The organism is Roseixanthobacter glucoisosaccharinicivorans (genome assembly GCF_043195095.2).
In the GTDB taxonomy this organism is placed as follows: domain Bacteria; phylum Pseudomonadota; class Alphaproteobacteria; order Rhizobiales; family Xanthobacteraceae; genus NCEH01.
Map to the genome: position 1 here is coordinate 683435 of NZ_CM195538.1, position 457132 is coordinate 1140566.

General features: G+C 66.8%; 395 protein-coding genes, 4 tRNA genes and 1 riboswitch (2 of these 400 cut by a window edge). Of the genes, 211 read left to right on the top strand and 188 right to left on the bottom strand.

The features are described from left to right. The 3 genes in view from V5F78_RS02925 to V5F78_RS02935 are tightly spaced (at most 5 nt apart) and all read right to left on the bottom strand, a layout consistent with a single transcriptional unit that may run on beyond the window. Positions 1-289: the start of an efflux RND transporter permease subunit gene (locus tag V5F78_RS02925; protein WP_394066709.1), read on the bottom strand. The gene continues 2894 nt to the left of window position 1, outside the view; 289 of the gene's 3183 nt are visible here — the first part of the coding sequence; it begins with the start codon at positions 287-289; the stop codon falls past the left edge of the window. A 5-nt stretch (positions 290-294) separates the two neighbouring features. Then, a complete protein-coding gene (locus V5F78_RS02930) occupies positions 295-1638 on the bottom strand; it encodes an efflux RND transporter periplasmic adaptor subunit (protein ID WP_509276551.1) in 1344 nt (447 codons plus the stop codon). After that, positions 1635-2261 carry a TetR/AcrR family transcriptional regulator gene (locus tag V5F78_RS02935; protein ID WP_394066706.1) on the bottom strand — a complete coding sequence of 209 codons (627 nt, stop codon included), beginning with the start codon at positions 2259-2261 and terminating at the stop codon, positions 1635-1637. Before V5F78_RS02935 ends, V5F78_RS02930 begins: the two co-directional genes overlap by 4 nt. A 400-nt stretch (positions 2262-2661) precedes the next feature. Between V5F78_RS02935 and V5F78_RS02940 the strand changes: the two genes are divergently transcribed. Continuing rightward, a complete protein-coding gene (locus V5F78_RS02940; protein WP_394066704.1) occupies positions 2662-3429 on the top strand; it encodes a DUF3574 domain-containing protein in 768 nt (255 codons plus the stop codon). Positions 3430-3511: 82 nt separating this feature from the next. Then, complete coding sequence (locus V5F78_RS02945) at positions 3512-4195, top strand: sulfate transporter family protein (RefSeq protein WP_394066702.1); 684 nt, start codon at positions 3512-3514, stop codon at positions 4193-4195. A gap of 228 nt (positions 4196-4423) precedes the next feature. Here V5F78_RS02945 and V5F78_RS02950 read toward each other — a convergent pair whose 3' ends face one another. After that, complete coding sequence (locus tag V5F78_RS02950) at positions 4424-5368, bottom strand: LysR family transcriptional regulator (RefSeq protein ID WP_394066700.1); 945 nt, start codon at positions 5366-5368, stop codon at positions 4424-4426. A 91-nt stretch (positions 5369-5459) separates the two neighbouring features. On the opposite strand from V5F78_RS02950, the gene V5F78_RS02955 reads away from it, so the two are divergent. After that, positions 5460-6266, top strand: a complete 807-nt coding sequence (locus V5F78_RS02955) for an NAD(P)H-dependent oxidoreductase (protein ID WP_394066698.1) — start codon at positions 5460-5462, stop codon at positions 6264-6266. Positions 6267-6287: 21 nt separating this feature from the next. Here V5F78_RS02955 and nth read toward each other — a convergent pair whose 3' ends face one another. Beyond that, positions 6288-7013 (bottom strand): endonuclease III, encoded by a 726-nt coding sequence (nth, locus tag V5F78_RS02960; RefSeq protein ID WP_394066697.1) that lies wholly within the window; start codon positions 7011-7013, stop codon positions 6288-6290. A gap of 279 nt (positions 7014-7292) precedes the next feature. Between nth and V5F78_RS02965 the strand changes: the two genes are divergently transcribed. Beyond that, positions 7293-7814, top strand: coding sequence for a DUF2244 domain-containing protein (locus tag V5F78_RS02965; protein WP_394066695.1), 522 nt, complete (start codon positions 7293-7295; stop codon positions 7812-7814). Positions 7815-7922: 108 nt separating this feature from the next. Then, positions 7923-8813, top strand: coding sequence for a methylated-DNA--[protein]-cysteine S-methyltransferase (locus V5F78_RS02970; protein ID WP_394066897.1), 891 nt, complete (start codon positions 7923-7925; stop codon positions 8811-8813). Between the two features lie 268 nt (positions 8814-9081). Here V5F78_RS02970 and V5F78_RS02975 read toward each other — a convergent pair whose 3' ends face one another. The 4 genes from V5F78_RS02975 to V5F78_RS02990 all read right to left on the bottom strand — a co-directional run bounded on the left by V5F78_RS02975 (position 9082) and on the right by V5F78_RS02990 (position 13922). After that, a complete protein-coding gene (locus V5F78_RS02975; RefSeq protein ID WP_394066693.1) occupies positions 9082-10128 on the bottom strand; it encodes an esterase-like activity of phytase family protein in 1047 nt (348 codons plus the stop codon). A 28-nt stretch (positions 10129-10156) separates the two neighbouring features. Further along, complete coding sequence (gene cobT, locus V5F78_RS02980; RefSeq protein ID WP_394066692.1) at positions 10157-12055, bottom strand: cobaltochelatase subunit CobT; 1899 nt, start codon at positions 12053-12055, stop codon at positions 10157-10159. Between the two features lie 156 nt (positions 12056-12211). Further along, positions 12212-13195 (bottom strand): cobaltochelatase subunit CobS, encoded by a 984-nt coding sequence (gene cobS / locus V5F78_RS02985; RefSeq protein WP_394066691.1) that lies wholly within the window; start codon positions 13193-13195, stop codon positions 12212-12214. 133 nt (positions 13196-13328) lie between these two features. Continuing rightward, positions 13329-13922, bottom strand: coding sequence for a J domain-containing protein (locus tag V5F78_RS02990; protein ID WP_394066689.1), 594 nt, complete (start codon positions 13920-13922; stop codon positions 13329-13331). A 470-nt stretch (positions 13923-14392) separates the two neighbouring features. Between V5F78_RS02990 and V5F78_RS02995 the strand changes: the two genes are divergently transcribed. The 3 genes from V5F78_RS02995 to V5F78_RS03005 are packed head-to-tail and all read left to right on the top strand — an operon-like array spanning position 14393 to position 15887. Further along, a complete protein-coding gene (locus V5F78_RS02995; protein ID WP_394066687.1) occupies positions 14393-14731 on the top strand; it encodes a BolA family protein in 339 nt (112 codons plus the stop codon). A gap of 44 nt (positions 14732-14775) precedes the next feature. Next, positions 14776-15498 (top strand): 7-cyano-7-deazaguanine synthase QueC, encoded by a 723-nt coding sequence (gene queC / locus V5F78_RS03000; protein WP_394066895.1) that lies wholly within the window; start codon positions 14776-14778, stop codon positions 15496-15498. 14 nt (positions 15499-15512) lie between these two features. Then, positions 15513-15887, top strand: coding sequence for a lysozyme inhibitor LprI family protein (locus tag V5F78_RS03005; RefSeq protein ID WP_394066685.1), 375 nt, complete (start codon positions 15513-15515; stop codon positions 15885-15887). 158 nt (positions 15888-16045) lie between these two features. On the opposite strand, the gene V5F78_RS03010 is transcribed toward V5F78_RS03005, so the two are convergent. After that, positions 16046-16585, bottom strand: a complete 540-nt coding sequence (locus V5F78_RS03010; protein WP_394066683.1) for a GNAT family N-acetyltransferase — start codon at positions 16583-16585, stop codon at positions 16046-16048. 198 nt (positions 16586-16783) lie between these two features. Here V5F78_RS03010 and V5F78_RS03015 point away from each other — a divergent pair, with 198 nt between their 5' ends. Next, on the top strand, positions 16784-18127 hold the full coding sequence (locus tag V5F78_RS03015) for an APC family permease (RefSeq protein ID WP_394066681.1): 1344 nt from the start codon (positions 16784-16786) through the stop codon (positions 18125-18127). Positions 18128-18261: 134 nt separating this feature from the next. Here the strand turns inward: V5F78_RS03015 and V5F78_RS03020 are convergent, their stop codons facing one another. Beyond that, positions 18262-19050, bottom strand: coding sequence for a Bax inhibitor-1/YccA family protein (locus V5F78_RS03020; protein WP_394066680.1), 789 nt, complete (start codon positions 19048-19050; stop codon positions 18262-18264). Positions 19051-19273: 223 nt separating this feature from the next. On the opposite strand from V5F78_RS03020, the gene V5F78_RS03025 reads away from it, so the two are divergent. After that, entirely contained in the window at positions 19274-20101 is an 828-nt protein-coding gene (locus V5F78_RS03025) for a hypothetical protein (RefSeq protein ID WP_394066678.1), read from the top strand. Here the strand turns inward: V5F78_RS03025 and V5F78_RS03030 are convergent. Further along, on the bottom strand, positions 20095-20742 hold the full coding sequence (locus tag V5F78_RS03030; protein ID WP_394066677.1) for an arylesterase: 648 nt from the start codon (positions 20740-20742) through the stop codon (positions 20095-20097). The genes V5F78_RS03025 and V5F78_RS03030 overlap by 7 nt on opposite strands. A 148-nt stretch (positions 20743-20890) precedes the next feature. Between V5F78_RS03030 and V5F78_RS03035 the strand changes: the two genes are divergently transcribed. From V5F78_RS03035 to V5F78_RS03070, 8 genes are all read left to right on the top strand, one after another. After that, positions 20891-21604: an ABC transporter ATP-binding protein gene (locus V5F78_RS03035; protein ID WP_394066676.1), complete on the top strand. Its 714-nt coding sequence runs from the start codon at positions 20891-20893 to the stop codon at positions 21602-21604. Continuing rightward, complete coding sequence (locus V5F78_RS03040; RefSeq protein ID WP_394066674.1) at positions 21601-24162, top strand: ABC transporter permease; 2562 nt, start codon at positions 21601-21603, stop codon at positions 24160-24162. Before V5F78_RS03035 ends, V5F78_RS03040 begins: the two co-directional genes overlap by 4 nt. 242 nt (positions 24163-24404) lie before the next feature. Continuing rightward, on the top strand, positions 24405-25040 hold the full coding sequence (locus V5F78_RS03045; RefSeq protein WP_509276559.1) for a hypothetical protein: 636 nt from the start codon (positions 24405-24407) through the stop codon (positions 25038-25040). After that, positions 25037-25228, top strand: a complete 192-nt coding sequence (locus V5F78_RS03050) for a hypothetical protein (RefSeq protein WP_394066670.1) — start codon at positions 25037-25039, stop codon at positions 25226-25228. The genes V5F78_RS03045 and V5F78_RS03050 overlap by 4 nt, the downstream gene beginning before the upstream one ends. After that, positions 25225-25593 (top strand): DUF2019 domain-containing protein, encoded by a 369-nt coding sequence (locus V5F78_RS03055; protein WP_394066668.1) that lies wholly within the window; start codon positions 25225-25227, stop codon positions 25591-25593. The genes V5F78_RS03050 and V5F78_RS03055 overlap by 4 nt, the downstream gene beginning before the upstream one ends. A gap of 250 nt (positions 25594-25843) precedes the next feature. Next, positions 25844-26212 (top strand): DUF2019 domain-containing protein, encoded by a 369-nt coding sequence (locus V5F78_RS03060; RefSeq protein ID WP_394066667.1) that lies wholly within the window; start codon positions 25844-25846, stop codon positions 26210-26212. 250 nt (positions 26213-26462) lie between these two features. Further along, on the top strand, positions 26463-26831 hold the full coding sequence (locus V5F78_RS03065) for a DUF2019 domain-containing protein (RefSeq protein ID WP_394066666.1): 369 nt from the start codon (positions 26463-26465) through the stop codon (positions 26829-26831). A gap of 230 nt (positions 26832-27061) precedes the next feature. Then, a complete protein-coding gene (locus tag V5F78_RS03070) occupies positions 27062-28978 on the top strand; it encodes a hypothetical protein (protein WP_394066664.1) in 1917 nt (638 codons plus the stop codon). 104 nt (positions 28979-29082) lie between these two features. Here V5F78_RS03070 and V5F78_RS03075 read toward each other — a convergent pair whose 3' ends face one another. Continuing rightward, a complete protein-coding gene (locus tag V5F78_RS03075) occupies positions 29083-29904 on the bottom strand; it encodes a sulfotransferase family protein (RefSeq protein WP_394066662.1) in 822 nt (273 codons plus the stop codon). A 481-nt stretch (positions 29905-30385) separates the two neighbouring features. Here V5F78_RS03075 and V5F78_RS03080 point away from each other — a divergent pair, with 481 nt between their 5' ends. Next, complete coding sequence (locus V5F78_RS03080; RefSeq protein ID WP_509276562.1) at positions 30386-31144, top strand: hypothetical protein; 759 nt, start codon at positions 30386-30388, stop codon at positions 31142-31144. 59 nt (positions 31145-31203) lie between these two features. Here the strand turns inward: V5F78_RS03080 and V5F78_RS03085 are convergent, their stop codons facing one another. Continuing rightward, entirely contained in the window at positions 31204-31563 is a 360-nt protein-coding gene (locus V5F78_RS03085) for an RcnB family protein (protein ID WP_394066660.1), read from the bottom strand. Positions 31564-31803: 240 nt separating this feature from the next. Here V5F78_RS03085 and V5F78_RS03090 point away from each other — a divergent pair, with 240 nt between their 5' ends. Both V5F78_RS03090 and V5F78_RS03095 read left to right on the top strand, forming a co-directional pair. Next, the gene (locus V5F78_RS03090; RefSeq protein ID WP_394066658.1) at positions 31804-32427 is read left to right on the top strand and encodes a histidine phosphatase family protein; all 624 of its coding nucleotides are present in this window, start codon (positions 31804-31806) and stop codon (positions 32425-32427) included. A 173-nt stretch (positions 32428-32600) separates the two neighbouring features. Continuing rightward, on the top strand, positions 32601-33935 hold the full coding sequence (locus V5F78_RS03095) for a DUF3422 family protein (protein WP_394066656.1): 1335 nt from the start codon (positions 32601-32603) through the stop codon (positions 33933-33935). A 47-nt stretch (positions 33936-33982) separates the two neighbouring features. Here the strand turns inward: V5F78_RS03095 and V5F78_RS03100 are convergent, their stop codons facing one another. Together V5F78_RS03100 and V5F78_RS03105 are read right to left on the bottom strand one after the other, a co-directional pair. Further along, on the bottom strand, positions 33983-35293 hold the full coding sequence (locus V5F78_RS03100) for a multidrug effflux MFS transporter (protein ID WP_394066654.1): 1311 nt from the start codon (positions 35291-35293) through the stop codon (positions 33983-33985). After that, the gene (locus V5F78_RS03105) at positions 35290-35736 is read right to left on the bottom strand and encodes a MarR family winged helix-turn-helix transcriptional regulator (RefSeq protein WP_394066652.1); all 447 of its coding nucleotides are present in this window, start codon (positions 35734-35736) and stop codon (positions 35290-35292) included. Before V5F78_RS03105 ends, V5F78_RS03100 begins: the two co-directional genes overlap by 4 nt. Positions 35737-35903: 167 nt before the next feature. Here V5F78_RS03105 and V5F78_RS03110 point away from each other — a divergent pair, with 167 nt between their 5' ends. Further along, positions 35904-37604 carry a sensor domain-containing diguanylate cyclase gene (locus tag V5F78_RS03110; protein WP_394066650.1) on the top strand — a complete coding sequence of 567 codons (1701 nt, stop codon included), beginning with the start codon at positions 35904-35906 and terminating at the stop codon, positions 37602-37604. A 19-nt stretch (positions 37605-37623) separates the two neighbouring features. On the opposite strand, the gene V5F78_RS03115 is transcribed toward V5F78_RS03110, so the two are convergent. The 3 genes from V5F78_RS03115 to V5F78_RS03125 all read right to left on the bottom strand — a co-directional run bounded on the left by V5F78_RS03115 (position 37624) and on the right by V5F78_RS03125 (position 40414). Continuing rightward, positions 37624-38262 carry an MBL fold metallo-hydrolase gene (locus V5F78_RS03115; protein WP_394066648.1) on the bottom strand — a complete coding sequence of 213 codons (639 nt, stop codon included), beginning with the start codon at positions 38260-38262 and terminating at the stop codon, positions 37624-37626. Positions 38263-38326: 64 nt separating this feature from the next. Then, a complete protein-coding gene (locus tag V5F78_RS03120) occupies positions 38327-39553 on the bottom strand; it encodes an argininosuccinate synthase (RefSeq protein WP_394066646.1) in 1227 nt (408 codons plus the stop codon). 39 nt (positions 39554-39592) lie between these two features. Next, positions 39593-40414, bottom strand: coding sequence for a phosphatase PAP2 family protein (locus V5F78_RS03125; RefSeq protein WP_394066893.1), 822 nt, complete (start codon positions 40412-40414; stop codon positions 39593-39595). 145 nt (positions 40415-40559) lie between these two features. Here V5F78_RS03125 and V5F78_RS03130 point away from each other — a divergent pair, with 145 nt between their 5' ends. Further along, complete coding sequence (locus tag V5F78_RS03130; protein WP_394066644.1) at positions 40560-41189, top strand: 2-hydroxychromene-2-carboxylate isomerase; 630 nt, start codon at positions 40560-40562, stop codon at positions 41187-41189. A gap of 9 nt (positions 41190-41198) precedes the next feature. On the opposite strand, the gene V5F78_RS03135 is transcribed toward V5F78_RS03130, so the two are convergent. From V5F78_RS03135 to V5F78_RS03145, 3 genes are all read right to left on the bottom strand, one after another. Continuing rightward, on the bottom strand, positions 41199-41714 hold the full coding sequence (locus V5F78_RS03135) for a hypothetical protein (RefSeq protein WP_394066643.1): 516 nt from the start codon (positions 41712-41714) through the stop codon (positions 41199-41201). Between the two features lie 34 nt (positions 41715-41748). Next, the gene (rlmN, locus tag V5F78_RS03140; protein WP_509276565.1) at positions 41749-42963 is read right to left on the bottom strand and encodes a dual-specificity RNA methyltransferase RlmN; all 1215 of its coding nucleotides are present in this window, start codon (positions 42961-42963) and stop codon (positions 41749-41751) included. 134 nt (positions 42964-43097) lie between these two features. After that, a complete protein-coding gene (locus tag V5F78_RS03145) occupies positions 43098-43619 on the bottom strand; it encodes an invasion associated locus B family protein (RefSeq protein WP_394066639.1) in 522 nt (173 codons plus the stop codon). Positions 43620-43889: 270 nt separating this feature from the next. Between V5F78_RS03145 and V5F78_RS03150 the strand changes: the two genes are divergently transcribed. After that, positions 43890-44888, top strand: a complete 999-nt coding sequence (locus V5F78_RS03150) for an NADPH:quinone oxidoreductase family protein (RefSeq protein ID WP_394066637.1) — start codon at positions 43890-43892, stop codon at positions 44886-44888. A 199-nt stretch (positions 44889-45087) separates the two neighbouring features. Continuing rightward, entirely contained in the window at positions 45088-46107 is a 1020-nt protein-coding gene (locus V5F78_RS03155) for an alpha/beta fold hydrolase (protein ID WP_394066635.1), read from the top strand. Between the two features lie 45 nt (positions 46108-46152). Here the strand turns inward: V5F78_RS03155 and V5F78_RS03160 are convergent, their stop codons facing one another. Further along, the gene (locus V5F78_RS03160; RefSeq protein ID WP_394066633.1) at positions 46153-47001 is read right to left on the bottom strand and encodes a thioesterase II family protein; all 849 of its coding nucleotides are present in this window, start codon (positions 46999-47001) and stop codon (positions 46153-46155) included. A gap of 765 nt (positions 47002-47766) precedes the next feature. Between V5F78_RS03160 and V5F78_RS03165 the strand changes: the two genes are divergently transcribed. The 5 genes from V5F78_RS03165 to V5F78_RS03185 all read left to right on the top strand — a co-directional run bounded on the left by V5F78_RS03165 (position 47767) and on the right by V5F78_RS03185 (position 55718). Continuing rightward, positions 47767-48384, top strand: a complete 618-nt coding sequence (locus tag V5F78_RS03165; protein WP_394066631.1) for a YcjF family protein — start codon at positions 47767-47769, stop codon at positions 48382-48384. A gap of 186 nt (positions 48385-48570) precedes the next feature. Beyond that, positions 48571-48756: a hypothetical protein gene (locus V5F78_RS03170; protein WP_394041549.1), complete on the top strand. Its 186-nt coding sequence runs from the start codon at positions 48571-48573 to the stop codon at positions 48754-48756. Between the two features lie 73 nt (positions 48757-48829). Continuing rightward, complete coding sequence (locus tag V5F78_RS03175) at positions 48830-50371, top strand: prohibitin family protein (protein WP_394066629.1); 1542 nt, start codon at positions 48830-48832, stop codon at positions 50369-50371. A 35-nt stretch (positions 50372-50406) separates the two neighbouring features. Further along, positions 50407-51687 carry an outer membrane beta-barrel protein gene (locus V5F78_RS03180; RefSeq protein WP_394066627.1) on the top strand — a complete coding sequence of 427 codons (1281 nt, stop codon included), beginning with the start codon at positions 50407-50409 and terminating at the stop codon, positions 51685-51687. Positions 51688-51707: 20 nt separating this feature from the next. Further along, complete coding sequence (locus V5F78_RS03185) at positions 51708-55718, top strand: non-ribosomal peptide synthetase (protein ID WP_394066625.1); 4011 nt, start codon at positions 51708-51710, stop codon at positions 55716-55718. On the opposite strand, the gene V5F78_RS03190 is transcribed toward V5F78_RS03185, so the two are convergent. Next, complete coding sequence (locus tag V5F78_RS03190) at positions 55604-56383, bottom strand: 4'-phosphopantetheinyl transferase family protein (protein WP_394066624.1); 780 nt, start codon at positions 56381-56383, stop codon at positions 55604-55606. The two genes, V5F78_RS03185 and V5F78_RS03190, sit on opposite strands and share 115 nt — an antisense overlap. Before the next feature lie 83 nt (positions 56384-56466). On the opposite strand from V5F78_RS03190, the gene V5F78_RS03195 reads away from it, so the two are divergent. Together V5F78_RS03195 and V5F78_RS03200 are read left to right on the top strand one after the other, a co-directional pair. Beyond that, a complete protein-coding gene (locus V5F78_RS03195; RefSeq protein ID WP_394066622.1) occupies positions 56467-58089 on the top strand; it encodes a serine hydrolase domain-containing protein in 1623 nt (540 codons plus the stop codon). 114 nt (positions 58090-58203) lie between these two features. Then, positions 58204-58761: a hypothetical protein gene (locus tag V5F78_RS03200; RefSeq protein ID WP_394066620.1), complete on the top strand. Its 558-nt coding sequence runs from the start codon at positions 58204-58206 to the stop codon at positions 58759-58761. 25 nt (positions 58762-58786) lie between these two features. Here V5F78_RS03200 and V5F78_RS03205 read toward each other — a convergent pair whose 3' ends face one another. Further along, positions 58787-59905, bottom strand: a complete 1119-nt coding sequence (locus V5F78_RS03205; RefSeq protein WP_394066618.1) for a DmpA family aminopeptidase — start codon at positions 59903-59905, stop codon at positions 58787-58789. A gap of 151 nt (positions 59906-60056) precedes the next feature. Between V5F78_RS03205 and V5F78_RS03210 the strand changes: the two genes are divergently transcribed. From V5F78_RS03210 to V5F78_RS03230, 5 genes are all read left to right on the top strand, one after another. Beyond that, positions 60057-74675 (top strand): non-ribosomal peptide synthetase, encoded by a 14619-nt coding sequence (locus V5F78_RS03210; protein ID WP_394066616.1) that lies wholly within the window; start codon positions 60057-60059, stop codon positions 74673-74675. Between the two features lie 3 nt (positions 74676-74678). Further along, entirely contained in the window at positions 74679-76550 is a 1872-nt protein-coding gene (asnB, locus tag V5F78_RS03215; protein ID WP_394066614.1) for an asparagine synthase (glutamine-hydrolyzing), read from the top strand. 12 nt (positions 76551-76562) lie between these two features. Continuing rightward, entirely contained in the window at positions 76563-83951 is a 7389-nt protein-coding gene (locus V5F78_RS03220) for a non-ribosomal peptide synthetase (protein WP_394066612.1), read from the top strand. Positions 83952-84013: 62 nt separating this feature from the next. Beyond that, the gene (locus V5F78_RS03225) at positions 84014-85660 is read left to right on the top strand and encodes a cyclic peptide export ABC transporter (RefSeq protein ID WP_394066611.1); all 1647 of its coding nucleotides are present in this window, start codon (positions 84014-84016) and stop codon (positions 85658-85660) included. Positions 85661-85754: 94 nt separating this feature from the next. After that, positions 85755-89723 carry a serine hydrolase gene (locus V5F78_RS03230; RefSeq protein WP_394066610.1) on the top strand — a complete coding sequence of 1323 codons (3969 nt, stop codon included), beginning with the start codon at positions 85755-85757 and terminating at the stop codon, positions 89721-89723. Between the two features lie 122 nt (positions 89724-89845). Here the strand turns inward: V5F78_RS03230 and V5F78_RS03235 are convergent, their stop codons facing one another. The 3 genes from V5F78_RS03235 to V5F78_RS03245 form a co-directional block, all read right to left on the bottom strand. After that, complete coding sequence (locus V5F78_RS03235; protein WP_394066608.1) at positions 89846-90298, bottom strand: YkvA family protein; 453 nt, start codon at positions 90296-90298, stop codon at positions 89846-89848. Beyond that, positions 90295-90879 carry an RNA 2',3'-cyclic phosphodiesterase gene (gene thpR / locus V5F78_RS03240; protein ID WP_394066607.1) on the bottom strand — a complete coding sequence of 195 codons (585 nt, stop codon included), beginning with the start codon at positions 90877-90879 and terminating at the stop codon, positions 90295-90297. Before thpR ends, V5F78_RS03235 begins: the two co-directional genes overlap by 4 nt. Positions 90880-90989: 110 nt before the next feature. Continuing rightward, a complete protein-coding gene (locus V5F78_RS03245; RefSeq protein ID WP_394066605.1) occupies positions 90990-91742 on the bottom strand; it encodes a GyrI-like domain-containing protein in 753 nt (250 codons plus the stop codon). A gap of 375 nt (positions 91743-92117) precedes the next feature. On the opposite strand from V5F78_RS03245, the gene dapF reads away from it, so the two are divergent. The 5 genes from dapF to V5F78_RS03270 all read left to right on the top strand — a co-directional run bounded on the left by dapF (position 92118) and on the right by V5F78_RS03270 (position 97231). Beyond that, entirely contained in the window at positions 92118-92975 is an 858-nt protein-coding gene (gene dapF / locus V5F78_RS03250) for a diaminopimelate epimerase (protein WP_394066603.1), read from the top strand. Next, the gene (gene mtaB, locus V5F78_RS03255; protein WP_394066601.1) at positions 92972-94258 is read left to right on the top strand and encodes a tRNA (N(6)-L-threonylcarbamoyladenosine(37)-C(2))-methylthiotransferase MtaB; all 1287 of its coding nucleotides are present in this window, start codon (positions 92972-92974) and stop codon (positions 94256-94258) included. The genes dapF and mtaB overlap by 4 nt, the downstream gene beginning before the upstream one ends. Positions 94259-94262: 4 nt before the next feature. Then, positions 94263-95678, top strand: a complete 1416-nt coding sequence (ftsY, locus tag V5F78_RS03260) for a signal recognition particle-docking protein FtsY (RefSeq protein ID WP_394066599.1) — start codon at positions 94263-94265, stop codon at positions 95676-95678. Between the two features lie 166 nt (positions 95679-95844). Further along, positions 95845-96516 carry a hypothetical protein gene (locus tag V5F78_RS03265; RefSeq protein ID WP_509276568.1) on the top strand — a complete coding sequence of 224 codons (672 nt, stop codon included), beginning with the start codon at positions 95845-95847 and terminating at the stop codon, positions 96514-96516. 142 nt (positions 96517-96658) lie between these two features. Next, positions 96659-97231, top strand: coding sequence for an adenine phosphoribosyltransferase (locus tag V5F78_RS03270; RefSeq protein ID WP_394066595.1), 573 nt, complete (start codon positions 96659-96661; stop codon positions 97229-97231). A 19-nt stretch (positions 97232-97250) separates the two neighbouring features. Here the strand turns inward: V5F78_RS03270 and V5F78_RS03275 are convergent, their stop codons facing one another. Continuing rightward, positions 97251-98486 carry an MFS transporter gene (locus V5F78_RS03275; protein WP_394066593.1) on the bottom strand — a complete coding sequence of 412 codons (1236 nt, stop codon included), beginning with the start codon at positions 98484-98486 and terminating at the stop codon, positions 97251-97253. A 305-nt stretch (positions 98487-98791) separates the two neighbouring features. Beyond that, a complete protein-coding gene (locus V5F78_RS03280; protein WP_394066892.1) occupies positions 98792-100282 on the bottom strand; it encodes a CoA-acylating methylmalonate-semialdehyde dehydrogenase in 1491 nt (496 codons plus the stop codon). A 110-nt stretch (positions 100283-100392) separates the two neighbouring features. Here V5F78_RS03280 and V5F78_RS03285 point away from each other — a divergent pair, with 110 nt between their 5' ends. Further along, positions 100393-101280 carry a LysR family transcriptional regulator gene (locus tag V5F78_RS03285; RefSeq protein ID WP_394066591.1) on the top strand — a complete coding sequence of 296 codons (888 nt, stop codon included), beginning with the start codon at positions 100393-100395 and terminating at the stop codon, positions 101278-101280. Positions 101281-101298: 18 nt separating this feature from the next. On the opposite strand, the gene V5F78_RS03290 is transcribed toward V5F78_RS03285, so the two are convergent. From V5F78_RS03290 to V5F78_RS03330, 9 genes are all read right to left on the bottom strand, one after another. Continuing rightward, positions 101299-101766 carry an SRPBCC family protein gene (locus V5F78_RS03290; RefSeq protein WP_394066589.1) on the bottom strand — a complete coding sequence of 156 codons (468 nt, stop codon included), beginning with the start codon at positions 101764-101766 and terminating at the stop codon, positions 101299-101301. Positions 101767-101787: 21 nt separating this feature from the next. Next, the gene (locus V5F78_RS03295; RefSeq protein ID WP_394066890.1) at positions 101788-102492 is read right to left on the bottom strand and encodes an ABC transporter ATP-binding protein; all 705 of its coding nucleotides are present in this window, start codon (positions 102490-102492) and stop codon (positions 101788-101790) included. Beyond that, a complete protein-coding gene (locus V5F78_RS03300) occupies positions 102485-103240 on the bottom strand; it encodes an ABC transporter ATP-binding protein (protein ID WP_394066587.1) in 756 nt (251 codons plus the stop codon). The genes V5F78_RS03295 and V5F78_RS03300 overlap by 8 nt, the downstream gene beginning before the upstream one ends. After that, positions 103237-104244 (bottom strand): branched-chain amino acid ABC transporter permease, encoded by a 1008-nt coding sequence (locus tag V5F78_RS03305; protein WP_394066585.1) that lies wholly within the window; start codon positions 104242-104244, stop codon positions 103237-103239. The genes V5F78_RS03300 and V5F78_RS03305 overlap by 4 nt, the downstream gene beginning before the upstream one ends. 14 nt (positions 104245-104258) lie before the next feature. Then, positions 104259-105131, bottom strand: a complete 873-nt coding sequence (locus tag V5F78_RS03310) for a branched-chain amino acid ABC transporter permease (RefSeq protein WP_394066583.1) — start codon at positions 105129-105131, stop codon at positions 104259-104261. Between the two features lie 311 nt (positions 105132-105442). Beyond that, entirely contained in the window at positions 105443-106690 is a 1248-nt protein-coding gene (locus V5F78_RS03315; protein ID WP_394066581.1) for an ABC transporter substrate-binding protein, read from the bottom strand. Positions 106691-106720: 30 nt separating this feature from the next. Beyond that, entirely contained in the window at positions 106721-109093 is a 2373-nt protein-coding gene (locus V5F78_RS03320; RefSeq protein ID WP_394066579.1) for a xanthine dehydrogenase family protein molybdopterin-binding subunit, read from the bottom strand. Then, the gene (locus V5F78_RS03325; RefSeq protein ID WP_394041515.1) at positions 109090-109581 is read right to left on the bottom strand and encodes a (2Fe-2S)-binding protein; all 492 of its coding nucleotides are present in this window, start codon (positions 109579-109581) and stop codon (positions 109090-109092) included. Before V5F78_RS03325 ends, V5F78_RS03320 begins: the two co-directional genes overlap by 4 nt. Beyond that, positions 109578-110438 (bottom strand): FAD binding domain-containing protein, encoded by an 861-nt coding sequence (locus V5F78_RS03330; RefSeq protein WP_394066578.1) that lies wholly within the window; start codon positions 110436-110438, stop codon positions 109578-109580. Before V5F78_RS03330 ends, V5F78_RS03325 begins: the two co-directional genes overlap by 4 nt. 330 nt (positions 110439-110768) lie before the next feature. On the opposite strand from V5F78_RS03330, the gene V5F78_RS03335 reads away from it, so the two are divergent. Further along, positions 110769-111452, top strand: a complete 684-nt coding sequence (locus V5F78_RS03335) for a TetR/AcrR family transcriptional regulator (protein WP_394066576.1) — start codon at positions 110769-110771, stop codon at positions 111450-111452. A 41-nt stretch (positions 111453-111493) separates the two neighbouring features. Continuing rightward, positions 111494-112297, top strand: a complete 804-nt coding sequence (locus V5F78_RS03340) for a bestrophin-like domain (protein WP_394066574.1) — start codon at positions 111494-111496, stop codon at positions 112295-112297. Between the two features lie 65 nt (positions 112298-112362). Here V5F78_RS03340 and V5F78_RS03345 read toward each other — a convergent pair whose 3' ends face one another. Beyond that, positions 112363-114036 carry an electron transfer flavoprotein-ubiquinone oxidoreductase gene (locus V5F78_RS03345; RefSeq protein ID WP_394066572.1) on the bottom strand — a complete coding sequence of 558 codons (1674 nt, stop codon included), beginning with the start codon at positions 114034-114036 and terminating at the stop codon, positions 112363-112365. A gap of 211 nt (positions 114037-114247) precedes the next feature. On the opposite strand from V5F78_RS03345, the gene V5F78_RS03350 reads away from it, so the two are divergent. Then, positions 114248-115204: a uracil-DNA glycosylase gene (locus tag V5F78_RS03350; RefSeq protein WP_394066888.1), complete on the top strand. Its 957-nt coding sequence runs from the start codon at positions 114248-114250 to the stop codon at positions 115202-115204. A 39-nt stretch (positions 115205-115243) separates the two neighbouring features. Here V5F78_RS03350 and V5F78_RS03355 read toward each other — a convergent pair whose 3' ends face one another. From V5F78_RS03355 to V5F78_RS03385, 7 genes are all read right to left on the bottom strand, one after another. Beyond that, positions 115244-115726, bottom strand: coding sequence for a CYTH domain-containing protein (locus tag V5F78_RS03355; protein WP_394066570.1), 483 nt, complete (start codon positions 115724-115726; stop codon positions 115244-115246). A 228-nt stretch (positions 115727-115954) separates the two neighbouring features. After that, positions 115955-117424, bottom strand: coding sequence for a pyruvate kinase (pyk, locus tag V5F78_RS03360; protein ID WP_394066569.1), 1470 nt, complete (start codon positions 117422-117424; stop codon positions 115955-115957). Between the two features lie 204 nt (positions 117425-117628). After that, entirely contained in the window at positions 117629-118507 is an 879-nt protein-coding gene (glxR, locus tag V5F78_RS03365; RefSeq protein ID WP_394066567.1) for a 2-hydroxy-3-oxopropionate reductase, read from the bottom strand. 92 nt (positions 118508-118599) lie between these two features. After that, positions 118600-119376: a hydroxypyruvate isomerase gene (hyi, locus tag V5F78_RS03370; RefSeq protein WP_348847069.1), complete on the bottom strand. Its 777-nt coding sequence runs from the start codon at positions 119374-119376 to the stop codon at positions 118600-118602. 302 nt (positions 119377-119678) lie between these two features. Continuing rightward, positions 119679-121454 carry a glyoxylate carboligase gene (gene gcl, locus V5F78_RS03375; protein WP_394066565.1) on the bottom strand — a complete coding sequence of 592 codons (1776 nt, stop codon included), beginning with the start codon at positions 121452-121454 and terminating at the stop codon, positions 119679-119681. A gap of 311 nt (positions 121455-121765) precedes the next feature. Then, positions 121766-123136, bottom strand: a complete 1371-nt coding sequence (locus V5F78_RS03380) for an MmgE/PrpD family protein (RefSeq protein ID WP_394066563.1) — start codon at positions 123134-123136, stop codon at positions 121766-121768. Further along, on the bottom strand, positions 123133-123963 hold the full coding sequence (locus tag V5F78_RS03385) for an HpcH/HpaI aldolase/citrate lyase family protein (protein ID WP_394066562.1): 831 nt from the start codon (positions 123961-123963) through the stop codon (positions 123133-123135). The genes V5F78_RS03380 and V5F78_RS03385 overlap by 4 nt, the downstream gene beginning before the upstream one ends. A gap of 304 nt (positions 123964-124267) precedes the next feature. Between V5F78_RS03385 and V5F78_RS03390 the strand changes: the two genes are divergently transcribed. The 9 genes from V5F78_RS03390 to V5F78_RS03430 all read left to right on the top strand — a co-directional run bounded on the left by V5F78_RS03390 (position 124268) and on the right by V5F78_RS03430 (position 134327). Next, a complete protein-coding gene (locus tag V5F78_RS03390) occupies positions 124268-125407 on the top strand; it encodes a CaiB/BaiF CoA transferase family protein (RefSeq protein ID WP_394066561.1) in 1140 nt (379 codons plus the stop codon). Positions 125408-125432: 25 nt separating this feature from the next. Then, positions 125433-126119, top strand: a complete 687-nt coding sequence (locus tag V5F78_RS03395; RefSeq protein WP_394066559.1) for a class I SAM-dependent methyltransferase — start codon at positions 125433-125435, stop codon at positions 126117-126119. A gap of 65 nt (positions 126120-126184) precedes the next feature. Beyond that, complete coding sequence (locus tag V5F78_RS03400) at positions 126185-127141, top strand: LysR substrate-binding domain-containing protein (RefSeq protein ID WP_394066557.1); 957 nt, start codon at positions 126185-126187, stop codon at positions 127139-127141. Positions 127142-127411: 270 nt separating this feature from the next. Then, a complete protein-coding gene (locus V5F78_RS03405; protein WP_394066555.1) occupies positions 127412-128407 on the top strand; it encodes a TRAP transporter substrate-binding protein in 996 nt (331 codons plus the stop codon). Between the two features lie 350 nt (positions 128408-128757). Continuing rightward, a complete protein-coding gene (locus V5F78_RS03410) occupies positions 128758-129375 on the top strand; it encodes a TRAP transporter small permease (RefSeq protein WP_394066886.1) in 618 nt (205 codons plus the stop codon). Continuing rightward, positions 129372-130694 carry a TRAP transporter large permease gene (locus V5F78_RS03415; protein ID WP_394066553.1) on the top strand — a complete coding sequence of 441 codons (1323 nt, stop codon included), beginning with the start codon at positions 129372-129374 and terminating at the stop codon, positions 130692-130694. Before V5F78_RS03410 ends, V5F78_RS03415 begins: the two co-directional genes overlap by 4 nt. Positions 130695-130703: 9 nt before the next feature. After that, positions 130704-132221 carry a fumarate hydratase gene (locus tag V5F78_RS03420; RefSeq protein WP_394066551.1) on the top strand — a complete coding sequence of 506 codons (1518 nt, stop codon included), beginning with the start codon at positions 130704-130706 and terminating at the stop codon, positions 132219-132221. Positions 132222-132313: 92 nt separating this feature from the next. Next, the gene (locus tag V5F78_RS03425; RefSeq protein WP_394066549.1) at positions 132314-133477 is read left to right on the top strand and encodes an acyl-CoA dehydrogenase family protein; all 1164 of its coding nucleotides are present in this window, start codon (positions 132314-132316) and stop codon (positions 133475-133477) included. 7 nt (positions 133478-133484) lie between these two features. Further along, positions 133485-134327 carry an HTD2 family dehydratase gene (locus tag V5F78_RS03430; protein WP_394066547.1) on the top strand — a complete coding sequence of 281 codons (843 nt, stop codon included), beginning with the start codon at positions 133485-133487 and terminating at the stop codon, positions 134325-134327. A gap of 51 nt (positions 134328-134378) precedes the next feature. On the opposite strand, the gene V5F78_RS03435 is transcribed toward V5F78_RS03430, so the two are convergent. Next, positions 134379-135788, bottom strand: coding sequence for a sensor domain-containing diguanylate cyclase (locus tag V5F78_RS03435; protein ID WP_394066545.1), 1410 nt, complete (start codon positions 135786-135788; stop codon positions 134379-134381). 331 nt (positions 135789-136119) lie between these two features. Between V5F78_RS03435 and pncB the strand changes: the two genes are divergently transcribed. From pncB to V5F78_RS03450, 3 genes are all read left to right on the top strand, one after another. Next, positions 136120-137412, top strand: coding sequence for a nicotinate phosphoribosyltransferase (pncB, locus tag V5F78_RS03440; protein ID WP_394066543.1), 1293 nt, complete (start codon positions 136120-136122; stop codon positions 137410-137412). A gap of 179 nt (positions 137413-137591) precedes the next feature. Further along, positions 137592-138662: a BON domain-containing protein gene (locus V5F78_RS03445; RefSeq protein WP_394066541.1), complete on the top strand. Its 1071-nt coding sequence runs from the start codon at positions 137592-137594 to the stop codon at positions 138660-138662. 256 nt (positions 138663-138918) lie between these two features. After that, the gene (locus V5F78_RS03450) at positions 138919-139179 is read left to right on the top strand and encodes a hypothetical protein (protein ID WP_394066540.1); all 261 of its coding nucleotides are present in this window, start codon (positions 138919-138921) and stop codon (positions 139177-139179) included. Between the two features lie 349 nt (positions 139180-139528). On the opposite strand, the gene V5F78_RS03455 is transcribed toward V5F78_RS03450, so the two are convergent. Further along, a complete protein-coding gene (locus tag V5F78_RS03455) occupies positions 139529-139888 on the bottom strand; it encodes a hypothetical protein (RefSeq protein ID WP_394066538.1) in 360 nt (119 codons plus the stop codon). 200 nt (positions 139889-140088) lie between these two features. Between V5F78_RS03455 and V5F78_RS03460 the strand changes: the two genes are divergently transcribed. From V5F78_RS03460 to V5F78_RS03475, 4 genes are all read left to right on the top strand, one after another. Then, on the top strand, positions 140089-140889 hold the full coding sequence (locus V5F78_RS03460) for a chorismate mutase (protein ID WP_394066536.1): 801 nt from the start codon (positions 140089-140091) through the stop codon (positions 140887-140889). Between the two features lie 288 nt (positions 140890-141177). After that, positions 141178-141927 (top strand): transaldolase family protein, encoded by a 750-nt coding sequence (locus tag V5F78_RS03465; RefSeq protein WP_394066534.1) that lies wholly within the window; start codon positions 141178-141180, stop codon positions 141925-141927. Positions 141928-142197: 270 nt separating this feature from the next. Then, a complete protein-coding gene (locus tag V5F78_RS03470; RefSeq protein ID WP_394066533.1) occupies positions 142198-143472 on the top strand; it encodes a Ppx/GppA phosphatase family protein in 1275 nt (424 codons plus the stop codon). Positions 143473-143481: 9 nt separating this feature from the next. Then, positions 143482-144225, top strand: a complete 744-nt coding sequence (locus V5F78_RS03475; RefSeq protein ID WP_394066531.1) for an RlmE family RNA methyltransferase — start codon at positions 143482-143484, stop codon at positions 144223-144225. A gap of 21 nt (positions 144226-144246) precedes the next feature. On the opposite strand, the gene V5F78_RS03480 is transcribed toward V5F78_RS03475, so the two are convergent. From V5F78_RS03480 to urtA, 7 genes are all read right to left on the bottom strand, one after another. Beyond that, the gene (locus V5F78_RS03480) at positions 144247-144600 is read right to left on the bottom strand and encodes an FmdB family zinc ribbon protein (protein ID WP_394066529.1); all 354 of its coding nucleotides are present in this window, start codon (positions 144598-144600) and stop codon (positions 144247-144249) included. A 72-nt stretch (positions 144601-144672) separates the two neighbouring features. Further along, the gene (gene fmdA, locus V5F78_RS03485) at positions 144673-145902 is read right to left on the bottom strand and encodes a formamidase (protein WP_394066527.1); all 1230 of its coding nucleotides are present in this window, start codon (positions 145900-145902) and stop codon (positions 144673-144675) included. A 76-nt stretch (positions 145903-145978) separates the two neighbouring features. Continuing rightward, entirely contained in the window at positions 145979-146668 is a 690-nt protein-coding gene (urtE, locus tag V5F78_RS03490; protein WP_394066525.1) for an urea ABC transporter ATP-binding subunit UrtE, read from the bottom strand. Between the two features lie 12 nt (positions 146669-146680). Beyond that, positions 146681-147448 carry an urea ABC transporter ATP-binding protein UrtD gene (urtD, locus tag V5F78_RS03495; protein ID WP_394066523.1) on the bottom strand — a complete coding sequence of 256 codons (768 nt, stop codon included), beginning with the start codon at positions 147446-147448 and terminating at the stop codon, positions 146681-146683. 12 nt (positions 147449-147460) lie between these two features. Beyond that, on the bottom strand, positions 147461-148600 hold the full coding sequence (gene urtC / locus V5F78_RS03500) for an urea ABC transporter permease subunit UrtC (RefSeq protein ID WP_394066521.1): 1140 nt from the start codon (positions 148598-148600) through the stop codon (positions 147461-147463). Between the two features lie 10 nt (positions 148601-148610). After that, a complete protein-coding gene (gene urtB, locus V5F78_RS03505) occupies positions 148611-149534 on the bottom strand; it encodes an urea ABC transporter permease subunit UrtB (RefSeq protein ID WP_394066519.1) in 924 nt (307 codons plus the stop codon). A gap of 159 nt (positions 149535-149693) precedes the next feature. Then, positions 149694-150944, bottom strand: a complete 1251-nt coding sequence (urtA, locus tag V5F78_RS03510; protein WP_394066884.1) for an urea ABC transporter substrate-binding protein — start codon at positions 150942-150944, stop codon at positions 149694-149696. A gap of 548 nt (positions 150945-151492) precedes the next feature. Between urtA and V5F78_RS03515 the strand changes: the two genes are divergently transcribed. After that, positions 151493-154864 (top strand): hybrid sensor histidine kinase/response regulator, encoded by a 3372-nt coding sequence (locus tag V5F78_RS03515; protein ID WP_394066517.1) that lies wholly within the window; start codon positions 151493-151495, stop codon positions 154862-154864. Further along, complete coding sequence (locus V5F78_RS03520) at positions 154854-155786, top strand: response regulator (RefSeq protein WP_394066515.1); 933 nt, start codon at positions 154854-154856, stop codon at positions 155784-155786. Before V5F78_RS03515 ends, V5F78_RS03520 begins: the two co-directional genes overlap by 11 nt. Positions 155787-155833: 47 nt before the next feature. Here the strand turns inward: V5F78_RS03520 and V5F78_RS03525 are convergent, their stop codons facing one another. Together V5F78_RS03525 and V5F78_RS03530 are read right to left on the bottom strand one after the other, a co-directional pair. After that, positions 155834-156082 (bottom strand): hypothetical protein, encoded by a 249-nt coding sequence (locus tag V5F78_RS03525; protein WP_394066513.1) that lies wholly within the window; start codon positions 156080-156082, stop codon positions 155834-155836. Between the two features lie 119 nt (positions 156083-156201). Next, positions 156202-156744: a hypothetical protein gene (locus V5F78_RS03530; protein ID WP_394066511.1), complete on the bottom strand. Its 543-nt coding sequence runs from the start codon at positions 156742-156744 to the stop codon at positions 156202-156204. 242 nt (positions 156745-156986) lie between these two features. Between V5F78_RS03530 and V5F78_RS03535 the strand changes: the two genes are divergently transcribed. Together V5F78_RS03535 and bktB are read left to right on the top strand one after the other, a co-directional pair. Beyond that, positions 156987-158444: an MFS transporter gene (locus V5F78_RS03535; RefSeq protein ID WP_394066510.1), complete on the top strand. Its 1458-nt coding sequence runs from the start codon at positions 156987-156989 to the stop codon at positions 158442-158444. Between the two features lie 144 nt (positions 158445-158588). After that, a complete protein-coding gene (gene bktB / locus V5F78_RS03540) occupies positions 158589-159767 on the top strand; it encodes a beta-ketothiolase BktB (protein WP_394066508.1) in 1179 nt (392 codons plus the stop codon). A 200-nt stretch (positions 159768-159967) separates the two neighbouring features. Here the strand turns inward: bktB and V5F78_RS03545 are convergent, their stop codons facing one another. From V5F78_RS03545 to V5F78_RS03595, 11 genes are all read right to left on the bottom strand, one after another. After that, a complete protein-coding gene (locus V5F78_RS03545; protein ID WP_394066506.1) occupies positions 159968-161074 on the bottom strand; it encodes a 3-hydroxyacyl-CoA dehydrogenase in 1107 nt (368 codons plus the stop codon). Further along, on the bottom strand, positions 161071-161463 hold the full coding sequence (locus tag V5F78_RS03550; RefSeq protein WP_394066504.1) for a DUF6285 domain-containing protein: 393 nt from the start codon (positions 161461-161463) through the stop codon (positions 161071-161073). The genes V5F78_RS03545 and V5F78_RS03550 overlap by 4 nt, the downstream gene beginning before the upstream one ends. Continuing rightward, positions 161460-162512 carry a phosphotransferase family protein gene (locus V5F78_RS03555; RefSeq protein ID WP_394066503.1) on the bottom strand — a complete coding sequence of 351 codons (1053 nt, stop codon included), beginning with the start codon at positions 162510-162512 and terminating at the stop codon, positions 161460-161462. Before V5F78_RS03555 ends, V5F78_RS03550 begins: the two co-directional genes overlap by 4 nt. Further along, complete coding sequence (locus V5F78_RS03560) at positions 162502-163713, bottom strand: acyl-CoA dehydrogenase family protein (RefSeq protein ID WP_394066501.1); 1212 nt, start codon at positions 163711-163713, stop codon at positions 162502-162504. Before V5F78_RS03560 ends, V5F78_RS03555 begins: the two co-directional genes overlap by 11 nt. Before the next feature lie 17 nt (positions 163714-163730). Next, positions 163731-164495 (bottom strand): SDR family NAD(P)-dependent oxidoreductase, encoded by a 765-nt coding sequence (locus V5F78_RS03565; RefSeq protein ID WP_394066499.1) that lies wholly within the window; start codon positions 164493-164495, stop codon positions 163731-163733. Positions 164496-164524: 29 nt separating this feature from the next. Beyond that, a complete protein-coding gene (locus V5F78_RS03570) occupies positions 164525-165409 on the bottom strand; it encodes an ABC transporter permease (RefSeq protein ID WP_394066497.1) in 885 nt (294 codons plus the stop codon). Between the two features lie 36 nt (positions 165410-165445). Then, positions 165446-166252 carry an ABC transporter ATP-binding protein gene (locus V5F78_RS03575; protein ID WP_394066496.1) on the bottom strand — a complete coding sequence of 269 codons (807 nt, stop codon included), beginning with the start codon at positions 166250-166252 and terminating at the stop codon, positions 165446-165448. Between the two features lie 91 nt (positions 166253-166343). Next, the gene (locus tag V5F78_RS03580; RefSeq protein WP_394066494.1) at positions 166344-167120 is read right to left on the bottom strand and encodes an enoyl-CoA hydratase/isomerase family protein; all 777 of its coding nucleotides are present in this window, start codon (positions 167118-167120) and stop codon (positions 166344-166346) included. Further along, on the bottom strand, positions 167117-168337 hold the full coding sequence (locus V5F78_RS03585; RefSeq protein WP_394066493.1) for a CaiB/BaiF CoA transferase family protein: 1221 nt from the start codon (positions 168335-168337) through the stop codon (positions 167117-167119). The genes V5F78_RS03580 and V5F78_RS03585 overlap by 4 nt, the downstream gene beginning before the upstream one ends. A 14-nt stretch (positions 168338-168351) precedes the next feature. Then, the gene (locus V5F78_RS03590) at positions 168352-169470 is read right to left on the bottom strand and encodes an acyl-CoA dehydrogenase family protein (RefSeq protein WP_394066491.1); all 1119 of its coding nucleotides are present in this window, start codon (positions 169468-169470) and stop codon (positions 168352-168354) included. Positions 169471-169478: 8 nt separating this feature from the next. Continuing rightward, positions 169479-170630 carry an acyl-CoA dehydrogenase family protein gene (locus V5F78_RS03595; RefSeq protein ID WP_394066489.1) on the bottom strand — a complete coding sequence of 384 codons (1152 nt, stop codon included), beginning with the start codon at positions 170628-170630 and terminating at the stop codon, positions 169479-169481. 169 nt (positions 170631-170799) lie between these two features. Here V5F78_RS03595 and V5F78_RS03600 point away from each other — a divergent pair, with 169 nt between their 5' ends. Beyond that, positions 170800-171630 (top strand): IclR family transcriptional regulator, encoded by an 831-nt coding sequence (locus V5F78_RS03600; RefSeq protein ID WP_394066487.1) that lies wholly within the window; start codon positions 170800-170802, stop codon positions 171628-171630. Between the two features lie 49 nt (positions 171631-171679). Here the strand turns inward: V5F78_RS03600 and V5F78_RS03605 are convergent, their stop codons facing one another. The 4 genes from V5F78_RS03605 to V5F78_RS03620 all read right to left on the bottom strand — a co-directional run bounded on the left by V5F78_RS03605 (position 171680) and on the right by V5F78_RS03620 (position 175296). Further along, positions 171680-172687, bottom strand: a complete 1008-nt coding sequence (locus V5F78_RS03605) for an ABC transporter substrate-binding protein (protein ID WP_394066486.1) — start codon at positions 172685-172687, stop codon at positions 171680-171682. 277 nt (positions 172688-172964) lie between these two features. Then, a complete protein-coding gene (locus V5F78_RS03610; protein ID WP_394066485.1) occupies positions 172965-173603 on the bottom strand; it encodes a pyridoxamine 5'-phosphate oxidase family protein in 639 nt (212 codons plus the stop codon). Between the two features lie 75 nt (positions 173604-173678). Continuing rightward, the gene (locus V5F78_RS03615) at positions 173679-174245 is read right to left on the bottom strand and encodes a carboxymuconolactone decarboxylase family protein (protein ID WP_394066483.1); all 567 of its coding nucleotides are present in this window, start codon (positions 174243-174245) and stop codon (positions 173679-173681) included. Positions 174246-174351: 106 nt separating this feature from the next. Then, positions 174352-175296: a LysR family transcriptional regulator gene (locus tag V5F78_RS03620; RefSeq protein ID WP_394066481.1), complete on the bottom strand. Its 945-nt coding sequence runs from the start codon at positions 175294-175296 to the stop codon at positions 174352-174354. A 184-nt stretch (positions 175297-175480) separates the two neighbouring features. Here V5F78_RS03620 and V5F78_RS03625 point away from each other — a divergent pair, with 184 nt between their 5' ends. From V5F78_RS03625 to V5F78_RS03645, 5 genes are all read left to right on the top strand, one after another. After that, on the top strand, positions 175481-176173 hold the full coding sequence (locus V5F78_RS03625) for a peroxiredoxin-like family protein (RefSeq protein ID WP_394066479.1): 693 nt from the start codon (positions 175481-175483) through the stop codon (positions 176171-176173). Next, positions 176170-176910 carry a glutathione S-transferase N-terminal domain-containing protein gene (locus V5F78_RS03630; RefSeq protein ID WP_394066477.1) on the top strand — a complete coding sequence of 247 codons (741 nt, stop codon included), beginning with the start codon at positions 176170-176172 and terminating at the stop codon, positions 176908-176910. The genes V5F78_RS03625 and V5F78_RS03630 overlap by 4 nt, the downstream gene beginning before the upstream one ends. Then, positions 176900-177709, top strand: coding sequence for an SDR family NAD(P)-dependent oxidoreductase (locus V5F78_RS03635; protein WP_394066475.1), 810 nt, complete (start codon positions 176900-176902; stop codon positions 177707-177709). The genes V5F78_RS03630 and V5F78_RS03635 overlap by 11 nt, the downstream gene beginning before the upstream one ends. Before the next feature lie 43 nt (positions 177710-177752). After that, positions 177753-178460: a glutathione S-transferase family protein gene (locus tag V5F78_RS03640; protein ID WP_394066473.1), complete on the top strand. Its 708-nt coding sequence runs from the start codon at positions 177753-177755 to the stop codon at positions 178458-178460. 218 nt (positions 178461-178678) lie between these two features. Continuing rightward, on the top strand, positions 178679-179389 hold the full coding sequence (locus V5F78_RS03645; RefSeq protein WP_394066471.1) for a DUF1223 domain-containing protein: 711 nt from the start codon (positions 178679-178681) through the stop codon (positions 179387-179389). Positions 179390-179457: 68 nt separating this feature from the next. Here V5F78_RS03645 and V5F78_RS03650 read toward each other — a convergent pair whose 3' ends face one another. After that, positions 179458-180534 carry an NAD(P)H-dependent flavin oxidoreductase gene (locus tag V5F78_RS03650; protein WP_394066469.1) on the bottom strand — a complete coding sequence of 359 codons (1077 nt, stop codon included), beginning with the start codon at positions 180532-180534 and terminating at the stop codon, positions 179458-179460. Between the two features lie 143 nt (positions 180535-180677). Here V5F78_RS03650 and V5F78_RS03655 point away from each other — a divergent pair, with 143 nt between their 5' ends. Next, on the top strand, positions 180678-181571 hold the full coding sequence (locus tag V5F78_RS03655) for a LysR family transcriptional regulator (RefSeq protein ID WP_394066467.1): 894 nt from the start codon (positions 180678-180680) through the stop codon (positions 181569-181571). 130 nt (positions 181572-181701) lie between these two features. Here the strand turns inward: V5F78_RS03655 and V5F78_RS03660 are convergent, their stop codons facing one another. The 4 genes from V5F78_RS03660 to V5F78_RS03675 all read right to left on the bottom strand — a co-directional run bounded on the left by V5F78_RS03660 (position 181702) and on the right by V5F78_RS03675 (position 184758). Continuing rightward, on the bottom strand, positions 181702-182358 hold the full coding sequence (locus V5F78_RS03660; protein WP_394066465.1) for a response regulator transcription factor: 657 nt from the start codon (positions 182356-182358) through the stop codon (positions 181702-181704). Next, positions 182355-183755 carry a sensor histidine kinase gene (locus V5F78_RS03665; protein WP_394066463.1) on the bottom strand — a complete coding sequence of 467 codons (1401 nt, stop codon included), beginning with the start codon at positions 183753-183755 and terminating at the stop codon, positions 182355-182357. The genes V5F78_RS03660 and V5F78_RS03665 overlap by 4 nt, the downstream gene beginning before the upstream one ends. A 136-nt stretch (positions 183756-183891) precedes the next feature. Beyond that, positions 183892-184143, bottom strand: a complete 252-nt coding sequence (locus V5F78_RS03670) for a hypothetical protein (protein ID WP_394066461.1) — start codon at positions 184141-184143, stop codon at positions 183892-183894. A gap of 258 nt (positions 184144-184401) precedes the next feature. Beyond that, the gene (locus tag V5F78_RS03675) at positions 184402-184758 is read right to left on the bottom strand and encodes a response regulator transcription factor (protein ID WP_394066882.1); all 357 of its coding nucleotides are present in this window, start codon (positions 184756-184758) and stop codon (positions 184402-184404) included. 404 nt (positions 184759-185162) lie between these two features. On the opposite strand from V5F78_RS03675, the gene V5F78_RS03680 reads away from it, so the two are divergent. Both V5F78_RS03680 and V5F78_RS03685 read left to right on the top strand, forming a co-directional pair. Next, entirely contained in the window at positions 185163-185408 is a 246-nt protein-coding gene (locus tag V5F78_RS03680; protein WP_394066460.1) for a hypothetical protein, read from the top strand. 26 nt (positions 185409-185434) lie between these two features. Further along, a complete protein-coding gene (locus V5F78_RS03685; RefSeq protein ID WP_394066459.1) occupies positions 185435-185698 on the top strand; it encodes a hypothetical protein in 264 nt (87 codons plus the stop codon). 53 nt (positions 185699-185751) lie between these two features. On the opposite strand, the gene katE is transcribed toward V5F78_RS03685, so the two are convergent. Beyond that, the gene (gene katE / locus V5F78_RS03690) at positions 185752-187872 is read right to left on the bottom strand and encodes a catalase (protein ID WP_394066457.1); all 2121 of its coding nucleotides are present in this window, start codon (positions 187870-187872) and stop codon (positions 185752-185754) included. 558 nt (positions 187873-188430) lie between these two features. Between katE and pqqA the strand changes: the two genes are divergently transcribed. From pqqA to pqqE, 5 genes are read left to right on the top strand one after another with little or no spacing between them, the layout of a single operon-like run. Further along, positions 188431-188535: a pyrroloquinoline quinone precursor peptide PqqA gene (gene pqqA / locus V5F78_RS03695; RefSeq protein ID WP_394066455.1), complete on the top strand. Its 105-nt coding sequence runs from the start codon at positions 188431-188433 to the stop codon at positions 188533-188535. An 11-nt stretch (positions 188536-188546) separates the two neighbouring features. Further along, on the top strand, positions 188547-189431 hold the full coding sequence (gene pqqB / locus V5F78_RS03700; RefSeq protein WP_394066453.1) for a pyrroloquinoline quinone biosynthesis protein PqqB: 885 nt from the start codon (positions 188547-188549) through the stop codon (positions 189429-189431). Next, positions 189428-190138: a pyrroloquinoline-quinone synthase PqqC gene (gene pqqC / locus V5F78_RS03705; protein ID WP_394066451.1), complete on the top strand. Its 711-nt coding sequence runs from the start codon at positions 189428-189430 to the stop codon at positions 190136-190138. Before pqqB ends, pqqC begins: the two co-directional genes overlap by 4 nt. Continuing rightward, complete coding sequence (gene pqqD, locus V5F78_RS03710; protein ID WP_394066449.1) at positions 190135-190413, top strand: pyrroloquinoline quinone biosynthesis peptide chaperone PqqD; 279 nt, start codon at positions 190135-190137, stop codon at positions 190411-190413. The genes pqqC and pqqD overlap by 4 nt, the downstream gene beginning before the upstream one ends. Continuing rightward, a complete protein-coding gene (pqqE, locus tag V5F78_RS03715) occupies positions 190356-191489 on the top strand; it encodes a pyrroloquinoline quinone biosynthesis protein PqqE (protein WP_394066447.1) in 1134 nt (377 codons plus the stop codon). Before pqqD ends, pqqE begins: the two co-directional genes overlap by 58 nt. Positions 191490-191526: 37 nt before the next feature. Here the strand turns inward: pqqE and V5F78_RS03720 are convergent, their stop codons facing one another. The 3 genes from V5F78_RS03720 to V5F78_RS03730 form a co-directional block, all read right to left on the bottom strand. Beyond that, the gene (locus tag V5F78_RS03720; protein ID WP_394066445.1) at positions 191527-192798 is read right to left on the bottom strand and encodes a cation:proton antiporter; all 1272 of its coding nucleotides are present in this window, start codon (positions 192796-192798) and stop codon (positions 191527-191529) included. 244 nt (positions 192799-193042) lie between these two features. After that, positions 193043-194395 carry a PQQ-dependent sugar dehydrogenase gene (locus V5F78_RS03725; protein WP_394066443.1) on the bottom strand — a complete coding sequence of 451 codons (1353 nt, stop codon included), beginning with the start codon at positions 194393-194395 and terminating at the stop codon, positions 193043-193045. Then, positions 194392-194859, bottom strand: a complete 468-nt coding sequence (locus V5F78_RS03730; protein WP_394066441.1) for a DUF2231 domain-containing protein — start codon at positions 194857-194859, stop codon at positions 194392-194394. Before V5F78_RS03730 ends, V5F78_RS03725 begins: the two co-directional genes overlap by 4 nt. 413 nt (positions 194860-195272) lie before the next feature. Here V5F78_RS03730 and V5F78_RS03735 point away from each other — a divergent pair, with 413 nt between their 5' ends. Then, entirely contained in the window at positions 195273-196388 is a 1116-nt protein-coding gene (locus tag V5F78_RS03735) for a YihY/virulence factor BrkB family protein (RefSeq protein ID WP_394066439.1), read from the top strand. A gap of 75 nt (positions 196389-196463) precedes the next feature. On the opposite strand, the gene V5F78_RS03740 is transcribed toward V5F78_RS03735, so the two are convergent. Further along, on the bottom strand, positions 196464-198221 hold the full coding sequence (locus V5F78_RS03740) for a thiamine pyrophosphate-dependent enzyme (protein WP_394066437.1): 1758 nt from the start codon (positions 198219-198221) through the stop codon (positions 196464-196466). Between the two features lie 310 nt (positions 198222-198531). Here V5F78_RS03740 and V5F78_RS03745 point away from each other — a divergent pair, with 310 nt between their 5' ends. Both V5F78_RS03745 and V5F78_RS03750 read left to right on the top strand, forming a co-directional pair. Then, a complete protein-coding gene (locus V5F78_RS03745) occupies positions 198532-198975 on the top strand; it encodes a PPC domain-containing DNA-binding protein (protein WP_394066435.1) in 444 nt (147 codons plus the stop codon). 6 nt (positions 198976-198981) lie between these two features. Continuing rightward, a complete protein-coding gene (locus tag V5F78_RS03750; protein ID WP_394066880.1) occupies positions 198982-200016 on the top strand; it encodes an SDR family oxidoreductase in 1035 nt (344 codons plus the stop codon). Positions 200017-200136: 120 nt separating this feature from the next. Here V5F78_RS03750 and V5F78_RS03755 read toward each other — a convergent pair whose 3' ends face one another. Next, complete coding sequence (locus V5F78_RS03755) at positions 200137-201429, bottom strand: DUF2254 domain-containing protein (RefSeq protein ID WP_394066433.1); 1293 nt, start codon at positions 201427-201429, stop codon at positions 200137-200139. Between the two features lie 523 nt (positions 201430-201952). On the opposite strand from V5F78_RS03755, the gene V5F78_RS03760 reads away from it, so the two are divergent. From V5F78_RS03760 to V5F78_RS03785, 6 genes are read left to right on the top strand one after another with little or no spacing between them, the layout of a single operon-like run. Continuing rightward, complete coding sequence (locus tag V5F78_RS03760) at positions 201953-204808, top strand: monovalent cation/H+ antiporter subunit A (protein ID WP_394066431.1); 2856 nt, start codon at positions 201953-201955, stop codon at positions 204806-204808. A 2-nt stretch (positions 204809-204810) separates the two neighbouring features. Further along, complete coding sequence (locus V5F78_RS03765; protein WP_394066429.1) at positions 204811-205164, top strand: Na+/H+ antiporter subunit C; 354 nt, start codon at positions 204811-204813, stop codon at positions 205162-205164. After that, positions 205161-206690 (top strand): monovalent cation/H+ antiporter subunit D, encoded by a 1530-nt coding sequence (locus V5F78_RS03770; protein WP_394066427.1) that lies wholly within the window; start codon positions 205161-205163, stop codon positions 206688-206690. Before V5F78_RS03765 ends, V5F78_RS03770 begins: the two co-directional genes overlap by 4 nt. Position 206691: 1 nt before the next feature. Next, complete coding sequence (locus V5F78_RS03775; protein WP_394066425.1) at positions 206692-207183, top strand: Na+/H+ antiporter subunit E; 492 nt, start codon at positions 206692-206694, stop codon at positions 207181-207183. Then, positions 207180-207449 (top strand): K+/H+ antiporter subunit F, encoded by a 270-nt coding sequence (locus V5F78_RS03780; protein ID WP_394066424.1) that lies wholly within the window; start codon positions 207180-207182, stop codon positions 207447-207449. Before V5F78_RS03775 ends, V5F78_RS03780 begins: the two co-directional genes overlap by 4 nt. A gap of 9 nt (positions 207450-207458) precedes the next feature. After that, entirely contained in the window at positions 207459-207830 is a 372-nt protein-coding gene (locus V5F78_RS03785) for a Na+/H+ antiporter subunit G (RefSeq protein WP_394066422.1), read from the top strand. Between the two features lie 56 nt (positions 207831-207886). Here the strand turns inward: V5F78_RS03785 and V5F78_RS03790 are convergent, their stop codons facing one another. After that, positions 207887-208288: a winged helix-turn-helix transcriptional regulator gene (locus V5F78_RS03790; RefSeq protein WP_394066420.1), complete on the bottom strand. Its 402-nt coding sequence runs from the start codon at positions 208286-208288 to the stop codon at positions 207887-207889. 100 nt (positions 208289-208388) lie between these two features. Between V5F78_RS03790 and V5F78_RS03795 the strand changes: the two genes are divergently transcribed. Further along, positions 208389-209411 (top strand): zinc-binding alcohol dehydrogenase family protein, encoded by a 1023-nt coding sequence (locus V5F78_RS03795; protein ID WP_394066419.1) that lies wholly within the window; start codon positions 208389-208391, stop codon positions 209409-209411. Between the two features lie 103 nt (positions 209412-209514). Here V5F78_RS03795 and V5F78_RS03800 read toward each other — a convergent pair whose 3' ends face one another. Further along, positions 209515-209883, bottom strand: coding sequence for a hypothetical protein (locus tag V5F78_RS03800; RefSeq protein WP_394066417.1), 369 nt, complete (start codon positions 209881-209883; stop codon positions 209515-209517). Positions 209884-210080: 197 nt separating this feature from the next. Between V5F78_RS03800 and V5F78_RS03805 the strand changes: the two genes are divergently transcribed. Next, positions 210081-210461 carry a hypothetical protein gene (locus V5F78_RS03805; RefSeq protein ID WP_394066415.1) on the top strand — a complete coding sequence of 127 codons (381 nt, stop codon included), beginning with the start codon at positions 210081-210083 and terminating at the stop codon, positions 210459-210461. Between the two features lie 80 nt (positions 210462-210541). On the opposite strand, the gene V5F78_RS03810 is transcribed toward V5F78_RS03805, so the two are convergent. The 5 genes from V5F78_RS03810 to V5F78_RS03830 all read right to left on the bottom strand — a co-directional run bounded on the left by V5F78_RS03810 (position 210542) and on the right by V5F78_RS03830 (position 216421). Beyond that, positions 210542-212047, bottom strand: coding sequence for an amino acid permease (locus tag V5F78_RS03810; RefSeq protein ID WP_394066413.1), 1506 nt, complete (start codon positions 212045-212047; stop codon positions 210542-210544). Positions 212048-212139: 92 nt separating this feature from the next. Continuing rightward, entirely contained in the window at positions 212140-212913 is a 774-nt protein-coding gene (gene eutC, locus V5F78_RS03815; RefSeq protein WP_394066411.1) for an ethanolamine ammonia-lyase subunit EutC, read from the bottom strand. Further along, positions 212910-214298: an ethanolamine ammonia-lyase subunit EutB gene (locus tag V5F78_RS03820; protein ID WP_394066409.1), complete on the bottom strand. Its 1389-nt coding sequence runs from the start codon at positions 214296-214298 to the stop codon at positions 212910-212912. The genes eutC and V5F78_RS03820 overlap by 4 nt, the downstream gene beginning before the upstream one ends. 92 nt (positions 214299-214390) lie before the next feature. Continuing rightward, the gene (gene amaB / locus V5F78_RS03825) at positions 214391-215917 is read right to left on the bottom strand and encodes an L-piperidine-6-carboxylate dehydrogenase (RefSeq protein WP_394066407.1); all 1527 of its coding nucleotides are present in this window, start codon (positions 215915-215917) and stop codon (positions 214391-214393) included. 60 nt (positions 215918-215977) lie between these two features. Continuing rightward, entirely contained in the window at positions 215978-216421 is a 444-nt protein-coding gene (locus V5F78_RS03830) for an NUDIX domain-containing protein (protein ID WP_394066405.1), read from the bottom strand. 212 nt (positions 216422-216633) lie between these two features. Further along, positions 216634-216733: riboswitch (TPP riboswitch) on the top strand. An 18-nt stretch (positions 216734-216751) separates the two neighbouring features. Between V5F78_RS03830 and thiO the strand changes: the two genes are divergently transcribed. From thiO to V5F78_RS03850, 4 genes are all read left to right on the top strand, one after another. Further along, the gene (gene thiO / locus V5F78_RS03835; protein ID WP_394066404.1) at positions 216752-217918 is read left to right on the top strand and encodes a glycine oxidase ThiO; all 1167 of its coding nucleotides are present in this window, start codon (positions 216752-216754) and stop codon (positions 217916-217918) included. Positions 217919-217920: 2 nt separating this feature from the next. Beyond that, positions 217921-218145 (top strand): sulfur carrier protein ThiS, encoded by a 225-nt coding sequence (gene thiS / locus V5F78_RS03840; protein ID WP_394066403.1) that lies wholly within the window; start codon positions 217921-217923, stop codon positions 218143-218145. Between the two features lie 91 nt (positions 218146-218236). After that, complete coding sequence (locus tag V5F78_RS03845) at positions 218237-219040, top strand: thiazole synthase (protein WP_394066401.1); 804 nt, start codon at positions 218237-218239, stop codon at positions 219038-219040. Between the two features lie 32 nt (positions 219041-219072). Continuing rightward, positions 219073-219696: a thiamine phosphate synthase gene (locus V5F78_RS03850; protein ID WP_394066399.1), complete on the top strand. Its 624-nt coding sequence runs from the start codon at positions 219073-219075 to the stop codon at positions 219694-219696. Between the two features lie 34 nt (positions 219697-219730). Here the strand turns inward: V5F78_RS03850 and V5F78_RS03855 are convergent, their stop codons facing one another. Beyond that, entirely contained in the window at positions 219731-221092 is a 1362-nt protein-coding gene (locus V5F78_RS03855; RefSeq protein WP_394066397.1) for a sigma-54-dependent transcriptional regulator, read from the bottom strand. Next, on the bottom strand, positions 221092-222933 hold the full coding sequence (locus V5F78_RS03860) for a sensor histidine kinase (protein ID WP_394066395.1): 1842 nt from the start codon (positions 222931-222933) through the stop codon (positions 221092-221094). The genes V5F78_RS03855 and V5F78_RS03860 overlap by 1 nt, the downstream gene beginning before the upstream one ends. A 270-nt stretch (positions 222934-223203) precedes the next feature. Here V5F78_RS03860 and V5F78_RS03865 point away from each other — a divergent pair, with 270 nt between their 5' ends. Continuing rightward, a complete protein-coding gene (locus tag V5F78_RS03865; protein ID WP_394066393.1) occupies positions 223204-224568 on the top strand; it encodes a dicarboxylate/amino acid:cation symporter in 1365 nt (454 codons plus the stop codon). A gap of 140 nt (positions 224569-224708) precedes the next feature. Here the strand turns inward: V5F78_RS03865 and V5F78_RS03870 are convergent, their stop codons facing one another. From V5F78_RS03870 to katG, 4 genes are all read right to left on the bottom strand, one after another. Then, entirely contained in the window at positions 224709-226361 is a 1653-nt protein-coding gene (locus V5F78_RS03870) for an OFA family MFS transporter (RefSeq protein WP_394066392.1), read from the bottom strand. A 297-nt stretch (positions 226362-226658) separates the two neighbouring features. Continuing rightward, complete coding sequence (locus tag V5F78_RS03875) at positions 226659-228683, bottom strand: sensor histidine kinase (protein ID WP_394066390.1); 2025 nt, start codon at positions 228681-228683, stop codon at positions 226659-226661. Further along, on the bottom strand, positions 228667-230091 hold the full coding sequence (locus tag V5F78_RS03880; protein ID WP_394066388.1) for a sigma-54-dependent transcriptional regulator: 1425 nt from the start codon (positions 230089-230091) through the stop codon (positions 228667-228669). The genes V5F78_RS03875 and V5F78_RS03880 overlap by 17 nt, the downstream gene beginning before the upstream one ends. 156 nt (positions 230092-230247) lie before the next feature. After that, positions 230248-232512, bottom strand: coding sequence for a catalase/peroxidase HPI (gene katG / locus V5F78_RS03885; protein WP_394066386.1), 2265 nt, complete (start codon positions 232510-232512; stop codon positions 230248-230250). 130 nt (positions 232513-232642) lie between these two features. Between katG and V5F78_RS03890 the strand changes: the two genes are divergently transcribed. Then, complete coding sequence (locus tag V5F78_RS03890; protein WP_394066384.1) at positions 232643-233569, top strand: LysR substrate-binding domain-containing protein; 927 nt, start codon at positions 232643-232645, stop codon at positions 233567-233569. 10 nt (positions 233570-233579) lie between these two features. Here V5F78_RS03890 and V5F78_RS03895 read toward each other — a convergent pair whose 3' ends face one another. The 5 genes from V5F78_RS03895 to V5F78_RS03915 are packed head-to-tail and all read right to left on the bottom strand — an operon-like array spanning position 233580 to position 238613. Further along, positions 233580-234413, bottom strand: a complete 834-nt coding sequence (locus tag V5F78_RS03895; protein WP_394066382.1) for a carbohydrate ABC transporter permease — start codon at positions 234411-234413, stop codon at positions 233580-233582. Continuing rightward, a complete protein-coding gene (locus V5F78_RS03900) occupies positions 234410-235333 on the bottom strand; it encodes a carbohydrate ABC transporter permease (RefSeq protein ID WP_394066380.1) in 924 nt (307 codons plus the stop codon). Before V5F78_RS03900 ends, V5F78_RS03895 begins: the two co-directional genes overlap by 4 nt. Before the next feature lie 57 nt (positions 235334-235390). Then, a complete protein-coding gene (locus V5F78_RS03905; protein ID WP_394066378.1) occupies positions 235391-236659 on the bottom strand; it encodes an ABC transporter substrate-binding protein in 1269 nt (422 codons plus the stop codon). Positions 236660-236712: 53 nt separating this feature from the next. Further along, positions 236713-237834: an ABC transporter ATP-binding protein gene (locus V5F78_RS03910; protein WP_394066376.1), complete on the bottom strand. Its 1122-nt coding sequence runs from the start codon at positions 237832-237834 to the stop codon at positions 236713-236715. Then, a complete protein-coding gene (locus V5F78_RS03915; RefSeq protein WP_394066374.1) occupies positions 237831-238613 on the bottom strand; it encodes a DeoR/GlpR family DNA-binding transcription regulator in 783 nt (260 codons plus the stop codon). The genes V5F78_RS03910 and V5F78_RS03915 overlap by 4 nt, the downstream gene beginning before the upstream one ends. Before the next feature lie 310 nt (positions 238614-238923). Between V5F78_RS03915 and V5F78_RS03920 the strand changes: the two genes are divergently transcribed. Continuing rightward, on the top strand, positions 238924-239817 hold the full coding sequence (locus V5F78_RS03920; RefSeq protein ID WP_394066372.1) for an amidohydrolase family protein: 894 nt from the start codon (positions 238924-238926) through the stop codon (positions 239815-239817). Positions 239818-239929: 112 nt separating this feature from the next. On the opposite strand, the gene V5F78_RS03925 is transcribed toward V5F78_RS03920, so the two are convergent. From V5F78_RS03925 to V5F78_RS03955, 7 genes are all read right to left on the bottom strand, one after another. Then, positions 239930-240727, bottom strand: coding sequence for a shikimate dehydrogenase family protein (locus tag V5F78_RS03925; RefSeq protein WP_394066370.1), 798 nt, complete (start codon positions 240725-240727; stop codon positions 239930-239932). Continuing rightward, positions 240724-242298, bottom strand: a complete 1575-nt coding sequence (locus V5F78_RS03930) for an aldehyde dehydrogenase (NADP(+)) (RefSeq protein ID WP_394066369.1) — start codon at positions 242296-242298, stop codon at positions 240724-240726. Before V5F78_RS03930 ends, V5F78_RS03925 begins: the two co-directional genes overlap by 4 nt. 80 nt (positions 242299-242378) lie before the next feature. Further along, positions 242379-243305, bottom strand: coding sequence for a dihydrodipicolinate synthase family protein (locus V5F78_RS03935; protein ID WP_394066367.1), 927 nt, complete (start codon positions 243303-243305; stop codon positions 242379-242381). Positions 243306-243374: 69 nt separating this feature from the next. Next, a complete protein-coding gene (locus V5F78_RS03940) occupies positions 243375-244178 on the bottom strand; it encodes a transporter substrate-binding domain-containing protein (protein ID WP_394066365.1) in 804 nt (267 codons plus the stop codon). A 49-nt stretch (positions 244179-244227) separates the two neighbouring features. Beyond that, on the bottom strand, positions 244228-244968 hold the full coding sequence (locus V5F78_RS03945) for an amino acid ABC transporter ATP-binding protein (protein WP_394066363.1): 741 nt from the start codon (positions 244966-244968) through the stop codon (positions 244228-244230). Positions 244969-245034: 66 nt separating this feature from the next. Beyond that, entirely contained in the window at positions 245035-245679 is a 645-nt protein-coding gene (locus tag V5F78_RS03950) for an amino acid ABC transporter permease (RefSeq protein ID WP_394066361.1), read from the bottom strand. A gap of 7 nt (positions 245680-245686) precedes the next feature. Then, positions 245687-246370: an amino acid ABC transporter permease gene (locus V5F78_RS03955; RefSeq protein WP_394066359.1), complete on the bottom strand. Its 684-nt coding sequence runs from the start codon at positions 246368-246370 to the stop codon at positions 245687-245689. A gap of 237 nt (positions 246371-246607) precedes the next feature. Between V5F78_RS03955 and V5F78_RS03960 the strand changes: the two genes are divergently transcribed. The 3 genes from V5F78_RS03960 (at position 246608) to ydiK (ending at position 250368) form a co-directional block, all read left to right on the top strand. Further along, positions 246608-248152: a D-arabinonate dehydratase gene (locus V5F78_RS03960; protein ID WP_394066357.1), complete on the top strand. Its 1545-nt coding sequence runs from the start codon at positions 246608-246610 to the stop codon at positions 248150-248152. Next, complete coding sequence (locus V5F78_RS03965) at positions 248128-249141, top strand: GntR family transcriptional regulator (protein WP_394066356.1); 1014 nt, start codon at positions 248128-248130, stop codon at positions 249139-249141. The genes V5F78_RS03960 and V5F78_RS03965 overlap by 25 nt, the downstream gene beginning before the upstream one ends. Positions 249142-249294: 153 nt before the next feature. After that, the gene (gene ydiK / locus V5F78_RS03970) at positions 249295-250368 is read left to right on the top strand and encodes an AI-2E family transporter YdiK (RefSeq protein ID WP_394066354.1); all 1074 of its coding nucleotides are present in this window, start codon (positions 249295-249297) and stop codon (positions 250366-250368) included. Positions 250369-250719: 351 nt separating this feature from the next. On the opposite strand, the gene V5F78_RS03975 is transcribed toward ydiK, so the two are convergent. Then, a complete protein-coding gene (locus tag V5F78_RS03975; protein WP_394066352.1) occupies positions 250720-251436 on the bottom strand; it encodes a GntR family transcriptional regulator in 717 nt (238 codons plus the stop codon). A 154-nt stretch (positions 251437-251590) separates the two neighbouring features. On the opposite strand from V5F78_RS03975, the gene V5F78_RS03980 reads away from it, so the two are divergent. The 7 genes from V5F78_RS03980 (at position 251591) to cuyB (ending at position 258163) form a co-directional block, all read left to right on the top strand. Next, on the top strand, positions 251591-252781 hold the full coding sequence (locus V5F78_RS03980; protein WP_394066350.1) for a mandelate racemase/muconate lactonizing enzyme family protein: 1191 nt from the start codon (positions 251591-251593) through the stop codon (positions 252779-252781). A 23-nt stretch (positions 252782-252804) separates the two neighbouring features. Beyond that, positions 252805-253590 (top strand): ABC transporter ATP-binding protein, encoded by a 786-nt coding sequence (locus tag V5F78_RS03985; protein WP_394066348.1) that lies wholly within the window; start codon positions 252805-252807, stop codon positions 253588-253590. A 23-nt stretch (positions 253591-253613) separates the two neighbouring features. Then, the gene (locus V5F78_RS03990) at positions 253614-254441 is read left to right on the top strand and encodes an ABC transporter permease (RefSeq protein WP_394066347.1); all 828 of its coding nucleotides are present in this window, start codon (positions 253614-253616) and stop codon (positions 254439-254441) included. A gap of 20 nt (positions 254442-254461) precedes the next feature. Next, a complete protein-coding gene (locus V5F78_RS03995; protein ID WP_394066345.1) occupies positions 254462-255538 on the top strand; it encodes an ABC transporter substrate-binding protein in 1077 nt (358 codons plus the stop codon). Positions 255539-255570: 32 nt separating this feature from the next. Continuing rightward, the gene (locus V5F78_RS04000) at positions 255571-256344 is read left to right on the top strand and encodes an alpha/beta fold hydrolase (protein WP_394066343.1); all 774 of its coding nucleotides are present in this window, start codon (positions 255571-255573) and stop codon (positions 256342-256344) included. An 86-nt stretch (positions 256345-256430) separates the two neighbouring features. Continuing rightward, positions 256431-257468: a D-cysteate sulfo-lyase gene (cuyA, locus tag V5F78_RS04005; RefSeq protein ID WP_394066341.1), complete on the top strand. Its 1038-nt coding sequence runs from the start codon at positions 256431-256433 to the stop codon at positions 257466-257468. Then, positions 257456-258163, top strand: coding sequence for a cysteate racemase (cuyB, locus tag V5F78_RS04010; RefSeq protein WP_394066339.1), 708 nt, complete (start codon positions 257456-257458; stop codon positions 258161-258163). Before cuyA ends, cuyB begins: the two co-directional genes overlap by 13 nt. A 236-nt stretch (positions 258164-258399) precedes the next feature. On the opposite strand, the gene V5F78_RS04015 is transcribed toward cuyB, so the two are convergent. Beyond that, positions 258400-260187 (bottom strand): gamma-glutamyltransferase family protein, encoded by a 1788-nt coding sequence (locus V5F78_RS04015; RefSeq protein WP_394066337.1) that lies wholly within the window; start codon positions 260185-260187, stop codon positions 258400-258402. A 50-nt stretch (positions 260188-260237) separates the two neighbouring features. Beyond that, on the bottom strand, positions 260238-261104 hold the full coding sequence (locus V5F78_RS04020) for an IclR family transcriptional regulator (RefSeq protein WP_394066335.1): 867 nt from the start codon (positions 261102-261104) through the stop codon (positions 260238-260240). A gap of 286 nt (positions 261105-261390) precedes the next feature. On the opposite strand from V5F78_RS04020, the gene V5F78_RS04025 reads away from it, so the two are divergent. Genes V5F78_RS04025 through V5F78_RS04040 form a run of 4 tightly spaced genes read left to right on the top strand, consistent with a single transcriptional unit; the run spans position 261391 to position 265281 of the window. Next, a complete protein-coding gene (locus V5F78_RS04025) occupies positions 261391-262470 on the top strand; it encodes an ABC transporter substrate-binding protein (RefSeq protein WP_394066333.1) in 1080 nt (359 codons plus the stop codon). 12 nt (positions 262471-262482) lie between these two features. Next, positions 262483-263553: an ABC transporter ATP-binding protein gene (locus V5F78_RS04030; RefSeq protein WP_394066332.1), complete on the top strand. Its 1071-nt coding sequence runs from the start codon at positions 262483-262485 to the stop codon at positions 263551-263553. Beyond that, positions 263540-264445 (top strand): ABC transporter permease, encoded by a 906-nt coding sequence (locus tag V5F78_RS04035; protein ID WP_394066331.1) that lies wholly within the window; start codon positions 263540-263542, stop codon positions 264443-264445. The genes V5F78_RS04030 and V5F78_RS04035 overlap by 14 nt, the downstream gene beginning before the upstream one ends. Continuing rightward, positions 264442-265281, top strand: a complete 840-nt coding sequence (locus tag V5F78_RS04040) for an ABC transporter permease (RefSeq protein ID WP_394066329.1) — start codon at positions 264442-264444, stop codon at positions 265279-265281. The genes V5F78_RS04035 and V5F78_RS04040 overlap by 4 nt, the downstream gene beginning before the upstream one ends. 296 nt (positions 265282-265577) lie before the next feature. Here the strand turns inward: V5F78_RS04040 and V5F78_RS04045 are convergent. From V5F78_RS04045 to V5F78_RS04055, 3 genes are all read right to left on the bottom strand, one after another. Next, positions 265578-265653 (bottom strand) — tRNA-Ala (locus V5F78_RS04045). 147 nt (positions 265654-265800) lie between these two features. After that, positions 265801-266493: an AAA family ATPase gene (locus V5F78_RS04050; RefSeq protein WP_394066327.1), complete on the bottom strand. Its 693-nt coding sequence runs from the start codon at positions 266491-266493 to the stop codon at positions 265801-265803. A gap of 102 nt (positions 266494-266595) precedes the next feature. Further along, positions 266596-267756 (bottom strand): glycosyltransferase family protein, encoded by a 1161-nt coding sequence (locus V5F78_RS04055; RefSeq protein WP_394066325.1) that lies wholly within the window; start codon positions 267754-267756, stop codon positions 266596-266598. Positions 267757-268023: 267 nt separating this feature from the next. On the opposite strand from V5F78_RS04055, the gene V5F78_RS04060 reads away from it, so the two are divergent. After that, entirely contained in the window at positions 268024-268290 is a 267-nt protein-coding gene (locus tag V5F78_RS04060; RefSeq protein ID WP_394066323.1) for a hypothetical protein, read from the top strand. Positions 268291-268296: 6 nt separating this feature from the next. Here the strand turns inward: V5F78_RS04060 and V5F78_RS04065 are convergent, their stop codons facing one another. After that, positions 268297-268749, bottom strand: coding sequence for a UCP034077 family protein (locus V5F78_RS04065; protein WP_394066322.1), 453 nt, complete (start codon positions 268747-268749; stop codon positions 268297-268299). Between the two features lie 89 nt (positions 268750-268838). Continuing rightward, positions 268839-269084: a polysaccharide deacetylase family protein gene (locus V5F78_RS04070; protein WP_394066320.1), complete on the bottom strand. Its 246-nt coding sequence runs from the start codon at positions 269082-269084 to the stop codon at positions 268839-268841. Between the two features lie 263 nt (positions 269085-269347). Here V5F78_RS04070 and V5F78_RS04075 point away from each other — a divergent pair, with 263 nt between their 5' ends. Then, on the top strand, positions 269348-269953 hold the full coding sequence (locus tag V5F78_RS04075) for a glycosyltransferase (protein WP_394066318.1): 606 nt from the start codon (positions 269348-269350) through the stop codon (positions 269951-269953). Between the two features lie 59 nt (positions 269954-270012). Here V5F78_RS04075 and V5F78_RS04080 read toward each other — a convergent pair whose 3' ends face one another. Continuing rightward, a complete protein-coding gene (locus V5F78_RS04080; protein WP_394066316.1) occupies positions 270013-270219 on the bottom strand; it encodes a DUF1127 domain-containing protein in 207 nt (68 codons plus the stop codon). 249 nt (positions 270220-270468) lie between these two features. Here V5F78_RS04080 and V5F78_RS04085 point away from each other — a divergent pair. Beyond that, positions 270469-270542 (top strand) — tRNA-Gln (locus V5F78_RS04085). A 462-nt stretch (positions 270543-271004) separates the two neighbouring features. Here V5F78_RS04085 and pta read toward each other — a convergent pair. The 4 genes from pta to V5F78_RS04105 all read right to left on the bottom strand — a co-directional run bounded on the left by pta (position 271005) and on the right by V5F78_RS04105 (position 277378). Next, positions 271005-272075 (bottom strand): phosphate acetyltransferase, encoded by a 1071-nt coding sequence (gene pta / locus V5F78_RS04090; protein WP_394066314.1) that lies wholly within the window; start codon positions 272073-272075, stop codon positions 271005-271007. Positions 272076-272522: 447 nt separating this feature from the next. Continuing rightward, complete coding sequence (gene xsc / locus V5F78_RS04095; RefSeq protein WP_394066312.1) at positions 272523-274298, bottom strand: sulfoacetaldehyde acetyltransferase; 1776 nt, start codon at positions 274296-274298, stop codon at positions 272523-272525. 81 nt (positions 274299-274379) lie between these two features. Continuing rightward, a complete protein-coding gene (locus V5F78_RS04100; protein ID WP_394066310.1) occupies positions 274380-275708 on the bottom strand; it encodes an MFS transporter in 1329 nt (442 codons plus the stop codon). Further along, positions 275672-277378 carry a GMC family oxidoreductase gene (locus tag V5F78_RS04105; RefSeq protein WP_394066308.1) on the bottom strand — a complete coding sequence of 569 codons (1707 nt, stop codon included), beginning with the start codon at positions 277376-277378 and terminating at the stop codon, positions 275672-275674. The genes V5F78_RS04100 and V5F78_RS04105 overlap by 37 nt, the downstream gene beginning before the upstream one ends. A 220-nt stretch (positions 277379-277598) precedes the next feature. Between V5F78_RS04105 and V5F78_RS04110 the strand changes: the two genes are divergently transcribed. Continuing rightward, positions 277599-278387, top strand: a complete 789-nt coding sequence (locus V5F78_RS04110) for an IclR family transcriptional regulator (protein WP_394066306.1) — start codon at positions 277599-277601, stop codon at positions 278385-278387. Between the two features lie 17 nt (positions 278388-278404). On the opposite strand, the gene V5F78_RS04115 is transcribed toward V5F78_RS04110, so the two are convergent. Next, positions 278405-278623 (bottom strand): hypothetical protein, encoded by a 219-nt coding sequence (locus V5F78_RS04115; protein WP_394066304.1) that lies wholly within the window; start codon positions 278621-278623, stop codon positions 278405-278407. A 341-nt stretch (positions 278624-278964) separates the two neighbouring features. Here V5F78_RS04115 and V5F78_RS04120 point away from each other — a divergent pair, with 341 nt between their 5' ends. The 14 genes from V5F78_RS04120 (at position 278965) to V5F78_RS04185 (ending at position 290671) form a co-directional block, all read left to right on the top strand. After that, positions 278965-279651: an HAD-IB family phosphatase gene (locus V5F78_RS04120; RefSeq protein ID WP_394066303.1), complete on the top strand. Its 687-nt coding sequence runs from the start codon at positions 278965-278967 to the stop codon at positions 279649-279651. Beyond that, positions 279644-281059 (top strand): aspartate aminotransferase family protein, encoded by a 1416-nt coding sequence (locus V5F78_RS04125; RefSeq protein WP_394066301.1) that lies wholly within the window; start codon positions 279644-279646, stop codon positions 281057-281059. The genes V5F78_RS04120 and V5F78_RS04125 overlap by 8 nt, the downstream gene beginning before the upstream one ends. A gap of 5 nt (positions 281060-281064) precedes the next feature. Next, entirely contained in the window at positions 281065-281988 is a 924-nt protein-coding gene (locus V5F78_RS04130) for a hypothetical protein (RefSeq protein WP_394066300.1), read from the top strand. Continuing rightward, positions 281985-282353, top strand: a complete 369-nt coding sequence (locus V5F78_RS04135) for an EamA family transporter (protein ID WP_394066299.1) — start codon at positions 281985-281987, stop codon at positions 282351-282353. The genes V5F78_RS04130 and V5F78_RS04135 overlap by 4 nt, the downstream gene beginning before the upstream one ends. Before the next feature lie 9 nt (positions 282354-282362). After that, positions 282363-283247: an alpha/beta hydrolase gene (locus V5F78_RS04140; protein WP_394066297.1), complete on the top strand. Its 885-nt coding sequence runs from the start codon at positions 282363-282365 to the stop codon at positions 283245-283247. Beyond that, on the top strand, positions 283237-284445 hold the full coding sequence (locus tag V5F78_RS04145; RefSeq protein ID WP_394066295.1) for a GNAT family N-acetyltransferase: 1209 nt from the start codon (positions 283237-283239) through the stop codon (positions 284443-284445). The genes V5F78_RS04140 and V5F78_RS04145 overlap by 11 nt, the downstream gene beginning before the upstream one ends. Then, positions 284442-284879, top strand: a complete 438-nt coding sequence (locus tag V5F78_RS04150; RefSeq protein WP_394066293.1) for an EamA family transporter — start codon at positions 284442-284444, stop codon at positions 284877-284879. Before V5F78_RS04145 ends, V5F78_RS04150 begins: the two co-directional genes overlap by 4 nt. Next, the gene (locus V5F78_RS04155) at positions 284867-285337 is read left to right on the top strand and encodes a DUF2147 domain-containing protein (RefSeq protein WP_394066292.1); all 471 of its coding nucleotides are present in this window, start codon (positions 284867-284869) and stop codon (positions 285335-285337) included. Before V5F78_RS04150 ends, V5F78_RS04155 begins: the two co-directional genes overlap by 13 nt. 7 nt (positions 285338-285344) lie before the next feature. After that, positions 285345-287096: a sensor histidine kinase gene (locus V5F78_RS04160; protein ID WP_394066290.1), complete on the top strand. Its 1752-nt coding sequence runs from the start codon at positions 285345-285347 to the stop codon at positions 287094-287096. A gap of 9 nt (positions 287097-287105) precedes the next feature. Next, the gene (locus V5F78_RS04165) at positions 287106-288488 is read left to right on the top strand and encodes a sigma-54-dependent transcriptional regulator (RefSeq protein WP_394066288.1); all 1383 of its coding nucleotides are present in this window, start codon (positions 287106-287108) and stop codon (positions 288486-288488) included. Beyond that, complete coding sequence (locus tag V5F78_RS04170; RefSeq protein ID WP_394066286.1) at positions 288466-289299, top strand: MipA/OmpV family protein; 834 nt, start codon at positions 288466-288468, stop codon at positions 289297-289299. The genes V5F78_RS04165 and V5F78_RS04170 overlap by 23 nt, the downstream gene beginning before the upstream one ends. 81 nt (positions 289300-289380) lie before the next feature. After that, positions 289381-289761: a hypothetical protein gene (locus V5F78_RS04175; protein WP_394066285.1), complete on the top strand. Its 381-nt coding sequence runs from the start codon at positions 289381-289383 to the stop codon at positions 289759-289761. A 131-nt stretch (positions 289762-289892) separates the two neighbouring features. Next, positions 289893-290264: a response regulator gene (locus V5F78_RS04180; protein WP_394066283.1), complete on the top strand. Its 372-nt coding sequence runs from the start codon at positions 289893-289895 to the stop codon at positions 290262-290264. Then, a complete protein-coding gene (locus tag V5F78_RS04185) occupies positions 290261-290671 on the top strand; it encodes a response regulator (protein WP_394066281.1) in 411 nt (136 codons plus the stop codon). Before V5F78_RS04180 ends, V5F78_RS04185 begins: the two co-directional genes overlap by 4 nt. 54 nt (positions 290672-290725) lie before the next feature. Here V5F78_RS04185 and V5F78_RS04190 read toward each other — a convergent pair whose 3' ends face one another. Next, positions 290726-291454: an outer membrane protein gene (locus tag V5F78_RS04190; RefSeq protein WP_394066279.1), complete on the bottom strand. Its 729-nt coding sequence runs from the start codon at positions 291452-291454 to the stop codon at positions 290726-290728. 142 nt (positions 291455-291596) lie between these two features. After that, on the bottom strand, positions 291597-292940 hold the full coding sequence (gene glmM / locus V5F78_RS04195) for a phosphoglucosamine mutase (protein ID WP_394066277.1): 1344 nt from the start codon (positions 292938-292940) through the stop codon (positions 291597-291599). 320 nt (positions 292941-293260) lie between these two features. Between glmM and V5F78_RS04200 the strand changes: the two genes are divergently transcribed. From V5F78_RS04200 to V5F78_RS04215, 4 genes are all read left to right on the top strand, one after another. Next, positions 293261-294262: an adenosine kinase gene (locus V5F78_RS04200; protein WP_394066276.1), complete on the top strand. Its 1002-nt coding sequence runs from the start codon at positions 293261-293263 to the stop codon at positions 294260-294262. Continuing rightward, the gene (locus tag V5F78_RS04205) at positions 294259-295551 is read left to right on the top strand and encodes an ATP-dependent DNA helicase (protein WP_394066274.1); all 1293 of its coding nucleotides are present in this window, start codon (positions 294259-294261) and stop codon (positions 295549-295551) included. Before V5F78_RS04200 ends, V5F78_RS04205 begins: the two co-directional genes overlap by 4 nt. Positions 295552-295685: 134 nt before the next feature. Next, entirely contained in the window at positions 295686-295970 is a 285-nt protein-coding gene (locus V5F78_RS04210) for a hypothetical protein (protein ID WP_394066272.1), read from the top strand. A 49-nt stretch (positions 295971-296019) separates the two neighbouring features. Further along, on the top strand, positions 296020-296808 hold the full coding sequence (locus V5F78_RS04215; protein WP_394066270.1) for a DUF1217 domain-containing protein: 789 nt from the start codon (positions 296020-296022) through the stop codon (positions 296806-296808). Between the two features lie 419 nt (positions 296809-297227). On the opposite strand, the gene V5F78_RS04220 is transcribed toward V5F78_RS04215, so the two are convergent. Next, positions 297228-298418: an acetyl-CoA C-acetyltransferase gene (locus tag V5F78_RS04220; protein ID WP_394066268.1), complete on the bottom strand. Its 1191-nt coding sequence runs from the start codon at positions 298416-298418 to the stop codon at positions 297228-297230. 14 nt (positions 298419-298432) lie between these two features. Further along, positions 298433-299200 carry a 3-hydroxyacyl-CoA dehydrogenase gene (locus tag V5F78_RS04225; protein ID WP_394066266.1) on the bottom strand — a complete coding sequence of 256 codons (768 nt, stop codon included), beginning with the start codon at positions 299198-299200 and terminating at the stop codon, positions 298433-298435. A gap of 262 nt (positions 299201-299462) precedes the next feature. Between V5F78_RS04225 and V5F78_RS04230 the strand changes: the two genes are divergently transcribed. From V5F78_RS04230 to V5F78_RS04275, 10 genes are all read left to right on the top strand, one after another. Continuing rightward, the gene (locus V5F78_RS04230) at positions 299463-300452 is read left to right on the top strand and encodes an AraC family transcriptional regulator (protein WP_394066878.1); all 990 of its coding nucleotides are present in this window, start codon (positions 299463-299465) and stop codon (positions 300450-300452) included. 180 nt (positions 300453-300632) lie between these two features. Then, positions 300633-302459: an alkaline phosphatase gene (locus V5F78_RS04235; protein ID WP_394066264.1), complete on the top strand. Its 1827-nt coding sequence runs from the start codon at positions 300633-300635 to the stop codon at positions 302457-302459. 107 nt (positions 302460-302566) lie between these two features. Next, positions 302567-303070, top strand: coding sequence for a hypothetical protein (locus V5F78_RS04240; RefSeq protein ID WP_394066262.1), 504 nt, complete (start codon positions 302567-302569; stop codon positions 303068-303070). 2 nt (positions 303071-303072) lie between these two features. Next, the gene (locus V5F78_RS04245) at positions 303073-303783 is read left to right on the top strand and encodes an ABC transporter ATP-binding protein (protein ID WP_394066260.1); all 711 of its coding nucleotides are present in this window, start codon (positions 303073-303075) and stop codon (positions 303781-303783) included. Further along, positions 303780-305027, top strand: coding sequence for an FtsX-like permease family protein (locus V5F78_RS04250; protein ID WP_394066258.1), 1248 nt, complete (start codon positions 303780-303782; stop codon positions 305025-305027). The genes V5F78_RS04245 and V5F78_RS04250 overlap by 4 nt, the downstream gene beginning before the upstream one ends. A 130-nt stretch (positions 305028-305157) precedes the next feature. After that, positions 305158-305436, top strand: coding sequence for a con-10 family general stress protein (locus tag V5F78_RS04255; protein ID WP_394066256.1), 279 nt, complete (start codon positions 305158-305160; stop codon positions 305434-305436). Positions 305437-305713: 277 nt separating this feature from the next. Beyond that, positions 305714-306814, top strand: a complete 1101-nt coding sequence (locus tag V5F78_RS04260) for an acyl-CoA dehydrogenase family protein (protein WP_394066255.1) — start codon at positions 305714-305716, stop codon at positions 306812-306814. Continuing rightward, on the top strand, positions 306814-307611 hold the full coding sequence (locus tag V5F78_RS04265) for an ABC transporter ATP-binding protein (protein WP_394066253.1): 798 nt from the start codon (positions 306814-306816) through the stop codon (positions 307609-307611). The genes V5F78_RS04260 and V5F78_RS04265 overlap by 1 nt, the downstream gene beginning before the upstream one ends. After that, complete coding sequence (locus V5F78_RS04270; protein WP_394066251.1) at positions 307598-308788, top strand: ABC transporter substrate-binding protein; 1191 nt, start codon at positions 307598-307600, stop codon at positions 308786-308788. The genes V5F78_RS04265 and V5F78_RS04270 overlap by 14 nt, the downstream gene beginning before the upstream one ends. A 231-nt stretch (positions 308789-309019) precedes the next feature. Then, complete coding sequence (locus V5F78_RS04275) at positions 309020-309859, top strand: ABC transporter permease (protein ID WP_394066249.1); 840 nt, start codon at positions 309020-309022, stop codon at positions 309857-309859. A gap of 42 nt (positions 309860-309901) precedes the next feature. On the opposite strand, the gene V5F78_RS04280 is transcribed toward V5F78_RS04275, so the two are convergent. Further along, complete coding sequence (locus V5F78_RS04280) at positions 309902-310393, bottom strand: VOC family protein (RefSeq protein WP_394066247.1); 492 nt, start codon at positions 310391-310393, stop codon at positions 309902-309904. A 178-nt stretch (positions 310394-310571) separates the two neighbouring features. Between V5F78_RS04280 and crtY the strand changes: the two genes are divergently transcribed. From crtY to V5F78_RS04300, 4 genes are all read left to right on the top strand, one after another. Further along, on the top strand, positions 310572-311711 hold the full coding sequence (gene crtY, locus V5F78_RS04285; RefSeq protein ID WP_394066245.1) for a lycopene beta-cyclase CrtY: 1140 nt from the start codon (positions 310572-310574) through the stop codon (positions 311709-311711). 109 nt (positions 311712-311820) lie between these two features. Continuing rightward, positions 311821-313374: a phytoene desaturase gene (locus V5F78_RS04290; RefSeq protein ID WP_394066244.1), complete on the top strand. Its 1554-nt coding sequence runs from the start codon at positions 311821-311823 to the stop codon at positions 313372-313374. Continuing rightward, positions 313371-314294, top strand: coding sequence for a phytoene/squalene synthase family protein (locus V5F78_RS04295; protein ID WP_394066242.1), 924 nt, complete (start codon positions 313371-313373; stop codon positions 314292-314294). The genes V5F78_RS04290 and V5F78_RS04295 overlap by 4 nt, the downstream gene beginning before the upstream one ends. Beyond that, a complete protein-coding gene (locus tag V5F78_RS04300) occupies positions 314291-315550 on the top strand; it encodes a glycosyltransferase (RefSeq protein WP_394066240.1) in 1260 nt (419 codons plus the stop codon). Before V5F78_RS04295 ends, V5F78_RS04300 begins: the two co-directional genes overlap by 4 nt. Before the next feature lie 21 nt (positions 315551-315571). On the opposite strand, the gene V5F78_RS04305 is transcribed toward V5F78_RS04300, so the two are convergent. From V5F78_RS04305 to V5F78_RS04325, 5 genes are all read right to left on the bottom strand, one after another. Beyond that, positions 315572-316384, bottom strand: a complete 813-nt coding sequence (locus V5F78_RS04305; RefSeq protein WP_394066239.1) for a fatty acid desaturase — start codon at positions 316382-316384, stop codon at positions 315572-315574. Further along, positions 316381-316878, bottom strand: coding sequence for a sterol desaturase family protein (locus V5F78_RS04310; RefSeq protein WP_394041373.1), 498 nt, complete (start codon positions 316876-316878; stop codon positions 316381-316383). Before V5F78_RS04310 ends, V5F78_RS04305 begins: the two co-directional genes overlap by 4 nt. Before the next feature lie 188 nt (positions 316879-317066). Then, the gene (locus V5F78_RS04315) at positions 317067-318272 is read right to left on the bottom strand and encodes an ABC transporter permease (RefSeq protein WP_394066237.1); all 1206 of its coding nucleotides are present in this window, start codon (positions 318270-318272) and stop codon (positions 317067-317069) included. Beyond that, positions 318269-319255 carry an ABC transporter ATP-binding protein gene (locus V5F78_RS04320; protein ID WP_394066235.1) on the bottom strand — a complete coding sequence of 329 codons (987 nt, stop codon included), beginning with the start codon at positions 319253-319255 and terminating at the stop codon, positions 318269-318271. The genes V5F78_RS04315 and V5F78_RS04320 overlap by 4 nt, the downstream gene beginning before the upstream one ends. Beyond that, positions 319252-320220: a polyprenyl synthetase family protein gene (locus V5F78_RS04325; RefSeq protein ID WP_394066233.1), complete on the bottom strand. Its 969-nt coding sequence runs from the start codon at positions 320218-320220 to the stop codon at positions 319252-319254. The genes V5F78_RS04320 and V5F78_RS04325 overlap by 4 nt, the downstream gene beginning before the upstream one ends. A 139-nt stretch (positions 320221-320359) precedes the next feature. On the opposite strand from V5F78_RS04325, the gene fni reads away from it, so the two are divergent. After that, on the top strand, positions 320360-321394 hold the full coding sequence (fni, locus tag V5F78_RS04330) for a type 2 isopentenyl-diphosphate Delta-isomerase (protein ID WP_394066231.1): 1035 nt from the start codon (positions 320360-320362) through the stop codon (positions 321392-321394). 26 nt (positions 321395-321420) lie between these two features. Here fni and V5F78_RS04335 read toward each other — a convergent pair whose 3' ends face one another. Both V5F78_RS04335 and V5F78_RS04340 read right to left on the bottom strand, forming a co-directional pair. Then, complete coding sequence (locus V5F78_RS04335) at positions 321421-322215, bottom strand: SDR family NAD(P)-dependent oxidoreductase (RefSeq protein ID WP_394066230.1); 795 nt, start codon at positions 322213-322215, stop codon at positions 321421-321423. A 97-nt stretch (positions 322216-322312) separates the two neighbouring features. Continuing rightward, positions 322313-323167: a GntR family transcriptional regulator gene (locus V5F78_RS04340; protein ID WP_394066228.1), complete on the bottom strand. Its 855-nt coding sequence runs from the start codon at positions 323165-323167 to the stop codon at positions 322313-322315. 268 nt (positions 323168-323435) lie between these two features. Here V5F78_RS04340 and V5F78_RS04345 point away from each other — a divergent pair, with 268 nt between their 5' ends. Next, a complete protein-coding gene (locus V5F78_RS04345) occupies positions 323436-323786 on the top strand; it encodes a cupin domain-containing protein (protein WP_394066226.1) in 351 nt (116 codons plus the stop codon). 27 nt (positions 323787-323813) lie between these two features. Here V5F78_RS04345 and V5F78_RS04350 read toward each other — a convergent pair whose 3' ends face one another. The 3 genes from V5F78_RS04350 to V5F78_RS04360 form a co-directional block, all read right to left on the bottom strand. Next, a complete protein-coding gene (locus V5F78_RS04350; RefSeq protein ID WP_394066224.1) occupies positions 323814-324128 on the bottom strand; it encodes a DUF167 family protein in 315 nt (104 codons plus the stop codon). Between the two features lie 5 nt (positions 324129-324133). Continuing rightward, entirely contained in the window at positions 324134-324424 is a 291-nt protein-coding gene (locus tag V5F78_RS04355) for a YggT family protein (RefSeq protein ID WP_394066222.1), read from the bottom strand. A gap of 245 nt (positions 324425-324669) precedes the next feature. After that, positions 324670-324864 carry a CsbD family protein gene (locus tag V5F78_RS04360; RefSeq protein WP_394066221.1) on the bottom strand — a complete coding sequence of 65 codons (195 nt, stop codon included), beginning with the start codon at positions 324862-324864 and terminating at the stop codon, positions 324670-324672. Positions 324865-325083: 219 nt separating this feature from the next. On the opposite strand from V5F78_RS04360, the gene ilvD reads away from it, so the two are divergent. Both ilvD and V5F78_RS04370 read left to right on the top strand, forming a co-directional pair. Beyond that, positions 325084-326940 (top strand): dihydroxy-acid dehydratase, encoded by a 1857-nt coding sequence (gene ilvD / locus V5F78_RS04365; RefSeq protein WP_394066220.1) that lies wholly within the window; start codon positions 325084-325086, stop codon positions 326938-326940. 13 nt (positions 326941-326953) lie between these two features. Next, complete coding sequence (locus V5F78_RS04370) at positions 326954-327298, top strand: STY0301 family protein (RefSeq protein WP_394066218.1); 345 nt, start codon at positions 326954-326956, stop codon at positions 327296-327298. Positions 327299-327349: 51 nt separating this feature from the next. On the opposite strand, the gene V5F78_RS04375 is transcribed toward V5F78_RS04370, so the two are convergent. Next, positions 327350-327823, bottom strand: a complete 474-nt coding sequence (locus V5F78_RS04375) for a CVNH domain-containing protein (RefSeq protein ID WP_394066216.1) — start codon at positions 327821-327823, stop codon at positions 327350-327352. Positions 327824-327896: 73 nt separating this feature from the next. Beyond that, positions 327897-328454 (bottom strand): hypothetical protein, encoded by a 558-nt coding sequence (locus V5F78_RS04380; RefSeq protein ID WP_394066214.1) that lies wholly within the window; start codon positions 328452-328454, stop codon positions 327897-327899. 353 nt (positions 328455-328807) lie between these two features. Here V5F78_RS04380 and V5F78_RS04385 point away from each other — a divergent pair, with 353 nt between their 5' ends. The 21 genes from V5F78_RS04385 (at position 328808) to trxA (ending at position 358939) form a co-directional block, all read left to right on the top strand. Continuing rightward, positions 328808-329428, top strand: coding sequence for a ribonuclease D (locus tag V5F78_RS04385; protein ID WP_394066213.1), 621 nt, complete (start codon positions 328808-328810; stop codon positions 329426-329428). Positions 329429-329592: 164 nt separating this feature from the next. Further along, the gene (locus tag V5F78_RS04390) at positions 329593-330378 is read left to right on the top strand and encodes a hypothetical protein (protein ID WP_394066211.1); all 786 of its coding nucleotides are present in this window, start codon (positions 329593-329595) and stop codon (positions 330376-330378) included. A 56-nt stretch (positions 330379-330434) separates the two neighbouring features. Continuing rightward, positions 330435-330959 carry an LptA/OstA family protein gene (locus V5F78_RS04395; RefSeq protein ID WP_394066210.1) on the top strand — a complete coding sequence of 175 codons (525 nt, stop codon included), beginning with the start codon at positions 330435-330437 and terminating at the stop codon, positions 330957-330959. A 130-nt stretch (positions 330960-331089) separates the two neighbouring features. Next, positions 331090-332043 (top strand): LPS export ABC transporter ATP-binding protein, encoded by a 954-nt coding sequence (gene lptB / locus V5F78_RS04400; protein ID WP_394066208.1) that lies wholly within the window; start codon positions 331090-331092, stop codon positions 332041-332043. A gap of 67 nt (positions 332044-332110) precedes the next feature. After that, positions 332111-333655, top strand: a complete 1545-nt coding sequence (gene rpoN, locus V5F78_RS04405; protein WP_394066207.1) for an RNA polymerase factor sigma-54 — start codon at positions 332111-332113, stop codon at positions 333653-333655. A 187-nt stretch (positions 333656-333842) separates the two neighbouring features. Beyond that, positions 333843-337430: a hybrid sensor histidine kinase/response regulator gene (locus V5F78_RS04410; RefSeq protein WP_394066205.1), complete on the top strand. Its 3588-nt coding sequence runs from the start codon at positions 333843-333845 to the stop codon at positions 337428-337430. A 218-nt stretch (positions 337431-337648) separates the two neighbouring features. Next, positions 337649-337855: a hypothetical protein gene (locus V5F78_RS04415; RefSeq protein ID WP_394066203.1), complete on the top strand. Its 207-nt coding sequence runs from the start codon at positions 337649-337651 to the stop codon at positions 337853-337855. A gap of 149 nt (positions 337856-338004) precedes the next feature. Beyond that, the gene (gene ubiE / locus V5F78_RS04420) at positions 338005-338775 is read left to right on the top strand and encodes a bifunctional demethylmenaquinone methyltransferase/2-methoxy-6-polyprenyl-1,4-benzoquinol methylase UbiE (protein WP_394066201.1); all 771 of its coding nucleotides are present in this window, start codon (positions 338005-338007) and stop codon (positions 338773-338775) included. 55 nt (positions 338776-338830) lie between these two features. Then, the gene (gene ubiB / locus V5F78_RS04425; protein ID WP_394066199.1) at positions 338831-340399 is read left to right on the top strand and encodes a 2-polyprenylphenol 6-hydroxylase; all 1569 of its coding nucleotides are present in this window, start codon (positions 338831-338833) and stop codon (positions 340397-340399) included. Positions 340400-340548: 149 nt separating this feature from the next. Then, entirely contained in the window at positions 340549-342102 is a 1554-nt protein-coding gene (locus V5F78_RS04430) for a hypothetical protein (protein WP_394066198.1), read from the top strand. Positions 342103-342243: 141 nt separating this feature from the next. Continuing rightward, entirely contained in the window at positions 342244-343458 is a 1215-nt protein-coding gene (gene coaBC, locus V5F78_RS04435; protein ID WP_394066196.1) for a bifunctional phosphopantothenoylcysteine decarboxylase/phosphopantothenate--cysteine ligase CoaBC, read from the top strand. A gap of 2 nt (positions 343459-343460) precedes the next feature. Beyond that, entirely contained in the window at positions 343461-343934 is a 474-nt protein-coding gene (gene dut, locus V5F78_RS04440; RefSeq protein WP_394066194.1) for a dUTP diphosphatase, read from the top strand. 10 nt (positions 343935-343944) lie between these two features. Beyond that, on the top strand, positions 343945-344385 hold the full coding sequence (locus V5F78_RS04445) for an RrF2 family transcriptional regulator (protein ID WP_394013160.1): 441 nt from the start codon (positions 343945-343947) through the stop codon (positions 344383-344385). A gap of 69 nt (positions 344386-344454) precedes the next feature. After that, entirely contained in the window at positions 344455-345435 is a 981-nt protein-coding gene (gene cysK, locus V5F78_RS04450) for a cysteine synthase A (protein WP_394066192.1), read from the top strand. 176 nt (positions 345436-345611) lie between these two features. Continuing rightward, positions 345612-348191 carry a PAS domain-containing sensor histidine kinase gene (locus V5F78_RS04455; protein ID WP_394066190.1) on the top strand — a complete coding sequence of 860 codons (2580 nt, stop codon included), beginning with the start codon at positions 345612-345614 and terminating at the stop codon, positions 348189-348191. Continuing rightward, the gene (gene tsaE / locus V5F78_RS04460; RefSeq protein ID WP_394066189.1) at positions 348188-349741 is read left to right on the top strand and encodes a tRNA (adenosine(37)-N6)-threonylcarbamoyltransferase complex ATPase subunit type 1 TsaE; all 1554 of its coding nucleotides are present in this window, start codon (positions 348188-348190) and stop codon (positions 349739-349741) included. Before V5F78_RS04455 ends, tsaE begins: the two co-directional genes overlap by 4 nt. A gap of 17 nt (positions 349742-349758) precedes the next feature. Continuing rightward, a complete protein-coding gene (locus V5F78_RS04465; RefSeq protein ID WP_394066876.1) occupies positions 349759-350460 on the top strand; it encodes a nucleotidyltransferase family protein in 702 nt (233 codons plus the stop codon). 98 nt (positions 350461-350558) lie between these two features. Further along, a complete protein-coding gene (locus V5F78_RS04470) occupies positions 350559-351806 on the top strand; it encodes a lytic murein transglycosylase (protein ID WP_394066187.1) in 1248 nt (415 codons plus the stop codon). A gap of 132 nt (positions 351807-351938) precedes the next feature. Further along, a complete protein-coding gene (gene addB / locus V5F78_RS04475) occupies positions 351939-354983 on the top strand; it encodes a double-strand break repair protein AddB (RefSeq protein WP_394066185.1) in 3045 nt (1014 codons plus the stop codon). Beyond that, positions 354980-358510, top strand: a complete 3531-nt coding sequence (gene addA / locus V5F78_RS04480; RefSeq protein WP_394066183.1) for a double-strand break repair helicase AddA — start codon at positions 354980-354982, stop codon at positions 358508-358510. Before addB ends, addA begins: the two co-directional genes overlap by 4 nt. Before the next feature lie 108 nt (positions 358511-358618). Further along, positions 358619-358939: a thioredoxin gene (gene trxA / locus V5F78_RS04485; RefSeq protein WP_394066181.1), complete on the top strand. Its 321-nt coding sequence runs from the start codon at positions 358619-358621 to the stop codon at positions 358937-358939. Positions 358940-359174: 235 nt separating this feature from the next. On the opposite strand, the gene V5F78_RS04490 is transcribed toward trxA, so the two are convergent. Then, positions 359175-359507 (bottom strand): hypothetical protein, encoded by a 333-nt coding sequence (locus V5F78_RS04490; protein WP_394066180.1) that lies wholly within the window; start codon positions 359505-359507, stop codon positions 359175-359177. A 145-nt stretch (positions 359508-359652) separates the two neighbouring features. Continuing rightward, positions 359653-360390 (bottom strand): tRNA pseudouridine(38-40) synthase TruA, encoded by a 738-nt coding sequence (gene truA / locus V5F78_RS04495; protein ID WP_394066178.1) that lies wholly within the window; start codon positions 360388-360390, stop codon positions 359653-359655. Between the two features lie 31 nt (positions 360391-360421). On the opposite strand from truA, the gene V5F78_RS04500 reads away from it, so the two are divergent. After that, entirely contained in the window at positions 360422-360655 is a 234-nt protein-coding gene (locus V5F78_RS04500; RefSeq protein WP_394066176.1) for a methionyl-tRNA formyltransferase, read from the top strand. On the opposite strand, the gene fmt is transcribed toward V5F78_RS04500, so the two are convergent. Together fmt and def are read right to left on the bottom strand one after the other, a co-directional pair. Continuing rightward, positions 360648-361571 carry a methionyl-tRNA formyltransferase gene (fmt, locus tag V5F78_RS04505; RefSeq protein ID WP_394066175.1) on the bottom strand — a complete coding sequence of 308 codons (924 nt, stop codon included), beginning with the start codon at positions 361569-361571 and terminating at the stop codon, positions 360648-360650. The two genes, V5F78_RS04500 and fmt, sit on opposite strands and share 8 nt — an antisense overlap. A 146-nt stretch (positions 361572-361717) precedes the next feature. Next, positions 361718-362236 carry a peptide deformylase gene (def, locus tag V5F78_RS04510; protein WP_394066173.1) on the bottom strand — a complete coding sequence of 173 codons (519 nt, stop codon included), beginning with the start codon at positions 362234-362236 and terminating at the stop codon, positions 361718-361720. A gap of 80 nt (positions 362237-362316) precedes the next feature. Between def and V5F78_RS04515 the strand changes: the two genes are divergently transcribed. The 4 genes from V5F78_RS04515 (at position 362317) to V5F78_RS04530 (ending at position 365869) form a co-directional block, all read left to right on the top strand. Continuing rightward, a complete protein-coding gene (locus tag V5F78_RS04515; RefSeq protein ID WP_394066171.1) occupies positions 362317-363576 on the top strand; it encodes a DNA recombination protein RmuC in 1260 nt (419 codons plus the stop codon). 130 nt (positions 363577-363706) lie between these two features. Then, complete coding sequence (gene mutM, locus V5F78_RS04520) at positions 363707-364588, top strand: bifunctional DNA-formamidopyrimidine glycosylase/DNA-(apurinic or apyrimidinic site) lyase (RefSeq protein WP_394066169.1); 882 nt, start codon at positions 363707-363709, stop codon at positions 364586-364588. A 136-nt stretch (positions 364589-364724) separates the two neighbouring features. After that, positions 364725-365498 (top strand): enoyl-CoA hydratase, encoded by a 774-nt coding sequence (locus tag V5F78_RS04525; RefSeq protein WP_394066168.1) that lies wholly within the window; start codon positions 364725-364727, stop codon positions 365496-365498. A gap of 284 nt (positions 365499-365782) precedes the next feature. Next, positions 365783-365869: transfer RNA gene (locus V5F78_RS04530), tRNA-Leu, on the top strand. Between the two features lie 443 nt (positions 365870-366312). On the opposite strand, the gene V5F78_RS04535 is transcribed toward V5F78_RS04530, so the two are convergent. The 3 genes from V5F78_RS04535 to V5F78_RS04545 form a co-directional block, all read right to left on the bottom strand. Then, positions 366313-368295 (bottom strand): ABC transporter permease, encoded by a 1983-nt coding sequence (locus tag V5F78_RS04535; protein ID WP_394066167.1) that lies wholly within the window; start codon positions 368293-368295, stop codon positions 366313-366315. Next, the gene (locus tag V5F78_RS04540) at positions 368292-369380 is read right to left on the bottom strand and encodes a quaternary amine ABC transporter ATP-binding protein (RefSeq protein ID WP_394066166.1); all 1089 of its coding nucleotides are present in this window, start codon (positions 369378-369380) and stop codon (positions 368292-368294) included. Before V5F78_RS04540 ends, V5F78_RS04535 begins: the two co-directional genes overlap by 4 nt. 80 nt (positions 369381-369460) lie before the next feature. Then, a complete protein-coding gene (locus V5F78_RS04545) occupies positions 369461-370399 on the bottom strand; it encodes an ABC transporter substrate-binding protein (RefSeq protein WP_394066165.1) in 939 nt (312 codons plus the stop codon). Between the two features lie 307 nt (positions 370400-370706). On the opposite strand from V5F78_RS04545, the gene V5F78_RS04550 reads away from it, so the two are divergent. Beyond that, positions 370707-371525 (top strand): helix-turn-helix transcriptional regulator, encoded by an 819-nt coding sequence (locus V5F78_RS04550; protein WP_394066163.1) that lies wholly within the window; start codon positions 370707-370709, stop codon positions 371523-371525. Positions 371526-371543: 18 nt separating this feature from the next. Here V5F78_RS04550 and V5F78_RS04555 read toward each other — a convergent pair whose 3' ends face one another. Beyond that, positions 371544-372788 carry a D-arabinono-1,4-lactone oxidase gene (locus V5F78_RS04555; RefSeq protein ID WP_394066161.1) on the bottom strand — a complete coding sequence of 415 codons (1245 nt, stop codon included), beginning with the start codon at positions 372786-372788 and terminating at the stop codon, positions 371544-371546. Between the two features lie 25 nt (positions 372789-372813). After that, positions 372814-373581, bottom strand: a complete 768-nt coding sequence (locus V5F78_RS04560; protein WP_394066874.1) for an SDR family NAD(P)-dependent oxidoreductase — start codon at positions 373579-373581, stop codon at positions 372814-372816. A gap of 295 nt (positions 373582-373876) precedes the next feature. Here V5F78_RS04560 and V5F78_RS04565 point away from each other — a divergent pair, with 295 nt between their 5' ends. From V5F78_RS04565 to V5F78_RS04585, 5 genes are all read left to right on the top strand, one after another. Continuing rightward, positions 373877-374803 (top strand): sulfite exporter TauE/SafE family protein, encoded by a 927-nt coding sequence (locus V5F78_RS04565; protein ID WP_394066159.1) that lies wholly within the window; start codon positions 373877-373879, stop codon positions 374801-374803. After that, positions 374800-375567 (top strand): TIGR02186 family protein, encoded by a 768-nt coding sequence (locus V5F78_RS04570; protein WP_394066158.1) that lies wholly within the window; start codon positions 374800-374802, stop codon positions 375565-375567. The genes V5F78_RS04565 and V5F78_RS04570 overlap by 4 nt, the downstream gene beginning before the upstream one ends. A gap of 106 nt (positions 375568-375673) precedes the next feature. Beyond that, entirely contained in the window at positions 375674-376459 is a 786-nt protein-coding gene (locus V5F78_RS04575) for an enoyl-CoA hydratase-related protein (RefSeq protein ID WP_394066156.1), read from the top strand. Positions 376460-376551: 92 nt separating this feature from the next. Next, a tRNA-Gln gene (locus V5F78_RS04580) sits at positions 376552-376626 on the top strand. A gap of 410 nt (positions 376627-377036) precedes the next feature. After that, positions 377037-378872 carry an ATP-binding protein gene (locus tag V5F78_RS04585; RefSeq protein ID WP_394066155.1) on the top strand — a complete coding sequence of 612 codons (1836 nt, stop codon included), beginning with the start codon at positions 377037-377039 and terminating at the stop codon, positions 378870-378872. Between the two features lie 79 nt (positions 378873-378951). On the opposite strand, the gene V5F78_RS04590 is transcribed toward V5F78_RS04585, so the two are convergent. After that, a complete protein-coding gene (locus tag V5F78_RS04590) occupies positions 378952-379107 on the bottom strand; it encodes a hypothetical protein (protein ID WP_394066153.1) in 156 nt (51 codons plus the stop codon). 169 nt (positions 379108-379276) lie between these two features. Between V5F78_RS04590 and V5F78_RS04595 the strand changes: the two genes are divergently transcribed. Beyond that, entirely contained in the window at positions 379277-379534 is a 258-nt protein-coding gene (locus V5F78_RS04595; RefSeq protein WP_394066151.1) for a hypothetical protein, read from the top strand. Here V5F78_RS04595 and V5F78_RS04600 read toward each other — a convergent pair. Further along, positions 379500-380132, bottom strand: a complete 633-nt coding sequence (locus V5F78_RS04600; RefSeq protein ID WP_394066149.1) for a pyroglutamyl-peptidase I — start codon at positions 380130-380132, stop codon at positions 379500-379502. The genes V5F78_RS04595 and V5F78_RS04600 overlap by 35 nt on opposite strands. 3 nt (positions 380133-380135) lie before the next feature. Beyond that, positions 380136-381149 (bottom strand): methylmalonyl Co-A mutase-associated GTPase MeaB, encoded by a 1014-nt coding sequence (gene meaB / locus V5F78_RS04605; RefSeq protein WP_394066147.1) that lies wholly within the window; start codon positions 381147-381149, stop codon positions 380136-380138. A gap of 135 nt (positions 381150-381284) precedes the next feature. On the opposite strand from meaB, the gene V5F78_RS04610 reads away from it, so the two are divergent. Continuing rightward, the gene (locus V5F78_RS04610; RefSeq protein WP_394066145.1) at positions 381285-381491 is read left to right on the top strand and encodes a CsbD family protein; all 207 of its coding nucleotides are present in this window, start codon (positions 381285-381287) and stop codon (positions 381489-381491) included. 87 nt (positions 381492-381578) lie between these two features. Here the strand turns inward: V5F78_RS04610 and folK are convergent, their stop codons facing one another. Genes folK through V5F78_RS04625 form a run of 3 tightly spaced genes read right to left on the bottom strand, consistent with a single transcriptional unit; the run spans position 381579 to position 383318 of the window. Continuing rightward, positions 381579-382064, bottom strand: coding sequence for a 2-amino-4-hydroxy-6-hydroxymethyldihydropteridine diphosphokinase (gene folK / locus V5F78_RS04615; protein ID WP_394066143.1), 486 nt, complete (start codon positions 382062-382064; stop codon positions 381579-381581). Next, on the bottom strand, positions 382061-382900 hold the full coding sequence (folP, locus tag V5F78_RS04620; protein WP_394066142.1) for a dihydropteroate synthase: 840 nt from the start codon (positions 382898-382900) through the stop codon (positions 382061-382063). The genes folK and folP overlap by 4 nt, the downstream gene beginning before the upstream one ends. A gap of 37 nt (positions 382901-382937) precedes the next feature. Next, positions 382938-383318 carry a DUF2267 domain-containing protein gene (locus V5F78_RS04625; RefSeq protein WP_394066140.1) on the bottom strand — a complete coding sequence of 127 codons (381 nt, stop codon included), beginning with the start codon at positions 383316-383318 and terminating at the stop codon, positions 382938-382940. Positions 383319-383470: 152 nt separating this feature from the next. Here V5F78_RS04625 and V5F78_RS04630 point away from each other — a divergent pair, with 152 nt between their 5' ends. The 4 genes from V5F78_RS04630 to V5F78_RS04645 all read left to right on the top strand — a co-directional run bounded on the left by V5F78_RS04630 (position 383471) and on the right by V5F78_RS04645 (position 388306). Next, on the top strand, positions 383471-385042 hold the full coding sequence (locus V5F78_RS04630; RefSeq protein WP_394066138.1) for a helicase HerA-like domain-containing protein: 1572 nt from the start codon (positions 383471-383473) through the stop codon (positions 385040-385042). A 146-nt stretch (positions 385043-385188) separates the two neighbouring features. Continuing rightward, complete coding sequence (locus V5F78_RS04635; RefSeq protein ID WP_394066137.1) at positions 385189-385626, top strand: ANTAR domain-containing protein; 438 nt, start codon at positions 385189-385191, stop codon at positions 385624-385626. A gap of 243 nt (positions 385627-385869) precedes the next feature. Further along, positions 385870-387252, top strand: a complete 1383-nt coding sequence (locus tag V5F78_RS04640) for a M20/M25/M40 family metallo-hydrolase (protein WP_394066136.1) — start codon at positions 385870-385872, stop codon at positions 387250-387252. A 70-nt stretch (positions 387253-387322) separates the two neighbouring features. After that, positions 387323-388306, top strand: coding sequence for a zinc transporter ZntB (locus V5F78_RS04645; RefSeq protein ID WP_394066134.1), 984 nt, complete (start codon positions 387323-387325; stop codon positions 388304-388306). A 146-nt stretch (positions 388307-388452) separates the two neighbouring features. Here the strand turns inward: V5F78_RS04645 and V5F78_RS04650 are convergent, their stop codons facing one another. Both V5F78_RS04650 and V5F78_RS04655 read right to left on the bottom strand, forming a co-directional pair. Then, positions 388453-390036 (bottom strand): ArnT family glycosyltransferase, encoded by a 1584-nt coding sequence (locus V5F78_RS04650; RefSeq protein WP_394066133.1) that lies wholly within the window; start codon positions 390034-390036, stop codon positions 388453-388455. Positions 390037-390422: 386 nt separating this feature from the next. Then, a complete protein-coding gene (locus V5F78_RS04655; protein ID WP_394066131.1) occupies positions 390423-391019 on the bottom strand; it encodes a superoxide dismutase in 597 nt (198 codons plus the stop codon). A 194-nt stretch (positions 391020-391213) separates the two neighbouring features. Between V5F78_RS04655 and V5F78_RS04660 the strand changes: the two genes are divergently transcribed. Both V5F78_RS04660 and V5F78_RS04665 read left to right on the top strand, forming a co-directional pair. Continuing rightward, complete coding sequence (locus V5F78_RS04660) at positions 391214-392419, top strand: hypothetical protein (protein ID WP_394066129.1); 1206 nt, start codon at positions 391214-391216, stop codon at positions 392417-392419. A gap of 319 nt (positions 392420-392738) precedes the next feature. Then, the gene (locus tag V5F78_RS04665; protein WP_394066127.1) at positions 392739-393485 is read left to right on the top strand and encodes a carbonic anhydrase; all 747 of its coding nucleotides are present in this window, start codon (positions 392739-392741) and stop codon (positions 393483-393485) included. A 167-nt stretch (positions 393486-393652) separates the two neighbouring features. Here the strand turns inward: V5F78_RS04665 and V5F78_RS04670 are convergent, their stop codons facing one another. The 4 genes from V5F78_RS04670 to msrB form a co-directional block, all read right to left on the bottom strand. Continuing rightward, a complete protein-coding gene (locus tag V5F78_RS04670) occupies positions 393653-394609 on the bottom strand; it encodes an amidohydrolase family protein (RefSeq protein ID WP_394066125.1) in 957 nt (318 codons plus the stop codon). A gap of 309 nt (positions 394610-394918) precedes the next feature. Next, positions 394919-395071, bottom strand: a complete 153-nt coding sequence (locus V5F78_RS04675; protein WP_394066123.1) for a hypothetical protein — start codon at positions 395069-395071, stop codon at positions 394919-394921. A gap of 132 nt (positions 395072-395203) precedes the next feature. Then, positions 395204-397303: a S9 family peptidase gene (locus tag V5F78_RS04680; protein ID WP_394066122.1), complete on the bottom strand. Its 2100-nt coding sequence runs from the start codon at positions 397301-397303 to the stop codon at positions 395204-395206. Then, complete coding sequence (msrB, locus tag V5F78_RS04685) at positions 397293-397763, bottom strand: peptide-methionine (R)-S-oxide reductase MsrB (protein ID WP_394066121.1); 471 nt, start codon at positions 397761-397763, stop codon at positions 397293-397295. The genes V5F78_RS04680 and msrB overlap by 11 nt, the downstream gene beginning before the upstream one ends. Before the next feature lie 367 nt (positions 397764-398130). Here msrB and V5F78_RS04690 point away from each other — a divergent pair, with 367 nt between their 5' ends. Continuing rightward, on the top strand, positions 398131-398547 hold the full coding sequence (locus V5F78_RS04690; RefSeq protein ID WP_394066120.1) for a Ros/MucR family transcriptional regulator: 417 nt from the start codon (positions 398131-398133) through the stop codon (positions 398545-398547). Positions 398548-398731: 184 nt separating this feature from the next. Here the strand turns inward: V5F78_RS04690 and V5F78_RS04695 are convergent, their stop codons facing one another. Then, positions 398732-399085 (bottom strand): hypothetical protein, encoded by a 354-nt coding sequence (locus V5F78_RS04695; RefSeq protein WP_394066119.1) that lies wholly within the window; start codon positions 399083-399085, stop codon positions 398732-398734. Positions 399086-399390: 305 nt separating this feature from the next. On the opposite strand from V5F78_RS04695, the gene V5F78_RS04700 reads away from it, so the two are divergent. From V5F78_RS04700 to V5F78_RS04710, 3 genes are all read left to right on the top strand, one after another. Further along, a complete protein-coding gene (locus V5F78_RS04700; RefSeq protein ID WP_509276630.1) occupies positions 399391-399783 on the top strand; it encodes a helix-turn-helix domain-containing protein in 393 nt (130 codons plus the stop codon). Further along, positions 399780-400358, top strand: a complete 579-nt coding sequence (locus V5F78_RS04705) for a DUF6456 domain-containing protein (protein WP_394066116.1) — start codon at positions 399780-399782, stop codon at positions 400356-400358. The genes V5F78_RS04700 and V5F78_RS04705 overlap by 4 nt, the downstream gene beginning before the upstream one ends. Before the next feature lie 130 nt (positions 400359-400488). Beyond that, positions 400489-400926, top strand: a complete 438-nt coding sequence (locus V5F78_RS04710; RefSeq protein WP_394066115.1) for a DUF805 domain-containing protein — start codon at positions 400489-400491, stop codon at positions 400924-400926. A gap of 16 nt (positions 400927-400942) precedes the next feature. Here the strand turns inward: V5F78_RS04710 and V5F78_RS04715 are convergent, their stop codons facing one another. Then, positions 400943-401377 (bottom strand): SufE family protein, encoded by a 435-nt coding sequence (locus V5F78_RS04715; protein ID WP_394066113.1) that lies wholly within the window; start codon positions 401375-401377, stop codon positions 400943-400945. Positions 401378-401579: 202 nt separating this feature from the next. Then, positions 401580-401975: a DUF5330 domain-containing protein gene (locus V5F78_RS04720; RefSeq protein WP_394066112.1), complete on the bottom strand. Its 396-nt coding sequence runs from the start codon at positions 401973-401975 to the stop codon at positions 401580-401582. A 330-nt stretch (positions 401976-402305) separates the two neighbouring features. Between V5F78_RS04720 and V5F78_RS04725 the strand changes: the two genes are divergently transcribed. The 3 genes from V5F78_RS04725 to V5F78_RS04735 are packed head-to-tail and all read left to right on the top strand — an operon-like array spanning position 402306 to position 404864. Then, positions 402306-403706, top strand: coding sequence for a sensor histidine kinase (locus tag V5F78_RS04725; protein WP_394066110.1), 1401 nt, complete (start codon positions 402306-402308; stop codon positions 403704-403706). Then, on the top strand, positions 403703-404518 hold the full coding sequence (locus V5F78_RS04730; protein WP_394066108.1) for a peptidoglycan-binding domain-containing protein: 816 nt from the start codon (positions 403703-403705) through the stop codon (positions 404516-404518). Before V5F78_RS04725 ends, V5F78_RS04730 begins: the two co-directional genes overlap by 4 nt. A gap of 1 nt (position 404519) precedes the next feature. After that, positions 404520-404864 (top strand): DUF1491 family protein, encoded by a 345-nt coding sequence (locus tag V5F78_RS04735; protein ID WP_394066106.1) that lies wholly within the window; start codon positions 404520-404522, stop codon positions 404862-404864. A 36-nt stretch (positions 404865-404900) separates the two neighbouring features. Here V5F78_RS04735 and V5F78_RS04740 read toward each other — a convergent pair whose 3' ends face one another. The 5 genes from V5F78_RS04740 to V5F78_RS04760 all read right to left on the bottom strand — a co-directional run bounded on the left by V5F78_RS04740 (position 404901) and on the right by V5F78_RS04760 (position 409871). Beyond that, on the bottom strand, positions 404901-405650 hold the full coding sequence (locus tag V5F78_RS04740; protein WP_394066104.1) for a sulfotransferase: 750 nt from the start codon (positions 405648-405650) through the stop codon (positions 404901-404903). A 607-nt stretch (positions 405651-406257) separates the two neighbouring features. Beyond that, positions 406258-406905, bottom strand: a complete 648-nt coding sequence (locus tag V5F78_RS04745; RefSeq protein ID WP_394066102.1) for a DUF1254 domain-containing protein — start codon at positions 406903-406905, stop codon at positions 406258-406260. Beyond that, the gene (locus V5F78_RS04750; RefSeq protein WP_394066100.1) at positions 406902-407477 is read right to left on the bottom strand and encodes a DUF1214 domain-containing protein; all 576 of its coding nucleotides are present in this window, start codon (positions 407475-407477) and stop codon (positions 406902-406904) included. Before V5F78_RS04750 ends, V5F78_RS04745 begins: the two co-directional genes overlap by 4 nt. A 91-nt stretch (positions 407478-407568) precedes the next feature. Continuing rightward, positions 407569-409749, bottom strand: a complete 2181-nt coding sequence (locus V5F78_RS04755) for a transglycosylase domain-containing protein (protein ID WP_394066098.1) — start codon at positions 409747-409749, stop codon at positions 407569-407571. Beyond that, complete coding sequence (locus V5F78_RS04760) at positions 409746-409871, bottom strand: hypothetical protein (RefSeq protein ID WP_394066096.1); 126 nt, start codon at positions 409869-409871, stop codon at positions 409746-409748. Before V5F78_RS04760 ends, V5F78_RS04755 begins: the two co-directional genes overlap by 4 nt. A 173-nt stretch (positions 409872-410044) precedes the next feature. On the opposite strand from V5F78_RS04760, the gene V5F78_RS04765 reads away from it, so the two are divergent. Continuing rightward, positions 410045-410695, top strand: a complete 651-nt coding sequence (locus V5F78_RS04765) for a YcgN family cysteine cluster protein (protein ID WP_394066094.1) — start codon at positions 410045-410047, stop codon at positions 410693-410695. A 38-nt stretch (positions 410696-410733) separates the two neighbouring features. Here the strand turns inward: V5F78_RS04765 and V5F78_RS04770 are convergent, their stop codons facing one another. Then, the gene (locus V5F78_RS04770; RefSeq protein ID WP_394066092.1) at positions 410734-412473 is read right to left on the bottom strand and encodes a hypothetical protein; all 1740 of its coding nucleotides are present in this window, start codon (positions 412471-412473) and stop codon (positions 410734-410736) included. Positions 412474-412723: 250 nt separating this feature from the next. On the opposite strand from V5F78_RS04770, the gene V5F78_RS04775 reads away from it, so the two are divergent. From V5F78_RS04775 to ugpE, 3 genes are all read left to right on the top strand, one after another. Further along, positions 412724-413974 (top strand): Hsp70 family protein, encoded by a 1251-nt coding sequence (locus V5F78_RS04775; protein WP_394066090.1) that lies wholly within the window; start codon positions 412724-412726, stop codon positions 413972-413974. Between the two features lie 208 nt (positions 413975-414182). After that, entirely contained in the window at positions 414183-415067 is an 885-nt protein-coding gene (gene ugpA / locus V5F78_RS04780; RefSeq protein ID WP_394066088.1) for a sn-glycerol-3-phosphate ABC transporter permease UgpA, read from the top strand. Beyond that, a complete protein-coding gene (gene ugpE, locus V5F78_RS04785) occupies positions 415067-415918 on the top strand; it encodes a sn-glycerol-3-phosphate ABC transporter permease UgpE (protein ID WP_394066086.1) in 852 nt (283 codons plus the stop codon). Before ugpA ends, ugpE begins: the two co-directional genes overlap by 1 nt. 186 nt (positions 415919-416104) lie before the next feature. On the opposite strand, the gene V5F78_RS04790 is transcribed toward ugpE, so the two are convergent. Continuing rightward, positions 416105-416848, bottom strand: a complete 744-nt coding sequence (locus V5F78_RS04790; protein WP_394066084.1) for a LytR/AlgR family response regulator transcription factor — start codon at positions 416846-416848, stop codon at positions 416105-416107. Then, entirely contained in the window at positions 416842-417921 is a 1080-nt protein-coding gene (locus V5F78_RS04795; protein WP_394066082.1) for a sensor histidine kinase, read from the bottom strand. Before V5F78_RS04795 ends, V5F78_RS04790 begins: the two co-directional genes overlap by 7 nt. 258 nt (positions 417922-418179) lie before the next feature. Here V5F78_RS04795 and V5F78_RS04800 point away from each other — a divergent pair, with 258 nt between their 5' ends. Further along, positions 418180-424389 carry a Calx-beta domain-containing protein gene (locus tag V5F78_RS04800; RefSeq protein WP_394066080.1) on the top strand — a complete coding sequence of 2070 codons (6210 nt, stop codon included), beginning with the start codon at positions 418180-418182 and terminating at the stop codon, positions 424387-424389. Positions 424390-425096: 707 nt separating this feature from the next. Next, positions 425097-425699, top strand: a complete 603-nt coding sequence (locus tag V5F78_RS04805; RefSeq protein ID WP_394066078.1) for a hypothetical protein — start codon at positions 425097-425099, stop codon at positions 425697-425699. 605 nt (positions 425700-426304) lie between these two features. Here the strand turns inward: V5F78_RS04805 and V5F78_RS04810 are convergent. From V5F78_RS04810 to V5F78_RS04820, 3 genes are all read right to left on the bottom strand, one after another. Next, on the bottom strand, positions 426305-427141 hold the full coding sequence (locus tag V5F78_RS04810) for a hypothetical protein (RefSeq protein WP_394066076.1): 837 nt from the start codon (positions 427139-427141) through the stop codon (positions 426305-426307). Between the two features lie 379 nt (positions 427142-427520). Further along, complete coding sequence (locus V5F78_RS04815) at positions 427521-428408, bottom strand: NAD(P)-dependent oxidoreductase (protein ID WP_394066075.1); 888 nt, start codon at positions 428406-428408, stop codon at positions 427521-427523. Positions 428409-428507: 99 nt separating this feature from the next. Beyond that, entirely contained in the window at positions 428508-429524 is a 1017-nt protein-coding gene (locus tag V5F78_RS04820) for an aldo/keto reductase (protein ID WP_394066073.1), read from the bottom strand. Positions 429525-429640: 116 nt separating this feature from the next. On the opposite strand from V5F78_RS04820, the gene V5F78_RS04825 reads away from it, so the two are divergent. After that, a complete protein-coding gene (locus V5F78_RS04825) occupies positions 429641-430582 on the top strand; it encodes a LysR family transcriptional regulator (RefSeq protein WP_394066071.1) in 942 nt (313 codons plus the stop codon). Positions 430583-430798: 216 nt separating this feature from the next. Here the strand turns inward: V5F78_RS04825 and V5F78_RS04830 are convergent, their stop codons facing one another. The 3 genes from V5F78_RS04830 to wecB form a co-directional block, all read right to left on the bottom strand. Continuing rightward, complete coding sequence (locus tag V5F78_RS04830; RefSeq protein ID WP_394066070.1) at positions 430799-433120, bottom strand: Tex family protein; 2322 nt, start codon at positions 433118-433120, stop codon at positions 430799-430801. A gap of 405 nt (positions 433121-433525) precedes the next feature. Further along, on the bottom strand, positions 433526-435799 hold the full coding sequence (locus V5F78_RS04835; RefSeq protein WP_394066068.1) for a hypothetical protein: 2274 nt from the start codon (positions 435797-435799) through the stop codon (positions 433526-433528). A gap of 154 nt (positions 435800-435953) precedes the next feature. Continuing rightward, a complete protein-coding gene (gene wecB, locus V5F78_RS04840) occupies positions 435954-437087 on the bottom strand; it encodes a non-hydrolyzing UDP-N-acetylglucosamine 2-epimerase (protein ID WP_394066066.1) in 1134 nt (377 codons plus the stop codon). Positions 437088-437242: 155 nt separating this feature from the next. On the opposite strand from wecB, the gene V5F78_RS04845 reads away from it, so the two are divergent. The 4 genes from V5F78_RS04845 to V5F78_RS04860 all read left to right on the top strand — a co-directional run bounded on the left by V5F78_RS04845 (position 437243) and on the right by V5F78_RS04860 (position 439914). Continuing rightward, complete coding sequence (locus V5F78_RS04845) at positions 437243-438280, top strand: DUF4434 domain-containing protein (protein WP_394066064.1); 1038 nt, start codon at positions 437243-437245, stop codon at positions 438278-438280. A gap of 261 nt (positions 438281-438541) precedes the next feature. Next, positions 438542-438766, top strand: coding sequence for an alkylphosphonate utilization protein (locus V5F78_RS04850; protein ID WP_394066062.1), 225 nt, complete (start codon positions 438542-438544; stop codon positions 438764-438766). 161 nt (positions 438767-438927) lie between these two features. After that, positions 438928-439644 (top strand): adenosylcobinamide amidohydrolase, encoded by a 717-nt coding sequence (locus tag V5F78_RS04855; RefSeq protein WP_394066060.1) that lies wholly within the window; start codon positions 438928-438930, stop codon positions 439642-439644. A gap of 21 nt (positions 439645-439665) precedes the next feature. After that, positions 439666-439914 (top strand): hypothetical protein, encoded by a 249-nt coding sequence (locus V5F78_RS04860; RefSeq protein WP_394066058.1) that lies wholly within the window; start codon positions 439666-439668, stop codon positions 439912-439914. Positions 439915-439925: 11 nt separating this feature from the next. Here the strand turns inward: V5F78_RS04860 and V5F78_RS04865 are convergent, their stop codons facing one another. Genes V5F78_RS04865 through V5F78_RS04880 form a run of 4 tightly spaced genes read right to left on the bottom strand, consistent with a single transcriptional unit; the run spans position 439926 to position 446006 of the window. Then, complete coding sequence (locus tag V5F78_RS04865; RefSeq protein ID WP_394066057.1) at positions 439926-440972, bottom strand: two-component system response regulator; 1047 nt, start codon at positions 440970-440972, stop codon at positions 439926-439928. Beyond that, positions 440969-441529 (bottom strand): chemotaxis protein CheB, encoded by a 561-nt coding sequence (locus tag V5F78_RS04870; RefSeq protein ID WP_394066056.1) that lies wholly within the window; start codon positions 441527-441529, stop codon positions 440969-440971. The genes V5F78_RS04865 and V5F78_RS04870 overlap by 4 nt, the downstream gene beginning before the upstream one ends. An 8-nt stretch (positions 441530-441537) precedes the next feature. Continuing rightward, the gene (locus tag V5F78_RS04875) at positions 441538-442386 is read right to left on the bottom strand and encodes a CheR family methyltransferase (protein WP_394066055.1); all 849 of its coding nucleotides are present in this window, start codon (positions 442384-442386) and stop codon (positions 441538-441540) included. Beyond that, entirely contained in the window at positions 442383-446006 is a 3624-nt protein-coding gene (locus V5F78_RS04880; protein ID WP_394066054.1) for a response regulator, read from the bottom strand. Before V5F78_RS04880 ends, V5F78_RS04875 begins: the two co-directional genes overlap by 4 nt. A 204-nt stretch (positions 446007-446210) precedes the next feature. On the opposite strand from V5F78_RS04880, the gene V5F78_RS04885 reads away from it, so the two are divergent. After that, positions 446211-446591, top strand: coding sequence for a DUF6481 family protein (locus V5F78_RS04885; RefSeq protein ID WP_394066053.1), 381 nt, complete (start codon positions 446211-446213; stop codon positions 446589-446591). A 198-nt stretch (positions 446592-446789) separates the two neighbouring features. On the opposite strand, the gene V5F78_RS04890 is transcribed toward V5F78_RS04885, so the two are convergent. From V5F78_RS04890 to treS, 6 genes are all read right to left on the bottom strand, one after another. Further along, complete coding sequence (locus V5F78_RS04890) at positions 446790-447104, bottom strand: hypothetical protein (protein ID WP_394066052.1); 315 nt, start codon at positions 447102-447104, stop codon at positions 446790-446792. Positions 447105-447209: 105 nt separating this feature from the next. Continuing rightward, complete coding sequence (treY, locus tag V5F78_RS04895; RefSeq protein WP_394066051.1) at positions 447210-449990, bottom strand: malto-oligosyltrehalose synthase; 2781 nt, start codon at positions 449988-449990, stop codon at positions 447210-447212. Next, on the bottom strand, positions 449987-452053 hold the full coding sequence (gene malQ, locus V5F78_RS04900) for a 4-alpha-glucanotransferase (protein ID WP_394066050.1): 2067 nt from the start codon (positions 452051-452053) through the stop codon (positions 449987-449989). The genes treY and malQ overlap by 4 nt, the downstream gene beginning before the upstream one ends. Before the next feature lie 59 nt (positions 452054-452112). Further along, positions 452113-454242: a glycogen debranching protein GlgX gene (gene glgX / locus V5F78_RS04905; RefSeq protein WP_394066049.1), complete on the bottom strand. Its 2130-nt coding sequence runs from the start codon at positions 454240-454242 to the stop codon at positions 452113-452115. After that, a complete protein-coding gene (glgB, locus tag V5F78_RS04910) occupies positions 454239-456482 on the bottom strand; it encodes a 1,4-alpha-glucan branching protein GlgB (protein ID WP_394066048.1) in 2244 nt (747 codons plus the stop codon). Before glgB ends, glgX begins: the two co-directional genes overlap by 4 nt. Before the next feature lie 32 nt (positions 456483-456514). Next, positions 456515-457132, bottom strand: partial view of a maltose alpha-D-glucosyltransferase gene (gene treS, locus V5F78_RS04915; protein WP_394066047.1) — the end only. It continues 2694 nt past the right edge of the window; the window shows 618 of its 3312 coding nt (coding positions 2695-3312); its start codon lies off the right edge, out of view; the stop codon is at positions 456515-456517.

A 457132-nucleotide genomic window follows, 5' to 3' on the forward strand; every position in this document is an offset into this window, starting at 1 on the left:
ATTCGATGGTGGTGACGGAGGAGCCCTCCGACAGCGAGGAGGTGATGTGCTTCACCCCGGCCACGCCGGCGACGGCGTTCTCCACCTTCTTGGTGATCTGCGTCTCCAGCTCGCTTGGCGCGGCGCCGGGCTGGGAGATGGAGACCATGACGATGGGCACGTCGATGTTCGGCATCTGCGTCACCGGCAGCGAGCGGAAATGCACGATGCCGAGCGCGGTCAAGACCACGAACAGGACCAGGGAGGGGATGGGCTTGCGGATCGCCCAGGCGGAAATATTGAGGGCCATGGCGCTTATTTCGCTCCCGCGGTGCGGTCCGCCTCGACAGCGGTGACGCGGTCGCCCTCACGCAGGAAGCCGCCCGCGCGCACGACCACCAGATCCCCCGCACCGACGCCGGAGACGAGTTCGATGCGGCCTTCGCCCTTCAGGCCCGGCTCGACGCGGCGCTCGGCCACGACCCCGTCCTTCACCACCAGCACATAGGCGCCCTTGGCGTCGAACATGACGGCGGACTGAGGCACGGCAAGCCCCTCGCGGCGGGCGATCTCGATCACGCCGCGGCCATAGGTGCCGGGACGCAGGCGGTCGTCGTCGCCAAGCGCGATTTCCACTTTGCCGAGCCGGGTGGATTTGTCGAGCTGGGCGGAGATGAGGCGCACCGTGCCGGCGAGCGGCGCGGAGAAGCCGGCCGGCGTGACGGCGACGCTCTGCCCGACCTGCATGCGCGGCATGGCCGCTTCCGGGACCTCGGCATCAAGGTCGATGGCGCCGTCGCGGGCGATGCGAAACAGCGGCTCCGACTTGGTGGACAAGACGATGGCGCCGATGCGGGCGTCGCGCGCCAGCACCACGCCGGCGGCGGGAGCCTTCACCTCGGTGCGGGTGAGCTTCAGCGCGATCTCGGAGCGCTGCGCTTCCACGAGGCCGGCATCGGCCTCGCTCGCGGCGAGGGCTTCCCGGGTGGCGGCGACCTGGGCGCTCGCCACCTTCACCGCGCGCTCGCGCTCGTCCAGGGTCTCCTGCGAGACAACGCCGGTCTTGCGCAGTTGGCGCGAACGCTCCACCGCCGAGGTGGCTTCCGCCTCCTGCGCCAGCATCTGGTCGAGATTGGCGCGCTGCTGCGCGATGGCGGCCTTGGCCTTGGCGCGGTTGGCGGTGTTCTGGGCGAGCTGGGTTTCCAGCACCTCGCGATTGAGCCGCGCCAGCACCTGGCCCTGCTTCACCTTATCGCCCACCTCGGCGAGGATCTCGGTGAGGCGATAGCCCTCGATCTCCGGGCCCACCTGGATTTCCTCGCGCGCGATCAGCGAGCCCGTCACCAGAAGCGTTTCCACCATCTCGCGCTTCTCGGGGTGGGTGACGCTGACGGTGAGCCCCTTCACCGCCTCGGCGGCCGGCGCCTCCGCGAGCGCGGGGGGAATGAACTGGGGTGCCGCGAGCGCGCCGGCGAACAGCGCCCCCAGAAGCAGGCGGTGCGGCAGCGCTTGGCGCCTTGAGAGATTCAGCGGGGCACTGCGGGCGAGGCGGGGCATGGGTTGGTCGGTCTTTCTGTGTCCAGGCGCGGGCGTGTCGGCGATCCGGGGCGTCTGCGCCGGCGCATGACGATAGGGAAAATGCGGCAAGCTGATGCTCATGGCGGGGAGGATTTTGTTTCCGGCGACAGCATGCGCCGCACCAGGGTGGCGAAGGCGGGCAGGCGATCCGGCAGATTCCATTGCGGATGCAGCTGATTGTGGAGGATCATCCCGTCCCCCATCACCTTCAGCAGCATCACCAGCGTATCGGGATCTATGTGCGGGTCGATTTCGCCCCGCGCCGCGCCCGAGACCAGCGCCGCGCGCAGCAGGACGTGGCTTTCCTGCTCCACCGGCTCAAGCGCCTCGCGCAGCTTCTCGTTGCGGATCGCCTCGGCCATGATTTCCGGGCCGAGCTTGGCGCAGTCGATGCTGTCCTTGGAGAGCAGGGTGGCGATGCATTCGGTCAGCCCGTCGATCAGGCTCGGCGCCTGGTCGAGGAATTCGAACAGCTTGGCCCGCTCCGCGCTCTCGCCCTCGACGATCGCGCCGATGATGGATTCCTTCGAGGGAAAATAGCGATAGAGCGCGCCCGGGCTCATGCCCGCCTCGGCGCAGATCTTCTGCATGGAGGTGCCGTGAAAGCCATCGCGGGCAAAGCATTGCACGGCGGCGGTGAGGATGCGCTTTTGCTGCTCGGAGCGGTGATCGAGCACGGAAACATCGGGGGCGCCCAGGGCCATGGAACCTCAGGGTGTGAGAATGAATATTCGCTCTCAGCATGGCCACAGCCGCGCTCCGGGTCAAGAGCGAATATTCGTTCTCGTTGTTTCGCCTGGAAAATCCGTCTCCTGGTCCCGGCCGCTCCGGTACGAGAAAGGGGCGGAAAAGGCCTCTGGCGCGGGGCGCGGGTTGCCGGGCCGGCCGGGAACGGATCATATGAGATCCAAGGCGCGGCGGATTCGCGGGTGCGCGCGGCGTGTCCTGTTCGGCAGGTGGCGGCGCTCGTCGCGGCCGTTGCCGTACCCGGGACTTTGCGCGCGCGCGGCGGTCGACGCCCACGCGGCGGCCCGGCGTTCGCGAGAGCGGGCGGCGTGTGGCGGAGCGCCATAAGCTCGGGGGAGCGAAGTGGGGGGAGTGAAGATGCGCGTGCCGCTGGAGCGTTTTCGAGCGAACAGGACGTCCATTCGCGCGAAGAAAAGAGGCAGGTTCGATCCGCGAGACGGCTTCTCCCATTCCGCGAAAGCCGGGGCCGCTTCCATTTTCTCCGCGCTGTTGCTGGCGACCCTGCTCACCGGCCCGGCCCGCGCGCAGGACAATGCGGTCTCCGCGCCCGGCTGGCAGCCGACGCCCTGGGCGGACAGCGTGTTCCTGGAAAGCCAATTGTTCTTCAGCCTCAACACGCCCGACGGACGGGGGGTGAGTGAGCAGCAATGGGTGCAGTTCGTCGCCGAAGTCGTCGCGCCGCGCTTTCCCGGGGGGCTGACAGTGCTGGAGGCGCAGGGCCTGGTCGCCGCACACCCGCCTTCGCCCGCGCCGGCCGCTTCGGGCGGGGCAACGACCGCCGCTCCTCCCGCCAGCGCAGCGCCCGCTTCCCCAGCACCTCCTGCGGGCAAGGGCACGCCGGCCGGCAACGGCACGGCCGGAAGCCCTGGCGCGTCCGCGAGCGGCGCCGCGACCGCCGGCACGGCCTCCACCGCTTCGGCCGCGCCGGATCCGGCGCCCGGTGCCGCTCTCTCGGCCGCCGCCGCGCTGGCGCTCTCGCGGCCCGGCACGCGCCTTTTGCTGATCGTCCATCCCAACACGCCCGATGCCAGCGCCAAGCTGGGCGAGATCAAGGCCGCCTATATCCAGCGCTTCGGGCAGCGCCGCGTGTTCCACGTGGATTTCCCGGTGCGGGTCATTCCATAGTCGGTAGGCGCAAAGCCCTTGAGGCGCGGGGCGGCGCACCCTACGTGAGGGGGGACATTCCTTCTCCCCCGCGAGGCCCTTCATGTTCGCCGCCGCCTTCACCGCATTCGGGCAGGTGTTCTCGCCGCTCCTGCGCGGCGTTCTGTTCAGATCGGTGCTGCTGGCGCTGGGGGTGCTGGCCGTTCTGGCGATCGGCCTGTTCGCGGCGGTGGAATACCTGACCGAGCTGCCCTATCCCTGGCTGGATACCACCCTCGCCATCGTCACCGGCCTCGGCCTCGTGTTCGGCATTGCCTATCTCGTGCCGGCGGCGTCCTCGCTGGTGGCCGGCCTGTTCGTGGACGAGGTGGCGGAGAAGGTGGAGCGGGCGAGCTATCCCAACGATCCGCTGGGCACGCCCCAGCCGCTCGCGACCTCGCTTTATTATTCGGCGCGCTTCTTCGTGCTGGTGCTGGCGGTCAACATTCTGGCGCTGCTGCTGCTGCTGGTGCCGGGCGTCAATCTCATCGCCTTCTTCCTGGCCAATGCCTATCTGCTCAGCCGGGAATATTTCGAGATGGCGGCGATGCGCTTTTCCTCACCCGCCCAGGCGCGCGCGCTGCGCCAGGCGAACGCCACCAGCATCTTCATCGCCGGCCTGCTGATGACGCCGCTGCTGATGGTGCCGATCCTCAACCTGATCATGCCGGTGTTCGGCACCGCCTTCATGGTGCACCTCCACAAGCGGCTGAAGCCGGTGCCGACCCACCGCCTGATCGAGGCTTAGGACCGATCTCCATTCATGGCTTGACGCCGTTCAGGAGAGATCGTCCTGCACGGGCGTGTCCCGTGCATCCACGCGGCACCGCTGGCACCGGCTCTTCAAGGCTTGCACGTCCGGCCTGGCGTGGATGGCCGGGACGAGCCCGGCCATGACGAGCGGAAGAAAGACAGTCACGCGCACCCGACGTCAGGCGCCGCGACGCGGCACCGCGCCGCTGAATGTTGATCGGTCCTAGGACCGATCAATCCTCCCCATCGCCGAGGTCTGGATGCCTGGCAGAGCCGCGATGCGGGCGGCAATGAAATCCATGAGCAGCCGAACGCGCGCAATTCCCGCGCGTTCCGGTACGATCAACATATTCAGCGGGACACCGGGCAATCGATAGTCGGGCAGGATCGCCTCCAGTTGGCCTTCCGCGAGCAGATCGTCGATCAACCAGCGGTGGGCGGCGGCGATGCCGCGTCCGGCGACAAGCGCCTCGCGGACCGCAAGGCCATGGTTCACCCGAAACCGCCCCGTGACCGGCACGGCATGGTCCACGCCGTCCGCGCCCCGAAGAACGAGGGTTTCGCTGCCCATCACGTTCGACATGCGGATGTTCTCATGGGCAGAGAGATCCTGGGGGCAAGCGGGTTTGCCATGCTCTGCCAGATAGGCGGGCGAGGCCACCAGAATGCGCTGACTTTCGCCGAGCGCGCGCAATTTCAGAGTGCTGTCGATGAGCGGGGCGAGGCGCACCGCGATGTCGACGCCTTCGCGGACAAGATCGATGCGCGCATCAGTCAGATCGAGGTCGACGCTGATGTGAGGATAGAGGTCCTGGAACGCGAAGATCATCTTGGTGACGTGCAAAATGCCGAACCCGGCGGTGCAGGAGATCCGGATCGTCCCCGCCGCCGCCCCCTGGGTGGCGCGTGCTTCATCGCCCGCCTGCTCGACGAGACGCAGGATTTGGAGGGCATTGGCGTAATAGCGGCTGCCTTCGTCCGTCACCGTCACGCGCCGTGTGGTGCGGCTCAGCAGGGGGACGCCGACGGCGTCCTCCAGTTCCTGCAATTGCCGGGTGATCGTGGATTGGCCGACCCCCAGCTCCCGCGCCACCGCAGACAGGCTGCCGCGGTCGGCGACCCGGACAAAGGTGCGCAGGCGTTCGAGCGTGACGCCTGACTTATCCATTAAACGGAACAATCATATCCATTTACTTCATATAGTGGATCGGTTGTCTTCAAGCTAGATGTGAATCCGTCTCACCATCGGATCACTGATCATGAATGTTTTGCTCGTCTTTGCTCATCCCGAACCGGGTTCGCTGAACGGAGCGCTCCGCGATGTGGCGGTCAGCACACTCGTCGCTGAAGGCCATGAGGTGCAGGTCAGCGATCTGTATGCTGCGGGGTGGAAGGCGGAAGTGGACCGGGCCGACTTTCCGCTTCTGCCGCCCGATGCCCGCCTTCAGCCAGCGGCGGCGTCCGGCGAAGCCTTCGCCGCGCACGCCCTGACGGACGACGTGCGGGCGGAGCAGGAGAAGCTCCTGTGGGCCGACGTGCTGATCCTTCAGTTTCCGCTCTGGTGGTACAGCATGCCGGCGATCCTCAAGGGCTGGGTTGACCGGGTTTATGCCTATGGTTTCGCTTATGGCGTGGGAGAGCACAGCGACACGCATTGGGGAGACCGGTTCGGCCAAGGGACCTTCGCCGGCAAGCGGGCGATGCTGATCGTGACGACCGGCGGCTGGGAGGAGCATTATTCAGCGCGCGGGGTGAATGGTCCGATCGACGATATTCTGTTCCCCATCAATCATGGCATTCTGTTTTATCCCGGCTTCAACGTGCTTCCGCCGTTCGTTGCCTTCCGCGTGAATCGTCTCGATGCGGCGGGGTTCGAGGACGTTGCGGCGCGCCTGCGCGCGCGGCTGCGGACGTTGGCGACGACCCCGCCCATTCCCTACCGCAAGCAGAATGGCGGGGATTACGCCATTCCTAGCCTTCAGCTTCGTGCCGGCTTGGGAGACCCCGGAGCGAGCGGGTTCGCGCTTCATGTGGATCGCGGCGCTGTCGGCAAGCCTGCGGAATGAGGAGGCGGCTCGCCGGCCGGTTCAGATCGGCTTGTCCGGCCAGCGGCACAGATCATTGATGGGGCAGATCGGGCACTCGGGCAGGCGCGCCTTGCAGATGTAGCGCCCGTGCAGGATCAGCCAATGGTGGGCGTGGCGCTTGAAGCGGTCGGGGATGCGCGCCTCCAGGCCCAGTTCCACCTCCAGCGGGGTGGCGCCGGGCGCAAGGCCGGTGCGGTTGGCGACGCGGAACAGGTGCGTGTCCACCGCGATGGTCGGCAGGCCGAAGGCGATGTTCAGCACCACGTTCGCGGTCTTACGGCCGACGCCGGGCAAAGCTTCGAGCGCCGCGCGATCCACCGGCACCGCGCCACCATGGCGCTCCAGCAGCAGGCGGGAGAGTTCGGCCACGTTCCTGGCCTTGCCGCGAAACAGGCCAAGCGTGCGGATATGCCCGGCAATGCCTTCTTCGCCGAGCGCGACCATGGCGGCGGGCGTGGGGGCGGCGGCGAACAGGCCCTTGGTGGCCTTGTTCACGCCCACATCGGTGGCCTGGGCGGAAAGCACCACCGCCACCAGCAAGGTGAAGGGATCGACATAATCCAGTTCGCCCTTGGGCTCGGGATCGCGCAGTTCGAACCGCGTGAAGGCCTCGACGATCTCGGCATCGCTCCAGGGCGCGAGGGTGCGCCCGTGCGCGGCGGCGGCGGCATTGGCGACCGCGCGGCGGCGCGCGGGAACGACGCCCGCCGCCGCTTCGCCCTTCAAGCGTAAGGCGGGGGAAGCGGGGAGAATGGGCTTGGCGCCGGCCTTCCCGGCCCTCCCGGCCTTCGCGGCCTTCCCGGGCTTCGCGTCCGTCTTGGCCTTCGCGTCCGTCTTGGGTGTCGCTGCCGTGGGAGGTGTCGCTGCCTTGGGGGGCGGCGCGATCCTGGCGGGTGCCGCGGGCTTGACGCCGGCCCTGGCCGGCTTGGCGGGGGTCGCGGCAAGTTGAGAGCCGGCTGGGGGAGTTGTGGTTTTTCGCGCCATTTTGTCCCTATAATCCCAGCCATGACGAAGGCCAATGACCTGCCTTTCCCCGACGATGGGGAGCCGACGGTGTTCGCCGCCACCATGGCGCCGCACCGTTCGCTGTCGCAGCGCGGCTTTCTGCTGCTGATGCTGGGCGTCGGCTCCATCAGCTTTTCATGCGGCGTCCTGTTCCTGGCCATGGGCGCCTGGCCGGTGTTCGGCTTCTTTGGGCTCGACGTGGCGCTGGTGTATTTCGCCTTCCGCGCCAATTTCCGTTCCGCGGCGGCGCGCGAATATATTCGTGTGACACCGAGCCTGATTCAGGTGCGCCACGTGCCGGCCCGGGGCAAGGCGCGCGATTTCCAGATGAACCCCTTTTTCACCCGGCTCTGGCGGCGCGAGGTGGAGGAGTTCGGCACCATCGACATGGCGCTGGTCTCGCGCGGGCATCACACGCCCGTGGGCATCCATCTCGGCCCGGTGCAGAAGGGGGAACTGGCGGATGATCTCAACGCCGCCTTGCTGGAAGTGAAGCGCGGCGTGACCCGCACCGTGTTTTGATCCTGCGGGGAAATCGGGTGGGCGCCCATGACAAAAGCTGGTGAGATGGCCCCTCGATCCTTAGAAGGAGCCACGCCCGTGCTGCTGCACGATTCCCCCACGCTGACGCTGCCCCCGGTGGCTGGCTTTGCTCCCTTGACCCCCGCCAACGAACTGGACATCGCCGCCGCCGATTATGACGTGGTGCGCCACGCCGTCGCCTATGTCACCACCCACATGCGCCAGCAGCCGGAGGTGGAGGAGATCGCCCGCGCCGCCGGCGTCACCAGCCGTGCCTTGACCGATGTGTTCCGCCGCTGGTGCGGCCTCACGCCCAAGGCCTTTCTCCAGGCGGTCACGCTGGATCGCGCCCGCCAGGTGTTGGCGGAGAGCGGCAATGTGCTCGACGCCGCGCTGGAACTGGGGTTGTCCGGCCCCGGCCGGCTGCATGATCTGTTCGTGGTGCACGAGGCCATGTCGCCGGGGGAATGGAAGACCGGCGGGGCCGGGCTCGTGATCCGCTACGGCTTCCACCCCTCGCCGTTCGGCCTCGCTCTGGCCATGGCGACCCCGCGCGGCCTGTGCGGGCTCGCCTTCGCCGATGCGGGCGAAGAGCGCTCGGCCTTCGCAGACATGTCGGCCCGCTGGCCCAATGCGCGCTTCGTGGAGGAGCCGGCGGCGACCTTGCCCTTGGTGCGCTGCATATTCGACCCCGCCGCCTGCCGCGAGGACCAGCCGCTGCGCATCGTCTTCATCGGCACGGATTTCGAGGTGCGGGTGTGGGAAACCCTGCTGCGCATCCCCATGGGCCGGGCGACCACCTATTCCACCATCGCCGACCGGGTGGGCAGCCCGAAGGCGGCGCGGGCGGTGGGCGCGGCGGTCGGCAAGAATCCCATCAGCTTCGTGGTGCCCTGCCATCGCGTGCTGGGCAAGAACGGCGATCTTACGGGCTATCATTGGGGTCTCACCCGCAAGCGCGCCATATTGGGCTGGGAAGCCGGGCGGGTGATGGGATAGGGGGATCGACATTCAGCGGCGAGGTGCCGCGTCGAGGCGCCTGACGTGGGCTGCGCGCGATTGTCTTTCTTTTGCCGGTCGTCATGGCCGGGTGTGTCCCGGCCATCCACGCCGTGCCGAACGTGCAGGCCTTGAAGAGCCGGTGCCAGCGGTGCCGCGTGGATGCACGGGACGAGCCCGTGCATGACGTTTCTCACCTGAAAAGCGTCAAGCCAAGACCGATTCTCGGGCGCTGATCGCCTCAGCCGTGCCGCAGGCCCTCCCGACCTCAGTCCTTCGCCAGCGCGAAGCGCAGCAGGATGGTGCGCTGGATCGGGCTGAAATTGTCGTCGGAGACGAGGGTCAGCAAGGTCTCGCCGGCCGCGTTCACGGTGACCGCGAGGCCCTCCATATTGTCGATCTCATAGCCCATGTCGGCGGTGAACAGGATGTCGCCCTTCAGCACCGCGCCGGGCGCCACATCCTTCAGCTGGAAGCGGCGGATCTGCATGGAAACGCCCGTGGTCACCGCATAATGGCGCTCCAGCAGGAACAGTTCGCCGTCCGGCCCCAGCGCCGCATCGGTGGCGCTGAACACGCCGCTTTTTGGGATCGTAAAGGTGCCCGGCTTCGGCCCGCCGATGATGAAGCCCGGCAGATCGGCGGCATTGGTCACGCCGACTTCGCCGATGCCCAGCAGCGCGCCGGCGAGCGGGCCGGAGGGCACATAGACGAGGCTCTCGAGCCCGAGATTGTCGCGCAGCGCCTTCACCCCCGGCGGCACCGGGATCGGCTTGCCCTTCTTCCCCAGCGGGTCGAGGCCGGGGAAGGACCAGATCTCGTTCACGTCCTCCAGGCCGACGAAGACAGTCTGCGGGCCGATGGCGAGGGATTCCGCATCGCCTCGCTTGGTGTCGGCGAGCGGCGCGCCGGTCTGGTCCAGCATGGCCGCCGCCGTCACGTCGGCAAGGCCGGTCGGCCGGTCGCCCTCGGTGACGAGCCGCCCGCGCAGGAACACGCCGGCATCGGTGACGGCGAGGAAATGCGCGCCGTCGGCATCGAGGCGGAACGCCGATATGCCGCCGAATCCGGGAAAGGGAGAGGTGAGCCGCAGGCCGCCGCGATAGATCAGGGCGCCGAAGCGCGTGTCGTCCTTGCGCGGATGGAAGGTCGCGAGGGGCGTGGCCTGCACCTCGATCGCCACCGGCTCCACCGGCAGGCTGGCGGGCTTGGAAAACGCATGGCCCGCAAGCCCGAACGCCGCGCCGGCGGCGAGGGCCAGGACGGCGAACAGGCCGGTGCGCCGTACGCGCCCCGCCGCGCGATCAGGGTTCATGACAGCCATTCCCCCGCTTCCCCGCGGATCAATGCAGCCGCTTGCGCCCGCTGGTCTTGGCGGGTGCCGGCGGGGTTTCGGAGAACAGCTCCGCCAGCTTCTCCGTCATCACGCCGCCCAGCTCCTCGGCGTCCACGATGGTGACGGCGCGCTTGTAATAGCGCGTCACGTCATGGCCGATGCCGATGGCGATCAGCTCCACCGGCGAGCGGTTCTCCACCTGCCAGATGATGTGGCGCAGATGGCGCTCCAGATAATTGCCGGCATTCACCGAGAGGGTGGAATCATCCACCGGCGCGCCGTCGGAGATCATCATCAGGATCTTGCGCGCCTCGGGGCGGCCGAGCAGGCGCTGGTGCGCCCAATCGAGCGCCTCGCCGTCGATATTCTCCTTCAGCAGGCCCTCGCGCATCATCAGCCCGAGATTGCGCCGCGCCCGGCGCCAGGGCGCGTCGGCGGACTTGTAGACGATGTGGCGCAGGTCGTTGAGGCGGCCGGGATTGGCGGGCTTGCCGCCGGCGAGCCAGGCTTCGCGCGATTGCCCGCCCTTCCAGGCGCGGGTGGTGAAGCCGAGCACCTCCACCTTCACGCCGCAGCGCTCCAGCGTACGGGCGAGGATATCCGCGCAGGTGGCGGCCACCGTGATGGGGCGCCCGCGCATGGAGCCGGAATTGTCGATCAGCAGCGTCACCACCGTGTCGCGGAACTCGGTGTCGCGCTCGCGCTTGAAGGAGAGCGCGGCGCCGGGATCGGTCACCACGCGGGACAGCCGCGCGGGATCGAGGATGCCTTCCTCCAGGTCGAACTCCCAGGCGCGGTTCTGCTGCGCCAGCAGGCGGCGTTGCAGGCGGTTCGCGAGACGCGAGACGACGCCCTGGAGATTGCTCAATTGCTTGTCCAGATAGGAGCGCAGGCGCGTCAGCTCCTCGGTGTCGCACAATTCCTCGGCGTGCACCTCCTCGTCGAACTTGGTGGTGTAGGCGTGATATTCCGGGCCCTTGGTGTCGGCCCCCTGGGGCGTGCGGGGCTGCCAGGGCTCGGCGGCCTCCTCGCTGTCGCCCATGTCGCCGTCGTCGGGGCTTTCAGCCGGCGGGCCGGCCTCGCTCTCCACGGCGCTGTCGGGCAATTCCTCCTGCGCCAGTTCGGCTTCCACCTCGGTCGCGCCCTGCTGGCTGTCGTCCTCGCGGGCATCGCCCTCCTCGCCGCCCTGTTCCTCGCGGCCGGCGGGATTGTCGTCCTCCTCGCTCTCCTTGTCGCTCTCCAGCCCGCTTTCCTCGCCCATTTCCAGCGAGGAGAGCAGTTCGCGCGTGATCTCGCCGAACTTCTTCTGGTCCTCGATGCTCTCGGCGAAGCGGGCGAGGTCGCCCTCCGCGCGGCTCTCGATATAGTCGCGCCAGAGATCGACGATCTTGCGGGCGGCGGGCGGCGGGGCCTGGCCGGTGAGGCGCTCGCGCACCATCAGCGCGACCGCGTCCTCGATCGGCGCGTCGGCGCGCTCGGTGATGTCGGCATAGGGGCCGCGATGATAGCGGTCGTTCAGCATGGCATTGATGTTGCGCTGGACGCCGGTCATGCGATTGCCGCCCAGCGCCTCGACGCGCGCCTGCTCCACCGCCTCGAACACGGCGCGGGCGGTATCGCCGGTGGGCAGCATCTTGCGATGGACCCCCTGGTCGTGACAGGCGAGGCGCAAAGCGAGGGAATCCGCCTGGCCACGCACCACGGCGGCATCCTGGGCGGAGAAGCGGCGCGGCGGCTCGGGCAGGCGCACGCGGTCGGGGCTCAGCGACGGGCGCTCGTTGGCGAAGCTCACGTCGAATTCGCTCACCCCGGCAATCGCCTTGAAGCAGCCGGTCACCGCGCGCTTGAAGGGTTCGGCGGGCGCTTCCTTGGGGGCGGTCTTCACGGTCTTGTTGGAGGGAGGCATCGCCGCTGGCCCTGTTCTTGGCGCGCTGCGCGCCGGTCACGACATGGTGCCGCCGCCAAGGCGGCGGGGAGGGGGCGGCCCGTGCGGGTCTTCTCCCTCCGTCAACCTCCGGGAGGAGGCGCGGCGGGCGTCCGGGGAACGCGCCGCCGCGGAGCGTCAGGCGAGGGCGACGTTGACCGTGCTCTCGGTCAATTCGGTGCCGAAGCAGCGCTGGTACAGCTCCGCCACCAAAGCGCGCTCCAGCTCGTCGCACTTGTTGAGGAAGGTCACGCGCAGGGCGAAGGCGAGATCCTTGAAGATGTCCGCATTCTCGGCCCAGGTGATGACCGTGCGCGGGCTCATGACGGTGGACAGATCGCCGTTGATGAACGCGCTGCGGGTGAGATCCGCGAGGCGCACCATGCGGTTGACCGTGTCGCGTCCCTCGGGGGTCTGATAGTGCTTCGCCTTGGCGAGCACGATCTCGACTTCCTTGTCGTGGGCGAGATAGTTCAGCGTCGTGACGATGGACCAGCGGTCCATCTGGCCCTGGTTGATTTGCTGCGTGCCGTGATAGAGCCCGGTCGTGTCGCCGAGGCCCACCGTGTTGGCGGTGGCGAACAGGCGGAACGAGGGATGCGGGCGGATGACCCGGTTCTGGTCCAGCAGGGTCAAGCGGCCGGAGACTTCCAGCACGCGCTGGATCACGAACATCACGTCCGGGCGGCCGGCGTCATATTCGTCGAACACCAGCGCGATATTGTTCTGCAGCGCCCAGGGCAGGATGCCGTCGCGGAATTCGGTGACCTGGAGGCCGTCCTTCACGACGATCGCATCCTTGCCGATCAGGTCGATACGGCTGATGTGGCTGTCGAGATTGATGCGGATGCAGGGCCAGTTGAGGCGCGCGGCCACCTGCTCGATATGGGTGGATTTGCCGGTGCCGTGATAGCCGGTCACCATCACGCGCCGGTTGTGCGCGAAGCCGGCGAGGATGGCCAGGGTGGTCGGCCGGTCGAACAGATAGTCAGGGTCGAGATCCGGAACATGACTTTCGGCCTCGGAAAAGGCCGGCACTTCCATGTCGATGTCGATGCCGAACACCTGGCGCACCGACACCTTCATGTCCGGGGTCGGGGCAATGGTCTCGGTGCCGCTCATAACGCCTCCGTATGCGCTTGTAGGTTTGCGCGCGTCGTCTTGCTTGTTGATCCGTGCGGCACCTTAAAGGGTTTTCCGCTGCTGCAAAAATTCTCTTGGCGGGGCGTCTCGTCGCGGCCGCCGTTCCGTGTGTTCAACAAAAACCGGCCTGTTTCAAGGTGTTGTAAGCCTGGATCACGCTGCGCAAGCGGTCCTCGGCCGAACGGTCGCCGCCGTTCACGTCGGGATGGTGGCGCTTCACCAATTCCTTGAAGCGCGCCTTGATCTCGACGCCGGTGGCGGAGATCTCAAGGCCGAGCACTTCCAGCGCTTGGCGCTCCAGCGTGCGCACCATGCGGCCTTCCGGCTGCGGCGGCTCGAAGCCGGCGGTGCCGCCCATCTCATGGGTGAAGCCGAACGGGTCGCGATGGGCGCCCGCGGTGGCGGGGTCGGCGCCGCGCGTTCCCATTTTCCAGGTGGGGCGATGGCCGGTGATGGCGTCCTTCTGATAGGCGAACACGGCATCGTCGCTCATGCCGGCGAAATAATTGTACGACTGGTTGTACTGCTTCACGTGGTCGATGCAGTAGTTCCAATATTCCCCTTCCGCCGCACGCCCCTTGGGGGCGCGGTGCGTGCCGTCGCGGCTGCAGCCCGGCCAGTCGCACGCCGCGCAGGTGGGCCTGCGCAGGCGATCGGCACTGGGCTTCACCCGAATGCGGTCGAAGAAGGGGGAGTCGATCTTCATAATTCGATTATGGCCGTCGCGCCGCAGTGCGGCAAGCTGAGGGAAAGAAAACAGGAAGGCCGCCTGAGGCGGTGCCGGTAGGACAGGCGCGACGCAATGTTACGCCGGGCGTCCGCCCAGATATAGGATCGCCAGCGCTTTTGCGCCATGGCGCAGTGATCCAATCCTGTGCATCGCCTGCGCCCCCTCGGCCGGATCGCCATTCAGGGGCGCGGATGCGGCTGAATTCGGGCGGGTGCCCTTGTGTCCGTCTTCGGTCGGTCGTGTTGCGCGCGTCATGGCCGGGCTTGTCGCGGCCATCCATGCCGGGCCGCCGCGCGGGGTTGAAAAGCTGGCGCCAGCGGCGCCGCGTGGATGCATGGGCCAAGCCCGGGCACGACGATGCTCTGCCGCAATCGCGCTGGCCTAGACGCTCGATCGAACATAGGCCGCATTGACGGCGCGGCGACGGCGGCGTTACCTCTTCACCCATGGAATCTTCATCCACCACCTCGCATCTTGCGCGCATCCGCTCCACGCTTCAGGCGGGGTTGAGCCCGGCCGGCCTGGAGGTGGAGGACGAAAGCGCCTTGCACGCGGGCCATGGAGGGGCGACCCGTCGGGCCGACGACGGCATCACCCATCTGCGGGTCCGCGTGGTGGCGCAGGCGTTCGCCGGCAAGAGCCGGGTGGAGCGTCACCGGCTTGTGAACGGCCTGCTCGCCCAGGAGATCGCGGAAGGGCTCCATGCCATCGCCATCGAAGCGAAAGCCCCGGATGAGGCGGCCCCGGACAAACCGGCGCCGGGCGGAAGGGCGCCGGGCGCATAGCCATGGATGCACCCGCTTCCGCCGCGCGCCCCATCGCGTCCCCCATGACGGAAGGTGAGGGAAGCGGGGCGGAAGGCGCGCTGGTGCTGTTCTCCGGCGGCCAGGATTCCACCACTTGCCTCGCCTGGGCGCTGGAGCGCTTCGGGCGCGTGGAAACCCTCGGCTTCGATTATGGCCAGCGCCACCGGGTGGAACTGGACGCGCGGCAAAAGCTGCGGCCGGCGCTTTCCGCGCTGAATCCGGGCTGGGCGGCGCGGTTGGGGGAGGACCATACGCTGTCCCTCGATGCCCTCGCCGCCGTCTCCGACACCGCGCTGACGCGCGACGTGGAGATTTCCATGGGCGCGAACGGCCTGCCCAACACTTTCGTGCCCGGCCGCAACATCATCTTCCTCACCTTTGCCGCCGCGCTCGCCTATCGGCGCGGCCTGCGCCACATCGTCGGCGGCATGTGCGAGACCGATTTCTCCGGCTATCCCGATTGCCGCGACGACACCATCAAGGCGATCCAGGTGGCGCTGAACCTCGGCATGGACAGCCGGTTCGCGCTGCACACCCCGCTCATGTGGATCGACAAGGCGCAGACCTGGGAACTGGCCGCGCAATTGGGTGGGCCGGCTCTGGTGGATCTGATCGTGGAGGAGACTCACACCTGCTATCTCGGTGAGCGCGGGGCGCGCCACGACTGGGGCCATGGCTGCGGCACCTGCCCGGCCTGCCATCTGCGGGCGGAGGGCTTTCGCCGTTTCGCCGCCACGCGCAGCTGAAGAGGGAAGAGGCCATGGGCAAGCGTTTGGTTTCGCGATTTTCGGCCGGCGCGCTCGTCCTTCTGGCGGCCGCCTCGACGCTCTGCCTACCCGCCGGCGCCCGCGCCGCGAGCTTCGATTGCGCCGCCGCCCAGGCGCCCGACGAGAAGGCCATCTGCGTCACGCTCAGCCTCAACGATCTCGACGTGAAGATGGCGACTGAGTACGCCATCGTCACGCGCCTCGTCGGCATGGGGCAGCGCGGCGACCTGCAAGACCAGCAGCGCGCCTTCCTCAAGCAGCGCGCGGCCTGCGGCAGCGATGTGGCCTGCATCGCCAAGGCCTATCGGGACCGCATCGCCGTGTTCGAGGGCGTGGTGGACGGGGTGGTCGCACGCGGGCCCTTCTGAGCCCTCCCGATCAGAGACGTCGCGGAGTCATCTATGGCGCGATATGCGCCCGAAATCGCGGTTTCTTTGGCCGAAAGGGCGCGGCGAAGGCGCAGCAAACCCCTGTTCGTCTTCGGTAAGCCATTGTTTCACGTGAAACATTTTATGAGGGCAGGCCTTTAGGCAAAAGGCACGGTGGTTTCCGCATCGCCCAGCGAACGCTGCATCAGCACCGTATCCAGCCAGCGGCCGAATTTCAGCCCGGTGTTTTGCAGCACGCCGATGTCCGCGAACCCGCAGGCGCGATGCAGGCCGATGGAACCGGAGTTCGCGCTGTCGCCGATGACCGCAATCATCTGGCGAAACCCGCGCGCCTCGCTTTCGGCGATCAGCATGTTCATCAAGGCCCGGCCGATGCCGCGCTGGTGCGCGAACGGGGCGACATAGACCGAATTCTCCAGCGTCCAGCGATAGGCCACGCGCGGGCGGAATGCCCCCGCATAGGCATAGCCGAGCACCGTGCCGTCAGGATCGAGCGCCGTGAAATAAGGATAGCCGCCGGCGATCAGCGCTTCGAAGCGGCGGGTCATTTCGTCGAGGTCCGGCGGCTCCAGCTCGAACGAAGCGGTGCCGGTTCGCACGGCCTCGTCATAGATCGCGGTGATGGCGGGAAGATCGGAATGGGTGGCGAGGCGGACGTGGACCGGGGCGTGAGGCATGACGGGCGGGTCCTGGCGCGGGAAAGGGCGATGCCGCGGTTCATAGCCGCCTCCTGGAAACTTATGAAGCCCGCCGCGCGCCCCATCATCGCCCCGCCCGGACGCTGCCGCGCTGCGATACGGTCATAAAGTTCCGTTGGTCGGGCCCCGCCCTCGCGCGATAGCTAAGCTTTCGGCTGGCGAATTTGGGAGGATGGAATGGGGGAATTGCGTCGCAACCTGTCGACTTTGGAGGCCGTCGGGCTTTCCATCTCGATCATTGCACCCACGGTGGCCATGGCCTTCAACGTGACGCTCGCCGCGGGGTCTGCGGGGCGCGCGGCACCGCTGTCCTTCGTGGTCGGAACCCTCGCCCTGTGCGTGGTCGGCCTCTCCTTCGTCTTCTTCTCGCGCCGTGTGTCCAATGCCGGTTCGGCCTATGCCTATGTGTCGGAGGCGTTCGGTCCGCGCGCCGGCTTCCTGGTCGGCTGGCTTTTGATGCTGACCTATCTGCTGGCGGGCAGCGGGGTCGCCGCGCTGATGGGAGATTTCGTGCGCGCCGCCTTCGCCAATTACGGCATCGCCATTCCCGGCCTGTGGCTGATGGTCGGGCTGGCGGCGATCCTGGTCTCAACCCTCCTGGCCTATCGGGACATGCGGGTGGCGGCCCGGCTCATGCTGGCGTTCGAGGCGGCGGCGGTGCTGGCCATCATCGTGCTCGGCATCCTGGTGCTGGTGCGGGTTGCGGCGGAAAGCGGGCTGCCGCTGTCGCCCTTCGTGCCGGACCCGGCGTTCGGCTGGTCGGGGATCGCCCATGGCATGGTGTTCGCGGTGCTGTCCTTCGTCGGTTTCGAGGCGGCCACCACCCTGAGCGAGGAAATGAGCGTGCCGCGCCGGTCCGTGCCGATCGCGGTGCTGGGCACGGTGGGGGGAGCCGGCCTGTTCTTCGTGTTCGCGTCCTATTTCCAGGTGGTCGGGTTCGGCCTTGGCGAGATGAAGGCGTTGGCGGCGGACGAGGCGCCCCTCAACACCCTGGCGCTGAAATATGGCTCGCGCGGGTTTGCGACCCTGCTGGATCTGGCGGCCGCGATCTCGGCCTTCTCCGCCGTCTTGGGCTCGGTGAGCGCCGGCGGGCGCATGCTGTATGCGCTCGGACGCGCCGGTCTCGCACCGGCTCTGGGGGTCGCGCATCCGGTCCACGGCACGCCGGCGCGGGCCGTATTGATGATCAGCGTGTTGATGGTGCTGGGCCTGGTGGTGCTGGGTCCGCTGCTGGGGGCCGGCGATTATTTCGGCGACGTGGCCACCATCGCCACCTTGTGCGTGATCCTGGTCTATCTGGCCGTCACCGTCTCGATGGCGGTGGTGGGCGTAAGGTCGCGCTTCATCTACGGGGTGATTGGCGCGGCCGGCACGGTGGCGATGGTGTGGCCGTTCCGCAATTCGCTCTTTCCGGTCCCCCCTTTCCCCGCCAACCTCTGGCCCTATGTGGTCATCGGCTTCATCGTGATCGGCGTCGTGATCCTGCGGCTGCGTCCCGGCCTGGGCTTGTCCAGGGACTGATGCGAGCCCCCGCATGGGGTCTCCGACATGGAGCCTGGCGCGGGGGTGACGGGCAGGCATGAAAAAAGGCCCCGGCGCAAGCCGGGGCCTTCTTCATATGTGCCCGCCGCGAGGGGCGGATCAGATGCTGGCGATCAGTTGCTGTTGCGGTTGCCGAACAGCTGCAGCAGCATCATGAACAGGTTGATAAAGTCCAGATACAGGGCGAGGGCGCCCATGATGGCCTTCTTGCCCATGGTGGAGCTGTCGTCGCCAGCGAAATACATCTCCTTGATGCGCTGGGTGTCGTAGGCGGTGAGGCCCGCGAACACCAGGACGCCGACCACGGACACGATGAACTGCAGCATCGTGGAGCCGAGGAAGATGTTGACCACCGAGGCGATGATGATGCCGAACAGGCCCATGATCAGGAACGAGCCCATCGCCGACAGGTCACGCTTGGTGGTGTAGCCGTAGAGGCTCAACGCACCGAACGTGGCAGCGGTGATGAAGAACACGCGCACGATGCTCTCGTGGGTGTACACGAGGAAGATCGTGGCGAGCGATACGCCCACCAGGCCTGCATAGACCCAGAAGGTCGCCTGGGCGGCGCCCACGCTCATGCTCTGGATGCGGAAGCTGAGGAAAAACACCGCCGCAAGGGGGGCGAGCATCACCACCCACTTCAGCGGGCTCACGAACAGGGCATAGCCGAACTTGGTCAGCATGATGCCGCCGGCCACCTGGCCCGCCGCCTGGCTGGGATCGGTGGTCACGGACAGCATGAACACGCCCAGCGCGGCCAGCCCGGTGATGGCGAGGCCGAGGGTCATGTAATTGTAGACACTCAGCATATAGCTGCGGAGGCCCTGGTCGATCGCGGCCTCCGAGCGCGTCACCGTCGTTCCGTAACGCCCGGCGACGTTGCGATCATAATCGGACATCGTCATTCTCCACTTCGACCGCGGGACCTGGGCACGACCTTCCGGCCGCGCCGTCCCAGCGGTTCACGGTCAATATGGTGGGTTCAAAATGTGGCGGCAAGAGACCGTTTCATGAAATTTCCGCAACGTCACCCGCGCCCGCCATCCCGCGCCCGAACCGTTTGCATGATAGCATGAGCAGAGCGGGCCGGGGCACAATTGCCCGCCGGCGGGGAGCAAAATCATGGGCGCTGGGGGGCGTCTTTCCATTGGCTCGGCCCTATGCGCCGTGCTGGCGGCCTGCGGGCTGGCGTCCGCGCCCCAGCGCGCCTGCGCGGGCGCCTGGACGCTGAAGGAATCCGGCTTTCAGGCCTATCTTCAATCGACCATGACGCGGGCCGACCATGCCTTCGACGGCTCGTCCAATCTTTATGCGGCGCAGACCTATGACAAGGTCTCCACCCAATTGTTCATGGAGGTGGGCGCGACCGACAGCCTCACCTTGATCCTGGCGCCGGAGCTGCTCTCCATCTCCCTCGGCAGCCCGGCCGACACGTCCTATCTCGGTCCCGGCTATACGGATCTGGGTGGGCGGGTGAAGATCGCGCAGGGAGACGGCTTCGTGGCCTCGCTCCAGGCGGTGGCGCGCTTTCCCGGCGCCAAGCCGAGCGAGGGGCCGGCGGTCATCGGCTATGTCAATGGCGAACTGGATCTGCGGGCGCTGGCCGGCTGGAACTTGGTGCTATGGGGCCTGCCCGCCTTCCTCGATCTTGAACTGGCCCAGCGCCTGCGCTTCGGCGCCCCGCCCGACGAATGGCGCGTGGATGCCACCCTCGGGGTGCGGATCGCGCCGCGCTGGCTGGTGCTGGCGCAATCCTTCAACGTGATGTCCGAAGGGGCGGGGGAGGCGCCCTATTTCGACGCCTCCTATGAGTATTACAAGCTGCAGATGGGCGTGATGTACGACGTTTCCGACAGCTTGGCGGTCCAGGCCAGCCTGGTGACCACCTATTTCGCGCGCAACGCCTTGCAGGAGAACGGGCTCGTGCTCGCCGCGCTGTATCGCTACTGAGCGCCCGCCGGTTTCGGAGCCCCGATCTGCGCGAGGAATGCCTCCACCTGCGGCAAGATGCCGGACACGATCCGCGCCACCCCTTGCGCGGTCGGATGCAGCCCGTCTGGCAGGTTCAGGCTGCGATCTCCCACGATGCCGTCGAGAAAGAAGGGATAAAGCGGCAGGCCGTATTGGGCGGCAAGGTCCGGGTAGATGGAATCGAATTCGCGCCGGTAGGCCGAATCCATATTGAGCGAGGCGCGCATGCCGGCCAGCAGGACCGGGATGCCGCGAGCCTTGAGGCGAACGATGATCTCGCCCAGCGCCTGGCGCGCGATATCCGGGTTGAGGCCGCGCAGCATGTCGTTGGCACCAAGTTCCAGGATCACGCCGTCGGTGCCCTTCGGCACGCTCCAGTCCAGCCGGGCGAGCCCGCCGCTCGCGGTGTCGCCCGAGACGCCGGCATTGGCCACGCTGACGTCATAGCCCTTCGCACGTAGGGCGGTTTCCAGCTGCGCCGCGAAGCTGTCGGCGCGCGGGAGGTTGTAGCCGGCGGTGAGGCTGTCGCCCAAGGCCACCAGTTTCACCGTCTTCGCGAGGGCGGGTGCTGACGCAAACGTGAATGCGACCATAAGCGCGATCAGCCCTTTCCGCGACATGAATGACGTTCCATATGCCCCAAGCACCGGACGCCGTCCGGCCGCGCGTCCCCGACGCGCCCATCCCAGCGCCGCCGCGCGCGCCATGCGGAGCCATGTGAAACGCTCCGCTTGATGCTCCGCGACGTGCGAATCGATCTGAGACCGCATGGATACTCACTCCTCTCCCGCGCCCGCTATTACGCTGACCGATGTGGATCTCTCGCTCGGCAGCGGGGCGGCGCGGGTGCATGTGCTGAAGAGCGTATCGCTTGCCATCGGCGCGGGCGAGACCGTGGGATTGGTCGGGCCGTCTGGCTCCGGCAAGTCGACTTTGCTCATGGTGATGGCGGGCCTCGAACGGGTGGACGGCGGCGAGGTGCGGGTTGCCGGCGAGGTGCTGACGGGGCGTGGCGAGGATGCGCTCGCGCGCTTCCGTGGTGCCCATGTGGGGATCGTATTCCAATCCTTCCACCTCATCCCCACCATGACGGCACTCGAAAATGTCGCCATTCCCCTCGAACTCGCCGGGCGCGCCGATGCCTTCGGCCGGGCGGCGGCGGAATTGGAGGCGGTGGGACTCGGCGGGCGGCTCTCCCATTATCCCTCTCAATTGTCCGGCGGCGAGCAGCAACGCGTGGCGGTCGCCCGCGCGCTCGCGCCCCATCCCGCGATCCTGGTGGCGGACGAACCGACCGGCAATCTCGACGAGACGACCGGGCGGCAGATCATGGACCTGCTGTTCGCCGCGCATCTGGCGCGCGGCACCACGCTCGTCCTCGTCACGCACGATGCGGCCCTCGCTGCGCGCTGCGGGCGCACCGTGCATCTGCGCTCGGGGCGGATCGAGGCCGACAGCGCCTCTCCCAAGGTGACGGCGTGAGCGCCGCTGTGCCGGCGCAAGCGGCGTCGCGCCTTCCCGTCAGCCTGCGGCTGGCGCTGCGCGAATTGCGCGGCGCGCGACGTGGTTTCGGCATCTTCCTCGCCTGCCTCGCTTTGGGCGTCATGGCGATCGCCGGCATCGGCTCGTTCGCGGGCGCACTCACCGACGGACTGGCCCGCGAGGGACGCGCCATCCTGGGCGGGGATGCTGGATTCACCTTGATCCAGCGCGCGGCGAGCCCGCAGGAGCAGGCGCTGATCACCGCCGGCGGCAAAGTGGGGCAGGTCGCTTTCCTGCGCGCCATGGCCCGCACCGGAGAGGGCGACGCCACCCTGGTGGAGCTCAAGGCGGTGGATGCCACCTATCCCATGGTCGGCGCGGTCGAAACCACGCCCGCCGCTCCCCTGGCCGATCTCCTGGCGGAGCACGGCGGCACGTTCGGGGCCCTGGCGGACGAAACGCTGATGTCGCGCCTTTCGCTGAAGATCGGCGATATGCTCAGCGTGGGCGAGACGCGCTTCCAGATCCGCGCGGTGCTCGACACCGAGCCGGACCGGCTTTCCGCCGGCGTCGGCTTCGGCCCGCGCCTGCTGGTTTCCACCGCAGCCCTGCCGGCAACCCAGCTGATCCAGCCCGGCAGCTTGGTGCGCTGGAGCTATCGGGTGCTGTTGGACGATCCTTCCGCTGCCGCACTCGACGCCTTCACCAAGAGCGTCCGCGAGGGGGCGCCCGAGGCCGGGTTCGAGGTGCGTACGCGCGATGCCGCTTCCCCGCAATTGGAGCGCAATGTTCGGCGCATCAGCCAATATCTCACGCTGGTGGGCCTGACCGCTTTGCTGGTGGGCGGCGTGGGCGTGGCCAATGCGGTGGCGAGCCATCTCGCGACGAAGCGCACCGTGATTGCGACCTTAAAGGCGCTCGGGGCCACCCGTGCCACCATTTTCGGCACCTATTTCTTCGAGGTGGCGATCCTGGCGGCGATCGGCATCGCCATCGGGCTCGTGCTGGGCGCCGCCTTGCCGTTCGTCGCCACGGCGGCCATTGCGAGCCTCATCCCATTTCCGCTGGCGCCGCACCTCGATCCGCTCGCGCTGGCGATGGCGGCGCTCTACGGCGCTCTGGTCACGCTGGCCTTCACCTTGTGGCCGCTCGCGCGAGCGCAGGAGGCGCCGGTCTCCAGCCTGTTTCGTGACGCGCTGGGGCAGGAGCGCCGCCGCCCGCAATGGATCTATACGGGCCTGTGTGCCCTGGCCATGGCGGCCCTCGCCGCCCTTGCCGTGCTGACGGCGGAGGACAAGCGCGCGGCCATGATTTTCCTTGGCGCGGCGGCCTGCGTGTTCGGCCTGCTGCGGCTGGTGGCGATGGGCATCATGGCGCTCGCCGCGCGCCTGCCGCGCCCGCGCAACACCATGGCGCGGCTCGCGCTCGCCAATATCCACCGGCCCGGCGCGCTCACGCCCACCGTTGTGCTGTCGCTCGGGCTCGGCCTCTCGCTGCTGACCGCCATCGCACTGATCGACCGCAGCCTGACGCAGGAGATTTCCGGCGCGCTGTCGGAGAAGGCGCCGAGCTTCTTCTTCGTGGACGTGCCGAGCGCCGACGCGCAGGAATTCGCCAGCTTCATCGCCACCCATGCTCCGGGTGCCGCCTACCGTGCCGTGCCGATGCTGCGTGGGCGCATTCTCGCCCTCAACGATATCCCGGCCGAGCAGGTGAAGCCCTCCGCCGATGCCGCCTGGGTGCTGCAGAGCGACCGGGGCATTTCCACCGCTTCCGAGGTGCCGGAAGGCTCCAAGGTGGTGGAGGGCCAATGGTGGGGCCCGAACGAAACCGAGCCGCTGGTTTCCTTCGACAAGAAGCTGGCGCAGGGCCTCGGGCTCAAGCTCGGTGATACGGTGACGGTGAGCGTGCTCGGCCGGGCGATCACCGCCCGCATCTCCAACCTGCGCGAGGTCAAATGGGAGCGGCTGGGCATCAATTTCGTGATGGTGTTCTCGCCCGCGACCTTCGCCGGCGCGCCCCATACCTTGCTCGCCACCCTGACCTTTCCCGAGGGCGCCGACGCCGCGCGTGAAATCCCCTTGCTGCGGGAGATGGCGCGCGCTTATCCCGCCATCACCACCATTCGGGTGAAGGAGGCGCTGGAGCAGGCCAACAAGATGGTGGGCGACCTCGCCTTCGGCATCCGCATCGCCTCGCTGGTGACGCTGCTTACCTCCGTGCTGGTGCTGGCCGGAGCCTTGGCGGCAGGCCATCAGCATCGCGTTTATGACGCGGTGATCCTGAAGACGCTCGGCGCAACGCGCGGGCGGCTGATCCTGGCCTATGGGCTTGAATATGCCGGGCTCGGGCTCGTGACGGCGCTGTTCGCCATCGCCGCCGGCTCGCTCGCCGCCTATGGGGTGGTGACGCGGGTGATGGAGATCGGCTTTGCCTTCGCCCCCGGCGCGGCGGCCGGTGCGATGGGGTTGGCGCTGGTGTTTACCCTCGGCTTTGGCCTGCTCGGGACGTGGCGGGCGCTGAGCGAAAAGCCGGTGCGGGTGCTGCGGCATCTGTGAGCGGGGAACGCTGCGCGGGTGGGGAAAGATTTTCGCGATTTGCGCTCTAGGCAGATTTATTTTCTTCCGAAGGCGGGCGGATAACGCTAGGAAAATAAACCTAAAAATTCACCCCTGCTTTCCCTAAGTGATTTTCAGACGGCCAAGCGTCTCCATGAATTTATTCCTATCGTCCGAAACGGCCTCATCCTGAAGCAAAGGAGAGAGGCTGACCCATGTATCGGTGGCAATCCAACACCCCGGTGTCCGAGCCGGATGTTCAGGAGCTTCTGGACATCCGCGCCGCGCTGGTGGATCTAAGTTTTCACGTCAAGCTCCTGCGGCTGCGCGAGGCGATCCGCAAGGCGGGTTTCAACCCGAACCAGCCGCGCATTCCAAGGAACAACCCACACGGGGGACAATGGGCCGGCCCGGGTGGCGCCGGAACAGCCCCGTCGGGCTCCAAGCCCGTCACGCCGCCACCTGCGGGTCCGCAACTCCCGCCCCGGGGCGAGGGAGACCCGCCGCGCATCATCATCACCCCGCGGCCCCCGGAGATCGGGCACAATGGCGGCCCGCCTCTCGAAGACCCGCCGGCCATTCCACGCGAGGCGCCGCCCACCGCGCAGGACCGCATGCGCGTGGTGCGGCGCGCGGCCGGCTGGCTGCTCCGCGCAATGCGTTACGGCCCCAGCCCGCAGGCGAAGCTGTTTGCGGCCGCTGTGGAGGCGACAGTCTGGATTGCTGATCTCCTTATTCCTCACATCACGGCGTATCTGGAGCCGCCGAAGACCTTGGCCGAACTCCAGGCGCGGTGGATGTGCCTGCAGCAGGGACCGATGTGCATCATATTGTCGAGCAGACGGCCGCAGCCGCAGCGGGCTATCCCCGGGCGATGATCGATGGGCGGGAAAATCTGGTGCGGATTTCCCGGTTGAAGCATTGGGAGATCAGCGCATGGTATCAAAAAAGAAATGATGATTATGAAGGCCTTTCACCGCGCCAATACCTGAAGGACAAGGATTGGGCTGAGCGCCAGCGGGTCGGCATAGAGGCTCTCGTGGAGCATGGGGTTTTGAAGCCATGAAAAAACAAGATTTGAGCAAAATATCTATAAAAGAACTTGTAGATGTTTACATTGAAATTGGTATTTATCAATATAAATTGGATACCGATGAAATCGGAAAATACAATCGTTTTTTTTTCCAAAAACGGGCAATAGAGAGCGAGTTGAAGGCGCGCCCCGGTGATCAGCGACGTGCGCTGATGGCGCTGTACGACTACCCGAACATGCAGGTTCGCCTGAACGCGGCGACGGCGACCCTTGCCGTTGCGCCTGAGGCGGCGCGCCGATTGCTCGAGGATATCCGCGCGTCCGGCTGGCCACCACAAGCTTACGATGCGGGAATGCGATTGCGGCGACTCGATGATGGAACGTTCAAGCCGACATAGCCCGCGCAGGGTAGCTCCCCCTTGTCGAGACGGCCGCAGCCGCAGCGGGCTATCCCTGGGCGATGATCGATGGGCGGGAAAACCTGGTGCGGATTTCCCGGTTGAAGCATTGGGAGATCAGCGCATGGTATCAAAGGCCGAATCGTGCTTTTGGGCAACTCTCTCCGCGCGAATACCTGAAGGATAATGATTGGGCTGAGCGCCAGCGGGTCGGCATAGAAGCTCTTGTGGAGCATGGGGTTCTGAAGCCATGAAAAACGAAAATCTGAGCAAAATGTCTACACAGGACCTCGTTGATTTCTATATTAAAATCGGAATTTTTGAATATAAATTAGATTACGACGACATTCGTCGGTATAAACGTTCATTTTTCAAAAGAATGACAATAGAGGACGAGTTGAAGGTGCGCCCCGGTGATCAGCGGCGTGCGCTGATGGCGCTGTACGATTACCCGAACATGCAGGTCCGCCTGAACGCGGCGACGGCGACGCTGGCCGTTGCGCCGGAGGCTGCTCGCCGTTTGCTCGAGGATATCCGCGCGTCTGGCTGGCAACCGCAAGCGTTCGAAGCCGGAATGGGATTGCGGCGTCTCGATGATGGAACGTTCAAGCCGACATAGCCCGCGCAGGGTAGCTCCCCCTTGTCGAGACGGCGGCAGCCGCAGCGGGCTATCCCCGGGCGATGATCGATGGGCGGGAAAATCTGGTGCGGATTTCCCGGTTGAAGCATTGGGAGATCAGCGCATGGTATCAAAAAGGAAATGATGATTATGGAGGTGTCTCGCCGCGCGAATACCTGAAGGATAGGGATAGGCCTGAGCGAAAGCGGGTGGGTATAAAAGCACTGATAGATCATGGAGTTCTAAAGCCATGAAGAAGGCAAAACTGAGTGAAATGTCGACGGACAAGCTCGTCAAAGATTATGTTCAGATTGGTATTTTACAATATAATTTGGATTACGATGAAATACGTAAATACAACCGTTCGTTTTTAGAAAAACGGGCAATAGAAGCCGAGTTGAAGACGCGCCCCGGCGATCAGCGGCGTGCGCTGATGGCGCTGTACGACTACCCGAACATGCAGGTCCGCCTGAACGCGGCGACTGCGACCCTTGCCGTTGCGCCGAAGGCTGCGCGCCGATTGCTTGAGGACATCCGTGCGTCTTTTTGGGTGCCGCAGTGTTACGAAGCAGGATCGCGATTGAGGAACCTCGACGATGGAACGTTCAAGCCGACATAGGCCGAGCAGGGTAGCTCGCCCTTGTCGCGACGGCCGCAGCCGCAGCGGGCTATCCCTGGGCGATGATCGATGGGCGGGAAAATCTGGTGCGGATTTCAAGGCTGAAGCATTGGGAGTGAGCGCTGGGCGTCAGAGCGGAATTGAGCCCCTCCCGGTCCCGCCGGTTTACCTGACCCTTGGGGCGGCATAGTCTGCGGGCGGGAAATATCTTCCGATCCTTCCAGAATCAATTGGCTATTGTCACTGTGGTTGAAAACGAGACACGTCCGCTGGACGGATTTTTAAAGGTTTGCGCCGTCCTTGCCATAGTGTGGGGCTGCATTTCCGCATTCGTCCCCTTGGCGCCGATCTTTCCGATTGCAACCCTGGGAGGCGGATGGCAGCTCGGGATGAACGCGGCGACGAGCCAAGGTCTCGTCGGCCGGCCGTTAACCTTCACCTTCGGGCCTTTTGCCCCGATCTACACCGCGCTTTATATGCCGGAAACCGATGGATTGGCGATCTTTGGAGGAGTGCTGCTGGCGGTGACGGCCATCTGCGCGCTGCTGGCGGTGGTGGGCGCGCGCGCATGGCGACCTGCGGTGGGGTTCGCGCTGTTCCTGCCGTTGGTAGACAAGGATCCGCAGCTGATGGCGGTGCCGTTGCTCGCGCTTCTGCTCGCCTACCGAATCGCTTCTTCACTGACGATGCCTGCGCAAAATTGGCGGCAAATGGTTCTGCCTCTGATGATGCCGGCGCTCGCGATGCTGGTGCTGGTGAAGGGCACCTCCGCCGTGTCGGCGCTCTGCATGGTTCTTTTCTCGACCATGATGATGACATGGGCGGGAAAGCGGCGCCTTGCCCTGGCCTGTCTCGCCATTTTCATGGCGAGCATTCCGATGCTCTGGGTTGTCAGTTCCCAGGAGATTTCGGCTTTGCCGGATTATTTTGTTTCCGAGTGGTACATCATATCCGGCTATTCCGATGCCATGTCTGTCCCGGGGCCATACTGGCATATTATTATATTCTTCGTGGCCTGTGCATTTCTTTACATTCTGCATTTGCGTCATCTCGGGGGCGGGATGACCGGCAAGATCCTGTTGCTGGGCATGGCTCTGCTGCTGTTCCTGGCATACAAGGAGGGGTTCGTGCGGCAAGGGGGGCGCCACCCCTCGGCAGCGGCAGGCATGGCGATCCTGGTCTGCTGGGCCGGGCTGATGCTGGCCGTGCCCGGCCGGGCACGGCTCAGTCTTGGCGTCACGTTTGCCTGCTGGCTGGCGATTACGATGGCCTGGAAACCTGCCGCAGAGATATTGCTCCCTTTCTATCGTGCGGGGGAAGGCTTGTATCTGCGGCTCGCCCGACCCGGCACCCTGGATGCGCAATACTTGGAAAGCTTGGAAAAAATCCGGGCCGCGGCTCCATTGCCTGCTCTGAAGGGGCCGACGGACGCCTATTCCTTCACGCAATCGGCCTTGCTTGCCGCTGGATTGGAATGGCGGCCGCGCCCGGTGCTTCAAAGCTATTCGGCTTATACGCCACAATTGCTGCGGAAGGATGCTGACCATTTGATCGGATCGCAGCATCCTCGCAACATCATCTTCTCCGTTCAGCCCATTGACGGCCGACTTCCCATGTTGGAGGACGGGAATAGCTGGCCTCTGCTGCTGAGCCTTTATCACCCTCTCCAATTCCTGCATCTGTCGCCCTATGGGTCCGACGCCACGATCTTACAGCGCCGCGCCACGCCGGGCAGCTTCCGTCTGGAGCCACTGGGCGAGGACAGGCTGAGTTTTGGACAAAGAATGGATCTGCCGCGGGAGGCGGGTTCGGTAATTTGGGCGGAGATCGAAATACGTCCGTCCCTCATCGGGCAGATCTGGGGACTAGTTTATAAGTCTCCGCGCTTATTCATAACCTACCGTTTTCCTGATGGGGCCGAACGCGATTATCGTTACATCTACCGAATGGGGGAGACGGGCTTCGTCATCTCGCCGGTTGTCAGCGGCGCATCCGATTTCGCCGCGCTGCCCAAGGGGGCGCCCGATGCACCCCGGCCGGTCTCCGTCAGCATACGGTCCGAGGGGCTTGCGGATTGGCTATGGCAACCGCATTACCATATGCGGCTATACCGGCTGTCATTTCCGGAAAACGGAAGTGCGCCTTGATTGTGCTTCAAGGGATGTAACTGGCGGCTGGAGAAAGCTCCGCCGGCCGTCGCGGCATGAGATCCGGAGATCGCTTCAAGTACAAAGCGCGCCGGAAGCTCGTGTCACACGCTGCGGGCTGCTATGGCTTTGGCGTAATCGACATCTTGCTGCAGGAGAGCGCCGAGGTCCTGAGACTTGTGCCGCCCTATACTGCCGGCAGGGATGACGATTTCGGCGGCATCCGCGGCCCGTATCATATCGCTTTCCCCGCAGAAGTGGAGGATTTCGGCGACGACGTCCTTCGGCCTGAAGGCAAGCTCCTCGTAGCTGACGATCAATATACGGCCAGGATAGCTCTTCTGAAGCCTCCTCATGCGCTGCTCCACAGCGACCCAGTACGATAAGGCGTCTCTGGGACCCAACACTACCGGCCGGTCCAGGAAAGTGGCTCCCCAAAGCAGCAGTTGGTTCAGATTGGCGCTATACGCCATGTCGAGGCCGCTGCGCGTGATGTGGATGTAACGCAAATCGGGGTCGATGGTCAGGAGCCGATCGACAACGATGTGCGTATTGGGTTCCTTCCATGCCATTTTATCAACGGCGCCTCCGCGCTCATTCAGGAACGAGCGCATACGTGCGGCGAGCCAATCCGGATCGTGGACAATCCGATCTCTGACGGAAAGATTTGCTAGAATATCCTTGATTTCGTGGGATGGCAGATCGCCGTAGCGCATCCTGTGGTAGAAGTTTGCGTACAGGAATTTGATTCTATCAAGCTCTTCTACCAGGACTGACAGCCTCTTGAATAAGAGGGTAAACCACAGGTTGTCCATCTCCTCGTTTAAATCCTCGCCGATGAAATACCCGCAAGATTTCAGTATTCTCGCAACCACACGCGATCCACTGCCGCCAATGCAACCAACTGAAATCGTAGTTTTCGTCATGGGTTAAGTCTTCGGCGCTGAATGTCGTGTGTCGTTACGCAAATCGTACAATTCGAGAGCTTAATGGGTCAAGCATCGTGTTGTCCCGGCAGAGGCGGACCATGCTGAGGGGGCGAGGTTCGGCTGACTTCGCATGTTAATTGCATATACATGGGTACCCACGGGGCTATTGCGAGAGGGAAGCGTTGGGATCAAGGCGGCCTTAGTGTCATCGACGGCCTCTCATCGTGCAGCCGGTCTCCTCCAAATTGGCAAGTTTTGACTTGGTGCTGCGCGCGTGATGCTCGTTACCTCGGCACCGGGCGGTGCGCGTGCTGCGGCATTTGTGACCGGTGGGATTGGCTGGGAGAGCCCACGGATCCGATTGGCACTCCAGGGCGTTTTCGCCATGGACGGCGGAAGAAATATGTAATTTCCGCGAAGAGGATCCCGGTTTTGCCTATGATCTTTAGCGCAAGGTCCGGCGGCCTGTTTCCAGACCGTGCGTTTTCCCCGCCCAATCGTGGAGGCACCCCTGCGAAACCTCGATTTCAGCTCCTGGGAGAGCCTGCTGGTGACGCTGATCGGCCTGGCATTGGTCACGCTTATCGGCGTCGGCATTCGCTTGGTGGTGATGTTCACCATCCAGCAACGCCGCGAGCGCATGAACCGGCAGATCAATGAGCGCCTGCGCACGCTGATCGCGGCCTACAAGACCCTCGGCGGTTCGTTCACGGGAGATCTCACCGTCGATCCCACGCATCTGCGCGATCTGCGCCGACGCGGCGGGGACATCGGCGCGGAGGCTATGTCTGCGGAGGTGCTGGATTTGCCCATGGGCTCGGAGCGTGGCCGACGCGTTCGGGATGCGGTGGAAGCGGCCTTGTCGGACATCATCCTGCTCGGCACCGACCAGCAGGTCCGCCTTGCGGCGCAAGCGGTGCGCGAACTGATTGCCGGCCGGCCCGTCCACACTCACGAATTGGTCGTGTCGCTGCGCGACTTCGTGCGCGCCGCTCTTGATCTGGATCCCGTCCCCCCGGACCTGGACATTCCCATGCAAGGCCCTACGCGCCCCTCCGGCGCGGGCGGAAAGGGAAAGGCCGAGCGGGGCGATGAGGGATCCCGCCGGGGAGGCGGGGACAAGGGAGGCAGTGGAGGAATGGGCGGCGGTACCGGCGCTGGCCTTGGGTCAGGCCTCGCGCCGGTACACGCGCGGAAGGACGTAAACCGGCTGCCTCCGGATGACGACGAGAACTAAACTCGACGCGAAGACAGAACATCTGGCAAGCGCGGCCGGAGCCCCCGGCCATCGCCCCATTATCGTGTGGCGTTCAGGATGCTGGAAATGATCCCGCTGGTGATGCCTGCGAGGATATAATTGTTTCCGTCACGCACCCAATGATAGCCGCGTGGCGGCTGGCGCAGGCCGTGGCGGCGATAATCCGTGACCACCTGTCCATGGCCATGCGGAACGTGCCCACCTTTCTTGCGCCATGCGTTGGGGTGGGCTGGGGCATGCGGCGGATGGTGATAAGCAGGCGCGCCATGGGGGCCAGGGGGCGGCGCGGCATGATGGTAACCCGGCGGTCCGGCGGGCTGCGCCTGGGCGGTGGAGAGCATTGCCGCTGGGGAGGTCGCGACCATAAGGGCAGCGAAAATAGCGATTTTCCGCATCATGAACCTTTCGATGTGGAGGATTGCGCCGACGCACGCGTGGCGGCTCGCTAGGACAAGTCCTCGGCAGCCAGACGGTTCCGTTCTTCACGTCGCCGGGACGAGCGGGATCATCGGCGTGGAAGGTCTGACACGCCCCGCGCCGGCTGCGGCGAGGGCGCTCCGCATGCTCGTTTGCGCTGTCACGCCGTCGCCCCCATGCCAATGCTAAGCTTCCCGGCGAATCCTAACGCGGGAGTTTCCTTGACCACTCTCATCCTCACCCGCCATGGCCATGTGCCGGGCATCAAGCCGGAACGCTTCCGCGGCCGCATCGAGGTGGCCCTGTCACCGATCGGCGAGCAGGAGGCGCTGGCGGTGGCGCAGCGCATCGCCGCCACCTGGAAGCCGGTGAAGGTCTATACCAGCACGCTCGGCCGCTGCATCGCCACGGGCACCGCCATCGCCGCCGCCTGCGGCGTATCGAGCGAAGCCGACGATGCGCTGAGCGACATTGATTACGGCCAATGGCAATGGCAGACCCACGCGGAGGTGAAGGCCGCATTTCCTGATCTCTATGCACTTTGGCACGAGGCGCCGCAGCTCATGCGCTTTCCCATGGGGGAATCGCTGCAGGATCTGGCGGTTCGCGCCGCCGACCTGATCCGCCGCCTGGAGGCCGCACATGCCGGCGAAACGGTGGTGCTGGTGGGCCATGACAGCGTCAACCGGGTGCTGTTGACCCATCTGCTGGACCTGCCGCTCTCGGCTTATTGGCGGTTCGCGCAGGAGCCGTGCAACCTGAACGTAATCGAATGGAGCGGCACGGCCGCCAAGCTGCTGCGCCTCAACGACACATCCCACCTATCGGGGCTGACGGCGGGTTGAGGCAATGGCAGGATCGGCGAGGGTCAAGGGCCGGCAAACTGCGCCGGCTCCGCCGCGCTGCATCATCACGCGCGCTTGAAAGCGGGGCGGCGGCGTGCAAGCACCGCATGGGCGCCAGCAATCGCACCGGCCCGCCCGCCGGTCGCGTGGCTTCGAGCGGAGACGGGAAGAGAATGGGCACGGCGGATCTCGGCATCGGCGAAGGGAAAATCCTGGAGGCGCATCCCCTGCGCGCGGCGGTGCTGGGGGAATTGCATGCTCGCCCCTTCTTCCCGGTGGAGACCCCGCGCCGTTTCCTGCACGTGGCTTTCCTCACCGATCCCGCAAACGCCCAAGCGGCGCGTGCGGCGGTGAACGATCTGTGCGTCGCGCGCGGTGTTCAGGGGCCGCCGCCCGGCGCCAAGCATCATCGCGTTTCCTTCGGCGGCGCGACGCTGCGGTGGGAGAGCCATGCGGAATTCTCGACCTATACCTGGGATTTTCCTTCAAGCGAGCTGGGTCCGGGCGTGCTGCCCTTCCACCCGCCGGCGCTGGTGCTGTCGGGGCCGCTGACGCAGATTCCCGCGCCCGGTCCGCTGCTGGTGGCGGTGGATCTCCATCTCGCGACCGATACGGCGGAAGACCTGCAGCTCGATGCGGTCTTTGACCGCGCGAGCCTTGCGCGATCCGACGTGGTCAACAATGCGGCCGAGATCGTCACGGATTTCAAGCCGGACCCCTCGGGCTTCGTGCGCATCCTGGTGCGGGACCGCGGTCTCGGGGCGGAGGGCGCCGGCGCGCTGGTGCAGCGCGTGCTGGAGATCGAAACCTATCGCCTGCTCGCCCTGCTCGGCCTGCCGGAGGCCCAACGTCTCGCGCCGCAGATCGGCAAGATCGAGGCACGCCTTGCCCAGGCCACCAACGAGATGCGGCAGTCCGAGGGGTTGGCGGCCAATAACGCCTTGCTCGACGAACTGGTCGCGCTCGCGGCCGAGCTGGAGGCCGGGGCCACCGCATCGCTGTTCCGCTTCGGTGCCAGCCGGGCCTATTCGGAAATCGTGCGTCTGCGCCTCGCCATCATCCGCGAGGAACAGGTCGCGGGTTTTCCCACCTGGCAGCAATTCCTGGAACGACGGATGGCGCCGGCCATGCGCACCTGCCTGTCGGTGGAGGAGCGCCAGGCCAACATTTCCGCCAAGCTCGCCCGTGCCGCCGATCTGCTGCGCACCCGCGTGGACGTGGAACTGGAGCAGCAGAACCGCGACCTGCTCACTTCCATGAACGAGCGCACCCGCCTGCAATTGCGCTTGCAGCGCACGGTGGAAGGGCTCTCCGTGGCGGCGATCTCTTATTATGTGGTCAGCCTTGTCCATCTGCTGGCGGAGGGCCTGCACGAAGGGCATCTCGACGCGGCGGTGGGGCTGGAGTTGGAACCTGGTCTCGTCACTGCGCTGGCCGTGCCGGTGGCGGTGCTGGCGGTGTGGTCGCTCGTGCGCCGCATCCGCCTGTCGCACGGCGATCATGATTGAAGCGACCGGCGGGCCGGTGGATGACACCGGGCCGCCTTGCCCGGCGATCAGGCGGATTTGCGAAAGATGCGGGTTTCGATCTCGTCGCCGGCCGCACCAACCAGGCCGGCGGGATCGGTCGCGATCTCAAGGTCTCCCTCATCCACCATGCCCGGGGTGACCGCGGGTTCCGCAGCGCCACGGCGCGGCCGCAGCAGCACGAAGCAAAGCAGGGCGATGGTGGCCATGCCCGGCACCACCAGCATCAGCGCGGCACCGGGATCGCCAAACGTGCTCGCGACCAGAGAGCCGACGAAACCGCCGCCAATCTGCATGAAGCCCATCAGCGCGGCGGCCGAGCCGGCCATGGTGGGAAATCCGGCAAGCCCGAGCGTCGTGGCGCCAGGCAGCAGCATCGCGACGCCGAACGCCCACAGGGCCACCGGCCCCATGACGCCGAGAAAGGCATGGGGAAATAGCGGCGGAACCAGCACGAGCCCGGCGGCCGCCACCAGCGCGCAGCCAAGCCCGACGGGGATCAGATGCACGGCATCGACCTTCTTCATCAGCCGCCCGGCCACGATGGTGCCCAGCATGTAGGATCCGGTCTGGCAGATCATCGCGAAGCCGAACTGGGTCGGGGAGAGGCCGATCTTCTCGATCAGCACGAACGGCAGGATGGCGGCGAGCGTATAGATGCCGCCTAGGGTGAAGCCGATCAGCAGGCTCATGCGCATGAAGCCGCGATTGAGCACCAAGGTGCGGTAATTGGCAAATACGCGCGCCGGCCGCGCCTGGGCCGGTTCGGGATGGCGGTTGGTTTCCGGCACCCCAAAGGCCAGCAGCAACACCACCAGGACGCCGTACGCGACCATCACGAAAAAGATCGGGTGCCACCCGAACGTCACCAGGATCGCGCCGCCCACGGTAGGCGCCAGCGCCGGGCCGATGGCGAGCATGGTCCCGATGAGGTTGAGGATGCGCGCCGAGGCCTGCCCGGTGAACTGATCGCGCACGATGGCACGCGATATGGCCGGGCCGGCAGCCACCCCTATCCCCTGGAGTCCGCGCCCAATGACCAGCCACACCATGTCTGGCGCGAACGCCGCGACCAGGCTTCCCACCACATAGACCGCGAAGAAGCCGAGTGCGGCGGGCCGCCGGCCGAACGCGTCCGACAGCGGGCCGCACAGCAGTTGAGAGAAGGCGAAGCCGCAGAAATAGACGCTCAGGGTCAGCTTCATGGCAGACGGCGTCGAATTGAATGCGTGCACCAGCGCGGGCAAAGCGGGCGTATAGAGCGACATCGACAGCGGCCCGATCACAACGATCAGCGCGCCAATGACGGCGGTGCGATTTTGCGACATGACGGGGGTCATTGCGCATCGTCCTTCGCGGTCAGGCAGAGATTGGAGCGGATCTGTTCGAGCGCCTTGCGGAAAGTGTCCTTCTCGCTCTCGGACAGGCCTTCAAGTGCGCGCATCCGCACGCCGGCGGCGGAGGCGCGCACCGACGAGAGGATGGCATCCGCCGCGGGGGTGAGATTGACGGTCTTGGCCCGGCGATCGCTCGGGTCCGGCGCGCGGGAGATCAGCCCCTGTGCTTCGAGCTTGTCCAGGAACCCCACGAGGGTCATGGGCTCCACATTCATGCGCACCGCCAGGGCGGTCTGGCGCAGACCGGGATGCAGGTCGGCATAGACCAGGGTGCGCGCCTCGCCGGCGGTGAGCCCGAGGCCGGTCTGTTCGAACGCGCGGTCGATGCTTGCGCGATAGAGGCGGGCGGCGTCCACGAGCAGGAAGCCGAGGGGTGTTTCGGTCATGATATGGGCTACATAATATAAGTTAGCCTTACAATCTAGAGGCCATTGAGATGGCCGCGCCTTCGTCTGTCGGCCGGAGCCCGAGGTGCGAGCCTCAGGAAAGCCTTGAGGTTCATTCACAAACCGATCGCGCGAGATCTGTGCGGGGTGAATGAAGGATAATTGGCGTGTTTCATCGGTTGCGCCTGCGACTGCACCATTTGCAGGATCGCATGACGGTGGGCCAGCAGATGGCGTTTGCCATGGCGAGCATCGGACTCGTCACCCTGACCGCCGTCGCGCTTACCAGCGCGGGCGTCAGCCGGCGCGGGCTGATCGCGCATCTGAAGGCGGAAATGGCGGAAAAGGCCACCTCCCTTGCGGACCGTCTCGATCTGGACCTTTCCGAGCGCTATGGCGACATCCTTCAGATCGCGGACATGCGTCCCTTGAGCCGCATCTGGGAAGAGAGCCCGGACGAGGTCCGTGCAGTCATCGAGCAATTGAAGACGGCGCGGCCGCGCTACGTCTGGATCGGATTTGCCAATCCCGACGGTATCGTCCTGGCCGCCACGGGACGCGTGTTGGAAGGTACGTCTGTTCTCGCGCGCGACTGGTTCCGCAATGGACTGAACGTGCCCTCGGTCGGGGATGCGGAGGAAGGCGAACAGCTCGCTCGCTTGCTGTCATTGCCTCAGGTCGACGATACGACGCGCTTCGTCGATGTATCCCTGCCGGTCTATTCCCCCGAAAATCGTCTCCTTGGGACCCTCGGCGCGCATTTGAGTGTCAAGTGGACCAAGCTGCTGAGCGATATCGCGCCAAGGAACGGGGCGACCACGGTGTGGCTTATCGGGCGCGACGGGCGGGTGCTGCTGGGCAATTCCGAGAACCCGAAGCCATTTTCGGACGAGCTCATCGCGTCCATGATGGATGAGCGCAGTGGGGTCTTTGTCGATAAGAGCGATGGGCACCGCGTGCTCACCGGCTTTGCCGTCACGGGACGCAATGGCGATTATCCGAGCCTTGGCTGGATCGTGGTCACGCGCCAGGACGCGACGATGGCCTTCGCGGACGCGACGCGCCTTGCCCTCATCATTCTCGGCATCGGCCTTTTGGCCCTGCCAGTGACCTTTCTCGGCGCCTATTGGTTCGCGCGGAAAATTGCGCGTCCACTGGTGACGCTGACACAGGCGGCCGCGCACATCGGACGCGATCCCCACACCAACAACCTGCCGCATCAGCGCGGCAGCCTGGAAGTGCTGCAATTGTCAGGCGCGCTGCGCGCCCTGCTGCGACGGCTCGGTTCTGTGGAGGCGCAGATCATCAGGTCGGCCGAGCAATATCAGCAGGACATGGAAGAACTGCGCCAGCTTGCCGATACCGATCCGCTCACCGGCTTGCTCAACCGCCGCTCGTTCCTCACTGTCGCAGACGCTGCCCTCAACGGGTCGCGCACCAGCGACGGGCTGGGCATCCTGATGGCCGATATCGACCATTTCAAGCTGGTCAACGATGTCTATGGGCACCCGGCAGGCGACGCGGTGATCCGCAGCGTTGCGGCCTCCATCGGCGCGGCGTTGCGCCAGCATGACCGGGTCGCGCGCTTCGGTGGCGAGGAGTTCGTTGTCCTGCTGCTAAACGTGGATCGCGCCGGCGTGATGGCGCTCGCCGAGCGCATGCGCAGCGCCATCGGTTCGAGCCGGGTCCTCGTCGAGGGGCAGGAGATCGCGGTGACGGTCTCGTTCGGGGCGGCCTTGGCGCAACCTGGCGACCAGGACGTGGACGAGGTGATCGAACGTGCCGATATGGCGCTGTACGAGGCCAAGAATGCGGGCCGCAATCGCATCGCGGTCGCGGACCGCAGGCCCAATCCCCGCGCCGCCTGAGCGTGCACCGGGGGCGTGATCAGCGCGGCAGGAAGGGATTGGTCGCCCGCTCGTCGCCGATGCTGGTGACGGCCCCATGACCGGGCAGGCACACCATGGCATCGCCCAGCGGCAACAGCTTCGTGACGATGCCTTGGATCAACTGCTCGGCGTTGCCGTAGGAAAAATCCGTGCGGCCCACCGAGCCCTTGAACAGCGTATCGCCCACGATGGCGACGTTCGAGGGGGCGTGCACGAACACCACATGCCCGGGCGTGTGCCCCGGCACCTGCAAAACATCCAAAGTGAGATCGCCAACCCGAACTGTCTCGCCCTCGGACAGATAGCGATCCGGCGTTACCGCCCGACCTTCGAACTCATATTTCGCCGCCGTCTCCGGCACCGCGTCCAGCAGGAACTGGTCGGCGGCGTTCGGTCCCTCGATCGGCACGCCGAGGCTCTCCGCCAGCTCCGCCGCACCGGCGGCATGGTCGAAATGGCCGTGGGTGAGGAGGATTTTTTCGACTTCAACCCCGGTTTCCGCGAGCGCCGCCCGGATCCGCGGCAGGTCGCCGCCGGGATCGACCACTGCTGCCTTGTTGGTGGCGGTGCACCACAGGATGGAGCAATTCTGCTGGAACGGGGTGACCGGCACCACCGAGATCTGAATCGGCTGCATGAAAAGCTCCGGAGAGGGCGCCGGGAGGAGGCGGCGCGCCGGCGCAAGGCCGGCGCGCGTGGGTTCAGGAGGTCTTGCGCGCCCGGCTGCCGAGCGTGCGCAGGCGCAGGGCGTTCAGCTTGATGAAGCCCGCTGCGTCGCGATGGTCATAGGCGACCGCGCCTTCCTCGAAGGTCACGAGGTCCTGGTTGTAGAGCGAATAGGGGCTCTCGCGGCCGACCACGCTGACATTGCCCTTGTAGAGCTTCAGCGTGACGCGGCCGGTGACATAGGCCTGGGAATGGTCGATGGCGGCTTGGAGCATCTCCCGCTCCGGGGCGAACCAGAAGCCGTTGTAGATCAGCTCCGCATAGCGGGGCATCAGCTCGTCCTTGAGATGGGCCGCGCCGCGGTCGAGCGTGATGCTCTCGATGCCACGATGGGCCACCAGCAGGATGGTGCCGCCCGGGGTCTCGTAGACGCCGCGCGACTTCATGCCCACGAAGCGGTTCTCTACCAGATCCAGCCGCCCGATGCCGTTGGCCTTGCCGAGTTCGTTCAGCTTGGCCAGCAGGCTGGCGGGCGAGAGCGCCACGCCGTCGATGGCGACCGGGTCGCCCTTCTCGAAATCCACCGTGATGAGGGTGGCCTTGTCGGGCGCATCCTCGGGGGAAATGGTGCGCTGATAGACATATTCCGGCGCGTCGTCGGCCGGGTCTTCCAGCACCTTGCCCTCGGAGGAGGAGTGCAGCAGGTTCGCGTCCACCGAGAACGGGGCTTCGCCGCGCTTGTCCTTGGCGATCGGAATCTGGTGGCTCTCGGCGAATTCCAGCAGGCGCGTGCGGGAGGTGAGGTCCCATTCGCGCCAGGGGGCGATCACGGTGATGTCCGGTTCCAGAGCGTAATAGGCCAGCTCGAAGCGCACCTGGTCGTTGCCCTTGCCAGTGGCGCCGTGGGAGACCGCGTCGGCGCCGACCTTGCGGGCGATCTCGATCTGCTTCTTGGCGATCAGCGGGCGCGCGATGGAGGTGCCCAGCAGGTATTGCCCCTCATAGACCGCATTGGCGCGGAACATGGGGAACACATAGTCGCGCACGAATTCCTCGCGCACGTCCTCGATGAAGATGTGCTCCGGCTTGATGCCCAGCAGCAGGGCCTTTTCGCGCGCGGGAGCGAGCTCCTCGCCCTGGCCGAGGTCGGCGGTGAAGGTCACCACCTCACAGCCATAGGTGGTCTGGAGCCATTTGAGGATCACCGAGGTATCCAGGCCGCCGGAATAAGCCAGGACCACCTTCTTCACGTCGCGCGCCATCTCATCTCTCGAAATACAGGGCCTTGAAGAGCGCGCGGACTATAGGCCGGAGCGTCGCCATGGCAAGGGGAGGGCGCGCAAGGCATGGCCAATCTTGCGCATGGCGGTGCGAGAAACCCACCAGAGCGCGCGCATTACGGCGAGCAACAGCGCGTTCAGCGCGAAGCCGAGCTTGCCGATGCCGTCCTCCAGCGTCGCGCTCGAGAGCGCCCCCCTGCGGTCGTAGATCAGCCAGCGCAGGCCGACGATGACGAGGATGGTGAGCAGCGCCGAGAACACCGTATCGGTGAAGAAATGGCCGCCGAAAGCGATACGGAGGCCGCCCGCCGCCATGCCGAACGCCAATGCCGCCCCGACCGCGACCGGCCGCAACGGAGCCGGGGCAAGGCTGGCCGGTGCCAGCATCCAGAAGCCGAGCGAGCCTTCGCCGGATACGAAAGAGCAATTGCCGGGGCAGGTGCCGTCGGTGGAATACCATGGGCTGAACACGTCCTTGCCGCCGAAGGTCTCCACATGGACGGGACGGGGACGGCCCCAATGTTCCTTCAGCACTGCGTTCACCAGCAGGCCCGGCGCGAGGGCCATGGACAGGGCGAGCAACAGCGCCGCGCGGGCGCTCATGAACATGGGCGCCCGCGGAAACAGCAGCTTGAGGATGATGGCCGCGAAGGCGGGTCCCGCGAACAGCCAGGGAATAATGTTGCCCGCGCTGCGCAGCATCTTGCCGAGAGGCGAGGCGGCGACCTGGAAACTGCGCGAGCCCGCGTCCCAGAACAGCCCGGTTATCGCGAGATCCCATTGCGGAAAGACCGTGAAGAGGATCGCGACGGCCGCGCCGGTCACGAGGGCGAAGAAAAGCACGAGCTTCAACGGATCACCTGTGTTTCCCCTTGCCTCTGGCGCGTGACGCTGATGCACCCGGTTTCCGGTCCGGTTTGATCCAACCCCTTGCGGGGATGCGCGGACCGGCAGCACACTCCGGCCGATTTAGCCTGAGGAGGGGCCGATGACCAGGGCCACGCTTGATTTCTACTACGAGTTCGCCTCGCCCTATTCCTATCTCGCGGCGAGTCGCCTCGCGCCGTTGGCGGAAGCTGTGGGCGTGCTTGTGGAATGGAAGCCCTTCCTGCTTGGGCCGATCTTCGCCGCCCAGGGCTATTCCTCCTCGCCGTTCAATGTCTACCCCCTGAAGGGCGCGCATATGTGGCGCGACCTGGCACGGCTGGCCGCGCGTTATGGCCTGCCGCCGGTGACCCGGCCGGAGCCCTTCCCGGTCAACGGCCTGCTCGGTGCGCGCGTGGCGACGCGGCTCAACGATGCCTCCCGCCCGGCCTTCACCCGCGCCCTGTTCCGCGCGGCCTTCGCCGAGGGACGCGACATTTCCGACCGCACGGTGGTGCGGCAGGTGCTCGCCGGGCTCGGGCATTTCTGCGACGAGGTGATCGACCAGGCGGAGACGCAGGCAAACAAGGACAAGTTGCGCGGCACGGTCGAGGAGGCGCAGGCGCTCGGCATATTCGGCGCGCCCACCTTCGTCACCGCGGACAAGGACTTGTTCTGGGGCAACGACCGGCTGGAAATGGCGCTGGACCATGCGGTGCAGATCGCCCATGCGCCGCAGCCCGCCGCCCAATAGGCACCGCCTTCATTGCGCCGGCGGTGTTCCGCCGGTCGGCGGGGGCGGGGGAAGCTGGGCCCGGCCGGAGGAGAGCAGCATGGGCTTCCAGAAGCCAGCGCTCCATCCCGCCACGAGCCAATAGGCAAGTCCGCCTGCCAGCCCCGCCGCGAGAATGTAGAACGGGTCCGCCACGGGCATGCGCTCGCCGCTGAGGGTGGGAAAGAGCTGTGCGCCGACAAAGGCGGAAACCGCGCCATTCGCCACATGGAACATCCAGGAGCGCACGGCGAACATTTCCGAGAACAGCACGCCGATTGCCGCCACCAGCCACATGGTGGAGACCAGGAACACCACCAGGAATCCGGCGGTGAACAGCGCATCCACCAGCATCACCAACGTATCCGGGCTTTCCGGCGCGCTGGCGAACAGCGTGCCGATGCGCCATTGGCCGAACAGGATCACCGCCGTGCCGGCGCAGATGGCCACCACATATCCGGCCGGAATGAGGATGAGCCGCAGCAGGAGACGGAAGACGGAATCCATGGGCGCGCGTGGCCTTAAGCCTGATGCGGAACGATTATTCGGCAGCTGCCGCCATGGCGCGCAGCGCCAGCCGCTCGCGGGCGGAAAGCTTTTCCGTCTCGCTCTTGAGCTGGCCGCAGGCGGCGAGAATGTCGCGTCCGCGGGGGGTGCGCACCGGGCTGGCATAACCCGCGCGGAACACGATGTCGGAAAACTTTTCGATCGTCTCCCAGTCGGAGCACTCGTATTGGGTGCCCGGCCAGGGGTTGAACGGGATGAGGTTGATCTTGGCCGGAATGCCTTCCAGCAGGCGGACCAGGGCTCGGGCATCGGCCGGGCTGTCGTTGACGCCCTTCAGCATCACATATTCGAACGTGATGCGCTTGGCGTTGGACGCGGCCGGATAGGTGCGGCACGCTTCAAGCAATTGCGCCAGCGGGTATTTCTTGTTGATCGGCACCAGCACGTCGCGCAATTCGTCACGTACCGCGTGGAGCGAGATGGCGAGCATGGGCGCGACCTCGCGGCCGAGCCGCTCGATCTCGGGCACCACCCCGGACGTGGAGACCGTGATGCGCCGCTTGCCGAGGCCGAGGCCATCTCCATCCGACAGGATCTCAATGGATTCAGCCACGGATTCATACGCATAGAGGGGTTCACCCATGCCCATGAAGACGATGTTGGTGACGAGCCTGTCCCCCTCGGTCGGCAGGCCGGGGCCGACCGCGCGGTCGCGGCCGGGGTAATCGCCGAGCCGGTCGCGCGCCACCATCACCTGCGCCACGATCTCGGCGGCGGAAAGATTGCGCACCAGGCGCTGGGTCCCGGTGTGGCAGAATGAGCAATTGAGCGTGCAGCCCACTTGGCTTGAGACGCACAAGGTGCCGCGGTCGCTCTCGGGAATATAGACGCACTCGACTTCGTGCGGCTTCTCGCCGGGCGTATCCGCCGGCAGGCGCAGCAGCCATTTGCGGGTGCCGTCCTGCGACACCTGCTCCACAACGATCTCCGGCCGCTCCAGCGAATAGGCCTGTGCCAGGGTCGCCCGCAAATGCTTGGAGACGTTGGTCATCTCGTCGAAATTGAGCGCGCCGCGCAGGTAGATCCAATGCCAGAGCTGGTTGACGCGCATGCGCAGGTCGCGTTCGGCGACCCCCACGGCGGCGAGCGCGCGGCCCAGCTTCTCCCGGTCTAGCCCCACGAGGGAGGGGAGCGAAACGGGGGCAGGGGCCGGCGCGGCGGCGGGGGTGGTGTCGATCAGGAGCGTCATCGGGTCACACATAATGGTTTCGCGCCCGCCATGCCAGCCGCACGACGGACGCGATCCGATCCTTCAGGCCCTTTAAATGCAAGGATTGCGGCGCGGTTCGGGCAAAGTGGCCGCGCCGGGGCTGTCGCCGGCGGCTATTTGCATTCCTGCGCGACGCGGTCGAGGGCCTGGGCGATGCCCGCGAGACCGTATTTGTCGGTGGTGGAATTGCCGCGCGCGGACACGCTCACCACGGTTACATCCCTGCCCTTGCGCAGGGCTTCCACCATTTTGCCCTCGTCCGCGACATTGCGCACCCATGCGCCTTCGGACTTCGTATAGAGCGCGAAGGCCTGCGTCCCCACGGTCAGCTTGGCTTCGCTGCCTTCCTTAAGGGCGAAGCCCATGGTCAGGCTGATCTCGTTCTTCACATTCTCGGCCGGGCGGGTGGAGATGAAGAAATAGGCCGGATCGCGTTTCAGCCCGGCGGGCAGGCGGTCCTTGGGCTGCGAGATCGTGTAGCAGACCTTGGCGTTGGGCGTGGCGCTAACGTAGACGCTCCAATCGCCGAACTGCGCGACCGGCTTGGGCTGCGCCTGCTGGGCGAACGCCGGGCCTGCGACCAGAGCGGCGGCGAGGCCGCCGAGGACGGCAAGGCGTGTGCGGAACGGAGCCATGACTTCTCCTAGATCTGAACGCGGTGCAGGAAAGGCAGCGCAGCGGGCTGCTTCAATGCCCCTAAATGTGGACGCCGACAAAAAAATGGCACACAGACTGCTTTTGCTTCCTTAACGCGCTGGCATCCTTTGCGGCCAGGGCGGCGAGTTGACAAGACGCCATGGGCGCCATCCCCGGTTTCGTGGGAAGGATCGCGCGGTTCCGCCGGTTTCGGCAAGGCTGCGTCGGGCGGTGCTGCGCCCCGTGGCGAGGATGATGGGGATGGGGTCATGAAGGCTGTCATGTGCGTGCGCCACGGGCCGGCGGAGCAATTGGTGGTCCAGGATCTGCCCGATCCGGTGCCAGGTCCCGGCGAGGTGGTGGTGGACGTGGCGGCGGTCGGGCTCAACTTCTTCGACACGCTGATCATCCGCGATCTCTATCAGCACAAGCCGCCCCTGCCGTTTTCGCCTGGTGCGGAATTCTCCGGATTTGTCAGTGCCTTGGGGGAGGGCGTGGACGACCTTCGCATCGGCGACCGGGTGGCCGGCTACATGACCAGCGGCGCCGCGCGGGAGAAGGTGGTGGTGAAGGCGCAGATCCTCGCCCCGGTGCCGGACGACCTCGACCTGGTGCGCGCCGCCGGCCTCATCGTCACCTATGGCACCGCTCTGTATGCCCTGCGGGATCGCGGAGAATTGAAGGCGGGAGAAACACTTGCGGTGCTCGGCGCGGCGGGAGGGGTGGGGCTCGCGGCGGTGGAGCTGGGCAAGGTCCTGGGCGCCCGCGTGATCGCGTGTGCCTCCGCCCAGGACAAGCTGGATTTTGCCCGCGCGCATGGGGCCGACGAGGGAATAGATTATACGCAGCAAGACCTTAAACTCGCGCTGAAAGCGCTCGGCGGGGAGCGGGGCATTGATGTGGTGTTCGATCCGGTGGGCGGGGCGCAATCCGAGCAGGCGGTGCGGGCGCTGGGCTGGTGCGGGCGTCTGCTGGTGATCGGATTCGCCGCCGGCGAGATCCCGAAACTGCCGCTCAACCTGTTGCTGCTGAAGAATTGTGATGCCCGCGGCGTGGCCTTCGGGGCGCAGGCGCGGCGCGATGTGCCCTGGCTCAGGACGGCAGCGGCGGAGCTGATCGGCCATGCTCGTGCCGGCCGCATCTCGGCCCATGTGGATACCACATTTCCTTTGGTGAATTGCGCCGACGCGCTCGGCGAGATTGCCGGCCGGCGGGTGAAGGGAAAAGTGGTGCTGACGACGCAATTGGCGCGAGGAAATGGAGTTTAACGCCGGTTTCATCCCGGATCTCCGCACATAACCGCGCGATTTCAGCGCTATTCGTCGGAACGTCGCCGGAACGTTTCGAGGAATTTGTCTGCATCGCGCGAATCGCGCCGAAATCGCGATGAATCCGGTGTGTTCCTCCAACCGTCGTCACGCTGAAACATCTTGCCGCTAAGGCCACCTCGCAGCATGGGGGTGGATCATGTCTTGGCTAAACTTTGGTCTTGTGGTTGTGGCGAGCGCGATGGGGGCCGTTCCTTGCCTGGCACAGACGGGTCAGCCGTTTGACCAGGCGCTCTATGGCAAGCCCGGCCAATTGGTGGATGTCGACGCGGGGCGGCGGCTGAACCTGGTGTGCCAGGGCAGCGGTAGCCCGACCGTGATCTTCGAGGCCGGCTTCGGCGAGACCTCGGTGACGTGGCGCTATGTGCAGGGGGAGATCGCCAAGCTCACCCGCGCCTGCGCCTATGATCGCGCCGGCCTTGGCTTCAGCGATCCCACGCCCGAGCCGCAGAACCTGCCGGTCATGACGCGCGACCTGCACAAGATGCTGCGCGCGGCCAACATCGAACGGCCGATCGTGCTGGTGGCCCATTCCATGGGCGGGATGAACGCCGTCTACTTCGCCGACCGTCACCTCGACGATCTGGCGGGCATGGTGCTGGTCGACCCGGCGGTGGCGAATCAGGAAAAGCTGATGGCGCCGGTGACCCAATCCTATTACCAGGCCAATGCCAGCCAGCGAGCGCTGCTGGTGAAGTGCCTGAACGCGGCGAAGGTCGGCGACATCACGCCGGGCAGCCAGATCCTCGCCGATTGCGGCAATGTGACCGCGGGTGCCGATGCCGCCCTGGCGGCGGTGGAGAACGGCTGGAGCATGACCGCCTCTTATTGGCAGGCCATGCTGTCGGAGCATGAGAATATGTTCTCGATGGATGCCGCCAATCCCACCCGCGACGATCGCGAGCTGAATGCCGCCAAGGGCAGCTTCAAGGCCCTGCCGCTGATCGTGCTGACCGCCGGCAACGCCATGCCCAACATGCCCGAGGCGGAGCGCGGGCCGGCCAACGCGCTGTGGATGCAGCTGCACGATGAGCTGGCGGCGAATTCCACCGTGGGCGTGAACCGCCTGATCCCCAAGTCCGGGCATTATATTCAGGACGACGATCCCAAGGCGGTGATCGCCGCCATCACGGACGTCCTGGCGGCGGCGCGCAAATAGGCGCGGGCGAGAAGGAGCGGGCGCCCCTCGGGCGTCCCGCTCGGTTCAGGCCGCGACGGCGTGGGGCAGAAGGCGGAGGGCGGCCCGCGAGAAGACGTGGTCCATGAAGCAGCGGGCATTGGTGCGCAGGAAGAAATGCGCGCCTTCCACCGTGACCAGCTCGAAATCGCCGCGCGTTTCCAGCGCCCAACCGGCCATGTCCTGCGGCCCGGCGAAGGGGTCCTCGGTGCCGGCGAAGGCGACCACCGGGCAGGGCAGGGGCGCGGCCACGGGCATATTGCCCTCGGCCATCTCGAAATCCGCCCGCAGCATGGGTTCCAGCAGGTCGCGCAATTCCTGGTTCGCCAGCACTTCGGCGGGCGTGCCGCTATAGGCGGCGAGGCGCGCCCAGAAGGCGTCCGAAGGCAGCATGTGCAGCGGCGGGCGGCGGCTCGGCGCGTTGGGCGCACGATGGGCGGCAAGGAACAGGATGTGCGGCAGCGGCAGGTCCTCGCGGCGCAGCTGCAGGATCAGGGCGCGGGCGACCCGCGCGCCCAGCGAATAGCCGAGCAGGCCGAACGGGCGGTCGAGCCAGGGGCGCAAAGCCTCCACAAGCCTGCTGACCACCTCATCGACACTGCGCAGCGCAGGTTCCGCCGTGCGGTTCTCGCGACCGGGCAATTGAACTGGCTGCACATCGAGCCAGGCCGGGGCATTGCGCCGCAACCCCATGAAGCTGCTCGCGCCGCCGCCGGCGAAGGGCAGGCAGAACAGACGATGGGAATGCGCGGTGCCGCCTTCCGCATAAGGCAGCCATTTGCTGCGCGCGGCGTCGCGGGCGTTCGGCCAAGACACGCGGCCGGCGGTGTGGGCGGCAGGGCCGCAGGACGGCGTGGCGAGACCAAGGCCGTTCATGACGCTGTTCCTCATCGAGGCGACCGGGGCCCATGGGGCAAGGCCGATATGTGTAGGGTCGTGAGACCTGCGCGTTCGTGGGAATATGTGAAAATTGCAACTAAAACTTGTAATATTCTCTCGCGGAAAATACGTTCGGCTCGCCTTTATGCAGCGGAGGCCCAGCCTCCACTGCCCGGCGAGGCGTATTCGCCTTCATTTTCGCGCAGCCGTTCCCCAGACTCACCTGCCGAACGACGGCGGCTTCGCGTTCACGTTTGCTGCGCTCGCGCATGCCTACCAGGCCTAGGCGAGACAGTTCATTAGATTAGGTCGTCTTCCGCGCGGCAGAAGTGTCGCAGATGGATGTCAAGCATATGACAAAAGCATAAGCATTTGCTTGGCACGCAAGATTTAAAAACAGATGTATATTGAGATAGACAGCTAAATACGTGAAGCATGTGGACTTCTGAAACCGCTTATGCCAGTTTCCCGTCGCATCGCGCGATGAGCCGCCATGTGCGGCTTTCGGCGTGATGGTGTCCGGGATGGGCCTGCGGGTGCGCGGCTTTTGAAGGCCGACGGCAAGCCGCGGGCTAAGCTTCAGAATGGAAATCCGATTGTAAAAAATCGGACTAAATAATTTTGATTGTATCATTGTCGGGCTGGCGAGCCCGGTCGCAGCAGGTCCGCCCGCGGCGCACTGTCCGCGGGGCTTCAGGTTGCGTCAGGGGCGCGCAGGTCCGGCCGCGAAATGTTCGTTATCCAACCGCGTGAGGATGACCCATGGTTTCCGATGTGCAGAACGACCACGAATCGCATGTGGACAGCCCCGTGGCGTCCGCCCCGCTCGTCTCCAACCAGGACAAGGCCGAGAAGATCGTGCGTTCGCACGCGCTCTGGGCGGCCGGCATGGGCCTGATCCCCCTGCCGGTGGTGGATGTCGCCGGCGTGGCGGGCATCCAGTACACCATGATCGGCGAGCTCGCGAAGGTCTATGACCTGCCGTTCTCGCGCGAGCGGATCCGCGCCGTTGCGGCCTCCGTGCTCGGCGGCGGCATTCCGGCGGTGATGACCACCGGCGGCCTCGGCAGCATCGCCAAGTCGGTGCCCTTCATCGGCGCCCTGCTCGGCGCCGCCGTGATGCCGGCGCTCTCCGCCGCCGCCACCGTCGCGCTCGGCCGCGTGTTCACCCAGCATTTCGAAGCCGGCGGCACGCTGCTCGACTTCGAGCCGGAGAAGATGCGCGCCTATTTCGTGCAGGAGTTTGAAAAGGCCCGCGCCGACACCTCCTCTCTTCTGTCCAACGCGGGCGATACCATGCGCGGCCGCAAGAAGGACGTTGTGGTCGCCGAGCCCGTCGCCGAAGTGCCGGCCGGCACCCCGGTCGCCCCGGTCCTGTGAGACTGCGGCGGGCGCGGCGTGCAGGCGCCGCGCCCGCCGTGTTTCGGCCCGTCCCGCGCATCGCGCGGAGCTGTGCCGCGCGCTGTGTTCCGGTGCGGACCGGGGGCTGGTCGCGGTGGCGCGAGGTCTCGCGGAGCAGGGCCTGTCGCCGCACTTTGGTCTCGAGATTTTTTGCGAGGGCGTGCCATGGCCATCATGATCTATCTGTTGCTGAGCCTTCTTGTGGGCTTTCTCGGCATCGGCCTGCGCGGCGGTTTTTTTCTTTATTTCATCTTGTCGATCGCGCTCTCTCCGCTTGTGGGTTTGATGATCCTCGTGATCGTCGGATCCAACGGCGACCGCAACACCACCGTCAAACTGCCGCGCTATTAGGCGCGTGCGACGGCACCTCCTTCGCTCGGCCAGTTTCAAGTCGGCCAAGTTCCAAGCATGAGTGCGTGAATCCATGAGCGACAGGTTGGGCGAGCCCCCGATCGGATACGACGCGCCCTTGCGGGGCGATGTCGAAGAGGGGGCCGGGCCGGTTGGGCCGGGCCGCTGGGGGCGGCTGCGGCGACGCATCGCCCTGATTCTGCTGGTTGCGCTCGTGTTCGTGGTGTTCCTGGCCCCCTACATGATCGTCAACGTGCCGGTGGGCTCGGGCGGCGTGTTGTGGCGCCGGTTCGGCGGCACGGAGCTGCGCTTCTCCATTCCCAGCGGGGTCACGATCAAATGGCCGTGGGACATCATCTATGTCTATGATCTGCGCCTTCAGGCCCGCAACGTGGACATCGTGGCGATCACCTCCGACGGGCTGAACATTTCCATTTCCATCACCTATCGCTGGTTTCTGAACCAGAAATTCCTGCCGCATCTCAATTCCAAACTCGGCCCGAGCTATGCCGAGACCCTGCTTCTGCCCGAGGTGAATGCCGCGACCCGCCGGGAGTTCGCCATGTTCGCCGTGCGGGATTATTATGGGCCGACACGCGAAAACATGATGCAACGTGTATTTCGTGCGGTCGTCGACCCTGGCGTGAAGAATTATATCTGTTCGCAACAGGATGTTGCGGTCGAAAACGCGAATGGAAATTGGCAGGATTGTCTGATTATTCTCACCGACGTGCTGGTGCGCGACGTGGCCTTGCCGCCGCGCATCGTCGCCGCCATCCAGAGCAAGATCGAGCAGGAACAATTGGTGCAGGAAATGCAATATCGCGTCGAGCGTGAGCATTATGAATCCGACCGCAAATATATCGAGGCGGAAGGCATCCGCAAATTCCAGGAAACCGTGCAATCCGGTATTTCGGAGAATTATCTGAAATGGCGCGGCATCGAGGCCACCGTCCTGCTCGCCACCTCGCCCAATGCCAAGACCGTGGTGGTGGGCGGCAATAACGGGCTGCCGCTGATCCTCAATACCGGGGATTCGGCAACCCCGCCGCCACCGCAGCAACAGGCGCAGGGGCTGGGGACGCTCGGTGCGGTGGGGGCGCACAATTCCGCCGCCGCGACGGCGGACTACAATCGTCCCGCGCCCTCCGCCGCGCTGTCCGGATCGCTGGATGTCTCGCGGCCGGATCTCGCCCAGCGCCCGCCCGGCGGCAGCGGCGCGATCCTGCCGCAGGGCGCGTGGTCCAGCGATCTTTCCGCTTATACCCGGGCGTATGAGAACGGCCTTCTGCCGCAATCCATCGCCCCCTTGGTGCGCCAGGAGGCGACGGACGCGGCGCGCGCCGCCGGAGCGCCGGTGCCGGCCGCGCCGTCACCGACCGGCCAGCAGGGCGGACCGCCGCAATTGCGCCCGGGGGCGGTGTTGCCCGGGGCGCTTCCGCCCGGCACGGCCTCGCTCTCCAGCGGCGAGCGGCCGGACCCAGTGGTGCAGCCGCATACGGCGCAATTGGTCGACAGCCCGCTCGGCCTCGGCGGCGCGCGCGATTTGTTCGCCAGCTGGGCGGCCTGGCTCTCGCCGAAGGAGCCGCCGGCCGGTCAGGGACGCGCGCCATGAGCGCGGGGCGGTCCAGACGTCGCGGCGTGCGCCCGATGTCCTTCCGCCCGATCCTGCCTTCGGTCCTCGCAGTGCTGCTTTTGTTTGCCGGCATCGCGTCTTGCCCGGCGGCGGACACTCTGCCCACGAATGCGCCGCAGGAAAACAACCAGGATACCGGCACCACGACGCCGGTGCGTGCGCTGAAGGTGCCCGAAGTCACGTCCACCACGGGCTTTCGCTATCTCGACGGGGCGCTGGTGGTGGCGCCGCAGGTCTCGTTCGACAGCCTGTATTCCACCAATGTGCTGGAGTTGCCGCCGCCCACCAGCGGCGACCTCGGCCTCGTGGCGGCGCCGGCCATCAATATCAAGTATGACGCGGGAAACTACGGCGGCGCGCTGGCGGCGTCCTATCGGTATACGGATTATGTCCTGCACGATACGCTGGTGAAGAAGGAATATCTGTTCAACCCGTCCGCTTTCGGCAAGATCAACGAATATTGGACCTCCAATTCCAGCTATAAGGCGACCCAGCAGGCGCTCTCAAATGCCGCCCTGGGCGCCGTGCCCAAAGCGCTCAACACCATCACCAAGCAGCAGTACAAGACCGGGCTGGATTACGACCAGGGCCCCTGGTTCGGCGAGATCGCGGTCTCGATGAAGGACAGCCAGTTCTATTCCCAGAGCCTGGGATCGGGCGCCACGACCAGCCTCTATGAATTGGCGGATTTCAACCAGATCAACAAAGTCGGCTATAATTTCAACAAGACCGACAAGGTCTATGCGCTGGTGTCTCTCGACCGCACCATTTACACTATGACCGATCTGTATGATCGCAATTCTCTCGGCTATCTGGCGGCGGTCGGCTTCTCCTATGCCTTCAACCCGGCGCTGAACATATCCGGCCAGCTCGGCTATCTGATGCAGGATTATGCCGATCCCCGCTTTGCCATCGTCAGCACCCTCGTGGGCTATGCCAAGCTGAAATGGCAGATGGATGCCACCTGGAGCACCGAGCTCAATTGGAGCCGGCTCGCGTCCGAACTGGTCTATCCCGGAACGCCGGGCATCTTCATCAATACGTACGACGTCGCTCTGCGCAAGCAATACGATCCCAAGACGCTGTTCGAGGTGCGGTACCAATATATCGTCCAGGAAGCGATCCAGCTGCCGATCGTCTATGACGAGTCGGTTTATTCGATCGGCTGCCAATATGCCTGGAACGATCATACGACGATCGAATACGGCTACAAATTCAATCACCAGATCACGTCGGACAATTCGCAGAATTTCGACGAACACATCATCGGTGGCGGGATCACCTATAAATTCTGAAGGTACAATCGGAATCGCACATGATCAGCCGCGACAATATCAAGGATATCTACCCGCTGACCGCGTTCCAGGAGGGCATCGCCTTTCACGACCTGCTGGAGCGCGAGGCCGGTGGGGACGGGCAGCGCAGCTATTTCCAGCAGATGCGCTTTTCCATCCGCGGCCCGCTGGATGTCGCCGCCTTCGATCGCGCCTTTGCTTTGGTCGTGGCGCGGCACGACATGCTGCGCACCGTGTTCCGCCTCACGGGCGGCGATCGCGCGCTTCAGATCGTGCTGAAGGCGCGGCCGTTTGCCTGCGAGATCGTCGATCTCTCCGCCTTGCCGGCGCAGGACCGCGCCGCGCGGGTGGAGGCCTATGCGCAGGCGCAGCGGGCGCTGCCGTTCGATCTCCAGCGCGACGTGCTGCTGCGGGTCGGCGTGCTGGTCGAGACGCGCGAGCTTGCCCGCGTGGTGTTCTCCTTCCACCATATCCTGATGGACGGCTGGTGCATCGGCATCCTGCAGGACGAGCTGACGCGGGCCTATCAGGCGTATGCGCACGGCGCCGTACCGGTGCTGCCACGCCCGGTGCCGTTCAGCGCCTTCGTGAAGGCCTCGCTGGCGCGGCGCGCGCGCGCCGGGCTCGGCTATTGGCGCGATTATCTGGCCGGCGCCGACACCGCCTTGCCGCTGCCGGCCGCGCGGGCGCGCGCGCTCGGTACCGGGCGCGACATGCGCACCCATACGACGGGCTTTTCCGCAGACCTCACGCGCCGCCTCGCCGCGCGGGCGCAGGCGAGCGGGGCCACCTTCAATTCCCTGATCCAGGCGCTCTGGGGCCTGCTGCTGGCGAAGGTCGAGGATCGCGACGACGTGGTGTTCGGCGCCATGGCGTCCACGCGTCCGCCCGACATGGAGGGCGCGGACGCGATCCTCGGCCCGTGCATCGGCATGCTGCCGCTGCGGGTGCGCCTGAAGGCGGGCGAGAGCGTCTCCGCCTTCCTGCGCCGTGCACAGGACGAGCGCATGGACTGGCTGGAGAACGTGCATTGCGCGCTCGCCGACATCCAGGCCGCGAGCCCCCTGCGCCAGGGGCTGATCGGCCATTATTTCGTGTTCGAGAATTATCCGCTGGAGGACCGCTTCCAGGGCGCGGCGCAGGAGCTGGCGCCGGGCGTCACCATCGAGGATGTCAGCGTCTATCAGACCTCCAATTATGATTTCGGCGTGGTCGCTTTGCCGGGCGCGGCCCTGAAGATCGCCTTCACCTTCAACGCCGACGTGGTGGACCCGGAACGCGTCTCCCGCCTCGCCCTATGGCTGGAGGTGCTGGCGGAGCAAATCGCGGAGGCCCCGCAGCGCGCGGTCGACGACCTCACCTTGATGAGCCGGGAGGAGCACGACCGGGTGATGGCGTGGGGCCATGGCGGGGCGTTGCCGGCCCCGGCGATTGATCTGCGCGCGGCGCGTGCCGCCCTGGTCGCGCGGGAGGGCGAGGCGCCGGCCTTGCGGATCGGCGCGCGGATCGTGTCCCACGCGGCGCTTGAGCGTCACGCGCGCCACCTCGCCCAGCGGCTCGCGGACCTTGGCGCTACCCCATCCATTCCGGTAGCGCTGCATGCGGACGCGGGAGAAGGGCTGGCAACCGCCATGCTGGCCTGCCTTCTGCTGGGCGTGCCCTATGTGCCGCTGGATCTGCCGAGCCCGCCGGCGCGGCTCGGCCATATCCTCGCCGATTGCGGCGCGCGCCTGGTGCTGAGCGCGGCGCCGGAGCGCCTGCCGGAGCTGGTGGACGGCGTGGCGCTGCTGTCGCTGGAAGAGGAGCTGGAGCGCGCGCGGGACGCGGCGGGGGAGCTCGCGTGTGCCGACCTGCCGCCGCTGCCGGCCGATCCCACCGCTTATGTCATCTACACCTCGGGCACCACGGGCCAGCCCAAGGGCGTGCGCATCGGCCATGGGGCGCTGCTCGCCTATGTGTCCTGGCTGGTGCAGCGCTGCGGGCCGACCTTTCCGATCCGCACGGCGCTGCTCACCTCGCCGGCGTTCGATCTCGGCTATACCGCCATCTTCGGAGCGCTGCTGGGCGGCGGCTGCCTCTCGCTGCTCGACGAGGACGCGCGCCGCGATCCCGAGCACGTGCTGGCGCTGCTCGCCGCCCATAGGCTCACGCTGCTCAAGCTTACCCCCTCCTATCTCGCCATGCTGATGGCGACGCCCGGCAGCGCCGCGGCGTTCGCCGACGCGCGGGACCTGCGGCTCATCCTGCTGGGCGGGGAGGGGCAGAATTTCGCCGATCTCCAGCATCTTCAGCGGCTCGCGCCGCACGTGTCGCTGGCCAATCATTACGGGCCGACCGAGACCACCATCGGTTGCGTGAGCGGGCCGCTGGACGATCTCGCCCGCGCCGGGGAAGGGCCGCAGCGCATCGGCCGGCCGATCGTGGGCGCCCGCGCCTTCGTGTGCGACCACACCCTGCGGCCGGTGCCGGAAGGGGTGGCGGGTGAATTGCTGGTGGGCGGCGCGGGGCTCGCCCAGGGCTATGTGAACGCGTCCCCCGCGGATGCCGCGCGCTTCACCCGCTTGTCCCTGTCGGGTGATCCGGGCGCGAGCGACGTGCCCGTGTATCGCACCGGCGACAAGGTGCGCTGGCTCCCCGGCGGGCAGCTGGAATTCCTCGGTCGCATGGACGACCAGGTGAAGATTCGCGGCTATCGTGTCTCGCTGAAGGAGGTGGAAGCCGCCTTGCGCGCGCTGCCGCAGGTCGCCGATGCCGCTGCGGTGGTGGATGCGCGCAGCGGCACGGCGGAATTGTTCGCCTATGTGATCCTCGCCGAGGGCGCGGGCGCCGATGCCGGAGCGCTGCGCGCCGCGCTCGCCGCCCGCCTGCCGCCGGCCATGGTGCCGAGCCGGTTCTTCCCGATCTCGCGCTTTCCCATGACCGCCAATGGCAAGCTCGATCGCAAGGCGCTGGAAGAGCATTGGCGCGCCCCCGCCGCCGGCGCCCGCGCGGATGCGCCCGGCAGCGCCCTGGAGGAGGGGTTGCGGACGCTCTGGAAAGAGGTGCTGTTCCTCGAACAGGTGGGGCTGGAGGAGGATTTCTTCGCCCTCGGCGGCCATAGCCTCAAAGCCATCGCCCTGGTCTCGAAGGCCAAGGCGGCGCTTGGCCGCCAGCTCACCTTGCGCGCCCTGTTCGACCATCCCACCATTCGCGCGCTCGCCGCTCATCTGGAGCGTCCACCGGCCGACGCGGCGCCCGCGCCGCTGCTGAAGCTGCGCGCAGGCACGCCCGGCGCGCCGGTGGCCTTCTTCTTCCCGCCCGCGCTCGGCACCTCGACGCTCTATCGCGATCTCACCGAGCCGCTCGATTGCGATGTCGCGTGCTACGGCCTGCAGGCGCCGGGGTTCGATGCCGACATGCCGTTCGCGCCGAGCCTTGCGGCGGCGGCGGCGCTGTTTGCGGCGCAGATAGTGCCGGTGGAAAGCACCCATCCCGTGCGGCTGGTCGGCTGGTCGCTGGGCGCGCATTTCGCGCTCGAGACCGCACGGCTGCTGGAAGCGCGCGGGCGGGCGGTCACCCTCGTCCTGCTCGATGCGGCGCCGGAGGAGAGAGCCTCGGAAAAGGGCGCGACGCCGCCCGCTGCCTTCACCTTCGCGCACTTGCGCACCACGCCCTATTGGGGGCGGGTGCTCGCCATCATGGAGCAATTGCCGGCGGAGGATTTCGCCCGCATCGAACGCCTCGCCGCCCACAATCAGGCGATCGCCCGCGCCCACCGGCCAGAGGCGGCGCCTCTCTCAGCGCCCATCCTGTGCATCGAGGCGGCGGATGCTGTGCCCCGCGCGGGCGGCGTGGCGTTCCGGGCGGCGACGCGGGGCCCCTTCGTGTTGCACGAGGTGGGTGGGGATCATTATTCCATGTTCCACCCGCCCCATGTTCACACGGTGCTGGCCCTGCTGCGGCAGGTGCTGAGCGTGAGCGACGCGTCCGTCAGCGCACCGTCCGGCAAGGCGGCGCCCGCTGCCAGCGCCGCGCCGTCGTTGATCGTATAGGCGGCGAGATGCGGCTGCTTCTCGCCTCCGGCGCAGACCGCCAGGCAATGGCCGGGCGGCGCAACGCCGCTCCACAGCTGCCAGTCGCCGCGCGCCGCTCCGGAAAGCTGCGTCACCGCGAACGGATCGAACGCGAACTGCACCGTCTGCGGCGCCTGGGAGAGGCCGAGGCCGGCCGCCTTCAGCAGGCTTTCCTTCAAGGTCCACAGGGCGAAGAAGCGCCGGGCGCGGGCGGCCTCGTCCTTGAGCGCGGCCAGGGCCGCATGCTCGGCCGGCGCGCAGAAGGCGGTGGCGAGATCCAGCGTCGCGGTGGCCGGAACGATGGCTTCCACATCGACGCCCAGCGGGCCGTCTTCGCTCACCACCACCGCCACCAGCCCGGCGGTGTGGGAGAGGCTGAAGCTCACGCCCGCGCCGCCTTCGGCATGGGCCACGGGCTTGCCGAGCGGCGGCGCCGTAAAGCGCCAAGCGGCCGGCGGGACGGCGGGGCGGGCGCGGCTGAGGGCGAAGCGCGCAAGCGCATGGGCGGCGATGAAGGCGGTGCGATCGCGCGCAAAGCGCAGGCGCGCCGCGCGGGCGCATTCCTCCGCGTCCAGCACGGCGGCGAAAAGCGCATCCTCCCGCGGGCCGAGCCGGTCGAGGGCGAGCAGGTAAAGTTCGATCACCGCCCCGCTCTCCTTTTCACAGCCGCCGGGAGGGCCACGCGCTGCCCCTCCGGCGCGGATGCGCGCGCAGGGATGGACCACCGATGATGATCCCCGACAGCGACCAGACGGCGCAGATCCATCGCCTGTTTCGCGATCGCATTCAAGACGATGCGCCGGGTGCCGTGCTGGCGGTGTTGAGCGGCGGGGAATGCGTGCTGGAACACGCCTATGGCCGTGCGGATCTGGCCCAGAACGTGCCGCTCGATGGCGCGAGCGTGCTGCGCGTGGGCTCACAGAGCAAGCAGTTCGCGGTCTATCTCGCGCTTCAATTGGCACGCGCGGGCCGCCTGTCGCTTGACGATGCGGTGGGCAAGCACGTTTCCTGGGTGCCGTCCGCCTGGCGCCACGTGCGCCTGCGCAGCCTCGCCGCCAACACCAGCGGCATCCGCGACCTGCTGGATCTGATGGTGCTGGGCGGGGTCAACGCGCTCGGTCCGGTCTCGCGCGACCTGGAGCGGCGGGTGATCGCCATGAGCCCCGGCGTCGCCGCCGAAGAGGGCGCGGACCTGCTTTATTCCAACAGCAATTTCCTGCTGCTCACCGATGCGGTGGAGGCGGCCTCTGGTGCGCCGTTCGAGGATCTGCTGGCACGTTATGTCACCGGCCCGCTCGGCATGGCCGACACCCGCCTGCTGTGGCGGGACGATGAATGGACGCCGCGCCTCGCCGGCCATTATCGCCGCGACGGGGCCGGCGGCTTCCTACGCGCCATGTCGCTCGCCGCCTTGGGCGGGGAGGGCGGGCTGGTGTCCACGCGCGCCGATATGGTGCGCTGGCAGAAGCATTTGCGGGCCGGGCATCTTTCCGGCGATCCGATCATCAGCCAGATGGAGCCCGCCGATGCCGTGCCGCTCGCCAGCGGCAGCCCCTCGCCGTACGGGCTCGGCCTCGTGCGTACGGTCCATGGCGGCGTGGTGGGGATCGGGCATGGCGGCTCGGTGGTGGGCGCGCGTTCGGAATCCGTGCGCTTTCCCGGCCCCGATCTCGGCGTGGTGCTGATCGCCAATCGCGAGGATATCCCGGTGTTCGCGCTGGTGCGGCAGGTGCTGGACATCCTGCTGCGCCGTCCCTCCGCCGCGTTTCTGCCCGAGGAAGCGCTGGCGCCGCTGCGGGCCATGAGCGGCGTGTGGCGGGAGGAGGGCGGCGGGCGCGTGCTGGAGCTCGCGGCGGACGCAGCGGGCGCGACGCTCACCACCAGCATGGGGCCGGCGCCACTGGTGCCGGCGGAGCAGGGGCCGGGTGAGGGAGATTGGGTGATCCCGCAGATGGCGCTGCCGCCGCTCGCGGTGCTGGCGCAGGCGGGCGCGGCGCTGCACATCGCGCGCTGGGGGCGCGTCGCGCGCTTCGTGCCCGCACGCCCGGACGCGCCGCGCGCCGATCCGCGCGGCCGCTACCGGGCGCGGGACGTGGCCCTTGAGGCGGAGGTGACGGGAGACGCGGGCGACCTGCGCATCACACTCGCCTCGCCTTATGGCATCTGCCGGGCGCGCCTCCTCGCCTGCGACGGCGATCTGTTCCGCGCGGTGCCCGACGCTGAGGATCTGCACGGGCGTTGGCTGGCCTCGCCCTGGAATTCCGCCTGGCTGTTCAGCGCGTGGGTGCGACCCGGCGGCCTTGTGCTGAATTCCGACCAGAGCGCGGACCTGGTGTTCGACCGCCTGTAACGGAGAAGCGTCGGCCGCCCTGTGCGCTTTGGTTGCAGCCGCGTTTGCTCGCCTCTCCTTACGCAACTTTCGCGCACAGGTTAAGCTTTCGCCCCGATACGGCGGGGGCTGATCATGCATGCGAATCGGGTGAGGACTCTGGTGCGGCTTGCGGCTGCCTGCGTCTGGCTGGCCTTTCTTGTGCCGTCGGCCATGGCGGCGGACGGGCGGGCGACATTCATCGCCGAGAACCACTGCAAGATCTCAGACCGCCTCTTCGTGACCTACCTCGTGCGGCAAAAGATGGACCGATTTGTCGCTGTGTCGGTGAAGGGCGGGGACCAGCAATATGTGCAATGCCTGCTGCTGGAGGACAACATTCAGATGCTGTGCGAGGCGGCCTCCGGCTTCTATGGCGTGAAGAAAGGCGAGGTCCGGGACGAGGTGCGAATGAGCAACTTGGCGATCCTGGAAGCGGCGGGGTTCGACACCGACAGTTCAGAAGGGAATTTTCAGAAGCTTCTGGTCATTCTGAAACCCGGTGAGGACCTTGACCGCGTCGCCGATATGATGCTCGGCCTGTTGTACGATCTTTACGGTGCGCGCCGCGGCGATCAACTGACCTATGTGGCCCCGATGGCAATGGGCATTTTCGACCGATCCCGGTGCCCGGCGGCGTCCAAGCAGCCCTGACCGCGACCCCGGGGTTCGTCGCCCCTCACGCCCGCCATTCGCCGCCCGCCTGATCCATCGCGGCGAAAAGCTCCGTCGGATCGAGCGCGGCGATGGTGCCGACGCGGCCGGTCATGGTTCGCGCCATGAGCATCGCGTTTAGCACCGCTTCCTCGATGCCCTCCACCACCGCCAACAGCAGCGGATCGAGGCTCTCATTCGCATGCCACTCCAGCGTGGAGAGGGGCTTTTCCGGCAGTGGCCCGGGCCCGCCGGCGGTGGAGAAGGCGACGAACATGTCGCCCGAGGCATTGCCCGAGGGCGTGCCACCGCGCGCGATGCCAAGCCCGCCGCGCCGCGCGAGGCGCTCCAATTGGGTCGGATACAGCGGCGCGTCGGTGGCGATGATGCCGATGATGGAGCCGCTTTCGCGATTGATGCCGCGCGGATCCGGCAGATGGCGGCCCACGGGCAGGCCGAGCACCTGGAGCCAGGGGCGAATGCCGTGGTTCGCCTGCACCAGCACGCCCACCGTGAAGGTGCCGGCCGGCGTGCGCACGCGGCGCGACGCGGTGCCGGTGCCGCCCTTGAAGCCGTAGCAGATCATGCCCGTGCCGCCGCCCACATTGCCCTCCTCGAGCGGGCCGGAGCGGGCCGATTCGATGGCCGCGATCACGTCGTCCTCGGTGACATGCTGGCCGACGATGTCGTTCAGATAGCCGTCGAAGGTTTCGGCAGCCACCGGCATCACCCAGCTTTCATGGTCCAATTTGTCGCGGAAGCGCCTGCACATCCAGCGCACCGTGGCGTGGTGCGCGAGGCCGACGGAAAAGGTGTTGGTGATAGTGATCGGGCCGGAGAGCCAGCCGGCCTCGCGAATCCAATGGGTGCCGGTCATCTCCCCGCTGCCGTTCTGCGAGAAGAAGCCGGCCCACACCGGGTCGACCACCTGCGCGAGCGGGCGCGGCAGCACGGCGGTGACGCCGGTGCGCACCGGCGTGTCATCGTCCCGGATGATTGTATTAAAACCGACTTCAACCCCTGGTACGTCTGTGATTGCGTTCAGCGGTCCCGTTTGGCCGGGCAGGCGCAAGCCGGCATCCCGGGCGCGTTGCCGGCTTATGTTCTGATCGTGCCGAGACGGGGTGTTTGTCGTATCTGTCATGGTCTCCGCCCCCGCGCACCGGCGTTTCCGAAATGAAATTACAGATGAAGTGCGTCCTTCATAAGACATCGTGATTTAGCCACCTGTCATAGGCGTGTCGCAGTTTCGGGATCATTGGGGCCTCGCTCGCGGTACCAACATTCGGGGCATCATGAAATCGCATCAAGACGCGATAACGCTGAGCCATGCCTTGGCATCGAGCGCGGCGACAGCCGGGGGCATCACCTATTTCGGAGCCAGCAGGGGGGCGAGCTTCCTGTCCTATGCCGGCCTGCGCGCCCGCGCGCTCCGCTGGCTGCACCGGCTGGGCGAAGCCGGCGTGCGGCCGGGCGACGAGGTTCTGATCGCCACCGACGACACCGAGCTGTTCACCGCATTGTTCTGGGCCTGCATTCTCGGCCGCATCATCGCCGTTCCCGTGTCCACGCCCACAGGCGACGAGGGTGCGTTAAAGATCGGCCACATCTGGAGCGTGCTGCACCGGCCCTGGCTGGTGGGCGATGCCCGCGTCGCCGGGCGCGTGCGCGCCGTTGCGGATCAGCTCGATGCGGCGACCGCCGCCGCGCTCGGGCGCATCGAGGCGCGCAGCCTGGTGGCCGACAGCGCGCAGATCGAGGGTCCCGAGGCGCCGCAGGCCGAAGTTGGGCCGGACGATATCGCCTTCGTGCAATTCTCCTCCGGCTCCACCGGCGCGCCCAAGGGCGTGATGGTGACGCATGCCAATCTGCTGACCAATTGCGCCGCCATTCTCGGCGCCATCGACCATCCGGGCGCGCCGCCGCGCTTCGTGAGCTGGATGCCGCTGACCCATGATTTCGGCATCATCTGGTTCCACATCCTGCCCACAGTGTTCGGTCTCGACCATGGGCTGATTCCGACCAAGCTGTTCGTGCGCAATCCCCTGGTGTGGATGCAGGCGGCCTCCGACCTGAAGGCCAATGTCACCGGCGGTCCGAACTTCTCCTATCGCCATTTCCTCAAATATTTCGAGCCCGATGCACCGCGCGATTGGGACCTTTCGAACCTGCGGGTGATCGCCAACGGGGCGGAGCCGATCGCCTGCGCGCTCGGCATGGAATTCTCCCGCGCGCTCGCGCCGTTCAAGCTGCCGCAGGCAGCGTTGACCCCGGCCTATGGGCTCGCGGAAGGCACTTTGGTGGTCTCCATGGCGCCACCGGACGAAGCCATGTGCAGCGTGGTCGTGGACCGCGCGCAGGTGAGCCCCGGCCAGCCGGTGCGCGAGATCGACGGCACCGAGCCCGGCGTCTCCCCGGTGGATTTCGCAGATATCGGTCGCCCCATCGCCGATGTGGCGGTGCGCATCGCCGACGATGACGGGGCGGAGCTGGCGCAGGGCGTGGTCGGGCGCATCCAGATCCGCGGCGCCAGCGTGACGCGCGGCTATTACAACAACGAGGCCGCCACCCGCGCGGCCTTTACTGCCGATGGCTGGCTCGATACTGGCGATCTCGGCTTCCTGCGCAATCATCGCCTCATCGTCACCGGCCGCCGCAAGGATGTGATCATCCTCAACGGCGCGAACTTCTATCCGCAGGACATCGAGCGGGTGGCAAGCGCAGTGGAGGGGCTGGACCTCAACATGGTGGTGGCCTGCGCCATCGGCCGCGAGGTGACCGGCGACGACCGCGAGCATGTGGCGCTGTTCGTTCTCCACCGCCGCGATGCGGAGAGCTTCGCCCCCATCGCCGCCGGCGTGCGCGACGCGGTGCTGCGCGAGATCGGCATTCCTGTGGATTATGTGCTGCCGGTGGCGCGCATTCCCAAGACCACCAGCGGCAAGGTGCAGCGCTATCAGCTGGTGCAGCGCTTTGTGGCTGGCGAATTCCGCGAGGTGCGCGCCGATCTGGAAGCGCGCGAGGCGGCGGATGCCGCCGAGCTTGCCGCGGCATTCGCGGCCGGAGATGAGGCCGCGTTCGCGGCGCAGCTGCGCGCCCTCGCGCGGCGGATCGTCGAAGGCGGCGAGATCGCGCTCGACCGGCCGCTGATGGAAAGCGGCTTCACCTCGCTGCGCCTGGTGGAATTCGCGCGCCGCCTCACCCTCGCGCTGGGCGTGCGGGTGCAGGTGACCTTCCTGTTCGAGCACGCCACCCTGGCCGCGATCGCATCGGCGCTTCTCGCCCTGGCGCGCGCCGATGCGCGCGAGGCGGCACCCGCCGGCGATGGGGCGACCGCCGCGCCGCCTTCCCCGCTTCCCGTGTCGGTCCCGCGCATCGCCGTGAGCGGCCTTGCGCTGCGCCTGCCCGGCGGGGTGGAGACGCCGGACGCCTTTCGCGATCTCCTGCTGGCCGGGCGCGATGCCACCGGCGGCAAGCCGGCCGGGCGCTGGGGCGAGCTGCCCGCCGGGCTCTGCATCACCGAGCGCGGCGGCTATCTGACTGATATAGAGACCTTCCCGGCCCGCTTCTTCAACCTCACGCCCGCCGAGGCGGAAGCGGTCGATCCCCAGCAGCGCCTGCTGCTGATGACCGCCTGGGAGGCGCTGGAGCGCGCGGGCCTTGATCCCACCGCGCTGAAGGGCTCGCGCACCGGCGTGTTCGTGGGCGTGAGCGCGGGCGATTATGTGCAGGCGCAGGCCCGCGCCGGCCGGCTCGATGCCATCGGCCCCTATGCCTTCACCGGCACGATCCCGAGCGTCGCCGCCGGGCGCCTCGCTTATGTGCTGGGCCTCCAGGGGCCGGTGCTCTCCGTGGATACGGCCTGCTCGTCCTCGCTCGCGGCGCTGCATCTGGCGGTGCGCGCGCTGCGTGCGGGCGAATGCACGCGCGCCATCGTCGCCGGCGTGAACCTGATCCTGAGCCCCGACCTCCAGGTGGGGCTGACGCGGATGAACGCGCTGTCCGCCGACGGACGCTGCAAGAGTTTCGATGCCGCCGCCGACGGCTACGGGCGCGGCGAGGGCTGCGTTGCCCTGGTGCTGGAGGCTGAAAGCGCCCGGCCGGCGCGGGTGCTCGCCTATGTGCGCGGCAGCGCGATCAATCACGACGGTGCCTCGAACGGGCTGACGGCCCCCAACGGCGCCGCCCAGCGGGCGGTGATCGCCGAGGCGCTGGCCGATGCCGGGCTTGCCCCGGCGGATGTGGATTATGTGGAAGCCCACGGCACCGGCACGCCGCTCGGCGATCCCATCGAGGCCATGGCGCTCGCGGACGCCTATGGGCGCGGGCGCGCGGCGCCGCTGAAGATCGGGTCGGTGAAGACCAATATCGGCCATCTGGAAGCCGCCGCCGGCCTTGCCGGATTGGCCAAGCTGCTGGTGGCGCTGGGCGCCCGCACGCTGCCGGCCTCATTGCATCTCAACACGCCCAATCCGCTGATCCCCTGGGCCGAACTGCCGCTGGCGCCGATCACCGCCGCGACCCCCTGGCACAGCGCGACCGGCGCGCCGCTGCGGGCCGGCCTCTCCTCTTTCGGCATGAGCGGCACCAACGCCCATGTGGTGATCGAGGAGGCCGAGGAGGGCCCGGAAGAGGCCGCGCCTGTGACCGCGCGGCCGACCATCTTGCCGCTGTCCGCCCGCACGGCGGAAGACCTTGCCCTGCTCGCCGCGCGCTATGCCGATGCGCTTGAGGGGGCGGATATTGCCCGCCTGCACGATCTCGCCCGCACCGCCGCCTGCGCCCGCGCGCCGTTCGAGCATCGCTTTGCAATCTCCGGAACCAGCACGGACGTGTTCGTGGACGCGCTGCGCGCCGCCACCTCGCGCCGGCGCGAAGGCGCAAAGGCGCCGTCCCTGGTGTTCCTGCTGCCGGGGCAGGGCGCCCATGCGCCGGAAACCGTGCGCCATCTGTTCGCCGCCGAGCCCGCGTTCCGCGCCGCGCTGCTGGAGGCGGACGCGGCGCTGGCCGGCGTGCTCGACCGCCCCTTGAGCGAGATCCTGCTGGGCGAGGATGCGCACCTGCTCGCCCAGACCCGCTATAACCAGCCCGGCGCGGTCGCGCTCGCTTTGGCAGGCGCCGCGCTGCTGCGCAGCTTCGGGCTTGAACCTGCCGTGGTGCTCGGCCATTCGGCGGGCGAAATCGCCGCCGCCGCCATCGGCGGGCTGATCGCGCCCAACGCCGCCCTGCGCTTCGCCGCCGCGCGCGGCGCGGCCATGGATCGCCTGCCGTCCGGCGCCATGGCGGCGGTGGAGGCAGAGCCGGCCCTGATCGCCGAAATCCTCGCGGACCTGTCCGAGTGCGTCTGCGTCGGCGCGTGGAACGGGGCGGCGCGCGCCACCCTCTCGGGCACGCATGAGGGCATCGCCCTTGCCGGGGTGCGGTTCAAGGCGCGCGGCTGCCGGGTGACCCCGCTCAGCGTGTCCCACGCCTTCCATTCGCCCATGATGGACGGGGCGCTGGAGGCGATCGGCGCCGCCGCCGCGCCCCTCGCGCCCGGCACGCCCGCCTGCCGCGTCGTCTCGTCGTTGACGGGCGCGCTGCTGCGTCCCGGCGATCTGGCGGACGGTGCCCATTGGGTGCGCCATGCCCGCCAGCCGGTGGCGTTCGCGGCCGCTTTGTCCTGCGCCATCGAAGCCGCTGGTGCGGAGGGCGAGCCGATCCTGCTTGATCTCGGCGTGCGGCCGGTGCTTGCGCCGCTCGCGGCGGCGGCAATGCCCTCGGCCCGGGTGCTGTCCTGCTTCGATGCGCGCCAGGGCGAAGGGGCGCTGCTGCGCCTCGTTGGCACTTTGTTCGAGCTTGGACAGCCGATCGCCTGGCCGGCGGTATTCGCCGGTCGCGCGGGCCGCATCGCGGATGCGCCCACCTCCCCCTTCACCGGCCGCACCCGCGTGCTACCCACACGTCACGACATGGGACCCATGGCGCAGATCGAGGCGGGCCGCGCGCCCGAAACCGCTTCACACGCAACAGGTGGGACCGTCTCCCCCGTCCGCGCCCTGCCACGCGCGGCCGTCGCTGGCACCATCCGCACCATCTTGCGCGGCATCGCAGGTCTTGCACCGCAGGATGTGGAGGGCGGCACCTCCTGGTTCAGCCTGGGGCTGGATTCGCTGCTGGTGGTGCAGCTCCAGCAGGCGCTGGCGCGGGAATATGACATCGACCTGCCGCTGGCCGAGGTGATGGAACGCGGCGACACGCTCGACACGCTCACCGACCTCGTCCTCGAACGCGCCGCGCCGCCCGTCGAGGCCGCGCCGGCCCCCGCCGACGCTCCGTCGCCCGCCCCATCTCTTCACGCCGTGGCGGCCCTCGCGCCGCAGTCCCCGGCTGCGTCCGCCTCGGCCCTCGCGCCGCCGGTCGCCGAGGGAGCGAGCGGGCTGATGGCCTTGCAGATCGAGGCCATGAGCCGGCTCTTCACCCAGCAGCTCGCGGCACTCGGCGCTTGCCCGGCCGCCCCCTTGCCGGCGCGCGCCGCCTCTGCGCCCACGGCCCGGCCGGTCGCCAATACAGCCGCCGCCTCAGCCCCGGCCGCGCCGCCACCCGCCGCGAAGCAGGAAGTGAAGGGCCTGTTCAAGGCCGACCGTAGCCAGCGCAGGGAATTGGGCGCCGTTAACGCCGCCCATGTGCATCGCCTGGCGCAGGCCTATAACGCGCGCACCGGCGCCTCCAAGGCCCATACCGCCGCCCATCGCGACGTCTATGCCAATCCGCGCGCGGTCATCGGCTTCCGTCCGGAATGGAAGGAACTGAACTATCCGCTCCATGTGGAGCGCGCCGAAGGTCCCTTCGTGTTCGACATGGACGGCCATCGCTATGTCGACATCACCATGGGCTTCGGCGTGACCCTGTTCGGGCATAATCCCCCGTTCGTGCGCGATGCCTTGCTGGCCGAAATTGCCGCCGGCTATCCCATCGGCCCGCAGACCCCGCGCGCCGGGCGGGTCGCCCGCAAGATCCAGGACATGACGGGCGCCGAGCGCGTGGCCTTCTTCACCACCGGCACCGAGGCGGTGATGGTGGCGTTGCGCCTCGCCCGCGCCAAGACCGGCCGCCGCAAGATCGTGACCTTCGTCAATTCCTACCACGGCACGTTCGACGGCGTGCTGGCCGTGGGCTGGGCGGACGGCGAGAAGGTCAACACCATGCCGGTCAGCGACGGCACGCCGGAAGGCATGGTGGAGGATGTGATCGTGCTGCGCTACGGCGAGGACGACGCGCTCGACATCCTCGCCCGTCATGCCGACAGCCTCGCCGCCGTGCTGGTGGAGCCGGTGCAGAGCCGCGATCCCGTGGTGCAGCCGCGCGCCTTCCTGCATCGCCTGCGCGATCTCACGAAAGCGCACGGCGTCGCGCTGATCTTCGACGAGACCATCACCGGCTTCCGCGTCCATCCCGCCGGTGCCCAGCATCATTTCCGGGTGAAGGCGGACATCGTCACCTACGGCAAGGTGGTGGGCGGCGGGCTGCCCATCGGCGTCGTCACCGGCACGGCGCAATATCTCGACGCGGTGGACGGCGGCAACTGGCTCTATGGCGACGACAGCGTGCCCACCGCGCGCACCGCCTTCGTCGCCGGCACCTTCAACAACCATCCCCTCACCATGGCCGCCGCCGAGGCGACCCTGGATTATCTCGCGGCCGAGGGCGCGACGCTGCAAGACGCACTGAACGCGCGCACCAAGGCCATGTGCGACGAGCTGAACGCCTGGTTCACGGCCGAGGACCTGCCCATCCGCATGGTGCACTTCTCCTCGCTGTTTCGCTTCGACTATGGCGGCGACACCGAGATCCTGAACTATCACTTGCTGAAGAACGGCGTGTTCGTGTGGGAGGGGCGCAATTGCTTCCTCTCCACCGCCCACGGGGAGGCGGAGGTGCGCTTCCTCATTGATGCGGTGAAGCTGGGCATTGCCGAGATGCGCGCGGGGGGCTGGCTGCCGCCGCGCGATCCCGCACCACCGCCGGCCGGCCCGCAGCCGGGCGCTTTCCCGCTTGGCCGGGGCCAGCGCGAGATGCGCGCGCTCATCGCGGCGGATCCGCAGGCGAGCCTTGCCTATAATGAGATGATCGCGCTCGACCTGTCGGGCCCGCTGGACCCGGCGGCGCTGGAGCGCGCGTTCGCGGCGCTCGTGGCGCGCCACGATGCACTGCGCATCGTGCGGCTGGATGAGGCCCGCTGCCACTTTTCCAGCACCGCCGCAGCTGCCTTCACGTGCGAGGACATGGCGAGCGCCGGCGTGCGGGCGCGGCTGGAGCGCGACCTGGCGACCGCTTTCGATCTCTCCCGCGGGCCGCTGGTGCGGGCGTTGCTGCTGCGCCTTTCGGGCGAGCGCCATGTGTTCGCCTTCACCGCCCACCACATCGTCGCCGACGGCTGGTCGCTCGGCCTGATGGCGAGCGAGCTTGCCGCGCTCTATGGCGCCGAGGTCTCCGGCGTCCCTGTGGAACTGCCGCCCGCGCGGTCGTTCGGCGATTTCGTCGCCTGGACGCGCGGCGTTCCTCACGCTGTGGGGGAGATGCCCTCCGCCGTGCCGGTGGCGCTGCCGCGCATTGATGCTGCGGATGACGGACGGGTGCACCTGAAGGCGGACCGCGTGCGCGGCGCCGACATTTTCGAGGATGCCAAGGCCTATGCCCGCCGGAAGGGCGTGAGCCCCTTCATGGTGATGCTGGCGGCCTATGCGCTGCTGCTCTGCCGGCTCGGCAACCAGCGCCGCCTCACCATCGGCGTGCCGCTCGCGGGCCACACCACCGCTGGCCTGCCGGTGATGGTGGGCGCCGCTTCCGCCATAATGCCGGTGACGCTGGACCTCGATGCCGCCGTCCCATTCGATACGCTGGTGGGGCAGGTGCGCGCGGCGTTGAACCGCGCCCAGCACGAAGCCGCGCAGCTCCTGAGCGACGAGGTGCCGGCCGAGGGCATCAGCGTCAACGTGCTGTTCAACCTCGATCGCGGTTTCGAACTGAGCCTGCCCGGCCTTGCGCTTGACTGGATCTCCCCGCCGGTGCGCCACGCCAAGAAGGACCTGTTCCTGAACCTGCTGGAGTTGAACGGGGAAACGCTGATTGATTTCGACCATGCGGGGACGGTGGCCGATGCGCCGACCGCCCGCCGCTGGCTCGACAGCTTCTTGTCCCTGCTCGCCGAGGGCGTGCGCGCGCCACAGACCGCGCTCTCGGACCTCCCGCTCTCGTCCGCCGATCGCGCGGCGCAGGGGGCCGCCGACATCAACGGCCGCGCGACTTTCGACGTTTTCGATCGCCCCGCCGCCATCGGCGTTGCCGCGCCGCTCGCCGCACGCGCCGCCGGGGGCGCCTGGATGCGCACCGGCGAACTGGGCGTGCTGGCGGCGGACGGGCGGCTCGCGATCCTCGGCCGGGAAGAGGATTTCGCCTTCACCCGCTCCGGCCCGGTGGACCTGCGCCCCGTCGCCCAGGTGTTGCGCGAGCATCCCGCGCTTGCCGACGCCGCCCTGGTGCGGGAGGGCGAGGGCCTTACGGCCGTCGTCGTCGGCCATGCGGGCGCCGCGCCGGATTTCGCCGCGCTCGCCGCCTATTGCGCGCTGCGCCTGCCGGTGGAGCGCCGGCCCGACGCGTTCCTGGCCTGCCCCGCATTGCCCTTAGGCGAAGACGGCACGCCGGATCGCGCCGCGCTCGCCGCCTTGCCGGGCGCGCGCGTGCCGGCCCGCCTGATGGTGGCGCCGCGCACCAGCGAGGAACAGGTGATCGCCGGCATCTGGGCCACCGTGCTGGGCCTGAAGCAGGTGGGCGTCACCGAAAGCTTCTTCGATCTCGGGGGCCACAGCCTGAAGGCGCTTGCGATCCTCGCCCGTGTGGAGGCCGCGCTCGGCCGTGCGGTGCCGCTGCGCGCCTTCTTCGAGCAGCCCACCGTGGCTGGCCTCGCCGCCAATCTGTCCAGCGGTGCGGCCCATGCGCCCATCGCGCCGCTGCCGCTGGCCGCCGACTACGCTCCCGCCAAGGTCCAGGCCGGCCTGTGGATGCTGGAGCAGATGGACCCCGGCCTGATCGCCTATAATATCGGCTTCGTTCTGCACGCCGCGCACGCGTTCGACGAAGCGGCGCTGACCCGCGCGCTGACCCGCCTCGCTGTCCGTCACGAGAGCCTGCGAACCGCCCTGGTGGAGGTGGACGGCCTGCCGCGGCAGGTGATTTTCCCCACACCCCGCCTCGACCTGCGGGTGGAGGCGGCGGCGCATCTTTCTCCCGAGATGCGCGATGGCGTCCTGCGGGACTTCGCCAGCGCGCCGTTCGCGCTCGACCGGGCGCCGCTGTGGCGCGCGCTGCTGCTGCGGGGCGAACATGCGGATGCGCAAGCGGGCGGCGAGGCCTTGGCGTTCACGCTCCACCACATCATTTCCGATGTCTGGTCGGTTGGGGTGTTCACCCGAGATCTGCTGGCGCTGCTCGCCGAGGAGAGCGGCGGCGTGCCGGCCGCGCTGCCCGCGCTCGATGTGCAGTACAAGGATTGTATCGCCGTCCCGCGCGCCGATGCCGAGGCACATCTCGCTTATTGGCGCGCGCAGCTTTCCGGTGCCCCGGTGCTGGAGCTGCCCGCCGATGCGCCGCGCCCGCCGCGCAAGACCCATGACGGCGACCATGTGGTTCAACTCATTCCCGCCGCCGATGCGGCCGCGCTGAAGGCCCTTGCGGCGGCGCGGGGGGCGAGCGCGTTCACGGCCGTGGCGGCCGCCTTCCAGGCCCTGCTTTGCGGCATCACGGGCGCCCGCGACCTGGTCATCGGCACGGTCACCGCCGGGCGCGATCATCCCGTCACCGCCGACCAGATCGGCTTCTTCGTCAATACACTCGCGCTGCGCGGCCGGGTGGACCCGGACCAGGGCTTCGCCGCGCTGCTGGATGGCACGCGCGACGCTCTGCTGGCCGCCGCCGCGCACGGCACCGTGCCGTTCGATCGCGTGGTGGAGGCGCTCGGCGCACCGCGCGATGCCGCGCGCAATCCGCTGTTCGAAGTGGTCCTGGTGATGGACGACCGGGACGAGATCTCCCGCCTGCTGCGCGGCACCGGCATGACCCTCGACGAGGTGGACATCCCCGCCGCCCAGTTCGACCTCACGCTCTATGTGACCGACGGCCCCGACGGCCTGCGCATCAAGGCCACCTACAATACCCGCCTGTTCGCCCGCGCCCGTGTCGCCGGATGGATGGCGCTCCTGGCGGATCTCGTGCGCGCGGTCTGCGCCGATGCGCGCGCCCCGCTCGCCGGGATTTTGGGCGAAGGCGGGACGGGCAGCGGCGGGACGAGTTTCGCGCTGCCGAGCTTCCACCAGGAACGGCTCTGGTTCGTGGACCGGTTCGAGCGCGGGGTTCTCTATCCGGCCGGGCCGACCTATTACAACATGCCGGTGATCGCCCGCATCGACGGCGGGCTGGAGACTGCGCGGCTGGAGCGGGCGGCGCAGCGCCTCGTCGCGCGCCACGAAATTCTGCGGATGGCGCTGGCCACCCGCGAGGAACGGCCGGCGCTCGATATCCGGGTCGAGGCGCGCCTTCCCATCACGGAGATCGAGGTGTCCCCCGGCGCCGGACTCACCGCGCTGGAAGAGGCATCGCGCCAGTCGTTCGCGCTCGACACGGCGCCGCTCGCGCGCCTCACCTTGTGCCGCGAGCGCAATGGCGGCACCAATTTCACCGCCACCTGGCTGGCGCTGACCGCTCATCACGGCATCGCCGACAAGGCGAGCCTGCACAAGCTGATGGGCGAGCTTGCCGAGCTCTACGCCGCCCCCGACGGCGCGATGCCTCCGGCCGGCGCGTTCAGCCGTGAAATCGCCGCGCCCGAGCGCGCCGCCGAAGCCAGCCATGGCGCGGCCGCCGCCCATTGGCGCGCCCGCATGGAGGGGCTCGCGGCGCTCGTGCTGCCCACCGACCGGCCGCGCGCGGCGATCCACACCTACACCGCCGATCGCGCCGCCGGCTGGGTGGACGGCGCGACGCTGGCCCGGCTCGACGCCTTCGCCGCCAGCGAGGGTCTCTCGCGCCGCGACGTGCTGCGCGCCTGTTATCAGGCGCTGCTGCACCGGCTGTGCGACCAGGGCGACATCATCATCGGCGAGCCGCTGGAACCGGCCGGCGTGCTCGCCGCGCTCGGCCCGCGCACCAATCTCCTGCCGCTGCGGGTGAGCGTCGATCCGGGCGAGAGCTTCGCCGCCTTCGCCCGACGCTCCGCCGCCCGCGCGGCCGAGGATGCCACCCACGGCGCCATGCCGTTCGATCTCGCCGTGCTCGCGGTCAAGCCGAAGAACGACATGAGCCGCACCGCTTTGTTCGACGTGCTGTTCCACTATGACACCGCCCACGGCAACCCTGCGCCCGGCTGGCAGGCGGCCGATACCGGGCTCGGCTGGGGCAAGTATGACCTCGTTCTGTCGCTCACCGCCGATGCCGACGGCCTCGCGACCAGTCTCGTCTTCAACCGCGACCTGTTCGACGCCGCGACCGGCGCGGACATGAGCGAGCGGTACGTGCGCCTCGTCTCCGCCGCCATGGCCGCGCCCGGCAGCGCGCTTTCGACTCTCGACATCATGCTGCCGGGCGAGCGCGCCGCGTTGCTCGCGCGTGCCGCGGATGTGGCCGATTTTCCCGCCGACGTCACCCTGGTCTCGGTGTTCGAGGCCGTGGCCGGCGCCCATGCCGCGCGCATCGCCGCGAGCGACGCGGCCGGGGCCCTGACCTATGAGGCGCTGAACGCCCGGGCCAATCGCATTGCCCACGCCTTGATCGCCCACGGCGTGGCGGCGGACGAACTGGTGGGCCTGCTCGTGGGCCGCACCCTGGCGATCCCGACCGGCATCCTCGGCATCCTCAAGGCGGGCGGCGCCTATCTGCCCATCGACCCGGCCTATCCCGAGGATCGCATCCGCTTCATGACCGGCGACAGCGGCCTGCGCCTGATCGTCGCCGATGCCGCGCACGCCGCGCTGGCCCGTTCGCTCGGCGCGCAGGTGTTGGTGATCGAGGATGTGACGATTGCCGGCGGCGCGATGGTGTCGGCCAACCCCGCGCCGCGCGCGAGGCCGCAGGATCTGGCCTATGTGATCTATACCTCGGGCTCCACCGGGCGGCCCAAGGGCTGCATGATCGAGCATCGAAACGTCATCCAATTGTTCTTCCACCGCGGCCGCCAGTTCGACTTCGGCCCGCAGGACGTGTGGACGCTGTTCCATTCCGCCTGCTTCGATTTCTCCACCTGGGAACTCTACGGCGCACTGCTGTTCGGCGGCCGGGTGGTGGTGGTGCCCCAGGAACTGACCCGCGAGCCCGGCGCCTTCCTCGACCTGCTGGCGCGCGAGGGCGTGAGCGTGCTCAGCCAGACGCCCACCGCCTTCTATGCCCTCACGGATGCCGCCTGCGCCCGCGAGGCGCTGCCGCTGCGCCTGCGCGAGATCGTGTTCGGCGGGGAAGCCCTGCTGCCGGCGCGGCTCGCGCCCTGGCGGGCGCTCTATCCCCAGGCGCGCCTCGTCAACATGTACGGCATCACCGAGACCACCGTGCATGTCACCTTCAAGGAGATCGGCGCGGAAGAGATCGCCGACGGGCGCAGCGTCATCGGCGCTCCGCTTCCCTCCTATGGCGTGGTGCTGGTGGGGCCGGACCTCGCACTGCGGCCGCGCGGGCTGACCGGGGAAATCCTCGTCAGCGGACACGGGGTGGCGCGCGGCTATCTCAACCGGCCGGATCTGACCGCCGACCGCTTCATCTCCCATCCCGATTTGCCCGGCCAGCGGCTCTATCGCTCCGGCGATCTCGGGCGCATCGGGGCGGACGGAGCGTTGCTCTATCTCGGCCGCATGGACGACCAGGTGAAGATCCGCGGCTTCCGCATCGAGCTGGGCGAGATCGAACGCCAGCTGATCGCCCATCCCGGCATCCGCGACGCGGCCGTCATGCCCGAGGGCGGCGACCGCGCGGACAGCCGAGGCGAGAGCCTCACCGCTTACATCGTGCCGCACGCCAATGCCGAGGGCGCGGCGCTCGGGCGCGAGGCGCTGTTCCATCATCTCGCGGACAAGCTGCCGGACTATATGATCCCTGCGCGCTTCATCCGCGTGGCCGCCATTCCCCTCACCGCCAACGGCAAGGCCGACCGTCGCGCGCTGCGGGCCGAGGGCGGCGCGCCGCTCGGCGCCCAGGGTGCCGCGCAGGGGCAGGGCGCCGCCGCGCTCACGCCGTTCCAGCAAGCGGTGGCCGATATCTGGTGCGAGGTGCTCGACCTGCCGGCGGTGGCGCTTGAGGATAATTTCTTCGAGCTGGGCGGCCACAGCCTGAAAGCCAACCAGGCCGTGGTGCGGCTGCGCCAGCGGCTTGGCGCGAGCCTCGATCTGCGCGATTTTTTCTCTTCCCAGACTCTCGGCGTGCTGGTGGAGCTGATCGCCGGGCGCGCGGGCGCCGTGGTGCCGCCGCCGAACGCGCTGCTGCCGGCGGCGGAGGCGGCGGATTATCCGCTCTCCTTCGCCCAGCGCCGTCTGTTCATGGTGCAGGCGCTGGACCCGTCCACCGTCACCTACAACATGGTGGGCGCGCTCCGGCTCGACGGCGTGGTGGATTTCGACGCGCTCGCCCGCGCTTTCACTGCGCTGGTGGCGCGGCACGAAATCCTGCGCACGCGCTTCCTCACGCGGGGCGGCGTGCCGCGCCAGGAGGTGCGCGCCGCTGGACCCGACCAACTGTTCCTCGCGCGCGGCGCGGGGGGCGAGGATGAGATCGCGCGGCGTCTTCAGGAAGAATTCCACCATGTGTTCGACCTCGCCGCCGGGCCGCTGCTGCGGGTGCATCTGCTGGCGGATCCGGCGCGCACCGGCGGGGCGATCCTCATCAATATCCATCACATCGTCTGCGACGGCTGGTCGGTGAATGTGATGCTGCGGGATCTGGAGGCCCTGTACCGGGCCGCGCTCCACAGCCCCCGCGCCCCCGCGATCGACCTGCCGGGCCTGTCGGACCTGCCGCCGCTGGAGCTGCAATACAAGGATTACGCGGTCTGGCAGAGCGGGCAGGAGCTTGGTGCGGCGGCGCGCGCCTATTGGCTCGGCCGCTTTGAGGAGGGCGCGCCGGTGCTCCACCTGCCCACCGACCACGCGCGGCCCGCACGCCCAAGCGGCGCCGGGCGCATCGTGCCCGCGATCATGGACGATGTGCTCACCGCCGGCCTGAACGGCCTCGCCCGGCGCGCCGACACCAGCCTGTTCGTGCTGCTCACCGCTTTGGTGCGGCTGCATCTCGCCTTGCTGTCGGGGGATGAGGACATCGTCATCGGCACTCCGGTCGCCGGGCGCGACCGGCTGGAGCTGGAGCCGCAAGTGGGCTTCTATCTCAACATGCTCGCCCTGCGCGGGCAGGTGCGCGAGGGCGCCGCCTTCGCCGACCTGCTCGCCGCCGAGCGCGCGCTGGTTCTCGACGCCTTTGCCCACCAGGCCTTCCCGTTCGACGCCTTGGTGGAGGCGGTCGGCCCCGCCGAGGAAGAGGGGCGCGCGCCGCTGTTCGACGTGGTTGTGATCCTCCAGAACAACGATCCCGTGCGGCTCGATCTCGGTGCCGCCACGGGCGTCGCCCTGCGCGATGCCAGCGTCAGCGCGAAATACGATCTGAACTTCATGTTCGAGGAGAAGCCGCATCTCGAACTGCTGCTGGAATATTCCAGCGACGTGTTCGATGCCGAAACGGTCGAGGCCATGGCGGCGGATTTCGTGCGCCTCGCGCGGGCGGTTACAGCCGCGCCCCAGGCCCTGCTCGGCGATTTGCGGACCGTGCTGGAGCCGCCCGAACCGCAGCCTGAAACCTCGGAGCCCGCCGCCCCCGCCACGGGCCTGCTCGACCAGCCGGATGCGTGGTGAGCCATGTGCGGAATTGTCGGATATCTCAGGCGCCACCCCGGCCCCACGGTTGCGGACGATCTCATCGTCCGCATGGCGGATACGCTGCGCCATCGCGGGCCGGACGATGAGGGCTTTTTCAGCGACGAGGTGGTGAGCCTCGGCTTCCGCCGGCTCTCCATCGTCGATCTCGCCGCCGGCCGCCAACCCATGTTCGCGGCCGAGGGGCGCGTGGTGGGCATCTGCAACGGCGAGATCTATAATTACGCCGAATTGCGCGCCGACCTGGAGAGCCGGGGCCACCGCTTCGCCACCCGCTGCGACACCGAATTGGTGCCCGCGCTGTTCGCCGAATATGGAGTCGAGTTCGCCCGCCGCATCAACGGCCAGTTCGCATTCGCGGTGTTCGACCGGACGACCCGCCGGCTCGTGCTTGGCCGCGATCATGTGGGCATCGCGCCGCTCTTCTATGCCGAGCGCGACGGGCTCTTGATGTTCGGCTCGGAAATCCGCGCGCTGCTGTCGAACAACGCCCTGGACCGCACGGTGGACCTGACCGCGCTCGACCAGATCTTCACCTTTCCCGGCCTCGTCTCGCCCCGCACCATCTTCGCCGAGGTGAAGAGCCTGCCGCCCGGCCATGTGCTGGTGGCGGACCCCGACAAGCCCCTGAAGGTCCAGAAATACTGGGACCTCGATTATCCCCTCGCGCAGGACATCGCGCCGCGTCGGCTGGAGGAGTGCGTCGAGGAGCTCGACGCGGCGCTGCGGCAGGCGGTGCGCTATCGCCTCCAGGCCGACGTTCCGGTGGGTGGCTATCTGTCCGGCGGACTGGATTCCTCGCTCATCGCCGCCATCGTGGCCGATGTGGCGGGCTCATCCACGCGCCACACCTTCTCCATCACCTTCCCCGACCGTGCCATGGACGAGCGCGGCCCCCAGCGGCTGATGGCGAAGCGGCTCGGCACCGTGCATCACGAGGCGGAGGTGGACCCCTCCGTCCTCTCGCGGCGGCTGGCCGACATCGTGCGCTGCGCCGAGGCGCCGTTGCGCGAATCCTATAATGTCTGCTCGCTCTTGCTCTCCGGCATGGTGCGCGACGCGGGCCTGAAGGTGGTGCTCACCGGGGAGGGCGCGGACGAGCTGTTCGGCGGCTATGTGGGCTATCGGCTCGACATGGAACGCGGCGGCGCTGCGGCGGACAGCCTCGACCTCGACGAGATGATCGAGGCGGAATGGCGCGAGCGGCTGTGGGGCGATCCTGGCTTTTTCTATGAGAAGAATTACGCCGCCAGCCGCGAGAGCCGCCAGGGCCTTTATGCCGATGCGGTGGCGGCGCGCTTCGACAGCTTCGATTGCCTCGCCGGCGATGTCGTGGACCGCAGCCAGATCGCCGGCCGCCACCCCTTCCATATCCGCTCCTATCTCGATTTCAAGCTGCGCATGGCGGACCATCTGCTCGCCGACCATGGCGACCGGGTGAGCTTCGCCAATTCGGTGGAGGCGCGCTATCCCTTCCTCGACCTCGGCGTCATCGACGTGGCGCGGCGCATTCCACCCGCTCTGATGGTGCGCGGCGGGGAGGAGAAATTCGTTCTCAAGCAGGTGGCGCGGCGCTATCTGCCGGCGCAGATCGTGGACCGCAAGAAATTCTCCTTCGTCGCCCATTCCAGCGCCCGCCTGCTGCGCGCGCGCGAACCACAGGTGCTCGACCTGCTGGACGAGGAGCGCATCCGCGCCGACGGCTATTTCAACCCCGCGGCCATCGCCCATCTCAAAACCCGATACCTCGATCCGAAGACCGAGCTGAACCAGACCTTCGAGGATGACTTTCTGATGGTCGTTCTCACCTTCGGCCTGCTTCGCGAACACTTTGCCTTGCCGCAGCTCTCCTGACGGGACAGATCCATGCAACGCGCTTCCTATGTCGACCAGTTCGAGCTTCAGGCGGCGGCCCGGCCGGACGCCGTTGCCGTGCTGCGGCGCGACGACCCGGTCACCTATGGCGCGCTCGATGCGCGCGCGAACGCCATCGCGGCGCGGCTCACGCAGGCGGGCGTGGGGCGCAATGCCATCGTCGGCCTGTTCCTGCCGGCGGGCGTCGATTATGTCGCCGCTCTGCTTGCCACCGGGAAGGCGGGCGGCGCCTTCCTGCCGCTGCCGCCGGACCTGCCGGAACAGCGGCTGCGCGCCTATCTGAACAAGGCGCGAAGCCGCGTCATCCTCACCGAGGCCGCGCTGGTGGAGGATCTGCGCGCGCGCCTCGCGGCGACGCAGGCGCTCGCCGACGGGCCGGTGGAAATCATCGCGCTGGAAGATTGCGGCGATGCGGTTGCCGCGCCCCCAGAGCGGCGTATCGGGCCCACGGACGCGGCCTATGTGATGTTCACCTCTGGGTCCACCGGCGCGCCCAAGGCGATCCTCGGCCCGCATCGCAGCCTTTCCCACTTCCTGCGTTGGGAGATCGGCGAATTCGGCCTCACCGAGACGACGCGCGGCTCCTGGCTCGCGCCGGTCACGTTCGACGTGAGCCTGCGCGACATCCTGGCGCCGCTGATGGTCGGGGGCACGCTCTGCGCCGTGGACGAGGACATCCGCCTGTCGCCGCGCCATCTGGTGGACGCCCTGAAGGCGGCGGGCGTCACGCTGGTGCATTGCGTGCCCACCGTGCTGCGCCTCCTCACCCGCGAGCTGGAGCGGCGGGGCGAGGCGGATCCTCTGCCCGCCTTGAAGCATCTGCTGGTGGCCGGCGAGCCGCTGCTCGGCGCCGATGTCGCCGCCTGGCGCGCGGCGGCGGGGGAGGGGGCGGAGGTGGTCAATCTCTACGGTCCCTCCGAGACCACCCTCGCCAAGGTGTTCCACAAGGTCGGCGCGCTGCCGGGCGACCTGCGGCGCGTGCTGCCCATCGGCCGGCCGCTGCCGGATACGCGAGTGCTGGTGCTGAACAACGGCCGCGCCTGCGCGGTGAACCAGATCGGCGAGATCCATATTGAGACCGCCTATCCCTCGCTCGGCTATCTCAATGATCCCGAATTGACGGCCGCCGCCTTCATCACAAATCCGCTGGAGGGGGAGGGCGCGCCGCGCCTCTACAAGACCGGCGACCTTGGCCGCCTGCTGCCCGACGGTACGGTGGAATGCCTCGGCCGCCAGGACAATCAGGTGAAGATCAACGGCGTGCGCATCGAATTGAGCGAGATCGAAGCCGCCCTGCGCGCCGTTCCCGGCATCGCGGCTGCCGCCGCCGCGCTCCAGGAGGGCGAGGGGCAGATGCCCGTGCTGGTGGGCTATTATGTGCGCGCCGACGGCGAGGCGATCCCGCTTTCAGTGGATCTGCTGAAGGGCGAGCTCGGCAAGTCCCTGCCGCCCGCCATGCAGCCGCGCGTGTTCCTGCCGCTGGAGGCTTTGCCCACCACCATCTCCGGCAAACTGAACCGCAAGGCGCTGCCGCGACCGGAGGAATTGTTTTATGCCCAGCACGGCTTCGTGCCGGCGCAGACCGCCACGGAGGCGGCGCTCGCGCAGATCTGGGCCGAGCTGTTCGGCCTCAGCAAGGTGAGCGTGGAAACCCGCTTCCACGATTTCGGCGGGGATTCGCTGAAAGCCATCCGGGCCGTGCAGAAGATCTATCAGGCGCTCGCCGTCGAGGTGAGCCTGAAGGATTTCTTCGCCGCCCCTCACATTCGCGCGCTCGCGGCGCTGGTGGACGCGGCCCGTCCGCAGGCCGCCGCACAGGTTTCCATTCCCCGCGCGGCGCCGGCGGACTTCTATCCCGCGACCCCCGCGCAGAACCGCCTGTGGCGGCTCGACCGGCTGGGCGTCGCGCCCACCGCCTATAATCTCTTCGAGACCTACGAACTCCACGGCGCGCTCGACGAGGATGCGCTGGAGCATGCGTTCGCGCTGCTGATCGCGCGCCACGAATCCTTGCGCACCACCTTCCGCGAAGGCCCGGACGGCGCCGGCGCGCAGGTGGTGCATGCCGAGCTGCCCTGGCACATGGAGCAGGTGGACCTGCGCCGGCATGGCGACCCGAAGAGCGAGGCCGAACGGCTCGCCGCCGCCAATGGCGCCCATCGCTTCGATCTCGTCGCCGGCCCGCTGATGCGGGTGGTGCTGGTGCGCCTGCCCGACGCGGGCGGCGTGCCGGCCCATCTGCTGCTGTTCAACATCCACCACATCGTCGCCGACGTCTGGTCGCTGAGCGTGCTGGTGCGCGAGCTGGCCGAATGCTACGCGGCGCTGCGCCAACTTCGCCCGCCGGTGTTGCCGACGCTCGAGGTACAGATGCGCGATGTCGCCGTCTGGCAGGCGAAGCGCGCTTCCAGCGGCGCGCTTGCCGCCGACCGGGCATTCTGGCTGGACCAGTTCGTGACCCCCGTGCCGCCGCTCGACCTGCCGCGCGACCGCGCCCGCCCGCCGGTGCAGACCCTCAACGGCCGTACCGCCCGCTTCGATCTCGGAGTGCCGATGCTGCGCGCGGTGGAAACCCTCGCCCAGCGCAGCGGCACCACCCTGTTCGTGGTGCTCACCGCGCTCACCAAGGCGTTCCTGCACCGCTATAGCGGCCAGGGCGAACTGGTGCTCGGCTGCCCGGTCGCCGGCCGCGCCGATGCCGGCCTGGAGCACCAGATCGGCTATTATGTGAACACCCTCGCCCTGCGTGACCGTCTCGCGGAGGGGGGCAGCTTCGCGGCCTTCCTGGCGCGCGTGGGCGCGACCATCAACGCCGCCCTGGCGCACCAGGATTATCCCTTCGACACCTTGGTGAACGAACTCCAGATCGAGCGCGACATGAGCCGCTCGCCCTTGTTCGACGCCATGATCGTGCTGCAAAATTTCGCCGGGGTCGACCTGACCCTGGAGGGCGTCTCCATCGCCCCGTTCGGGGCCCGCAACGCCTGGAATTTCTCGCGCTACGACATGGTCTTCCACTTCCAGGAGGAAGACGGCGCGCTGATCCTCGACCTGAATTACAACAGCGACCTGTTCGACGCCGACCGCATCGAACGGGCCGGCGCCCAGTTCGCGCACATGGCAGGCGCGGCGCTTGAGGATACCAGCTTGCCGGTGGCGCGCCTGCCGCTGGTGCCGCCGCAGGAAGCCCAGCGGATCGCCGAATTCGCGCAGGGTCTCCGCGTCGGTCGCGTGCCCGCCACCATGGTGGGCGCCTTCCGCGCCATGGCAGCGGCTCATGCCGATCGTCCCGCAGTGGAAGACGAAGAAGGCCGTGTGCTCACCTATGCCGCGCTCGATGCCGCGAGCGATCGCCTGGCGGCGTTGCTGGTGGCGGACCATGCCATCGCAGCGGGACACCGGGTGGCGGTGCTGGCCCATCGCTCCATCGAATCCCTGGTGGCGCTGCTCGCGATCTTGAAAGCCGGCGCGGTCTATGTGCCCGTGGACGGGGAATTGCCCGGCGCTCGCATCGACTTCATGCTCGCGCGCGCCGAATGCCGGCTGATCCTCGCCGATACCGACGCCGAGCGCATCGCCGACAGCGCCCTGCCGCAGGCGAGCGTGGCGCCGGTCCTTGTGCAAGACGGCGCGCCACCGCTCGACCGCAGCGCGCCGGGGGAGGTCGCCTATGTGATCTTCACCTCCGGCTCCACCGGCGAGCCCAAGGCGGTGATGGTGGAGCACGCCGGCTTCGTGAACATGTCGCTCGGGCAGATCGAAGCCTTCGAGATCACCCCGGACGACAAGGTGATGCAGTTCGCCTCGCCCTCGTTCGATGCCTCGCTGGCCAATCTGTTCATGGCGCTGTTCGCCGGCGCGTGCGTGGTGCTGCCGTCGCGCGCCACACTGGAGAACACGGGCCTGTTCCTAGACGCGCTGGCACGCACGGGCACCAGCGTCGTCACCTTGCCGCCCACCTATCTGCGCGCGCTCGACGGGGCGCCGCTGGACGGCCTGAAGGTGCTGATCACCGCCGGGGAAGCCGCGCCGGTGGAAGAGCTTTGCGCCCATGCCGACCAGCTGCGCGCCTATAACGCCTATGGCCCGACCGAATTCTCGGTCTGCGCGACCGTGCACCGGGTGCGGGCGGAAGACGCGCAGGGCGCGCGCCTGCCCATCGGTCGGCCGCTGCCCAACACCAGCCTGCATATTCTCGATGAGACTCTGGAGCCCGCGCCCATCGGCGTGCCGGGCGAGATTTATCTCGGCGGGCTCGGGCTCGCGCGCGGCTATCAGGGCGATGAGGGGCGCACGGCGCGCGCCTTCATCACCCATCCGCGCACCGGCGCGCGGCTCTATCGCACCGGCGATTTCGGCGCCTGGCGCGCCGACGGTTCGGTGGATTGCCTCGGCCGTCTCGACGACCAGGTGAAGGTCGCCGGCCACCGCTTGGAACTGGGCGAGGTGGAAGCCGCGCTGCGCCGGGTGGAGGGCCTGCGCGACGTGCATGTGGCGCACCTGGAGCGCGACGACGGCTCGGTTGCGCTCGCGGCCTATTATTGCGCCGAGGAGAAAGTGGAGCTGTGGCCCTCGGTGGCCGAATTCTTCGTCTATGACGACGTCGCCTATGGCGCCATGGCCGCCGACGAGGGCCGCAACGCGCGCTATCGCGACGCCTTCGCGCGCCATCTGCCGGGCAAGAGCGTGGTGGACATCGGCACCGGCCCGCTCGCCATTCTCGCCCGCCTCGCGGTGGAGGCCGGCGCGCGCAAGGTCTATGCGGTGGACCGGCTGGAAGCCACCGCCCGCAAGGCCCGCGAGACGGTGGAAAAGCTCGGCCTTTCCGACCGCATCGAGGTGATCCACGGCGATGCCATGACCGTGCGCTTGCCGGAGAAGGTGGACGCCTGCATCTCCGAGATCGTCGGCGCCATCGGCGGGGCGGAAGGCTCGGCCAAGATCATCAATGGCGCGCGCCATCTGCTGGCCGATCCCGCGTCCATGTATCCGATGTTCTCGGACACCCGCATCGCCGCCTTGTCGCTGCCGGCGGACCAGATCGCGTCAGGCTTTTCCGACATTGCCGGCCATTATGTGGAGAAGATCTTCGCCGAGGTCGGCCATCCCTTCGATCTGCGTCTGTGCCTCAAGAACTGCCCGCGCGAGGCGATCGTCTCCGACGACGCGGCCTTCGAATATCTCGACTATACGGCCGATGCCGCGCTTGAGGCGGACGAGGACGTGGCGCTGACCATCGCGCGCGATTGCGCGGTGACCGGCTTCCTCGTGTGGCTGCGCCTCGGCGTGGACGAGCGCTCGGTGGTGGACATCCTGGACAATCCAGGCTCCTGGTTGCCGGTCTATCTGCCGGTGTTCGACACGCCGGTTGAAGTGCGGGCGGGCGATGTGGTCGCGCTGCGCATTTCCCGCCGCCTGTGCGCCAACGGGCTCAATCCCGATTTCATCCTCGCCGGCGCGGTGCGCCGAGCCGGGGGCGACGCGGTGTCCTTCTCCTATCTCAGCGCCCATTTCGGCGACGGCTTCCGCCGCACCCCGTTCTACGCCCGCCTGTTCGCCGACGGGCAGGTGCCGCGCCAGGAGGTGCCGACCCCCGCCGTGCTGCGCCAGCATCTGCTGAAAAGCGTTCCGGCCTATGCGGTGCCGGCCTTCTTCGTGAAGCTGGACCAGATGCCGGTGACGCTGAACGGCAAGGTGGACAAGGCCGCTTTGCCGCAGCCGGTGTTCCGCGCGCCGCAAGCGCAGGCGAGCGCACCCGCAACCCCGCTCGAGGCCGGCATTCTGGCCATCTGGCAGGCGGTGATGGGGCGCGAGGCGATCGGCACGGGAGACGATTTCTTCTCCCTGGGAGGGGATTCCATCCGCGCCATCCAGATCGTGTCGCGGCTGCGCCAGGCCGGCTGGAAAGCGGAAATCCGCGACGTGTTCCAGAACCCAACGGTGAAGGATCTGGCGCGGGTGGTGAAGCCGCTGCGTGTGGCGGCGGACCAGGGCCCGGTCACGGGCGAAGTGCCGCTGACGCCGATCCAGCACTGGTTCCTGGAAACGGCCGAGGCGCCGCATCATTTCAACCAGAGCGTCCTGCTGCGCGCGCCGCGCATTCATGGCGATGCCGCACGGGCGGCGCTTGCCGCCTTGTGGGCGCAGCATGACGCGTTGCGCGCCGCTTTCGCCGGCACGGATGGCCGCGCGCAGGTGTTCAATGCCCCCGAGCGTGCGCCCACCCTCGCGGAGATCGACCTTCCGGCCGAAGCCGAGGCGGACGCGGTTGCCTTCGAAGTCGCCGCCGATGCGCTTCAGGCCGGCTTCGCGCTCGACGAGACGCCCTTGCTGGCCGCCTTGCTGGCCCATGGCGCGGATGGCGACCGGCTGCTCTTGGTGGCGCACCATCTGGTGGTGGATGCGGTCTCCTGGTCGATCCTACTGGAGGATTTCGAGACCGCCTATCAGGCCGCGCGTGCCGGCGCGCGCCCCCGCCTGCCGCAGAAGACCGCCTCCTATCGCGACCATGCGCTGGCGCTGGAGAAGATCCGCGCCAAGGTGGATTGGGCGCACCGCCTGAATTTCTGGCGGGCGCTGGAGGAGGAACCCGCGCTCCTGCCCGAATGGACCGGTCCGGCGCGCCTGAGCGACATGATCCGCGCGGAGGGACATCTCGATGCGGAAGAGACCGCGCGCCTGCTGGAAGGCGCCAACCGCGCCTACACCACCAATGTGCAGGACCTTCTGCTTGCCGCCCTCGCGCTGGCGCTGGAACAGCAGTTCGGCCGGCGCAGCGCGCTGGTGAATGTGGAAGGCCACGGCCGCGACTATCCGTTCGCCGATTTGTTCGGGGAAGACCTTCCGGATGTGAGTCGCACGGTCGGCTGGTTCACCGTGTTCCATCCCTTGAAGGTGCATGTGGGCGGGGATCTCGCGTCCACCATCCGGGGCGTGAAGGAGAGCGCCCGCCGCACCCCGGACCAGGGCTGGAGCTATCCCCTGCTGCGCCAGGTCGCCGGCGAAATCGGCCTCGCGATCCTGAGGCCGCAGGTGGGCTTCAATTATCTCGGCGTGCTGTCCGGCGGCGGCCGGGCCGGGGCGTTCACCATTGACTGGAACACGCCCGGCCAAGCCATGGCGCCGCAGACCATGCGGCCCCATGCGATCGAAATCCTCGCCGCGGTCGAGGACGGAAAGCTCTGCGTCAGCCTGGAGATGGACGGCGGTCATTTCGCCGCCGCCGCCGACGCGCAGGCGCTGTGCGCGCGTTTCCTGTCTCAGGTGCGCGCGGTCCTCGCCCATTGCCTCGGCCGCAGCGGTTCGGAGGCAACCCCCTCCGACTTCACCTATGGCGACCTCAGCCTGGACGATCTCGACCGCCTGCTTCTGGCGCAATGAAGGGAATGCACCGGCGGCACTGACCGTCGGTGCAGGCGAACGCGGGTGCGGGAAGGCGGGTCATGAAGGTTCTGCGGCTGTTCCAGAAGGAGGCGGGGGTGGGAAGCGCGCGCTTCCTGATCCTCGCGGCCATATCCGGCCTGTCCAATGCCGGCATCCTCGCCATCATCAACCTCGCGGCGAGCCATGTGCAGGACAAGGAAGGCAATCTCGTCAACCTGCTGCTGTTCGGCATCACCATCCTGGTGTTCGTCTACACCCAGCGCAGCCTGATGGTGGAGGTGTGCCACCGGGTGGAGCAATTGGTGGACCGCATGCGCGTGCGCCTGATCGCCCGCGCGCGCCGCGCCGAATTTCTCGAGCTGGAGGATGTGGGGCGGGCGGAAATCTATTCCTGCCTCACCCGCGAAACCCTGATCCTCTCGCAGGCCGCGCCCAATCTGGTGATCGGCATCCAGAGCGCGATCCTGGTGATTTTCACCATGATCTACATGGCGTTCCTGTCGTGGACAGCGTTCATCCTCTCGGCCGCCTGCACCATCATCGGGGCGTTTGTGCACATGTCGCGCAACACCCAGGTGAAAGCGGAGCTGCGCGAATCTTTCGAGCAGGAAAACCTCCTGATCGAAAGCATGAGCGACATGCTGGAGGGCTTCAAGGAAGTGAAGATGAGCGATGCGCGGGCCCACGCCATCGCCCAGCGCATCGAGGCGATCTCGCACCGGGTGACGCGCCTGCGCATCCGCACGCAGACCACCTATGCCACCGACTTCGTGTTCTCGCAGGTCACCTTTTTCCTGCTCACCGGCGTGATGGTGTTCGTGGTGCCGGCGGTGAGCGAGGCCTATACCCAGGTGGTGGTGATGACCACCACGGCCAGCCTGTTCATGATCGGCCCGGTCTCGAACGTGGTGGGCTCCATTCCTATCTTCACCAATGCCAATTCCGCCGCCGAAAACATCATGCGGCTCCAGGACCGGCTCGGGCGCATCAACGGGCACAAGAATGGCGGGGTCTCCAGCCTCGCCGATTTCAAGACCATCGTTCTGGACGGGGCGAGCTTCGCCCATGCCCCGGCGGGTGGCGACCGACCGTTCACGGTCGGCCCGATCGACCTCACCATCCGGCGCGGGCAGACCATTTTCATCACCGGCGGCAACGGCTCCGGCAAGACCACGTTCGTACGCATGCTGATCGGGCTCTATCCCAACCAGGGGGGGATGATCCGGGTGGACCGCACGACCGTCGGTCCGTTCAACATCCAGGATTATCGCAACCTGTTCTCGGTGATCTTCTCCGACAATCACCTGTTCGCCGAACTCTATGGGCAACCGGCGCCGGACCCGGTGCTGGTGTCGGAATTGTTCGAGCTGCTGGAGATGCAGCACAAGTCGCGGCTGGAGAACAACCGCTTCACCACCACCAAGCTCTCCGGCGGGCAGCGCAAGCGCCTCGCGATGATCGCCGCGATTCTCGAAGCCCGCCCCATATGTATCTTCGATGAATGGGCAGCCGACCAAGATCCCTATTTTCGTGAGAAGTTTTATCGCGTCATCCTCCCCTTGCTGAAGGAAAAGGGCGTGACCGTCATCGCCATTACGCATGACGATGCTTATTTCGACGTGGCCGATCTACATGTGCATATGGATACAGGCCGGCTAAAGATTGTCCGCGGCGAAGAAAAAGCGCTGGAGACAGCGCCCGGCTGACGCGATTTTCGAGTTTTGTCATGCCAATGTCGCGATACAACTTATAATTGTAGTTAAAATGTTTTAAACCATTGTTCGCCATGGAGGCGGGGCCATGAGGATTCAGTGCGTGAGAACCGGATATGTGCCGCGGCAATTGCGCCGCCTCGCGGCAGGTGTCGCGTGCGGGGCGCTTTTCGTCACGCCGGCGCTCGCCGGGCAGACCGACCTTCAGTCGGCGCAGCTCGCGCCGGTGCTCCAGGGCTTCCTGGATTCGGTCTATTCCCAGAACAATATCGAGGGCATCTCGATCGCGGTGAGCTGGAACGGCGGCAGCAAGTCCTGGGTCGGTACCGCCGGCTATGCCGACGTGCAGCACACCCGCCCGATCACCGCCGACACCCAGTTCCGCATCGGCAGCGCCTCCAAGACCATTACCGGCACGGTGGTGATGCGCCTCGCCGATCAGGGCCTGATCAACCTTGACGCGCCGATCAATACTTATGTCGCGGGCCTGAATATTCCCAACGGCAATGTCATCACCGTGCGCAACGTGATGAGCATGACCAGCGGCCTGCCGGAATATCTGGTGTCGCCCTCGCTGCATGTTCCGGGGGAGACGATCCTTCAGGAATGGGCCAATTTCAACAGCCCGAACGGCCCCTATGGCGCCGCGAACTACACGCCGGAGCAATTGATCCAGGCGGTGGTGCAGGCGATAAACACCGGCAAGCAGACCCCCGGCGCGGTCGGCCAGATGGCCTATGCGAACACCAATTTCGTCCTGCTCGGCCTGATCGCGCAGAGCGTGACTGGCACCGCGATGGAGAAGCTGGCGCAGGACCTGGTATTCACCCCCATGGGGATGAAGGATTCGGCGTTTCCCTATACCGACCAGTTCACCACCGCCAATTACGCCGGCTCCAACCAATATCTGGTCACCCAGGCGCCCTATACGGTGCCGGCGGGCAGCGTCTACAATATGAGCTTCGTCGATCCGCAGGTTCCCTGGGCCGCGGGGGCGATGCTGTCCACGCCGTCGGACGAACTGAAATGGGTGCGCGAGATCGCCACCAATGACAATGGCTTGCTGAGCGCCAGCATGCAGGCCCAGCGCACCGATTTCATCTATCCGGGCTCGGTGGGCTCGATCCCGTCCTATTACGGCCTCGCCCTCTACCAGATGCCGAGCTTCGGCACCGGCGGCGAATTGATCGGCCACAGCGGACTGATCGCGGGCTATACGTCATCGCTGTTCTACAATACGGCGACCGACTTCGCTTATGCCATCAACTTCCTTGGCTATCAGTCGAACGCGGCCTATTGGTTCCCGTTCTTCGGCGCGCAGGATTGGTTCGCGCCCTATGGCTACCAGATCGGCGACTATACGTCCGTGCCGCTGGTGTGGGCGCTCGACCGCAATGTGGTGCTTGCCACCACCACGCAGGGCAGCTGTAGCTTCGGCGCCAGCCCGACCAAGGTGTCCGCCACCAGCTCGGTGTGTACCGGCGATAACGTGCGCACCTCCTCGCTCGACGTGAAGGGCCAGACGCTCACCCTCGGCCCGTCCGGCAGCACGATCGGGTCCTGGTATGTCGATCCGACGATCTATTATCAGAACCAGGCCAACCCCACCGGCTCCCTGGTCGAGATCACGGTACCACGCCCGAGCCTTGCGGTGTTCGGCAGCAATATTTCCGGCGTCGCGCTCCAGGGCGACGCGACACTGAACCTGACCTCCGGGGCGATCCTGGAATTGTGGGGCGAGAATTCCGCCGCCATCTCCATGGCGGGCACAAACAACACGGCCAATATCGGCGGCACCATCAACACCTATGGCGGCGATTCCTACGCCGTGCTGGTGAACGGCACGCAGAACACCACCAATGTTCAATCCACCGGCGCGGTGCTCGGCACCATCGCCCTCAACGGGGCGAGCAATACGCTGACCCTAGACGGCGGCGTGACCGGCCTGGTGTCCCTGTCCGGCGTGAACAACCGCGCCGCCATCGCCGGGACCATCACGTCGCCCGCCGTCTCGATGGTGCCGTCGGCGGCGTTCGGCTACCAGAACGGCGTCGCCCCCTTCATCGCCAATACGGCGAGCGACCAGGCGTTCGCCTTGAGCGGCACCGGCGGCATCGCGCAGATCGGCGCCACCGGCGCGGTGGACGGGCGCATCTCCGTCTCCGGCTCCGGCAACGGCCTTGTCATCTCGGGCAAGGTCACGTCCGCGAACGCCTATCTTCAGAACTACATTGCGCAGCAGAATGCCGCCGGCACCGCGACGCCGGCCTTCACCATCCCGCAGGCGACGAACGTGGCGCTGGAAATGGCCGGCACGCAGAACCAGGCGCAGGTGAATTCCGGCGGCACGGTTTCCGGGCAGGTGCAGATTTCCGGCGCGGCCAACAGCTTCGTGATGAACGGCGGCATGGCCGGTCAGATCAGCCTTGCCGGTTCCGGCAACAGCGCCATCGTGGGCGGCAGCCTTGCGGCGGATACCAGCGTCTCGCTCTTCGCGCTGCTCGCCTCGGGCTATGGCAACAGCTTCACTCTGCAATCCTCTGGGCAGATGCTGGGCAACGTCTCGGTGACCGGCTTCAACAGGGTGCGCGTGGATGGAACCCTCGTCGGCGCGGTCAGCCTCGGCGGCGGGGCGGTGCTCCAGGGCACCGGCTTCGTCAATGGCACGGTCGGCGGCGCGGGCGGCGTGGTCGCGCCGGGCAACAGCATCGGCACCCTGATGGTCGGCAATTATGTGGCCAATGGCGGCGTGCTGCAGATCGAGACCAACGGCGCCGGGCTGAGCGACCAGTTGATCGTGACCAATATCGCCAACATCACCGGCGGCAGCGTCTCCATCCAGCCCTCCACCGGCGGCGCGAACGGAATCTACAACATCCTCGCCGCTTCCTCTGTGCAGGGCGCGTTCGGGTCCATCAGCGCCGGCGACACCCGCATGGGCGTCGGCGCGCAATATTCGGCCAATGGGGTGAATGTCGCCACCATCAGTCCGTTCCAGGTGGATGCCACCACCCGCCTTGCGGCGGGCGACACTCTGCGCAGCTTGGATGTGCTGGAGCGGCGCGCCGCCCAGTTCCAGGATGCTGCCCCAAGCGCGCCGGGCGCCAAGCCCAGCCTCGCCGGACCGGCGGTCGCCGCCAATGCCGACGGCGGGCAGAATGTGCCCGGCTTCCTCACCGGCATCGGCCCCATCAGCCAGGGCTCGCGGGCCGATGGCATGGCCCTGTGGGCCAATGCGTATGGCTCGCGCACCCGCCTTTATGCCGATGGCGGCGTTCCCACCATCCAGGCGGACGGCGGCGGCGTGATGCTGGGCGTGGACGGGGAAGTGGCGAAAAACCTGGTGGTGGGCCTCATGGGCACCTACAGCCAGAACAATGCCGACGCTTCCGGCACCGCAAGCCCGAACTATACCTCCAACGCTTATTCGCTCGGCGCCTATGCGTCCTACGAAATCGGCCGGGTGGTGCTGAACGGCTCGGTGCTGATCGGGCGCGGCGATGATGAGGCGAACCAGACCTATTGGGTCGGCGGCGGCCTTGCGGCCACCAACGCCAATTTCAACGACCTGCGCATCGCCGGCCGGCTCGCCGCCTCCACCACCGTCGAGATGGGGACCATGAGCTTCATTCCCCGCGCCGCCCTCACGCTGCTGAACGTGAATGTGGACAGCTATACCGAAAGCAGCGTCTATCCCGGCCTCAATGCCGCCTGGAGCGGCAGCGACTACACCTTGCTGCGGCCGGAATTCACCGTGACCATGCAGCAGAAGGTGAATCTGCGCCAGTTCGGCTGGGCCGGCTGGCTAACGGGCGAGATCGAGACCGGCATCGCCCGCGACGTGGTGGTGGACAGCGCAAATCCCAATGTTCAGCTGCCCGGCTATGCGCCGATCCAGGTGCAGGGCTTCAACCAGGATGCCTGGGTGCTGCCGGTGGGCGCGCGGCTCTCGCTCTCGGCCACCGACAAGATGTCCCTGTTCGCCGCCTATGACGGCAATTTCTCCACCGTCGGCACCGACCAGTCGCTGCGCGGCGGGCTTCAGGTCCGGTTCTGAGTCGCACCGCGCCGGCGCGCGTCGCCGGACAAAAAACGCCGCTGCCTAAGCAGCGGCGTTTCCTTTATCGGATCCTCGTCGTGGAAGCGTGCTCGAAGCCGCGCCTTGTGCGGGCTTGGCGTTCAGGCGCCGGCTGGGCCGGGTGCGCCGGACGCGGGCGGCACCTCGGGTTCGTCCTCGCCCTGCGTGCGCAGCCGCGCGATGATCTCCTTTGCCGCCGCCTGATGAGCCGGCGTGATGTGGGATGTCAGCGCCTGGAACGCCAGGAACATCACCGCCGCATCATCGGAAAAGCCGATCACCGGCAGGATGTCGGGAATGGCATCCAGCGGCAGCACGAAATAGGCAAGGGCGCCCAGCAGGGTCGCGCGCACGCGCACCGGCGTGTCATGGTCGAAGGCGGCGTAATAGGCCGCCACCGCATCTTCCGCGAACGGCACATGCGCCGCGGTGCGTTTGAGCTTCTGCCAGAAGCTCTTCTTGACGATAGCCTCGTCCTTCGCCGCCTTCAGCCGTTCCGCGAAGGGCAGCGCGCTCCAGTCGAAGCGGAAGCGGGCGCGTTCGGTCTCACTCATACAAAGGATATGGGATGTCCCACGGGCATCGCAAGACGCATCGCGGCGCCACCGGCGAGGGGATAGGCGGCTTCCTCGACATAAGGTCCGCCGCCGACCGAATCGCGCGACGAGAACAGGACAAAACGGGTCGCCAGAAAGCTTTCGCTGCGGAAGAAGCCGCGTGTCGCGAGATAATCGGCCACTTGCCGGCTCGAGGTATCGCGCAGCCGGGCCAGGGTAACGTGCGGCTTGTAATTGCGTTCCGCCGGCAGGCCGAGGCGCTGCATGATGCGCTCATGCTCGGCCTGAAGCTCCAGCAGCGCCGGGTTGGGGCGAACGCTGGCATAGATCACCCGCGGCTTGTGGCCGCCGAACTGATCGAGCCCGCCGAGGCTCATCTCGAACGCCCGCCGGCGCACCTGCCCGAGCATCAGGGCAATGTCACGGGCCTTGGCGTCGTCCACATCGCCGATGAAGCGCAGGGTGACATGGTAATTTTCGGGGTCCATCCACCGGGCGCCGGAGAGGCCCCCCCGCATGAGGGACAGGCCATCTCCAATCTGGCTCGGAATTTCGAGCGCGGTGAAGAGCCGGGGCATGGGGCGCCTCCTCATCGTCACCTCGGCGCCGCCGCGATCGGCGGTTCACCGAAAGACAACACAACTTCCTCTAGTGAAAAGGATTCGCGGCCCGCTGGGAAGTGTCTGGTTCAGCGAACCGGTACGAAGATGTCCACAACCAGCGAATCCGGCGCCGTGACCTGCGGATCCGTGCGGTACTGCTCGATATAGAGATCCTGCGCCGCGATGTTCTTGTCGTCGAGGAAATTGGCGATCGCCTCGTAGGTGTCGTCCATATCGGCGAACGAGCCCTTGTGGGTGAATTTGAAGGCTTTGCCGGCGAACGAGGCGCCGAGCTTCACATCGCCCTGCGGCTTCTGCGTGGTGGCGCCGGTGAACGGCACCTGGGCTTCGAACTCAAAGCCCGCGTCGTCGCTGGAATTATAGACGATGAACACATCGCCGGTGCGCTTCAGCCCCATGCGGTTCATCTCCGCCGTGATGTCCTTGAGCGTGGCGACGATGGTGTCGAAGCCGGCATCCCAGCTTGCGCTGCCGCTCTTGGTCAGGACCGGAATGGTCGTGAGCTGCGTTTCCTCGCCGGTGAAGGCCTGGACCGAGGGGGCGGTGAGCGGCTGGGTCTGTACCGAACGAGGATCGACGCCGGCGGGCGGCGACAGGGGCGAAGCTGCTCCCGGCAGGGCCTGGGTGGTGGAGGGGGCGCCGGCGTCCGGCGCAGCATGGGGCGCGGGGCCGGGCGTCCCGGTTTGGCCCGAAGGTGCCGCGGCCTGCGCCAGCGCGGCAGCGCTCAGGATGGGCGCGCCCAGCGCGAAAAGGCCGCTCGCCACGCCCATGGCCAGCAACGCCGCCCGTGTTCCACGAACCACGTCAACACCGCCCATCGCCTGAAATCTCCTTGCCGACATGCGCTGCCTGTACCACCTGATTCGGGCCAAAGGCGGATGCCGCGCGCCTCTTTTATCATGTTCGCACCGGGCGCCTAGGTGGCCGCAACGGCAGGCGAAGCACGCCGCCGAGGTGGCCGGGAGATCCGGGCCAGGTTGAGCGGTGCCGGGGATTTCAAGGCGCTAACGGCCTCCCCGCGCCACGGCCCGCAGGACGCGTGGTTCGCAGCCGCGGCGGAGGCAATGCCGCCGGCACCGGGTGTTTTTTGGACGGCGTGCGCCCCACAAAAGCCGCGGTGCTCCGCAACGGGGTGGCGCACCCCCCGCCTGAGGCCATATAAGACCCGCATCTCCCGATGCGTGTATGGACCCATGACGAGCCTCGCCAATCGCCCCTTTGTGAAGATGAACGGCCTCGGCAACGAGATTCTCGTGCTGGACCTGCGTGCCAATCCCGTGGAGGTGTCGCCTGCCGCCGCGCGTGCGCTCGCCCGTGCCGATGCGCTGCCGTTCGACCAGGCGATGGTGCTTTATCCCCCGCGCGCGTCCGGCTCCATGGGGTTCGTGCGAATCCTCAATTCCGACGGCTCTGAATCGGGTGCCTGCGGCAACGGCACGCGCTGCATCGCCGCTCTTGAGGCCCGCCGCACAGGGGCGCGGCATGTGCTGTTCGAGAGCGCAGCCGGCCTGCTGAATTGCGAGATCCTGCCCGACGGGAGCGTGACCGTGGACATGGGCGTCCCGCATCTCGACTGGAAGCATATTCCCCTGGCGCACGCGGTTGCCGACACCTCCGCCCATGTCATGGCGGGCTATGAGGCGCTGGGGCCGGCCAATCTCGTCTCCATGGGCAATCCCCACGCCGTCTTCTTCGTGCCCGACGCGGACGCGGTGGAGGTGGAGACGCTGGGATTCGCGCTGGAGCACGACCCGCTGTTTCCCGAACGCGCCAACATCTCCTTCGCCCAGATGCTCTCGCCCGACCACATCCTGCTGCATGTATGGGAGCGTGGCGCCGGCCGCACCCGCGCCTGCGGCACCGCCGCCTGCGCCACCGCGGTCGCCGCGGTGCGCACGGGCCGGTCGGGTCGCGACGTGCGCGTGACGCTGCCGGGCGGCGACCTCACCATCTCCTGGCGGCAGGCGGACGGCCATGTGCTGATGACCGGGCCGGTGTCTTACGAGTTTTCCGGCGTGCTCACCCCGGCCATGTTGGCGGAGGCGGCGTGAGCGCGGCGCCCGTTCATGCGCAGGGTGTCGAAGTCGTCACGTTCGGCTGCCGGTTGAACGCGCTGGAATCCGAGCAGATGCGGCGCGCCGCCGAGGCCTCGGGGCTGGAGCGCACGGTCATCGTCAATTCCTGCGCCGTCACGGGCGAGGCGGTGCGCCAGGCGCGCCAGACCATCCGCCGCCTGAAGCGCGCGCATCCCGACATGCGCGTGGTCGTCACCGGCTGCGCGGCGCAGACCGAGCCGGGCACCTTCGCCGCCATGGCGGAGGTGGATCGGGTGATCGGCAACGGCGCCAAGAGCGCGCCGGAAACCTGGGCGGCTACCCGTGCCGCGCTCGATTTCGGCCTCGCCGGCGAGGAGAAAGTGGTGGTGGACGACATCATGTCGGTGCGGGAAACCGCGCTTCACATGGTGGACGGGCTCGAGCGGCACACCCGCGCCTTCGTGCAGGTGCAGAACGGGTGCGACCACCGCTGCACTTTCTGCATCATCCCTTATGGCCGTGGAAATTCGCGCTCCGTGCCCATGGGCGAGGTGGTGGCGCAGGTGCGCACCCTGGTTGAGACCGGCCATGGCGAGGTGGTGCTGACGGGGGTGGACCTCACCTCCTACGGCACCGGGCTTCCCGGCACGCCGACGCTCGGCAAGCTGGTGCGCGCCATCCTGAAGCATGTGCCGGAGCTGAAGCGGCTGCGCCTCTCCTCCATCGACACGGTGGAAGCCGATGCGGACCTGCTGCGGGCGCTGGCCGAGGAAGAGCGGCTGATGCCCCACCTGCATCTCTCGCTGCAATCGGGGGACGATCTCATCCTCAAGCGCATGAAGCGCCGGCATTCGCGCGCCGAGGCGATCCGTCTTGTGGGCGAGATGCGGCGCCTGCGGGGCGACCTGGTGTTCGGCGCCGATCTCATCGCCGGCTTTCCCACCGAGAGCGAGGCGCAGTTCCGCAACACGCTCGACATCGTGGACGCCTGCGGCATCTCCTTCCTGCATGTGTTTCCTTATTCGCCGCGCCCCGGCACCCCCGCCGCCCGCATGCCGCAGGTGGCGCACGAGGTGGTGAAGGCCCGGGCGCAGCGCCTGCGCGAAACGGGCGCCACGGCGCTGCATCGCCATCTCTCCTTGTGCGTGGGCGCGCAGCGCAGCGTGCTGATGGAGAGCGGCGGCCTCGGCCGTACGGAGCATTTCACGCCGGTACGCGTTTCCCATCCCGCGCCACGCGGCACCATCCTCCCCCTGCGCATCGCCGGTCACGACGGCGCGCGGCTAATCGCGGCCTGATGTGATGAGCGACAGCGAGAACGGCCCCCCGCCGGCCCCCAAGAAAAAAGGCCTCTGGAGCCGCCTGACCGGAGGCTGGGGCAGCGAGCCCGAAGCACCCCCACAGGCCGACCCCGTCGCCGACCCCGCGCCGGCTCCGCTCCAGCCCGAGGCGGCCGAGGGCACGGAACCCACATCCTCCGAGGCGCCGGTGGGCGAAGCGGAGCCGGTTCCGGCCCTTCCCACCGACGCGCCGACGCCGAGCGATGCGCCAGCGATGGGTGACGGGCCTGCTGAAGAAGAGCAGGTGGAAGAGGGGCAGGTTGAAGAGGGCCAATTCGAAGAAGGCCAATTCGCAGAAGCATCGGCCCCGGAGGCGCCGGCCCATGATCCCCTGGCCGCGATTGCGCCGGTGGAAGAGCCGCCCGTTTTCGCCGAAGCGCCTTTCGCTCCGGAACAGTCCGCCGCGCCGTCCGATGCCCCGCAGGCGGGCGACGAGCCGGAGCCGGCAAAGACCAGCTTCTGGCGTCGCCTCACCAGCGGGCTGGCGCGCACCGCCTCCAGCCTCACCCAGGGCATCACCGACCTCGTCTCCAAGCGCAAGCTCGATGCCGACACCCTGGAGGAGCTGGAAGACATCCTGATCCGCGCCGATCTTGGCACCGCCACCGCCGCGCGGATCGTCGAAGCGGTGGGGCGTGGCCGGCACGACAAGATGATCGGCGCCGACGAAGTGAAGAGCCTGATCGCCGCCGAGGTCGAAACCATCCTTGCCCCGGTCGCCCGGCCGCTGGTGATCGACGGCGCGCAAAAGCCCTTCATCATCCTCATGGTGGGGGTGAACGGCTCGGGCAAGACCACCACCATCGGCAAGCTCGCCGCGCAATGGAAGGGCGAGGGCCGCAAGGTGATGCTGGCGGCGGGCGATACGTTCCGCGCCGCCGCCATCGAGCAGTTGAAGGTATGGGGTGCGCGCACCGGCGCCCGGGTGGTTGCCCGCGCGCCTGGGGCGGACGCGGCCGGCGTCGCCCATGATGCCATTACGGAGGCGCGCGCCGAGGGCGCCGACATCCTGCTCATCGACACCGCTGGACGGTTGCAGAACCGCACCGAGCTGATGGCCGAGCTGGAGAAGGTGGTGCGCGTGGTGAAGAAGCTGGAGCCCGGCGCGCCGCATGCGGTGCTGCTGGTGCTGGATGCCACCGTCGGCCAGAACGCGCTTTCCCAGGTGGAGGTCTTCACCAAGATCGCCGGTGTCACCGGGCTTGTCATGACCAAGCTGGACGGCACCGCGCGCGGCGGGATCCTGGTCGCCATCGCCGCGAAGTTCGGCCTGCCGGTGCATCTGATCGGCGTCGGGGAGGGGGCGGAGGACCTCCAGCCCTTCGCCGCCGCAGATTTCGCCCGCGCCATCGCCGGGATTGAGACCGACGCGCGCTAAAATCGCGCGTCGGGCGCGTGCGGGATGCAGATTCTTGCGCGGGGCATGGCTATGCTTTTCCATGACGGCCGGGTGCGGCCGATGGGGGCATGCGATGGCGTCGCGGGTGTGGATGGTTCTTTTGGCCTGCCTGTGGAGCGGGGCCGCTGGCGCGGCGCAGAAATCCGTGTCCTTCGCGGACGGCGCCTGTTCCGGTCGGGTGTGGTTCGACCCCACCAAGACCGACGAAAAGAGCCTGCGCGATACCCTGGCCCTGGTCTATGACTACACGCTCTCCGCCGCGCCCTCGCCCAGCTTTCCAGACAAGCCGGCCGACATGGGGCGCGTGAACGCCGCCGCCTATGCGGCCAAGTGCGCGCGCATCGAGGCCGCCGCCGCCGCGCTGAAGCCGCTGGATCTGCCAGGCGCGCGGGATTTCCACGCCAAGGTGAAGGATGCCGTGGCGGATTTCTGCGCCTTCAACATCGCCAAGCTCAAGGCTTTCGCCACCCCCGCCGCGCTGCGCGATTTCACCCCCGCACCTGCGGCCTGCGGCGTCTATGTGGATGCGCTGGAAGGCAAGGGGGATCTTTCCGCCGTGTGGCGCACGGCCGTTGCCGCCTCCTGCGTTAAGAACGCCAATCCCCAAGCCTGCGCCACGCGCGAACTGCGCCACGCCTCGGTGCCGGAGTCTGCCGGCTGGATGCGGCTCTACCTCATCACCCACGCCTGGAACAATTGCGCGGTGCCCGCCCTCAAGGTGAACGATCCTGCAGGCGAAGCGGCGCGCGCCGTGCTGATTCAATCGCTCGCCGAAGCCTTTCCGCGCCAGAAGCTGGACTGCGAGGGCGCCGATTGAGGCGCGGCGGGAGTGGTTTCACAGCCCGGTGTTCGCCCCGCTTGCGGGCAGACAATGGCTCGGCAACAGTGTTAAGCCCGGCACGACAGTCAAAAGCGCGGGGCGGGCGATGCTGCGCCCTCCGGCCGAACCAGGGTGTTCCATGACCATCAGTCCGTCCCCCCTTTCTCCCGCGCCCGCCGAGGCGACCGATCTGCGGGCAGCGATCCGCACCATCGTGGATTATCCCAAGCCCGGCATCCTGTTCCGCGACATCACCACCTTGCTCGGCAATGCCCGTGCGTTCCGCCGCGCGGTGGACGAACTGGTGCAGCCCTGGGCCGGGGCGAAGATCGACAAGGTGGCGGGCATCGAGGCGCGGGGCTTCATCATCGGCGGGGCGGTGGCGCACCAGCTTTGCGCGGGTTTCGTGCCGATCCGCAAGAAGGGCAAGCTGCCCCATCAGACCGTGCGCATGGCCTATGCCCTGGAATATGGCCAGGACGAGATGGAGATGCATGTGGACGCGGTGAGCGCCGGGGAAAAGGTGGTGCTGGTGGACGATCTGATCGCCACCGGCGGCACCGCTGAGGGCGCGGTGAAGCTGCTCCGCAACATGGGCGTGCAGGTGGAGGCCGCCTGCTTCATCATCGACCTGCCGGACCTCGGTGGCGCCGCGAAACTGCGCGCCATGGGCGTGCCGGTGCGCACGCTCATGGCTTTCGAGGGGCATTGAGCGGCGCCGTTTCGCAGCTTCAGCGGGCACCGCGCAGGCGGGCGGCGAGGATCATCGCGCCGCCGACCGCAGAAAGGCCGACCAAAAGGCCGTAGCTGCCCATGTAGCTGCCGACCCGGTCGTGGATCTGCGAGAAGATCACGGGGCCGAACACCACGCCTGTGAAGGTGAAGAACATGGCCGCCCCGGTGGTGGTGCCCACGGCCCGCGGCGGGCTGTTGCGCGCCACTTCGGAGAGATAGACCCCGTTCCAGCCCACGCCCGAAAGACCGAGCACCAGCAGCAGCGCCACGATCACCGGCAGCGGCCAGCCGGGCGCGGCAACCATGATCGCCACCGCGGCGCCGCCCATGAGCAGCGCGAGGAAGACCAGGACGCCGAGGCCGTCGTGGGCCATGTCGGCCACCTGGCCCCACAGCACGCGGCCCACCGCGCCCGACACCTGGACCGCCGCCAGGATCGCCCCAGCCTGGACCAGGGAGAAGCCGAGATCCTCCACCAGCAGCGCCACCAGGAAGGTGATGACGCACAGTTGCACCGCTGAGAAGCAGAAGGAGGAGAGCGCCAGCCAACGCAGGCGGGCGTGCGACAGCACCAGCTTGATGGCGGTGAACGACAACAGCCGGCTGCTGCCGGCGCGGCTGCGATGCCGATCCAGCTCCGCGCGGCCGAGCTGGGAGAGCGCGGCGACCAGCACGCACAGGCCGGCGACGCAGATCAGGGCCGCGTGCCAGCCGAGCGTCAGCGCGATCTGCGGCCCGAACAGGCCGGCTGCCATGCCGCCCAGCGGCACGCCCGTCTGTTTCAGGGAGAAGATCAGGTTGCGCCGGTTCGCCGGCGCATGGCGCATCAGCAGTTCAGACGCCGCCGGATTGATGAGGCCGTAGCCGAGCCCGGTTACGAAGGCGCCCAGCGCCATGGTGGGAATGGTGGGAATGCTGGCCAGCAGGCACCCGCCGGCATGGAACAGCATCGCGCTCTGACCGGTGCGGCAGGGGCCATACCAAGCAACCAGGGTGCCGGCGACCAGCGAAGCGGTCATGGCCGCGAAATAGACCAGGGAAATCTGATAGCCCACGCTCGCGGTCGGGATGCCAAGATCGCGTGCGATCGCCGGCGCCAACGCCGGCACCATCAGCACCGCCATTGTGCCCAGCGCCTGAACCGAAATCGTCTCGGCGAGCAAGGGAAGCAGGCCGATGCGCGGTTCCGGCGCCGCGGCGGCGGTTGGCTGCGCGCTCGGTTCCACGCTCACAGCGTACCTCGCCGCGCGCCGGACGCGCTGGGTGCGACGACATCACCGGGCGCGAGACTAGGAAAGCAGTACCGCGCCGGGCGCGGGACACGGGGGCAGAACATGACCATCAGCGAATCCAGAACGCCTTCGCTCGCGGCGCCGGCGCGCCAAAGAGAAGGATGTTCCCGAAGGGCGTCAAGGCCGCAGCGGCAGAGCTGCCGGCGCGGCCATGCAGAAGTTGCAGAGCGGATGGCGAGCCCCCGCCGAAGGCGGGAGATCACGGCATCTCTCTTCGCGTCAGGCGCGGGCGTCGCGGCCGCGGTTCAGCCCAGAACGGGCATCACGAACTCGGCGCCGGTGCGGATGCCCGCCGGCCAGCGCGAGGTGGTGGTCTTCAGGCGGGTGTAGAAGCCCACGCCCTCCAGGCCATAGACGTTGCGATCCCCGAAGATCGACCGCTTCCAGCCGCCGAAGGAGTGATAGGCGATGGGAACCGGGATCGGCACGTTGATGCCCACCATGCCGGCCAGCACGCCATAATCGAACGCGCGGGCGGCATCGCCGTCGCGGGTGAAGATGGCGGCGCCATTGCCGTATTCGTGGTCGTTCACGAGCTGAAGCGCCTCGTCGAAGCTCGGCACGCGCACCACGGAGAGCACGGGGCCGAAGATCTCCTCCTTGTAGATGCGCATGTCGGGGGTGACGTCGTCGAACAGGCAGCCGCCGATGTAATAGCCGTTCTCATAGCCCTGCAGCTTGAGGCCGCGCCCGTCCACCGTCAGCTTCGCGCCCTCGGAAACGCCGAGGTCCACATAGCCGCGCACCTTGGCGAGATGCTCCTTGGTGACGAGGGGGCCCATCTCGCTCGCCGGATCATTGCCCGGGCCGACCTTCAGCGCGCGCACGCGCGGCTCCAGCCGCTCCATGAGCGCATCGCCGACGCCGCCCACCGCCACCGCAACCGAGACCGCCATGCAGCGCTCGCCGGCGGAGCCATAGCCGGCGCCCATGAGGGCATCGACGGTCTTGTCGAGGTCGGCGTCGGGCATCACCACGAGATGGTTCTTGGCGCCGCACAGGGCCTGGGCGCGCTTTCCGTTGGCGGCGGCGGTCTTATAGACATATTCGCCCACCGCCGTGGAGCCGACGAAGCTCACCGCCGCGACCTTGGGATGGCTCAGCAGCGCGTCCACCGCCTCCTTGTCGCCGTTGACCACGTTGAACACGCCGGCCGGGAGGCCGGATTCGGCCAGCAGGTCGGCAAGGCGCAGGGAGAGGCTCGGGTCCTTCTCGGAGGGCTTGAGCACGAAGGTGTTGCCGCAGGCAATCGCCACCGGGAACATCCACATGGGCACCATGGCCGGGAAGTTGAACGGGGTGATGCCCGCGCACACGCCGACCGGGTGGCGCTGAGAGAAAGTATCGATGCCGCGCCCGACCTGATCGGAGAATTCGCCCTTCAGCAAATGCGGGATGCCGCAGGCGAATTCCACCACCTCGATGCCGCGCACCAGCTCGCCCTTGGCGTCTTCCACGGTCTTGCCGTGCTCGCGGCTGATCAGGGCGGCGAGATCGTCGATATTGCGCTCCAAAAGGTCCTTGAAGCGGAACATGACGCGGGCGCGGGCCGGCGCCGGCAGCGTCGCCCAGGCCGGCAGGGCGGCAGCCGCTGCTTGCACGGCTTCGTCGACGCGCGCGGTGGAGGCCAGCAGCACGGTGCCGATCTGCTCGCCCGTGGCGGGCTCGAAGGTGGGGGCCGAGCGGTCCTCGCCCGTGACGTGGCGCCCGTGGATGTAATGGCCGATGGTCTGCATGGTGTGCTCCCGCGCGAAATCCTGCCGCACTTGATCTCTGGTATCCGCGCGGAGCAACGCCTAAGATCCCGGACTCATTCCGCGTTTTTTGGCGTATGGACTTCTCCGCGATGAATTGGGACCATGCCCGCGTGTTTCTGGCCGTGGCGCGCGCCGGACAAATGCTTTCCGCCGCCCGCAAGCTCGGGCTGGATCACGCCACCGTCACGCGCCGGCTCACGGCTTTGGAGGCCGATCTTGGGGCCAAGGTGTTCGAGCGGCGGCCGAGCGGCTGCACGCTCACCGCCATCGGCGAGCAGTTCCTGCTCATGGCCGAGCGGGTGGAAAGCGAGATGCTGCGCGCCCGTTCCCTGCTGGGCAATGCCGATCTCAAGCTGGAAGGCACGGTGCGCATCGGCGCGCCGGATGGGTTCGGCACCTATTTCCTTGCGTCCCGGCTGGCGCGTTTCGCCGGGCAGCATCCCGATCTCGTGGTGCAATTGGTGCCGCTGCCGCGCACGTTTTCGCTGTCCAAGCGCGAGGCGGATATCGCCATCATCCTGGAGCGGCCGCAGGAAGGGCGGCTGTTCGGACGCAAGCTCACGGACTATTCGCTCGGGGTCTATGCCGCGCGCGCCTATCTGGACCAGACCGGGCCGGTTGAGCACGAGGCGGACCTCGCCGACCGCACGCTCGTGACCTATGTGCAGGATCTCACCTACAGCTCGGGCCTCGATTATATGGGCGCGCTGATCGAGCTGACCGCGCGACGGTTCGAATGCGCGAGCGTGGTGGGCCAGCTGGAGGCGATCCGGGCCGGGGCGGGGCTCGGCATCTTGCACGATTATGCCGCCGCCGCCTGCCCGGAGCTGGTGCGTATTCTCCCCGCCGTCACCTTCTCGCGCACCTATTGGCTGGTGGTCCACGCGGACCTGCGCGACCTGCGCCGCATCGCCGAGACCGAGCGCTTCATCGTCGACGAGGTGCGCGCCAGCCGCGGCGCGTTCGTGGTGGGGTAGGGGCGTTGAGACGGCGCGCTACGACGCCGCCTTCTCCGCTTCCCCTTCGCCGTTCAGCGCCTTGGTGAAGGTGGAGAAGAATTGGTCCGCCAGCTTGCGCGCGGTGGCCTGGATCAGCCGGCCGCCGAGGGAGGCGAGCTTGCCGCCGATCTGCGCGTCGGCCTTGTAGGTGAGAAGGGTTTCTTCCCCGTCCTCGGCCAGCGTCACCACGGCATCGCCCTTGGCGAAGCCGGCCACCCCGCCGCTGCCCTGGCCGACGATGCGGCAGCTTTCCGGGGGCGTGATGTCCTGCAATTCCACCGTGCCGGCGAAATTGGCGGAGACCGGGCCCACCTTGATCTGCACCTTGGCGGCGAAGGCGTTGGGGCCGGTTTCGGTCAACTCCTGGCAGCCGGGGATGCAGCGACGCAGCATTTGCGGATCGAGGATGGCCTTCCACACCGTCTCGCGCGGCGCGGCGATGCGATATTCGCCGACGATTTCCATGACGAAAGTCCTTTCGAGCGCTCACACGGCGCAATAGCGATCCTGAATGTCCTTGTCGGCCAGAAGCGCGGCGGCGCTGCTTTCATGGACGATTTCACCCTGGTCGATGATGACCGCCCGGTCCGCCAGCTTCAATGCCCATTCGACATTCTGCTCCACCAGCACGAGCGTCATGCCCTGGTCGCGCATCCTGCGGAACAGCACGCCCATTTCCTCCACCAGCACCGGCATGATGCCCTCGGAGGGTTCGTCCAGCAGGATCATGGAGGGTTTCGCGATCATGGCGCGGGCGATGGCCAGCATCTGCTGCTCGCCGCCCGACATGGTGGTGCCCTGCTGGTGCAGGCGCTCCTTGAGGCGCGGGAAGCTCTCGGCGATCTCGTCGATGGCCGTGCGCTCGTCGATCTTCTTGCCCGAGGCGACGAGGCCGAGCTGCAGGTTTTCCCGCACGGTGAGCCCCTGCACGATGCGCCGCTCCTCCGGCACATAGGCGAGGCCGAGCTTGAAGCGTTCGTGCGCGGCGCGCGGCAGAAGCTCGGTGCCGTCGAAGCGCACCCGCCCGGTGGCGCGCGGCATCAGCCCCATCACCGCGCGCAAGGTGGAGGTCTTGCCGGCGCCATTGCGGCCGACCAGGGCGACGATCTCGCCCTTCTCCACCTTCAGGCTCACCTTGTGGAGGATGTGGCTTGCGCCGTACCAGGCATCCAGGCCCTCGATCTCAAGCATAGCCATCGTTCTGACCCAGATAGACGCGACGGACTTCCTTGTCCGTCTGGATGGATTGGGGCGTGCCGTCGGCGATCAGCCGGCCGTGGTGCAGCACCAGGATGCGATCGCTGAGGCCCAGGATCATCTTCATCTTATGCTCGACGAGCAGGATGGTGCGCTCGGCGGCGAGCTTCTCGATGAGGGCGACCATCTCCTTGGTCTCCTCCGGGCCCATGCCGGCGGTGGGCTCGTCGAGCAGCAGCAGCTCAGGATCGGCTGCGAGCGCGATGGCGATCTCCAGCGCCCGTTGCTCGCCATGGGCGAGCGCCTTGGCGGTGCGATGTGCCTTGGCCTGGAGCCCCACGGCGGCGAGCGCCGCATGGGCCTTCTCGTCGAGTTCCCCGTAGCGGTCGCGATTGGAGAAGACGTCGTAACGCGCGACGAAGGCCTGCGCCGCCACGCGCACGTTCTCATGCACCGTCAGCTCGGGGAAGATGTTGGTGATCTGGTAGGAGCGGGCGATGCCGAGATGCACGAACTTGTGCTGGCGCAGCCCGGTCAGATCCTTGCCCTTGAAACGGATCGCCCCCGTGGAGGGTGGCAGCACGCCGGACAGCACGTTGAAGAAGGTGCTCTTGCCGGCACCGTTCGGGCCGATGATGGCGGTGACCTTGCGCGGCGCGAAGCTGGCGCTGATATCGGCGAGCGCGACGAACCCGCCGAAGCTGCGGCCGATGTTCTCGACGGAGAGAAGCGGCGTTGTCATCCCTGCGACCTCCGGGAAATGAGGGTGCCCCAGATGCCCTTGGGCAGGAACAGCACGAAGGCGATGAAGATCAGCCCGACGATGAGTTGCCAGTGGGAGGTCCAGAGCGAGGCGACATCCTCGATCAGCAGGAACACCAGGGCGCCCACGAACGGCCCAAAGAAGCTGCCGGCGCCGCCGAGCAGGGTCATCATCACCACCAAGCCGGAGGTCTGGTAGTGCAGAGTATCCAGCGGCACGATGGCGAGATGCAGGGCGGAGAGCGCGCCGGCCAGACCGCAGATGAGGCCGGAGAGGATGAAGACGATGAGCTTGGTGCGCTCCACGTCATAGCCGCAGGCGCGCGCCCGCGTCTCGTTCTCGCGGATCGCCTCGATCACCGCGCCGAAGGGCGAGTTCAGCAACCGCGAGACGAACCACAGCGCCAGCGCCGCGAATACCATCAGCACATAGTATTTCTTCACCGGGTCGAGGAAATCCACGGTGAAGCCGAACAGATTGATGGTGGAGACGGTGAAGCCGCGCAGGCCGTTTTCCCCGCCGGTCCAGGAATTCGCCTGGAGCGCCACGTAATAGACGAGCTGGGAGAGCGCCAGCGTCACCATGGAGAAATAGATGCCGCGGGTGCGGATCGACAGCGCGCCCATGATCGCGGCGAGCACCCCTGCGCCCAGCACGCCCACCAGCATGGCAGGAAACCAGCCGAGGCCGAAATGGGCGATGGCGATGCCGGTGAGATAGGCGCCGCCGCCGAAGAAGGCCGCATGGCCGAACGAGAGCAGCCCGGTATAGCCGAACAGCAGATTATAGCCGACCGCGAACAGGCCGAAGACCAGCACGTTCACCGCCAGCGCCTGGGAGGGCAGCACCCACGGCAGCAGGCAGAGGGCGAGGATCGACAGCGCGACCCGCCAGCGCTGGAGCGCGGCGCCGAGGCCGGTGGTTTTCACGCCCGTCCGCGCGGCCAGCGGCGGGGCGGCGGCGGAAGCCGGGGAAGGGGGCATGGAAGGATCTCCGCTCATGCGCGCACGCTTTGGCCGAACAGGCCCTGCGGGCGGAACAGAAGGACGAGCGCCATCAGCGCGAACATGACGATGGTCGCCATTTCCGGGGCGAACAAAGCGGTCATGGACACCGCGACGCCCACCACCAGCCCGGCGATCACCGCGCCGAGCAGGGAGCCCATGCCGCCGATGACGGTGACGACGAACGCCTCGGCCAGCACCAGCGTGCCCATTTCCGGCGTCACGTTGCGCATGGGCGCGGCCAGCACGCCGCCGAGCGCGGTGAGCGCCACCCCGAGGCCGAACACCACCAGCCACAGGGCGCTGATATCCACCCCCAGCACCCGCATCATCAGCGGGTCCTTCGCGCCGGCCCGCACGATAAGGCCGAACCTGGTCTTCTCCAGCGCCAGCCACAGCGCCAGCAGGATCACCGCCACGAGGCCGACCACGAACAGGCGGTAGAGCGGAAAATAGCCGATGCCCAGATCCACCACCCCGCTCAGCGCCTCGGGGGTGGCGAAGGGCACGCCGTCGGTGCCGAATACGATGCGCACCGCTTCCACCAGCACATAGCCGAGGCCGAAGGTGAGCAGCAGGGGATCATCCACCGAGCGCTTGTAGAGCGGGCGGATGAGGAAGCGTTCGATCAGCATGCCGAACGCCCCCACCGCCAGGGGCGCGAGCAGCAGCGCCCACCAGAAATTGCCGGTCTGCTCGGCCACCCACACGCCGGCATAAGCGCCGACCATGAACAGGGCGCCATGGGCGAAGTTCACGATGCCGAGCATGCCGAAGATGATGGTGAGGCCGAGCGCCGCCATGATCAGCACCGCGCCCAGCGCGACGCCGGAAAACAGCTGCATGAGGATGAGTTCGAGATCCATGACGGTGTCGGCTCCGGCTTTCTGTGTCGTCTCCTCCCCCTGTCAGGTGAGGTGAACTTCGGAATTTCCCCGCTGTCCCCCGAGGGGCGAAACCGGGAACTCCCCCTCTCCCTGATGGGGAGAGGGTTGGGGTGAGGGGCGTGCCCGGCGCGGCTTGATCCCGCCGGAAGGCTCTGCCCCCTCACCGGTCCGCTGCGCGGCCGACCTCTCCCCAATGGGGAGAGGTGAAGTTTAGCCTTACCTGTCCCCAGAGGGAGGAAACCGGGAACCCCCTCTCCCCGCCGGGGAGAGGGTTGGGGTGAGGGGGTCGCTCAGGTCGGGAAGCCCAGCTCCGCGCAGGAGCGCAGCATGTCTTCCGAGCCGGGATCATTGGCGATGATGGCGAACAGATCCTGATCGTTCGCCATGTCTGCCTTCTTCTTGGATTCGAGCACCAGCACCGCTTGCACCGATTGGTGATCGCAGGCGCGATAATGCTGGGGGCCCTTGGCGACGTCATATTTCAGGTTCTGCAGCGCCTCGACCATCTTGTCCGTGTCGGTGCTGCCGGCCTTCTCGATGGCCATCAGCAGCGAGGCGACGCCGGTGAAGCCATAGGCGCCGTAATCGGTGGGATAGGCCCCGCCATTGGCTGCCTTGAAGGCATCGTTGAACGTCTTCGCCGTGGGAATGGTGCTCTCCAGGCCCCAATAATAATTGGCCCCGCCGATCACGCCCGCGAACACGTCGGGGCCGACCGCGAGGCGCTGGTTGTGCAGGATGACCGGCACCACGATCTGCATCTGCTGCTTGAGGCCGAAATCATTGGCCTGCTTGATGGAATTGGCCTGGTCGCGGCCGAAGTTGCAGATCGCCAGGATGTCCGGCTTCATGGAGCGGATGCGCGGCATCAGTGTCGAATAATCGGCGGCGCCGAACGGGTGCAGGATCTCGCCGACGTTTTCCGCGCCGATGGCCGCGGCGGCGCGCTTGAATCCGCGCAGCATCTCATGGCCATAAGCGTAATCGGCCACGAGATAGGCGATCTTGGAGCCCTTCTTGAAGGTCTTCTGCGCCACCGCCGCAGTCGTCATGTGCGGGTTCAGCGCCTCGTGGAAGGTGAAGCGCGAGAAGTCCTTCACCTCGTTGATGGTGTCGGACTGGCTGATCGAAACATAGAGCACGCCGCGCGCGCGGGTCACCTCGTTTACCGCCAGTTGCACCGCGCTGGAGAGCGAGCCGACGATCGCGTGCACCTTGTCCTTCTCGATCAGTTCGAGGGTGCGGGTGGCGGCCTCGCCGGCGTTCAGCTTGTCATCGCGCACCAGAAGCTCGACCTTGCGGCCGCCGATGCCGCCCTTGTCGTTCACCAGCTTCACCGCCAGCTCGGCGCTCTTCACCTGGTCCTTCGCCTCGGCGCCGAATGGGCCCGTGAGCGGGGTGGGAAAGCCGATGCGGATGGTCTCGGTCTGCGCGCGCAGGATCGCGGGCGCGGCCATGAGGCCGATGCCGGCTCCCATGCCGGCAAGGACGGCGCGGCGCGATACGCCGGATAGCGGCGGATTTAGAAAATTGGCCATAGGTCCCTCCCAGGGGTCGTTTTTTATGAGTTAGTAGGTCCCGAGCGCCTTCAGCAGCCGCGCGGGGGTCATGGGGATCTGCGTGATGGAGGCATTGAACGGGGCGATGGCGTCGTTCACCGCGTTCAGCGCCGCGGCGGAGGCCGCCGCCGTGCCGGCTTCACCGCAGCCCTTGGCGCCGAGCTCGGTGTCCTTGGTCGGTGTTTCCAAATGGTCGATGAGGATGTCCGGCATCTCGCACGACATGGGCACGAGGTAATCGGCCAGCGAGCCGTTCGTGAGCTGGCCGCTCTCGTCGTACAGGCATTCCTCGTAGAAGGCCGCGCCCAGCCCCTGCACCACGCCGCCGCGCACTTGTTCTTCCACCAGCAGCGGATTGATGATGCGGCCGCAATCCTCCACCACGAAATGCTTGAGGATCTTTACGAGGCCGGTCTCGACATCCACCTCCACATGGCAGCCGTGGATGCCGTTGGTGAAGGCGAAGGGATAGCCCTGCGGCGCGTAATGATGGACCGCCGAGAGCTGGGCATTGGTGCCGGCGGGCAGCGTATCGGAGCGGAAATAGGCGATGCGTGCCACTTCCGCGAGGCTGATGCGCGCCTGCCCGGTGGCGCGCTCGACAATCTCGCCGTTCACGAGGTCCAGCGCGTCGGGCTGGGCCTGGAGGATGGCGGCGGCGACGGCGAGCACGTTGCCCTTGAGCTTGCGCGCCGCCTGCAGCGCGGTTTCCCCGCCGATGCCGGCGCCCCGGCAGGCCCAGGTGGCTCCGCCATGGGGCGTCACCTCGGTATCGCCGGTGATCACCCGCACGATGTCGCGCGAGACGCCGAGATAATCGGCGACGATCTGGCCCATGATGGTCTCGGTGCCCTGGCCCTGCTCGGTCACCGAAATCAGGCAGCGCACCTCGCCGGAAGGCGTGATCTTCACGATGGCGCCGTCCTGCGCCGAGATCCGCGCGCCGCCGATGCCGTAGAAGGCCGGGCTCGGATTGGTAATTTCCACGAAGGCGGCGATGCCGATGCCGCGATGAATGCCGCGCGCGCGGGCCTCGGCCTGATCGGCGCGCAGACGCTCGTACTCCATCAGCGTGTGCAGCTTGGCGAGGCAGGCCTGATGGGAGAGCGCCTCGAACCTGTAGCCGGTAGCGGAGGCGCAGGGGTAGGCATCGTCGGCGATCATGTTCCGGGCACGCACCGCGAAGGGATCGAGCCCGGCCTTCTGCCCGGCCAGATCCACCAGCCGCTCGGTGACCGCGCAGGCGATGGGATGGCCGACCGCGCGATACTGGCTGGTCTGCACCTTGTTCTGGAACAGCACTTTGAGGTCCGCGCGATAGCCGGCGAGCCTATAGGGCGCGCCGATCAGGCGGATCACCTGGTTGCCCTCCACCGCGCTGGTGCGGGGATAGGTGGAGAAGGCGCCGACGGCGGTCTCATCCTCCACATCCATGGCGAGGATGGTGCCGTCCGCCGCCACGGCGGCGCGCGCCTTCACGCGGTGGTCGCGGGCGTGGATGTCGGAGACGAAGGCTTCCGTGCGGTCGGCGACGAACTTCACCGGCCGTCCGAGCATCATGGAGAGCCCGACCACCGCCATGTCCTCGTGATAGACATGCAGCTTCACGCCGAACGAGCCGCCCACATCCGGCGCGATCACCCGCACGCAGGATTCGGCGATGCCGTAATGGCGAGCGTAGAGATCCTGGAACTGATAGGGCGTCTGCGTCGCGTGATGGACGGTCAGGCGCTCCTCGCTCGGGTCGTAATCGGCGATGATGGCGCGCGGCTCCAGCGTGACGCCGGTGTGGCGGCCGAAGCGGAATTCGCCTTCCACCACATGGGCGGCGGTGGCGAAGATGTCGTCCACGCCGCCGGTGTCGAGGCCGGCACGGAAACACATGTTGTCGGAAAGCTCGGGAGAGACGCGCGGCGCGCCCTCGGCCTGGGCCATGTCGAGGTCGGTGACCGGCGGCAATTCCTCGAAGGTGATGGCGACCATTTCCGCCGCGTCCTCGGCGAGCGCGCGGGTATCGGCCACCACAGCCACCACCGCCTGCCCGGCCCACACGGCGCGCTCCAGCGGCAGCGGCAATTGGGGCGGGGATTTCATGCCTTTGAAATGGTCGAGCGTTCCCACCCAGGGCGTGCAGAGCCGCGCGAGGTCCGCCCCGGTGGCGACGAGGCGCACGCCCGGCATGGCCTGCGCCGCGGCGATGTCCACATCCGCGATCCGGGCGTGGGCATAGGGGCTGCGCACGAAGGCGGCATGCAGCATGCGCGGCAAGGTGATGTCGGTGACATAGCGCCCGCGCCCCGCCAGCAGCCGCTTGGCATTGGGCCGCGACAGGGGCTGGCCCACATGGCCCGGCCGGTCGAACGTCTTGGTCGGCGCGTTCATGGGCGCACCTCGCCGGCGGCGCAGCGGCGGGCGGTGGTCTCGATGGCGTCGACGATCGCCTCATAGCCGGTGCAGCGGCAATAATTGCCGGAAAGGGCGTCGCGGATTTCCTCCCGCGTGGGCACGCCGCCCTGTTCCAGCAGGGCATGGGCATTCACCAGCACGCCGGGGGTGCAGAAGCCGCATTGCAGGGCGTTGCGCTGGTGGAAGGCCTGCTGCAGCTCGGCAATGGCGCCGCGCTCGGACAGGCCTTCCACCGTCTCGATCACCGCGCCCTCGGCCTGCACGGCGAGGACGAGGCAGGAATGGACGGGAACGCCGTCCATCATCACCAGGCAAGCGCCGCAGGCGCCCATCTCGCAGCCCGTATGGGTGCCGGTGAGTTCGAGATCGAGCCGCAGGAAATCGGCGAGCGTGGTGCGCGGCGCGACGGCGCGTGCCACCTCGACGCCATTGACAGTGAGGGCGAGGGGAACGGGGGCGCTCATGTGGGGGAACTCACGGTTTGCAGCAGCCGGCCCAGCAGCACGCGCGCCAGGTGGCGCCGCATGGCGGGCGGCAGGTGCTCGTCCTCGGCGGGGTCCAGCTCGGCGTCGATCAGGCCCTGGACCTGGGCGATCAGCGCCGCGTCGATGACCTGCCCGGCGAGCGCGGCTTCCACGCTTTTAAGCCGCACCGGCGTCGCGGCGACGGAGAAGAAGGCGATGCGGATGTCGCCGACGCGCCCGTCCTCCTCGAACGTGCCCTGGATGCCGGCGCCGACCATGGCGTAGTCGCCCCGGCGGCGGGTCAGTTCGTCGAACGCCCAGCGATGGCGCGGGCCGACGCTCGGCACATGCAGCGCCACGAGGATGTCGCCGGGTTCGAGCGCGGTCTGGTAGAGGTCCTGGAAATAATCGTCCGCCGGCACGAGGCGGGTGCCCGAGGCGCCGAAGATTTCCATCTGCGCGTTCATGGCCAGCATCATGGCGGGAAATTCGGAGGCGGGGTCAGCCAGCGCCACGCTGCCGCCGAGGGTGCCGCGATTGCGGATCGCCGGATGCGCCACATAAGGCGCGGCCTGCGCCAGCAAGGGCGCATGGCGGGCGATCAAAGGTTCGGTGAGCATCTGGGCGTGCCGGGTGAGGCCGCCGATGCGCAGCATGTCGCCTTCCAGCGTGACCCCGCGCATGTCCGGGACGCCGGCGAGATCCACCAGGATTTCGGGCGCCTGGAGCCGCAGCGCCAGCGCCGGCACGAGGCTCTGCCCACCGGAAATATAACTCGCGTCTCCCCCTTGCGCGAACGCCGCATAGGCGTCGGCCAGGGTCTGAGCGCGGACATAGCTGAAGGCGCGAGCTTTCACGCGCAAACTCCCGTGGCGTTTTCCTCTTGCGGATTTTGTAACCGCTTGGTCACAAAATAGGCCTCGATTGCGGGCGCTTGTCAACAAGAAGTGACCATTTGGTCATTTTCTCTGTTTGGGCTATCGGTGAGTTCGCCCGCGCGCCGCGGCACCAGTCAGGAGTCGAAAGGTTTGGAGAAGGGCGCATCGCCTCGCAGAAAGGCCGTCACGGCCGACGCGTCAGCTTCCGCGCGGACACGCAGTGGGCCGCCCGGCCCCGAGGTTGCGCCCGAGGTGATGGCGCAGGCGGCGCCCGTCGATGCGGCGAAGGTGCGCCCCAGGCGCCGCAACATGCGCGCCGCCGATCGCGAGCTGGCCATCGTCGAGGAAGCCGCCCGCTTCTTCGCCGAGCACGGCTTCGAGGGGCAGACCCGCGAGCTGGCGAAGCGCATGGGCATCACCCATTCCGCCATCTATCGCCATTTTCCCAGCAAGGAAGCGCTGATCGAGCGCGTGTACGAGCACGTCTATCTCAGCCGCTGGAATCCGGATTGGGAACGTCTGGTCAAGGATCGCAGCCATTCGCTCGAAGAGCGGCTGATCGCCTTCTATCTGCAATATGTCGAGAAGGTCTTCGATTATCAGTGGGTGCGAATCTTCGTCTTTTCAGGACTGAAGTCGTTCGACATCACGAAGCGCTATCTCACCATCGTGCGCGACCTCATCATCCTGCCGGCCTGCGCGGAGCTGCGACACGATCTCGGCCTGCCGTCGCCGCGGGAGACGCCCATCGGCGAGCGGGAGGCGGAGATGTTCTGGGGCCTCCACGGGCGCATCTTCTATCTCGCCATCCGCCGCTTCGTGTATGGCACGCCGACCCCCGACAGCCTCGACGACGTGGTGCGCGATGCCGTGAAAAGCTTCCTGCACGGCGCCAGCTTCACCATGCGGGGCATCGTCGAAGGCTCGGCTAATGCGGCAGAATCGGGCGAAGCGGGCGCGGGCCTTGGCGCCGCGAAGGGCGGGCAGTACTAAAGCTTCGCCGCGCATGACGAGGAAGCTGGGAAGCTGAGGCTATGAATATCTGGACCTCGATCGTCGCCACCTTCGCGCTGATGCTCCTCGCGGCGGGCGCGGGCAGCGTGTTGGCGCGGCGATTGCCCGAGGCCTGGCTTGGGGAAGGCTCCATCATGAGCCTGAAGGCAAGCATGGCGATGGTTTCCACCATGTCCGCCCTGTTGCTGGGCCTGATGGTCAATTCGGCGCGCTACAATTACAGTGAAGCCTATTCGGACGTGCAGAAATACGCCGCGAGCATCCAGTTGACGGACCTGGAACTGCTCAATTATGGCCCGGCCGCCTGTGATCTGCGCCACACGTTGCAGGAATACGGCCAGCAGCTGCTGGCCGAAACCTGGCAGAACAACGCTGATTTTTCTGCGGCACGCACGGACGGGTCCGCCTTGAAGGTGATCCTGCGGCTTGATTCGCAGGTGCGCGCGCTGGAGCCGAGCACCGAAAGCGAGAAGCAGGCACGCCTCTCCCTGCTCGCCTTCGCCCATCAGCTGGTCGAATACCGTTGGAAAGTCTCGGGCCTCGCGCGCACCGCGACCCCCACGATCTTCATCGCCGTGGTGATCTGCTGGTTTTCGCTGATCTTCCTGTATCTCGGGGTGTTCGCGCCGCGCAATCCGCTGGTTGCCGTTGGGCATGTGCTCGCGATGATCGCGATTTCCGCCGCCATCTTCCTGGTGATCGAGATGGGCGAGCCGTTCGACGGCCTGATCCAGGTTTCGCCGGGGCCGCTGGTGCGGCTGCTCCATCGCATGGAGGCCGAGCCCTGCCCGGCGCCGCTCACGCCTGCGGCGCAGCCGGGCTGAGGCGCACCCGGGGGCGCGCGCCGCATCCAGGCCGGGGCGGGAGAAGCCCCGCCCCGTTCCCGTCCTCACATATTGGGATAGTTCGGCCCGCCGCCGCCTTCCGGGGCGGTCCAGGTGATGTTCTGGTTCGGGTCCTTGATGTCGCAGGTCTTGCAGTGGACGCAGTTCTGCGCGTTGATCTGGAAGCGCGGCGCGTCCGCGCCCTCCTCGATCCACTCATAGACGCCGGCCGGGCAATATCGGTTGGACGGGCCGGCGTAGATGTCGTGCTCGGAAGACTTCTGCAGCGCCATGTCCTTCACCACCAGATGGACCTGCTGGTCTTCCTCGTGATTGGTGTTGGAGATGAAGACCGAGGACAATTTGTCGAAGGTCAGCACGCCATCCGGCTTGGGATAGGCGATCTTCTTGCACTGCGCCGCCGGCTTCAGGCTCGCCGCGTCGGTCTTGCCGTGCTTCAGCGTGCCGAACAGGGAAAAGCCGAAGGTGTTGGTCCACATGTCCAGCGCGCCGAGGCCGATGCCGATGAAGGTGCCGAACCTGGACCACAGCGGCTTCACGTTGCGCACCTTCTTCAGGTCCGCGCCGATGGCCGAGGAGCGCCAGGCATTCTCATAGGTGATCAGCTCGTCGTGGCTGCGCCCTTCGGCGAGCACCGGGGCGAGATGGTCGGCAGCGAGAATGCCGGAGAGCACCGCATTGTGGCTGCCCTTGATGCGCGGCACGTTCACGAAGCCGGCCGCGCAGCCCACCAGCACACCGCCGGGGAAGGAGAGCTTCGGCACGCTCTGATACCCGCCCTCGGTGATGGCGCGCGCGCCATAGGAGATGCGCTTTGCGCCCTCGAAGGTGTCGCGGAAGGTGGGATGGGTCTTGAAGCGCTGGAATTCGTCGAACGGGGAAAGATAGGGGTTCTGGTAATTGAGATGGACCACGAAGCCCACCATCACCTGCTCGTCCTCCATGTGATAGAGGAACGCACCGCCGCCGGTGGAATTGCCGAGCGGCCAGCCGAAGGCGTGCTGCACCAGGCCGGGATGGTGCTTTTCCTTCTTCACCTTCCACAATTCCTTCAGCCCGATGCCGTACTTGCCCGGCTCCTTGCCGGCATCGAGGGCGTATTTCGCGATCAATTGCTTGGTGAGATGGCCGCGCGCGCCTTCCGCGAACACGGTGTAGCGGCCGCGCAATTCCATGCCGCGGGTGAATTCGCCCTTGGGCTTGCCGTGCTTGTCCACGCCCATGTCGCCGGTGGCGATGCCGATCACCGCGCCCTTCTCGTCATAGAGAATCTCGTCGGCGGCAAAGCCGGGGTAGATCTCCACCCCCAGCGCCTCGGCCTTCTGCGCCAGCCAGCGGCAGACATTGCCCAGCGAGCCGACATAATTGCCGTGGTTGTTCATCAGCGGCGGCATGGCGAAATTGGGCAGCTTTACCCCGCCGGCCGGACCGAGCAGATAGAAATGATCCTCGCTCACCTGGGTCACCAGGGGGGCGTCAGCCTCGGCGCGCCAGTCGGGAAACAGCAGGTCGAGGCCGATCGGGTCCACCACCGCGCCGGAGAGGATGTGGGCGCCGACTTCGGACCCCTTCTCCACCACCACGACGGAAATCTCCTCGCCGCGCTCGGCGGAGAGCTGCTTGAGGCGAATGGCCGTGGCAAGCCCGGCGGGGCCTGCCCCCACGACGACCACGTCGTAGTCCATGCCTTCGCGTTCCGGCAGTTCCGCCTCGCTCATTGATCGCTCCCGCATACGTCAATCTTTTATCCTTGGAGTTCTTCCACGGTTGGAGCGTTCTGACAATTCGCTCCGGCACGCGTCAGCTTCGCGCAGGGGGGAACTAGGGGCCTTTTCCGGCGCACGGCGGGACTGTGCCATGCCCGATCATTGCGTTCCCTCCGCGCCCGTTCCGCTTTATTCTGGCGGCTCCTCATTCCACCCGGTGCCCATGGCTTCCTCCTCCCTCGACGACTGGCGCGACATCCTGGCCTTCCATCTGGAGGCGGGGGTGGACGTGGCCCTCGGCGAAACGCCGGTGGATCGCTTTGCCGAAAGCGCGACGGCCCAGGCGGCGGCCGCGGCCGCGCGGGGGCAGGGCACGCCGGCCCGTGGCGCGCCGGGCGGTGCCGGCTCTCCGCGTCCGGCGGTTCAGCCGCACTCCGTCTCCGCTCACGGCCGCCCCGCCCCATCCGAGCCGGGACAGGCGGCGGCGAGAGCTGCCGCGCGCGCCTCAGGCGGCGCTTCCAGCCATCCACCGGCCGTGCCGACACTCTCGGCGGCGCCGCCCGACATGGCGGAAATGGCCGCGCGGGACATGGCGCATGCGGCGGCGACGCTGGAGGAGCTGCGCGCCATCATGGAGGTGTTCGACGGCTGCCCCTTGAAGCGCACCGCCACCCGCATGGTGTTCGCCGACGGCAATCCCGACGCGCGCATCATGTTCGTGGGCGAAGCGCCGGGCCGCGACGAGGATGAGCAGGGACTCCCCTTTGTCGGCCGCTCGGGGCGTCTGCTGGATCTGATGCTCGGCGCCATCGGGCTTGATCGCACCAGCGCCTATATCGCCAATGTGATTCCCTGGCGTCCGCCGGGTAACCGCACGCCGACGCCCCAGGAAACCGCCATCTGCCTGCCCTTCATCCGCCGCCAGATCCAGCTGGCGGACCCCGATATCGTGGTCTGTCTCGGCGGTCCCTCGGCCCAGGCGCTGCTGGCGGTGAGCGAGGGCATCACCCGGATTCGCGGAAAATTGGTGGATTATGATACCGGCACCCGCGTCATTCGCGCGCTGCCGACCTTTCACCCCGCCTATCTGCTGCGCACGCCTTTGGGCAAGCGGCTGGTGTGGCGCGATCTGCTGGCGGTTGAAGCCCTGTTGGCCCAAAGCGGCGGAAAATCCGGCTGAGGCGGCGCGCGCCTCATTTTGGGCAGCTGTCCGACCCGATCAGAGATCGGCGGATTCGTAAGAGCCGGTCATCGGTGCGCTGACCAGCGAAGAGTTGCGATAGCGCGGATCATCAGTCACTTCCTCGCCGATCCAGGGCGGCAAGGCGACCTGTTCCGTGGGATCGGCCAGCTCGATCTCCGCCACGACGAGGCCCTTGTTGGCAGCCTCGAACACGTCGACGGTCCAGACCTTGCCGGCGAAATCCACCTCGTAGCGGGTCTTCTCGATCAGCGGCTTCATGCATTGCTCGGCAAGCATCAGCTCGGCATGGTCGAGGGGGATTTCATATTCGAATTCCGGCCGGGACATGCCTTCCGTGCGGCCCTTCACCGTAATGAAGGCTTTCTCGCCCGCGCGGCGGATGCGCACCGTGCATTCGGGGCCGATGCACAAATACCCTTGGGAGAAGCGTGCGCCGCGAGCATCCTCGCGCCAGGCGTCGGACGTGACCAAAAACTTCCGTTCGACTTCGACGGGCATGCGCGATCCTGATAGCCGATCGGCGAAGTCTCCCGCATCTCCGTCGAAGACGCTATCTCAAAAGCCTTGCGGCCTGCGCACAGAAGAATGACTGCGTCCAAAATGGCGCGCTTTGACTATTTTATAAGACAAAATCTCAAGCCTTTCCGCGCGCTCAGGTTTTGATTTTTCCCAAAGCGCGCGGGGATTGCTGGCCGGGATGCGCGCGCGCCGCCCGGCCGAGAGCGATCAGCCCTGCGGGCCGTCGAACTTGCTCGGCGGATTGGTGTCCCCGATGGTCGTGACCCGCATAATGTTGGTGGTGCCGGGCTTGGCGAACGGCACGCCGGCGGTGATCGCCAGGCGATCGCCGGGGCGGCCGAGATCTTCTTCCACGGCGATCCGCACTGCCGTATCCACCATCTCGCCGAATGAATGAATATCCTCGTCCATATGCACCGCATGGACGCCGTAGGAGAGCGCGAGCCGCCGAGCGGTCTCCAGGCTGGTGGTGATGCCGAGGATCGGCATGGGCGGGCGCTCGCGCGCGGCGCGCAGGGCCGTAGTGCCGGAGAGCGTGTAGGCGACCAAAGCGGAGGCATCCACCGCGATGGCGGTCTGGTAGGTCGCCTTCGTCACCGCGTCGCCGATGGTCTTGCCCCATTCGGCCTGGGTGGCGTCGAGCGTCTGGCGATAGCCGGGGTCGCGCTCCACGTGGCGGATGATGTCGTCCATGAAGGAGACGGCCTCCACCGGATATTGCCCGGCCGCGCTCTCGGCCGAGAGCATCACGCAATCCGCGCCCTCATAGACGGCGGTGGCGACGTCGGAGACTTCCGCGCGGGTGGGGACCGGCGCTGTGATCATGCTTTCCAGCATCTGAGTCGCGACGATCACCGGCTTTCCGTAGCGGCGGGATTCCGCGATCATGCGCTTCTGGATCGCCGGGATCTCGGGCAGGGAGAGTTCGACGCCGAGATCGCCGCGCGCCACCATGATCGAGTCGGAGAGCTTCACCAGCTCGGTGAGATGTTCCACCGCCGCCGGCTTCTCCATCTTCAGCATGATGGCGGCGCCGCGATCACCGATCAGCGCGCGCGCCTCATGGATGTCGTCGGGCCGCTGCACGAACGAGAGCGCGATCCACTCGACGCCGAGATTGCAGGCGAAATCCAGGTCCTTGCGGTCCTTCTCCGTCAGCGGAGAGAGCGGCAGGACCACGTCGGGAATGTTGAAGCCCTTGTTGTTGGAAAGCCGCGTGCCGCTGATGACCTGCGCATCCAGCCAGCCGGGGCCCTTGGCCACCACCTTCAGGCGTACCTTGCCATCGTCGCACAGCACGGTGGAGCCGATGACCAGCGCCTCGATGATGTCGGGATGGGGGATCGGCACGCGGTTCTCATCGCCCAGCCTTTCAACGTCCGCGTCGAAGCGCAGCACTTTGCCGGGCGCGAAGGTGATGGCGTTGTCGGTGAACTTGCCGAGGCGCAGCTTGGGGCCCTGAAGATCGGCGATGACCCCGATGGGGCGGCCGACCTCTTGCTCCAGCTTGCGGATGCGGGCGAGCACCTCGCCGTGGTTTTCCTGAGTGCCGTGGCTGAAGTTGAGGCGGAACACATCCACCCCGGCCAGGAACAATTCCTTCAGCTTTTCCGGGCTGTTGGAGGCGGGCCCGACGGTCGCCACGATCTTGGTGGCACGCGCGCGCTTCGTCGACATTCTCGTCTCCTCCCGATGATGCGCGCGGTTTGCCGCCCGCTGATCTGTTTCCGTCCGCTGGCTGCGGCTTCTGAAGCATTTGGGCGAGGCCATCGCCTTTGTGGCGACGCCCTCTTTGGGCCTGCCCCGATTGGCCGGGGGTATCGCATTTACATAAAGGCCTTAGCCGAAAGTTCTATGACTTTCGGCTAAGCTTGGTCGTTTTCACGCGACGTCGTGATTGGCCAGCAGTTCCAGCGCCTGCACCATGGCGGAATGGTCCAGCTTGCCGCCGCCACGGGCCGCAACCGCGTTGAACAATTCCTGCGCGGTGGCGGTGTTGGGCAGCGCGATCTGCAGCGCCCGCGCCGAGGACAGCGCGAGGTTCAAGTCCTTCTGGTGCAGCTCGATGCGGAAGCCGGGGGCGAAATTGCGCTTCACGATGCGCTCGCCGTGCACTTCCAGGATGCGCGAATTGGCGAAGCCGCCCATCAGCGCCTGGCGCACCTTGGCCGGGTCGGCGCCGGCCTTGGAGGCGAACAGCAGGGCCTCGCTCACCGCTTCGATGGTGAGGGCGACGATGATCTGGTTCGCGACCTTGGTGGTCTGCCCGTCGCCATTGCCGCCGACGAGGGTGATGTTCTTGCCCATCTTCTCGAACAGGGGCTTCACCTTCTCGAAGGCGGCATCGGGGCCGCCGACCATGATGGTGAGCGAGGCGGCCTTGGCGCCCACGTCGCCGCCGGAGACCGGAGCGTCAAGATAATCGCAGCCGAGCGCGTTGATCTTTTCCGCGAACTTCTTGGTCTCCACCGGCGAGATGGAGCTCATGTCCACCACGATCTTGCCGGCGGTCAGGCCCTCGGCGACGCCGCCCTTGCCGAACAGGGCTTCGTCCACGTGCGGCGTATCGGGCACCATGAGGATGATGATGTCGGAATTCTTCGCCACTTCGGCCGAGGAGGCGACGGCGGTCGCGCCCTTGTCGGTGATTTCGGCGGGGATCTTGAACACGTCATAGACGAACAGCTTGTGCCCGGCATCGACAAGGTGGCCGGCCATGGGGGTGCCCATGATGCCGAGACCGATGAAACCCACGTTCATGTGCGTATCTCCTGGATTGGTTTCACCCCCGCCGGGCGGGGCAGGGATGTTTGATTTGCGGCCGGAGCCGAGGTGTCCGGCCTGCGGACGGCTTACTGATAATCCTTGATCCAGCCGATGCCTTCATCGGTGGTGGTCTTGGGCTTGTATTCGCAGCCGATCCAGCCGGTGTAGCCGGCCTCGTCGATGGCTTTCAGCACGAACGGATAATTGATCTCGCCGGTGCCCGGCTCGCCACGCCCGGGATTGTCCGCCAGCTGGATGTGCTTGATGCGGGGCAGGTTGGCGCGGATGGTGGGGACGAGATCGCCCTCCATGATCTGCATGTGGTAGATGTCGTACTGGAAGAAGATGTCGTCCGCGCCGACTTCGTCGAACAGCGCCAGCGCCTGCTTGGTGTTGGTCAGGTAAAAGCCGGGAATGTCGCGGGTGTTGATGGCTTCCGCCACGAACGGGATGCCCGCCTTCTTGAGTTCCGCGGCCGCGAACTTGAGGTTCGACACCAGGGTCTCGTGCACCTTCTCGGCCGGCACGTCCTTGGGGGTGAGGCCCACCAGCACGTTCAGCGTCTGCGTGCCCAGCACCTTGGCATATTCGATGCCCTTGCCGACGCTGTCCTGGAATTCGCCGACCCGGTCCGGCAGCACGGCGAGGCCGCGCTCGCCCTTGGCCCAATCACCGGCGGGCAGGTTGTGGAGCGCCTGGGTCAGGCCGTTTTCCTTGAGCTTCTCGGCGAGCTGCTCGGCGGGATAGGCATAGGGGAACAGATACTCGACGCCCTTGAAGCCCACCGACGCCGCCTTGGCGAAGCGTTCGGTGAAATCAAGCTCGTTCCAGAGCATTGTGAGATTCGCTGCGAGTTTGGGCATTCACCTCTCCGCTGGCTTAGCCTGGCCTTTTGGACGTTTGCGCTCAACTCCCCGACGGACGGCAGATCCGAACCGGGTTGGTCTCTGGGTGGGCGGTCCTGGCCGCACCGCGCACCGGCACCGTCGCGCGGGCGGGCAGGGGCGGCGGGCCTTTTCTTCCGGTGGTCTCGTCGGTCGGTTTTGTCGTCGGTCTTCGGAGCGATGTGCGCGGCGCCGGGTGGACCCGCTGCCGCCGCCATCGCCCGCCACGCGCGCAGCCGGAGGGAACCGGCTACGGCAGGGCGGAGCAAAGCTTTAGCAGATCACTCGGCCGGCTCAACCTGCCGCACCTGGTCCACGGGCACGTCGAGGATGTCCTCGAACTCGTTGACCTTGTCGATCTCGACGCCCATGGCGATGTTGGTGACGCGCTCCAGGATGAATTCCAGCACCACCGGCACCTGATGTTCCTGCATCAGTTTCTCGGCATTGATGAAGGCATCCTTGAACTCGTTCGGCGTGCGCACGCGGATCGCCTTGCAGCCGAGGCCCTCGGCCACCGCCACGTGATCCACGCCATAGGCGCCGATCTCTTCCGAATTGATGTTGTCGAACGAGAGCGAGACTTCGAAATCCATCTCGAAGCCGCGCTGCGCCTGGCGGATCAGCCCGAGGTAGGAATTGTTCACCACCACGTGCAGATAGGGCAGCTTGTGCTGGGCACCCACGGCCAGTTCCTCGATCAGGAACTGGAAGTCGTAATCGCCCGAGAGCGCGACGATCTTGGCGTCCGGCCGGGCGGCGCGCACGCCGAGGGCGGCGGGAAGGGTCCAGCCGAGCGGGCCGGCCTGGCCGCAATTGATCCAGTGGCGCGGATTGTAGACGTTCAGGAACTGCGCGCCGGCGATCTGCGACAGGCCGATGGTGGTGACATAGGTGACATCGCGGCCGAGCGCCTCGTTCATCTCCTCATAGACGCGCTGCGGCTTCAGCGGCACGTTGTCGAAGTGCGACTTGCGCAGCATGGTCTGCTTACGCATGAGGCATTCGTCCGCCCATTTGGAGAAGTCGGGCAGCTTGCCGGCGGCCTTCCATTCCTTGGCGATCTCGACGAACAGCGCCAGCGCCGCCTTGGCGTCGGAGACGATGCCGAAATCCGGCCCGAACACGCGGCCGATCTGGGTCGGCTCGATGTCCACGTGCACGAACTTGCGTCCCTTGGTGTAGACCTCGACCGAGCCGGTGTGGCGGTTCGCCCAGCGGTTGCCGATGCCGAGCACGAAGTCGGAGGCCAGCATGTTCGCATTGCCGTAGCGATGCGAGGTCTGCAGGCCGCACATGCCGGCCATCAGCGGATGGTCGTCCGGGATGGTGCCCCAGCCCATGAGGGTGGGGATGACCGGCACGCCGGTGACTTCGGCCAGTTCCACCAGCAGGTCGGAGGCGTCCGCATTGATGATGCCGCCGCCGGCGACGATCAGCGGGCGCTCGGACGAGAGCAGGAATTCGAGGCCCTTCTCGGCCTGGGCGCGGGTGGCCTTGGGCTTGTAGACGGGCAGGGGTTCGTAGGTGCTTTCGTCGAATTCGATCTCGGCGAGCTGCACGTCGATGGGCAGGTCGATCAGCACCGGGCCGGGACGGCCGGAGCGCATGACGTGGAAGGCCTGCTGGAACACCATGGGCACCAGCGCCGGCTCGCGCACAGTCACGGCCCATTTGGTAACCGGCTTGGCGATGGATTCGATGTCCACCGCTTGGAAGTCTTCCTTATAGAGGCGGGCGCGGGGCGCCTGGCCGGTGATGCACAGGATCGGGATCGAATCCGCCGAGGCGGAATAGAGGCCGGTGATCATGTCGGTGCCGGCGGGGCCGGAGGTGCCGATGCACACGCCGATATTGCCGGCGACCGCGCGGGTATAGCCCTCGGCCATGTGGGAGGCGCCTTCCACATGGCGCGCCAGCACGTGGCGGATGGAGCCGCGCAGCTTCATGGCGGAGTAAAGCGGGTTGATGGCTGCGCCGGGCACGCCGAAGGCGCAGGTGATGCCTTCCTTCTCGAGAACGCGGACGGCAGCGTCAATGGCACGCATGCGGGGCATGGTGTCCCTCCCTGTTTCTGAATTGCCCCCTGGATACTCCCCTGCGTTTCGTTCCACTATCGAAGATATGGAACGACATTGATGCCGAAAAGGCAAAGATGGCAAAAAAGCCGTGTCGGCTGAATAGTTTGGCGCTGCAGCATGTGCGCTGCGAAACGCCTTTCCCGAGGCTTGGCCCGCTTCGGCACGCGATGGGGGCCGGATCGGCGCCGGGCCGAGAAACGCGCACCAGCGGCCGGACCCCTGGTCCGCCGCCGGTGCGATGTGCCCGCTGCGCGCCGTTCCGCCGGGGCGCGTGCCGATGATCCGCCTCAGGCGCGGGCGAGGGCCGCCACCTGCGCCATATTCGCGATATCCGTGCTCTGGAGCAGGCTGCGCGCGAGATCCGGAGTCTTGCCCCCGAGCACCGGCTTCACCAGCGTGGTGAATTTCGCGGACAGCGCCGCGTCCGCCGGAAACAGGTCCGGTTCGCCCGAGGGGTCGGGAATGTCCAGCTCGAACGTGCCGCCGGTGGTGGTCACGGTGAGGAGCGCGCCGAAGGGATGGGCGCGGCCTTCGAGCGCCGGATCCGCCTCCACGTCGATCCGATCGCACATGGCCTCGATGGCGGGATCGCCGAGCCGGTCGTAATCGTCCCAGCCGAAGGCGCCCTGGTCGAGCGCGACGGCGGCGGTGAAGGGCATGGAGAATTGCCCGTCCACCACCGTGCGCGCCCGGCGCTTCTCGTCGAGCGGCGCGCCGGTGAGCGTGATGCCGTTGGGATGCAGCCCCACGCGCACCTTCACGATGTCGGCGGCGGTGAGATGATGTTCGGCCCGCAGCGACAGCAGCCCGTCGAGGGCGGCATGGGTATAGCGGCAGCTGGGATAGGGCTTGAGCCCGATCTTCATGGTCTCGTACACGGTGCCGAGGTCGCGCACCGCCTTGGCCGGGTCGGCGCCGTCGCTATAACCGTGCAGGAACCCGTGCTTGCCCTCGATGGCCTCCGAGGCGCCCTTGAAGCCTTCGGCCGAAAGGGTGGCGGCGATCAGCCCGTTCATGGCGGCCGCGCCCACCTGGTAGCGCTTGTTCCAGGCGCCGTTGACCAGGAATTGCAGCGAGCCCGCCGCCTGGCTCGCCGCGACCCCGAAGGCGCAGGCGATGCGCTCGGCGTCCAGCCCCAGCAGCTTGCCCGCCGCCGCCGCCGCACCGAACGTGCCGGCGGTGGCGGTGGGATGGAAGCCGCGCGCATAGTGCACAGTGGGATCAAGCGCGACGCCGAGCCGGCAGCACACTTCATATCCGGCGATCACGGCGGTGATGAAATCACGCCCGCTGGCGCCCACCATCTCGGCGGCGGCGAAGGCGGCGCAGACCACCGGAGCGCTCGGGTGGAGCGAGGATTCCGCATGGGTGTCGTCGAAATCCAGCGAATGGCCGTAGACGCCGTTCAGCAGTGCGGCGACCGCCGGCGCATAGGTGCGCGACGCCCCGACCACGGTGCACGCGCCGGGGCCGTCGAGGCCGAGCCGGGCGAGCATGGCGCGCACGCTGGCGCTGGATTCCGCATCCGCCCCGCCGCGCGCGATATTGCCGAAGAAGTCGAGCACCAGCCGTTCCGCCCGCGCCACCACTTCGGGCGGGAGGTCGGCGAAGGCGAGGTCCGCGACATAGCGGGCGAGAATGTTGGTTTCGTCGCTCATTTGGCGTCTCCCTGAAGCGCCGGCGTGCCCTGCGCGCGGGCCAAAATGCCTTCGGCGCGCAGGCGCACCGGCGTGTCCACCATGGCCCCGTCCAGCTTCACCGCAGCGCCTCCGGCGGCCGAGGCCGCCAGCACCCGCCGCGCCCATTCCAGTTCCGCGTCCGAAGGGGCAAATCCCTTGATCACCGGGGCGATCTGGCGCGGATGGATGCACAGCTTGCCGGCGCAGCCGAGGCTTGCGGCATAAGCGGCCTCGCGCTCGCACAGCGCGGCATCGTCGAAGCCGGCGGTCACCCCGTCGAGCGGGCCGGCGAGCCCCGCGAGGCGCGAGGCCAGCACCAGTTCGCTGCGCGCGGCGAGCAGGGCATCGTTGGTATGGGCGCTGCCGATGTCGGCGGCGAAGTCGATGGAGCCGAACGCCAGCCGGCGCACCTGCGGCGCGGCGGCGATGGCGCGAGCATTGGCGATGCCGCGCGCGGTTTCCACCAGCGCCATCACCGGCAGGCCGTCGAGATCGGGAAGGTCTGCGACGTTCTCGGCCTTGGGCAGCACCAGCCCGGTGAGCGGCAGGCGCCGCGCCAAAGCGAGGTCTTCCGCGTGCCAGGGCGTGCCGACGGGATTGACGCGTAGGAAGATCGGCCCGCCGCCCGCCGGGAAGCCGGCCGCGATGGCCTCGCGCGCATGGGGCTTCTCGGCCACCGCCACGGCATCCTCCAAATCGAGGATGATGGCATCGGCACCGGCGTTGAGCGCCTTGCCGAAGCGTTCCGGGCGGTCGCCGGGAACGAACAGGACCACGAGACGCGCGTCGAACAGCGAAGAGGACATGAACCGCCCTGGGTCAGAACGAAGGAGGGTCGCACAGTGCCGCGCGGTCCGGCCGGCGCAAATAGGGAATTGCTTGCCCGCTCATAGCAAAGACCTATGGCCCCCCGCGAAGGCGGACCGTCCGCCCGGTGGCAGGGGCGGGCGGCCGGTGGCGCGGCGCGAAATCGCGCTATATGATTTGTATATGGCGCCTAGGCCAGATGCGTATTTGTGCTCTGGCCAGCTTTAGGGCGAGTGTCATCCTTATGCGACCCGCACGGCGTGCGCGCCGGCCGCGATGGCTCCTCGAACTTTTCCGGTCCCGATGCAGAACGATCTTGAAGGCATCCTTGTCGTCTCCGTGGAGCAGGCGGTGGCCGCTCCCTATCTGTCGTCCCGCCTCGCGGATGCTGGCGCGCGGGTCATCAAGATCGAGCGGCCGGAGGGGGATTTCGCCCGCAATTACGATTCCCTGGTGCATGGCGAGAGCGCTTATTTCGTCTGGCTGAACCGGGGCAAGGAATCCGTCTGCCTCGACCTGAAGGCCCCTGAGGACCTCGCCGTGTTGCGGGCGATGGTGGCGCAGGCGGACATCTTCATCCAGAATCTCGCCCCCGGCGCCATCGACCGGCTCGGCTTCGCGCCGGACAAGCTGCGGGCGGAAAATCCCCGCCTGATCACCTGCTCCATCTCCGGCTATGGCGACGAGGGTCCCTATCGCGATCTGAAGGCCTATGACCTGCTGGTGCAGGCGGAGAGCGGGCTCTCCTCCATCACTGGCAATGAGCATGGCTCGGCGCGGGTCGGCGTCTCGGTGTGCGACATCGCCGCCGGCATGACGGCGCTTCAGGCGGTGATGCAGGCGCTCTATGCCCGCGAGCGCACCGGCATCGGCCGGCACATCGCGGTGTCGCTTTATCACGCGCTGTCCGACTGGATGAACGTGCCCTATCTGCAATATGTCTATGGCGGCAAGGTGCCGGAGCGGGCGGGCCTCAACCATCCCACCATCGCGCCCTATGGCGCCTATACCTGCGCCGACGGCAAGGCGGTGCTGTTCTCGATCCAGAACGAGCGGGAATGGCTGATGTTCTGCACCGAGGTGCTGGGCGATGCCGCCATCGCCGCCGATCCGCGCTTCGACAGCAACAACAATCGCGTCGCCTCCCGCCCGGCGCTGGATGAGGCGATCAACGCGGTCTTCTCCACGCTGACCCGCGCGCAGGCGGTGGAGCGGCTGGAGCGCGCCCGCGTTGCCTATGGCCGGGTGAGCACGCTGGAAGATGTCGCGGCCCATCCCCAAAACCGCTATGTGGAAGTGGAAACACCCTCAGGCCCCGTGCGCTACCTGGCGCCCGGAGCGGTGGTGGATGGCAAGCCGGCGGACTTCGGCGCGGTGCCGGCGCTCGGCGCTCACACGGACGCGGTGCGCGCCGCCTTCGCCCCCGCGCCGGTATCCGTCTGAGGCAATAAAACAGGGAAGAAACGCCATGACTGTTCGCCCCGCCGGCACTGCGCTCGGCCTCCTGGAGCGTTGGCTTGCGCCCTTCGCGGCGCTGAAAGTGCTGGATGTGGGCTGCGGCAAGGGCGCGCTCGCCCGTGCCCTTGCCGCGCGCGGCGCCGAGGTGACCGGCATTGATCCCCAGGCGGAAGCGATCGCCGCGGCGCGCGAGGCGGTGCCGGGGGCAAGGTTCGAGCAGGCGGGCGCACAGGACCTGCCGTTCGCCGATGGCACATTCGGCGCGGCGGTGTTTCTCAACAGCCTGCACCACGTGCCGCAGCCGCTGATGGCGGCGGCGTTGCGCGAGGCGGCGCGGGTGAGTGGCGGCAATGTGGTGGTGGTCGAGCCGCTGGCGGCGGGCACCTTCTTCGCCTCCATGCTGCCGGTGGAGGACGAGACCGAGATTCGCGCGCAGGCCCAGGCGGCCCTGGCTGGTGTGGAGCGCGACGGCCTGCGCATTCTTGAATGCGTGGAATATGACGATCTGCGCAAATTCTCCGGGCTGGACGCCTTCATCGCCAAGCTGGTGGAGGTGGACCCCGCCCGCGCTTCCGCGACCGTCGAGAAGCGTGCCGCGCTGCAGGAGCTGTTCAGCGCCAATGCGGTGCCGGAGGGGGAGAGCTTCCGCCTGGTTCAGCCGCACCGGGCGCACCGGCTGGGCATTGCCGCCCCATAGATTTTCCTTCTCTGTAGCCGTCTGCGTATAATCCCGGCATCTGACCCTTAGGGAAGACGCCGACCGTGGACCTGCGACAGCTTCGTTATTTCATCACCATCGTCGAGATGGGCTCCTTCTCCAAGGCGGCCCATCGCCTGCGCGTGGCCCAGCCGGCGTTGAGCCAGCATGTGCGCAACATGGAGATGGACCTTGGGGTGGACCTGCTGTTCCGCAGCCCGCAGGGCGTGCGCCCGACGGAGGCGGGGGAAACGCTGCTGCGCCATGCCCGGCTGATCATCGGCCAGATGGAGGTGGCGCGCGAGGCGGTGAAGGGCGGGCAGGCGGAGCCGGCCGGCGAAGTGCGATTCGGCATGCCCGGCACCATCAGCCAGATGTTGTGTGTGCCTTTGCTGAGCGAAGCGCGCCGGCGCTATCCCAAGGTCAAGCTGCGGGTCGCGGAAGCCATGAGCGGCTTCGTGCTGGATTGGCTGCGCGACGGCAAGATTGATCTCGGCGTGCTCTATCGCACGGTGAATGATCGCGGCCTGACCGCCCATCGCGTGCTGTCCGAGGAATTGTGCCTGATCGGCCCCAAGGTGCCGCCGGAAGGGGAGAGCCATCCCTCGGGTGGGCCGGTGCCGCTCGGGCGGGTGGCGCAGCTCACGCTGATTCTGCCGAGCCTGGGCCATGGCCTGCGTGAACTGATCGAGGAGCGGGCCATGTCCGAGGGGGCGTTGCTGAGCACCGTGATCGACATCGACACTTATGGGCAGATCAAGCTGCTGGTGGAAGGCGGCCTCGGCTATGCCATCCTGCCGGCGGCGGCGGTGCGGCGCGAGGTGGAGGAAGGGCGGCTGCTCGCCTGGCCGCTGGGCGTGCCCGTGCTCACGCGCGACCTGCACATCGTGCGGCCCTGCGACCGGCCGCTGTCCAACGCCGTGCGCGCCATCGACGCACTGGCGCACGCCACCTTGATCCGCCTGGTGCGGGAAGGGGCCTGGAGCGCCTCCCTGGCCGAGGATCTGGAAGAGGGCCGCTAGCGTGGCGCCGCGGCGCCGCGGCTTCAAAACGCAGAATTACCGTTTCGCGGGCACATGACCTTACGGAATACTGATTTCGTCGCCGCTATAATAAATTGCGATTACAAGCAGCTTTAAATAGTCTTTGCTTCTGGCGTCGCGCATTTTCAAGATGCGCCGGCGCAGATGACGCTGGCGGGCCGTTGCGGCCCGCGAAGGTCCCCAATGTCGCGGGCGAATGCGCCGCGATCAAGAGGGGCCGCGTTGGCGGCACGAAGAGGGAGAGACGCAATGAAGAGGTTCGTATTCGGTGCCGTGATGGCGGCTGCGCTGATGGGGGCGCCGGCCGCCTTCGCCCAGCAGATCGTGATCAAGTTCAGCCATGTCACCACCCCCGATACCCCCAAGGGCAAGGGCGCGGAGAGGTTCAAGCAGCTGGCCGAGAAATACACCAACGGCAAGGTGAAGGTCGAAATCTACCCCAACTCCCAGCTCTATAAGGACAAGGAGGAGATGGAGGCGCTTCAGCTCGGCGCCGTGCAGATGCTCGCGCCCTCGCTCGCCAAGTTCGGCCCGCTCGGCGTGCGGGAGTTCGAGGTGTTCGACCTGCCCTATATCTTCCCGAACAAGGAAGCGCTGCGCCGGGTCACCGACGGCAAGGTGGGCAAGACGCTGTTCGCCAAGCTCGAGTCCAAGGGCATCAAGGGTCTTGCCTATTGGGACAATGGCTTCAAGATCATGAGCGCCAACACGCCGATCGCCAAGCCCACGGACTTCCGGGGCCTGAAGATGCGCATCCAGTCGTCCAAGGTTCTGGACGCGCAATTCCGCGCCATCGGCGCGCTGCCGCAGGTGATGGCCTTCTCGGAAGTCTATCAGGCCATGCAGACCGGCGTGGTGGATGGCTCGGAGAATACGCCTTCCAACATGTATACCCAGAAGCATTATGAAGTGCAGAAGTATGCGCTGGTCACCAATCACGGCTATATCGGCTATGCGGTGATCGTGAACAAGCCGTTCTGGGACGGGTTGCCCGCCGACGTGCGCACGCAATTGGAAAAGGCCATGGCGGAGGCCACCGCCTATTCCAATTCCATCTCGCAGGCCGAGAATGACGAGGCGCTCAACGCGATGAAGGCGTCCGGCAAGATCCAGATCTCGACCCCGACCAAGGAAACGACCGCCGCGTTCCGCAAGGCGATGGAGGTGGTCTATACCGAGATGGGAAGCCGCATCGGCCAGGAAACCATCAACGCGGTGCTGAAAGAGACTGAGGCCACCAAATGATCGCCTGACCTGAAGGCCGCCCGCCCCGCGCGGCGCGGCCTTCGGGTTTTGTCCGCGCCCGTCGGGGCGCGCGCGGCCAGATCTGGCCGGGCTCCAGCGGCCAGGGCGGGACGCGAACGCGCCCGGGCCGCCGCTGGCGACGTGCCGGCATCTGCGCGGCCATCGGCGCCACACCAGGGCCACGCCGACGGCATCGGCTGACCGCATTCGAAAAGAAGAGCATCGTTCAGGCGCCCGGTCACCGGGCCGCCGAAACGCGCCCGAGAGGGGAGGCCATGGAAGATCCGCTGTACAAGCTCTACACGATGCTCGCATTCACGGCGGCGGTGTTCGTCATCTACATGGCGATCATGATCCGCACCAACGGCGCGCGCACGGCACTGTTCCATGTCCTCGATCATCTGGAGGAAACGCTGATCGCGGTGCTGATCGGCGCGGCCACCTTGCTGATCTTCGTGGCCGTCCTCCAGCGTTACGCGGCCGGCACCAGCCTGCTTTATCCCTATGTGGGCCACATCAACCTCGGCTGGGCGCAGGAAGCGTGCATCCTGATGTTCGTGTGGATGGCCAAGATCGGCGCCGCTTATGGCGTGCGCACCGGCATCCATGTGGGCGTCGACGTGCTGGTGAACCGCCTGCCAGACCGCTCGCGCGCCGCGCTGATCCTGTTCGGGCTGCTGTGCGGCGCCCTGTTCACGGCGGTGGTCGGCACGTTCGGCGTGAAATTCGTGATGGCGCGCTACGCCTTCGGCGACATGACGGCGGAAATGGAGCTGCCGTCCTGGATCGTCTATCTGGCGATCCCCATCGGCTCCTATCTCATGTGTTTCCGCTTTCTCCAGGTGGCGCTGTCGTTCTGGCGCACGGGCCACCTGCCGGTGCACGACCATGGCCATGTGGACGGGCTGGATACCGACCTGCCCGGCGCCGATTCCTCCGATCTGTTTCCGAAGGAGATCCGCCGGTGAGCGCCCTCATCATCTTCGGCCTGTTTCTGCTTCTGATGCTGACCGGGATGCCGATTTCGATCGCGCTCGGCATGACGGTTCTGACCTTCGTCTATACGCTGACCACGATCCCGGTCGACATCGTCGCGCAAAAGCTGTTCACGGGCATCGAGAAGTTCGAGATCATGGCGATCCCGTTCTTCATCCTGGCGGGAAATTTCCTCACCCACGGCGGGGTCGCGCGACGGCTGATCAATTTCGCCACCTCGCTGATCGGCCATTGGCCGGGGGGCCTCGGGCTTGCCGGCGTGCTCGCCTGCGCCTTGTTCGCGGCGGTCTCCGGCTCCTCGCCGGCGACCGTGGTGGCGATCGGCTCGATCATCCTTCCCGCGATGCAGGCGCAGGGCTTTCCGCCGAAATTCGGCGCCGGCGTGGTCACCACCTCGGGCGCGCTCGGCATTCTCATTCCGCCGTCGATCGTGATGGTGATGTATTCGGTCGCCACCACCGGCCTGCAGATGACCGGGCCGAACGGCGAGCGCGTCACCTCCGCCTCGATCGGCGATCTGTTCATCGCCGGTGTGGTGCCGGGGCTCCTGCTGGCGGTGCTGCTCGGCGTCACCACCTGGTATCGCGCGTGGAAGAATGATTATCCGCGCATGCCGCGCGCGACGATGATCGAACGCTGGCGGGCGTTCCGCGAGAGCATCTGGGGCCTCGCGCTGATCGTCATCGTGATGGGCGGCATCTATACCGGCGCGTTCACGCCGACCGAGGCGGCGGCGGTGGCGGCGGTCTATGCCTTCATCATCGCGGTGTTCGTGTATCGCGACATGGGCCTGAAGGATGTGCCGCGGGTGCTGCTGTCGAGCGCCAACATGTCGGCGATGCTGCTCTACATCATCTCCAACGCGGCCCTGTTCTCGTTCCTCATGACCAACGAGAATATTCCCCAGGCCATGACGCAATGGATGGTGGACCTCGGCTTCGGCGCCATCGGCTTCCTGCTCATGGTGAACGTGCTGCTGCTTCTGGCCGGCAATGTGATGGAGCCGACCTCGATCGTGCTCATCATGGCGCCGATCCTCACGCCGGTGGCGGTGCGGCTGGGCATTGATCCGCTGCATTTCGGCATCATGATCGTGGTGAACATGGAGGTCGGCATGTGCCATCCCCCGGTCGGCCTCAATCTCTACGTGGCGTCCGGCATCACGCGCATGGGCATCAGCGAACTCACCGTGGCGGTGATGCCCTGGCTGCTGGCGATGATCGCCTTCCTGCTGGCCATCACTTATATCCCGGCCATCACCCTGTTCGTCCCGCATCTGCTGGGCCGCTGAGGGGGAGACATGAAACCGAACGTCGTCATCGCCGAGGAAGATGTGATCGCGAGCGTCGCCGACGCCTTGCAATACATCTCCTATTTTCACCCCGCCGATTACATCACCCATCTCGCGCAGGCCCATGCGCGCGAGCAATCCGTGGCGGCGAAGGACGCCATCGCGCAGATCCTGGTGAATTCGCGCATGGCGGCGCTCGGCCACCGGCCGATCTGCCAGGATACCGGGCTGGTGGTGGCGTTCGTAAAGGTGGGCATGGACGTGCGCTTCGATACCGACCGCGCGCTCGCGGATCTGGTGAACGAGGGCGTGCGCCGGGCCTATCTCGACGCGGACAATCCGCTGCGCGCCTCCATGGTGGAGGACCCGCTGTTCGCCCGCCGCAACACCCGCGACAATGCCCCCGCCGTGGTGCATGTGGAATTGGTGCCCGGCGGCACGGTGGAAATCTCGCTGGCGGCGAAGGGCGGCGGATCGGAGAACAAGGCGCGCTTCGCGACCCTCAATCCCTCCGCCTCGGTGGTGGATTGGGTGCTGAAGACGGTGCCGGAACTCGGCGCCGGCTGGTGCCCGCCCGGCATGCTCGGCATCGGCATCGGCGGCAGCGCGGAAAAGGCCATGCTGCTGGCCAAGGAATCCCTGCTCGAACCCATCGACATGACGCAGCTTCTCGCGCGCGGCCCGGCGAGCCGGGAAGAGGAATTGCGCATCGAGCTGTATGAGAAGGTGAATGCGCTCGGCATCGGCGCGCAGGGGCTCGGCGGGCTCACCACGGTGGTGGACGTGAAAATCGCCACTTTCCCCACCCATGCGGCGTCCAAGCCGGTGGCGCTGATTCCCCAATGCGCCGCCAACCGGCATGCCACCATCGTGCTCGACGGCTCCGGCCCGGTGAAGCTCGACCCGCCGGACCTCTCCGCCTGGCCGCAGATCGTGCTCGATCAGACCAGCACGGTCGCGCGGCGGGTGGATCTCGACACGTTGACGCGGGAGGAGGTCGCCTCCTGGCGCATCGGCGAGAAGCTGCTGCTGAACGGGCGCATGCTCACCGGGCGCGACGCCGCCCATGCCCGCATGTCGCAGATGCTGCGGGCGGGGGAACCCTTGCCGGTGAGCCTGAAGGACCGGGTGATCTATTATGTCGGCCCGGTGGACGCGGTGCGCGAGGAGGCGGTCGGCCCCGCCGGCCCCACCACCTCCACGCGGATGGACGTCTTCACCGACGAGATCCTCGCCGGCACCGGGCTGATCGCCATGATCGGCAAGGCCGAGCGCGGCCCGGACGCGATCGCCGCCATCGCGCGCCACAAGGCGGCCTATCTGATCGCCATCGGCGGGGCGGCCTATCTGGTGTCGAAGGCCATCAAGAGCGCGCGGGTGCTGGCGTTCGAGGACCTTGGCATGGAGGCGATCCACGAATTCGTGGTGGAGGACATGCCGGTGACGGTGGCCGTGGATAGTGCCGGGCAATCGGTGCACGCGCTGGGGCCGGCGCTGTGGCGGGCGCGGATCGCCGAGCGGGTATAGCTTTTTCCCCTACCGGGCGATCACTTTTATCACTTTCCAAGATGGCCTCATCCCTTGCTAGGGAGGAGGACGGTTTGCTTTGGAGTGGGTTCATGCAGGGTCAGGACGAGGAAACATTCGCCGATATCCGCGATGCGGTGCGCAAGCTCTGCGCAGGCTTTCCGGGCGAATATTGGCGCCGGCTCGATCGCGAGGCGGCCTATCCGTCCGAGTTCGTCGCTGCGCTGACCCAGTCCGGCTTCCTGTCAGCCCTGATACCGGAGGCCTATGGCGGGGCCGGCCTGCCCCTGTCCGCCGCAGCCGCCATCTTGGAGGAAGTGCAGCGGGCAGGGTGCAACGGGGGCGCCTGCCATGCCCAGATGTACATCATGGGCGCGCTGCTGCGGCACGGCAACGAAGCGCAGAAGCAGGCCTATCTGCCGAAGATCGCCTCCGGCGAACTGCGCCTCCAGGCGTTCGGCGTCACCGAGCCGACGTCCGGCACCGACACCTCCTCCATCAAGACCTTCGCCGAGAAGCGCGGCGACCATTATGTGGTCAACGGGCAGAAGGTGTGGACGTCGCGGGCGGAATATTCCGACCTGATGCTGCTGCTCGCGCGCACCACGCCCAAAGACCAGGTGAAGAAGCGCACCGACGGCCTTTCGGTCTTCATCCTGGACATGCGCGAAGCGCGCAATGCCGGCCTGACCATCCGCCCCATTCGGGCGATGATGAACCATTCCACCACCGAAGTGTTCTTCGACAATGTGCGCATTCCCGCCGAAAATCTCATCGGCGAGGAAGGCAAGGGCTTCCGCTACATCCTGTCGGGCATGAATGCCGAGCGCATCCTCATCGGCTCGGAATGCGTGGGCGACGCCAAATGGTTCATCGAGAAGGCCACCGCTTATGCCAAGGAGCGGGTGGTGTTCGGCCGGCCGATCGGCCAGAACCAGGGCATCCAGTTTCCCATCGCCAAGGCCTATGCCCAGATGCGCGCGGCCGAATTGATGGTGCACAAGGCGGCCGAGCGCTTCGAGGCCGGCCTTGATTGCGGCGAGCAGGCCAATATGGCGAAGATGCTGGCGGCCGATGCCTCCTGGGCGGCGGCGGAAGCCTGCGTGCAGACCCACGGCGGCTTCGGCTTTGCCGAGGAATACGACGTGGAACGCAAGTTCCGCGAGACGCGCCTGTATCAGGTGGCGCCGATCTCCACCAATCTCATCCTGAGCTATATCGCCGAGCATGTGCTCGGCCTGCCGCGCTCCTATTGAGGTCGACATGAGCGAGCCCCTGGACGTTGAAACCCTGCGCGGCTGGATCGGCCGCACCAACGAGGTGAGCGACCTCGTGACCGCCCGCGCGGTGCGCGAAATGCGCGCCACGCTGAACCGCGATCCCGGCGACCCGGCGCCCGGCGAAGAGGCGACGCTCACCGCCCATTGGTGCCTGTCGCCGATCACGGTGGAGATGGACCGCCTGGGGCCGGACGGGCATCCCGCGCGCGGCGGGTTCCTGCCGCCCGTTCCGCTGCCGCGCCGCATGTGGGCGGGCGGCGCGCTCGAATTCCACGATGCGCTGCGGGTGGGCGACGAGGCGCGCCGCCTGTCGCGCATCGAGGACGTGGTGGTGAAGGAAGGGCGCACGGGTACTTTGTGCTTCGTCACCGTCGCGCACAATATCTATACGCCGCGTGGCCTGGCCCTCGCCGAGCGGCAGGACATCGTCTATCGCGGCGTGGATGCGCCGGCGGGTGGCGCCGGCAAGAGCGAGCCGCCACCGGTCGCCACCTGGCAGGAAGAGGTGGACACCTCCCCGGTGCTGCTGTTCCGCTATTCCGCCGTCACCTTCAACGGCCACCGCATCCATTACGACCGCACCTATTGCCAGCAGGAAGAGGGCTATCCCGGCCTCGTCGTGCACGGGCCGTTGCAGGCGACGATGCTGGTGGAATTCGCCGCGCGCCTGCTGGGGCGGCCGCTGAAGCGCTTCTCGTTCCGCAGCGTGCGGCCGATCTTCGACGGGCCGCCCATGCGCCTCAACGCCGCTGAGGGGGCCGAGGGCCTGGACCTGTGGACCTGCGGTGAGGATGGCCGCCCCTGCATGATCGCGCAGGCGGGTTGACCCGGCGTTCGGCGCGGGACACGGCGCGCGGGGCCCGCGCGCCGGATCGGCTCACATGATTTCGACGCGGTTCTTGCCGTTGCGCTTGGCTTCATAAAGCGCCGCGTCGGCCTGGGCGATGAGCCGATCAATGGGCTGGCCCTTTTCCGAGGGCGTATAGACGTGCACGCCCGCGCTCACCGTGAGGCGCTCGGGCAAGGCGGTGCTGGTGGCAATGGACTGGCGCACGCGCTCGGCCACTTTGCGGGCTTCGGCCTGGGGCGTCTGGGGCAGCAGCAGCAGGAATTCCTCGCCGCCGAACCGGCAGACGGCATCATTCGCCCGCGAGGCGGCGCGCATGCATTGCGCCACTTCCTTCAGGGCGATATCGCCCGCCAGATGGCCGTATCGGTCATTATAGGGCTTGAAGTCGTCCACATCGACCATGATGAAGGCGAGCGGGGTGCCCTCGGCATGGGCGCGCGCCATTTCCTGGTCGAGCCGCTGGCGCAGCGCGCGGCGGTTGAGCGCGCCGGTCAGCGGGTCCAGCGAGGCGAGCTGGGTGAGCTTCTGGTTGGCCTCTTCCAGCTGCTTGCGCTTCTGGTCGAGTTCCTGGATCAAGGTGTGTTCTTCGGTAATGTCGTGGATCTGCGAAATGAAGCAGCGCGGCGAGCCGTCCTCGTTGCGGACCAGGGCGACATTGAGCTGCGCCCAGGTGAGCGCGCCGTCCGGCCGCACATAGCGCTTGTCCATCTCATATTCCGAGATGAGGCCGGCCTTCATCTCCTCCAGCTGCTTCAGATCCAGGCTCAGGTCGTCGGGATAGGTCAGCGACTGGAAGTCCCGCGCCTGAAGCTCCTCTTCCGAATAGCCGAACAGGCGGCAGGCGGCGGGGTTGGCGCGCAGGAACTTGCCGTCGAGATCCACCAGGGTGATGCCGATGGGCGCATTCGCGAACGCGGTCTGGAAGAAATTGATGGCGGCGGTGCGCTCCTTGTCCGCCTCGCGGCGCTCGGCTTCCATGCGGTCGCGCTCGATGGCGCGGCCGAGGGTTTCCGCCAGCAATTCCAGCAGCGCCATCGCTTCGGGGGAGAAGGGCTGTTCGCGCGGCGCGGCGTCCAGCAGGCTGAAGGAGCCGACGATCTCGTCGCCGATCCTGATCGGCGCGCCCATGTAGGATTCAAGGCCGGTGTCGGCATAGATCGGATGGGCGCGCAGAACCGGGTCGCGCGCCACGTGGGGACAGGAGATGGCTTGGCCGGTGCGGATCGCCTCGATCGAATAGGTGGCGGCCTCGGGGATCGGCTGTCCCTCGCGGATCGTCAGCGCCTGGCTGGATTGCATGCGCAAAGGTGTAAACGCGCCATCCTTCACCAAAGCGATGATCGCGACATCCATGCCGAAGATCGCGCGCGCGGTGGTCAGGTAGTGGTCATATATTTCGGTGATCGTACGGTTGGAGAGGCCAAGCAGCTGCCTCACGGCATCCAGCGCTTTAGCCAAATCTCCGCCCATGACCTCGCTGCGCCCCGCCCCGTTCAAGTCTTTCTCCAGGAAGTGCCGGATTATTTAGAGCATCACGATCAAAATAATCGCAAATATACTCGCCATTTATGGGGCTCAACCTTAAGGGGTAATGCCACCATCCGCACGGCTCTGCTACCACAAATTCCACGGGGCCAACAGGTGTCAGCCAATCCAGATTGCGATGAATGCTGCCGATGGCGGAGGATAAGCGGCGCCCAAACAAGGCAAAGTGGATGTACACCCGTGGCGCGGTGGTATAGCAGTCATCCGCCGCATCGGGATTGCCATGACCGACATAGCCACGCGCGTTTATAATCATACCTGGAAAATCGACCCCATCGTCCGCTCGGTGCTCGATACGGATTTCTATAAGCTGCTGATGGGGCAGACGATTTTCCGGCGCCACCCGGACGTGAAGGTCACCTTCGGCATCCACAACCGCACCAGCCGGGTGCGGCTCGGCGACATCATCGACATCGGCGCCTTGCGCGAGCAATTGGATCATGTGCGCTCGCTGCGCCTGACGCGCGGCGAGTCCACGTGGCTGCGCGGGAATATGTTCTACGGCAAGCGGCAGATGTTCTCGCCCGATTATGTGGCGTGGCTGGAAGGCTTCCGCTTCCCCGCCTACCACCTGGAAAAGTGGGACGGCCAATATGAACTGGTGTTCGAGGGGCCGTGGGTCGAGACCACCATGTGGGAGATCCCCGCGCTCGCCATCATCAACGAGCTGCGCTCGCGCGCGGTGCTGAAGGGGCTCGGCAAGTTCGAATTGCAGATTCTCTATGCCCGCGCCATGACGCGGGTGTGGGAGAAGATCGAGGCCATCAAGGCGCTCGGCCCGGTGAATGTCGCCGATTTCGGCACCCGCCGCCGGCATGGCTATCTGTGGCAGGACTGGTGCGTGCAGGCGCTGATGGAAGGGCTGGGGGGCACCTTCCTCGGCACGTCCAACTGCCTCATCGCCATGCGGCGCGAGGTGGAGGCGACCGGCACCAATGCGCACGAACTGCCGATGGTGTATTCCGCGCTCGCCCGCACCGACGCCGAATTGCTGCGCGCGCCCTATCAGGTGCTGGCGGACTGGCAGGAGGATTACGAAGGCAATCTGCGCATCATGCTGCCGGACACCTACGGCACCACCGGCTTTTTGGCGCACGCGCCCGATTGGCTGACCGCCTGGACCGGCATCCGCATCGACAGCAAGGACCCGATCGAGGGGGGCGAGGAGGTGATCGCCTGGTGGAAGTCGCGCGGCCAGGACCCGCGCGAGAAGCTCGCCATCTTTTCCGACGGGCTGGACGTGGACGAGGTGGCGCGCATCCATGCCCGCTTCACCGGGCGCATGCGGCTCGGCTTCGGCTGGGGCACGCTGCTGACCAATGATTTTCGCGGCCTGGCCCCGAACGGCGCGCTCGATCCCATCTCCATCGTCTGCAAGGTGATCTCGGCCAACGGCCTCCCGGCGGTGAAGCTCTCCGACAATCCCACCAAGGCCATGGGGCCGCCGGCCGAAATCGAGCGTTATCGCCGCTTGTTCGAGGTCGGCAACCAGGTCGCGCGCCCCGCGATGGTGTGACACCGCCACGATGAAGCCCGGGCGGGACCTTCGGCCGCGCTTGTGCTTGCCTCCCACAAGGCATGCAAGAACTTAAGGCAATTGCATTTCATTTGAGCAATGCTGGCGCACTTTACCGGAACCTCTTGGTGCGGGCGCGGTTTTTTCTGCGAGGGGAAAATCCAAAGCAGGAGGAATGCATGCCTCAGAATTGGCGCGCCGACGATGATCGGCACCGCAACGATGATCGGTACGGTTCCGATTGGCGCAATGAGGACAGTTTCCGCAGCGGCCCGCGCGGCGGCAATGATCGCGAGGCCTATGCCCGTGGCCGGGACCAGGGCTATCGCGATGATCACGGACGTGGCGGCGAGCGTTATTTCTCGTCCGAGTCCAGCTATGGCAACCGCCCCGGCTGGCGCGACCCTTCCGGCGCCCGCGAGGCGGGGCGCTACGCGGATTACGGCAATGGTCCGAACCGCGATTACGGGCGTGGCCCGTATGAAGATTACGGCGCCGGGCGCGGGCAGGGCTCTCGCGGGCAGGACTCGCGTGAGACCCATTATTTCGGCGGCGGCACCTATCCGCGCTCCGATTTCTCTTATGGCCATGCGCGCGACGAGGACGAGTCCTATCGCTTCTCGCGGGACCGCCAAGCCCGCCGGCCGGATTGGGGCCGTGAGGAATGGGGCATGTCCGGGCCCCAGCAGACCGGGCGCGGCGGTTATGGTCGTGAGGGTTATTACGGCCGGGACGGCTATTCCAGCCGCGAGGGCTATTATGGCGGCGAACGGGGTCGCGACCAGGATCGCGGCCTTTGGGACCGGGCGAGCGACGAGGTTTCGTCGTGGTTCGGTGACGAGGCGGCCGAGCGGCGCCGGCGCGAGGATCAGTATCGCGGCCGTGGCCCCAAGAACTACAGCCGCTCGGATGATCGTGTCCGCGAGGATGTGAGCGACCGTCTCACCGATGACTGGCAGGTGGATGCCTCCGAAATCGAGGTGACCGCCAATGGGGGAGAAGTGACCTTGACCGGCACCGTCTCCGACCGCGCCCAGCGGCGTCGGGCGGAGGATGTGGCCGAGCAGGTTTCCGGCGTCCGCCACGTGCAGAACAATCTGCGGGTGCGCGATATCTCCTCCGGCCTCGGCCAGGGCAATGCCACGCAGGGCTCGGGAACCAGCACCTCGCATCAGGGCACGATTTCTCAGGCCGGCGGCACCCAGACCAGCGGGACCCAGGCGAGCGTCCCGGGCACCGTGAAGCGGTGAGACTGCCGCCTCAGGGGCTTGACGCCCTTGCAGCAGAACATCGTCATGCACGGGCTTGTCCCGTGCATCCACGCGGCCCCGCTGGCCCAGCCTTTCAAGGCCGGCACAGGCGGCCCGGCGTAGATGGCCGGGACAGGCCCGGCCATGACGAACGGTGACAGGACTCCTGTTCTGCAAAAAGAAAAGGGCGGCCCTCGGGTCGCCCTTTTTCGGCATGAGGTTTGCTTGTCTCTGCGTGGAACGAGGGAGACCGGCCATGTCCGAGAAAGTCATCAGCCTGCGCGGGACAGCCCTGCCGCCCACCGCGCCCACGCCGAACCCGACCGTGGTTGCGGAGCTGGAGCGCCTGCTGGAGGCCGCCCGCGCCGGCGAACTGGTGGGGCTTGCCGGCACCTTCCTGCATAAGGATCACAATGTGACCTATGCCTATGCGGGCAGCGTCGGCGGCTATGGGATGATCGGCGGGCTGGCGTGCCTCAAGGCGCGGCTGGTGGCCCGGCAGGAATGGGACGGCTGAGGGGCCCGCGCCGACGCTCTTGGTTCGATCCATATTCGTGGCTGCAGCAGAGCATCGTCATGCACGGGCTTGTCCCGTGCATCCACGCGGTTCCGCCGGTACCAGCTTTTCGAGGCCCGCGCGAGCGGCCCGGCGTGGTTGGCCGGGACACCCCCGGCCATGACGACCGGTGAAAGCAAGACAATATCCCGCACCTGCCGTTAGGAGCCTCGACGATGCACCACGCCGTTGGAGGTCGATCGGTCCTAGAGCGTTTTCAGCAAAAATGGATTCCGGTTTTGCGTTAAGAAAACGCGTCAAAACAATAGCCTAGAGTCCGTTGGGCGAACCGGTGTTGGTCGAAACAGCTCTAGGAATTGGGCTGGCCGGCGCGCCGCAGCCGCAGCGGCCGCGCCGCGATGGCCAGAAGCGAGCGATAGCGGCGCCGCGCATCGCTAACCGTGCCATTGTCGCCGATGGCGGCTTCCTGCAATTCGGCGAGCGCGAACGGGCTCGGCTCGGCGGGCAGGGCGATCACTTCCGGCACCGCGTCCAGCAGATCGAGCAGGTCGTGGGCGGTGAGCGCCGAGAGCGCCTGGCCCATGAGCCGGCATTGATAGGCGCGGCGCTCGGGGGACAGGCGCTCCCACGGTTCGAGCAAGGGATAGCGGGCGCGCGCGGCCGCGTGAGCCTTCTTCGCCATCCGCTGCACCAGATCCGCAGAAACCATCGCACCCTCTTCGCGCCGCATGCGGTTGCTCGCACGCACCTGTCGCATATCCCTGCCCCACAGGCACCTCCGCACGATGGGGCACGGGGGTTTCCGGACTCTTTCCAGCCACGCCATTGCGCCTTGCCCGGCCGGCCGATCCTGTGGCTTGGTCAATGAAAGGTTAGCGCCGGCGCGGCGCGGAGCGAGGGACGGCGGTCATGAATCTTCGGTATCTTCTTGTTTTCGTGGCGTGTTTTTCCCTCCTCGCGATCGCCGGCGCCAAGGCGCAGGGCACGCCGGCGCCGCGGTCGCTGGAGGTGCTGCGCGCCGAGATCGACCGGGTGGACGGCGAAGTGCTCGCTCTGCTCAATGCGCGGGCGGCTATTGTCGCGGAAGTGGGCGCCGGCAAGGCCACGAGCGGTGGCCCGGTGTTCCGGCCCGGACGGCAGGCCGCGCTGCTGCGTCGCCTGCTCTCGCGCAATGCCGGGCCGCAGACGGCGCAGACCCAGACGGCGCAGACCCTGGTGCAGGTCTGGACCGCCATTATCGCCGGCTCGATTCTTCAGCAAAAGCCGGATTTCCGCGTGGCCGTGGCGGGGGATGGGGACGAGGCGCGCCTCGCCCAATCCTTCTTCGGCGCCGCCATTCCCCAATCGCGTTTTGCTAAGCCCGCCGAAGCGCTGGAGGCCTTGGTGTCGGGACAGGCCGATGCCGCCGTTCTGCCGGCCGGCGGGTCCTGGTGGCTGGATGTGCCGCAGGGCGTGCGCATCGTCGCCGCCGCGCCTTTGCTGCGCGCGAAGGATGCACCGGCCGGGGCGTTGATCCTCACCCGTTCCGAGGGCGATCCTTCCGGGGCCGACCTCATGCTGGTGCGCCTGTCCGGCGCCCCGCCCGCGGGCGGGACGGTGCTCGCGCGTGCGGGCGCGAACAGCCTCGTCGCTCTGCCGCCGGCGAGCACGGTGCCCCCCGGCGCCACCGCGCTCGGCCTCATGGCGGCGCCGCTGACTTCGAACCCGTGAGCGGACGTCCGCGATCTCACGCACGCGCGGCAGAGGATTCATCTTCGAATATTCGGCCGAACCTGCGGTGTCATCGCCCGAAAAGCCGCCGCGAAGTCCCACGAATCCGAAATTCGTCTGCGCTAAGCCATTGTTTCACGTGAAACATTTTTATAGAGCGGGCCGTCGCGGCTTCCGTCCCGGTTGCGCGAAAGCGTGCGTCGATGCGGGGCGCGGAGTGCCTTCTTCCGTGACGCGGGCGCGTCCGCGCGCTATAGGATGCCGCAAAACGCGACGGGAGACGAAGTGATGGCCGTAAAGCTCGCTGATCTCAAGGTGAAGCTTTTCACCGATGGTGCCGACAAGGCGCAGATCGTCGAGATGGCGAAGCAGGCCCATATCGCCGGTTTCACCACCAATCCCTCCCTGCTGCGCAAGGCTGGCGTTTCCGACTACGAGGCCTATGCCCGCGACCTCGTCGAAGCGGTGCCCGACCGGCATATTTCCTTTGAGGTGTTCTCCGACGAGATCGAGGAAATCCGCGCTCAGGCCCGCGTGATCGCCACCTGGGGCACGCATGTGCACGTAAAGCTTCCGGTCTCCACCACGCGCGGCGAGACGCTGTATGAGCTGGTGCGCGATCTGGTGCAGGACGGGGTGAAGGTGAACCTCACCGCCATCTTCGCCGTGCCGCAGGTGGAATTGGGCGTGGCAGCGCTGGCCGGCGGGGCGCCCTCCATCATCTCCGTGTTCGCCGGGCGTTTGGCCGACCTCGGCATCGACTATGTGCCCGCCATCTCCAAGGCGGTGGAACTGTCCCGCGCCACGCCGAATGTGGAAGTCATCTGGGCCTCCACGCGCGAGGTGTGGAATGTGATCGAGGCCGACCGCCTCGGCTGCCACATCATCACCGCCCCGGCCGATGTGCTGAAGAAGCTGCCCGCGCTCGGCAGCAGGACCGCCGAGGAATTGTCCCTCGATGCGGTCAAGGCGTTCCGGGCGGATGCTTTGGCCACTGGCCTGACGCTGGATCTGGCCGGCCGCCGCGCCGCCGAATAGGGGGCACGCAGCCGGTATTCTCCCGCCCCATGGGGGCAGGCGCATTGCGCCTTCCCCTCCCGGTGTTACACTTCGTGCCGAAGCGACATTTTGACCGCAGGTGCACGAAGCTGAAAACCGGCACGGGTACAGGGCGGCGAGGGGTTTGAGATGAGGGACGAGACGCACGGGTCCGATCGGGACCCGGAGCGCTCTTGCCGGGAGAGCGAGGCGGAGCCTTGCTTTTCTTCCATCCGCACCGCCTTTGGCGGGGATGTGGCGGAAGCGGTGGTGCCTGATCCAGGCCCGCAATCGGACCCGTGTGCCGAAATGCGCGCGGACGCGCCGCCGCCGGACACCGCGCCTGCTTCTTCCGCGTCCGTTTCTTGCGCGCCAACCGTTGCAGGTGCGGCGTCGCAGCCGCGCACCGCGCAGCCGGGGCATGCCGGCAGCCGTGGCCCCGCGCGCCCCGACGATGCCTGCGGCCCCGAGGGCAGCGAGGATGCGCGCGGCCCGGCACTGGCCGAGCCCGCCTCCTCCCAGGCCCATGCGGGGGAGGGGCAGCAGGCCGTTCCCTCCTGCGATCGCATCTATGCCGCCCTTGATCTCGGCACCAACAATTGCCGGCTGCTGATCGCCCGTCCCACCGCCCGCAACTTCCGGGTCGTGGATGCCTTTTCGCGCATCGTTCGCCTGGGCGAAGGGCTCTCCGGCAGTGGGCGTCTCGGCGCCCCGGCCATGGGGCGGGCCATCGCGGCGCTGGAAGTGTGCGCCGGCAAGATCGCCGCACGCGGCGTCTCGCGCGCCCGCATCATCGCGACCGAAGCCTGCCGGGCGGCGGAGAACGGCGCGGACTTCTGCGCCGAGGTCGAGCGCCGCACCGGGCTCGTGCTGGAAGTGGTGGACCGCCGCACGGAAGCCGGCCTTGCCGCCTCCGGCTGCGCACCGCTGGTGGACCCGACCTGCGACGGCGCCATCCTGTTCGACATTGGCGGCGGTTCGACCGAAGTGGTCTGGCTCGGCCGCCGCGCGGCGGGCGACGACGGACCGCCGCGCGCCCGCATCCGCTCCTGGGCCTCCATGCCAGTGGGGGTGGTCTCGCTGGCCGAGCGCCACGGCGGTGTGAAGGTGTCCCGCGCGCTGTTCATCAAGATGGTGGACGAGGTGCTGGAAATGCTGGAAGGCGTGCGTCAGAGCTGGGGCGTGCGCCCGCCAGGCCGCATCCATTTGCTCGGCACGTCGGGAACGGTGACGACGGTCGCCGGCATCCACCTCGGTCTCGAGCGCTATGATCGCGCCCGCGTGGACGGCGCCTGGCTCCATGCCCGCGACATCAATGAGGTGGTGGACCGCCTCGTGGACATGTCGTTCGAGGAACGGGTTTCCAACCCCTGTATCGGTGCGCAGCGGGCGGATCTGGTGCTCGCCGGCTGCGCCATCATGGAAGCCGTGCGGGAAGCTTTTCCCACGGATCGGCTGCGCGTCGCCGATCGGGGCTTGCGCGAAGGCATGCTGGTGCAGTTGATGCGGGCAGACGGGGCCTGGCGTCGCCATCGGCCCCAATAGGAGCATCGCGTGACCAATCCAACCCGGGGCCCGGATGGGCGGCCGCTGAAAGTGCGCGTGAAAAACGCCCGCAGCCGCACCACCTCCTCGCAGAAATGGCTGCAACGGCAGCTCAACGACCCCTATGTCGCCCGCGCCAAGCGGGAAGGCTATCGCTCGCGCGCGGCCTACAAGCTCATCGAGATGGACGAGAAGGCGCACCTGCTCAAAAAGGGCATGCGCATTGTGGATCTCGGCGCCGCCCCCGGTGGCTGGAGCCAGGTGGCCGCGAAGAAGATTGGCCTGGAAGAGGGGCGCGGCAAGATCGTCGCCATCGACCTGCTGGAGATGGAGCCGGTGACCGGCGTGATCTTCGAGCAGCTCGACTTCCTGGACGAGAAGGCCCCGGCGCGGCTGCTGGAATTGCTGGACGGGCGGGCCGATATCGTCATGTCCGACATGGCCGCCAACGCCACCGGCCACAAGAAGACCGACCACATCAAGATCGTCGCCCTGGTGGAACTCGCGGTGGAATTCGCCCGGCAGGTGCTGGCGCCCGGCGGCACGTTTCTGGCCAAAGTGATCCAGGGCGGCACCGAAGGCGTGCTGCTGGCGGACCTGAAGCGGGATTTTTCCTCCGTGAAACACCTCAAGCCGGCCGCGAGCCGGGCGGATTCGGCGGAACTCTATGTTCTGGCGACCGGTTTTCGCGGCAAGGCCGATCCTCTGCCGGGCGAGGAGGGCTATGCGCCCATCGGGCAATCCGCCGACTGAGGCTTTTCGCTTCGCACCGGCCTAATGGCTGATCATCCAGGGCCGGGCCGAGGGAAAGCTCTTGGCGCCGTTTTGGGCTGTTTTGGTGCGGCTCTTCATCTTGCCCGAACAGCAGCCGCAGCCCGCCCCGTGCTTGGTTGAAGCCTGGGCGGCGGCGAACTGGCCGACGCTCATGGGCGCATTGGAACTGCGCTCGTTTGTGGAAAGCGCGGTGCGGCGGCCCGCATCCATATTGGCAAGGCGTGGCGCGCTGAGGATGGCGCGGGGCGAAGAGGCCGCGCAGTCCGGGCAGGCCTGGGGATGGTTGTATTCGCTCATGGGCCGGGTCTGCGTGAAGGGGCCGCAAGCGTCGCACATATAATCATAGACCGGCATCTCGCCCTCGTTTTCTGGCGTTCCTCGCGGGAGACCGGGGCGCGCACGCCCCGGCCGGTGGCGCGTCCGCGATCACAGATCGGGCGAAAGCGGCATGTCGATGGAGCCGTCCAGGAATTTGGTCGGTCCCGCCGCGGTCGGATTGATGTCGAAGTCGAAGATCTCGGTGGGCAGCCAGAGCGTGGCGCAGGCGTTGGGAATGTCCACCACGCCGGAGATGTGCCCCTGCACCGGCGCCGTGCCGAGGATGGAATAGGCCTGGGCGCCGGAATAGCCGAACTTCTTCAGATATTCGATGGCGTTGAGGCACGCCTGGCGATAGGCGACGTGGACGTCGAGATAATGCTGGCCGCCGGCCTCGTCCACCGAAATGCCCTCGAAGATCAGGTAATCCTTATAATTGGGCGTGATGGGCGAGGGCTTGAAGATGGGGTTCTTGATCCCGTACTTCGCCATGCCGCCCTTGAGCACGTCCACCTTCAGATGCACCCAGCCGGCCATCTCGATGGCGCCGCAGAAGGTGATCTCGCCGTCGCCCTGGGAAAAGTGCAGATCGCCCATGGAGAGGCCGCCGCCGTCCACATAGACCGGGAAATAGATCTTCGAGCCGCGCGAAAGGTCCTTGATGTCACAATTGCCGCCATGCTCGCGCGGCGGCACGGTGCGCGCGCCTTCTGCCGCCGCCTTGGCCTTCGCCTCGCCGGTGAGGCGGCCCATATGGGCGGTGGGGCCGAAGGGCGGATTGGCGAGCGGGGGCACGCGGGTCGGATTGGTGGCGATGAAGTCCACCTCGCGCTTGTTCCACGTCTCAAGCAGCTTGGGATCGGGCAGGCAGCCGATCAGGCCGGGATGGATCAGGCCGGCGAAATTCACCCCCGGAATATGCCGGGACGAGGTGAACATGCCTTTGAAATCCCAAATGGATTTCTGCGCCTGGGGGAAGTGGTCGGTCAGGAAGCCGCCGCCGTTCTTCTTGGAGAAGAAGCCGTTGAAGCCCCACTGGCTGTCCGGCATGGCGCCGATGTCCAGCAGGTCCACCACCAGCAAATCGCCCGGCTCGGCCCCCTTCACCCCGATCGGGCCGGAGAGGAAATGCACGATGGACAAGTCGATGTCGCGCACGTCGTCGGCGCTGTCGTTGTTCTGGATGAAACCGCCGGTCCAGTCATAGGTTTCGACAATGAAATCGTCGCCGGGCTTCACCCAGGCCACCATGGGAATATCCGGGTGCCAGCGGTTGTGCACCATGTCGTTGTCATAGGCGGACTGGTTGAGATCGACCTTAATCAAAGTATCGGCCATGGACAGCTCCCAGCTTGCTTGAGTCTCTTGGGCGAAAAGGAGAATTTGGGCGGATGGATGGGGCGAGGCGGGCGCCTCACACCGAAAGGAATTTGGCGACCTTGGCCTCGTCGATGTCGGCCCGCAGGTCCTCGTGGACGATCGAACCGTTCTCCAGCACCAGCACGCGATCGGCGATATCGAGGGCGAAGGAGAGGACCTGTTCCGAGACAACGATGGAGAGGCCCTTCTCGTCGCGGATGCGTTTCAAGGTGCGTGCCATCTCGCGGATGATGGAGGGCTGGATGCCCTCGGTCGGTTCGTCCAGCAGCAGCACCTTGGGCTTGGTCGCGAGCGCGCGGGCGATGGCGAGCTGCTGCTGCTGGCCGCCCGAAAGGTTGCCGCCGCGCCGGTGCTTCATGTCCAGAAGTACGGGGAACAACTCGTAAATATCGCCAGGCACCTTGCTGGCGCCGGAGGCGACGAGGCCGGTCTCGATATTTTCCTCGACCGTCATGGCGGAGAAGATCATGCGGCCTTGCGGCACATAGGCGATGCCTTTCGCCACCCGTTCATAGCTTTTCAGCGCGGTGATCTCGCTCTGCGCGAGGGAAACCATGCCGGAGCGGGTGGGCACCACGCCCATGAGCGATTTCATCAGCGTGGTCTTGCCCATGCCGTTGCGGCCCATGATGGCCACGATCTCATTGGGCGCGACGGTGAAATTCAGGCCGTGCAGCACCTCGCTCTGCCCGTAGGAGACGACGAGGTTGGATACGTCGAGCATTTTTTCGCCCTCTCAATGGCCGAGATAGACTTCGATCACCTTCGGATCGGCCTTCACCTTGGCCATGGATCCTTCCGACAAGATCTTGCCCTGGTGCAGGACCGTGACCTTGTGGGCGATGTCCTCGACGAACTTCATGTCGTGCTCGATCACGATCACTGAACGGTCCTTGATGATTGTGTTGAGCAGCTCCGCCGTCTTCTTGCGCTCGGCAACGCTCATCCCGGCCACGGGCTCGTCGAGCATCAGAAGCTCGGGGTCCTGGATCAGCAGCATGCCGATTTCCAGCCATTGCTTCTGCCCGTGGCTGAGGAACTCGGCCTTGCGGTTCAACTGGTCCGCGAGAAAGATGGTCTCGGCCACGTGCTGCACCCGCTCGCGCACCTCCGCGTCGCGCTTGAAGGCCAGCGCGCCGAGCACGCCGCGACCGCGGGGAAAGGAGATTTCCAGATTCTCGAAGACGGTCAGGTCGTCATAGATCGACGGATTCTGGAACTTGCGGCCCACCCCTTTGCGGACGATCTCGTATTCCTTGAGTTTTGTCAGCTCCGTGCTCTTGAACTTGACCGAGCCGGAGGTCGCCCGGGTGCGCCCGCAGATGAGGTCGAGCACCGTGGTCTTGCCCGCGCCGTTGGGGCCGATGATGACCCGGATCTCATTCTCATCCACGTAGAAGGAGAGGTCGTCCACCGCCTTGAAACCGTCGAAGGAAACGGTGAGCCCCTCCACGGCGAGGAGGAAGTCGGGCGCGATCTGGTCGATGATGGGAGCGGCATTCATGGTTCGGTCTCCTCACTCGGCCAGGGTCGGGGCGGCGCCGGGCGCGGCATCGGCGCCCGGGCTGCGCTTGCGGGCGAACAGCGCGTCGATGCGCGGCTCGACATAGGTGCGATAGAGGCCTGCGAGACCGTTCGGGAACAGCAGCACAACGGCGATGAACAGCCCGCCGAGGCCGAACAGCCAAAGCTCCGGGAAGCTTTCTGAAAACGAAGTCTTGGCCCAGTTCACCAGCAGCGTGCCGTAGACCGCGCCGAGCAGCGAAAGGCGCCCGCCCACCGCCGCATAGATCACCATTTCGATGGAGGGCACGATCCCCACGAAGGAGGGCGACATGAAGCCCACCTGCAAGGTGAACATGGCTCCGCCCACACCGGCCAGCGCGGCCGCGAAGCAGAACACGAAGATCTTGTAGCTGGCCACGTCATAGCCGGAGAAGCGGACCCGATCCTCCTTGTCTCGCATGGCGACCAGGATGCGGCCGAGCTTCGAGCGCCGGATGAACTGGCACAGCAGGATGCAGCCGATCAGCAGCCCGCCGTTGACGAAATAAAGGATGGTCTTCGCGCCATCGGTGCGAATGTCCCAGCCGTGCAGGGTGCGCAGGTCCGTGATGCCGTTGATGCCGCCGGTATAGCCCTGCTGGCCGACGATGAGGATCGTCACGATCGCCGCCATCGCCTGGGTGATGATGGCGAAATACACCCCGCCCACGCGCCGCTTGAACATGGCGAAGGCGATGATCAGTGCCAGGATCGCCGGCACCAGCACCACGGCCGCCAGCGAGAAGCCGAGCGACTTGAAGGGAACCCAGAAGAAGGGAAGGTCGGTGATCTGGTTCCAGTCCATGAAGTCCGGGATGCCGGGCGTGGACTGGATTTTCGTCGCTTCGGGGCTGGACGCCTCGAGCTTGAGATACATGGCCATGCAATAGCCGCCGAGGCCGAAGAACACCCCCTGGCCCAGCGAGAGAATGCCGGCATTGCCCCAGCACAGCACCAGGCCCACGGCGACGAAGGCATAGGTGAGATATTTGCCCACCATGTTGAGGCGGAAGGGATCGAGGATCGCCGGCAGGATCACGAATAGCAGGGCGGCCAGGATCAGGATGCCGATGAGATCCTTGGAGCGCAGGGTGAAAGGTTCGCTTTGCATGCCGGGCTCCTCAGCGGCGGACTTTGAGGACGAAGAGGCCCTCGGGACGCACCATCAGGATGCCAACGACCACCATGAGGGTCAGCACTTTCGCCATGGATCCGGACATGAAGAATTCCATGGTCGACTGGGCCTGGGAGATGGTGAAGGCAGATGCGATGGTGCCGAGCAGGCTCGCGGCGCCGCCGAACACCACCACCAGGAAGGTATCGACGATATAGAGCTGGCCTGCTGTCGGACCCGTGGAGCCGATCATGGTGAAGGCGCTGCCTGCGATGCCGGCGATGCCGCAGCCGAGGCCGAAGGTCATGCGGTCGACCCGCTCGGTATTGATGCCCACCGCGCCCGCCATGGTGCGGTTCTGCATCACGGAGCGCACCTGCAAGCCCCAGCGCGAGCGATACATCAGCAGATAGACCGCGGCGGCGATCAGCGTGGTGAGGCCCATCACGAACAGGCCGTTGATCTGAACGTCGATAGTGTCGGTGACCGGGAGCGAGCCCATCATCCAGTCGGGCAGCTCGACGCCCACTTCGCGCGCGCCGAAGATGGACCGGAACGCCTGCTGCATGATGAGCGATAGCCCCCAGGTGGCGAGCAGCGTGTCCAGCGGGCGCTTGTAGAGGAAGCGGATCATGCTCCACTCCACCAGCATGCCGAGGGCACCGGAGGCCAGGAACGCAATCGCCATGGCGACGAAGAAGTAGATGGGAAAAAGGCTTGGCAGATAGGTTTGGAATAATTGAGACGTCAGATAGGTCATATAGGCGCCGAGAATCATGAATTCTCCATGCGCCATGTTAATGACACCCATCTGGCCGAAGATGATGGCCAGCCCCAGCGACATCAATACAAAAACAGAAAACAAAATCAGGCCTGCGAAGGCCTGCATGGCGAAGATGGAGCCAAGCTCTCCGAGCGAATATCCCAGCATCAAAGTATCCCCGCAGCTCTTGCTGCCGCTCAATTCATGACGGAAGACAGTGCGGCCGAGGCGTGGCCGGGCCGGATCGCGACGAAGGAGGGGACGGCGACCCCCTGACCCGGCCGCCGCCCCGCTTCCGCTCGCTCGTCGTTCAGGACGAGCGGGAGATCATTGGTAGCCCTTGGGGAAGGGGTTGGGCTCCACCAGTTCGGCGGTCTCGAAGACGACGTCGTACTGGCCGTCGGGGCGGGCCTTGCCGACGCGGGTCTTGCTCCACAGATGGTGATTTTCGTGGATGCGCACATAGCCTTCCGGCGCCTTGTCGAAGGCAACGCCGGGGGAGGCGGCGGCGATCTTGTCGATGTCGAACGAGCCCGCCTTCTCGGCCGTAAGTTTCCACAGCCAGGGACCCAGATAAGCCGCCTGGGTCACGTCGCCGATGACGATCTTGTCGCCATAGGTCTTCTTGAAGGCTTCAACGAACGCCTTGTTGTTGGGATTGTCGAGCGACTGAAAGTATTTCATGCAGGCGAAGGCGCCAGCGATATTCTCGCCGCCGATGCCCAAAATCTCGTCCTCGGTGACCGAGATGGTGAGCAGGGTCTGCTTGGACAGGTCGATGCCGGCGGCCTTGAGCTGCTTGTAGAAGGCGACATTGGAGCCACCGACGATGATGGCGTAGATCACGTCCGGCTTCGTCAGCTTGATCTTGTTGATCGCCGAATTGAATTGCGTATGCCCAAGTGGGAAATATTCTTCTCCCACGACCTTAAGCTTGAGGAAATTTTCAATGTGCTTACGGGCGATCTTGTTGGACGTGCGCGGCCAGATATAATCCGATCCGAGCAGATAGAAAGTCTGCGCCCCGCGCTCCTTGACCACCCAATTGAGGCCAGCGATGATCTGCTGGGTCGCTTCCTGGCCGGTATAGATAACGTTCTTGGATTGCTCCAGTCCTTCGTAGAAGGTGGGATAATAGAGCATTCCGTTGTATTGCTCGAACACCGGGAGAACCGCCTTGCGGGAGGCGGAGGTCCAGCAGCCGAAGACCGAGGCGCATTTGTCCTGTACCAGAAGCTTCTTAGCCTTCTCGGCGAAGGTCGGCCAATCGCTCGCTCCGTCCTCCTGAATATACTTGATCTTGCGGCCGAGGATGCCACCCGCCGCATTGATCTGGTCGATGGCGAGTTTTTCCGCCTGGACCGATCCGGTCTCGGAAATCGCCATGGTTCCTGTCACGGAATGCAGGATGCCGACCGTGACTTCAGTATCGGTGACTGCGAGTCCTGTTGTATTTACGGCTGAAGTGGCCGGCGCCTGGGCATGGGCGGCACCGGAAAATAATGTCGTTGCGGGGATAAGAGAAGCAAGAGGCAGCGCGGCTGCGCCTTTCAAGACATCCCTGCGCGTTGTGTTCATCTTGATGTTGCGATCATCGCCACCCGACATAAAGGTCCCCTCCAGCGCAATACAAAGCGAAGACAGGGCCGAATAGGCTCCTGCGTGGGTTCCATGGTTCCGGGAATGATGCGACGCAGCAATACGGTGATTGACGTATATGGCACCGCGAGGAAACCCTTATTATCGGTTTTGTGGGGAGGTTTCCCGCATGCGTTTTAATTCGCGCGCGGGCGCGCGCGCCTGTAGCGTGCAGGCGCTACGCGCGTTTTTACTTAAGTTTCGGGAATATTGGGGAAACGTAGAGAGGAAAGGGCGTAATGCTTGGAGATTGATCAGGGCGATGTAGAAAGCGCGATAAATTCAGTCACCCATCGGAAAATAGGCTGTGGCATAATGAATTATCTTGGGGTGGAGTCCCGGGTCTTCATGGCACCGGCTCCGCCTGTCAAGTGTTGCCGCAGGCGGCGGCCGCGGCAAGCGGACGAGGCGATGAGATGATGACGCGGTGACGCCCAGCCCGGGACCGGGCGTGGCGGCAGGGGATTTCAAAAAGGGCCGGGGACCATATGGCCGGGGAACAGCGGATCGTTCGGGTTCGACGCCAGTACAACAAATGGGTCGTCAACGAGACCCTGGAAGACTATGCCCTGCGCTTCACCGCCAAGAGCGCGCGGCGCTGGTCGTCGTTCCGCGTCGCCAACACCGCACTCGGCGCCATCTCCTTCCTGGCGCTGGAAGCCATCGGCGGGGCCATCACCCTGTCGTTCGGCTTCACCAATGCTGTCGCCGCGATCCTGGTGGTGAGCGCGATCATCTTCGCGGCCGGTTTCCCAATCTGCTTTTATGCCGCGAAATTCGGCGTCGATATCGACCTGCTCACGCGCGGCGCGGGGTTCGGCTATATCGGCTCCACCTTCACCTCGCTGATCTATGCCTCCTTCACCTTCCTGTTTTTTGCCATCGAGGCGGCCATCATGTCGCTGGCGCTGGAGATGTGCTTCGGCATTCCCCTGGCGCTCGGCTACATCATCAGCGCTTTGGTCGTGATCCCCCTGGTCACCCATGGCATCACGCTCATCTCCCGGTTTCAGATGTGGACCCAGCCGGTTTGGCTGGCGCTGCACGTCATCCCGCTGGCCTATATCGCCTTCACCCACGGCGGAGATCTCTCCGCCTGGACCGGTTTCACGGGGCGCCTCGGCCCGGTGGATGGAAGCTTCTCCTGGCTCGCGTTCGGCGGGGCGTCCACGGTGGTGTTCGCTCTCGTGGCGCAGATCGGCGAGCAGGTGGATTTCCTGCGCTTCTTGCCGCGCCGGGAAGCGGGTAACCGGTTCAATTGGTGGGGCAGCCTGCTGGCGGCCGGACCGGGCTGGATCGTGCCTGGCGCGCTGAAGATGATGATCGGGTCGTTTCTCGCCTATCTGGCGCTCCAGCACGGTGTTGGCCTGGACCATGCCGCCGAGCCGACCCAGATGTATCTCGTCGCCTTTGGTTCCATGTTGCCCTCGCAACAGGCGGCGCTCGCCTTCACCGGCATTTTCGTCATCATTTCCCAGCTCAAGATCAATGTGACCAATGCCTATGCGGGCTCGATCGCCTGGTCGAACTTCTTCTCACGCCTGACCCATTCCCACCCCGGCCGCGTGGTGTGGCTGGTGTTCAATGTCGCCATCGCCCTGATGCTGATGGAACTCGGCATCTACAAGGCGCTGGACGAGATCCTCGGACTCTACGCCATCGTCGCCATCGCCTGGGTGGCGGCGCTGGTGTCGGATCTCGTGGTGAACAAGCCGCTCGGCCTCTCCCCGCCGAACATCGAGTTCAAGCGCGCCCATCTCTACGATATCAATCCGGTAGGGGTGGGCTCGGTAGCGTTGGGCACGGCGGTGGCGGTGCTCGCCTATTCCGGGCAGTTCGGCCGCATGCTCCAGGCGTTCGCACCGTTCGTGGCGCTCGCGGTGTCGTTCCTCGCGGCGCCGGCGATCGCGCTCGCCACCAAGGGGCGCTATTACATCGCCCGCCAGCCGAAGGTGCAATGGCGCGGCAAGGGCACGATCCGCTGCTGCGTGTGCGAGCACAAGTTCGAGCACGAGGACATGGCCCAGTGCCCCCTCTATGCGGGTCCCATCTGTTCGCTCTGCTGCTCGCTTGATGCCCGCTGCCGCGACCGCTGCAAGGAGGATGCGCGCGCCGCCGACCAGATTCTCGCCTTCCTGGCCGCCACCTTGCCGCATTGGGCGGTGAAACGGCTGAATTCGCGTATCGGCCATTATATCGCGATCCTGGCGACGCTGGCCTCGCTCATCGCCGCGATTCTCGCCATCATCTATTTCCACGCCACGTTCGAATCCCCCGCCTATGGGGAGGCGATCCGCACCACGCTGTGGACGGTCTATTTCGTCCTGATCATCGTGGTCGGGGTGGTGGCGTGGCTGTTCGTGCTGGCGCAGGAAAGCCGTAACGTGGCGCAGGAGGAAAGCCAGCGCCAGACCACCCTGCTCATGCGCGAAATCGAGGCCCACAAGCGCACGGACGCCAAGCTCCAGCGCGCCAAGGAGGTGGCGGAGGCGGCGAACCTCGCCAAGAGCCGCTACGTGGTCGGCATCAGCCACGAATTGCGCACCCCGCTCAACGCCATCCTCGGCTATGCCCAATTGCTGGAGCGCGACACGACCATTCCCGCCGGCCGGCGCGACGCGATCCGTGTCGTCCGCCGCAGCGCCGAGCATCTCTCCGGCCTCATCGACGGGCTGCTGGACATCTCCAAGATCGAGGCTGGCCGGCTGCATCTGAACCGCGACAAGGTCCGCATCCACGAATTGCTGGATCAGATCGTGGATATGTTCCGCTTGCAGGCGCAGGCCAAGGACATCGACTTCCGCCACACCCGCTCGGACCGGCTTCCGCCACTGGTCTTCACCGACGAAAAGCGGCTGCGGCAGATCCTCATCAACCTGCTCTCCAACGCCATCAAGTTCACCGCCGCGGGCCATGTGGCACTGCGGGTCTCGTTCCGCAACCAGGTGGCCGAGTTCGAGGTGGAGGACACCGGGCTCGGCGTGGCCGAAGAGGACCGCCTGCGCATCTTCGAGCCGTTCGAACGGGGCGGGCGCGCCGGCACCTATAATACGGCCGGCATCGGCCTCGGACTGACCATCACCAAGCTGCTCACCGAGATCATGGGCGGTGAGATCGTGCTGAAGAATGGGCCGCAAGGCGGCTCGATCTTTGCCGTGCGCCTTCTGCTGTCGGAGGTTTCGACGCCCGACGACGCCGCCCCGGCCGAACGGCGCATCACCGGCTATCGCGGCGAACCGCGCACCGTGCTGGTGGCGGACGACGATGCCGCCCACCGCGACCTGATGTGCGAATTGCTGCGGCCGCTCGGCTTCGTCGTCTTCACCGCCCCGGACGGCGCCGCATGCCTGGAACTCGCCGCGCAGGTCCAGCCGGACCTTGTCCTGCTCGATATCGCGATGCCCGGCCTGAACGGATGGCAGGCCGCCCGTCGTCTGCGGGCCAAGGTGGCGCCGGGCGCCCGCATCATCATGATTTCCGCCAATGCCGGCGACACCGGCCGGCCCGAGGTGGAAGGGCGGCATCACGACCAGCAGATCGCGAAGCCTGTGGACCTGCGCCATCTGCTGGAACATTTGCGCGGCCTGCTGACCCTTGACTGGATCTATGACGGCGATCCACCGGCCGCGCCCGCACCGCCGCCGGGCGAGATCATCGCGCCCGCCAACCGCCATATCGACGAACTGCTGAAGCTCGGCCGCATCGGCTACGTGCGCGGCATCCAGGCCAAGCTCCAGGCGCTCGGCGAGGAATCACCCGACCATGCGGAATTCGTCGCCCAGATGAGCGACATCGTCCGCAGCTTTGATCTCAACCGTTACATGACCGTTCTGGAGGGCCTTCGCAGCGATGATGCATAGCGCCAAGCGACGCGACATCGTCCTGGTGGTGGACGATAGCCCGGAAACCCTGAGCCTCCTCACGGACGCGCTGGAGGAGGCAGGCATCACCGTGCTGGTGGCGGTTGAGGGCGCGAACGCCCTCGCCCTGGTGGAGCAGATCACCCCCGACATCATCCTGATGGACGCCATCATGCCCGGCATGACCGGCTTTGAGACCTGCCGGGCGCTGAAGACCAACAAGGCCCTCGCCCATGTGCCGGTGATCTTCATGACCGGCCTGTCGGAGACCGAGCATATCGTCCAGGGCCTGGAGGCGGGCGGGGTGGATTATGTCACCAAGCCCATCGTGCCGAGCGAGATCATCGCCCGTATGAAGGTGCATCTTGCCAATGCACGCCAGACCCAGGGCGCGCAGGTGGCGCTGGATGCCGCCGGCCGCTTCCTGCTCGCCGCCAATCTCGACGGGCGGGTGCTTTGGAGCACCCCGCAGGCGACCCGCCTGATGGCGCAGATCGCCCCCGCCCAGCCCGGCGAAGGCTTCGTGCTACCCGATGCGGTACGCCAATGGCTTGAAGCCTGCCAGACCTCTGATGCCGCACAGCGCGATGGGATCGACCTGTCACGCCTCGCGGATGCGCCTCGCACCCTGAAGCTCGCCTATGTGGGCCAGATCGGCGGGCGCGAATTCCTGCTGCGGGTGATCGAGGAGGCGCCGGCCAGGGACGAGGAGATCTTGCGGCGCGCGCTGTCGATCACCCAGCGCGAGGCGCAGGTTTTGATGTGGATCGCGCGCGGCAAGGCCAATCGCGACATCGCCCAGATTCTTGGCCTCAGCCCGCGCACGGTGAATAAGCATCTGGAACAGATCTACGCCAAGATTGGCGTAGAGAATCGCGCTTCCGCGACCGCGCTGGCCGTGCGGGCGCTCTCCGGCACGTGAAAAAGGCGCCCATGGGCGCCTTTCGAACCGCCGAACGGCGTGCCGGATCAGCGACCCCAGCCTGGCGGAACGCCGTGGCGGGAGATCGCATCCACGATTTCCCGCTGGCGCCGATCGGACCGCTTCATATGCACCGCGATCACCGCATGGGCGGAGGGGACGGCGAAGAACAGCGGAAAGATCAGGCCGAGCAGTATACACGGCACGATCATCACCAGATTGAGGATCGCCGACACAGGCTGCGCGTTCAGCAGCAGGCCGAGCGGGGGAAGCAAGGCGGCGACAATGTAAATCATGGGTGTTGACCGGCGCTCCGAGGAACCATGCTTCCATATGGGGGAGATCCTGGGCGCTTCAAGATTGCGCGCCCATGTCGCTGCGGAAATGCGCCGTTTCCGCCCGGTTCCGGTTCTGGTCACGAGGCGAGTCGCGACGCCTCGTCCTCGCGCCGGGCGGCGATCCATACGCCGGCACTGTCCACGATGCCCGGTCCGGCGGAAAAACCGGCCTTGGCGAGCAGGCCCCGCAGCGCCGGCAACGCGCCGCGCCCGGCCGCGCGCGCCACATGCACCAGCATCCAGCCGCCGCGCCGCACGAAGCTGCGGTTGCGCGCAATTGCGGCGGCGAAATCCTCGCCCGGTGCAAGGTGGTCGATGATCAGCGCGTCCGCGCCGCCGTGGGCCACCTTGTCGAGATTGCGCGGCGCGCAGCCCACGTTCGTGAAGCCCGACCGCCACAAGCGGAGCGCAAGGTCGAGACTCTCATTGCCGAGCACGACAACGTGATCGCAGGGCCGAAGATGGGCGAAGGCAGCGATTTCCTCGATCGCCCAATTCTGCTTCGGCGTTTCCGCAGCCTTGAGGCCGGCCCGCGGGTCCAGTTTTGGACTAAATGGCTCGGGTTCGATTTCGGCTTCGTCTTCGCAGCGCCGCACGGCGGCGGTGTTGGTCTGGGGCATTGCGCCCTCCTTCGGTGACGCCAGCGCGGGGCGGACCCAACGCTGCGGCAATAAAGATGCAGCAGCGCCCATAAGCGCTCCATCCGGAAGGCCCGGCCTTGGCGTAAACGATCCGTAAACAGGCTGAAGCCTTGCCATATGCCGTACCTGAGGAGGGCAGACAGGTTCGAAAACCGGCCATGGCGGGATTGAAAAAGATGGTCTAAGAGGGCACTCCAAGCGGAGCAAGATTGCCTGCGCCCATGCTTTCCCGCCAGATTCCCCGCGAAATCCTCATTCCCCTGATCGTCGCCTGCGCGCTGTTCATGGAACAGGTGGATTCGACCGTCATCTCCACCTCGCTTCCGGCCATCGCCACGTCGCTCGGCGAGGATCCGGTAGCGCTGAAGCTGGCCTTGACGTCCTATCTGCTGAGCCTTGCGGTGTTCATTCCCGCCAGCGGCTGGGCGGCGGATCGCTATGGTGCGCGCACCGTATTTCGCGCCGCCATCGTGATCTTCACCATCGGCTCCATACTCTGCGGCATGTCCACCAGCCTTTCGGATTTCGTGCTCTACCGCATCATCCAGGGCATGGGCGGGGCCATGATGGTGCCGGTGGGCCGATTGGTTATTCTGCGCTCCATTCCCAAGGCGCAGTTGGTTTCCGCCCTCGCATGGCTCACCGTGCCGGCGCTGCTGGGGCCGGTGCTCGGGCCGCCGCTGGGGGGCTTCATCACCACCTATTTCGATTGGCGCCTGATCTTCTACATCAATGTTCCCATTGGAATATTGGGTATTATCCTGGCCACCCGCTTCATTGAGAATGTGCGCGAGCAGGATGTGCCGCCGCTTGATCTGCGGGGCCTCGTGCTCTCAGGCATCGGCCTTTCGGGCCTTGTGTTTGGCTTCGCGGTGTTCGGACAGGCGCTGGTGCCGCTCTGGTTGGCCGGGGGCGTGACGGCCATCGGATTGATCGCGTTGATTTTTTACGTTCGCCATGCGCGGGTCACGCCGCATGCGGTGCTCGATCTCAACCTGCTGCGCCTGCCCACGTTCCGCGCCGGCGTGATCGGCGCGTCGCTGTTCCGCATCGGCATCGGCGCCTTGCCGTTCCTGCTTCCGCTGATGCTTCAGCTCACGTTCGGGCTTTCGCCGTTCGCCTCCGGCCTCATGACCTTCGCCGCCTCGGCCGGGGCACTGATCATGAAGACCACCGCCGCGCCGATTATCCGCCGTTTCGGATTTCGACGGGTTCTCGTGGTGAATAGCCTGATTTCGGCGGCTTTCATCGCCTCTAACGCGCTTTTCACCCCGAATACGCCAACGTTCGTCATCATGTCCGTTCTGCTCATCGGCGGCTTCTTCCGCTCGCTGGAATTTACCGCCCTGAACGCGATCGCCTATGCCGATGTCGAGCCCGCGTCCATGAGCCGGGCGACCTCGTTCGCCAGCGTCGGACAGCAGGTGTCGATCTCGCTCGGCGTCGCGACCGCCGGCATCATCCTGGAGGTGATGCGCGACTTGCGGGGGGAGACCAATCTGGTGCTGGCGGATTTCACGCCCGCCTTCCTCATTGTCGCGCTGATCAGCGCCTCCTCGGTCATCAGCTTCCTGCGCCTGCCGAAGGATGCGGGGGCGGAGATGGCGGGGCGCAAGGTCTCGCCCGCCGAAAAGGACAGCCTGCCGGACCCGCGCGGCGAGGTGCAGCCGAACCCCTGACCGGCGGCGGCCTGCCGCGGCGGCCGATCATGGACATGATGAATGTCCCCGCCGGCCCCGTGCCCATTGCGCGGGGGGCCATCGCGGGTTTAGGCCGGAGCCAGATCGGCGGTGCGCCCGCCCTCAGGGAGGCTCAAGAACACCATGTCACAGTCCGTCATGATCATGTCCGGCGTGCGCACGGCCATCGGCACCTTCGGGGGGGCGCTCGCGTCTGTCCCACCCACCAAGCTTGGCAGCCTGGCGGTGGCGGAGGCGATGAAGCGGGCGCAGGTGGACGGTGCGGAGGTGGGCACGGTTGTGTTCGGCCACGTGATCGTCACCGAGCCGCGCGATGCCTATCTCAGCCGGGTCGCGGCCATGGAGGGCGGCATCCCCAAGGAGGTGCCGGCCATGAACGTGAACCGGCTCTGCGGCAGCGGCGCCCAGGCCGTCGTTTCGGCGGCGCAGGCGATTCTTCTTGGCGATTGCGAGGTTGCGGTCGCGGGCGGCGCGGAATGCATGAGCCGCTCGCCGCACCTTTTGTCCACCTCGCGCTTCGGCCAGCGCATGGGCGACATGGCCGCCTCCGACCTGATGATCGGCGTGCTCACCGATCCGTTCGGCCATGGCGGCATGGGCATCACGGGCGAGAATGTCGCCGAGAAATGGAACATCACCCGCGCGGCGCAGGACGAGCTTGCCCTCGCCAGCCAGCAGCGGGCCCGCGCGGCCATAGATGAAGGCCGCTTCCGCGACCAAATCCTGCCGGTCACCGTCACCGTTGGCCGCAAGGAAATGGTGTTCGACACCGACGAGCACCCCAAGGCGACCACCGCCGAGACTCTCGCCGGCCTGCGCGCCGCCTTCAAGAAGGGCGGCACGGTGACCGCCGGCAATTCTTCCGGCATCAATGACGGGGCGGCGAGCCTCGTGCTGATGGCCGAGGACCGCGCGGCGCGCTCCGGCAAGAGGCCGCTCGCGCGCATCGTGGGCTATGCCCATGCCGGCGTGGAGCCGGGCGAGATGGGCATCGGCCCGGTGCCTGCGGTGCGCAAATTGTGCGAGCGCACGGGCTTGAAGGTTTCCGATTTCGACGTGATCGAATCCAACGAGGCGTTCGCCGCCCAGGCCTGCGCCGTGGCGCGGGAGCTGGATTTCGACCCCGCCAAGCTCAATCCCAATGGCGGCGCCATCGCGCTCGGTCATCCCGTGGGCGCCACGGGGGCGATCCTGGTGGTGAAGGCGCTGAACGAGCTTCAGCGCACCGGCGGCCGCTTCGGCCTCATCACCATGTGCATTGGCGGCGGGCAGGGCATCGCCTTGGCCATCGAGCGGGTGTGAGGACGCCTCCCGGCCCAGCGACGGCCTTGCCGGAGCGCCGAGCCGGGACCTAGGGGAGAAGACGGCGCAGCCGGCACATGCCCTTGCGCGCCCGCGATTGAAGCGCCTGCGGCGGGCTTTTTGCGCTGGGTCCCGGCTCGCGTTCCACGCCTGCGGCGCTGCACTTGGCCGGGACGCGCGCCCGTTTCCGGGAATACGACTTAGGAGGCGCGGTCGGCGCGGCTCGGCTGAAGATCGAACAGGGCGGGTTGCGGGTGCCCGTCGCGGGCGCACAGGCGGGCGATCGCAGCCTCCACGGCGGCGGAACCCGCGCGCTCCATGAGGGCGCAGGGACCGAGCGTGAAGCGCAGGGCGAGCTGTGCCCCCTTGTCCATGTCGGCAGGCGTCGAGGCGCCGGCATACAGCAATTCCAGGGCGGGCACGAACAGCGCGCCGAGAAGCCGCTGCTCGATCTCGTCGGCGACCTCGGAGGACGGCGCGGCCTCGTCGGAAACCTCCCAGGCCGCACCGCTCTCGCCCTGCCGCACCAGGGCAGCGCAGGCGCGATAGAAGGGGCCGAGCGGCGAGAGATTCTCCATGGCGTGGGCCGCCACCGTCGCCCCGATGAGGTTCATCACCTTGAACGGGCCGGCGGCGATGCCGAGCCGCGCGCGGGCGATGAAATCCACCTCCGACGGAGTTGCCCGCAGGTCCTGAACGATATGGGCCGCCTCATTGTAATAGGGGCAGAAGAAGCGGTTCACCACGAAGCCCGGCGTATCCGAACAGCGCAGCGGCACGCGGCGTGTCTGCTCCAGAAAGGCGAGGGCGCGCGCCACGGTTTCCGCCGAGGTCCGTTCCGCCCGCACCACCTCAACCAACGGGCTGACTTCCGCCGGGCTGAAATAATGCAAGCCGAGGAAGCGCGCGGCATCGGGCAGAACGTCGGCGATGTCGCCCACTTTCAAGGCGCTGGTATTGGTGGCGACGATGCTGCTGCGCGCGATGTGCGGGGCCAAGTCCGCGAACAGCGCGCGCTTCACCGCGAGATCCTCGAACACCGCCTCGATAATGAGATCGCGCGCGCCGAGTGCGGCGAGATCGCGCGCCCCGACGATGCGGGCGAGCGCGGCCTTCGCATCGTCCGCGCTCATACGGTTGGAGGAGACCCAGCGCTCATAGGTCTTGGCGGCGCGGGCCTTCAGTTTTTCAATCGCGTCGGCGCGCGCGTCGTAGATGAGCACGTCGATGCCGTGGCGCGCGGCGTCGAGGGCGATGCCGCCGCCCATCAGGCCGGCGCCGATTACGCCGAGATTTGGCTTGGTCATGTCGTCTGGTCCTTGATGAGGGCATCGACCTCTTGCCGTTCGGCGGGCCGCAATGCGCCGGGGCGGGTGCGATAGGTCGCGATCAGGCTGTGCCGCAGCAAAGCCGCGTGAAGAGGGGGATCGGCATCGCGCGCGCCCGCGCGGATCGTGGCGCACAGCGCGGCCGGGGAGGGCGCCTGCGCGGTGTCGAGACAGGCCGCTTCCGCCTCGCGGGCGACCGCTTCTGTCTCCATCTCGCGCCCCGCGATGGCGCAGGCATTGGCCACCATGGCCGCCTGATAGCGTTGGTCGCCGGAGAGCTGGGGCGCGATTTCTTCCTGCAGCGTCTTGCGGGCGATGGCGAGCAGGGCGGCGCCGAAGGTCTGCGTGCGCGGGGTCTGGCCGGTCATGGGCGTGCCTCCCAGGCGGCGGGCGCGGTGGCCCGCAGGATCGCCAGTTCCAGCTCGTCGGCGATGCGGCCGGTGAGCGCGAGTTCCAGCGAGCTTTCCTGCCCGCTCGCGTGCCGCGCGCCCTGCTGAAGCGCGATGACGGCCCAGCGGATATGGGCCATCACCTCGAAATAGCGCACGCGGGCATCGTCCACCGGCTGGCAGCTCTCGGCCGCGTAACCGGCATAGAGATCCGCGCGTTCGCCCATGCCGCCGGCTTCCAGGTCCGGCCGGCCGAAGCGCCAGCATTCGGCGCAGAACCAGCCCAGATCGGACATGGGATCGCCCCAGCCGGCGAATTCCCAATCCAGAATGGCCGTCACGCCGGTGGCATCGAGCATGTAATTGCCGGTGCGAAAATCGCGGTGGATGAGGCGAATATCGCTCGGCGGCGGGGCGGCAACCTCGCCCCAGCGCAGGCCCCATTCCAGCGCCGGACGCGGCTCGCCCAGCGCATCGAGCGCGGCGCGCAGATCGGCGATGTCGGCACGGGCGAAATCCTCCGGCGGGGCAGGCAGGAAGGCGAGGGCGGCTTGGGGCGGGCGCACGCGGTGCAGTTTCGCCATCTCCGCTCCGAGCCGGCGCAACAGCGCTGGCCGGTCGCCGCCGAGCGCTGTGTCCTTCACGACGCGCGGGCCGAGCGCGGTGCCCTCCATGCGTTCCATCAGCGCGAAGGGTGTGCCGAGCAGGGAGGCATCGGCGCATGAGAGGATGGGGCGGGGCACCGTGACTCCCGCCGCGTGCGCGACCTTGATGATCTCGAACTCCGCCACCCGGCCGTGACTTGAGCCCACCACGCTCGGCGCGTCCTTGCGCAGCACATAGGAGCGCTCGCCCGCTTCCGGGCCGCCCGCGATGGTGAGGTCGAGCCGCCAATTCTGCTGGATCGCGCCGCCTTTCAGCAATTGCGCCGCGCGCGGCGCCACGGCGGCGGCACCGAGTTCGCGGGTGAGAAAGGCGGCGAGTGCGTCGAGGGGGAGGCCCGCTTCGAGAGGCCCCTCACTTGCCATGGGGCACGCCCCAGCGCCAGAAATCCTGGCCTTCCCGCGCATAATTTGCGGCCAGCACCATGTCGTGCACCTCGCTTGCCCCATCCACCAGCTTCGCCTGGCGGGCATAGCGATAGATCCATTCCAGCGGCGTGTCCTTGGAATAGCCCTTGGCGCCGCAGAGCTGCAGCGCCGTGTCGGCGCACAGGTGCAGGGTTTCGGCCACATGGTTCTTGGCCATGGAGATTTCCTTGCGGGCCTTGTCGCCGGCATCCAGCAGCCACGCCGCCTTCATCACCAGCAGGCGGCCCACCTCGATCGCCGAGGCCGCGCGCCCGAGCTTGATCTGTACGCTCTCCCGGTCCGCGAGGCGGATGCCGAAGCCGGTGCGTTCGCTGGCATAGGCATGGCCGATCTCCAGCGCGCGCTTGGAGAGGCCGAGCCAGCGCATGCAATGGGTGAGGCGCGCAGGTCCGAGGCGGATCTGGGTGACGCGCAGCCCGTCGCCCTCCTTCATCAAAACATGCTCGGCGGGAATCTCCAGGCCATCGAAAATGAGTTCGCAATGCCCGCCGTGTTCCTCCGGCCCCATGATCTCGATGCGCCGTTCGATGTGCCAGCCGGGCGCCTTGGCGTCGAACAGGAGGGCGGTGAGGCCGGTGCGCGGATCGTCGGATGTGCGCGCCATGACGATGAAGCGCTGCGCCGCCTCCGCCCCGGTGATGAACCATTTGCGGCCGGTCACGACGTAGCGATCGCCGCGCTTTTCCGCGCGCGTCAGCATCATGCCGGGGTCGGAGCCGCCGCCGGGATGGGGTTCGGTCATGGCGAAGGCGGAGCGCATCTCGCCGGCGATCACGGGCTTGAGCCACCAGTCCTGCTGCGCGGGGGTGGCGACCTTGGACATGAGCATCATGTTGCCGTCGTCGGGCGCGGCGGCATTGAAGCAGGCGGGGCCGAAGATGGAGCGGTTCGCCTCCTCGTACATGGCGGCCTGCCCCACCATGCCGATGCCCATGCCGCCGAGCGCCTGCGGCACCTGCGGCGCCCAGAGCCCTTCGGCCCGCGCCTTGGCGCGCACCTGTTCGAGCACCGGCTCGGCGATGTTGTCATGGGCGTCATAATTCGCCCGGTCTGCTTCGAGCGGCAGGATGTGGTCGGCCACGAAGGCGCGCGTTTGAGCGCGAACGGCTTCGATATGCGGGGGGAGGGTGAAGTCCATCGGAGCCCCTGAGGGAATTAGAGGGAGGAAACGAGGTGCCCGCCGTCCACCGGCAGCACGACGCCGGTGAGTGTCGGCGCCGCATCGCCCGCCAGCAGCAGCAGGGGCGCGTCGAGATCCGTGAGGCGGGAGAGCCGGCGCTGGGGGATGCGCTTGATGAGCGCCTGGCCGGCGGGGGAGGCGAAGAAATCCGCGTTCAGCTCGGTTTCCAGATAGCCGGGCGCGAGCGCGTTGACGCGGATGGCGTAGCGCGCCCATTCCAGCGCCAGCGCTTGGGTCATCTGTGCGAGACCGGCCTTGGCGATGGTGTAGGGCGCCACATTCCCCGCCACCCGCAACGCCAGGATGGAGGCGATGTTGACGATGCTGCCGCCGCCGCTCTCCTTCATGGCGCGGGCCGCGCCCTGGGCGACGAAGAAGGCCCCGCGCAGGTTCGTGTCCACCACCTTGTCGAAAGCATCCGGGGTCAGATCCAATGCCGGGGTCGTGTCGGCGACGCCGGCATTGTTGATGAGCACGTCCAGCCGGCCGAGGGTCTGTTTCACCTCAACGAAGAAGGGTGCGATGGCGTCGTCGTCGGTCACGTCGAGGGCGAGCGGGGTGATGCTCCATCCCTTGGCCTTGGCTTCCTCGGCCAGCGCCGCGAGCCGGTCGGTGCGCCGCGCGGCGGCGATCACGCGCGCTCCGGCCCCCGCCAGCAGCCGGGCGAAATGTTCGCCCAGGCCCGAGGAGGCGCCGGTGACGACGATGCCCTTGCCGGCGACGTGATGCGCCAGATCCATACTCTCAACTCCGCGCGGTTCGGCCAGACTCAGCGCTGCATGCCCCAGCGCCGCACAGTGTAGCGCTCGATGGTCTGGAAGATGACCCCTTCGATGAACAGGCCGACGATCATCACCGTCATCAAGCCCGCGAACACGCCGGGCGTCTCCAGCAAATTGCGGTTCTCGAAGATGAACCAGCCAAGCCCGCCCTGGCCGGCGGAGACGCCGAACACCAGTTCCGCCGCGATCAGCGTGCGCCAGGCGAACGCCCAGCCGATCTTCAGCCCCGAGAGGATCGAGGGAAAGGCGGCCGGGATCAGGATCTGAACCACGAAGCGCAGCCCGCGCAGGCCGAACGTCTGCCCCGCCATGCGCTGAGTTTCCGACACCGCGAGGAACCCGGCATGGGCGTTCAGCGCCACCGCCCACAGCACCGAATGCACGATCACGAAAATCAGGCTCGGCACGCCAAGGCCGAACCACAGCAGCGCCAGCGGCAGCAGGGCGATGGCCGGCATGGGATTGAACATGGCGGTGAGCGTGGAGAGCAGGTCGGTGCCGATGCGGGTGGAGACCGCGAGCGTGGTGAAGATGGCGGCGAGCGCGATGCCGAGCGCATAGCCCATGATCAGGATGCGCATGCTCACCAGGAGGCGGTCCGGGATGCGCCCGTTGATGATGTTGTCCCACAGGGCCCGCAAGGTCTCGGTGAAGCTCGGGAAGATCAGTGGATTGTCGAGCCAGCGGCCATAGATTTCCCACACGATTGCCAGTGCCACCAACACCAGGGCGCGCCGCACGATGGCGTGGGCGAACATGCGCTGGATGAACGGCAGGGGTGCTTCCACCGCGCCGGTCTTCACCGGCGGCAAGGTGGTGCGGACATATTCGGGCCGGATCACCGGCTCCAGCTTCATCGCAGTCTGCGACATGGGGATCTCCTTGGGATGGGTTCGGCGGCCGCGCCTTCAGTGAGCGGGCTGGGTCTCGTCGAACAGCATGGTGTGAATGCGCCCGCAGAGGGTCTGGAACTCGGCGCCGCCCTGGTGGCTGGCGTCGAAATGGTGGGAGTTCAGCTCCGCCTTCACCTGTCCAGGGTGGGGCGAGAGCACGAGGATGCGGTTGCCGATCAATACCGCCTCCTCGATGGAATGGGTGACGAACACCACCGTGAAGCGAATGTCGTCCCACAGATCGAGCAATTCCTGCTGCATCCTGCGGCGGGTCAGGGCGTCGAGGGCCGCATAGGGCTCGTCCATCAGCAGCATGTCGGGCCGCATGCCCATGGCGCGGGCGATGGCCACGCGCTGCTTCATGCCGCCGGAGAGCATGTGGGGATAGGCATCGACGAACTTGGTGAGGTTCACCTTCTCCAGCACGTCCACGGCACGGTCATCGGCCTCGCCCGCCGACATGCCGTTGGCGCGCAGCGGGAACGCCACGTTCTGCCGCACCGTCTTCCACGGCATGAGCTGGTCGAATTCCTGGAACACCATCATGCGGTCCGGACCGGGGCGCGTGACCTCCTGCCCCTTCAGGCGGATCGCGCCCTGGGTGGGGCGGATGAAGCCGGCGATGGCCTTGAGCAAGGTGGATTTCCCGCAGCCCGACGGCCCGAGCAGCACGAAACGGTCGCCTGGGAAGATCTCGAAGCTCACTTCGGACGTCGCCGTCACCAGATGGTCGCGCGTCTTGTATTGCAGCGTCACGCCGTCCACTTCGAGCAGCGGCTTGACCTTGGCGTCGGGATATTGCGGCGTGGGCATGTGTTTCATCTGGCTCCCCTGAGGGTCGATCTTTTTATTGCTTTTCAATGTCTTGAAGGGCTGCTTGTCTCGGGTCGGCGGCTTGGCGGGCCGGCGCGGATCAGGCTTTGGCTTTGGCGGCGATGAAGCGTTCCACCGCCGTCTTATGATCGTCGGTGGAGGTGATCACCGCATAATGGGAGGAAATCAGATCGAGATTGCTCCGGAGGTCATTGCGCATGCCCTGGTAGACCGCGCGCTTGATCATGCGCAGGGTCAGTTGCGGCGCGCGGGCGATGCGGCGGGCAATCGTCTCCACCTCGCTCACCAGCGTCGCATCGTCGAACACCTTGTTGACGATGCCGATGCGCAGCGCCTCGTCCGCGTCGATGAAATCGCCCGTGAAGAACAATTCCAGTGCCTTCGCCGTGCCGACGAGACGGGGCAGATAATGCGCGCCGCCGGCGCCGGGCACGAGGCCGACCTTCACATAGGTTTCCGCGAAGCGCGCGCTTTTCGCGGCATAGCGCAGGTCGCACATGAGCGCGAGGTCCATGCCCGCGCCGGTGGCCACCCCGTTCACGGCCGCGATCACCGGCTTGTCCAGATCCTCCAGCGTGAGGGGGATGCGCTGGATCTTCTCGAACAATTCGTCCTTGCGCTGCGCCGGGCCCTGCTGGAGCCGGTCGCCCATCTCCACGATGTCGCCGCCGGAGCAAAACGCGCTGCCGGCTCCGGTCACCAGCACCACCTTCACGGCGGGGTCTGTGCGGCAGTGCTGGAGCGCGTCGGTCCAGGCGGCGATCATGTCGAAGGTGAAGGCGTTCATCCGCTCGGGGCGGTTCAGCAGGATGGTGCCGACGCCGTCGCTGACGGTGAATTTGAGATGGTCGCTCACGAGATCCGCTCCAATTCCTGGTCCGTGTCGGCCTGCGTCAGCGCTTGGATTTCTTCCGCCGAGAGCCCGGCCTCGGCGAGGATTTCCGCGCCGTGCTCGCCGAGACGCGGGGCATGGTGGCGGATGCGGAATGGGGCCGCGCTGAACGACACCGGCTGGCGCATGGAGCGATAGGCGCCCTCGCTCGGATGTTCTTCGATGGAGAAGAAGCCCACCTCCTGGAGATAGGAATCCTCCAGCAGATCATCGAGCCCGTTCACAGGCATGCAGGGGATGGAAACCCGGTCGCAGAAAGCTTCCCATTCCGCGGTGGTGAAGCGCACCGCCTCCTGTTCGACCGCCGCATAGAGCACGTCGATATTCTGCACCCGCTCGCCGAGGGTCGCGAAGCGCGGATCGTCCTTGAACTCGGTGCGGCCGGTGAAGTCGAAGAAGTCGCGCCAGTTGCGATCCGAATAGGGCAGGATGCAGGCATAGCCGTCGCGGGTGGCGTAGGGCTTGCGGCGCGGGGAGATCACCCGGTTGAAGCCGGGCGGGCCGAGCGGCGGCTCGAAGGCCGCGCCCACCATGTGCTCCACCAGGTTGAACTCCACCATGGTCTCGAACATGGGCACTTCGATCGCCTGCCCCCCGCCGCCATTCGCGCGCTGGAGCAGGGCGGCCATGATGGACGAGGCGATGGCCTGCCCGGCAATCTTGTCGCACAGCACGGTGGGCAGATAGCCCGGCGTGCCGTGCATCGCCGCCTGGAGGGCCGAGAGGCCGGAGCCGGCCTGGATCAAATCGTCATAGGCCGCCTTGTCCGCATAGCGGCCCTTGGCGCTGAAGCCGTAGGCGCCGCAATAGACGATGTCGGGATTGAGCGCCTTGACCGCCTCATATTCATAGCCGAGGCGGGCGATGGCCTTCGGCCGCATGGAATGGACGAACACGTCCGCCCCCGCGATCAGCCGGCCCAGCGCGCGGCGCGCGTCCGGGCGCTTCAGATCGAGCACGAGCGAGCGCTTGTTGCGGTTCAGATGCAGGAAGTTCCCCGCCATGCCCGGCGTGCGCGAGGGCTTGTAGCTGCGGAAGGTGTCGCCTTCCGGGGATTCCACCTTCACCACATCCGCCCCGAGATCGGCGAGGATATGGGTGGCGAAGGGGCCCATGATGACGTTGGTCAGGTCGATGATGCGCACGCCGGTGAGCGGGCCGCTTTGCTCAAATGAAGACACGACTCTTGCTCTCCTCAATCCTGCGCGCCGGACGGGCGCAGGGCCACCAGCATGGGCCACAGGGCGTCCCCGCCCTGGCCGCACACCGCGCGGCCGATACGTTCCTGCCAATGGGCCTCGCGGCCGAATTCATCGCGCCAGGCCCACAGGCGGCGCGTGAAGAAATGCAGCGGATGTTCATGGGTGAAGCCCATGGCGCCGTGCACCTGGTGGCAGATTTCCGCCACCTTGCCGGCGGCTTCCCCGCACCGCGCCTTCGCCACCGCCACCGCGAATGGAAAGTGCGCCCCGCCCCAAGCCGAGGCCGCCAATTGCGCCGCCGCGCCCGCCGCGGCGCACTGGCCTGCGGCCTCCGCAAGCATGTGCTGCACCGCCTGGAAGCGGCCGATGGGCTTGCCGAACTGCTTGCGCTCGTTGGCATAGGTCAGCGCAAGATCCAGGCAGCGCTCCATGGCGCCGACCATCTGCTGGGCGCGAAGGAAGGCGCCGAACATCATCAGCCCGTCGGCATCTGAAAGGCTTGCGGGCAGGGGGCGGATGTTGCCGGCATCCACCCGCACGCCCGCGAGCGTGAGGCTGTCGCGCGGCTCGTTCGCCACGTTCTGACGGCTGCGAACCGGCCGGTCGGCCTGGGGCAGCAGCACGAGATGGGCGGTGCCGTCGCCGTCATGCGCGGCGAGCAGGATGAAGCTTGCCTGCGCGCCCCAGGGGACGGAGGAAAGCGACCCGTTAAGCACGGCGCCTTCGCCGTCGAATGAAAGCGCAAGGCCTGTGCCGGTGGCGAGCGTGACCATGCCGTCCACCGCCGCGCCGCCCGCAAGGGTCCAGAGCGCTTGGGCCATCAGCGTTTCGGCGAGTGGGGCCGGCAAGGCGTGATAGGCCGAACGGCGGATGATCTGGCCGGCGGTGACGGCGGAAAGGCCCGCGCCGCCCGCCTCTTCCGACACCAGAGCAAGGGTCAGCCCGGCTTCGCTCACCGCATCCCAGGCGGCGAGCGGAAAGGCGCCGTCATCGGCCGCCTTCAGGCAGGCGGGCGTGACGTGGTGGGCCAGCAGGCGGTCCGTCTGCTCCAGCAGGATGGCGGCGAAATCGTCCTCTCCGGACGCGGCGGGGGCGGTGTTGATATCGAGCATGGGGTGTCTCAGCGCAGTCCGAGGCCGCGCGCGGTGACGCTGCGCAGGATTTCCCGCGTGCCGCCGCGCAGCGTGAAGGAGGGGGCTCGCAGCATCACGTCCGCGAGTGTCTCGGCGAACGGGTCGTCCTGCGCATCGAGGCTGGATTCCACCGGCATGAGCCGGCGCGCCACCTCGGGAATGTCGCGCTCGAAGGCGGTGCCGACATCCTTCACCAAAGCGGCTTCCACGTTCGGCATTTCATTGCGGCCGAGCAGGGCCGCGACCGAGGCGGACATGTTCATGAGCGCGGCCATATGGGAGACAAGGCGCCCGGTCTCCACCGCCTGCTGGCGGTCGGGCTCTTGGCCGATGCGGTCCACCAGTTCCACGAGCAGGCGGTAGTCGGACATGAAGCGGTCCGGCCCGGAGCGCTCGAAGGCGAGTTCCTGGGTGACCATATCCCAGCCCTGGCCCTCTTCGCCCACCATGAGCGCGTCGGGCACCACATGGTCGGTAAAGAACACCTCGTTGAATTCGTGATTGCCCGAGAGATCGTAGATCGGGCGCACGACGATGCCGGGGGCGGACATGTCGATGATGAACTGGGTCAGCCCGCCATGGCGGTCGGGGCCGGCATCGCCGGTGCGCACCAGGGCGAGCAGATAATGGGCGCGGTGGGCGTTGGTGGTCCAGATCTTCGAGCCGTTGAGCACGAAGCCGCCCTCGGTGCGGGTGGCGCGGGTGCGCACCGCGGCAAGATCGGAGCCGGAATCCGGCTCGCTCATGCCGATGCCGAAATAGCATTCGCCGGCACAAATGCGCGGCACGATGAGGTTTTTCGCGTATTCCGTGCCGTGGCGCAGGATCTGCGGGGCCGATTGCCGATCCGCGATCCAATGGGCGCCGCAGGGGGCGCCGGCGGCCAGCATCTCCTCGGTGACGACGAAGCGCACCAGGCTGGAGCGCTCCTGCCCGCCATAGGCTTTCGGCAAGGTGACGCCGACAAATCCGGCGGCCGCCGCGCGCTTGGAGAAGGCGGGGTCAAACGTGCTCCAGGAACAGCGGTGCGGAACGAACAGGCCGGCGTCGCGCTCTGCTTGCAGAAAGGCGCGAACATCCTGCCGGATCTGCTCGGCTTCCGCCGGAAGATGATCGAAGCCGAATCGAAAGCTTTGCATATGGGCGGCGCTCCCTGGTCACGCTGCTTTTCCCCGGTGGCTTTGCGGGGCGCGGTGTTGTTGCGGGCAGAAAAGCATCCGCGTGGGGCCGGCCGCAAGCGCATTACACATATATGGAAAAATCATCAGATATGTGATCAATTGACCGGCGCACGTGACGGGAGCGACCATGCGGAAGCCAGCAAAATCAAAGATCTTCGAAGAAGACGAGGGGGTTCGCTCGGTTGCGGCGGTCGGCGACATGGCCGACAGCCCGGTGGTGAAATCCGCCGAACGGGTGCTGCGGATCCTGGAATATTTCGACGAGATCCAGCGCGACGCGCGCGTCACCGAGATCGCGGCGCATCTCCAGTTTCCCCAATCATCCACCTCGGCCCTGCTCAAGAGCTTGGCCCAGCTCGGTTATCTGGATTATGACCGGGTGCGCCGCACCTTCCTGCCCACCGCCCGCGTGGCGCTGCTGGGCACCTGGCTGAACGAGGGGCCGGTGCATAACGGGCGCCTGCTGCGCCTGATGGAGGAGGTCTCGCGCGAGAGCCGCGACACCATCATCCTCGCCGTGCGCAACGGCATCTATTCGCAATATATCCACGTGGTGCAGGCGACGACGCCGATCCGCTATCACGTGCCCCAGGGCTCGCGGCGCCTGCTGGCATGGTCGGGCACGGGCTTTGCCCTGCTGATGCGCGCGCCGGACGAGGAGGTGCGCGCGCTCGTCGCTCGCACCAATGCGGAGGCGCCGAGCGACCGGCCGCGCATTGATTATCGCGCCGCGCTCGGCCATGTGCACGAAGCGCGGCGCGCCGGCTATTTCTTTTCCCGCGCTTTGGTCTCGCCCGGTGCGGGCGCGCTCGCCATGCCGCTGCCCGACGGCATCGAGCGCCGCAACCGCCCCATGGTGATCGCGGTTTCCGGCGTGCTGGAGGATATCGAGCGGCGCGAGCACCGGATTATCGCGCTCCTGCGCGATACCATCGAACGCTATCTGGTCTCGGATTGAGCGCATGAAAAAGGGCGCCCGCGGGCGCCCTTTCCTTCGGTTGCGCCGTTCAATTGCCGGCGCGCGCGGCGATATAGGGGAAGAAGACATCTTGCCATTTCTCCGGCATCTTCTTCATCATCCCCTGCTCCACCATGTATTTCGCATAGGTCAACACGCCCTGCGGCTCGGTCTGGTAGATGATCGAGCCGTCGGTGATGATCTTTTCCGCTTCCGCCTGGGCGAGCTGGACGGTCTCCGATTTCAGGTAGATTTCCGCCGCCTTCTTCGGATCGGCGCGGATCAGCTTGCAGGCTTCGTCCAGTCCCGCGAGCAGCGCCTGGGCCGCCTTGGGATTGGCATCGACGAAGGATTGCATGCCCGCGAGCGTCGCGGCGGTGGCCTCCTTGCCGCCGAAGAGGTCGGCGGAGACCAGGACCTTGTGGATCTTCGGGTCGCGCTCCAGGATCTGGGAGAAAGGCGGGGTGGCGAAATAGCCGCCGATCGCCTGCCCGGCGAGCAGCGCCGCCGTCGCGTCGGGATGCGGCAGGCTCGCCATGAGCGCGTCCGCTTTGCTCTTGTCACCCAGGTCGCGTTGGGCGGCGACGCGCAGCAGAATCGCCTGGGGCGAGTTGAAGGCCGGCACCGCGATCTTCGCGTCCGGCGTGAAATCCTTGAAGGACTTGATCTCGGGCCGGTTGGTGAACAGCGTGTAGGTGACCACGGAGAGGCCGCCGAGGCTCTTCACCTGCTGGCGCCCGCGCGTCTTATCCCATGCGATCAGCGCACCGGCGATGCCGAACGCGCCGAAATCCACGCTGTTGGAAAACAAGGCATCATTCATGGCGGCGGAGCCGGAGAAGCGGTTCAGCGTCACCTCAAGGCCGGGCAATCCCAGCGCTTTGGCCTGTTTGTCGAACAATTTTTCCTGCGTCGCCACCACGATCGGCAGATAGACGAGGCCATATTGCAGCCCGATCCGCACCGTGGAGGTTTCCGCGCGCGGCGCGGCTGAAAAGGCGATGCAAAAAGCCGCGACAAGACAGGCAACAGCCCTTTTTGGGGCGTTCGTAATCATTTTCTCTCCCTTGAAGTTCCGGCGCGCGGGCGTGGCGGATACTTTCCGCTTCTTCATGCCGGCCCGGGCGGACGATGGTGGCGCAGATACCGGGCGGATCAAATCATCCGCCGCGCGGGTCGCGCAACGCGCATTGCGTGCTTGGAAGAGAATATCATGGATGTGTTGAACCGTTGCGATGCGGTACGGCCTCGGCTCACGCCCGGCGCGCCGTTCGCATCCGGCCCGGTCCCGTGCCCGCACCGCCGGCGGCGGCGCGGACAGGGGCGCCAAAGCCCTATGGCTGCGCCGCGCCCGGCCGTGCGGTGTCGGTGAGGCGCGCCAGCTGCGCTTCCAGTTCGGCAATGCGCCGGTCGCGCACCTCCAGCGCCGCCGCGACATCGGCGGCCTCGAAGCGCTGGGGAATATGCTGCGGGCAGTTCGCGTCCCAGGCCGTGAGGGTGAACACCACCGCCTGCTCCGGCACGCCCTTGTAGCCCTCGACGCGCAAAGCCTCCAGCAAGGCGAGATCATCCTCCACCGCCCGTGCCGTGCCCCACATCTTGATGCGCCGGCGGTTCACATAATCCATCAGGAAGATGTGCGCTGCCGGGTTTTCGCTGAGGTTTCCGAGCGTGATGTATTGCCGGTTGCCCTTGAAATCGGCGAACGCGATCGTGTGCGCATCCAGCACCCGCAAAAAGCCCGGCGGGCCGCCCCGGTGCTGAATATAGGGCTGGCCGGCGGCGCTGGCGGTGGCGAGGTAAAAGCTCGTCTGCGCCGCAAGGAAGGCGGCGAGATCGGGGGTGATCTCGTCGCGCCAGCCGCCGGTCTCCTCCATGCGGCGATACCCGGCGCGCGAGCCCTTGCGGGCCTGGATCGCCTTGACCGCCGGGGAAAAGGCGATGTCGCTCGGAACGGATAAGGGTGAGGTCATCGGTACCTCCTGTGCGCGATCTTGGTCCCCCGTCCCGCCGGCCGGTGGTCTGGACGGCGGGACGTGCGGAGCGGCTCAGGCCGCCTTGCGCGTGGTGACGATCGGGAAGTCGATTTCGGTCTTGGCGACTTCGTTGATGTAATTGGTCCAGGTGTTGAGGGCGACGTGAAGCACGATCTCGATCACCTGGCCGTCGTCATAGCCGGCCGCCTTCACCGCCCCGACTTCGCTGGCATCCACGTGGCCGCGCTGGCGCGCCACGCTGGCGGCGAAGCGGACCGCCGCATCGGCTTTGGGATCGGTCGAGGTGCCGTCGCGGTTGGCGGCGATTTCGGCCGCTTCGAGCTTGGCGAGCGCGTGGCCGAGATAGGTGTGGGCCGAGAGGCAATAATCGCAGCCGTTGATCTCGGCGATGGCGATCGCGATGCGCTCGCGCGTCGCCGCCGGCAGGCGGCCCTTGCCGAGCGCGGTATTGAGCCCGAGGTAACCTTCCAGCGCGGCCGGGCTGTTGGACACGAGGCGGAACAGATTCGGCACGCTGCCGAGCTGGGCCTTCACGGCATTCAGCAGCGGCTGGGCGGCGGCGGGCGCGTCCTCGATGGTGGCCGGGATCGGGAGACGGGGAGCGGAAACGTGAGACATGGGATCATCCTCCTGTGGGGGGCGCCGGTCGCCGGCATCCATGGGTCGAAGATGATCCTGCCTGAATGAAACGATAATCCCCCGGATCTGCAATTTATTATTCCGATCAGCGGAATGATGGGTCATTGCTCTCAGGCGCCCATTGGGCCGCCCGGCGCCTCAGAGCCTTTCGCAGGAAGTCGATGAACACCCGCACCTTCGGGGCGAGATGCGGGGTGGGCGGATAGAGCGCGCTGATGTCGGCGCCCGGTGCCTCATGGTCGGTGAGAATGGCCTTGAGCGCCCCGCTCGCAAGCGCGTCGCCGACCATCCAGACCGGCACCATCGCAATGCCCATGCCGCACAGCGCGGCGGCGCGGACGGCCTCCGAGCTATTGGTCGAAAAGCTGCCGTTGACGCGCACCGAGACCGGCCCGGTGGGACCGGTGAAGGGCCATTCGTTTCCGGTGGAGAGATAGCGATAGACGATGCAATCATGGGTGTGCAGGGCGTCGAGCGTGCGCGGTTCCCCGCGCGCGGCGAGATAGGCAGGGCTCGCGACCAGCACGCGCCGGCTCTCGCCCAGATGCCGCACGATCAAATTCATGTCGGACAGGCGGCCGATGCGGATCGCCACGTCCACCCGTTCCTCGATCAGGTCCACGAACCTGTCGTTGAGCGAAAGGTCCACCGCAAGGTCGGGATATTGGCGGAGGAAATCCGGCAATTCGGGCATGATGTGCAAGCGCCCGAATGCCATCGGCGCGCCAACCCGCAAGGTGCCCACCGCCGCGCCCTGGAGCTGGGAGACGCTGGATTCGGCCTCCGCCAGATCCGCCAGCAGCCGTTTGGCATGATCGTAGAAGCGCGCCCCGGCCTCGGTGAGGCTGAGCTTGCGCGTGGTGCGCTGGAGCAGTCGGGCGCCCAGGTGGCGCTCGAGTTCCACGATCTGCTTGCTCGCCGTGGGCTGGGAAATGCCGGCCGCGCGGGAAGCGGCTGAAAAGCTGCCGGTTTCAACCACCCGCACAAACAGGCTGAGGGAGGCAAAGCGATCCACCGGCGCACCATTCATTCCTCTGAAGAATGAATCATATGCGATGAAGCGGGATTTTGAAAAGCGAAGGATGAGATCAAATGGGAGCGGACTGCTCCTGAAGGAAAACGCCCATGTCCTTGCACCTGCAACCGGAGGCTTGGCGCTCCCGCCTCGCAATCCAGGCGCCGGCCCTGCCGGTCCAAAAATGGGAGGTGGTCGCGTGAGCCTGCTCCAGGATCTTGCGGCCCGCCGGGCCGCCTTCGAGCGCGAAGCCCCCCGCGAGCGCGTCTCCCTCTATGAGGGGGCGATCGAGGATCTGCGCCGCTCCGGCCTGCTCGACGTGGCGCTGAGCGCCGGCCAGACCGCACCGGACTTCACCTTGCCGGATGCGCAAGGGGACAATGTCCACTTCTTTGACCTTCTCGCGAAGGGGCCGGTCGTCGTCACCTTCTATCGCGGCGGCTGGTGCCCGTACTGCAATCTTCAGCTGCGTGCCTATCAGCAGGCGCTGCCGGCCATCCGCGCGCTCGGCGGGGAATTGCTCGCCATATCGCCGCAATTGCCGGACCGCTCGAAGGAGACGGTCGACGCCGGCAATCTCGCGTTCCCGGTTCTGAGCGATGTGGGGAACGTGGTCGCCGCCGACTATGGCCTGGTGTTTGAGCTGCCGCCGCAATTGAGCGAGGCCTATGCTCGCAACGGCATCGAGCTGCCGCAGATCAATGGCGAGACCCGCTGGCGCCTGCCCGTTCCCGGCACCTTCGTAATCGCGCCCGACGGGCGGGTACTGATGTCCTACGTGGATGCCGACTATCGCAATCGCCTCGACCCCGAGGAAATCGTGACCGTGCTGAAGGATCTCAGCGACGAGCGGGAGGCGCCGGCTGCCGGCGCGCAGGGAGAGAGCGCATGATCGACCTGTTCTACTGGCCCACGCCCAACGGCCACAAGGTGACGATGCTGCTGGAGGAATTGGGCCTCGACTATGTGATCCATCCCATCGACATCAGTGCCGGCGATCAATTCAAGCCGGATTTTCTGGCCATCTCCCCAAACAACCGCATGCCGGCGATCACCGATCCCGATCCCGCCGACGGCGGGGCACCCGTGAGCGTGTTCGAATCCGGTGCCATCCTGGTCTATCTCGCCGAGAAGGCCGGGCGCTTCCTGCCCTCGGATGTGCGCGGGCGCAAGGAGGTGCTGGAATGGCTGTTCTGGCAGGTGGGCGGGCTCGGCCCCATGGCGGGGCAGAACCACCATTTCGTGCAATATGCACCGGAGCGCATCCCCTATGCCATGGAGCGCTACGTGAAGGAAACCAACCGGCTTTATGGCGTGCTGGATAGGCGCCTCGCGCTCGTGCCGTTCGTTGCCGGGGCGGATTATTCCATAGCAGACATGGCGATCTATCCCTGGGTGGTGCCCTGGCGCCGCCAGCAGCAGGATCTTGATGCTTTTCCCCATCTGAAGCGCTGGTTCGCCGAGGTCGCGGCGCGTCCGGCGACGGTGGCGGCCTACGCGAAGGGCGCGCCGTACCAGAGCCGCCCGGCCGTGACCGAGGCCGGCAAGAGCATCCTGTTCGGGCAGACCGCCGCCAGCATCGCCCCGCAAGCGGCGACCACGCTTAAGGAGAAGAACAATGAAGCTTGAGGAAAAGACAGTCCTGCTCACCGGCGCGGGCAGCGGCATTGGCCGTGCGGCCGCGCTCGCTTTTGCCCGCAAGGGCGCGCGCCTGTTGCTTGCCGGGCGGCGCCTCGCACCGCTTGAGGAGACCGCCGCCCTGGTGCGGACGGCCGGCGGCTCGGCGCAGGTTCAGGTCTGCGACGTCACCGTCGCCGCCGACCGGGCCGCCTTGATCGCCGCCGCGTCCGGAGCGTTCGGCGGGCGGCTCGATATTCTCGTGAACAATGCCGGCAATGTGCGTGCCGGGCGCCTGGAGCAGATCCCGGAAGCGGAGATCGAGGCCATGATCTCCCTCAATCTTCTCGCGCCGATCCTGCTGTCGCGCGCCGCGCTGCCTTTGTTGCGGGCGAGCGGGGACGCGGCCATCGTCAATGTCTCTTCCGGCTTCGGGCTGGTGGGCGGGCCGTTCTATGGCACCTATGCCGCCGCCAAGGCGGGGCTCGGCCGGTTCGGCGAGGCGCTGCGCCGCGAACTGCTGGGCGAGGGGGTGCATGTGATGACGCTTTATCCCACCGCTACCGATACCCCGATGCTGGCCACCAACAAGGCCGGCCCGGATCTCGGCTTCGTGCGCGAAACCCCTGAGGCGGTGGCCGACGGGCTGATCGAGGGGCTGGAAAACAACGCCCGCGAGGTGATCCGCGGTGGCGCGGCGCGCCTCGCCATGATGACGAAGAACCGCGAGGAGCCGGAAGCGGTCGACGCGCGTTTCCGCACCATCAAGGCGGATCTGGAAGCTGCCGTCTCCACCCATCGCGCCTTCTGAAGGTGTATGCGTTTTCCGTTTCCTCCCCGCCCACGGAGCCCTGATGATCAAGTTCTATTTCCATCCCTCGCCCAACCCCTACAAGGTGGGGCTGTTTCTGGAGGAAGCCGGGCTCGCCTATGAGGTGATCCCGGTGGACACCCGAAAGGGCGAACAGCACCTGCCGGCGTTCCGCGCCATCAATCCCAACGCCAAGCTGCCGGCGATCGTCGACACCGACGGCGTGGGCGGGCCGACGGCGGTGTTCGATTCCAACGCGATCCTGCTGTATCTCGCGCAGAAGATCGACCGCTTCCTCGGCCGCCCGGAAGACCGTGGCGACCTGTTGTCCTGGCTCATGTTCATAGCCACCGGGGTCGGTCCCTATTCGGGCCAGTCGGTGCATTTCCAGCGCGCAGCCCCGGAAAAGCTACCGTACGCGATCAACCGCTATCGCCGCGAAGTGGAGCGCCATTACAGCCTGCTGGACGAGCGCCTGGCCTCCGGCCGGACGTTTCTCGTCGGCGAGGATCTCACCATCGTGGATATGTCGGCCTGGGGCTGGCTGATCCGGGCCTCGTTCGCGCTGGGCGTGGACGAAGATCCGCTCGGTGCCTTCCCCCATCTCAAGCGCTGGTTCGAGATGGTGGACGCCCGTCCGGCGGCCGCGCGGGCCCGCGCGGTGGGCAGCACCTTGACCTTCAAGCAGGAGATGGACGAGGTCGCCCTGCGCGCCCTGTATCCGCAGAATTATCCGGCTACCCCCGCCTGAGTGACTGCGGCGCTTAAGACCGCGGCGGAGGGATCAGGCATCTTTCCGCCGCGCAGAGACCAGGTCCCCGGGGGGCGGGCCGTCATGTCCGCTCCCCTTTGCACGGCTTCGCCTCCGACACGATGGCGTGAGGGGGTAACGATGGCCGCCGCCGCGACGAAAACCTCTCGGACGTCCATTCTCCGCCGACGGCGGAGTCGCTCCGCAGAGGGTGCCCCGTGAAGCCGATTTTTCTCTTCTCCGCCGCGCTCGCGCTCGCGACGGCGGCCGCGCCGATTGCCGCGCGTGCCGCGGAACAGCCGGTGGTCGTCGAGCTGTTCACCAGCCAGGGCTGCTCTTCCTGTCCGCCCGCCAATGCCAATCTGATTGAGCTGACCCGCCGGCCGGATGTCCTCGCGCTGAGTTTCAGCGTGACCTATTGGGATTATCTCGGCTGGAAGGATGTGTTCGGCAAACCCCAATTCACCCGTCGCCAGGAAATCTATGAGCCGAAGCTCGGCCAGGCGGGTCCGTTCACGCCGCAGATGGTGATCAACGGACAGGCGAGTACGGTGGGCTATGACCTCGCGGAGGTGGAGTCCCTGATTGCCCGCAGCCGGCGGCCGGCCGGCGCGCCCGCGCTGAATTTGCGCGGTGGACGCGCCGTGATCGGCGCGGGGACGGCGCGCGGCGAAGGGGCGGATGTCTGGCTGGTGCTCTATGATCCGCTCACGCGCGAGGTGCCGGTGCGGCGCGGCGAGAATGGCGGGCACACGCTCGCCCATGCCCATGTGGTTCAGGACTTGGTGCGCCTCGGCGATTGGGAGGGCCGCGCGGCGAGTTTTCCGCTGCCGGAGCCGTCGGCGGGTCTGAAATCCGCCGTGCTGGTTCAGGAGCGCAATGGCGGCCCGATCCTCGCCGCCGCGACGGATGAGCGAACGGAAAAATGACCGTCCGCTTGTCGCCCTGAGCGCGCTTGAGCAAAGCCCCCGGCATCGCCCGCGCTGCCGGGATCGCTTCAGCGGGCGAGCTTTTCCAGCGCCTCCGCCGCCAAGCGGCGGGTGAGTTCGCCTGCCGGCAGGTGCCGGGCGAGGCGCGCGGCCTGGCCGGACCACAGATTGGAGAATGCGTTAGACCCTTCCGCCTCGGCCCCCGCGCGCAGCGGCGCCAGCGCGCCGCTGGCCAGCGGGAAGCTCGGCGCATCCGGGCTGAGCGGGCCGATTTCCTGCATGACCCGGTTCATGACGCCGCGCGCGGGCCGGCCGGTGAACAGATTGGTCAACGCGGTGCTCTGATCGTCGGCGACGGCGAGTGCCGCCCGATGCACCGGCAGCACGTTCGCCTCGGGGCTGAACAGATAGGCGGTGCCGATCTGAACCGCCGCCGCGCCCAGCGCCAGCGCCGCCACGATGCCACGCGCATCGGCGATGCCGCCGGCGGCGATGACAGGCACGGAAACCGCATCCGCCACCTGTGGCACCAAAGCGAAGGTGCCGGACTGGCGGTTCAGGTCGTCACTGAGAAAATGCCCGCGATGGCCGCCGGCCTCCAGACCCATGGCGATGATGGCATCGCAGCCGTGCTGTTCCAGCCAGACCGCCTCGGCGACGCAGGTGGCGGAGGAAATGACCTTGGCTCCCGTGGCCTTCACGCGCGCCAGCAGATCGGCTTCGGGCAGGCCGAAATGGAAGCTCACCACCTTCGGCCGCTCGGCCTCGACGATGGTGCAGAAGGCGTCATCGAACGGCGCGCGGCCACCGGCCGGGATCGGCGCCTCGGGATCGAGCCCCCGTTCCAGATAATAAGGCGCAAGGCGCGCCCGCCAGCGCAGGGCCCGTTGGGGGTCCGGCTGGGGTGGCGTGTGGCAGAAGAAGTTCAGGTTGAGCGGGCGCCCGGCAAGGGCGGGCCGCACCGCGTCGAGATTGGCGCGCAACTGCTCCGGGGTGAGGAGCGCGCAGGGCAAAGCGGCGAGCCCGCCTGCGGTGCCCACCGCGACGGCCAGTTCGGGAGATCCGGGGCCGGCCATGGGCGCGAGCAGAATGGGAACGTCGATGCCGAAAAGCGCGAGGATGCGACGGTCGGGCCATTGGGTCATGGCATTTGCCTCTCGGGGCGGACGGAGCGGCGGGATGGCGCCGGGTCCGCGATCAGATAGGGGTATCCGGTTGACGCGACATTCTTCAAATGAGAATATAACTCGTAAATCATTCTCAAAAACAGATCAAGCGGGCGGCGGGCGTGGATTTCTCGACCCTTGAAATTTTCCTGGCTGTGGCGGAAACGCGCAGCGTGACCCGGGCGGCGGAGCAACTCGGCCGCGTGCCTTCCAACGTGACGACACGTTTGCGGCAGTTGGAGGAGGATCTTGGCGCGGCCTTGTTCCTGCGCGAAGGCAAGCGCATGGACCTGACCGCCGAAGGGCGGACCTATCTGGATTTCGCGCGGCGCATCCTTTCCCTCGGCGCCGAGGCGCGGGGTGCCCTGAACCCCAGCCTTCCGACGGGCCGGCTTCGGATCGGCGCCATGGAGAGCACGGCCGCGAGCCGCCTGCCGGCCCCGCTCGCCGCTTTCCACAGCGCCTGGCCGGAGGTGGATCTCGACCTGAAGACCGGCACCAGCCGTGCCCTCGTGGCGGATGTGCTCGGCCACGCGCTGGAGTGCGCCCTGGTGGCCAGCCTGCCCGGGGAGGAGGGATACGACCCATGCCTCGTCCCGGAACTGGAGAGCCATGCGGTGTTTGAGGAAGAGCTGATGCTGGTGCTTCCGGCCCGCCATCCGCCGGTTCGCACGGCCGACGACCTGGAGGTGAAACGGCTCGCGGCGCTGGAGGCGGGCTGCACCTATCGTCGGATCGTCGAGACTTGGGTCACCCGTTCCGGGCTGGGCGAGCGGGAATTGCGGCCGCTGGAGCTGCGCTCCTATCACGCGATCCTCGCCTGCATCGCGGCGGGGGGATGTCTCGGCGTGGTGCCGCGGTCCGTGCTCGCGCTTCAACCCGCGATGGCGAGCATCAGCTGCCAGCCCTTGGCGACGGTTCCAACTCTCCTGATCCGCCGACGCGGCTTTCGCTCGGCCGCGTGCGACGCGTTCCTTGCGACGCTCCGCGCTCATTCCACGCATTCTCACACATAATATCCATCATCGAGCCCCCCGCGCCCCGCCGTCCCACCCACCAGAGGTGGGGCTTGCCGCAATGGCGGCTGAAGGGCGTGGTGGCCATTTCGGAAATCCACGCGCCGCGCCTTGGCGGGATGCGTGCGCGTTATTTTCCGTCGGTGGACAGGCCGAGCGTCTGCGCCATGCGCACCAGGTCGGCGAGCGATTTCGCTTCCATCTTCCGCATCACGTGGCCCCGGTGGATCTTCACGGTGATCTCGCTGAGGCCGACTTCGGCGGCGACCTGCTTGTTCATGAGGCCGGAGGTGACGAGGGCCATGATCTGCTTCTCGCGCGCGGTGAGCGTCGCATAGGATTGCTCGACCGCCGAGACCGCCTTGTGCGCCTCGCGCCGGGCGCGGTCGGCATCAATAGCGGTGGTCACCGCGTCGAGCATATCCTGGTCGCGGAAGGGCTTTGTGAGGAAGTCCACGGCGCCCGCCTTCATCGCGCGGACCGACATGGGAATGTCGCCGTGGCCGGTCATGAAGATGATGGGCATGTCGGTCGCGGATTTCGCCAGCTGCGCCTGGAAATCGAGCCCGCTGACACCCGGCAGGCGGATATCCAGCACCAGGCAGCGCGGCACATCGGGAAGCTTTGCCGCGAGCAACTCCGCCGCGGAGCCGAACAGTTCCACCCGCAGCCCGACCGAGCGGAACAGGCTGGAAAGGGCGCTCCGCAGGTCGGCATCGTCGTCGATCACGATGACCAGGGGCTCGCTGGACGGCGCGGATGCGCTTGAGGCCGGGCGAATGCTCACGAGCAGGTTTCCTCATGCATGGGCAGCGTGACGCTGAAACACATGCCACCGCCCTCGGTGAGGGTGGCGGCGACAACACCGTTATGCGCTTCGATGATCGAGCGCGAGATGGACAGGCCCATGCCCATGCCATCGCTTTTGGTGCTGTAGAACGCATTGAACAGCAATGGAATATTTTGCGGCTCCACGCCCGGGCCGGTATCCGTGACGCTAATCTGCACCGCGTTGGCGGATGGATCGTCGCGCCTGCGCGTCTCCACCCGCAGGCGTCGGCGCGCGGCCGGAACCGCCTCCATGGCCTGGATCGCGTTGAGCGCGAGATTGATGACCACCTGCTGCAATTGCACCCGGTCTCCGAGAACGCGGGGCACGCTCCGGTCCAGGCAAAGGTCGAGCGCCACGCGGTGGTTCGAGAGCTCACGCTCCACCAGCAGCAGCGCGTCGTTCATCGCCTCGTTGACGTCCACCGGCACGCGGTCCGCTTCCCCGCGGCGCGCGAGCGCGCGCAGCCGGGCGACCACGTCGCTGGCGCGCCGGCCGTTGCGGATCATCTGCTCCACGGCGGACTTGGCCTCCCCGAGGTCGGGGATCGCCCGGCCGAGCCAGCGCAGGCACGCTTCGCCATTGGTTACCACCGCCGCCAGCGGCTGGTTGATCTCGTGGGCGATGGATGCGGTCAGCTCGCCCATGGTGGTGATGCGGGTGACGTGGGCCAGCTCCGCCTGGGATTGGTGAAGTGCGTCCTCGGCGTGTTTGCGCTCGGTGATGTCGCTGTTTGTTTCCATGGCCGCCAGGGGCCGCCCGCGCTCATCGCGCTGGAGTGACCAGCGGCTCATGACCACGACGGATGCGCCCTCGCGGGTGGTGTGGACGAGTTCGCCTTCCCACCGGCCCGTGCGCTGGAACTGCTCGAAGATGTCCTGCTGCGGCTCTGGAAACACCGTGTGCAGCAGCGTGCTGGCGCGCTGGCCGACCGCTTGCGCGCGGGTCCAGCCGTACAGCTCCTCCGCGCCGTGATTCCAATAGGTGATGATATCATCGACGGTGCGGACGAAGATCGCGTCGTGGGTCAGGTCCAGCAGGTCGGCCTGCTCGCGCAAAGCGCGCGTCGCGTGCTGGTTCTTCAGCGAGAGCAGGGTCGTGACGGTGATCGCGGCAACGCTGACCACCCCCCGCATGGTGGAGGAGATATTGTAGTTCTCGCTGTGCATGATGGTGAAGCTCAGCACCGTGAGGCCGATGCAGGCCGCGCCCGCCAGCAGCAGGCCGCGCCGCTCCAGGTAAGTGGCCGAGAACAGCACCACGATCACGTAAAGCACAGCGATCGCCATATCGAGCGGCGAGATCGTATCGACGATGAAGATCGCCGTCGCGAGCGCCGTCGCCATCGCCATCATGAACCATTTTCTTGGCTGCGGCTGTGCCTCCACCTCGTCCAAGACGGCCCCCTGCGTTTGATGTTCGGAAAGACCGGGACAGGATGCACCCTGTCCCGGTCTTGCACGTCTGCTTTGCCTTAAGGACGACTTAGCATCAATACTGGTCAGCGTCCTGCGCCGGGCCCCAATGGGGGTCGTGATCCTGCGCGGTACCGCGCTGGAGCGAATAAGAGTCCGTGCTGTAGCCGGCGGTCGCGCCCTGCGAGGCGTCCTGCTGGGGTTCGGCAACCTGGCGCTCGTGCGCTGCGGCCGCCGCGGCGTAGGAGGCCGGCTGGGCGGAAGCAATGCCGGTCGCGCCGAGCAGGCCGATCAGGGCGGCGGAAAGGGTCTTGGTCAAGGTGTTCATCGACGTATGTCCGATGTGGGTTGCGATGGACGTAAGATGCCGCCGTCGGATCGCCTTCGATACTATTCGCCCGTTGCTTTGGATTATGCCTTGGAGGGCGGGGGGCATACGTTGGTATGTTTTTCGACTCTGCGGATTTGCGGCGCGCACATGAAATCGGCGCCTGTGAGGCGCCGCGACATGGAAAGAATTGGGCAAAGGGCAGGGGACGCTTTGGCGCGGCATGGAAAGCCACGCCATCGTCCCGATGGTGTCCCATCACGCCATCGCCAGCGCCTGGTCAATGCAGGCGATCATCGCGGTGCCATCGAACGGCTTGCTCAGGAAGCCGATCGCCCCCGCCGCCATCGCCTGTTTGCGAATGCGGTCCTCGGGAAAGGCGGTGACGAAGATCATCGGCACGCGATTGCCCTGCCGGCGCAGATGCGATTGCAGCTCCACGCCGGACATGCCGGGCATCTGCACATCGGTGATGATGCAGTTGGTGTCCCGCGCCCGCTCGGAGTTCAAAAACGCGTCCGCCGATGCGAAGGTGCTGGTGCGCAGGCCGAGCGATCGCACGAGATTTTCTATGGCGGTTCGCACCGCGTCATCGTCATCGACGATGGTAATCATTGGGTTGGTTGGCACACGATTAATCCTTTCGCCAGAATCGTCCGGCCGCGACCAGACGCCTCACCCCGAAAGCAACATGGCGTGGAATAAATCAGAATTGAATCATACGCTGGTTTGCTTTTGTCTGATGTCCATACGGAACATGATGACCTAGCGGAAGAAGCATAAGAGCGCGCGCGACAGGGCTTTCCCATGGGTCGTCTCGTCTCCACTTCCCGGCAGAGGTGAACGCCGAGCGTGCGACACCGCACGGCGAGCCAGAGGCGCGCGCAGCTGATCCCGGCGAGGACCTATACGAAGGTTTCTGCGCATACAAACCACAAGACATGAGAAGAAACCTAGGTGCAATTCATCCAGGGTTTGGCGAACGATATTGTGCTTTCACTCAAACAGGAGTGACCACAATGAACACCTTCACCAAGACCCTTACCATTGCTTCGACCCTGGTCGTCATGGCCGCCTCCACTGCTTTCGCCGACCCGTACATCGGCCCCGAGAACGAGCAGCAATATGCCGTGTCGCGCCAGGAGAGCCTGCTGCCGATGCCGGCTGAACACCACAAGGCCGTGCACGCCGCTCAGGCCGAAGCGCCCAATGCCGTCGCCTTCAACGCGCAGTCGGGCCCGGCTTTCGATCCGGCCGTGAATTGAACGGGCTCAGCCACCGCATCGTTCCGATGAAGGTCACGATCCCAACCGGCCTTCTGGCCCTCCTCATCCTCGGCGCGCTCCCGCAGATGGCGCGCGCCGACATCATGGGGACGCGGCAAGAGGCGGTTCAGTGGCACGAGCGCGGCGCCGGGTGCGATCCCGGCATCGCCGGACTTTCGGATATCGTCATGCCCGGGGATCTGATCTCCGGGCCGGTCGATTCCCCTGCTGCGGACCGCGCCAGGTCCGCTGCCACCTGCACGGCGTTGAGCGCTGACGCATTTCCCTGACGAGACGGGCGCGCCTCAGGCCGCCCGCTTCTCGCGCGCCCGCTTCATCCTTCTCAGAGCTTCACGGCCGCCTCGCGGGCCCAAAGCCGCAAGGTGCGGCAGCTTTCGATAAACTTCGCCATGGCCCCCGACCCATCCAGGTCGATCAGCCCCTCGTCGGCATCCGGCGCGACGCCGGCTTTGGCGAGGAGCGGCATTGCCGCCGAGGTGAAGCCGATGAACTTGCAATGGGCGAAGGCATCCGCCACGAAATCGCGTGCCGCCGCCTCGCCTGCGAGACGTTCGGCGCCTTCTTCCGAAAGCAAGAGAACCACGGCATCGAAAAGCACGGACGGCCCGCCGTCGATCATGTGCTTTGCCGGAAGTGCGGTTCCATCGGCGGCCTCCACGCCGCCCACCTTCGGCGCGACCACTTCCAGGGTGGCCCCCTCCTTCTCCAACGCGGCTTTCAACTTCTTCAGCATCTTGCCGTCGCAGCCATTGCTGACCAGCACGCCGACCTTGCGGCCGGCAAAGCTCGGCGGGCCGTTCTGGATGATGCTGAGGGCGGGCGAGGCCGGAAGGTCATCGCGCGGGGTGATCGCCGCGTCCGCCGGCTCGGGCAGTTCCTTCATGCCCAGCTTGTCGGCGACTGTGGCGCCCAGCGCCTCGTCAATATTGAGCAGATGGGCCACCATGCGCTCGCGGATAAGCGGGTTGTCGCATTTGCTGAGCTCGAAGGTCAGCGCCATGGCGATATGCTTCTGCTCGATGGCCGTCTGGCTGTTGAAGAACTGCCGCGCTTGGCTGTAATGGTCGGCAAAGCTTTCCGGCCGCAGGCGGACCTTCGGCGCGTCGATCTCCTCGCGGAACGAGCGGAACCCGCGCGTGGGATTTTCCCGTGGCCCGGCCCCCCAAGAGTTCGGCTGGTAATTCGCCCGGCCGACCGGGTTGCGCATCGCCATGTGTCCGTCCTGCTGGAAGTGCGCGAACGGGCATTTCGGCGCATTGACCGGGATGTGCGTGAAGTTCGGACTGCCGAGCCGCTTCAGCTGGGTGTCGAGATAGGAGAAGTTGCGGCCCTGAAGCAGGGGATCGTTGGAAAAATCGATGCCGGGGGGCACGTTCTGCGTCATGAACGCGACCTGCTCGGTCTCTGCGAAGAAATTGTCCGGCATGCGGTCAAGCACCAGCCGGCCGACCGGAATGGGCTTCAGTATTTCCTCGGGAATGAGCTTGGTCGGGTCCAGCACGTCGAAGTCGAAGCTGTCGGCGAATGCCTGGTCGAACAATTGGACGCACAATTCCCATTCCGGGAAATTGCCCGATTGGATCGCATCCCAAAGGTCGCGGCGATGGAAATCCGGGTCCGCGCCGTTGATTTTGACCGCTTCGTTCCACACCACGGATTGCAGGCCGAGCTTCGGCTTCCAGATGAATTTGACGAAGGTGAATTCGTCTTGCGCATTCAGGAAGCGGAAGGTGTGGACGCCGAACCCCTCCATGAAGCGGAAGGAGCGCGGGATCGCGCGGTCCGACATGACCCACATGATCATGTGCATGGATTCTGGGGTCAACGAGATGAAGTCCCAGAAATTGTCATGGGCCGACTGGGCCTGAGGGAAGGCGCGATCCGGCTCGGCTTTCACCGAATGGATCAGGTCCGGAAACTTGATCGCATCCTGGATGAAGAACACCGGAATATTATTGCCGACGAGATCCCAATTGCCCTCCTGTGTATAGATCTTCACCGCAAAGCCGCGCACGTCGCGCGCGAGATCGGAGGAGCCCTTGGAGCCGGCGACGGTGGAAAACCGCACGAACGCCGGCGTCTTTTCGCCCGGGCGCTGGAACAGGTCGGCGCGGGTGTATTGGGCCAGGGATTCGTAGGTCTCGAAATAGCCGTGTGCGCCATACCCGCGCGCATGCACCACCCGCTCGGGAATCCGCTCGTGATCGAAATGGAAGATTTTCTCCCGGAAATGGAAGTCTTCGATCAGACTTGGGCCGCGCGCGCCGGCCTTCAGTGTGTTCTGATCATCGGCGACCGGGCCGCCTTGCGCGGTCGTGAGCGTCGGCGTATCGCCTTCCGCGATCTGGTGCAATTCTCCCCCATTGCCGCGCAGCAAGGTTTGGTCGTGGATTGCTGCGGCAACCCGCTCGTCGGAGGCTGCTTTCGTCGTTTTCCTGGCCATCTGGCGTGCTCCATCAAGCGTGGCTAAATCTTGTAAGCGTGTCTGGGGTCAGCGGGCCGGTGCTGCCCCGCCGATCAAGGTGACCGGACGATATGTGCGGCAACGCGCGGCAATACGTGGCGCCGCGCATCGCAGCGACGTTTTCCGTGATGACTCAAGTAACGATGTGAGAGTTGATCTGTTCCGATATTCAAACTTGGCAATAGAAATTTCGCCATTTTTAAATATTCATCGAGGCGACAAGACATTCGTGGAATTAGGGCTGCTGCCGCAGCCACTGGAATGAGGAGGCGCAAGGCCGTCCCATCAACGCCGGGGTCCTTTCCGGGTCCCGCTGCCTCGTTCGATGGTGAACAAAAGCGAGGCGGGCATTACGTTGGGGCGCCCAATTGCCGTGGTGCGAGGCTGAGCTTCGCATGGAGGCGCGGCCGCGAGAAATTCCGGCGGATCAGGAACCCCTCGCTCCGCCAGCGCGTTGCCTTCTCACGACGGACGTGCGGATCCCCCATCGCACCAGGACGCCGTAATAGCCCCATGTTCAAAGTCAGGAGACTCACCATGGACGCACAGGCACACATCTGGGAAACCCCCGTTCTGCTCGAAACCTCGGTTGGAATGGAAGTCACGAGCTACGAATCCGCCGAGATCGACCGCGACGAATAAGGTCGCACCGGGTGCGGATCCGGCTCTTGGGCACGGCCGCGGGCGGCGGCGTGCCGCAGTGGAATTGCCGCTGCGACGTGTGCGCCCGCGCCCGTGCCGGAGATGAGAGGGTCAGGGTCCGCACACAGTGCGGCTTTGCCGTAAGTGCAGATGGTGCGCGCTGGCTGCTGGTGAATGCCTCGCCGGACTTACGCCAGCAGATGCTCTCAACGCCCGATCTGGCGCCGCAGGGCGAAGGGCGTTCCTCGCCGGTGCAGGCGGTGATCCTTACCAACGGTGAAGTGGATCACGTCGCCGGTCTGTTGTCCCTGCGAGAGGGACAGAAATTCGCGCTTTATGCGACGGCGCAAACCCATGCCGTTCTTGACGACAATCCGATTTTCGATGCGCTCGCCCGGGATGTGGTGACTCGTATCGTTCTTTCCCCCGAGACTGAAGTTGAAATCTGCGGCCTTAAGGTCACCCCCCTCATGGTTGCCGGAAAGGAACCGCTCTATCTTGAGGGTCGCAGTGATGGGGAAGCAAGTACCATTGCGCTTCACCTGCGTCACGGTACGCGAACCTGCCTGATGGTTCCCAATTGCGCGGCCATCACGGACGCGTTGCGCAGCGCGTGCGAGGGCGTCGATATTCTGTTCTTCGACGGCACCACCTTTACCGATGACGAGATGATCCGCCTCGGGCTCTCCCGCAAGAGCGCGGGACGGATGGGGCATATCCCGATGACCGGTCCAAACGGCTCCCTGGGAGCCTTTGCCGGCCTGAATATCGGGCGGCGCATCTATGTACACATCAACAACAGCAATCGCGTCTTGATCGAAGGCAGCTCCGAGCATCAACAAGTGCGCGCTGCCGGCTGGGAGATTGCGCATGACGGCATGGAGATCGTGACGTGAACCGGCAGCAATTCGAAGCGGATCTGCGCGCGGTGGGGGCGGAGCGCTATCATCATCTCCACCCCTTTCACCGAAGGCTGCACGCCGGCGAATGCACCAAGGCGCAAGTGCAGGCCTGGGCCCTCAATCGCTATTTCTACCAATCCATGATCCCCATAAAGGATGCCGCCGTGCTCGGGCAGATGGACGACCCGGCCCTACGCCGCGAATGGCGCCGGCGCATCTGCGACCACGATGGAACGGATGAGGATCCGGGCGGCATTTCCCGATGGCTGGCCTTGACGGATGCGCTCGGCCTCGACCGGGACCTGGTGGTTTCCACCCGTGCCGTCCTGCCGATGACGCGCTTCGCGGTGGAAGCCTATGTCACCTTCTGCCGGACGCGCCCGCTCCTGGAGGCCATCGCTTCCTCCCTGACCGAATTGTTCTCTCCCGCGATCATCGAAGAGCGGGTGGCAGGCATGCTGCGCCATTATGATTTCGTCGACGGGCGCGCGCTGGCCTATTTCACGGCGCGCCCGCCCCAGGCAAGCCGCGATTCCGAATTCGCGCTGGATTACGTGCTGGAGCATGCCACCGACGAAGCGCAGCGGGCGGCAGCGCTCGCGGCCCTGCGTTTCAAGACCGACGTGCTGTGGGCGCAGCTCGATGCGCTGTGGCTGGCTTATGTGGAGGACCGGCCGCCGCCGGGAGCGTGGCAGCCATGAACATGAGCTTTGCCCCTGAGGCCCGCCCCCGTCTGCCGCGCGGCGTACGCCTGCGCAAGGATGCCCATCGCGGATGGCTGCTTCTGGCGCCGGAAACGGTGTTCGCGGCGAACGGCAGCGCGGCCGAGATCCTGGAGCTCTGCGATGGCGCGCGCACCTTCGCCGAGCTGGTGGATGTCCTTGCCAGCCGCCACGGGGCAGAGCGCGCCCGCATCATGTGCGAGGCGGGCCGGCTTCTCGGCGCGCTCCACCACAAACGGCTGTTGGACCTGTGAACGATATCGCTCCGCCCCTCGGGCTTCTCGCCGAGCTGACCCACCGCTGCCCGCTCGGCTGCCCTTATTGCTCGAACCCGCAAACGCTGACGCCAAAGGCGGCTGAGCTCGATACGCAAGCCTGGTGCCGGGTGCTGGGGGAAGCGGCGGACCTCGGCGTGGTGCATATCCACCTGTCGGGTGGAGAACCTGCGGCCCGTCCCGACCTCGTGACGCTGGTCGCCCAGTGCACGCGGCTCGGCCTTTATTCCAACCTCATCACCTCGGCGGTGGGCCTGACCGCGGCGCGTGTCGCGCAATTGTCCGAAGCCGGGCTCGACCATGTGCAGCTCTCGGTGCAGGCGGCGGATGCTGCGCGCGCGGACGCGATTGCCGGATATGACGGCGCCTTTGCCCGCAAACGCGAAATTGCCGCGCATGTGGTTGCGGCGGGCCTGCCGCTCACGGTCAATGTCGTGCTGCACCGGGCCAATCTCGACCAGTTGGAGGCGATGATCACATTGGCGGTGGAGATGGGCGCCCGGCGGGTGGAACTGGCGCACGCCCAATATTATGGCTGGGCACTTCTCAACCGCTCCGCGCTCCAGGCCGACGCCGGCGCGGCGCGCGACGCTATTGTTGCCGCCGAGGCGCTGCGGGAGCGGTTCGCCGGCGTCATCGCCGTCGATCATGTGCTGCCCGATTATCATGCCTCCTATCCCAAGGCATGCATGGGCGGCTGGGGCCGCCGGACCATGAACATCACGCCCTCCGGCAAGGCGCTGCCGTGCCATGCCGCCGAGACGCTGCCGGACATGGAATTCTGGTCGGTCGTCGACCATTCCCTGTCCGATATCTGGCGCGACGCGCCGGCCTTCAATGCCTTTCGTGGCACGTCATGGATGGAAGAGCCGTGCCGCTCCTGCCCGAGGCAAGAGGTGGACTTCGGGGGGTGCAGGTGCCAAGCGATGGCAATCGCTGGCCGCCCCCAGGCGACGGACCCCATCTGCCGGTATTCACCCGACCGGCCGAAAGTGGATGAAGCCATCGCCCGCGAGATCGGCGAGGAATTTCACGAATACCATTATCGGAGATGAGGCCGGTTTCGGCGGCGTCTTATCGCGGGTCTCCTGTTCACGGACCATCGGGCGTTTCGCTCTCGTCCAGGACAGTCTTGCGCACCACCCATCCAAGGGTGAGGCCTTGCACCAGAATGGTGAACAGAACCACGGCATAGGTGGCGGCGAGGAGTGGCGATCGGGCGGGCGTGCCGGTCAGCGATAGGGCGAGCGCCACCGAAATGCCGCCGCGCACGCCGCCCCAGGTGAGCACGGCCAGCGTGCCGCGCGCGAAGCTCTGCCAGCGGGCGAGCAGCGAGATGGAAACCGCCACGGAGATGAAGCGCGCCGCCACCACCAGGGGAACCGCGATCAGCCCCACCCAGACCAGCGCCGGGTCGAAGCCCACCACCAGCACCTCCAGCCCGATCAGCAGAAATAGCACCGCATTGAGGATGTCGTCCACCAGGGTCCAGAAGCCGAACACATAGCGCTTCGTGCGATCGCTCATCGCATGGGCGGCGCCATGATTGCCCATGAGAACGCCCGCCACCACCACCGAGATGGGCCCGCTCATGTGAAATGCGTCGGCCAGCGCATAGGTGGAGGTGACCAGCGCGAGCGAGATCATCACCTCGATCGAATAATTGTCGATCGCCCGCATCGCCCGATACGCGACGAAACCCGTGGCCAGGCCGAGCAGCGCCCCGCCGCCGGCTTCCAGCACGAGCAATTTCAGGATGTGGGAGGGGGCGGAGGCGCCTTCGCTGCCGGTGGCCATCTGGAGCGTGAGGGTGAACAGAACGACCGCGATGCCGTCGTTGAAAAGCGCTTCGCCGCCCATGTCGGTTTCGAGCTTTTCCGGAACATTCACAGAGCGCAGCGTCGAGAGCACGGCAACGGGATCGGTGGGTGCGATCAATGCGCCGAACACCAGCGACCAGGCAAAGCTGATCGGAGTGCCGAGCGCCTGGGTGCCGAGCCAGAGCCCAGTAGCAATGATCAGGGTGGAGAGTGCGACGCCGATCGTCGCGAGTGCGCCAACCACCAGGGCGCGCCGCCGCAACCGGCCGAAATCCACATGGAGCGCGCCTGCAAACAGCAGGAAGGCCAGCATGCCATGCATGACGGCTTCGTAGAAGTCGATCTGTTGCAGGTTCTTGGTCAGGGCCGCGTAGAGATGCGCTTGGGGAAACAGAAATTCGACGGCGATGAGCAAGAGCGACGCGCCGAGGCCCATCACCAACAGGCCGATCGTCTCCGGCAGCCGAAAAAGCTGATGGTTGAGCCACGCGAAGATGGCGGTCACCGTGAGAAGGCCGGCCAGGAGTTCGAATATGGAAAGCATGGGTTCCCCCGTCAAACCGGTACCGAGACAGGAGATCCTGCGCCCTTCGCTGTCGGATCCGCACATGCCAGGGGTCGAGAACTTCTCGCCGCCTGCAGCGGTCGGGTCGAAGTCCGGTCATGGATCGTTAGAATGGATCGAGACCCGTTCGCGCATCCTGAGGGACACGTGAACGGGTCTCGATCCGGATAAGCCACCTGCGATCCTGCGCCCTTGCAGCTCGGACGCCGGATAAGCGGGTGCGTCAGAGGCCGGCGGCGGCCGTGTTAGCGGTGACGCGCCACACGGTATTGCCCACGTCGTCGGCGATCAGCAATGCGCCGGTCTTGTCCATGGCGAGGCCGACCGGCCGCCCGTGCGCTTTGCCATCGGCGGTGAGGAAGCCGGTGACCACATCTTCGGCCTTGCCGCTGGGCTTCCCGCCGGAAAACGGAACGAAGACCACCTTGTAGCCGTGGAAAATCTGCCGGTTCCAACTTCCGTGTTCACCCACGAAGGCGCCGCCATGATACTTCTGTGGCAGGGCATCGGACGTATTGAAGGCGAGCCCGAGCGGCGCCACGTGGGAGCCGAGGGAATAATCGGGCATGATGGCCTTCTCCACCAGGTCCGGACGCTGGGGCTTGACGCGGGAATCGACGTGTTGGCCCCAATAGCTGTAGGGCCAGCCATAGAACGCGCCGTCCTTCACCGAGGTCAGATAGTCCGGCACCAGATCAGGCCCGAGTTCGTCGCGCTCGTTCACCACCGCCCAGAGGGCACCGGTTTGCGGTTCGAAGCTCAAGCCATTGGGATTGCGGAGGCCGCTCGCGAAAATGCGCCACTGGCCGGTGGCACGGTCCACCTCGAGAATATCGGCGCGGTTCTTCTCCGCCTCGATCCCGTTTTCCGTGATGTTGCTGTTGGAGCCGACGCCCACATAAAGGCGTGTGCCGTCAGCGCTGGCGACCAGGCTCTTGGTCCAGTGATGGTCGATGGGGCCGCCGGGCAATTGGGTCAGCACCGTGCCCGGGGCGGTGATCTTGGTTTCGCCCGTTGTGTAGGGATAGCGCACGATCGCGTCGGTATTGGCGACATAAAGATCGTTGCCGACCAGCGCGACCCCGAACGGGGAGTGCAGGTGGTCGAGGAAGACCGTCCGCGTGTCCGGCTTGCCGTCCCCATTGGTATCCCGCAGCAGGGTGATGCGATTGCTCTCCCCCGTGTCGCCGCCGGAGGTGACCCAGGATTCGACCCAGCCCATCACCAGATCCTTGGGCCGCTTGATCGGCTCGCTCCCCGGCGCCTTGGATTGCACGACGAGAATATCGCCGTTCGGCAGCACATAGAGCGAGCGGGGATGTTGAAGGCCGGTGGCCAGAGCTGAAACTTTCAGCCCCGCCGCCGCGGTGGGTGTCTCGCCCTCTTTCCAGCCGATCACCTCGGCGAGGTGCATGGTGGGAAGCAGGCCCCGTTGCGGCTCCGGAAGGGGAGGGTTCGGGCCGATCTGCGCCTGGGCGTCGGCATTTTCCTGTGCGTGCACCGCCCCCGTGAGGGCTACGGCGGACAGGAGCGCGAGACCCGCCCATGCGCCGTTGGGAATGAATTTTCTGGTCATTGGTAGGTTACTCCCAGGCGAGGGGGAAAGATGATCAGGGCCGCAAACCATGCCGTGACGAGCAGGGCGAGCACCGTCAGGCCCGACAGCACGACGCCGGTCGGCACGACGGAAGCCCAGGTGTCGCGCGAATGGATCAGCATGTTGAAGGTCGCGATCAGCAGCACGGCGAGGCTGCCCAGCGCGTAAGGCGTGATCCAAGGTCGCTGCCGCACGGACGGGCGCATGATCAGCTCGACCACCCCAGCGATGGCGAACAGCCACGCGAGGATCACGCCGGCGGTGATCATCCAGGCCGAAAAATCCGCCCATATCATCACGGCGGTGCGCCAATAGACGAGATCGGTGAGGAACGCGCCTGTGAAGCATGTCGCCAGGATGCAGGCGAGGAAGGGGTGGATGGGTGGGGAGGTGATGGGAAATGCGCGCGCATGGTCCATCGGCATGGAGGTAACGCCGGGCATAGAGGAAGCTCCTTATTGCCGCTTGTTGCGATCCTGCGAGGGCTGTTCGGTCGTGGGCGTGCGTGTGCGCCTGGGCGATCAGCGGCTTCGCTCGACCGGGAGAACCTGCCGTATCGTCTGTGCCCGTCGTGCTGGACGACCCTCGTGGAACCCAATCCGAGGGAGGGCGAAATGTTCATGCGCCACGGGTCACGTTATCTTGTGCACGCTTGGCCCGGTGGCGCCCGCGCGCCCCCGCCGGCCTCGAAAACTGACCCTGGCGGGAGCGGCACCATGGGAGCCCGGGCGCGCGGCATTCCGCATCCAGCGGCGCGGATCGCCGGGCTGGCGCCAAGAAATCGCTCCGTCCCCAAGAAGATGCGAAACCGTTGGCACGCCGCACTTGTTGTGTAACGGCAGCGAGGGAGAGCGGGATGGAGCGGACGCATTGGGGGCGACTGGCTGGGAATGTTCTGTTCTGGGCTGCGATTGCCGGAGCCGTCCTGTTGGTACCGGGGCAGAGGAATGGCCCGATGAGCCCAAAGGGTCGGGCGCGCGCCGCCGCCGACCGGAATGGCGAGAAGGCGATCCAGGCCATGATGCGCGAACCCGGCCGCGGGCGGGGGGCATCGTTCCCGACACAGATTCCGTTGCGGGGCTGGCGTGATATCGGTCTGCGGACGGTCAAGGCATTCTTCGCTGACCGAGTGCTCAGCGTGGCGGCCGGGGTGACGTTTTTCGCGCTGCTGGCGGTCTTCCCCTCGATCAGCGCCTTAATCTCGCTGTATGGCCTGGTGCTGGACCCCTCCGGTCTTCAGGAGCAGTTGGAAGCGGCGTCCTGGGTGCTCCCATCGGGTGCCATCGAGGTCATGCGGAACCAGGCGTTGCGGGTGATTTCGCAGGGATCGTCCACCCTGAGCCTTGGCTTCGCCTTCAGCCTTCTTATCGCGCTTTGGAGCGCTAACGCCGGCACCAAGGCGATGATCGAGGCGCTCAACGTCGCCTATCAGGAAGACGAGCGCAGATCGTTCATCACGCTCACGCTGCTTACCCTCGGCTTTACCTTTACGGCCATCGCCTTTGCCGGCATCGCGACGGCCACTGTGGTGGCGCTGCCCATGCTGCTGAAGGTGGTGTATCTCGAAACGGGAACCGAATGGCTGATTTCACTCCTGCGCTGGCCGGCACTCGCCGTCATCGTCGCGGGGGTCATCACCGTCATCTATCGGTACGGCCCCTGCCGGTCGCGGGCGCGCTGGAAGTGGGTGAGCCTCGGCAGTGTGGTCGCCGCCGTTCTCTGGCTGATCGTCTCGGCCGGCTTCTCCTGGTATGTCAGCCGCTTCGGCACCTACAACGAAACCTATGGATCCCTGGGCGCCGTCGTCGGCTTCATGACCTGGATGTGGCTCTCCATCAGCGTCATTCTGCTCGGCGCCGAGCTTAATGCCGAGATCGAGCATCAGACGGCGGTCGACACCACCACCGGCCCGCCCTTGCCCATGGGCGCCAGAGGCGCGCAGATGGCCGACACGCTTGGGGCCGCACAATAGCTGTCCGGCTCCCTTGGCGTGCCGCCCCGCGCCCCGATATCCGGCGCGCGGGGAGGGTGTGCGCGGCGCCCTTTGTCAGATGACTTCGCGGACCACGTCGGAGGCGAGCGTCAGGGCGATCCGCCCCCGGGCCGGCGTGCCGCGGGCCAGCGATTCCGCCAGATGCGCCGCCTGCTTCAGGGTGGTTTTGGGCGGCATCGGCGGCTCGTGGGGATCGACCACGGCCTCGATCAGCACCGGCCCGGGCATCGCCATCGCCTCCCGCAGCGTGTCGGCGCATGTGGCGGGATCTTCAATGCGGAAGGCTTTCATTCCGAAGCCCTTGGCGACGGTTGCAAAGTCGATCGGCTGGAGGTCGCAGACGTATTCCGGGTTGCCGAGAAAGACCATCTGCTCCCATTTGATCTGCCCAAGCGCATTGTTCTTGATGACGATAATCTTCACGTCCAGGCCATATTTCATGCAGGTGGCCAGTTCGCCCATCAGCATGGTCATTCCGCCATCGCCAATGAAGCAGACCACCTGCCGGTCGGGATAGGCCGTTGCGGCCGCGATCGCATACGGCAAGCCGCAGGCCATGCTCGCAAGATTGCCGGAGCAGGAGAATTTCATGTCCCCGCGCATTCTCAGATGGCGGGCCGCCCAGGTGGTGATCGTGCCGGAATCCGTCGCGACGATGACATCGTCGCGCAGCAGGGCATTGAGTTCATGGGCCACCACCTGCGGCTTCATGGGCATGTCCCGGCGGGTGCCGCGCTCCTGCATGAGCGCGTTCCAGTCGCGCATGCCGGCCTGAGCCTGTTCGAGGAAGCCGCGGTCCTCGCGATAATTCAGCCGCGGCAGCAAGGCGTCGATCACCTTGGCGGTGTCGCCCACCAGACCGGCCTCCACGGGATAGCGCAGCCCAATGCGCTGAGGGTCGAGGTCGATTTGAACCGCGCGCGCCTGGCCGGGCTTTGGATAATATTCGATATAGGGAAAGCTGCTGCCGGCGATCAGGAGCGTGTCGCAGTCTTCGAGGGCCTCCTGGGACGGCTTGGTTCCAAGCAGGCCGATGCCGCCCGTCGTATATGGGCTGTCGTCCGCGAGCGCGCCCTTGCCGAGCAGCGCTTTGATGATCGGCGCCCCGAGCCGTTCGGCCAGCGCTGCGAGTTGCGGGCCGGCGCCAAGGGCCCCCTGGCCGGCAAGAATCGCGGTTTTCTTTCCGCCATTGAGGAGGGAAGCCGCGCGGGCCAGTTGCTCCTCTCCGGGCAATTGGGCGGAGACCACCATCAGGTCGGATACGTGATCGGGGACGTTGCGCTCGGAGCGCAGCCCTTCGTCGACCGGTTGCGACTGCACGTCCACCGGGATCGTGACATGGGCGACACCCCGCGATGACAGCGCGGTGCGGCAGGCCAGCTCCACGGTATTCTGGACGTGGTTCGGCCCCATGACGCGGGCGTTATAGAGCGCGACGTCCATGAACAATTTATCGAGTTCCACGTCCTGCTGCGTGAACGTGTGCAGCAGGTCATGGAACTGGAGGCCGGTGATGGCGAGCACCGGCTGGTGATCGAGCTTGGCGTCGTAAAGACCGTTCAGCAGATGAATGCCGCCGGGCCCTGAGGTGGCGATACAGACGCCGAGCTTTCCGGTCCATTTGGCGTACGCGCAGGCGGCGAAGGCCGCGGCCTCTTCGTGCCGCACCTGAATGAACCGTATCTTGTCCTGGCGGACCCGCAGCGCCTCTATGATGCCGTTGATGCCATCGCCGGGAATGCCGAAAATCGTGTCCACCTTCCAGGCGATGAGGGTCTCGACGAGAATGTCGGCGGCGGTTGGCTTGGCCATGGAACTTCTCCGGAAGATAGGGGTCTGACGCCCGCAAATGCGCACTGCCACCGGCGTGCGCCTCACCGGCTCGCCGAACCAATTCCGCCCGCCGCGCATGCGTTCCATTCCTGCCGCAGCGGTACGCCCGTGCTTGTGACCGCACGCGCTTCGTGGCGGCGGCGCGGACGGGCCGCTTTGGAACCAAGCCGATAGCCGGGTGTTCCCGGAGAACGATCCGTCTCGTGGCGATCGGCGGCTGCCGGCGATCCACGCCCGCGCAAGAGGCGCGCAGACCCTCCGACGGGACCACGAACTCAAGGAGATCATCTTGCAGAGCAAGCTTCTTGCCGAGACCGCGGGCCAGCGCACGTTCGCGGTGGTGCTTGAGACCGGGGATGAGGTGATTGAATGCCTCTCCACCTTCGCCACGCACCAGCGCCTTTCGGCTGCGCAATTTTCCGCCATCGGTGCCTTTAGCGAAGCGGTCGTGAGCTATTTCGACTGGGACACGAAGAGCTACCTTCACAATCGCGTGGACGAGCAGGTGGAGGTCGCCGCGCTCACCGGCGACATTGCCCTCGGCCCCGATGGCAAACAGGCGATCCACATCCACGCCGTTCTCGGCCGGCGCGACGGCAGCGCCCGCGCCGGCCATCTCACCAAGGCACGGGTGCGACCCACGCTCGAGATCGTGGTGACCGAGCAGCCGGCCCATCTTCACAAGCGCTACGATCCTGAAACAGGACTGGCCCTGATCCGCCCGGAGGGCTGACTCATGATGTCTCAAATCCGCTCAAAGACCGCCCAGGTGGTGGTCGTCACCGGAGCGTCCGCAGGCGTCGGCCGGGCGACCGCGCGCCGCTTCGCGCGCGCCGGAACATCGGTCGCATTGATCGCGCGGGATGCCGCCTCGCTTGAGGAGGCGAGGGCCGAAATGGAGGCGAGCAGCGCGCGGGCCCTTGCGATTGCGGCGGATGTCGCCGACGCCGAAGCCATGCTCGCCGCCGCGCGCACGGTGGAGGAGAAGCTCGGACCCATAGACGTATGGGTCAACAATGCCATGACGACCGTCTTCGCCCCGGTCCGCGATATGACGGCGCAGGAATTCCGGCGCGTCACCGAGGTGACCTATCTCGGTTATGTCCATGGCACGATGGCGGCATTGGCCTGCATGCGGCCCCGCAATCGCGGGGTGATCATCCAGGTGGGCTCCTCGCTCGCCTATCGCGGCATTCCGCTCCAGTCTGCCTATTGCGGCGCGAAGCATGCCATTCGCGGATTTACGGATTCGCTGCGCGCCGAGCTGCTCCATGAGCACAGCGGCATCGCCTTGGTGATGGTTCAATTGCCCGCGGTCAATACGCCCCAGTTCGACTGGGCGCGCACCAGCCTCGGCCACGACCCGCGCCCGGTGCCGCCGGTCATCCAGCCTGAAGTCGCCGCGGAAGCCATTTTCTCAGGCGCGCGCCGGCCGCGGCGCGAATTGTGGGTGGGCTTCAGCACCGCGAAGGTGATCCTCGGCAGCATGGCTGTTCCGGGCTTCCTGGATCATTATCTGGCCTGGACCGGCTATACGGCCCAGGAAACCGGCCGACGCGTGCGGCCCGGTCGCCGCGATAATCTTGTCACCCCCGTCAGCGATCTGCATCGCACGCGGGGATCCTTCGGCGCCGAGGCGTCCGGTTCGGCCCCGGTGATTTCCGGCGAAACCGTCAGGCTTGGCCTCGCCGCAGTCGCCGTGGGTGTGATCGCCCTCGGCGGCTGGCTGGCGGCAGCCAACGGCCGTGCGGGCGCCGCTCGCCGCCGCAGATAGGGCGAGCCCATTCCCCCGGCGCTGTGCCCATGCGCCCGAAGCCATGCACCCGCGCCGACAGCGAGCAGGCGCGGGAGGCGGAAAATGACCCACTGCATGCCGTGAGGTCCGCAAGGACCATCATTTTTCCTTGGACCAGGCGGCCATGGCTGCAAGCGGACCATGGTCCTTCATGGCGACGAACCCGCTATGGCGTTCGCGGATATCGTTCAAATCCGCCGGCGACGAAATGTGCCGGCTTGCGTCGTCGAGCACGAGGTTGGCGTGTCGCTGGAGCGCGGCGACGCGGACGGGCTTTCGCTCCACGCTCACCACGGCCGTCAGCACGTCCAGGATCCGCATCAGAACCGCGGTGCTGCGCGTTCCGTTTTGCCGGATCATGTGGAACATCGCGTCCACAAGCCCATCATAGTCCGCGCTCGGAACGACGAGCACCGGCCGCTTCTCCGCGACGGTGACGCCCGTGGGCAGATACAAGGGTTCAAGATCGCAGAGCGCCGCGCCGAGGCGATCCACCACGCTGATCGCGGTGAGCGGGTCGTTGATGCCGGGCGACAAGGCGCGCACGGCGACCTCGACCAGCTGCCTGACGGCGAATTCAATGTCCGCCGAGCTGTCCCGCTGCGGCCCGAGCGCGGTGGCGTTGCGCACGGCTTCGCGCGCGCCCTCCACCTGCGGCCGCACGAACGCGATGGGCGCACCGGGAAAAACATAGTCGCCGGGCCGCACCAGCAACAATAGGCTCGCATGCTTCTCGTGCGCCCATTGCGCGAGGCCCTGCGCATCGAGTTGTTGAAGATAGCCGCGCCGGTCATCGGCAATTGGCGTTGCCGCATCCCAGAAGCTCAGGGGCGGCGGGCTGGGCTGCTCCTCCTCCACCGTCAGGCGTTGCAGTGCCCGCCGCACGTCGTCGCTGACCAGATCAATGACAGTGTCCACGTTGATGCGGCTTGCGATGTGATCAACGAAATAGATCAGCGTGCCCACGCACACGAATGCCAGGAAAATCGCGAACGTAAGCGACAGGTGAGGGACAAAGGCGCCTTCTTCTTCCGATCGCACCGCCCGCAGGACCATAAGCGAATAGGAGAAGGTGCCGAGGAAGGCGCCGAGGGTGAACTGGTTGCCGCGATCCTTGGTGAAGTTGCGCAGCAGCCTCGGCCCCATCTGGCCCGCCGCCAGGGAAAGCGCCGCGATGGTGATGGAAAACACCGTGCCGGCCACGCCGATGGTGGAAGAGGCGACCGCCCCAAGCAGCGTCCGCGCGCCGGTGCTTCCTCCGTTATAGAGCCACGCGCTCGCAAGCAGCCAATGGGGAACGCGGCCGCTGCCGTCCACATAGACCAGGACCAGGGCAAGAAGAATTCCCGCCAGAGTCAGCAGGCCGGGGAGAACCCAGAACGTCCCGCTCAAGACTTCAATCGCGCGTTTGAGGCGTGCTTTCACAATTCTGGCGTCCTTTGGCCCCCTGCCTAACTAGCCCCTGCGTCAGTAGGCATCAATGGCCGGCATCGAAAACGCAAGGGACGCCAATGCAAAGGACGCCAATGCAAGGGACGCCAACGCAAGGGACGCCAACGCAAGGGACGCCGACACAAGGGACGCGGGCGTTCATCCACGCCGGGACGGTGCGGCACGGGAAAGACGCGATGCACGCGCACGCCGCCGCGCGGGCGGCGCGCATTCACCGGCGCCCGCGATTTTCCACATTGAAGTGATGCTCGTGTCTGTGTGAGCCGACTTTTCATGTTAGAAAGCGGCAAGCGCGGCCGGTGGCGGCGCCCCAGGCTTGTCCCGGGCCGGCGTTCGCCCAGGGCGGCTTCTGCAAGGAGGAATGAGCGGGAGCGCTGCGACCCCCTTCGGGTCGCCATCGTCCATCGGGGCTCGAGGAGCCTCATCCACCTGACCCAAGCCAGGCGTGACGAGGCATTCAACGGTGACCCTGCTTCTTGTTGTCTTCATCCCCTTCCTCGGCGCCCTCATTCCGCCGCTGGTGATCCGCTCCGGGCGCAATGCCTGCGCCGCGGCGACCGGTGGCGTGACGCTGCTCGCCCTTGCCTTGCTCCTGTCCCATGCGCCGGCGGTGTTCTCGGGCGCAGTGCCCAAGGCGGGCGTGGCCTGGGTTCCGTCCCTCGGCCTTTCCTTGTCCGTGTTCGCGGACGGCCTCGGTTTCTTTTTCGCGGCCATGATCCTGGCCATCGGCCTGCTGGTGATCGTCTATGCGCGGTTCTATCTCTCGCGCGAGGATCCCATGGGCCGCTTCTTCGCCTATTTGCTGCTATTCCAGGGCGCGATGGTGGGCGTGGTGCTGTCCGACAACATCATCCTGCTCCTGGTCTTCTGGGAGCTGACCAGCCTCACCTCGTTCCTGCTCATCGGCTTCTGGACCAAGCGCGCCGATGCCCGGCAGGGCGCGCGCATGGCGCTGGTGGTGACCGGGGGAGGGGGGCTCGCGCTCATCGCGGGCCTGCTGCTGGTGGCGCAGGCGGCGGGCTCCTATCAGCTTTCGGAGATTCTTCTGCGGGGTGAGATGGTGCGCGCCTCGCCGCTCTATCTGCCGGCGCTGCTGCTGGTCCTGGTGGGTGCCTGCACCAAGTCCGCCCAGTTCCCGTTTCATTTCTGGCTGCCCCACGCCATGGCGGCGCCGACCCCGGTCTCCGCCTATCTGCATTCCGCCACCATGGTGAAGGCGGGCGTGTTCCTGCTGGCGCGGCTCTGGCCGGTGCTGGCGGGCACCGAGGCCTGGTTCCTCATCGTCGCGCCGGTGGGCCTCGCCACCATGCTGATCGGGGCCGTGATCGCCTTGTTCAAGAATGACCTGAAGGGGATGCTCGCCTATTCCACGGTGAGCCATCTCGGCCTGATGACCATGCTGCTGGGGTTCGGCACCCCCATGGCGGCGGTGGCGGCGGTGTTCCACATCATCAACCACGCCACCTTCAAGGCCGCGCTGTTCATGAGCGCGGGCATCGTCGACCATGAGGCGGGCACGCGCGACATCCGCCGCCTGGGCGGCCTCCTGGTCCTCATGCCGGTGACGGGCACGCTCGCATTGCTGGCGGCGGCCTCCATGGCCGGTGTACCGCTGTTCAACGGCTTCCTCTCCAAGGAGATGATGCTGGAGGAAGCGGCCCACACCTCCTATCTGGGGCTCGGCCTGCTGTTCCCCGTTCTGTCGACGGTGGCGGCGGTGTTCTCGGTGGCCTATTCGGCACGCTTCGCCATCGGCACTTTCCTCGGCCCGTCGCGGCACGATTATCCCCATGCGCCCCATGACCCGCCGCTCGGCATGTGGCTGCCGGTGGCCGTGCTGGTGGTGCCGGTGATCGCGATCGGCCTGTTTCCCGGTCCCGTGGCGGGGCCGCTGGTGGCGCTGACGGCCGGCGCGGTGATCGGCGGGCCGCTGCCGGATTATCACCTCGCCTTGTGGCACGGCCTCACGCCGGCCCTGCTCATGAGCCTTCTGGCCTTCGCGGGCGGCGCCGCGCTGATCCTGGCCTTCCGCCGCGCGGATGCGGTGCGCGCGCGCCTGCCGCGCCTCGAGGCAAAGGCTATGTTCGAGGTCGCGAGCGGCGCCCTCGTGGTGGCGTGCCGCCGGAGCGTGAGCGCCCTGCAGAATGGCGCGCTCTCGCGCTACATGGGGGTGACGGTGGTAACGCTCGTGGCGGTCGGCGGCTATGGCTTCTGGAGCGCGACGCACGAGGCCGGCGCGCGGCATCTGCTGCCGGTGACCGGGCCGGCCCTCACCGCCTTTCTCGCCCTCGTGCTGGCGAGCGGCGGGGTGCTTTTGTTCCACGGCGAGCGGCTGACCGCGCTGATCCTCACCGGCGTCGTGGGCGTGGTGGTGGCGCTCGCCTTCCTGCAATTCTCCGCGCCGGACCTGGCGCTGACGCAGATCTCGGTGGACGTGGTGACCACCATTTTGATGCTGCTGGCGCTGAACCTGCTGCCCAAGACGACGCCGCCCGAGGGGAGCCGCGCCGTGCGCTGGCGCGACGGCATCGTCGCGGGCCTCGCGGGCCTCGGCGCGGCGGGGCTCGCCTATGGCGTGATGACGCGCAACGGCACGTCGATTTCCGATTTCTACCTCGCCCAGGCCAAGCCGGGCGGGGGCGGCACAAATGTGGTGAACGTCATCCTGGTGGATTTCCGTGGCTACGACACGTTCGCCGAGATCATCGTGCTCGGCATCGCGGCACTCGCCATCTATGCGCTGCTGGATCCGACGCTGAAGGGCGCCGCCGTGCGCCGCATCAAGGCGATGTTGCCCCGGGACGAGTCCAAGGACGCCCATCCGCTCATCCTGGTGGTGGCGACCCGGGTGCTGCTGCCCTTGTCTCTGGTGGTGGGCGCCTACATCTTCCTGCGGGGTCATAATGCGCCCGGCGGCGGCTTCGTCGCCGGCCTCGTGGTCGCGATCGCCCTGATCATGCAGTACATCGCCTCCGGCTACGGCTGGGCGGCGGAGCGCATGAAGCTGGATTCGCAATCCATGATCGGCGCGGGCGTGGCCATCGCCGGGCTCACGGGGCTCGCCGCCTTCGCCTTCGGCCGGCCGTTCCTCACCTCCACGTTCGGGCACCTGCACTGGCCGGTGGTGGGGGACTTCGAACTGGCGTCGGCCATGGTTTTCGACCTCGGCGTGTTCCTCACCGTGGTGGGGGTGATGGTACTGTCGCTGGCGCAGCTCTCCCGTGTCGCGCACCGCGTCGATCCATCGCCGGAAAGCCATGAGCCGATGGATGTGCCGCTGGAAAGCGCCGCCTCCGCCGCCGCCGGCAGGGAGGACTGACCATGGAACTGCTGGTCGCCGCCGCCATAGGCATCCTCACGCTGGTGGGCATCTATCTGATCCTGCGTGCCCACACTTTTCCGGTGATCCTCGGCCTGACGTTCCTGTCCTATGCGGTGAACGTGTTTCTGTTCGCCATGGGGCGGCTCGTGGTCGACCGTCCCCCGATCATTTCTCCGGAGGCCGCGGGCTATACCGATCCGCTGCCGCAGGCCCTGGTGCTCACCGCCATCGTCATTTCCTTCGGCATGACGGCGCTGATCGTGGTGCTGGCCTTGCGCGGTTATCTGGAAACCGGCTCCGACCACAGCGCGCTGGAGGCCCCGCGCGGGTCCGACGGGGGCGGCGAGTCATGACCGCGCCGCTCGACCATCTGATGATCCTGCCGGTGATCGTGCCGGCCATGGCGGCCGCCTTCCTGGTGCTCCTGCTGCGCCATCACCTGCGCCGGCAGCGCATCGTCTCAATCACGGTCACGGTGCTTCTGGTGGGCCTTGCCGCCGTGCTGTTCGCGCAGGCGAGCGAGGGAACGGTCCACGCCTATCGGCTGGGCGACTGGCCGGCGCCCTTTGGCATCACCCTGGTTCTGGACCGCCTGTCCGCGACCTTGCTGCTGCTGACCTCGGTCCTCGCCTTGTGCGTCCTGGTGTATGCCGCCGGCGGCGTGGACGGGCGGGGACGGCACTTCCATCCCCTGTTCCAGTTTCAGCTCATGGGCATCAACGGCGCCTTCCTCACCGGCGACGTGTTCAACCTGTTCGTCTTTTTCGAGGTGATGCTGATCGCCTCCTACGGCCTCATGCTGCACGGCGGGGGCGCGGCGCGGCTCAAGGCCGGGTTTCAATATGTGGCGATCAACCTGCTCGCCTCGGTGGTCTTCCTGGTGGGCGTGGGGCTGATCTATGCCGTCACCGGTACCCTCAACATGGCCGACCTCGCCGTGAAGGTGCCGCAGGTGGCGGCGGGCGACGCAGCGCTGCTCAAGGCCGGCGCCCTGCTGCTGTTCCTGGTGTTCGCCACCAAGGCCGCCCTGGTGCCGCTGCACTGGTGGCTTCCCGCCACCTATGCCGGAACCTCGGCCCCGGCCGCCGCTCTGTTCATGATCATGACCAAGGTGGGCGCCTACGCCATCATTCGCGTCTACGGCCTCATCTTCGGTGCTGGCGCCGGGCCGCTGGCGCTGGCGGCGGCGCCGCTCGTGGTGCCGGCGGCCCTCGTGACGCTGGTGGTCGGCGCCATCGGCCTCGTGGGAAGCCGCACCTTGCGTGATCTCGCGGCTTTCGCGGTCATTGCCTCGATGGGCACGCTGCTGGTTGCCATCGGCCTGTTTGACGCCGCGGGCCTTTCGGCCGGGCTCTATTATCTCGTTCACTCCACCCTTGCCGGCGCGGCGCTCTTCCTGATCGCCGGGCTGGTGCAGGAGCAGCGCGGCGCGGCGCGCGACCGGCTGGTGCCGGCGCCCGCAATGACCGGCGAAACGCTGGTGGGCGGCCTGTTCTTTCTCGCGGCGATCGGCCTCGTGGGGCTGCCGCCGCTGTCCGGCTTCCTCGGCAAGGTGATGATCCTGAAGGCCGCGCAGGCCAGTGCCGCGTGGCCCTGGATCTGGGCGCTCATCCTGGGCGCGAGCCTCGCCATGACCTTCGGCTTCGCGCGGGCGGGCTCGGTGCTGTTCTGGGCGAGCGGTCCCGCTTCCGAGACGAAGCCGCTGCCCGTCCTGCCGCTGGTCGCGATCGTCGGCCTGCTGGCCCTCACCCTCGCCTGGACGGTGACGGCCGGCCCCGCGAGCGATGCGCTCGGGCTGACCGCGCGCCAGGCGCTCGACCGCTCCGCTTACATCGGCGCGGTCCTGGGGCCGGATGCGCGCCTTGCGGCAGGAGACTGAGATGCGCGCGCGCCTTCTCCCCCATCCCTTGCTCACCCTGCTAATCGCTTTTGTGTTCGTGCTCCTCATGAACGAGGCGACGCCGGGCGTGGTGGTGATGGGGCTGATCCTCGGCCTCGTCATCCCCCTTCTCACCGCCCCCTTCTGGCCCGGCCGGCCACGGCTGAAGGCGCCGCTCACCATCGCCGCATACGCGCTCCTGGTGATGTGGGACATCGTCGTCTCCAACATCGAGGTGGCGCGGCTGATCCTGTTCCGGCGGAACGAGAGCCTGCGCACGCGCTACGTCTGCGTGCCGCTCGACCTGCACACCCCCGAAGCCATCGCCATGCTCGCCGGCACCATCACCATGACGCCGGGCACCGTGAGCGCGGATATTTCCGCCGACGGCAAGGCGCTGCTGGTGCATTGCCTCGATACCGGGACTCCCGAGGCGACGGTCGCCGCCATCAAGGCGCGCTACGAAAGCCGGCTGAAGAGGATATTCGAATGATCGCCGCCGCCATCGCCATCGCAGGAGGCGCCATCTGCCTCGCCATCGCGCTCACGCTGTACCGCCTCGCCGTTGGGCCGGATGCCACCGACCGGGTGCTGGCGCTCGACACTTTGGTGATCGAGACCATCGCCCTCATCGTGCTGGGCGGCATCGCCTATGGCACGGCCATGTATTTCGAGGCGGCTTTGCTGTTCGCCATGGTGGGCTTCGTCACCACCGTCGCGTTCTGCAAATTCCTCCTGCGCGGCAACGTGATCGAATAGGAGCGGCCCATGCATTCCTTCCTCGAGGCCCTGGTCGCGGCGCTGATCCTGATCGGCGCCTTCTTCCTGCTGGTGGGCGCGCTCGGCCTCGCGCGCCTGCCGGACATGATGCGGCGCCTGCACGGGCCGACCAAGGCGACCACGCTCGGCATCGGCGCGCTGTTGATCGCCTCGATGGTCCATTTCACGATGCTGCGCGGCGACGTCTCCCTTCACGAGCTGCTCATCACCCTGTTTCTCTTCCTGACCGCGCCGGTGAGCGCGCACATGCTGGCCAAGGCGCACATCCTGCGCGCGCAGGCGGAGCGCGGCCAGCTTCCCGCGACCGGCACCGCGACCGGATGGGCAACCCTCGACAGCGGGCATTCCGAGGGGAAGTGATCGTCGCGGCCAGGATGCGGGGGGAAGAGCGCGCGGCGGACCCTCCGGCCCCGCGCTCAGGCGGCTGTCGCGGCCTCGGTCTCGGCGGCTTCGTTCCCGTCAGGCTTGGTCCCGGCGGGTTTGGCCAGGTCGAAATTGGCATCGCCCCAGGCTTTCAGCGCCATGATCACCGGCTCGAGGCTGCGCCCGCGGGGGGACAGGCAATATTCCACCTTCGGCGGCACCACGGGAAACACCGTGCGCGTGATCAGGTGTTCCGCCTCAAGCTCGCGCAGCTGGTTGGTGAGCATGCGCTGGGTTACGTTCGGCAGGCGGCGGCGCAATTCATTGAAGCGCAATGTGCCTTCGAACAGGTGATAGAGGATCACCCCCTTCCATTTGCCGTCGATCAGGCTGAGGGTGGCTTCCACCGCGCAGCCGGGGCTGCAATCCAGGCTCTTGTGGCGCACCCGGGGCATGTCACGGTATCCTTTTTGATACTATGTGCGATTTATGTGCGTTCTTGCGCGGGACGAGCGTACCCAGCATTTTCGCGCCAGTCCAGAACTGGAGATTTTCATGCGCGCGGTCGGCTATCAGCTTTCCCTTCCCATCGACGATGCCTCGGCCCTGAGCGATATCGAGCTGCCCCGTCCCGTCGCCACCGGCCGCGATCTGCTGGTCGAGGTGCGTGCGGTCTCGGTCAATCCCGTTGACACCAAGGTGCGCCGCCGCGCCGCGGCCGAGGCCGGGGGGTGGAAGGTGCTCGGCTGGGATGCCGCGGGCATCGTGGTGGAAGCCGGGCCGGAGGCGACCCTCTTCAAGCCGGGCGACGCGGTCTTCTACGCCGGCGCTCTGGGCCGGCAGGGGACGAATGCCGAGTTCCACCTGGTGGATGAGCGGATCGTCGGCAAAAAGCCCGCCACGCTCAATTGGGCGGAGGCGGCAGCCCTGCCCCTGACGGCGCTCACCGCCTGGGAGACGCTGTTCGATCGCCTGCAGGTGACACAGCCTGTGGTGGGTGCCGCGCCGGCGATCCTGATCATCGGCGGAGCGGGCGGGGTCGGCTCCATCGCGGTGCAATTGGCGCGCAAGCTGACCTCGCTGACGGTGATCGCCACCGCCTCGCGCGCGGAAACGCAGCAATGGGTGCGCGATCTCGGCGCCCACCATGTGGTGGATCATTCCAAGCCGCTGGCGGAGCAGGTGAAGGCACTCGGTCTTGGCGAACCGGCCTTCGTCTTTTCCACCACCAACACCGATCAGCACCTGGGCGCGAGCGCTGAGCTGATCGCCCCCCAGGGCCGTTTCGCGCTGATCGACGATCCTGCCACGCTGGATATCAGCGCCTTCAAGCGCAAGAGCGTGTCGGTCCATTGGGAGCTCATGTTCACCCGCTCGATGTTCGAGACGGCGGACATGGAGGCGCAGCACGTCATCCTGGACGAGGTCAGCGGCCTGGTGGATTCTGGCGAGATCCGCACGACGCTTGCGGAAACCTATGGCCCGATCACCGCCGCCAACCTGCGGCGGGCCCACAGCCTGCTCGAAAGCGGCCGGGCGCGGGGCAAGATCGTGCTGGAGGGGTTCAGCCCCGCGTGACCGCTGCGCCGCGCGGGCGGCTCGGCTTGGGTCGCGCGCAGCGCACGCGCCCGGCTGCCGCGGCCTGAATGACGCCGCGGCATTTCATTCTGCGTCGCGCGGTTCAGGCCGCGTGACGATATCCCGCGTCGGCGTCTTCGGCCGGAGCGGTGGGGTTCAGCAGCTTCTCTTTGCACAATTCCACGATCTCGAGCACTTCCGTGCCCCAGGCGAAAGCGGATTGCTGAAGGAAGGCGGCTTCCTTGGTGAGCACCGAGGTCGCGGCGTCGGGCTTGGCCATCTCGCTCATCAACCGCATCTGCTCCTGCAGCTGGGCGGTGGCGAAGCGTTGCAGATGGGCGTTGATGGCGACCGGCAGCTCGATCCAATAGACGCGGGCCGCGGCCATCGGCCAGCCCATCGCCGGGGTCTTGCCAGGCCACATTTCGGCAAAGGCCTTGGTGAAGTCGGGAAAAGTCGAAGCGTCGCTCATGGGTCCGTCTCCGCACTGGAATTGAAGTTTAACATGCCACGCACGCAGACGGGCGCATTGGCCTGGATCAACGGATGTAAATATTTCGGGTGTCTTCTGCCTAAGTGAATGTCCCGAGCTGGCGCCCCTTTTATTCCTGCGGCATGAAGGGGATCCAGACCGGAACCGGCGACGGGCGACGCCCGAGGAGACTGCTTATGAGCCAACTGCCTCATTCCTTCCGCGAGATCCGTCTCGAACTGGCGCGCGAGAAGGACCACCCCGAGGGCGCCCGCAATTTCGGCTATTCCTTCGTCGCGCCGCTGGATGAGAACGGCCGCATCGACCCCGAGCTCTGGCACGCCAATCGCGCGGCGTGCCGGGTGGTGCGCTTCCGCCCGGGCGAGGCGGACGATATCGGCCATCTGGTGCGCCGGCCCGGCGGCAGCTGGGCGTTCCGCTACGACGTCAGCGGCGACGAGGACGATGAGTCCGGCTATCGCTTCGGCGATGAAGCCTTCGCACCGGGCGAATATGTCTCGATCCGCGAGGAAGACGAGATGCACACCTATCGCGTGGTGTCGGTCGAGCACGTGTGATCCGGCACGCCGCGCGCCGGCTGTGAAGGGCTCCCGCGATCACCGCTGCGACCGCGGGAGTTTCATTTAAGGCGCCTTTTTCAATAGCTCTTATATTCCGCCGTGCCCTTCGAGAGGGCGAACTCCTCCTCGGGCGAGAGCACCAGCTTGTGGCGCCCATAGGCGGCGAAATAGGCCATGCCCACCACGAACCAGATGCCGACGCCGATGACGCCCGCCCGGTAGACCGGGTCGGACAATTGGAAGAACACGGTGATCAGCGCGATCACGATCGTTGCCACCGCCCCCGGGATGCCGAAGGGGCTGCGATAGGGGCGGGCGATGTGGGGCATGTTCCGCCGCATGAGGATGAAGGAAATCCCCTGCATGATGTAGGAGAACATGGCGGCGAAGACGGCCATGTTCAGCAGCGTCCCGCCGATGGTGGCAGCCCCGCTCTCTGACCCCATCACGAACCAGATCACCAGCATGATGATGAGGGCGACGCCCGAGCCCGCCGCCATGGCCACGTGGGGCGTGCGGTATTTGCTGTGGGTCACCGACAGCCAGCGCGGGAAATAGCCGGCGCGCGACAGCGAATAGACCTGCCGGCCCTTGGCGAAGATGATGGTGTGGAAGCTCGCCACGAGGCCGATCACCGCGACCAGCGCGAGAACCTTGGCGAGGCCGTCGCCATAAATGGCGCGGAACCCGTCCAGGATCGGCTCGCCCGAAGTGGAGAGGCCAAAGGCGCCCTTGGCGACGCTGGGGTTGAGCCAGAGCACCAGGAAGGCGGACACGATCAGCGTGATCATGCCGGCGATGATGCCCTTGGGCATGTCCCGGGCGGGATCGACGGATTCCTCCGCCGCCAGCGGCAATTGCTCGATCGCGAGGAACAGCCACACGGCGAACGGCAGGGCCGTGAGCGCGCCGCCAATGCCAAACGGGAAATAGGGCCCGTTGCCGTCCGGCAGTTCCACCGCCGTGCCGTCCGGGCCGACGCCGATATTGAGCGCCCAGCGCTTGAACTCCATCACCGGCAGCGCGCTCACCCAGAAGGCGGCAAGGCAGGCGAGGGCGGCGAGCGTCACCACCAGCGTCACCTTGAACGAGAGCTCGACGCCGGCGACGTTGAAGCCGACGAAGATGATATAGCAAAAGATCCAGTAGACCGGCTGGAACGCGGTTGGCGTTCCGAAGATCGACGACAGATACGTGCCGATGAAGAACACCACCACCGCCGGCGTGATGATGTATTCGACATTCTCGCACAGGCCGGTCACGAAGCCGCCCCATGGCCCCATGGTCGCGCGGGCGAAGGAATAGGCCGCGCCCGTATGGGGCAGGGCCGGCGACATCTCGGCGATGGAGAAGGTCAGGCCAAGATACATGATGGCGATGACCGCAGAGGCCAGCATCATGCCGCCCCAGCCCGCCGTGGCGAACCCAAGATTCCAGCCGGAAAACTGTCCGGAGATCACGGCGCCGACGCCCAGCGCCCACAATGACCAAACCCGCGCGTGACGCTTGAGCGAACGCTGCTCGAAATACGTCACATCCACCGCAGTATAGCTTACGCCTGAGGACTTTTCCGGACTGCTCATAAGGTGATCCCTCCAGCCGCGCGCGGGCAAATGCCCCTGCGTTCCGTTTTTCTTGTGAAGCAAAGATCGTGCCTCTACGGAATCGCGTGCCGCTATCGGGGGAGGGCCGGCGCCGGGATGGCTCCCTCCAGCAGCGCATCGCTCTCGTCTTTCAGATCGACGCCGGTGATTTGCCGGCGCAGTGCCTCCTTCAGCAGCCACGCCAGCTTGAACGCGGCGGCCTCGTGGGAGAGCCCTTCGGCGCGCACGTTCGAGATGCAATTGCGCTCCGCATCCGTGCAGCCGGGACGGGGCGCGAAGGTGAGGTAAAGGCCGAGGCTGTCCGGCGAGGACAGGCCGGGCCGCTCGCCGATCATCACCAGCACCGCCCGCGCCTTGAGCGCCGCGCCGGCTTCATCCCCGAGCGCCACCCGCGCCTGGGATGCGATGCACACCGGCGACACCTGCCAATTCTCTTTCTCGATCCAGGGCTTGAGCGCCGCGAGAAAGGGCACGGCCTGCGCGTGCACGGCGGCGGAAGAGAGCCCGTCCGCCACCACCAGCGCGAGATCGACGGGGCCGTGGGCGGCCGCTTCGAGCGTGGCGCGGCTCGCCTCGGCGAGGCAGCGGCCGAGATCGGGCCGGCGCAGATAGACGTCGCGGGCCGGGGCGGCGCTGGCGATCTGCACAGTCTCGAAGCCGAGCGCGCGCACCTGCGCGTCCATGGCGGCGGCATCGAACGGCGTGTGGACCGCATCGCGCGCCTGGGCATGGGCGAGGGCGAAGCGTAGCACCTCCTGCGTCGGCAGGCTTGCGCCAGTGCGGCCGAGCGCGATGCGGGCCGGCGTATGGCGGGCGAAGGCGAGCCAGGGATCGCGTTCGATCATGCCGCCCGCTCCGCCACGAAGCCGAGCAGCGGATGACCGCCATCGGCGGGCAGCAGCCGCCCGTCCGTCCCTGTGATGTGCAGGGACTGGAGCCACGCCTCGAATTCCGGCGCCCGCTTCAGCCCGAACACTTCGCGCACATAAAGGGCATCGTGGAACGAGGTCGACTGATAATTGAGCATCACGTCGTCGGCGCCGGGAATACCCATGATGTAAGTGACACCCGCCGCCGCCAGCAGGGTGAGCAAGGTATCCATGTCGTCCTGGTCGGCTTCCGCGTGGTTGGTGTAGCAGACGTCCACGCCCAGCGGCACGCCGAGCAGCTTGCCGCAGAAATGGTCTTCCAGGCCGGCGCGGATGATCTGCTTGCCGTCATACAGATATTCCGGGCCGATGAAGCCGACCACGGTGTTCACCAGCAGCGGCTCGAACGCGCGGGCGACCGCATAGGCCCGCGCCTCGCAGGTCTGCTGGTCCACGCCATGGTGCGCATTGGCGGAGAGCGCCGCGCCCTGGCCGGTTTCGAAATACATTGCATTGGTGCCGAGCGTGCCGCGCTTCAGCGCGCGGGCGGCGTCATAGCCTTCGCGCAGCACCGCGAGATCTATGCCGAACGAGCGGTTGGCGGCCTGCGTCCCGGCGATGGACTGGAACACCAGATCCACCGGCGCCCCCCGGTTCATCAGCTCGATGGAGGTGGTGACATGGGTCAGCACGCAGCTCTGGGTGGGGATGTCGAAGCGCGTGATGACGGCATCCACCAGCTTCAGCAGCCGGTCGAGCACCGGCAGGCTGTCGGAGGCGGGGTTGATGCCGATCACCGCATCGCCGCAGCCATAGAGCAGGCCGTCGAGGATGGCAGCGGAAACCCCGGCGGCATCGTCGGTGGGATGGTTGGGCTGCAGGCGCACGGCCATGGTGCCGGGCAGGCCGATGGTGTTGCGGAAGCGCGTGACCACCCGGCATTTCTTCGCCACCAGGATCAGATCCTGATTGCGCATGATTTTGGAGACCGCCGCCACCATTTCCGGCGTCAGGCCATGGGCCAGGCGGGCGAGGGCATCCGGCGTCGCTTGATCGGAGAGCAGGTAATCGCGGAAATCGCCCACGGTGAGGCTCGCGATGGGGGCGAAGGCGGAATGATCGTGCCCGTCGAGAATGAGGCGCGTCACCTCGTCCTGCTCATAGGGGATCAGCGCCGTGGAGAGGAAGGTCTTCAGCGGCACCTCGGCGAGGCACATCTTGGCGGCGACATTCTCCTCCGCGCTGGTGGCGGCGATGCCGGCAAGCATGTCGCCGGAGCGCGGCGGCGTCGCCTTGGCCATCAGCTCCTTGAGGTCGGCGAACACATAGCTGCGTGGACCGATGCGGTGGATGAAGGGCATTCACAAGGCTCCCGCACGCTGAACGTGCCGATTATGAAGCAATATTTATGCCTTGAAAGAAATCCCTTTCGCCTGTCGCCAGACGCGCGGCCTCAGTCCAGCTCGAAGCTCACCCCCTGGGCAAGCGGCAGGCGGGTGCCGTAATTGATGGTGTTGGTGGCCCGGCGCATATAGGCCTTCCAGCTGTCCGATCCGGCCTCGCGCCCGCCGCCGGTCTCTTTCTCCCCGCCGAACGCCCCGCCGATCTCGGCACCCGAAGGGCCGATATTGACGTTGGCGATGCCGCAGTCCGAGCCGGCAGCGGAGAGGAAGCGCTCGGCCTCGCGCAGATCGGTGGTGAAGATGGAGGAGGCAAGGCCCTGCGGCACGTCGTTCTGAAGAGCGATGGCCTCGTCCAGGGTCCGGTAGCGCAGCACATAGAGGATCGGCGCGAAGGTTTCAGCGCGCACGATGGCGCTCTGGGTGGGCATCTCGGCCAAGGCGGGGCGGACATAGGCGCCGCCCGCAAGGCCAGTCGGCCGCACGCTCTCCCCGCCGGTCACCCTGCCGCCTTCGGCACGGGCCGCCGCGAGTGCGCGCGCCATGGCCTGCCCCGCCGGCGCGTCGATCAGCGGGCCGACGAGCGTTGCCGGATCGCGCGGATCGCCCACGCGCACCGAGCCATAGGCCGGCTTAAGGCGCGCGAGCAGCGCGTCATAAACGCTGTCGTGCACGATCAGCCGCCGCAGGCTCGTGCAGCGCTGGCCGGCGGTGCCCATGGCGGCAAACGCCACCGCGCGCACCGTCAGGTCGAGGTCGGCGGAAGGGCAGACGATGGCGGCATTGTTGCCGCCCAGCTCCAGGATGGCCTTGGCGAACCGCGCGGCAAGGCGCGGCGCCACGGCGCGGCCCATGGCGGTGGAGCCGGTGGCGGAGACCACGGGCACGCGCGGGTCGTCAACCAGCGCTTCGCCCATCTCGCGCCCGCCGATCAGCAAAGTGGAGAGGCCGGCCGGCGCTTCCCCGAAGCGCTCCGCCGCGCGCTGGAAAATCGCCTGGACCGCGAGCGCGGTCAGCGGCGTCTTTTCCGACGGCTTCCACACCACGGCGTTGCCGCACACCAGCGCCAGCGCCGCGTTCCAGGACCAGACAGCAACCGGAAAATTGAACGCCGAGATCACGCCGACCACGCCCGCCGGATGCCAGGTTTCCATCATGCGATGGTCGGGGCGCTCGGTGGTGATGGTCAGCCCGTGCAATTGGCGCGACAGGCCGGTGGCGAAGTCGCAGATGTCGATCATCTCCTGCACTTCGCCCAGCCCTTCGGAGAGAATCTTGCCCGCCTCCAGCGTCACCAGCCGGCCGAGATCCGCCTTGGCGGCGCGCAATTCTTCGCCCAGCAGGCGCACCAGCTCGCCCCGGCGGGGCGCGGGCACGGCGCGCCAGGCGAGAAAAGCTTCGTGCGCGGCGCCGATCGCCGCCGCCGCGTCGGGCGTTTCATTCAGGGTGGCGACCTGTTCGCCGGTGATCGGCGAATGCGCCCGCAGCGTGCCGCCGGCGCGCGCTGCGGGCGAAACGCCCAGGCGATCGAGCAAGGTGGCGATTTCGGCGGCGGGGGAGGGGGCGGAGGTCACTTCCATGAGACAGCTCCCGAATGAGACAGGCGGCGAACGGGTACGCGAAGAGCGATGGCCCGCGCGCTACCAGCGCGGGTCCGGCGGCTGCCCGCCTTCGATCTCGGCGAGGCGGCGCAGCGTGCTGGCGGTGACATCCTCCGGCAAAGCGTCGCGCGGGAAAAAGCGCACCTCGCGAATTTCCAGATTGGGGCCGGGCAATGCCTCGAAGGAAAAGCGCGGCACGAGATAGCAGGCCACATGATCGCGCCCGCCGACGCGGGGATTGAAGAACAGGCCATGAAGCACCAATGGACCTTCGGCGGTGACCGCCGCTTCTTCCATCAGTTCGCGCCGGGCCGCATCTTCCGTGGTTTCGCCCACATCCACGCCGCCGCCGGGAAAATGCCAGCCGGGCGTATAGGAATGGCGCACCAGCAGCACGCCGCGCGCCTCGTCCATGACGATGGTGCGCACACCGAGGGTGAGGCCGTGGCGCACGCGCCGGATGAGCGGAAGCAGAGGCAGCATGGCCGCCTTATAGCGCGTCCGCGCACGCCTGACAGCGGGGGCTGGCACACAACATCTGCCCGGGCTCGGCGGCCGCCCCATGCATTCCGCGCGCCGCAATTGCGGCTGGCCCGTGAAAAAGCTATGGGACCAAACGCCTTGCATCGCTTCGTGACGGTTCGATGCGAATTTTTGAGTTTTCCTTGCCGCTGGGGCGCGAAGCGGTGATACTGTCAGACGGCCTGGGGTGCCGCGCGTCACGCGCGGCTGAGATCATACCCATCGAACCTGTCTGGGTCATTCCAGCGTAGGGAGGAGCCGATGAGCACCCGCTTATCGTCCCAGAATAGTATGTCTTCGCAAGTTCAGCCGGCCCGCAGCGACGCTGTGGGGATGCGCGTCGCCGTCATCGGCGCGGGCGTCATCGGGCTCGCCATCGGCTGGCGTCTCGCCCAGGCGGGCTGCAAGGTCGAGCTGTTCGACGCCGGCCGTGCCGGCTCCGGCGCCAGCCATGCCGCCGCCGGCATGCTCGCCGCCTGCGCGGAAGCCGAGCCGGGAGAGGAAGGGCTGCTCGCCCTCAACCGCGCCAGCCAGACGATGTGGCCCGCCTTCGCGGCGGATCTGGAAGCCGCCAGCGGCATGGATGTGGGCCTGCGCGAGGAGGGCACGCTGGTCGTCGCGCTGACCGCCGACGATGCCGCCAAGCTGCGCCACCAGCACGCCTTTCAAAAGAGCCTCGGCCTGCCGGTGGAATGGCTGACCGCCGCCGAGGCGCGCCGCAAGGAACCCCATCTCGCCACCAAACTGGCCGGCGCGCTGTGGTGCCCGCAGGATCATCAGGCCGACAACCGGCAAACCGCGGCGGCGCTGAAGGTGGCGGCGCTGAAGGCCGGCGCGGTGCTGCACGAACAGGCCAAGGTGGAACGGGTGGAAACCCGCGACGGCAAGGCGCGCGGCGTCGTGGTCGATGGCGTCCTGCATCCCGCCGATACCGTGATTCTTGCAGCGGGCGCCTGGTCGCGTGGGGTCACCATCGCCCCGGCGGCGCCGCTCCCGGTGCGTCCCATCAAGGGGCAGATGCTGGCCCTGCGCATGGACCCCGCTGCGCCCTTGCTGACCCATGTGCTGTGGGGGCCGGGCACTTATATGGTGCCGCGCAAGGACGGGCGCCTCATCATCGGCGCGACGGTGGAGGAGAAGGGCTTCGACACCGATATCACCGCCGGTGGCCAGCTGGCGCTGCTCACCCACGCGTGGCGCTGCGTGCCGACCATCGAGGAACTGACCATCATCGAGCAATGGGTGGGCTTCCGCCCTGGCAGCCGTGACGATGCGCCGATCCTGGGCGTGAGCGAGGTGGAAGGCTTGATCCATGCCACTGGCCATCACCGAAACGGCATCCTGCTGCTGCCGGTGACCACCTCCACCATCTGCGCCCTAGTGCTGGAGGGCCGGACCGATCCGCTGATCGCGCCGTTCGGGGCGGAGCGGTTCGCGGCGCGCGTGGCGGCGGAGTGAGGATGATGGAAACCGAAACCCTGCTCGATCTCCAGGTGAATGGCGCGCGCGAAACCCTCGCGGTTGCCACCATCGCCGATCTTCTGGATCAGAAGGGCGTGGATGCGGCCCGCAAGGGCATTGCCGTGGCGCTGAACGGCGCCGTCCTGCCGCGCGCCCGCTGGGCCGAGCACAAGCTCGTCTCGGGCGACGCAGTGGAAATCATCCAGGCCAAGCAAGGCGGCTGAGCCGCCTGCAAACAAAGGCCAGCAGGGCGGCTGAGCCGCCCGCGAGACACCGGCTAGCGCCCGCCGCATCGCGCGGGCAAAGAGAATGACCATGAATGCTTCCCTGAACTCCGCCGCCGCCCCAAATGCCGACCCGCTGGTGATCGCCGGGCGCAGCTTCAATTCGCGCCTGTTCCTGGGCACGGCGGGCTATCCGAACCAGAAGGTGTTCCTCGATGCGCTCGCCGCCTCGGGCGCGGAGATGGCCACCGCCTCGATCCGCCGGATCAGCCTTGCGAGCTATGAGGAGAGCCTGACCGACCTGCTCTCCGGCCGCGTGCACATCCTGCCAAACACGGCCGGCTGTCAGACCGCGAAGGATGCGGTGCTCACCGCCGAGCTGGCGCGCGAGGCGCTGGAGACCAATTGGGTGAAGCTGGAAGTGATCGGCGATCGCGAACTGCTCTATCCGAACGTGGAGGAACTGCTGAAGGCCACCGAGGATCTGGTCAATCGCGGCTTCGTCGTGCTGCCCTATTGCAACGATGATCCCGTCACCTGCCAGAAGCTGGCGGACCTCGGCGCCGCCACCGTGATGCCGCTCGGCTCCATGATCGGCACCGGGCTCGGCATTGCCAACCCGCACATGATCGAGCTGATCTGCGCCCGCTCCCCGGTTCCGGTGGTGCTGGACGCCGGCATCGGCACGGCTTCCGATGCGGCGCTCGCCATGGAGCTCGGATGCGCGGCGGTGCTGCTCAATACGGCGGTCTCCAAGGCGCACGATCCGGTGCGCATGGCCGCCGCATTCCGCCATGCGGTGGATGGCGGACGGCTCGCCCGGCTGTCGGGGCGTATCCCCAAGAAGCTGCATGCGGAAGCTTCCAGCCCGGAATTCGGCCTCGTCGGCACCTGAGGGCCTGGGCTAGGCTGCGGCGGGGAGAATCCATGCTGCCGCAGCCGCCCATCCTGCTGATCACCGACCGCACGCAGGCGCGTGCCCCGCTGCCCGAGGTGGTGGCGGCGGCGCTGGAAGGCGGCTGCCGCTGGATCAGCGTGCGCGAGAAGGACTTGCCGCAGGCCGAGCAGATCGCGCTCGCCCGCACCCTGCTGACGCTCGCCTTTCCCTTCGGCGGGCGCGTGACGCTGCATGGGGCGTTCGACCTTGCGGTGGAAGCAGGGGTGGACGGTGTCCATCTGCCGGCGGGCTCGGATGTCGGCCAAGCGCGATCGCGCCTGGGGCCCGGCGCGCTCATCGGCCTGTCCACCCATACGCTGGCCGAGGTGGCGGGAGCCGATGCGCGGTGTCTTACGTATCTCATCGCCAGCCCCGCCTTCGAGACGCGCTCGAAGCCCGGATACGGGCCGGCGCTGGGTGAAGCGGGCCTGCGGGCGCGGGTTGCCGCGACATCGGTTCCGGTCCTTGCCCTCGGCGGGATCGAACCGGACACGGTCGGCCCGTGCCAGGCGGCGGGCGTGGCGGGCATCGCCGTCATGGGCGCCATAATGCGCGCCGCCGATCCGGCGGAAGAGATGCGCGCCTTGTGCCGCGCCTGGGGCAAAACGCCCTGAGATAAGAAGCGTGGGATTGGTTGCCCCGCCAGACCTATCGCGCGGACACGGGGGCGGGCGCCGGCACCCGGCCGGTGCGATAGGCCGCCTGGTCGATGCCGTGGCGGCGCAGCTTGTCGTAGAAGGTCTTGCGGGGAATGCCGAGCGCCTTCACCGCCGCCTGCACGTCGCCACAGTATTCCGCCAGCGCCGCGCGGATTTCGCCGGCCTCGAACGCCTCCATGCGCTCGGGCAGGGGTGCCCGGTCTCCCGAGCCGGCCGGCGGTGCTGGATTGGCGACCAGGCCCAGGGCCACGCGCTCGGCATAATGCACCAGCTCGCGCACGTTGCCCGGCCAGTCGTGGGTATCGAGATGGCGCCGCACGCTTTCGCCGATCTGCACCGGCTCGCGCTGGAAGCGGGCGCAGGCGAGCGCGAGGAAATGGCCGAACAACAGCGCCACGTCCGCACGCCGCTCCCGCAGCGGCGGAATGTGCAGGGTCGCCACGTGCAGGCGATAATATAAATCTTCCCGGAACGTACCCTGCCGCACCAGGGCCTGGAGATTGACCTTGGCCGCGGCGACCACGCGGATGTCCACGCGGCGCACCTCATTGGTGCCGAGCGGAGTGATCTCGCGCGCCTCCAGCACGCGCAGCAGCTTCACCTGGAGCGCCGGCGACATGGCCTCGATCTCGTCCAGGAACAGCGTGCCGCCGTGGGCATGCTCGATGCGTCCCACACGCTTCTTCAGGGCGCCGGTGAAGGCGCCGGCCTCGTGGCCGAAAAGTTCGCTCTCGATCACGCTTTCCGGCAGCGCGCCACAATTCACCGCCACGAATGGGCGGGCGGCGCGCCGGCTGAGGCGATGCAGGGCATTGGCCACCACCTCCTTGCCGCTGCCGGTCTCGCCTTCCACCAACACGTCCACATCGGCGTCGGCGAGCTGGCGCAGGGTCTGGCGCAGGCGCGCCATTTCGGCGGTCTCGCCCAGCAAGGGCAGGTCCTCGCTCGCCGCTTCCGCGCGCCGCCGCAGCTCGCGGTTCTCCAACACCAGGCGACGCTTCTCGCGCGCGTGCCGCACCGCGCCGAGCAAGCGCTCGCCGGCATAGGGCTTGGCGAGAAAATCATAGGCGCCCTCGCGCATGGCATCCACCGCCATGGCGATGTCGCCGTGGCCGGTAATCAGGATCACCGGCAGGTCCGGGTCGATCTTGCGCAGGCGGCGGAAGAGTTCCAGGCCATCCATGCCCGGCATGCGCACGTCGCTGACCACCACGCCGGGAAAGCCGGCGTCGATGGCTTCGAGCGCCGCCGCGCCGGAGGCGAAGGGCGCGACCGAGAGGCCGGCCAGCATCAGCGCCTGGACGTTGGCAGCGCGCAGGATGTCGTCGTCGTCGATGAAGGCCACATCCATCAGGGCGCCCTTGGCAAGGTGAGGGTGAAGACCGCGCCGTGACGGTTTTCGACGGCAAGGGTGCCGCCGAATTCGGCGACGATGTCGTGCGAGATCACAAGGCCGAGCCCGAGGCCCTGCGCCTTGGTGGTGGTGAAGGGCATGAACAGGGCTTCCATCACGTGCGGCGGTAGGCCGGGGCCATTGTCCGCGACCTCCACGCGCACCTGGTCGGCGGCGGCCTCGGCCTGGATGCGGATCGTCCCGCCGGCCCGCCCGTCCAGGGCTTCGAGCGCATTTTGCAGCAGATTGACGAACACCTGCTCCAGGCGCACCCGCTCGGCGCTTACGCACAGATCGTCGTCCGCGATCGCGATCTCGATGCCCACCGCCTGTTGGGTCAGGCGATGCCCCACCAGCAGCAGCGCCCCGTCGACGGCGGCGCGCAGCGGCACGCTCTCCAGCCGGCCCTCCGCCTTGCGGGCGAAGGCGCGCAACTCGCCGGTGATGGCGCCGATGCGGTCGGTGAGGGCGGCGATGGTGGCGAGATTGGCACGCGCCGCCTGGGTATCGCCGCGATCGAGGAAAAGTTCGGAATTTTCCGCAAACGTGCGGATCGCGGCCACCGGCTGGTTCACCTCATGGGCCACCGAGGCCGCGATCTGGCCGAGCACGGCAAGCTTGCTGGCCTGGACAAGGTCGTCCTTCAGCCCGTCGAGCGCGTTCTGGGTGCGCCGGCGCTCCTCCATCTCGTCATGGAGGCGGATGTTGGCGTGGCTCAATTCCGCGGTGCGTTCGGCCACCCGCTCCTCCAGCTGGCGCCGTGCCGCCGCCTGCCGGGCCGCATCCTCCAGGCGCCGTGCGCGGCGGGAGAGGGCGAGCGCGCCGAGGCCGAGGCCGAGCAATGCCACGAGCACCGCCAGCACGCGCGCGGCGCCTGTGGCAAGGCTCATGGCGGCATCGGCGGGCGCGAGCACGTTCAGCGTCCAGCCGGTGGTCGGCACCGGGGCGGAGGCCTCCACGAACAGGCGCGGCTTGCGCTGGCCGGGAAGGGCGGCGCGCACCAGCCCCGCCATGGCGGGATCGCGAACGATGGGCAGAAGGTCGAGCGTCGCATCGCCGAACTGGAGGCTCGCCCGCAATTCCTCCCGCCGCTCCGGCGCGATGGGCGCGATCGCCCGGAAGCGCCAGGCCGGGACGCTGGAGATGAGGACGATCGCCCGGTCGTCGGTAACGAAGGTCGGCTCCGCGAACTGGCGCCACTGGTCCTCGATCGCCTCGAACTCGGCCTTGACCACCAGCACGCCGAGCGGACCGGAGGGTCCGTCGATGCGTCGGGTGAGATAAAAGCCGGGTTGCCGGCTCACGGTGCCGAAGGCGAAATGTTCGGCGCTGCCATCTGCCATCGCCGTGCGGAAATAGGGCCGAAACGCATAATTTGAGCCCACGAAACTCGCCGAAGTTCCCGCATTGCTCGCGGCAATGGTCAGGCCGGTGACGTCGAGCAGATAGATCGCGCCGGTCCGCGTGCCGGCCGCCAGCCCCGCAAATTTGACGTCGAGCGCGGCAAGGCGAGTGGTGTCAGGGTGTTCCAGCGTCGCCCGAACGTCGGGATCCTGGGAGAGCACAACCGGCAGGGTGCGTTGCTTCTCGATCTCGCTCCGGATCACCGCAACCCGCAATAGCGCAGCCGCATCCGCATCGGTCTGCAATTGGGAGAGCGCCCAATGGGCCCCCACATAGGCCGCCAGGCGATCCACGGCGATGAGGACGAGGAGCACCAGCGCGGCCCCGCAGAGCCGCCGCACGGTGCGTTCCCTGGTTGCCGTCCGTCCCGTCGCGCGCCACGCGAACGCCGCCATGTCGTCTCCATTTGTGCGGATTTCCGCACGTTCAGAAAAGGCATTGTGCATCAATCCGCACTCGGCGTCGAGCCCGGCTGAGGGCAAAGGACTCAAAGACCTTTCGTTTCAATATGTTGCGGGAGTCCCTCGTGGCGGCTGGGGCTGGCATGCGTCTTGCGCGGGGCTCTTCACGGCGTGGATGCGCGCCGGGCCCCTGACACCACCATCAAGGTTCCAGAACGCCGCCCGCGGAAAGAGGCGCCGATGGTCAATGCGAGAGGAAACCACATGAAACCCGCCACCGTCCCCGCCACGCCGGCTCCGGCCGCGCATCGCAAATTCTATCGCCACCTCTATTTCCAGGTGCTGCTGGCGATCGCCGCCGGCATCCTGCTCGGACATTTCTATCCGAGCCTCGCCACCGACCTGAAGCCGCTGGGCGATGCCTTCATCAAGCTGGTGAAGATGATCATCGCGCCGGTGATCTTCCTCACCGTCGTCACCGGCATTGCCGGCATGCGCGATCTCGGCAAGGTGGGCCGGGTGGCCGGCAAGGCGATGATCTATTTCCTCACCTTCTCCACCCTGGCGCTGGTCATCGGCCTGATCGTGGGCAATGTGGTTCAGCCGGGCGCCGGACTGCATATTGATCCCGCGAGCCTCGATCCCAAGGCGGTCGCGAACTACACCAGCAAGGCCCACGACCAGACCATCGTCGGCTTCCTGATGGCCATCATTCCGAACACGCCGATCAGCGCGCTGGCCTCGGGCGACATTCTCCAGGTGCTGTTCTTCGCGGTCCTGTTCGGCATCGCCCTCGCCGCCATCGGCGATCGCGGCGAGCCGGTGATGAACGTGCTGAACTCGCTCTCGCAGGCCATGTTCCGCCTGGTGGCGATCCTGATGAAGACCGCGCCCATCGGCGCGTTTGGCGCCATGGCCTTCACCATCGGCAAGTATGGCATCGGCTCGGTGGCGAACCTCGCCATGTTGGTCGGCACTTTCTACCTGACCTCCTTCCTGTTCGTGTTCATCGTGCTGGGTGCGGTGGCGCGCTACAACGGCTTCTCCATTCTCGCGCTGCTGCGCTACATTAAGGAAGAATTGCTGCTGGTGCTCGGCACGTCTTCTTCCGAGGCGGCGCTTCCCAGCCTGATGGAGAAGATGGAGCGCGCCGGCTGTGCCAAGTCGGTGGTGGGGCTGGTGATCCCCACCGGCTATTCGTTCAACCTCGACGGCACCAACATCTATATGACGCTGGCGGCGCTGTTCATCGCCCAGGCTACGGGCATCGACCTCAGCCTGACCGACCAGGTGATCCTGCTGCTGGTGGCGATGCTCAGCTCGAAGGGCGCGGCCGGCATTACAGGGGCGGGCTTCATCACTCTTGCGGCGACGCTCTCGGTGGTGCCGGCGGTGCCGGTGGCCGGCATGGCGCTCATTCTCGGTATCGACCGCTTCATGTCGGAATGCCGCGCCATCACCAACTTCATCGGCAATGCAGTGGCAACCATCGTGGTTGCGCGCTGGGAAGGCGAACTGAACGCGGACCAGCTCGCCCGTGCGCTGGCCGGACAGGTCGACCCCGATACGTTGCTCGATCGCCCTGTGGTGCTTGAAGGAGAGGCCGCGACGATCCGCACCGCGGCCTGAAGGCGGATGGCCGGAGGCCTGCATCCAGCCACACCAACGCAATCGCGAGAGAAAGCCCCTGCGGCGCCGGCCGCAGGGGGAGAGGGTTCAGGTGCAGCCGACGAAGGCGGCCCGGCTCGGGGCCGTCGTCGCAATATCGCTCAGAAGAGGGCAGCGGCGCTCTTGAGCGTGAGCCAGATGCCCCAGATCATCGGGATGCCGACGGCTGCCCAGGCCAGGGCCGCCTTGCCGTCCAGGCCGCCTTTGCCGATGCCGAACGAACCGCTCGGCCCGGCATCCTTGGAAACCGCCTTCGCCTGGAGCGCGGCGACCTCGGCGTCGCTCATGAACCAGCGTTCGGGCAGCGGGCGCACCAGCATGTTGGCGATCAGGCCCAGGACCAGCATTCCCGCCAGGATATACATGGTAAAATCGTAGACCTGATCGCGCGGAATGCCGGCATTGATCTGGAATTCGCGGATATAGTTCACAACAACCGGGCCGATGATGCCGGCCGTGGCCCAGGCGGTGAGCAGGCGACCGTGGATCGCCCCCACGAACTGGGTGCCGAACACATCCGCGAGATAGGCCGGCACGGTGGCGAAGCCGCCGCCATACATGGATACGATCACGCACAGGATCGCCACGAACAGCGCCTGACTTCCCATGTGCGCGGCCGACGGCGCGAGCGCGTAGAGGGCAATGCCGAGGATGAAGAAGGTGTAATAAGTGTTCTTGCGCCCGATCTTGTCCGACATCGAGGCCCAGAAGAACCGGCCGCCGATATTGAACAGCGACAGCAGGCCGGCGAAGCCCGCGGCAATGGCCGCGATGGCGGCTTTCTGCCCGGAATCGAGCTGCGTGAAGGACAATTCCGGATGGCCAACCAGACGGCCGCCGAAGATTTCCTGAAGCATGGGCGAGGCCATGCCGATGACACCGATACCCGCCGAGACGTTGAGGCAGAGCACCGCCCAGATCAGCCAGAATTGCGGCGTCTTGTGCGCGTCGCGCAGATGGACGTTGCGATGGGTGATCATGGAAGACTTGGCGGCCGGTGCGGTCCAGCCCTCGGGGCGCCATCCCGCCGGCGGAATGCGATAGCCGAAGGCCCCGGCCATCATGAATACGAAATAGATGCCGGCCATCACCAGGAAGGTTTGCCACACGCCCACGGAGGTGGAGGTCTTGAAGGCATTCATCAGCATGTTGGCGAGCGGGGCGCCGATCATCGCGCCGCCGCCGAACCCCATGATGGCCATGCCGGTGGCCATGCCGCGCCGGTCCGGAAACCATTTGATCAGCGTCGACACCGGCGAAATATAGCCGAGCCCGAGGCCGATGCCGCCGATCACACCTGCGCCGATCCACATTAGCCACAATTGGTGCATCAGGACACCGAGTGCTGCCAGCGCGATGCCGCCGCACCAGCAACAGGCGGAGACGACGCCCGCCTTGCGCGGGCCGGCGCGCTCCAGCCAGCCGCCCCACAGGGCGGCCGAGGAGCCCAGCAGGACGAAGAACAGCGTGTACATCCATCCAAGGTCGGCAACGCGCCAATCGCATGTGGTGGTGAACAGCGCGCTGGCTAGGCTCATGTTCGGACAGGCGACCGGCTGGTTGACGCCAATGGCGCGCGACAGCGGAAGCCAGAACACGCTGAAACCGTACGCCATGCCGATGCACAGATGGATCGCCAGCGCCGCCGGGGGCACCAGCCAGCGATTGAAGCCGGGCCGGGCGACGATCCGCTCGCGGTCCAGAATGCCGATCCCACCGGCGGGACCGTCGAATGTATTCACGCTTGCTGTCATGAGTCTTCCCCAGTGCTTTTGTTGCTTCGAGAGCTGCGAAAGGGCTGCACGGGGGACAGGCGCACGCATCGCGACCGATGGCGGGTCACGTTGAGAATAATTGCTGCACTGCCGTAAGAATGCGAGCCCTAAGGGTCTGCGTTTCCTCGTCCTTCACCTGTTTTTCTTTTGGGAAGGAAAGGTCGCAATTCGCATGCCACATGGATGGCTGAGGTATTTCAACGTTATTTCAGTCAAGACACTTGTTGCTTGAGGACAAAAAGTCCCCGCGTCAGACAAAATGTCTCTTGCAGTGCATCAATCTGCTTGCGGGAGAAACACGGAGAAGGTCGTTCCCGCGCCCGGCGTGCTCTCGACATGGATGGTTCCGTCTTGGCGTGCCACCAGCTTCTGCGTGATGGACAGGCCAAGCCCGGTGCCGGTGCTGCGCTTGGTGGTGAAAAAGGGATCGAAGATCTTCTCCATCACCTCCGCGGCCATGCCCACACCGGTGTCGGCCACCTCGATGACAATGCCGGGCCGGCCCTCCCGCGCGCCGTCGCGGCACCGCAGGGTCAGGGTCCCGCCATCGGGCATGGCGTGTATGGCATTGACGATGAGGTTGACGAGCACCTGCTGAAGTTCGGTGCGGTTCATCAGCACGTGGCGCGTCGCCTGGTCCTCCCGCACGATGGCGATGCCGCTGCGGTTCACCAGATGCTGAACCAGGGGAAGGCAGTCTGTGATGATGTCCGCTGGCGCATTACGCTCGATGAAGCCGGCGTATTCCTCGGGCTTTGCAAACTGCAGCAGCTTGTTGACGATCTGGCTGATGCGGTCGATCTGCTCGTCGATCAAGCGGAACTCGGTGCGGCCGGAATCCGCCTGCCGGCCGAGCACGTCGCGCAGAACATCGAGATTGCCCTGGATGACCGCGATGGGATTGTTGATCTCATGGGCGACGCCGGCGGTGATCTCGCCGATGGCCGCGAGCTTCTCCGACATGATGAGCTGCTTGGTCGTCGCTTCGATCTGCCGGTTGGCGAGCTGGAGCTCGCGCGTGCGTTCGTCCACCCGCCGGTTGAGGTCGTCATTCCATTGCACCAGCTCGCGTTCGCGCGCGGCGAGCTGGTCCAGCAGATGGTCGAGGTGCATGGCGACGCGGCCGATTTCGTCGTCCGCGCGTACCAGGCCGGTGCGGGCGTCCCGATCGCCGGCCTCAACCGACACGATGGTGTCGTTGACCTTCTCCAGCGGCTTGAAAATGCCCCGCGCCCACCGCAGGAAAATGGGCACGCTCGCGGCCGAGACGGTCACGAAGGCGAGGATGACCGCCAGGAGGGTGGTATATTTCGCATCGCTGAACGGCTGCTCCAGGAATCCGACATAGAGCATGCCCACCCGCTTGTCGTAGCTGTCGACTATGGGCTCATAGGCGGACATGTACCAGTCGTTCACCACGAAGGCGCTGCCGAGCCAGATCTGGCCCTTCCCCAGCACCGCCTCGCGCACCGCGCTGGAAACGCGCGTGCCCAGCGCCCGACGGCCCTCGAACAGGCGGACATTGGTGCTGATCCGCACATCATCCAGAAACAAAGTCGCCGTGCCCCGGCTGCCCTCCGGCAGGCTGGCGGTCTGGTAGACGAGATCGTTGATCGTATCGATGAACACGAGATTGCGGTTGAGCAGGATCCCGCCCACGAGCACGCCCCTGCGTCCGCCGGGCAGTTGAACGCCGGCGGCGGAATGGACCACCATGCCCCGCGTCTCCTCGCGCCGATCGCTCGCCACGGCGTTCGTGGTCGGCACGAGCTCCAGCAGCGCCCGTTCGGCAAGGGCGGGTGAAATGGCGGCAAGCTCGGCATTGGAGAAGACGTCTATCGCGGCCCGCCGATCGCCGCGCAGGCCCGCGTCGATCACCGGCCAGTCCTCGCGCACTTCGGCCGTGGCGAACCGGGGAGAGGAGGCGAGGATCGCGCGGTTAGCGTCGAGCACATAAAGGAAGTCGAGCCCAAGGGCCCTGCGCCGCGTCTCAAGCAGTTCGGAAAGGCCGGTGTCCCCGCTCCCGCCGGCCACGTCTCGGAACAGCGCCGAGAGGCCCAGGGCCTCGATCTGGTCGCCGTTATATTCGAGCATGCGCGCCAGATATTGGTGCGCGATCGTCAGATCGCCATCGACCTTCGACACCAGCAACGCGTCGAACTTGGCATTCCAGCGCACCATGGTGACGCCGAGCAGAAGGGGGACCACAACCAGGGTCGGCAGAAGCGCGATGGCGAGGAGCCGGAAGCGGACCGAGCGTTCCGGGCGCCGGGCGGCCGCCCGGTCAGGAGTCGCGGACATTCCACTGCGCGCATTTGCGGTCGATCGTCTTGCGCGAGACACCGAGGCGGCGCGCGGTCTCGGCGCGATCATGGCCGGTCGCTTCGAGCACCGAGAGTATGTGGCGCTTTTCCAGCTCTTCCAGACTATGTCCGAGCGCGGCTGGCGCGCTCGCGCGCTGGCCGGGAAAATCATCCGGGAACCGCCCGAGGATCAGGGTGCGCTCGATCAGGTTGCGAAGCTCGCGGATGTTGCCGGGCCAGGGATAGCGGCCGAGGGCGGCGCGGGCCGCCCCATCCAGCATCACCGGCGGCACGCCCAGTTGCCGCGACAGCGTGCGCATGAACAGGTCGGCAAGTTCCTGCGCGTCCGCGCCGCGATCACGCAGGGGGGGAAGATGGAGCTGCAGCACATTGATGCGGTAAAACAGGTCGGCCCTGAAGCGCCCCTGTTGGACCTCCTTCTCCAGCTCCCGGTTGGTGGCAAAGACGAAGCGCAGATCCACCGGAACCTCGCGCTCGGCGCCCACCGGGCGCACCCGGCGATCCTCGATGACGCGCAGCAGCTTGCTCTGCATTGCCGGCGACAGCTCGCCGATCTCGTCGAGGAAAAGCGTCCCACCGTGGGCATGGATGAACAGCCCGTCGCGCGCCGAAACCGCGCCGGAAAACGCGCCCTTCAGATGTCCGAACAGCTCGCTCTCGATCATATCCTGCGGAATGGCGGCGCAATTCACCGGCACGAAAGGCTTGTCTGCCCGATCTGACAGGATATGCAGCGAGCGCGCCGCCACTTCCTTTCCGGTCCCGGATTCGCCGGTGAGAAGCACGGATGTGGGCAGCGGCGCGACCCGCGAAATGGTTTCGCGCACCTTCTGGATCACCGGGGAGGTGCCGATCAGCTTGTCGCGCAGAATGCCCCGGTCTGCACTCGAGCGCAGCTCGTGCTGAAGCACGAAATTCTCGCGTTGAAGGCGGATCCGTTCGAGGCAACGCGCGACGGCATTGATGATCTGGTTCGAGCGGAACGGCTTGAGCACAAAATCCGCCGCCCCCGCCCGAAGCGCCTGGATCGCCGTCTCGAGATCGGCATAGGCGGTGATGAGAATGGCATCGGCGAACAGGCCCACGGTGCGCTGCTCGGCCAGCCATTCCAGGCCGGTCTTTCCCGGCATGATATTGTCGATGATGATGACGTCGAAATGCTGGACGTCGAGCTTGCGGGACGCCTCCGCGGTATCCGCCGCCTCGTCCACCTGCTTGCAGCGCGGCCGCAGGGTGCGCACCAGAAAATTCCGGATGCCTGGCTCATCGTCGACGACGAGGATGGAAGCCTGGGCCAGCCACGGACCAAATTCGGCGTCCGCGGCGGCCGTCCGCGACCGCGGCCCCGATTGTAGCTTTTCCGCGCCCGAATATTCTTCCGTCATGGGTTTACTATGGGCGAGCACGCCCGCCAATGCAAAGACCACGCCGCCGCTGCGGGGAGCGGAACGCGACCGCCGGTTCACCCTCCAGCGCGATGAGCATGGGCAATGCCCCGGCCGCCGCCGGGCTTCGGCGGCGGTCGGGGATTTCAAGGCGGATCAGGCCAGGTCGAAGCGGTCGAGGTTCATCACCTTGGTCCAGGCGGCGACGAAGTCCTTCACGAACTTCTCGCCCGCATCGGCGCTGGCATAAACCTCGGCCAAAGCGCGCAGGACGGAGTTCGAGCCGAACACGAGGTCGACCCGGGTGCCGGTCCACTTGACCTCTCCGGTCTTGCGGTCGCGACCCTCGAACAGGCTCTTGCGGTCGCCGACCGCCGTCCACTGCGTGCCCATGTCGAGCAGGTTGACGAAGAAGTCGGTCGTCAGCGCGCCCGGCCGGTCGGTGAGGATGCCGTGGCGGGTGCCGTCCACGTTGATGTTGATCGCCCGCAGTCCGCCGATCAGCACGGTCAGCTCCGGCGCGGTCAGCGTCAGCAACTGCGCCCGATCGATCAGCACCGCCTCGGCCGGAACCCCGAGCCGCGGGTTCTGGTAGTTGCGGAAGCCGTCGGCCGCCGGCTCCATCACCTCGAAGGCGTCGACGTCGGTCTGGGCCTGCGTGGCGTCGGTGCGGCCCGGCGCAAACGGCAGCGTGACGGCATGGCCCGCCGCCTTCGCCGCCTGCTCGACGCCGGCATTGCCGGCGATGACGATCAGGTCGGCGAGCGAGACCTTCTTGCCGCCGGCCGCGTCGCGGTTGAACGCGAACTGGAGGTCTTCCAGCGCGCGCAGCACCTTGGCCAGTTGCTGCGGCTGGTTGACGGCCCAATCCTTCTGCGGGCTGAGGCGCACCCGCGCGCCATTGGCGCCGCCGCGTTTGTCGCCGCCGCGGAAGGTGGAGGCGGAGGCCCAGGCGGTGGCCACCAGCTCAGAGACCGAGAGGCCGGTCTCCAGCACCTTCGCCTTGAGGGTGGCGACGTCCGCGTCGTCGATCAAGGGATGATCCACGGCCGGCACGTTGTCCTGCCAGATCAGCTCTTCCTTCGGCACTTCCGGGCCGAGGTAGCGCGAGCGCGGGCCGAGGTCGCGGTGGGTCAGCTTGAACCAGGCGCGGGCGAAGGCCTCGGCGAAAGCTTGCGGGTTGCCCAGGAAGCGGCGCGAGATCTTCTCGTAGACCGGGTCAAAGCGCAGCGCCAAGTCGGTCGTCAGCATGGTGGGGCGGTGCTTCTTGCCCGGCACATGGGCGTCGGGGATGACGTCGCCGGCGTCCTTGGCCACCCACTGGTGTGCGCCGGCCGGGGACTTCTCCAGCTCCCACTCGAACTTGAACAGGTTCTCGAAGAAGAAGTTGCTCCATTGCGCCGGGGTCTGCGTCCAGGTGACCTCAAGGCCGCTGGTGATGGTGTCGCCGCCCTTGCCGGTGCCGAAGGTGCTGCGCCAGCCGAGGCCCTGCGCCTCCAACTCGTCGCCTTCCGGGGCGGGGCCGACATTGTCGGCCGGACCGGCGCCGTGGGTTTTGCCGAAGGTGTGGCCGCCGGCGATCAAAGCGACGGTCTCCTCGTCATTCATCGCCATGCGCGCAAAAGTGTCGCGGACGTCGAAGGCGGCGAGCAACGGGTCCGGATTGCCGTCAGGGCCTTCCGGATTGACGTAGATGAGGCCCATCTGCACGGCGGCGAGCGGGTTCTCCAGGTTGCGCGAATGCACCTTGCCGTCGGCATCATCGTCGGTCACGAGCACGCCCTCGTCGGAAGGCTTCGTCACGCCCTCGGAGCCGTGGGCATAGCGCAGGTCACCGCCCAGCCAGGTGGTCTCGCGGCCCCAGTAGACGTCCTGGTCGGGCTCCCAGGTATCGGTGCGGCCGCCGGCGAAGCCGAAGGTGCGAAAGCCCATGGTCTCCAGCGCCACGTTGCCGGTGAGGATCAAGAGGTCGGCCCAGGAGATCTTCTGGCCGTACTTCTTCTTGATCGGCCACAGCAGGCGGCGGGCCTTGTCGAGGCTGACGTTATCCGGCCAGCTGTTGAGCGGGGCGAAGCGCTGCTGGCCGCGGCCGCCGCCACCGCGCCCGTCGGCGAGGCGATAGGTGCCCGCGCTGTGCCAGGCCATGCGGATGAACAGCGGGCCGTAATGGCCGAAGTCGGCCGGCCACCACTCCTGCGAATCGGTCATCAAATGCCGCAGGTCGGTCTTCAGCGCCTCATAATCGAGGGTCTTGAACTCTTCGCGATAATTGAAGGCCGGATCCAGGGGATCCGACTTGGCGGAGTGCTGGCTCAGCAGATCCACCCGCAGCTGGTTCGGCCACCAGTCGCGATTCTGGGTCCCACCGGCTCCATGGGCGACCGGGCATTTGCCCGTGTTCTCCTCAGTCGTCGCGTTCATGCTTTCCTCCGATCCACGCTGCGGGCCAAGCGAGACAATCGAACAGCCCGAGCTTCACAGGCACGGCTCTTACCAAATCTCTCTCATTAGATTAATTCCGATTTACTGATCACTCTGATAAGTTCGCCTTATGAAAAATCTGACATTCAAGCAGCTGCGCTATTTCGAGGCGTTGGCCAGGCATGGCCACTTTCGCCGCGCGGCCGAGGCCTGTGGCATCTCCCAGCCGGCTTTGTCGATGCAGATCAAGGAATTGGAACGCGAAGTCGGCACCGAGCTGTTCGAACGCGGCGCCCGCCAGGTCCGTCTGACCAGTTTTGGCGAGGCGTTCGCCCCCCGCATCCGCGACATTTTGCGCTCCATCGACGAACTGGGGGATCTGGCCCGTGCCTCGCGCGATCGTCTGATGGGGCGGCTGCGGATCGGTGTCATCCCGACGGTCGCGCCTTATCTGCTTCCGACCCTCCTCGGCCGGCTGAGCCGACAGCACGAAGGTCTCGACATTCACGTGCGCGAGACGCAGACGCCGAGGCTTCTCCAGGAGTTGGAAGACGGCCGGCTCGACACGGCGATCGTCGCCTTGCCGGTCTCCGAGCCGGCGCTGGTGGAAGTCCCCCTGTTCACCGAGAATTTCGTCCTGGTCCGGCCCGGCGCGGATGAGGGAAAGCCGGTGCCCGCTCCCGATGCGCTGCGCGAGATGCGCTTGCTCCTGCTGGAGGAAGGGCACTGCTTTCGCGATCAGGCGCTGTCGTTCTGCAATGTCGACATAAGGGCGACGCCGCGCGATTTCCTGGAGGCCAGTTCCCTATCCACTTTGGTCCAGATGGTGGACGCCGGCATCGGCATCACGCTGATCCCGGAAATGGCCGTGGGGGTGGAGACGCGCTCGGTATCGGTGTGCGTGGCCCGCTTCGCAAATCCCGAGCCTTCGCGGACCATCGGCATGGTCTGGCGCAAAACCAGCCCGCTCACGAAGCAGCTTGTGCAGATTTCCGAAGTGGTCCGCAGCTCCACCGATTTCATGCGTGAGCAGCGGGGCACTGGCGAGGCCGATTAGCGCATCCGTCCTAGCGGATGCCGGCGCGCAGGAAGGCCTGGATGAACTGGCGCTGGAAGATGAGGAACGCAATCATCAGCGGGGCCACCACCATCAGCGTCGCGGCGCTGATGATGGAAATATTGACCCCGCTTTCCGGCGCGCCGAACAGCGAGAGACCGACGGTGAGCGGGCGGGTGTCCGCGGAATTGGTCACGATCAGCGGCCAGAGGAAATTGTTCCAGTGGGTCGCGACCGACACCAGCGCATAGGCCAGATAGACCGGTCGGGTGGCCGGTACATAGACACGCCAGAGCACGCCCAGCCACGAGCAGCCTTCGACCCGCGCCGCCTCCTCCAATTCCAGCGGCACGGACTTGAACGCCTGCCGCAACAGGAAGATGCCGAACGCGCTCGCCACATAAGGCAGGCCCATGCCGGTGATGGAATCCAGCAGCCCGAGGCGCGAGACCATGGCGTAGTTCTCGACGATCAAGACCTCCGGCAGGATGAACAATTGCAGCAGCACCAGCACGAACAGTGCCTCGCGTCCGGGAAAGCGGAAGCGGGCGAAGGCATAGCCCGCGAGCGTGCACAGGACGAGCTGGCCCGCGAGGGTGAAGGTCACCAGCAACAGGGTGTTGAGCGTATAGGCGAGCCACGGCGCGGCGGCCCAGGCGGTGCGATAATTTTCAAATGTGAAGGGCGCGGCGAGCGAGAAGTCGAGCGCCTGCCCCGGCGGGTGGAGAGAGGCCCAGGCGGCGAACAGAAGGGGCGCGATCCACACCAGTGCGAGCAGCCACGCGCCTGCGGCGTCCAGCGCTTCGCTCCAGCGGATCGGATGGCGAGAGGCGGGCGCCGTCATCGGTAGTGGATCCGTTTTTCGACGATGGTGAACTGGAAGACGGCGACCGCTCCGAGCACCAAAAGCACCAGCACCGTCAGGGCCGTGGCATGGGCCGGGTCGAAATAGGAAAAAGCCATTTCCCAAATCCAATAGAGGACAAGCTTGGTCGCATTGTCCGGGCCACCCTTGGTCAGGATGAACAAATGGTCGATGAGCTTCACCGAATTGATGAGTGCATTGATGAAGATGAAGGCCGTGGTGGGCATCAGCAGCGGCAGCAGGACGCGGCGCAGATAGGTGAGCCGCCCGGCGCCCTCCACCAGCGCCGCCTCCTTGAGGTCGGGCGGAATGGTCTGCAAGGCCGCCAGGTAGAAGATCATGAAGAAGCCCGCCTCCTTCCACACCGTCACGACGATGATCGCCCAGAGCGCGGTTTGCGGCTGGCCAAGCCAATTGACCGGCGGCAGGCCAAACAGGCCGGTGAAGCTGTCGATCACCCCGAGGCCCGGCGTGTAGAAGAACAGCCAGAGGTTGGCCGCCGCGATCATGGGCAGGATGGTCGGGGTGAAATAGGCGCCGCGCACGAAGCCGCGCAGCGGCAGGCGCGCGTCCGCCCATAGGGCCATCACCAGCGCGAGCGTGATGGAGAGCGGGATCGTCACACCGGCATAGAGCAGATTGTTGCCGACCACGGTCCAGAAATTGGGATCATGGACGAGGTCCAGATAATTCTCGAAGCCATTGAATACGGACGGCCGACGCGCTGTGCCGCGCGAATAGAGGCTTGCCCAGAAGGTCGTGGCGGTGGGCAGGAAAGCGAACAGCGTCAGAAGGGTCAACGCTGGCGCAAGCAGCATCCAGCCATAGAGCGCATGGCGGCGGCGCTGCTGGCGCGCGATTGGATCCAGCACGCGTGTCGGGGCACCGGTCTCGGGCATGGGCGGTTTTTCGGTAATGGGGGGCGGACGATCCGCCCCCCGGTTTTATGAAGAGGATCAGTGCTTGTAGGGCTTGAGCAGCTGGTCGGCGGTGGCCTGGGCGGCCTTGAGTGCCTCGGCCGGGCTCTTGGTGCCGGTGAGCGCCGCCTGCACGGCATTGTTCAGCGCCTCGCGCACCCGGGCGGTCTCCCAGGTCGAGAATTCGGCGATGGCGACCTTGAGCTGGTCACGGGCGACGAGGGCCTGCGGGAAGTCCTTGCCATAGGCTTTCAGCTTCTCGGTCTCATAGGCGGCCGGGCTCACGCCCACATAGCCGGTGGCAATCGACCAGTCGGCGGCGCGCTCGGGCGCGGTCATGTAGCGGATCAGCTTGAGGGAGGCGGCGCGCTCCGCTTCCGAGGCGTTCTTGAACAGATAGAAATTGCCGCCGCCGGTGGGCGAGCCGGGCTGCTTGTGGGCGGGAAGCTCGGCGACGCCGAAGTCGAACTTCGCTTCTTTCTTCACGGCGGTGAGGTTGCCGGTGGTGTGCCACATCATGGCCGTCTGGCCCTGCACGAAGGCCTGGCGCAGCGTGCCCCATTCCACGAGGCCGGCGGGCGAGATCTTGGCGTCGGTGGTGAGCGAGCGCCAGAAGGAGAGCGCCTCGATGACCGCCGGATCATCGAAAGAGACGCTCGCGCCGTCCTTGCTCATCAGTTCCTTGCCGTTCTGGATGGCGAAGCACTGGAACATCCAATAGGGATAGCCGGTGCCCGGCACCATCAGGCCGTAGCGGCCATCCTTGGTGAGCTTCTTGCCCGCCGCGACCAACTCGTCCCAGGTGCGCGGCGGCTTTTCGGGGTCGAGCCCTGCTTCGCGGAACATGTCCTTGTTGTAGAACATGACGATGGTGGAGCGCTGGAAGGGGATGCCCCAGGTCTTGCCCTCGACGCGGCTGTTGGCCATCAGCGCGGGGTAGAAGCTGGCGAGCCAGGCCTTCTCGTCGTCGGTCTTCACCACGTCCTCGAACGGAACGATCAGGTCCTGCTCCACGAGGTCGTAAGCGTCGATGGAGAACAGCACGGAGAGCTGGGCCGGCTGGCCGCTCTTGAGGGCCGCCAGGGCGCGCACGCGGGTGTCGTCATAATTGCCGGCATAGACGGCATTGACGTGGACGTCCGGATTTTCCTTTTCGAACCCGGAGATCATGTCGTCGATGACCTTCGTCAGCGGTCCGCCGACGGCGATCGGATAATACATCGTCAGCTCGGTCTTCGCGAAGGCCGGCATCGTTGCGGCAACGAGCAGGCTCGCCGCCGTGGCGGCGGCGGTGAAGAAACGTCTCATGGTCAGTGTCCTTCTGGCCTTGGGGGAACGCATACAAAGATGAACGGGAGGGGTCAGAGCGCCGGGGGTGCGGCGGCCTCTGGAACGGATGTGGGTTCGGGGGGCGGGTGCGATGCCGCGCCTGCGCAGATGTTCCGGCCGCTGTCGCGGTCGAACCAATGGGTGGCGTGTTCGGCCCAGGACAGGGAATGGGCCGTACCGGGGGCCGGATCGATCCGGCCGGGGACGCGGGCGATAAGCTCCGGCCCACCCTCGACCTGGAGATAGACGAAGGTCTCGGCGCCAAGGAATTCACTGGCGACAACCGTCACCGGCAGCCAGCCGAGGCCAGCGGGCTGGATGCGCAGGTCCTCCGCGCGTACCCCCGCCATGAGCCGTGCGCGGGGCAGGCCCTGCGGCGGTTCGGGCACGCCGGCAAGCTCCGCCGGGATTAGTGTCATGGGCGGCGAGCCGATGAAACTCGCGGCGAAAGCGGTCGCCGGCGCCTGATAAAGCGCGGCGGGCGCGCCCTGCTGCTCGATCCGGCCCTGGCGCATGAGGATGACATGGTCCGCCATGCCCATCGCCTCGGTCTGGTCGTGGGTGACATAAACCACGGTCATGCCGAGCCGGCGTTGCAGCGCGCGGATCTCCTGGCGCACGGAATGGCGCAGCTTGGCATCGAGGTTGGAGAGCGGCTCGTCCATCAGGCACAAGGGATGGTCAGCGACGATGGCGCGGGCGAGCGCCACGCGCTGGCGCTGGCCGCCGGAAAGCTGCGCGGGCTTGCGCGCGTCCAGCCCCTCAAGGCCGGTGAGGGCGAGCGCGTCCTTGAGCTTGCGATCCCGCTCCGCCCGGGGAACATGGCGCACCCTGAGGCCGAACACGATGTTCTCCGCCACCGTCAGATGGGGAAACAGCGCGTAGGATTGAAACACGATGGAGAGGCCGCGCGCGGACGGCGGGAGAGCCGTGACGTCGCGGCCATTGATCTCGACGCGGCCACGGTCCGGCGTCTCGAGCCCGGCAATGAGGCGCAGCGTGGTGGACTTGCCGCAACCGGAGGGGCCGAGCAGCACGGTGAACCCACCGCGCGGAATGGCGAGGGAGAGATCATCGACGCCGCCGCCGCCCTCGAACAGGCGAGTCACGCCGTGAAGGCGGACGAAATCCGGATCGGTCTCGGGCATGCTCATGCTGCCTCCTCGGCGGCGATGCGCAGGCGCGCGCCGAGGCCATCTTTGTCGAACAGCGCGGCAAAAGCCGGCGGCGGCGGCGCATCGAGCACCAGCAGGTCGATGTCGGACAGATGCCCGCCGCGCGCAGGCGCCGGCCGTCCGAACTTGCTGACGTCGGCCACCAGCACCGAACGGCGGCAGCTTTCGAGCATGGCGGAGCGGGCGAGGACTTCGGCGCGGTCGAAATCGACCAATGTGCCGTCCGGCTCAATGCCGCCGACGCCGAAGACGCCGAAGTCGACGCGGTAATTGCGATACATCTCCTCCACGTGCGGGCCGAGCATGTCGCGGTCGGGCAGGCGCATGGCGCCGCCGGGAAGGATGATGCGGTTGGAGGCGGTGACGCTCAGCGCCATGGCGACGTTGAGATTGTTGGTGATGACGATCAGGTCTTCATGGCCCTGCATGGCGAGGGCAACGAATTCCGGCGTCGTGCCGATGCCGAACGACAGCGAGGCCCCGTTGGGGATGAGGCTGGCGACGAGGGCGCCGATGGTCTGCTTGGCCGTGGGATGGACGATGCGGCGCGAGTCGTAGGCAAGGTTGAGGCGGGGCGCTTCCACATATTCCGCCCCGCCGCGCCGCCGACGCAGCAGATTGGCATCGCACAGGGTGTTGATGTCCCGCCTGATGGTCTGGGGTGTGACGCAGAAATGCTCCGCGAGCGTCTCCACGCTCAGGAAGCCCCCCTGGCGGGCGAGATCGACGATATCCTGTTGCCGCAGCGTGATGTTCATGCCCGCCCGTCTGCATGTTCATTTGAACGTGGAGCGCACGGTAATCCGGTTCGTTGAACGCACCGTGTCGGTTACATGACGTTCAAATGAACGAGCGCTATCGAAGGCCGAGCGAGAATGCCGACCCCTCAGGGACAGGCGTGGATCGGTGCGACACCGTCGGTCCAACGCGGCCGGGCTCTCGCCCAAGGAGAGCCGGTGCGGTGCGCAGGCGCGGCGGCCATTGCGATCTTTGCCGTGCTCGCTTACGGACGGCTGCTTATGGGGGCGCTGGCTCTGCCTTAGGCCCGTGGAAAGGTGCTGCATCCCGATGAGTGATTCCGTGATCCAAAACGGGGAGCCGCCGGCCTGTCCCGGACCGGATCCCCATCCCCGTGGAGCGAGCCGCTTCAAGGTGCCGGTTGGGGCGGTGGACACGCACGCCCATGTCATCGGCGCGCCTCCGGACTATCCCTTGATGCCGAACCGGAGCTATACCGCGCCGGTCGCCACGGCCGCCGATTATCTCGGCATGCTGGACGCCACCGGCATGACCTATGGCGTGCTGGTCCAGGTCAGCGTCCATGGCACCGACAACCGGCTGATGCTGGAGACGCTGCGGGCCAACCCGGCCCGCTTGCGGGGGGTGGCGGTGGCGGACCTCGGCCTGCCGGATGCCGCGTATGCGGAGCTGAAGGCGGCGGGGGTCGCCGGGTTGCGCATCAACGCGCTGTTCGGCGGCGGCGTCAGTCTCGACCTCATGGAGCGCTACGGGGACTTGTGCGCCGAGATGGGCTGGCACCTCCAGTTCCTCCTGGATGCGCGGGACCTCGTCGAACTCGGGCCGCGGATTCGCAAGCTGCGCGCGCCAGCGGTGGTGGACCACATGGGCCACTTCCCCCCCTCGCAAGGTATCGAGCACCCCGGTTTTCAGGAACTCCTGCGGCTGGTGGCGGAAGGTGGCTGGGTCAAGCTTTCCGGTGCCTACCGCTTTTCTGTCGAGGGGGCGCCCTATCGGGACACGATCCCGTTGGCGCGCGCGCTCGTCGAGGTGGCGCCCGAGCGCTGCGTCTGGGGTTCGGACTGGCCGCATGTCTCCACTTGGACCCCCATGCCCAATGTGGGCGACCTGCTCGACCTGCTTGCCGACTGGGTTCCCGACGAAGCCACGCGCAATCACATCCTCACGGACAATGCGCACCGACTCTATGGCTTCAAATCCTGACCCGCCCGTTTGGCGGGCCTTGGGCCGCAGCGCTAGGATGCTCGATGTGTGAAGGGTGCAGCCGCCCCCGTCCTGCGCGCGGCGGGACGGGGGCGCCTGGCGCGCCGAGGGTTCAGATGCCGAAGAAGTCGGCCATCAGCTCAAGCTGATGCTCCAGCATGGGCCGCCCGAGATGGATGCGGCAGCCCGCTTCGCGTGCACGGGCCAGAAGCGGCGTGATTTCCGGCTCCATGATGATTTCCGCCACCACCATGGATGCCGTGAGCCGCCCGGCGTCGAGCGGCATCGGATCGTCCGGCCGCATGCCGAGCGAAGTGCCGTTCACGATGATATCGTGGCCGGAGGGGTCTTCGCCGCCGGCGGAAACCGACACGTCGGGATGGGCCGCCACGATCCGATCGCACAGATCCTGCGCCTTGGCGCGGGTGCGGTTGGCGATGGTGAGGTGCGAGATGCCGGAAGCCGCAAGGGCGAAGGCGATGGCGCTCGCCGCGCCGCCCGCGCCGGCGAGATAGATCCGCCGGCCCTCCAGGGCCACCCCGGCGCCGAGCAGGCCGGCGACGAAGCCCGCTCCGTCCAGCATGTCGCCATGCAGGCGGCTGTCGGCGGTGCGATGAATGACGTTGACCGCGCCCATGGCCTGCGCCCGCGCGCTCACTTCGTCGCAATGGGCCACCATCGCCGCCTTGTGGGGCACGGTGATGATGGCGCCGTCGAAGCTCTTGAGCGTGCGGAGGCTGTCCGCGAAGGCGGCGAGATGCTCGGGCGCCACCTGGAACGGCACCATCACCGCATCGCGGCCCCGCCGCTCGCAGATGGCGTTGATGCCGGGCGGCGCCTTCACATGGGCGATGGGGTCGGCAAGGATGCCGAGCACCCGGGTGTGACCTGTGATGCTGCGTGCGCTCATGCCTGCAGCTTTCCATCCAGCCGCTTCGGCAGGCCGGGAGCACCGGCGCCCTTCAGTTCCGGCGGGAGCAGCGCGTCGGGCAGGTCCTGGTAGCTGACCGGACGCAGGAAGCGGGCGATGGCGAGCGTTCCGACCGAGGTGGACCGCCCGTCGGCGGTGGCCGGGAACGGGCCGCCGTGGACCATGGCATGGCATACCTCGACGCCGGTGCCGAAGCCGTTCACGAGGATGCGCCCCACCTTGCGCTCCAGCATGGGCACGAGCTCACGCGCTGCCGGATAGTCCGCCTCGTCGATGTGCAGGGCGGCGGTGAGCTGGCCTTCCAGGCTCTCCAGCACGCGCGTCAGCTCCTGCAGGTCCGCGCAGCGCACCACCAGGGAGGAGGCGCCGAACACTTCCTCGTGGAGGTCGGGGTGGGCGAGGAACTCCGCCGCGCCGGTGGCGAACAGGGCGGGTCGCCCCTTCAGCGCGCCGTCGGCCTGTCCGCGAGCCACCTCCTTCACCGCGCCGTGGCAGGCAAGGGTTTCCACGCCGGAATTATAGGCAGCAAGAATGCCGGGCGTGAGCATGGTGGCGGAAGGCAGGCCGGTGATCGCGGTCGCGGCGGCGGCGAGGAAGTCTTCCAGCCCCGGGCCCTCAAGAGCTAGCACCAGCCCCGGATTGGTGCAGAACTGCCCCGCGCCCAGGCTCAGCGCCGCCGAGAACGCCGTGCCGATCTGGGCGCCCCGCGCGGCGAGCGCCGCCGGAAACAGGATCACGGGATTGATGCTGCTCATCTCCGCATAGACCGGGATGGGCTCGGCGCGTTCCGCCGCGATCTTCATGAAGGCGGTGCCGCCGGCACGCGAGCCGGTGAAGCCGACCGCCTTGATGCGCCGGTCGGCCACCAGGCCCTGGCCCACCTTGCGGCCGCTGTCATAGAGCAGGGAAAACACGCCCTCCGGCAGGCCGCGATCCGCCACCGCCTTCTGCACCGCCTTGCCCACGAGCTGGGATGTGCCGGGATGTGCCGAATGGGCCTTCACGATCACCGGGCAGCCGGCCGCGAGCGCGGAGGCGGTGTCGCCGCCGGCAACCGAGAAGGCGAGCGGAAAATTGCTCGCGCCGAACACCGCGACCGGGCCGAGCGGCACGTTGCGCAGGCGCAGGTCCGGGCGGGGCAGGGGCTTGCGCTCGGGCAGGGCGGGATCGATGCGCAGATCGAGGAAGCCGCCGTCACGCACCACCTGCGCGAACAGGCGGAGCTGGCCGACCGTACGTCCACGCTCGCCTTCCAGGCGCGGACGCGGCAGGCCGGTTTCCTGCATGGCCCTCTCGATCAGCACATCGCCGATATCGAGGATGTTCTGCGCGATCGCCTCGAGAAACAGGGCGCGTTCTTCCAGGGATACGGCGCGATACGTATCGAACGCGGCCTCCGCGAGGGCACAGGCGCGCTCCAGGTCGTCCAGCGTCGCGCCACCGAAGGGGGGAGCGAGCGGCAGGCCGCTCGCGGCTTCCACCGCTTGGACCTCGCCGACCGTGCCGGGCCGCGAATCCGCACCGATCAGCAGATCAGTCGTGATGGTCATGTCGGTCATCCTTTATCGAGGCGGGCAGCTTTCGCCCGCGGATCGGCCTTGGTCGAGTCAAATATGACGATGTCCTACCGTCATTTGCCCCAGCACAGGGCCAGGGGATCGAGCTCCCGGGCGATTTCCAGCAATCCTTCGCGGGTGGCGGGGTGCACCGGCTCCAGCGGATGGCGGACCGCGTCGGAGGAGATCACGCCGCCCTCCATCATGGCGATCTTCGCCGCGCGCAGGCCGCACTGGCGGTTCTCGTAATTGATCAGCGGCAGGACGCGGGCATAGGCCTGCGCCGCTTCGGCACGCCGCCCGGCCGCGTGGTGGTCCAGCACCGGGCGCAGCAGATCGGGCAGGAGCGCGCTCGACATCACGCCGGTGGCGCCCGCGTCGAGATCGGCCATGAGCGTGATGGCCTCTTCGCCGTCGAACGGGCCTTCGACGGCATCACCGCCTGCGGCGATCAGCGCGCGCAGCTTGGCGGCGGTGCCGGCGACCTCGATCTTGAAATAGCGCACCAGCGGCAGCTCGCGGGCGAGCCGCACCATGAACGGCACGGAGAGCGAGACGCCGCTTAGCGGGGCGTCCTGAAGCATCACCGGGATGCCCGCGGCATCCGCCACGCGGGCAAAATGATCGAAGATGGCCTGCTCGTCGAGGCGGATGCCGGCGCCGTGATAGGGCGGCATGAGCATGATGAGGCTGGCACCAGCGGCGCGAGCATGGGCGGCGCGCTCGGCGGCGACGCGGGTGGAGAAATGGGAGCATGTCACCATCACCGGCACGCGCCCTGCCACATGGGCGAGCGACAGTTCGGTGAGGATGCGGCGCTCCTCGTCGGTCAAGAGAAACTGTTCGGAATAATTGGCAAGGATGCAGATGCCGTCCACGCCCTGGTCGATCATGCAATCGAGCACGCGGCGCTGGCCGTCGGGATCGAGGTCGCCATTGGCGAGGAACGGGGTGGGGGCGACGGGGAACAGCCCACGATAGGGCTGGGCGGCGGCGGTCATGGCGTCTCCTGAGGCACGGTGCGACAGCGAAGGGGCGCAGATCGCGCCCCTTCCATCATTGGCGAAATTTCACTCGGCCGGGAGGTTCTCGGGCAGGGACTGGCCAAAATACTTCTTATAGATGTCGTTCAGCTTGCCGTTCTTCAGGTTGTCCGTCACCCAAGCGTTCACGAACGTCTTCAGCTCGGGATCGGTCTTGCGCAGGCCGACGGCCATGGGATAGGCGGCCATCTCGATCTTCACCTCGAGCTGCTTGCCCGGGTTCTGCTCGGCCACCGCATTGGCGGTAGAGAGGGCGGCGGCCAGAATGTCCTGCTGCCCGGTGGCGACGGCGGTATTGGCGGTGGCCTCGTCCTCGTAGCGCACGATGTTGGCGGCGACCTTGGCGTCCTTGACGGTGCGCGTCAGCTCGATGTCGGCGGTGGTGCCGCGCGCGACGGCGATGGACTTGCCGGCCAGGTCGGCCGCGCCTTTGATCACCGTCGATTTGGGGGCGGAGACCACCACCGGGATCACGCCGTAGGGGATGGAATAATCCACCACCTTCTTGCGCTCCGGCGTGATGGAGAAGGAAGCGATCACCAGATCCACCTTGCCGGCCAGCAGCGAGGGCACGCGGTTCGCGCCCGAGACCGGCACCACTTCCAGCGGCACGCCGAGATCCTGCGCCAGGAGCTTGGCGGTCTCGACGTCCGAGCCGGTCTCCTTGGCCTGCGCGTCCAGCATGCCGTAGGGCGGATGGCTGACGTCGATGGCCACTAGCAGCTTGCCGCGCTGCTTGATGCCGGCGGGCGTCTCGGCGTTGGCGGCGAGCGGGCCGGCCACCAGGGCAACGGCGAGCGCAAGCGTGCCGGCGATGCGGGTCATGGTCATGGTGAAAACTCCTCCAAATCTTGTTTTCTGTTGGCGTTGCAGATGGGTGTCACAGCCCGTTGCCGACGAACTGGCGCAACTCGACGGTCTGGGGATTGGCGAGCATCTCGCCCTTGCCGCTCTCCCACACCTTGCCCTGGTGCATGAACACCACGGCATGGGCCACCGAGCGGGCAAAGGCCATTTCATGGGTGACGAGCATCATGGTCATGCCGCCTTTGGCGAGCCGCTCGATGACTTTCAGCACCTCGCCTGTCAGCTCGGGGTCGAGCGCCGAGGTCACCTCATCGAACAGGATCAGCTTGGGGTGCATGGCCAGCGAACGGGCGATGGCGACGCGCTGCTGCTGGCCGCCGGAGAGCTGTTCGGGATAGTTCTGCGCCTTGTCGGCCAGGCCCACCTGCGCCAGCACGTCGGCGGCGAGGTCGCGGGCCTCGCCTTTGCTGATACGCTTCACCTTGCGAGGCGCCAGCGTCACGTTCTGCTCGACCGTCAGATGGGGAAAGAGATTGTAGCTCTGGAACACGATCCCCACGTCCTGGCGCAGCTCGCGCAGGTCGACCGTGCCGCTGTGAAGCGCCCGCCCGCACACGGTCAATTCACCGCCGTCCACCTTCTCCAGGCCGTTGACGCAGCGCAGCGCCGTGCTCTTGCCGGAACCGCTGCGGCCGATCAGGGCCACCACTTCCCCCGGTGCCACGTCGAGGTCGATGCCCTTCAGCACGGCCAACGCGCCGAAGTTCTTGCGCACGTCGCGGAAGCGCACGAGGGGCGCGGCGGGGCTGGTCATGGAAGGGCTCTCACGGGAAGCGGCGGAAGGGGCGGGGGCTCTCGTCTGAAGGGTCATGCCGTCTCCTCAGCCGCGGTGCAGCCGCCGCTCGAACCGGCTCGCCAGCAGCGACATGGGAAAGCAGATGGCGAAATAGATCAGCGCGGCGATGGTAAATACGGTGAACGGCCTGAAGGTGGAATTGTTGATCACCTTGGCCGAATAGGTCAGGTCGAAGAAATTGATCACCACGGAATAGGAGGTGTTCTTCACGATCTGCACCAGGAAGCCCACGGTGGGCGGCACCGCGATGCGCAGGGCTTGGGGCAGGATCACGAACACGAAGCGCTGGGTGGAGGTGAGCGCGAGGCATTCGCCCGCTTCCCATTGAGTCTTCGGCACGGCGAGGATACAGCCCTTCCAGATCTCGCCGAGATAGGCGCCCGCATAGAGCGTCATGGCAACGCCCGCCGCCACCAGCGCCGGCACATCGAACCCGCCGATGCTGATGCCGAAATAGACCACGAACATGATGACCGGCAGCGGGATGCCTTGCACCACCTGCACCAGCACACCGGAGAGCGCCCGCGCGAGCTTGCTGTGGGCGGAACGCGCCAGGGCGACGGGCAGGCCGAGCAGCGTGCCGCCGACGAAGCCGAGCAGCGAGAGCACGATGGTCCAGCCCGCGCCGCGGAAGAGATAGGCGATCTGCTCGATGGTCAGTCCCAGCATCAGAGCCTCACAGCGGTGTGCCGAGCCGGCGGCGGCGGGGGAAGGAGACCTGGGCCACGCCAAGCAGCGTGAGGCGCAGGAGCGAGGCCATGACGAGGTAGATGACGGCGATGACGAGGTAGACCTCGAACCCGCGGAAAGTGAAGGACTGGATCATGTAGGCGACGCCGGTCAGCTCCTCGGCGGAGATCTGCGACATGATCGAGGTGGCCAGCATCATGAGCACAAACTGGCTGACGAGCGCGGGATAGACGCGCTCCACGGCCTGGGGGAGCTGCACCGACCACAAGGCCTGGCTCGGCTTGAGCGCCAGGCAGGAGGCGGCCTCGATCTGGCCTTTCGGGATGCTCATGAAACCCGCGCGCATGATCTCGGCGGTATAGGCGCCGACATTGATGACGAGGGCGATCACCGCCGCCGCAAACGGGCCGATCCGCACCTGCAACACGGCGAGGCCGAAGAACAGCCAGAACACCTGGATGATGAGCGGCGTATTGCGGATGCCTTCCACATAGATGATCACCGCCCGCCGCGCCCACGGCGGGCCATACAGGCGGCCGACCGCGCAGAGCGTCCCGAGCGCGAAGCCCGGAAGGATGGAAGCGGTCGTCATTCCCAGGGTCAGCCAGACGCCGTGCCACAGGTCTGGCAAATATTCATCCAGGAATGAGAAATCGAATTCGTAGGACAAGGCAAAAACCCGCGTCTTCGGAAGCGAAATTCATCGCGTTTGATAAATATACGGATCCGGCGTGACGATGCGTAACGCTTAACGCTCCGAGCTGTGCTCGGATCATTCAATTTTATGGTGCTAAATCAGAGGCATAGGCGTTCTTTCCTGCCTAATTTATTATCATTTTTCTATTGACTGGAGGACATCTAACATGATTGATTGATGCACGCAATAATCATTTTAGCGGACAATTCCATGCTGACGATGCGCACGGCCTCCCCGGTGATCCAACTGAATGCGCGGGACAATGTGGCCGTGGCCCGATCCGCCATTCCCGCGGGCACGCCGGTGGAGATGGACGGGGACGCCATCGTCGCGCTGGCCCAGATTCCGAGCGGCCACAAGATGGCGATCCGCGCCGTCGCGGCGGGCGAGCCAGTGCTGAAATATGGCCAGGTTATCGGCATCGCGTCCGTCGACATCGCGCCCGGCGCGCACGTGCACCTGCATAACCTCGCCATGCAGGAGAGCGGCGTCGATCACCATTTCGCCGAGGATGCCCGTCCCACGCCGCTGCTGCCGCAGGGCCAGCGCCGCACCTTCGAAGGCTATGTGCGCGCCGACGGGCAGGTGGGCACGCGCAATTATATCGGCATCGTCAGCTCGGTGAATTGCTCCGCCACGGTGGCGCGCGCCATCGCCGACGGGTTCAACCGCGGCGGCGGCCTCGACGGGTTCGAGAATGTGGACGGGGTGGTGGCGCTCACCCACGGCACCGGCTGCGCCATCAACACCAAGACCGAGGGCTATGCCTATCTCACCCGCGTGCTGAGCGGCTATGCGAAAAACCCCAATTTCGCCGGCATCCTCATGATTGGCCTCGGTTGCGAGACCAACCAGATCGACCCCATCGTGAAGAAGTACGGGCTCGAGGAAGGCCCGTTCCTGCGCACCATGACCATCCAGCACCTAGGCGGCACGCGAAAGACCGTTGAGGTCGCCTCCGGCATCATCCGCGAGATGCTGCCCGCGGTGAACGCTGCCAAACGCACCACCGTGCCGCTCTCCGGCCTCAAGGTGGCGCTTCAGTGTGGCGGCTCGGACGGCTATTCGGGCATTTCCGCCAATCCGGCGCTCGGCCATGCGGCGGACCTCGTGGTGCGGCACGGCGGGACGGCGGTGCTGAGCGAGACCCCCGAAATCTACGGCGCCGAGCATCTCCTGACCCGCCGGGCGGTCACGCCGGCGGTGGCGCAGAAACTGGTGGACCGCATCGAATGGTGGCGCCGCTACACCGAGCGCAACGAGGCGGAGCTGAACAACAATCCCTCCCACGGCAACAAGGCGGGCGGGCTCACCACCATCCTGGAAAAATCGCTGGGGGCGGTGGCCAAGGGCGGCACCATGCCGCTGGAAGCGGTCTATGAATATGCCGAGATCATCGACCGCACGGGCTTTGTGTTCATGGACACGCCCGGCTACGATCCGGTTGCCGTCACCGGCCAGGTGGCAGGGGGCTGCAACGTGATTGTCTTCACCACCGGCCGGGGCTCCGTCTCCGGCTTCAAGCCCGCTCCCTGCATCAAGGTCGCGACCAACAACGAGATGTACGCGCACATGCAGGAAGACATGGATGTCAATTGCGGCGGCATCGTCACCGGGGAAGACACCATCGAGGCAGCTGGCGAGCGGATCTTCGAGACGATCATCGCCATCGCCTCGGGCGCGCATACGCTGAGCGAGGATTACGGCTTCGGCGACAATGAATTCGTGCCATGGCAAATCGGCGCGGTAACCTGAGCCGCGGCAAGCAGGCGCCGGTCGTCGACCGGACGCCCGCCTATGCCCTGATCGCCGAGCAATTGCGGCGCTCCATCTGCGATGGCGCGCTGCCGGTGGGCGCGGTGTTGCTGGAGGGGCCGCTCGCGGCCCTGTTCGGATCCAGCCGCTCGCCGGTGAAGCAGGCCTTGTCCGAACTTGAAAGCGAGGGGCTGCTCAGCCGGTTCGAGGGGCGCGGCCTGCTGGTCGGGCGCACCGAGACGCCCCAGCGCGTCAAGATCACCTCGGCCATGCTCCAGCTGCACGCTGAGCCGCCGGCGTCCGCCAAGTCCTTCGCCTGGCAGTCGCTCTATTATGATTTCGAGCGCGAGATCATCCTGCGCTCGGTGTTTGGCCGCTTCCGCGTGAACGAGCTGGCTTTGGCGCGCCATTTCGATGTGGGCCGCACGGTGGCGCGCGACCTGCTCATCCATGCCCGCGAGGTGGGCATCGTCTCCAAGGGCGAGAAATCCCACTGGTGGATCGTGCCGCTGGACGAGGCGCGCTTCCACGATCTCTACGAGCTGCGCATCCTGCTGGAGCCGGTGGCGCTGGAAAGTGCCATCGGCCGGATCCCGATCGCGCAGCTCGACAGTGTTGAAGCCCGCCTGAAGGATGTGATCGCCCGCTTCCCGCACGTGGACATTTCCGACCTCGACGTGCTGGAAGCGGATCTGCATATCGACCTGGTGGCCCATGGTCGCAATCCGGAACTCATCGAGGCGTTGCGGCGCACGCGGTGCATTCTGGTCTCGGGCAAGCACATCCAGGTGGCGCTGAAGCGTGCGACCCTGGTTGATCCCTTCATGGACGAGCATCTGGATATCGTGCGCGCCGTGCGGCGCGGCAGCGGGACCGTGGCGAAGAAGGCGCTTGTGGCGCATCTGCGCGCCTCCAGCCAGAAGGCCGCCGAACGTCTCGCCGCCTTCCGCGCGTCCCAGAGCGTGCCCCACTTGCCCTATATCGCCTGAGGCGCCGCCAGGGGTTTCGGGGCGGAACCGGGCCTCGCGTTCCGGCCCGGCGGAGCCGGCGGCCTGGCGCTGGCAGGTGCGTGGACGTGGCCTTGTCCGCGGCGTAAAGACGTGGACCGTTTTGGACGCGCGCAAGGCAAAAGGCTCGACCATATGTTGCCGCAACAGCTGGACCTTCCCCGCGCGACGCTCGCCGTCCTGTTCATCGTCGGGCTCATCACCACCAGCTTTCTGATTCTCCAGCCATTCCTGCCGGCGATCGTCTGGTCCACCACGCTGGTCATCGCCACCTGGCCGTTGATGCTCTGGGTGCAGGAGCACACCGGAAATCGCCGCGCGCTCGCCGTCGTCATCATGACCGTCGCGCTGCTGCTGGTGCTGATCATCCCGTTCTGGCTCGCGGTCGGCACCATTATCGCCAATCGGGACCAACTGACCGAATTGGCGCGGGCCGCCTTGTCCATACGCATACCGCCGCCGCCGGCCTGGCTTGCCGAGGTTCCGCTGTTCGGCGCACCCGCCGCCGAGATGTGGGGCCAAGTGACCTCTGCCGGGTTTGACGATATCGCGCCGCGCCTGACGCCGTATGCCGGCGCCTTCACCCAATGGTTCGCATCCGCGGCGGGCGGTCTGGCCGGAATGTTCGTCCAGTTCCTGCTGACCACGGTACTGGCCGCATTCATTTATGCCCGGGGCGAAAAGGGTGCGGAAACCGCGCGCGGCTTTGGTCGGCGCCTGGGCGGTGACCGCGGGGAGATGGTCATCCTGCTGGTCGGCCGCGCCATCCGGGGCGTTGCGCTCGGCGTGGTGGTGACGGCGCTGGCGCAAAGCGCGCTGGGCGGCATCGCTCTGCTGGCGGTCGGGGTGCCGTTCGCACCCGTGCTGACGGCGCTGATGTTCATGCTGTGCCTGATCCAGATCGGCCCCGGGCTGGTGCTCTTTCCCGCAGTCTTCTGGATGTATTACAGCGGGGCCACCATTGGCGCTTCGGTCCTCCTGGTCATGGCGGTGATCACCGTAACGATGGACAATTTCCTTCGCCCGTTCCTCATCAAGAAGGGCGCGGACTTGCCGATCCTGCTCATATTCGGCGGTGTTGTCGGTGGCCTCGTTGCTTTCGGCATGCTGGGGATTTTTCTGGGTCCCACCATACTTGCGGTCGCATATACCTTGCTCAACATCTGGATCTCGACCGGCCGCGAACTCGCCCCCACCGAAAAGATGTGACGGATTCTCGCCCTGGAGCCCGTTCGCGGTTCTGCGGGCGAGAACAGGTGAAGCCGTGCTTGGCTGATGTTCTCTCGCCGCCCGTCTTGACGCGCGCGCGGGCGGCGACGCAGCTTTGCAACGCTTTTCCGGTGGGCCCCTGGGCATGGCCGGGACGATGTGACTACTCTCGGGGACCTTGAACCGTTCAAGCCGGCTCGCGGCCCATGCCTTGAGCTCCGAGGCAGCCAGGGCCCGCGCCCAGTCGAGGCCGGCGCCTGGCGCGAGCGCGTTAACTCCATCTTCTCCTCGCTTCCAGCCGGCGACCGTCGAAGGGCGGCGCGGGATCGGGCGGTCGGGGCTGCGTTGGGATCAGCGCGGATCGGACGTTGAAGGTGCGGAGGCCTCCCCGGCGTGCGTGTGCACCTGCGCCTCCAGGTGGCGCACCAGGATCTCGCCGGAGATGGTGCTGTGAACGCTGGCGCAGCGTTCCGCGAGATCCGGATCGCCTTCCGACACTGCCGTCACCAGAGGAACGTGGTTCTCGATCAACGTTGCCGAGCCGGGCAGTATGGCGTTGGACGAGGCCATGAACATCCGCACCTGCTGCTCCACCACGTCATACTGGCTGGCGAGGCGGCTATGGCCGGCCAGGTTGACGATGGTCTTGTGCAGGGAAAGGTCGGCCTCGGTGATCTCGCGGCCGTCGCCGGAATCGGCCGCCGCCTTCAGCGCATCGAACGCGATCTCCATGCGTGCGCGCCGGTCCGGGTGACGGGCAGCGAGGCGGGCGGCGAGCCCCTCCAGGCTGGCTCGCAGAGTGTAAAGCTCCCACACGTCATGGGATGTCAGGGTGGCAACCTCCCAGCCGGCATAGGGACGCTGGACAATCAAGCCCTCGCCCATAAGGCGTTGGAGCGCGGCGCGTATGGTGCCGCGCGAAAGCTCGAATTGCGCCGCGATCTCCATTTCCGTGAGACGCGTGCCCGGAAGAACCTCGCCGGAGACGATCGCCTGCCGCAGCGCATCCGCGGCCGCTCTGTCGAGACTGCGCTTGGCGACCGCCGAGACCATTTTCAGAGCAGCCATCGGTTGCTTGCCTCCTCTTTAATCAATTCGAACTCGAATTTTAGTCAATTCATCCATTGACCAACTAAATCGGACGTTATCAGATAATTGTCAACAATCAGCGACAGCCACTCCCCCACCATAAGGCGGAGCGGAAGACGAAAAAAGGTACAAAATGCAAGTCTCGGTTGCGACGACCAGCCAATCCGCGATTTCCACCCTGGCCGCCAGCGAGTCCGGCGGCGCGCCTTCCGCCTCGCCGCTGGGTCAGCGCATCGCCAAGGCGGAAGCGATCCTCATCTCGGTTCCATTCGAGTCCGGAGGCGTCCCGCCCTGGAGCTTCGGCGGTGCGCCGCGCACCCAGTTCGATACCCTGTTCGTGCGCCTCGAGACCGACGCCGGCATCGTCGGCTGGGGCGAGGCCTTCTCTCGCGGCGAGGACCGTGGGCTGAAGATGCTGATCGAGACGCGGGTGCTGCCGCTGGTCGTGGGCCGCCGTGCCTGCGAGATCGCCAAGACCAAGTTCGATCTTGAATTCCAGCTCCAGAATTTCGGCCGCGTGGGGCCCATCATGTACGGCATTTCCGCCGTGGACCTTGCGTTGTGGGACATCGCCGCGAAGTCTGCCGGGCAGCCGCTGGTGGACCTGCTGGGCGGCCCCTTCACCGACCGCATCGGCGTCTATGCGAGCCTCATGCGCTATGGCAACGTCCCCGACGTGGAGAAGGCGACGCGCCGCGCGGTGGATCTCGGCTATCGCCACGTGAAGCTTCACGAGGTCACCGTCCCCGAGATTCGCGCGGCGGTGGAGGCGGCGGGCACCGACGCGGTGGTGATGCTCGACACCAACTGCCCGTGGTCGGTGACCGAGGCGCTGCGCTATGACCGCGAGCTTGCCCCTCTCGACCTGTTGTGGCTCGAGGAGCCGATCTGGCCGCCGGAGGATTTTCGCGGCCTCGCCATCGTGCGCGCCACCGGGCGCCACCGCATCGCCGCGGGCGAGAACGCCGGCTCCCTGCACGACTTCGTCGCGATGATCGACGCCGGCGCCATCGACATCGCCCAGCCGGACGTGGCCAAGACCGGGGGTGTTACGGAGCTGATGAAGATCGCCGCCCTCTGCGAGGCGGAAGGCGTGGAGTTCGTGCCCCATTGCGCGCTGTTCGGCCCCGGCCAGGTGGCGACGCTCCACATCAACGCCGCCCAGCGCGCGACCCCGCTGCTGGAGCGTCTGTTCTGCGATTTCGAGGCCGAGATCTATGGCGGTGCCACGCTCCCCGTCGGCGGATACCTGCCGGTGCCCACCGCCCCGGGCCTCGGCCTCGAACCCGACCTCGATGTGATCGAGCGCTATCGCGTCGCGTGATGCCTCAGCCGGAGGAACCGAACATGGGCCCCATTAGTATTCGGAAACTCACCAAGTCCTTCAGCACGCCCGACGAGGCGGAGGCGGTGGTCGCCCTCGATGATGTGTCGTGCGAAATCAATGCCGGCGAGTTCTTCTGCATCATCGGCCCGTCCGGCTGCGGCAAGAGCACCCTGCTGCACACCATCGCCGGTTTCTCCAAGCCCACCATGGGCGAGGCCCTGCGCAACGGCGCGCCGATCAGCGGCCCCGGCCCGGACCGCACCGTGATCTTCCAGGAGTACGGCCTGTTTCCCTGGATGACCGTGCACCAGAACGTGGAGTTCGGCCTCCGGGCGAAGGGTGTCGGCAAGGCCGAGCGCAAAGAGATCGTCGACGGCTTCATAGATCTCGTGAGCCTGACAAGGTTCGCCGGCCGCTACCCGCACGAGATTTCCGGCGGAATGAAGCAGCGGGTGAGCATCGCCCGCGCCCTCGCCCCCGACCCGGACGTGGTGCTCATGGACGAGCCCTTTGCCGCGCTCGATTCCCTCACCCGTGACCTGCTGCAGGAGGAGATATTGAGGATCTGGGAACGCACCGGAAAAACCTTCGTGCTCATCACCCACAATATCGAGGAAGCGGTGTTTCTCGGCGACCGGGTGTTGGTGATGACGGCGCGCCCCGGACGGGTCAAGGCGGTGGTGGATGTCGACCTGCCGCGCCCGCGAGATCCCTCCATCCGGGCGCATGACCTGCGCTTCCTGGAGATCAAGAACGAACTGTCCCATCTCCTGCGCGCCGAAGTGGTGCGGGCGGCGGCAGCGTGATGGCAACGCAAGGAGACGGCGCCATGGCCGCGTCCGACACCCGAGCCGTCCGCTCCACCGGCACTCCGGCGCGCACCCGCGCGTTCCGCTTCCTGAAGGGCGCTGCCGCGCGACTGCGCCATCTGGTGCTCATCCCGATCCTGCTTTTGCTTTGGGAAGGCGCGGTGCGCAGCGGGTTCGCGAACCCGAACATTTTCCCGCCGCCGACGGCGGTGTTCAAGGCGACGGTCGACCTCGCCGAGGCCGGGTTGCTGTGGACCGATATCCGCGCCAGCGTGCTGCGCGTCGCCGTGGGCTTCGGTCTCGCCGCGGTGACGGGCATCTCGCTCGGCCTGCTGCTGGCCATGAATCGCAAGGTCGCCGCCTATGTGCTGCCCCTGGTAGAAATCCTGCGCCCGATCTCCGTCATCGCCTGGATTCCGCTTGCCATCCTGTGGTTCGGCCTCGGCGATCACTCCGCCTGGTTCATCATATTCATTGGCGGCTTCTTCCCGATCTTCACCAACGCCTACACCGGTGCCTGCTCGGTGGCGCCGATCCATGTGCAGGTGTCGCAATGCTTTGGGGCCGGGCGGTGGCTGTTCCTGACGCGGGTCATGCTGCCGACGGCGGTGCCCTACATCGTCACCGGTCTGCGCGTCGGACTTGGCGTGGCCTGGACCTGCGTGATCGCCGCCGAGCTGATCGCCGCCACCTCGGGCCTCGGCTACATGATCCAGCTCGCCCGCTCCATGATCGAGACCGAAAAGGTCATGTCCGGAATGATCGTAATCGGCGCGGTCGGCTTCCTCATGAACAGCCTGATGCTCTGGCTCGAGCACGCGCTCGTGGGCTGGAAGGCCCCCAACTGATAACCAGAGGAGAAAGCAAGATGTCCGATACAATGGGAGCCCGACCCCCTCGACGCCGCGCCGCGCTTACTCGTGTGCTTGCCGTCGCCACCCTCGCCTGCGGACTTGCGGGACAGGCGCACGCCGCCGACCCGATCAAGGTCACGGTCGGCTATCAGTCGCTTTGGGCCGCCGGTGGCGAGGTGGTGGAGGTGCTGCGCCACACCAATATCTTCGAGCTCAACGGCATCAAGGCCGATTTCAAGACCTTCACCTTCGGCGGTCCGCTGGCCGAGGCGGCGGTGGCCGGCGACATCGACAATGTGTTTGCCGCCGATGCTCCGGTGCTGCGCGCCATGGCCCGCATGCCCGGCTCCAAGGTGCTGATGCGCACCCATGATGCCCGCTTCGGCATCCTGGTGCGGCCCGACTTCCAGGGCGGCCTCGCCGACCTCAAGGGCAAGAAGGTGACCGCCCCCTTTGCCACCACCACGTTCCCGCGCTCCGTGAAGGCGATCGTGGCGGCCGGCATCAAGGATCCCTTCAAGGAGATGACCATCGTCAACCAGGACATCGCCGAGCAGACCGCCGCGATGCAGGGCGGGCTCGTGGATGCGGTGATCACCTGGGACCCGACCATGGAGCGCTTGATCGAGGCGAAGATCGCCAAGCCTCTGTGGATCGCCCCGAAGGGCGAGAACATCGGCCTCCAGGGCCTGTCCGGCAAGTGGATCGAAGCCAATGGCCGGGACGGCGAAGTGAAGTTCCTGAAGGCTTGGATCATGGCCACCTGGTGGGCCTCCAACAATATCGACCAGGCCCACGCATGGTTCGCCAAGACCTCGCGCCTCGACCCGCACCTGCTGAAGATCGCGACCGACTTCGACCGCAACCTCGCCAAGCCCATCAAGAGCCCGGCGGACGTGGACCTGATGGTGTCTGAGGCCGATATCGAGGGCGCCCAGGGCGTGATGGACTTCCTGTTCGAAAACAAGCTCCTCAACACGAAGCTCGACGTGAAGCCCTTCTACGACATGGAACCCCTGAAGCAGGCCCACAGCGAGATCGTTGCCGGCAAGCTTCCCGCCGTGACCGACATCAAGGTCACCACCCCCTGACAGCATGCCGTGAACGGCTACGGAGACTTAAGATGGTTCTCGGATACGAACTTGTCGGCACAGGCAAGGAAGGCGTGATCGTCTTCAACGACTGGCTCGCGGACTGCACCAGCTGGAAGCCGATGCATCTCTACTTGGATACGGAACGCTTCACCTATGCGTTCGTGGATATCCGCGGCTACGGGCGGTCGATCAAGCTGGAAGGGGAATTCAGCGCCAAGGAAGCGGCGGCGGACGCCTTCGACACCGCCGACAGCCTCGGCTGGCATCGCTTCCACATCATCGGCTTCTCCATGACCGGCATGGTGGTGGAGCGCATGGTGCTGATGCATCCGGAGCGCATCAAGAGCGAGGTCGCGGTGGGGCCGGTCTCCGCCGCGGCAATCAAGATGGATCCGGAGCGCCGGGCCTTCTTCGAGCGCACGCTGGTGGACGACGATGCGGTGCGCGAGCTTGCGGCGCGCATCACCAACCACAAGCTCACCAAGCAATGGTCCGAGCACAAGCTCTGGCTCGCCCGCAATACCCGCAACAACGTGGCGGTGCGGCGCTATCTGGACATGTGGACGGTGGAGGACTTCTCCGACGAGGTGAAGGCCGCCCGCCCGACGCCGCCGCTGCTCGTGGTGGCCGGGGTGTGGGACCAGGCGGGCTTCCTGCCCGACGAACTGGCTTCGACCTTCCTCGCCTGGCACCCCAATTCGGAGATGGCGATCATCGAGAATTGCGGTCACTGCCCCATGCAGGAAACCCCCATCTACCTCACCACCCTGTGTGAGGACTTCATGAACAAGCACGCGGCCTGAACCCACCGCGTGTTTGATCATGCATCGCCGGCGGGGCCTTCCCGCCGGCGATGACCGTTGCCCCGCCGCGTTCCGGAGGCCCCCGCATGGACCTCGCCTGCCATCCCCGCCTGCGCCTCGCCCATCTGCCGACCCCTCTGGGCCGGCTCGACCGGCTGACCGAGGCCCTCGGCGGACCGGAAATCTGGATCAAGCGCGATGACTGCACGGGCCTCGCCACTGGCGGCAACAAGGCCCGTAAGCTCGAATACATCATGGCCGAGGCCTGCGCGGCCGGTGCCGACACGGTGGTGACGGCGGGTGCCGTCCAATCCAACCACGCGCGCCAGACGGCGGCGGCGGCGGCCCGGCTCGGGCTCTCATGCCACCTGCTCATGGAGGCCGCCGCCTTCCGCTCCGATCCCGCTTATGCCGACAACGGCAACGTGTTGCTCGATCGCCTGCACGGCGCCAGCCTGGAATTGCGCCCGCACGGCGCCGACATGGCGAGCGAACTTGCGGCCTGCGCCGAGCGGCTGCGGGCCGAGGGGTGCAGGGTCCACCTGATCCCGATTGGCGGCTCCGACGCCACCGGCGCGCTGGGCTACGTGACCGGCGCGCTGGAGCTTGCGGCGCAGGCGGGCGCGGCGAGGATCGCCTTCGACCATATCGTCACCGCCACCGGCAGCGCCGGCACCCAGGCGGGCCTTCTGGTTGGCCTGCGCGCGGCCGAGGTGGGCACGCGCGTGCTCGGCTTCAGCGTGAAGGCGGGGCAGGCCGAGCAGGAGCAGAAGGTGCACACCCTCGCCCTCGACACGGCCGCTCGGATCGGCCGTCCCGGCCTCGTTCCACGCGCCGACGTGACGGTGGATGTGGGCCAGGTGGGCGAGGGCTACGGCATTCCGACGCCGCAGGCCATCGCCGCCATCAGAATGTTTGCCGCCCTGGAGGGTGTGCTGCTCGATCCCGTCTATACCGGCAAGGCAGCGGCGGGCCTGATCGACCACGTGCGCAAGGGCCGCTTCGGCAAGGGCGAGGCGGTTTGCTTCCTCCATACTGGCGGCACGGCGGCGCTGTTCGGCTATGCTGCGTGCTTCGATCCGCGTGCCGCCATTCCCGGAAGGATTTCACCATGTCCATCGTGACCCCCCGGCGCATCGGGATCTTGGGCGGCATGGGGCCGCAGGCCACCGTGCTGCTGATGGACAAGCTCATCGCCGCCATCCCCGCCGCCGACGACAGCGACCATATTCCGCTCATCGTCGAGCAGAACACGCAGGTGCCCTCGCGTATCCGGCGGCTGATCGACGGCACGGGCGACGACCCGGAGCCGGTGCTGGTGGCGATGGCGCGGCGCCTGGAGCAGGCCGGTGCCGAGGCGCTCGCCATGCCCTGCAACACCACGCACCATTATGCGGGCGCCATCGCCGCTTCCGTGGGCATTCCCATGCTGAGCCTGGTGGAGGTCTCGGTCGCGCGGGCGCTCGCCTTGTCCGCGGAAAGCGACGGCCGGGTCGGCATTATCGCCTCGCCGGCGGTGCGGCTGACCGCTCTGTTCGATGCGCCGTTGCGCGCCGTGGGTCTGACGCCAGTGTATCCCGCCGACGAAGGGGCGGTACTCGACGCCATCCGCCGCATCAAGGCGACGGGGGTCGACGCGCAGGCCCGCGGCGCCATGGCCCGCGCCTCCGCCCAGCTGCTCGCCGATGGCGTTGAGGTGCAGATGGTGGCCTGCACGGAGCTGTCTCTGATCCTGTCCGAATGCGCCGCGGGGAGCGTCGCCTTTGATACGCTCGATGCGCTCGTGGACGCGATCAAGGCGTTCGCATTGAAGGGATGAGCGTCTCCGCCGCAGCCCGGGGCCGAACATCCCCGACGGGAGATGGCGCACAGCACGAGGACGTCGCCAAAACGCACGTGCTGCTGGGTCCACGCGGTCGTGTGCGCGTCCTATGGCGAAAAACGGCATTTCTCCCCAAGGTTCGGCGCCGAAGAGGAGACGCGGTGCTCACGACGCCCAGAGGTGTAAAGCCTCGTAATTCGATGCCGCAGGCATCTTCGCCGCGGGAATGCGCTCTAGATCGCTAGCGCATAGGCGGGGAAGACCTCCGACTTTGTGCCTCTTGGATCGGAGCCTGCCTCCATAATCCCGGTTTCAAGATTGCGCTCGGCGGCGCACAGGAAGCCCTCGGTCCACGGCGGCGCCACGTCGAGATCGTGCCCCTTCTCTTCCAGGCCTTCCAGGGTCGCCTCGCCCACGCTCTCCTCGATCCGCAGGCGGTTGAGAAAGAAGTCGTGGGGGTGGAACAGCGCGGGGAAATGGTCGCTGGAGAATTTCGGCGCTTCGATCGCGGCCTGGAGCGGCATGTCGAATACCACGCGGTTGAGGAAGAACTGGATCTGCCACTGGTCCTGCTGATCGCCTCCCATGCTGCCGAAGGCCATCCAGGGCTTGCCGTCCTTCATGGCGAGGCTGGGGCTGATTGTGGTGCGCGGCCGCTTGAACGGAGCAATCACGTTCGGATGGTGAGAGGGTGTGAGCCGGCAGTTGGAGAGCCGCGCGCCAAGCGGGAAGCCGAGCGCGGGAACCACCTCGTGCGCCTTGAGATAGGCGCCGCTGGGCGTGAAGGCGGCCGTGTAGCCCTCCTGGTCCATCGCATCCACGTGCACGGTGCCGGGGCCCCACAGGGAGCCGCCGATGCGGTCCTCCACCGGCAGCAGTGCCGCGCCCTCCCAGGCATCGCCGGGCCGCACTTCCTGATCCGCCCGCGGGCCGATGAGCGCGGCGCGCAGCGCGCCATAGGCATCGGACAGCAACATATCCATCGGCACGTCCACAAACGCCGGATCGCCGTAATATTGCTCGCGGTCGGCGAAGGCGAGCTTGATCGCCTCTACTACGACGTGGATGTAGTCCGCCGAATTGTGCCCCAGCGCCTTCAGATCGAAATTCTTGAGGATCGACAGGGTCTGGAGCAAAGCCGGACCCTGGTTCCAGGGGCCGCATTTATAGACGTCGACGCCGCCGAACCGCATCGTGACCGGCGCCTCGATCCGCACCTCGAACTGATCGAAATCGGAGCGACGCAGCAGGCCGCCGCGCGCGGTGACGAAGGCCACCATCTCGCGCGCCACATCCCCCCGGTAAAAGGCGTTGAACGCCGCGCGCACGCCGGCTTCGCGCGTTCCGCCGGCGGCCTTCTCCTCGCGGGAGAGGTATTCGAACATGTCGGCAATGGCCGGGTTGCGCAGGGTCGTGCCTTCCTCCGGCAGCGAGCCGTCCTCAAGCAAGTAGAGCGCCGCTGAACCGTGCCACTCGGCGCGGAACAAGTCGGCGAGGTCCGCCACGCCGAAATTGTGCTGGCGCTGAAGGCCGGCATGCATGGCGAAGCCGTTGCGGGCAAGATCCATGGCGGGCGCGCAGACGTCGGCGAAGGTGAGGCGCCCATACCGCTTGAGGGCCTCCAATATGGCGCCCATGGCACCTGGAACGCCGGCGGCGAAGACCCCGGCGGGCGGGATCTTCTCGAACCCGAGATCGAGGTATGCTTCCGGCGTCGCCGCCTCGGGCGCCACCATATTGCCGTTGATGCACACCACCTGCGGGTGGTCGGGAGAGGAGACAAGGATCGGCAATTCGCCACCGATCGTATGCATGTGCGGGTTGACCACGCCTTCCACGAGGGTTGCCGCGATGGCCGCGTCGACGGCGGTGCCGCCCTGCTTCAGCATGTCGATGCCGGCCATGGACGCGAGATAATGCTCGGAGGCGACCGCGCCGCGGTGCCCGAAGACACGCGGATGCGTCGTGGTGGAGGCGGTTTCCTTCAGGCGGAAGGAGCGGTTGCTGGGGATCTTGTTCATCTAACCCTCAAACCATTGGAATTCTGATCTGACGAGGCGGTACGCCAGCGTTACGCCGCGGCGAGCTTGCGTCGCTTCTTGATGCCGGCGAGGACATCGGAGGCGTCCGAGGCGGGGGCGCCGGAGCGGCTCGAACTGGCGCCGAGCTCGGCCGAAAAACGCTGCGCCTGCGCCTGGATGGCCGTGGCGAGATAGGCCAGCATCTTGGCCCCGAGCCGCAGGCGCGGGCCGGCGATGCCAATGGCGCCCACCACCAGATCATTCTGTGCGAAGATCGGCACCGCAACGGCGGAAACATCGCTCGCCGATTCACCGATATTGGTGGCATAGCCGCGCTTGCGCACGCGCTCGAAGTCGGTGAGGAGATCTTCCGACGAAGTCATGGTTTCCGGCGTGAGCGAGGCCAGGTTCCGGCCCAGAAATTCGATCACCTTGTCGCGCGAAGAATAGGCGAGGATCGCCTTGCCCGATGCGACGCCGTGAGCCGGCAGGCGGTCGCCGCGGCTGACCACCGCACGAATAAGCTGCGATCCTTCGGAGACGTCCACATAGACGATGTCTGGCCCGTCCAGGATCGCGAGATGGCTGGTCTCGCCGGTGACGCGCGAGAGTTCGCGCGTGTGGGCGGCGCCGATGGACAGGAAATGATCCTTCTCGGAAAAGCGCCGCGCTAGATCCAGCACCTTCACCCCGAGGGAATAGGTGCCATCGCGCGGACTCTTCACCACATAGCCGCACTGCTCCAGGGCATTGAGATTGCGGAACACGGAAGCCTTGGCGATGCCGAGCTTGCGGCTCAGTTCGGAGAGCGAAAGGGCACGGGTCTTCTCGTCGAAAGATTCCAGGATGGCGATCGCATTAATAATGGCCGGGGTCGCCGGTCCAGTATTCGCTTCCACCTTTTCCTTGTTTCGCATTTGGAACATGTCTCCCTGATATGAAACATATTATCCTCCGTCCTTCTTCTGTCAATCCGCCCGCGTTTTCGGATCAGAAGTATAAGCACCAGTTATCGCTATGTATTAGCGATTTAGAGTTAGCGCACAAAATAACGTCACCGATGATTAAAATAGCGCCTTGACTCAATGGTCAGCCCGGCATGAACTCATATGAGAAATGATCGTTTCTTATATGAAACGTAAGGTCGGACCAACTGGCTGGCCTTTGAAAGCTTAGAATGCCCCGTTGCCGTTGGAGATTGTGATGACGAAAGATCTCGACCGCCGCCAGATGCTCACGCTCTCAGCGGCAACGCTGGCAGCCGGGTCCGCGTCCCTGATCTTGCCGGGCGCCGTGCGTTCCGCCTCGGCCCAGGCCCAGCAACTCGTGGTGAGCGATTTCGGCGGCGACTGGGCCACCTGGAACAAACAGAATATCGACGCGCAATTCACCGAAAAGACAAAGATCCCGGTCCTGCACGATACCGGATCCGACAATGCGGCGCGCATCGCGAAAGCCAAGCTCGGCATGCCGCGCAGCGAATACGATCTGATCTGCCTCGCGGATTCCTTCTTCGCCCGCGCCGAGGCGGAAGGCATCCTTGCCGACATGGATTACAAGTCGCCGAAGCTCACGAACTTGAAAGATGTCGATCCGCGCTTTGTGACACCCCACTATACCTCGTTTCTCTTCAATGGCCTTGGGCTCGGCTACAATCCCAAAATGGTCAAGAAGACGCCCACCTCCTGGGCCGACATGTGGAATCCGGAGTACAAGGGCAAGATCGTCCTGCCGGCGGTGACCCATTCCTTCGGCCTGCACGTCATTCTTCTGTGTGCGCTGGCCGCCGGCAAGGACTACAAGGACACCAAGGCAGGGCTGGAAAACCTCAAGCGCCTTGCGGACCTCGATCCCATCTGGACGGTGGATTCCCAGGCCAATGCCCGCAGTCTGTTCCAGGAGGACGCGGCCATCGGCTGGCTCGGCCGCGCCGAATGGATCCAGGTGCAGAATTGGGGCGGCGCGACCCAATTCGTCCTGCCGAGTGAAGGCGGCTTCTTCACCTCCTGGGGTTTCGGCCCGGTGAAGAACACCAAGAACATGGAACTGATCGAAGACTATGTGAATATCACGCTCGATCCGAAGCTGCAGGCGGCGAATGCGAAGAAACTGGGCTTCCATCCCACCAATACGCGGTGGAAGGAATTCATCGACGCGGAAACCGCGCGCAAGATCGCCTGGACCCCCGAGGAAGAGAAGCGCTTCGTCGCCATTGATTATGCCTGGCTGAATGCGCAGCGCGCGGAACTGACCGAAGCCTGGAACCGCGTCGTCGGCCGATAGGAGGGCGGGCTCATGGCCATCGTCGAAGTCTCCAACATCTCCAAGCAATACAATAAAAGCTGGGCGGTGGACCGGACCAGCCTGACTATAGCCGACGGCAGCTTCTTCTCCCTGCTGGGGCCGAGCGGAAGCGGCAAGACCACCTTGTTGCGCCTGATTGCCGGCTTCCTGCAGCCGGATTCCGGCGAAATCCGCATCGGCGGACAGACGGTGAACCAGGTGCCGCCCCACAAGCGCAATATCGGGATGGTGTTCCAGCAATATGCCCTGTTCCCCCACCGCACGGTGCTGGACAATGTCGCCTTCGGGTTGGAGATGCGCGGCATGCGGCGTGAGGAGCGCGAGCGCCTCGCACGCGAGGCTCTTGAGATGGTGCGCATGTCGGGCCGCGAGAAGGCGTTTCCCCGCGAGCTGAGCGGCGGCCAGCAACAGCGCATCGCCATCGCCCGCTCCATTGCGGCCCGCCCGGCGGTTTGGCTGCTCGACGAGCCGCTGAGCGCGCTGGATCGCAAGCTGAGGGTGGAAATGCAGAGCGAATTGCGGTCCCTCCAGCAACTGCTCGGCATCACCACGATCTATGTTACGCACGACCAAGAAGAAGCGCTCGCCATGTCGGACGGCATCGCGATTTTCCGCGATGGCCGCATCGCGCAGCAGGGGACGCCGCTGGAGCTCTACGAGCGGCCGGTGGACACATTCGTCGCCGACTTCCTCGGCAGCGCCAATCTGCTCGACGGCACGGCCGCCCGTGCGCCGCAGGGCTGGTGCGTGGAGATCGAAGGCATGCGCTTTCCCCTCGCACGCGACGCCAATGTTTCCGATCGGGAGCGAGTCCGGCTCGCCATCCGGCCCGAGCGGCTCGACCTGCTGCGCTGGGACGGGCACGCCGCCGGCGCGGGCCTTCCCGCGAGCGTCGAGAGCCTTGTCTATCTCGGCAGCGATCTGCGGGTCCAACTGCGCACCCGCGGCGGCAGCCAGCTGATTGCCCGCGCGCCGAGCCGCAGCGATCTGGCGAGCCTTGAAGTGGGTCACGAAATCCTCGCCGTCTGGCGCCCGGAGGAGGCAGTCGTTGTCGCACATTAGCCTTGAAACCGCGGCCGCGCCGGTGAGCCGAGCCCGCACCTGGATCCGCGGCAGCCGCGCCGAATTCCTGTTGGCGCCGAGCCTGCTTTATTACCTTGCCCTGCTGGTTCTCCCGTCCCTGGCGTTCTGTGTCGTCAGCTTCTACGGGAAGTCGGACACCGGTTTCTTCGACGGCATCTTCACAACGCGCAATTACGTCCGCGCGCTGGGTGACAAATTCTATCTCGCGAGCCTCTGGCTCACCTTGCGCATCAGCATCGAGACCACCGCAGCGTGCCTGCTGCTGGGCTATCCAGCGGCCTATTTCCTCTCCAAGATCGGCCCCGAAGCGCGCAAGAAGCTGATCATCTTGCTGCTGTTCCCCCTGTTGCTGAGCACGGTGATCCGCGTCTACGGCTGGATCGCGCTGCTCGGCCGGCGCGGCATCGTCAACCAGCTCTTGATTTCCTCGGGCGTTACCGACCAGCCCATCGCCATGCTCTACACCGAGGGCGCGGTACTGCTGGGGCTGATTTCGATTCTGCTGCCGTACATCATCATCAACATCACCAATACGCTCATCACCATCGACCCGAGCCTGAAGGAAGCCGCGGCAATCCATGGGGCGAGCCCGCTTCGGGTTTTCCTGAAGGTCACGCTGCCGCTCAGCCGCGCCGGCATGGTCTCGGGGGCCGTCACGGTCTTCACCATCGCCATGAGCACCTACATCATCTCCTTCCTGCTTGGCGGGCCGCGGGTGAAGTTGATGGGGAACCTCATTTTCGATGCCACCGCCAGCTTCAACTGGCCCATGGGCGCGGCGCTTTCGGTCGTTCTGGTGCTCTCCACCACCGCGAGCTGCGCCGTCCTCATGCAGTTTCTCGGCAAGAATTCCTATGGAGCCACGCGATGAGCGTTGCGGATCATTTTGTTCCGGCGGGCGCCGGCAGGCGCCGCATCTCGCTGCAGATGGTTGCGCTGGGCGCTGCGACCGTCTTCGCCTATGGGATCATTCTGGTGCCCATCGTCGTCATCATCATCTCCTCGTTCAACCCCTCGTCCGCGCTGATTTTCCCACCCACCAGCCTGTCCCTGCGCTGGTACTGGGAGTTCCTCGCCACCGACGACATGATCAACGGCCTCATGTGGAGCACCATCATCGCAGTGGTCTCGGCGTTCGCCGCCGTACTACTGGGAACGACAGCTGCCGTGGCGCTGGTGCGCGGGCGCTTTCCCTTCAAAGGGCTGATCAACGCCCTGCTGCTCACGCCGCTGATCTTTCCGGGCTTGATCCTGGGCGTGGCGCTGCTGCTCTATTTCCAGGTGATGAACGCGCCGCTGCTGGTGCGCGTGACGGCAGCCCACATCCTGCTTGGCATCCCGTTCGTTGTGCGTTCGGTGATCTCGAGCCTGGATCTGTTCGACATCCGCATCGAGGAGGCCGCAATCATCCACGGCGCGTCCCCGGCGCGCGCCTTCTTCAAGGTTACCTTGCCCAGCATCCAGCCCGGTATCGTCGCGGGGGCAATCTTCGCTTTCGTGGTGTCGTTCGGCGAGATCAACGCGACCTTGTTTCTCACCGGACCCGGCCTCTCGACGCTGCCGATCCAGATTTACAGCCAGATCCAGTACGGGTCCGAGCAGGTCATCGTCGCCGCCGCCTCCACCGTTCAGATGGGGCTCGTGGTGGTGCTCATCGTGGTTCTGGAGCGCCTGTTCGGCTTGTCCGTCACCACCGCTTCACGCTGAGCAGCGGACAATTTGCGCATTCATCCAGATGCCAGCTGCGGCGGGCGTGAGTGCGGCGCGATCCTTTCGCGGTGACCGCGCGGCATGGTGAGACGTCCCACCTCAATGCGTCCAGCTATCCCATGGGGCTATTCGGCTTGGGGACGCATCTCGTCTGCAGGCGCGCGGCAGATGCCTGCGCATATCAGATCAATGGGACGCAACGGCACGCAAAGCGACGCCATGCTGGCCCATTACGCCGTAAATAACGCATTGCAGAATTTTGATATGCCTTGTGACGGCAAGAAACGACGAATTGGTGGAGCCGAGGGGAATCGAACCCCTGACCTCTGCAGTGCGATTGCAGCGCTCTCCCATCTGAGCTACGGCCCCGGTCGTTGGGAGGCGCCATTTAGAGTCGGGGGGCAGGGCCTGTCAAGCAGCTTGCCCGGCAATCCAATGCGGAAAATGTCGGGCGCCTTCCAAGGCGTCGCTTCGCCGGATTTCGATTGGCGGATTGGGCGCTCGAAGGCCTGTGCGTCAGCGTCCGCCGGGTGCGGAGCGGGGGCGTTCGGGGCCGCGCGCCATGCGAATCGGACCCAGAAGCCGCAGGACCTGATCCGCCAGCATGCGCGTATCACGATCCGCGACCGAACCCGGCGCATAGGTGGAGACCGCCTCGCCGGCGGTGAAGGAGCGCACGAAATTCACGTCATAGGACAGCGGTGAACTCACCGGCAGTCCGAACTCGGCCAGTTCCGGGCGGATCTGCTGGCCCTCCAGCGTGCCGTGGTCGACCTTGGTGGGCACCAAAAGCGCCTTGGGGCCGGCGCCGCGGATGGTCGCCCGCACCTCGCCGAGGCGGCCCAGGGTCTGTTTCAGCGAGCTGATGTCGAGGCTGGAGGGGCCGCACGGCAGGATCAGCAGGTCCGACAATTCCACGCACGCCTCGAAGGTGAGGCCGAGCTCGCCCGGGCAGTCGATGATGGCGAATTCACCACCGCTGCGAAACACGCCCTTGATCCAGGAGACCATGTTGGCCCGTGTCAGCACATCGTTGCGCACGGTGAAACGCAGGCGCCGTGGCAGCGCCCAGGCATAGGCGGATCCCTGCGGATCGGCATCTATGAGCGTTACGGCGCGGCCCAGACGGACGAATTCCCCCGCAAGGTTGATCGCCGTGGTGGTCTTGCCGACGCCGCCCTTGCGCTGGACGACCGAAATTATCTGCATCTTGAGCCCGATTATCCCGCACTGCCGCATCCGCCCCGCCGCGGATCTCGGCCGTTCCTGTCCGCGTATCGGGCCGGGCGGGCAAACGCAAGCGTGCGCGCATCACAGGTGAATTTCGCTCGCCCGCACGATCTGCGGAAGACTGCCGAACGGGCCGCGTCGCTGGAGTTCGCTCGCCTTTTCGCGCGCCGCTTGCGGAAACGAGGGCTCCTTCAAGCGTTGGAAGGCATCCTGCACATTCTTGGCGGTGAAATTGACCGCCATGGAGACCGCGCCGCCCCACCCGCCGATCAGGCCGCAATTGATCCGCTGCTCCAGCTGACGCGGCACGATCAATTGCGGGCGCCCCACCGCGAGGCCGACCTCGAGCGTGCCGAGCCCGCCGTGATGCACCAGCGCGCCGGCCGCGCCGATGGCGGCGGGCAGGTCCTGTGGGGTGTCGTGAATGCGGATGCCCTGGCCCGCCAGGGACGCGCGCTCCTGGGACGAAGCGTCGCGCACATAGGCGCTGCCGGTCGGGTCCAGCTGGGTGAGGGTCGCGAGCAGGGCCGGCGTGCTCGGATGGGAGAGGCTGAGATAGGCGAACCAGCCGCAGGTGGGTGGTGCCTCGGCCGGAGCGGGCAGGGGCTGAAGCGGGCCGACGCCAACGCCCGAAGCCCGGCGCCCGGCATAGCTGTCCAGCTCCGGCAGGGTGATGATGAAGGGCTGAGCGTGGCGCAGAATGCCGGGCAGCGTGTCCGGTGCGGGACGCCCGCGTCGCTGCTGGACGCTGCGGACATGGGCCAGAAGCTCCTCTTCATTCAGGCTGGGCTTGCGATTGGCCAGCGGGTCGAACGTGGGCCGGTCCGCCGGCGGCAAGGTGAAGCCGTCGCCGAGGACGATCACCGGGATCGCGCCGGAGATCGCCAGGCACAGCAGCGGGCAATAATCGCCGATCACCAGATCCGGGCGAATCATGTCCAGCACCTGGTCCCAGCCGCGCAGCAGCGCTTCCAGCCGCATGGGCTCGTTGAAGCCCACCAGGCCGAGAATGTCGCCATAGGCGCCCACACTGAACGGCAGCCGCCCCTGGGGCAGCACGGCATAGGGGGCCTGGAACAGCGGGAAGTCGGTATCGGCAAGGCGCATGGCCGCAAGTCCGAGGTCGCGCACCGCGAATATGCACTCGTGCCCGTGCCTCTTAAGCTCCTGGGCGACCGGCAGCAGGCGCGAGACGTGGCCGAGGCCTTCCCCGAGTTCCCAAGCTAATAGCACCCGGCCCATTCCGTCTTCCCCGTATTGATGCTGCCTCTCCATACGGGAGAACCGCGGGAAGGTCTTGTGCGGAAAGCGGGTCTTGTGCGGAAAGCGCGGAGACGCCAAAAGGGCGCGGGTCGCGCACGCTTCGCGCGAGGTCTTCCGGGCCTTGCGACCGAACGGGCAACGACGCGTTGTGCGTTGCACGCCGGCCCCTATGATGGTGGCCGCCGCAGGTGAAGGCAGCGCAGGCGGTGGTCCGCCCCCCGCGCATCGAATGAGGAGGCACCCGTCATGGCCACTGGAGTGAAGGACGTGTTTGAAGGCATCCGCGAGGTGCTGGAAAAGCGCAAGGCCACGCGGCAGGATCAAAATGCCGTCGAGCGGATCGCTTCCGCCCTCGAGGTGCTCGCCGACGAGACCTCGATCATCCGCACCGAGCTTGCTTTGATCCGGATGGCGAATTTGCAGCGCGTGCAGAAGGCCGGCCCACAGCAGAAGGGGGCGCCGATCCGCGTTCCGGTCGACACGGGCGAGAAGGATGGCGCGAGCGAGGATTGAGCGCCGTCAGGTGCGCGCCTCGCCGGAGGCGAACCGCAAGGTCAAGACGCGCGACGCAACCACGCGGCCCAATTGTTCGCTCATGCGGATCGGCGTGCAACGGCTGAGCGCGAGGATCGCGGCGGCGACGAAGGCGCGCTGGGTTTCCGCGTCTCCCGTCAGCACCGAATAGGTGGCGAGCGGCTTGCCGCGCACTTCCCCCTTCGCGGTGAGGCCGAAGCGCAGGGTGATCTCCGATCCGGCCGTGCCGGGCGGCGGCGCCCAGCAGGCATAAAGGGCCTTGGACAATTGCGCCAGGGTCTCCACCGGCACCGCATTCACCGGCGGTCGCGCCGTGTCTTCGGCGCGCGCTGCGCCCGCAGGCAGGGCCAGGACGGCGACGACGAGCAGGGCCGCGGGCAGCGCAAGGCCGCGCCCCGGCGCGGTTCGCCGGTGCGCCGGGGCATCCGCGCCACGCATGCGCGCGGCACACCGACGGGCGGGGCGAGGAGCAGTCGCTTCAGCGGGGCGCGTGTCCATTGCCGATGCCTTGGCTGGGGCGGGGACGTTCAGTCGGGCCGGGTCTTGTTCTCGATATGGCTCGCGACCTCGATCAGGGCATCGGCGAGCGCACGCAGCTGGGCGGCATCGAGCGAGATCTGGACCGCGGGCAGGGGCTGGTCCGGCGCGCGGGGCACGCCCACTTCCAGCCGCAGCCCGCCGGCGCGCCCGTCGAAGATCGCCGTGGTGAAGGCCTGCAGCGGCCACACCTTCAGACGCCCGGCGGCGTCCTTGTCCCAGTCTTCGAATGTCATGACGGAATTCATTGCGCTTTTCGCTCTTGCGGCCGGTCGCGCGGGGCGCTCCGGCGGGTTTCACGCGCACCGCCTGAAGCGATGGATCTGCGCCGTTCTAGAGCATGGGACGCGCGAGGTGAACTCCCGGCCGCCATTGGCGGGCAGGCTGGCGCAAGGCCACGACTTCAAGGTGTGCTGCACTTAGTTTAAGCAGGATGCGCCATCGACTGGATTGAATGGCGACGGTATAGCTGTGTTGAGGGAACGGGAGCCGCGCCAGATTGATTTCCGTTATCATTCCCACCAAGAATTCCGAACGCCAGCTTGTGCTTGTGCTCGCGGCGCTGGTTCAGGGCGTGACGGCCGGTGTTTTGCGCGATGTGATCCTCGCGGACGCCGATTCAACGGACGATACGGCCGCCATTGCGGATGCCGCCGGTTGCACCCTGTTTTCTTCGGTGCACGACATGGGCATGCGGCTGCGGCAGGGCGCGGCGATGGCGCGCGGGCGCTGGCTGCTGTTCCTGCAACCCAATTCGATTCTGGAGGAAGGCTGGCCGCGCGAGGTGGCGACCTTCCTGGAGACGGTCGAGCGGCGCGGGCTCGGAGACCGCACGGTTGCGACCTTCCGCCTGTCGGTGGACGGCTACGGCTTCAAACCGCGCCTTGGCGAGGCGGTGGCGGCGGCGCGGCTGGCGCTCCTCGGCCTGCCGCAGGCCGGGCAGGGCCTGCTGATCTCGCGCAAGCATTATGAACGGCTCGGCGGGCACCCGTCGGGCGTGGCGCCGCAGAAGCGCCTGTTCTCTCGCATCGGGCGGCGGCGCATCCATGTGCTGCGCGCCCACGTGCTGCTGCCGGAGAAGGCGCAGCGCAGCGTCCCGGACTGACAATCCCACCGGCCGCGTCGCGCGGCCGGGTGTGTGCTTCAAACCGCAGGGGGAGCGGTTCAGAAGCCGTTCGCGACCGCCTGGGGAATGGTTTCGCGGGTCAGGCCCTGCTGGGCGAGTTCGCTGTCGGACATGCGGCGCAGGTGCTCGTAGCGATCCGCCATCACGCGGGCTTCACGCACGGCCGCGAAGAATTCCGAAACCTGGGCGGTGAAACGGCCGAACAGGGTGGTCTCGCGGAACGGGTGGGCAGTGATCGTGGTCATGGCTATTCTCCATCAACAATCCTTACATAGGGGAAACTCCCGCATTGCAACATAGAGTTTTGTGCATGGCACCATTGCGTATGATGTATGCCAACCTGTGGAGAAGTTATTTTCGCCGGCAAGCCTCTGGACCCCGGCCGGCGAATTGCGTATAGAGCGCCCTCGCCCGACGGGCTCACCGCTCGCTCGAACGCCGAGGTCTCGGCGGCGTCAATCTCCGCTGGTCGACCCTGTCACCGGCGCGGCGATTGGGGGATAGTTCAACGGTAGAACTGCGGACTCTGACTCCGTCAATCTAGGTTCGAATCCTAGTCCCCCAGCCAAAATTGAAACCCTCGATCTTGCCAGGCGAAAGCCATGCCATGCGACGTCACGTCGACGGGGCCGATGTGCTGTCGTTTTGCTGGCGGATTGCTCAATCCAGCTCGCGCGGAACGGCGGACATCGTCCCGCGGTCCCAAAGGGGCGTGCGGCGCCCTAGTGAGCGGGCGCAAGGCGGCGCAATCCCTGTCGTGCGTGGCCATCCCGCCTTGCTCTAGGACCAATCGAAATTCAGCGGCGTGGTGGATCGTCGAGGCGCTGACGGCATGTCCGCGCCATTGTCTTTCATCGACAGCTTGTCATGGCCGGGCTCGTCCCGGCCATCCACGCCGGGCCGCCCGCGCAGGCCTTGAAAAGTCGATGCCAGCGGTGCCGCGTGGATGCACGGGACAGGCCCGTGCATGACGATGCCCTGCTGCTTGGCATCAATGCATGGCTGTCGATGGGTCCTAACGCACTTTCTTCTATCGCGCCTGAGAAACGCCGAGGCCCTGGGGGCTGGTCGCCGGCCAGGTTGGTGCGAGCACGGGGGTGCGCGGGCGCTCCGCTTCCGACCCCGCCTGGGCGCAGGTGAGGGCGATCATGTGGAACACGTCGTCTTCCGAACAGCCGCGCGATAGATCATTGGCCGGCCGGGCGAGGCCCTGCAGCACTGGGCCGATCGCCTTCGCCCCGCCCATGCGCTGGGCGATCTTGTAGCCGATGTTGGCGGCGTCGAGATTGGGGAAGACGAACACATTGGCATCGCCGCGGATCGCCGAGCCCGGCGCCTTGGCGGCCCCCACGGCGGCGACGAAGGCCGCGTCGAACTGCAATTCGCCTTCGATGATGAGGTCTGGCTCCAGGGCGCGGGCGAGGCGCACGGCCTCCACCACCTTGTCCACCCGCTCGTGCCGCGCGCTGCCGGCGGTGGAGAAGGAGAGCATGGCCACCTTCGCCCGTTCGCCGGTCATGGCGGTGTAGGAGCGCGCGGAGGCGATGGCGATGTCGGCCAGCTCCGCCGCGTCCGGGTCGATCACCAGCCCGCAATCGGCGAACACATAGGCGCCTTTCTGGGCGTGGTACTCCTCGCACAGGATCATCAGGAAAAAGCTCGAGACCAGCTTCGCGCCCGGCGCGAGGCCGATGATCTGGAGCGCGGCGCGCACGGTCTCCGCCGTGGTGGCGACCGCTCCGCCCACCGTGCCGTCGGCATCCCCCCTGCGCACCATCATGGCGGCGAAGGCAAGCGGCTCCAGCATGCGGCGGTGCGCGGCGGCAAGGTCCATGCCCTTGGTCTGGCGCAGGGCATGCAATTCCCCCGCATAGGCCGCGCCGTGCACGGAGGTGGCCGGATCCTCGATGAGGACGCCCCGCGCATCCCCATCGAGGGCGGCCAGAACCTCCTCCGGCGAACCGAGGAGGATCGGACGGGCGATGCCTTCGCGCACCGCCCTGCGGGCGGCGGCCGCGATGCGCGGGTCGGCGCCCTCCGGCAGCACGATCCTGCGGGGCGAAGCGCGCGCGGCGTCGATGATGCGGTCGAGGGCGAGCATGTCGGGCCTCATGGCAAGGGGCGTGGGAAAAGCGGCGGGAGACGGGTCAGGGAACGTCTCCCGCCGCGAGAGCCGGATCTGGTGATTCCGTCTCTATTCAATGAGTTAGAGGGCGATTCACCCCACCTTTGGGGCGGATCGCGCTCTAGAGCCGATCGACATTCAGCGGCGTGGCGCATCGACGATGCGCCTGACGCCGGGTGCGTGCGATTGTCTTTTCTTTCTCCGGTCGTCATGGCCGGGCCTGTCCCGGCCATCCACGCGACCCCGACCGGACAAGCCTTGGAAAGCCAGCGCCAGCGGTGCCACGTGGATGCACGGGACAAGCCCGTGCATGACGTTTCTCTCCTGAACGGCGTCAAGCCATGAATGGCGATCGGCCTTAGAGCCGGATCTGGTGAATCCGTCTCTATTCAATGAGTTAGAGGGCGATTCACCGCCCTCTCGTCAGCGGGCCATCTGCGCGCGCATGTCGTCGCGCGCAATGCCGGCGACCTTGACGGGCTTCTTCATGGCGTCGCGGCGGAACGGCTCGCCCAGCTCCTGGTTCAGCACCACCTCGATGAAGGTGGTGATGCCGGCCTTCTGGTCGGCGGCCGCTGTGGCGATGGCTTCGGTGAGCGCGGCCGGGGTCTCCACGCGCACGCCCTTGAAGCCGCAGCCTTCCGCGATCTTGGCGTAGGAGAGCTTGGGGTCCAGCTCGGTGCCGACGAAATTATTGTCGTACCAGAGCGTGGTATTGCGCTTCTCCGCGCCCCACTGGAAATTGCGGAACACCACCATGGTCACCGCCGGCCATTCCTCGCGGCCGATGGAGGTCATCTCATTGATGGAGATGCCGAACGCGCCGTCGCCGGCGAAGCCGAACACCGGCACGTCGGGGCAGCCGATCTTCGCGCCGATGATGGCGGGAAAGGCATAGCCGCACGGTCCGAACATGCCGGGCGCGAGATATTTGCGGCCGGCTTCGAACGAGGGATAGGCATTGCCGATGGCGCAATTGTTGCCGATGTCGGTGGAGACGATCACTTCCTTCGGCAATGCGGCCTGGATGGCGCGCCACGCCTGGCGGGGCGACATGCGGTCCTTGTCGCGGATGCGGGCCTGCTCGTTCCAGAAGGTGCCCGGATCGTCGTCCTCATGGTCCATGGAGGCGAGCTGCTGGAGCCAGCGCGACCGGGTCTGATGGATCAGCGCGGCGCGTTCCTCGCGCCCGGCATCGCCGGCACCGGGCAGAAGCTGGGCGAGCAATTGGCGCGCCACTTCGCGCGCATCGCCGCAGATGCCCACCGAGATTTTCTTGGTGAGGCCGATGCGGTCCGGATTGATGTCCACCTGGATGATCTTGGCCTCGCGCGGCCAATAATCCATGCCGTAGCCGGGCAAGGTGGAGAAGGGATTGAGCCGCGTGCCCAGTGCCAGCACCACGTCGGCCTTCGCGATCAGCTCCATGGCCGCCTTCGAGCCGTTGTAGCCGAGCGGGCCGACCGCCAGGGGATGGCCGCCGGGGGCAGCGTCATTGTGCTGATAGCCGGAGCACACCGGCGCGCCGAGCGCCTCGGCGAGCGCCATGGCCTCGGGAATGGCATTGCCGATCACCACGCCGGCGCCGTTGAGCACCACCGGGAACTTGGCCTCCGACAGGAGCTTGGCGGCCTCGGCGATGGCGTTCTTGCCGCCGGTCGGGCGTTCCAGGCGCACGATCTGCGGCAGCTCGATATCGACCACCTGGGTCCAGAAATCGCGCGGAATGTTGATCTGCGCCGGCGCGGAGGCGCGCCACGCCTTCTCGATCACGCGGTTCAGCACCTCGGCGACGCGCATGGGGTCGCGCACTTCTTCCTGGTAGCAGACCATGTCGGAGAACATGGCCATCTGGGAGACTTCCTGGAATCCGCCCTGGCCGATGGTGCGGTTGGCCGCCTGCGGCGTCACCAGCAGCATGGGGGTGTGGTTCCAATAGGCGGTCTTCATGGCGGTGACGAAGCCGGTCACCCCCGGCCCGTTCTGGGCGATCGCCATGGCCATGCGGCCGGTGGCGCGGGTGTAGCCGTCGCAGATCAGGCCGGCGTTGGTTTCGTGGGCGCAGTCCCAGAAGCGGATGCCCGCCGCGGGAAACAGGTCGGACACCGGCATCATGGCCGAGCCGATGATGCCGAAGGCTTCGTCGATTCCGTGCGCCTGCACGACCTTGATGAACGCCTCTTCGGTGGTCATCTTCATGGGAAGATCAATCCTCTGATGGAAAGGGAAGGAAGGCGGCGCTGCGCCGCCTTCGGGTCCGTGTCGGTCAGCGCGCGCCCTTCAACGCGCGCCTTGGGGCGAACGCTGCGCGAGCGTGGATGACTGGGCGCCGGGCACCGGCACGCGGATCGCCATGGCGGAGACCATGCTGATAATGGCTGCGAACACCACGTAGGCGCACACGTGCCACGGCAGGCCGTTGCCCTGGGCGAGCAGATAGGTGGCGATGATCGGGGTGATGCCGCTCGCGACGATGCCGGAGAACTGGTAGACGAAGGAGATGCCGGTATAGCGCACCCGGGCGTCGAACAGATCCGAGAACAAAGCCGCTTCCGGCCCGTAGCACATGGCGTAGAGCACCCCGAACGGGAACACGATGCCGAGCGCGATCAGCGGCATGGAGCCCGAGGACATCAGCCAGAAGGCCGGATAAACCGAGAGCGCCAGCAGCAGCGAGCCAACGGCATAGGTGCGCGGACGCCCCCAGCGATCGGAAAGCCGGCCGAACATCGGAATGGTGAACACCATCACGAATGCGGCCACGGTCACCAGCCACAGGGTCGACGTGCGCGGCACCTTCACATAGTTCGCCAGATAGACGATGGAGAACACGGCGAAGACGTTGAAGAACACGCCGTCGATATAGCGCACGCCCATGCCCAGCAGCACGTTGCGGGGATATTCGCGCAGCAGCGTGAAGAACGGGATCGTGGCTTCCTGGTTGTTGGCCTTCACCAGTTCGAACTCGGGCGTCTCGTGCACCTTGAGGCGGATATACATGCCGACCACGATGAGCACGATGGAGCCGACGAAACCGATGCGCCAGCCCCACGACATGAATTGCTCGTCGGGCAGCATGGACATCAGCGCCGTGACGCCGGAGGCGAGGCACAGGCCGAGCGCGAGGCCGATCTGCGGGATCGAGGCATAGAGGCCGCGCTTGTTTTCCGGCGCGTATTCATACGCCATCAGAACCGCGCCACCCCATTCCCCGCCGATGCCGATGCCCTGCGCGACCCGCAGAAGCAGCAGCAGGATGGGTGCGGCGACGCCGATCTGCGCATAGGTGGGCAGAAGGCCAATCGCCACCGTGGCGACACCCATGATCATCAAGGTCATGATGAGCATGGTCTTGCGGCCGAGCTTGTCGCCGAAATGGCCGAAGATCAGGCCGCCGATGGGCCGCGCCACGAAGCCGACGGCGAACGTGGTGTAGGCCAGCAGGATCGACACCACCGGATCGTCGCCGGGAAAGAACAGCTTGTTGAAGACGATGCCCGCGGCGATGCCGTAGAGAAAGAAGTCATACCATTCGATGGTTGCGCCGATAAGGCTGGCGCCGACAACCCGCCTTAACTCGCGGCTTGAAGCTGCTGCGTGTCCTGCCATGGTGTTTTCCTCCCGTCCTTGGTTTGTTTTGGGGCGTTGTCTCGCCCTGTGCTGTTGTTCAGCGCGTCCTCGCGGATCATGTCGGCGGCTTTTTCTCCGATCATGATCGCGGGAATATTGGTGTTGCCGGACGTGACCGCCGGCATCACGGAACAGTCCACCACCCAGAGCCCGTCGACGCCGCGCACCCGCAGGCGCGCATCGAGCACGGCATCGCGGTCGTCGTCGGCACCCATGCGGCAGGTGCCGGCGGGGTGGAAGATGGTGGCGCCATATTCGCGGGCGAAGGCGAGCAGGCCTTCGTCGTCGGTGACGCAGGGGCCGGGAAGCTTTTCCTCGGCGACATAGCTGCGCAGCGGCTCGGTGGCGGCGAGCGCGCGGGCAAATTTCAGGCTTGCCACCGCGCAGCGCCGGTCGGTCTCCGTGGCGAGGTAATTGGCGGTGATCTTCGGCGCCGCGAGCGGATCGGCTGAGCCGAGGCGCACGGTGCCGGTGCTTTCCGGCCGCAGCTGGCACACCGAAAGCGTGAAGCCGGAATGGTCGTGCACCTTGCCGCCGGCCATGTCGGCGGAGAGCGTGCCGATGTGGAACTGGATGTCCGGGGTCTCGGATTCCGGCAGGACGCGCGTGAACAATCCGCCCTGGTTGATGCCGATGGCCAAGGGGCCGCCGCGGAACAGCAGATATTCCAGCCCCATGCGCAGCCGCCCGGCCAGCGAGTTCAGCGCGTCATTGGTGGTGATGGGCTTGGTGCAGCGATAGAGCAGGCGCAATTGCAGATGATCCTGCAAGTTGCCGCCGACGCCGGGGCTGTCCAGCTTCACCGCGATGCCGTTTTCCTGAAGGTGCGCCGCCGGGCCGATGCCGGAGAGCATCAGCACCTGCGGCGACTGCACCGCGCCCGCCGAAAGAATGACCCCGCGCCGTGCCTTCAGCGTGCGGATTCCATCGGCGGTGCTGAGCTCGACCCCGCTCGCCCGCATGCCCTCGAACAGCACGCGACGCGCCTGCGCCTCGGTGAAGATGGTGAGGTTGGGACGGGACCGGGCCGGGGCGAGATAGGCTTTCGCCGCGCTCACGCGCATGCCGTTGCGGGTGGTGAGCTGGAAATAGCCGACCCCTTCCTGGCTCGCGCCGTTGAAATCGTCCGTTTCCGGCACCCCGAGCGCGCGCCCGGCGGCTTTCACCGCCTCGATCAATTCGTGCTTGCGGGGAATGGAGGAGATGGTGACAGGACCGCCGACGCCGTGCAGCGGATCGGCGGCGAAACTGCGGTTGTCCTCCAGCTTCTTGAAATAGGGCAGCACATCCTGCCAACCCCAGCCTTTCGCGCCGCGCGCGACCCAGCCGTCATAATCCTCGCGTTGTCCGCGAACCACCACCAGACCGTTGATGGACGAGCACCCGCCGAGCACCCGGCCGCGCGGCCAATAAATGCTGCGTCCGCCCATGTTCGGCTCAGGTTCCGTGTGAAAGCGCCAGTTGAGGCGGTCGTTCCACATGGTCTTCCCATAGCCGATCGGTACATGAATCCAAGGATTGGAATCCCTGGGGCCAGCCTCTACCAGCGCCACGCGGCTTTTGCCGTCTTCGCTGAGGCGATTGGCCAGCACACATCCTGACGACCCCGCGCCGACGACGACGAAGTCGAAGTATTCCTCGGCTTGCATTGGCAGTTTCCTCTCTGCGGGACCTACGATGCGACGAAGGTCGGAGAGGAGTCAATCCAATTATTGAAACGAAACGTCTCATTCAGTGAGATTTTTGTTGTGCGGTGCGAAAGATCATCTGCTGCAGCTGCCGCAGTGCCCGCGCCGGCGCCCCTTTGATTTGGCCGCGCAAGTCTTTAAGGGTGGCGCGCAGCGCAGCGCAGCGGACGAGACAAGCGGAATGGCGGAAGTCAGCGAAAAGCCGGAGAAGGCGGACGAGCGCGACGCAGCATCGGCGATGTTGAGGGCCCTCCATCTGCTCGGCGAGGTCGCCCGCTCCCCGGTGCCGCTCGGCGTTCCGGAATTGTGCGTGCGCCTGGGCTTGCCCAAGCCCACGGTGCACCGCCTGTGCCAGAAGCTGGAAGCCGAATCCTACCTGCTGCGCGACCCCGACGGACGCCGCTTCGCCGCCGGTCCGCGCTTTCTGCGCATGGGTTTCGACATGTTGCGCAATTCGGTCAGCTCCGAGCGGCGCGGCATTCTCGAGCAATTGGTGGAAGTGGCGGGCGAGACCTGCAATTTCGTCACGCGGGTGGGCAATGAGGCGGTCTATCTCGATCGCGTAGAAGCCAGCTGGCCGCTGCGCATGCATCTGGAGGTCGGCTCGCGCGTGCCGATGCATTGCACCGCCAGCGGCAAGCTGTTCCTCTCGGCCATGCGGCCCGCGCAGCGCCGGCGGATCCTGCAGACCCTCCATCTGAAGGCGCACACGCCCAACACCTTCACCAGCGTCGCGGCGCTGGAGAGCGAATTGGAGCGGATCGCGCAGCGCGGCTATAGCACCGACGACCAGGAATTTCTGGAAGGTCTATGCGCCATCGCGGTGCCGGTGAAGGACACGCGGGGCGAGATCGTGGGCGCGGTGGCGTGCCATGGGCCGGTGCCGCGCTTTTCGCTCGAAAAGGCCGAAGCGCTGTTGCCGCATCTGATGCGCGCGGCCGCCCAGCTTGCCGCGACGCTGCCGGACTGATCGGCCCGCTCACGCCCTCAATTGACGAACATGGTCGCCAGTGGATCCACGCTGTCCATCCGGGAGGCCTGTTCCAGGTGCCAGGCGATATTGGTGGCGGCGCGCGCGATGGCGACCTCGAACTGAGGCGCCGAGCGGGACGCGGACAGGGCCGCCTGGGTCTGCGCCACACCCGCGACGAAGCATAGGCTGGCCGCGAACAGCACGGCGGTATGAAGGCGCTGAAGATCGTTCATGGCAGAGAAAAACGTTCGCGGCAGACGAGGGACGGCTGAAAAATAACACAGCGCCTCCCGCACTGCAAAATCACGGTCCCGCGAATGCTGCATAGCAGCAATGTGCCTTTGGCCTGGGGAGGGGAGGGGGCCTTCCCTCCGATTCCGTCCGGCAGGCCGGCGTCGCCCGCGCGTGGTGCCTGGAAACCTGCGGGTGCGCTGCCCGCACCTCCAAAGATTGGTGGCGACTACGGGATTTGGAGGCGCCGCCGCGCGGTTCATTTTAATAACACATTGAAAAACATATGATTTAATCTTGGCACGAGGCTTGCGCAGTCCTCCGCAGATGAGCGCGAGGTTTCATGCACACGCACTTTGCCCTGGATTTCGACGGCACCATCAGCCCCGTCGACACTACCGACCTGCTGCTCGCGGCGTTCGCCGATCCGAGTTGGGAGGATATCGAGGCGGAATGGCGCGCCGGCCGCATCGGCTCGCGGGAATGCCTCGCCCGCCAGGTCGCCTTGATCCGCGCCCGGCCGCAGGACCTGCATGCGGCGCTTTCGGGCGTGACGCTCGATCCCGACTTCATCCGCTTCGCGACCGCCGCCTGGCTGCGCCGCGCCACGCTCTCCGTTGTCTCCGACGGGTTCGATCTTGCCATCGTGCATCTGCTGCATGCGAACGGCATTGATCTTCCGGTGGTCAGCAACCGGATGATCCAGGTGGGCGCCGATGGGTGGCGCGCGGAATTTTCCACCCAGGGCGAGCGGTGCGGCAGCGGCACCTGCAAATGCGCCGCCGTGCCGGCGAACCGGCGCGTGATCCTGATCGGCGACGGGCGCTCCGATTTCTGCCTCGCCCGCAAGGCCGATTTCGTCCTCGCCAAGGGCGAACTGGCCGCCTTCTGCGCGGCGCAGGGCATTCCCCACAAGAAGATCGCCGGGTTCGCCGACGCCCTGCGCTTCATCACCTCCCGCGACCGGCCGCCGGTCACGCCCGCCCTTTCTTCCTTCACCCGCCCGCAGTTCGAGGATCTTCATGCTTGATCGTACGCTCGCCACCGCCGCCGACACCCTCGCAGAAGAGCGGGCGCGCCTGCATGCGCTCGAAGCGGACTATTGTTCCCATGGCGATACGGTGCACTATAGCGAGGCGCCGAAGATCTTCGAGCGGTGCGAGGGTTCCTTCATTTATGATGATGAGGACCGCGCCTATCTCGATCTTCAGATGTGGTATTCGGCGGTCAATTTCGGCTATGCGAACCCGCGCCTGAACGAGGCCATGCGCCGGCAACTCGACCGCCTGCCGCAGGTCGCGAGCCAGTATCTGCATCGCGAGAAGATCGAGCTTGCGGCCGAGATCGCCATTGGCGCGCAGGAGCGGTTCGGCCGCAAGGGGCGGGTGCATTTCAACGTCGGCGGCGCGCAGGCCGTCGAGGATTCCCTCAAACTGGTGCGCAATGCGTCGCAGGGGAAGAGCCTGATGTTCGCGTTCGAGGGCGGCTATCACGGCCGCACGCTCGGCGCCTCCGCCATCACCTCGTCCTATCGCTACCGCCGCCGCTTCGGGCATTTCGGCGAGCGCGCGCAGTTCATTCCCTTCCCCTATCATTTTCGCGGCCCGCGCGGCATGAGCAAGGAAGAATACGGCCATCTCTGCGTCCAGCAATTCGAACGCCTGTTCGAGAGCGAATATAACGGCGTCTGGGACCCCAAGGCCGGAAAGTGCGAATACGCGGCTTTTTATGTGGAGCCGATCCAGGGGACCGGCGGATACGTCATTCCGCCCGCGAATTTCTTCCCAGAACTGAAGCGCGTGCTCGACAAGCACGGCATTTTGCTGGTGGTGGATGAAATCCAGATGGGTTTCTACCGCACCGGAAAACTGTGGTCGATCGAGCATTTCGGCGTGCAGCCGGACGTGCTGGTGTTCGGCAAGGCGCTCACCAATGGCCTCAATCCCCTCTCCGGCATCTGGGCGCGCGAGGAGCTGATCAATCCGCAGGTGTTCCCCGCCGGATCTACCCATTCCACCTTCAATGCCAACCCGCTCGGCACGGCGGTGGCGCTGGAAGCCATGAAGATGATGCGCGAGGAGGATTTCGCCACCAGCGTCATGGAGAAGGGCGCCTATTTCCTCGCCGGCCTCCAGGACCTGAAAACCAAGCACCTCATCGTCGGCGATGTGGACGGCCTCGGCATGGCGCTGCGGGTGGAAATCTGCGAGCCGCACGACAGCTTCACGCCCTCCAAGGCGCTGATGGACCGCATCGCGGACGAAGGGCTGAAGGGCGATCTCGTCCACGGCGGCGAGCGCTATGGCCTGGTGCTCGACGTGGGCGGCTACCATAAGAATGTCATCACCCTCGCGCCCGCGCTCACCATGTCCTATGGCGAGATAGATCTCGCCCTGGCGCTGCTGGACCAGCTTTTCACCCGCGTCACCCCGCGGTGACCTCCATGCGGATGCGGGTGGTCGATCTCGATGGCGCGGTGGCCGCGCAGGCGCCGGTTCAAGGCTGGCTGGATACCGTGGGCGGCGATCTGACCTTCGCCCGCGATCTTGCGCCCCGGCTTCGCCTGCTGGCGAATCGCGCCGCGCTTCGGGCGCTGGGCGAGCGGCTCGGCCCGGCCGAGCCGAACGAGATCTATTTCTACGGCTCGGGCGATTTCCACCATCTGAGCCTGTTGTTGATCGCCCGGCTCGATCGGCCGGTCAGCATCGTTCATTTCGACAATCACCCGGACTGGACGCGCTGGCCGCGCAGCATCAATTGCGGCTCCTGGGTGTGTCGCGCGTTGGATCTGCCGCAGGTGGAGCGGGTCGTCACCATTGGCCCGTGCAGCCCCGATCTGCTCTCGCCGCAGTTCAAGGGCGCCGATCTTGCGGCCTTGCGCGCGGGCCGGCTGGAAGTGCATCCGCTCGCCTCCGCGCGCACCTTCTATGCCGGCCCCGCATTCGAAACGCCCGGCGCCTTCGCCACCGCCGGCACGTCGCGGGAGGGCATGCGCTGGCGCGGGGTGGAGGAGGGGGATTGGCTGGGCCGGATCGACGCCATCGCGCGCAGCCTGCCGGACACCCCGGTCTGGATCACGCTGGACAAGGACGTGCTCGGCGCCGACGAGGCGATCACCAATTGGGATCAGGGCCGGTTGACGCTCGACCAGGTGCACGCGGCCGTGGCGCTCATCGCCCATCGCCGCCGCGTGCTGGGTATGGATGTGTGCGGCGACTACTCGCCGGACCGCGGCAGCGGACTCGTGCGGGCGCTGCTCGCCTATGGCGATCGCACGCAGCGCCCGGTGCCCGCGCAGGAGCCGAACCCCATCAACGCGCGGACGAACCTTCGGATCCTGCGGACCATGGAGTCCATTCTTCAATGAAGACATCCATCATTGCCCTGTTCGCGCTCTCCGTCGCCTGCGACGTGTCCGGCCAGCTTGCGTTCAAGCTGGGCGCGAACCGGCTCCCGGCGGCGCGGGCGGTGGGCGCCGGCCTGTTCGCGCTGTCGCTCGTGAGCGAGCCCTGGCTGCTGGCGGGGCTGGCGATCTATGCCCTCGAGTTTCTGGTGTGGACGCGCATTCTCGCGCTCGTGCCGCTGGCCATCGCCTTCCCGCTCGCCAGCCTCAACATCCTCGGCATCACGCTCGCGAGCCATTTGTGGCTGAACGAGCGCATCGGGCGGCGCCAATATGCCGGCGCCGTCCTCGTCACCGCCGGCGTCGCCCTTGTCGCCACCAGCCTCTGAGGAATGCGCATGTCCATTGATCGTAGCCTGCTGCTGGAAGGCGGCCCGGCCGGCGTCCTGCTCATCCACGGCCTCGGCGGCACGCCGGTGGAGATGCGCCAGGTGGCGCGCCGGCTCGCCGCCGCCGGCATGACCGTGCTGTGCTGCCAGCTCGCGGGCCATGGCGGCAGCGAGGACGAGCTTGCCGCGACCTCGTTCGAGGATTGGTATGCCAGCGCCGAGGCGGCCCTCGCCACGCTGGAGGCGCGATGCGCCTATGTGCTGGTCGGCGGCCTGTCCATGGGCGCGCTGCTGGCCGCGCTTCTGGCGGCGCGCGAGCCGCAGCGGGTGCGGGCGCTCATCATGCTCGCCCCGACCTTGCGATACGACGGCTGGTCGATCCCGCGCTATAGCTTCCTGCTGCGCCTGCTCATCAATACGCCCCTCGGCCGGCGCTATCGTTTCGTCGAGCGCGAACCCTATGGCCTGAAGGACGAGCGCACGCGCGGCATCGTCGCCCGCGCGCTGCGGCAGGGAAACGGGGATGCCGGCATCTTGGCGACACCCGCCCAGGCGCTGCGCCAGCTCTGGCGGCTCGTCGCGGCGCTGAAGCCGCTTTTGCCCCAGATCCGCCAGCCGGCCCTCATCGTCCATGCCCGCCACGACGATGTCGCGAGCCTCGACAATGCTTTCTTCCTCCAGCGCCGGCTGGGCGGGCCGGTGGAATCCCTGGTGCTGGAGGACAGCTATCATCTGGTGACGCTGGACCGTCAGCATCACCTCGTCACCGAAAAGGTGGCTGCCTTCGCGCAGGCCATCGTCGCGGCCCCGATGGCGCCGGCCGCCCGTTCGGCCGGTCCCCACCGGCAGACCCCGGCGATGCCTGCGAAAGCGGAGGTCGCCCATGTCGCATGAGGCGCTTCTTTCCCCCTGGCTTGCATCCGTGCCGCTCGCGGCATCCACCGTCACCGGCGGCACGATGCCGGGGATCCGGGCCATCGAGAAGGCGGACTGGGACGCGGACCGGCCGGGCGAGAGCGAAGGCTGGGCGTATCTGCGGACCTGCGAAATTGATCCGCCGCAGGCGATGGAGCTTGCGGCGGTGGCGGTGAACGATGGGCACGGCTTTGCCGCGGGAGCATGCCTTTTCACCCTGAAGTATCGCCTGGACACGCCGTTTCAGGACGGGGTCCTCGGGCGGGTCTGCGCGGCCATCGCGGCGCGGGCGCCGCGCCTCATGGAATGGCGGATGCTCGGCGTCGGCTCGCCCTTCACCGAGCGCTGCCCCATCTCCCTGCACCCGCGTGTTGCGCCGGGCGCACGCCAGCCGGTGGCCGCCGCATTGTGCCAAGCCGTGGAGGCGCAGGCGCGGCGGCAGAACGCGTCGCTGATCGCCTTCAAGGATATCGCCCCGCCGGATCTGGAGCGCTTCTCCCCGGCGCTGTCCGCCGCCGGCTATGTGGCCATCGAAAGCCTGCCGGTCGCGGTGCTCGATCTCGCCGGGTGCCGCGATCTCGACGCCTATCTCGCGCACCTCTCATCGGCGACCCGCAAGGATCTGCGCCGCAAGCTGCGACGGGCCGGCGAGGTGGATGTCGAGTGGCGCAGCTCGATCGCCGGGATCGAACACGAAATTGCCGCCCTCTACGACTCCACCCGCACCCGCAGCCACGTACGCTACGGCGATTTCGAGGAATTGCCCGGCGATTATTTTCCCCGCATCGCGGCGGCCCTCGGCGGGCAGGCGGTGTTCGCCTGCTATCGCGTGGACGGGGTGCTCGCGGCCTTCAACCTGCTGCTGGTGGAGGGTGATCGCGTCATCGACAAATTCCTCGGCATGGCCTATCCGCTCGGCCCCGATCACGATCTCTATGCCCTGAGCTGGATGGAGAACGTGCGCTTCTGCCAGCGCATCGGCCGCCGCTATCTCCAGACCGGACAGACCGCCTATGCCTCCAAGCTGCGGTTCGGCAGCACGCTGGAGCCGCGCGTGCATCTGGTGAAGCACCGCAATCGCGTGATCCACCAGGCGATCCGCCTGGCGGCGCCGCTGCTGGCGTTTCCCCGCTGGGACCCGGACCTGCGGCACGCGCGGGGAAGGCGCCGCCCATGAAGCGCTTGGCACCCTTGCCGCCCTCCGCCCTCCTGCTGTTCGCGACCTTCCTCGCCGCCGATACGGCGACCCAGATCGCGTTCAAGGCGAGCGCCGAGGCGATCGGCGATATTCCCCTCGGGGGCGCTTTCCTCGCGGCGGCCTGCGCCGCGCCGGCGGCTTGGATCGCGATCGCGCTTTACATCGTGACCTATGTGCTCTGGATGATGGTGCTCCAGGGGAGCACCTTGAGCCGCGCGTTCCCGCTGACCGCGCTGAGCTATGTCACGGTGCCGCTGGTGGCCTGGATGGCCTTCGGCGAGACGATTGATGCGCGCGCCTGCGCCGGCATCGTGCTGATCCTGCTCGGCGTCGCTCTCATCGGCGCAGAAGACGAGGCCGCGCCCGCACATCGCCCCGCCCCCGTTCTGGAGCATCGTTCATGCGTGGATTGATCGCCGCCGCCCTTCTTCTCGCCTCGGCTTGCGGCGCTGCTGCCGCGCCCGACATCTCCGGGGTCTGGCTCACCGACGATGGCGAGGCCGCTGTTGATCTGCATCTGTGCGGCACCACGCTGTGCGGGCATATTGTGTGGCTGAAGACACCCCGAGACGAGGCGGGCCTGCCCGTGCGCGACGAAGACAATGCCGATGAATCCCTGCGGAACCGGCCGTTGTGCGGCGTCGAGGTGATCGGCGGCCTCGCCCCGCAGGGCGAAAGCTGGGAGGGCGGCTGGATCTACGATCCCGAACGTGGCGCGCGCTATAGCGCCGCCATCCAGCGGAGCGGCAAGGAGGCCATTTCCGTCACCGGATTCGTGGGCGTGAAGGCGCTTGGGCGAACCCTGGTCTGGAGCCGCGCGCCCGCGGTCCTGCCGCGCTGCGACGGCGCTGCGGGCAAGGGCGAGCATTGAACCCGCCATGACGCAATGCCGGCAATCCGCATTCGCCTGGTGGTCCCGGCTGCCGCTGCGCCTGCGCCTCACCCTGTCGTTCCTACTGGTGAGCGTGCCTCCGGTGCTGATCGCGAGCTTCATCGCGGCGCAGGTGATCTCCGCCGCGTTCGAGAGCAATGTCGAGCAATGGATCGGCGAGATCGCGCATTTCCTCGCCAATGAGACGGCGGAGGGCAAGGAGGAGGCCCAGCACGCAACCGCGATCGTCGCCGCCGCCCTGTCGCGCCAGAGCAACGGCACCGAGACCGGCGGGGCCGATCCCATCGGCCCGTTCGCCGATCTGCTCGCCTCCGTGGGTTATGATTTCGTGCGTCTCTACACCGGGGACGGCAAGGTGCTGTTCTCGGCCGGAGACATCGAGCTGCTTCAGCCATTGCCGCGCGAACCCATCGCATCAATCTTTTTCGTCACGGAGCACGAACAGCCGGCCATGATGGTCGGGGCGGTGCAGGCGCTGCGGATTGGCGGGGTGGATGCCTTCCTGTTCGTCGCCAATGTGCTCGACGAACAATTCTTCAATGCGCCGCAAAGCATCCGGTCCCTGGATCTGCACCTGATCGAGGTGTCCGAGGACGGGCAATTGCGGGACCTCGCGCGCAGCGGGGGGCCCCCCTTCGAGGTGCCGCCCGATGTCCTGGCCGTGCTGCGCTCGGGTGCGGACAGCGCGTTGCTGCCCCATCGGGTCAACAACGGCTCGGCGGTGGCATTCGCCGCGTTGCGCGACGATCGCCAACGGCTCGTCGGCATTATCGCCTGCCGCCTCAACGGCGTGTCGGCGGCCTTAGAGCGCCTTGGAACCCTCTGGCTGTTCATCGCGCTGGCCGGCATCGCGGGCCTGCTCTCGCTGCTCGTGGGCATGGCGATGTCGCGCCGGCTCAGTGACCCGCTGCGCGCCCTCACGCGCGGCGTGCGCGCGGTGGCGGAGGGCGATTACCACACCCGCGTGCGCGAGGAGGGCGGGCGCGAGATCGAGGAACTCGCGATCGGCTTCAATGCCATGACCGCCCAGCTCGAGACCCTGCGCAACCTGGAGGCGGAGATGCGCCACCGCGCCCAGCTCGCCACCCTGGGCGAGGCGGCGGCGGTGATCGCCCACGAAATTCGCAATCCGCTCGGCATCATCAAGACCTCGACCGAGCTGGTGCGCCGCAAGACGCAGATGGCGCCGGGCGAGGACCGGCTGATGATGTTCGTGCTGGACGAGGTGAACCGCATCGAGCGCCTGGTTCGCGAACTGCTCGATTATGCCCGGCCGACGCAATGCCAGCATGTTCCCGTGGAACTGGTTTCGGATGTGGTGCGCCCGGTGCTCGGCTTTGCGGCGCCGGAACTGGAGCGGCGGCAGGTGACGCTGGCCGTGCGTCTGCCCGACATTCCGGTTCCCGTGATGGGCGACGCCGACCGGCTGCATCAGGCGCTGCTGAACCTGCTGCTGAACGCGGTGGAGGCCGCGCCGCAAGGGGGCCACATCATCGCGCGGGTCGCCCTGGAGAGCGACGGCGTGCGCATCGAGATCGAGGACAATGGTCCGGGCGTCGCACCCGAGATGCGCGACCGCGTGTTCGAGCCGTTCGTGACCAGCAAGGTAAATGGCACCGGCCTTGGACTGGCCAAGGTTCAGGCCACAGTGCAGGCGCACGCGGGAACCGTTGAGTATCGCGACGCGCCGTCCGGCGGCACGATCTTCACCATCCATCTGCCCCTGCACGCACAATGAGAAGGCCGAATGGCACCCAATATCCTTGTCGTCGATGACGAGATCCGCCTGGGCGAAGTGCTGGAAGCCGCGCTCGTGGAACGCGGCTTCGAGGCCGCGTCGGTGAACAGCGTCGATGCCGCGCTCGCTTATTGCAAGACCCATGCGGTGGACGTGGTGCTGAGCGATTTGCGGATGCCCGATCGAACCGGGCGGGACCTGCTCCATGCGCTGAAGGAGGGGCGTCCCGAACTGCCGGTCATCATCATGACCGCCTATGCGACGGTGCGCGGCGCGGTCGATCTCGTGAAGGACGGCGCGTTTGATTATGTCGCCAAGCCGTTCGAGCTGGACGATGTGGTCGCCACCATCGAACGCGCGCTGAAGATCCGCGCCGTGGTCAATGAGAATGCCCGCCTGCGCACCGAGCTGGAGGGGCGCTACAAGTTCGACAATCTGGTGGGCCGCAGCCCGCCGTTCGCCGAGGTGCTGCGGCAGGTCAGCGAGGTGGCGCAGAGCCGGGCGACGGTTCTGCTCCAGGGGGAAAGCGGCACCGGCAAGGAACTGGTCGCGCGCGCCATCCACTACAACAGCCCGCGCCGCGACCTGCCGTTCGTCGCGGTCAATTGCGCGGCGATCCCCGAAACGCTGATCGAGAGCGAATTGTTCGGCCATATCAAGGGGGCCTTCACGGGGGCGAGCGGAAGCCGCGACGGCCGGTTCACCGCCGCCGACCGGGGCACCCTGTTTCTCGACGAGATCGCCGACATGCCGCTGGCGGTGCAGGCCAAGGTGCTGCGCGCGATCCAGGAGCAATGCTTCGAGCCGCTCGGAAGCAGCAAGAGCGTGAAGGTGGACGTGCGCATCATCGCCGCCACCCACAAGGATCTGCATAAGCAGATCGCCAGCGGCGGGTTCCGTATGGATCTGTATTACCGCCTCGCGGTCTTCCCCATCACGCTGCCGCCGCTGCGCGAACGACGGGAAGATATCGCCCTTCTCGCCACGCATTTCCTGAACCAGGCGGCGCAGGACATGGGCAAGCGCATCACCGGGCTCAGCCCGGGCGCGATCGCCGCCATGACCCGGTATTCCTGGCCCGGCAACATCCGCGAATTGCAGAACAGCATGGAGCGCGCCGCCATCGTCGCGCGCGGCAGCGAGGTGGGGGAAAAGGACCTGCTGCTGTTCGGCCTCGAAGGCGGCTCCGGCGGGGACGTGCGCGCCCTGCCGTCCGATCTCGATGGGGAATTGGCGCGGATCGAGCGGGATTTCGTTCTCGAAGCGCTGAAGGAGGCGGGAGGGGTCCAGGCGCGTGCCGCCGAACGCCTGGGCATCACCGAGCGCAGCCTCTGGCATCGCATCAAGAAATTCGCAATCAAGGTGTCCCGTGTCGCTGAAAGCCCGGAATAATGGGCGCGCGCGGCGGCTGCGGCCGACCGCGCCGCTGCTCCTCGCCCTCGCCGTCGTCGTGGGCCGGCCGCCCATTGCCCGCGCGGGCGATGGGGAAGGGTCCGGCGCGGGCTGGATCGTTTCCATCGGCGGCACGCTGGCGAGCGCCCCGAGCTTTCCCGGCACATCCAAGGTGGGGCCCACCTTCATGCCGAGCTTCGACATTCGCCGCGCCGACGAACCCGTGACCTTCAGCGCTCCGGACGACGATTTTTCCGTGTCGATGCTGAGTTTTGGCGGCATCTCGCTCGGCCCGCTCGCGGCCCTGCGCGATTCCCGGCCGAACGGCGCCCTGCCGGGGCTGCCGGGCTATTCCTCCGCCATCGAACTCGGCGCGTTCGCCGAGTTCTGGCCCATCGACCATGTCATCCGCACGCGCGTCGAGCTGCGCCAGGGCGTGAACGGCGGCGACGGCCTCACCGGCACGCTGGCGATGGATCTCGTCCATACGATGGACAAGTTCACCTTCGCCATCGGCCCGCGTCTCAATCTGGCGGACGCCAATGCCATGCAGACCGAGTTCGGCGTCGGCGCGGTGACGGCGGCGCTCAATCCCACGCTGCCGGTCTATGAGGCGTCCGCGGGCGCGAAGTCGGCGGGCCTTGCGGGGTCGGTCAGCTATGAGGTGTCGCCCGAATGGACCGCCACCGTGTACGGCGGATACGATCGGCTGGTCGGGTCGGCGGCGGCGAGCCCGATCACCAAGCGCCTGGACGGGACCAACCAGATCACACTGGGCGTCGGCTTCGAGCGAGCGTTCCAGTTTCCATGAGCGGGGAGAGAATGGTTCCGGCGCGAGGGGCGCCTTGACATTTGCGCCCCGCCGCCGACCCTCGGCACCGTGGAGGACCCGATGAGCGATCGCCGGACAGACCGAAAGCAAGATGAACCCGCGCATCCGGTGATGAGCTGGGATCAGGTGGAGCGCGCGGCGAAGGATCTCGGCGCGGACAAGTTCCGCGTGTTCGGCGCCCATGAGGGCGAGCGCAAGGGCGAGGGCGGGGATGAGTCCACCGTTTGGTTCGGTGCCACCTTCCGCGACGAGGACGGCCAGCGGGTCGAAGTGATTTCCCCGCCGTTCGAGAACATCTCGGCCATGAGCTTCATCGAGGGATTCGACGGCGTCATCGCCCGTGCCTTCCTGGCGGAGCTGGCGGAGCGGATGCGCCGCGCCGCGGCGGTGCGGAAGTTTCGGGAAGAGGGCGGCGCGGGTGCGCCGGACGCGGCCAATTAGGCGCCGGGAGCGCGGCGCATTTTTCGAGCTGAAGCGGAACCATTTGGAGAAGCGGCCGTTCCTTCCCCATAGTCTCAGGGGGGAAACGGCCATTGAGCGCCATGATGGAGCACGTACCGCACCGAGATGACGTGCCCCGCACAATTCTGGTCGTCGAGGACGAGCCCCTGGTCCGGCTGGTCATCGCGGAAGCCTTGCGCGATCAGGGGTTTCGCGTTGTGGAAGCGGCGTCTGCGGACGAGGCGATCCTTGCGCTCTCCGCTGGGCTTGCGGTGGATCTGGTGTTCACCGATGTGCGCATGCCCGGTGCGGTCGACGGGCTCGCCTTGGCGAGCCGCCTGAAGCGCGAGCGGCCCGAACTTCCTGTTCTCATCACATCCGGCCATCTCGAGCGGCTGGAGGGCGCAGACACAACCGCCTTCATTCCCAAGCCCTATGTGCTCGGCGAAGCGGTCGCGCGCATTGCAGCGCTGCTGGATCCCTCATCAAAGGAGAATATATGAGCGAAGCAGGCCCATTGGTGGAAGAGCGCCCGCGCGTCATCGTGCTGGACGCCGATATCGTAGTGCGCCACGTGCTGGCCGAATATCTGCGCACCTGCGGCTATCAGGTCGCGGAGGCGGCGAGCGCGGATGAGGCGCTCGACCTGCTCGCCAATGCGGAGCAGCCCTTCGATGTGATGCTGGCCGATATTCTGGCCCCTGGCCGGCTCGTGGGCTTTGCCCTCGCCGCGTTCGTGCGCGAGAACCATCCGACGGTGGATGTCATTCTCGCCGGCACGCCCGCCAAGGCCGCGAACGAGGCCGCCGAGCTGTGCGACGAGGGGCCCCACCTCTCCCGCCCCTATGAGCCGCAATCGGTGGTCGAGCGCATCAAGCAGCTCATGGCGGCGCGCGCCCGCAATCGCTGAGGCGCATCGCCCGATCATTATTCCCAAACGTAAGGCACTGCGAAGGCGCGGTCCTCACTTCAGCGCGTATCGCACGCCGATGCGGAACTGATGGGCGTCGATCTCCTGCACGACCGGCGTGCTGGTTGGCGTGAATACGCCAGCCGGGGAAAGGCCCGGCGTGTCGATGGACAGATAGCGATAGCCGACATCGAGGCTGAGGCCCGGCGTGATGGCCCAGCTGACGCCGGCCGCCAGTTCCCAGGTGAACCGCCAATCCTGCGTATGGATGCCGCCCACCGCCAGGAACGGATCGCGCTCCAGCGACACGATGCCGAAGCCCAGGCCGCCGCCCACATAAGGTGTCAGGCCGTTCCAGGTGGCGATGTCCCAATAGGCGCTGGCGAGCGCGGTGGTGGCGGAGACCTGCACGCCGCCGCCGCTGGCCGCCGCATTGAACGGCGCCATGTAATCCATCGTGAAATCGGCGCGCAGGAAGGGCAGCAGGCGATAGCCAATGCCGCCGCCGAGGGTCCAGGCGTCCCCCTCGCTGCTCATCGGAAAGGCCAGGGCGCCGGTTCTTGTGGCGGCGGAGGCGGAGGCATAGCCCGTGTCGGCGCGGAAGTACCAGCCGGACGGGGCGTCGTCTTCCACCTCGGGGGCATTCAGCGTGAAATCGCCGGCCTTGCCGAGGAAGCCGGGCGGCAAATCGGCCGCCTGGCTCGCCGAAGTCTGGCTCGCGCAGGCCAGCAGCATCGTCGCGAGGGCGAGAAAAACGGGACGGGGGAAGGGCAGGGGCATCATGGCGAGGATCCGAACGGGGCGGGAGGTTTCCGCCCCGCGCCGTCAGACCTTCTCAGCAGATGCTTAAATGCCCGTTAACCCTAACAAATCTCTTTCACGCCCCGCGCGCCGGCCCCGCCGGCCAGAGCGCGCGCCTGCTCCATCAGGCGGCGACGCGCTTCAGGGCGTCGATCACCTCGTCCACCACGGTCTCCACCAGGTCGCGGTCGTCGCCCTCGCCCATGACGCGGATCACCGGTTCCGTGCCGGAGGGGCGAATCAGCAGCCGCCCATGATTGGCAAGCCGCCGCTCGGCATCGGCGATGGCCACCTGGACCTTCTCATTCTCCAGCGGGGCGCCGGACTGATAGCGCACATTCTTGAGAATCTGCGGCAAGGGGTCGAAGCGATGGCAGATTTCCGAGGCCGGCCGTTCCTTGCCAGCCACCACCGCCAGCACCTGGAGCGCCGCCACCAGCCCGTCGCCGGTGGTGGAATAATCCGAAAGGATGATGTGGCCGGATTGCTCGCCGCCCACATTATAGCCGTCGGACAGCATGCGCTCGAGCACATACCGGTCGCCCACGGAGGTGCGGGCGAGGCTGAGGCCGATATCCATGAGATGCCGCTCAAGCCCGAGATTGGACATCACCGTCGCCACGATGCCGTTGCGCGAGAGGCGGCCGTCGGCCTTGAAGCTCTCGGCCACCACGGCCATGATCTGGTCGCCGTCGATGATATGGCCCTTCTCGTCCACCATCAGCACGCGGTCCGCATCCCCGTCGAGGGCGATGCCGATGTCGGCGCGCACTTCGCGCACCTTGGCGGAGAGGGCGGCGGGCGAGGTGGAGCCCACGTCGCGATTGATGTTGATGCCATCGGGCTCGGCGCCGATGGCGATCACGTCCGCGCCCAATTCCCACAGCGCCTCGGGGGCGACGCGATAGGCGGCGCCGTTGGCGCAATCCACCACCACCCGCAGCCCCTCGAACGACTGGCCGCGCGGCAGGGTGCGCTTGGCATATTCGATATAGCGGGCATGCACGCCCTCCAGCCGCCGGGCGCGGCCGATCTCGGTGGGCTTGGCGAGCTTGCGCGACATGTCGCCGTCGATCAGCTCCTCGATGTCCAGCTCGATGGCGTCGGAGAGCTTGAAGCCGTCGGGTCCGAACAGCTTGATGCCGTTGTCGTCGAACAGATTGTGCGAGGCCGAGATCATCACCCCGAGATCGGCGCGCATGGAGCGCGTGAGCATGCCCACCGCCGGCGTCGGCATGGGGCCCAGCAGCAGCACGTCGAGGCCGACCGAGGTGAAGCCCGCCACCAGCGCATTCTCGATCATATAGCCGGACAGGCGGGTGTCCTTGCCGATCACCACCCGGTGGCGGTGCTCGCCGCGGCGGAAGGTGAGCCCTGCCGCCATGCCCACCCGCAGGGCGAGATCCGCCGTCAGGGTGGCATTGGCTCTGCCGCGCACGCCATCCGTGCCGAAATACTTGCGTGCCATACTATCGGACCCCCGCACCCTGGATTTGTGACGGTCTGTCGCCGGGAGGCGGCGGAGAAGCGGCGGGGGGTCGCGCTTCGTCCGTACCAAGCCAGGCGCCAAACCAAATTCGCGCAGCAATCGCCGCCATGTAGCATGGCAGCGCCTTACGGCGGGTCAATTTTTATGAGCGCAGGTGACAATCCCCGGCTCAATGGGGCGAACCGGCGCCGGGCGGGCCAAACGCGCATAGCGCGGACAAACACGCGACTTGCGATTGCCCGATCCGGTGCGCGGGTGCTACCGCTGGACCCTGTGTTTTCTCCCGGAGTGTCCCGCCCGTGCCTGCACCGACCCTCGATGTGCTCACCATCGGCAATGCGATCGTCGACGTCATCGCCCGCGCCGAGGAGGATTTCCTCCTCGCTCAGACGATGCCCAAGGGCTCCATGACGCTGATCGACGAGGCCCGCGCCGAACAGCTCTATGGCGCGATGGGGCCGGGCGTCGAGGTGTCCGGCGGCTCGGCGGCCAATACGGCGGCGGGCGTCGCCTCGTTCGGCGCGCGCGCCGGCTTCGTCGGGCTGGTGCGGCAGGACGGGCTCGGCACCGTGTTCGCCCACGACATCCGCGCTGCCGGCGTCGCCTATGCCACCCCCGCCGCCGGCGAGGGCCCGGCCACCGCGCGCTGCCTGATCCTGGTGACACCGGACGGCGAGCGCACCATGAACACCTATCTCGGCGCGGCGCAGAACCTCACCCCCGCCCAGATCGACCCGGCCGTGGTGGCGAGCGCCGGCATCACTTATCTGGAAGGCTATCTGTGGGATCCGCCGGCGGCGAAGCAGGCGTTCCTGACGGCCGCCGAGATTGCCCACGGGGCCGGCCGGCAGGTCGCGCTCAGCCTGTCGGATGCGTTCTGCGTCGATCGCTACCGCGCCGAATTCCTCGATCTGCTGCGCTCCGGCGTGGTGGACCTCGTGTTCTGCAACGAGGCCGAGGTGAAGTCGCTCTATGAGACCGCCGAGGTGGATGCCGCGCTGGTGCAATTGCGCCGCGATGCCCGCCAGGCGGTGGTGACGCGCAGCGAGAAGGGCGCGGTGTTCCTCACCGCCGATGCCACCGTCACCGTTCCCGCCCATCCCGTGGCCGAGGTGGTGGACACCACCGGCGCGGGCGACCTGTTCGCGGCGGGCTTCCTGTTCGGCCATGCCACCGGGCGCGATCCGGCCACCGCGTTGCGCCTCGGCGCGCTGGCGGCGAGCGAGGTCATCTCCCATCTCGGCGCGCGGCCGCAGAAGGATCTGATCGCTTTGGCGCAAGAGGGCGGCCTGCTGAAGTGAGCGAACTCGTCGCGCAGGAAGACGGCGCCACCCGCGCGCTGCGCCAGATCGACGGCGGGGCGCGCACCTTGCTGGTGCTCGGCGGCGCCGGAACCGGCAAGACCACCTTCCTGCACGAATTGCGCAAGATGCCCCGTGGGCGCCAGGTGTTCCTGGCGCCCACCGGCGTCGCCGCCCTGCAATTGGGCGGGCAGACCATCCATTCCTTCTTCGGCATTCCCCCGCGCATCCTCAATCCCGACGAGGTGAAGCCGCGCGTGCAGGTGCGCCGCCTGCTGAAGAAGCTGGACCGCGTCATCATCGACGAAATCTCCATGGTGCGGGCCGACCTGCTGGACACGGTGGACCGCGCGCTGCGCATCTCGCGCGACAATTCCGAGCCGTTCGGCGGCGTGCAGATGGTGCTGGTGGGCGATTTCCTGCAATTGCCGCCGGTGGTGCCGCTGGCCGAGCAGGACATGCTCGCGCGCATGGGCTACGAGGGGCCGTTCGCGTTCCATGCCAAGGCGCTGGCGGAGCAGGAGCTGGCCCGCGCGCCGTTCCTCACCGTGCACCGCCAGAGCGACCGGGCGTTCATTTCCCATCTCGCCAACCTGCGCCGGGGCGAGCGCATGCGCGAGACGCTGGAGGCCATCAACGCCGCCTGCGTGCGGGCGCACCGGCCGGGCGTGCAGCCGGTTCTGCTCACCCCCACCAATGCGCGGGCGGATGCCTATAACCAGCGCGGCCTCGCCAATCTGGCCGGGGAGGCGCGCGAGTTCGCAGGCGTGCTGAAGGGCGAGTTCGGCCTGGAGGGCGACCGCCTGCCGGTGCCGGAACGGCTCGTTCTCAAGCCCGGCGCGCGGGTCATGACCTTGCGTAATGACCCCGCACGCCGCTGGGTCAACGGCTCGGTGGGCACGGTGGTCGGCATCGGCGCCCACAGCGCCATGGTGCGGCTCGACAGCGGGTCCACGGCGGAGATCGAGAGCTTCACCTGGGAGCGCATCCGCTATGGGTGGGACGAGCCCTCCGGCCGCATCGACGTGCAGGTGGTGGGCGCCTATACCCAGCTTCCGCTAGTCCCCGCCTGGGCCATGACCATGCACAAGGCCCAGGGCCTGACGCTGGAAGACGTGCGCATTGATTTCGACAATGGCGCGTTCGCCGCCGGGCAGGCCTATGTGGCGCTCTCGCGCGCGCGCTCGCTGGAAGGCATGTCGCTGGTGCGCGAGATCCGCCCCTCCGATATCCGGGTGGACCGGCGCGTCGCCGCCTTCATGGCGGCGTTCGAAGCGGGCGAAATGTAGCAGCTCACGCGCGCGGGCTGGTCCTGCAAGCCCCACGCAAGCTTCCTGCGCAAGGCTCGGCTTACCGTTCCAAAACCGGCGTGGCCCCGATCGAAAGCGGGACGCGGATCGGCCGGCAGCGGCGAGGTGATGCCATGACCACGATTTCCAGCTTGGGATCCGAACACGGCGGCGCGCACCTGGATGTGGCGAAGGTCCGTCGCGTCGCGCTTCATGCCGTCGAGGTTTCCGTGAATGCCGGCAATATCGCCGATGCCCAGCGCATCCTCGCGCGCATGGCCGAGGACATGCGCGCCGCCGCCAGCGCTCCGAGCGTCGCGGCCGACCCTGCGCCCGCCGAGACCAATCCCTATCGGCCGGTGATGAAGGCGGACCTGTCCGAGGTCGGCTCGAGCGCCCATTCCACGCGCGAAAAATAAGTCTGCGGCCCGCGCCGCGCTCGCCCTTGCCGCCCGTCAGGACCACGCCATGACCATCGACCTCGGTTCCACCTATGCGACCTATCGCTATCTGTCGAAGGACATGGCCAATACGCTGAAGGCGCAGGCGAAGGACCCGCAGGTGGCGCGCGAGACCGCCTATTTCCAGGCCAATATCGGCAAGGTGAAGAGCGCCGACGATCTGATCAAAAACTACCGGCTGTTCAATTATGCCATGACCGCCTATGGCCTCTCCGACATGACCTATGCCAAGGGCTTCATGCGCAAGGTGCTGGACAGCGACCTTTCCGACAAGAACAGCTTCGCCAACAAGTTGAACGATCAGCGCTTCACCCAGTTGGCCAAGATGTTCGCCTTCAAGACTTTGGGCGCCGCCACCACTTCCACCCAGGCGCTTCAGCAGACGGTGATGGCGAAATATGCCCAGCAATCGCTGGAGGACACCGCCGGCCAGAGCGACCAGGGCGTGAAGCTCGCGCTCTATTTCAAGCGCATGGCGCCGACCGTGACCTCGGCCTATGGGCTGCTCGGCGATACCGCATTGTGGCAGGTGTGCAAGACCGTGTTCGGCTTTCCCGACGCCATGGCCAATGCGGACATCGCCAAGCAGGCGGAGGCGGTCAAGTCGCGGCTCAACATCGCCGATCTGAAGGACCCCGCGAAGGTGGACAAGCTGCTCCAGCGTTTCGCCGTGACGTGGGACGTGACCAATAACAGCCAATCCAGCCCGGTGCTGGTTCTGTTCGATTCCGGCATCAATCAATCGGTCAGCAGCGGCACCAGCTCTGGCCTGCTCAATCTGAGATACGGCGGCTAGGACCGGTCGAGATTCATGGCTTCGACGCCATTGCAGAAGCATCGTCATGCACGGGCTCGACCCGTGCATCCACGCGGCACCGCCGGCCCCGGCGTTTCAAGGCCCGCGCGGGCGGGGAGGCGTGGGTGGCCGGGACGAGCCCGGCCATGACGACCGGTCAAAGAAAGACATTAGCGCGCACCTTACGGCAGGCGTTTCGGCGGCGGGCCGGAATCCTCGGCCGGAATTCGCCAGAAAAGGCGCTTTTATCGTCCGAAAGGGTGCGGAAAAGAGGGGTGTCACCCCTGTTCGTCTTCGCCAAGTCATTGTTTCACGTGAAACATTTCGGCGCAAACCAGGTTGGAAGGCGCCGCCGGGCGGAAATTCCGGCGGCCCCGTTTTATCGTCAGCGCGTGTCTGCGGACCCGCCCCGTCGCGGTTCAGGACAGGCGCTCGACCGCCATGGCGGTTGCTTCCCCGCCGCCGATGCACAGCGAGGCGATGCCGCGCTTGAGATCGTATTTTTCCAGCGCCGCCAGCAATGTCACCAGCACCCGCGCCCCGGACGCGCCGATGGGATGGCCGAGCGCGCAGGCGCCGCCGTGGACATTCACCTTCTCATGGGGCAGGCCGAGGTCGTGCATGGCCGCCATGGCCACCACCGCGAACGCCTCGTTCACCTCGAACAGGTCCACGTCCTCCAGGTCCCAGCCGGTGCGCGCGCTCAAAGTCCGCATGGCGCCGATGGGAGCGGTGGGAAACAGGTTCGGCGCCTGGGCATGGGTGGCATGGCCGCGAATGGCCGCGAGCGGGGTGAGGCCGCGCTTTTCCGCCTGCGACAACCGCATCATCACGAGCGCCGCGGCGCCGTCCGAGATGGAGGAGGAATTCGCCGCCGTCACCGTGCCGCCCTCGCGGAAGGCGGGCTTCAGGGTCGGGATCTTGTCCATCTTGGCCTTGGGCGGCTGCTCGTCCGCGCTCACCACCCGCTCGGCCTTGCCCGACTTGACGGTGACGGGCACGATCTCCTTGACGAAGCTGCCGTTCGCGATCGCCTTCTGGGCGCGCTCCAGGGAGGCGATGGCGAAATCGTCCTGTGCCTTGCGAGTGAATTGGAACGCCTCCGCGCAATCCTCGGCGAAGGTGCCCATGAGGCGGCCCTTGTCATAGGCATCCTCCAGGCCGTCGAGGAACATGTGGTCCAGCACCTTGCCGTGGCCCATGCGATAGCCGGAACGGGCGCGGTCCAGCAGATAGGGGGCGTTGGTCATGCTCTCCATGCCCCCCGCGACCGCGACCTCGGCGCTGCCGGCGGTCAGCAGGTCATGGGCGAACATGGCGGCCTTCATGCCGGAGCCGCACATTTTGTTGACGGTGGTGGCCCCCGCCGAAAGCGGCAGCCCGGCGCCGATGGCGGCCTGGCGCGCCGGCGCCTGGCCCTGGCCGGCCGGCAGCACGCAGCCGAACACCACTTCCTCGACTGCGTCGGGCGCAAGGCCCGCGCGCTCCAGGGCGGCGGCGATGGCGGCTGCGCCCAGCTGCGGCGCGGTCATGTCCTTGAGATCGCCCTGGAAACCGCCCATGGGCGTGCGGGCGGCGGAAACGATGACGATGGGGTCGTGGGTGCTCATGGTTTCGTGCTCCCTCAGCGCGGCGGCATCCGCAAGGCGCCGTCCAGGCGAATGACTTCGCCGTTCAGCATGGTGTTTTCGCAAATGTGCTGGACCAGCGCCGCATATTCCGGCGGCCGGCCAAGGCGGGAGGGGAAGGGCACGCTCTTGCCGAGCGCGTCCTGGATCTCCTGCGACATCCCCGCCATCATCGGCGTTTCGAAAATGCCCGGCGCGATGGTCACGACCCGGATGCCGAGCCGCGCCAGTTCGCGGGCGATGGGCAAGGTCAGGCCGATCACCCCGGCCTTGGAGGCGGCATAGGCCGCCTGGCCGATTTGCCCGTCATAGGCGGCGATCGAGGCGGTGTTGACGATCACCCCGCGCTCGCCATCGGCCTGCGGCGCCTCCTTGGCGATGGCATCCGCCGCCAGGCGGATCATGTTGAAGGTGCCGATCAGGTTGATGTTCACCGCGCGGGCGAAGCTGTCCAGGCGGTGCGGGCCCTCGCGCCCCACCACCTTCTCGCCCGGCGCGATGCCGGCGCAGTTCACGAGCCCATGGAAATGGCCGAACGCCTCCAGCGCGAGCGCCACCGCCGCCTGTCCGTCGGCCTCCTGGGTCACGTCGGTGCGGGCGAAGCGGGCGCTTTCGCCCAGCTCCTGCGCCACCGCCTCACCCCCCGCCGCATTGATATCGGCGATGACCACCTTCGCCCCGCCGGCGACCAGATGGCGCGCCACGGCGGCGCCGAGGCCGGAGCCGGCGCCGGTGATGAGAAAGACCTTGTCCTTGATCTGCATGGTTCAGCTTCCGCCCGGCTGCGCGCTTGTTGACTGAAAACGCAGGGGAAACCGGCGTCCGCATCCGCGCAGAGGCGAAAGGGGTGTCCCGGGGCTTTCTCCCTGTGCCGCGTTCTTGTTGTCCTGCACGGCGTTTCAACGGTGCGACTTAACGCCGGGATGATATGGCAATCCATGCCCGGCTCGGCATAAAATGTTGATCGGTTTTGCAACGAGGACGCCCGTGCCGGGATCGGTTTCTGAAAATGACGCCGGCCGGCGCATGATCTCGCCCGGCTTTGTGGAGGATGCGCTGGCCTGCGTGCGGGCGCGGGGCTTGGCCACCGCGCCGCTGCTCGCCGCCGCCGCTCTGCCCGAAACGGTGCGCGAGCCCGTCTCCGCCGAGCAATATGGCGTGTTGTGGCGTGCGATCGCGGTGGCGCTCGACGATGAATACCTCGGCCTCGGCCTGCGCCCCCTGCGGCCGGGCAGCTTCGCCTTGCTGTGCCAGTGCGTGCTGCACACCGGAACCCTGGATCAGGCCCTGCGGCGGACGCTGCGCTTCCTCAACGTGATGCTGGAGGAGCCGGCGGGAGAATTGGGGGTTCATGACGGGCAGGCGCAGATCGTCCTGCGCGAGCGGGGGCCGGCGCGTTCGGCCTTTGCCTATCGCACCTATTGGATCATCCTGCACGGCATCGCCTGCTGGCTCGTGGGGCGGCGGATCTCCTTGCGGCTGGTGGATTTCCGCTGTGGCGAGCCGGACCGTGGCGCGGAATATCGCCAATTCTTCGGCGCGCCGGTCGCATTCGGCCAAAGCGTCAGCCGGCTCGCCTTCGACGCGGAGTTCCTGCGCCTGCCGGTGATCCGCGACGAGAAGGCGCTGCGGGAGTTTCTCCAGCGCGCCCCGGCCAATATCCTGGTGCGCTATCGCCATGATGCCGGGCTCGCGGCCGGGGTGCGCCGTCGCCTGCGCGCCGTCGCGCCGGCCCATTGGCCGCGGTTCGAGGACATGGCCCGGCAGATGCGGCTGCCCGCTTCCACCCTGCGCCGCCGCCTGCGGGAGGAGGGGCAGAGCTATCAATCCATCAAGGACGAGATCCGTCGCGACAGTGCCATGATCCTGCTGGCGGAGGGCGCCCGGCCGGTGGCGGAGATCGCCGAGGCCCTGGGCTTTGCCGAGCCGAGCGCCTTTCACCGCGCCTTCCGCAAATGGACGGCGCTGAGCCCCGCCACCTTCCGCAGAAGTCGGGCAGGGGGCGGCAACCCCTGATCCGGCCGTTTATTCTTCTCATCGGTGGTGCTGGGAAATGCCCTGCAAGTCTTCGCGGGACGTTCATCTGCGTGACATGCTGAAGCGCCAATAATCCGCCCGCCGGAAACGGCATCGGAATTCTGCGCGTGATACGAAGTATCATTCGCGCGCATCCATAGGGCGGGGGCGATTCATCACATGAAACCGAATTGGCTTGCAATGCTTGCGCTGGCGATCACCCCGAGCGTTGCCGCGCTGCCCGCCGCCGCCTTGGCGCAAAGCGGCGATAGCCTTTACAAGGGCGTCAGCAAGGACAATGCGCAGATCTATCCCATTGATCGCGCGCTTCTGCTCTCCGGCAGCGTGTTCGACTTCAAGGTCGAACTGCCGATGGTGACCAAGCTCGAGGACGTGAAAATCCTCGTGAATGGCGAGGACTACAAGAGCGCGTTCGGCAAGGCGCCGACCTTCGTCGAGAAGGAAAACGGCGACGGCCCCTCCTCGGTCGTCATCAAGGGCGTGTCGCTGAAGACCCCGGGCGTCTATAAGGTCGAGGCCTCGGTTGGCGATTTCCACGATAGCGTGACGTGGGAAGTGTTCGGCACCCCCGCCACCGCCAAGGCGAAGAACGTTATCTTCCTGCTGGGCGATGGCATGGCCGTTTCCATGCGCACCGCCGCGCGGATCATGTCGCTGGGCAATACTCAGGGCAAGGCCAACGGCAAGCTGAACATGGACCACCTGCCGGCCATGGCCTTCATCGGGACCTCTTCCACCGATTCCATCGCGGCCGACAGCGCCAACACCATGTCCGCCTTCATGACCGGCCAGAAGAGCGCGGTGAACGCGCTCGGCGTCTATGCCAGCCGGGCCAAGGGCTCGCTCGATCAGCCGCGCCAGGAAACCATCGCCGAGGTGATCCGCCGCAAGGCGCCCGGCAAGGTGATCGGCGTCGTCTCCAATGCCGAGATCGAGGATGCCACGCCGGCCGCCGTCGTCTCCCATACCCGCCGCCGCGCCGACAAGGCCGAGATCGTCGGCATGTTCTTCGACGTGAAGCCGGAAGTCATCCTGGGCGGCGGCTCGGCCTATTTCCTGCCGAAGACCACGCCCGGTTCCAAGCGCAAGGACGATATCGACTATATCGCCAAGTTCCGCGACGCCGGCTACGGCTTCGCCGCCACCAAGGACGAACTGGCGGCGGCCGCCAAGGGCAACAATTCGGGCAAGCTGCTCGGCCTGTTCCACACTGGGAACATGGACGGCACGCTGGACCAGAAGTTTCTCAAGAAGGGCACCGTGGGCAAGTTTCCCAACCAGCCCGACGTGCCGGACATGATGGTCGCCGCGCTGGATATCTTGTCCAAAAATCCGGAAGGCTTCTTCCTCATGGTGGAAGGCGCCGAGATCGACAAGAACGAGCATCCGCTCGACTGGGAGCGCGCCGTGTTCGAGACCATCACCTTCGACAAGGCGGTGGGGATCGCGATGGAGTTCGCCAAGACCCATCCCGACACGCTCATCGTCGTGACCGCCGACCATACCCACGGCGCCTCGCTCATCGGCACCATCGACGACGACAAGCCGGGCACCGAGATGCGCGAGAAGGTTGGCACCTATCACGATGCCGGCTTCCCCAATTATGAGGACAAGGACGGGGACGGATATCCCGACCGGATCGACGTGTCCCGCCGCCTCGCCATCTTCGCCAATAATTTCCCGGATTATTACGAGACCTTCCGTCCCAAGCTCGACGGCCAGAACGTGCCGGCGGTGAAGAATGAGAAGGGCGAGTATGTGGCCAACGAGGCCTATAAGAACGTGCCGGGCGCCGTGCTGCGCATCGGCAATATTCCCAAGAACGAAGACACCGCCGTGCATGCCGTGGACGACGTGGTGCTTCAGGCGCAGGGGCCGGGCTCGGAAAACATCCATGGCTACATGGAGAATACCGAGATCTTCCGCGTGATCGCGGAGGCGATGGCCCTGGGCGAGGCCCAGCAGCGCGCCGAGGCTGCCAAATAAGCGTGCAGATAAAACAAGCGAGCAGTTAAACGCGGCGCTGTCGCCGCTCGGGCCGCGGCCGGGAGGGATTGCCCCTTCCGGCCTTTGGCATCGCAGGACGCAGTGGCATGACCAAGCTGATTTCGCCCCCGCCGCTCTCCCGGCGCCGCTTGCTGCGCGTGCTGGCCGGTGCCGCGGGCTGCGCGGCCCCGTGGGGTGGCGCGCTCACGGGCGCGACCCTGAATGGCATGATCGCCCAGGCCGGCGAGGTTCTGGATTTTGACGAGCTTTATGCCAAGGTTACGGTGCTCGGCCTGGAATTCTCCGAAAAGGTCAAGCAGGCCAAGGGCAGGCCCATGACCATGCGGGGCTATATGGCGCCGCCGCTGAAGGCCGAGGCGAAATTCTTCGTCCTTACCAAGATCCCCATGTCGATCTGCCCCTTCTGTTCCTCCGATTCCGATTGGCCGGACGACATCGTGGTCGTTTACCTGCGCGATCGTCAGACCTTCGTTCAATATAACGCGCCGATCGAAGTTTCCGGCACGCTGGACGTGGGCTCCTGGATTGATCCTGAAACCGGGTTCGTCAGCCAATTGCGCCTGACCAACGCGCGCTTCCAGCCGGTGTGACCATGCCGGACCTTTCCCTGGAGGCGGTCCGCGTCTCCTTTCCCGGTCTTGCGGCACCCGCGCTGGACATTCCGGCCTTACACGTCGCCGCCGGCACCCGCATGGCGGTGACGGGGCCGTCGGGTGCGGGCAAAACCACATTGATCAATCTCATCGTGGGCCTCGCCCGCCCCGACAGCGGCCGCATCGCATGGGGCGAGACCGATCTCGCCCGCCTCGGCGAAGCCGGGCGCGACCGTTTCCGTGCCGCCCATGTGGGCCTCGTGATGCAGAATTTCCATTTGTTCCCTGGTCTTAGCGCGCTGGAAAACGTGCTTCTGCCGGCCCGCTTCTGGCGCCCGCGATTAGACCCGGCGCTGAGAGCGCGCGGGCTCTCCTTATTGGAGCGGGTGGGGGTGCGGCGGCCCCGGCAGAAGGTTGAGACGCTCTCGCGGGGCGAGATGCAGCGCGTGGCGGTGGCGCGAGCGGCGCTGATGAGCCCTGGCGTGCTGGTGGCGGACGAACCCACAGCCAGCCTCGATGCCGACGCTGGCACCGCCGTAGCGGAGCTGCTTTGCGAACTCGCGAAGGAGCAGAGCGCGACCTTGATCGTGGTGACGCACGATGCCCGCCTGGTGGCGCGCATGGCGCGGCATCTCACCTTGGTGGATGGCCGCATCGTCGCCGACGTTCCTGTGGTTCGCGCGCATGGTGGGGCGGAGGCGGCGGAATGATCCCGTTCGGTTTCATCCTCGCAGATCTGCGCCGGTTGTGGCTGGGCGCGCTCGCCATCGTGCTGCTGATCGCGGTCGCCACCGCTCTAGGCATGGCGGTTCAATTGCAGGAGCGCGCGCTCCGTCTCGGTTCGGCGCGGGCGGCGGACCGGTTTGATATCGTGGTGGGCGCGGCGGGTAGCGAGACGCAGCTCGTTCTTTCCGCGGTGTTTCTGCAAGCCGCGCCGCTGCCGCTGATGGACGGGAGCGTGCTGAAGGCGCTCGCCGAGGATCCGCGCGTCGCCTATGCCGCGCCGGTGGGCTTCGGCGACAGTTTCGAGGGCCAGCCCATCGTCGGCACCATCGCCGCGTTCGCCCTGGAGGCCGGTGGCGGAGCTTTGAGCGAGGGGCAGGTCTTCGACGCGCTGGACGAGGCGGTGGTGGGTGCGCGCGTGCCATTGGCGCTCGGCGCCATCATAAAGCCCATGCATGGCTTGCCGGGGGAGGGCGGGCACACCCATTCGGAAATCGCCTATCACGTTGTCGGCCGCATGGCGCCCACCGGGACGCCATGGGACCGCGCGATCCTGGTGCCCATAGAGGCCGTATGGCGCCTGCATGGCATGGGCGATGCGCATGCCTGGCCGCGCCGCGTGGAAGGAGAAGCAGAACATTCCCATGAGCTTGAGGGCACTTCCGCTCATCTCGGTTCACCTTGGCCCCAGGCCGTGCCGGGCGTGCCGGCGGTGATCGTGAAGGCGCGGACCATCGCCGATGCCTATCGGTTGCGTGCGCAATATCGCAAGTCGCCGACGCTTGCCGTCTTCCCCGCCGAAGTGCTGGTGCGGCTCTATGGAACCCTCGGGGATGCGCGGCTTCTGCTCGGCGGCATCGCGCTCGGGGCACAGGCGCTGGTGATCGTTGCGGTGATGCTGGTGAGCGCGGTTCACCTCGCCCAGCGGCGCGCGCAGATCGCGGCGTTGCGGGCGCTCGGCGCGCCACGGCGGGCGATTTTTACCCTGGTGTGGAGCGAGGTGATGGCCCTGGTCGGGGTGGGCGCGATGCTTGGAATGGCCCTGGGCTTCCTCGCCGCACGGATGGTCGCGACCCAGCTGACGCGCCAGAGCGGAATCGTCCTGCCCGTAGAGTTTGCGTCCGACGATCTGGCCTTCGTCGCCATCATGCTGACGGTGGCGGCGCTGGCGGCTTTGGTGCCGGCGATGATGGCCTATCGCCAGCCTGCAACCCTCGGACTTTCGGCCTGAAGCCTGGCTGTCGCGTGTCGGAGTGAGAAAAGGGGCTTCCTGGCGCGGCTGAATTTTAGCCGGAACACGGGGCCGGGGAGGGCGTTGAAAAGGCTGGGGCTGACAATTGGCACAGCAACAGGAGTGAACCATGGCCAACGATATGCGTGGCGGTTCGGGAAACTTCGCCAATGATCCTCAAAAGGCTTCGGACGCAGGCAAGAAGGGCGGGCAGAACAGTCCCGGCAACTTCGCCAACAATCCGCAGCGTGCCGCCGAAGCCGGCCAGAAGGGCGGCGAGCACCGCCAGCAGAGCCAGTCCGGCGGCGGTTCGGACGGCCGCCAGCAGGGCGATCAACACCGCAGCGGCAATTTCGCGGATGATCCCAAGCGCGCGTCGGAGGCTGGACACAAGGGTGGCCAGCGCTGACCACGATCTGATCTCCACAGGAGGCCCGCCCGTAAGGGCGGGCTTCTTGCTTTCATGCCTTTTCAAAGCATTATGGCGGCAAATTAACGTTTCGTTTAAATTACGTAAAATCGTGTAAAATATGCAACAATCCATTCATCTTGCGTGATATTCACTTCCATCATATCCCTTGTCGTGCCGCGCGTGCCGCTCACCTATGGTGAGGGGCTTCGCTGGCCGCCCCGGCTCCGGCATCATGGGGCGCGGAGAGCGTGAACGAAGCGGGAAGACACCAGCCATGTCACACGGTGCGGGGACGCATGCAGCCTCTTTCCTTCCCTGGCTGGAGGCGGCCGCCGAGGATCTGGACACGGGACACGCCGACAAGGCCCTGCTGCTTCCGGCCCTCGCCGCCTCGGGCCTTGCCGGCGCCGGTGTACCGCAGGCTCTGGGGGGCGGCGGCGGCTCCGTGGTGGACGGCGTGCGCGCCATCGCCGAAGTTTCTTCCCGTTCACTGGCGGCCGGCTTTGTGCTGTGGGGTCATCGCACCTACATTGAATACCTGCTCCAGAGTCCCAATGCGGGCCTGAGCGAACGGCTGATCGCTCCGTTGCTGGCGGGGGAAGTGGCGGGCGCCACTGGTCTTTCCAATGCGATGAAGTTCCTCGCCGGCCTGGAGGGTCTTCAGGTGATGGCGCGCAAGTCTGGGGCGGGTTTTTCGTTGGACGGCAAGTTGCCCTGGGTCACGAACCTGCGACCCGAGGGGTTTCACGTGGCCGCGGCTGTCGCCTCCGCGGAGGGTGGCGCGCCGTTCGTCGCCAGCCTTGCCTCTAATGCCGCCGGGCTGGAGCGCTCGGCCGATCTCGATCTGATTGCGCTGCGCGGCACCAACACCGCCGCCGTGACGCTTGCGAACGTGGCCATTTCCGAGGCGGACATTCTTCATTCCGACGCCCGCCCCTGGCTGCCGCGGGTGCGCCCGGCTTTCCTCGGGCTGCAGATCGGCATGTCCATCGGCCTTGCGCGGCGGGCGTTGAAGGAGGCCGGCGACCATATCGCCGATGCCGGCCGCCACGTGCTGAGCGCGCCCATCGCCGAGCTTTCAGCGGCAATTGATGCCCAGGAGAATGCCTTGTTCGAGGGGCTCGCCAGCGGCAGCTTCGCGGAAAAGGCCGCGCCCTTGTTCAAGATCCGAATCGCCCTGGCTGAGCTTGCCAATGCCTCGGTCGGGCTGGAATTGCAGGCCAGCGGCGGGCGCGCCTATCTCTCCGGCGCCGGGCGGGACTTTGCCCGCCGGTGGCGCGAGGCCGCCTTCCTGCCCATCATCACGCCGAGCCTCGTCCAGCTCAAGGCGGCCCTGGCCGATCACGCCGCGCCGGGCAGCGGGCAGGCGGCGTGATGGAGAGCCATTATGTCCTTCAGGCACGCGATATCGTGCTGCGCTATCCCGGCGCTGCGCAGAACCTGCTGTCGGGCTTCGATCTCGCGCTCGCGCCCGGCGAGGTGGTGACCGTTCTCGGCCCGAGCGGAGTTGGCAAATCCAGCCTCCTGCGGGTCCTGGGCGGGCTCCAGGCGCCGACCTCCGGCACGGTGCTGATGGACGGAGCGCCGTTGCGTGGGGTGCATCCGCGCGTCGCCGTGGCGTTCCAGGATCCGAGCCTGCTGCCGTGGCTGACGTTGGAGAAGAACGTCGCCTTCGGTCTCGATTTCAAGCACCAGCCGGCCTTGTCCCGGCCCGAGCGCGAAGCCCGGGTGAGCGCCGCCATCGCCGAAGTGGGGCTCTCCCATGCCCGGCGTCAGCATCCTGCCGCTCTGTCCGGCGGCATGGCGCAGCGCGCGGCCCTCGCCCGCTGCCTCGCCCGCAGGCCCAAGGTGCTGTTGCTCGACGAACCGTTCGGCGCCCTCGACGAGGTGACCCGCGCCGAGATGCAGAGCTTGCTCTTGAAGGTGGTGGCGGACACCGGCACCGCCGCCGTTCTTATCACCCACGACATTGACGAGGCCCTGTTGCTCTCCGACCGCATCGTGCTGCTGGGCGGGGCGCCGGCGCGGCAGATCGGTCAATGGACGCTGTCCCTGCCGTTCCCCCGCGACGATGCGGTGGAGGAACTCGGCACCCTGCGCATAGAAATCCTTACGACCCTCCGCAACGCGGTTCGCCGCCAGAATTCGGACGTCAGCCATGCCCACGCATGATTTCTTCTCCCGTCGCGACATCATGAAACTTTCGGCGCTGCTGACCGCCTCGGGCGCACTGCCGTTGCTCAACGCCTATCAAGCGCGCGCTCAGGAACCGGACGCCCCGGTTCGCATCGGCTATCTGCCGATCACCGACGCCACGCCGCTGCTGGTTGCGCACGCGAATGGCTATTTCGAAGCCGAGGGCCTCAAGGCGGAAAAGCCCGTGTTGCTGCGCTCCTGGGCGCAGATCGTGGAAGCTTTCATCTCCGGCCAGGTGAATGTGGTGCACCTGCTCTCGCCCATCACCGTGTGGGCGCGCTTCGGCTCCAAGGCGCCGGCCAAGGTGGTGGCGTGGAACCACATGGCCGGTTCCGGCCTCACGGTGCTGCCCGAGATCAATTCGGTGAAGGAGCTCGGCGGCAAGACGGTGGCGATTCCGTTCTGGTATTCGATCCACAATGTGGTGCTCCAGGCGCTGCTGAAAGAGAACGGCCTCACCCCGGTCACCAAGCGCACCGGCGCTCCGGCGGCCAATGAGGTGAATCTGGTCATCATGGCCCCGTCGGACATGGTGCCGGCGCTCGCCACCAAGCAGGTGGCCGGCTATATCGTCGCCGAGCCGTTCAATGCTGCGGCGGAATTACAAGGCATCGGCAAGGTGCTGCGCTTCACCGGCGACGTGTGGAAGGACCATGCCTGCTGCGTCGTGTTCATGCACGAGCGCGACCTGAATGAGCGGCCCGAATGGTCGCAAAAGGTGGTCAATGCCATGGTGAAGGCGCAGGTCTGGACCCGCGAGCACCGGGCCGAGACTGCCCGGCTTCTCTCCAAGGACGGGCCCAACAAATACACGCCGCACACCGAGGCGGTGCTGAGCAAAGTGCTCGCTCCCGCGCCGGACGACGTGGCGGCCTATGTGGCATCCGGGGCGATCCGCCATCCCGACTGGCGCGAGAACCGCATTGATTTCCAGCCCTATCCCTATGCCAGCTACACCGAAGAACTGGTGCGGCGCCTGAAAGGCACGCTGATCGAGGGCGACCATGCCTTCCTCGACACGCTGGATCCGGCGTTTGCGGCCAAGGATCTGGTGGACGACCGCTTCGTGAAAAAAGCGGTGCTGGCGGCCGGCGGGCTGAAGGCCTTTGGCGTGCCCGACAGCTTCGAGCGCCAGGAAGTGATCGTGGTGTAAGGCGGGCAGGGGCGGGTTCTCCGCCCCTGCGTTCCGCCTGCGGCGGCCCCCTCCCTGACCCTCCCCCGCGAGCGGGAGAGGGGACGCTGCCGGAAAGGTGGAAACAATGAATCCTCCCCGACACCACAGGCTCCCTCTCCCGCTTGCGGGGGAGGGGTGGGGAGGGGGAAAGCAACCTTCTCGCCGAACGAACATGCCACGTCAAAGACCTTCCCGAAGCAGAAACACCTTATGACGAGTCATCACGACACCTCCCAGGCCACGTTCCCCGCGCCCGCCAAGGCGCAGGCGGCGCCCGTGCGGGCGAAGGCCGGGGCCTCGTTCGCGGTACGGCTGGCGCTCGGCCTCGGCGGGCTCGCCTTGGTGTTCGTTCTGTGGTGGATCGGCACCGATGTGCTGGCGCAGAAAGGCTCCTTCCTCGCCCGCTTCTCCCCGATTACCGCCGTGCCGGCGCTGTTCGATCTGCTGCTGCATTCCGACCTGCCGCTGCACGTGATGATGAGCTTGCAGCGCATCTTCGTCGGCCTCGCCTTCGCCCTGCTGATCGGCGTGCCGCTCGGGCTCGCGGTGGGCAGCTTTCAGGTGGTGGAGGCGGCGACCAGCCCGGCGTTCCAGTTTTTGCGCATGATCTCGCCTCTGTCCTGGATGCCGATCGCGGTGATGGTGTTTGGGGTGGGCGACAAGCCGATCTATTTCCTGCTCACCTTCGCCGCCGTGTGGCCGATCTTGCTGAGCACGGCGGCGGGCGTGCGCGCGCTCGATCCGCGCTGGCTCCAGCTTTCGCGCAGCCTTGCCGCGACGCCGCTCGAAACCTTGTGGCGCGTGGTGGTGCCGGGCGTGCTCGGCCATGTCCTGACGGGCGTGCGCCTTGCCATCGGCATTTTGTGGATCGTGCTTGTGCCGTGCGAGATGCTCGGGGTTTCGGCCGGGCTCGGCTATTTCATCCTCGATACGCGCGATCGCCTCGCCTATTCCGAGTTGATGGCGACCGTGCTGCTCATCGGCATCCTCGGTTTCGCGCTCGATAGTCTCGCGCGGTCGCTCTACCGGATCTGGGCGCCGGGCGCCTGAGTCCGTCTGGTCGGGTCCGGCAGGGGCGAGCGGCGAAGGGCGCTATTTCGATTTGCCTTCGTTTTTCTTCCCCTCAGTCTTCTTCCCCTCGCTTTTTTTCCCTTCGGTCTTTTTTGACTTTTTTGCTTTCTCGGCGGTCTTCTCGCCGTATTTCATTCCCTCCAGCTTCATTCCGTCGGGATCGAGGAAGAAGACGGCGTAATAATCTTCGTAATATTCGTCAGCGGGATCGACGATTTCCACCTTCTCCTGTTTCAGGAAGGCCTGGAGATCATCCACATCCTGGCGGCTGCGCAGCTCGAAGGCGTAATGGTGAAAGCCGACGTCGCCGATGCGGTATTTGTGCTTGCGACCTTCTTCATCGCACGGGCCGATCCAATAGCGGGTCTTGCCGTTGGTCCAGCCGATCATGTCGCCATAATCGCCCAGGACCTCGAAGCCGAGAAACGCGAACAGCCGGCCGTAGAAGGCCTTCGATTTTTCATAGTCGCTGACGCGGACCACCAGATGGTCGATGCCCACAACCTGAACCATGGCCGCTCTCCTGCGTGTCGCCCCACAACCAATGTACGGCGGGCCGCCGGGTTCCGGAATGACGGGGGTCAATCCGTCGGGGTAGCGCCCGTCTTTGCGTTCGGCCGGTGCGGGCTTGTGTCGGCCACGCGGGCGTGAGAGCCATGGTCCGATGCAAGACGCGGGAGATGGGCCGGCGATGGATATGGTGCTGGTGGGCGGCGGGCTCGCCAATGTGCTGCTGGCCCTGCGGTTGAAGCAGGCCCGGCCGGATCTGGCGCTGGCCATCCTGGAGGCGGGACCGCACATCGGCGGCAATCACACTTGGTCGTTCCACCAGTCCGACGTGACCCCGGCGCAACTGGATTTTCTCTCGCCCATGATCACCGCGCGATGGCAGGGGCACAGCGTGCGTTTTCCGGCCCGGCGCCGGGCGCTTGAAGGCAGCTATGCGTCCATCGCCTCCCACCGCTTGGCGGTGGTTGCGCGGGAAAGGCTCGGTCCGGCGTTGCGCACGGACACGCCGGTCGCCGAACTCCATGCCGACCGCGTGGTGCTGGACGGTGGCGAGACGATCGCTGCCCGCGCGGTGGTGGACGGGCGCGGGCCGGGCGAGAGCCCGGACCTGATGCTCGGCTATCAGAAATTCCTCGGCCTGGAGGTGCGCCTCGCCGCTCCGCACGGGCTGACCGGGCCGGTGATCATGGACGCCACCGTGTCCCAGCTCGACGGCTATCGGTTCGTCTACCTGCTGCCCTTCACCGCCGATACGGTCCTGATCGAGGACACCTATTATGCCGACGGGCCGGCGCTCGACGGGGGCGCGCTGCGTGCGCGCATCCTGGCCTACGCCAGCACGCAGGGTTGGCAGGTGGAGGAGATTTTGCGCGAGGAGGAGGGCATCCTTCCCATCGCGCTCGGCGGCGATCTTGAAGCCTTCTGGCGGAGCGGACCGGCGGGGGTGGTGCGCTCCGGCTTGCGGGGGGCCCTGTTCCACCCGACCACCGGCTATTCGCTGCCGGACGCCATGGCCTTGGCCGATCTGGTATCCAGCTGCGAGGATCTGTCCGGTCCAGCCCTGGCGGATCTGGTGAAGCATCACGTCTTCGTCACTTGGAAGCAGCGCTCCTTCTTCCGCCTGCTCAACCGCATGTTGTTCCGTGCCGCCGCGCCGGGGCAGCGCTATACGATCCTCCAGCGCTTCTATGGATTACCGGAGCCGCTTATCGCGCGTTTTTATGCCGCCCGCCTCACGCTCGCGGACAAGGCGCGCATTCTCACCGGCCGCCCGCCGGTGCCGATCCGGGCGGCGCTGCGCTGCCTGAAGGAGCCGACATGAAGCCCTGCGCGCGGCTGCGGCATATGCATTTGAGTGCGAGATGCTGTATCGCAGCAGCCGGAATGCCGGCGAATGAAATCGGCGACGTGAAACACGGGTCCCGCGTGCCATGATGCTGACCAAGACGCACCCCAACGGCCACCGCAAGGCGGCGGTGATCGGCTCCGGCTTTGGCGGCCTTTCCTTGGCGATCCGCCTTCAGGCCGCGGGCTTCGACGTCACGCTCTATGAGAAGCGCGACAAGCCGGGCGGCCGCGCCTACGTCTACGAGGACCAGGGCTTCACCTTCGATGGCGGGCCGACCGTCATCACCGACCCGAGCGCGCTCGAAGAGCTGTTCGCGATCGCTGGCCGCAAGCTCTCCGAGTATGTGGAGCTGATCTCCATCTCGCCGTTCTACCGCCTGTTGTGGAATGACGGCACTCAGTTCGACTATGTGAACGACCAGGAGGAGCTCGACCGGCAGATCGCCGCGAGATCGCCCGTGGACGTTGAGGGCTACCAGCGCTTCTTGGCCTATTCCAAGGCCGTGTTCGAAGAGGGCTACATCAAGCTCGGCGCCGTGCCGTTCCTCTCGTTCAAGGACATGATCCGCGCCGCGCCTCAGCTCATGCGGCTGGAGGCGTGGAAGAGCGTTTATGCGATGGTCTCGCGCTTCATCAAGGACGAGCATCTGCGCGAGGCGTTCTCATTCCACTCGCTGCTGGTCGGGGGCAATCCCTTCGCAACCTCGTCCATCTATGCGCTGATCCACGCCCTGGAGCGCAAATGGGGGGTGTTCTTCCCGCGCGGCGGCACCGGCGCGCTGGTGGGCGGCATGGTGCGCCTGTTCGAGGATCTCGGCGGCACGCTGAAGCTCTCCGCGCCCGTGGACGAGATATTGGTTGAGAACGGGCGCGCCACCGGCGTGCGCATGGCCGACGGCAGCGTGACGAAATTTGACCTCGTCGCCTCCAATGCGGACGTGGTGCACACCTATGCCAAGCTGCTGCGCAACACGCCGCGCGGCAAGGCCGAGGGCAAGCGGCTTGGCAAGATGCGCCATTCCATGTCGCTGTTCGTGATCTATTTCGGCACGAAGCGCACCTACGATCATCTCCAGCATCACACGGTGCTGTTCGGGCCGCGCTATCGCGAATTGATCGACGAGATTTTCGCCGGCCCCGCGCTGCCGGAGGATTTCTCGCTCTATCTGCACGCCCCCACGGTTTCGGATCCGAGCCTCGCGCCGGAGGGCTGCACCGGCTTCTATGTGCTCTCCCCTGTGCCCCATCTCGGCAAGGCGGAGATCGACTGGGACGTGGAAGGCCCGAAATATCGCGACCGTATCCTCGATTATCTGGAAGCGCGTCTGCTGCCCGGCCTGAAGGCGGATCTGGTGACGAGCCGCATCCTCACACCCTTCGGCTTTCGCGACGAGTTGAACGCGCACATGGGCTCGGCCTTCTCGGTGGAGCCGCTGCTGACGCAGTCGGCCTGGTTCCGGCCGCACAATCGCGACGACAAGATCCCGAACCTCTATATCGTCGGCGCCGGCACCCATCCGGGCGCGGGGGTGCCGGGCGTGGTCGGCTCGGCCAAGGCCACCGCCGGCCTGATCATCGCCGACTTTCCCGCCATCGCCATGGACCGCACCGGTTCCGCCAAGGAGGGCCGGACGTGAGCGAGGTTCTCACCGCGAGCGAAGCGGCCATCGCCAACGGGTCGAAAAGCTTCGCGGCGGCGGCCAAGCTGTTCGATCCGCGCACGCGGGCGGATGCTGTGATGCTCTACGCTTGGTGCCGCCATTGCGACGACGTGGTGGACGGGCAGGAACTCGGCCATGGCCGGGTCGCTCAGAGCGAGAGCGCACAGGCGCGCCTGGACGGGCTCTATGAGGAGACCCATCGCGCCTATCGCGGCCTGCCGACCGCGCACCCCGCCTTCGCCGCCTTTGCCGAGGTGATCCGCCGCAACGATATTCCCGAGCGATATCCCCTCGATTTGCTGGAGGGATTCCGCATGGATGTGGAGGACCGCAGCTACGAGACAATCGAGGACACGCTCTCCTATTGCTACCATGTGGCGGGCGTGGTCGGCGTGATGATGGCGCTGATCATGGGCGCGCGCGAGGAGCAAGTGCTCCATCGCGCTTGCGATCTCGGCCTCGCCTTTCAGCTCACCAATATTTCCCGCGACGTGGTCGAGGATGCCGGCATCGGCCGGGTCTATCTGCCGGCGGACTGGCTGCGCGCCGGCGGCGTGGAGCCGGGCGACGTGGCGTTGCCGGAAAACCGCCAGAAGGTGGCGGATGTGGTGGCGCGGCTGCTCGATCTGGCCGAGCCTTATTACGACTCGGCGCTGATCGGCATGCGGGCGCTGCCGTTCCGCTCCGCATGCGCCATCGCGACCGCGCGGGCGGTGTATCGCGCCATCGGCACCAAGGTGCGCGCGGCTGGGCCCCATGCCTGGGATGAGCGACGCTCCACCAGCAAGGCCGAGAAGATCGGCTTCGCCGCTTCCGGAGCAGTGCAGGCGGCGCTGTCCCGGCTCGCTTCGGCCGAGGTTATCCGTCCCAAGACGCTCTGGACCCGCCCCGCATGACTTCGCTGCATTTCGCCGTCGTCGCCCCGCCGCTCTCCGGGCACTACAACCCGCTGATGGCGCTGTCGCGTACGCTGGTCGCGCGCGGGCATCGCGTGACTTTCTTCCACATGGCGGATGCGGCCGAGATGGTACGCGGCGCGCCGGCGGGGTTCCACGCCGTGGGGCTGTCGAGCCATCCCTCCGGCGCGTTGAAGGAGCATCTTGATACGCTCGCCAATCCTACCGGGCCGCTCGGCCTGCTGCGGGTGATCCGCGAGACCGCCGACATCACCGACATGCTCTGCCGCGATCTTCCGGATGCGTTTCGCGCCGAAAGGATCGACGCGGTGATCGCAGACCAGACGGAAGCCGCCGGCGCCCTGGTGGCGCGGCATTTAAAGCTGCCGTTCGTTTCCACCGCCACAGCCCTGCCGCTGAACCGCGAGATCGGCCTGCCGCCGCCGTTCGTGGACTGGCCTTACGACCCCACGGAGAAGGGGCGGTGGTGGAGCGAGGGCGGCTGGAAGGTCACCGATTTCCTCATGAAGCCTATGGCCAAGGTGGTGGCGCGCCATGCCGAAGCCTTCGGGCTCGATCCGCTGGCGGACCAGGGCTTCTCGCCGCTGCTGCAAGTGGCGCAATGCGTGAAGGGGCTGGATTTTCCCCGCAGCGAATTGCCGTCGTACTTCCATTATTGCGGCCCGTTCCGGACGCCGGAGCCGGAGGCGCGCCTGGATTTCGATCTCCATGGCGACGGGAGGCCCTTGGTGTTCTGCTCGCTCGGCACCTTGCAGGGCGCGCGGGCGGATCTGTTCCTGGCGGTGGCACGGGCGGCGCAGAAGCTGAATGTGCGGCTCGTGCTCGCACACGGCGGGCTCTTGAGCGATGAGGCGGCCCGCGCGCTGCCGGGCGATCCCGTGGTGCGGGCCTTCGTGCCGCAGCGCCAAGTGCTCGCCCATTGCAAGGCGGCGGTGATCCACGCCGGCTTCAACACGGTGATGGATGCGCTGAGCCTGGGCGTGCCACTGGTGGCCATGCCGATCGCCTTCGAGCAGCCCGGCATTTCCGCGCGCCTGCTCTATAGCGGCGTGGCGCGCATCTTTCCGGCCAAGAAGGCATCGGCGCGGCGGGTGGAAGAAGCCCTCGGCGTCGTGCTGTCGGACCCCGCCTATGCCATCGCGGCGCGGCGCATCCAAAGCGAGATCACGGCGAGTGGCGGGGTGGGCGAGGCGGCGGACCTGATTTTGTCGGCAGTAGCCCCGGCGCAGGGATAGGGCGAGCGGCGGGCGAAACGCTCAGCCGCGCTCCGCTGGATTTTCCCGCCGATATTTCGGCAGCCGCCACCAGGGCACATAGGGCGCCTCGTGGTGCTCATGATGATAGCCGAAATGAAAGCAGGTCAGCAGCGACCAGACATAGCTGAACTCGTTGCTGCGTGCATTGTGGGTGTCGGCGAAGCTCGGCTCGCCGTGGCGATGCGGCAGATAGGTGCCGAAATAGAACAATTGCAGCGCCGAGAGCAGCGCCGGCAGCGCCCAGAACAGCAGTACGTTCACCACCGGCGCGCCGATGACGAGGATATAGACCGCCAGGACCACGGTGAGGATGGCAAACTCCCGCCAGCCGAAATAGGTGCGCATGAAGCGCAGGAACCAGGGCCAGAAGCGGTCGGGATGGTCGGCGTCGAAATCGGGATCATCCGCCGTGCCGGAATGGCGATGGTGGTCGTGGTGCTTCGGCAGAAGGCGGTCATAGCTGAAGGCCGCATAGAGGCCGAGCGCGATCCGCCCCACCCAGAGGTTGATCTTCGGCCGGAACGGCGCCAACGAGCCATGCATGCAATCGTGCGCGATGATGAACAGGCCCACGTCCAGCCAGGTCTGGAGCGCGATCACCAGCGGCGCGGCGTAAATGTCCGGCGGCGCGAGGCGCAGGAAGAACACGCCGAAGATGTGCCCCGCCAGCCAGCCGCCCATAACCAGCGCCGCGAGGGCGAGGCCGATGGCGCCCTGGCGGGCATAAGCGCGCTTCATCTCCACCGCCGCCGCGCTGGGTGCGCGCGGGCGGCGCGGGTTTTCGCCGGTCCGCTCGGAAGGTGCAAGACTCACGAACGGGTGTCCAGGTTCTTCAGTGAACCGCCATGGGTCTCGCGCAATTGGTCGCGCAGCTTCTGCACCGGCTGGGCATAGAGGAAGCCGAAGGAGACGCAGCCCTCCTTGCCGTCCACCGCATGATGCAGCCGGTGCGCCTGCACGAGCCGCTTGAGATAGCCGTTGCGCGGCACATAGCGGAACGGCCAGCGCTGGTGCGTCAGCCCGTCATGCACGAAGAAATACAGGAAGCCGTAGACCGTCATGCCCACGCCCACCCAATAGAGCGGGCCGAAGCCGTTCGATCCATAGATGATCAGGCCGATGGCGAGCAAAGCGAACACGACGGCATAAAGATCGTTGCGCTCGAACACATCCTCGTGCGGCTCGTGATGGGAGCGATGCCAGCCCCAGCCCCAGCCGTGCATGATGTATTTGTGCGCCGCCCAGGCGACGCCTTCCATGATTGCGACGGTGACGAGGACGATCAGCGTATTCAAGGCGATGGTCATGGTTCAAACTCAGGTTCAGGACGCCCGCCCCGGATGCTGGATGCCGGTTTCCGGCTGAAGCCGGCCTCCGGGCACTGCGGGCGCAAAAAATGCCCCATGCATGCGAGCAAAATGCGGACCCGCCTGCCTTGTTCTGCCTCAAGGTTCAATTTCAGACGCGGATTGGACCGCAGCGGCCGCATGACGCCTCAGCCGAGCCGCATATGACGCCGCGCAAGCACCAAGCTGGCCAGAAGCCCGACACCAGCATAGCAAATAAGCACGAAAAGCGCAGGCGCCAGTTCGCCGAATGCGGCGCCCCGCCACAGGCTGTCCTGATAGGCCTCGATCACCCAGGCATTGGGGGTGATCCAGCCGACGCTTTGCAGCCAGCCGGGCATGAGGAAGCGCGGCACCATGCTGCCCCCGATGGCCGAAAGCATCAGTACGGCGAAGGTGGAGAGCGTCTGCGCCTGCTGACGCGTGCGCGCCGCGGAGGCGAGGGCGAGGGCGAGGCTGGAGGTGGCTGCCGCCGCGGCGACCGTGGTGGCGAGCCAGGTGGCGAAATGCGGCAGCACCGCCACCCCGTAAACCAGGCCGGCGACGGCGAACAGAAGCGCCACCTGCAACACCCCTTGCAGGGTGATGAAGGCGAACTTGCCGAGCACCATCACGCTGGTTCCGCCGGGTATCATGATGATGCGGTCGAAGATGCCGGAACGGCGCTCTTCCACCAGGGAGGCCGCCCCCTGCACCGAAGAGAACAGCAGGAACAGCACAGCGATGGCGCCGGCATAATAGGTGACGGTCGGCAGCGCTTTCAGCGAATCCACGGTCTGGCGGGCAAAAAAGTCTCCGGCGCGCACCTTTTCACCCCTGGCTGCGCTTTCCGCGGTTGCTTGCAGGACGAGGTCGAATTGCTCGGTCTGCTCGGGGGTGAATTTGCCGACGATGGACTGCATCTGCGCGCTGAGGCGCTTCAGCCCGATCTGCGGCAGGCGCTCGGAAATAACCTCCTGCACATGGGCCATGAGCAATCCCGCCGCAGCCGCCCGGCCGGGATCGGCGAGGATCAAGAGCGGCGCCGCATCGCCGCCCGCCGAAGGGTCGGAGACGATGACCAGCCCGGCATCGGCGGTGCCCGAGCGCACCGCATCGCGGACGGCGGCCTCGTCTTTGACCGGGATCGCCTTTACCAGCGGGGCGTTGTGGAGCGACACGAACAGCGCATGGCCGCCTTCGCTGCCGGAAGCGTCGGCGAGCGCAGCCTTCACCGGCGCGTCGTCGCCGCTCACCCCGGTAAAGACTGCCGCGAACACCAGGAACATCAGCGGCGGCAGGAGGAAAGTCATCACCAGCGCGCCCTTGTCGCGCAGCAAGGTGAGGCCCATGGCCTTCATGATCGCACAGATCATCGTGCCGCCTCGGCGAGCACGTCGGCATAAAGTGCAGCAAGGTCGGGCTCGCGCACGGAGACTTCGCGCGGCATCATGTGGCGCTGCTCGAGGGTGAGCAGGAGATCGGCGAGCGCTCCCGTGCCCGCCGCAAGGCCGCCGGAGAAGCTGGTGCCGGTCGCATCGCTCCGCAGGGCGAGGGCGGAGAGATGGGCGCGGGTGTCGTCGTCGGGCGGGTGCGCCCAGCGCAGTTCCACCCGCCGCGCCCCGCCGAAGCGCCGCGCCACGAGGGCGTGCATCGGCCCCTCCAGGGCCACATGGCCGTTGACGAGAATCGCGACCCGGTCCGCCACCGCCGCCGCCTGCTCCAGGTCGTGGGTCACGATCAGCACCGCGAGGCCGCCGGCCGCGAGCGCGCGCAGAAGATCGGCGAAGCCCGCGAGCGCTTCGCGGTCGACGCCCACCGTCGGCTCGTCCAGCACCAGCAGCGCCGGTTCACCCACCAGCGCGGCGGCGATATTGGCCCGGCGCTTCCAGCCTCCGGACAGACGGTCGATGCGCTCGTTCGCCCGCGCGGCCACTCCGGCAGCTTCCATGACGGCACCAACCCGCCCCGTGATGACGGCGCGCGGCATGCCGGCGAGGCGCGCGAATATGTCCAGGTTTTCCCGCACCGTGAGGCTCGGATACAGCGCGAGTTCCTGCGGCACGAGGCCGATGCGCCGGCGCGCCGCGCTCAGATGGGCGGCATGGCCCTTCACGCGGACGCTTCCATGATCGGGCCGCAGGCGCCCGCAGACGGCGCGGATCAGGGTCGTCTTGCCGGCGCCATTGGGCCCGAGCAGCACCGTGATTTCACCTGCCGAAACCGCAAGCGAAGCATCGCGCAGCACGGCGCGGGCGCCGTAGCTCGCGCTCACATGGGACATCTGCAGCACCGGCGCCCCGTGCGCGGCCGCCGGGGTCGGCTGGGCGGCGGGCCGTGACAGGGAGAGAAAACTCACGGCAAAGTGACGCCCGGCAGGCCGCCGAACGCGTGGCGCAGGAAGTCGCGCAGCGGATCGGCGCCCTCGCTGCGGCGGGACATGCGATCGGACGCGTCCGCCGCGCCGCGCAGATGGCTATCCAGCAAGCCCGCAGCCCGCGAGGCGCCGAGCGAGGCGACAACCGTGGCCTTGCCTTCGTCCTTGCCGACATCCTTGCCGAGCGCGGCGGCCGAGGATTGCACATCCAGCAGATCGTCGAGAATCTGGTAGGCGCGGCCCACGTGACTGGCGAAATCGCGCAGCGCCTCCCGATCTTCCGCGCGCGCCTCATGCACCAGGCTGGCGGCCTCCACGGCGGCGCTGAACAGCAGGCCGGTCTTGCGGCGGTTCACGTCCTCAGTGGCGGCAAGGCTGCGCCCCGGCACCGGGCGCAGGTCGTCGAACTGGCCGCCGCACAAGCCGAGGGAACCGACCGCATTGGTGTAGATGGCGAGGATCTCCGCCCGTGCCGGCGCCGGCACGGCGGCGGAAGCGGCGACCACGCCATACGCGCGGGTCAGCAAGGAAATGGCGGCCAGCACCGCCACATCCTCCCCGAATTGCACATGGGTCGCCGGCTGGTTCCGCCGCAGCTTTGCGTCGTCCATGCAGGGCAGATCGTCGATGATGAGGGATGCGGCGTGGATCATCTCCAGCGCGCAGCCGCAATCGAGCACCGCATGCTCGTCGGCGCCGAGGCGCAGCGCCGCCGACATGGCAAGCAGCGGCCGCAGCCGCTTGCCCGGCGCCAGCAGGATGTGACGCATGGCGGCGTGCAGCGTCGCGGGATTGGAGGCCGTGGTCGGCAACAGCAAGCCCAGGCGCCGGTCCACCACCGACCGCAGATAGCTCAGGTCGGGCGAGCGCTCGCTCGCGAGCGCCGTCGCGGCCCCGCCCTCGACGGCATGCAGCACTTCGCCGTCCCGGGATTTGCCGTGGGTCATCAGGCCGGCCCTTCCTCGCTCTTCCGCCCGCGTGGCCCCTGCGGGGCGGGCTCGGCAGATTCCATGCGCTTGCATGATGTTAGATCAGACCCTAGAACCCTTGAAGGCGGCTTGCTGTCAAGCAGAAGAGATTCACGCGATGAACGCGGAAAGCGAGATCCAGCGCCGCAAACAAGACCACATAGACATCGTGATGGCGGACGGCCGTGCCTTATCCAGTGCGAAAACCGGTTTTGAAAGCCTGATTTTCGAGCACTGCGCACTACCTGAACTGCATCTGGACGCTGTGGATCTCACAACGACGTTTCTCTCACGTCCGCTCGCGGCGCCTCTGCTTATTTCTTCGATGACCGGCGGGCCGGCGGCGGCGGGGTTGATCAATCGCCATCTGGCGGAAGCGGCGCAGCATCTGCGCATCGCCCTTGGCGTCGGTTCTCAGCGCGTGGTGCTGGAGGGCGGGGCGGCGGCCGGGCTCGATTCCGGCTTGCGCCGGATCGCGCCGGACATTCCCTTGTTCGCCAATCTCGGCGCGGCCCAGCTCGCGCGCGGCTACGGGCTCGACGAGGCGCGGCGGGCGGTCGACATGGTGGAGGCGGATGCCCTGATCCTGCACATCAACCCGCTTCAGGAGGCGATCCAGGCCGGTGGCGATCGCGACTGGCGCGGCCTGCTGGAGCAGATCGGCGTGCTTGCGCGCACCCTTCCGGCTCCCGTGATTGTGAAGGAGGTGGGCTTCGGAATCGCCGCCGATCTCGCCCGCCGGCTTGTGGATAACGGCGTAGCCGCGATTGATGTCGCGGGTGCCGGCGGCACGAACTGGGCGCTTGTGGAAGGCGAACGCGGGACCGGCGCCCAGCGCGCCGTCGCCTCGGCCTTTTCCGGCTGGGGCATCCCAACCGCGCGCGCACTTACCGAAGTGCGCGCGGCGTGTCCGCAGGTGCCTCTGATCGCCTCTGGGGGGCTGAAGGACGGCGTGGACGTGGCGAAAGCGATTCGCCTTGGCGCCGATCTGGCCGGGCAGGCGGCGGGGGTATTGCCCTCCGCCGTATTGTCGAGCGAGGCAGTGGTGGCGCATTTCGAGGTGATCATTGCGCAATTACGCATCGCCTGCTTCTGCACGGGATCGCGCGACCTTGCCGCCCTGCGCACCGCGCGGCTTTTGCCGGCCGGTTAGCGCGCGGGCGGTCGCAGGCCTTCGTGTCACGGCATGTACTGGCCGCCGTTCACCTCCACAACCTGTCCGGTCACATAGCCGCTCGCCGCCGCCGAGGCGAGATACAGGAAGGTGCCGACGCATTCATCCGGCACGCCCAGCCGGCCCATGGGAATGGTGGCCTGCATGGCGCTCATCTGGGCCGGGGTGGAATAGCGATCGTGGAACGGGGTCTCGATCACGCCGGGAGAAACCGCATTCACACGGATTCCGGTCTGCGCCAGCTCCTTCGCCCAGCCGTGCGTGGCGGTGGAGATGAAGCCCTTGGCCGCAGCATAGAGCACTGATCCGCCAGCCCCGCCGTGGCGCGCGGCGATGGAAGACACATTGATGATCGCTCCGCCCCGCCCCTGGGCGAGCATCAGCTGCACCGCCTGGTGCATGAACGCCACCACGTGCCGCACGTTGAGATCAAGCACGGCGTCATAAAGCTCCTCGCTATAGTCGCCGATCGGCACGCGCTTCACGAGGCCACCGGCATTGTTCACCAGCACGTCGAGACCGCCGAAGGCCTCCAGCGTGGCGGCGAGGATGGCGGCGGGCGCCTCGCGGCGGGTGACGTCCCCGCCCACCAATACCGCTTCGCCACCAGCCGCGCGCACGCGCTCGGCCACCTGTTCGGCCTTGTCGCGGCTGGCGTTGTAATGCACCGCGACGCGCGCACCGCTGCGGCCGAAGCCTTCGGCGGCGGCGGCGCCGAGGCCGGTGCTGGCGCCGGTGATGAGCACCGCCTTGCCCTTGAGATCGGGGAAGAGGGGGAGGGCAAGCTGGGTCGCTGTCATGGAAAGCTCCTGAGGAAGGCGCCGGCGGACGCGGGCGCTGGGACTTGAGGGGCGTGCGAAACAGGCGGTCCGTGTGAGGCGGAGTGCGCCTTATGGGTTATGAGGCCCTTTTCTTGGCTGCGGTTGCCGCCTTGGCCCCGCGCGGGGGCGGCTCCGGGGGCTGCCGCTCGCAACGGGCCCGCATCTCGGGTTCGCTCGGTGCGGGCGGTGGCTCCGGGGGGAGCGGCGATTCCTCGAAATAGGTGGGATAGGCCTGCACCAGCGCCGCCACCGAAGGCAGCACCGTGCCGAGATGGGCGAGCATCGCCTTTTCCGCCGCGTCGGGGTCGCCGGAGGCGATGGCCTCGACAATGGCGGCGTGGTCGGCCAAGACCGCCGCTCGGCGCCCCGGCTGGGGCAGGGTGAGGATGCGGCAGCGGTCCACATGGGCCTTCTCTTGCCGCACCACGCGCCACAGATTGGGATGGCCCGCGATCTCCGAAATCGTCTGGTGGAATATTTCGTCGGCGGCGTGGAAGGCGGCGAGGCGGCCCGCTTCGTGCAACGCATGCTGCTCCACGAGCAGACCACGCAGGGCGGCGATATCCTCCCCGCTGGCACAGGGCGCGGCCGCTCGGACGGCTGCGCGCTCCAACGCCTCGCGGATCATCATGGCATCGCGCATGGCGGGAATGGAGATGCGCGAGACGAAGGTGCCGTATTGGGGAAAGATATCCACCAGCCGCTCGTCCGCCAGCTTCAGCAGAGCTTCGCGCACCGGCGTGCGGCTGACCCCGCAGGCAAGCGCGATCTGCTTTTCCTGGAGCAATGCGCCGGGGGGAATGTCCATGCCGACGATCTGCTCGCGCAGAAGGCCATGAATGCGCGCCGAAGCGGGGATCGCCCGCAGGCTTTTGCCCGGCCCGGCGGATCTCATGCCCTTTTGCCGCGTGGTGCCGCGCGCCGTGGCCACTTTGCGTCCTCCCCCGAGACCAAGCGGCTTTCCCGGAGGCATCCAGGGGCCGTTTTCTCCCCCTAATATATTAGCATATTATCCTGTCAACACCGCCGCCGCGCAGTGCGGCAGGGGCGTTCCGAGCGGGCTTTTGCGCGCCGCCGCCAATTATGTGCACGAGACTGCGCAGGCGGTGGATGAGCGCGGGTCGACGCGCTAAAACGTTTTAAATCATTGAAGGACCGTGACGGGGCGTTCCATGGCTCCGGTCCGCAAGGAGCGTATCATGTCGCAAGAAAAAGGGGCGGTGTTCGCCTTTGCCGCGCAAGTTCCGGTCGAGGTGGTGGACGATATCGTCCAGCGCCAGATCCTCACCTATAACGACGAGATCATGGTGGTGCGGGTGCTCTTCACCAAGCCCGGTCCGGGCGGGGTGGCGCACAGCCATCCCCATGTGCAGGTGACCAGCGTGGAAAGCGGCGTGTTTGAGATCACCATCGGCGGACGGACCGCGCGGCTTTCCGCCGGTGACAGCTTCTATGTGCCGTCGGACGTGCACCATGGCGCCGTCTGCATCGAACCTGGCGTCTTGATCGACGTGTTTACCCCCATGCGAGCGGATTTCGTCGCCGCCTGAGGCATCCGCATGGCGTGGAAGCGGCGGCTAGTCCTGAGAGACGGCGCGCGTGAGCGCCGCCTCCAGTGTGGCCGGCTCGCCGGTGATGCGGAACAGCTTCAGCCGCGCGGTTGCCCCCGATACCAATGCGACCCGCGAGGCGGCGACACCGGCCGCCTTGGCCAGCACCCGCGCCACGGCTTCCGTCGCCGCGCCATCTTCGGGAGCGGCGCGCACGCGGATTTTCAGCACGTCCCGCCCATCGGAGAGCTGCACGACCCCATCCAGCGCGTCGCGGCCGCCCTTGGGCGTGGCGCGGACACTCACGTCCAGTCCGCCGGCATGGGCCTGGAAGAAGGCCACGGCGGTTAAAAGACGTAGGGATAGATATAAAGCCCGATCACCCGCTCAATGAAGAAGATGAGGAGAATGAGCACCATCGGTGAAAGGTCGAGCCCGCCCAGGGAGGGCAGAATGCTGCGCAGCGGCGCAAGCAGCGGTTCTGTGATGCGGTAGATGAACTCGCCGACGGTGCGAACCACGGGATTATAGGCGTTCACCACGTTGAAGGCGAGCAGCCATGACAGCACCGCGGCGATGATGAGCACCCAGGTGTAGAGTTGCAGAACAATCAGGATCACGTCGAGAAGGGCGCGCATCTTGGGACAATTCCTCGCGGCGGCAGGTTCAGGGGAGAAATAGCCAAGCCGGCGCCGCTTGAACAGGGCGTTCCGTCTGCCGAACGGTCAATAGCGCGTTTGTGGCGCACGATGGCGCGCCGCCGTGTTTCTGCACAACGCAAAAAGCCGCCCGGGGGGCGGCCTTTTGTCTTGGTGCGGGGCGCTTGAACGGCACGCGGCCGGGCAATGATATCGCCCGGCCGCGTGTCACCAAACGGTTGGAATCAGAGGTTGCGGTTGACGGTGTCCTTCACCGCATCCTTGGCCTTGCCCATGGCCTGCTGGCCTTCGCCCTTGATCTCTTGGGCCTTGCCCTCGACCTGCATCTTGTCGTTTCCGACCGCCTTGCCGATGCCCTGCTTGGCATTGCCGATGGCTTCGTTGGTGGTGCCCTTGATCTTGTCGCTGGTGCTGCCCATAGGATATTCCTTTCGACTTGGTGAACTTGCCTAAACAACGGTTGACGAGGGCTAGCGTTCCCGGCCCTGGAAAAATTAAGCGGCACCGATGCCCTGAACGCATGGCCCGACGGGCAGCCCTCGCTTCGAAAGAATTCCGTTCAGCCTAAATTCGCTCTAAGAGAGCGGTCACAATGTTGCGCAGGACACCCCTGACGCGGATATAAAAGGTAAGAGGACATGCCTGCCTATCGTTCCCGCACCTCCACCCACGGCCGCAACATGGCCGGCGCACGGGGCCTCTGGCGCGCCACCGGCATGAAGGACGGCGATTTCGGCAAGCCCATCATCGCGGTGGTGAACTCGTTCACGCAGTTCGTGCCCGGCCACGTCCATCTGAAGGACCTCGGCCAGCTGGTGGCGCGCGAGATCGAGAAGGCCGGCGGCGTCGCCAAGGAATTCAACACCATCGCGGTGGATGACGGCATCGCCATGGGCCATGACGGCATGCTCTATTCCCTGCCTTCGCGCGAGATCATCGCCGACAGCGTGGAATATATGGTCAATGCGCATTGCGCGGATGCGATGGTCTGCATCTCCAATTGCGACAAGATCACCCCCGGCATGCTGATGGCCGCCATGCGCCTCAACATCCCCGTGGTGTTCGTCTCCGGCGGCCCCATGGAGGCCGGCAAGGTGATCCTCTCCAACGGCGAGAAGAAGTCGGTCGACCTGATCGACGCCATGGTCTACGCCGCCGACAGCCGCGTCTCCGATGAGGACGTGAAGGTGATGGAGCGCTCCGCGTGCCCCACCTGCGGCTCCTGCTCGGGCATGTTCACCGCCAATTCCATGAACTGCCTCACCGAAGCGCTGGGCCTGGCGCTGCCGGGCAACGGCTCCGTGCTCGCCACCCACTCCGACCGCGAGCGCCTGTTCGTGGAGGCCGGCCATCTCATCGTCGATCTCGCGCGCCGCTATTACGAGCAGGAGGATGCGAGCGTCCTGCCGCGCAACATCGCCACCTTCAAGGCGTTCGAGAATGCCATGACGCTGGACATCTCCATGGGCGGCTCCACCAATACTGTGCTGCATCTGCTCGCCGCCGCCAATGAAGGCGAGGTGCCCTTCACCATGGCCGACATCGACCGCCTCTCGCGCGGCGTTCCGGTGCTGTGCAAGGTCGCCCCGGCGGTCGCCAATATCCATGTGGAGGATGTGCACCGCGCCGGCGGCATCATGGCCATTCTCGGCGAACTGGATCGCGCCGGCCTGATCCACACCGACCAGGCCACCGTGCATGCGCCCACCATCGGCGATGCGCTGGACCGCTGGGACGTGATGCGCACCTCCTCCGAGAGCGTGCAGACCTTCTATCGCGCCGCGCCCGGCGGCGTGCCGACCCAGGTGGCATTCAGTCAGTCGCGCCGCTGGGATGATCTCGACATCGACCGGGAAAAGGGTGTGATCCGCGATTTCGCCCACGCTTATTCCAAGGATGGCGGCCTTGCGGTGCTGTATGGCAACATCGCGGAAGAGGGCTGCATCGTGAAGACGGCCGGCGTGGATGCCGCCTCGCTCACCTTTTCCGGCCCGGCGCGCATCTTCGAGAGCCAGGATGCGGCGGTGGAAGCCATTCTCGCCAACGGCAAGGTGGTCGCCGGCGATATCGTGCTGATCCGCTATGAGGGGCCGCGTGGCGGGCCGGGCATGCAGGAGATGCTCTATCCCACCTCCTACCTGAAGTCGAAGGGCCTCGGGAAGGTGTGCGCGCTGGTCACCGACGGGCGCTTCTCCGGTGGCTCCTCGGGCCTGTCCATCGGCCATGTCTCCCCGGAAGCGGCCGAGGGCGGCGCCATCGGCCTGGTCGAGGAAGGCGATATCATCGAGATCGACATCCCCAACCGCCGCATCCATCTCTCGGTTTCGGACGAGGTGATCGCCCATCGCCGCGCGGCCATGGAGGCGAAGGGCGATGCCGCCTGGAAGCCGGCGGCCCGCACCCGCGTCGTTTCCCAGGCGCTCCAGGCCTATGCGGCGCTCACCACATCGGCCGCGCGCGGAGCGGTGCGCGACGTGAAGGCGCTGCGCCGCTGAGCAGCGGCGCGCCATGCCCCGCGCGGCTGTAGCATTCCTCGGGGCGCTCGTCGGTGTCCTGGTCGGTTCGGCCGCTGCTTGGGGCGCCGTGGAATGCCCCGCATCCATGGACGGTCATCCGCTGGAGCGGGTGTCCGTTTTCGATGGGCCGCCTTCCGAGATGGTGGACCTGCGCCCGGACGGGCGCGGGCGCACCGATGTGTGGGCGGACCTCGACAAGAGCGACCGTCCCGCCACCCTGGTCTGCCGCTACAAAAACGTCAGCCGGACCTTCGAGTTTGTCCTGGCGGCCGGTACCCGCACCTGCGAAGGCGTGCGCAGGGCGGACGAGACCTATCGCAGCATCGTCTGCCGTTAGACCTGCATCCGCCCATATTCAATAAAGTGGAGCGCTCGTGATGGACATGGCTCACCGGCAGGTGAGGCGGCCGTCCATATTGGCGATGTCGCGCCCGGCGCTGCACCAGCTCGCGGCGGTGGTGGCATCCACCCAGCGGCCGCGCGAATCCTGGCAGGTGGCCTTCAGCCAGCCGGCCACCATGCGGATGTCCCGGCACGTGGCCATGTAGGATCCATAGGGGATCTTCTCCCCATAGCTGGAGGGTGCGGAGGGGCTGCCGTAGCCGGCGGACGCGGCCTTGCAGACCAAGCTTCCGTTTTGGTTCGCGATGTCGTTGCCGGGCGGACACCACCCCGGCACGGTGCTGGCTTCCGCCCAGCCGCCATAGCCATTCTGGCAGGTGGCCTTCAGCCAGCCGCCCTCTTCGCGCACATTCGCGCAGGTGGCGAGATAGCTGCCCTGGCGAACTTGCGCGAGGGCCGGACCCGCCGCAAGCGCGACGAGCAGGATCGCGGCGGAGAAAAGCCGCACAAGCATCGGCATGTCTGCGTCCTTTTATCCAGAGCCCAGGCCGGCCGGCGCGCATGGCGCGCTGGCCGAAACCCGCGTGGCGAAACTAGCGGCAGGCGAACTGCCCGTTGATGTTGGCGATGTCGCGGCCCCGGCACAGGCTTGGGAAAATGCTGGTTTCGCGCCACCGGCCCCGTTGGTCGCGGCAGAGGGCATTCAGGGTGCCACCGGCCATGTTCACGTCGCGACACGAGGCCAGATAGGAGCCCTGCGGCACCGGGCCGGGGCCACGGCCGCCGCCATTGTAGCCGGGCCCGGGATTATAGCCCGGCCCGGGATTGTAGCCGGGTGCGGGACGGTAACCGGGACTATAGCCCGGTCCCGGAGCGGGACCCGGGCCGCCACCATTTCTGACGCGGCAAGTGAGCGTCCCATTGGAATTGGCGATGTCCGAGCCCGGCACGCACCCTCCCACCATGAGAAACGCGGGAACGGACACGCCGAGCTGGTTGCGGCAGAAGGCGGTCAGCATGCCGTTGGCGAACTTCGCCTTCTGGCAGGAATACAGGTAGCTGCCCGGAGGCACCTGCTGGGCCTCAGCCAAAGTGGAGAAAGCCGAAAGGCCGAGAAGCCCCACCGCAATACCGAAAATCTTCGCGCGCACCCGCATGATTCCTCACATTCCCATCAATCGCCATGGTCGTCCGATAAGACCACCGGCGGCCCGAGCTTGCGGCCCGCCAGCATCTTCAACGATCGGCCTCCGCTCCCGTGCGTTTCACACCAAGATTCGGCGTTGCGACAGTGCGAAGTCCATCATTCCGATGAAATATTACACGGGCCTGACAGGGGGATGGAAAATCTTGCTTCGCGCGCGAATGGCGCAAGGCTGTGGCGATCCTGCCGCGCCGATCCCCGGCTTGTTCCGGACGGCCGCCGCGTCCTCGGGGCCATTGGACGGCGGGCGCTGCGTCGGCTAGAAGCCGTCAGCTCCCGTCAATCCGAAAAGCCGCATCCATGACCATCCGCCTGCATCGCGGTGACCTGCCGGACGCGTTCCGTCCCGCCGCCACCGTCGCCATAGACACCGAGACGCTGGGTCTCAATCCGCATCGCGACCGGCTGTGCCTCGTGCAACTGTCGAACGGCGACGGCAGCGCCGATTTGGTGCAGATCCCGGCCGGTGCCAGCGCCGCGAGCGCGCCCAATCTGGTACGGCTGCTGAGCGATCCGGCGGTGGTGAAGCTGTTCCACTTCGGCCGTTTCGACATCGCGGTGCTGAAGCACACGTTCGGCGTCACCACCGCCCCGGTGTTCTGCACCAAGATCGCCTCGCGCCTCGTGCGCACCTATACCGACCGGCATGGCCTGAAGGATCTGGTGCGCGAGCTGGTGGGCGTGGATCTCTCCAAGCAGCAGCAGAGCTCCGACTGGGCCGCGGCCGAACTCACGGAAGCGCAGATGGCCTATGCCGCCTCAGACGTGCTGTATCTGCACGCCTGCAAGGCGAAGCTGGAGGCCATGCTGGCGCGCGACGGCCGGGCGGATCTGGCGCAGGCCTGCTTCACCTTCCTGCCGACCCGCGCCGCGCTCGATCTCGCCGGCTGGGCCGAAGAGGACATTTTCTCCCATTCCTGACGTCGTGGAATGGTTCGCCTGCCTTGCCGGCACCCCATTGCGCCCCCATATGGGGCGCGCGAAGCGGGGGGCTTTCGCGGCATCCCGGCGGATGTTTGGCACTGGGCGCCGGTCGCTGCGGCGGGGGTATGCCGTTCGTTTGCCGGCCGGTTAGAATGCGAGACATGAGCGAACAGCCAACGCCCCACGGCCGCGTGCCGCCGCAGATCAGCACCTACGGGGCGCGCGCCCTGCCGGACTACAGCCGCGCCCAGCGCCATAGCGCTTTCGTGCGGTTCGTGAAGCGCGCCTTGCCCGTGGGCCTCATCGCCGCGCTGGCGGCGATGATCGCTTTTCCCCTGATTGCCCAGCTGGGCATGAAGATCGACCTGCCGTTCGAGGTGGGCACCCTGCATCTGAGCGGCACCCGCCTGACGATGGAAAAGCCGAAGCTCTCTGGATTCACCGACGACAATCGCGCTTATAGCGTCAATGCCGCCACCGCCTCGCAAGATCTGACCAATACCGACGTTCTGGACCTCACCCAGGTTTCCGCCCGCATGGAGCTTGCGAACAAGGGCTGGGCGACGGTGAAGTCGGCGACTGGCACGGTGGATGTGAAGCGGCAGTTCATCACGCTGCGCGGCGGGGTGGACCTTGCCACCAATGGCGGCTATGCCGGATTGCTCAAGGATGCGGACGTGGACGCGAAAGCCGGCTCGCTGACAACCGACAAGCCGGTGTTGCTCACCTATATGGACGGGCGGCTGGTCGCCGACAGCATGAAGGTGTTTGACCGCGGCACCCGGGCCTTTTTTGAAGGGAATGTGCAATTGGATTTCCGCCTGGCCAATCTGTCCAATCCCGCAGCGCCGGGAGCGCCGGCTGGCGCGTCTCCCGCTGCCGCGCCCGCGCCCGCATCTGCTCCCGCTGTTACCCCCGCCCCCTCTGTAGCGACCCAGAAGCGATGATCCGCACCCGTCTTTTCGGCTTCATTGTCGCGGCCGCGACATGCGCAGCCACGCTGTTGACGCAATCTCAGATTGTGCTTGCGCAAGGCAGCAATGTTCCCAATGCGCTCCAGGGCTTCGCCAAGAATCGCGACGAGCCGGTGCGGATCAATTCCAACACGCTGGAAGTGCGTGACAAGGAAAAGACCGCCGTGTTCGCCGGAAATGTCGTGGTTACCCAAGGCGATACGACCCTGAGAAGCCCGCAATTGTTGGTTTTCTACGATGGCTCGGCAGCGCCCGCGGACGGCCAGCCGAGCAAGTCGAACCAGATTCGCCGGCTTGAGGCGACCGGCGGCGTGGTGGTGCAAACCAAGGACCAGACCGCCACCGGCGATATCGGCGTGTTCGACGTGAAGAGCAACACCGTCACGCTGACCGGCAAGCCGGTGATCCTGACCCAGGGGCCCAATGTCATCCGGGGACAGAAGCTGACGGTCGATTTGACGACAGGCGTGTCGCGTTTCGAGGGTGGGCGCGTGGAAAGCCTGATCCTGCCCGGCAGCGTCAAACAGGAAACGCCAGCTGCGCCAAAGCGTTAAGGGTTTGGGGTCAGGAATTTCCATCATTTTGGCGCAAGTTTCGTTCGCGGCCTGAATTTTGCATGTTGCATTGCGGCGCTGACGGGAGAAGACTAGCCGGGTCGGAGGGGCTCCGTCTCGGAGGTATCGGGTGAACGTCTTTTCCATGTTCGGCAAAAGCAGGCAGCGCCCTGCCCAGCAGGCGGACCAGCACCACGGGTCCGATGCGCCGTACGACACGATTGAGGCCGACGAGGAGGCCGCGTGGGACGACGAAGTCGTTCTCGACGAGGCCTATGCCGCCACCGCCGCCCCGGCCGTCGATGCCGAGGATGAGGCGAGCGCCCATCTCGGTTACGGAACCCCCCACGCGGATCAAGTGCAGCATTCCCTCGCCGCATTCGGCCTCGCCAAATCCTATGGTGGGCGCAAGGTGGTGCGGGATGTCAGCGTACATGTGCGGCGCGGCGAGGCGGTGGGCCTGCTCGGCCCCAACGGCGCCGGCAAGACCACCGTCTTCTATATGATCACCGGCCTGGTGAAGGCCGATGCCGGCCGCATCGAGCTGGAAGGTCATGATGTGACCCCCATGCCCATGTACCGCCGCGCCCGGCTTGGCATCGGCTATCTGCCGCAGGAAGCCTCGATCTTTCGCGGCCTGTCGGTGGAGGACAATATCCGCGCCGTGCTCGAGGTCACCGAGCCCAACCGCAAGCTGTGGCGGGAGGAGACGGACAAGCTGCTGGAAGAGTTCAAGATCACCCATGTGCGCAAGTCGCCCTCGATCGCGCTTTCGGGCGGCGAGCGGCGGCGCCTTGAAATCGCGCGTGCTCTCGCGAGCCGGCCCGCCTTCATGCTGCTGGACGAGCCGTTCGCGGGCATTGATCCCATCGCGGTGGGCGACATCCAGGCCCTGGTGCGGCATCTCACGACACGCGGCATCGGGGTGCTGATCACCGACCACAACGTGCGCGAGACCCTGGGCCTGATCGACCGCGCCTACATCATCCACACCGGCTCGGTGCTGATGGAGGGCGATCCGGATTCCATCGTCAACAGCCCCGAGGTGCGCCGGCTCTATCTCGGCGAGGAGTTCCGCCTGTGAACCGCTCGCACCCCATGCCTGAACCCGAGGCGCCGGGCGGCGCCCGCCGCAGCGGGGAGTGCGGCTGATGGCCCTCTCGGCGCGACTGGAATTCCGGCAGAGTCAGTCGCTGGTGATGACGCCGCAGCTGATGCAAGCCATCAAGCTGCTGCAATTGTCCAACCTGGAACTGACCGCCTATGTGGAGGCGGAGCTGGAGCGCAACCCGCTGCTGGAGCGCGTCGCGGAGCCGGAAGGCGGTGCCGCAGAGCCGGCACCGGAGGCGCCCGCCGCGGCGGCCGCCGAGGAGCGCGAAATTCCGGTTTCGGGGGATTTCCTGGACGGTGACGCCGAGCCGAGCCGCGCGAAGATGGAGGACCATCTCGACACCGACCTCGGCAATGTGTTCCCCGATGACGTTCCCGCCGAGCGCGGCGTGGGGACGGGCTCCTCCAGCGCGGTGGAATGGGGCAGTGGCGGCGGCGGCGAGCGGGGCGAGGACTATAATCCAGAAGCCTTCCTCGCCAGCGAGAGCACGCTTGCGGACCATTTGGAGGCGCAGCTTTCGCTGGCCGAGACCGATCCCGTGCGGCGCATCATCGGCCTCAACCTCATCGGCATGATCGACGAGACCGGCTATCTGGTGGGGGACATCGCCGCGCTGGCCGAGCAGATGAAGGTGTCGCTGGAAGAGGTGGAAAGCGTGCTCCGCCTGATCCAGACCTTCGAGCCCACCGGCGTCGGCGCGCGCACCCTCTCGGAATGCCTGGCGCTGCAATTGCGTGAGCGCAACCGCTGCGATCCCGCCATGGAGGCGCTGCTCGCCAATCTCGAACTGCTCGCGCGTCACGATCGCAACGCGCTCAAGCGCATCTGCGGGGTGGATTCGGAAGACCTGGCGGAGATGATCGGCGAGATCCGCGCGCTCGATCCCAAGCCGGGCCTGATCTTCGGCAGCGGCGTGCTGCACCCGCTGGTGCCCGACGTGTTCGTGAAGGAGGCGTCCGACGGTTCCTGGCTGGTGGAGCTGAATTCCGACACCTTGCCGCGCGTGCTGGTGAACCAGACCTATCATGCCTCCGTGGCCAAGGCGGTCCGCTCCTCGGAGGAGAAGACATTCCTCGCGGAGTGCCTGCAAAGCGCCGGATGGCTGACGCGCTCGCTGGACCAGCGCGCACGCACCATCCTGAAGGTGGCAAGCGAGATCGTGCGCCAGCAGGACGCCTTCCTGGTGCATGGCGTGCGCCATCTGCGCCCGCTGAACCTGCGCACCGTGGCCGATGCCATCGGCATGCACGAATCCACGGTCTCGCGCGTGACGTCGAACAAATACATCTCCACCCCGCGCGGCGTGCTGGAGCTGAAATTCTTCTTCTCCTCCTCCATCAACGCCTCGGGCGGGGGGGAGGCGCATTCGGCCGAAGCGGTACGCCATCGCATCAAGAGCCTGATCGACGCGGAAAGCGCGAGCGACGTGCTCTCCGACGATACCCTGGTTCAGAAGCTGAAGACCGATGGCATCGATATCGCTCGCCGGACGGTTGCAAAATATCGCGAGAGCATGAACATCGCCTCCTCGGTTCAGCGCCGGCGCGAGAAGCAGGCGCAGCGCGCGGAGGCGTCCTACAGCTAGGGTCGGCCGGCGGGGTTGGCCGCGCATTGAAACCGCGATGGGCCTGGCCTCGGCGGAACAGATGTTCGCAGGGGCAATACTTTTACGGGAAAGACGTTCGACGCGGACCACATTGCCGCCCGCAAGACGTTCGACCCGCAAGACATAACAATGCCGCAACACGAATAAGCGCGGTTGGATGGGGGATATGCTTCAGGTCTGGGTCGTCGTTCTGGTCGCGCTTGGCTATATCGGTTTCCTGTTCGCCGTGGCGAGTTTCGGGGACCGGCGGCGGAGTCGCGCCGTGTCCGGCGCAACCGGGGCGGGAGGCGAGGCCCCAGGTTCGGCAGCGGGCGGCGGCCTGTTCCCGCCGCTGTGGCGGGGAAAGCCGCGGAGCGTGCGGCCCTTCATCTATTCCCTGTCGCTGGCGGTGTATTGCACCTCCTGGACCTTCTTCGGCTCGGTGGGGCTCGCCACCCTGCAGGGCTTCGACTTCCTGACCATTTATGTCGGTCCGATCCTTGTGATCGCCGTGTGCAGCCCGTTGCTGATCCGCGTCGTGGAACTGGCGAAGGCGCACAACATCACCTCGATCGCCGATTTCCTGGCGGCCCGCTACGGCAAGAACCAGGGCATCGCGGCGCTGGTTTCGGTGGTCGCGATCGTCGGCTCCATTCCCTATATCTCGCTCCAGCTGAAGGCGGTCTCGGCTTCGCTGCTGGCGGTCATGGGACCGCTCGGCACGGCGCCGCTGGCGCTGCCGGTGGGTGGGGACCTGGCGCTGTTCGTCGCCTTCGCCATGGCCGCCTTCGCGGTGCTGTTCGGCACGCGCCATACCGACGCGACCGAACATCAGGACGGGCTGATGCTGGCGGTGGCGACCGAATCCATCGTCAAGCTGGTGGCCTTTCTCACGGTCGGCTTCGCCGTCACCTTCGTCATTTTCGACGGGCCCATGGCGCTGTGGTACGCGGCCCGCGAAAGCGGCGTCACCGCGCCCTTCGAGCATGGGATTTCGCTGGAAAACTGGGTCACCATGACGGTGCTCTCGGCCGGCGCTTTCCTGCTGCTGCCGCGCCAATTCCATGTCGCGGTGGTGGAAAACAAGGGGGTGGCGGAAATCCGCCGGGCCCGCTGGCTGTTTCCGCTCTATCTCCTCCTCATCAACCTGTTCGTGGTGCCGATCGCGCTGGCGGGCATGACGCTGTTTCCGCTCGGCACGGTGGATCGCGACGTGTTCGTGCTCGCGGTGCCGCTGTCGGCGGGGCACGACTTTCTCGCGATGCTGGCGTTCGTTGGCGGCCTTTCGGCCGCCACCGCCATGGTGATCGTCGAGACCGTGGCGCTGTCGATCATGATCTCGAACGATCTCGTGATGCCGCTGCTGCTGCGACGCCGCGCGTCCGGCCACGCCGCGCAGCAATCGCCGCACGACATGGTGGGGGTGCTGCTGCTGGTGCGCCGCGCGGCCATCTTCGTGCTGCTGCTGCTGGTCTATCTCTATTATCGGACCACGGGCGACGTGCAGCTGGCGCAGATCGGCCTGCTTTCGTTCGCGGCGATCGCCCAGGTGGGGCCGGCGTTTGCCGCCGCCCTGTTCTGGCGCCGGGCGACCGCGGCGGGCGCGATCGCGGGTATCGTGGCGGGCATGGTGGTGTGGGTCTACACGCTGCTGGTGCCGAGCCTTGCCGACGCCGGGATGCTCTCGCAGGCGCTCATTGCCCGGGGGCCGTTCGATCTCGCCCTGCTGCGGCCCACCAGCCTGCTCGGGCTATCCGCCTCGCCGCTCGCCCATGGGGTCGCCTGGAGCCTCGGGCTGAACACGCTGCTGCTGTTCGTGGTGTCGCTGCTCACCAAGCCCTCGGCCATCGAGCAGGTGCAGGCCGGCCTGTTCATGGCGCGCGACCAGACGCTGGTGCGCCCCGCCTTCCGCCGCTGGCGCTCCTCGGTCACGGTGGAGGAATTGATCGCCACGGTTGCGCGCTATCTCGGCGAGGACCGCGCCCGCTCCGCCTTCGCCACGTTCGCTCGTGAACAGGGGCTGTCGCTGGAGCCCAAGCGCGAGGCCGATGCGCAATTGGTGCGGCAGACCGAGCATCTGCTTGCCTCCGCGATCGGCGCGGCGTCCTCGCGCCTGGTGCTCTCGCTTCTGCTGCGCAAGCGCGCGGTCTCAACCAAGGCCGCGCTGCGCCTGCTGGACGATGCCTCCGCTGCGATTCAATACAATCGGGAGTTGCTCCAGACCGCCATCGACCATGTGGGCCAGGGCATCGCCGTGTTCGATCGCGAATTGCGCCTGGTGTGCTGGAACCGCAGGTTTGGCGAAATGCTGGACCTGCCGCCGGAATGCTATGCGGTGGGCGTGCCGCTGCGCGAGATTCTCACCCATTCCCAGATGGAAGACGAGGACGCGCCGAGCGACCTCGACCATCGCCTGGTGCTTTATGCCGCCCAGAGCGGGCCCTGCCAGGAGCGGCTGCGCCACGGCGCCATGATGATCGAGGCGCGGTCCGATCCGCTCCCCGATGGCGGCATCGTCGTGACCTTCACCGACATCACCGCCTCTGTGCATGCCGAGATGGCCTTGGAGCGGGCCAATGAGACGCTGGAGCGGCGCGTACGCGAGCGCACCGAGGAATTGGAAGACCTCAACCAGGCGCTGGAAAAGGCCAAGGCCAATGCCGACGATGCCAACCTTTCCAAGACCCGGTTCCTCGCCGCCGCGAGCCACGACATCCTCCAGCCGCTGAATGCGGCGCGCCTCTATGTGACCAGTCTGGTGGAGCGCGCACGCGGCCCGGAGGAGGGGCGGCTTGCCGCCAATATTGATTCCTCGCTGGAGGCGGTGGAAGAGATCTTGGTCGCGCTGCTGGACATCTCGCGCCTCGACAGCGGCGCCATGCGCCCCGAGATCGCGGCGTTCCGCATCGGCGACGTGCTGAAGCAGCTGGAGCTGGAGTTCGCCCCGCTCGCCGCCGAGAAGCAGTTGAAGCTCACCTTCGTGCCGTCCTCGCTGGCCGTGCGCTCGGACCGGCGGCTGCTGCGGCGGCTGCTGCAGAACCTGATTTCCAACGCGATCAAATACACGCCCAAGGGGCGCGTCCTGGTGGGCTGCCGGCGGCGCAGGGGCAAGGTGCGGATCGAGGTGATCGACACCGGCCTCGGCATTCCGCGCACCAAGCACAAGCTGATCTTCCAGGAATTCCAGCGCCTCGACCAGGGTGCGCGCGAGGCGCGCGGGCTTGGCCTCGGCCTGTCCATCGTCGAGCGGATCGCCCGCGTGCTGGGCCATCCCGTGGCGATACGCTCGGCTGCCGGGCGCGGGTCGAGCTTCACGGTGGAATTGCCGGTGGCGGTGCCGCTGCCGGAAGAGGACGTCCAGCAATCGCGCCCCGCGCGCGCCACCGCGCCGCTCGACGGCTTGTGCATCCTCGCCATCGACAACGAGCCGGCCATCCTCGACGGCATGGAGCTGTTGCTCACCGGCTGGGGCTGCAAGGTCATCAAGGCCGGAGACGTGCAGACCGCGCTGCGCGAGGTGCGTGCCGCCAAGGCGCGGCCGGACGTATTCCTGATTGATTACCATCTCGACGGCGGCCACGGCATTGATGCCGTGATGAGCCTGCGCTGGAAGCTCGGCAAGATGCCGGCGATCCTGATCACCGCCGACCGCAGCCGCAAGGTGCGCGATGCCGCCGCGGCGGTGGACATGGCGGTGCTTCACAAGCCGTTGAAGCCGGCGGCGTTGCGCGCAATCCTCGCGCAATGGCGTTTGTCACGCGCCGCCGCAGAATAGATTTCATCCTTAATATTTGATGAATATCCCCAATGGTGGATGGCGCCATGGGATGATCTTGCTTCGCCCCCATCTCGGACAAATAATCGCCCCGATCCGCAGGCGTTCTTGGGGTGTCGCGGCAAGCGGGTGTTTGCACAAAGGTGTGAAACATTCGGAAATATTTGCCGGGATGAGTTGAGACCGTTTCGGTTCCCTTAACGTACCTGGAGATCGCCATGACCTTCACGATTCATGTTCCGATCTTTCCCTTGCGGCGGGAAATCATGCTGCGCAAGCAGCGCAAGGGTGTGGCGGGGGTTTCTCCCTCCGGCGCGCCGAAGTCACGCTCGCGCGACCAGGACGGCTTCCTGGAGCTGGAATTGCTGCCCGTGGACGAACTCGATCTGATGGGCCGCAAGGCGCGCCGCCGCCGCGGCAGCTAGCCGTCCACGCCTCCCGCCCGGCTTCGGCGGGGGCGCTGCGGCGGGTGGCCGCTTGAGGCGGGTCGCCACACGCGCGGCGCGTGGCGTCCGGCGGGACGATCCGGTAAGGTTCGGCGCAATCGCCGTCCCCATGTTCGCCGGATCCCCTGATGCAAGCCTCGCCCCACGACCAGCCGGACACCCATTTCGGATATCGCACCGTCCCGCTGGATGAGAAGCAGACCCTGGTGGACGAGGTGTTCCACAAGGTCGCCCGGCGCTACGACATCATGAACGACTTCATGTCCGGCGGGCTGCACCGGGCCTGGAAGGACGCCATGGTCTCCAAGGTGCGTCCGCCCCAGGGCGCGCGGCCGTTCCGTCTGCTGGATCTGGCCGGCGGCACGGGCGATGTTTCCTTCCGCGTGGTCGGTGCGGGCGGCGAGGGGACCCGGGCGGTGGTCGCCGACATCAATCGCGAGATGCTGGCCGTGGGCCGCGAGCGGGCCGAGAAGCGCGGCCTCTCGGACAAAGTCGAATTCGTCGACGCGAATGCCGAGTCGCTTCCGTTTGCGGATTCGAGCTTCGACGCCGTCACCATCGCCTTCGGCATCCGCAACGTGCCGCGCATTCCCCTCGCCTTGTCCGAGATGAAGCGGGTGCTGAAGCCCGGCGGACGGGCGCTGGTGCTGGAATTCTCCAAGGTCGATGTGCCCCTGCTCGACAAGATCTATGATTTCTATTCCTTCCGCGTCATTCCCGAACTCGGCCGCCGGGTCGCGGGGGAGGCGGAGCCCTATCAATATCTCGTCGAATCCATCCGCCGCTTTCCCCCGCCCGCAACCTTCGCGCAGATGATGCGCGAGGCCGGGTTTGGCCGCGTGGATTTCACGCTCATGACCGGCGGCGTCGTGGCGCTGCATTCGGGGTTCCGGATTTGAACGGCTTCGTTCTTCCGCCTTCCTTCGGGAGCGGGAAGGACAAAAGGATATGCGCGTGATCTTTCTTCTCGCCGATGCCGCTCGCCTGGCGCGGGCCGCCTATGTGCTCGCCCGCGAAGGGGTGCTGAGCTTCGTGCCGCCGCTGGCGCTGCCGCCGCCTGCGCGGCCGCTGTTGAAGCTCGCGCGCCTGATCGCCCGGCCCGACGCCGGCTCGCGCGCGGCTCGCCTGTCGGCGGCGCTGAGCCGGCTTGGTCCGTCCTATGTGAAGCTCGGCCAGTTCCTGGCCACCCGGCCGGATGTGGTGGGCACATCCATCGCCCGCGATCTGGAAGTGCTCCAGGATCGCATGCCCGCCTTCGGGCAGGACATCGCCGAGGCCATGGTCGCCGAAGCCCTCGATCGGCCGGTTTCGGCGGCGTTCGCGGTGTTCGGCCCGGCGGTCGCGGCCGCCTCCATTGCCGAGGTCCACAAGGCCGAGGTGGTGGAGGAAGATGGAACGCGCCGCGACGTGGCGGTGAAGATCCTGCGGCCCGACATCGGCCGCCGCTTCGGCTCGGACATGGCGACGTTCCGCCGTGTCGCCGCGTTCGCAGAGCGCACCTCGCCGGAAGCCCGCCGGCTGCGCCTGGAAGCGGTGGTGGAGACCCTCGCCCGCTCCGTGAATATGGAGATGGACCTGCGCCTGGAAGCCGCCGCTTATGCGGAATTGGCGGAAAATACCCAGGACGATCCCGAGATCCATGTCCCCGCCGTGGATTGGGAGCGCTCCGGCCGGGAAGTGCTGACCACCCAATGGATCGACGGCATCAAATTGTCCGACCGCGCGGCGCTGGAAGCGGCCGGCCATGACCTGAAGGCGCTGGCGCGCATCGTCATGCAATCCTTCCTGCGCCAGGCCATGCGCGACGGCTTCTTCCATGCCGACATGCACCCGGGAAACCTGTTCGTGGACGCGCAAGGGCGCCTCGTGATCGTCGATTGCGGCATCATGGGCCGGCTCGGCGCGCGCGAGCGGCGGTTCCTGGCGGAGATTCTCTACGGCTTCATCACCCGCAACTGGCGCCGCACCGCGCAGGTGCATTTCGACGCCGGATACGTGCCGCGCCATCATTCGGTGGAGGATTTCGCCCAGGCCATCCGTGCCATCGGCGAACCGATCCATTCGCGCAGCGCCGAGCAGATTTCCATGGCGAAGCTGCTCTCCCTGCTGCTGGAGGTCACCGGCCTGTTCGACATGAAGACCCGGCCCGAACTTCTGCTGCTGCAGAAGACCATGGTTGTGGTGGAAGGCGTCGCGCGCTCGCTCGACCCGCAATTGAACATGTGGACCACCGCCGCCCCGGTGGTGGAGGATTGGATCGCCCGCAATCTCGGCCCGGTCGGCCGCATCCAGGAAGCGGGCGGCGCCATTGGCGAAGTCGGCAGCTTCCTGGCAGACGTGCCCGAACTGCTGGGCCGGGCAGGGCGGGTTGTGACGCAGCTGGACGAAGCCACCCGCGACGGCCTCAGCCTCTCGCCCAAGACGCTGGAGGGCATCGGCCAGGCGGAAGCACGGCGCGCATTCTGGGGCAATGCGGCGCTTTGGGTGATCGCGCTTTCGCTTTTGGTGCTGGCACTGAAATAGCGCGCATGTGCTGCGGTCCGTGTCCCGCCTTTCAGGAGATGCGCGGGACCGGGGAATGCATCGTTGATGCACGCGTAGTTATAATTTTTGTTTAAATGCAACCTATGGTTTGTTACGCTTTCCCCAATCAGACGACTGGGGAGGGGACGATGCGTATCCTGCCGGCATTTGCCTTTGCCGCGGTGTTGGGGGCCGCCAGCTTTTCCGCGCAAGACGGCTTTGGTCAGGGGACATATGTGCCAAAGGCGCAATTGTGCGCGAACGGCACGCAGACCCTCTGCTCCACCATCCCGGCCTATATCGGGCCGGACCCGGAACTCTCACCTGGCCTGGGCTACAACGGCATCTTCGGCCAGGTCACCAGCACGGCGAACGATTCCCAGACTCCGTTCGACAATATGTCGTGGCAGAGCTTCATCGGCCTCAATTGGGTCGCCGGCACCGAATCCGCCCCTGCAACCCGGGGGCTTGCGGCGACGGGATCGCGGGTGTGGCAAAGCTGGGTGAAGCCGGATTTCCTCTTCGGCAGCGGACCGGTGAGAGCCTCCTGCGGCGCGACGGCGCTGCCGGTGATCACCATCGCCAGCGACGGAAAGGGCGCGCCTTCGGTCAAGAACGACGAATATTACCAAGCGTCGACCAACCTGCCGCTGATCGACATCTACGGCAATTGGACCCTCTACGAGCGCCGCCTGAATTCCACCGAGGCACTTTATCTGCTCGCGCCTAACGGTAGCCCGTTGGACAATCTCGTGACGATCGCCGGCCAGACCAAGTTCGTCGCGGACAAGAAGCAGGTGGCCTTCCCCACCTCCGCAATCGACCCGCTGGGATCGCGCGGCGCCATGGAGCTGAAGATCGCCTGGCGGATCCTCGGCCCCAATGACACCAAGAGCCGCTATTTCACCATCGACGCGCAACTCGCCGTCGCGGGCGATCTTGTCAGCGGGGGGCAGCAGATCTGCGAGACGGTGACGCTGGGTATGGTGGGCATGCACATCATCCAGCGCAATCCCTATTACGACGGCAACAAGGTGCTGCTGGCGCAATGGATCTGGTCCACCTTCGAGCATGTGGACAATGCACCCGTCGCCACCGCCGCGTGCGATCCGACCAAGCCTGGGCCATGTCCCACGATCAACCAGCCAAGCTGCGGCGCGGCGCCGGCGTCTTCTGGGAATTATTCCTATTTTGTTGGGGGATCCTCCGCGCCGACCAATAATCCGCCCTCGGCCGGCGCGCAGAAGAACTTCGCCTGGAATGCGAAGCCGCCTTATGCGGGCGCCTATGCCCAACCCGTCACCAGTGGCGGGCAGACGCTCTATGTCGCCCCGCAGATCGTGCGCTGCTGGAGCATCTATGGCCTGACCGCGAGCCTGAATACCCAATGGCAGGGGGCTTTGGCCCAGGCGGGCTCGGTGTTCGCCAATTACGCGCTGGTGGGCACGCAATGGGGCACCTCGGGCCTTGAAGTGCGGCTGCCCAATTACCCGATCGACGCGGTGCCGGGCCTGCTCTCCAACCTGACGCTGGAAACCTATATCCAGAACAATGCCGTGGCCACGACCGGCGGCGGCGTCGGCTCCTGCGTCGGGTGTCACGGACAGGCAACGCTGGCGGTCGGCAATGCGCCGTCCGACTTCAGCTTCCTGCCCAGCCTCGCCGCGCCCCTGCCGGCGCGGCCGGTGTTCAGCGTGAAATAGCCAATGGCCGGCGTGGGGCGGGTGTCTTGTCCGCGCATCCGCCATTGCGGCACCGGTTCTCCCCCCGCAGGCAAAAGTCTCCCCTGCCGCTGAGGCGATTTTTCGGCTATCGCAGGGGCTTCGCCCGGCCGGGAGACCGCCATGCTGCACCAGCGACGCATTCTGCTCATCATCGGCGGCGGCATCGCCGCTTATAAATGCCTGGACCTGATCCGCCGTCTCAAGGAGCGCGGCGCCACGGTGCGGGCGATCCTCACCCCGGCGGCCCAGCATTTCGTGACCCCGCTTTCGGTCGGCGCGCTGACTGGCGAACGGGTGTTCACCGATCTGTTCGACCTCACGGCCGAGCACGACATCGGCCACATCCAATTGTCGCGCGAGGCCGATCTGATCGTGGTCGCGCCCGCCACCGCCGATCTCATGGCCAAGGCCGCGAACGGATTTGCGGACGATCTCGCCACCACAGCCCTGCTCGCCACCGACAAGCCGGTATTGATGGCGCCCGCCATGAACCCGCGCATGTGGGCGCATCCCGCCACCCGGCGCAACGTGGCGCGGCTGAAGGAGGACGGGGTCTATCTCATCGGCCCCAATTCCGGCGCCATGGCCGAGCGCGGCGAATTCGGCGAAGGGCGCATGGCCGAGCCGCTGGAACTGCTCGCCGCCATCGAGGCGCGTTTCTCGGACCAGACGGTGCTGCTGAAGGGCCGGCGCCTTCTCATCACCTCCGGTCCCACCCATGAACCCATAGATCCTGTGCGATATATCGCCAATCGGTCGTCCGGCAAGCAGGGCCACGCCATCGCCGCCGCCGCCGCCGCCGCCGGGGCGGAAGTGGTGCTGATCTCCGGCCCGGTGGCGGTTGCCGATCCGCGCGGCGTGCGCATGGTGAAGGTAGAGAGCGCGCGCGAGATGCTGGCGGCGGTGGAAGAGAATCTTCCCGTGGACGCCGCCGTGTTCGCCGCCGCGGTCGCCGACTGGCGGGTCGCCGGAGCCGCCGATCAAAAGATCAAGAAAGGCGAGGCTGCCGCACCGGAGCTCGATCTGGTGGAAAATCCAGACATTCTCGCCACCATCGCGCGGCACGGCACGCTGCGCCCGCGCCTTGTCGTGGGATTTGCCGCCGAGACGCAGAATGTGGTGCCCCACGCCCAGGCCAAGCTGGCCCGCAAAGGCTGCGACTGGATCGTCGCCAATGATGTTTCGCCGGAAACCGGCATCATGGGCGGCGATCTCAATACCGTGCATCTGGTGAGCGCCGACGGGGTGGAGGATTGGCCCTCCGCCAGCAAGACCGAGGTGGCGCGCCGCCTTGTCGCCCGCATCGGCGGTGCGCTGGCCGGCGAGGGAGTGTGAGCATGGCCGTTGGCGTTCCCGTTCTGCGTCTGCCCCACGGGGCGGATTTGCCCCTGCCGGCTTATGCGACCGCCGCCTCGGCCGGGCTCGACCTGATGGCTGCCGTGCCGGCCGATGCTCCACTGGTGCTGAAGCCCGGCGCGCGGGCGGCGGTGCCCACCGGGCTCGCCCTCGCCCTGCCGGCGGGCTTTGAAGCGCAGGTGCGGCCGCGCTCGGGCCTCGCCTTGAAGTTCGGCGTCACGGTGCTCAACGCGCCGGGAACCATTGATGCGGACTATCGCGGCGAAGTGCTGGTTCTGTTGATTAATCATGGAGATGCGCCGGTTGAGATCAGCCGCGGCATGCGCATTGCCCAGATGGTGGTGGCGCCCGTGACGCATATTCTGCTGGAAGAATCCGGCAAATTGGAAGAAACTGCACGCGGCTCCGGTGGTTTTGGGTCGACAGGGCTCGACGGGGCGCACGGATCGAGATAGCCACAGTCCCATGCCGCGTTTATCCGACAAAAGCCTGCTCGCCATCGCCGCCGTCGTGGATGTCGCCGTCCATGCCCGGGGCGTTCCCGTTGCCGCGAAAGCCTTGGCCGCCCGCCACGGCCTGCCGCCCCGCCGGCTGGAGCCGGTGTTGCAGGCGCTGGTGCATGCCGGCGTGCTGAAAGGGGTGCGCGGCCCGCGCGGCGGTTACGAGCTGGCGCGCGAGCGCCGGCGCGTCTCGGTGGCCGAGATCGTGCGCGTGGTGGAGGGCGCCGAGGAGGAGAAGGAAATCATCCTTCCCCCGCTGGTGCTGGAAGTGGTGCAGCCCGCCGTCGCCTCCGCCGAGGACACGTTCGACAAGGCGCTCGACACCGTGACGCTGGAAGACCTCTGCCGCTCCGCCGACGACAAGGGCCACGGCTCGGAACACGACCGCATCGACTTCACCATCTGAACCCGGCGGCGCCCCGCAGGACGCGACGCCACGAGACAGACGCCAAGAGACAATCGAGGGAGAAATCCAATGGCAGAATCGGCAAGCAAGCCGGCCGGCGACATCGCTCCGGGCCGTGGCCGGGTGTATGATTCCATCACCCAGACCATCGGCGATACGCCCCTAGTGCGGCTTCAGCGCCTGCCACAATTGCGCGGCGTGAAGGCCGAGATCCTCGCCAAGCTGGAGTTTTTCAATCCCATCGCCAGCGTCAAGGACCGGATCGGCGTCGCCATGGTGGATGCCATGGAGGCCGCCGGCGCGCTCGATGCCGACACGGTGATGGTTGAGCCCACCTCGGGCAACACCGGCATCGCGCTCGCCTTCGTCGCCGCCGCGCGCGGCTATCGGCTGATCCTGGTGATGCCGGAATCCATGTCCGTGGAGCGGCGCAAGATGCTGGCTCTGCTGGGTGCGGAACTGGTGCTTACCCCGGCCCAACTCGGCATGAAGGGCGCGGTCGCCAAGGCCGAGGAATTGCTCCGCGACCTGCCCAAGGCGGTGATGCCGCAGCAGTTCAAGAACAAGGCGAACCCCGCCATCCACCGCAAGACCACCGCCGAGGAAATCTGGAACGACACCCACGGCAAGGTGGATGTGATCGTTTCCGGCGTCGGCACCGGCGGCACCATCACCGGCATCGGCCAGGTGCTGAAGCCGCGCAAGGCCTCGCTGCGCATGGTGGCGGTGGAGCCGGAGGACAGCCCGGTGCTCTCCGGCGGCCAGCCCGGCCCGCACAAGATCCAGGGCATCGGCGCGGGTTTCGTGCCGGAAGTGCTAGATCGCAGCGTCATCGACGAGGTGGTGACGGTCGGCAACCAGACCGCGTTCGACACCGCCCGCGCGCTCGCCCGCTATGAAGGCATTCCCGGCGGCATCTCCTCTGGCGCGGCGATTGCCGCGGCGTTGGAACTCGGTGCGCGCCCGGACTATGCCGGCAAGGTCATCGTCGCCATCGTCCCGTCCTTCGCCGAGCGCTATCTGTCCACCGCGCTGTTCGAAGGACTCTGAGCGCGGGGCGCCGTACGCGTCGCCTTCTTCTCCGCACCGGGCGGCTTCGCTACAGTCGAATGTGATTCGGCGTGGGCCGGATGGCGTCCGGCACGGGCGCCAGCTGAGGGAGGTCGCGGCGGCGCATGCAGGGTGGGGTTGCGGACAGGGCCAAGACGGCCGCCGGAACAGCTTGCGTGCGCGTGCGATCGAACGCGCCGCCGACGATCCATGGGCCTCGCGCTGCGGCTTTCAGCCAGATCCGCCGCCGCGCCCCCGCCGCCCGCCTGTCGCGGGTGCTTTTGAGCGGCACGGCCTTGATCTGCGGCGTGGCGGATGCCGCGGCGGCCGGCCTGGGCGGTTCTGGGGCTGAACCGTCCGGTGTGCTGCTGGGAAGCGCCCTCGGCATCGGCGGGCTCGCCGCCGCCGTGGTGATCGCGATCACATGCAGCCTCTGGCTGGGACGGATTTCACGCAACGAAAAGGCGGCCCTGCGCAGCGCCGCCCACGCGCGGGCCGATGCCTATGCATTGAAGAGCCTGCTGGCCGGCGATGCGCTCGGCACCGTGCTCTGGGTGGTGGGCGATCCGCTGCCCCATCTGCTGGGTGCGGCGGCAATGCTCGACCACCAGATTCCGGCAACGGGCAAACCGCTGCAGGATGCGGTGAAGCTCGATCTCGCGCCTTGGCTGGGCGCGCCCGCCGCCGCCGCGCTCGCCGCGCCGCTGGAGGCTTTGCGCGCGCAGGGGCGGGCCTTTTCCCTGCCCATCACCGGACCCGACGGCGCGCAATGGATCGCCGAGGGACGCGCCACCGACGGCAGCCGCATGCTGAGCGTGCGGACCGCGCCGGCATCCGGGTCGCTGGCCGAAGGTGGTCAGATGGCCGACCCTGGGCAGGGCGCGCGTGCGCAGGTGGAGCGTGCACAGGCCGAGACAGCCGCGCGCGGCATCCTCGCCACTGTGTTCGCCGCAGCCCCGTTTCCCATGTGGCTGCGCGACACGGCGGGCGCGTTGATGCGGGCGAACCCGGCGTTTGCCCAGGCGGTGGGCGCGCCCTCGCCCGAGGAAGCGGTGGCGCGCGGCATGGAATTGCTGGACCTTTCCGCACGCGAGGCGGCCGCTGCCACGCGCCGGGACGGCAAGCCCTACCAGACGCGGGCGCGGCTCGTGGCGGGCGGCCGCCGCCGCGTGCTGGAAGTGCTGGAAGTGGATGATCCCGCCGGCGCCGGTGGCCTTGCCATCGACATTACGGAAGCGGAGGCCGCGCGCGCCGAGGTGGCGCACACCATCGCCGCCCATCGCCGCACGCTCGACCAATTGGCGACCGCGGTGGTGATGTTCGGCGCCGACGAGCGTCTGGCGTTCCACAATTCCGCCTATGAGGGCCTGTTCGGCCTGGATGCCGCCTTCCTCGACACGCGCCCCACCGAAAGCGAGATCCTCGAAACCCTGCGCACCGCGCGCAAGGTGCCCGAGCAGGCGGATTTCCGCGCCTGGCGCGAGCACTTGCGCGAGGCCTATCGGGCGCTGGAGCCGATCCACGATTGGTGGCACCTGCCGGGCGGGCAGATGCTGCGCGTGGTGGTGACCCCCAATGCCGAGGGCGGCATCACCTATCTGTTCGAGGATGTCTCCGAGCATATGGCGCTGGAGAGCCGCTACAACAGCCTGATCCGCATCCAGGGCGAGACGCTGGACGAACTGGCCGAGGCGGTCGCCGTGTTCGGCAGCGACGGCAAGCTGCGCCTGCACAACCATGCCTTTCTCTCGCTCTGGTCGCTGAGCGCCCAGGCGCTGAGCGACAAGCCGCATATCGACGCGGTCGCCGCCATGTGCCGGCCGCTCCATGCCGATCTCGACAGCTGGGCGCGCATCCGCGCCGTGGTGACGGCGCTCGAACATCGCAGCGGCACCCATCTGCGCATGGAGCGCGCGGACGGGCTGGTGCTCGACGGCGCCGCCCAGCCCTTGCCCGACGGCGGCACGCTCGTGACCTTCCGAGACGTGACCGACAGCGTGAAGGTGGAGCGGGCGCTGATCGAGCGCAACGAGGCGCTGGAAGCCGCCGACGCGTTGAAGAATGCGTTCGTCGGCCACGTCTCCTACCATCTGCGCACGCCGCTCAACACGCTGATCGGCTATGCCCATATGCTCGGCGAGCCCAATGTCGGGCCGCTCAACGGCAAGCAGCTGGAATTCCTCGACCATGTGCGCCAGTCCTCGGACGCGCTGCGCGCCCTGATCGACGATATTCTCGACCTGGCCAGCATTGATGCCGGCGCCATGGCGCTCGATCTCGGCGAGGTGGATGTGCGCGCCACCCTGGAAGCGGTGGGCGAGGCGGTGCGCGACCTCCTGGCCGAGCGACAGGTGAGCCTGCACATCGACGCCCCGCAAGAGATCGGCGCCTTCACGGCCGACCGGCGGCGGGTGCGGCAGATCCTGTTCAACCTGCTCTCCAACGCCATCGCTGTGTCGCCGCCGCAGGGGGTCGTAACCCTGAGCGCGCGGCGCACCGAAGGCGCGCTCAGCGTCGAGGTGCGCGACCAGGGACCCGGCATTTCGGGCGATATCGCCGGCAAGGTGTTCGAGCGGTTCGAAACCCACGGCGCCGGCGCCGAGCGCGGCGGGGTGGGCCTTGGCCTCTCGCTGGTGCGCTCGTTCATGGAATTGCACGGCGGCTCGATCACCCTTGGCACGGCCGAGGGTGGCGGTGCGCTGGCCGTGTGCCGGTTTCCCCTTGCGGCGGCGCGCCGCGACGAGGCTGCGGAATGAGCCCCCTGATTTCCCGTGTTCCCGGCCTTCCCAATGCCTTCCGCATGGATCTGCCTGACCTTGAGGCGACCGGCCAGTTGGCGGCGCTGCTCGCGCCCTGGCTGGCGCCGGGGGATCTGGTGGCCCTGCGCGGTGATCTCGGCGCCGGCAAGACCGCCTTCGCCCGTGCCCTGGTGCGCGTGCTGGCGGACGATCCGGCGCTGGAGGTGCCGAGCCCGACCTTCTCCGTCCTCGTGGGCTACGAGTTCGCGCGGGTGAAGGTGACCCACGCCGATCTCTACCGCGTCGAGGACCCCGACGAGCTGGACGAGCTGGGATGGGAGGAACTCTCCGCCGATTCCATCGTCATCGTGGAATGGCCCGACCGGGCGGCGGAGCGCCTCGCCGCCGACCGGCTCATCATCGAATTCGATCTCGCGCCCGATCTCGGGCCGGAGGGGCGCCGGGCGATCCTCTCGGGAAGCGGGGCCTTCATCGAGCGCCTCGACCGGCTTCATGTGTCGGAGCTGCTGATCGAGGCCTCCGGCTTCGGCGCGGCGGAGCGGCGCTACATGCAGGGCGATGCCTCAAGCCGCTCCTATGCCCGGCTTGTGCTGCCAGACCGCTCGGCGGTGCTGATGAACGCGCCGCGCCGGCCCGATGGCCCGCCGATCCGGCGCGGCCTGCCTTATAGCCGCCTCGCGCATCTGGCCGAAGACGTGCGGGCCTTCGTCGCCATGGCGCGCGGCCTGCGGGCGCAGGGTTTTTCCGCCCCGCAGATCTATGCCGCCGACCTCGACCGGGGCCTTCTGGTGATCGAGGATCTCGGCGATGGCGGAGTGCTCGAAGGCAGCCCTCCCGAGCCCATCAAGGCGCGCTACGAGGTCGCGGCCGAAGTGTTGGCCGCTTTGCATGCGCAATCCCTGCCGCACGTGCTCCATATCGCCCCGCAAAGCGATTACGTCCTGCCGGTCTACGGGATTGAGGCATTTCTGATCGAGCTGGAACTGATGCTCGACTGGTACCTGCCGTTCCGCAATGTGCGCGCCGACGCGGTGGTGCGCGACGAATTCCTGATGCTCTGGCGCAATGCCCTGAGCCCGGTTCTCAACGAGCCGCAGACCTGGGTGCTGCGGGACTATCATTCCCCGAACCTGATCTGGCTGCCCCAGCGCGAGGGGCTCCAGCGCATGGGCCTGATTGATTTCCAGGACGCAGTGCTCGGCCCGGCGGCCTATGACGTCGCCTCGCTGGCGCAGGACGCGCGGGTGGACATCCCGGAAAACCTGGAACTGCACATTGTCGGCCATTACGTCGCGCAGCGGCGCGAGGCCGATCCCACCTTCGATGCGCGCGCCTTCACCCATCTCTATGCGCTGATGGGCGCGCAGCGGGCGACCAAGATTCTCGGAATTTTCACCCGTCTCCACCAGCGCGACGGGAAACCGCAATATCTGCGTCATCTTCCTCGGGTTAGGCGCTACCTTGCGCGTTGTCTCGGGCATCAGGAACTCGGTTCGTTGCGCATGTGGTACGAGGCTGTTCTGCCATCTAAGGACCTTCAGACGTGACGACCGTTCAAAAAGCCATGGTGCTCGCCGCCGGCATGGGCACGCGCATGCGTCCGCTCACCGAGACCATTCCCAAGCCGCTGGTCAAGGTCGCGGGGCGCCCGCTGATCGACCATGTGCTGGACCGGCTGGAGGTGGCCGAGGTGCGCGAGGCGGTGGTGAACGTCCATCACCATGCCGACCTGCTGGAGGCCCATCTCGCCACCCGCACCGCGCCACCCCACCTGCACATCCGCGACGAGCGCGGCCTTCTGCTGGATACCGGCGGCGGCGTGAAGAACGCACTGCCCCTGCTCGGGGGCGCGCCGTTCCTGGTGATCAATTCCGATACCATCTGGATCGAGGGCGTGACGCCGAACCTGGTGCGCCTGCAGAACCAGTTCGATCCCGCCCGCATGGATGCGCTGCTGCTGGTGGCCGCAAGCGCGCTCTCCATCGGCTATGACGGCACGGGCGACTTCACCATGGATGCCGAGGGCCGGCTTGCCCGCCGCAGCGAGCGCATGGTGGCGCCCTTCATCTATGCCGGCGCCTGCATTCTCTCGCCCGCCTTGTTCGAGGGCGCGCCGCAGGGTCCGTTCTCGCTCAACGCCATCTTCGATCGCGCGGGGGAGGCGGGGCGCCTGTTCGGCCTGCGGCTGGAAGGCCTCTGGATGCATGTCGGCACCCCCGACGCGATTTCCGCTGCGGAAGAGGCGATCCGCCGCTCGAGCGACTAATCCTTGGAACCGTGCGGCGTGCCCGCTGGCGCCCCGCGGCGTTCACGATCGGACCGCTGCGTGCTAGCCTTGCCCATGCATCATCTGGATCCCAAGGCATGAGCGGTTCCGTGCAATCAGCTTGCCGCATCATCCTTTTCGCCCTGCTTGTCGTGGCTCTGGGCCGGCCATCCACCGCCCATGCGGCGGATGCCGCGTTTGCGCAATTCATCGCCTCGCTCTGGCCGCAGGCGCAGGCGGCCGGCGTCTCGCGCGCCACCTTCGAGCGCGAAACGCGGGGGCTCGAACCGGACTACAAGCTGCCCGACCTCGCCCTGCCGGGACGGCCCGTGACCGGCGCGCGGGCGCAGCCCGAGTTCGTCCAGGTGCCGGCCAGTTATGTGAAGGAAGCCACCATTGCCCGGCTCGCCGTCGAGGGACAGCGGCTGATGCAGAAGCATCGCGCCGCGCTCGACCAGATCGAACGGCAGTTCGGCGTTCCGGCCACCATGGTGCTGGCGATCTGGGGCCGCGAGACCGATTTCGGCCGCTATTCCGACCCCTATGACACGCTGCGCGTGGTGGCGACGCAGGCCTATGTGGGGCGCCGCAAGGATCAGTATCGGGAGGAATTCATCCTCGCGCTGAAGATCCTCGACGAGGGCGTGGTCACGCGCAAGGAGTTCCGGTCATCCTGGGCCGGGGCCACCGGGCTCACACAATTCCTGCCGTCCGAATATTTCCAGCACGGTGTCGATCTGGACGGCGACGGGCGGGTCGACATCTGGCATTCGGCCCCCGATGCGCTCGCCTCCGCCGCCAAGCAACTGGCCGACAAGGGCTGGCAACCGGGCCTGCGCTGGGCCTATGAGGTGCGCGCGCCGGCCAATGCCGATTGCACCCTCGGCGTGCCCGAGGTCCAGCGGCCGATCGGCGAGTGGCTGCGCGCGGGGTTCGTGCCCATGGGCGGGGTTTCGCCCTCGCCCGCCGAACTGGCGCAGCCCGCCTCGCTGCTCCAGCCGGAGGGGATCTATGGTCCTTCGTTCCTGACCACGAAGAATTACTTTGTGATCAAGCAATATAATTTTTCCGATCTCTACGTGCTGTTCGTCGGCCATCTGTCCGATCGCATGGTCACTCCGCAGCCGTTCGTCACCCCCTGGTCGGCATCCACGCAGATGCGCACGAGCGCCGTGGAGGCGATGCAGAAGCATCTGACGCGCATGGGCCTCTATGGCGACAAGATCGACGGCAAGGCGGGCATGCTGACCCGCGCGGCGCTCGGCGCCTACCAGAAATCCGCCGGGCTCAAGGTGGATTGCTGGCCGAGCGATGCGGTGCTGCAAGCGATGAGCACGGCGCGCTAGCGGCGCGCGGGCGGGGCTTGCCCCAGCGCTGGCGCGTGGCCGCCTGCGATCGACGTGCCGCTTGCGACTCGCTGGCCCAGCGTGAAAGGTGACGATGCGCGCGCTTGGGCCTCGCGCCCTCATCGGGTGGTCATGACGCAGGTTTTCTCCATTCCCACTTCGGCGCCGTTCCTGCCCACGCTGGCGCGCGCCTTGCTGGATGGGGACTTGGTGCCCGGCTTTGCGCCGCGCGGCGATCCTTTGGCGCTGGCGTCGGCGACGCTGTATCTCCCCACCCGGCGCGCCGGGCGCATGTTCGCGGATGCCTTGCTGGAGGCGAGCTGCGGCGAGGCGCTGCTGCTGCCGCGCATCGTGCCGCTGGGCGATGTGGACGAAGACGCACTCGTATTTGCCGAGGAAGCGCCCCTGCTCGCGCCGCCCCGCGCGGTGGCGAGCGTGCACCGGCGGGTGGCCCTGGCCGCCCTGGTGGAGCGCTGGCGCGATGCCCTGGCCGAAGGGGCAGGGCAGGCGGCGGTGGCGGCAGGACCGGCGGCGACCGTTGCGCTCGCGGATGAACTCGGCCGCCTGTTCGACCAGATGAGCACGGCCGGCGTTGCCTGGTCACGCCTGGATGGGCTCGCGCCGGAAGAGCACGACCGTTATTTCGAGATCAGCCTGGATTTCCTGCGCATCGCCCGGCGCGCCTGGCTGGCGCACCTGGATGCTTTGCAACTGGTGGAGCCGGCGGTGCGGCGCGATGTGCTGGTGGGAGCGGAAGCATCCCGCCTCGCCCGGCTCGGCATCGCGGCGGGGCCGGTGATCGCCGCTGGCTCCACCGGCTCGCTGCCGGCCACCGCGCGGCTGCTGGCCGCCATCGCGCGCCTGCCGCAGGGCGCGGTGGTGCTGCCCGGCCTCGATCTCGACGCGGAGGACGACGCCTTCGCGATGCTCACCGCGCCGGCGACGCTCGCGCCAGACCATCCCCAATATGGCCTTGCCCATCTGCTGCCGCTGCTCGGCGTCGCCCGGCGCGATGTGGTGGAGCTGGGCCCGCGCGCGCCGAATGGGCGCGAGCGGCTGCTCAGCGAGGCCATGCGGCAGTCGGAGACGACTGACCGCTGGACCGCGCTCGCGACACGCCTGCCGGATGGCGCGCGCGATGCCGCGCTGGCGGGGCTGTCCCTGGTCGCCGCCGCCGATCCGCGCGAGGAGGCGCTGGCCATCGCCTTGGTGCTGCGCGATACGCTGGAGCGTCCCGGCGAGACGGCGGCGCTGGTGACGCCGGATCGCGACCTCGCGCGCCGGGTCGCGGCGGAATTGAACCGCTTCGGCATTTCCATCGACGATTCCGCCGGCGTGCCGCTGGCGGAGACCGCGTCCGGCCGGCTGGCGCGGCTGGTCGCGCGGGCGGCGGCGGAGGCGTGCGCGCCGGGGCCGCTGTTCGCGCTTCTGACGCATCCCCTGGCGCGGTTCGGCCTCGATCCCGACGCCAAGCGCGCGGCGGTGGCGGCGCTGGAGCTGGTCGCCCTGCGGGGGCCGCGCCCACGCGCCGGCATCGCCGGGCTGGCGGCGACTTTGGCCGCCTTCGATCCTGCGTCCCTGCGCGAGGGCGACCCGCGCCGCCGTGTCGACGATAGCGGCCTCGCGGCGGCCTCCGATCTGGTGGCGCGGCTCGGCGCGGCGCTGGCGCCGTTGTTCGCCTGCACGGGAAAGGCGCCGCTGCCGGCCCTGGTCGCCGCCCATCGTGCGGCCGTCGCGGCCATGGCCGGCCCGCTCGACCCGGCGGATCCGGACCCGGCGTCTGCCGCGCTCGCCCACGCCTTCGAGGAGATCGCGGACGGCGCCGCCGACGGCCCGGCGCTGCGGCTTGAAGATTATGCCGAGACCGTCACCGCCTTGTTCGCCGACCAGATGGTGCGTCCGCCCCGCCAGGCGCAGGAGCAGGTGCGCATTCTCGGCCCGCTGGAGGCGCGCCTGGTCCATGTGGACCGGATCATTCTCGGCGGGTTGGTGGAAGGCGCCTGGCCGCCGCAGACCCGCACCGACCCCTGGCTGAGCCGGCCCATGCGCAGCGAATTGGGGCTCGACTTGCCGGAACGGCGCATCGGCCTGTCGGCCCACGATTTCGTGCAGGGGTTCGGCGCGCGTGAGGTGATCCTGACCTATCCCGGCAAGGTCGCGGGCACGCAGACCGTCGCCTCCCGCTTTCTGCAGCGGCTCGCGACCGTCGCGGGCAAGGCGCGCTGGGCGATGGTGCGGGCGCGCGGCGAGGGCTGGCGGCTCGCCGCAGCTTCGCTCGATCAGGGCCCGAGCGTGCCGCGCGCGGAGCAGCCGGCGCCCGCGCCGCCGCTGGAGCTGCGGCCGCGCCAGCTCAGCGTTACCGAGATCGAGACCTTCCTGCGCGATCCTTATTCCATCTTCGCGCGCCACGTGCTGCGCTTGCGGCCGCTCGACCCGCTGGATGCCACGCCGGGCGGCGCGGAGCGGGGCAGTGCTATGCACGCGGCGCTCGGCACCTTCACCGCCGCCTTTCCCGAGGATCTGCCGCCGGACGCGCTCGACCAGCTTCTGGCCCATGGCCGGGCGGCCTTCGCGCCGCTTGCGGTCTATCCCGCCGAACATGCGGTGTGGTGGACGCGGTTCGAGCGCGTCGCCGGCTGGGTGGTGGCCTTTGAGCGCGAACGCCGCGCCGAGCTGCGCCGGGTGGTGCCGGAAGTCTCCGGCCGGCTCGATATCGCGCTGACGCGCGGGCCGTTCCGCCTCACCGGCCGCGCCGACCGCATCGAGCTGCGCAACGACGGGCGCCTGTCCATTCTCGACTACAAGACCGGCACGGCGCCGAGCACCCGGCAGGGCGCGAGCTTTTCGCCCCAATTGCCGCTCGAAGCCGCCATGGCGGCGCGCGGGGCGTTTAAGGATGTGCCGGCGGCCGAGGTGGAGGATTTCCGCTATGTGGAGCTGAAGGGCGGCGCCGAGCCGGGCCGCGAGAAGCCCGGCGTGCACAAGGAGAGCACCGCCACCCAGATGGCGGAAGATGCGCTCGAGCGGCTGAAAGACCTTCTCCTCGCGTTCGAGGATCCGAACCAGGGCTATCGCGCGCTCGCCGCGCCCCAATGGCAAGGGCGCTTTGGGGTTTACGATCATCTGGCGCGGGTGCGCGAATGGGCGCTTGGCGGCGGCGAGGAGGGCGAGGCGTGAGCGAAACCGCGCAGATCGCCAATGCCGCAAAGGCGGACGCCACCCGCCGGCAGGGGGAAGCTTCCCATCCCCTGAGCTCGGCGTGGGTCTCGGCCAATGCGGGGTCGGGCAAAACCCATGTGCTGGCGCAACGGGTGATCCGCCTGCTGCTCTCCGGCACCCCGCCGGGCCGCATCCTGTGCCTCACTTATACCAAGGCGGCGGCGGCCAATATGGCGAACCGCGTGCTGGACATTCTCGGGCGCTGGGTGGGCCTGGGCGATCGCGAACTCGATGCCGAGCTGGTGCGCATCGACGATCGCCCGCCCAATGGCGATCTGCGCGCGCGGGCGCGACGGCTGTTCGCGGCGGCGCTGGAGACGCCGGGCGGGTTGAAGATCCAGACCATCCACGCCTTCTGCGGGGGCCTGCTGCATCGCTTTCCCTTCGAGGCCGGCGTCGCGGCGGGCTTCTCTGAGCTGGACGATGCCGGCCGGCTCGATCTCATGGCGCGCATTCGCGCCGAGCTGATCGTGGAGGCGACCGGCGCGCCCGCGGGCCGGCTGGGACAGGCGCTGTCTGCGCTCATCGAAACCCTGTCGGATGCCGGCGTCGATGCGCTGCTGGAGGCGGCGGTGGACGCCCGCGCGCTCATCGAGCCGCTGGGCGCAGACGCGGACGCGCGGCGCGCGGCGGTGGCGCGGGTGCTCGGCGTTTCGCCGCACGAGACCCCGGACCGCGTGCGGCGGGAGATGCTGGCGAGCCCGCATCTGGCGCGCAGCGAATGGGCGAGCATCGGCGCCTGCCTGCGCGAGGGGGCAAAGACCGACCAGGCGCTCGGCGAACAGCTCGCGCTCGCTGCCGCCGCCGGTTCCGAGGGCGAGGCGCTGGCGGCCTATCTCGGCGTGTTCCTCACCGATAAATACGAGCCGCGCGCGCCCTCGCGCTTTCTCACGAAAGGCGTGCGGGGGCTCTATCCCGCGCTGTGCGGGGCGCTCGACCTGGAGAAAGAGCGCATTGCCGGCCTGATGGATCGCCTGCGCGCGGTGGAGACGCTCGCGCGCACCGATGCCGCCTTGACCCTGGGCGCGGAAGCCTGCCGCCGCTATGCCCGCGAGAAGGCCCAGCGCGGCCTGCTGGATTTCGACGATCTGATCGGCCGCACCGCCGAACTGCTGAACCGGGTGCCGGCCTCCTGGGTGCATTTCAAGCTCGATCGCGGCATCGACCATGTGCTGGTGGACGAGGCGCAGGACACGAGCCCGGAACAATGGAAAGTCGTCGAGGGCCTGATCGCCGATTTCTTCTCCGGCGAAGGCGCCCGTGAAGGGCTGACGCGCACCTTGTTCGTGGTGGGAGACGAGAAGCAGTCCATCTTCTCCTTCCAGGGCGCCGATCCGCGCACCTTCGGCGACATGCACGCGCGCTTTGCCGGGGCGGCGGGTCCGCAGGATTTCCGCAATGTGCGCCTGCCCCATTCCTTCCGCTCGGCGCCCGGCGTGCTGGAGGCGGTGGACCGCATCTTCGCCGCAGAGGCGGCGCGGCGCGGCCTCACGGGCGACAATGCCCCGCCCGTCCATGCCGCCATCCGCGCCGATGCGCCCTCGCTCGTGGAAGTGTGGCCCACCACCGTCCCCGCGCCCAAGCCCAAGGTGGACGATTGGCGCCGGCCGCTCGATGCGGTGCCCGCCGACGACCCGGTGAACCAGCTGGCCCAGCGCATCGCCGCCTTCGTGCGGGCGGGCATCGCGGAGCGCCTCGCCATTCCCTCGCGCGCGGGCCGCGCCATGCAGGCGCGCGACGTGCTGGTCCTGGTGCGCCGGCGCGGGCGCCTGTTCGAGGCGGTGATCCGCGCTTTGAAGACCGCCGGCCCCGGGGTGGACGTGGCCGGCGCCGACCGGCTGGTCATCGCCGACCATATCGCCGCGCTCGATCTGATGGCGCTCGGCGATGCGCTGCTTTCGCCCGACGACGACCTCGCCTTGGCCAGCGCGCTGAAAAGCCCGCTGTTCGGCTTCACCGACGAGGATCTCATCGCGCTCTGCCCGCCCCGCGCGGGGCGGCTCGGCGAGGCGCTGGCCGGCGCCGCGGGGCGGTTTCCCCATTGGGGCGCGGCGGCGGCGCGGCTGGAGACATGGCGCGGGGAAGCCCCGCTGCTGCGGCCGTTCGATTTCTACGCCCGCGTGCTCGGCCGCGACGGCGGGCGCCGCGCCATGCTGGCGCGCCTCGGGCCGGAAGCGGCGGACGTGCTGGACGAGTTCATGGCGCTCGCGCGCACCTATGAGAGCTCCGAGCCGGCAACGCTCGCCGGCTTCCTCGCCTTCCTGCGACGCGGCGGCGCGGAGACCAAGCGCGACATGGAAAGCGGGCGCGACGAAGTGCGCGTCATGACCGTGCATGGCGCCAAGGGCCTGGAGGCGCCGATCGTGATCCTCGCCGATACGGTGGACGTGCCGAAGGCGCGGACCGCCGGCGGCCTTCTGCCGGTGCCGGACGGGGCGGGCGGCACCGTCCCCATCCTCGCCGGGCGCAAGGATGAGGGCCCGGCCGTGCTCGGCCTCGCGCGCGGCGCGGCGCTGGAGCGCGAGCGCGAGGAATATCGCCGGCTGCTCTATGTGGCGCTGACGCGGGCGGAGGATGCGGTGATCGTCTGCGGCGCCGAGACCCGCCTTCCCGGCAAGGACAAGCCGCATGGGCGGCCCGAGGGCTGCTGGTACGATCTGGTGCGCGACGCGCTCGCCGAGGAGGCGATGGAGGTGGAACCGCCCTATGCCCAAGGCCCGGTGCTGCGCTGGCGCAAGGGCGAAGGCTTTGCCCCCGCCCGCGCCGTGCCCGTGCTGGCATCGCTGTCGGCCGGGGACGAACAGGGATCGGGGCGAGCGGGAGACACCGCCGCGCCTGCGCCGGTGCGTCCCGCGCCCTTGCACGCCGCCCCCGTGACCGCCGCGCTGCTCCGGCCCTCCCATGCGGAGGACCAGGCCCCGCGACCAGCCGGGCCGCGTGCCACGCCCGAAGGCGGCGCGCTCGATCCGATCCTGCGGGGCGATCTGATCCATCGCCTGCTGGCCGGGCTGGCGGATCTTGAGCCGGCGCTGCGGCACGACGCGGCGCACCAGCTTCTGCGGCATGTCGCCTCTGCCTTGCCGGCCGAGGCCCACGACATCCTCGCGGCCGAGGCGCTGGGCGTGCTCGACCATGCGGGCCTCGCGGAGCTGTTCGGCGCGGGAAGCGTGGCGGAAGTGCCGATCGTCGGCCGCTGGTTGGCGGGCGACCGGCTGATGTCGGTCTCCGGCCGCATCGACCGGCTGGCGGTGCGTGCCGATCGCATCCTGCTGGCGGACTTCAAGACCGATTCGCTCCCGCCCCGCCGCACCGAGGATGTCGGCGGCGCCTATGTTTCCCAGCTCGCCATCTATGGCGAGGTGCTGCGGCGCGCCTTTCCGGGCCGGACGGTGGAGGCGATGGTGGTCTATACGCGCGGGCCGGTGATCCATGCCCTTGCACCCGAGCGGCTCGCGGCCGCGCTGGCGCGCAGCGCGGTTGCTTGACCCTTCGGCAGGGGTCACGAGGGCGCGACTTGCCTTGACGGGAGGGGGAGGGGCTACCTACGTTGCACTCACACCGGGATTCCCCCTTCGCCCCCTTTGAGGTGTGCCATGGCAGTCGAGAAAGTATCCGATCAGAGTTTCGAACAGGACGTCCTGAAGTCCGGCGCGCCCGTCATTGTGGATTTCTGGGCCGAATGGTGCGGCCCCTGCCGCATGGTTGGCCCGATCCTCGATGAAGTGTCCGGCGAGCTGGGCGACAAGCTGAAAATCGTGAAGCTCAACGTGGACGAGAATCCGGAAACGGCGTCCAAATACGGCATCATGTCCATTCCCACCCTCTTGCTGTTCAAGGATGGCAAGATCGCCTCCCGCCAGGTGGGCGCCGCCCCCAAGGCGAAGCTGGTGCAGTGGATCAACGGCGCGATCTGAGCGCAGCCGTTCTTCGTGAAAAAGGCGGGCTTGGCCCGCCTTTTTTGTTGGCCTTTTGTTGTCGACCCGAGCCCTTGGACGCGCCCTCAGGCCCGTCGGGACCATACAGGGGCGCGATCCACGCAAACAAGCGCGGGCGCCCAGACAGCAAAAAGAGCACATCTGTTTTCAGATGCGCCCTGCATTTGGTCGAGATGGCCGGTGGCCGTGCTACGCCGTTGAAGGGCGAACAGGCCTAAGCCTCTGCGAGAGTGCGGACCGGGACCGCGCGCCAGAGATCGCCTCGGCCGGGGGCGAAGGTGTTTAGCCGGTTGGCCTGCGCCTGTGCAGCGCTACCATCGCGGAACGGCCAGGCCTCATCGACGAAAAAGGCCGCGCCGGGGATGATGACCGGCGTGCCCTTGGTGGCATCCACCGTTTCCTCGCCATCGAAGAACAACCAGCTGGAGGGGGCCGCATCGGCCACGCGGGCGACGACGAAGTCCGTGTCGCGCACGGTTTCGCGGGCGTGAAAGCCGGCGCGCCGCAGCAAGGTCCGTTCGAGAAGAGGCAGGCTGAAATTCATCATGGTCTCACGCACCTGAGGCGAAACGCACTTTTCCGCCTCTTTACCCAGGATGAATGCCGGTGCCCCCCATCTTGTTCCCGCGCGGCTCAGGCCAGGGTTGCAGACCAGCCCCGCGCTCCACGCAGAAGCGTGGCGGTGCCCAGTTTCAATAGCTGACGGCGGCGAGATACAGCCCCGCGGCGGGCGCCATGGGGCCGCAGCGCCGGCGATCGCAGGCGGCGAGCGCGTCGGCGAGATCGGCGGCACTCCAGCGCCCCTCACCCACGCGCAGCAGCGATCCCACCATGGACCGCACCTGGTGGTGGAGGAACGAGCGGGCGGACGTGGTGACGCGGATTTCCGCGCCGATCCGCTCCACGTCGAGCTGGTCCAGGGTCTTCACCGGGGAGGCAGCCTGGCACTCGGCGGCGCGGAAGGTGGTGAAATCATGCTTGCCCAGCAGGCGCTGGGCGGCCACATGCATCGCCTGCGCGTCCAGCTTCTGGGGAATGCGCCACGCCCGGTCGCGCTCCAGCGCAAGGTCCGGCCGGCGGTTGACGATGCGATAGAGATAATGCCGCTTCGTGGCCGAGAAGCGCGCGTCGAAATCATCCGCCACCCGCTCGGCGGTGAGCACCGCCACCGGATGGGGCCGCAGATGGGCGGTGAGCGCATCGCGCACCACGTCGGTGCGCCAGTCGCGGGCAAGATCCATGTGCGCCACTTGCCCGGTCGCGTGCACGCCGGCGTCGGTACGCCCCGCGCCGGCCACATGGGTCCGCGTGCCGGTGAGCCGCTCCACCGCATCCATCAGCACGCCCTGGACCGTGGGAAGGTTCGCCTGCACTTGCCAGCCGGCGAAGGCGGTGCCGTCATATTCGATGGTGAGCTTGTACCGGGGCACGTTACGATCTGCTCGATTCCAGGAGGAAAATATGGCGCTAATTACCGCGTTCAATAGGCAGCAACGAGATCGCTATACGACTCACAAGCCGATCGAAGCGAACTATTTTGTGCTGGGCGATGGGGAAGCGAGACTGATCCAGATCGACACGCTGGGTACATCTGACCGAGAGTTTCCGGGAAAATTGAGCCAGACGATTCAATTAAATAGAGACGCCGCAGAAGCCCTCTATTCCATTTTAGCCAGAGAGTTCGGATTCAAGTAAGTCGCGTGCCGGGGGGCAGTGGATTGCCGCGCAGGAACGTGTCCGCGCCCATGGGCTGCTTGCCGGCCTTCTGCAATTGCACCAGCCGCACCGCCCCGTCGCCGCAGGCGATGGCGAGGCCATCGTCCAGCACGGTGCCCGGCGCGCCTATGCCTTCGGCAAGGGTGGCGCGCAGCACCTTCACACGTGCCTCGTCCGCGCCCAAGGGGAACCAGGCGCCGGGGAAGGGGGAGAGGCCGCGAATCTGGTTGTGCACCTCGCGGGCGGGCCGGCTCCAGTCGATGCGGGCTTCGCTCTTGGCGATCTTGGCGGCGTAGAGCACACCGTCCTCGCCCTGGGGGGTGAAATGCAGCCCGCCGCGCTCCAGGGCCGCCAGCGCCCGGCCCATGAGGTCGGCGCCGAGCACCATCAGCGCGTCGTGCAATTCGCCCGCCGTCATGTCCGGCCCGATGGCGACACGCTCCAGCAGGCCGACCGGGCCGGTATCGAGCCCGGCTTCCATTTTCATCACGGCGATGCCGGTTTGCGCGTCTCCGGCCATCACCGCACGCTGGATCGGCGCCGCTCCGCGCCAGCGGGGCAGCAGAGAGGCGTGCAGGTTCAGGCAGCCGAGTTCGGGCGCATCCAGGATCGGCTGGGGCAGGATGAGCCCATAGGCGACCACCACCGCCACGTCGGCGTTGAAGGCACGCATCTGCTCGGCGGCTTCCTCGGTGCGCAGGGTCTTGGGGGTGAAGACCGGCAGGCCGAACTTCTCCGCCACCGCTTGGACCGGCGAGGGCGTGAGGTCGAGCCCCCGCCGGCCGGCGGGGGCGGGCGCGCGGGTGTAGACGGCGACCACGTCATGGCCGCGCGCGACGATCTCGGAGAGGGTCGGCACCGCGAAGTCCGGCGTGCCCATGAACACGATGCGCATCACACTGGTCTCCGCCGCCGCCCCGCGCCGGGCGCTGCGGCAAGCTGTGGTTGGGGCCGCGCGCGAGTGGCCGCGCGGCGTCGCGTTTTAGGGCAAGGGGTGGGGGCGCGGCAATGCGGAACGCGCGGACGCTCGGCTCCGGCCGCTCAGCCCTCCGCCTCCCGGCGGGCGGCCTTGGCGAACTTCTTGGTCACACGGTCGCGCTTGAGCTTGGACAGATGGTCGATGAACAGCACGCCGTTGAGATGGTCGATCTCGTGCTGGATGCAGGTCGCGAACAGGCCGTCCGCCTCGGTCTCCACGGTCGCGCCCTCCAGGGTCTGGAACCGCACCGTCACCCGCGCCGGCCGCTCGACCTCCTCATAATATTCCGGGATTGAGAGGCAGCCTTCGCTGTAAACCGAAAGTTCGTCTGAAAAGGCGATAATTTCCGGGTTGATCAGGGCGAGAGGCTTCTTCTCCTCCCCTTCGCGCGTGGCGTCTATGGTCACGACGCGCCGCATCACGCCCACCTGCACCGCCGCGAGCCCGATGCCGGGCGCGTCGTACATGGTCTCGAACATGTCGGCGACCAGCTTCTTCACCTCGTGGTCGATCTTGGCGACCGGTTCAGAGATGAGCCGCAGCTTGGGTTCCGGGATGATGAGGATCGGGCGTATGGACATGAAACGCAGATAGGCGAAGGTCCGCGCGGCGTCAACATGTTCGCGCTTTGTTCGGTGCAAGAATCGGGTTATGGAAGCTGATGAGCGAAGTGCTGTTTTTCCTCGCAGGTCAAGCCATAACCGCTGGCGCCGCGCTCGCAGCAAGTGCGGCGGGCGTTTTCGTCTTGCTGTTGCTCATGCTTTTCGCCTCCCGGCGCACCGCCCGCCAGCGGACCGAGGAAGCGGACGAGGCCGCCGCGCGGGCCCTGGAGATGGAAGCGCGGCTGCGCGATCTCGCCCGCATCCAGGCGGAAACCTCCGGCCGGGTCCAGAGCATGGCGGAAGTGCTCGCCCAACGCCAAAGCGAACTGGCCCGTGCGGTTTCCGAGCGGCTCGATTCCACCTCCCATCGCCTCGGTGAAAGCTTCAACACCTCCGCCCGCGCCACCCATGAAAGCCTCACGAAGCTCGCCGAGCGGCTGGTGATGGTGGAGAAGGCGGAAAAAAGCCTGACCGACCTGTCGTCCCAGGTCATTTCCCTGCGCGAGACGCTCTCCAACAAGCAGGCGCGCGGCGCCTTCGGGCAGGCGCGGATGGAGGCGATCGTCGCCGACGGCCTGCCCCGGGGCAGCTTCGCCTTCCAGCACACGCTGTCCAACGGCCGGCGGCCCGATTGCGCGATCTTCCTGCCGGGGGATTCCCGTCCGTTGCTGGTGGATTCCAAATTTCCCCTGGAGGCGGTCACCGCCTTCCGCGAGGCGCCGACCCCCGAGCGGCGCAAGCATGCCGCCGCGCGCCTGACCCAAGACATGATGAAGCACATCAATGACGTGGCCGAACGCTATCTGGTGCCGGGGGAGACGCAGGACATCGCGCTGATCTTCGTGCCGTCCGAATCTGTCTATGCCGAGATCAACGAGAGTTTCGACGATATCGTCCAGCGCGCCTTCCGCGTGCGGGTGGTGCTGGTCTCGCCCTCGCTGCTGATGCTGGCGATCCAGCTGGTTCAGGCGATCTCCAAGGACGCGCGGATGCGTGAGCAGGCGGACCACATCCGCGCCGAGGTTGGCGCCCTGGTGGCCGACGTGGGGCGGTTGCGCGAGCGGGTGGGCGAGCTGTCGCGCCATTTCGGCCAGGTCGGCGAGGATGTCTCGAAAGTGCTGATTTCCGCCGACAAGATCGCCAAGCGCGGCAGCCGGCTCGAGCAGTTGGAATTCGAGGCGCCGCCCGCGCCGGTGGCCGCGATCCCGGCCAAAAATGGTGGGGACGGCACCGGCCTCGGCGCCGCCGCGGGCCCGGCGGCAAGCCCAGCGCCGGCCCAGTCCTCCCTGCACTTGGGTCTGCACGGCGCGGCGGAATGAGGGCACGCGGGCGGGTGTGGGTGGCCAAGATTGCACCTTGCGTCGCCGTGCCGCGCAGGTAGCTTCATCGGAGCGTTACGAATCGAGGCGGAAGTCTGGGCGACCAGAACCGCGGAGTGCAAAGGAAAAAATGCCCGAATTACCCGAGGTGGAGACCGTCCGCCGCGGTCTTATGCCGGTGTTGCAAGGGGCCGTTATCGAATCCGTGGAAGCGCGCCGGCCGGACCTGCGCTGGCCCTTGCCGGAGAGCTTCGCCGAGCGCCTCGCCGGTCGCCGCGTGGAGGCGGTCGGGCGGCGGGCGAAATATCTCCTCGCGGATCTCGACGGCGGCGAGGTGCTGGTGGTGCATCTCGGCATGTCGGGTTCGATCCGGATCGAGGGCGGTTCGAACGTGCGCCGCCCCGGCGGCTTCCATTATCCGCGTGGCGAAGCGGTGCCGCATGATCACGTGGTGCTCCACCTCTCCAGTGGCGTGACCGTGACCTTCAATGATCCCCGCCGCTTCGGCGCCATGCTGCTCGTGCCGTATGACCGGCTGGAAAGCCACCCGCTGCTGCGCAACCTCGGCCCGGAGCCGCTCGGCAACTTCTTCCACGCCACCCATCTGGCGCGCGTGTGCGCGGGCCGCCGGGCCAATCTGAAGGCGACGCTGCTGGACCAGAAGGTCGTGTCGGGGCTCGGCAACATCTATGTCTGCGAGGCGCTGCACCGCGCCCGCCTCTCGCCGCGCCGCCTCGCCGCGACGCTCGCGACCAAGGCCGGCGGCCCGACCGTGCGGGGCGAGCGCCTGGTGACGGCGATCCGCGACGTCTTGCGCGAGGCCATTCAGGCCGGCGGATCGAGCCTGCGCGACCATCGGCAGGTGAACGGCGAGCTGGGCTATTTCCAGCATGCGTTCCGCGTCTATGACCGGGAGGGCCAGCCGTGCCCGACGCGCCATTGCAAGGGCACGGTGCAGCGCATGGTGCAGGGCGCCCGCTCCACCTTCTTCTGCGCCTCCTGCCAGCGCTGAGTGTCCGCGCCCGCCTTGTGCCCTGGCCGAATCCGCCAGGCGGGCGGGCCGTTCCGGGCATTGGGCGCCTCGCGGCGGAGTGCTACAGCAAAGGCGCCGCGTGCGCTTCAAGCTCGCGCGCGAGGGAGGATGAAGAATGGCGTATGAGACCATCCTGGTGGAAACCCACGGCCGTGTCGGCCTGATCCGCCTGAACCGGCCGCAGGCCCTGAACGCGCTCAATGCGCAGATCATCCGCGAGCTGAACGAGGCCGTGGATATCTTCGAGGCGGACCGCGAAATCGGCTGCATGGTCCTCACCGGATCGGAGCGCGCGTTCGCCGCGGGCGCCGACATCAAGGAGATGAAGGACTTCACCTATCCCGCCACCTATCTGGATGATTTCATCACCTCCTGGGAGCGCCTCTCGCGCGCCCGCAAGCCGGTGATCGCGGCGGTGGCCGGCTTCGCGCTCGGCGGGGGATGCGAACTCGCCATGAGCTGCGATTTCATCCTGGCGGCGGATACGGCCAAGTTCGGCCAGCCGGAGATCAAGCTCGGCGTGATGCCGGGTGCCGGCGGCACGCAGCGCCTCACGCGTTTCGTGGGCAAGGCCAAGGCCATGGAAATGTGCCTGACCGGGCGCATGATGGGGGCTGAGGAAGCCGAGCGCGCGGGCCTCGTCTCGCGCATCGTGCCGGCGGCGGATCTGGTGGACGAGGCGCTGAAGGTGGCCGCGACGATCGCCGCCATGTCGCTGCCGGTGGCCATGATGACCAAGGAAAGCGTCAACCGCTCCTATGAGACCACGCTTTCGGAAGGCATCCGCTTCGAGCGCCGGGTGTTCCATGCCCAGTTCGCTTTGGCGGACCAGAAGGAAGGCATGGCGGCTTTTTCCGAGAAGCGCGCGCCCAATTTCACCAACAGCTGAAGACGCACCGCGCCGGACGGGGCTCACGTCCCGTTCGGCCCGGCGGCATCGGGGAGGCGAGAGCGTCGCGGACCGGGCCGGACGGTGCGGCCGATTTGATCAGAGTGGCCGCCGCATGGCACCGGAACCGGAGCTGGTGCGCGACCCGCGGGCGGGCTGGAAAAGTTATCCACCGGCAGAACGCTGACCCGGCAATCTTTCTTGAAAAGGCGGCTTGGAAGGCGTTGACAAGGCAGGACCTCCCCCCTTATGTCTCGCCTCCTCTCGACGGCCAAGGCCTTCGAGCCCAGGTGGCGGAATTGGTAGACGCGCTGGCTTCAGGTGCCAGTGGCTTAACGGTCGTGGAGGTTCGAGTCCTCTCCTGGGCACCACCCAGTTTTAAAGATAAGCCGCCTCCGGGCGGCTTTTTTTACGCCCTTGGCGCGGCGTGTTTTCCGAATGCGGCGGCGGGTGGGCGATGAGCCGGCGGGGCGAGATCGTCCAGTCCCGCCCACAGCGCCACCATCGCAGCCGACAGCCCGAGGTCGTGACCCGAAAGCCGCACGCGCCGGCCTGCCACGCGCCGGTTCATCAGCCGTCGCGGCGTGCGAAATCCATGCGCGAAATTCATCTTCGAAATTCATGCGCGGAAATTCACCCGAAGGGGCGGCGTCATCGCGCAAAAGTCTCGCGAGGAGCCTCTTTAAACCGCGTTTCGTCTACGCTAACCTATTGTTTCACGTGAAACATTTTCCCTCTGCGGGAGCGCGGGCGGCATTCGTAAATGCGGCAGAGAAGGTCATCGCCCCTCCAAGGGAGCGGCGATGATCCTGCTTCAAAGCCCCATCTGAGCCTTACGTGCGGCCACCCAGCGGCCGATCATCCGGTCCGCCAAGATCCCGAGGAAGGCGATGGCGAGACCCGCCGAGAGGCCCTTGCCGGGATCCGCCTGGGAAATCGCCACCTGGATCTGCTTGCCGAGATCGTTTGTGCCGACGAAGGAGGAGACCACCAGCATGCTCAGGGCCATCATGATCACCTGGTTCACCCCCAGCATGATTTCCGGCATGGCATAGGGCAGTTCCACCTTCAGCAGGCGCTGCATGGGTGTGCAGCCGGCCATGGTGCCCGCTTCGGTCAGGCTGGGCGGCACGCGGCGCAGGCCGTGGTCGGTGAAGCGGATGGCCGGCACCAGCGAATAAAGCACGATCGCCACCATGGCCGAGACGTCGCCGATGCGGAACAGCATCACCACCGGCAGCAGATAGACGAAGGCCGGCATGGTCTGCAGCGTGTCGCACAAGGTGCCGAGGAATTTGTGCAGCCGGTCCGAGCGGCTGCCGAGCACCCCGAGCGGCACACCGATGAGAATGGCGAGGATTGCCGAGATGCCGCACAGATAGATCGTCGTCATCCCGCGCTCCCAGAGCCCGGCGACGGGAATGAAGGCGATGAGAGCCATCATGCCGAGGGCGAAGCGCCATCCCCCGAGCCGCCAGGCGCCGGCGCCCACCACGGCGATCAACGCGGGCCAGGGCATGCCGATGAGGGCCTTCTTCACCGGCAGCAGCAGGTTCAGCAGGATGAAGGTGCGGAACGCCTCGGCGGTGGTGAACAGATGGGTGTTCACGAAACTCACCACTTCCGACCACATGCTGCCTGTGGAGACGCGCCAATCGCGCGGCAGGACCTCAAGCTCTTGTATGGCGAACGACAACAGCGTGAAGCCGAGCAGGACGGCGAGCCCGGCCCAGACATAGCGCCGCCGGACCACAGCTGCGTGTCCGTGCACCGGCCGCAGTTCCACGACGGCACGGCTCATGCGGTCGAGCACGATGGCGAGCGCCACCACCGCCATGCCGGCTTCCAGGCCCTTGCCGAGGCCGTTCGGCTGGCGCAGCGCGTTGAGCACGTCGAACCCGAGACCGCCGGCGCCCACCATGGCGGCGATGATGATCATGTTGAGGGTCAGCATGATCACCTGGTTGACACCGATCAGCAGGTCGTCGCGCGCCGAGGGGACGAGCACCTTCCACAGCGCCTGGCGGGTGGTGCAGCCGGTCATGCGGCCGAGTTCGTCCAGTTCGGGCGGCACGGCCTTCAGCGCCATCATGGTCACGCGCACCATGGGCGGCATGGCATAGAGGATGGTGGCCATGAGGCCCGACACCGGACCGACGCCGACCAGGAAGATCAGTGGCACCAGATAGGCGAAGGTGGGCACCGTCTGCATGAAATCCAGGGTCGCCACCACCGCCGGCTGAAGGCGCGGCGTGCGGAATGCCCAGATGCCGAGCATGAGCCCGGAGAACACTCCGAACGCCACCGCCAGCACCACCTGGGAGAGCGTGACCATGGCGCTGTCCCATTGCCCGAACAAAGCGATATAGCCGAAGCCGAGCGCGCCCAGCGCGGCAAGCCGCGCGCCACCCAGCATGTAGCCCCAGATGCCCATGGCGCAGACGATGCCGGCCCAGGACAGGCGGGGAATGTGGAACCCATCTTCGCCAAAGGTGAAGCCGGTGGAGAAGATCGCCTTCGGAATCTCCAGCGCCCCGGCAAAGAGGGAGGAGACGAAGCGCGTCATGTCCTTGAAGGTGAACAGGCCGAAGCTGAGGTCCCGCACCAGCCAGAACAGGAAGGCGCGCAGCCAGTCGGACACCGGCACCACCCAGGCGGTGGGATAGCTCAGTGCCCAGCGAAAGCTGTCCGGCGCGGCAAGGGGGGCCACCAGCAGAACCGCCACCGCGATGGCGATCAGCCAGCCGACGGAAAAACGCACCCCCCGCCGGACGGGGGCGACGGCGATATCGCTCATGCCCGCGCCCCGCTGACCAGAACCTCGATCACGTCGGCGCGCTGAAGCTTGCCGACCAGCGCTCCGCTATCGTCGAGAACCGCGAGCGGCGCTGTGCTGTCGACGGACATCGCAGCGATCTCCGCGATCCGCGCATTGGCGCTTACGGCCGGGCCGAGATGCTCGTTCGCCGATGTCGGCACGGCGACGCTGCCGACCCGCAAGACCTTGGCCCGCGAGACATGCTTGGTGAAGGCGGACACATATTCCGACGCGGGAGAGACCACGAGCTGCTCGGGCGTGCCCACCTGGATCACCGCGCCGTCCTTCATGATGGCGACCCGGTCGCCGAGGCGGATCGCCTCGTCGAAATCGTGGGTGATGAAGACGATGGTCTTCGACAACAGGCGCTGAAGGCGCAGGAATTCGTTCTGCATCTCGTGGCGGATCAAAGGGTCGAGCGCGGAGAACGGCTCGTCGAGAAACCACAGGTCCGGCTCCACGGCGAGGCTGCGGGCGATGCCCACGCGCTGCTGCTGGCCGCCGGAAAGCTCGCGCGGGTAATGGCCGGATTTGTCCCCGAGGCCGACCAGCTCGATCACCTTGAGCGCGCGCGCCTCGCGCTCGGCCTTGCCCATGCCCTGAACTTCGAGCGGGAAGGCGACATTGCCCAGCACGGTGCGGTGCGGCAGCAAAGCGAAATTCTGGAACACCATGCCCATCTTGTGCCGGCGCAGCTGGATCAGCTCCTCGCCGGTCATGCGCAGCAAGCTCTTGTGCTCGAAGAAGACCCCGCCGGCCGTGGGCTCCACGAGGCGCGACATGCAGCGCACGAGCGTGGATTTGCCCGAGCCGGACAGGCCCATGATAATGAAGATCTCGCCGCGTCCGACTTCCAGCGTCACGTCGCGCACGGCGGCAAACAGCTTGGCCTGACGAATTTCCTCGGGGCTCGGTGTCTCGTTCGCCTGCATGAAGGCCGCGGCGCCGTCGCCATAGACTTTCCAGAGGTTGCGGCAGGTGAGCGCCACCGGGCGCTCGGCGGTGGCCAGGGTCTTTGCTGCGGGGGGCGGCGCGACGGTGGCGGCCTGGGAGGCTGCGGCCATAAGCTCTCATTCCAAGATCAAAAGGGGAAAAGACGCCGGCCCCGCAGGGCCGGCGGTTCACTGTGCTCGGATGAGGGCGCTCAATATTGGCCCTTATGATCGGTCATCCACTTGGCGACCACATCGTCGATGGACTTGCCGTCCACATCCACCGCCTTGACCATCAGGTTCAGCTCGGGGCCGTCGACCTTGAAGTCCTTGAGTGCCTTATAGGCGTCGGGCCACTTGGTCTTGGCCTTGGCGGAGATGTATTTGTAGATCTCGCCATGCGGCTTGCCGCAGTCGAAGGCGAGATCGGGGTTCACGCCCCATTTCGGGTCGGTGTAGCAAGCGTCGGTATATTCGGGGAATTGCACCCATTCGCCTTCGAACACCGAGGGCACCCAATGGGGCGAATACACCCACAGGATGATCGGTGCCTTGCGCTCATAGGCCGACTTCAGCTCGGCGAACATGGCGGCCTCGGTGCCGGCATCCACGGCGACGAACGGAAGCTTCAGGGCCTTGATGCGCTCCGGATCATGCCCGCCCCAGGTGGCTTCCATGCCGAGATAGCGGCCCTTGGGGGCGGTCTCGGGCACGGCGAAGGCTTCGCCGCACTTCAGCAGCGCGTGCCAATCCGGCAGGCCGGGGCACTTCTCCTTCATGTACATGGGATACCACCATTCCTCCTTGGCCTTGGGGCCGAGGGGGCCGAGATTCTCGGTCTTGCCGGTGGCGTCGGAGGCCTTCATGGCGTCGCCCGCGGTGGTGGCCCACAGCTCGGACATGAAGGTGATGTCGCCATTTTCCATGGCGGTGAGGCCGGTGAGATAGTCGATTGTGACGTATTCCACCTTGTCGCCCTTGGACTTCACGATCTCACCCGCGATGTGGGAGGTGATCGCCTGGCCAGTCCAGTCGTGCAGGGCGATGATGATCGGGTCCTTGGAATCGGCCGCATAGGCCGCAGGCGCCCCTGCGAAGGCGGACATCAGTCCGCCTGCGACGACCGCAGCTTTCACATATTTACCCAGCATCTGCTTTCCCCTTGGTTCAGATCGTCGGATGCCACGCGAGCAATCGCGGCTCACGGTCGTGGAGGCTCGCCGACAGGGTCCCATGCAATGCCTGGGCCGTTGTGTGGGGGAGGCGGGCGACAGGCTCTGGCGCCCTGCTGATCCCCGGTTCGAGCCGTCTGAAGGGGATTGTTCGCGCTCGATACGAGGCGAGCCATATCCCTAAAGGGGTATGCCGCCCCCTCTTTGGGCGAAGATTTTTTTCTTCCCACGCAAAAAGGCCCCGTTCTTGCAAGGCTGAAAGGGCCAGGCGAACGGAGGGCAGAACGTGTTCACTCCCGAAAAGACGGCGCGTTTGATCGAGAATATCGGCGAAGAGAGCCTCATCCATGTTCTGGATGAAATGCTGAGCGAGATCGTCAGCTTTGATTTTTCAACGATATTCGCCTATCCATTTGGGCGGCGCCCGCTATTTCTGCACGACGGCTACCAGCATTATGCCTCCGCGCAGGCGCTTGATGCCTATCTGGGCGGCACGTATTTGCTTGACCCCTTCTATACCGCGTGCGCCAACAGCCACACGTCCGGCCTCTGGCGCATGGCAGAACTGGCACCGGATGATTTTTTTTCATCCGATTTCTTCAATTCGGCCGAGGTGCATCCCTGCGTGTCCATGGAACCGGGCGCGCTGGTAGAGGAGATCGGCTTCATCGTGCCGCTGCGGGGCGGCAGCTCGGCGGTCTATTCGCTCATGCGCATGCGCGGGCATGCGGCATTCTCCGATGCCGAGATGGAGATGCTGCGTGCCACGGAGCCTGTGGTCCGGCAGACTCTGCGCAGCCATTTCCGTTCGCTGGAAGATTTTCCGGTGCCGCGGCAGACCCTTATGGAAGCTGCGTTCGAGCGTTTTTGCGAAAGCAGCCTCACCCATCAGCAACGACGCATCGTGCAGCTTATCCTGCGCGGCCATTCCAGCACCTCGATCGCGGAGATCCTGGAATTGTCCGAGGGCACGGTGAAGATCCACCGCAAGAACATCTATCGGCGGCTGAACATTTCCAGCCAGACCGAATTGTTCAACCTGTTCATCCAGGACATGAACCGCCGCCCGGCGATGCTTCCCCGCGCGGCGGCAGCCCGGCCCTGAGGCCGGGCGCGCGTTCGCTCAGGCGAACAGCAAGCCGAGGTGATCATTGAGGAACATGCCGTCCGGGTCGAGCTTGCGGCGCAGGTCGCGGAAGGCGTTCGCCTTGGGATAGAGCGCGTCCACATCTTCCCGGTTCAGGAAATGCAGTTTGCCCCAATGGGGACGCGAGGCGTATTGGCGCAAAATGGAATCCACTTCCCGCAGATAGGGCCAATAGGCGATCCCCGGGCCGCCCGAAACGGATACGGTCACGCTGTCCTGCTCATAAAATGGGCTGATCCAGCCTTTATCACTGGCAGTAAAACGGTATTCCAGAGGATAAATGCAATCGAGGTGCTTGGCCCGCATCAGCGCGCGCACCTCGCACAGGGCGTCCTTTCCCTTTTCCAACGGGACCGCATATTCCAGCTCGTGGAAATTCGGCACATATTCGATCGGGTAGATTTCCGAGGAATAGGCGATGCGCTCAAATTCGCCTTCGGCGGTCTCGGGCGGTTCGTCGGTAATGTCCATCACCTTCATCTCGCACACGTCTGAGAGCTTCGACGTCGTGGAAACGGGCGCGGTGTCGGGCAGGCAATAGAGGTGCCGGCTCTCCGGCGTCGGGCACCAGAAGAAGCCGAAATGGCGATGCTCCGCCGCCAAGGCATCGTGGTTTGCGAGGCAGGTCTCGAAATCGTCGCGCCACAGCCGCTCGCGCAGATTATAGGCGTCCATCACCTGCAGCGTGACTTCCGAGACGATGCCCAGCAGTCCGATGGAAACCCGCATCGCATTGAGCAGGTCGGGATCCTCATCGGTCACTTCCAGGATCTCGCCGGACGGCTGCACCAGCCGCATGCCCACCACCTGGGAGGCGAGATTGCCGAGCGTGATGCCGGTGCCGTGGGTGCCGGTGGAGAGCGCGCCGGCAAAGGCCTGGGTGTCGATGTCGCCCTGGTTGGTGAGCGAAAGACCCAGCGCCTTCAGCGCCCGGCCGGCGTCGCCGATCCGGGTTCCGGCGGCGAGCGAGACGCGCTTGCGCGCCATGTCCACCTTGCGGATGCCGCTGAGCTTTTCCAGCGACAGGCGCAATCCCGGCGTCGCCACCACGGGGGTGAAGGAATGGCCCGAGCCCGCCACGCGCACCTTCAGCCCGCGCCGTCCCGCTTCAGCCACCAGCGCGCACAATTCCTCTTCGCTCTCCGGCACCGCCGCGTGCTGGGAAATGAAGGACTGGTTGCCGACCCAATTGTTCCAGTGGCCGCCTGCTCCGAGTTCCATGATGTCGTCCCTTAGGCTTCGCCCGTCACATGGCGGTGAAGCAATTATCGACAAAAAGATGCGTCCCGCTCACGAAGCTCGCATCCTCGCTCAAGAGGAACAAGGCGGCTTTCGCCACCTCGTCCGGCCGGCACAGGCGGCCTTGCTGGGCGGCGAGGGCGGCGTCGGAAACGTCGATGCCATAGCGCGTCAGCTCTTCCACCTCGCGGATGCCGTGGGGCGTGCGGATGAAGCCGGGGCATACGGCGTTGCAGCGGATGTTGCGCTCGCGGAATTCCACCGCGATGGCGCGGGCGAACATGTGGCAGGCGCCCTTGGTGGTGTCGTAGAGCACTTCCATGGGCGTGCCCGCCACCGCCGAAATGGAGGAGGTGCACACGATGGCGCCGCCGCCGGCGGCGATCATCCCCGGCAGCACCGCCTTGGTCATGAGGAACATGCTGCGCACGTTGATGCCCATCAGGCGGTCCCATTCCTCTTCCGTCGTGTCGAGGAAGGGCTTCACCACCAGTGTGCCGGCGTGATTGAAGAGCGCCGTCACCGCGCCGAAGGCGGCCTCCACCTGAGCGACTGCCGCATTCACCGCTGCGCTGTCGGAAACGTCCGCGGCGGCGAACATGGCCTGTCCGCCGGCGTCATTGATCTCCTGCGCCAGTGCCGCGCCCGCGCTGCCCGGCAGATCGACGATGGCGACCTTCGCGCCTTCCTGAGCGAACAGTTCAGAGGCCGCGCGCCCGCATCCCCCGGCGCCCCCGCTCACCAGTGCGACGCGCCCTTCGAGCCGCCCGCTCATTGCAACGCGCGCCATGCCGGCGCCCGGCCGGTGGCCTCCGATGCTGTCGCGGTTTCGCGCGCCTGGCGCCTGTGCCCGTCTCCCATGCGCTTGCCTCCTTGTCCTGCGTCTTCACCCGTCGCTGATCGTGCCCACATTGTTCGAGCATGGGGCGGGGGTGCCCATATCCCCAAAGGGATAGAGGCGGCCGGAAACGATTCCGCGCCACGGGGAATCTGCTATAGCCGACAGCGAACCCGCGTGGATCGTGGGGAATGGCCGCTTCGGCCGCGGCATCGCACACCGGACGCCCGCCTTGACGATCTATCTTCCCATCGCCGAACTGCCTGTCGCCATTTTCGCGATCTTCGCGATGGGGCTGGCGGTCGGCTTCATTTCCGGGATGTTCGGTGTCGGCGGCGGCTTTCTCATGACCCCGCTGCTGATCTTCACCGGCGTGCCGGCGGCGGTGGCGGTGGCGAGCGTGTCGGCCCATATGGCGGCTTCCTCGTTTTCCGGCGCGCTGTCCTATCTGCGCAAGGGGTTGATCGACCTGCCCCTGTCCGGCGTGCTGCTGCTCGGCGGCCTGGTCGGCACCGGCGCTGGCGTCGCGACCTTCACGCTGCTGCGCGCCTATGGCCAGGTCGATCTCGTGATCGGCCTGTCCTACATGACCTTGCTCGGCAGCGTCGGCACCTTGATGCTGGTGGAGAGCGTGCGCGCGATCCTGCGCGCGCGGCGTGGGCAGGGCGTCAGCATCCGCCGTCCTGGCACCCACGGCTGGTTGCTGCGCCTGCCCCTGAAGGTGCGCTTCCGCCGTTCGCGCATCTATGTGTCGGCGATTCCCGTGGTGGTGATCGGCTTCGGCATCGGCTTCCTCGGGGCGCTGCTGGGCGTGGGCGGCGGGTTCTTGCTGGTGCCCGCGCTGATCTATCTGCTGCGCGTGCCGACCCAGACCGCGGTCGGCACCTCGCTGGTGCTCACGCTCGTCACCATGACCGCCGCGACCATTCTCCAGGCGGTGGCCAATGGCACCGTGGACGCGGTGCTGGCCCTGATCCTGATGGTGGGCGGCACCATGGGTGCCCAGTTTGGCGCGCGCGCCGGACAATCCCTCAAGGCGGAGCATCTGCGCCTGCTGCTCGGCCTGCTGGTGCTTGCCGTGGGGCTGCGCATGGGCGTGGATCTCGCCCGCCCGCCCGCGGACCCGTTCGCCGTCACCGCAAAGGGGAGGGGGAATTGATCCGCCTCCTGCTCGCTTGGGGTCTGCTCATGCTGGCCTGCGCAGGCGCGCGGGCGGAGCGCCTGATCCTGTCGGTGTCCGAGCCCCATGTGCTCATCAATTCCAATTTCACCGGCGCCGATCTGGTGCTGTTCGGCGTGGTGGAGGATGTGCCCCGGGCGGATGCCCCGCCGCGCTATGATTTCGCGGTGACCGTGCGCGGGCCAGAAGAAACCTTCGTCACCTGGCGCAAGTCGCGCGTGCTCGGGCTCTATGTGAACACCGACAGCCGCACGTTCGTGGATTGTCCCGCCGTGCTGGCGGTGGCCACGAACCGGCCGGCGGAGGAGATCGCGCCGCCCCAGGTGCTGCGCCGCGAGCAGATCGGGCTGAAGCGCAACATCTTCGTCCAACGGGTCGGGCCGGACTTTGCCGATGTGGTGCCGGACGACCCCTTCCGCCTGGCGTTCCTGCGCATCAAGATCGACGAGGGCCTATATGGCGAGGCGCCGAACGGGGTGAACCTGCTCTCCGCCACGGCTTTCCGCACCGCCTTCCGCATCCCCGCGCGCGCGCCGGTCGGAACCTATGAAGTCACTGTGAAGCTGTTTGCCGACGGACAGTTGCTCCAGACCGCCGCGACCTCGGTGGTGGTCGAGAAGGGCGGCTTCGAGCAGCAGCTGGCCCGGTTTGCCGAGAACCACGCCTTATTCTACGGCCTTGCGGTTGCGATCGGCGCGTTGATGGTGGGTCTGGTCGCCAACTTGTTGTTCAGGCGCGACTGAACGTCCGCCCCGGCCGCAAGAAGGTTGGCGCGCGCCTTCGAGATGCGCTAGGCAATCCTTGCGTTTCAATGCAGGGCGGCGGCGTTTCGCGCGCATGGGGGGATACATGGCCTCGGGTGATGTTTCTGTTTCCATCGAGGGCGGCGTCGCGCGGCTGACTTTGTCGAACCCTGAACGGCGCAATGCCATCTCCAGCGGCATGTGGCGTGCGCTCGCGGCGTTTGCATCCGACACCGCCAAGCGCACCGACATCCGCGTCGCTATCATTCGCGGGGAGGGGACCCTCGCCTTTTCCGGCGGTGCCGATATCTCAGATTTCGATGCGGCCCGCTCGGACAGCTCGGGTGCGCAGACCTATGACGAACTGGTGGAAGGCGCCTGCGCGGCCATCGAGGCGGTGGCGTTCCCGACCATCGCCCTGGTCCATGGCGCCTGCGTGGGCGCGGGGGCGGCGCTTGCTGCGAGCTGCGATCTGCGGGTCGTGGCGGAAGAGGCGTTCTTCGCCATTCCCGCCGCCCGGCTCGGCCTTGGATATGATCCGCGCGGCGTCGCGCGCTTCGTGCGGGTGTTCGGAAGCCAGGGCGCGCGCCAGCTGTTTTTCGGTGCCGAGCGCCTGAAGGCCGTCCGGGCCTATGAGACCGGTGCGGTAGACCAGATCGCCCCCGCCGCCGATGTGGACGCGCTGGCCGAGAAAGTGGCGTCGCGCATCGGAGAAAATGCGCCGCTGACGCTGCGCGCCGCGAAAGCCTCGATCCGCGCGGCGGAAGGGGCTGGCCACGCCGTCGCGGCAGAAGCGCGCCGCCTGACCACGCTCGCCAATGCCAGCGCCGATTACCGCGAGGGCCGCCTTGCCTTCGCCGAAAAACGCATGCCCCGTTTCAGCGGCAATTGAGCGCCGCTGGCGTGCCTTTTCGCACTTGGAAAAGGCACGCCAGGGCGTTGCATTTGCCCCGCTTTAGCGGATATGGTCCGCGCCCATCGCGATGGGGCGTCGCCAAGTGGTAAGGCAGGGGATTTTGATTCCCCCATTCCCAGGTTCGAATCCTGGCGCCCCAGCCAGCGCACGGTGCTCTTCAACCCACGGGCCTCAGAGCTGCATACTCGGCGGCTCGTCATGGGCAAAGAGTTCTGCAGCACTGCATAGTTCAAGCTCGCTGCGAAATCGTGAAAAATACGCTTGGGTTCGCGCGTCTGGCGTGTGAAATGGGCGCGTGCGCGTTTATGTTGCGCCCATATGGGGTGTCTAAGGTGTTTTTGTGCACGTCTCGAAGAAACCGCAGCGCGCCGTATTTTAATAAAACAGTTATACAGGTATAACTTTCTTGTTACAAAGCTGACGTAGGGTTTTTGACGGTAGTATATGGTAGATACATAGCGCTTGATATTGAGTGTCCGTATAGACGGATTTATATCTTGGGTATAGGAATCGATTAAGCCGGTACACGGTATTTTTAGGTAGGGATCACGCCGTGAAAGAATTGGTCGCGAAGCTTCGTGTTCGGGATGAGGATTTTTTGGTCGCTAGCACGATCGAACGCTGCCCGAAAACAATGATGCTGCGCGAGTTGGTTCAGAATGCGCTGGAAGCGGCGACGCTGGCGCCGATCGGGACTCGGCGTATCGAGATAACGGCGCGTGCGGTAGAGGGTGCGCGAAAGCTGCGCATTTGGAACACGGGTCCGGGCATGAATGCGGAAGAACTCTTCCGCATGTGCGATATCTCCTCATCCATTGGCAAAGTCCAACAATTGGACGGTAACTTCGGCATGGGCGCGAAGGTTGCTTCCCTGCCGTCCAATCATCTCGGCTTGCGCTATCGCTCTTGCCATCAAGGCAAGGTCAGCGAAGTCATCATCGGCAAGCGCGATGGAGTGTTTGGACGTATTCTGCGGGAGGATCCGGCAACGGGCGCACCCGCGACCGTTCTCGACGTTACCGCCCAAGCGAAGGCCGAGGGCGATGAAACGAGCTTCGATTGGACGGAAGTCATCCTGCTCGGCAATCGAGCGGAGCAAGATACGGTCGTCGACCCATATGACGGCAATCCTCGGGTCTCGAAGATGTGGGTTCTTCAGGGCTTGCATCAGCGCTTCTTCCGCGTGCCCGATGACGTCCAGTTCCTGCTCGGCACGGATCTGCACGGCCTTCCAGGAATGCGCCCGCTCGTTACGATCGGCCGTCTCGTCGGAGAACGCTTTGAGCGCTGGGAAACCGTATCCGCTGGTGACGGCGTGGCCGTCCATTTCGGCTATGATCCGGTAAATCCCAAGTCGCCGCAGCATAACGCCTCCTATGTGGACCGGCTTACTCCCGACGGTTGCTTTGCAGGCATATTGTTTGGCAACGAACTTTACGAAATGCGCACGGCTGCCAAATGGACCCAGGATGCACCCAGTTTCGGCATCAGCCTCGGCGCACGTCACCTTTCGTTCCTGGTGGAGCTTGCTCCTGATTTTCCGGTGCGCCCCGAGGGATATCGTCAGTTCCTGCGTTACAAAAATGGATTGCAGGACCAAGTGCGGTTGATGGATTTTGCCGGCATCGTGCGCGATAGCCGTCCTGATTGGCTCCTCGAATTAATCCGCCGGCTGTCGCCCGATCTTCGACTCATAGGCAGCGTGCAGGAACAGCTCGAAAATCTGATCGCTGCGCTTGATCTCAAGCGCATGCGACCCGTTCCTCGAGGTCCGCAAACAGCGCCCTTGCCCAACGTTCCCGTCGATGCCAAGGACGCCAAACAGGCGTCAGCGCCAGCAACACCGCCACGGGCCAAAGATGCGCCCGCACCCCCTCCGAAATCTCCGACGGCCGAAGCGGGTAACAATCAAGAAGCGGATTTTGTCGAAGACCGGGAAGTCGTTCCGGAAATGCTGCTGCTGCGCGATGAGCGCGAAATTGCCGATCGCAACCTCACGCATCGGGCCGCGCGCTTTTATCCCGCAACACATCAGCTCTACGTCAATATGACGTATCCGAGCGTCACGGGACTTGCGGAGCTTCTCCGCGGCTCCGCGCCTGCCCAGGTATCCCCCGTCGTCGCACGGGAAGCGGCGCAAACAGCCGCCGAGAATATGTTTGTGCTGCGCCTCGGTCGTGCGCTCGTCTATGGGCTCTCGAAACGAAACGCGGCGCAAGGATGGAGCGAGTCCGAGCGCCAGCAAGTTCTTAGCAGCGAGGTGTTTACTCTGCTTGCCGACGATCTTCATCTTTCCTTGTCAGACGCCAAGGAAATGTTCAGTAAAAGAGTGGTCGAGGCAGTCAAGGCGGCACTGGACCGGCCCCAAGTCGAGTCCGAGACCGTTTAGTTCGACAATATACACCATACACCGTTGCGCCTTTTCTGCGGGCGCAACGGAGGTCGGATCGAAGGTATCTTCGGTTGTTCTACTTCGCCGGCGGGTCGATCTTGATGCCCTTGGGACCGATGGTGATTTCGGTGGAATTCTGTTTCCGCTGATATTCCTGATAAGCGTAAAAGCTACCGGCGCCGACCACGAACACGAGAGCGATGATTACGGCGTACAGGGCACTGCGGGGCATTCTTTGAACTCCTTGAATATGCTCAAGCTCAACGCCAAAGCCACGCCTGAGTTCCATGTGACGCTCAAGGCAGGCGTTGCGCGGGACGCAGGCGCGCGCCCCGTTGCTCTTTCGCCACACCGTGGCCAAAAGCTTGGACTAGGATCTAAACCCTACTAGGATTGGATCCATGACCCGCTTCTTCTCGACCTTCCGCAGCGTTGGAATTCTCATGGCCGTCGCGCTCGGCGCGGTGCTGCTGTTCACCTTGCTCGGAAGCCTGCTGATCGCGGTCGGCTTGTTCGTCACGGCCCTGGTGGTGATTGGCGGCATTCGCTATCTGCTCACCGGAAAGGGCGTGGTGGAGGTCCGCACCCAGACCTACCGGGCCGGCGACTTCGAGATGATCGACGTCACTCCCCCCAAGCCGCCCCGCCGCGAGCGCTGAGGCGGCCCGACACGGCCACGAGCCCCTCGCCGAACCCATACACCAGCCGGTCCTCCCAGGCGCGACCGCGCGTTCCGGGTCCTCCGGGCAGATGGATGAACACCACCGGCACGTCGCGCCCCGCGGTGAGCGCGAGCACTCTGTAATAGAGCCCATTGCAGAGATAGCGCCCGGCATCGCGCGAGAGCGCCGCCGGCAGGCCGGCCGTGCGCAGGGCTGCCAACAGACGGGGCAGATCCGCGCGGCTGCGGATTTCGGCAGGTCCTTCGCTGAGCTTGCGTGAGGTCATCGCCGCCCCGCTCGCGTCGGGAAAGGAACCGGCGGCGTTTACGGCCCGGCTTTCCACGCACACCACACGCCGCCGGGATGCCACGCCGAGCAGCAGGATGACGTCGGGCTTGAGCGCGTGAATGCGGGCCTCGGCCCGATCCAGAGCCGCCCAGCGCGTGGGCAGGATCTCCACATGCCGCTCGGTATCGGCGAGGGCGGGACGGGCAAGCCCGGCCAGCCGGCGCGCCACCTGAGCGGAGGGGTTTTTTGGCACACCGGGAAACGGCTCAAAGCCGCAGATCAAGATCCGCCGCTTGGCCCGTTCCACCCGCTAAAGCCCGAGCAGCGCCGCGATCTCGTTCGCGGCAAGGGTGGGAGAGAGGGTGCCTTCGGCCACGCCCTTTTCCAGGGCCGGCACGCGCGCCTTGATGGCGGGATCGCGGGCCACGCGCTCGGCCAGCTTTTCGTGCAAAAGGGTCCACATCCAGCGCACCTGCTGGGCGCGTCGCGTCGCGGCGAAGGCGCCGGCGGCTTCCGAGCGCGTACGGTGGTTGAGGACTTCTCCCCAGAGCTTGTCGATGCCTTCGCCGGTGAGCCCGGAATAGGTCAGCACGGGCGGCGACCAATGGGGCGCGCGCGCCCCGAGCAGATGCAGCGCCGCGCGATATTCCCCGGCCGCCGCGCGCGCGCGGATGAGGTTGTCGCCGTCGGCCTTGTTCACGGCGACGATGTCGGCCAGTTCCAGCACGCCCTTCTTGATGCCCTGGAGTTCATCGCCCGCGCCCGGCAGCATCAGAACCAGGAAGGTGTCGGTAAGATCCGCCACCGCGGTTTCCGACTGGCCGACGCCGACCGTTTCCACCAATACCACGTCGAAGCCGGCGGCTTCGCACAGGAGCATGGTTTCGCGCGTCTTGGCGGCGATGCCGCCGAGCGTGCCGCTGGAGGGCGAGGGGCGTACGAAGGCATTGGGGTCCACCGAAAGGCGGGCCATGCGCGTCTTGTCGCCGAGGATGGATCCCCCGGTGCGCGTGGAGGAGGGGTCCACCGCCAGCACCGCCACCTTGTGGCCCCGCTGGGTGAGATAGGTGCCCAGCGCATCAATGGTGGTGGATTTTCCCACGCCCGGCACGCCGGTGATGCCGACCCGATAGGCGTTGCCGGTGCGCGGCAGGAGGCCCTGCAGAAGGATTTCAGCGCGGCGGCGATGATCCGGGCGGCGCGATTCGATCAAGGTGATGGCCCGCGCCAAAGCGGCGCGCTGGCCACGCACCACCCCTTCGGCGAGCTTGGCATCGTCGTCCCTCGCCTGCGTCATCACATCCCCTTCTGCGGTCGCGACCATTTTCACTCCTCGCTAAAGGCGATGTTGCGATGCCGAGCATGCCGGCTTCACGCCCGGCGCTCAATGGGCTGATGGGGGAACATCGCGGCCGTGGCCGCGTTGTAAAGGCATGTTCCCCCACACAGGAGTTCCCTCATGAACTGGGACCGCATCGAAGGCAATTGGAAGCAATTCACCGGCAATGTGAAGAGCCAATGGGGCAAGCTGACCGACGACGATCTTGCCGAAATCAAGGGCAATCGTGAGATTCTGGAAGGCAAGCTTCAGGAACGCTATGGCCTTGCCAAGGATGAAGTGAAGCGCCAGGTCGATGCCTGGGCCGATAACAGCCGCATGAATTGACGCGCCGGACCGCCTGGTCCGAAGCCGCGTCTTCCCCCGATCCAATTGAAAGGGCGCCGCGCCGAAGGGCTGCGGCGCCTTTTTGCGTCAGGGAAGCTTGACGATCGCGCTCGCATCGAGCCGCGCCAGCGCATCGGCGGCCCGCTCGCCCGCGATCTTAAGCTCGGGCGCGATCTCCACCAGGGGTACCAAGGCGAAGGCGCGCTCCATCAGCCGCGGATGGGGGAGTTGGAGGTCGCTGTCGTCGAACCGCGCATCGCCGAAGGTGAGGATATCAATATCAATGGCGCGGGGGCCGAACCTTTCCTCCCGTGTGCGGTCGCGGCCCAGCATGCGCTCGACCAGCAGCGCGAGATAAAGCAGGCCGCGCGCGTCGAGCGGGCAGTCCACCGCCACCACCTGGTTAAGATAGGGCGGCTGGGGCACCGGCCCCCAGGGCGGCGTGCGATAGAGCGCCGAGCGCGCGGTGATGGTCAGCCCCGCCCGCGCCAGCGTCGCCAACGCGAGCGCCAGCGTTTCGCGCGGCATTCCCACGTTCGCGCCGAGGCAGAGATAGGCACGGGTGAGGCTCATGTCGCGTCGCGGATCGCTTCCGCCACGCGCGCGGCCTGAACGTGGGCCGCCACATCGTGCACGCGTATGATTTCCACCCCCGCCATGATGCCGATGACGTTGGAGGCGATGGTTCCCGGCACGCGCTCCGCCGGCAGGCTGTCGATGACCTTGCCGATGAGCGATTTGCGCGAGGTGCCGAGCAGCAGGGGATAGCCCAGCACGCGCAGTTCCGGCAGGCGGGCGATGGCGGCAAGATTCTGCGGGAAGGTCTTGCCGAAGCCGATGCCGGGATCGAGCACGATACGGTCCTTGCGCACGCCGGCTTGGATGGCCCGCTCCAGGGCGCCATCGAAGAAGGCCAGCAACTCGTCGATGATATCGAGGCTTGAATCGACCTCTGCGCGATTGTGCATGAGCACGGCGGCGGCCTCGCTGTCCGCGACCACCTGCGCCATCTCGGGGTCGCGGGTGAACCCCCACACATCATTAACGATCACCGCTCCCGCGGCGATGGCACGGCGGGCGACCTCGGCCTTGGACGTGTCGATGGAGATGGGCACGCCGGTTTCGGCCTGCAACGCCTCCAGCACCGGGGCGACGCGCGCCCATTCTTCCTCTGCCGGCACCGGCACATGGCCTGGGCGGGTCGATTCCCCGCCGATGTCCAGAATGTCCGCGCCCTCGCGCGTGAGGCGCCGGGCGGTGGCGAGGGCATCGTCCACCGCGAGGCTGCGGCCGCCGTCGGAAAAGGAATCCGGCGTCACGTTCAATATGCCCATGACGAGGGTGCGCGGGCCGAGGGGCAGGGCGCGGTTGCGGGCCTGCAACATGCGGGGAGCAGCGGGAGAGGTCATCCGTGAATCAACTCCGATGCCGGCACGGGCTTTCCGGTCACGCCACCTGTCGCAAACCCGGGACGGCGGCAACGATCCGATCCACCAGGTCCGACCCCGCCTTTTCGCGTGCGAAGGCCACCACTTCCCGGGTGGCATCCTGCACCTGCGGCATGGTCATGCCGGCTTCCATCATCTGGTCGGCGATCCGCATCAAGCGCGCCATGCCGCCGAAATGGCCGGTGGCGGCGGGAAAGGCGGCCTCGTCGGGCGGCATCTGCAATTCACCCTTCAGATCCGGGATAGCGGCCACAAGCTCGGCAATGGCGGCCGGCGGTGCCTCACGCGAAAGAAAGGCCAATACCATTTCGATCGCGGCGCGCGCGGTCTGCTCGCTCACCCCGACCTTGTCCATGAGTCGAGCGGTCAACTCATCCACGGGCAACTCCTTCTCGCGGTTTCGTCGGGACGGCGCGGCGGGATATTGACCGCGCCGCATCATGGGCGCAAGCGCGCAAAAGCGGTGAACGCCACTTGCCCGCCCGGTGTTGCCCGCGCGACAAAGCGGACTGCGAAGTTTGGGAGGACGGCATGGCGAGCCCCGATTCGGATGGCAGGATCTTTCTCGGCGCGAGCGTGACCGGGAACACCGTGCATCCCCAATACCTCACGTTACGGCTGGCCAATCGCCATGGGCTCGTCACCGGCGCCACGGGCACCGGCAAGACGGTGACGCTCCAGGCGATGGCGGAAGGCTTCTCGCGCGCCGGGGTGCCGGTGTTCGCCGCCGACATCAAGGGCGATCTGTCCGGCGTCGCCGCGAAGGGGGACGGCAAGGATTTCCTGCTCCAGCGCGCCAAGGAGGTGGGGATCACCTATGAGGCCGATACGTTCCCGGTGATCTTCTGGGACATGTTCGGCGAACAGGGGCACCCCATCCGCGCCACGGTTTCCGAGATGGGGCCGCTGCTGCTGGCCCGCCTGATGGGCTTGAACGAGACCCAGGAAGGGGTGTTGAACATCGCCTTCCGCGTCGCCGACGAACAAGGCCTGCTGCTGCTGGATCTCAAAGACCTGCGGGCCATGCTGGTGTGGGTCTCGGAGAATGCCAAGAGCCTCTCCGCGCAATATGGCAATGTCTCCGCCGCCAGTATCGGCGCCATCCAGCGCCAGCTTCTGGTGCTGGAGAACCAGGGCGGAGACCACTTCTTCGGCGAGCCGGCGCTCGACATCAAGGATCTGATGCGGGTCGACCGCTCCGGCTACGGCACCATTTCCATCCTCGCCGCCGACAAGCTGATGGGCGCGCCGCGGCTCTATTCCTGCTTCCTGTTGTGGCTGTTGTCCGAATTGTTCGAGCAATTGCCGGAAGTCGGCGACGTGGAAAAGCCCAAGCTCGTGTTCTTCTTCGACGAGGCCCATCTTCTGTTCAACGAGGCGCCGAAGGCGCTGCTGGAGAAAGTGGAACAGGTGGTGCGGCTGGTCCGCTCCAAGGGCGTCGGGGTCTATTTCGTCACGCAAAATCCTCTCGACGTTCCCGAAACCGTCCTCGCCCAATTGGGCAACCGGGTGCAGCACGCGTTGCGCGCCTTCACGCCGCGCGACCAGAAGGCCGTGAAGGCGGCGGCCGAGACCTTCCGACCCAATCCCAAGCTCGACACCGCGCAAGTGATCATGGAACTGGGCAAGGGCGAGGCTCTGGTCTCGATGCTGGAGGGCAACGGCACGCCCACCATGGTGGAGCGCACGCTGATCCGCCCGCCTTCCGGCCGGATCGGCCCGTTGAGCGTGGCGGAGCGTCAGGAAATCCTGCGACAGAGTCCGGTGGGCCATCTCTACGACACGCCCGTGGATCGGGAGTCGGCATTTGAGATTCTTCAGCGGCGCGCCGCTGAGAAAAGCGCGCCCGCAGGCAGTGCGCCCGGCAGGAGCGCGCCCGAGCGCGGTTCGCCGACGGGACCGACGACCCGGCCATGGGGCCGCGCGCCCGTGCCGCGGACCGGTCCCGCGCCCACACGCGCCCCACCCCGCGTGCCCGCATCGACCCGGATGTCCACAACGGAAGTTGTGGTGCGACAAGTGGCGCGTTCCGTTGCGTCGCAGGTCGGCACCCAGCTCGGCAAGGCGATTTTGCGTGGAATTCTCGGCAGTATCAGCCGGTGATCGAACCGGCCCACAGTTGCGTCCACGGTGCGATGTGGTACTAATATAGTCGTGTCGAACGTGATTGCGGGGTTGCGTTCGGCCGGAGCTGCTTAACCAGCGCCCCGGCCGTGCAGCGGCCGGTGTGCTTCCAATGGGAGCGCCCCATGAAGGTGTTGCCAACTGCCCGCATTCTCGTTGTTGATTCGGATTCGGCGCGTCGTGAAATCACATGCGTCGGTCTGAAGGCGCTGGGCGTCGGGGCCGTGACTGAAATCGCCTCCATAGACGAAGCGCTGAACGCTCCCCGGACTTTTGATGTGATCGTGGTTCAGGCGGCCTCCGTGGACCTGGTGCCGGATCATCCGTTCCGCGAAGGGCCGGACGCCGTGCCCGGCATTCTCGTCACCGAAGGGGCGCCAACGGTTCTGGCCCGCCTTGCAAGTCGTGCCGGATATGATGCGGCGGTGGCCATGCCGCTGCTGCCGCGCCTGCTCTATCGGCGCATCGGTTCCGTGCTCCAGCGGGCCCGCCGGGCCCAGAGGCCGGCCTTGTCCAGCCATGATGACGCGAAGGTGCGCAGTCCGCTGCTTGCCGCAAGCTGAGATCGCCGCGCGGGTCAGGGCGCGCATCCGCGCTCGGCTGCGCATACCCGCTTGCGATTTCAATGGCTTGGCGGTGCGGAGCGCGATTTTCCGCCCGCGCGTGACCGGCGATAGACTGGCCGCACCGCTGCTTTGCGCTGCCCGTTTCCTTGCCCGATCCATCTTGCCTCAAAGCCCGGCGCGGCCCAGCATCGCGCCCGATTCCCTCGGCCGCCCGGCTTGAGGGCGGAGGAGGAGAGGCAGATGGCGCTGGACCGGATTCTCGATCGGATCGACGGTGAGCTCAACGCGAGCCTGGCCCGGCTCAGTGATTTCCTGCGCATCCAGAGCATTTCCACCGACCCGGCATTCGCAGACGAATGCCGCCGAGCAGCGAAATTCGCCGCCGATTCCCTGGTTGAACTCGGCTTTTCGGCTAAAGTTCACGAAACCACCGGCCATCCGGTCGTCGTCGGCCGCACCGACACCGGCGCCGCCCGCCGGGTGCTGTTTTACGGCCATTACGACGTGCAGCCGGTCGACCCCCTGGAGCTGTGGGACAGCCCGCCGTTCGACCCGCAGATTCGCACCAGCCCGGACGGCCGACTGCAGATCGTCGCGCGAGGGGCCAGCGACGACAAGGGGCAGGTCTTCACCTTCCTGGAAGCCCTGCGCGCCCATCGCGACATCACCGGCGCGCTGCCGGTGGATGTAACCGTGATGCTGGAGGGAGAGGAGGAATGCGGCTCGCCCAGCATGCCGGCTTTCCTGAAAGCCCACGGGGGAGAGCTGGGCGCCGATGTGGCCCTGGTGTGCGACACCGGCATGTGGGATCGCGACACCCCGGCCATCACCACCGCGCTGCGCGGCATGCTGCATGCCGAGATCATAGTGACCGGCGCCAGCCGCGATTTGCATTCCGGCCTGTTCGGCGGGGCGGCGCGCAACCCGCTGCATGTGCTCTCCCGCCTCATCGCGGACGTGCATGACGCAAAGGGCCGGGTGACCATTCCCGGCTTTTATGACGATGTGCGCGAGCCGACCCCCGCCGTGCGCGCCCAGTGGGAGGCGCTTGGCCTCACCGCCGAGGCGTTTCTCGGCCCGGTGGGCCTCTCCATTTCCACCGGCGAGGCGGACCGGATGCTGATCGAACAGATCCAATCGCGTCCCACATTCGAGGTGAATGGCCTGTTCGGCGGCTATATGGGGCAGGGCACCAAGACCATCATTCCCGCCAAGGCGACCGCGAAGGTCACCTTCCGCCTGGTGGCGGACCAGGACCCCAAGGCGATCCGCGCCGCCTTCGAGGCTTTCGTGAAGGCGCGCATCCCGGCCGATTGCAAGCTCGACCTGACCCTCGGCGAGGGCAGCCCGGCGGTAATGGTGCCACCGGACAGCCCGGATCTCGCCAAGGCGGCGGCCGCCCTTGAGGCGGAATGGGGTGTTGCCCCGGTGACCATCGGCAGCGGCGGCTCCATTCCCATCGTCGGCCAGTTCAAGGCCGCCCTCGGCATGGACACGCTGCTCATCGGCTTTGCGCTGGACGATGACCGCATCCATTCGCCGAACGAGAAATACGATGTGCGCTGCTTCCGCCAGGGCACCCGCAGCTGGGCCCGAATTCTCAGCGCTTTGGCCGCGGAATAAGGCCCGCCACGGCTTCCCCCCCTGCTGCATTTCTGGCAGGTAACCGGCGATGCCGGTGCGGGGTGAAGCCATGACGGAAGCGGAAGCCGAGGGCCTGGTCGATGCGTGGGCGTTCGATGGCAAGGGGCGCGCCACCAAGCTGAGCTGGCAGGAGGTGGAGGCCGGCACCGCCCCGGAGGGCGGCTTCGTATGGCTGAATTTCCGTCATATTCAGCGCCGCCCGCAGGAATGGCTGCGCACCAAGGCGGGGCTCGACGCCTCGATCCTCGAGGCGATGCTGGACGATGAATCGCGCCCGCGCTGCTCCATGTTCGCTGACGGCGCCATGCTGGTGCTGCGGGGCATCAATCTGCATCGCAACGCCCTGCCGGAAGATCCGCTCTCGGTCTATTTCTGGGTCGATGCCAAGCGGGTGATCTCGTTCCATCACGAGCCGATCTCCGCGCTTGCCGATTATGCGGATTCCCTGAGCCGGCGGCATTGCGCCCACACCCAGGGCGAGATGGTGGCGGAAGTCGCCATGCGTCTCGTGGACCGACTCGACGCCGTGGTGGCGAACCTCATGGACGAGGCGGACGAACTGGAAGACCTGGTGCCCACCACCGGCGCCGGAGAGATGCTGCCGAAGCTCGCGGTGCTGCGGCGCGTCTCCATCAAGCTGCGCCGGCATATCGCGCCCCAGCGCGAGGCGCTCAATCATTTCTCGCTGGAAGACGATCCCTGGATCGGCCCCAAGGACCGCAATCGTTTGCGGGATGCCGGCGACCGGGTGGCGCGCTTCACCGAAGAGCTGGATTCGATCCGCGAGCGCGCGTCCCTGATCCGCGATCAATTGGTGGACCGGCGGGCGGAGCAGATGAACCAGTCCATGCTGGTGCTGGCCGTGGTGACTGTGGTGTTCGCGCCGCTGACGCTGATTTCCGGCCTGTTCGGCATGAATGTGGGCGGCATTCCCGGCACGCAGGACCCGGATTCCTTCTGGGTCATCACCGTGATCCTGGTGATGTTCGCCGCCGGCCTCGTGGTGCTGTTCCGCCGCCTGAAATGGATCTGAAGGCGGGCGCCGACGTCTCCCGCGTGCGATGAGCCGGGCGCTCAAGTCGGCCTGGGCGCGCAGGGAGGCTTAAAGCAGGGGACTTCAATATGAAACCACCGGGCCAGTCGGCTGGCCCGGTGGTTTTTCAGCATCCGATCCTGCGGTCAGTTCTTGCCGCCGGCGAACACGCTCGGGAAGCTGCGGCCGCGCACGTCATAGACGCGGGCATAAATGACGCCCTCGCGCTCAACTTGCACCAGCACAGGCGCCTGCACCTGGGCGCAATAGAATTCCCCGAGCATCAGCGCGAAATCCGCGCCTTCGGTATTATAGGTGGTCTCGAAGCGCGGGCCGAGTTCCACCGCCGCAGCATGGTGCGGCCCGCAGACCGCGACCTTGAACTTGCGGCCCTGGGGCAGGGCCCGGCGATGCTCGTCCACATATTCGTCCAGCTGGGCGGAGGCCTGTTTGAAGGCGAGACCCCAGTAATCCAGCATGAACTGGCTGTCCGCGCCGCGCACGCCGCCGACGAGATGGTTGTAATAGGTATATTGATAAGGATGGATCTCGGCGAATTCCACCGCCGGGAACGCCAAACCGACCATGAAGAGGCCGGCCACAGCGGCCCGCGCGGTGCGGTTGAAGCCTGCCACCCATTGCCAGATCCAGTTGCCGGCGAGGCCGCCGAGCAATGCCAGGGCGGGGGTGACGAACACGAAATGGCGGATGCCATTGTACATCACCGGCCGGGTCACCACGGTCAGCAGGATGGGGAATGCGGCCGCCGAGACGATCAGCAGCAGGGCGGCGCGGCGCGTGCTGCTGCCCTTGCCGAAGAAGGCGGCCACCAGGGCGCCGGCGGCGCCGGAAAGCGAGAGGCCGAGGAACAGTTCCGGCATCTGCACCGCGAACAGGGTCGGCACATAGGTGCGCGGCATGTCGGGCACCAGCACGGGGCGGCCCTCATACAGCTCGCGCCAGGGCACTTCCCAGAAATTGGAATAATAAGCCAGCGCGCGCAGCGGGTTGAGCGGCTCGATGACGGCCCAGGGCCAGATCAGGCCGAGCACCAGATAGGACAGGGGAAGGCCGATCGCGATGAGGCCCAAGAAGCCGGCGGCGCGCCCCAGCATCGCCTTGAAGCCCAATTGGCGCCATTCGATCGCCAGCAGCAGCAGGAAGGCGAGCCCGGCATAGCCGACCGCGATCAGGCCCAGCACACGGGTTCCCACCGCAAGGCCAAGGGTGAGGCCGAACAGGGCGACGCTGCGCCAGCTGGGCTTGGGATATTCGTCCAGGAGGCGGACGATGGCATAGAGCAGGCCGGCCACCGCCACGGCGAAGGGGGCATCCTTCGCATTCATGAACATATGGCCGTAATAGAGCGGGCAGATGAGCAGCAGGCACAGCGCGACGAGGCCGCAGACCGGGCCGCCGAGCCGGCGCCCGGTGCGCCACACGATGGCGAAGCCGATCACCCCGACGATCGCACCCAGAAGGCGGCGGATGCTGAAAATATCAATCGCCGGCATCCATTTGTGGATGGCCGAGGCGATCAGGTCGAACCCGCCACCATAATAATAGAGGTTGACGAAGGAGAACACCTTATCCTGCGTCAGGCGGGAATCGAAATATTTGTACAGCAGGTCGCCGTATTGGGAGTGGGTGAAGTCGTCCCACCCCAATCCGTAATCCCCGAAGGTAAAGACGGCGAGCAGGAATACAGCCGCAATGAGGGCCAATGCCACGCGATCTACGCTGGACGCGGGCAGACGAAAGAGACTTGCGACTCGCATGGAAGAAAGCATCCAACTCTTACGCTGTGCACCAGCTCCGAAAACATGACCGTCGCAGGGCAGCTTGGCCTGCGCCATCAGTCACGTAACCGTGAGCAAAAGACTATTTCTGGCGAGCGTGAGCGATGCAAGAAGTTTATGCATTGCGATGCAGCAATTGTCACTGCTCGTCAAGATTGTGCTTCTTAAATCAGCTTGAAGGCAAAAGCTTGCGCGGATCTTGCGTATTGGGGGCGGAAGTTAGCCGGATATAAGAAAGGCCGGAGCAAACATTGCTCCGGCCTCGCAGGGGTTCGCGTCCTGGCGGGTTCGGTCCGAACCGCCGCATCGCGCGATGGTCAGGCGGCTTTGCTGTACAGCTCGGCCACATAGTCCCAATTGACCATGTGCTCGAGGAAAGCCTTCAGATAGTCGGGGCGGCGATTGCGGTAGTCGATATAATAGGAATGCTCCCACACATCGACGCCCAGCAGCGGCGTACCGCCATGAACCAGCGGGTTTTCGCCGTTCGCCGTCTTGGTGATGACGAACTTGCCGTCGACCAGCGCGAGCCAGGCCCAGCCGGAACCGAACTGGCCGATGCCGGCGGCGGTGAAGTCTTCCTTGAATTTCTCCACGGAACCGATGTCCGCGATGATCTTCTTTTCGATCTCGCCGGGAATGGCGCCGCCGCCGTTGGGCTTCATCCACTGCCAGAAATGCAGATGGTTGTAATGCTGGGCGGCATTGTTGAAGAGGCCGGCATTCTTGCCGAACGACCCCTTCACCACCTCCTCGAGGGATTTTCCTTCGAATTCTGTTCCCTTTAGGAGATTATTACCGTTATTGACATACGCAAGATGATGCTTGTCGTGATGATATTCGAGCGTCTCGCGGGACATATAGGGTGCGAGGGCGTCGTAAGAATAAGGCAGTTCGGGAAGCGTGAAAGACATCTGGCGTCTCCGCGTTCGGTCCGGGAGGAGTTCTACGACCCCCCCGCCGGTGACCGGGCAGGGGCGGGCGCCTGAACTGGGACCTAGATAGGCCGGGCAGGGGCGAGGGACAACAGCGCATCGGGCTGAATTGTTTCTTTCTCTTTCTAATGTATGAGACCGGGGGCACGCCGGTCGTGCGTGGAGTTGAGAGAATGTGGCGAATCCTGGTGGCTCTCGGTGGGCTCCTCGTTGCGGTCGGCCTTCTGGCCCTGGCGCTCGGGGCGGCGATCTTCGTTTCGAATTTCGGCAATGCGTTGATCGCCACCGGGGCGGTGAGCGTCAGCGGCGGCATCGTCGTGATCTGCATTGCCATGGTTCTGAAGGAGGTGGCGCGCCTCAATGCGCGCTTCGACGTCCTGGAAGGCCACGGCTCCGCCGGCACCGCGCCCCTGGCGCTCGCCGACGAGCATGCCGAGCGCGAGGCCCACGAGGCCGATTTCACCCCGCTCGAGGATTATGAGCCCCCGGCGCAATTGCCGCCTGCGCGGGCGCGCCTGCCGTTGGGCGATGGCGTTCCCGTGGCCGACCAGCGGCGCGGCCGCGTGCTGGATCGCCCGCAGGACCGGGCCGAGGAGCCGGTGCCCGATCGCGTGGCGCTGGAGCGGGCCGGCATGGAACGCGCCCTCGACCGCTCGCTGGAACGGGCGGTGGAGCAGATGCCGGAGCGCGCCGAGCGCCCGGCCTTCGAGCGCCCCCCGGCGGTGCGCAATCCGCTGGATCGCCCGCCTCAGGAGCGCGCGCCGGAGCGTAACCCGCTCGATCGCAACCCGCTGGACAGGAATCCGCTGGACCGCAACCCCTTCGAGCGTATCCCCGCCGATCGCATGCCGCTCGGCGGATCGCCGGATCCCCTGCTGCCGGAACGCGCGGCCCCGCCGGAGCGGATGCCGCAGCCGCGCGTGCCGCAGGATCGCGCGCCGGCCGAGCGCGGCCCGGCTCCGCGTCCGCCGCAGGATCGTTTCCCGCCCGAACGCGCGCCCCAGGATCGCGCCCCTCAGGAACGGGCACCCCAGGAGCGTGCGCCTCAAGAGCGGGCCCCGCGTCCGCGCATCGGCTCGGATCTCCTGCCCGAGCGCGTGATGCCCGAGCGTGCGCCGGAGCGTCCCGTCGAGCTGCCGCCCGCCGAGCCGGCCGCGGCGCCGCCCCCGCCGGTGCCGAGCCGCCCCTATGGCGCCCCGCCGGCGCGCCGCACCGAAATTCCGGAACCGACCGTTCTCAAATCGGGCATCGTCGGCGGCATGGCCTATACGCTTTATTCCGACGGCTCGATCCAGGCCGAGCTGCCCGACGGCGTGCTGCGCTTCTCCTCGCTCCAGGAATTGCGCGACCACGTCTCCAAGACGCCGCCGGCGAACTGAGCGGGGCGCATCCGCACGCGCCGCCATCTCGAACCCGAACAGAATCCCGGAACGCCCTGGCGCTCCGGGATTTTTTTATGCCCGTGCCCATCGCCCCGCCTCCTTGCGCCAGTCCTTCCACCTGCTTGTTCCGCCGCTGCGGGCCGCGGCCGGATCCTCGTCGATCAGAGCGCAGCGCGCAGACGCTGGGGAAGTGCCGTCGTATACGCGAAGGGGGGAAGCCGTATGATGGTTCCATCGGGGGGCCTGTGCACTGGCGCAAAGCGCGCGGCTCTCCCCGTGGCGGGGTCTTTTGCCCCGCATTCCAAGGAGAAACGCCATGTGCCAGAATTGTATCGACAACGCGCTCAATCCCTCGCGCCGCCGTCTGCTCAGCGGCGGGCTCGCGCTGGCGGGCCTTGCCGCGACAGCACCGTTTTTCGCCCGCCCGGCCTTCGCGCAGGCCGCCGCGCCAGACGCGACGGCCCCCGCCCCCAATGCCATATCGCCCGACGAGGCGCTGGCGCGGATCATGAAGGGCAATGCCCGCTATGCCGCCAATACCCGCATCAATAAGGATTATTCCGCCGGCCGCATGGACCGGGCGCGGGCGCAATATCCCATCGCCGCGATCCTGAGCTGCTCGGATTCGCGCGTTGCCCCGGAACTCGCCTTCGACCAGGGGCCGGGCCGGGTGTTCGTGGTGCGCGTCGCCGGCAATTTCGGCAATGACGATGGCCTTGCGAGCCTGGAATACGGCGTGAAGGTCCTCGGCGTGCCGCTGATCATGGTGCTCGGGCATTCCGGCTGCGGGGCGGTTTCCGCCACCATCAAGGTGATCCAGGAGGGCACGACGCTGCCCGGCCATTTGCCCGAACTGGTGGGTGCCATGAAGCCTGGGATCGAGGCGGCGATCGCCCGCAAGCCGAAGGATCTGCTGGCCGAGGCCACGGCCGAGAACGTGCGTTACAACACCCGCCGGCTCGCCGAAGCCAAGCCGATCATCGGCGAGATGGTGAGCGCCGGCAAGGTGAAGGTGGTCGGCGCGGTGTATGACATCGCCACCGGCAAGGTGAAGATGCTCTGAGAGCCGTCGCCTCGGGTGGGCGCGTCCGTTCAGGGCGCGCCGTTCTGCCCCCCGTCACGACCGAGCTTCTGTCTGCCATCACTTACGCCCCGGCTTGAGCCGGGCGGGACGACCAGCACAAAGGGCGGCCCTGGCGCCGCCCTTTTCGCGCCGGGCGCCGGCTGTGCTCAAGCATTCAGCCGCATGATGGCGCGCGCATTGAGATGTGCCACCTTTGCGCGCATCTCATCGTCAAGCGGGGCGTCGTCGAGGAATTTTCCCGCCACGGCGGAATCCTCATAGGGATAATCCACCGAGAACAACACATGCTCCGCCCCGACGCCGCCGATGGCCGCCAGCAGCGGGACGTTGTCGCATTGGCCGGAGGTGGTGACATACAGGTTGCGCCGGCAATAGGCCGAGGGCGGCTGCAGCAGCGGCCGCTTGCCGACGATCAGCTCGGCCCGGCTGTCGAGCCGCCACAGGACATAGGGCAAGGTCTCGCCCATGTGGCCGAGCACGATCTTCAGGCCGGGGAAGCGGTCGAACACGCCGGCAAACACCAGCCGCAGGAAATGCGACGAGGTCTCGATGTTCCATTCCCAGGTGGGCTTCAGCAATTCCGGCGCGCCTTCCAGCACATAAGGCAGCCGATAGGAATCGCCCGGGTGCAGGTAGAGCGGAAGGTCCAGCGCCTGGAGGCGCTCCCAAAACACGTCGTAGCGCGGATCGTCGAGATAGATGCCGTTGGTCTGGCCGTTCACCATGGCGCCGGCGAAGCCGAAATCGCGCACGCAGCGCTCCAGCTCGTCGGCGGCGGCGGCCGCATCCTGCATGGCGAGATGGGCGAAGCCGCCGTAGCGATCGGGTCGCTTGGCGACCTCTTCCGCCAGGAGATCGTTCGCGCGCCGCGCCATCGTCACGGCGACCGCGGTGTCCGCCTCCACCTGGACGCCGGGGCCGGACAGGGAGAGCACGGCGAAGTCCACGCCGGCGCTAGCCATGGCAGCGAGGCGCTGTTCGCCGAAATCCGACATGGCCGCGATCAGGCGCGTGCGGCCCTCATCCGAGACCTTGGGCATGGCCTGGTCCAGATAGGGGATGAAGTCGGGCAGCATGAAGTGTTCTTCCAGAGCGATTTTCATGGCTCGGCCTTTAGGATGGAGGTGCGCCCGCAAACGCCTCGAAAGAGGGCACCCGAAGAGGGATCGGCTGGGTCTTCCGGCAGACCCAGCTTGACCCTAGCCTAGGCATGTAGCCTCAGAAAAGCACCGGCGCCGCGACGGATCCAATCCTGCGCCGTCATCGCGCCTTCGGATAGTCGTGCGTCGCGTTCCACCTGGCGGGCCATGCGCTCGGGATGATTTGGCCCGGGGCCGAGGAACGGCCGAAGCGCTGGGCGGGCGCGCAAATGCCGGGACGTCCCGCCGACCTGAGGCGGCGGGACGAACAGGTTATTTCAAGGCGTCTTGCACGATCTTTTCAGCCTCTAGCCTCGCCATTTCCAATAAGAATGCGAGGACCTCCAGTCGTTTCGCTAAAGCCAGCCGCTGCAGCTCCCCTGTGAGTGAGGCGACATAGTCTGCCAAGGATTGCTCGTCCTTCATCGTATCCTCCTGTGCGGGTGACAGGGATTCACCCGCACAGGAGGCCTCACCCCCCATTAGCAATACGGTAATATGAAACCTCAAAATCCGCGCGGCGCATAGTCCAGACGCAGAGCGATCCGCAGTGAGGGCTCAGCGCGCTGCCGTCTGCACCAGCGACAGGGCGAACACATAAGTGAGCGCCACTTCGTCCAGCCGGTCGAACCGGCCGGCGGCCCCGCCGTGGCCGGCCTCCATATTGGTGCGCAGCAGAAGCGGTGCACTGGAGGTGGCGAGCGCCCGCAGCCGCGCCACCCATTTCGCCGGCTCCCAATAGGTCACGCGCGGGTCGGTCAGCCCGGCCAGGGCGAAGATGGCCGGATAATCCTGCGCGTGCACATTATCCACCGGCGAATAGGCACGGATGCGCTCGAACGCCGTCATGGAAGCGATGGGATTGCCCCATTCGGGCCATTCCGGCGGAGTCAACGGCAAGCTGTCGTCCAGCATGGTCGCCAGTACGTCCACGAATGGCACTTCCGCGATGATGCCCTTGAACAGGTCCGGCCGCATGTTGGCGATGGCGCCCATCAGCATGCCGCCCGCTGAGCCGCCCTGCGCGACGATGTGCTCGGGCCGGGTGAAACCGGCGGCGACCAGATGTTCGGCAGCGGCGATGAAATCGGTGAAGGTATTGGTCTTCTTGTCGAGCTTGCCGTCGGCATACCAATGCCAGCCCTTGTCGGTGCCGCCGCGCACATGGGCGATGGCATAGACGAAGCCGCGATCCACCAGCGACAGGCGATTGGTGGCAAAGCCGGCGGGAATGGTGATGCCATAGGCCCCATAGCCGTAGAGCAGGCACGGGGCGGACCCATCGAGCGGGGTATCGGCCCGGTAGAGCAGGGAAATCGGGATGCTCTCCCCGTCGTTCGCCGGGGCAAAAATGCGCCGGGTGACGTAGGCCGAAGGATTGTGGCCGCTCGGCACCTCCTGGCGCTTCAGCAGCGCGCGGCCGCGCGCGTGCATGTCATAGGCCCACACCTCCGCCGGCGTGGTCATGGAGGCATAGGTGAAGCGCAGTTCGGTGGTATCGAACAGATAGCCGCCATTGAGGCCGAGCGCATAGGCCTCCTCGTCGAAGGCGACGGCGTGCTCCTCGCTGGAGAAGACCGCGCGGACGACGATGCGCGGCAGGCCGTTTTCCCGCTCCAGGCGCACGATGAAGCCGCGATAGGCCACGTGGCTCAGGATCATCCGGCCCGGCCGGTGCGGCACCAGATCCACCCAGCACGCCCGGCCGGTGCCGTGGCTCGGGGCGGTGACCAGCTTGAAATCCTCCGCCCCGTCGGCATTGGTGAGGATGACCAGGCTGTCGTTGCCGTCGAGATCGGGATGATGCTCCACGTCGTAGCGCACGCCGGTTTCGCGCGGCGCCACGCAATGGGGCTCAGGTTCCGGCAGGGCGAGATCCAGCAGATGGACCTCCGAGGTCTCGTGATCCCCGCAGGCGATCAGGCCGAAGGCGTGCGACTGGGTCTTCCCCAGCGACACGAAGAAGCCCTTGTCCTTCTCCTCATAGACCAGCACGTCGTCGGCGGGGTCGGTGCCGATGCGGTGGCGGTGGACGAAGGCCGGGCGATGCTCGGGATCGCGCTTGATATAATAGAGATATTCGCCATTTGCGGACCACAGGAGGTCGCCCGTGGCGCCCTCCAGCCGGTCCGGCAGGTCCGCGCCGGTCTCAAGGTCGCGCACGCGAATGGTGAACAATTCCGAGCCCTGCTCGTCCGCCGCCCAGGCGAGGCGGCGGTGGTCGCGGGTGTGGCTGTCGATATAGAGGCGGAAATTCGGCTTTCCCTGCGCTTCGTGGTCGCCGTCGAGCATCACCTGTTCCGGGCCCTCTGGCAGCGGCACGCGGCACAGCAGGCGATGCTGCCCGCCCGCCCGATGGCGGGAATAATAAGCAAATGCGCCATCGGGGGCGGGCACGGAGGAATCATCCTCCTTGATGCGGGCGCGCATCTCCGCGACCAGCTTTTCTTTCAGCGCCTCCTGGGGCGCGAAGAAGGCGGCTGAATGGGCATTCTCCGCCTCCAGATAGGCGCGGATGTCCGGCGCCAGGACCGAAGGGTCGCGCATGACGTCGCGCCAATTGTCGGCGCGCAGCCAGGCGTAATCGTCGGTGAGGGTGAGGCCGTGCACGACCCGCTCGGTGGGGCGGATGGCCGCCCGCGGGGGATCAGCCCGCATCGGAGGTATCGGAGGCAGGTGTTTCGTCCAGCTTGAGCGCGAGCGCCGTGCCGTTCATGCAGAACCGCAAGCCGGTCGGCTTGGGGCCATCGGGAAAGACATGGCCGAGATGGCTGTCGCAGCGCGCGCAGCGGCTTTCCACGCGCACCATGCCGAAGGCGCGGTCCTCATGATTGCTGACGGCGGCGGGATCGAGCGGGGCATAGAAGCTCGGCCAGCCGGTGCCGGAATCGAACTTGGTCTGGGAGGAGAATAGGGGCGCCCCGCAGGCGGCGCACAGATAGGTGCCGGCGCGCTTCTCGTCCCAATAGGGGCCGGTGAAGGCATGCTCGGTGCCTTGCTGGCGCAGCACGCGATATTGAGCGGGGGAGAGTTCCGCGCGCCATTCCGCTTCGCTCTTCACCACCTTGTCGCCGGTCGGGATCTCGCTGGATGTCGGGGCTTTGGCTTCGGTGCTCACGCGCGCTCTCCCAGTATTTCGCTCCCTCGAAGTAGGCATTCCCCCGCCGCCCCGCAAGTCGCGCGCCCCGCCGCCGGAGCGCGGGGGGAAGCGCTTGATATGCCGAGACAATGTGCAAGTGGTCTTGGGCCAAGCTAGTGGAGGAGAGGGGTTCGTGCACGATTGCGTAATAGCGAGGAAGAAGAGTTGTACTTTTCGTGAGAATGAACTTGCAATTCGTTGCCCTTCAACATAACTAGCTATGGCGGTGCCATCGTCGAGTCGATGCAAGCGTCGCTTCGCGGGCCGAAGACAGCGTTGGTGAGGCAACGGCTTCGCCGGTCCCGCATGCTAATTCGATTTCCGTTTCAAACCAGAAGAAAGTCCCATGAGCGAAGCATCGGAATCGACAACTTATATCGAGCTGGCGGCGGATATCGTCTCTGCCTACGTCAGCAATAATTCCGTGTCAGCCGCCGAACTGCCCGCCTTGATCAATGAAGTGCATTCCGCGCTGCAACGCGTGTCCAAGGGCGAGGTCGAGGCTGCGCCGGAGCCGCTGAAGCCCGCCGTGCCCGTTAAGAAGTCGGTGACGCCTGATTTCATCATCTGCCTGGAAGACGGCAAGAAGTTCAAGTCGCTCAAGCGGCACCTGCGCACGCAGTACAATATGAGCCCGGAGCAGTATCGCGAGAAGTGGTCGCTGCCGGCCGATTATCCCATGGTCGCACCCAATTATGCCGCCGCGCGCTCCGAACTTGCCAAGCAGATGGGTCTTGGCCAGCAGCGTCGTCGTCGTCGCTGATTTGTATAGGTCGGCGTACAAGTCTGGTCCCGCCTGACCGAGCAGCGCTCGGCTTGGCCAACGGGCCTGGAGGCGGCGCCGGATGCGGCCGGCTTCGGCAGTAAGAAAACGGTTACAAGCAACGCCGCCCAGCTGGGCGGCGTTTTTATTTGTGCAGTGCTCAGCCCCACCTTTGGCTGCCCCGTCACGCGCCGTCCGCGGGGTGCCGGGCGCTGGGCAAAAGCTTGAGGCCGCCCTTCGGGAAGGCCTCGCCATAAGCCGCAACCAGCCGCCGCAAAGCCGCATGTCGCACGGGGTCATAACATTGGCCGCTGCGGGCTGAGCGTCGCGTGGCACGCAATGCACTTTGGGCCGCCGCGCGATTATTTGCGGTCAATAGAGTCAATCCTTCCAGCCGCGCGTGAATCGCCTCTTCCTTATCCGTGCTGCGATAGGCGCGGATGCGGCACGCATGCGGCGGGGTGGCCGCGCGCGACGGCGCGGCGTGCCTGTCCAAGCGGGAATGGCGGGGGGTCTGTATGCGGGGAGCGGGCGCCATGATGCCTCCTGTGGCTGAACCCGCAGCATGACTCAGTTTTCCGATGTGGGGATAATTTCCTAAAAATCGAGGCGGAAAAATCGCCGCAAATGCAGGCTAAGCTTCTGATTAAATTAGATATAAAATATCTCGCAGACGCGGTGCGGCACAAAAAACTTTCCCGTCTTGATTTTATTCGCCTCCCGATATAGGAATAAATACTCTAATCGGAGAGTGTGATGCGTCTCAAGTCCCGCCGAGGCCAAGCCTGTCCCCCCGCGCCGCCGCCCGCGTGCGCGTCTCGTGCCACCAGCCCAAGCGCAGCCTTGCTGCCCGGCGCACCTTTGCCGCCGGATGACGCGCTGGCGCGCTGCCACGCGGCCCGCCTGCTCGCGGCCGCTTTCGTCCACGTGCCGCCGCAGGATCTGGAGGGCACGCGCGGCCGCGCGCCGGTGACGTTGGCCCGGCATGTGGCGCTCTATGTGGCCCATGTGACGCTCGGCGTGCCGCGCGGCGCCGTTGCCGATCATTTCGGGCGCGATCGCACCTCCATCGCCTATGCCTGCGCGCGCATGGAGCAGCGCCGGGAGGCGCCGGACTTCGATCGCGCCTTGTCCGCGCTCGAAGCCTGCGCGGCCCAGGCGATGGGGCAGGGCGGCCCCCTCCCGATGCGCAGCGCGCAGGGCGTCGGCCCCGCCGTTTTCGGAGATTTGGCATGAGCGCAGATCCCCAATCCCCCGTGCGGCGGGGCGCTTCGCCCCGCAGGCCGAGCCCGCGCGTCGCGGTTCATCGCGTGCTGGTGGACGGGCGCGAACAGGATGTGGCGCTGCATCTGGCCGAGAGCCCGCTGGCCTGGCTCGCCCGCCGCAAGGGCAAGGATGGCCGGCCCCTCATCGACCCGGTTCAGGCTCTTGCTGGCGAGCGGCTGCGGGCGGATTTCACCCGCGCCCAGCTGACCCCGCGCGTGACCACCAATTGGAGCGCGACCGGCGGCGGTGGCGGCACGGGGCCGGAGGCCTTCAGCGATGCGGTGCTTGCGGCCAAGTGCCGCGTGGATCGGGCGATCGAGGCGGTTGGGCCGGAACTGTCTGGCGTGCTGCTGGATGTGTGCTGCTTCCTTAAAGGACTGGAGAGCGTGGAAAGCGAACGCGGCTGGCCGTTGCGCACTGCCAAGGTGGTGCTGGCGCTCGCCCTCGATCGCCTCGCCGCCCATTACGGCCTGGCCCGCGCCGCCCACGGCCGCACCCATGTGCCGGGCCGGGCCTGGCACGCCCCGCCGGGAGCAAGCGAGTGAGCATGGCTCAAGGGCAAAAGCCTGGGGCCTTCTTGCCCTTGTCGCTTGGCCGGAACGCCCTTGACCCGGCGCCGGCATCCCCTCAAATGGCCGGGGCGGTGCGAGCGCGCCGGGGCAATGGGGTGGCGGGATGATCAATTCCTATCTGAAGGCGATGCGCCAATACGCGACCTTCACCGGCCGCACCAGCCGCAAGGATTTCTGGTTCTATGTCCTTGCGGTCCTCTTGCTGAGCATCGCGGCCCAGGTGCTGGATCTGGTGCTCTTCGGCGGCGAGCTGGAGACCGGCGACGGCATGGTCGAATTCGAGAGCTACGGCATTCTCATCGGCATCGTGCATCTGGTGCATCTCCTGCCGGGCCTGGCGGTCAGCGTGCGTCGGCTTCACGACACGGACCGCACCGGCTGGTGGCTGCTGCTGGAGCTGACCGGCATCGGCGCGCTGGTGATCCTGATCTTCAACCTGCTGGCGGGCACGCGCGGACCGAACCGGTTCGGGCCCGATCCGCTCGCCTATGGCGCGCCCGTCGCGCCGGCGCCGACGGGCACGATCCTGCCCGGCCGGTAGCACGCGCGCGGCGCGCTCAGGCTTCGGCGAGAGCGGCGCGGGCGTCGGCGCGGATGCGTTCCACCATGGAGCGCAGGCCGTTGGAGCGCTGCGGCGTCAAATGACCCTCAAGGCCGATGCGGCGGAACACCGCCAGCGGATCGGCCTCCAGGATTTCCCGCGCGCCCTTGCCGGAGAGGATGGTGAGCAGCACCGCCACAAGGCCGCGCACGATATGGGCGTCGGAATCGCCCTTGAATTCCAGCACCGGCCCGTCCGGCCCGTCGCGCCGCCCGCTCACCAGCCACACCTGGCTGGTGCAGCCTTGCACCTTATTGGCGTCGGTGCGCTCGGCCTCGGGAAAAGGTGGCAGGGCGCGGCCCAGCTCGATGACGAAGCGGTACCGGTCTTCCCAATCGTCGAGAAGCTCGAAATCGGCCACCAGGGCCTCGATATCCTGATCCGCTGTCATCGCACCTGCCCGTAAGACACCGCCGACGCCGTGTCGGCGCCCTTGGTCGGTTCTGCGCCATATAGGCTGCGCGCAGCCCCGGCAAAAGTCGAGACAAGCAAAAAATGCGCCGCGCGTTGGCGCGCCGGCGGGATTTTTTGAGCCGAAACGGCAGGTCGCGGTCCGGCAGGTCGCGGCGCGCGGATGCGCCGGGCCGAAGGTTTCAGGCGGGGCGCTTCAGGGGCGTGGGCACGCCGGGCGTCGCGGCTGGGGTTCCGGCGGGCTCGCCACCCCAGGAGGGCACCAGATCCTGCGGGGTCAGGCCGTGGCTGGAGGCGGTTCCGGCGGGCGCGGCGGCATCGCTGCGGGCATGGCCGAGCGCGTCCGCCACCCATTTAATGCCGACCTGGGCCTTTTCCGTGAGGGTCACCAGCATGTCGCCGCCGACCGCGCAGGCGTCCGGCTGGCGCTGGCAGAAGCCGCGCGCGTCCGCCACTGCCGACTGCACCGCCACAAAGGCCTGCCACGGGCCGACCTCGCGCCCGTCCCCGGACGTGCCGATGGGCAAGAGCAGCAGGATCAGGCCGAGCCAGAACGTCATGCGGATCAAAAAGAACATGGAGCGCCTCGCTTCAAGCTCCCCCAGGCGGCCCCGAACCGGGGCCTGGACCATTTTCCTTGGCGAAACCGACAGCGGCCGGTCTCAACCTTTGGATAACCATAGATATCAGAACGCCGGCCCTGCCGCAGCGCCCGCGCGGCCCCGCGCCCCCCGACTTTTCAAGACATCGTTAACGCTGGCCGGGCTGGCGGGCGGGCCTTAGCAGTTCGTTTAAGCGCGCCGTGCAAGCTTGCGTGGGATGAACGAGGGGGCGCCGCAAGGCGCTGTGGGCAGCCATTGCGTGTCGCGACTGTGATGAGACACAAGCTTGGGCCGGATGCGCGCGCGATGTCTGCGTCCGACCCACGGGGCAGCCTCGCCGATATCGGGCTCCTGGCGCGGCGTAGCACCCAGGCGCTGGGCGCGCTGTCGCTGCTGTGCGCCGGCGCCGGGGGGGCGGTGCTGCTGGCGGAAGCCTCGGGCCTTGCCTCGGGCGGTGCATCCGACGGCCTGTGGCTGCTGGCCTGCGGGCTGGTTTCGGCGGCGCTCGCGGGGGTTTCCGGCGGGTTGTCGCGCACGGCGGTGCGCCTGCGCGGCGCCGGGCCGGGCGCGGACCTTGCCCTCGTCACCCATCACCTGCGCTCCGGTGAGGTGGTCACCATCGCCCATGCGCAATTCCCCTTCGCCGCGCTGCCGGGCGCGCAGCTGGTGGGACACGGCCTGTTCGAGCGCATCCTGGTGGCGGACCGGCCGGCCTTTCTCGCCGCGGTGTCGGGTGCGGCCGGATTGACGCAAGTGGCCCATGACCTGCGCTGCGAGGTGCGGCTGCGCTGCGAGGCGGACGGGCTTTCCCCCGAATTCGTGTGGATGGAGATGCGCGCCTTTCCGCTGGAGGGCGGGCGCGTGCGCGCCTGCTGGCGCGACATCGGCGCCCAGAAGGCCAAGGCCGAGCAGGAAGCCGCCGCCCGCCAGGAGGCCGAGCGCGCCAATGCCGCGAAGAGCCAGTTCCTCGCCGCCATGAGCCACGAGCTGCGCACGCCGCTGAACACCATCCTCGGCTTTTCGGAAATGCTGCTGGGCGACGCCGCCGGCCGGATGGACGGCGAGAAGCGGGCCGATTATGCCCGCATCATCCACGACAGCGGCCAGCATCTGCTGGGCGTTGTGAACGACATTCTCGACCTGTCGCGGGTCGAGGCCGGAGCGTATGAACTCCTGGTCGAGCCGGTGGATGTGCGCCGCCTCGCGCAGACCTGCCACGACATGATGGCGATCGAGGCGGTGCGGCGCGAGGTGCGCGTCGCGCTCAACCTGTCGAGCCGGGTGCCGCCGATCCTCGCCGATCAGCGGGCCTTGAAGCAGATGCTGCTGAACCTGCTGTCCAATGCCCTCAAGGTGAGCGCGCCGGGCACGCGGGTGGAGGTCTCTGCGCGGGTCGAGGGCGGCAACCTGCTGATTGCCGTCGCCGACCAGGGGCCGGGCATGTCGCCGGCTGACGTGGCGCGGCTCGGCGAACCGTTCTTCCAGACCGGCGACATGGAGCGCCGGCGCACCGGCAGCGGCCTTGGCCTTGCGGTGGTGCGGGCGCTGGTGCGCCTGCACGAGGGGACGTTCGAGGTCGCGAGCGTGCTCGGGCGCGGCACGACGGTGACGCTCAGCCTGCCGCTGACCCGCCCGGCCGTGGTCGTGGCGCCGTTCGCGCGGCCCGGCGCGGCCGCCCAACCGGACGGGGAGCGGCGGCGCGCATGAGAATAGATTATGGAGAAAGCCATGTGTCCGGCGCGCCGGGCGAGATGCCGTTCGCGGAACCCCCGCGCGGCCGGCTCGGGCTGCGTTTTGCGGATGGGCTCGCAACGCTGGTGGGCGTGCTCCTCACCGGTGCCGTGCTCGCCAATGTGTTCGTGATGCAGAGCGGCACGCGCCCCGGCCCGTTGCCGGGCGGCACCGCCGTGCCCATCGCCCCGGTGCCGACGCCCAAGCCGCAGGCCGCCGGCGGGGCGGCGGGCACCCACGTGCCGGCGGCCGCGCTGTCGCCGAACCTCATGGCGAACACGGCGGTGCCCATCACCACCGCCCCCGCCGGGGGCATTCTCGGCACGGTCAATATTTCCGGCGACACCAATGCGCCCGCCGCGCCCCCCGAGGGCGGGGCGCCGATGAACATCGCCCCGCAGCGCGCGGCCGCTCCGCATCAGAGCGCGGCCGCGGCGGCCGCCGCCGCGATCCTCATGCCGCCGGCCCCGGTGCCCGGCGGCGCGCGGACCGCCGTCGCGACCCGCCCGCCCGCGCGGGTGCCGGGAATAGCTCTTTCGGGTGCGGACACGGTGACCGGCTCGGTGCGGCCGCCGGCGGAGCTGGCGCCGTCCTCGCGCATTCTCGGCGTGCAGAAAACCCTCGCCAAGCTCGGCTATGGCCCGCTCAAGCTCGACGGCAAGCCCGGCCTGGAAACCCGCCTGGCGGTCCAGCGCTTCGAGCGCGACCGCAATCTGCCGCCCGACGGGGAGATTTCCGACCGGGTGGTGAAGGAGCTGATCGCGGTCTCCGGCTCGGTGATCGACTGACATGCGGCTGAAGAGCGCCATTTTCGCCGCCGCCATCATCCGCACCGCCAATGGCGCGGGCGCGTTCGCGGCGGTGCGCCGGCGCGGCTCGGAGGAGGCCGGCGCGGTGTTCGTGAAAGTGGCGACGCTGGACGGCTGCGCGGCGCTCTACGGCCCGGCGCCGCAAAGCGCCTTCGACGCCGAGACGTCCGGCGCGCGCCTGTTCGCGGTCCTGGTGCCGCCCGGCTCGCCGGACGCGGACAGCGAGGCGCGGATGGTCAAGGAAATGCGATTCGATCCGGACTTGTGGCTGCTGGAGATCGAGGACAAGGCCGGCCGCGCCTTCATCGAGGTGGCCCCCGGCTGAGTGCTGTCCGCTCGCCTGCCATCCGCTCGTGCGGCTTCAGGCATAGCCGAGCCGGTCGAGGTCCGGCCGGATCAAATGTTCGATGGCCGGCGGCAGGTTGGGACGCTCGGCGGCCTTCTCGTTGACGAACCGGCCGTGGCGATAATCCGCCGGCAGGATCGGACTGCGGGCCCCCTCCAGCATCAGCGGATCGAAGGCGACGCCGACGCAGGCCGCCACCTCGCGCAAGGTGGCTTCCGGCGCCGTGATCAGATCCTCATAGCGGAAACTGCCCGCCAGCACGCCTTGTCCGCTCAGATGCTCCAGCACCCGCACGGAGGCGCACCAGCGCCGGGCCGCCTCCACATGGCTGAGCCCGGCCCGCCGCACTTTGGAATCCACGCACGTGCGCCCGTCGCGCATGATGAACAGGAACCGATATCCCGTCATCGCCGACACGAAGCGGTCCAGCACCGGCTCCTGAGTGAGATTGTAGTGATTGTGGGCGTTCAGCCCGAGCACCTGCTCGGTGGTGATCTTGTTGCCCCAGATGCGCTCCGGATTGGCCCTGCGGTCGCCATCGCAACGGGCGCGAAAGCGGGTGAGGCGGTAGTCCAGCAGGCGCGCCATGGAAGGCGGCGGGACCTGCGCCTCATCGGCGCCCATGAGAACGCCCACGCCGCCAAGTTCCGCACGAATCAGCAATGCGGGATGACGCTCCAGGCAGCCCGCCAGAAGCGATGATCCCCCCCGGCCCGCGCCGAGCAAAAGAAAGGGAGAGGGAGCGGTCGGATCACGCAAGGGCATACGGGGGCATTTTCCGCGTCGGGCGCGCCGCACCGAAGGGCTTGCCCACGATCAAATCACACATGGCGGCGAACGCAACCACTAAGAGGTATGAAGATCTGCACGCAATCTTTCTTATTGCACAGCCTGAGGAAACTTTCGGAGCCTATCTGCGTTGAAGGGGTTACGGTGACCCTTGAGGAGAAGCGAAATGGGAACGGTTTTATCGTTCTCCGCTGCGCGGGGAGTGCGGGCGCGAAAAGCGCGCGTCCACGCGGATGGGGAAGCAACGCAGGACGGGCAACCGAGGGAAAGCGCACAGATCTATATCTTGCCCGTGGTACGCATCGAACGTCACCCCGATGTGACGGTGGTCTTGGCCCCGGCGCCGAAGCGGCTGCCGCCGATGCAAGGACAGGCGAAGCGCGCGGGTTCGCCCAAGCGGCAAGGGCCGTCCAAGCGCCAGGCGTGAGCTCAAGCGCCAGGCTGAGAATAGGTCATCGCGGCGACGGGCGCACCGGAATGCACACCGCCGGACGCCGCGCGAATAAGGCCGGGGGATTAAAAGGCACAGCGAAAAGGGCATCGCCTCGCGAATTGCCGCGCCGTGCCGTCTCATTCCGATGCACTATTGCGTAGAGGTGCAGCTTGCGGCTTCGAGTTGCTTGCGCACGGCTTCGCGGACGTCTGCGTAACGCGCGAAAGCGCGAATGAGCACGATGCCTGTGGTGGTCGGCGATTCCACCACCAGACGGTCCGCCGCCGTGATTTCCTCATCCTCCGGCAATGCCGCGCGTTGGGCGGGGGAGAGCAGGTCCAGTTCGATCACCCGTCCGGCCGCCTGATCGTTCAGTGCATAAAAGGCAAGCCCGCGATTGGTGTAGAACGAGACCGAGGTGTAGTCGCCGGTCTGGGGCACGCGCACCTTCAGCGGCCGTTCGCGCAAATCGTAGCGGCACACCGCGCTGACGAAGGCCGGGTCGGTCATGGGCAATGCGGGCGTTCCGGTCTGCGGCAGCAGCACCAGCCGGTTCGGCGGCGCCAGGGCGGAGAGCCGCTGGTAGGCCGAGGCCTGGGCAAGCCGCGGCATGGCCAGCACCGACACCAGATGCACGATGCCCCCGAGCACCAGCACCACCGCGAGGGGCAGCAGCAGCAGGCGCGGGGCCGCGGGCACCGCCTGGAAGATGGCCGCCAGACGTTCCACCGGGCCCGGCGCGCGGGCGGTGGAGCGATAGGCCGGACGGCTGCGACGGAACAGGGAAGCAAGGGTCATGGGCACCGCTCCGTGACGATGCGCGGCAATTGCCCTTCGTCCTGCGCGCCCGAGGCGAAGCTGAACGGGGCATCATAGAGGCGCAGCGCCACCCGCAGGCGTCCCCGCGCGCCGGTCGGCAGCCAGTTTCCCGCCCGCGCACGGGGGGAGAGCGAGACATTGATGCTGCCGTCCGGCTCATAGACCAACTCGGCGCTGGTGAAGCCGTGGCGGTCCGCCTCGTTCGGCACCAGGGCGCCCTTGTCGTCGGTGAGGGTCAGCGTCCACAGCCGCGACTGGGGCAGGGAGCCTGAGATGCGCAGGTCGCAGCGCCCGTCCAGCGGCGCGCCGGCGGTGTCGTGGTCGGCGAGGAACAGCAGGCCGTCGGCCAGCTCCAGCGGCAGTTCACCGGTGCGCGCGAAGGCGGCGGCGGCATAAGGATCGGCCTGGGTGGTGCCCGAGCGCGGCCAGCCCTGCCAGGCGCCGAGGCGCACCATATCCATGCCGCGCGAATGGGTGACGGCGAAATAGGTGGCGCCGAGGCCGAGCGCCGCCGCCGCGGCGAGGGTGGTCGCGAGGGTCACGAGGCGCACGGCAGGCCCAGCGGTGCGGTCAGAGTTTGAATTCCGGTCAACGCCTGGATGGCGCTGAAATCTTGGATGCCGATCACGTCCCGGGCTCCGGTCAATTGGTGCGCGTCGGCGCCGCAGGGGAGCCGGCTGCGGGCGTTCCCATGGCGGTCGGACCGGGCAGGGGCGGCAAGGGCGGCGCGGTGCGGAACATCTGTTCCAGGCGGATCAGACGCTCCGTGCTGCGCGGCGACAGGGTGATCGGGCGCTGGATGGAATCCAGTTCCGGCACCTCGATGGGGGAGGGCTTGTCTTCCAGCTTGGGGGCCGGCTGGTCGCCGACGCCGGGGATGAATTTGCGCTCAACCCCCTGGTGGGCATAGGCCATCACCTTCTGCCACGTCATCGCCGGCAAGGTGCCGCCGGTCATCTTGTTCATGGACGTGTAATCGTCATTGCCGAACCAGACACCGCCGACATAATTGCCGGTGAAGCCCATGAACCAGGCGTCGCGATAGGCATTCGTGGTGCCGGTCTTGCCCGCCACCTTGATGTTCTCCAGCCGCGCCCGCCGCCCGGTGCCGTTCTCGACCACATTGTTCAGCATCGGGTTGATCATGTCGATCACGTTCGGCGGAATGATCTCCACCGATTTCGGCGCATCGCGGTCGAAGCGCCACACCACCTCGCCGTTGGAGACGCGCATCTCCACCACGGCGTGGGGATAGACGCTGTGCCCGCCATTGGCGAACACGCTATAGGCGGTCACCATGTCGATGGCCGTCACCTCGGCCGCGCCGAGCGGCAGCGGGGCGCTCGGCGCGAGGGGGGAGGTGATGCCCATCTTGTGCGCGAGATCAATGATCTTGGCGCGGCCGAACTTCTCCGCGAGCCGCACCGCCACCGTGTTCAGCGAATGCTGAAGCGCCACGATCAGCGGGATCGAGCCCATATAGGAGCGGCCGTAATTCTGCGGGCACCAATTGCCGAGGCAGATCGGCGCGTCCTGCACGATGGTGGTGGGCTTGTAGCCGTTCATCAGCGCTACCGTATAGACGAACGGCTTGAACGATGAGCCGGGCTGGCGCAGGGCGTCGGTGGCGCGGTTGAACTGGCTCTCGCCATAATCGCGCCCGCCCACCATGGTGCGCAGCGTGCCATTGGGCTCCATGATCACTATGGCGCCCTGGCCCACCTTATAATCCTTGCCGTATTGGCGCAGCGCCTGGTCCAGCGCGGCTTCGGCCACTTTCTGGATATTGGGATCGAGCCCCGTGCGCACGACGAAATTGCGCTCGGTGATGGATTTGGGCAGCGCGTCGACGAGCTTGCGCACCTCGGAGAAGGCATAGTCGAGATAATAGTCCGGCACCGCCATGTCGCTGCGGTCCACGGGGGTCGCGGGATTGCGGCGGGCGCCGAACACCTGACCCTCGGTCATGAAGCCGGCATCCACCAGATTGTCCAAGACCGTGGACGCGCGCGCGCGGGCGGCGGGCAGATTGACGTGGGGCGCATATTTGCTCGGCGCCTTGAACAGGCCGGCGAGCATGGCGGCTTCGGCGAGGTTCACCTCGCGCACGGACTTGCCGAAATAATACTGCGCCGCCGCATCCACCCCATAGGCGCCGCCGCCGAGATAGGCGCGGTCGAGATAGAGCTTGAAGATCTGGCTCTTGGTGAGCCGGCTTTCCAGCCACAACGCCAGGAACGCTTCCTTGATCTTGCGCTCGATGGTGCGTTCGTTGGAGAGAAACAGGTTCTTGGCTAGCTGCTGGGTGAGCGAGGAGCCGCCCTGGCGCACGCCGCCGGCCTTGGCATTGGTCACCACGGCGCGGAACGTGCCGGCGATGTCGATGCCGAAATGCTCGTAGAAGCGCCGGTCCTCGGTGGCGAGCACCGCTTTGAGCAGATAATCCGGGAAATCGGCCAGCGGCACGGTGTCGTTCTGGCGCACCCCGCGCTCGCCCAGCACGTTGCCGTAGCGGTCGAGGAAGGTCACGGCCAGTTCGGTGCGCTTCAGCCAGTCGTCGGAGGTTTCGTGGAACGCCGGCAGGGCGAGCGCGAGCACCACCACGGAGCCCGCCGCGCCCAGGGTGAACCCTTCCGATGCCATGCCCACCAGGAAGCGCGGCACGCCGGAGAGCGAGAAATGCTCCATGAAGGCGGAATAGCCGCTGGTGACCCGCCGGGTGAACGCGCCAAGCTGGAACAGGGCGCTGTCGATGCGCGCGTCGAAATCCAGCAGCGCGTTGCGCAGCCGGGCTTTGAAGGAGGGTTTGGGACCTTCGCTCACCGCTTGATGCTTCTCATCGCCTGTTTGTCCGCAAGCGCGCCGCGCCCCGCGCGCTCCCGTTCTCCGTCGTCATTGCCGCATGCGGCCATCGCCAGCGCCGCCCCGCCGGGCGCCGCCATCATCCTTGCTCGTGCAGCCGCGTGTCAAAAACACGGCGGCCGGCGGGCCACCTTGTCTATAACCCGCGGCGCGGATTGCCGCGAGTGCCGCGTGACGCGGCGCAAGCAGACGTGAGGACGGGGTAAATTTTCGCCGCGCGGTTCAAGGCGCGCGGGGCTTCGTGGTAAGGAGGGCCATGCCAGACCGCTCGCCTTCCGATCCCGCGCCCACCGCCTTCCCCGATGCCGCGCCGGGCGCGGGCACGCCTGGCACGCCGGGCTCAACTGGGTCGCCTGCCGCCCCCGGGACCCATGGCACGGCGCTGCCGTTCTGGCGCGCGAAGGGGCTGGCTCTCATGAATCCGGCCGAGTGGGAAAGCCTGTGCGACGGCTGCGGGCGCTGCTGCCTCGTGAAGCTGGAGGACGAGGACAGCGGCGACATCGCCTATACCGACGTGGTGTGCCGGCTGTTCGAGACCCATTCCTGCCATTGCTCCGACTATCCCAACCGGCAGGAACAGGTCAGCGACTGCGTGCGCCTGACGCCGGAGGCGGTGGCGGAACTCTCCTGGCTGCCACCCACCTGCGCCTATCGCCTGCTGGACGAGGGCAAGGACCTGCCCTGGTGGCATCCGCTGGTCTCCGGCTCGACCGAGACGGTCCATGAGGCGGGAATCTCGGTGCGCGGCAAGGTGTCGGGCGGCGAACAGATGTTCGGCCTGTTCGAGCTGGTGGACCATATCGTGTCCTGGCCGCTGCGCTGGCCCAAGGGGTCGCGGGGAAACGGTTTGCCGGCAAGCCGCGCCCGCGCCGCCGCGCGCGTGCGCAAGCCGCTTTCCGGCGCCTGAGGCCGCCGCGCGTCAGATCACGTCGCGGTCGCCTTGCGTCAGGCCGGTGCCGGCCCGAGGCGCGCGGTCAGGTCCGTGCCGCGCACCAGCACCACATAGCCGAGGCTCAGCAGCGCCAGCCCCACGAGGCTGCTGATGCTCCAGCACACCCAAGCGTCGAGCGGCACATTCGCCCAGCTGAAGGATTTCTCCAGCATGAAGCCGGTGAATTCCACCCAGCGCCCTTCCAGATAGATCCCGGCGAGCCCGATCATCCAGGCCGGGCCGGCCTTCGTCTGCGCGGCGCACAGCACGATGATCAGCGGCACCAGCGGTTCCAGGGAATTGCGCCCGAGCCCGTCGCGGCTGAAGCCGAGGAGCAACAGCATGAGCGCGAATGTCAGGACGATCAGGGCCAGCACGCGGCGGATGCGCGGATCCGCACTGGGACGCAGCAGGGCGAGATAGGCGAAGAGGAAGAGACTCATGCCGAGGCCGGACGGCAGGGTCTTGGCATATTGGACGGTCCAACGCAGGGGATCGCTGACCGGACCGTCGACCCACTGGTGCAGATTGCTCGAATAATAAAAGGTGGTCGGGCTCAGGGTGATCCAAAAATTATCCCATCTCGCGCCGAGCCAGGACCAGAGCGAGGCGGCCCTGAGAAGCCCCCGGCCATCGCTCAGCATATAGTCCATGAACATGTCGTGGGCGCCGAGCCAGGCCTTGTAGGCGAGCCAAGGCGTCATCAGAAAAGCGGCCACAAGCCCGAACGTCAGGCCCGCCCGCACAGCGGCGCTGGCCTTCTCCCGCGTCGATCCGGCGCCGTCGCATGCTGTCCACAGGGCGATCAGCCCGAGCGGCGGCAGGAACAGCAGGCCTACCGGATGGCTCAGCCAGGCCAGCACGCCGCAACCCGCCGCCACGCCCCAGCGGCTGCGCAGGAGCGCGGCCAGGGCGAGGAGGATGAAGAAGCCGGCCAGCACCTTCGGCCAGAGGAAGACGGTATTGATCAGCATCGCCGGTGCCAGCGCCACCCACAGGCAGCCGAGCACCCAGGGGCGGCTGGCGGGCTTCACTCCGAGCGCCAGGAGCAGGTGGCCGGCACCGAGCACGATCATCGCGTTGGTGATCCAGCCGAGGAGGCGGGAGAGATAGGCGCCGTCGCTGGTGCCGGGCCAGGGCTTGCGTTCCAGGTTCGGCGTATCGCGGGGCGTGGCGCCGAACAGGGAGAAAAGCGCATTGGTGGCGAGGGGAACCAGCGGACCGCGCGCCGCCACCGACCATTCGCCGAAATATTCTTTGCTGCGCTCGATGCCATTCTTGCCGTGGAACATATAGCTGGCGGTGATGTAGGGAATGAGATGGTCCGGCGGCGAGGCCACCATGCGCCCGGGGATCACCGTCTCCAGATGGGATTCCTGGGCGATGGGCAAGGGATTGAGGCCGACCGCCATGGCCATGGCGATCATCGCCCCCCAGAGCGCGAACACGCCCGGACCCTGGTCGCCGAACGAAGCGCGCCACCTATCCGCACGCCACCACCGCCACGCGAGATCGAGCGCGAGGAGGAGCGTCGCGCCCCCGTAGAGCAGCGTCACCATCAGGGAGCTGGCGGGATGGACGATCCACAGCAGCAGGCCGGTGGCGGCGAGGGCGAGCAGGCCCGGCACCGGCACGAAGGCGGAGGGCAAGCGGCGCGCGGCGGGCGCGCGCGCATTCCACCACAGACCGGGAACCAGCAGCAAAACCACAATGAGCAGGGCGGAGAGACACACCCAGCCATAATTCGTATCCATCGTGGGAAAACCTCTGGAGCTTCGGCAGGGGCCCTGCGGCCCGTCGCTCTCGCGAACGCGCACCGTCTATACCTGTCCGCGCCGCCGCATTGAAGTCGCCGCCGCGGACCGGAGCCGGCACCGGCGGGGGCAACGCGCGCGGATGTCATCGCGCGGGGCTTGATCTTGGCGCGCCGAAGGGGTACCGAGCGCGCCCTTCTGCGCTATGTTGCAGCGCACGCCCTTATCGCTCCGTTTTCGGGAACCCACCATGGCGGCCTGCGGCCTCGATTTCGGCACGTCCAACACCACCCTTGGCCTCAACGGCCCACGCGGGCCGCATCTGGCGCCCGTCGAGGGTGATGCCGTGACGGTGCCGAGCGCCATCTTCTATCCGCGCATCGCCGCGCCGGTGATCGGCCGCGCGGCCATGGCCGCTTATGTGAGCGGCGAACAGGGGCGCCTGATGCGGGCGCTGAAATCCGTGCTCGGCAGCGCGCTGGTGGATGAGACCACGGCGGTCGGCCGCTCCCGCGTCACGTTTCGCAAGGTGATCGGCGCCTATATCTCCGAGGTGAAGCGGCGCGGCGAGAGCGCCGCCGGCGCGCCGCTGGATCAGGTGGTGCTCGGCCGCCCCGTGCATTTCGTCGATGGCGACGCGGCGGGCGACGCGCGCGCCCAGGACGTGCTGGGCGACGTGGCGCGAGAGATCGGCTTTTCACACATCTCGTTCCAGTTCGAGCCGATCGCCGCCGCGCTCGATTACGAGCGGCAGGTGAATGGGGAAGAACTGGCGCTGATCGCCGATATCGGCGGCGGCACATCGGATTTTTCCATCGTGCGCATCGGCCCCGACCGGCGCGACAAGCCGGACCGGGCGGACGACATCCTCGCCAATGACGGCGTGCGCATCGGCGGCACGGATTTCGACCGCGCGCTCAGCCTCGGCATGGTGATGCCGCTGCTCGGCCATGGCAGCCCCATGAAGCGGCAAGGCCTTTCCGCCCCAGCGAGCCTGTTCCAGGATCTTGCGACCTGGTCCTCCATCAACCGCCTGTACGATCCGCGCGTGCATCGCTCGATCCGCGAGATGGAGCGCGAATCCGCGCGCCCCGAGCTGATCCGCCGGCTCGCCCATGTGGTGAGCGAGGAGCGCGGCCACACCTTGGCCATGGCCGCCGAGGACGCGAAGATCGCGGTCTCCGAGGACGGCCAGACGGCGATCGACCTCGCCTGGCTGGAACCCGCGCTCGAAGTCGGCATCGTCCATGACGACCTCGTGACCCACACCGACAGCCTGTCCGGGCGGATCGCGCGGCGTATCACCCAGTGCCTGAGGGAGGCGGGGGTGAAGGCGAGCGACATCGACGCGCTGTTCCTCACCGGCGGTTCGACGCGTCTCGCCCATGTGCGCTCTGCCATCGTCGCCATGGCGCCGCAGGCGCGGATCGTTGCGGGCGATACGTTCGGCTCGGTGGGCACCGGGCTCGCGGTGGAAGCCGGACGGCGCTACGGGCGATAGCCCGTCGTCCTTCAAGGGCGGCGCCATGAAGCTGGTGCGCCGCTTTACCTTCGCCTATCGTTCGTCATGCTCATGTCACGCCCCTGTCAGGCCCATGCATGAGGATGGCCCGCCGCGACGCGCGCGGAGCTTCGCCCGCATCCCCCTTTTCCAGGCGGGCGGGCCGTTTTCTTCCGCCGCACCCCGCGCGGCGCAGACGGACCTTGAGATGCAGGCCAAGCGCGTCACCTTTCCACGCTCCCTGACGCCCTATCTGCTGCTGGCGCCGCAGCTGGCCATCACGCTCGTGTTTTTTGTCTGGCCGGCGGGGCAGGCGGTGGTCTCCTCGCTGTTCGCGGAAGATGCCTTCGGCCTCTCGCGCGCCTTCGTGGGCCTCGCCAATTTCACCACCCTGTTCCGCGATCCCACCTATCTCAACGCGTTCCAGGTGACGGCGGTGTTTTCCGCCAGCGTCACGGTCCTCGCCATGGTCCTGGCGCTCGGGCTGGCGCTCGCGGCGGACCGGATCGGCAAAAGGGCCGGGCCCTATCGCGTGCTGCTGGTGTGGCCCTATGCGGTGGCGCCGGCGGTGGCGGGAATCCTGTGGTGGTTCATGTTCAACCCCTCCATCGGCATCCTCGCCCGCGCGCTCGACGCCGTGGGCGTCAGCTGGAACCACTTCCTGAATGGCGAGCAGGCGCTGTTGATGGTGATCCTGGCCGCCGCCTGGAAGCAGGTGAGCTATAATTTTCTGTTCTTCCTCGCCGGCCTCCAGGCCATTCCCGCGAGCCTGATGGAGGCCGCGGCGCTGGACGGCGCCGGGCCGGTGCGACGCTTCCGCTTCGTGGTCTGGCCGCTGCTGGCGCCCACCACCTTCTTCCTGCTGGTGGTGAACCTCACCTATGCCTTCTTCGACACCTTCGGCATCATCCACGCCACCACCGGCGGCGGGCCGGGGCAGGCGACCACGATCCTCGTCTATAAGGTGTTCCGCGACGGCTTCGGCGGGCTCGATCTCGGCGGCTCGGCGGCGCAATCGGTGGTGCTTCTGGTGATCGTGATCGGGCTGACGGCGATGCAGTTCCGCCACATCGAACGCCGGGTGCAATATTGATGGCCGGCTCCGGACGCCTGCTCAGCCTGCTGGCCCATCTCGCGCTAATCCTCGGCGTGGTGGTGATGGTGCTGCCGGTCTATCTCGCCTTCATCGCCTCCACCCATTCGGGGGGCGATTTCCTCTCCGGCCGCGTCGGACTGCTGCCGGGAAGTCTGTTCCTGGAGAATTACCGCACCGCTCTGTTCACGGGCTCCAGCACCCAGGGCTTTCCGCCCGTCGGGGGCATGCTGCTGAACAGCTTCGTCATGGCCATGGCGATCGCGCTCGGGAAGATCGCCATCTCGCTGCTCTCCGCCTTCGCGGTCTGCTATTTCCGTTTCCCGCTGCGGCAGACGGCATTCTGGCTCATCTTCATCACGCTGATGCTGCCGGTGGAGGTGCGCATCCTACCCACCTTCCAGGTGGTGGCGGACCTCTCGCTGCTGAACTCCTATGGCGGGCTGACCCTGCCGCTGATCGCCAGCGCCACGGCGACCTTCCTGTTCCGCCAGGTGTTCATGACCATTCCCGATGAACTGACGGAAGCGGCCCTGATCGACGGCGCCGGGCCGCTGCGGTTTTTCTGGCACGTGCTGCTGCCGCTTTCGCGCACCAATATCGCGGCGCTGTTCGTCATCCTCTTCATCTATGGCTGGAACCAGTATCTCTGGCCGCTGCTGGTGACCACGGACACGGGCTATTACACCATCGTCATGGGCATCCAGCGGCTCGCGGCGGCGGCGGTGGAGTCCGATCCCGTGTGGCATCTGGTGATGGCGACCGCCATCCTCGCCATGCTGCCGCCGATCCTGGTGATCGCCTTGATGCAGAATTTGTTCGTGCGCGGGCTGACGGAAACCGAGAAATAGCCGGGTCGACCGCCGCGAACCCAGACGGGAAATCTCCTTCCCGCCCCCGCCGTCATGGCCGGCCTTGTGCCGGGCATCCAGCGGCTCGCGGCGGCGCCGCGTGGATGGCCGGGACAAGCCCGGCCATGACGACATCGAAGGGGCGCGGTGGGGCCGGACACGCCTTCCGGCCCGAGGTCCAACCGCTCAGGGCTTGCCCTTGTCCGCCAGCGCCTCGCGCAGCCGGCCGGTGGCGGCGCGGCCGAGGATGAGGGGCGTCGCCAAGCCCTCCAGCGCCACGTGCGCCCGGTCGCGCGAGGGGGTCTCGATGCTGCGCAGGCGGTCGCAATTCACCATCAGCGAGCGGCCGAGGCGCAGGAACGGCGGGCGCGGCAGCAAGGTCTCGAAGGTGCCGAGCGTGCGCAGCATCATCAAGGGCGGCTGGCCGGCGAGGAACACGCGGGTGAAATCGCCATCCGCCCGCAGCGCCACGATATCGGACGGCGGCGCGAAGACCGTGCGGTTGGGCGTGCGCAATTCCAGCGTCGCGCCCGGGGCGAGCGGCTGGGCGGGCACGGGTTCAGGGGCGGGCGGGGAACCGATCTGGCGCAGGGCGCGGCGCAGGGCGTCCGCGAGGCGCTCGGGCGAAACCGGCTTCAGCAGATAATCCACCGCATCCACCGCAAAGGCGTCCACCGCATGCTGGGCATGGGCGGTCACGAAGATCACGCGCGGCGGGTCTTCCAGCGCCTGGAGCAGCTCGAAGCCGCTGCCGTCGCCCAGCTCGATATCGAGGAACACCAGGTCCGGCGGCTCGCGCACCAGCAGGTCGAGCGCGTCTTCCACGCAATCGGCCTCGCCCGCGATGCGCACCTGCGGATGGGCCTGGAGCAGGCGGGCGATGGCACGGCGGGCGCGCACTTCGTCGTCCACGATCACGGCGCTCAGCACGGCGCGCCCTCCAGGATCAGCTCGGCCACCACCCGCCGCCCGGCGCCGCCCGGCGGCGCGGCTTCGTGCAGGGTGAAATAATGCCGGCCGGGATAGTGCAGGGCGAGGCGTCGCCGCACATTGGCAAGGCCCACCCCGGTGCGGCGCAGGCGCTTGGCGGCGGGGGCGAGCGTGCCGGTATTGCCGATGCGGATGCGCAGCCCCTCACCCTCGGTCTGGATCGCGATGTCGATGCGCAGACCGTGGCGGCGGGTGCCGTGCTTGATGGCATTTTCCACCAGCGGCTGCAGCAGGAAGCTGGCGATGGGGCGGCCGGCGGCCTCGGGCGCCACGTCGAGGGTGGCGACCAGATGGTCGCCGAAGCGCGCTTCCTGGATGCGCAGATAGGCGGCCAGGCTCGCCGCCTCGGCCGCGACGCTCGCCACCGGCTGGTCATGGGTGGCGAGCGAATGGCGCAGATAATCGGAAAGCTCGTGCACCATCACATGGGCGGCGTCGGGATCGTCCAGGATTTCCTCGCCGACGCCGTTGAGGGCGTTGAACAGGAAGTGCGGATCGAGCTGGAGGCGCAATTCGCGCAATTCGGCGCGCAAGGCCTCGGCCTGGGCCAGCGCGACCCGCTGGCGGTCGCTGCGCGCGCCGATCTCCGCCCGCACCCAGAAAAAGGCGAGGCTCCAGCCCATCATGGTGAAGAAATAATAGATCAGCGGCGCCAGCACCTGCTGTTGCGGGCGCCAGTTGGGGATGGGCCAGCCGAAATAATCGCGCACCACGCCGATGCAGCCGACCAGGAAGAGCGCGGCCGCGAACGACAGGGCGGCGATCCATGCCACGGCGCGCACGGTGATGGCGGCGTCGAGCCCGAGTTTGAGATAGGCGGCGCGCATGGCGGTGGTGGAGAGGATCAGCAGCGGCAGCGCGATCACGGTCAGGCCGAGCGAGATGCCGAAATTCTCGTAGGAGACCCATCGGTTGGTGAGGTCAACGATGGAGAACAGGCTCCATCCCGTCACCTGGGCGCGCAGGAACGCGGGGCGCCGCGCCCACCAGGCGGCGAGCGGATTTTGCGCCAAGACCGCGTCCTGCCTCCTCACGTCCCCGGCTCCCCACCGCCGCCGCCCGATCCGCGGGCCTGCGTCCCCCGACGCAGGAAAGGCGATTTGCGCCCCTGCGGCAAGGCGGGCGGGCGCCATTGGCTGTGTGCACCGCGAAAGTCGTCGGCGTGGCCGATTTTTCCGCCCGGTTCATCGACTTCAAAAAGCATCGCCTGACGCTTCGTGAGATCCAGATGCGGTGTCCCGGAGGGACTCGCGTTTCTGGAGCAATGACAGATGGCGAACGTGAATTACGCTGTTGCCGACAATTGGGGTTCGGGCTTCGTCGGCGCCATGACGGTGCCCGCCGGGTCGGCAGGTCTCAACGGGTGGACGGTGGAATTCGATGCCGCCTTCGACATCTCCAACATCTGGGGCGCCGAGATCGTCAGCCACGTGGGCGATCATTATGTCATCCGCAACATGCCTTGGAACGCCGCCGTGCCGGCGAACGCGAGCGCCTCGTTCGGCTTCCAGGCTGGGCCGGGCAGCGCCGCCACCAGCGCCAGCGGCTTCACGCTGAACGGAGTGGGCGGCGATCCCGCCCCGGTGCTGCCCGCAATGTCGGTGGCGGATGCGGCGGTGGCGGAAGGCGACAGCGGCACCAGCGACCTCGCCTTCACGGTAAGCCTCTCCGCGCCCTCCTCGACGCCGGTGACGGTGAGCTATTCCACCGCCAACGGCACCGCGACCGCCGGTAGCGATTTCACCGGCACCACGGGCACGCTGACCTTCGCGCCCGGCGAGACCTCCAAGGTGGTGCATGTGGCGGTCACCGGCGATACGGCGGTGGAGGCGAACGAGACCCTCTCGCTGGTCCTCTCGGCGCCCGCGGGCGCGACGCTCGCCCATGCCAGCGCCACCGGCACGATCCAGAACAACGACACGGCCTCCGGGGGCGGCGGCACCGGCGGCGGAGGAACCGGGGAAGGGCGCGTGTTCAGCGTCACCACCGACGGGCCGGACATCGTCGGCTTCGATCCGGCGAAGGACAAGCTCGACCTCGGCGGGGTGAGCGTCCACAATTTCATCGTGGTGGATACGCCGGCCGGGGTCGGCTTCATGAATCCCTGGTCCGGGGAAACCGCCATCGTTCAGGGCGTGTCGCTGGGCCAACTCACCATCGACAGCTTCATGCCGATCGAGAACAACCATCTGCGGCAGGATCTCTCCGGCGCGCTGGCGTGGGAGCAGGGCATCACGGGCGAGCCCCACACCGTCTATGCGCGCTCGCACGAGATCGGCCAGATCGACAAGGTGGCGTTCGATCCCGCGACCGACGTGGTGGACTTCCGCTATTTCGGCACCCGCGAGCAGATCTACATGGTGGACAGCGCGGAAGGGGTGGTGATCTCCAATTCCGGCACCGGCCAGGCGCTGATCCTGCTGGGTGTGAAGGTCGCGGACCTTACCATCGACAATTTCGAATTCCACTTCGCCCAGGTGCGCGAGGATCGGGTGGCGCTGCAGCTCGGCTTCTCCTCGGTGCCGGATTCCCAGGTGCTACCGCAGGGCGTGCCCATCGCCGGAACGGACGAATGGCCCTCCCACACCGGCACCGGCACCCCGCCGAGCGGGGTCCAGGGCGAGACCTTCACCATCGCCTGGAACTATGGCTCGGACGCGGTGCTGGATTTCAACCCGGCCTCGGACAAGCTCGATTTCGGCTGGTTCAAGGCCTATGAATTCTCCATTGCGCAGACGCCCGCCGGCCTCGTCATCACCATCGAGGGCAACCACCAGACCTATACCTTGCCTGGCGTGACGCTGTCGCAGATCGAGATGAGCAACATCATCGCGCTCGACACCACCGCGCGCGCGGAATGGCAGGCGGCGATCGATGCCGCGCCGCCCGCCCCGGTGCTGCCGGTGCTCAATGTGGCGGACGCCAGTATCGCCGAGGGCGATGCCGGCACGGCGATGATGATGTTCACCGTCACCCTCTCGGCGCCCTCCGCGAGCCAGGTGAGCGTGAGCTATTCCACCTTGAACGGCACCGCGACGGCAGGCTCGGACTATGCCTCCAGCGTCGGCACCATCGTCTTCGCGCCGGGCGAAACCTCCAAGATGATCCATGTGCCGGTGACCGGCGACACGCTCACCGAGCTGAACGAGAGCTTCAGCCTCCATTTGTCCGCGCCGTTGGGTGCCACGATCAACGATAGTTCGGCCGTGGGCACCATTCTCAACGACGATGTGGACACCAACCCCTCCGCCCCGCCGGTGATCTCGATTGCCGACGCCCAGGTGGCCGAGGGCGATGTGGGGGAAGCGCATTTCATGTTCATGGTGACGCTGGACAAAGCGTCCACCACCCCCGTCACCGTGCATTACGCCACTGCCAACGGCACCGCCACCGACGGCTCGGACTATAGCGGCGACAGCGGCACGCTGACCTTCGCACCCGGCGAGACCTCGCAGATGCTGCATGTGCACGTCATGGGCGACACGGCGGTGGAGGCGAACGAGACTTTCACCGTCACCCTGTCGGACCCCACCGGCGCCACCCTCGGCGACGCGGTCGCGACCGGCACCATCCTCAATGACGACAGCGCCCCCGGCACGCCGCCGGCGCTTTCCATCGCAGATCTCGCGGTCACCGAGGGCAATGGCGAGCACAGCCATTTCGTCTTCACGGTGACGCTCGACAAGCCGGCGACCGGCCCGGTGAGCGTGCAATATGCCACCGCCAACGGCACCGCGAGCGCGGGCGCGGACTATGTGGCGGGCACCGGCACGGTGACCTTCGCGGCGGGGGAGACATCGAAGACCGTGCATGTGGATATCGTCGGCGACACGGCGGTGGAGGGGAACGAGACCTTCTCGGTCACCCTCTCCAATCCCTCCGGCGCGACCATCGCCGACGGTACGGCCATCGGCACCATCCTCGACGACGACAGCGCGCCGGTGATGCTGCCGGCGATTTCCATCGGCGATCTCTCGGTCGCCGAGGGCAATGGCGAGCACGCCCACTTCATGTTCACCGTCACGCTGGACAAGCCGGCCCTCGGCCCCGTCACGGTGCAATACGCCACCGCCGATGGCACGGCGGTTGCCGGCGCGGACTATGTGGCCGGCACGGGCACGATCACCTTCGCGGCGGGGGAAACCTCGAAGACCGTGCACGTGGACATCGTCGGCGACACGGTGGTGGAAGCGAACGAGACCTTCTCGGTGAAGCTCTCCAGCCCCTCGGGCGCGACCCTCGCCGAGGACACGGCGGTCGGCACCATTCTGAACGACGACGTGGCCCCCGTGGTGCCGCCGGCCGTCTCCATCGCCGACGCGACGCTCGCGGAAGGCAATGGCGGCACCGGGCAGATGAGCTTTACCGTGACCCTGGACAAGGCGGCGACAGGCCCGGTGAGCGTGCAATATGCCACCGCCAACGGCACCGCCACGGCGGGCTCGGACTATGCGTCCAAGACCGGCACCGTCACCTTCGCGGCCGGCGAGACCACGAAGACGATCCAGATCGCGGTCACCGGTGACACGGCGGTGGAGGCGAACGAGAGCTTCACCGTGAAGCTCTCAAACCCCACCGGCCTCACCATCGCCGCCGGCACCGCCACCGGCACGATCGTCAATGACGACGTCGCCACCCCGCCGGCGGGGTCTTCCGGCCTCGATTATGTGGTGAACGACAATTGGGGCGCGGGCTTCGTCGCCAGCATGACGGTGGAAGCCGGCCCCTCCGCGCTCAACGGCTGGACGGTGGAATTCGATTCCGCCTTCACGATTACCAACATCTGGAACGCGGAGATCGTCAGCCACGTCGGCTCCCATTACGTGGTGCGCAATGCGGCGTGGAACGGCACCGTGGGCGCCGGCAAGGAGGTCGCGTTCGGCTTCCAGGCAACCGCCGGGGCGGGCGGCACGGCGGCGACGGGCTTCCTGGTGAATGGCGCGCCGGTCGGCGGCGATCCGGTGCCGGTGCTGCCCACGCTCGCCGTGGCGGACGCCAGTGTGGCGGAAGGCCATGCCGGCACCAGCGACCTTGCCTTCACCGTTTCGCTCTCGGCGGCCTCCAGCACGCCGGTGACGGTGGCCTATGCCACGGCCAACGGCACGGCGAGCGCCGGCTCCGACTATGCCGCCCTCGCCGGCACGCTCACCTTCGCCCCCGGCGAAACCACCAAGGTGGTGCATGTGCAGGTTACCGGCGACACGGCGGTGGAAGCCAACGAGACGCTCACGCTGACCCTGACCAATCCCACCGGCGCGACGCTTGCCGACGCCAGTGCCACCGGCACCATCGTCAATGACGACGTGGCCCCCGTGCCGCCCGTCGTGTCGATCGCCGACGGTACGCTGACGGAGGGCAATGCCGGCACGAGCGACTTCGCCTTCACCGTAACCTTGGACAAGGCGGCCACCGGCGCGGTGAGCGTGCAATATGCGACCGCCAACGGCACCGCCACGGCGGGCTCCGACTATGCCGCCACGAGCGGCACGGTCACCTTCGCGGCCGGCGAGACCTCCAAGGTCGTGTATATCCAGGTCTCCGGCGACACGGCGGTGGAGGCGAACGAGACCTTCACCGTGAAGCTCTCGGCTCCCACGGGCGCGACCCTCGGCCATGCCACCGCCACCGGCACCATCGTGAACGACGACACCGCCCCGCCGGCCCATCTGCCGGAAATCTCGGTGAGCGACGCCTCCGTGGTGGAGGGCAACCCCGGTTCGGGCGGCGGCGGGCTGGACGGCTGGCTCTCCACCTCCGGCAACCAGATCGTCGATGCGGCGGGCAATGCGGTGCAGATCGGCGGGGTGAACTGGTTCGGCTTTGAATCCGACACCATGTCGCCCCACGGCCTGTGGACGCGCAGCTATCAGGACATGATGGACCAGATGAAGGATCTGGGCTTCAACACCATCCGCCTGCCGTTCTCCACCGACATGCTGCATGCGACCTCTCCGGCCAACGGCATCGACTATGCCAAGAACCCGGACCTCGCGGGCCTCGCGCCGCTGCAGGTGATGGACAAGATCGTCGATTATGCCGACGCCATCGGCATGAAGATCATCCTCGATCATCACCGCAGCGATGCCGGCGCCGGCACCTCTGCCAACGGGCTCTGGTACGATTCGACCCATAGCGAGGCGCAATGGGTTTCCGACTGGCAGATGCTGGCGCAGCGCTATGCCGGCGACACCGCCGTGATCGGCGCCGACCTGCACAACGAGCCCTATAACGGCACCTGGGGCGGCGGCGGCGCGAACGATTGGGCGACGGCCGCCGAGCGGGCCGGCAATGCCATCGGCGACGTCAATTCCAACTGGCTGATCTTCGTCGAGGGCATCGGCACGTATGAAGGCAATAATTATTGGTGGGGCGGCAATCTGATGGGCGTGCGCGACCGCCCCATCGAGCTCGATGTGGACAACAAGCTGGTCTATTCGGCCCACGATTATCCGAACTCGATCTATCCCCAGCCCTGGTTCAGCGATCCGTCCTATCCGGCCAATCTGCCGGAGAAGTTCGACCAGATGTGGGGCTATATCTACAAGGAGAACATCGCCCCGGTTTACATCGGCGAGTTCGGCACCAAGCTGACCGACCCGAAGGATGCGCCCTGGCTGGAGGCCATCACCTCCTATCTCGGCGGCGATCTGGACAATAACGGCACCACCGACATCGCCGCCGGGGACAAGGGCGTGAGCTGGACCTATTGGTCGTGGAATCCCAATTCCGGCGATACCGGCGGCATCCTGAAGGATGACTGGACGAGCGTGAACACCAACAAGCTCTCCTATCTCGAAGGCATCGAATATGATTTCGGGGACGCCGGCAGCGGCGGCGCGGGCGCGCAGGCGCATGCCCTCTTCACCGTTACGCTCAGCGAGGCGGCGACCGGGCCGGTGACGCTCGACTTCCACACCGTGGCGGACACCGCCGGCGCGGCGGATTTCACCGCCGTGAGCGGCACGCTCACCTTCGCCGCTGGCGAGCAGACCAAGATCATCGCCGTCCCCATCACCGCCGACCGGGTGGCGGAGGCCGACGAGCATTTCTCGCTGGTGCTTTCCAACCCCACGGGGGCGACGCTGGCGCACGCCACCGGCATCGGCACCATCGTCAATGACGACGGCGCGACTTCGACGCCGCCCACGACCCCCACCGACCCCGCGCCGCCGAGCGAGCCGGTGCACGACACGGACCTCCAGGCGCTGTTCTCCAGCGTGGATTCCTGGGGCGGCGGCTTCAACGCCTCGATCGCGATCCACAATGACGGCGCCACCGCGGCGCACGGCTGGCAGCTCGAGATCAACATGCCGTACGAGATCGAGAACATATGGAACGCGGAAATCGTGTCCCACGATGCCGACGGCTACGTGATCCGCAACGCCGCCTGGAACGGCGACATCGGCCACGACGGCACGGTGAGCTTCGGCTTCATCGGCAAGGGCCAGCTCGACGCCGCGCACATCGACCTGCTGATCTGAGGCGGGTCCCACGGCTGCGGCGGCGCCGGGCGGGTCAGATCCGCTCCGGCGCCGCTGTCAGACGGGTGCGCCGATCCCGCGCGGCGCACCCGCTTTCGTTTCTTTTGCGTATCGCCCATGCGCCCTCTTCCCGCTTGCGGGGGAGGGGCGGGAGGGGGTGTCTCTCCGCTTGTCCGGGCGAGGGGGGATTGCGGCACCATACCCCCCACCCCAACCCTCCCCCTCAAGGGGGGAGGGGGCAGCTAGCCGGCTGTGCCCTGTCCGGAACGATGCCGCGCGATGCCGCACACATCAACCTGCTGATCTGAGGTTTGGCGATGGTCGCTGGCGGCCCTCCCCCCTTGCGGGGGAGGGATGGGAGGGGGGTGTCTCTCCATTCGACCGGGCGAGGGGGGATTGCGGCACCATACCCCCCACCCCAACCCTCCCCCTCAAGGGGGGAGGGGGTAGGACGCGCGTGTGGGCAAGGTGCGCGGGCCATAACACTTGGGCAGCTCTCGCCGTGGCGCAACCGATCGCTGCACATGCCGATGCTGAAACAGCATTTGGCGAACTCCGGAAGCGGCCAGGCAGCTATCGACCCCGTTGCGGCAATAAGAGATGTTTCCGTCGTCACCTAGTAGCTGCCGTTCCTTCAATTTGGGCAGTTCTTTAGAATGCTGACGTCCGCGGCAGGGGTGGGGCCGTCGAGCATCAGGAGTATCGACATGGCGAAATTCGACGAAGAAGCTCGCAAGGAGAGGGGGGCGATGATTGCAAAGCAGTACCGGGGCATCTATCCAGCCTACGAAGCATTCTACATCCACTCGATTATATATGCGGCCGAGCGTTCGGAGGCGGCGTTCCAACGCTTCGATGAGGCTGTTGTCGCGTCCAAGTCACCTGTGCTGATCTTCGCTACCATTCAAGAGGCCTTGACCCACGCGGGCGCGCTCTCCCGCTTCTTCTGGCCAGTGAGAACGGACAACCGACTCGCAGCCGCCCGCGGTGATCGGCTGCGAGGCGCCTTTGCACTTAATGACACGTCAGCGCTGAAAGGGCGCAAGCTAAGGAATGCTTTTGAGCACTTCGATGAGGATCTCGATCGCTTCCTTCTTGGGGATCGAGCCGGGTACTTCTTCCCAAGTCCGCAGGTAGGCGATCAAGCGCTGGCCGACGAGGCAATCGGGCATATTTTCAAGCTGGTCGATCCAGAGCGAGGCGTTTGCGTGCTTCTTGGTGAGAAGTTCGAGTTCAGGCCTATTAGGGGCGAGGTAAGGCGAATTTTGTTTCGCGCGTGGGAAATGGATGAGCAAGGCGGCCGTCTCTGAAGGATGGCATTCAAAACCTGTATTGCAGTAATCAAGCGTGCGATATCGGGCGGGCCTTCGCATCAAGTGTTTTGACCTTAATTACTATAAATAACTGCGATCGGACCCCCGCTGGGTTGCGCGTAGTGCCTTCAATACGTGGATTATGAATATCTATGTCAACGGACAGCCAAGGAAAAGCAAGCCTCGATCTCCGAAAGGCGCGTCTCACAATCGTGAGTACCTGATGGATAGAAATCAGCGCTATGCATTATCTGGTTTCGGTACCGCCTTATTCCATTGTGAAAGCCGATCCTGTCACGCTGCGAGAGCTTTGATGGATTTCCTGCGGGCAGCTGCTCAAGCTGCAATAGAAGATCCCCAAGCGCACCCTTAGGGGACGCTCCCGAGCTTCGAATTACTTCCTTTAAGGCGCTTTCGAGCGCTCGCAGCGCATGAATGCTCTGCAGTAGGTGGCGGCGACGTAGCGGTGAGATCGTCTGAACCCTTCCTAATTCGGTAAGTTCCGCCACGACACGGTCATAGGAGTTCGGAGTCGCCCTAGCCGATGCGCCGAGGGCGAGGCTAAGCATCGTCAAGTGTCGGGCTCGTCTACTCATATTTTATCACCCTCGACTGAGGCGGTCGGCGATAGCTCCAGAGAGTTCGCCTTGATGTTCATCAAGCAGCACCCACCCGGCAAACGCTGCCGCGCGCCTTACTTTAAGAGGGTCTCCTCTCGCCGGTCGCAGCATTTTCAAAAGTGCTATATCGAAAGGATGACCAACGAGCTTAGGCTGACCCTGTACAAGAGGATGTCGATCTGGAACGGTAGAGACAAGAAGGCTTTGCACAAAGTCTTTCGTGGCCACGCCGTCGTCGTAATAGTGTGTCATGACCTTATCGGTTGTCATGTGGGTGTCGATAAGGCGGGGTCGATGCCTCGTCTTTGGATCCTCACTTGATAATATGGGGGAGTCCAATTCCCGGCTGGCGGTACGATTTGCAAGCCGTGTGACGAAAAGTGCCTGGGAGAAACGGTTTCTTATCTCCTGCAAGTTTTCTTTGGCTATAGGACGTTGCCGGCCGACGAAGTTCCCATCTTCAGCGATCTTTCGCAGACCCGCCCTGCTGTCGAGTGACAAGGTATCCGCAAAACTCTCTGCAAGATCAGATGCCACGCCTTCATCCCAGTTCCTACCCCAAGTCAGAATATGTCTGGTGTGTTGTGGTAGCGCCAAACGTGACAATACATACCGAGTTCGAAGCTGGTCTTGGGCGCCTTTCCGCTCGGCAACTGCTGGAACATAGATGGCCGTTAGTTTCCCTTCACCCCCTATGATAATATCTGGCCCTTTCAACAAGAACGGATGATCAGGACCTAGGACCGTAACAAAAGCATCCGGAAGATCACGCCGAAGCGCCGTCGCTGCCCGATTTCGTTCATCAATCACGTTGGCCAAGATCCGCCCCCCGTCCACGTGGAATTCAGTCGATAAAGGGGTAGCCCGTCAAGTGTACCAAAGTGACTTTCGAAGGCCGCTTTGCCGGGCTAGGTACCCAAAATCAGCCCGTCCGCCCCCCACCCCCATCTCGGTCATTCCCGGTTTATGGGTTCACGACCGAGTTGAAACAATGCCGCGTGACGCCGCGCACATCGACCCGGTGATCTGAGGCCTGAGAATGAGCGGCGGCCCTCCCCCCTTGCGGGGGAGGGATGGGAGGGGGGGTGTCGCTCCGCTTGTCCGGGCGAGGGGGTGATTGCGACGCCATACCCCCCACCCCAGCCCTCCCCCGCAAGGGGGGAGGGGGCAGCTCGCGCGTGTGGGGGGATGAACGAAACTACCCCGCCTTCCCCTGGCCGGAATCGCGCAGCGCGAGGCCGCCGACGGCGGACCAATCCAGATCCTCGCCCCCTTGCGCCAGCAGCGAGAGGAAGCGGTCGCGCAGAAGGCTCGCGAGCGGCAGCGGGACGCGCAGCGCCTCGCCCGCCGCCAGCGCCAGGCTCACGTCCTTCAGTCCGAGCGGCGCCGCGAATCCCGCGGGGGAGAAACGCTCTTCGGCAATGAGCGCGCCATAGGTGCGATAGACCGGCGCGCCGAACAGGGTAGAGGTCAAAAGCTCCAGATATTCGCTCTTGTCGATGCCCGCCTTGCCCACCAGGGCCATGGCTTCGCCGAGCGCCTCGATGACCGAGGCGATGAGGAAATTGCCGCTGAGTTTCACCACATTGGCGGCTTCGGGCTGTTCCGAGAGCACGAAGGTGCGCTGACCCATGGCTTCGAACAGGGGCGCGCAGCGCGCGACCGCCTCGGGCGCGCCGGCGGCCACCACGAACAGCTTCGCCGCCGCCGCCGCTTCCGGCCGGCCGAACACGGGCGCCGCCACATAATCCTGGCCGGCCTGCGCGTGCGCCTTGGCAAGGCGTTCCGACAGGGCGATGGAAATGGTGCTGTGGGAGATGTGCAGCGCGCCCTTGGGCAGGCTTTCGAGCACGGCGCCGTCGCCGAGCACCACGTGCTCCACCGCCTTGTCGTCGGCGAGCATGGTCAGCACCGCTTCGCCCTGGCAGGCTTCCGCGATGCTTGCGGCGCGCACGGCGCCGGCCGCCACCAGCGCATCGGCCTTCGCCGGCGAACGATTATAGACGCTCACCGCATGGCCGGCCTTGAGCAGGTTCGCGGCCATGGCTTCGCCCATGCGGCCGAGCCCGATGAAACCGATTTTCATGACATTGGTCCCTTGCATCCCACCTGCCGCGCGGGGCGCGGTCAGGTCCCTTCCATGATCCCCGGCCGCGCGGCGTGCGCGGCCGGCAGGGCGCTCGCCTCAGGCGGGGCGCACCGGGCCGGTGCCGGCGCCGGTCGCCTCGATGGCGGCGGCGATGGCTTCGAGATCGGCGGCGGTCAGTTCCAGGCGCGCCGCGTCGAGCCAGCCGTCCACCTGGGCCGGGCTACGCGCGCCGACGATGGCGCCGGTGACGCCGGGCCATGCCAGCGTCCAGGCCACCGCCACGGCGGCGACGCTGGTCTTGTGCGCCTCGGCGATGGGCTTCAGCGCGTCGGCCAGTTTGAGGTTGCGGGCGAGATTTTCGCCCGTGTACTCGGCATTGCGCGAGCGCCAGTCGTCCTTCGGCAGAGCGGCGGCGCGTTCCGCCGTGAAGCGGCCGCTCAGCAGGCCGGACTGCATGGGGCTGTAGACGATGACGCCGATGTCGTGCGCCGCGCACCAGGGCAGTTCGGCGCTCGCCACGTCGCGGCGGATGGCGGAGAAGGGCGGCTGGAGCGTATCCACATGGCCGAGCTTTTCCGCCCGCGCGAGCTGCGCGGCATTGTGGTTGGAGAGGCCGACCGCGCCGACCTTGCCCTGCGCCTTCAAATCCAGCAGCGCCTGCCAATAGATTTCGATCTCGGTGCCGTCCTGCGCCGGCCAATGCATCTGATAGAGGTCGATGCGCTCCACGCCGAGGCGCTTCAAGGAGGCTTCCACCTCGCGCTTGATGCTGTCCGGCGCGCCGATGCGCTTGGGCAAGGCGGCGCGGTCGGCCTCGTCCCAGATCAGGCCGCACTTGGTGAAGACATAGGGCCGGTCGGCGGCGGGAATGTCCTTCAGCGCCGCGCGGACGATCTCCTCGGAATGGCCGAGGCCGTAGACGGCGGCGGTGTCGATCCAGTTGATGCCGCGCTCCACCGCATGGCGGATGGCCGCGACAGACTCGCTATCGTCCTGGCTGCCCCAGCCCACCGCCCAGTCCGGGCCTCCGATGGCCCAGGCGCCGAAGCCGACGCGGGTGATGTCCATGCCGGTGCGGCCGAAGGGACGGGTGGGCAGGCTTGTTTTTGGCATGATGCACTCCATTGGCAGGCGGGCCGTATGAGGCGTAGATGGGTCGCGTCCTTCAATCATTCCAATGGATTTTTGAGATGCGATATATCTGCCTGGTCGCTTAATCGGGGCCCGCCATGGAATTGCGTCAGCTTCAGCACTTCATCGCCGTGGCGGAGGAAGGCCATTTTACCCGCGCGGCGGGGCGCGTGAACATCGTGCAATCCGCGCTCTCGGCCTCCATTCGCGCCCTGGAAGGGGAATTGGGCGCGCAACTCTTCGTGAGGAGCACACGCCAGGTGCGCCTGACGGCGGCGGGCAGCGTGCTGCTCGACAAGGCGCGGCTGATCCTGGAGGCGGTGGGCGCGGCGCGCGCGGCCGTGGTGGAAGTGCAGAATCTGGAGCATGGCAAGCTTTCGGTGGGCACCATGCAGAGCCTGCCGCCGTTCCTGGACCTGCCGGCGCTGCTCGCGCGCTTCCATGCCCAGCATCCGAAGATCGAGATCCGCCTGACCCAGGGCGGCGTCGACCATATGCTCGATTGCCTGCGCGAAGGCCGGCTCGATCTTGCCTTCTTCCCGCTCGGCGAGGATGCGGGCGATGTGGTGACGCGCCTGATCGCGTGCGAGGAAATGGTGCTCGCCTGCGGGCCGGGCCATGCGCTCGCGGGGCGGACGGACGTGCAGCCTTTGGAATTGGCGCGCGTGCCGTTCGTGGATTTCGAACGCGGCTGGGGCACCCGGCGGCAGGTGGACCAGATCTTCGCCCAGGCCAATATCCAGCGGCGCATCGCGTTCGAGGTGAATGAATTGGGCACGCTGCTGGATCTGGTGGCGCAGGGGCTCGGCGTGGCGCTGGTGCCGGAGGCGATCGCGCGCGGGCATCACCCCGCCGTCGGCATTGCCCATCTGGCGGGGCCGGAAATCTGCTGGGAACTGGTGGTGGCCCATGTGGAAACCCCCGGCCATGCCCATGCAAACCCGGCGGCGCGCGCCTTCCTCGATCTGCTCGGCGCCTCGGGCGACGGCTCCGCCCCGTGCGAACCGCGCCCGGCGCCGGCTCTCGCGACTGCGTCCTGAGGTATCTGCTCCCTCTCCCGCTTGCGGGGGAGGGCTGGGGAGGGGGCATGGGGCCTCGACGCTATGTTCGACGTTTCCGGCCTTCGGCCGGCCCCCACCCTGACCCTCCCCCGCATGCGGGAGAGGGAATGGTTCGCAATGGGAGAGAGTAATCTTCAGTGGGGAGAGGGAAACATCCCGGCCGAGAGGGGCGGTGTCAGGAAAAACACGCGCCGCTTATTTCTGCCGGCGCATCGCCTCGGCCAAGGCGGCGGCGAGGGCGCCTTCCGCGGGCTTGGCGGACTTCTGGGGCTGCTGCGTCGCGCGGCGCACGTCCGCCGGCGAGGCGCCCGATTGCGGCGGGCGCGGGCCGGAGGGGCGGGCGGCGCCGTCGTCCTTGCGCATGGTGAGGGCGATGCGCTTGCGCTTCACATCCACCTCCACCACCCGCACCTTCACCACGTCGCCGGCTTTGACCACCTCGTGCGGGTCCTTCACGAACCGGTCGGCCAGCGCCGAGACGTGCACCAGCCCGTCCTGATGCACGCCGATGTCCACGAACGCGCCGAAGGCGGCCACATTGGTCACCACGCCTTCCAGCAGCATGCCGGGCACGAGGTCCTTCATGTCGTTGACGCCGTCCGCGAACGTGGCGGTCTTGAATTCCGGGCGCGGGTCGCGGGCCGGCTTCTCCAGCTCGGCGAGAATGTCCTTCACGGTCGGCAGACCGAAGCGCTCGTCCACGAACACCTTGGGATCGAGCGCTTTGAGCGCCGCGCTATCGCCCATCAAAGAACGTACGTCGCGCCCGCAGGAGGCGATGATCTTCTTCGCCAGCCCATAAGCCTCGGGATGCACCGAGGAGGCATCCAGCGGCTCGGTGCCATTGGTGATGCGCAGGAACCCGGCGGACAATTCGAACGTGCGCGGGCCGAGCCGCGCCACGTCCAGCAATTGCCTGCGGCTCTTGAACGCGCCGACCTCGTTGCGATGCGCGACGATGGCTTCGGCAAGCGAGGTGCCGAGTCCTGAGATGCGCGCCAGCAGGGAGGGGGAGGCGGTGTTGAGATCGACGCCGACCGCGTTCACCGCGTCTTCCACCACCGCGTCCAGGGCCTTGGCGAGGCGGCTCTGGTCCACGTCGTGCTGGTATTGGCCGACGCCGATGGATTTCGGCTCGATCTTCACCAGTTCCGCCAGCGGGTCCTGGAGACGGCGGGCGATGGAGACCGCGCCGCGCAGCGAGACATCCACATCCGGCATCTCGGCGGCGGCCGTGGCCGAGGCGGAATAGACCGAGGCGCCGGCCTCGCTCACCACCACCGTCTTGGGCTTCGGCGCGGGCAAAGCGGAAATCACGTCGGCCGCCAGCTTCTCGGTCTCGCGGCTCGCCGTGCCGTTGCCGATGGCGATCAGCTCCACATTGTGCTTGCGGATGAGGTGGGCCAGTTCCGCGCTGGCGCCGGTAATGTCGTTGCGCGGCTGGAAGGGATAGACGGTGGAGGTGGCGATCAGCTTGCCGGTCTGGTCCACCACCGCCACCTTCACGCCGGTGCGGATGCCGGGGTCGAGCCCCATGGTGGCGCGCGCCCCGGCCGGGGCGGCGAGCAGCAAATCCTTCAGATTGCGGGCGAACACGCGGATCGCCTCTTCCTCCGCCCGCTCGGTCATGGCGGTCATGAGGTCGATGGACAGGTGCAGCGAAAGCTTCACCCGCCAGGCCCAGCGCGCCACATCGCGCAGGAAGGTATCGCCCGGCCCGCCGGCGGCGGAAATGCCATAAGCTTGCGCGATCATGCGCTCCACCGGCTTGATGGGGGCGGGATCGTCCGCATCCACGTCGAGGTCGAGTGAGAGCACCTCTTCGTTGCGCCCGCGCAGCATGGCGAGCGCCCGGTGGCTCGGAACCGTCGCCCAGCGCTCGGAATGGTCGAAATAATCGCGGAACTTGGCGCCCGCCTCTTCTTTGCCCTCGATCACCTTGGCGCGCAGCACCGCATTGGCCTGCATGTGGGTGCGCAGGCGGCCGATGAGCTCGGCATTTTCGGCGAAGGTCTCCACCAATATGTCGCGCGCGCCATCCAACGCCGCCTTGGTGTCGGGCACGTCGGCGCTGAGGAAGCGCGCCGCAAGCTCGGCGGGAACGCTCGCGCGATCGGCGAGGATCGCCTCCGCCAGCGGGCCGAGGCCGCGCTCGCGGGCGATCTCCGCCTTGGTGCGGCGCTTGGTCTTATAGGGGAGGTAGAGGTCTTCCAGCTCCGCCTTGGTGGTGGCGGCGGCGATCTTCGTTGACAGCTCGTCGGTGAGCTTGCCCTGGGCGGAGATGGATTTCAGCACGCTCTCGCGCCGCTGCTCCAATTCGCGCAAATAGGAGAGGCGCTCTTCCAGCGTGCGCAATTGGGTGTCGTCGAGGCCGCCGGTGGCCTCCTTGCGATAGCGCGCGATGAAGGGAACGGTCGCGCCTTCGTCCAGCAATGCCACCGCCGCGTTCACCTGCGCGGGCCGCGCCGCGATCTCGCGGGCGATGATCTGGGCGATCTGGTCGGAGGTGGCGGCCATGGGGTCTCCTGCGGCGCTTTTCGGGGGCGCCCTTGTGGGCTGATTCTGAACTGCACGCCAAATCGGGCCGGCCTATGGTCGCAGAGCCGAGCCGTCTTGCGAAGCGCGGCCAGGCGAAGCGGGGCGGGTGAAGTGGGGAAGGCTGGCGGGCCGAGCTTTCGCGATCGGCCGCGAACAGCGCCGGAGTCATGGGCGAATAATCGCCCGAAACGCAGGTTTGATGTGCCGAAAAGGCACGGAGAGGCGTCACGAAACCCCTGTTCGTCTCCGCTAACTCATTGTTTCACGTGAAACATTTTGCGCCGAAGAGGGGGCGGCGCAAGCCGGGGGCGACCATGTCGGGTGACGAAAAAGGGCGCGGACCCTGGCCGGCCGCGCCCTCCTCGCTGTTCGGGTGGCGCCCGCCTATTGGCGCGGCGGGCGATGTCTGCGCACCCATCGGGCGCGCAGGATCAGGAAGATGAAGGCCAGGATCGCAATCACCGCCAGGACGGTGCCCCAATTGCTGGCGATGCGCAGCACCCGTCCGAGGGTGTCTGTGCGCTCGCCCACCTCCTGGGTCACCGGCGTGCGGGTGTCGAGCTGGACGATCGGCCCGTCGGAGGTCAGCACGGTCAGGTCGCCGCGGCCGAACTGGAACGGCCGGTCGAGGTCCGGCGCCTCGCTGCCGAGGGTGCGATACATGATGCCGCGCTGGCCGTTGGCCACCACGGCCTGTGCCACGCCCGCCCCGGTGACGCCGGAGACATTGAGCAGCACCTCGCTCGGCCGCTCGCGCAGGATCAGCCGGTCCTCGGCGATGGTGACCTTGCTGGTGGCGCCGGCCACATTGGTGTCGAGCGCCAGGAACGTGCCTTCCGGCCGCGCCTCGGTGTCGTTGGCGACCACGGTCAACTTGGCGCGCTCCGGCGAGATGCCGGCGGCGGCGGCGATCGCGACCATCTGCGGCAACCGCGACGCGCCCGCCTGCAAATAGGCCTGCGGCACGAAAATCTCAGCCTTTTCGGCCAGATAGGGCACGATGCCGACGAAATCCTCGGTCTTCGGCGCCGGCTCCAGCATGACGCGGCTGGAGGGCAGCACCGCGACCGGGAAGGATTGCGGGGTCTCGCGGCACCGGTCGCTCATGGGCTGGCGCTGGAACGAGACGCGCAGCACGTTGCGGGCCGTCAGCGCATAGTCGGGCACCGCGACCTTGATGGTTTCCGGCTGGCCGTTGGCGGTCAGATTGCGCGCCCCGAGCAGATAATCATTGAGGAAAACCGAGGCGATGGGCGCGGTATCGCCGGCGCCGGGGGCGGCCGAGACATCCACCGCGAACGCCGCCGGCACGCGCCCACCGGTGACCACGGTCGCAAGGTCGAAGCCCGCGCTCCAGTCGCCGCGGGCGAGCACGTCGAACGATCCGGGGGTCCCGCCCAGGCGCGACAGCGGCACCTCTGCGGCGTTGACGAGATCGGGGCTCGCGGCCGTGATGGCCCGCACCCGCGGCACCACCAGCATGCGCCGCCACAGATCGGCAAGAATGCCCGCCGCCGGCGCGCCGGCATTGGCGGAAACAGTGATCACCGGCCGCCCGGCAAGCCGGGCGAGGCTGACATTCTGGTCCGCACCGGGCTCGGACACGCCAGCGCCGGCATTGCTCCATTTGTCATAGGTCTCGCCGGCGCTCGGGCTTGCGGTGCGGATCTGGTCGCGCAGGGCGGCGAGGGCGTTGGCAACCGCGCCGGACAGGTTTTCATCCACGATCGCGATGTCGGCGGCGATAGCGCCGGGGCCGCTCACCACCAGCAGCGCGCCAATCTCCGCCTCATTGGCGATGCGGTGCTTGTCCTTGCCGGAGATGGCGGCGAAGGCCGGTACGGCGGCGAAGCCCGGCGGCACGTCGAGGCCGGTCAGGTCCACCTCGTCGCCCACTTGGGGCAAGGAGACCATGCGCGCGCGCCGGCCCGCGCGCTCCAGAACGGCGGCGATGCGCCAGGCGGCGTCGAAGGCATTGCGCGACAGCGGCGCCGGCGGCATTAGCAGGATCGGATGGGGCGGCAGGGCGCTCCAGGCGGTGGTGATGTCGGTGACCGCGTTGCGGTCATAGGTATAGGTCAGGCGCGTGTCGGGGCTGATCTCGAAAATATTGCCGATCGCCCGCTCATCCGCGCACAATTGCTCGGCCACCACCGAGGCCCAGGCCACGTTGAGATCCAGGAAGCCGGTGCGCCGGGCATTGGTCGCCACCGGAATCTCGAACAGAACCGCGCTTTTCTCGCCCTTCACCTGCTGGGCCACCTGCGGCGTGCCGTCGATGGAGACGAGATAGGTCGTGCGCCCGCCGTCACCACGCAGATAGCGGCCCTGGAAATTCAGGCGGGCGCTGTTCAGCGGCAGGTTTGCGGGCACGGGGAAGAACACGGAGCGCCGCGCGTCCAGCCCCGACAGGCCGATCGGCTGCAGGATTCCGAGATCGGCGAGGGTAAGCGAAACGGTGACGGAGCCATCGCCAGCGACCCGCTGCATGGCATAAGCGACAGGGTCGGCAGGCGCAGGCGTCAGAACCGCCGGGGCGCTGTCCTGTGCCAGGGCCGGCACGCCAACGGCGCAGATGCCGCTCAAGGGCAGGGCCAACGCGAGGGCGAACCGCCTGCACTTCGTCGCGAGGTCTCCCTTCGCGCCTCGTCCCGCCATCCCCGCGTCCTTTCCCTCGAACCCGCGCGCATACTTCCGCGCGTGTTACCTAATTGCCGCCCGTCAGTCACCAAACTGATAACACAGACCGGTTTCGGGGACAGTCCCGACAATAAAATCACGTGGCGGCGCGAACTGGCGAGGGGGAGAGGGGTCAGGCGGCGAACGTCGAGGTGCGGCGCGCGCACAACGTATCGACGATGCGGCCGGATGCCTTGCCGTCGCCATAGGGGTTCAGGCGCTGGGCGAAGCGGGCATAATGGGCAGGATCGTCCAGCAGGCGCGCGACGGCCGAAACGATGCGGTCCGGGTCTGTACCGACCAGTTCCACCGTCCCGGCGATCACCGCTTCCGGCCGCTCGGTAACGTCGCGCATCACCAGCACCGGCTTGCCGAGCGAGGGCGCCTCCTCCTGCACGCCGCCGGAATCGGTCAGCACAAGGGCGGCGCGGCGCATGAGATACAGGAAGGGCACATAGTCCAGGGGAGCGATGAGATGCATGTTGGGACAGTCGCCAAGCCGCTCCATCACCGGGCCCCGTACATTGGGATTCAGGTGGACGGGATAGACGATATCCACGTCGCCGCGCCGGGCCAGGCGCGCCAGCGCATCGCAGATGGCGACGAAGCCGGCGCCGAAATTCTCCCGTCGGTGTCCGGTCACCAGAATGAGCCGGCGCGCGGTGCCGAAATTCGCGAACCGCGCATCCAGCTCCTGATGCAAAGCGGCATCGCCATCAATGCGCGCGAGGGTCAGGAACAGGGCGTCGATGCCGGTATTGCCGGTCACAGTGACCTGACCCTGTACATGTTCCGACGCGAGATTGGCGGCGGCGGCGGCGGTGGGCGCGAACAGGTGATCGCACAGGCGATCCACCACTTGCCGGTTCATTTCCTCGGGCCACGGGCGCGCAAGATCATAGGTGCGCAGCCCCGCTTCGACATGCCCCACCTTGATGCCCCGGTTGAACGCCGCCAGCGCGGCCGCCAGCGCCGTGGTGGTATCGCCATGGACCAGCACGCGGTCCGGCCGCGCCTCGTCCAGCACCGGGTCGAGCGCCGCGATCACGCGGGCGCTCAAGGCATTCAGCGTCTGGTTGGGCCTCATGACGTCGAGATCGTAATCGGGGGTGATCTGGAACAGGCCGAGCACCTGATCGAGCATCGCGCGATGCTGCCCGGTAACGCATACGAGCGAGGTCAGCGACGGTTCCGCAGCAATGGCCGAGACCAAGGGGGCCATCTTGATGGCTTCCGGCCGGGTCCCAAAAACGCTCAGTATCCGCATCTGCTGCCTTCGATTTTGGAACTCGGTCGACGGATCGGGTGGGAATGCCGTGTCAGACGCCGCGCATCCCGCTACAAGGAATCGACGCTCGCACCCACATGTCCGCTGGAAACGGTCGCTACCGCGCCAGCCCCGAAACCCAGAACGCAATTCGCATGAAAAAGACTACTCAATTCTTTACACGCCGCACTGCATTATATGTGTTGCTCGGCGGAGCTGCGATCCCGCTGGCGGCGTCGGCCCTTATTCCCGGTCCGGCCCCGACCCGCCTTGATGGCAGTTTCCTGCAAATCTGGAAAGATGATCTCAAGCTCTCCCAAACCCAATGGGCTGAAAAAGTCGCTACACTGCGTGCATTACAATGCCGTGACGTGGTCTTGCAATGGACGAGCTTCGGCGAAGAATATCGGATGTCGGATGAAAGCGTGGTCGCTTTCATGGATCTCGCTTATGCCGCGGGCTTAAGCGTGACCGTAGGATTGCCTTACGACCATCGCTATTGGAAAGTGTTGATGGGCCAGGAGCAGATCGGCCTGGCGGCATTCATGTCTGAAATGGCGGAGGTTGGCGCAAGATTTATCTCGAATACACCGTATTCATCCCATCCTTCCTTTGCTGGATGGTATGTGCCATATGAAATAGATCAGTATAGCTGGAGAAAATCAGAAGATCGCGCCCATCTGAAGAGCTATCTGCTCCGCTTGCGTGACACTCTGGGAACCAAGGGCGCGCCGCTGTCCATCTCGACATTCTTTAGTCAACTGGAGGGAGCAGGCTACCTCACAGATGTGTGGTCGGACGTGCTGGACGTCGGCCCGATCCGGCTCATGGTGCAGGATGGCGTCGGGGTCTACGGCATGGTCAATTACGAGCGCCTCGCCCCTTTGTTCGCCTTGTTGAAACAGCGCAACGCCGCATTCGATCTGGTGCTGGAGATTTTCACCCAATTGCCCGGCGCCGGGCCGGAGGATCTGCGGCTCGTGCCCGCAGAATTCGAACGGGTGCAGGCACAACTGGAGGCCGCCGCGCGGATCGCCCCGGCGCGGATCCTCGCCTTCGCTGTCTATCCCTATATGGCCGGCGCGGACCCGAAGGCCCAGGCGCTCGGCGCCGCCTACGAACGCGCCGTGCTGAGCCGATCCCATCCAGCCAGCTTTGCCGAGCGGGCGCTTGGCGCGTTAAGAAATATTTAATACTTTAAGAAACGCTCGTTTTACGCGCACGTTGTTGGCTCTAGAAAATATTTACGTTAGCCGGCTCGAATCTAGCCATTGGGTGTCGCGCGATCCGCGCAAACCGTCCCGGCCTGTGCCGGAAGTCCTTCCGCGCCCCTGCGACGCTATTCCCCGCGCACCGCGCCGCCATCCCCCTTGCACTGGCTTGGAAATTGGAAGAGACCGCTGGCGGGCGGCTTTCGCGCGTGCTGCTGCGCGCGGCGCCCGCGAGGGTGCGGCATGAGCGATGAACTGGTGGTCAAGGACAGCAACGGCGCCCGTCTGAAGGATGGCGATAGCGTTCACGTCATCAAGGACCTGAAAGTGAAGGGCTCGTCCTCAGTGCTGAAGCGCGGCACGTTGATCAAGAACATCCGCTTGACCGACAATGCCGAGGAAATCGAGTGCCACGCGGAGAAGATCAAGGATCTGGTGCTGAAAACCTGCTTCCTGAAGAAAGCCTGAGGCGGAGCGCATGCCCACTCTTCCGTTACGGCCGGCTTGTGCTTAGAGTTCCTGCATGATTCTCCATAATTTCGCCGCCCGGCACTGGATTCTCGTCGCGATCATCCTGGTCGTCTGTGTCATGGCTTATCTGATGAGCTTCGCTTGAACGCGCGCGCCGCATGAGCGTGCCGGCGGCCTGCGCTTCGGGCGATGCCGGCGAGGCGCGCGCGTTCGTGATCGCCTGTGCGCGGCCCTGGCTGGTGGCGCAGTTCGCCGGGCCGCGTCGCATGGTGAGCTGGTCGCTCAATCGCCCGGGCATCGTGGATGCGCGAAAGGTGGTCTGGCTGGAAGTGCGCAACACCGATCTGACGCCCGGCCTCGACCCCGCGTGCTGGTTTGCCGAGCGCCTGGCGGAGGCTGGGCATGAGGATGCGGTGGGGATGATGACGGCGCGCAACGTCGCCTTCCACCATCACGCCAGCGCCAGCGTGGAGGGCGTGCGGGCCGAATGCCTCGTCACGCTCGGCCTCAACAATGGCGAGCGCGTCGGGCAGCGCGTCGCAACGCCCTGGGTTGGTCCGGGCACGATCAATATTCTCTGCGATGTCTCGGTGCCGCTGCACGACGCCGCGCTGCTTGAGGCCGCGAGCCTTGTGACGCAGGCTCGCACCGTCGCGATAATTGGTGCAGGATACCGGCGGGCGGGGATGCATGAGGCCGTGACCGGAACCGGGACGGACTGCGTGGTTCTCAGTTCGCCGCCGGGACACTCTTCCGAACGGTTCGCGGGTATGCACACTGCCGTGGGCGAAGCAGTGGGCGCGGCGATTCTCCGCGCCACCGACGCCGCCCTGGACCAATGGCTCGTCCAGAACAGCGTAACCACGGACGCTTGAAGCGATCATGGGAGTTTTGAAATGACGGCAGCAATGAAGGGCAGCTTGTCCCGCGCGCAGGCCGAGAAGACGTTTGAGAAGCTGCAGGGCCGCACCGGAGAGCCGGAAGCCGCCGCAGCGCCCGAATATGAAAAGGATGCCGACGCCGCCCGCGCCAAGATGGCGAAGCTGAAGGCGCTGCGGGAAGCGCGCGAGGCCGCCGAGGCCTCTCAGCGCAGCGCCATCCGTGAAAAGGCGCGGCGCACCGTGCGCACCAAGGAACAGGCCTGAGGCAGGCCGGCCTATGTGGGCGACGGCGCGTCGGTGTCCCGCGGCACGTCGAGCAGGGTGGTGTGGGCCATGGCAACGCCGCGCTTGCCGGCCTGCTTGACCTGGTACATCGCCCGATCCGCCGAGCGCATCAGATCTATGCCGGTCATGCTGTGGTCGGGGTAGAGGGCGACGCCGATGCTCGCGCTTACCTCCACCGTCACCGTTGCCTCCTGATCGGCCAAAACATAGGGCTGCTGGAGCGCCGCGCACAGCCGTTGAGCCTGTGACAGGGCGACCTCCGCATCCGTGATGCCGTCCATGATGACGGCGAATTCATCTCCGCTGAGGCGTGCCGCAATATCCTCGCGCCGCACCCCATTGCGCAGCCGGTCGGCGATGGCGCACAGGAGTCGATCGCCCACGCCGTGCCCATAGCTGTCATTCACCCCCTTGAACCCGTCGATGTCGAGATAGAGCAAGGCGAACTGAGCGTGCCGCATGGCGGCCTGGGCGAGCGCGCGGTCAAGCCGATCGAGAAACAGAATGCGGTTGCCGAGCCCGGTCAGCGCATCGTGCGTCGCCATATGACGCACCTGCTTCTCGACCCGGCGACGCTCGTCGATCTCGTCTTCCAGCTGGCGGTTGCGCTCGGCAAGCTCGCTCAACGCCGCCTTGAGCTTCAGCTTGCTCACATGCAGGTCGAGGAACACCGTGACCTTCGACAGCAGGATGGCATCGTTGATCGGCTTGGCGATGTAGTCGACCGCCCCGAAGGTGTAGCCCTTCAGGCGGTTGATATCGTCGAGATAGGTCGCGGTGACGAACACCACCGGAATGTCGCAGGTTGTGGGATCGTTGCTGAGGTGGGACGCCACCTCGAAGCCGTCCATGTCCGGCATCTGGACGTCCAGCAGGATCAGGGCGAAGGTATGCTCCAGACACAGCGCCAGGGCCTCGTTGCCGGACCGCGCCTCGAAAATATCCGCCCGCACCGAATAGAGCAGATGGCGCATGGCCACGAGATTGGCCGTCACGTCATCGACGACGAGGATTTTGGGGCGGGCGATATCGGTCATGTCCGGCACATTCGGTTGAGCGCCGCGACGAGTTCGGGCAGCGGGGCACACAGGTCCGCGCCAGCCATGTCGAGCGCGGCTTGCGGCATGATGGGAACGGCGGCGTCGGCGGGATCCTGGATGAGGGCGGTTCCTCCGGCTTCCCGGATGCGCTTCATACCAGCCGCGCCGTCGGCATTGGCGCCCGTCAGCAGCACGCCGACGAGGTTTGCTCCATAGGCGTCGGCCGCGCTTTCGAACAGGACATCTATCGAAGGGCGGGAGAAGGAGATGCGCTTATCCACAGACAGGGAGAAGCGGCGATCCCGTTCGATCAGCAAATGGTACCCGGGTGGCGCGACATAGGCATGGCCCGGCAGGATGCTGGTGCGTTCACGCGCGGTTGTCACCGGCCATTTGCTAGACCGGTCCAGCAAGGGCGACATCAGATCCTCCGTGTCGGCCCTCACATGAACCACCAGGATGACGGCGACGTGAATATCGGTGCACAGGCCCGCCATGATCGTCTGGAGGGCGGCGGGGCCGCCAGCAGAAGCGCCGATCACAATGGCCTCCATCGCTCCCCTCAATAGCTTGGCCTCAAGCGATACAGCTGTGTGGCAGCGTTGACAATTTGGAAGCGGTCGCGCGCGGGCGAGAACTCGAGATTTTCACGCGCTCCGAGACATAGAAAGCCGGTCCGCACGAGGCTGTCCGCGAACATGCCAATCGCTCGATCCTGAAGCGGATTGGTAAAATAGATCAAAACATTACGGCACAAAATCAGATGCGCTTCGCAAAATACGCCGTCCGTGACGAGGTTGTGCTCGGCGAAAGTAATATTCCGCATAAGTTGTGCGTCGATTTTTGAAAATTCATAGCGGGAATGATAATAGTCCGACAGACTGTGCGTTCCGCCAGCACTTCTATACCTCTCCGTGGCGTCGCGCAGGTCGCGTGCGGGGAAGATGCCCGCGGCGGCGCGGCTGAGCGAATCCGGTGAAATATCCGTCGCATAGATCCGCGTGCGATCGTAAAGCCCGGCCTCCGTCAGCAAAATGGCGAGGCTGTAGACCTCTTCGCCGCGCGCGCATCCCGCCTGCCAGATGTTGACCTGGGGATAGGAGACCAGGGCCGGGAACACGTCGCGACGCAGGCAGGCGAAGCTTGCCGGATCCCGGAAGAATTCCGACACCGGCACCGAAAGGCCGGAGATCGCCTCCGGCACAAGCGCTGCGTCATGCAACAAAATGTCGGTCAGCCGGCCGATGGTCCCGGAACCGAAGGTCGTGACCAGATTGCGGATCCGCCGCGTCAGGGACGCCCGATTATACTCGCGGAAATCATAGCCGTACCGCCGACGCAATGCCTCGACAAACAGGTCGACCTCGATCGCCTCGATCCCCTCGATGTCCTCGGTGCCGTCCTCGGTCATGACCGTGCCAGCCACACGCGGATCATCGAGAGCAGCTTCGGCACGTCGATGGGTTTGGAAAGATAATCGCTCGCCCCCGCGGCGATGCACTTCTCGCGGTCGCCGGTCATCGCCTTCGCGGTGAGGGCGATGATGGGCAGTTTGGCGAAGGCCGGCTTCTTGCGGATTTCGCCCATGGCCTCATAGCCGTCCATCACCGGCATCATGATGTCCATCAGCACGATTTCCGTATCGGGATGGTCGGCGAGCTGGGTCAGCGCCTTGGTGCCGTCCGAGGCGAGAATGACGGTGATCCCCTTGCCACGCAGGACCTTGGAAAGCGCGAAGATGTTGCGCATGTCGTCGTCCACCAGCAGCAGCTTGCGGCCGGCAAGATCGCCATCGGGCTCGGGGGGGATCGCGTCCGGCGCATGGCGGACGCTGTGCAGGAAGAGGCTCACTTCGTCGAGGAGCCGCTCGGGAGAGCGCGCTCCCTTGATGACGATGCTGTCGGTATAGGCTCGCAGCCGCAGGCTTTCCTCCGGCGTCAGGTCACGGGCGGAATAGATCACCACCGGCACGATGCTGCCGCGCGCGGCCAGTTCCTCCACGAGTTGGAAGCCGGACATGCCCGGCAGGCCAAGGTCGAGCACGATGCAATCCACCTCGTGCTGGCCGAGGAACGTGAGCGCTTCCTCGGCGGATCCGGCTTCGCGAACCTCGATACTGGCGCTCGCGATCAGCTTGCGCACCGAAAAGCGCGCGGTCGGATCGTCATCCACCACCAGGACTTGGCGTAGCCGGTCGGCGGCGAAATGCATGAGCCGCTCCAGGGCGCCGTTCAAGTCCGCCTGGCTCACCGGCTTGGTGAGGAAGCCTACGGCGCCGGCTTCGCGCGCGCGGGGGGCCTCTTCCAGGGCGGAGAGGAAATGCACCGGGATGTGGCGGGTCGCCGGATCCCTCTTCAGGGCCTCGATCACTTGCCAGCCATCCATGCCGGGCAGCATGACATCCAGCAGGATGCCGGTGGGATTATAGGTGCGCGCGAACGCCAGGCCGGTCTCGCCGTCCGAAGCGGCAACCACCCGATAACCTTTGCGCCGCACGATGCCCATGAGCGAGCGGCATAAAGCCGTATCGTCCTCGATAATCAGGACAACCTTGTCGCCGGATGCGATCAGGTTGCGGTCGTCCGCCAGGAAGGGCTGGGGGCGCGCGGTATAGGCCGGGCGCTCGGGCGTGCCGGCGATCGGATGGGCCGCCGGCGCGGCGGTGCCCGGTTCGCGGGGGGAAATGGCCTCGCGGGCGGCGGCCGCCTGTCCTTCGGCATCGGCGGCCACGGGCAAGGTGAGGCGGAACGTGCTTCCCGCGCCCTCGGTGCTGCGGACCGTGACATCGCCGCCGAGCAGGATCGCCAGACGGCGGGAGATCGCAAGGCCGAGCCCGGTGCCGCCATATTGCCGGCGGGTGCTGGCATCCACCTGCTCGAACGCCTCGAAGATGGTGTCGAGCTTCTGCGGGGGAATGCCGATGCCGGAATCCGTCACCTCGATCGCCACTCCGCCGCCCGGTAGGTCCGCGCAGTGTGTGAATGCCACAGTGACGCTGCCGCTGGCGGTGAACTTGAAGGCATTGCCCAGCAGGTTGTTGGTGATCTGCTCCAGCTTTCCGTCGTCGGTGACGATCACGGGGGGCACGTCCGGTGCAACGTCGATGGTGAAGGCGAGACCCTTCTCGTCGGCCATGTGGCGGAAATTGCGCTCCATTCTGCGGGCAAAATCGGCCACCTGCAGCGGCTCGCGCACCAGCTCCATCTTGCCGGCTTCGACCTTGGAAAGATCGAGAATTTCATTGATAAGCCGCAGCAGGTTCGCACCGCTGTCGTGAATGATAGACACGGCCTCGATCTGGTCCTCGTCCAGATTGCCGCTGCGGTTTTCCGACAGGTCGTGGGCGAGGATCAGCAGGGAGTTGAGCGGCGTGCGCAGCTCGTGCGACATGTTGGCGAGGAATTGCGACTTGTATTGATTGGCGCGTGCGAGATCGTCGGCCTTGGTCTGGGTTTCCGACTGGAGCTCGGCGAGGTTGGCTTTCTGCTTTTCCAATTCCTCGGCATTGTGCCGCAGAATATCGTTGGTCTGCTGCAATTCCTTTGCCTGGACCCGCAATTGCTCCTCGGAGGCGATGAGGCGCTGGGACTGGGCGTGCATCTGCTCGTTTGTGGTGCGCAATTCTTCCTGCTGGCTGCGCAATTCCTCTTCCGCGGCACGCAGCTCCGCGGTCTGTTCCTGAGTCTGCTTCAGCAGCGCGAGGGTGCGGCGGGCGCGCATCAGATTGTCGAGGCTGATGGCGGCGAGCGGCGCCAGCTCCTCCACGAGCGCCAGGCGCCGGCCCTGCAATGGCTCGAAGGTGGCGAGTTCCAATACGCCCAGCAACTGGTCCTTGGAAACGATGGGCAGGACGAAGACCGCGCGCGGGTTTGCCTCGCCCGTGCCTGAGTGAATGCGGACGTAGTCTTCCGGCACGGGGCTGAGGACGATGGTGCTGCGCTCCAGCGCGCATTGGCCCACAAGGCCCTCGCCGAGCCGATAATCGGGGCTGACGTGGCGGCGTTCCTTGTAGCCATAGCTGCCGCGCAATTCGAGCAGTCCGGTGTCCGGGTCGAAACTGTAGAAGACGCCGACCCCGGCTCCGACCAGCCCCGACACCTCCCGCACCATGATCTGCGCGAACTCGCGTGATTCCTTGGTTTCCTGGAGCTTCCGCGAAAGACCGGCGAGTTCCGTCTTGACCCAATTGTTGTCGTAGGTCTCGATCGCCATGGCCTTGAACACTTGCAGCGCCCGGCTGATGGTCCCGACCTCGTCGCGGCGGTCGAGATGCGTGACGACGATCGAATGATCGTGCGCGGCGAGGCGCTCCATGAGCTGCGCCACATGCCGAAGCGGTGCCGATACCAGGCGCGACATCATGAAGATGGCTGCCGCAGCCATGCAGAGCGCAGTCAGGAGTGCGGACAGATTGATGATCCCGAGCAGCCGCTCACCTTCCTCGAGGTCGTCCTGCGCGGCTTCCAGGCGGGCGGAAGAGGTCGCCAACATCTGGTCGAGGCCGGCCGCGATGCCGCGGCTGCCGATATCGGTAATTTCGGTCGTCAGGAAGCTTCCGAGCGCAGCATTCAGGTCCGTGCCGGGAAGGGGAGAACCGAGGGAGCGAGATACCATCGCCACCACCGGGCTCGCCACCTGCTCCTTCCAGGAGTCGTTGAGAAGCCGTACGCGCTCGAACTGACCGACAAGGATCGAGTCCGTGCCCGCCAGCTTTCTCACCTGGTCCAGCTGTTCGGTGAAGGTTGCGTCGGTGGTGCGGTAGTATTGAAGATTGGGCTCGGTGGGTGAGAAGGCGGCACGCATCAATGCGATCTGGCGGCGATTGATGGCCCGGGCGCTCGCGTTGACCTCCTTGATGAAGGCGGTCAACTGTTCGGCGCTCGCCCGCTGCTCGTCGATCCGCCACACCGTCATGCGGGTGACGCCGAGTGAAACCAGGAAACACGCCAGCAGCAGGGCGATGATGCCTACGATTTTACTTTGGACGGAGAGATTTTGCAGCCATCCGCTTTTTGATTGTGCCCCCGCCATGGGCTCCCCCTGCACACCATCCCAATGGTGAATACATAGGGGCAATTGATGAATTTTCATATTCGGGCGGCAGAGCCTGCGCCATGCCGTCGCCCTTTTCGGGCCTTGGGCGGATAAAATGGCGCGCCGGCTCCGCGTCGTGCTGCGCGGACGACGATTTGCCTATATGAGAGAGGCGTTGGACCGCAAGACGATGGATGGGACATGAAGGGTGTGAAGAAGGCCGGGTTGAACGAGCGGTTGGAAGCGCAGGCGAAGGCGCGCGCGGCGATGCTCGAGAAGTTCAGTGCCCGTGCGAAGGAAGACGACCCCGAAGCTGTGGCGCGGCGCGCCGCCCGCGCGGAGCAGGCGGCGGCCCGTGCGGAGCGCGCGGCGGAGCGCGAGCGTGAGCAGGCGGCCCGTGCAGAGCAGGAAGCACGTGAGAAGGAGCAGCGCGAGGCTGAACGCATTCGCGCGGAAGCCGAAGCAGCTGCGGAAGCCGAGCGCCTGAAGGCGGAAGCGGAAGCTGAGGAAGAGCGCTTGCGGGCCGAACAGAAGGCCGCGCGGGATGCACGCTATGCGGCGCGCAAGGCCAAGAAGCGCTGAATCATGGGGCGTTTCCCGACACCTCCCTCCCAAAGCACGACCTGACGCACGCTGTCTGACAGCACCCCCGCACGGTCGCGGGGTGCTGTCAGTTCGCCGTCGGGTGGGATTGCGGCACGAGGCGTGCAGTTTGCGCCCGTGTCCGACAATCGGCGGGCGCCATCTTTCAAGCGAGATGCAGCCTGCGCTTCTGCTGCCTTAGCGTTTGAGCGGCGTCGGCGGGCAGAGTTCTTCCGGCGCCGCGTCGTCGGCACCGCGCTTCACATTCTGAGCCGGAGGGTCGCTGGCGGGAAAGCTATCGTCCAGCGCCTCATCGAGGGCGTCGGATTCCGCCTGGCATTCGGCCTCGGTTTCGGTCGGTACCCGTTCCGGCGACGCGGGCGCAGCTTCCGCGCCGGTGATGCCGCGCGGCCCGGTGGCAGGTGGATCGCTGGCCGGGAAGCTGTCTTCTAGGGCTTGATCCAGCTTCTTGTCGGTGTGCTGGCCCTGGCCAGCGCCGGTCTGCTTGCCCATTTTCGCCTCCCTCACTGTCGGCGCCGGGCCTCGCATCGCCCGATGACGGAGAACCCTCGCCGTAGTTACGCTCAAGCACAACGCGTCACCGGTAATTCTGGTTCCTCAGGGCGCCGTGAGCAAGACCGCCACCGGCATGCGGTCGAGAAGGCTGGCGAGCGGCATCGTCTGCGTAAGGGCGACGGCGCGCCCGCTCGCAAGATCGTCATAGGTGCCCACAAGGTCCGCCGGCACAGTGAGATCGGTACCCTGGAGCGGTTCCCCCGGAACCAGAGGTTGGTCGGCTGTGGGGCCGAGCAACCCGGCGCACAGGCGGTTCGCCACCACCACCAGCTTCGTCTCCCCATGCTGGCGCGCGAAGGCAATCGCCTGATTGCTCGCTGATCCCGTCACCTCCAGCGGCAGATAGCTGCCGCGCGCGAACAGGCCCGGGTAGGCCGCGCGCGCACGCAACAGCGTCGCGATGAGGCTCTGCTTCACCCGTCCATCGCGCCAGTGGGGCAGGCAGGTCGCGGGTGGGCCGATGTGCGCAAGGGCCGCCGCGCGGATGCGGTAATCCACCGGCCGACGGTTGTCCGGGTCCACCAGGCTGAAGTCCCAGAACTCCGTGCCTTGATAGAGATCCGGTACGCCGGGCACGGTATATTTGAGCGTGATCTGCGCCAGCGCATTGAGCGCTCCGGCGGGTGCGAGGCGTTGCACCAGCGCGGCGATCACCGCCCGCACCGCCTTGCCCCGTCCATCTGTAAGGATCAGGCGCAGGAAGCTGTCGCAGCCCGCCTCGTAGTCGGTATTGGGAAAGACCCAATTGGTATGGCGCTTGGCTTCTCTCAATGCCTTGATCTGCCAGGAGGCGACACGCTCCAGCAGGCCATGCAGGCGCCCGCCGTCTTCCGGCCCGAGATCCAGCGGCCAGGCGCCGATCAGAGCCTGATAGAGCATCACTTCGTCGGCAGGGGTCGGCGGGGGCAGGGCCCCCAGCGCCTCGCGCAGCGGCTGCGCCGCCTCCATGAGGTCCGCCAGCGTCATCGACCATTCCTGGGGGATTTCGCTCAGCACCGCGAGCCGCATGCGGCTGTCCTCGCCGCGCTTGTGGTCATGGGTGGCGGTGGCCAGCATGGCGTCGGGAAACGCGATGCCGCGCGCCGCCGCCAGGGCGTGGAAGGCGCGCACCGGCAGAGCCATCTGTGCCGGATCTGAGCCGACTTCGTTGCGCGAGAGCAGACGTCCGTAGCGATAGAATACCGTATCCTCAACCGCTTTCGCGGCAATGGGGGCGGTGAGCTGCTGGAATTTTGCAATCGCATAGGCGCGGGTGCCGGCATGCTCCAAGTCGCCGCCGAGCGCGCGCGGCGCTTCTCCGCCCAGCCAGCGGTCCAGCAGATCGAGAACCGGATGGTCTATGGGCGCAAGGCGGCGCCGGGCCTGGGCGAGGGCTTGGGAAAAATAGGTCCAGTCCTGCGCCGAGCGGCCGCTCGCGTCGGCATAGGTGCGATAGACCGGGAAGGCGACGACAAGTTCCCGCAAGGACCGGCGGATGGAGGCAAGGGTGATGTCGCGGGTGTCGAGATCCTGCTGCGCCACTTCGTGAAGGGCGCGGGCTGCGGTGTTCATCTCGGTGCCGAAGCCTTCACGCAGGATCTGCCGCCGCGCGCTTTCCATCTGCACCGCATAGGTGGCGGAATCCTGCGTGGCCTGGCTCCAGATTTTTTCCAACGCGTCGTCCGCGCTGCCGTCGTGGAGCACCGAGGAAACTTCATCCATGAAGTCGTAGCCGGTGGTGCCGTCCATCTGCCAGGCGGCGGGCATCGTCTCTCCCGCATGGAGAATCTTCTCCACCACCACATAACCGCCGACGGGTGTATCCGCAGGCCGCTGGATATCGAGGGCCGCAAGCTTGCGCCGCAGCTGGCGGCAATACGCGCCGGGATCGGCGATGCCGTCCACATGATCGACCCGCAGGCCGTCGATCAGCCCATCGGCATAAAGCTGGAACACCAACGCATGCACGGTGTCGAACACCTCGCGCCGTTCCACCTTCACGCCCGCGAGGCCGATGATATCGAAGAAGCGGCGCCAGTTGAGCTCGTCGTTGGCCGCGCGCCACCAGGCGAGGCGAAAATTCTGCTTTTCCAGCAGCGCATGCAGGCGCATCTGCCCGTCTTCGCTGCCCGGATCGAAGGCATCGAGCGCATCGGCGACGATCTGCGCGCCCTCACGCGTCAAGAGCAGCGCGAGGCGCTCCTTTGCCGCCTGGATGTCGCCCTTTGCCGTCTCGGGATCGTCCAAAGTGGCGAGTTCCGTCGCGAGAATGCCGACATCCTGCCGCGCGGCCCCGAGCACGTCGCCATAGTGGCGGGGGCAGAGGGGGAAGACATGATCATGGTGGCTAAAATGGAAGGTTCCGCGGGCGGCATCATGGCCGAGGCGAATGGCGCCGGCCTTCAGAGCCTCGCCATAGGGGCGGTCGAGGAAGGGCGCCATCACCTTTCCGGAAAGCCGCGTGTCCGCCGGGGTCCAGTCGATATCGAAGAATTCGCGATAGGTGCTTTCGCGTCCCCATTCGAGAACATCGAGCCAGACCGGATTGTCGGCGCCGCCCACACCCATATGGTTAGGCACGATATCGAGGATCAGCCCCATCCCCCGCTCCCGTAGCGCCGTCACCAGCCGGCGCAGGGCGGCCTCTCCACCCAATTCGGGATCGAGCGTGCCGTGATCCACCGTGTCATAGCCGTGGCGCGAGCCGGGGCGCGAGGTGAGCAGCGGCGAGGAATAAATGTGGCTGATCCCGAGATCGGCGAAATAATCCAGCAGCGGGATCGCGGCATCGAGCGGAAATTCACGGTGAAACTGAAGGCGCACGGTGGCGCGAGGCGCGGTCATCCCATGCTCCTTGCGGTGTTAAGCAAATGAAGCCGTCGCTGGACCTCCGGCTCCTCCAAGATTTGAGCGGCCTGGCCTGCGAGGCGCCGCCGCCAGTTGGGATGCTCCTCCACCGTGCCCGGCAGGTTGGGCTGCTCAGGCAAGGCGAGCGCATCCTCCATCGGCAGCACCACCAGCGGGCTTGGGGTGGCGGCCAGAAACTGTAAAGCGGCGTCCAATACCGCTTCGCCCTGATCGGGTGGCGGAAGGCCGCCGTCGCCGATGGCGTCCCATAGATGCGCCCGGTCCTCGGCGCGGCCGCTGCGCTCGGCCTCCTCGGTATTGCCTTCCGCCAACAGTCCGGCGGGGCTGCGCCAGTCGATGTCACGCCCGCTCCACCAGCCCGTGACCGTGGGCAGGTCGTGGGTTCCGGTGACGGCGATGGCACCGGGGGCATAGGCGTCGGCCGGCTTGAACTGGGCGCCTTCGCGCTCAAACCACAGGACCCGCATGCCGAGAATGCCGCGCGCCGCAAGCCGCTCGCGGAAGCCTTCCGGCACGGTGCCGAGATCCTCGCCGATGACGATGGCGCGGTGGCGGTGGGATTCCAGCGCCACGAGGCGCGCCAGATCGTCGAACGGATAGGCGAGATAGGCGCCGTGCGCGGGCGGCGCGCCATCCGGCACCATCCACAGGCGCGACAGGCCCATGATGTGATCTATGCGCACGCCGCCCGCATGGGCCATCGCGGCGCGGAGCATGTCGAGGAAACTGGCAAAGCCGCTGGCGGCAAAGGCGCGCGGCGAGAAGGCCGTCAGGCCCCAAGTCTGGCCGATCGAGTTCAAGAGGTCCGGCGGCGCACCGATGGAACAGCCGATGAGCATCTCGTCTTGCCGGCTCCACGCCTGGCTTCCACCGCCATCCGCGCCGACGGCAAGGTCGGAAATGAGGCCGATGCCCATGCCGGAGGACCGGGCGGAATCCTGCGCCTGCGCCAACCCCTTGTCGGCAACCCATTGCAGGAAGGCGTGAAAGCTCACCTCTTTCGCGTGGCGGCGGGCGAAGCCGGCGACGGCGGGCCCGCGGGCTTCGCGAAACCCTTCCGGCCATCCGCGCCAGTGCCATTGCCCGCGCCCTTCGCCGAACTGGCGCTGGTGCAGGGCCTCGAACACAGCATGGTCGGCCAGATTTTGTCCGCCCGCCGCGCGAAACGCCTCGAACGCGGCCATCAATTGCGGCTCGTGCGGCAGGACGGTCTCAAACAAATAGCGCAGCAGGGCGATCTTGGCCGCGCCGGCCTTGTCCCATTGCACCAGATCGGATGCTTCAAGCGAGGTGCGAAGCGGGCCGAGATCGAGCGCCGCCACCGCCGCATCCACCGCGGGGCCACCGAAGATCAGGGCCGGGTCGGAATGCAGCGGGTTGAGGAACAGGCGGCTTGAGGGGGAGTAAGGACTGAAATGGGCAGGATCGGCGGCGAACGGTGCATGAACCGGGCTCAGCACCAAGGCCGAGGCGCCGGCATTGGCCGCCTTTACCGAGAGCTGCGCGAGCGCCGAGAAATCGCCGATTCCGCCATCGCCGTCGCGCCGCAGCGCATAGATCTGAACCGCAAGGCCCCACAGGCGCGGATCGTCCCGCCCCGTGACATCGCAAAGCCCGAACGCACGGGCCGGCGCCACCGCGAGCGTGGTCTGCGCATCCCCCAGCTCCAACCGATGGTAGCCCGGCAAGTCGATGGCTGGCAGCAGGATGGCGCCGTTCTCCACGTCCGCCTCGCCCTCCACCAGGCCGCCGCCCTCCAGCGTGACCCGATAGCGCATGCGCAGCGCCCCTTTCGGCGCGGGAATGCGGATCGCACGGCCCGCATCCTGTGTCAGGAGGGGCGCGAGGCCATCCACAGTGCCACCGCGCTGGCGCGCGCGGCTGTCGGCAATGTCGCCGGGCGTATCGGCGGGCAGATCGAGCGCCCGCAACAGCGCGCGCAGAACCTCATGGGGCACCGCCTGGGGTCGGCCGAATGCGTCGGTCCAGAACGGCGAAATGCCGGCGAGCCGGGCGAGGTCGAGCAGGGCATCATCCATGGAAAATGGCCTTCAGGAAAAAGCGGGCGCGGACTTGCGCGCGGAACGGGCCGGCAGTCTCACGGCTGCGGATCCAGATGGGTGGCAAGCAGGCGGATGCTGAGGGCGGATACCAGCGTCTCTCCTTCGACCGGGCGCTGCTCGGAGACCAGGCCGGCGGCGCTGTCCACCATCGTCCGCCATGTCACCGCGGGCGGTGGCAGGCGGAACACCACCGGGCGGTCCTTGGCGTTCATCAGCAACAGAAGCACGTCGAGCCGTCCAGGCGGCACATCGCCCACGACCGACGCCGGTCCCGCCCGCCGCAGGGCGAGCGTGTGCCCCCCGTCCGCATGCCACGACTCCCCGTGCAGTTCGGCGCCGGTCTCATCGAACCAGCCGATGTCTCGAATGCCGGGCGCAAGTTCAACCAGACCATGCAGGAAATGGGGCGCGCGCAGGATGGCGAAACGGCGGCGGATCTCGGCGAGGCGCGCAAAGAACGCGGTGAGCGCTCGGCCTGCGGGCGCCCGGGATTGCTCCCAGTCGATCCAAGAGACCTCGTTGTCTTGGCAATAGGCGTTGTTATTGCCTTTCTGGCTACGGCCAAATTCGTCGCCCGCCAGCAGCATGGGTGTGCCTTGCGCGAACATGACCGTCGCCAGCATGGCCCGCATGACCCGGCCTCGCGTTTCCAGGATCGCGGGATCGGTGGTCGGTCCTTCGACGCCCCAATTCGCGCTGTGGTTGCCATCGTGGCCGTCTCGCCCATCCTCGCCATTGGCGGCGTTATGCTTGTGCTCGTAGGACGCGAGATCCGCGAGCGTGAAGCCATCGTGGGAGGCGACATAATTGATCGAGGCGGAGGGCCTGCGGAAACGGCGGTCGAAAGTGGCACCGGACCCGGAAAGGCGTGCCGCGAGATCGCCGCGCCGGCCCGGCTCGCGGCTCCAGAACCGCCGCACGCCGTCCCGGAAGCCATCGTTCCATTCCGCGAAGCCCGGCGGCATGCTGCCGAGCTGGTAGCCGTCCGGCCCGATGTCCCATGGCTCGGCGATCAGCTTGCACCGCGCGAGCACCGGATCCTGCCGCACCGCGTCGAAGAAGCCGGCGCCGGGATCGAACCCCGTGCCTTCGCGTCCCAGGGTCACCCCGAGATCGAAGCGGAAGCCGTCGACGCGGAAGGCGGTGGCCCAATAGCGCAGCGAATCCATCACCATCTGCAGCACGCGGGGATGGCTGAGATTGACCGTGTTTCCGCAGCCGGTGTCATTGATGTAATAGCGCTCGTCGCCGGGCACGAGGCGATAATAGCTGGCATTATCGAGGCCGCGGAACGAGAGGGTGGGCCCGAGTTCGTTGCCCTCGCAGGTGTGATTATAGACCACGTCGAGGATCACCTCGATGCCGGCAGCATGGAAACGGCGGATGGCGGCGCGCAGCTCATGCAGCGAGCCGGTGGACAGGAAGCTCGGCTCCGGTGCGAAGAAGGCGAGGGTGGAATAGCCCCAATAATTGCGCAGTCCCCGCTCCAGCAGAAAACGGTCCTGCAGAAAGGCATGCACGGGCATCAGCTCGATCGCGGTGATGCCGAGCCTTTGCAGATGCTCGATGAAGCGCGGATGGGTGAGGGCCGCGAACGTGCCGCGCTCGTGCGGGCGAATATCGGCACGTCCCATGGAAAGCCCGCGCACATGGGCTTCATAGATGACCGTATCTTCCCACGGCACATCGGGCGCGCGGTCGTCGCCCCAGTCCGTTGCCTCACCCACGACCACGGCTTTCGGCATGGCGGCGGCACTGTCGCGCCGGTCGACCGAAAGGTCTGCCCGCCCGCCATGAATACGATAGCCGAACAGTGCGTCCGACCAACGCACCGCGCCGGTGAGCTGCCGCGCGTAAGGGTCGAGCAACAGCTTGGCGGGATTGAAGCGGTGCCCCCGCGCGGGATCGAACGGGCCGTGCGCGCGATAGCCATAGACCAAGCCCTCGAAGGCGCCGGGCAAATAGCCGTGCCACACTTCGTCCGTACATTCGGGCAGCGGGAACCGCGCCACCTCGCGGCGGCCGGACGGTTCGAACAGGCAGAGTTCGACCTTTTCCGCATTGGCGGAGAACACGGCGAAATTGGTCCCGAGGCCATTCGGCACAGCGCCAAGGGGATAGGGGCGGCCCGCTTCCAGACGATCGGGGAGCGGTGGCAACGTCATGACGTTTCCTTTGGCCGCAGGAACAACGCGCCGAGCGGCGGCAGGCTGAGGCTGAGGGAAAACGCCTGGCCGTGGCTTGGTTCACCGACCGCTTCAACCGCGCCGAGATTGCCGATGCCCGAGCCGCCATATTCGCCGGCGTCCGTATTCAGCATTTCTTCCCATTGGCCGCCATGCGGTACGCCGATCCGATATCCCTGGCGCGGCACCGGGGTCATGTTTGCGACCACGAGGATCGGCGCGCCCGTATCCGCGTAGCGGAAGAACGCGAACACCGAATTGTCCACGTCGTCCCCAACGATCCAGGCGAAGCCGTCCGGCGTGGTATCGCGCACATGCAGGGCGGGCACCGCGCGATAGAGCGCATTCAGGTCGCGCACCAGTTTCTGCACGCCGCGATGGAACGGATCGTCCAGAAGGAACCAGGGCAACTCCGCATCATGGTTCCACTCGCCGGTCTGGCCGAACTCGCAGCCCATGAAGAGTAGCTTCTTTCCGGGATGGCCGAACATGAAGCCGAGATAGGCCCGCAGATTGGCCATGCGCTGCCAGGTATCGCCCGGCATGCGGCCAAGCAGGGAGCCCTTGCCGTGCACCACTTCATCATGGGAAATCGGCAGGACGAAGCGCTCCGAGAAGGCATAGACGAGCGCGAACGTCATGTCGTGATGGTGGTAGCGCCGGTGAATCGGCTCGTGGCCGATATAGCGCAGGGTGTCGTGCATCCAACCCATGTTCCATTTGAAATCGAAGCCGAGCCCGCCCAGCGCCACGGGCGCCGTGACCCCAGGCCAAGCGGTCGATTCTTCGGCCACCATGATGGCTCCGGGCGCCTCGGCATGCACGGTCTCGTTCAGCCGCCGCAGGAAGGCGACCGCTTCCAGATTCTCGCGTCCGCCATGGATGTTCGGCACCCATTCGCCCGGCTTGCGGGAATAGTCGCGGTACAACATGGACGCGACCGCATCCACGCGCAGCCCGTCCACATGGAAATGCCGCAGCCATTCGAGCGCGCTGGCGATGAGAAAGCCGGAGACTTCCGAGCGGCCGAAATTATAGATCAGCGTGTTCCAATCGTGATGGAAGCCCTCGCGCGGGTCGGCGTGTTCGTAAAGCGCGGTGCCGTCGAACCGGGCGAGGCCGTGGGCATCGCTCGGGAAATGGGCCGGCACCCAATCCAGCAGCACGCCGATGCCGGCGGCATGGCAGCGATCCACGAAGCGGGCGAAGGCATGGGGCGGCCCGAAGCGCGCGGTCGGGGCGAACAAGCCCAGGGGCTGGTACCCCCAGGAGCCGCCGAACGGATGCTCCATCACCGGCATCAGCTCGATATGGGAAAAGCCCATGTCGGACACGTAGGGGATGAGCCGGTCGCCCAGCTCCTCCCAGGTGAAGCTTCTGCCGTCGTCCAGATGGCGCATCCAAGACCCAGGATGCAGCTCATAGATGGAGATCGGCGCTTGCGCATCCTGGCGCGCCTGGCGCTGCTCCATCCAGCCGGCATCGGACCAGTGGAAGGGTGCCGGATCGGCGACGATGGAGGCCGTCGCGGGCGCCAGCTCCGCCGCGCGCGCCAACGGATCGGCCTTTAGTGGCAACAGGTTGCCGTCGGCTCCCAGCAGTTCGAACTTGTAGCGCGCGCCGGCGCCGAGACGGGGAATGAAGATCTCCCAAATGCCGGCGGAATGGCGCAGCCGCATGGGATTGCGTCGCCCGTCCCAGCCGTTGAAATCGCCCACCACAGACACCCGGCGCGCGTTCGGCGCCCAAAGGGCGAACCGCACGCCGTTGATGCCCTCCACGCTTGCCACGTGCGCGCCCAGCACCTCGGAAAGACCAAGATGCGTGCCTTCGCCCAACAGGTAGAGGTCGAGGTCGCCCAGCAAGGGGGAAAAGGCGTAGGGGTCTTCGCTCTCCTGCATGCCGCCGTCCCCCCAGCGGATCCGCAGGCGATAACGCGGCGGCGCGCCCGCGCCGTGCTCGCTGCCGGAGGACGGGAGTTTGCCGGAAAACAGCCCTGCGGGATGCACCAGCTCAAGCGTCGCCATATGCGCGCCGCTGACAGGATCCACGGCCTCGACCTCACGCGCTCCCGGCTGAAAGGTCCGCAGCACGATATCGCGTCCGATCACATGCGGACCGAGCAGGGCGAACGGATCCCCGTGGCGCCCCTCCACCAATGCCTCGACGGCGGCGGGATCCAGCGACGGCTCGGTCTCGATGCGCTCAGCGATGGTCATTTCAGCTGCTCCTGGCTGGCGCGGGAGAATGTTCAATGGGCATCCTCCAGGCTTGGCTCGGTTTCCACTTCGGCCGCGCCGGCGAGCCGCACGGCAAGGTCATGCAGGCCGCGCACCGCGAAGCCGATCCAGGCTGGCCGGTTGGCCGCCTCGTACGCCACTTCGTAAGCGGCCTTCTCCAGCAGGAAGAGATCGAGCAGTCGCCGGTCGATGCTCGCCGAAGGCCCGCCGCCTTCGCTGTAGCCGCTGAGGAAGCTGCGTTCGGCCCGGCTACGGAAGCGCTCGAGAAGAGCCTGGCGCTCCTCCGGCGTTTCCCACGCGCGGATTTCGCTTGCGGGAGCGTCGATGGCCGCGCGCACGTAATCCAGCGACCGCATCAGCCCCGCCACGTCGCGCCACGGACTGGCCTTGGCCCGGCGTTCGGCGATGGTGCGGCGGGGTTCGCCCTCGAAATCTATAATGAAGGCATCTCCGCCCGCCACCAGGATCTGACCAAGATGGAAATCCCCGTGAATGCGCGTCATCAGCGCTCCCACGGCGGTCTGCGCCAGGGCATCCACCGCTTCCAGCAGCGCCGCGCGGCTGTCGAGAAGCGCGCGCACGCGCGCCGCCGTCTCCGCATCCTCGAATGGATCATGCGCGGCCAGGAT

Excerpts from the sequence above, each read along its gene's own strand:
- ugpA (WP_394066088.1), top strand. The coding sequence starts at position 414,183 with ATGCAGGCCAAGCGCGTCACCTTTCCACGCTCCCTGACGCCCTATCTG.
- V5F78_RS03925 (WP_394066370.1), bottom strand. The coding sequence starts at position 240,727 with ATGAGCGCACGCAGCATCACAGGTCACACCCGGGTGCTCGGCATCCTT.
- amaB (WP_394066407.1), bottom strand. The coding sequence starts at position 215,917 with ATGGAAGTGACCTCCGCCCCCTCCCCCGCCGCCGAAATCGCCACCTTG.
- V5F78_RS03245 (WP_394066605.1), bottom strand. The coding sequence starts at position 91,742 with ATGGGCGGTGTTGACGTGGTTCGTGGAACACGGGCGGCGTTGCTGGCC.
- V5F78_RS03115 (WP_394066648.1), bottom strand. The coding sequence starts at position 38,262 with ATGCAGCCGATTCAGATCTCGGTGGTGCCGGTCACCCCGTTCCAGCAG.
- V5F78_RS04325 (WP_394066233.1), bottom strand. The coding sequence starts at position 320,220 with ATGACCCACGGCAAATCCCGGGACGGCGAAGTGCTGCATGCCGTCGAG.
- tsaE (WP_394066189.1), top strand. The coding sequence starts at position 348,188 with ATGAGCCCCCTGATTTCCCGTGTTCCCGGCCTTCCCAATGCCTTCCGC.
- V5F78_RS04860 (WP_394066058.1), top strand. The coding sequence starts at position 439,666 with ATGACGGCAGCAATGAAGGGCAGCTTGTCCCGCGCGCAGGCCGAGAAG.
- V5F78_RS03095 (WP_394066656.1), top strand. The coding sequence starts at position 32,601 with ATGGGCACGGCGGATCTCGGCATCGGCGAAGGGAAAATCCTGGAGGCG.
- V5F78_RS03455 (WP_394066538.1), bottom strand. The coding sequence starts at position 139,888 with ATGGTTTCTGCGGATCTGGTGCAGCGGATGGCGAAGAAGGCTCACGCG.
- V5F78_RS04150 (WP_394066293.1), top strand. The coding sequence starts at position 284,442 with ATGAAGCGCTTGGCACCCTTGCCGCCCTCCGCCCTCCTGCTGTTCGCG.
- V5F78_RS03650 (WP_394066469.1), bottom strand. The coding sequence starts at position 180,534 with ATGACCCAATGGCCCGACCGTCGCATCCTCGCGCTTTTCGGCATCGAC.
- V5F78_RS03325 (WP_394041515.1), bottom strand. The coding sequence starts at position 109,581 with ATGAGCGCCCCCGTTCCCCTCGCCCTCACTGTCAATGGCGTCGAGGTG.
- treY (WP_394066051.1), bottom strand. The coding sequence starts at position 449,990 with ATGACCGCGCCTCGCGCCACCGTGCGCCTTCAGTTTCACCGTGAATTT.
- V5F78_RS03525 (WP_394066513.1), bottom strand. The coding sequence starts at position 156,082 with ATGATTTACATTGTCGCCGCCTTGCTTCCCCCGCTCGGCCTGCTGCTG.
- V5F78_RS03790 (WP_394066420.1), bottom strand. The coding sequence starts at position 208,288 with ATGCCCCGGGTGCGCCACAAGAGCCTGGATTGCAGCCCCGGCTGCGCG.
- pqqD (WP_394066449.1), top strand. The coding sequence starts at position 190,135 with ATGAACATGAGCTTTGCCCCTGAGGCCCGCCCCCGTCTGCCGCGCGGC.
- V5F78_RS04015 (WP_394066337.1), bottom strand. The coding sequence starts at position 260,187 with ATGAACAAGATCCCCAGCAACCGCTCCTTCCGCCTGAAGGAAACCGCC.
- V5F78_RS03725 (WP_394066443.1), bottom strand. The coding sequence starts at position 194,395 with ATGACCAGAAAATTCATTCCCAACGGCGCATGGGCGGGTCTCGCGCTC.
- V5F78_RS03405 (WP_394066555.1), top strand. The coding sequence starts at position 127,412 with ATGAAGAGGTTCGTATTCGGTGCCGTGATGGCGGCTGCGCTGATGGGG.
- glgX (WP_394066049.1), bottom strand. The coding sequence starts at position 454,242 with ATGACGTTGCCACCGCTCCCCGATCGTCTGGAAGCGGGCCGCCCCTAT.
- V5F78_RS03910 (WP_394066376.1), bottom strand. The coding sequence starts at position 237,834 with ATGAGCATGCCCGAGACCGATCCGGATTTCGTCCGCCTTCACGGCGTG.
- def (WP_394066173.1), bottom strand. The coding sequence starts at position 362,236 with ATGTCCATACGCCCGATCCTCATCATCCCGGAACCCAAGCTGCGGCTC.
- V5F78_RS04410 (WP_394066205.1), top strand. The coding sequence starts at position 333,843 with ATGCTTCAGGTCTGGGTCGTCGTTCTGGTCGCGCTTGGCTATATCGGT.
- V5F78_RS03005 (WP_394066685.1), top strand. The coding sequence starts at position 15,513 with ATGGGCAAGCGTTTGGTTTCGCGATTTTCGGCCGGCGCGCTCGTCCTT.
- V5F78_RS03670 (WP_394066461.1), bottom strand. The coding sequence starts at position 184,143 with ATGAACACCTTGACCAAGACCCTTTCCGCCGCCCTGATCGGCCTGCTC.
- V5F78_RS04235 (WP_394066264.1), top strand. The coding sequence starts at position 300,633 with ATGAAACCGAATTGGCTTGCAATGCTTGCGCTGGCGATCACCCCGAGC.
- V5F78_RS03935 (WP_394066367.1), bottom strand. The coding sequence starts at position 243,305 with ATGACCGCCGCCGCCCAGCCCTATCGTGGGCTGTTCCCCGTCGCCCCC.
- ugpE (WP_394066086.1), top strand. The coding sequence starts at position 415,067 with ATGGCCGGCTCCGGACGCCTGCTCAGCCTGCTGGCCCATCTCGCGCTA.
- V5F78_RS04870 (WP_394066056.1), bottom strand. The coding sequence starts at position 441,529 with ATGGAGGCCATTGTGATCGGCGCTTCTGCTGGCGGCCCCGCCGCCCTC.
- xsc (WP_394066312.1), bottom strand. The coding sequence starts at position 274,298 with ATGAAGATGACCACCGAAGAGGCGTTCATCAAGGTCGTGCAGGCGCAC.
- V5F78_RS04635 (WP_394066137.1), top strand. The coding sequence starts at position 385,189 with ATGAAGGTGTTGCCAACTGCCCGCATTCTCGTTGTTGATTCGGATTCG.
- V5F78_RS04280 (WP_394066247.1), bottom strand. The coding sequence starts at position 310,393 with ATGGTTCAGGTTGTGGGCATCGACCATCTGGTGGTCCGCGTCAGCGAC.
- V5F78_RS03185 (WP_394066625.1), top strand. The coding sequence starts at position 51,708 with ATGATCAGCCGCGACAATATCAAGGATATCTACCCGCTGACCGCGTTC.
- V5F78_RS04250 (WP_394066258.1), top strand. The coding sequence starts at position 303,780 with ATGATCCCGTTCGGTTTCATCCTCGCAGATCTGCGCCGGTTGTGGCTG.
- V5F78_RS03605 (WP_394066486.1), bottom strand. The coding sequence starts at position 172,687 with ATGATTACGAACGCCCCAAAAAGGGCTGTTGCCTGTCTTGTCGCGGCT.
- V5F78_RS03765 (WP_394066429.1), top strand. The coding sequence starts at position 204,811 with ATGGAACTGCTGGTCGCCGCCGCCATAGGCATCCTCACGCTGGTGGGC.
- V5F78_RS03980 (WP_394066350.1), top strand. The coding sequence starts at position 251,591 with ATGCAAGTCTCGGTTGCGACGACCAGCCAATCCGCGATTTCCACCCTG.
- V5F78_RS04690 (WP_394066120.1), top strand. The coding sequence starts at position 398,131 with ATGAGCGAAGCATCGGAATCGACAACTTATATCGAGCTGGCGGCGGAT.
- V5F78_RS03380 (WP_394066563.1), bottom strand. The coding sequence starts at position 123,136 with ATGAGCGACGAAACCAACATTCTCGCCCGCTATGTCGCGGACCTCGCC.
- V5F78_RS04805 (WP_394066078.1), top strand. The coding sequence starts at position 425,097 with ATGGCGAAATTCGACGAAGAAGCTCGCAAGGAGAGGGGGGCGATGATT.
- V5F78_RS03165 (WP_394066631.1), top strand. The coding sequence starts at position 47,767 with ATGGTTTCCGATGTGCAGAACGACCACGAATCGCATGTGGACAGCCCC.
- V5F78_RS04040 (WP_394066329.1), top strand. The coding sequence starts at position 264,442 with ATGAGCGTTGCGGATCATTTTGTTCCGGCGGGCGCCGGCAGGCGCCGC.
- V5F78_RS04175 (WP_394066285.1), top strand. The coding sequence starts at position 289,381 with ATGAGCGATCGCCGGACAGACCGAAAGCAAGATGAACCCGCGCATCCG.
- V5F78_RS03555 (WP_394066503.1), bottom strand. The coding sequence starts at position 162,512 with ATGGCAAGTGAGGGGCCTCTCGAAGCGGGCCTCCCCCTCGACGCACTC.
- V5F78_RS04070 (WP_394066320.1), bottom strand. The coding sequence starts at position 269,084 with ATGACATTCGAAGACTGGGACAAGGACGCCGCCGGGCGTCTGAAGGTG.
- V5F78_RS04335 (WP_394066230.1), bottom strand. The coding sequence starts at position 322,215 with ATGACAGCGACCCAGCTTGCCCTCCCCCTCTTCCCCGATCTCAAGGGC.
- V5F78_RS04445 (WP_394013160.1), top strand. The coding sequence starts at position 343,945 with ATGCCGCGTTTATCCGACAAAAGCCTGCTCGCCATCGCCGCCGTCGTG.
- V5F78_RS03875 (WP_394066390.1), bottom strand. The coding sequence starts at position 228,683 with ATGTCCGCGACTCCTGACCGGGCGGCCGCCCGGCGCCCGGAACGCTCG.
- folP (WP_394066142.1), bottom strand. The coding sequence starts at position 382,900 with ATGACCTCTCCCGCTGCTCCCCGCATGTTGCAGGCCCGCAACCGCGCC.
- V5F78_RS03560 (WP_394066501.1), bottom strand. The coding sequence starts at position 163,713 with ATGGACTTCACCCTCCCCCCGCATATCGAAGCCGTTCGCGCTCAAACG.
- V5F78_RS03620 (WP_394066481.1), bottom strand. The coding sequence starts at position 175,296 with ATGAATGGTGCGCCGGTGGATCGCTTTGCCTCCCTCAGCCTGTTTGTG.
- V5F78_RS04815 (WP_394066075.1), bottom strand. The coding sequence starts at position 428,408 with ATGAAAATCGGTTTCATCGGGCTCGGCCGCATGGGCGAAGCCATGGCC.
- thpR (WP_394066607.1), bottom strand. The coding sequence starts at position 90,879 with ATGCCCCGGCTCTTCACCGCGCTCGAAATTCCGAGCCAGATTGGAGAT.
- V5F78_RS03050 (WP_394066670.1), top strand. The coding sequence starts at position 25,037 with ATGATCGATGGGCGGGAAAATCTGGTGCGGATTTCCCGGTTGAAGCAT.
- V5F78_RS04675 (WP_394066123.1), bottom strand. The coding sequence starts at position 395,071 with ATGAAGGACGAGCAATCCTTGGCAGACTATGTCGCCTCACTCACAGGG.
- V5F78_RS04375 (WP_394066216.1), bottom strand. The coding sequence starts at position 327,823 with ATGCCGATGCTTGTGCGGCTTTTCTCCGCCGCGATCCTGCTCGTCGCG.
- V5F78_RS03950 (WP_394066361.1), bottom strand. The coding sequence starts at position 245,679 with ATGCTGGGACTGACCATCGAGCAGATCGCCTATCTCTTCCGCGGCGCG.
- V5F78_RS04760 (WP_394066096.1), bottom strand. The coding sequence starts at position 409,871 with ATGATGGCGGCGCCCGGCGGGGCGGCGCTGGCGATGGCCGCATGCGGC.
- V5F78_RS03385 (WP_394066562.1), bottom strand. The coding sequence starts at position 123,963 with ATGTCCTCTTCGCTGTTCGACGCGCGTCTCGTGGTCCTGTTCGTTCCC.
- V5F78_RS03320 (WP_394066579.1), bottom strand. The coding sequence starts at position 109,093 with ATGAACGCGCCGACCAAGACGTTCGACCGGCCGGGCCATGTGGGCCAG.
- V5F78_RS03810 (WP_394066413.1), bottom strand. The coding sequence starts at position 212,047 with ATGAGCAGTCCGGAAAAGTCCTCAGGCGTAAGCTATACTGCGGTGGAT.
- V5F78_RS03235 (WP_394066608.1), bottom strand. The coding sequence starts at position 90,298 with ATGAGTGAGACCGAACGCGCCCGCTTCCGCTTCGACTGGAGCGCGCTG.
- V5F78_RS03965 (WP_394066356.1), top strand. The coding sequence starts at position 248,128 with ATGGCAAATCGGCGCGGTAACCTGAGCCGCGGCAAGCAGGCGCCGGTC.
- V5F78_RS04595 (WP_394066151.1), top strand. The coding sequence starts at position 379,277 with ATGACCCGCTTCTTCTCGACCTTCCGCAGCGTTGGAATTCTCATGGCC.
- V5F78_RS03575 (WP_394066496.1), bottom strand. The coding sequence starts at position 166,252 with ATGAAACACATGCCCACGCCGCAATATCCCGACGCCAAGGTCAAGCCG.
- V5F78_RS03175 (WP_394066629.1), top strand. The coding sequence starts at position 48,830 with ATGAGCGACAGGTTGGGCGAGCCCCCGATCGGATACGACGCGCCCTTG.
- V5F78_RS04845 (WP_394066064.1), top strand. The coding sequence starts at position 437,243 with ATGAAAAAGACTACTCAATTCTTTACACGCCGCACTGCATTATATGTG.
- V5F78_RS03680 (WP_394066460.1), top strand. The coding sequence starts at position 185,163 with ATGAACACCTTCACCAAGACCCTTACCATTGCTTCGACCCTGGTCGTC.
- V5F78_RS04185 (WP_394066281.1), top strand. The coding sequence starts at position 290,261 with ATGAGCGAAGCAGGCCCATTGGTGGAAGAGCGCCCGCGCGTCATCGTG.
- V5F78_RS04545 (WP_394066165.1), bottom strand. The coding sequence starts at position 370,399 with ATGCTGGGTAAATATGTGAAAGCTGCGGTCGTCGCAGGCGGACTGATG.
- V5F78_RS04020 (WP_394066335.1), bottom strand. The coding sequence starts at position 261,104 with ATGCGAAACAAGGAAAAGGTGGAAGCGAATACTGGACCGGCGACCCCG.
- wecB (WP_394066066.1), bottom strand. The coding sequence starts at position 437,087 with ATGCGGATACTGAGCGTTTTTGGGACCCGGCCGGAAGCCATCAAGATG.
- V5F78_RS03520 (WP_394066515.1), top strand. The coding sequence starts at position 154,854 with ATGATGCATAGCGCCAAGCGACGCGACATCGTCCTGGTGGTGGACGAT.
- V5F78_RS03395 (WP_394066559.1), top strand. The coding sequence starts at position 125,433 with ATGACTGTTCGCCCCGCCGGCACTGCGCTCGGCCTCCTGGAGCGTTGG.
- V5F78_RS04290 (WP_394066244.1), top strand. The coding sequence starts at position 311,821 with ATGATGCTGACCAAGACGCACCCCAACGGCCACCGCAAGGCGGCGGTG.
- V5F78_RS03460 (WP_394066536.1), top strand. The coding sequence starts at position 140,089 with ATGAATCTTCGGTATCTTCTTGTTTTCGTGGCGTGTTTTTCCCTCCTC.
- V5F78_RS04855 (WP_394066060.1), top strand. The coding sequence starts at position 438,928 with ATGAGCGTGCCGGCGGCCTGCGCTTCGGGCGATGCCGGCGAGGCGCGC.
- V5F78_RS03100 (WP_394066654.1), bottom strand. The coding sequence starts at position 35,293 with ATGACCCCCGTCATGTCGCAAAATCGCACCGCCGTCATTGGCGCGCTG.
- urtB (WP_394066519.1), bottom strand. The coding sequence starts at position 149,534 with ATGCTGGGATATTCGCTCGGAGAGCTTGGCTCCATCTTCGCCATGCAG.
- V5F78_RS04560 (WP_394066874.1), bottom strand. The coding sequence starts at position 373,581 with ATGAGCGGGCGGCTCGAAGGGCGCGTCGCACTGGTGAGCGGGGGCGCC.
- V5F78_RS03310 (WP_394066583.1), bottom strand. The coding sequence starts at position 105,131 with ATGGATCTCGAACTCATCCTCATGCAGCTGTTTTCCGGCGTCGCGCTG.
- V5F78_RS04640 (WP_394066136.1), top strand. The coding sequence starts at position 385,870 with ATGGCGCTGGACCGGATTCTCGATCGGATCGACGGTGAGCTCAACGCG.
- ftsY (WP_394066599.1), top strand. The coding sequence starts at position 94,263 with ATGAGCGACAGCGAGAACGGCCCCCCGCCGGCCCCCAAGAAAAAAGGC.
- V5F78_RS03515 (WP_394066517.1), top strand. The coding sequence starts at position 151,493 with ATGGCCGGGGAACAGCGGATCGTTCGGGTTCGACGCCAGTACAACAAA.
- V5F78_RS04055 (WP_394066325.1), bottom strand. The coding sequence starts at position 267,756 with ATGGGCCGGGTGCTATTAGCTTGGGAACTCGGGGAAGGCCTCGGCCAC.
- V5F78_RS04775 (WP_394066090.1), top strand. The coding sequence starts at position 412,724 with ATGGCGGCCTGCGGCCTCGATTTCGGCACGTCCAACACCACCCTTGGC.
- V5F78_RS03105 (WP_394066652.1), bottom strand. The coding sequence starts at position 35,736 with ATGACCGAAACACCCCTCGGCTTCCTGCTCGTGGACGCCGCCCGCCTC.
- V5F78_RS04130 (WP_394066300.1), top strand. The coding sequence starts at position 281,065 with ATGCGGATGCGGGTGGTCGATCTCGATGGCGCGGTGGCCGCGCAGGCG.
- V5F78_RS03420 (WP_394066551.1), top strand. The coding sequence starts at position 130,704 with ATGAAACCGAACGTCGTCATCGCCGAGGAAGATGTGATCGCGAGCGTC.
- V5F78_RS03055 (WP_394066668.1), top strand. The coding sequence starts at position 25,225 with ATGAAAAAACAAGATTTGAGCAAAATATCTATAAAAGAACTTGTAGAT.
- meaB (WP_394066147.1), bottom strand. The coding sequence starts at position 381,149 with ATGGTCGCGACCGCAGAAGGGGATGTGATGACGCAGGCGAGGGACGAC.
- V5F78_RS04240 (WP_394066262.1), top strand. The coding sequence starts at position 302,567 with ATGACCAAGCTGATTTCGCCCCCGCCGCTCTCCCGGCGCCGCTTGCTG.
- V5F78_RS03120 (WP_394066646.1), bottom strand. The coding sequence starts at position 39,553 with ATGGCGCGCGACGTGAAGAAGGTGGTCCTGGCTTATTCCGGCGGCCTG.
- V5F78_RS03630 (WP_394066477.1), top strand. The coding sequence starts at position 176,170 with ATGATCGACCTGTTCTACTGGCCCACGCCCAACGGCCACAAGGTGACG.
- V5F78_RS04105 (WP_394066308.1), bottom strand. The coding sequence starts at position 277,378 with ATGCAAGCCGAGGAATACTTCGACTTCGTCGTCGTCGGCGCGGGGTCG.
- V5F78_RS03285 (WP_394066591.1), top strand. The coding sequence starts at position 100,393 with ATGAATTGGGACCATGCCCGCGTGTTTCTGGCCGTGGCGCGCGCCGGA.
- rpoN (WP_394066207.1), top strand. The coding sequence starts at position 332,111 with ATGGCCCTCTCGGCGCGACTGGAATTCCGGCAGAGTCAGTCGCTGGTG.
- V5F78_RS02945 (WP_394066702.1), top strand. The coding sequence starts at position 3,512 with ATGTTCGCCGCCGCCTTCACCGCATTCGGGCAGGTGTTCTCGCCGCTC.
- V5F78_RS04525 (WP_394066168.1), top strand. The coding sequence starts at position 364,725 with ATGGCGTATGAGACCATCCTGGTGGAAACCCACGGCCGTGTCGGCCTG.
- V5F78_RS04735 (WP_394066106.1), top strand. The coding sequence starts at position 404,520 with ATGCGGCTGAAGAGCGCCATTTTCGCCGCCGCCATCATCCGCACCGCC.
- urtE (WP_394066525.1), bottom strand. The coding sequence starts at position 146,668 with ATGCTCGACGTATCCAACCTCGTCGTCTCCTACGGGCAGAGCGAGGTG.
- V5F78_RS04060 (WP_394066323.1), top strand. The coding sequence starts at position 268,024 with ATGGCCACTGGAGTGAAGGACGTGTTTGAAGGCATCCGCGAGGTGCTG.
- V5F78_RS03315 (WP_394066581.1), bottom strand. The coding sequence starts at position 106,690 with ATGGCCAATTTTCTAAATCCGCCGCTATCCGGCGTATCGCGCCGCGCC.
- dut (WP_394066194.1), top strand. The coding sequence starts at position 343,461 with ATGGCCGTTGGCGTTCCCGTTCTGCGTCTGCCCCACGGGGCGGATTTG.
- V5F78_RS03015 (WP_394066681.1), top strand. The coding sequence starts at position 16,784 with ATGGGGGAATTGCGTCGCAACCTGTCGACTTTGGAGGCCGTCGGGCTT.
- V5F78_RS03085 (WP_394066660.1), bottom strand. The coding sequence starts at position 31,563 with ATGATGCGGAAAATCGCTATTTTCGCTGCCCTTATGGTCGCGACCTCC.
- V5F78_RS03720 (WP_394066445.1), bottom strand. The coding sequence starts at position 192,798 with ATGCTTTCCATATTCGAACTCCTGGCCGGCCTTCTCACGGTGACCGCC.
- asnB (WP_394066614.1), top strand. The coding sequence starts at position 74,679 with ATGTGCGGAATTGTCGGATATCTCAGGCGCCACCCCGGCCCCACGGTT.
- V5F78_RS03930 (WP_394066369.1), bottom strand. The coding sequence starts at position 242,298 with ATGACCATCACGACTGATCTGCTGATCGGTGCGGATTCGCGGCCCGGC.
- V5F78_RS04115 (WP_394066304.1), bottom strand. The coding sequence starts at position 278,623 with ATGAACGATCTTCAGCGCCTTCATACCGCCGTGCTGTTCGCGGCCAGC.
- V5F78_RS04695 (WP_394066119.1), bottom strand. The coding sequence starts at position 399,085 with ATGGCGCCCGCTCCCCGCATACAGACCCCCCGCCATTCCCGCTTGGAC.
- eutC (WP_394066411.1), bottom strand. The coding sequence starts at position 212,913 with ATGATCGAACGCGATCCCTGGCTCGCCTTCGCCCGCCATACGCCGGCC.
- V5F78_RS04745 (WP_394066102.1), bottom strand. The coding sequence starts at position 406,905 with ATGACCCTTGCTTCCCTGTTCCGTCGCAGCCGTCCGGCCTATCGCTCC.
- V5F78_RS04515 (WP_394066171.1), top strand. The coding sequence starts at position 362,317 with ATGAGCGAAGTGCTGTTTTTCCTCGCAGGTCAAGCCATAACCGCTGGC.
- V5F78_RS04770 (WP_394066092.1), bottom strand. The coding sequence starts at position 412,473 with ATGGATACGAATTATGGCTGGGTGTGTCTCTCCGCCCTGCTCATTGTG.
- urtC (WP_394066521.1), bottom strand. The coding sequence starts at position 148,600 with ATGCAAAGCGAACCTTTCACCCTGCGCTCCAAGGATCTCATCGGCATC.
- cuyA (WP_394066341.1), top strand. The coding sequence starts at position 256,431 with ATGGACCTCGCCTGCCATCCCCGCCTGCGCCTCGCCCATCTGCCGACC.
- coaBC (WP_394066196.1), top strand. The coding sequence starts at position 342,244 with ATGCTGCACCAGCGACGCATTCTGCTCATCATCGGCGGCGGCATCGCC.
- V5F78_RS03740 (WP_394066437.1), bottom strand. The coding sequence starts at position 198,221 with ATGGCCAAGCCAACCGCCGCCGACATTCTCGTCGAGACCCTCATCGCC.
- V5F78_RS04875 (WP_394066055.1), bottom strand. The coding sequence starts at position 442,386 with ATGACCGAGGACGGCACCGAGGACATCGAGGGGATCGAGGCGATCGAG.
- V5F78_RS03430 (WP_394066547.1), top strand. The coding sequence starts at position 133,485 with ATGAGCGAGCCCCTGGACGTTGAAACCCTGCGCGGCTGGATCGGCCGC.
- V5F78_RS04215 (WP_394066270.1), top strand. The coding sequence starts at position 296,020 with ATGACCATCGACCTCGGTTCCACCTATGCGACCTATCGCTATCTGTCG.
- V5F78_RS03905 (WP_394066378.1), bottom strand. The coding sequence starts at position 236,659 with ATGAGACGTTTCTTCACCGCCGCCGCCACGGCGGCGAGCCTGCTCGTT.
- V5F78_RS03200 (WP_394066620.1), top strand. The coding sequence starts at position 58,204 with ATGCATGCGAATCGGGTGAGGACTCTGGTGCGGCTTGCGGCTGCCTGC.
- V5F78_RS02955 (WP_394066698.1), top strand. The coding sequence starts at position 5,460 with ATGAATGTTTTGCTCGTCTTTGCTCATCCCGAACCGGGTTCGCTGAAC.
- V5F78_RS02975 (WP_394066693.1), bottom strand. The coding sequence starts at position 10,128 with ATGAACCCTGATCGCGCGGCGGGGCGCGTACGGCGCACCGGCCTGTTC.
- cysK (WP_394066192.1), top strand. The coding sequence starts at position 344,455 with ATGGCAGAATCGGCAAGCAAGCCGGCCGGCGACATCGCTCCGGGCCGT.
- V5F78_RS03895 (WP_394066382.1), bottom strand. The coding sequence starts at position 234,413 with ATGACGGCGCCCGCCTCTCGCCATCCGATCCGCTGGAGCGAAGCGCTG.
- V5F78_RS04315 (WP_394066237.1), bottom strand. The coding sequence starts at position 318,272 with ATGATCTGTGCGATCATGAAGGCCATGGGCCTCACCTTGCTGCGCGAC.
- fni (WP_394066231.1), top strand. The coding sequence starts at position 320,360 with ATGAACGCGGAAAGCGAGATCCAGCGCCGCAAACAAGACCACATAGAC.
- V5F78_RS02950 (WP_394066700.1), bottom strand. The coding sequence starts at position 5,368 with ATGGATAAGTCAGGCGTCACGCTCGAACGCCTGCGCACCTTTGTCCGG.
- V5F78_RS03890 (WP_394066384.1), top strand. The coding sequence starts at position 232,643 with ATGAAAAATCTGACATTCAAGCAGCTGCGCTATTTCGAGGCGTTGGCC.
- V5F78_RS04665 (WP_394066127.1), top strand. The coding sequence starts at position 392,739 with ATGTGCCAGAATTGTATCGACAACGCGCTCAATCCCTCGCGCCGCCGT.
- V5F78_RS03195 (WP_394066622.1), top strand. The coding sequence starts at position 56,467 with ATGATGATCCCCGACAGCGACCAGACGGCGCAGATCCATCGCCTGTTT.
- rlmN (WP_509276565.1), bottom strand. The coding sequence starts at position 42,963 with ATGACGCTCCTGATCGACACCACCCCCGCCGCCGCGCCGGCCCCTGCC.
- V5F78_RS04125 (WP_394066301.1), top strand. The coding sequence starts at position 279,644 with ATGCTTGATCGTACGCTCGCCACCGCCGCCGACACCCTCGCAGAAGAG.
- V5F78_RS04345 (WP_394066226.1), top strand. The coding sequence starts at position 323,436 with ATGTCGCAAGAAAAAGGGGCGGTGTTCGCCTTTGCCGCGCAAGTTCCG.
- V5F78_RS03795 (WP_394066419.1), top strand. The coding sequence starts at position 208,389 with ATGCGCGCGGTCGGCTATCAGCTTTCCCTTCCCATCGACGATGCCTCG.
- V5F78_RS03530 (WP_394066511.1), bottom strand. The coding sequence starts at position 156,744 with ATGCCCCAGACCAACACCGCCGCCGTGCGGCGCTGCGAAGACGAAGCC.
- V5F78_RS03870 (WP_394066392.1), bottom strand. The coding sequence starts at position 226,361 with ATGACAGCAAGCGTGAATACATTCGACGGTCCCGCCGGTGGGATCGGC.
- V5F78_RS03450 (WP_394066540.1), top strand. The coding sequence starts at position 138,919 with ATGTCCGAGAAAGTCATCAGCCTGCGCGGGACAGCCCTGCCGCCCACC.
- V5F78_RS03150 (WP_394066637.1), top strand. The coding sequence starts at position 43,890 with ATGAAGGCTGTCATGTGCGTGCGCCACGGGCCGGCGGAGCAATTGGTG.
- V5F78_RS03865 (WP_394066393.1), top strand. The coding sequence starts at position 223,204 with ATGAAACCCGCCACCGTCCCCGCCACGCCGGCTCCGGCCGCGCATCGC.
- V5F78_RS04270 (WP_394066251.1), top strand. The coding sequence starts at position 307,598 with ATGCCCACGCATGATTTCTTCTCCCGTCGCGACATCATGAAACTTTCG.
- V5F78_RS03615 (WP_394066483.1), bottom strand. The coding sequence starts at position 174,245 with ATGTCTCACGTTTCCGCTCCCCGTCTCCCGATCCCGGCCACCATCGAG.
- V5F78_RS03785 (WP_394066422.1), top strand. The coding sequence starts at position 207,459 with ATGCATTCCTTCCTCGAGGCCCTGGTCGCGGCGCTGATCCTGATCGGC.
- V5F78_RS03305 (WP_394066585.1), bottom strand. The coding sequence starts at position 104,244 with ATGCCCCCTTCCCCGGCTTCCGCCGCCGCCCCGCCGCTGGCCGCGCGG.
- V5F78_RS04835 (WP_394066068.1), bottom strand. The coding sequence starts at position 435,799 with ATGGCGGGACGAGGCGCGAAGGGAGACCTCGCGACGAAGTGCAGGCGG.
- V5F78_RS03280 (WP_394066892.1), bottom strand. The coding sequence starts at position 100,282 with ATGCAGACCATCGGCCATTACATCCACGGGCGCCACGTCACGGGCGAG.
- V5F78_RS03480 (WP_394066529.1), bottom strand. The coding sequence starts at position 144,600 with ATGCCGGTCTATGATTATATGTGCGACGCTTGCGGCCCCTTCACGCAG.
- pyk (WP_394066569.1), bottom strand. The coding sequence starts at position 117,424 with ATGTCGACGAAGCGCGCGCGTGCCACCAAGATCGTGGCGACCGTCGGG.
- V5F78_RS03220 (WP_394066612.1), top strand. The coding sequence starts at position 76,563 with ATGCAACGCGCTTCCTATGTCGACCAGTTCGAGCTTCAGGCGGCGGCC.
- dapF (WP_394066603.1), top strand. The coding sequence starts at position 92,118 with ATGACGAGCCTCGCCAATCGCCCCTTTGTGAAGATGAACGGCCTCGGC.
- V5F78_RS04710 (WP_394066115.1), top strand. The coding sequence starts at position 400,489 with ATGATCAATTCCTATCTGAAGGCGATGCGCCAATACGCGACCTTCACC.
- V5F78_RS03390 (WP_394066561.1), top strand. The coding sequence starts at position 124,268 with ATGCAGAACGATCTTGAAGGCATCCTTGTCGTCTCCGTGGAGCAGGCG.
- V5F78_RS03595 (WP_394066489.1), bottom strand. The coding sequence starts at position 170,630 with ATGCAAAGCTTTCGATTCGGCTTCGATCATCTTCCGGCGGAAGCCGAG.
- V5F78_RS04500 (WP_394066176.1), top strand. The coding sequence starts at position 360,422 with ATGGCGCTAATTACCGCGTTCAATAGGCAGCAACGAGATCGCTATACG.
- V5F78_RS04610 (WP_394066145.1), top strand. The coding sequence starts at position 381,285 with ATGAACTGGGACCGCATCGAAGGCAATTGGAAGCAATTCACCGGCAAT.
- crtY (WP_394066245.1), top strand. The coding sequence starts at position 310,572 with ATGGATATGGTGCTGGTGGGCGGCGGGCTCGCCAATGTGCTGCTGGCC.
- V5F78_RS03160 (WP_394066633.1), bottom strand. The coding sequence starts at position 47,001 with ATGAACGGCCTTGGTCTCGCCACGCCGTCCTGCGGCCCTGCCGCCCAC.
- V5F78_RS04885 (WP_394066053.1), top strand. The coding sequence starts at position 446,211 with ATGAAGGGTGTGAAGAAGGCCGGGTTGAACGAGCGGTTGGAAGCGCAG.
- V5F78_RS03990 (WP_394066347.1), top strand. The coding sequence starts at position 253,614 with ATGGCCGCGTCCGACACCCGAGCCGTCCGCTCCACCGGCACTCCGGCG.
- katG (WP_394066386.1), bottom strand. The coding sequence starts at position 232,512 with ATGAACGCGACGACTGAGGAGAACACGGGCAAATGCCCGGTCGCCCAT.
- V5F78_RS03960 (WP_394066357.1), top strand. The coding sequence starts at position 246,608 with ATGCTGACGATGCGCACGGCCTCCCCGGTGATCCAACTGAATGCGCGG.
- V5F78_RS04535 (WP_394066167.1), bottom strand. The coding sequence starts at position 368,295 with ATGAGCGATATCGCCGTCGCCCCCGTCCGGCGGGGGGTGCGTTTTTCC.
- V5F78_RS04120 (WP_394066303.1), top strand. The coding sequence starts at position 278,965 with ATGCACACGCACTTTGCCCTGGATTTCGACGGCACCATCAGCCCCGTC.
- V5F78_RS03130 (WP_394066644.1), top strand. The coding sequence starts at position 40,560 with ATGACCAGGGCCACGCTTGATTTCTACTACGAGTTCGCCTCGCCCTAT.
- V5F78_RS03025 (WP_394066678.1), top strand. The coding sequence starts at position 19,274 with ATGGGCGCTGGGGGGCGTCTTTCCATTGGCTCGGCCCTATGCGCCGTG.
- V5F78_RS04680 (WP_394066122.1), bottom strand. The coding sequence starts at position 397,303 with ATGCGGGCTGATCCCCCGCGGGCGGCCATCCGCCCCACCGAGCGGGTC.
- V5F78_RS03135 (WP_394066643.1), bottom strand. The coding sequence starts at position 41,714 with ATGGATTCCGTCTTCCGTCTCCTGCTGCGGCTCATCCTCATTCCGGCC.
- V5F78_RS04110 (WP_394066306.1), top strand. The coding sequence starts at position 277,599 with ATGGCGGAAGTCAGCGAAAAGCCGGAGAAGGCGGACGAGCGCGACGCA.
- thiO (WP_394066404.1), top strand. The coding sequence starts at position 216,752 with ATGTCTTCGCAAGTTCAGCCGGCCCGCAGCGACGCTGTGGGGATGCGC.
- V5F78_RS04575 (WP_394066156.1), top strand. The coding sequence starts at position 375,674 with ATGGCCTCGGGTGATGTTTCTGTTTCCATCGAGGGCGGCGTCGCGCGG.
- V5F78_RS04245 (WP_394066260.1), top strand. The coding sequence starts at position 303,073 with ATGCCGGACCTTTCCCTGGAGGCGGTCCGCGTCTCCTTTCCCGGTCTT.
- V5F78_RS04160 (WP_394066290.1), top strand. The coding sequence starts at position 285,345 with ATGACGCAATGCCGGCAATCCGCATTCGCCTGGTGGTCCCGGCTGCCG.
- thiS (WP_394066403.1), top strand. The coding sequence starts at position 217,921 with ATGATGGAAACCGAAACCCTGCTCGATCTCCAGGTGAATGGCGCGCGC.
- V5F78_RS03340 (WP_394066574.1), top strand. The coding sequence starts at position 111,494 with ATGAATATCTGGACCTCGATCGTCGCCACCTTCGCGCTGATGCTCCTC.
- V5F78_RS03060 (WP_394066667.1), top strand. The coding sequence starts at position 25,844 with ATGAAAAACGAAAATCTGAGCAAAATGTCTACACAGGACCTCGTTGAT.
- V5F78_RS04825 (WP_394066071.1), top strand. The coding sequence starts at position 429,641 with ATGGAATTGCGTCAGCTTCAGCACTTCATCGCCGTGGCGGAGGAAGGC.
- V5F78_RS03225 (WP_394066611.1), top strand. The coding sequence starts at position 84,014 with ATGAAGGTTCTGCGGCTGTTCCAGAAGGAGGCGGGGGTGGGAAGCGCG.
- V5F78_RS04430 (WP_394066198.1), top strand. The coding sequence starts at position 340,549 with ATGCGTATCCTGCCGGCATTTGCCTTTGCCGCGGTGTTGGGGGCCGCC.
- V5F78_RS04065 (WP_394066322.1), bottom strand. The coding sequence starts at position 268,749 with ATGCGTGGCGCGGATGCCCCGGCGCACCGGCGAACCGCGCCGGGGCGC.
- V5F78_RS03805 (WP_394066415.1), top strand. The coding sequence starts at position 210,081 with ATGAGCCAACTGCCTCATTCCTTCCGCGAGATCCGTCTCGAACTGGCG.
- V5F78_RS03075 (WP_394066662.1), bottom strand. The coding sequence starts at position 29,904 with ATGACGAAAACTACGATTTCAGTTGGTTGCATTGGCGGCAGTGGATCG.
- V5F78_RS04310 (WP_394041373.1), bottom strand. The coding sequence starts at position 316,878 with ATGACCATCGCCTTGAATACGCTGATCGTCCTCGTCACCGTCGCAATC.
- V5F78_RS03065 (WP_394066666.1), top strand. The coding sequence starts at position 26,463 with ATGAAGAAGGCAAAACTGAGTGAAATGTCGACGGACAAGCTCGTCAAA.
- V5F78_RS03030 (WP_394066677.1), bottom strand. The coding sequence starts at position 20,742 with ATGTCGCGGAAAGGGCTGATCGCGCTTATGGTCGCATTCACGTTTGCG.
- V5F78_RS03975 (WP_394066352.1), bottom strand. The coding sequence starts at position 251,436 with ATGGCTGCTCTGAAAATGGTCTCGGCGGTCGCCAAGCGCAGTCTCGAC.
- V5F78_RS04265 (WP_394066253.1), top strand. The coding sequence starts at position 306,814 with ATGGAGAGCCATTATGTCCTTCAGGCACGCGATATCGTGCTGCGCTAT.
- V5F78_RS03355 (WP_394066570.1), bottom strand. The coding sequence starts at position 115,726 with ATGCCCGTCGAAGTCGAACGGAAGTTTTTGGTCACGTCCGACGCCTGG.
- V5F78_RS04465 (WP_394066876.1), top strand. The coding sequence starts at position 349,759 with ATGGTGCTCGCCGCCGGCATGGGCACGCGCATGCGTCCGCTCACCGAG.
- mutM (WP_394066169.1), top strand. The coding sequence starts at position 363,707 with ATGCCCGAATTACCCGAGGTGGAGACCGTCCGCCGCGGTCTTATGCCG.
- V5F78_RS03860 (WP_394066395.1), bottom strand. The coding sequence starts at position 222,933 with ATGGCGGCGTTCGCGTGGCGCGCGACGGGACGGACGGCAACCAGGGAA.
- V5F78_RS04135 (WP_394066299.1), top strand. The coding sequence starts at position 281,985 with ATGAAGACATCCATCATTGCCCTGTTCGCGCTCTCCGTCGCCTGCGAC.
- fmt (WP_394066175.1), bottom strand. The coding sequence starts at position 361,571 with ATGCGCATCGTGTTCATGGGCACGCCGGACTTCGCGGTGCCGACCCTC.
- V5F78_RS03940 (WP_394066365.1), bottom strand. The coding sequence starts at position 244,178 with ATGACCATGACCCGCATCGCCGGCACGCTTGCGCTCGCCGTTGCCCTG.
- V5F78_RS04820 (WP_394066073.1), bottom strand. The coding sequence starts at position 429,524 with ATGCCAAAAACAAGCCTGCCCACCCGTCCCTTCGGCCGCACCGGCATG.
- V5F78_RS04660 (WP_394066129.1), top strand. The coding sequence starts at position 391,214 with ATGTGGCGAATCCTGGTGGCTCTCGGTGGGCTCCTCGTTGCGGTCGGC.
- fmdA (WP_394066527.1), bottom strand. The coding sequence starts at position 145,902 with ATGGCCGATACTTTGATTAAGGTCGATCTCAACCAGTCCGCCTATGAC.
- V5F78_RS03270 (WP_394066595.1), top strand. The coding sequence starts at position 96,659 with ATGACCATCAGTCCGTCCCCCCTTTCTCCCGCGCCCGCCGAGGCGACC.
- V5F78_RS04720 (WP_394066112.1), bottom strand. The coding sequence starts at position 401,975 with ATGTTCTTTTTGATCCGCATGACGTTCTGGCTCGGCCTGATCCTGCTG.
- V5F78_RS04670 (WP_394066125.1), bottom strand. The coding sequence starts at position 394,609 with ATGAAAATCGCTCTGGAAGAACACTTCATGCTGCCCGACTTCATCCCC.
- V5F78_RS03020 (WP_394066680.1), bottom strand. The coding sequence starts at position 19,050 with ATGTCCGATTATGATCGCAACGTCGCCGGGCGTTACGGAACGACGGTG.
- V5F78_RS03800 (WP_394066417.1), bottom strand. The coding sequence starts at position 209,883 with ATGAGCGACGCTTCGACTTTTCCCGACTTCACCAAGGCCTTTGCCGAA.
- V5F78_RS03295 (WP_394066890.1), bottom strand. The coding sequence starts at position 102,492 with ATGCTTGAGATCGAGGGCCTGGATGCCTGGTACGGCGCAAGCCACATC.
- V5F78_RS03985 (WP_394066348.1), top strand. The coding sequence starts at position 252,805 with ATGGGCCCCATTAGTATTCGGAAACTCACCAAGTCCTTCAGCACGCCC.
- V5F78_RS03665 (WP_394066463.1), bottom strand. The coding sequence starts at position 183,755 with ATGATGGCGATGGCGACGGCGCTCGCGACGGCGATCTTCATCGTCGAT.
- V5F78_RS02935 (WP_394066706.1), bottom strand. The coding sequence starts at position 2,261 with ATGGCCCTGGGCGCCCCCGATGTTTCCGTGCTCGATCACCGCTCCGAG.
- V5F78_RS03780 (WP_394066424.1), top strand. The coding sequence starts at position 207,180 with ATGATCGCCGCCGCCATCGCCATCGCAGGAGGCGCCATCTGCCTCGCC.
- V5F78_RS03350 (WP_394066888.1), top strand. The coding sequence starts at position 114,248 with ATGGCTTCCTCCTCCCTCGACGACTGGCGCGACATCCTGGCCTTCCAT.
- V5F78_RS04230 (WP_394066878.1), top strand. The coding sequence starts at position 299,463 with ATGATCTCGCCCGGCTTTGTGGAGGATGCGCTGGCCTGCGTGCGGGCG.
- V5F78_RS04630 (WP_394066138.1), top strand. The coding sequence starts at position 383,471 with ATGGCGAGCCCCGATTCGGATGGCAGGATCTTTCTCGGCGCGAGCGTG.
- V5F78_RS03205 (WP_394066618.1), bottom strand. The coding sequence starts at position 59,905 with ATGACAGATACGACAAACACCCCGTCTCGGCACGATCAGAACATAAGC.
- hyi (WP_348847069.1), bottom strand. The coding sequence starts at position 119,376 with ATGCCCAAACTCGCAGCGAATCTCACAATGCTCTGGAACGAGCTTGAT.
- V5F78_RS03335 (WP_394066576.1), top strand. The coding sequence starts at position 110,769 with ATGCGCGCCGCCGATCGCGAGCTGGCCATCGTCGAGGAAGCCGCCCGC.
- V5F78_RS03880 (WP_394066388.1), bottom strand. The coding sequence starts at position 230,091 with ATGACGGAAGAATATTCGGGCGCGGAAAAGCTACAATCGGGGCCGCGG.
- cobS (WP_394066691.1), bottom strand. The coding sequence starts at position 13,195 with ATGAGCGGCACCGAGACCATTGCCCCGACCCCGGACATGAAGGTGTCG.
- V5F78_RS04370 (WP_394066218.1), top strand. The coding sequence starts at position 326,954 with ATGCCCCGCGCGGCTGTAGCATTCCTCGGGGCGCTCGTCGGTGTCCTG.
- V5F78_RS03550 (WP_394066504.1), bottom strand. The coding sequence starts at position 161,463 with ATGACCGGCCAGACCCCGCGCACGCAGACCTTCGGCGCCGCCCTGCTC.
- V5F78_RS04730 (WP_394066108.1), top strand. The coding sequence starts at position 403,703 with ATGAGAATAGATTATGGAGAAAGCCATGTGTCCGGCGCGCCGGGCGAG.
- V5F78_RS04390 (WP_394066211.1), top strand. The coding sequence starts at position 329,593 with ATGAGCGAACAGCCAACGCCCCACGGCCGCGTGCCGCCGCAGATCAGC.
- gcl (WP_394066565.1), bottom strand. The coding sequence starts at position 121,454 with ATGCCCCGCATGCGTGCCATTGACGCTGCCGTCCGCGTTCTCGAGAAG.
- katE (WP_394066457.1), bottom strand. The coding sequence starts at position 187,872 with ATGGCCAGGAAAACGACGAAAGCAGCCTCCGACGAGCGGGTTGCCGCA.
- V5F78_RS02990 (WP_394066689.1), bottom strand. The coding sequence starts at position 13,922 with ATGAAGATCGACTCCCCCTTCTTCGACCGCATTCGGGTGAAGCCCAGT.
- V5F78_RS03610 (WP_394066485.1), bottom strand. The coding sequence starts at position 173,603 with ATGACCTCACCCTTATCCGTTCCGAGCGACATCGCCTTTTCCCCGGCG.
- V5F78_RS04145 (WP_394066295.1), top strand. The coding sequence starts at position 283,237 with ATGTCGCATGAGGCGCTTCTTTCCCCCTGGCTTGCATCCGTGCCGCTC.
- V5F78_RS04225 (WP_394066266.1), bottom strand. The coding sequence starts at position 299,200 with ATGCAGATCAAGGACAAGGTCTTTCTCATCACCGGCGCCGGCTCCGGC.
- V5F78_RS03210 (WP_394066616.1), top strand. The coding sequence starts at position 60,057 with ATGAAATCGCATCAAGACGCGATAACGCTGAGCCATGCCTTGGCATCG.
- V5F78_RS03155 (WP_394066635.1), top strand. The coding sequence starts at position 45,088 with ATGTCTTGGCTAAACTTTGGTCTTGTGGTTGTGGCGAGCGCGATGGGG.
- V5F78_RS04655 (WP_394066131.1), bottom strand. The coding sequence starts at position 391,019 with ATGTCTTTCACGCTTCCCGAACTGCCTTATTCTTACGACGCCCTCGCA.
- V5F78_RS04800 (WP_394066080.1), top strand. The coding sequence starts at position 418,180 with ATGGCGAACGTGAATTACGCTGTTGCCGACAATTGGGGTTCGGGCTTC.
- V5F78_RS03845 (WP_394066401.1), top strand. The coding sequence starts at position 218,237 with ATGAATGCTTCCCTGAACTCCGCCGCCGCCCCAAATGCCGACCCGCTG.
- ilvD (WP_394066220.1), top strand. The coding sequence starts at position 325,084 with ATGCCTGCCTATCGTTCCCGCACCTCCACCCACGGCCGCAACATGGCC.
- V5F78_RS04300 (WP_394066240.1), top strand. The coding sequence starts at position 314,291 with ATGACTTCGCTGCATTTCGCCGTCGTCGCCCCGCCGCTCTCCGGGCAC.
- V5F78_RS03915 (WP_394066374.1), bottom strand. The coding sequence starts at position 238,613 with ATGAACATCACGCTGCGGCAACAGGATATCGTCGATCTCGCCCGCCAG.
- glxR (WP_394066567.1), bottom strand. The coding sequence starts at position 118,507 with ATGAACGTGGGTTTCATCGGTCTCGGCATCATGGGCACCCCCATGGCC.
- V5F78_RS04415 (WP_394066203.1), top strand. The coding sequence starts at position 337,649 with ATGACCTTCACGATTCATGTTCCGATCTTTCCCTTGCGGCGGGAAATC.
- V5F78_RS03565 (WP_394066499.1), bottom strand. The coding sequence starts at position 164,495 with ATGGATCTGGCGCATCACGTCGCCGGCAAGGGCATCGTCGTCACCGGC.
- folK (WP_394066143.1), bottom strand. The coding sequence starts at position 382,064 with ATGAGCCTCACCCGTGCCTATCTCTGCCTCGGCGCGAACGTGGGAATG.
- V5F78_RS04140 (WP_394066297.1), top strand. The coding sequence starts at position 282,363 with ATGTCCATTGATCGTAGCCTGCTGCTGGAAGGCGGCCCGGCCGGCGTC.
- V5F78_RS03830 (WP_394066405.1), bottom strand. The coding sequence starts at position 216,421 with ATGCTGCCTCTGCTTCCGCTCATCCGGCGCGTGCGCCACGGCCTCACC.
- pta (WP_394066314.1), bottom strand. The coding sequence starts at position 272,075 with ATGCTCGCCCTCGACCGCATCATCGACGCCGCGCGCGCTTCGCCCCGC.
- V5F78_RS04080 (WP_394066316.1), bottom strand. The coding sequence starts at position 270,219 with ATGACCACGATCACTGCCCACCCGTTCCGCGAGACCACCCTGTTCGGC.
- V5F78_RS04275 (WP_394066249.1), top strand. The coding sequence starts at position 309,020 with ATGACGAGTCATCACGACACCTCCCAGGCCACGTTCCCCGCGCCCGCC.
- V5F78_RS03535 (WP_394066510.1), top strand. The coding sequence starts at position 156,987 with ATGCTTTCCCGCCAGATTCCCCGCGAAATCCTCATTCCCCTGATCGTC.
- V5F78_RS03920 (WP_394066372.1), top strand. The coding sequence starts at position 238,924 with ATGAGTGATTCCGTGATCCAAAACGGGGAGCCGCCGGCCTGTCCCGGA.
- V5F78_RS04165 (WP_394066288.1), top strand. The coding sequence starts at position 287,106 with ATGGCACCCAATATCCTTGTCGTCGATGACGAGATCCGCCTGGGCGAA.
- V5F78_RS04880 (WP_394066054.1), bottom strand. The coding sequence starts at position 446,006 with ATGGCGGGGGCACAATCAAAAAGCGGATGGCTGCAAAATCTCTCCGTC.
- trxA (WP_394066181.1), top strand. The coding sequence starts at position 358,619 with ATGGCAGTCGAGAAAGTATCCGATCAGAGTTTCGAACAGGACGTCCTG.
- V5F78_RS04470 (WP_394066187.1), top strand. The coding sequence starts at position 350,559 with ATGAGCGGTTCCGTGCAATCAGCTTGCCGCATCATCCTTTTCGCCCTG.
- V5F78_RS04255 (WP_394066256.1), top strand. The coding sequence starts at position 305,158 with ATGGCCAACGATATGCGTGGCGGTTCGGGAAACTTCGCCAATGATCCT.
- V5F78_RS04050 (WP_394066327.1), bottom strand. The coding sequence starts at position 266,493 with ATGCAGATAATTTCGGTCGTCCAGCGCAAGGGCGGCGTCGGCAAGACC.
- V5F78_RS02930 (WP_509276551.1), bottom strand. The coding sequence starts at position 1,638 with ATGAGCATCAGCTTGCCGCATTTTCCCTATCGTCATGCGCCGGCGCAG.
- malQ (WP_394066050.1), bottom strand. The coding sequence starts at position 452,053 with ATGGATGATGCCCTGCTCGACCTCGCCCGGCTCGCCGGCATTTCGCCG.
- V5F78_RS04100 (WP_394066310.1), bottom strand. The coding sequence starts at position 275,708 with ATGGCAGGACACGCAGCAGCTTCAAGCCGCGAGTTAAGGCGGGTTGTC.
- V5F78_RS04555 (WP_394066161.1), bottom strand. The coding sequence starts at position 372,788 with ATGGAACTCGGAGCAGGCGGCCACTGGAACAATTGGGTCGGCAACCAG.
- pqqA (WP_394066455.1), top strand. The coding sequence starts at position 188,431 with ATGGACGCACAGGCACACATCTGGGAAACCCCCGTTCTGCTCGAAACC.
- V5F78_RS03010 (WP_394066683.1), bottom strand. The coding sequence starts at position 16,585 with ATGCCTCACGCCCCGGTCCACGTCCGCCTCGCCACCCATTCCGATCTT.
- V5F78_RS03035 (WP_394066676.1), top strand. The coding sequence starts at position 20,891 with ATGGATACTCACTCCTCTCCCGCGCCCGCTATTACGCTGACCGATGTG.
- V5F78_RS04360 (WP_394066221.1), bottom strand. The coding sequence starts at position 324,864 with ATGGGCAGCACCAGCGACAAGATCAAGGGCACCACCAACGAAGCCATC.
- V5F78_RS04355 (WP_394066222.1), bottom strand. The coding sequence starts at position 324,424 with ATGCGCGCCCTTCTCGACGTGATCCTGATTGTTCTGCAACTCTACACC.
- bktB (WP_394066508.1), top strand. The coding sequence starts at position 158,589 with ATGTCACAGTCCGTCATGATCATGTCCGGCGTGCGCACGGCCATCGGC.
- V5F78_RS03995 (WP_394066345.1), top strand. The coding sequence starts at position 254,462 with ATGTCCGATACAATGGGAGCCCGACCCCCTCGACGCCGCGCCGCGCTT.
- V5F78_RS04385 (WP_394066213.1), top strand. The coding sequence starts at position 328,808 with ATGACCATCCGCCTGCATCGCGGTGACCTGCCGGACGCGTTCCGTCCC.
- V5F78_RS04590 (WP_394066153.1), bottom strand. The coding sequence starts at position 379,107 with ATGCCCCGCAGTGCCCTGTACGCCGTAATCATCGCTCTCGTGTTCGTG.
- V5F78_RS04715 (WP_394066113.1), bottom strand. The coding sequence starts at position 401,377 with ATGACAGCGGATCAGGATATCGAGGCCCTGGTGGCCGATTTCGAGCTT.
- V5F78_RS03425 (WP_394066549.1), top strand. The coding sequence starts at position 132,314 with ATGCAGGGTCAGGACGAGGAAACATTCGCCGATATCCGCGATGCGGTG.
- V5F78_RS03675 (WP_394066882.1), bottom strand. The coding sequence starts at position 184,758 with ATGATTACCATCGTCGATGACGATGACGCGGTGCGAACCGCCATAGAA.
- V5F78_RS04740 (WP_394066104.1), bottom strand. The coding sequence starts at position 405,650 with ATGCCCTTGCGTGATCCGACCGCTCCCTCTCCCTTTCTTTTGCTCGGC.
- V5F78_RS03170 (WP_394041549.1), top strand. The coding sequence starts at position 48,571 with ATGGCCATCATGATCTATCTGTTGCTGAGCCTTCTTGTGGGCTTTCTC.
- V5F78_RS03640 (WP_394066473.1), top strand. The coding sequence starts at position 177,753 with ATGATCAAGTTCTATTTCCATCCCTCGCCCAACCCCTACAAGGTGGGG.
- V5F78_RS04890 (WP_394066052.1), bottom strand. The coding sequence starts at position 447,104 with ATGGGCAAGCAGACCGGCGCTGGCCAGGGCCAGCACACCGACAAGAAG.
- V5F78_RS04765 (WP_394066094.1), top strand. The coding sequence starts at position 410,045 with ATGCCAGACCGCTCGCCTTCCGATCCCGCGCCCACCGCCTTCCCCGAT.
- V5F78_RS04830 (WP_394066070.1), bottom strand. The coding sequence starts at position 433,120 with ATGGCCGCCACCTCCGACCAGATCGCCCAGATCATCGCCCGCGAGATC.
- glmM (WP_394066277.1), bottom strand. The coding sequence starts at position 292,940 with ATGGCACGCAAGTATTTCGGCACGGATGGCGTGCGCGGCAGAGCCAAT.
- V5F78_RS03345 (WP_394066572.1), bottom strand. The coding sequence starts at position 114,036 with ATGAGCGAGGCGGAACTGCCGGAACGCGAAGGCATGGACTACGACGTG.
- V5F78_RS04155 (WP_394066292.1), top strand. The coding sequence starts at position 284,867 with ATGCGTGGATTGATCGCCGCCGCCCTTCTTCTCGCCTCGGCTTGCGGC.
- cobT (WP_394066692.1), bottom strand. The coding sequence starts at position 12,055 with ATGCCTCCCTCCAACAAGACCGTGAAGACCGCCCCCAAGGAAGCGCCC.
- V5F78_RS04210 (WP_394066272.1), top strand. The coding sequence starts at position 295,686 with ATGACCACGATTTCCAGCTTGGGATCCGAACACGGCGGCGCGCACCTG.
- V5F78_RS04850 (WP_394066062.1), top strand. The coding sequence starts at position 438,542 with ATGAGCGATGAACTGGTGGTCAAGGACAGCAACGGCGCCCGTCTGAAG.
- V5F78_RS04260 (WP_394066255.1), top strand. The coding sequence starts at position 305,714 with ATGTCACACGGTGCGGGGACGCATGCAGCCTCTTTCCTTCCCTGGCTG.
- V5F78_RS03775 (WP_394066425.1), top strand. The coding sequence starts at position 206,692 with ATGCGCGCGCGCCTTCTCCCCCATCCCTTGCTCACCCTGCTAATCGCT.
- V5F78_RS03145 (WP_394066639.1), bottom strand. The coding sequence starts at position 43,619 with ATGGCTCCGTTCCGCACACGCCTTGCCGTCCTCGGCGGCCTCGCCGCC.
- V5F78_RS04000 (WP_394066343.1), top strand. The coding sequence starts at position 255,571 with ATGGTTCTCGGATACGAACTTGTCGGCACAGGCAAGGAAGGCGTGATC.
- V5F78_RS04705 (WP_394066116.1), top strand. The coding sequence starts at position 399,780 with ATGAGCGCAGATCCCCAATCCCCCGTGCGGCGGGGCGCTTCGCCCCGC.
- V5F78_RS03685 (WP_394066459.1), top strand. The coding sequence starts at position 185,435 with ATGAAGGTCACGATCCCAACCGGCCTTCTGGCCCTCCTCATCCTCGGC.
- cuyB (WP_394066339.1), top strand. The coding sequence starts at position 257,456 with ATGTCCATCGTGACCCCCCGGCGCATCGGGATCTTGGGCGGCATGGGG.
- queC (WP_394066895.1), top strand. The coding sequence starts at position 14,776 with ATGACGGAAGGTGAGGGAAGCGGGGCGGAAGGCGCGCTGGTGCTGTTC.
- V5F78_RS04865 (WP_394066057.1), bottom strand. The coding sequence starts at position 440,972 with ATGACCGATATCGCCCGCCCCAAAATCCTCGTCGTCGATGACGTGACG.
- urtA (WP_394066884.1), bottom strand. The coding sequence starts at position 150,944 with ATGAACACAACGCGCAGGGATGTCTTGAAAGGCGCAGCCGCGCTGCCT.
- V5F78_RS04490 (WP_394066180.1), bottom strand. The coding sequence starts at position 359,507 with ATGATGAATTTCAGCCTGCCTCTTCTCGAACGGACCTTGCTGCGGCGC.
- urtD (WP_394066523.1), bottom strand. The coding sequence starts at position 147,448 with ATGAATGCCGCTCCCATCATCGACCAGATCGCGCCCGACTTCCTCCTC.
- V5F78_RS03230 (WP_394066610.1), top strand. The coding sequence starts at position 85,755 with ATGAGGATTCAGTGCGTGAGAACCGGATATGTGCCGCGGCAATTGCGC.
- V5F78_RS04190 (WP_394066279.1), bottom strand. The coding sequence starts at position 291,454 with ATGATGCCCCTGCCCTTCCCCCGTCCCGTTTTTCTCGCCCTCGCGACG.
- V5F78_RS03410 (WP_394066886.1), top strand. The coding sequence starts at position 128,758 with ATGATCCGCACCAACGGCGCGCGCACGGCACTGTTCCATGTCCTCGAT.
- V5F78_RS04725 (WP_394066110.1), top strand. The coding sequence starts at position 402,306 with ATGTCTGCGTCCGACCCACGGGGCAGCCTCGCCGATATCGGGCTCCTG.
- V5F78_RS03590 (WP_394066491.1), bottom strand. The coding sequence starts at position 169,470 with ATGCTCGATATCAACACCGCCCCCGCCGCGTCCGGAGAGGACGATTTC.
- V5F78_RS03820 (WP_394066409.1), bottom strand. The coding sequence starts at position 214,298 with ATGCCCTTCATCCACCGCATCGGTCCACGCAGCTATGTGTTCGCCGAC.
- V5F78_RS03945 (WP_394066363.1), bottom strand. The coding sequence starts at position 244,968 with ATGACCAGCCCCGCCGCGCCCCTCGTGCGCTTCCGCGACGTGCGCAAG.
- ydiK (WP_394066354.1), top strand. The coding sequence starts at position 249,295 with ATGTTGCCGCAACAGCTGGACCTTCCCCGCGCGACGCTCGCCGTCCTG.
- V5F78_RS03290 (WP_394066589.1), bottom strand. The coding sequence starts at position 101,766 with ATGGAAATCGTCGGCGAATATCGCATCGCCGCGCCGCGCGAGACGGTG.
- V5F78_RS03445 (WP_394066541.1), top strand. The coding sequence starts at position 137,592 with ATGCCTCAGAATTGGCGCGCCGACGATGATCGGCACCGCAACGATGAT.
- V5F78_RS03635 (WP_394066475.1), top strand. The coding sequence starts at position 176,900 with ATGAAGCTTGAGGAAAAGACAGTCCTGCTCACCGGCGCGGGCAGCGGC.
- V5F78_RS02995 (WP_394066687.1), top strand. The coding sequence starts at position 14,393 with ATGGAATCTTCATCCACCACCTCGCATCTTGCGCGCATCCGCTCCACG.
- V5F78_RS03750 (WP_394066880.1), top strand. The coding sequence starts at position 198,982 with ATGTCTCAAATCCGCTCAAAGACCGCCCAGGTGGTGGTCGTCACCGGA.
- V5F78_RS03735 (WP_394066439.1), top strand. The coding sequence starts at position 195,273 with ATGGAGCGGACGCATTGGGGGCGACTGGCTGGGAATGTTCTGTTCTGG.
- V5F78_RS02965 (WP_394066695.1), top strand. The coding sequence starts at position 7,293 with ATGACGAAGGCCAATGACCTGCCTTTCCCCGACGATGGGGAGCCGACG.
- glgB (WP_394066048.1), bottom strand. The coding sequence starts at position 456,482 with ATGACCATCGCTGAGCGCATCGAGACCGAGCCGTCGCTGGATCCCGCC.
- V5F78_RS04025 (WP_394066333.1), top strand. The coding sequence starts at position 261,391 with ATGACGAAAGATCTCGACCGCCGCCAGATGCTCACGCTCTCAGCGGCA.
- V5F78_RS03855 (WP_394066397.1), bottom strand. The coding sequence starts at position 221,092 with ATGGATGTGGCCTTCATCGACGACGACGACATCCTGCGCGCTGCCAAC.
- V5F78_RS04220 (WP_394066268.1), bottom strand. The coding sequence starts at position 298,418 with ATGAGCACCCACGACCCCATCGTCATCGTTTCCGCCGCCCGCACGCCC.
- V5F78_RS02940 (WP_394066704.1), top strand. The coding sequence starts at position 2,662 with ATGCGCGTGCCGCTGGAGCGTTTTCGAGCGAACAGGACGTCCATTCGC.
- V5F78_RS03465 (WP_394066534.1), top strand. The coding sequence starts at position 141,178 with ATGGCCGTAAAGCTCGCTGATCTCAAGGTGAAGCTTTTCACCGATGGT.
- pncB (WP_394066543.1), top strand. The coding sequence starts at position 136,120 with ATGACCGACATAGCCACGCGCGTTTATAATCATACCTGGAAAATCGAC.
- V5F78_RS03570 (WP_394066497.1), bottom strand. The coding sequence starts at position 165,409 with ATGTCGCAGACTGCGATGAAGCTGGAGCCGGTGATCCGGCCCGAATAT.
- V5F78_RS04540 (WP_394066166.1), bottom strand. The coding sequence starts at position 369,380 with ATGGCCGCAGCCTCCCAGGCCGCCACCGTCGCGCCGCCCCCCGCAGCA.
- V5F78_RS04645 (WP_394066134.1), top strand. The coding sequence starts at position 387,323 with ATGACGGAAGCGGAAGCCGAGGGCCTGGTCGATGCGTGGGCGTTCGAT.
- addB (WP_394066185.1), top strand. The coding sequence starts at position 351,939 with ATGACGCAGGTTTTCTCCATTCCCACTTCGGCGCCGTTCCTGCCCACG.
- V5F78_RS03730 (WP_394066441.1), bottom strand. The coding sequence starts at position 194,859 with ATGCCCGGCGTTACCTCCATGCCGATGGACCATGCGCGCGCATTTCCC.
- V5F78_RS03180 (WP_394066627.1), top strand. The coding sequence starts at position 50,407 with ATGTCCTTCCGCCCGATCCTGCCTTCGGTCCTCGCAGTGCTGCTTTTG.
- V5F78_RS03545 (WP_394066506.1), bottom strand. The coding sequence starts at position 161,074 with ATGACCAAGCCAAATCTCGGCGTAATCGGCGCCGGCCTGATGGGCGGC.
- V5F78_RS03850 (WP_394066399.1), top strand. The coding sequence starts at position 219,073 with ATGCTGCCGCAGCCGCCCATCCTGCTGATCACCGACCGCACGCAGGCG.
- V5F78_RS03600 (WP_394066487.1), top strand. The coding sequence starts at position 170,800 with ATGCGGAAGCCAGCAAAATCAAAGATCTTCGAAGAAGACGAGGGGGTT.
- V5F78_RS03770 (WP_394066427.1), top strand. The coding sequence starts at position 205,161 with ATGACCGCGCCGCTCGACCATCTGATGATCCTGCCGGTGATCGTGCCG.
- V5F78_RS04030 (WP_394066332.1), top strand. The coding sequence starts at position 262,483 with ATGGCCATCGTCGAAGTCTCCAACATCTCCAAGCAATACAATAAAAGC.
- V5F78_RS03900 (WP_394066380.1), bottom strand. The coding sequence starts at position 235,333 with ATGCCCGAGACCGGTGCCCCGACACGCGTGCTGGATCCAATCGCGCGC.
- V5F78_RS03300 (WP_394066587.1), bottom strand. The coding sequence starts at position 103,240 with ATGACAACGCCGCTTCTCTCCGTCGAGAACATCGGCCGCAGCTTCGGC.
- ubiE (WP_394066201.1), top strand. The coding sequence starts at position 338,005 with ATGCAAGCCTCGCCCCACGACCAGCCGGACACCCATTTCGGATATCGC.